Raw genomic sequence first — 455,401 nt, 5'->3', positions numbered from 1 at the left:
TGCAGCCTGGGGCCGAGTGGACCGACTGCCTGCCACTGCCGCCACTGCGCGCTGGCTACCGGCCGCAGACACTGGAGTTTCGTGCCGAGCATCTACAGGGTACATTCGCCAACTGATACGGTGCCTGATCTGGCCCTATCGCCGGCAAGCCGGCTCCCAAAGGCTCACCGCTGCCGGCAGATTCGGGGTACCTCTGGGAGCTGGCTTGCCGGCGATGGGGCCAGCCCAGCCTATACATAACTTATTCTGAGCACAGGCCTGCCCAATGCCCACCGTCCTGATCACCGGTTGTTCCAGCGGCATCGGCCGCGCCCTGGCCGAAGCCTTTCGCGATGCCGGCCACGACGTTTGGGCCACCGCCCGTAAAGCCGAAGACGTTGAACACCTGGCCGGCGCCGGTTTCACCGCCCGGCAGCTTGACGTCAACGACCCCGAGGGCCTGAAGCACCTGGCCGAGGAGCTGGAAGCACGCCACGGCCGGCTCGACATCCTGGTCAACAACGCTGGCTACGGTGCCATGGGCCCCCTGCTGGATGGCGGCGTGGACGCCATGCGCCAGCAGTTCGAAACCAATGTGTTCGCCGTGATCGGGGTAACCGGTGCAGTGTTCCCGCTGCTGCGCCGTGCGCGTGGGCTGGTGGTCAACATCGGCAGTGTATCGGGCGTAATGGTCACGCCGTTCGCGGGCGCCTACTGCGCCTCCAAGGCTGCCGTGCATGCACTGAGCGACGCCCTGCGCCTGGAGCTGGCGCCTTTCGGCATTCAGGTGATGGAAGTGCAACCGGGAGCGATCGCCTCACAATTCGCCAGCAATGCGCAGCGCCAGGCCGATCAGGTGGTAGCGGCGCAGTCGCCGTGGTGGCCGCTGCGCGAGCATATCCAGGCGCGAGCCCGCGCCTCGCAAGACCGGCCCACATCCGCGGCGCAATTTGCCCAAGGGCTGCTGGCGGCCACGCGCAAATCACCTGTGCCAGCAGTGGTGCGGCTGGGCAATGGCAGTACGGCGTTGCCGCTACTGGCACGCTGGCTGCCACGGCGGTTACTGGACTGGGTACTGCGCAAACGCTTCGGGCTGCTGCGACCGCTCTGATTCACCGCGCAGGTGGATCACCTGCCCCCACTTGCGCTCGGCCATGCCGCGGGCGTAATGACGCTGCAGGCGCCGGGCAACGTCCTGCGTGCCGTTGTTGACCAGGATATCGGTGTGCGGCACCTGCTGGAGCAAGGCCTGCACACCCTGTTCGGTGCCCAGGTCAGCGGCAACGCCAATGATCCGTGCCTTGGGCAAGCGCTCACGTATCGCTTTCAGCGCAGCGTCGACCAACGCCTGGGTGCGGTCGTTGAGCACGACCTCGGCGCCGGCGGCGGCAAGGTCGATGGCGGTAGACAGGCCCTGCCCTGCCATGGAACCACTGATGAGTGCGCGCTTTCCATTGAGGGAGAGGTGCATGGCTGCCTCCGCTTGATCACACCTTTGTCGTCGGCTGCCCGTCGAACGCCTGCCAGCCACCACCCAAAGCCTTGTACAGCCCGACCAATGCCTGCGATACCGCCGCCGAACTGTCGATCCACTGCTCTTCGCTGGCCAGCAACGCACTCTGCACGGTCAGCACGTTGAGAAAGTCCACTGCGCCTTCCACGTACTGACGCTGGGCGGTTTCCAGGGCGATGCGGTTTTGCCGCACCGCTTCGGCCAAATGATCACGGCGCAGCTGGCTGGCGTTGTACAGGCGCAGCACATCGTCGATCTCGTGCCAGGCACCGAGCACCACCTTGCGGTAGTTGAGCGCCGCCTCCTGCTGCTGCGCCTCGCGCAGCGCCAGGGTACCCTTGAGCCGGCCACCCTCGAAGATCGGCAATGACAGCTGTGGGCCGAAGGCAAAGCGGCGCGAGTCCCAAGCGCCGAAATCCGACAGTTGCATGGCCTGGAAGCCGACGCTGCCGGACAGCCGGATGCTGGGGTAGAAATCCGCCTTGGCCACGCCAATGCTGGCAGTGGCCGCATGCAGCCGTGCCTCGGCCTGGCGGATGTCCGGACGGCGCTCGGCCAGCTCGGATGGCAAGCCGATCGCAAATTGCTGCTGCGGCGCGGGCAACTCCCCGCCCTCAAGCAACTGTGCCTGCAAACTGCGTGGCGGCTCGGCCGCCAGCAGGCTGAGCGCGTTTATCAGGTCGTCGCGCCGGGCCTCCAGGCTCGGCAGACGGGCCTCGATCGAGGCAACCTGGGCACTGGCCTGGGCCACGTCGAGCCGGGTGGCGACACCCTCGGCCTGGCGGTCCTGGGACAGCTTCAGGCTGTGCCGGGCGACCTTCAGGTTGTCGCGCGTGACATCGAGCGTGTGCTGCACGGCACGCAACTGGATGTAGTTGCCTGCGGTTTCCGACAACAGCGCCAAGAGCACGCCGCGCCGGTCATTCTCGGCCACTTCCACCGTGGCGTCGGCAGCCTCCACCTGCCGGCGCACCCGGCCCCAGAGGTCCAGCTCCCAACCGGCGACCAGGTCGCCCTGCCACAGGTTGAACGCCGACTTGCCTGCCTTGCCGGACGGGTCGCTGAGGCCTTCGGCACTATTACGGGCGCGGCTGTAGCCGCCATCCACATCGACCGACGGCGCCTGGTCGGCAGCCACCGTACTGCGCAAGGCGCGGCTTTGCAGCAGCCGCGCACTGGCGATCTGCAGGTCGAGGTTACGCTCGGCCACCTGCTGGATCAGCGCACTCAGGCGCGCATCGTGGAAGGTCTCCCACCAACGCAGTTCAAGCGCTTCTGCCTGCGGCTGGCTGGGTGCAGCTTGGCCCTGCAGCGGTGCCCATTGCTGCGGGGCCTGGCTGGCCGGGCGCTTGAAGTCGGGGCCCAGGGTGCAGCCGGCCATCAGCACGGCTAGCAGCAAGGGGCTCAAGCGTAATGCCGGTTTCATCGTGTACTCACCTCTTTGCCACTGAACGTGTCACCACGGGTGTCGATGGTCGCTTCTACCGACATGCCCACACGCAGGCGCGCAAGCAACGGCTGGCCGTCATCGAAGACGATTTTCACCGGGATGCGCTGCACGACCTTGGTGAAGTTGCCGGTGGCGTTGTCGGGCTTTACTGCGGCGAAGGTCACGCCAGTGGCAGGCGCAATGCTTTGGACATGGCCCTTGAGGGTTTCACCGGAAAAGGTATCGACGCTGATACTGACAGGCTGCCCCGGCTGCACATGGGTCAGCTGGGTTTCCTGGAAATTGCCGACCACATAGGCATGCTGCAAGGGCACCACCGACAGCAGCCGCGCGCCCGGGTTGACGAAGGCGCCAACGCGCAGGGCACGCTCACCGACCATGCCATCCACCGGGGCGGTAATGCGCGTGTAGGACAGGTCCAGCTGAGCTTTCTCAAGGCCCGCTTCGGCACGCTTCAACTGCCCATCGGCGCTGGCTACCTGAGCGCTGAGGATGTCCACCTGCTTGCGCGCGGCAACCAATGCAGCCTGGGTATTGGCCAGCCGTGCACGGGCCTGGTCAACCCGGCTACGCGCCTGTTGGGCATTCTGCACGGTGCCGGCGCCCTGCTGGGCGAGACGGCTGTAGCGGTTGACCTCGTGATCGGCGAACGATGCTTCGGCCTGCGCCGCCTTCACCGCCGCCTCAGCCTGGGCAATCAATGCCGCCTGGCGTTCCAGGGTGGCACGGGCATCGGCGCTTTGCGCCTGGGCCACCAGCAACTGGGCCTGCGCGGCATCCAGGGCGGCCTGGTAGTCCCGCGCATCGATGGTCGCCAGCAACTGGCCGGCCTGCACCTGCTGGTTGTCTTCGACCAGCACTTGCTTGACGAAGCCGGCCACCTTGGGCGCCACTACGGTGTAATCGGCGATCACGTAGGCGTCGTTGGTGCTTTGCCGGTGGTCACTGCCGAGCAGCCAGGGGCCGACGATACCCGCCAGCACGGCCACGGCGAGTACCGAGCCGATCACGATTGTCTTGCGCTTGTTGGTCATTTTCAGCGGTCTCGAATTCATCCGGGTTCAGGCCACCGCGCGCGGTGGGTAGACCCGGGTAGGCACGAAAGGAATCAGGCAGATCAGCGCCACGGCGATACCGGCCATGACCAGGTAAAGGTCGGCCGAAGTGAGCACCAGCGCCTGGTCATGGATACGCTTGGCAAGGCCCGCAGCGTGGTCATCGATCAGCGGGGCGTTGCCCAGGCTGTCCACCAGGTGGTTGGAATGAAAGTGTCGGCGCAGCGTGCCGAGGGCATCCAGCAGGCCACCGGCGATCACTGCGGCGAGCCCCTTGACGGTGTTGAACCAGCTGGAGGCGAATGGGCCTTCCTGCGGGCTCATGCCATTGGTGGAGAGCATCAGCAGCGGCAGTACTGCCATCGGTTGGCCGAACACCTGAAGCAGGTAAAAAGGGTAGAAATCACCGCGGATCCACTCGGAGGTCAGCAGGCTGCTACCGATGCACGACAGCGCCAGCATCGCCAGCCCCGTGGCCAGCACCCAGCGGCAGTCCACCGCGCGCAGGTTGCACAGTGCCGCCGTCAATGGCAGTGCAATCAGTTGCGGCATGGCCACCAGCATCATCAGCGGGCTGGTTTGCGCCGGGCGATACCCTTGGATTTGCGCAAGGTAGGCAGAGGGAATGCTGCCCACACCGGAAAGCACCACCAACACGCCGGCCAGGGTGACCAGCGCGAAGCTCAGGTTGCGGCGCGACAGCATGCGCAACTGGAAAAACGGCAGCGGCTCGGACCATTCGTTGTACAGGAACAGCACCAGCAACAGCACGCCCCCGCCCAGCAGCCAGCAGATCAGCGGCGAATCGAGCCATCCCCAGCGGTCCCCAAGCGACAGGCCCAGGACGATGCAGCTGATGGCCGGCAGGCCCAGCAACACGCCGCGCCAGTCGAACTGCTTGAAGCGCTCCAGACGCAGCGGGTCCTGCGGTAAGCCCCAGCCGACACAGAACATGGCCAGGGCCGAGGGCAGAATGATCTGCCAGAACGCCCACTGCCAACCGACGTATTCGGTCCACAACCCGGCCAGCGGCGTGCCGAGGTTGGGCCCGAAGGTGGCCGTCAGGGCATAGCAGGCCAGGCCGTAGACCTTGATGCCCGGCGGCAGAAAACGCAGCGCCACGCTCATGAGCATCGGTGGCAAGGCGCCCGCTGCAAAGCCCTGAAGGATGCGCAGCAGCATGAGGCTGTGCAGGTTGGGGGCCAAGGGCTGCAGCAATCCCAGCAGCGCAAACAGCCCGACCGCGCTCATGGTGAAGCGGCGCAAGGAGAAGGTAGTGGCCAGCCACGGCGCGAAGGCCATGGCCGAAACCGATGCGGCGCTGTACACCGCCAGCAGCCAGGCGCCCTCGTCGGCGCCGATACCCATGGCCCCGCGGATATCGGCCAGGGAAATCTTGGTCACCGACTCGTTGAGGCCGGCGCACAGCACGGCCAGCAACACGCCGAACAGCCCGACCACCACGCGCAGGCCGAACGCCGACTGCACGGGCGCAGCCGGCGCAGGGGCGGCGGCGATCGCGGTGGCAGGGGCGGACAGAGAACTCATGGGTAGACAACTCCAGCAACAATTTTATGGCTGGGGCAAGTCTAAGAAAGTCGAATGCTTACGAAAACTGACTTATCGGAAGTTTTATATTGCGTATGACGCAATCCGCTTCAGCCGCAATCGGACGAAGCGGGGTTACGGATCAACACTGCAACAGGCTTTCAGGATCTGCCGCAACCAGCGGTGTGCCGGATCGTTGTGATAACGCGGGTGCCAGGCCTGCAGCACGGTTACCCGCTCCAGCGGCACGGGAATCTCGAACGAGCGCAACGGCAAACCGAGCTTGTGCACACTGTTGAGGATATTGGCGGGCATCGGCAGTATCAGGTCCGAATCCGGCAGCGAGAACAACGCTGAGTGGAAACTCGGTGTAATCAGCGCTACGCGCCGCTGCACCTTGAAGTTGGCCAGTTCGACGTCAATCGGCCCATTGGCGCGGCCACGCCGGGAAACGCTGATCTGTGGATAACTGGCAAAGCTCTGCGGTGTGATCGGCTGGTCGAAGATCGGATGGTCGCGCCGCGCCAAACCCACGTAGTAGGTCTGGAAAAGGCTCTGCACCTTGATCTCCGGGCCCAGGTCGACGGTCGAGCTGATGATCAGGTCGGTGCGCCCGTCGCGCAGCACGCTATCGTCATCACCGCCGGGGCTCTCGGGCACGAAGCGCAGTACCGTGCGCGGGGCCTGCTCATGCATGCGGCGCAACAGCAGGGCGCCATACAGGGCAATGAACAGGTCATTGGTGCGGATGTTGAAGGCTCGGTCGAGCTTGGGCAAATCTACCTCTCCAGCACTGCGGAACACCTCACCGGCCTGCTCCACCAGCGCCGCCACCTGCTCGCGCAGCGCCAGCGCCCGAGGCGTCGGTACCAGGCCACGACCCGCGCGTACCAGGATCGGGTCGCCCAAGGCATCGCGGATACGCCCAAGGGTCCGGCTCATCGCCGCCGGGCTGAGGTTCATGCGCTGGGCCGCGCCAACCACGCTGCCTTCATCGAGCAGGGCGTCGAGGGCGACGAGCAGGTTCATGTCCGGGAGTGGCATGGCCGATTTCCGTGGCAGTTGTGGGAAAGCGATGTTAACAGGTCGCATGATTGCACCAGACGCAATGCGTTCGTGCGTGGTGGAACATTTATCTCGAGGGCGAGATGGGCCATAAATGATGCAGTGGCTGCACCGGCCCTATCGCCGGCAAGCCGGCTCCTACAGGTGCCCCACTGCCCTGCGATCGGTGCATTACTTGTGGGCCGGCTTGCCGGCGATGGGGCGGTACAGGCAACCGACCAGCCAGTTTTTCAGCAAGGAACCTCCATGCCCAGCCCCGTCCTGATTGCCATCGACGCGTCCCCTGCCTCGACCGCCCTGCTCACCCTCGCCCGCCGCTACTGCCGGCCCGACGAACACGAACTGCACGTACTGCTGGCCATCGACTCGACTTTCGCGGTGCACGACAAGCCTGCGCCCTACACCGCCGAGGAACTGGAGCAATACCCTGCCGCCTGTGAGGAACAACGCCTGGGCGACCGCGCCGTGGCCGAGGCCGTTGCATTGCTAAAGCAGGCCGGCTTCACCAGCCACGGCTGCATGGTCGCCGGGCAACCGGTCGAGGCCATTGTCGCCAAGGCACGGGAACTGCAATGCGAGCTGATCATCATGGGCCACCGGCACCTGTCACGGCTGGGGCGGATGCTCGACCCGTCGATCAGCGCGAAGGTGATTGACCGTGTCGAAATACCGGTAATGGTAGGCCCGGCCTAGGGTTTGATTGAACGTGGTTTAGCTAGCCCGCTCCACCCTCGCTCGGTTTCACCACCACCGTACACGTCGTCCCCGCCGCCAGCAGAAACCCGTCCGGCACTTCATCAATGTGAATCCGCACCGGCACGCGCTGGGCCAGGCGCACCCAGTTGAAGGTCGGGTTCACGTCGGCAATAAGCTCGCGGCTCTGCGGGTTGTCGCGGTCGTAGATACCGCGGGCGATGCTCTGCACGTGGCCCTTGAGCCGTTCGCCGCTCATCATCTGCAGCTCAGCCTGGTCACCCACCTTCACGTGCGGCAGCTTGGTTTCCTCAAAGAAGCCGTAAACCCAGAACGAGTTTTCATCGACCACTGCCATCACCGCCTCACCGGTACGCGCATAGTCACCCTTGTGGATATTCAGGTTGGTTACGTAACCATCGACCGTGGCAACGATACGGGTGCGCTTGAGGTTCAGCTCGGCCGCTGCCAGTGCTGCCTGGGCCTGTTGATAGTCGGCCAGGGCGGCATTGGCGATGTTGCTGGCGTCGTCGCGGTTTTCCTTGGAGATCACCAGGTTGTCCATGTCGGCACGGCGGCGGGCGTTGACCTTGCGCATCTCCCAGGTGGCCTTGCGCGAGGCGACCAACGCCTTGGCCTGGTCGACAGCCAGCTGGTAGTGCTCGGGGTCGACCCGGATCAGCAGGTCGCCCTTCTTCACCCGCTGGTTATCCTTGACCGGTACGTCCACCACATAACCGGGCACGTCGGCGGCCACATTGATGATGTCGGCCCGCACGCGCCCGTCACGGGTCCAGGGCGTAGTCATGTAGTGCAGCCACAACTGGCGACCGATCACCACGGCCATGGTCAGCACCAGCAAGGTAGCAAACAGGCTGAAGAACTTTTTCATCGAAGGATTCTCACCAGTAGAGCGACAGCGCCAGGGCGCCGAACAGGCAGACGAACAGGCTCAGACGCAACAGCGCCGGATGCCAGAAGAAGCGGTAGCCATCATGGCTGGCAATGAAGCGGTCCAGGCCCCAGGCCAGGCCCAGGGCGAACAGGAACATCAAGGTCATGGTGGGCATGTACACGCCATGGAAGGCGATCTCACGGGGCATGATTTCACGGAACATCGTGCAATCCTTTCGTCGTAGCCAACGGCGACTGTGGGTCGAGCAGGGAGGAACGGATGAAGTGCAGGTAGCTCTGCGCGCGGCGCAGCACCGAGGTATCGAAGTGCCGGGCGAAGGGTTCGTCGGTGGCCTGCACGCGGCTGATGGCGTGGTCCACCGCCACCAGCGCGCGCTCGTGGTTGCTGGCGCTGGGCTGCAGGAACAGCCGCGCCAGAGCCCGGCCCATGACACGGATGGCCTGTCGCCAAGGCTGTGATTCGGCATACGCAGGATGGATTGGTGCGCGGGCCTGCTCCTTGCGCAGCTCGATGACCGCATGGCCGATTTCCAGCACGGTGAACATCCAGCCCATCAGCTGGCTTTGTACCTGCGGCTTGCCGGCGGCCAGACCATAGGCCTGGTGCAACAGGTCACGGGTGCGGCTTTCGAAAGCCGAGCCCAGACCGCGCAGGCGACCACTGATGGCGAACAGTACCTGCTCGCGCAGCTCCTGCTCCAGGCGGCTCCACAACCAGCGGCTGTTGGGCGGCAGGATGATCGCCCCGGCAGCAGCGCAGACGAACATGCCGAGGACCATGCCGATGTAGTCGTTGATGAAAGTGTAAGGGTCGTACACAGTCAGGTTGTTAGGCACCGAACCGATGGCGAAGAACACCAGCAGGCCTATGCCGTAACCCGCGTAAGCCGGCCGCGAAGACAGGAACGCGCCAAGCATGAACACCGGCGCCAGGACCATGCACAGCAGCGGGTAACCGTCGATCCAGGGGAACACGAAAAAGGTTTCGAAGAAGCCGACGAACGCGCCGATCGCCGTGCCGCAGGCCATTTGGAACGACATGCGCTTGGGGTTCGGCGAAGCCGCCGACAGGCCTACGGTGACGGTGGCGATCAAGGTCATCATGGCCCCACTGGGCCAGTCGCTGAGCAGCCAGTAGCTACCCAGCAGCAACAGCACCGCCGAGGCGCGCACGCCAGCGGCCAGCGACACCAGCCAGCTGGTCCGGGCCACGTAAGGCTCGTCCCACTGCTCGCGCTCGTGCGTGTGCGCGGCCAGGGAGGCATGGGTTTCGGCATAGCTGTACATCTCGTCGACGAAGCGATAGAGCAGCTCGAAAGCGGTATGAAAATCCAGCAGGTCGGACTCGCTGGGGTCGGTCAGCAGGTACTCGGCGCGCAGGCCGCGTACCTGAGCCTGCAGGCCCTCTTTGTAGGCAGCCAGTTCCAGTGTCAGACGCAGCGCATCGGCATCGGTCAGCGCACGCCCTACATAGGGCTCAAGCAGCTCGACCAAGGTGTTCAGGCCCGGCTCGATGGCCCCGACGATCTGCAGCGGGCCGCGGGCGCGCAAGCGTTCAAGCAACCGGTGCAGGGCGTTGAAGCGCGTGGTAATGGCCATGAACTCGCTGTTCATGCGCACCAGCCGGCCAGAGCGCCTGCGCATGTGCGGGTCTTCGAAGGCGGTGACGTTGCGCAGGCTTTCCAGGCCGACCGCCTCGGCGACGAACCGTACGTTGCTGGTTTCGAAACGGTCACGCTGGCTGTCACCGCGCAAGGCTTCGACCACCACCCCGGCGAACACGCCAAAACGCTGGTACAACGCATTGCGCATGGCGGCGCTGGCCGATTGCGGCAAAATCGCGGCGCTGACGAAGGTCGAGACGAGAATGCCCAGGGCAATCTCCAGCACCCGCCACACCGCAGCCATGAACGCTTGGTCAGGGTGCTCCAGCACCGGCAGGCCGATCATGGCAGCGGTGTAACCGGCCAGCACGAAGCCATAGGCGCGGAAGGTGCGGTAGCGCATGGCGCCCGCTGAACACAGGCCCACCCACAGCGCCAGGCTGGGCAGGAACAGCTCAGTGTTCTGCGGGAACAGGGCGATCAGCGCTACCATCATCGCCGAGCCAGCCAGAGTGCCGAGCACCCGGTAGAAGCTCTTGGCAAAAACATGGCCGCTCTGCGGCTGCATGACGATGAACACGGTGATCATCGCCGTGCGCGGCTGCGGCAACTCCAGGCGCATGGCCAGCCACAGGGTGATGAACGCAGCGGCCAGCACCTTGAAGATGTAGACCCAGGTCACCCCGTCGGTACGCGCCCAGGCAAAGAAGCCCCGGCGCCACTCCAGGCTGTGCAGCCAGCGCAGGGGCAGGCTCGATGTACTCATTCGGCGTGGTCCGGTTTGCGGTCGAAAACAGCCAGGGTGGCTGGGGTTTTCGGCGCCGTCTGGCGCTCCTGCTCAGGCACGTCCTTGCCGGCCTGCAGGCCACCACCCAACGCGGTCACCAGCTCGGCATGGGCGATCAGGCGCGCGGCCTGCACCTGCTGTTGCACCTGCTGCTGACGCAGCAGCAAAGTCTGGGCATTGAGCACGTTGAGGTAGTCGGTCAGCCCGCGCTGGAAGGCGACCATGGCAATATCGTAGGTTTTCTGTGCAGCGGCCACGGATTCGGCGGCGAAATGGGCCTGCTCCTTCATCGACTCACGGCGGATCAACTGGTCGGAAATGTTCTTCAGCGCGCCGATGACCGTCTGGTTGTAGTGCGCCACGGCCACGTCATAGCCCGCCGAGGCCACACCCAGCTGCGAGCGCAAGCGGCCGCCGTCGAAGATCGGCAGGCTGATGGCCGGCCCGACGTTGTAGTTGAACTTGCGCCCGGTGAGGAATTCCAGCGGCCCGCCACCGGTGGCCATGAAGCCCAGGCTGCCGACCAGGTCGACGTTGGGGAAGAAGCCGGCGTGGGCGACGTCGATGCCACGCGCCTGCGCGGCCACCTGCCAGCGGCTGGCGACCACGTCGGGGCGCTGGCCGACCAGCTCGGCGGGCAGCGCCGACGGCAGTTGCAGCGGGGCGGCGAGGGCCAGGCTGGGGCGCTGGATCTGCGCCCCCTCCCCTGGCCCCTTGCCCGCCAGCGCAGCCAGCTGATTGCGGGTAAGCGCGATTTCTTCGTCGAGGCTGTCCAGTTGGCGATGGGTTTCGGGTAGCGGGGCTTCGGCCTGGCTGACCTCGAAATGGGTACCGATACCGCCGTCCAGGCGGCGCTTGGCCAAAGCCAGGATCTGCTCCTGCTGCTCCAGCTCGGCCTTGACGATGTCGCGCTGGGCGAAGTGCAGGCTGAGCTGAATGTAGGCACGCACCACATTGTTCTGCAGTTCCAGTTGCGCCTGGCGGGCTTCGGCCACGCTCATGTGGGCCTGGTCCACGGCCTGTTCGCTGGCATTGCGCTCGCGCCCCCAGAGGTCCAGGGCATAGCTGAAGCCGATGGCGGCGTTGTTGTCCCAGGTGTTGGCACCCGACAGGGCGCCCGGGCCATAGAACTGGTCTTCAGGCCAGTTGTGGCGTTTGAGCGACGCCTGGCCGTTGGCCTGCAGCTTTTCTGCCGACTCGACCACACCGGCCATGGCTTTGGCTGCGCGCACCCGCGCTGCGGCCATGGCCAGGGTCGGGCTACCGGCCATAGCCAGGTCGAGCCAACGGTTGAGCTGCGGATCTCGGTAGGCGTGCCACCACTGCTGGTCGGGCCAGTGGGCATCGCTGGCGGCTTCACGGATGGCCGCGTCGGTGGTCAAGGTATTGGCTTGGAGGGTCTTGCTCTGTGGGGCAATGCCCCAGGTTCCGATACAGCCGCTCAAGGTGAGGCTAAGGGCACAGGCACTGAACGCCTGAAGCGTTCTGATGATGCGACGCGGCACAGCTGCGATTTCCCGAGGAAGAGGTGGAGGGCTGGGCAATTCTAGGGGGCGGCCGTACTGGCGATAAGCGCAGATTCCTGCGAATCTTTGTTACCAAAACAGCGATAATCCGGCTTTGGTCGAAGGCACATGCAACCAACTTCGTGACACAATTTGCCCTCTACCTTGAGAGTGACCCATGGACACCCTGCAAAACATGCGTGCTTTCAGTTGCGTAGCCCAGCTTGGCAGTTTCACTGCCGCCGCGGCGCAACTGGATACGACCACCGCGAACGTGTCGCGGGCGGTCTCCAATCTGGAAGCCCATCTGCAAACCCGGCTGCTCAACCGAACCACACGGCGCATCGCCCTGACCGAGGCGGGCAAGCGTTACCTGATGCGCTGTGAACAGATCCTCACCTATGTCGAAGAGGCCGAAGCCGAGGCAAGCGACGCGCATGCCCGGCCTGCCGGGCAATTGAAGGTGCATTCGATGACCGGGGTCGGCCAGCACTTCGTGGTCGATGCCATCGCCCGTTACCGCGAGTCGCACCCGGACGTGACCTTCGACCTGACCATGGCCAACCGCGTGCCCGACCTGCTCGACGAAGGCTATGACGTGTCCATCGTGCTGGCCACCGAGCTGCCGGACTCAGGTTTCGTGTCGCAGCGCCTGGGCATCACCTACAGCATCGTCTGCGCCTCGCCCGAGTACGTGGCCAGGAACGGCTTCGCGCACAAGCCGGTCGACCTGCTGCAGCATGCCTGCCTGCGCATGGTCAGCCCGGTGATCCCGCTGGAAAAATGGTTATTCGACGGCCCGGAAGGCCAGGAGCTGGTCAACATCACCAGCTCGCCGTTCCAGGTCAACTCGGCCGACGCGATGAAAACCGCGATTCGCAGCGGCATGGGCATGGGCGTGCTGCCGATCTACTCGGCCATCGATGGCTTGCGTGATGGCAGCCTGGTGCGGGTGATGCCGGACTACCGACTGCAGGAACTGAACCTTTATGCGATCTACCCGTCGCGCCAGTACCTGGATGCGAAGATCAAGACCTGGGTTGAGTACCTGCGCAACTCGTTGCCGGAGATTCTCGCAGCCCATGAAGCGGACCTGAAAACCCACGAGTTGCTGATCGCGAACTGAAAGCAGCTGCATGCAAGCTGCAAGCTGCAAGCTGCAAGCTGCAAGAAAAAGCAGATTGGTGCACGCGCTGCTTTTTCTTGCAGCTTGAAGCTTGTAGCTTGTAGCTTTTCCGTTGGAAGTAGCCCGATGAAAAAGACCGTCCTGGCCTTCAGCCGTATCACCCCGGCCATGGCCGAGCGCCTGCAGCAAGACTTCAACGTGATCGTGCCCAACCCCAAGCTCGGCGACATCAGTGCCCAGTTCAATGAAGCTTTGCCCCAAGCCCACGGCCTGATCGGCGCCGGTCGCAAGCTCGGCCGCGCGCAGCTCGAAGGGGCAGCCAAACTGGAAGTGGTGTCCAGCGTGTCGGTGGGCTACGACAACTACGACGTCGACTACTTCAACGAGCGCGGCATCGCCCTGACCAACACGCCTGACGTGCTCACTGAAAGCACCGCCGACCTGGGCTTTTCGCTGATCATGGGCTGCGCACGGCGCACGGCCGAACTGGACGCCTGGACCAAGGCTGGCCAATGGCAGGCCACCGTCGGCCCGGCGCACTTCGGCAGCGATGTGTACGGCAAGACACTGGGTATCGTCGGCCTGGGCAACATCGGCGCGGCCGTCGCACGCCGTGGCCGCTTCGGCTTCAACATGTCGGTGCTGTATGCCGGCAACAGCCGCAAGCAGGCGCTGGAGCAGGAATTGGGGGCCCAATACCGCAGCCTTGAACAACTGCTGACAGAATCCGATTTCGTCTGCATCGTGGTGCCGCTGTCCGACGCCACCCGCAAGCTGATCGGTGCTCGCGAGCTGAAGCTGATGAAGCCGAGCGCCTTCCTGATCAACATAGCCCGTGGCCCGGTGGTAGACGAGGCAGCGCTGGTCGAGGCGCTGCACAACGGCACCATTCGCGGCGCCGGCCTGGATGTCTACGAGAAGGAGCCGCTGAGCGAATCACCGCTGTTCAAATTGCCCAATGCTCTGACGCTGCCGCACATCGGTTCGGCCACCGCCGAAACCCGTGAGGCAATGGCCAACCGGGCGATGGACAACCTGCGCGCCGCGCTGCTGGGTGAGCGGCCGCGGGATCTGGTGAATCCGCAGGTGTGGAAGGGCTGATAACTCGTATTTGCCGCGAGCAGACCAGGCCAGGCAACCTTCACATGGGTTGCCTGCGCCGCCTCAGAACCTTGCGCACCACGTACCGGGGCCGATGCTTGGTCTCCTGGTAGATCCGGCCTATGTATTCCCCCAATATTCCGATGCCGATCAACTGCACACCGCCCAAGAACAGCACTGCCGTCATCAATGACGGATAACCCGGCACGTCATTTCCGAACAGGATTTTGTCGATCACCATATACATCGCAAACACAAACGCCGACAGCGATACCCCTCCGCCCACGTAACTCCATAGCCGCAAAGGCACAGTGCTGAACGAGGTGATGCCATCCAGGGCCAGGTTCCACAGCCGCCAGAAGCTGAACTTGCTGTTGCCCGCCGTGCGTTCAGGTCGGTCGTACTCGACGATTTCGGTACGAAAGCCTACCCAGGACAACACACCTTTCATGAACAGCTGCTGCTCCGGCAACTGGCGGATGGCGGCTACCACTTTGCGGTCCAACAAGCGAAAATCACCGACGTTCTCTTCGATCCGAGTCGATGCTATGCGGTTGTGCAGGCGGTAGTACAAGCGTGCGCTCCACCGTTTGAACCGCGTGTCAGCGGCGCGACTACGGCGCTTTGCCAGAACCACCTCCGCCCCTTGCTGCCACACATCGATCATCTGCGCGATAAGCTCGACCGGGTCCTGCAAGTCGACATCGATCGGCACCACGGCGTCGCCATCGGCGTACTCAAGCCCGGCGAACAACGCCGATTCCTTGCCGAAATTACGCGAGAAATTGACGACGGTTACCCATTCGTCACGTGCCGCCAACTCGGCGCAGATGGCTTCGCTGGCATCGTTGCTGCCGTCGTTGACCAACAGGATTTCGACCGCCAAGCCCTGTAAAGACGGTTCGTTGCGCACCGTGTGATAGAAGCGTTCGAGGGTGTCCTGCTCGTTGTACAGGGGCACGACCAAGGTAATGTTCATGGCTGCCTCCGCTTGAACACCACTGCTCGTGAGTAGCCATAGCCGATGATCAGGCTGACGGCGGAAAATGCCACGAGGGTCAGCCAGGGTGACAAACCAGCCCGGTCCGATAGCGCCCCCATGCTCAGGCTCAGGCACCCCATGCCCGACACGAACGCCAGGTAACGCAGCCTGCTCGGCGCGCAGGCAAACGTGAAGCGAGCATTGAGGTAATAGGACGCACTTACAGCCACTGTGAATGCCAGGAGGTTGCTCAATGCCTGGCTCAGCCCTGCAGCTTGGTGCAGCAGGAAGAAAACCGCCCAGTGCAACAGCGTATTTCCAACACCGATGAGGCCATAACGGTAGAAACGCAGGGCCATTACCATCGGTAGGTCTCGCTCTCGACAGGTGCTTTCATGAGCACATAGCCGTTACCGTCGACCAGGTGGATGTCGAAAAACTTGCTCTCCACCACCGCTGCATGGTCGCGCGCAAGTACCTGCTCACGGTCGAGTGGGGGGGATTTAGCGAAGTTGACCAGCCCGAGGCGCGGCATCATCTCAGGCAACAGCAGAAAGTCGATGTTCATGACATAACGCAAAGCTGGCATCTGTTCATAGCTGGCGCTGGCTGCAGGCAACCAACGTCTGCTGCTACCGATGTCGAAAACATAGAATCGCTTGGTCTCGTACAACTGCGGCCGGCTTTCGATGGCATTGGCGAGCGAAGACGTCACCATGCGTTGCAGTTCCTTCTGCACGATCAGCGTTCGGCCGTAAGCAAACGAAAATGACAACATGAACAACACAGGAATAGCCAGCAGCCACCTCAGCCGACCGCCAAGCCCTGACAGTAGCCTATGCGCCAGCAGTGCCAGCATCATCAAGACCACCCCGAACCCCATCAACAGGCGTGCGCCACCGTCAAAATGCGCGAACACCATCATCAGGCCGTACACCAGCAACGCCACTACCGGGATGGGCAGCAGCAGCGCAGCCGTCAACACCCCCCGTTCCCATACAGGGCGTGGATCAACCAATACCTCACGCAAGGCGATCAGCAGCGCCACGAGCGCCAGCCCCGAAAGGCCGATGAACACCCACGCCGTTCCCGGCGTGATCAACAACGCCACGTGGCCCAAGATAACTTCCAGGCGCCGCAACACCTCAGGCCACCACTGGGCATCCAGAGGCAGCAACGCAGTGCGGGGGACATCTATGAACTGATGGGCCGTGAGCGAGTACAGCAGGCACCCGCCGAGCAGCTGTGCCAGCCGGCCGAAAAGATGACGGCAGACCTGGCGCAACTCGGCATGCCCGAGTACCTGGCGCATGACTTCGAGGCAGCACAAGCCAGCGAAGACGTTGATGCTGACCTGATAGAAACTCGCGGCACATGCCACCAGCACGCCGCCCAGCAGGCACTGCTGCCAGCGCTCGGCACTCAGCGTGATGGCCCAGACGCATGCAGCCAGCGCCAACGCCATACCGGGTGCGTCGTATTGGTACGACAGGTTCTGCAGAAAGAAGGGGTTGTACCATAAGGGCAACACCACCAGCACGGAGGTCGCCGTGGGCACCGGGAAGTAATGTGACACCAGCCGGGCGAGCGCCAGGGCAGTCACGCTGGCTGCCAGCAGAATAGGCAAAGGGAACAGATTCACAGCCCCGGCAGAGAAGCCCAGCATGCGATGCATCAGATAGAGCAGGAAGCGCCCCTGCCCTGTCCAGGATTCATTGCCGGTAAGCGTGAGCCCAGCGTTCTGGGCGCGCCACACATCATCGATATAGGCGTAATCGGCAAGCACCAGCGGCAATAGATGAACAGCCAAGGCGAGCAGGCAGAGCATCTGGACCTGACGATGCGACAGTCGCTTGTTCCAGGAGAGCAATGGTGGCATTGACGTTTCCGGGCTAATGGCTCCCGGGCAAGTCTAAACAGCCTACCCCACACCAACACCTGGCATTTATGTCAGTTGCAGCGCAGCGCTCAACGTGCCAATGCACCTGCCAGCGTGGGTTTGCGCTTACGAAACACCAACACATTACCCGCCATGACAGCGACCAGCCCGAGCAAAGCGGGGGCTGTCCATTGATAGCCCTCGGCAAACGCCGACACATTCAGCGCCACCAGCGGGAACAACACCGTGCAATACGCAGCCCGCTCCGGGCCCATGCGCCCGACCAACGTCAGGTAGGCGGTGAAGCCGATCACTGAACCCGGGATCACCAGGTACAGCAGCGAGCCGATATAGCGCGTGTTCCACTCCATCGCAAATGGAATACCGCTGATCAGGCAATACACGGTCAGCATCGCGGCGCCATAGACCATGCCCCAGGCATTGGTGGTCATAGGCTTGAGGCCAGCTTTCTGCTGCATGCTCGAGAGCATGTTGCCTGCCGAAAAACACAGCGTACCGAGCAAGGCCAGACCGAGACCATAGAGCGTTTCGCGGCTTGCCGCATGGTGCGACAGCTCCGGCCAGAACAGCAGCCCCAACCCCAAAAGGCCAAGCGCGCCGCCACCGAGTACGTTGCTGGCAACCCTCTGGCCGAAAAAGAGGCGCGCATTCAGCGCATTCCACAGTGTTGCAGTGGAAAACACCACGGCGATCAGGCCGCTGGCAATCCACTGACTGGCGGTGAGGAAACACATGAAATTGACGCAGAACAGGCACAGGCCTTGCGCCAGGCACAGCAGATGACCGCGCCGATTCATCGGTTGCAGGCGGCGGGTGAGCAACAGGATGGCGAACAGAATCAGCCCGGCCAAGGCAAAGCGGTAAACGATCGAAACCGCAATGGCGACTTCGCCCAATTGCAGTTTCAGGGCGATCCAGGTGGTACCCCAGATCAGGACAGTGAGCAGGTACAGGGAGAGGTTCATGAGGGTTCCTTAGGCATACGACCATGCATTGCGGGGGGCACCCTGCGGCCAACCTGTAGGAGCTGGCTTGCCGGCGATCGAGGGCGCAGCCCTCGCCAGGGCCATCAGTGTTCTCTTCGGCCAGTGATGTGCGCTTGCACAAACTTGCGCTTTTCGACGCTCAGGGAGCTGCCACGTCGGCGCATCGGCAGTACGATGGCAACAGAGGAATCGCCCATGACCCCACTCACCCAGCTGCACGTGTTCAACGCCATGCATGCCTCGCCCCACGCGCGGCTGGAACTGAGCGCGCACCTGGGCGACGGGCTGGCGGCGGCGCTATGGAGCAACCGTGACGATGCCCGCGACTATCAGGCGCCCAGCCACCACACGCTGTCGTGCTACATCGCCCACGGCACCGGCACCTTTCGCCGCCAGCGCCCAGCCGACAAAGGGGCGCCGGACAAATTGTGCATCATGCCGGCCGGCCACGAGTCCAACTGGGTGGTCAATGGGCAGATCCGCCTGGCGCACCTGTACATCAGCGAGGTGCAATTCGCCCTGGGCTGCGTGCGTCTGCTCGACCGGGAACCGCGGGAGATGCAACTGCAGGAAGCGACGTTTCTCGACGACCCACGGCAGTCGTTGCGTTTTCGCCAGTTGATCAGCCTGGCCTGGGAAGAGCCAGGCGAGCGCTTGCTGGCCAGCAGCCTGGCACACGAGATTGTCGATCACGCCGTGCTCAGCCAGGTAGGGCTGCGCCAGGGGTTACGCCTCAAAGGCGGGTTGGCACCGAACCTGCGCCGGCAACTGGTGGAATACATCGAGACACACCTGGATCAGCCCATCACCCTCGGTGGGTTGGCCGTACGTTGCAACCTCTCCGAGTATCACTTCGCACGCATGTTCCGCACCAGCTTCGGCTTGCCGCCGCACCAGTATCTGCTGGCCCGCCGGCTGCATCGGGCCTGCCAACTGCTGCGCCTGGGCCAGCTGCCATTGGGAGACGTTGCATTGCTGTGCGGGTTTGCCAGTGCCAGCCATTTCAGCAATCGCTTTCGCCAGGCAGTCGGCGCGACACCTGGCGACTATCGCGCCGCCTTCAGCCACTAGAACTCGAAGGTACTCGACAGGCTCACCTGGCGTGCATCACCTATGGCAACGAAGTATTGGTTCACCGCCGAGCTGTAGTAGACCTTGTCGAACAGGTTCTTCACGTTCAGTTGCAGGCGCACGTTGTGCTCGTCGAGCCGGGTCTCATACGTGGCGAAGGCATCGGCAACGGTGTAGCTGGGCAAGTCGAAGGTATTGGTCGAGTTGCCCGGGCGCTCGCCGACATGACGGGCTCCGGCACCGAAACGCAAACTGTCGCCGCCGAACAGGCTGCCGAAGTCATACACCGCCGACAATGAGCCACTGTGCCTGGCCACGTTCTGCAGGCGGTTACCCTCAAGGTCCGGGTCCTTGGTCACCTTGGCGTCGGTAAAGGCATAGCTGCCGATCAGGCTCCAACGTTCACTGAGCTGTCCGGTCAGGTCAAGCTCCACCCCCCTTGAACTGACCTCGCCCGCATTGCTGTAAACCGTCTCGCCGGTACCGCTGTCGAAGTTGGAGACCAGCACGTTGCGCTTGGTGATGTCGAACAGCGCCAAGGTGCCGGTCAGGCTGCCAGGCATGTCGAGCTTGGCACCCAGCTCCCACGACTTACCCTCTTCGGGCGCAATCGACGAATCCAGCACGACGCCACCGGTCAGCGGGGCAATGCTGGAGTTGGGTTTGAACGACTCGCTGTAACTACCATAGAACGACAACTGCTCATCGACCTTGTAGACGATGCCGGCATGCGGTACCCAGGCCTGGCCACTGGTGTCGGTATTGGCCTTGAACGGCCGGCCGCGGCCGGCGTACTGGTCGTACTGCTGAAAGCGGGCGCCGGCCACCAGTATCCAGTGTTCGTCCAGGTGCAGTGCGTCCTGCAGGAACAGCGCGTCGGTGCGCAGCTTGTCGGTCTGGTCACTGTCGCTGGCGCGCACCGTACTGCCCTCCACTTCCTGGCCATAGACCGGGTTCAAATAACTGAAGGTGGACTGAGCGGTCTGGCGAATCAGGTCGCCGCGAAAGACCTTGCGGTCTTCGTGATCAATGCCAATGAGCAGGTCATGCTGCATTCCGGCAAGCTCGACGTTGCCATTGAGGCTCAGGGTCGCGAACTGGTCGCGACTCATGGCGTTGTGGGTGCCATCGATGCTGCGCGTGAGCGTGCCCTTGGCTTCGTTGACACCGGTCACGCGCACCTGGCTGGCGTCGTAAGTCTCGCGGTTGAAGCTGTAGCCAAAGTGCAGTTTCCAATCGTTGGCCAGCTGGTGATCGACCTCCAGGCGATACAGGTCGGAGCGGCCTTCCATGTCGTTGAAGGGTTCATCCAGGCGACGCGTGGCCGGAATGTCCAGTGGGTGGCCGTTGCTGCCGAACGCGGTGCCCCGGTCGAACGGGTAGAGAAATTCACGGTGCTCATATGCCAGCACCACTTGGGTGTCCTCGCCCAGCCAGGCCAGCGACGGCGCCACCAGCGATTCGCGGTGCACGCCATAGTTACGCCAGTAATCCTCGTCCTCATGATCGACGATCAAACGGTAGGCGAAGTTGCTGTCGCCCAGTGCCCCGGTGCTGTCGACCCCGCCGCCGCTGCCGTTCTTGCCGCTGCCGTAGGTCGAACCGCGCACGGTCAGGGCGTTGTACTGCTGCAATTGCGGGCGCTTGCTGACCACGTTGATCACCCCGCCCGGGTCCTGGATGCCATACAACAGCGAAGCCGGGCCCTTGAGTACCTCGACCCGTTCGGTGCTCGCATTGAGGCTGCGCCCCTGCACGACGGGCATACCATCGCGCATGATCGAACCGTCGCGGTTATCGCCGAAGCCGCGCTTCATTACCGTGTCGGAGGTGCCACCGAAATTGTTGCCCTGGGTGATACCGCTGACATTGGCAAGGGCGTCATCCAGGTTGCGCGGGGCCTGGTCGCGGATGACCTGGGCCGGGACCACGTTGATGGCTTGGGGGATATTCTGGGACGGGCCCTGGCCACGCATGATCGAGGCGCTGGCCGGCGGCTGATAGCTGTAGGTGTCCATCTGCGAGGTCACCGTGGTGGCCTGCAGGTTGAGCGCACCGGAGGTGTCCACCGGTTCAAGCGTCAGGGTGCGGGCATCGACCCGGCGCCAGGTCAGGCCAGCGTTGCCCAGCAATTGCTGCAGCGCCTGTTCGGCACTGAACGTACCCTGCAGGGCCGGTGCCTGCACGGCAGGAAGTTCCAAGGTGTAGACCACGCTCTGGCCGGTGGCGCGGCTGAAGGCATTGAGCGCCTGGGGCAAGGGCTTGCTCGGCTGGGCGAACCTGTGCAGTTCAAGCTGCTCGGCGGCAAGGACACAAGGGGCAGCAGCCAAGGCCGAAAGCGCTGAGAGACCAAGCCAGAGGGGGACGCAACGGTGGGTGAACTTCATGGACGCTGACCTGTGAGAGGGTTATGACTGCGAATGAATCGCACTTCCACTCATTACACGGATGTCACGTCCAGTTACCTCATCCGCTTTTGAAAATTATTTTTCCGATACCGTCGCTTAACGGATAACTGTCAACCGGCCGAGAACCGTCTGCCGCGAGAACCCCATCACCTTGCCCAGCGAATCCAGTGCCGCCAGTGGCTCGCGCACCGGGAAACTGCCGCTGACCTTTCGCTGCCCCAACTCGCTATCGAGCAGCACGATCCGCCCCGGGTAATAGCGCCCCAGGTCCCCGACTACCTGCGCCAATGGCACCTGGTAGTAATTGACCCAGCCCTGGCGCCAGGCCAGACGGCTGTCGCTGTCCACACTCGCCGTATCACCCGCCTGGCCTCTGGCATAGGCCAGTTGCTGGTTGGCCGTCAGCTCACGGGCGGCCTGCCCCTGAGCTGGCGTGACCGCCACCCGACCGTTGCGCACCGTGACCTGTGCCCCCTCAGCCTGCTCGCGCACTTCGAACTCGGTGCCCAGCACCCGCACCTGCCCCCCTGCCGCCTGTACTACAAACGGGGCACCGGTGTGCGTGACCTTGAAGAATGCAGCGCCATGCAACAGCCGCACATGACGCTGCCCCTGCTGGAAATCGACAGCTATGGCACTGCCCGCATCCAGCGTCACCTGCGACTGGTCAGCCAGCGTCACCTGGCGAATGGCGTCTGTGCTGCTGAAATCGGCCTGCAGGTCCTGCACCCAGTACCCCGGATGCCAGCCCCCCGCAACGCCCACGGCCAGCACCAGACACGCTGCTACGGCCAGTGCCCGGGCGCGGGCGCGCCACCAGCGAGGCGGGGCAGGCGCCTTGGCCATGACATCCAGGTATCGTTGCAGGTCGGCGTGTTCTTCCTCGGCCAGGCGTGCCGCGGGAGCCGCACTCTTCTGCCACAGCGCCTGGGCCTGGGCATAGGCTTCACGGTGCCTGGGGTCGGCCAGCAACCAGCGCTGGAACGCCGCACTGTGCGCTACCTCAGGCTGCTCGTTGATCCTGGCCAGCCAACGCAGTGCTGCTTGCGACGGGTCGGGGGTGGTCAAGTCTGAATGGCTCATCGACGGGCGCTCCCTGGCCTGCGCATCGGGGTCGCGGGTTCGGCAACACTGGCCTTGCACGCTTGGAGGGCGCGCATCATATGCTTTTCCACGGCGCTCTGGGACAGCTGCATGGCCTTGGCGATTTCGCCGTACTTGCAGCCGTGTATGCGGTTGAGCAAAAAGATCTGCCGGGTGCGCTCGGGCAGGGCGCGCAGCGCCGCTTCGATGCGCTGCAGGTCATGATCTACCTCCAGGGCCTGCTCCGGTGCCTGGGCAAGGCATTCATCAGGGGGCAGCGACGCTTCGGCGATCCGCTCGCGGCTGCCTTCACTGCGCAGGTGGTCGATGGCCAAGTTGCCGGCGCAGCGCAGCAGGTAGGTATCCAGCGCCTCGACCTTGACCTCGGGGCGGCGCCAGAAGCGCAAGAACAGCTCCTGCACCAGGTCCGATGCAGTGGCGCGGCAGCCTACCCGACGGCTGACCAGGGCTTCCATGCGTGCGCGCTGGGCCATGAAGACCTGGACGAAACGTGCGCGCGTACTGTCGCTGTCAGGCTCGATCAAGGCATCATCCGCCAGATATGACCAGCAGCGGGCCCAGTATCAGGCTGATCGCCGCCAGCCCCAGCAACAGGCGCGGCAGGTAAGGCAAGGTGAAGACCCACAGTGTCACCCCGGCCATCAACACAGCGACCCACTCAACCAAGCCATGCGCCCACCCACGCAGGTGCACCGACAGCAACAGTGATGCCAGCAGCAACGACCAACCCGCCATGCGCAGGCTACGCAACTGGCCGATAGCAGGCTTGCGCCCGAGCAGGTCGCTGAAGTGCTTTTCCATCGCCAGGCACAATGCGGCGAACCCGGCAAAACCGATCAGGGCGACGCTCAGCATCCGTTCACCTCGACCACTTCGGCCGATGCCTTGGACACCTTGAGCTCACGCTTGGCCACAGCCTTCGGAGCACGCAGCATCTTGCCTGCGGCCCAGGCCAGGAAAAGACCGGTGCCCAATGCCGTGAGGTCCAGGCCCGCCATCGCCCAGTCGCCGACGGCTACGCTGTGGTTCAGCCCCTGGCCGGTGGTCAAAGCATTGAGCAAAGGCAGCAGCGCAAAGGCCAGCGCGCCCAACCCAAGCTGCTCGCCCCAGGCTCGGCGCCCGGGGCGCAGCACGGCATGTGCCAGCGACAACAGCCAGACCACGAAGAACGTGTTCACCTCCCAGTCCGCCCGCCCTTGCAGCGCCGCAGGCAGCAAGCGGTTGGCCCAGAAAAAGCCGGCCACCGCGAGCAGCAGGCCACTCATGCTGGCAATGTTGAGCACCTCGACCAGACGCAACTCAGCGGGCATGCGTTCGCGCTTGGCATGCTTGAGCTGGCGCTTGCCAAGCCACATCACCAGGCCTGTGCCGATCACCGCAGTACCCGCCACCCCGAACACGAAGTACAACCAGCGCAACCAAGGCCCGGCGAAGTTGCCCATGTGCAGACCGACGAAGCTGAACGAGGTCATCATTGCAGCGCTTTCCGGTGCCCCCTGGCTCAGCAGTTCGCCCGTGCTGCCGTCGAACATCCAGTTGGCGCTGCGCTTGTAGGCGATGTTGTCGGCCGAGGCCTGGGCGAAGCTCACGCGAGCGTTGCGGTCGCCCGGGTTGTGCACCTGTATGTAACCCATGCGGGCGCCGGGGACCTGCGCCTGAACCTTGGCGTACAAGCCTGCCAGCGGCACCATGGGCGCAGCGACGTTGGCCGCCTTGGGCACATCGTCACGGCCGAACAGGTCGTTGAAATAGCCGTTGGTATTGCCGCCATAGCTGGCCATGATGCTGGCCGGCATCACCATGTACATGAAGATCACCAGGCTGCTGTAACTGATCATCAGATGGAACGGCAACACCAGCACTCCAATGGCGTTATGCCCGTCCAGCCACGAGCGCTGGCCCTTGCCGGGGCGGAAGGTGAAGAACTCCTTGAAGATCTTCTTGTGGGTGATGATCCCGGTGACCAGGCCGAGCAACATGATGAACGCGCAGAAGGTCGCCAGCCAGCGCCCCCAGGGGTGGGGCATCTGCAGCTGGAAGTGGAAGCGGTAGAAGAACTCGCCGCCGCGGCTGTCGCGGGCCTCTACTGGCTGCCCGGTCTGGGCGTCGAGTTGCTTGCTGACAAAGCCACGGCGCCCGCCACTCGGATCACGCCAGCCGACGCTTAACGCGGCTTCGCGCTCGCTGGGCAGGCGGATCATCCAGTTGCCCGAATGCGCCGCGTTGGCCTCCAGATAGCGCTGGGCCAGGCCCAGGCTGGCCACCGGGTCGAGCGCGTGGCGGCGGACTTCGGGCTGTGCCCAGTGGCTGATCTCTTCCTTGAAATACGACAGTGTGCCGGTCAGGAAAATAGCGAAAAGCAGCCAGCCGAAAATCAGCCCGGCCCAGGTGTGCAACCAGGCCATCGCCTGGCGGAAACCGTCCTTCATGGGTTTTTCATCCAGTAGGCCAGCCCGTTGACCAGCCCCAGCAGCAGGCTCGGCAGCAACACGCCGAGCCAGGCATGCCAGGCGCTGCGGCAGGCAAAGCACCAGATGAAGGCCAACAGGTAGAAAACGAACGACAGCATCATGCCGGTCATGGCCGCGTCGACTTGCGCCAACGGCACCAGCAGGGTGATGCAGACACTGGCCATGGACGCCAGCAGGTATCCACCCAGCACCGCCGCCAGGCAACGTGAGGTCACGGCCAGGCGGTAGCTGAGGGGCAGTCCGGCGGCATTGCGCTTCATGGCGGAGGTCCGGGAAACTCTGGGGGCTGCAATAGTAATGATTTCAATTCGCATAAGCAAAGTCTGAAAGACTACGGGTTTTTAACCGGTCTTATGTCGTCAAAGGGCTGCCCGGTAGCCTCTGCGGGGTTAATTGCAACAGAAAATTTATTTTCACAAAGGGCTTGAATTCAGGCTTCGGTTGCCTGACCTTAGAGTCAAGAGGCGAAGAATTACCAAGGGCCTCAAGGGCCTAGGCACGCCTCCATGCGAGCAAGCTGAATAAGGATTGAATCATGCAAATCCAGGTCAACAGCAGCAACCATATCGAAGGCAACATCCGTCTCAACGAGTGGGTCCGCAGTACGCTGCAAACCACACTCGAACGTTACGAGGAGGACCTCACCCGCATCGAGGTGCACCTGCGCGACGAGAACGGCGCCAAGCCCGGGCCGCATGACAAACGCTGCCAGATGGAGGCTCGCCCCAAAGGCCATCAACCGATTTCCGTGACCCATACCGCCGCTTCGCTGGATCAGGCGGTGGATGGTGCAGCCAGCAAGCTGAACAATGCGCTGGACCATTTCTACGGCAAGCTGCGCAGCAAGCGCGGCGTACTGGAACTGAGCGATCCCGACGCCTGACCCTTGCCAGTAAGCAAAAACGCCCGGCCATGTGCCGGGCGTTTTCATTTTCACCTTCGTCCAGTTGGGTCAGTACTTGGCAACCTGCAACAGTGGTTGCGGGAACAGGTTGTCCAGTGTCTCCAGCAACCGTGCGTAATAGATGGGCTTGCGGAAGAAATCCAGCACCTGCAGGCGCAGCAGGTCGCTGAGGTCTTCCGCACCGGCGTGGCCCGACATGACGATCACCGGCAAATGCTGCCGGGCCGTATGGTCGCGCAGGCGCTGGATCAGACCGATGCCACTTTCTTCCGGCATGCGTAGATCCGTAATGACCAAGGCAACGTCCGGATAGCGGGTGAGCAGTTGCAGGGCAGCTTTCACCGAGCCTGCCGTGTGGCAGTAGTACCCCTCGTTCTCGAGGAGTTCGGCCAACTCAAGCAGATGCTCTTCCTCGTCATCGACCAGAAGAATCTGCTGACGCGAGGAAGAGTTCTGCATGTGCGGCTCCTGTTGATCCGGTCCGACGAGACATCGCCTGTTATTGGTCTAGTTCAGGGCCGTCTGGATTGCGGTGAACATGGTACTGATGTTGCCGGAGATCCCGGGAACGAACCCGGCTAATATCACCGCGACCATAGCCGCGATGACTGCGTACTCGATACCCGAGGCACCGTCTTTGCGATGCAGGAATTGTTTGCAGTGAAGGATGACCTGTTTCAGCAACATGACCAGCTCCTTGCGGCGACATCGCCGGCGACAATGGTGTCAAAGTGACCCCTGTTTGCCATCAAAGGATTGCCAAGCTGGAGCCGTCTGCAAATATAAAAAAGTATTAGTCATCAGGTGATAATCCAAAAGCATTAGATCCTTTTATTTCATCAACTGACTGTTTTGATTGGGTTTACGTTCTGGCTACAAAAAAAGCCGAGCGCCTAATGGCGAATGGCGATGGGTGGGCTACCGTGCAATAGCGAAATAGTGACTTTTTGCCACCACCCGATACGTGCACGGAGGCCAGCCATGAGCAGTCGTTTGACCATGATTCTGGCTGCCCTTTTCCTGCTCGGTGCACTGCTCGCGGGATACTGGGGGATCGTGCTCAGCCGCCCCCCTGCACCACCCCCGCCGGTAGCCCCAGTCACCGAGCAGCCGGCTGCGGTGGTTGCAGCGCCCGCCCCGCAACCGCCCGAGCCGCAGCGTTTCCCCATCGTCGTGCTGCGCAAGGCGCTGCCGGCCAATACGCCCTTGACCGCAGAGGACGTGCTGCTCGAGCGCTTGCAGGTAGTCCCTGCCGGTGCCTTCCAGCAAGTGGACCACGTGATCGGACGCAGCAGCGCCAGGCCACTGGCCGCTGGTAGCTGGCTGGACGAGTCGAGCTTCCAGCCTGGCGGACCGCTGGCACGGATGATCCGTGCCCACGAACGGGCCGTTGCGGTAGGCGTGGACGAAGTGGTCGGCGCCGCCGGGCAACTGTACCCGGGTGATTTTGTCGACGTGCTGCTATACCTGCGCGAAGAGGCCAACAACCCGCAGTCTTCTGCCCAGGTCGTGTTGCCGGCCCTGCGCGTGCTGAGCGTCGGGGAACAGATGGGCGTTACCAATGACGGCCGCCCGGCACTGACCGCCGAGGAGCTCAAGGCCCGACGCGAGCAGGCGACCCCAGGCAACCTCGCAAGCACCCGCACCGTGGTGCTGGCAGTCCCTGAAGCCTTGGCCAGCCGCCTGATGCTGGCGGCTCAGGTCGGCACCCTGCGCCTGGCCGTGCGCAGTGCCGCTGAGCAGCGGCTGGCGCGCTATTGGGCCGAAGCAGATAGCAAACCTCAGGTAGAAAGCATCAACCGGGAACTCTATCGGTTCAGCCAGCTTTCCCAAGCGCCATTGGCCAAAACCGCCTCGACCGCTGCAGCCGTTACAAGCATGCAGATCATCCGTGGCGCACAGGCCGCGGACGCCAACAAGACCCCCTGACAAGGCAAGGATGCAGTATGCGTAGTTCCGAGCGTTGCAGTTCAAAACGGTTCTTCAGTCTCGCGTGCCTTGCCCTGCTCACGGTTGCGCTGCTGCCGAACGCCCATGGTGCCAGCAAAGGCTGCGAAGCATTTGCCCAGCTACCTTCGGTGATCGAAATCGACCAAGGCCTGCAGCAAGAATTGCGCTTGCCGCTGGCGATCACCCGGGCCGCCGTCGGCGACCCCAAGGTTGCCGACGTGCAACCCAGCGGTGACCGCGCCGTGCTGGTGACGGCCGTGGGCCAAGGCAATACCACGCTCATGCTGTGGACAGCCTGCGCACCGGGGCCACATCGGGCCATGCTGTTCGTCAAAGGCCAAGCCAGCGCCGCCATGGCCGAAACGGGCCTGCCGCCGTCGCTGGATCCGGAGTTGCCAAGCCAGGTGCAGGCCGATATCCGCTTCGTCGAGGTGCGCCGCACCAAGTACAAGGAAGCCGGCGCCCGGCTGTTTTTCAGCGGCTCGAACAACAGCCTGATCGGGTCGCCGGGCACCGTGCCAGGCACTTCTGTGACACCGGGCGCCGTGCCTGTCACCTCGCCGCAGATCCCGCTCAACAACGGTGTGTTCAACATCGTCTGGGGCGGCGGCAGCAGCCGTTTCCTGGCGGCCATCAATGCTCTGGAAAACAGCGGTTTCGCCTACACCCTGGCGCGGCCCAGCCTCACCGTGCTCAGCGGCCTGACTGCAAGCTTCCTGGCCGGTGGCGAGATACCGATCCCGGTGCCCAGCGCCGGCAGTGACAACTTCTCGATCGAGTACAAGGAGTTCGGCGTGCGTCTGGCACTGACGCCGACCGTGATCAGCCGCGACCGCATTACCCTGAAGGTAGCGCCTGAAGTCAGCGAGCTGGATTACACCAATGCGGTGACCATTGGCGGCACAAGCGTACCGGGGCTGAGCATACGGCGCACCGATACCAGCATTTCCCTGGCCGATGGCGAGAGTTTCATCATCAGCGGCCTGGTCGGCAACAACACCCGCTCCGCCGTGGACAAGCTCCCCGGGCTGGGCAACTTGCCGATCCTTGGCGCGTTCTTCCGGCAATCGGCCCTGGTGCGTGAGGAGACCGAGTTGCTGATGATCGTCACCCCGCACCTGGTTCAACCGCTGGCGGCCAATGCCCGCCTGCCGGAACTGCCAGGCGAGGGGTTGCGTACCTACGACCCCAGCTGGGGCCGGCTGTTCTTCATGGAAAACGGCAACTTCGATGGCCAAAGCGGGTTATCACGATGAACGAGAGCCTCAACCAGACCTTTCTGGGCATCACCCGCAATGAAGAAGACCTGCAGTGGCTGCAGAGCGCGCTGGCACCCCAAGGCCAGGTGATCGGCGCCAGTGGCGGCAGCCTCGACGAACTGCTGGCGCTGATCAATGCGACCTTCAGCACCCTGGTGTTCATCGGCCTGGACCGTGAGCAACTGGTCAATCAGTGCGCACTGATCGAGGGTGTGCTTGAAGCCAAGCCGCTATTGGCGATCGTCGCTCTGGGCGATGGCATGGACAATCAACTGGTGCTGCACGCCATGCGTGCCGGCGCCCGCGATTTCGTAGCCTATGGCTCGCGGGCCAGTGAGGTGGCCGGGCTGGTACGGCGGCTGGGCAAGCGCATGCCCACCGTCACCAACAACCCCAGCCTGGGCGGCCTCACCGTGCTGTACGGTGTGCAGACCGGTGCCGACGGCGCTTTGCTGACCACGCACCTGGCGCGGGTGGTCCAAGAAAGTGGCCAGCAGACACTGCTGCTGGACCTGGGCATGCCACGGGGCGACAGCCTGGCGCTGCTGGGGCTGGAGGCGTCGTTCTATTTCGGCGATGCACTGCGCCACCTGCGCCGGCTCGACACCACCCTGATCGACAGTGCTTTCACCCGCGACAAGAAAGGCCTGCGCCTGCTGACCTTCGCCGAGAACGACGACCCCCTGCGCCAGACCAGTGCCGCCGAGCTGTACATGCTGCTCAGCGCACTGCGCCAGCACTTCCAGCACATCGTCGTGAACCTGACCGGGCATGCCGACAGCGAGGCCCTGCGCACCATCATCAGCCACTGCGACAAGCTCATCATCTATACCGACCAGAACATCCTCGACTGCCGACGCAACCTCGAAGTGCTGGAGCTGTGGCGCGATCATGGCATCAAGCTGGAGCATGCCAGCCTCTTGGTCGACCGCTACCTGAGCAATGTCGCCCCAGACGCCGAGAGCCTGGCCAAGCGCTACGCTCTACCGCTGCTCAAGGTCATGCCCGACAGCCCCGAGGTGCGGCTGAACGTGAAAAACCAGGGCCTGAGCCTGTTCGAGCTGGCACCGCGCGAAAACCTTACCCAAGCCCTGCGCGGTCTGGGTGAGCGTTTGGCGCAGCGCTCGGAAAACCTTGCGCCACCGGCCTTTACCTGGCTGCGTCGGCTATGGGGCAGCAAATGAACGGCGACCAACCCTTCGGCGGCCCCCACCATGCCTCGGGCGACCCTTATGCGCTCAAGCGTGCGCTGCACCGCTTTGCCATCGATGCCATCGAAGACAGCGGCCGCAACCTGCTCGAAGGCGCACGCCCGGCACTGACGCAGTTTGTGCTGGAGCAGGTGGGCGATTACGTGGCACGCCTGCGCCTGGCAATGTCACGCTACGAAATGGAGCGCCTGGCCGAAGAACTGGTCGACGAGCTGACCGGGTTCGGGCCGCTGGAGGTGCTGCTGCGGGACGCCAGTGTCACCGAGATTCTGGTCAACGGGCCGCACAGGGTGTTCGTCGAGCGGGCCGGGCAGTTGCAACAGACCGACCTGCGTTTCATCGATGCCCAACACGTCGAGCGCGTCATGCAGCGCATCCTCGCACCGCTCGGGCGGCGCCTGGACGAATCGTCGCCGATGGTCGACGCGCGCCTGCCGGACGGCAGCCGGGTCAACGCGATCATTCCACCCGTGGCCCTGGACGGGCCATGCCTGTCGATCCGCAAATTCCGCCAGGACATGCTCAAAAGCGCCGACCTGCTCGCCACCCGCGCCATCGACCAGCACATTTTCGACTTCCTCGAGCGCGCCGTGGGTCGGCGCTGCAACATCCTGGTCAGTGGCGGCACCGGCACCGGCAAGACCACCCTGCTGAACATCCTCAGCCAGATGATCGCCCCGCGCGAGCGCCTGGTGACCATCGAAGACGTCGCCGAATTGCAACTGCACCATCCCCACGTGGTACGCCTTGAGACCCGCCCGCCAAATGCCGAGGGGCACGGCGAGATCAAGGCCAGCGAGCTGATCCGCAATGCCCTGCGCATGCGCCCGGACCGTATCATCCTCGGCGAGATCCGCGGCACCGAGGTGCTGGACGTGCTCACCGCGATGAACACCGGCCACGACGGCTCGATGAGTACGGTGCACGCCAACACCGCGCAGGACGCCTTGCTACGCCTGGAAACCCTGGTTGGCCTGAGCGGGCGGCAGATCGCCGAGAAGACCTTGCGGCAGATGATCTGCGCGGCACTGGACGTGGTGATCCAGCTGGCCCGCCTGCCCGACGGGCGCCGCTGCGTCAGTGAAATCCTGGAAGTGGTCGGCGTGCGTGACGACGTGTACGTGACCAGCACGCTGTTCCGGCTCGACCGCCGCGGCGGCGACGTGTTTCTGCGGGAGGCGCCGAACCCCGCAGGCAGCAAACTGCGCCATGAAGGTGTGCAATGACCGGCCCCTTGCTGCTGGCGCTGTCGCCCTTGCTGCTGGGCGTCTCCCTGATGCTGTTTCGCCGGGGCCTGTACAAGCGCAGCGAACAGCGCATTCTCCAGCGCCTGGGGCGGGCCTTTGAATTGGTCCGCAGCGGCAATGCACGGCGCGACTGGCTCGAGCCGCTGTTGCAACGTGCCGGGCTTGGTGCAACCGACTGGCAACCGCAGCGCTGGCTGCTGGCCTGGCTCGGTCTGGCGCTGGTGGCGCTGCTGGGGGCCGGTTGGGTGGCCGGGCTGATGGTGCTGGTCGGCCTGCCGCTGCTCGGCTATTTCACCCTCAGTTGGCTATGTCGACGGCGCGTGCACCAGCTTGTCGAACAGCTGCCCGCTTTGCTGGACTACAGCGTGCGCAGCCTCAAGGCCGGGCGAACCCTCAATGACGCGGTCCTTGGTGGTATCGACGGCTCTCGCGAGCCCTTGCGCTCGACCATGACCCGGGTACGGCGCAACGTACAGCTGGGAGTGCCGCTGGACGATGCGGTCAACGAACTGGCCGAGCTTTACAACCAGGACGAGTTGCGTCTGTTCGCCATGGGGCTGCGCATCAACCAGCGCTACGGCGGCAATACCAGCGAGCTGATGGAGAACCTGATCAAGCTGATCCGCGAGCGTGAACAAGGCAGCCGCCAGCTCAAGGCGATGACCGGCGAAACCCGCATCACAGCGATGATCCTGGGTGCCTTGCCGCTGTGCATGGTCGGCTACTTCCTGATGGCCAATCCGCACTACCTGCTGACCATGTGGCAAGACAGCAGCGGCCAGATGATGCTGCTGCTCGCCTTCGCCCTGCAGGTGGTCGGCTGCCTGGTGCTGTGGCGCATGATGAGGAGCCTCTGACCATGGCCTTGTTGCTATGTGCCGTGTGCCTGTTCATCGCCGCCGGCCTGCTTGGCTTGCAGGCCGCCCGCCAGCTGCGTGCCCGCTACCTGGTCGCTCGCAGGCTGCAGGGGCGGCTGGCGCGCGAGGAGCGCCTGGGGGACTGGCTGCACTGGCTGGGCAATAGCCCCCTGGGGCAACGCCTGCAGAAACTCGACGGGGAAACCCAGGCCTTGCTTGACCGTGTCGGCTGGCGCCGCAGCCGCCAGCGGGCGCTGTTTGCTGCCATGCAACTGGGGCTGCCGCTGGTGGCGGTCATACTGACCCTGATCCTCCAACAAGCCGCACTGGGCAGTGACGGCACGCACTGGCTGGTCTGGCCGTTGTTTGCCTTGGGTGCCAGCTACCTGTTGCCCAAGCGCTTGCTGGCGGTTGCCGCCAGGCGGCGCCAGCAGCGCATCGCCCTGGAAGTCAGCCTGATGATTCCGCTGCTACGCATTCTCTTCGAGACCGGCCTGGCCGTAGAGCAGGCGTTGCGCGTGCTGAGCCAGGAAGGCCAGGCGCTGCTACCCGAAATCAGCGAAGAGTTGCGCCAGGTGCTGCAACGCGTTGACTCAGGCCTGGCGCTCGGCCCGGAGCTGGAAAAGAGCGCGCGGGTACTGGCCGTGGATGAGTTCATCGACACCTGTGTGATCCTTCAACAGTTGCTGGTACAGGGCAGCGGTGCGATGAAATCGCTGCTCGCGCTCAAGGACCTGCTCGATGACCGGCGCCTGACACGCATGCAGGAACGGGTATCGAAGATGTCGGCAAAGATGTCGGCTGTGATGATGGTATTCCTGTTCCCGGCACTGCTCATCGTCCTGGCCGGGCCGGGATTTTCCGCCTTGACGCGGGCCTTGGGCCCCTAGGGAGTAATGGATGAAAGCGACCCTGTTGTTCACCGGCCTGCTCTTGCTGACAGGATGCGCCGGCCAGCAGCCTGAAGGGTTCGGACACTTGTTCGGCACCTCGAGCTGCGGCAAGCCGGACGCCGACCAGCAACTGGCGCTGAACCTGGCGGACGAGATGCTCAACGATGGCCGCCCGCATGCGAGCCTGGCGCACCTGGAGCAGTTGCCCAACACCCTCGACCAGGTACGCCTGCGCAAGGCCAGGGTCTCGCGCCTGTTGGGGCGCAGCGAAGCAGAACCTTTGTACCGCAGCTTGCTCGGCGGCTGCCTCGCGGCCGAGGGTGAGCATGGCCTGGGCCAGCTCGCCTCGGCCCGGGGCGATGACGTACAGGCCTTGCAGAACCTGCAGCGAGCGGTACGTCTGGCCCCGACCGACGAGCGGGTTCGCAATGATCTGGGTGTGGTGCTGATGAGCATGGGCCGGTATGAACAGGCACGGTTCGAATTCCTGACCGCCATAGAGCTCAAGGATGACAACCCGCTGCCCGCCGTCAACCTGGTGACCTTAGCGCTGCTGCAGGACAACTGGCAGCAAGCCACTGACCTGGTCGGCCGCCTGCGGCTCAAACCGGCGCAGTTTGCCCAGGCCCAGGCACGCGCCAGCCAGATCAAAGCCACCGGGCGCGGGCCGATAGCCTCGGCCGGTGGCGCAGGTGTGATGGTCAACTGAGCAAAGGAGAAGGTCATGATCAGGTATGTGATGCTGCTGGCCTGCTGCACCGGTATTACCACGGCCTGGGCAGAGGATTACCCACGCCAGCAACCGCCTGCGCTGACGGCAACCGAAGCGCTGCTGCGGGTGCAGTCCAGTGGCGAACAGGCGTCCACCCGCCTGCAGGTGCAGACGGCGCGCGAGCGCGATCTGTCCAAGCAGCGCTGGCTGGAAACCTACAAGTACGCCATTCCGGATTTCTATCGCTGGACCAAGATGACTGAGTCGAACAACTGACCGGGCCTGGCGCTCTCACTGCAGGCACACGCTGGTCAGCAAAAAGCCCACCAGCACAAAGGGCGCGAATGGCTGTTTTTCAGCCTCCTGCCCTGCCCTGCGCCGCGCCCACCGTCGCAACAGCGCCCAGACCAGCAAGGTGCCGCCGGCGCCGATGAACGTACCGAGCACGTAGTCCTGGCTGGTGGCCAGCCCCAGCGCGGCGAGCAATTTGACGTCGCCGGCACCGAAACGCCCCATCACGTAGCCGGGCAACGTGAGCAGCAACACAATCGCCAGAGCCCAGCCGGCATCACTGGCCCGGGCGCCGATCCAGCTGTGCCCGGTAACCGCCAGCCACACCAGCGCACAGGCTGCGACGCCCAGGGTCAGAAGATTGGAAATCTGCCGTTCGCGGACATCTTGCCCGCTGCACAAGGCAAGCCACAGCAGCAGGGCAATACTGGATATTGGCAATTGGCCATCCCTGTTCGTAGAAGGCTTCTATGCTGTAAGTCGAGACTCATCGTCAGGGTAGACGCAATCATGCAAGCAGGCCCGGCAGCACGGCAAAAAGGCGCGGCAGCCATCGAGTTCGTCGCCGTCTTCATGATCTTTTTCACAGTGTTCTACGGCCTGGTCAGCTACACCCTGCCAATGCTGATGCTGCAATCGTTCAACCAGGCCAGCAGCGAAGCCGTGCGCCGCTGCGTGGCCCTGGACCCGAGCAGCGAGACCTATGACGACGATGTACAGGCGCTTGCCCATGCAGTGATCCGCGAGCAGTTGGCCTGGATGCCCGAGGCACTCGACTTCCAGCCGGCCGATGCGCAGGTGAGCGTGGATGATGACAAGCTGCTGAAAGTGACGATCAATTATCCGAAAAATAAACTGCACAAAGTACTGCCGCTGCTGGTGATACCACTGATTGGCGAAGTGCCCCGCTTGCCTGAGAGCTTGCAGGCCGAAGCGAGCCTGCAACTGTGAGCGGCCTGTTCGATCGCTGGCTGGGCAGCCATGCCGCAGAGCCCGCCGCGCAAATGCCGCATGCCGTGGGCCTGCAGGTGTGGCTGGACGATCAGGGGCACGTGCTACGCCTGGCCGGGCCCTTGCGCACGCTGCTGGCCGTACCCAGCCACGCGCAGGCGCGGGTGCACGACTACCTGTATCAGCACAGCTGGCTGGCCCTCGAAGGTGTGCCCGCCGATTGGCAAGGGCAAGCACTGGACCTGGATTTTCAAACCGTGCACGGCCAGGCCCTGCAGACTCGTGGCTGGCTGCAACACCAGGCTATCGGCTGGATGCTGCAGCTGTTCGATATCAGCGACCTGCTGCGCCAAGGCGCTCAGCAGGAGCAGTGGCTGACCCTGCGCCAGCTGGCCGCAGACGTCGGCCAGGCCGTACGTGACTGCAGCGAAGACTGGCTGACGCAGACTACCGCCGAGCAACTGATGCGCCTGGCCGAGCACTGGCATGCCGGCTCGGTACGCCTGATGTTGGCAGACCAATCGGGCTGGCGGGCGCATACCTGCAGCGAAAGCGACTGGCCTTGGCCCGATGACCAACGCCTGCAGCCGTGGCTGCAGGCACTTCCCGCCCATTTTCAGCAGGTCGCGCCTGACTTGCCGCAGTGGCGGGCCACTTGCGCTGGGTTACCGCTGTTCCTTGTGCCTTACAGCCACGGCCATGAGGTTCAGGCCTGGTTGCTGTGTGCGGGCGCGCCATCGGTGCCTTCACCAGAGGCGGCCATGGCGCTCTTGCAAGCCTTGCTCGAGCCGCTGCTCGCGCGCCTGCGGCAACACCAGTTGCAGCAGCGCTCGCGCCATCTGGACGAGCTGCAACAGCAACTGGGCGCAGGCTGGTGGCAATGGCCGGTACAAGGCCCGCTGCATTTCGATCCGGCCCTGGCCGCCAGCCTTGACCTGCCCAGTGCGGTAAGCATCGAGCAATGGTTGGCGCGCCTGCACCCGGCTGATCGGGAGGCTGCGCAAATGGCCTTGGAGCAGCTGCGCAACGGTGTTGCATTGAGCTTGAACGTGCGCCTGCTCGAAGCCGACCGTGGAGCCGAGCCGCGCTGGCTGCACTGGGTCGGGCAGTTACACGGCGGGCAGGCGCACGGCTTTGTGCTCGACATCAGCGCACTGAAAGCCCAGGAGCTTCAGGCCAGCGCCGCGCGTGCCCGGCTGGAGAACCTGATCGCCAGTTCGCCTGCGGTGATCTATATCCAGCGCTGTTGCGAGGGCGCGCTGCACGGCGAATTTTTCAGCGCCAGCCTGACGCCGATGCTGGGCTGGCCCAAAGATAGCGAGCTGGCGCGCCAACCAGGCCAGGCGGTACACCCGCACGACCGGGCGCTGTGGCTTGAGCGAACACGTACGCTGCTGCGCGATGGCCAGGTACGCAGCCGCTATCGCCTGCGCGATCATCTGGGTGGCTATCACTGGGTGCTGGACGAAGCCCGGCTGTTGCGTGACGACCTTGGCCAGCCGGTCGAGGTGGTCGGCCTGTGGCTGGATGTCAGCGAAGCGACCGAGGCAGCCGAGCGTGTGCGCCAAAGTGAGGAACGCTACCGGGTGCTGGTGGAGGATTCACCCGCGATGATCTGCCGCTACACCCCGGACCTGCAGCTGCTGTTCGGCAACCGGCCGCTCGCCGAACAGCTGGAGTGTACACCTGAGCAACTGAGCGAGATGAACCTGGGCCAATGGATGTCCGACGGCCAGCGTCTGTCGTTCATACAGCGGCTGGCTGCGCTGACACCCGAGCAGCCGCTGGGCAGCGCGGAGATCTGCCTGCAACTGCCAGGGCACAGGCATGCCTGGTGGGTGTGGGCCGAGCGGGGGCTGTTCAATGAGCAAGGCCAGCTGCTGGAAGTACAGGCAGTGGGGCGCGACAACACGCAGGTAAGGCAAAGCCAGCAACAATTGATGCAGGGCGCCAAGATGGCCACGCTCGGCGAGTTGGCGACAGGGCTGGTGCATGAAATCAACCAGCCTCTGAACGTGATGCGCCTGGCCATTGCCAACACACTCAAGCGCGTGGAAAGCGGGGTGGTCGAAGTCGAGTACCTGACAGGCAAGCTGCAGCGCATCGATGCACAGGTGGGGCGCGTGGCCAGGCTGGTGGAGCACATGCGCACCTATGGCCGGCGCTCCGCGCTTGAGCACCAGGTGTTTGCAGCCTGGACTGCGGTGGATGGCGCAGTGGCGTTGCTGGCTGAAGGGCTGCGCGGCAAAGGTGTGGCCTTGCAAGTCGAAGAGCCGGATTTCTGCCCGGAGGTGCAAGGGCATGAGGACCAGCTTGAGCAGGTGCTGATCAACCTGATGGTCAACGCGCGGGACGCTTTGCTCGAACGTCAGGTGGCCAGCCCCCGGATCGGCATCTGCCAGCGTATCGAGCAAGGGCAACTGTGCCTGCAGGTGGAAGATAACGCCGGAGGTATCGACCCATGCCTGATAGAGCGCATTTTCGAGCCATTCTTCACCACCAAGCCTGCGGGCGTGGGTACCGGGCTGGGGTTGTCGGTGAGCTTCGGCATCGTCGAAGCCATGGGGGGCAGGCTCGAAGCGCTCAATGGAGTTGACGGCGCCTGCTTCCGGGTGTTGCTGCCCATCTACAACACCAACTGAGCACGGCCGGTGGAACAACTGAGGTTGGCGCCGACGTCGGTATTGACCAGGTCGATTCCCAGGACTTTCAGCAGCACATTGACCAAGGGGTCGATCAGGGGGCTGAGCAACCCCCTTATCAAAGGTTCGATGATGCCTTTGACCGTACCGAGTACATTGCCGGCGATCACCAGTACATCGCCGAGGCCACTGTTGGCAGTGGGTTTGAAGGCCTGGAGCTGGACGCCCAGCAAGGTATCGCTGAGGCTGCCGACCACATTGTCATTGACGGGGCGCATGTTCAGGTAGGCGGCGGGCTGCCCGATATTGGGCGGTTCGCTAACCGGGCCCTGGAACACCAGCGGGTGCTCTACCGGGCCACTGCCCAGCAGCTTGCTGTCGACCCGCAGGCCAAGGCCGCCACCGGCGTAGGGTATTCGGCTTTCGCAAGTTCCGAGTATCAGCAACTTGGTGCAGCGCTTGGTGCCGATATCGATCAATGGCAGCGCCTTGACAGCGGTAGTGCCGGTGGTGAAGAACGCATTAGTGGAATCGAAACGCCCTACCGCCAGCTTGGCAGCAGCGCTCTGCGCCTGAACGGTCAAACGCTTGGGCGAGCATCTGAACGTGTCAGGAGACTGCGGGTCGAGGCGTGCCGTGGCTTCGGCGACCTCAAGGCCAATGTCCAGCTGAAGCTTGTCGGGCACCAGCACGATATCGGTGACAGTGCACGGCACCCCCAACAGGCATAGCACCGACTCCAGTGTCGAAGCCAGGTTCAGGCTGAGCAGGTTGTTGAGCACGTTGGTCAGTGGCGAGACAAGGTCGAGCACCGCATTGACCAGGCCGAAGACGGTATTGAGCAGCGGCAGGTCGAGCGAAATCATCGCCCGCACCTGAGCCGTGTGAACCCTCAGTTCATCCGTACGCGGATCGCCGACCGCCGATACCTGTTGCGGCTCGATCACTTTCAGCCGCACCCGGCCGTTGATCAGGCCGAGCACGCTAATCGGCAAGTCGGCAGTGGCTGCGCTTTCGCTGGCAGCCAGCTGGATCACCCCCTGCACCAGCTGCAGCAGCTGGATGCTGGCGTCCAGCCCCGCTTGGGCAGTACCGTTCTGAATATCGAGAATGTCGCCCAATTGCAGCAACGTGCTGTTCCCGGCCCCCAGGGCGACCTTGCCCAGGTTGGTGACGATATCGGCGGCGGCACCGCTTTGCTCAAGTACCTTGACCGCCGCTTCCAGCAATTGTGTGGCAGTGGCGTCGGCATTGAGCAGCTGCTCGTAGTCGCCGACGGTCAATTGCAGGTCGACAGCCAACTGGTCGAGGTAGTTGAGCACGTTGAGATCGGTTGCGGCTATGCCTTTCCAGCCCGCGAGGCCAAGCTGCACATTGCCTCCCAAAGCGCCGAGCAGGCCATCGAGCAACGCCGACTGGCGCGAATCGACCGTGGCCAACGTAGTGCGAATGCTCAGCATGGCCTGTGGCGGCAATGGTTTCGATGCCACAGCATGGGCCTGCAAAGTCGAGGTCAGCGGCACCTCCCCCCCTTGGGTCAGGATGTAGATGCCAGCGGCAAAACTGGTGGTGACTGTGTTGCTGACATCGACCCGTATCGCTTCGTTACGGGCATTGTCACTGGTAAACGTGCGCAGGCTATTGGCACCGGTCTGCAGGTAACCGCAACTGGCCACCAAGGGGCTGCCGGGCGTGTGGCCGTTGCGGGCCGCGGCTACGCTGGCAATGGCCGTGGCCTGCGGGCCATTGCCCGTGCACACGGCAGACTGGCCTGCAGCTTCCAGCGCGGCCATGTCGGCGATGCGTTGCAACTTGCGCTGTTCAAGGTAAAGGCGGCCGCTGTCGACCACTACCAGCATGAAAAGCAAGGCCAGGGCCAGTGTGGTGACAGCCATCAGGCCGATCGCGCCACGCTGGCGTGCAGCGGAAGAGGGAACCACGGGCACTCCTTTGCAGGCCAGAGGCCAGCCATCGCGGCTTTGGTCAAAGGAGTGTAGCCACACTAGTGGCTAATTGCCTTGTCCTGATGACGCCAAGGCTACCGGATCAAATGCCCTGAACCAACCCGGGATCTACCCGGTCAATTCCTGCAATCACCTATTGCAGGCCCAGACCATGAACAATCCCTTCGAACAGATCAGCGCCGCCTTCGCCCCCGAGTATCGCGTCAACCTGAGCATCGAGCGCCTGGACGGCAGCATCATGCTGACCCTGTCAGATGACGCCGGCGTGGTCGCCAAGCGCCTGATCACCCAGGCCCAGCGCAACGACCCGGTGCGCCTGCAGCGAGTCATCGACAGCATACGCCTGGGCTTGGCCATCGAACTGGGGCAGAACCCTTTGCAGGTACTGGCCGCCCTCACCCGCGACCCGCGCCAGCAGTCAGGTCACTCCATCGCCAACTGACGGCTACTTGCCCTCTTCCACTGCCTTGCCATTGGCGTCCAGCACCTTGGTCGAGGGGTAACGGTACGAGGCGTAGCGCACCACCAGGATCGAAAACGCCAGCAGCAGGATGCCCCCGCACAGGTACAGCAGGCCCTCATCCGGCGCCTTGTGGTGCGACACATCACCGATCAGCAGGCGGGTGAGCGCGGTGATCGCCACATACAGCAGGAAGCGGATAGGCATGTGGTTGGTCTTGACCGAGTGACGTTTTCTAACACACAGACACCCGGTAGACTTGCCCCATAGCCGAGGATGAATCATGCCTACTGGATACGCCTACATTCGATATTCGACCCGTCGCCAAGGTACAGACGACAAGGACAGCGTAACCCGCCAGAAAGCGGGAATCCGGGCCATTGCAGCCAGTCACGGAGTGGAGGTGCCCGAAGAAAATTTCTTCTATGAAGACGGTGTGTCGGCATATACAGGCGACAACGAGAAAAAAGGGAAGCTAAAAGACCTAATCGACCAAATTGAAGCTCTAACAATTTCGGAAGGTGATTATGTCTTTGTAGAAAGTATCGACCGTTTGAGCCGCCAAAGACTGCTGCAAACAAAAGACCTTGTTTACGGGATTCTGAAAAAAGGGGTGATTATAGTCACCACGATTGATGGTTATGTCTATCGATTACGTGAGAATCAGCAAGACACCCTACATCAAGACATCATGCTTTCTGTGATTTCGACCCGTGCTCATGAAGAGAGCTTGACTAAGAGTACACGGCGGAAATCTGCATGGAGAAAGGCAAAAACCGAAGCTGAAACAGGTATTGTATTCAATAAAAATCGCCTTCCTTACGGCGTGATTTTTAATGAAGCAACGCAGTCGCTTGGGATAGATGAAGTAGCAAGGGACGAGATTGAATTCATTCTTCAAAATCTAAAACGCGAAGGTGTTACGGCGACCATCAAAAAAGCAAATCAGTTTGCAAAAATCAATTGGACTCAAGCTCGCGTCAAAGATTTGTTTGAGACAAAGTATATACTTGGTTATTTCATGTCTCAAAAAAAGATTGAGGGGAAAATTGTTTTCGATAAATATGTTGAAGATTATTATCCCAAAATGGTAGAGCCTTCGCTTTTCCTTGAAGCTAAGGAAGCGATGAAAAACCGCAAGGTCCGAAAGCATAGCGGTCGAGTAACGCAAGACAATATCAATATTTTCCGTCACTCCTGCTTTTGCCAACGTTGCGGCAAATCTCTTGTCTTCATGAACAATTACAATCGTAAAGGAAGGCGATATTTTTACATGACCTGCCAGCAGAACATTGAGACAGGTGCCTGTAAAAACCGCTTCCGCTACGACTTAGCAGTCAAGATATTCTTTGACACCATGAAAGAATTCGACCGCCTGAATAACGCCAGAACATCTGTTAGCCCAATCGATATTACGCAATACAAAGAACTTGACGAAGCGACATTGAAAGAAATTGAGGACATAAACAAAGCACTTGAGTCGATTAACGAGAATTCAAGTGGGGCTATCAAGCTTGCCAGAAAATTTCTGGAGCTTTCGAAAGCCAAACCAAGTGCAGATAGAGAAACGAAAAAGAAATTAAAAGAACTAACCACACGTAAACATGAGCTTGAAGTAAGCATATCTAACTTGAACAAGTCGGTCGAAGCACTGACAAGCGGAGCAATTCCGTTGGTCATAATCACTCGACTATCAAAAGAAGAACAGGAATTGAGTTCTATACGTGAGGAAATCGAAAAACTTGAAGTCAGCAAAAACCAAACTAAAATCCATCGACTTGAATTCAATAACCTGAAAAAAACCAAAGAATTCTTGATAACAGAGGAAGGCCGGTTGAATATCATAAACTTCCTAACTTCCAACGCTATCAAATTCAGCTTTGACTTCTCGAACGATACTTTGGCCGCTTCTGCATATGTCGGAAGTGACTGTATTGGCCAGTTGAGCACAAAGAACGAAAACAGGTCTGCTCCGTTAGAGTGCTATGGATTTGAAAACTTGGGCTCCATGCTTACAAGCACGTCTAAACATCAAACGATTTAGCACCTAAAATCTAACCTTCAAACGATTAAGAGGCCGTCATTTATGTGATGGCCTTTTTTATTTGTCTGACGTTTTGTCTGACGCTTTCTAATTTGGTCTGACACCTTTTTGGTCTGACATATTTGTCTGACACTTGAAAGCATTAAAATATATGATAACTTATTTTATATGAGGACTTTCTTTTTAGGCAAGCAATGGAAATGTCAGACCAATTAACGTTCGTTAATTAGTCTGGCGTTAAAAAACCTTCGGTCTTTTTAACTCCATTTCCGCTTGATTTTCTGCACTGACGTTTGAAAATTTTAAGAGCCAAATCTAAAGCGAGACTTCATGAAAAATAAATAATTTCGGAGAAACTTATGAGCAGGCCAAAAAGAGTAAAAATAGAAAATGAGATGTTGAGTGAGCCAAAAATGTATTCAGATGAGGACATTAAACAGTTTCTGAATAACTTTCAGAATGAGACCGGCGTGAAGTTTTACAAGCACGTACTCAATGAAATATTTACTGCAACTGTTAAAACAAAAATTTTTTTCTTATCAACTTTAATTTTGTTATTGACTGAAAAAATAGAAAACTTTCCAGAAGACGCTAAGGATTTCTTTGCAGAAATTTCAACATTAGATAAAGAGAAATACATATATCAAATCACTTTTCTTATTAGAGAGCTTTCGAAAGAAATAGATGATTTTAATTTTGATGATTGAATAATGAGCAACAGGCTTCGGCCTTTGCTTACCAAATTAACAAACACAAGGAACACATGAAAAACAGAAATGCAAGAATCACAATAAGAGCCAGTACAGAACATATTGCAAAGCTCAATCAACTTTCAGCAGATTTGCAAATCAGTAAAACAGCCCTTCTCAAAAAAATCATTGACGATGGTTTTGGTCAAACAGTCGAAATCATAAACTCTGAACTTCTCGCAGCCTTTGTCAAAATAGACAAAATGCTCGACAGCATCGGTAATAACATCAATCAGATGGCGAGGAAAGTGAACTCTGGCAGTGAGTTCACAGAGCAAGATAGAAAAACGCTTGAAGCTGTATCATCTCGTTTTGAAACCTTATCTGACCTGATTGCTAACAAGACACGAAAAGCAGTAATCAAAAAGAGAGGCTCAAAATGATTAGAAAAGTTTTGAGCAAATTACCTGACACGGCTGCTGCTGGTCGTGCTATGAACTATGCTACCAAGAAAGCTGCGTTGATTGGTGGTAGTGAGGCCAAATTTGAAAATACGAGTATCGAAGACTATAACAAATTGGGCATGAAGAAATTTGACCAGATAAACAACAAGTATGAAAATAAAAAAGGTCGTAAGCAAGAAGTCACTGCTATTCACGAAATGATTAGCTTTGATAAAGATGATGAGGTTACCCCCGAACAAGCTCTTGAGCACGCTATGAGCGTTTGGCGTGAAACCATCGACATTGATAACCGCAAGTACCGCTTTGCTGTGCATACAGACACTGACGAGACTCATGTTCATCTTGTATGGAATAAACGAAATAATCAGGGTGAAATCTACAATCAAAAAGATGATTACCGCTTGTTTGAAAAGTGCTGCTATGAAACAGAGTTGAAGCACGGTTTGAAGGTCGTTGAAAATCGTAAATTCTTAAAGCCTGAAATGCCGACCAACCCACAGTCATCGAACGAGTATAGGCACGAGAAAAAAGGCTATAAATCGGAAAAATCCAAATTTAAAGATGATGTATTGCAAGCTACTGATGCTGCATTGACGGCCAGTGAGTTCTTGCAGCTCTTGGACCTGGGCGGCTACTCCATTCTTGTAAACGCTGCCTTGGCGTATTCTCTTGAAAAAGATGGTCAAGTCTTCAAAGCTTCTGACGTTGGAGCGTCCTACAAGTCATTAAAACAGCGTTTTGGCGAGGATTTAGACTTTTCTGATACCCTTGCACGTCTGGGGAAGAAAACAGCCCCTAAGCGTGAGTTTGGAGGTCTTAGCGGCCCACAATTCGCCACTATCGATGATGAAGTGACGAAAGAAGAGAAAGCCAAGAAATCTAAAAAGACTCTATACACTCGCTTTGATAGTGATGATGGAAAGTCCTTCTTTTTCAAAGACAGCCCGCGTGAAGCATTTCGCTATGAGCGAGGTTCTGTGACGTTCAATTGTATGAGTCCTACCGCCATCAAAGCTGGCCTGCAAAAGATGGTTGAAGAGTGTGAGAAGAAGAATGACAAAGAAATTTTCGTTACGAGTGATATTCGAAGCTTTAAACGTGAGACTTGGATTCAGTTTGAAATGATGGGGTTGGCTCAGAAAGGCTATAAACTCAACGGTTTTGAACCAAATCAGCTTGACCATATTGAGCTTCGAAAAAGAAGGTCAGAATTTGAAAGCAAGTTTTCTACGGGCAATTCTTCTATTGCTAATGTATCGAATGTGAAGAACCCCTTTGATAAGCTCAATGAGTCCGCACAGAAGATGAAAGATATTGAAGAAATGAAGAAAGAGAATGAAGAAAAGCAAAAGCAGATGAGTAGTACAAGACGCAACACGATGAAACCAAGACTGTAAAAAACGCCCTTCGAGGCGTTTGCTTTTTTTTGTGATGTCTCTTTATTTACATTCACCAAAATATGCGAATGAAGCAAAACCTTTAACTCCCTTCGCAATCATAGCGTTTGAAAACTCTAATCCTGTCGTTGTCGCTTGCTCCATGCCAACGCAGACAGGTGAAAAAGTCGCAGCAGGAACGGCGTAATCTATGACGCATGATAAACCGCTGTCTTCGTCAAAAACCCTGATTAACTTACCATTGAAAGCATCTAAATCAGCTTGACTGACTGTGCATGCAGGGTCTTTGCTGTTCATATTGTTGTCGTCAGGATTTACCCCAACGTTGTCATAGTATTGTTTGAAATTGATTGAGCTTTTATCGACATTTACTTTAACCACATAATCAGCATTTGCTACTGACATTGAAAAGATTGCTGCGATAGCGATTATTGTTTTGAGTTTTTTCATAGTACATTCTCCTTTTTTGTTATTGTTGATTTGATAAACACCTTGTCATATACGAGATATGCGAACAGCGTGAGCATCACGCTTATCGAAAATAGATTGGGATAAATAAAGGCCATTGCAGCTATTAAGCTGCTAAAAGCAAAGATAAAAATATGATGATTCATAGGAGATAAAAAAGTTACTTAATATTATTATTACATAATAATATTAAAAATCAATAGCACTTGTATCTTGCTCGATGCTCTTCTGTAAAAGTAATACCTTCGTTCGCAAACATATCTTGATATTTTTTGCACTCCCATTGGTATTCAGGGTTTGATTTATCAAGCTCTAATCTCTGTTGAGCGTGCTCATCATCAGCAGCTTGAAATCTTTTGCTTCTTTCATGTCGCATGCTGTCAGTGAAGCTGTCAGTATAAACAACATCTTCATATTCTCTTGATATGTTCAGTTTTTTCAGTGCCCATCTACAATCTTCACGCTGGTAATGTTCTAATTTTCCAAGGCCAGAAAGTGCATTGATGTTTTCGCAGCCCGCTTCAACATTAGCAATTACGATTTCGCAGTGAGCACCTACGATATTTATATCCGTACCGTTAACATTAGCTGCATTTGAAGAACCCGTAATGACTTCGACTTCTTCTTTAAACTCCTTGTAATTCTCTGACCTACACAGACAGCTTTGATAATTCTTGTCGATATAGTCCTTCATTTTTTCGTAAGTACCGGCCTTACGAGTCACATTCTCACTCTGTTGACGAACGTCCTTACAGGTCTCTGCAAAAGCAACATCAAAAGCACCTGATGTAATAAGAGCTGTTAAAAACACTACTGATATTTTCATTTTTTCTCCTTTAAAAGTTAATTCCTATTTTGTGTAGCGTGTCGATAAACATTGTCGCAGTGTGGGGAATATCTACAATCAATGCAGAGGCTGTCATCGTGATTATTGGCTTTGCATAGCCATTTTGTGCTGACCCATTTGCTACTTGTGTGAGTCCATACGCCCCGGTCAAAAAGTAGATAAATCCGATGACTTGGAAAATGCCAACGATGACTTCAATATTCTCTATGAATTTTTCAGCGGTCGAGTCACTTGATAATCTGGTAATACGCTCTTTGAGCGGCCCTGTAAGACCTGAGATTTCGTCTTTAAAGCAGCTTGATGATACAGATTGGCTCTCATCTATCATCGTGCAGAAGTCGACTTTAAAATACGTATTAGTGATGACACTCAATGAAGGTGAAACATTCATCATGACGACGCCAGCAAGAATGTAAATGGCTGGAGCACCCCACCCAAACTTTGCACCTTGGTTGCCGACTTGGACAAGCTTATAAGCACCTGAAATGGTTACGACCAAGCCAATCAGAAAACCTGTGATGATGATGAGCTTGTTAAATTCTGCTATAAGCTCAACACGATTAGACGTTGCGTCTTCTAACGAAGCCCCAAATGCGAACGCAGGGACTATAAGCAAGGCCACTGTTATCAGTTTTGCAAGGTTCTTGACATTCATTTTTTCCTTATGTGGTTAATCTGGTTGAATGCAGGCTATGGCCTGACACTCGTTATTTAGGTTTTTGGTCTATCTTGTTCGACCTTTTCTGAACCCCTGCCCTAATCTGGTCAACCGTTCGATTCAAATCTGCGATTGCTTTCTCTGCATCAAACTCACTCAAAAACTCTTTTGATAATGGGTCAAAAAATAGACCTTCACCTTCGACCTTAGAATTTATAAGTTCTTCGTCGCATTGAGCAGCTAACGCGATGATGAGTAGTGATTTCAAAGCACTGAGGTTGTTCTCATCAAGTGCTTTTGATGCAGCAACTTTGAGCTTCTGTGCTAAACCCTGATTTTTGAATGTCAGCACTATCTCTGATATTCGCTGCATCATGTCTTGTGCTGTCATCATACTTATTTGTTGTTTCTTTTTCGTCATTGTATTTTCTCCTTTTTAGATTGAACTATCGTCGAAATGCTCATCTTCTCCTTGATTCTCGAAGCCAGATATATCGGTCTTCTTTTCTTTTTTCGGGTGAAGATTTGCATATGTGTATTTCACTTTAAAACTTACGGTTTTACCGCCTTTTTTGACTTCGCTGAAATCTTCTATCAGACCCTTCAATTTTAGTGCTTCATTGGCTTTCCTGATGTTGTAGACAAATTTCCTTTCAGCCATCGTGTCAGGTACTTGAAATCTAAATTTCAACAAATCGACAGAGAAGTGATTCTCTGCGTTTGCTCTGTTAGTCACATACATTAAGTATAGGATTCTCTGATAATCACTTTTTAGACTTTTGATGGTCTTGCGTTGCACGCCATATAATTCATTCACGCTATCAAAGAAGTTCAAATAGTTTTGGTCTACTTTGAGTCGCAATTTCTTGGATTTGTCTTGTGCAGGGGACAACTCCAAAAAGCGAAGGCTATATCTAACATTATCGAGAAAAAACGCCACATGTATTTGCTCTAACTTAGAGATGGTTTCGCAGTAGCGTTTAAAGTACGTGTCTTTGTGATTAGGTTCGATTCCAAGGAAATCAGCCAAATCATCAAACCAAAATTCAATAACGTTTGATTTTTGCTTTACAGTTTCAGTAACGATGAACAGGAAAACGTCAAAGTCATTGAAGATAGACAATGATTCGGATGTGAACTCCAAATCTTTATATTGGAAGTATTTTGCGATTTTAACTTTATTGTATGAATCGCCTGACCTTACTGAATTGAAGAAAGGAGTTACCAGAAAGCTTTTAGGTACTTTAACGAAGCCATCTAATGCGTATACTTTCTTTTTCTTTGTTGTTATTTTTGCTTTCATTGTTCTAATTATCTCATGTTTATACCTATATCATTGCATATAAAAAACTTAAATCAAGAGTTTACGGGCTTTTTATTTACAAATGCCTGGAACAGCACTATAAAACCTATTAAATAATAGTCAAAAATTACACAATCCCAGAACACCTGTTACACAAACCCAGAACAGATTTACACATACCCGGCACATCAACGCCCGGAAAAGCCTTTATTCAAGGGAAAACCTAACCCCTAAACTATATATATACTATATATTAAACAACTTAATAAACATTACACAGCAAAAGCCATTCTGATAAACAGCTTTAAAGATTAAGGCCCTTTTTCTGGCACAATACGAAAATCACAAATGATTAGTCGAGAAATTAGTAATTCCCGCTAATCAAATCGGCTTGGCGTTTTTAAATCAACTACCGCAATTAGTGAATGTCCAATATGATGTTGTTAAGCAGTGACCTTTCAGGCCCTTTTTATTGTCCGTGAAAATATTTTCTTGAAAAAATTGCCTTTGTTTTTTTGAAAGTAACACGGCTTTTTTGAGTTTTTGATTTTTCGACAGTCTAATTTATGGCTTGTTTAAGCCAATAACTCTTGTCAAGAGCAAATCAAAAATATATTTAAGGTTGGACAATACGTATTAAATAGCGTCTGACCTTATCGGAAATACATAAAATAATTAGGCCCTTTAATTTGACTTTCTTCTTTTATATGTTCTAATGATAGTAACAGAACAGAAAAAGGAGACTTATGAATAAACAAATCAAATTTAACGTGGCAGAAATTGCAAGCGACGCTTTTTACAGTGTTGCAAGTGCTTTGACAGATACTTTCTATTCTAATGCACCAAGCTCAGGACATTTACTAATCACTAATAATAAAGCCTCATATGACAATGCTTATTATCTTTTAAGTGACTACTTTCACTCAGAGCAATATCAAGAAGCGACACAGAAAAAGATTCACTTGATTGACCTTGATGAATACGACCATGATGCTGTATCTATAAAACTCACAAAGACACATAAATTCAAGCCTGTGTCGTCTGTTTCAAAGTGTCATAAGTTAACTCAGCATATCGCAAAAGCAGACCAGCCAATCAACAACGTTGTTGCTGATAAATTTGTGATGATGGCTTTTGACGAAATGTTACAGCCTGACGACTTCTTCAAATTTCACGAAGTGCGAACAGAATATAGAGTGTCTATCAGTCTTGTGAAAAACAGGAAGGTCATCAAGACAATAAAGGTAAATATGGGCTATTTGACGCTGATAACAACACCCAAGCAGTTTGACTATCAAGAGTGTGAAAGTCAGGAAAAGAAGGCCACAAGACCGTCATTGTTCAACCCCGTTTATCGTGTCGATAACATAGAGTTCATGGCAACATTCAATGACAGCAAGAGCTATTATCGCGATGTGGTCGATATGCTCAAAATATAAAGAGTCTCGAAAGGGGCTTTTTTTGTGTCAATTTTCCGTTTTCTGTTGAGAAGATTTAAAGTCATGAGAGTTAGGCCCTTTCTCTGGCCTTTGCTTTTCATGCGAAGCATACCCCAGTCTATGACGCATCTGCGTCATCGCTTTTAGGCTTCCCAAAGCAAAAAGAGTGACATTCTTCCATAGCTCGGGCATTCACGGCTTGAACGTCGTCACTGGTCAATAACCAAGGCTGTTTATTTCTTTTTCTCTTGCCGCACAAAACGATATTGGACGAGATAGGAAAAATCAAAGAGCGGGCGAAGCAATCTGCCGAAATCAGGTCGCTGTTTTCAGCGATTCCAACAGTCCAGTAGACACCTTCATACTCTTGTCTATACCTTGCCAACCCGTCTTGGATTCGCAGCGTAGCGGCAAACATTCCGTCGATTGTTCCATCACCATTGATGTAAATTTTGCCGTGCCTGTTAGCCCAGTCCTTGACTTCTTCCAACGTTCCGAAATTGAAGCCATCGTATATTTTAGTAACCGGCTCTGGATTTACTGCAAACATATGGCGAAGCCGCCAAAAAATATGATATTCAGATAGATGTTGATGATTTGATACGTTTCTGTTTGCCAAGACGTGTCGAATTTGACCTAAGCCACGTCTTTCGATGTCTGCCCCGTACCTTGTCTCAGTTTCATCAGACCATGCGATATGTCCGTAAAACGCTCTGTCTTCATAGGAAAGGGTGCCAGTACGCCCGTCCTTGTAATAGATACCTAAATCTTCACCATACGAGAAATTTTTTAAGATAGCTCGCATATGATAGTGCTGTCGTTTCGTAAGAGCTTTGATATTCCACATGGCTTTCCTATTCCGTAATCCCTAACTCTTCCATTGCAGCCCAGTGGTCACGCTCTATAATTTCTAAAATTGCTACTGCACTCGGGTCGCTTTTATACTGCTCTTTGCGTCTTTTGATTTCGAAATGAATAACATCAGTGAGATGGTCAGCGTACTCAAAGTCTTTTAGCTTCTCAATTTCAGAGTGGTCACTGAACAGCGTAGAAAGTCGGACGAAAGTTTCTTCTAATATCCTTTCTGTCACGATAAAATGCTGCTGGCTCGCTTCATAAATTTTGTGAAAATGTGGGAGTGCAGCAATTGTGTATCTAATTTCAATTGCTCCTTTTGCCCTATGGTAATGAGTCAAAGTGTCATATAAAGCGTCTCGAAGCAAACCTGTCGAAGCCTTATGCTTGATGGTTGGAGCTTCATCGTTCCCCGTATAAAAAAGAATGGAATTCAAAACATATTCAATGCGAGAAATACTTTCCTGAATGCAATAAATATTGATACCTGTGTGATGACCTAAAAAATAGATATCCCCTTCTCTATTAGGCCCCACGTAAGCAAAACCTAAACACCCTTGCAAATGGAAAATTTTCTGAATTAAATCCAAGTGCTTTTCTTTATCTCTGTAATTTTCCAGAAGACTCGAAATGCTGTTGTAAATCGCCATGCAATCAGTTAAGTCATGAGGCTTAGCTTTATCAGGGCTTTCAATGTAGACGACATAGTCACAATTACTTGGGTTGTTTTTTGCAAAAACTGTGTTATAGACCCTTTCCGGGTTAGAGAAAGCTATGACATTGTTAAAAAATACTGCCTGCTCTTGCAATCGCTCTATGAATAGCTTTCGATGATTCAAATACTGTTCAAAAGTCAACGCAGCTAATTGTCTTTCGACAACTTCATCATGCTTTTCTTGCTTTGCTCTACTTTCAATATCTTGAGCTTGCTGCCGCTCGTCATTTTTTAGTTGTTGGAGATATAGAAACAAAAGCGTGCCTATTGTGGCAAATGAGCTTAACAGTGTGAAAGCCCCGCTCATTACTGAGCCAAAACTCCCCCAATCGGTGGCTTGCCTTGACACTGGGCCCAGATAATACCCATAAGCCCATAAAACCCCCACAGCGACTAACACACCTACCCCTACGGCTGCCCCTATACCTATCAGTATCCACCTGGAATTCATAAATCTTTCTCACTCACTTATAAGTTGACCCTTTTCTGCACGTCTGCATAGCCGACGCACATAAAAGGGTCTGGCGGAATTAAACGTTACTCAACGCATCATTGGCCGGGCGGAGACAACCGGGCCAATCCCGGCTTTATTTTTCTGAAAAACTATCGCCTACGGCTTCTCCATTCGAATCTAACACCTTGCTCGATGGAAATTTATAAGACGCAAGTCGTACAGCGACTACCGACAATGCTAAGAAGAAGATACCCCCGCAAAGATATAGCAGGCCAGCATCTGGGGGACGGTGGTGCGAAACGTCACCAATCAAATAACGAGTCAATGCGGTGATGGCGATATAGAGCAGAAATCGAATCGGGAGATGGTTTGTCTTAAAATAAATTCCCACCATCGCACCTAATTCGAGATAGATGAACAACAGCAAGATGTCATCAACGCTGGCTCTCCCCTTCTCCACCATCTCCCAAAACGCCATAACCGAAGCACATGCTGTGGCGGCACCAATGGCGAACAGGCCAAGGTAGTGAAAGCCTTCAACAAGGAAATTTCCCAGTGAATTGGCCTGCTTGTGCATGCTTTCGCGGCTTCGCTCTGCCCACTTCATAAAACTCTCCCCAAAAGAAGCAATTTTGCCAGATAACCTAAGCCGTGAGGCGGCTACGGTGTGTTAGTATTGGTGTGTTGGTCTTGAAATAGATCCCGACCATCGCCCCAAGCTCCAGGTAGATGAACAGCAGCAGGATGTCATCGACGCTGATGCCGCCCTTGCCGAGCATGTCCAGGAACGTCATCACCGCCGCGTAGGCGGTAATGGCGCCGATGCCGAACAGGGCAAGGTAGTGAAACCCCTCTACACACAGATTGCCCAGCGAGTCGGCCGAGCCATGCAGGCCCTTGCGCAGCTTTTCTGCCCATTTGATGTTCACGATGTGTGATTCCCCGATACGACATGAAGGATGATGCGTCACGCGTGTGACGCTTGTGCCATGCAGTTAAAGGGCCAGGCCCCTGCTTTGGAAGGCGGCCGATTGCCGCAAGGCACCTGTGGGCTACGCTTTTTTGCGGCAAGGGTTGCACCTGAGGTGCCATTGCCATTACTGTATGCGCATACAGTAATCGATAAACCAACCGCAAAAAGGCACAGAGGTGATGAATGGCCGTCGAAGTGGTGTACCGCAGCAGCCGCGACCCGGAGCGCTTGTTCATGGATAAGGCCGAAGCAGATCGTCACGACAAGATGCTCGAACTGGCCGAGCGCCTGGCCGAGGTGCTGCACAAGGCGGTGCCTTCGCTGACCGAGCAGCAGGTCGAGGAAGCCGGCATTTACATGGCGAAGAACCGCGACGTGTTCGCGCGGGCATTCAAGAGCCAGCCGGACGCGTTGAGTGAGTTGTTGGAAGCTGATGCTGCAAAATGATGTCGACGGCCGGGCCGCCGTGCGGCTTCAGCCGTATAGCAACCGCTCCGCCAGCATTTGCGCCACGCGCGCAGGCGAGCGCTTCTCGGCCTGAGCATGAGCGTACACCTCGGTCAGGCGCGTCGGGATCCGTGCCAGGTGCGCGGTGATGGTGCCCAGCTCCTCGCCGCGGTGCTTCATTGCCACGTAGATCAAACCACCGGCATTGATCACGTAGTCCGGGGCATAAAGAATCCCGCGAGCCTCCAGCTGGTCAGCCACTTGCAAGGTGGTCAGCTGGTTGTTCGCCGCACCTGCCACCGCAGCGCAGCGCAGTTGCATCACCGTCTGGCCATTGAGCACCGGGCCCACGCCACATGGCGCAAAAATATCGCAGGGCGTACTGATCAAGGCATCGTTGGTCACCGGATGGGCGTTGAACTGCTCCACCGCCAGCCGCACCCGACCGGGGTCCAGATCACTCACCAGCAACTCGGCACCTGCTGCGTACAATTGCTCGGCCAGTGCGTAACCCACATTGCCCAGGCCTTGCACCGCAATGCGCAAGCCTTTGAGGTCGCTGCTGCCCAAGCGGGCCAGGCAGGTTGCACGGATGCCGGCGAATACCCCCATGGCCGCATGCGGCGAGGGATCACCCGAGGCCGTTGTGCTGGTCACATGGGGCGTACTCTGGGCGATGCAATCCATGTCCAGCGTGGAGGTGCCGCTGTCCACAGCGATGATGAAACGCCCCTGCAGGGTATCGATGAAGTGCCCCAGGGTCTCGAACAGCGCCGCGCGATTTTCCACGTGCGGGTTGCGCATGACCACCGCCTTGCCACCCCCCAATGCCAGCCCGGCCAGCGCCGCCTTGTAGCTCATGCCTTGCGCCAGTCGGATGGCATCGGCCATGGCGCTCTCGTCGTCTGCATAGGGCAGGTAGCGGCAACCTCCCAGCGCCGGGCCTCGAATCTCGTTATGAATGGCCACCACAGCCTTGAGGCCGGTTTTCGGGTCGGTGAAGAGGTGTAGTGACTGAGTGCGGGTGCTTTGCATCAGCGCGAACATCGGCGGGCTCCCCTGGGAGGTGCTCCTAGCAGTATAGGCATCCACATGCACACCAAGCTGCGACCGGACCACTGGACGAATCACGACGCCAGCGCTATTACTCAAGGGTATGCGGAGATGCCCCCATGAACCCACGCCAAGCCTGCCTGGCCTGCCTGGAACGCGAACCGGTCGCCTTGCTGGAAGCTGCCTTGTGGATTGCCGCCGAGCACGATCGCAAGGTCGAGCCCGCAACCAGCCTTGCCAGCCTGCACAACCTGCAAGCCGAAATCAGTGCCAGCCTGCCGATGCTGCCGGTGTGCGAGCTGGCTCAGCCACTGCTACGCCAACTCAATGCGCTGGGCTTCCAGCAGGATGAATTCCACCCACTGCGCCCGCAGGCGGCACTGATGGACAGGGTTTTGCAGCGCCGCCGGGGCCAACCGCTGGCGCTAGCCATCATCACCCTGGAGCTGGCCCGGCGCCTGTCCATAGCACTGGAGGGTGTGGCATTCCCAGGGCACTTTCTGCTGCGCGTACCCGGTGCCGATCACCTGCTCGACCCTTGCGGTGGCCGGCGCCTGTATCCCAATGATTGCCGCGAGTTGCTGGCCCGCCAGTTTGGCCCCCATGTGCCGCTGACAGCCGAGCACCTGCGCACGGCCAGCCCGGCCCAGATGCTGCAGCGCCTTTCGCGTAATTTGCGCCAGCTGCATATCAGCAATGACAACCACCTGGCCGCGCTGATCGACGCCGAACGGGTCATGCAGCTGGGCCCGGTGCAAGTCAGCGACTACATGACCCGCGCCTCGCTCTACCAACACCTCGACTGCCCGCAGGCCGAACGCTTCGACCTGGAGCATGCCTTGCTGCTCACCGAGGATCCGGTCCAGCGCCTGAAGCTGTCCGAACGTATCGGCCAGCTACCGCTGGCGAACCGTTCGATTCACTGAGCCGGGGTATCCGGCTGGCAGGACGGATGCGCTTTGGCGAATGCAGCATGCCTGGCGGCCAATGCCGCAACCCGGCTGATACGCGGATAGCTGCCAAGGCCGATGTTGAAGCGCTCGGCGGCATAGAGCTGCGGAACCAGATAGACGTCCGCCAGCCCCGGCGCCTCACCAAAGCAGTAACCATCATCGCCGATCAGCTGCTCTACAGCCGCCAGGCCTTGGCCAATCCAGTGGGCAATCCACTGGTTGACCTGTGCCTCGTCATGGCCCAACTGGCGCAACTGGTTGAGCACACTGACGTTGTGCAACGGATGGATATCGCAACCTATGATCGCCGCCACACCGCGCACCTTGGCCCTCGCTGCAGCGCCACTGGGCAACAGTGCAGGCTGTGGATAAACCTCTTCCAGGTACTCGATGATCGCCGGTGACTGCACCAGCAGTTGGGCATCGTCGGTGCGTAGAGCCGGTACCCGGCCCTGCGGATTCACCGCTCCATACTCGGTACCGCGCTGCTCGCCCTTGAGCAGATTGACAGGCAGGGCCTGGTAATCCAGGCCCTTGAGCGCCAGGGCAATGCGCACCCGGTAGGAGGAGGTGGAACGGTAGTAGGTGTACAGCTCCATTGCCCTGCTCCCTCAGTTAGCGGCGATGATCTTGCCGCGGCACTCACCAAAGCCGATGCTGGCCACACCGTCACGCTTGCAACGGGCACGCAGGATGATCTCATCGCCGTCCTCGAGGAACTTGCGCTGCTCGCCACTGGCCAGCTCCACCGGCTGCTTGCCACCCAAGGTGGTCTCCAGCAGGCTGCCGTAGGCATCGGGCGAAGCGCCGGACAGCGTGCCCGAGCCGAACAGGTCGCCTGGCTGCAACTGGCAGCCGTTGACACTGTGATGGGCAATCAGCTGCGCCACTGTCCAGTACATGTTCAGGGTGTTGCTCAGCGCCAGGCGGTGGGCCGGCAAGCCCTGCTCACGCATGCGCTCGGTGATCAGCAGCACTTCCAGCTCGATGTCGAAGGCGCCACTGGCCTGGTCACGCGGGTCAAGCAGGTAGGGCAACGGTTGTGGATCACCTTGCGGGCGCGCCGGCTGGGCGCAGCGGAAAGGCTCCAGGGCCTCGGCGGTGACCACCCAGGGCGACAGCGTGGTGATGAAGCTCTTGGACAGGAACGGCCCCAGCGGCTGGTATTCCCAGGCCTGGATATCACGCGCCGACCAATCGTTGAGCAGGCACAGGCCAGCCAGGTGCTGATCGGCTTCAGCGATCGGAATCGCCTGTCCCATCTCGTTACCCCGGGCAATCCAGATACCCAGCTCAAGTTCGTAATCCAGGCGCGCGCACGGGCCGAAGCTCGGTTCGGTGTGCCCGGCGGGTAGCGTCTGGCCCTTGGGGCGGCGTACATCGGTGCCTGACGGGCGCAGCGTCGAGGCGCGGCCGTGGTAGCCGATCGGAACGTACTTGTAGTTGGGCAGCAGTGGGTTATCGGGGCGGAACAGCTTGCCGACGTTGGTAGCGTGCTGGATGCCTACGTAGAAATCGGTGTAGTCGCCGACCTTGGCTGGCAAATGCAACTGGCAATCACTGGCAGGATGCAGCGCGCCCTTGAGCACAGCCTGATGCTCGCTGTGTTCGCCCAACAGCGCCAACAACCGCTCGCGCAACGCCACGCGGGCCTCTCGGCCGAGGGCGAAAAAGGCGTTCAGCGCGCCACCACGGGTAGCCTCCACGGCGGCCTTGGCCTGGCCTTCGAACAGCCCGGCAGCCAGCACGGCCTCCAGGTCGAGAATCGCATCACCGATGGCAACGCCGCAGCGCAGCGTTTCACCTGGGCGGCTGAAGATGCCCAACGGCAGGTTCTGCAGCGGGAAGTCGCTGTGCCCGTTGGCGTGCTCGACCCAGCTACGGGCAATGGCGGACTGGTTCATGGGTTATCTCCGGTTCGGGTTGAAGGTGCTCGGCAAGGTGGCCCAGCAACTATCGTAGTCGGCCTGCAACTGCGGGCACTCGAGCGCCTGCAGGCTCGGGCGCAGCACCTGGCTGGTCTCGAACATGAAGGCCATGGTGTTGTCGATCTTGTGCGGTGCGAGGTCGGCGGCAATGGCTTTTTCGCAGGTCTCGGCATCGGGCCCGTGGGCGCTCATTACACCGTGCAGCGAAGCGCCACCGGGCAGGAAACCTTCGGCCTTGGCATCGTAGGCACCGCTGATCAGGCCCATGAATTCGTTCATCAGGTTGCGGTGGAACCACGGTGGACGGAAGGTGTTCTCGGCCACCATCCAGCGCGGAGGGAAGATCACGAAGTCCATGTTGGCCAGACCATGCACGCTGGTCGGTGACGTCAATACGGTGAAGATCGACGGATCGGGGTGATCGAAGCTGACCGTGCCGAGGGTGTTGAAACGACGCAGGTCATACTTGTAGGGCACGTTACTGCCGTGCCAGGCGACCACGTCCAGTGGTGAGTGCTGCAGCTCGCAGGCCCAGTGTTCACCCAGAAACTTCTGCACCAGCTGTACCGGGCCTTCAGCCTCCTCGTAGTGCGCTACCGGGGCCAGGAAGTCTCGGGGGTTGGCCAGCCCGTTGCTGCCGATCGGACCCAGGTCCGGCAGGCGCAACGGCGCGCCGTGGTTCTCGGCAATGTAGCCCCGGGCCTGGCCATCAGGCAGTTCGACGCGAAACTTCATGCCGCGCGGTACCACGGCGATTTCCTGCGGCTCGACCTCCAGCAGCCCCAGCTCAGTGGCGATGCGCAGGCGGCCCTGCTCCGGCACTATCAGCAGTTCACCGTCAGCGTTGAAGAACACCCGTTCCATCGAGCGGTTGGCGCAGTAGATATAGACACTCACCCCCGCCGGTTTGTCCGCAGCCGAATTGGCCACCATCGGCAGCCAGCCTTCGATGAAGTCAGTCGGTTCAGTTGGGAGCGGTTGAGGGTTCCAACGCAGGCGATTGGGGGTGACGCCGCCCAGCGGCCCGTTCAGTGGCTGACGCGCCAGCCGTTCAAAGCGCGGGTGCAGGGCGGACGGGCGAATGCGATACAGCCAGGTCCGGCGCAGTTCGCTGCGCGCCATGGTGAACGCCGTACCCGACAGTAGCTCGGCATACAGGCCGTAGGGGGCCTTCTGCGGAGAATTTTGCCCGACGGGCAGGGCCCCGGGCAGGGCTTCACTGGCGAACTCATTGCCGAAGCCGCTCAGGTACTGAAGGTCGGGCGACGTGTCGCGGTTCATCGATGCCTCCGGATTTTGTTTTTATCGTAATCAGATTACGAATAACGTAATTTGCTCCGTGCAACCCGTCAAGCTATAAAGGCGCGACTCGACGAATCCGGAAAACCCAACCCATGGCCAAAGCCAGCTCCCCCACCGACAACGGCAAGCAGAAGGTCCGCTCGGCGGAAGTCGGCACCGACATCCTCAAGGCCCTCGCCGAGCTCTCGCCGTCCACCTCCCTGTCGCGGTTGGCCGAGCACGTGCAGATGCCCGCGAGCAAAGTGCACCGTTACCTGCAAGCACTCATTGCCAGTGGTTTTGCCGAGCAGGATGCGGCCACCAACCACTACGGGCTTGGCCGTGAAGCATTGCGCGTGGGGCTGGCAGCGTTGGGCAGCATTGATGTGCTGAAGCTGGCGGCGCTGCCCTTGTCGCAGCTTCGCGACGAGCTCAACGAAAGCTGCTTCATCGCCGTGTGGGGCAATCAGGGAGCAACGGTGGTCAGCATCGAGCCTGCTGTACGGGCGGTGACGGTGGTGACCCAGATCGGCTCGGTGTTGCCGCTGCTCAGTTCCTCTACCGGGCTGGTGTTTGCCGCGTACTTGCCTGAGCGCGAAACCCTGGAGCTGCGCGACAAGGAACTGGCCGTGCTGCAGCAAAGCGCGAGCGATTACGACCGGCTGCTGGCAGGCATTCGCGAACGGGGCCTGCACCATGTGCACGGTTTGCTGATGCCGGGCGTGGATGCGCTCTCGGCCCCCGTGTTCAATGCCATGGGGCAGATCGCCGCGGTGATGACCGTGGTAGGGCCGACCTCGATCTTTCACGCCGATGAACATGGGCCGGCGGCGCAGCGCCTGCTGGCAGCAGCGCGTGATACCAGCTGGCGCATGGGTTACGCACCGAAGGCCTGAGACGGGCTGTGGCACTGTTGCCTGAAACGTAAAGGTGAATGTCGCAAGCGGCTATTTTTCCTGCCGGATCAAGCGCTTATTCTTGAATCACTGGCCGGCATGAAGGGCACTCCCCCCGCCTTTCAGGCCTGCGAGGTTCACCGACGTTGATTTTGAAGCTCCTTGATCTGACGTCTCGATTGGCCGCTGCGCTTGCAGCGGCTTTTTTTTGTCGGTTGTTTACAGTGCGTTGGTGGCGCATGCCTTGACTGTTCTGGCGGCCAGCAGACCGAGCGCCGACCGCGATGGAGCTCGATCTCAAGGACGCTGCAGCGGATACTGCTGCAGGTTCGCCATCATCTGCTGCAACGCCTGCAAGCTGTCCTGCGGGTGTATCGCCTCAGCGAAATCACCAATCTGCGCCCAGCTGTCAGCCACCTGCTCAGGGCTAAAACCTTCCCTCGGGTCGAAGCCGACACCCAGGCTACGCTCCCAGCGCACCTTGCCAATCCAGCCCCCGCCCACCTCGAACAGCTCACCGCTGCTCTGACACTGCTCGCTACCCAGGTAAACCACCAGGGGGCTGACCAGTTCAGGCTTGAGGCGTTCGAACACCTGTGCCGGTATCAGCCCTTCGGTCATGCGCGTGCCACCGGTAGGCGCGATGGCATTGACCAACACGCCGTGTTTGCGCCCTTCGATGGCCAGGGTACGGGTCAAGCCATATAAGCCAAGCTTGGCCATGCCGTAATTGGCCTGGCCGAAGTTGCCATAGATCCCAGAGGTCGAAGCGGTGAAGATCACCCGCCCCCAGTTCTGCTCGCGTAAATGGGGCCAGGCAGCGCGGGTGACCTTGTAGGCGCCCTCGACATGGACTTGGTAAACCTGATCCCAATCGCTGTCGTCCATCTTGTGGAAGGTCTTGTCGCGCAGGATGCCGGCATTGTTCACCAGCACATCGACCCGCCCAAAACAGTCCAGCGCCTGTTCGACGATGCGTGCGCCGTCACCAACGGAGTCGTGATTGGCCACAGCCATGCCTCCAGCGGCGCAGATCTCATCGACAACCCGATCGGCCGCTGAAGCGCTGGCGCCTTCCCCGTGGGTAGACCCCCCAAGATCGTTGACCACCACCTTGGCGCCACGCGCGGCGAACAGCAGTGCATGGGCGCGGCCCAGGCCACCACCGGCCCCTGTGACGATCACCACACGGTCTTGCAGACGTACCGGCTCGCTCATGCTCCTGGCTCCAGATAGGTTGAAGGACTCGAGTGTCCACCAGCACCTGCCAGCGGACAATCAAGCTCACTCAGGCTGAATGCCAGGCGATAACGCGCAACGATGTCAGTCGCTCAGGACCAGGCCATTTTTTGCGGGAGGTAGCTCAGCGGCTGTTCGCGAAAGGCCAGGTAGTGGCGCAATACCTGCGCAGGGGCTTCGGTGTGCGGGTAATGGCCAATGCCCTGCAATTGCACGATGTCCGGGTTGGGCACCAGTTGCCGGTAACGCTCGACCATCTGCGCTCCGCTAAGCGGATCGACCACGCCGTTGATAAAACGCAGCGGCACGCCCTCGCGCTGCAGCGCACCCACCCAGCGTTCGCGATGCAGCCTGCGCTCGGTCACGAAACCTACCAGTTTGTGCAGGATGCGAGTGCCGCCGTTGGAAGCGATCAGGCTCCAGAAGTCATCCAGCGCGCTTTCGCTGGGGTGAGTGCACGGCCCATAGACCTGGCTGACGTTGCGCACCAGGTCGTCGCGCCCGAACGAACGCGCCACCAGCCAACCCAGGCGGCTGAGCAGCAACTTCTGTATCAACAGCACCCGGCAGCTTTCAGGGAACAGACCGCTGTTGAGGAACACGCAACTGGCGATGTCCGCACGCTGTTCATGGTGTCGAGCCAGCAACTCTTGGGCCACACTGCCGCCGTAATCGTGTGCCAGCAGGTGCACAGGCTGGTCGACCTCGAGGTGGGCGAGCAAGGCCTGCTGCAGGTCTGCTTGCTCGATCAGGCTGTAGCCATGGTTGAGCGGCTTGGCCGAATCGCCAAAGCCGAGCATGTCGCAGGCGATGAGGCGAAAGCGCTGGGCCAGCGGCGTCCAGAGGTAATGCCAATCCCAACTTGCCGTCGGGAATCCATGCAACAGCAGCAGAGGCTCTCCTTGCCCTGCGGACCAGTAGCGTATGCTCTGGCCCCGGAATGAAAAACACTGACTCCGGGTACGCCAGACGCACAATGGTATCTCGGCCAAAGGCATCAGGTTCGTCCCGGTATGCAACGGTTGTGGTTATAGGGCAAGGCTGCGTTCATTGCATGTCACCTCGGCACATACATGTGCTCTCTATGTCGAGGCTGAGTCTAGTCAGCCGCCCACTCGGTGAAACTTGCGTTGACAGCCAGCTTGATGACCGAGCGAGTCAGTGGCACGAACGGTCACAGCCGAAAGGCTCGCCACCACAACTTCAGGCCGTCAGGGCCTGGGCAAATGCTGCCAACCACGGTTCGGCGTCAGTCTCCGGGGTTACTGTCTCGCTGGCATCGAGCTTGAGCATCGGCTGCAGTTCACGCACACCCAGTTCGGCAAACAGCTCACGCAACTGCTCGCCACCGCCGCAGTAAGTATCGCCATAACTGGAATCGCCCAAAGCAATGACCGCCCCCGGCAAGCCACGCCAGGCTGCGGGCAGGGTGTCACGGATGCTGCTGTACAGCGGCATGAGGTTGTCCGGCAGCTCACCCATGCCGGTGGTGGAGGTCACTGCCAGCAACGCTTCTGGCGCAAAACCTTCGAGATCCTGTTGGGTGGCGCGGGCAGCGTGCCAGGCATCATGGCCTGCAGCCTTGAGCAGCGACTCGGCATGACGGGCAACTTCTTCGGCAGTACCGTACACGGAGCCGGAAATAATGGCGATTTTCATCGAGAGATGGATTCCGAAACTGAGTGAAAACGTAGGATACTAGCATCCGACGGTGGCAAAAGGCCGCCTAACCTATGCCCCCTTTGCCTACTGGCCCGGACATGATCAACGCACAACTGCTGCAATCGATGGTCGATGCGTCCAACGACGGCATCGTGGTCGCCGAACAGGAAGGCGATGACACCATTCTGATCTACGTCAATCCGGCGTTCGAGCGCCTGACCGGCTACAGCCGCGACGAGATCCTTTACCAGGATTGCCGTTTCCTGCAGGGCGATGACCGGGACCAACTTGCCCGTGCACGCATCCGCAAGGCGCTGGCCGAAGGCCGTCCATGCCGCGAAGTCCTGCGCAACTACCGCAAGGACGGCAGCGCCTTCTGGAACGAGTTGTCGATCACGCCGGTGAAATGCGATGCCGATCATCGCACGTATTTCATCGGCATCCAGAAGGATGTCAGCCGCCAGGTCGAGCTGGAACGTGAACTGGCTGAGATGCACGTTCGTCGGAATTTCGACAAGCGCCCGGAACCAAGCGCTTAAGGCAGAGTCAATCCCGTTGAAGAAGCCGTCAACTCCGAGTTCGATCATGCACGCCAATGCGCTTTTGACCCAGGACGAGCTGGATTTCATCCAGGACATGCAGCATTCCCCGCAATTGAACCAGACCGACCCGATGTCGAGCCTGCTGGTCAATGGCGACCGACGTATTCAGTCGTTGCTGGCTCGGCTGGTGGCCAACGAGCAAGTCACCCTGCAGGCACAGTTCAACAACCAGCAGATCAACTTCCCCCTGCACCTGGTGGAGGACGAGTTCCACGCCGTGCACCTGCAGATCGGCTCGCCGGAAATCTACGAAGACGGCCCGATGTTGCGCCCTTGGCGCCTGTCGATGGACCAGCCCACTGCGCTGCTGGATGCGCAGGGCAAGGTCAGCGGGCTCTTCGTGCGCGAGATTTCTTTCAAAGGGGCGCTTCTGGAAATTCGCGGCCTGCCCGAAGCGCCTTCGCGCTTCGACCTGCGCTTCGCGCCAGGGGGTATCCCGGCCATCGTACTGCACGGCAGGCTACGCCGGCGTATTGGCCCGGATCTCGCTGCCTACGACCTCAGCCGCAGCTCGGCGCAAGAAACCGAGCGCTTGCGTGAATACATTCTGCAAGCTCATCTTCAGGCCCACCCGGAGTTGCACGCTCAGCTGTCGAGCTGACCGGCCAGGTATTGCCGCAAGCGCCGTCGCATCAGGCTTACCTCTGCACCCAGGCACGCCACCGGGCTGCCGGCCAGGCTTTCCTGGGCCATTTCGGCAGCCTCCCCCGCCAGTAGCAATGGGCACTCAAGCCCGGCAGCCAGGCGCCTCAAGCGCTTGCTGAGCTCAGCTGTCGGCGCGTGGTTGGAGAACAGTACCAAAGCATCGGGCCTAAGCTTTCCAGAGACGACCGCCAACTCATCCAGCGGCTGCCCAGGCATCAACAGCGTTACACCGACATCATCGCTGCACAACAACAGGCCGGTGACCAGCAGTTCCAGTTCCAGGCACTGCCCCGGCAACGGTGCCAGAAGCACGCAGCGGCTGCGCTGCCGACGCGTGAGCTGCAGGCGCGAGAACACCCGGGCACGCAAAAACTGATCGAGGAACAGCCACTCGCTGGCCTGGCCGAACGCACCTTGCCCAGCCGCCAGGTCGTGCCAGACGGGCATGAACACATCAGCGAAAACCTGGTCCTGATTGATGCAGGCAAACACCTGGTCGAACAACCGGTCAAGGCTCTCGGCATCGAAGCGTTGCACTGCCTCGCGCAATTGCGCCTGCCAGCGGATGGCAGAATCGGCTGCAAACGCGTCATGCACGTTCGCCTGGTCACGCGCCAGGATACTGCCGACCTTGCTGACCGCCACACCGCGCTCCAGCCATCCAAGAATGCGCCGGATATCTTCGATGTCAGCCAGCGAATAAAGGCGGTGGCCACTGTCGGTGCGTGTTGGCTGGATCAGCCCATAGCGCCGCTCCCAGGCACGCAGAGTCACGGCATTGACCCCGGTGAGCCGGGAAACTTCACGTATCGGGAACAGGTCCTGATGCTGCAGGCCTGCTTCGACTTCCGCTGTAAGTCCCTGATTGTCCATCTGCACTGAATGACCTGTGCGCAATAAATTGGAGGTGCAGTCTACTACGAGAGGAAACGTCGCAGGTTAACCACCCTCAGTAGCAGACAGTTGCCAATAACGAGCGATCAGCCATAATCCGCGCCCGATTCTTGCATAGACGCTTGCGTCGCCCACCACCCCGGGCCACGCAGCCAAGGGGCCGGCTACCCGCCAGCCCCGTCGCCAGGAGATACACGATGTCTACCCCACCCGTCACCCTGATGGTGTCGCGTCGCGCCGCCCATGGCCGCTACCAGGACCTGCTGGCCTGGCTGCACGAAGGCGAGCAGTTGGCCACCGACTTCCCCGGCTACCTCGGTTCAGGCATCCTCGCACCGCCGCGCGACAGCGATGAATTCCAGATCATTTTCCGCTTCAGCGACGAGCCCACCCTGCATGCCTGGGAGCATTCCGCGTCGCGCCGCGCCTGGCTGCAACGTGGCAACGGCCTGTTCGAGCGCCCCAAAGAGAGGCGCGTCAGTGGCATCGATGACTGGTTTGGCACCAATACAGTGCAAAAACCACCACGCTGGAAACAGGCGGTCGCGATCTGGCTGGCATTTTTTCCCGTCTCGCTGCTGTTCAATGTGCTCTTCGGCCACTGGCTGACCGAATTTGAACTGGTGCCGCGCGTGATGCTCAGCACCCTGGCACTGACGCCGCTGATGGTGTACCTGTTCATCCCGCTCTCCACCCGCCTGCTGGCCGGTTGGCTTCATGCCTCTCCCCCCTCAGGCGCCGCACTGCGCAGCCGCTGAGGCCAGGCCATACAAGAGGGAAACAGTTCGGGTATGCTGGGCGGCAACGACAGGAAAGACAAGTTGACCGCCCGCACATGAACAGCCCAATTCTCGTTACCGGAGCCAGCCAGCGCGTCGGGCTGGCCTTGGCCCTTGAGCTGGCAGAGGCCGGCCATACCGTGGTCAGTGCCAGCCGCAGCGTCCAGCCCCAGCCTGCGCACCCTAACATCGTGCAGTTCCAGGCCGACCTTTGCCTGGCGGCCGACCGCCAGGCGCTGATCGACCACCTGCAGCAGCACTACGATGGGCTGCGCGCAATCATCCACAACGCTTCTCTTTGGCTCGACGATGGCCTGGACAACCTGCAGACCATGTTCCGCCTCCACGTCGAGGCGCCCTACCACCTGAACCTGGCGCTGGGTGATTTGCTGAACAAGGTCGACAAGGCCGATATCATCCACATCTGCGACGAAACCTCCTCGCGGGGCAGCAAGAGCCATATCGGCTATGCCGCCACCAAGGCAGCGCTGCAGAACATGGTGCTGTCGTTTGCCGAAAAATATGCGCCCAAGGTACACGTCAACGGTATCCTGCCTGGGCTGCTGATCCTCAAGGAAGGGGGCGACGAAGCCTATCGCCAGCAGACCCTGAAAAAGGCCCTGCTGGAATTCGAACCCGGCGCCGGCCCGCTGATCGAGACGGTCAAATACCTGCTCGAAAGCCAATACAGCACCGGCAGCCAGGTGGTCATCAACGGTGGCCGCCACCTGAAGAATCGCATGACCTGAGAGAAGCCCATGACTGCGCAAGAACAACTCGAACTCGAGGCCGCCGCCTTCCGGCGCCTGGTCGCACACCTGCAGAACCGCACCGATGTGCAGAACATCGACCTGATGAACCTGTCAGGTTTCTGCCGCAACTGCCTGTCCAAGTGGTACAAGGCCGCGGCCGACGAACGCCAGGTCGACATCAGCCTGGATGACGCCCGTGAAGCGGTGTATGGCATGCCCTACGCCGAATGGAAAACCCAGTACCAGAAAGAAGCCAGCGCCGACCAGCAAGCGGCGTTTGAAAAAGGAAAACCTCGTGACTGATCTGAACACCCTGCGCGCCAGCCTGGCCAGCGGCAAACACGCCTTTGCCGACACCCTGGCGTTCATCGCTGCCAACTACAGCTACCAGCCACAGGCTTTCACCAACGGTGGCGTGGAAAACGCCGCCGGGCAGAACGAAGGCTCGTGCAAGACGCTGGGCCTGGCCCTGCTGGAAGGCCTGAGCGACCAGGAGGCGCTGCTGGCCTTCGGCGAGCACTACCGTGACGTGGCGGCCACGCCTGAGGGCACTGACCATGGCAACATCCGTGCGCTGATCGCGCATGGCCTGGCAGGTGTGAAGTTCACCGCGCAGCCGCTTTCGCGCAACGCCTGATACTGCCGGGCCGGGCAGGCCCCATCAGCTGATGATCTGCCCCGGCCCGTCGGCCGGCAACCCGCCGCGCTGCAACCACGCCAGCGCAATCGGCCACAGGCTCTCGCGGAACCGGTCATGGAAAAACGCGAAGTGGCCAATGTCCTCGGCCGCGATATCCGCAGGTGCGATCCGCAGATGCCGACGCTCGGCGCCTTCCAGATAACCTAGCAATCGCTCTGTAGCGGCCACCGTGCCAAACGGGTCATCGGCCAGGCTGATCGCCAACGTCGCCGCACGCACCTGGGCAAACGGCAAACGCTCCAACGTGCGCCCGCTGGGCCTTTGCTCATAGCGCGCTGTACGGGTGGTCCAGTCCTGCACCACACCTGCAGGTGTGTCTTCCATCCAGCCCAGGCGTTTGCCGGGGAAGTAACCGAACACACGGGTCAGCAACGGCATCGCCACGTGCCACTTGCCGAACAGCCGCCATCGCTGATCAGCCGCATAGTCGCGCCAGTAGGCGAACTGCGCACCCACCATCACCACCCGCCTGATCCGCCCGGCAGACGGCGCCAGCCCTACAGCGCAACCGCCGAAGCTGTGCCCCACGACATCCACCGGCTGGCAGGGAAATGCCTGGGCGGCGTGCGCCAGCATGGCTTCGAAATCCAGCCTGCCCCAGTCGCTCCAGGAGGCCTGGAAACCGCGCAAGGAAGGCGGCCGGGATTCGCCGATACCGCGGTAGTCATAGGTCAACACGTCGCAGCCTTGGGCGAACAGGTAATCGGCAAAGCGGGCGTAGTAACGGCAGCGCACGGACGTGGCGGCATTGATGATCACCAGCGGGCGCTGGGGATTGGCCTGGGCGTGGCGCCAGTAGAAACCACCAAGGCTGTAGCCGTCGGCTGTGGTCTGGCGAAAAGGCGTGGCCGGTTGGGTGAGGCTGCTCATGGCGCGCTTCCTGTTGTTGTGCGCCAACGCTAGCAAAAAATTAGAGGGCTGTACCGACCCTTTCGCGGGGCCGGTACAAGCCAAGGGGCTTACAGCTCGACGCAGTCGAACTTCACCTCGGTCGCCACATCTTCGTCGTAGTTGACGTCAGCGCGCTCGAAGCCGAACAGGTTGAGGAACTGCTTCTTGTAACCGGCGTAGTCGGTCAGTTCGAACAGGTTCTCGGTGGTCACTTGCGGCCAAAGGGCCTTGCAGGCGCCCTGCACATCGTCGCGCAGTTCCCAGTCGTCCAGGCGCAGGCGGCCCTTTTCGTCCAGCTCCGCCGGGGAGCCGTCAGCACGGTACATGCGATCACGGAACATGCGGTCCAGCTGGTCCTGGGTACCTTCGTGAACGCCCTTCTCCTGCATGATCTTGAAGACCATCGACAGGTACAGCGGCATCACCGGAATGGCCGAACTGGCCTGGGTGACCACCGACTTGAGCACGGCCACGTTGGCGCTGCCACCGACCTTGCCGGCCAGGCGCTGGGCGGTTTCGTCCAGGTCCTGCTTGGCCTTGCCCAGGGCGCCGTGCCAGTAGATCGGCCAGGTGATGTCACTACCGATATAGCTGAAGGCCACGGTGCGAGCCTGTGGTGCGAGCACGCCCGCGGCGTTCAAGGCGTCGATCCACAGTTCCCAGTCCTGGCCGCCCATGACGGTGACGGTGTCAGCGATTTCCTGCTCGGTGGCCGGCTCGATGCTGGCCTCGATGATGGTGTCCTTATTGGTATCGATGGCGGTCGACTTGTACGGCTGGCCGATCGGCTTGAGCGCGGAGCGGATCACTTCACCGGTCTGCGGCAGCTTGCGCACCGGCGAGGCCAGGGAGTAGATGACCAGGTCGACCTGACCGCCCATTTCGTTCTTGATCAGCTCGATGACCTTGGCACGGGCTTCATCGGAGAAAGCGTCACCGTTGATCGACTTGCTGTACAGGCCCTCGGCCTTGGCGAACTTGTCGAAGGCAGCAGCGTTGTACCAGCCGGCAGTGCCAGCCTTGGTCTCGGTGCCTGGTTTTTCGAAGAACACGCCCAGGGTATCGGCCTTGAAGCCGAAGGCGGCGGTAATGCGTGCCGCCAGGCCGTAGCCGCTGGATGCACCAATGACCAGGACCTTCTTCGGGCCATCCTCGCGCACGCCCAGCTTGCGGGTGGCTTCGATCTGGTCACGGACGTTCAGCTCGCAGCCCTTCGGGTGAGTCGTGGTGCAGATGAAACCGCGAACCTTAGGATGAATGATGGCCAATGTCTGTACCTCGTCAGGTTTATGCCGGGGAAGCGCCGCCTCGGGCGATTCCGATTGATCAGAGGGTGAGACTACCCCCACAGGTTATCCGACACATATTACGGGGTGATCAAAGGGATGCAAAACGATGCGCCCCCGATGAACACTCTGGCGCTGGCAAGATTCGGTGGTTAAGACCAAAGACCGGACACCAGCCCCGGAGCCATTGATTGGTTTTTCACATCAATGGCAAAGAAAAACAAACTTAACAAATGAGCCAAACCCGCCGAAGCTGGTGGCACTGCGCCCGCTGGGCGCCCACCTGCACACGGAGAACAACAACATGAACGACGTGGTCATCGTCGCCGCAACCCGAACCGCCATCGGCAGCTTCCAGGGTGCCCTGGCCAACGTGCCCGCGGTAGACCTGGGCGCTGCCGTGATCAAGCGCCTGCTGGAGCAGACCGGGCTGGACCCGGCACAGGTCGACGAGGTGATCCTCGGCCAGGTACTCACCGCCGGCGCCGGGCAGAACCCTGCTCGCCAGGCCGCGATCAAGGCCGGCCTGCCCTACAGTGTACCGGCGCTGACCCTGAACAAAGTCTGCGGCTCGGGCCTCAAGGCCCTGCACCTGGCTGCACAAGCCATCCGTTGCGGTGATGCCGAGGTGGTAATCGCCGGAGGCCAGGAAAACATGAGCCTGGCCCCCTACGTGATGCCTTCGGCGCGAACCGGGCAGCGCATGGGCCATGGCCAGTTGGTCGACAGCATGATCACCGACGGCCTGTGGGATGCCTTCAACGACTACCACATGGGCATTACCGCCGAAAACCTGGTGGAGAAGTACAGCATCAGCCGTGAACAGCAGGATGCGTTTGCTGCCCAATCGCAGCGCAAGGCGGTGGCCGCCATCGATGCCGGCCGCTTCGTGGACGAAATCACACCCATTGTGATGCCGCAGAAAAAAGGCGACCCAAAGGTCTTTGACCGTGACGAGCAGCCCCGTCCTGACACCACTGCTGATTCCTTGGCCAAGCTACGCCCGGCCTTCAAGAAAGACGGCAGCGTCACCGCTGGCAACGCCTCCAGCCTAAACGACGGCGCCGCTGCGATGCTGCTGATGAGTGCAGGCAAGGCCAAGGACCTTGGCCTGCCGGTACTGGCCAAAATTGCCGGCTACGCCAGTGCGGGGGTGGACCCGGCAATCATGGGGATTGGCCCGGTGTCGGCCACCCAGCGTTGCCTGGACAAGGCCGGCTGGCAATTGGCCGAGCTTGACCTGATAGAGGCCAACGAGGCCTTTGCCGCACAGGCGCTGGCGGTGGGCAAGGCGCTGGAGTGGGATGCCGAGCGGGTCAACGTCAACGGCGGGGCAATTGCCCTTGGGCACCCGATTGGTGCCTCGGGGTGCCGGGTGCTGGTGACCTTGCTGCACGAGATGATCAAGCGCGACGCCAAGAAGGGGTTGGCCACGCTGTGCATCGGCGGGGGCCAGGGTGTCGCTTTGGCGATCGAGCGTTGATCACGGTTTAACGCAGACAGCATTGCCCCCATCGCCGGCAAGCCGCCGATGGGGGTGGTACAAGCAGCAAATCCTCAGGCTGTGGCGCGCAACTCCCGAGCCGCTGCCACCATGTTCACCAACGCCGCCTCGGTCTCGGGCCAGGCACGGGTTTTCAATCCGCAATCCGGGTTGACCCACAGACGCTCAGCCGGAATACGCAGGGCTGCCTTGCGCAGCAACTTGACCATCTCCTCGCGGCTCGGTACGCGTGGCGAGTGAATGTCATACACACCTGGGCCGATCTCGTTCGGGTAGTCGAACTTCTCGAACGCCTCCAGCAATTCCATGTCCGAACGCGATGTCTCGATGGTGATGACGTCTGCGTCCATCGCAGCGATCGACTCGATCACATCGTTGAATTCGCTGTAGCACATGTGGGTGTGGATCTGTGTTTCGTCACGAACGCCCGAAGCGCAAAGGCGGAAGGCCTCGGTGGCCCACTCGAGGTAAGCAGGCCAGGCACTGCGGCGCAGCGGCAGGCCTTCGCGGAAGGCTGCTTCGTCGATCTGCACGATCTTGATATCAGCTGCTTCCAGGTCGAGCACTTCATCGCGGATTGCCAGCGCCAGTTGACGGGCCTGGGTTTCGCGGCTGACATCCTCACGTGGGAACGACCACATCAGCATGGTCACCGGGCCGGTCAGCATGCCCTTCATGACTTTGCGGGTCAGCCCTTGTGCATAGCGGATCCAGGCCACGGTCATCGCCTCAGGCCGGCTCAGGTCACCGTAGATCACCGCAGGCTTCACGCACCGCGAACCATAGCTCTGTACCCAGCCAAAACGGGTGAACACGTAGCCGTCGAGTTGCTCGGCAAAGTATTCCACCATGTCGTTGCGCTCGGCCTCGCCGTGCACCAGTACGTCCAGGCCCAGGTTTTCCTGGATCTGTACGGCATGGCGGATTTCACTGTGCATGGCTTCGACGTAATCAGCTTCGGTCAACTTGCCCTGTTTAAACGCCTGGCGTGCCAGGCGTATGGCAGGGGTCTGCGGGAAAGAGCCGATAGTGGTGGTCGGATAGGCTGGCAGGTTCAGCCCGGCTCGCTGCTTGGCAATACGCTGGCCGAACGCCGACTGGCGCTGGCTGTCGCCAGGCTTTATAGCGTGGACCCGCGCCTGTACAGCAGGCTTGTGGATACGTGGCGAGCTGGCGCGGCCAGCCTGGATGGCGCGGCTACGCGCCAGTGCGGCGGCAACTTCGGCAGCGTCCGGTTGGTTGACGGCCTTGGCCAGCACGGCGACTTCCTGGCATTTCTGCACGGCGAAGGCCAGCCAGCTTTTCAGCTCGGTGTCGAGCTGGTCTTCACGGCCCAGGTCCACGGGGCTGTGCAACAGCGAACAGGATGGTGCAACCCACAGGCGGTCACCCAGACGCTCGGCAGCGTGACGCAGTACATCAACGGCTTTCTCCAGATCGCAGGCCCAGACGTTGCGGCCGTTGACCAGGCCCAGTGAGAGTATCTTGTAGGCCGGCAGGCGGTCGAGGATGGTCGGGTACTGCTCCGGCGCTCGCACCAGGTCGATATGCAGGCCGTCGACGGGCAGGTTGGCGGCAAGGCCGAGGTTTTCTTCCAGGCCGCCGAAATAGGTGGCCACCAGTTTTTTCAAAGGGGCGCGCTGGAGGATGTTGTAGACGCGCTCATAGGCGTTTTTCCATTCCTGCGGCAGATCGAGTACCAGGATCGGCTCGTCTATCTGCACCCACTCCACACCCTGACCAGCCAGGCGGTTAAGGATTTCGTCGTATACCGGCAGCAAGCGGTCGAGCAGCTCCAGCTTGTCGAAGTCGCCACCTTTGGCCTTGCCCAGCCACAAGTAGGTCAGCGGGCCGATCACCACCGGTTTGGCGGCATGGCCCAAGGCCTTGGCTTCGTCAACTTCCTCGAACAACTGCTCCCAGCTCAGGGCGAATTGCTGATCGACGGTAAACTCAGGTACCAAGTAGTGGTAGTTGGTGTCGAACCACTTGGTCATTTCCTGGGCGTGGGCACCGCCGCAGCAATTGGCACTGCGCCCGGTCGCCACGCCACGGGCCATGGCGAACAGGGTTTGCAGGGTGGGCTTGGCACCGTCATGGCCTCGGAAACGCTCGGGGATGACGCCGAAGGTCAGCGAGTGCGTCAGTACCTGGTCATACCAGGCGAAATCGCCGACGGGCAACAGCTCGATGCCAGCATCCTTCTGGGCTTGCCAGTGAGCCGCGCGCAAGTCGCGGCCTACCTTGCGCAGGCCGGCTTCGTCCAACTCACCTTTCCAGAAGGCTTCCTGGGCTTTTTTCAGTTCGCGGTCGCGACCGATACGCGGAAAACCCAGGTTATGTGCCAGTGCCATCTCTTGTCCCTCAGAATGCAAAAATGAATGAGGGGGATTTTCCGGCCAGGCACATAATGAGACAAACTCATTTAATTTGAGATGAAATCAAGATCCTTTCATGATGAATGTGCCGGGCACGTCTTGTTCAGAGCAGGCTCGTACGCTCGCAGACAAGCCTGCGCCCAAGACGCGTCGCACAATGCCTCACTGAACAATCCAGGTGCCCCATTGCCATGAGCCTGCTGAAATCGGCGCTGCGCGAAAAAACCTTCGTCTGCGTCATGGAGTTCGTGCCCAAGCCGTCGGCCGAACGCTTCGCTGCGATGGAGGCGATCATGGCCCGTGGGCACTTGTGCGGCTGGCCAATGACCGTAGCCATCGGCGACCGTGTCGGCAGCCCGCTGGACCTCTCGCCATTGGACGCCCTGCCCAGCTTCAGTAAACCCGTCCCTGCCCTGCCCCACTTTTCCGGCAAAGACCGTGAGCAACATGATCTGCTCGCGCAACTGAAAAGAATGGACGCCGCCGGTCTCGACCAATTGCTGCTACTGACCGGCGATCGCCTGCCAGGCCACCAGCCAGGCGAGCGCCCGGTGCGCTATCTGGAATCGGTCGCTGCACTGCAAATTGCTCGCAAGGCCTGCCCCCACTGGCTGCTGGGCGCTGCACTCAACCCATTCAAATACCGCGAGGAAGAAGGCGGTGCGCAGTATTTCAAGGCAGAGAAAAAGCTCGCTGCGGGCGCCGATTTCCTCACCCTGCAATTGGGCTTCGATGCCAGCAAGCATCAGGAGGCCATGCAGTGGATGGGGCGTCAGGCCGAGCCCAAGCCGCTACTGGCCTGCCTGATGAGCCTGAGCCATGGCCGTGCAGCGATGCTCGAGCATGTCGCCGGCGTTACCGTCTCACCGTCGATGCGCAACATGCTTGAGGCCGAAGCGGCCGTATCCAAAGCCTATGCCCAGGCACGCGGCCTTGATCGCCTGGCCCTGCAGATCATTGGCGTAAAGTTGATGGGGTATGCCGGGGTGCACCTTTCAGGTGTTCACGAGCTCAAGCAACTGCTCGCCCTGGAGGCGCGCATCGAGGACTGGCAAGCACGTGTCCATTCACAGGAACAGTGGGCAACGGCCTGGGCCGGGAGCTGGCAGATGCCAGGCCTGCCAGCGGTGACCTTTCACCCACCACAAGCAGACTGGCGACAAGGCCAGTCGAGGGTCAGCGCAACAGCCAGAGAGAAACTGCGTTATCACCTGCTGCATGGGTTTCACGCCCTGTTGTTCAGCCATAACAACTGGCTGAGCAAGGCCTTTGGCTGGGCCGTGCGCCGGCCGCTGTGGGCCAGCGACAGCGGCGCCCGCTGGCTGCACAGCCTGGAACGCAGCGTGAAGCGCCCGCTGCTGGGCTGCGACACCTGTGGCAGGTGCCGTCTGGAAGACACCTTGTACATTTGCCCCGAAACCTGCCCCAAGGGCCTGGCCAACGGCCCCTGTGGCGGTACTGCGCTGAACCGCTGTGAGTTCGGCGACCGCGAGTGCATCCACAGCGTCAAATACCGCACCGCCAAAGCCGTGCAACAGACCGCAGTGCTCACCGAGCGGCTGATCCCCTGCATCGAGATACAAACGCGTCACCGCAGTTCATGGCCGCAGTGGTTCGACGCCCAGGCACCTGGCCGGCTCAGCTCGCAGCCAACGCTTCGAAACCCGCCCGAATCTTCGCCTCAGGCAGTTCATCGGCAATGAACACCATCACGCTTTCGCGCGTTTCGCCTTCGGCCCACTCGGCGTCCCAATCGAAACCATAGAGTTTGAGCACGCCCTGGAACACAAGGCGACGGTCTTCTCCGGCAATGTTGAGCACACCTTTATAGCGCAGCAATTGCTTGCCGTGAGTCTCGAGCAAGTCGTTCATGAAGTCGCTGAGGCGGTCGATGTCCAGAGGGACCTCGGTACGCAGCACCAGGGTCGAGATACGATCAGGGGTGGCGGGTTTGTACACTGGGCGCAGGGTTGGCTTGAGGTTGGCGCCCAGGTCAGGGTTGAGGTTGAACCCGCGCACGTCGAGCAGTTCGGCCAGGTCGATACGCCCGTGCTCGACCACGCGCAGCGCCGCACGGCCATTGATGCGCGCCAGGCGCTCGCGCAGGGCGTCCACCGCCGTCGGCTCGACCAGGTCGGTCTTGCTCAGCAACAGGCGGTCGGCAAAGCCCACCTGGGCCTGGGCGATGGTCTGGGCAAGATGCAGTTCGGCATGGGCCGCATCGACCAGGGTAATGATGCCATCGAGGATATAGCGGTCACGCAGTTCCTCTTCAACGAAGAAGGTCTGCGCCACCGGCGCGGGGTCGGCCAGGCCAGTGCATTCGATCACCAGGCGATCGAAAGCGATCTCCCCGGCGTCCAGGCGCTCGAGCAGCAGGAACAAGGCGCGGGTCAGGTCGCCATGAATGCTGCAGCATACACAGCCGTTGGCCAGGGTCATGACCTGCACCGGCTCGTCACCCAACAGCTGGCTGTCGATGCCTGCCTCGCTGAACTCGTTCTCGATCACGGCGATTTTAAGGCCGTGCTCGGCTTTTAGCATGTGCTTGAGCAAAGTGGTCTTGCCAGCACCGAGAAAACCGGTGAGCACGGTTACGGGAATTGGCGTCTGCACGCAGAAATCTCCTGAAGCTGAAAATGACTGTGGGAGCCCACAGGCTCCCACAGGTTCACGCAGTGTGCCGAATCAGCAGCACTTAGGGCCGGACTTGCCACCGTAGCGGGCTTCCTGGCGTTCCCGGAAGAACGCCTCGTAGCTCATCACCGGCTTGTCCGGGTGCTTGGTCTGCATGTGCTCGACATAGTTGTCGTAGTCGGGCATGCCGACCATCAGGCGGGCTGCCTGCCCCAGGTATTTACCCAGTCGACCCAGGTCGTTGAACATCGCAGCATTCCTCTCAAGCGTCAGGCAGTGCCTGGAACGGGGTTTCCTTGTCGGTACGTTCCTTGCGGCCGAGGGCGGCGTAGCCGACCTTGACGGCAAAGAACAACACGCTAAACACCACAATCAGGAACAACACGGTGAGCCCGGCGTTGGTGTAGGCGTTGTAGATCACATGCTGCATCTGCCCGATGTCCTTGGCCGGGGCAAGCACCTGGCCGGCGTCCAGCGCAGTGCTGTACTTCTCGGCCAGGGCCAGGAAGCCAACCGCAGGGTTCGGGTCGAACAGTTTGATCAGGCCTGCAGTGGTTGTGCAAATCAGCAGCCACACTGCTGGCAGCAAGGTGACCCACATGTAGCGCTGGCGCTTCATCTTGATCAATACCACCGTGCCGAGCATCAGGGCGATACCGGCCAACATCTGGTTGGAGATGCCGAACAGCGGCCACAGGGTGTTGATGCCACCCAGCGGATCGATCACGCCCTGATACAGCAGGTAACCCCAAAGCGCCACGCAGCCGGCAGTGCCGATCAGGTTGGCCGTCCACGACTCGGTACGTTTGAGCGCCGGCACGAAGCTGCCAAGTAGGTCTTGCAGCATGAAGCGGCCGGCACGGGTACCGGCGTCCACCGCAGTCAGGATGAACAGTGCTTCGAACAGGATCGCGAAGTGGTACCAGAAGGCCATGGTGTTTTCACCCGGCAGCACCTGGTGCAGGATCTGCGCAATACCCACCGCCAGCGTCGGTGCACCACCGGCACGGGCCAGGATGGTGTGCTCGCCGATGTCCCGGGCTACGGCCTCAAGCTGCTCGGGGGTGATCAGGAAGCCCCAGCTGCTGACCGTCTGGGCCACCGACACCACGTCGGCACCGACCACCGCGGGCGGGCTGTTCATGGCGAAATAAACGCCTGGCTCGATGACCGAGGCGGCTACCATGGCCATGATGGCGACGAACGATTCCATCAGCATGCCGCCGTAGCCGATGTAGCGGGCGTTGGTTTCGTTGTCCAGCAGCTTCGGCGTGGTCCCAGAGGAAATCAGCGCGTGGAAGCCGGACACCGCACCACAGGCGATGGTGATGAACAGGAACGGGAACAGTGTGCCCTTCCACACCGGGCCTGTACCGTCGGTGAACTGGGTCAGCGCAGGCATTTTCAGCTCTGGCGCGATGATCAGGATACCGATGGCAAGGCCGACGATGGTGCCGATCTTGAGGAAGGTCGACAGGTAGTCACGCGGCGCCAGTACCAGCCACACCGGCAGCACCGCAGCGACGAAGCCGTAACCCACCAGCATCCAGGTGATCTGCACACCGGTGAAGGTGAACGCCGGGCCCCAGACCGGATCTGCGGCAATCTGGCCCCCCAGCCAGATCGACGCCAGCAGCAGTACCACGCCGACGATCGAAATCTCGCCGATACGGCCCGGGCGGATGTAGCGCATGTAGATGCCCATGAACATCGCGATCGGGATGGTCGCCATCACCGTGAACATGCCCCATGGGCTTTCAGCCAGGGCCTTGACCACGATCAGCGCCAGCACCGCCAGGATGATGATCATGATCAGGAAGCAGCCGAACAGGGCGATGGTGCCAGGGATGCGCCCCATCTCCTCGCGCACCATGTCGCCCAGCGAGCGGCCGTTGCGGCGGGTGGACAGGAACAGGACCATGAAGTCCTGGACCGCACCGGCCAGCACCACGCCGGCGATCAGCCAGAGCGTGCCAGGCAGGTAGCCCATTTGCGCCGCAAGCACGGGACCGACCAGGGGGCCGGCGCCAGCGATGGCGGCAAAGTGGTGACCGAAAAGAATGTGTTTGTTGGTCGGGACGTAGTCCAGGCCGTCGTTGTTGAGCACCGCAGGGGTGGCTCGGCGTGGGTCGAGTTGCATCACCTTGGTGGCGATGAACAGGCTGTAGTAACGGTAGGCGACCAGGTAGATGGCCACCGACGCGACCACGATCCACAAGGCATTGATCGCCTCGCCTCGACGCAGGGCGACCACACCCAGCGCACAAGCCCCTATGACCGCCAGCGCCAGCCACGGGATGTGGCGTAGCAGGCTGTTATTGTTGTTCATGGCATGCTTCCAGCTAAGTGGTTGGAATAGACAGCCCCTTGAGTCTAGGGCTTGCTTGAAGGGTTTACCATCCCGATTTCGCATGCAGCCACTGGCGAGCACAGGCTCTAGAACGCTGCTACCCGCACAACCTCATGCCTCTGAGGCACCACGCGCTACTGGCAGGCCTGTCATTTTTGCCAGTTGTGCATGAATGGGGCATCCGCTTTCAATGATCAGGCCATCCGATTGCCCTTGGACGACACGCGATTGGCAAATCTGCAAACGCTGAAATTGTGCGTCGATCATCTGAAAAGCCAGCAAAAAGGAAACGCTCATGACCACGGAAAAGGCCGGCACCACTCAACCCTCAGCCCCCATCGCCCCCACCCATGGTTCGATTGCGAGCCCAAAGTCCCGCGCCACCTTCGCTGAAGAAAGAGGCCTTATTGAAGGGAATCTTCACAACGGGATCGAAAGCGGCAAGTTCTTTCCGGAGACGACCGGTGGCCTGACCGACCCCTTCGCCAAGGACGACGTAAGAAATATCGCACCGCCGGCCGATGGCAAGATTGCCAGCGGCGGGCAGCCCCGCGCGGCCTACCTGGATAAAACGGATGTCGATTGGGACAAGCATGATGTTGCCAGCGACGCATCCCTTGATTTTGTCTGGAGGTTCAGTGCGCGCCACAAATATCGCCGTTTCAACTACTTCATCACCAAAGCCGACTGGAAGGCCGGGGAGCCGCTGACCCGTGCCCAGTTCGAACCGCAGCCGTTCGCCACATTCCTCAATGAACGCCAGCCTTACTGGGGCTTCACCGACGAGGAAATGTGGCCGGCGGAACCCACCACGCATACCCTGAAGCTACCTGAGCGCCAGGGCTATCACGTACTGTTGGGCGTATGGGAAATTGCCGAGACCGACAAGGCCTTCTATCAGGTAGTCGATCTCAATTTCGTTGCCAAGTAACGGTGTCGCCAGGTGACTCGGCCGACTCGGCGATAAGTCACCCGTGTCACCCGTCATCCGGCAGGAGTGCCCGTGGCTAGTCTATAGTCAGTGCTACTGACGAGGGCCCGCCATGACCACTCCTTCCGACGATCGCCGGCGCTTCCAGCGCATTGATTTCGACGCCCCTACCGAACTGCGCCAGGGCGATCGCCGCTGGCCGGTCAAACTGCTTGATCTGTCACTCAAGGGCCTGTTAATCGAGCGCCCTGAACCGTGGAACGCCGACCTCACCCAGGATTTCGATGCGATCATCCAACTGGACCCCCATACACGTGTGCAGATGCAGGTGGAACTGCGCCATGAAGAGGCGAAGCGGCTGGGGTTCATTTGCCTCTACATCGACATCGACTCGATGAGCCATTTGCACCGTCTTGTGGAGTTGAACGTGGCCGACAGCACCGAAATGATGCGCGAGCTGCGGCAACTGATCGAATAATGGGATCTCTTAGCTAGCTAATAGCTTTCCCAACTTGTGTTTCTTGTCTACCCAGACAGCTTTAAGGCTGGGTAGCGTAGCGTTGTACACACCCCTCTAGCACCGTATTCGATGAGTTGGTACGCGATCTGCATTGCGTTCTTGCACACCCTGCAAGCCTGCTTGTTCGCGCTCCAATCAAAATATTGTATACAATTTATGTAGCAATCATTTGTAGGAAGTGTCTACAGTAGCGGCACAACAATAAACAGTGAGCCTGCTCAATGACTACGTCCCCTAGCACGTCTCCCGCCAAGCGCCCCGAGGACGAAAACCTCGGCCTTGGAGCCAACTTGGCCTATGGCCTTCAGCATGTGCTGACCATGTACGGAGGGATCGTCGCAGTACCCCTGATCCTGGGGCAGGCTGCGGGCCTTAACGGCGCCGAGATCGGCATGCTGATCGCGGCCTCGCTGTTTGCCGGTGGCCTGGCTACGCTACTGCAAACGCTCGGCCTGCCCTTCTTCGGATGCCAGCTGCCGTTGGTGCAGGGCGTGTCGTTCGCAGGCGTGGCAACCATGGGGGCAATTCTCAGCAGCCAGGACGGTGGTGGCTTGCCAGGCGTGCTGGGCGCAGTCATGGCAGCATCGCTGATCGGCTTTCTGATCACCCCGGTGTTCTCGCGCATCACCAAGTTCTTCCCGCCACTGGTCACCGGTATCGTCATCACGACCATCGGCCTGACCTTGATGCCGGTGGCAGCACGCTGGGTGATGGGCGGCAACAGTGCTTCGCCGGAATTCGGCAGCATGGCCAACATCGGCCTGGCAGCGCTGACGTTCGCCATCGTGCTGCTGCTGAGCAAACTGGGCAGCGCGACCATTTCGCGCCTTTCGATCCTGCTGGCCATGGTTTTCGGTACCCTGATTGCCTGGGCGCTGGGCATGACCGACTTCAGCAAAGTCGCCGAAGGCCCGATGTTCGCCTTCCCCACCCCTTTCCACTTCGGCATGCCGACCTTCCACATCGCGGCGATCCTGTCGATGTGCATCGTGATCATGGTGACCCTGGTGGAAACTTCGGCCGACATCCTGGCCGTAGGTGAGATCATCGACACCAAGGTCGATTCCAAGCGCCTGGGCAATGGCCTGCGCGCCGACATGGCCTCGAGCATCCTGGCGCCGGTCTTCGGCTCCTTCACCCAGAGCGCCTTTGCACAGAACGTAGGCCTGGTGGCCGTGACCGGGGTCAAGAGCCGCTACGTGGTGGCCACCGGTGGTGTGATCCTGGTGGTGCTGGGCCTGCTGCCGGTGATGGGCCGTGTGATTGCAGCAGTGCCGACCCCGGTACTGGGCGGCGCAGGCATCGTGCTGTTCGGCACTGTGGCTGCCAGCGGTATCCGCACCCTGTCCAAGGTCAACTACAAGAACAACGTCAACCTGATCATCGTCGCCGCCTCGCTGGGCTTTGGCATGATTCCGATTGCCGCGCCGAACTTCTACCACCACTTCCCGAACTGGTTCGAGACCATCTTCCACTCCGGCATCAGCTCGGCAGCGATCATGGCCATCGTGTTGAACCTGATCTTCAACCATTTCACGGCAGGCAATTCGGACCAGCAGTCAGTGTTCGCCGCGGGCTACGAGCGCACCATCCAGTACTCGGACATCTCTGCACTGCGCGATGGCGATTACTTCAAGGAAGGCAAGCTGTTCGACGCCGAGGGCAATGAGGTGCCGGTCCTGGAGCTGGACGAGCATGGCAATACGGCGCCCAGGCGAACGCCGGTAGCCGAGCACTGACCGCTGACTGAGCGGTGACCCAGGGGGAGCCGATGCGCATCGTCGGCTCCCTTTTTTTGTTGGCCTATCCTGGCCCATTGCCCCGCCGCCAGCGGCTTATTCGAACAAGGCGTCCAGAGCTTGCTCCAGCCGGGTTACTGCGATCACCTGCAGCCCCGCCGGTGATTCCTTCGGTGCGTTGCCCTTGGGCACGATGGCCCGCTTGAAGCCATGTTTCGCCGCTTCTTTCAGGCGCTCCTGCCCACTGGGAACCGGCCGTACCTCGCCCGACAAACCAATCTCGCCAAATACCAGCAGCCCATGGGCCAACGGCCGGTTGCGCAGGCTGGACATCACCGCAGCCAACAAGGCCAGATCCGACGCGGTTTCAAGGACCTTCACCCCACCGACGACATTGAGAAACACGTCCTGGTCATGGGTGGGAATACCACCATGGCGGTGCAGCACCGCCAGCAACATGGCCAAACGGTTCTGGTCCAGGCCCAGGGTGACACGTCGCGGGTTGGCCAGGTGGCTGTCATCGACCAGCGCTTGTACCTCTACCAGCATCGGCCGGGTACCTTCCCACGTGGCCATGACCACGCTGCCCGGTACTTCTTCCTGAGCCCGGTTGAGGAAGATCGCCGAAGGGTTGGAAACCTCTTTGAGCCCACGGTCGGTCATACCGAAGACACCCAATTCATTGACCGCACCAAAGCGGTTCTTCACCGCGCGCAACAAGCGCAAGCGGCCATCGGACTCACCCTCGAAATACAACACGGTGTCGACCATGTGTTCCAGCACCCGCGGGCCCGCCAGCGAGCCTTCCTTGGTGACATGGCCGACAAGGAAGATCGCCGTGCCGCTCTGCTTGGCGTAGCGCACCAGCAATGCCGCACTTTCGCGCACCTGAGCAACACCGCCAGGCGCTGATTGCAATTGCTCGGTGAAGATCGTCTGGATCGAATCGATGACCATGACCCGGGGCTTTTCCTGACGCGCCGTAGCGATGATCGTTTCAATACAGGTCTCGGTCATCACTTTGAGCTGGTCCTGGGGCAGCCCCAGGCGGCGTGAACGCATGGCCACCTGCTGCTGCGACTCCTCGCCGGTGACATACAGCGCCGGCATGCCCACAGCAATGTTGCACAAGGTCTGCAGCAGAATGGTCGATTTGCCGATGCCCGGATCACCACCGATCAACACCACCGAGCCGTCGACCAGGCCGCCGCCCAGCACGCGATCGAGTTCGGTGCTGCTGGTGGTGAACCGCGGAATTTCCTCGACGCTGACTTCGGCCAGGGTCTTGATCTGCGCCTGTTGCCCGGTCCAGCCGGCGCGACCGCTGGGTGCCGCTGCGCCGCCGCTCTCGATCATGGTTTCGACCAGGGTGTTCCAGGCACCGCATTCGCCACACTGGCCGGCCCATTTGGGAAAGGTCGCGCCACACTCAGTGCAGCCATACAAGCGCTTGGCCTTGGCCATGGGCAGGGTCTCCTGGAAAAAATCGCCATGATAGCCGACGCAGGCGTGTCTCGAGCGCGTCGGCATGCGACAAAACTATTCGTTCTAAGCGCAGTCACTACCCCTGAACATGACGCATGAAGCGTTGTAGTGGCTTACACTGCGTAAACATCACCATTTGTTACAAGGGAATCGAACATGGGAATGATCAGTGAGTTCAAGGCCTTCGCGGTCAAGGGCAATGTCGTCGACATGGCGGTCGGTATCATTATCGGCGCTGCATTCGGCAAGATAGTCTCCTCATTCGTCGGCGATATCATCATGCCGCCACTGGGAATATTGATCGGAGGCGTGGACTTCAGTGACCTGGCCATTACCTTGAAGGCGGCTGAAGGCGATATACCGGCCGTGGTGCTGGCCTACGGCAAGTTCATCCAGACCGTGATCGACTTCGTGATCGTGGCATTCGCCATCTTCATGGGTGTCAAGGCGATCAACCGCCTGAAACGCGAAGAGGCCGTGGCGCCAAGCGCACCGCCGACCCCTACCCCTCAGGAAACGCTGCTGACCGAGATTCGTGACTTGCTCAAGTCGCAGAACCAGAATCGCCTGCCTTGAAAAATGGCAAGCTGCAAGCTGCAAGAGTAGGGCCGCTCAAGGGCAACGCTCGCAGCTTGTAGCTCGCAGCTAGCAGCTACCAGTAGTTCTCCACCGCCACCTGTCCCGGCCGCTTGCTCAGGCTCAGTTGCAGGTCACGCGCCTTGAGCACCTTGCGGGTCTCATCGATCATCTGCGGATTACCGCAAAGCATGATCCGTGAGTGCTCGGGTGACAGTTCCAGCCCCGCCGCCTTTTCCAGCTCGCCATTCTCGATCAGTGTAGTGATGCGTGCATTCAGCGCACCCGGATACTGCTCACGGGTAACCACCGGGATGAATTGCAGCTTGCCTGCAAATTCCGCCAGGTAATCACGCTGTTCAAGCCCGGCAATGTCATCCACATAGGCCAGTTCCTTGGCCTCGCGTACCGAGTACACCAGCTTGATGCTGTCAAAACGCTCCCAGGCCTCGAAGTCCTGCAGGATCGACATGAACGGCGCAATGCCGGTACCGGTCGCCAACAGCCACAGGTCACGGCCACCGACGAAGCGATCAAGGGTCAGGTAGCCAAATGCCTGGCGGTCGATCAGCAGTGAATCGCCCTCGCCAAGACGGCTGAGCTCGCTGGTGAACTCGCCGCCCGGGACCACGATAGAGAAGAAGTCGAGATACTCGTCATGCGGCGCGCTCACCATCGAATAGGCACGCCAGACCACACTGCCATCGGCTTTGGTCACGCCAAGCCGAGCGAATTGCCCGGCCCGGAAGCGAAACCCCGGATCGCGAGTCACCCGCAGGCTGAACAGGCCAGGCGTCAGTGGCTGGACGTCCAGCAGGGTCTGGCGGGTGAACTTTTCGGCACTAGCGGTCATGACGGGCTCCGTGGATAGCGTACGCACAGTGTCGCGCAAAGCGGCCAGGATAAAAACCGTTCGATTGTAGGGGCACAGGCAACCACCGAGCCGTTTTCATGGGCAGATGAGACCTCTATAACAAAAAAACCGAACATTCCGCTCGGTCTTTTCCTACAATTGCACCGGTATGCAAACGGATTGAGTCTTCAGGACGCAAGGGAGAGGGTCAATGCCTCACTGGAATCACGAGCATTTACATCGTTTGGTCAACGAAAGCACTCCCCAGAAGGTGTTCGACCTCGCGGTACACCTGGCACAAGACCTTGGCATGGAGTTCATGGGGCTCAAGCTTCGCATTCAGCTTGCGGCCCAGGCACCCAAGCTCTACCTGTACAGTAACTATCCGCTTGCCTGGATCGAGCGTTATCAACGCGACGAGTTCTACAAGCAGGACCCGGCAGCAGCACTCAGTCACACGTCGACCGAGCCTGTACTGTGGACCGATGAGTTGTATAGCGAAGCCCCGGATTTTCGTGAGCAGGCCTGCAAACATGGCCTGCGCCACGGCTGGACTCAGTCGCTGCATGACCTCAGGCACAACGAGACTCAGGTCAGTGTGGCAAGGCCCTTTGGCAAGATCGACATCCATGAGCTGTACGACAAGGCCGGCCAAGTGCAATGGCTGTGCCATACGCTGCATGACACCATTTGTGAGCATCACCTGGCCAAGTTGAGTTCGCCGCTGAAGATGAGCGACCGCGAACTCGAGGTGCTGAAATGGTCGGCCGCCGGCAAGACCGCCGCCGACGTTGCCTGCATTCTGTCCCTGTCGCAAAGCACGGTGAACTTCCATATCCGCAGCGTAATCACCAAGACCAACGCCTCCAACAAGGCCGGCGCCGTTGCCATTGCCATGATGCGTGGCCTGATCGATCAATAGCACGGCCTGCGACCAGCAGCAAAGCGCTGTAGAATCGCTACCAAAGCCCGTGACGATCCGTGACGGGCAGATCCGTGCCCGAGCCAGATGCCATGCCCCTGTTGACCACCCCCTACGCCGAACTCGACCTGATCCGCCAGCCGGACCAGGCCAACGACCCGTTGCAGGCCTTTGATGCCGCCGATGAATACCTGCTCGAGCAGTTGCATGCTCAGCAGCTGGCAGCCGAGAGCAGAGTGCTGGTACTAAATGACAGCTTCGGCGCATTGGCCGCCAGCCTGGTCGACCACGTGTCAGTGGTCAGCAGTGGCGACTCGCACCTGGCCCACATGGCCCTGGAAAAAAACCTCGCACGCAACGGCAAGGCTTTCGACAGCGTGCCCTTCGTGCCCGCCAGCGAGCACTGGCAGGGGCACTTCGATCGCGTGCTGGTGCGCGTGCCCAAAACCCTTGCACTGCTCGAAGAGCAACTGATCCGGTTGCAAGGTCATCTGGCGCCCGGCGCCCAGGTCATCGCTGCGGCCATGATCAAACACTTGCCACGGGCTGCGGGTGAGCTGTTGGAGAAGTACATCGGCCCGGTACAGGCTTCGCTGGCGCAAAAAAAAGCGCGCTTGCTGACGGCCAACTTCGCCCAGCGCCCTGGCGCCAGCTCCCCGTACCCCACCCGCTATCGTCTCGACTCACCGGCGCTCGAACTGCTCAACCATGCCAACGTATTCTGCCGCGACGGTCTGGATATCGGCACACGGGCCTTCCTCCCACACCTGCCACGCGACCTGGGCAATGCACGTGTCGCTGACCTGGGTTGCGGCAACGGCGTACTGGCCATCGCCAACGCGCTGACCAACCCCCAGGCGCACTACACACTGGTGGATGAATCGTACATGGCGGTGCAGTCAGCGCAGGAAAACTGGCAGGCAGCGCTGGGCGATCGCGCGGTGACGGTGCTGGCAGGCGATGGCCTGGCGGGGGTGGAAAAGCAGTCGCTGGATGTAGTGCTGTGCAACCCGCCGTTCCACCAACAGCAAGTGGTGGGCGACTTCCTTGCCTGGCGCATGTTCCAGCAGGCGCGTGAGGCATTGGTGGTCGGCGGTGCGTTGTATATCGTCGGTAATCGCCACTTGGGCTATCACAGCAAGCTGGCGCGCCTGTTCAGGGGAGTTGAACAGGTGGCCGCGACACCGAAGTTCGTGATACTCAAAGCCCGCAAGTGAAGCTGAGGGCTGCACGGTGCAGCCCACAACCATCAATGCGTGGTCAGCCCCGCCGCGCTCATGAACAGCCGCATCACATAGGCCGCCACGCCCAGGGCGGCCACGCTCGCGGCCCAGATCAGCAACAACCAGCCCAGGCGTTGCCACAGCGGTTTCTTCTCTTCCAGGCCATGTTTGCCAGCCATGATGGGCCCTCCTAGTGATAGCCGTCTTCGTGGGTGACCTTGCCGCGGAACACGTAGTAGCTCCAGAAGGTATACCCCAGGATGAATGGCAGGATGAACAACGTGCCTACCAGCATGAAGCCCTGGCTCTGTGGCGGCGCAGCTGCATCCCAGATCGAGATCGACGGCGGGATGATATACGGCCAGAGGCTGATGCCCAGGCCGCTGTAGCCAAGGAAGATCAGCACCAACGTCAGCAGGAACGGGGTGTAGTTGGCACTGCGTGCCACTGCCTTGAACAACCCGTAGAACGTTACCAGCACGAGAAGCGGTACCGGCATGAACCAGATCAGGTTGGGCATGCTGAACCAGCGATCAGCAATCTGTGGGTAAGCGATCGGCGTCCACAGGCTGACGATGCCGATCACCACCAGCAACACCAGGGCCAGCGGCCGGCCGAGCTTGTGCATCTGCGCTTGCAGAGGCCCCTCGGTCTTCATGATCAGCCAGGTGCAACCGAGCAAGGTGTACGCAACGATCAGGCCCAGGCCACTGAACAGGCTGAACGGGGTCAGCCAGTCGAGCGTGCCACCGGCGTAATGCCGGTCCACTACCTTGAAGCCCTCGATGAACGCCCCCAGCGCGACCCCCTGGAAAAAGGTCGCCACCAGTGAACCGCCGATGAACGCCTTATCCCAGATGTGGCGCTTGTCGTCCTTGGCCTTGAAACGGAACTCGAAGGCCACTCCGCGGAAAATCAGGCCGATCAGCATGAGGATCAGCGGCAGATAAAGCGCTTCGAGCACCACCGAATAGGCCATCGGGAAGGCCCCGAACAAACCGGCACCGCCCAAGACCAACCAGGTTTCGTTACCGTCCCATACAGGGGCGACGGTGTTCATCATCACATCTCGGTCCTGCTCAGCCTTGACGAACGGGAAGAGCATGCCAATACCCAGATCGAACCCGTCCATCACCACGTACATCATGACACCGAAGATGATGATCACGGCCCAGATCAGCGGAAGGTCGATACCCATGGCTCAGTTCTCCTTGCTCAGGCTGGGGGCAGTGGCCTTGCGGCCTTCATCGGCTGCGGACAGCGGCCGTGCCGGCGTACGCTTCTGGCCAGGGCCACCAGGCGTGTGCTCATCGCCCTCGCCCGTTTTCGGCCCTTTTCGCACAAGGCGCATCATGTAGCCCAGGCCAGTGCCGAACAGCGCGAAGTACACCACCACGAATGCAATCAGGGTAAAGCCCAGCTGGGCGTAGCTATGGTTGGACACGCCCTCCGACGTACGCATCAGGCCGTACACCACCCAAGGCTGACGGCCGATCTCGGTGGTGAACCAGCCGGCCAGAATGGCGATCAGGCCCGACGGGCCCATCCACAGTGTCAGGTAGAGGAACGGGCGTGAAGTGTAGAGGGTGCCGCGTTTGCGCAGCCAGAGGCTCCACAGGCCAACGAAGATCATCAGGAAGCCAAGCCCCACCATGATCCGGAACGACCAGAAGACAATGGTCGAATTAGGACGGTCCTCGGGCGGGAACTCCTTCATCGCAGGCACTTGCTTATCCAGGCTATGGGTAAGGATCAGGCTACCGAGCGCCGGAATTTCGACCTTGAAGCGAGTGGTTTCGGCCTCCATGTCCGGGATGCCGAACAGGATCAGCGGGGTTGGCTCACCGGGAACGTTCTCCCAGTGGCCTTCGATTGCGGCAATTTTCACCGGCTGATGCTTGAGGGTGTTCAGCCCGTGGAAGTCACCGATCACGGCCTGGATGGGGGCAACGATCAGCGCCATCCACATGGCCATCGACAGCATCTTGCGCACCGCCGGGTTGTCCCGGCCGCGCAGCAGGTGCCAGGCCGCCGAGGCGCCAACGAAGAAGGCAGTGGCAACGAACGCGGCGGTGGCCATGTGCATCAGGCGGTAGGGGAACGACGGGTTGAAGATGATCGCCAGCCAGTCCACCGGGACGACCCGACCATCGATGATCTCGTGGCCTTGCGGGGTCTGCATCCAGCTGTTGGACGCCAGGATCCAGAAGGTCGACACCAGCGTACCCAACGCCACCATCACGGTGGAGAAGAAGTGCAGACCGCGGCCCACGCGGTTCCAGCCGAACAGCATGACACCGAGGAAGCCCGCCTCAAGGAAGAACGCGGTCAGCACTTCATAGGTGAGCAGTGGGCCAGTGACAGCGCCGGCGAAGTCGGAGAAACGACTCCAGTTGGTACCGAACTGGTAGGCCATGACCAGGCCGGAAACCACCCCCATACCGAAGTTCACGGCGAAGATCTTCGACCAGAAGTGGTAAAGGTCACGGTAGACCTGCTCGTTGGTTCTCAGCCAAAGGCCTTCTAGAACCGCCAGGTAACTCGCAAGGCCAATGGTGATGGCCGGGAACAGGATGTGGAACGACACGGTAAAGGCAAACTGAATTCGGGCGAGCTCGAGGGCTTCTATTCCGAACATGATGCTTCCTCTTCAGGTAATCCGGCTTCCGGGCTCGTGGCCCGTTGCCCACTGCCCCCGCGTTAGTGTCGAGTGCGGCACGTTGGAATTGTTCTGTTCGATCGCAGGGATTTCGGCCCACAGGCCAATTCGTTGTTTCTGGAACGATTGATCCAGATCAACGATTGATAGCAAGCATAGTCCTGAATCGCCCGGCAGGCGGTGCGGTTGTTTGCCGCGTGACCGGTTGCCCCACCCCCCTTCCAGAGCCGATGGAACCATGCCGACAACGGCAAACAGCAACCGTTTGTTACAAACAGATGATAATCTGCCGCCCCCTCTACTGCGCCGAGGCCACAGGTTTCCGATGTCCGATTCCGCACCGCAGTTGTTGCGCCATCACCGCCCTTTCATTGCCTTCTGGCTAGCCCGGGTGTTCACCGCCAGTGGTTTCCAGATGCTCACCGTGGCCATTGGCTGGCACCTCTACCAGTTGACCGGCAATGTGCTCGACCTGGGCCTGGTCGGCCTTGTCGAATTCGCGCCGCGGGTGCTGTTCATGTTGCACACCGGGCATGTCGCCGACCGCTATGACCGGCGCAAGGTCGCGGCCCTGTGCCAGACCCTGCAGGGGCTAATCGCCCTGGTGCTGGCCCTGGGCAGCGCCACTGACAGCGTCAGCCGCGAACTGATCTTCGCCCTCGCCTTCCTGCTCGGAGCCACCCGCTCGTTCGAGATGCCCGCCACCCAGGCGCTGCTGCCCAATGTGGTGCCGCCGGGGCTGTTTCCTCGGGCCGTAGCGGCGTCAGCCTCGGCCACCCAGGCGGCAACCATCGTCGCCCCGGCCGTGGGTGGGCTCCTGTATGCCGTCGGCAGTACCTGGGTGTATGGCCCGACCGTGGCCCTGTATGCCATTGCCTGCCTGCTCATGCTGAGCCTGAATTCGCGCCAGCAAGTGCCGCAGCGCGGTCGCGCCAGCCTGGAGTCGCTACTGGCAGGCGTGCGCTTCATCCGCAGCCGGCCAGACATTCTCGGGGCAATCTCCCTCGACCTTTTCGCCGTGCTGCTGGGGGGCGCCACCGCGCTGCTGCCAGTGTTCGCCAAGGACATCCTGCTCACAGGGCCGTGGGGCCTGGGCCTGTTGAGGTCGGCGCCAGCAGTGGGCGCGCTGTTAATGTCGTTCTGGTTGGCGCGCTTCCCAGTGGAGCGCAAAGTCGGCCGCACCATGTTCACCGCAGTCGGGGTGTTCGGCGTGGCAACCATCGCCTTTGGCCTGTCGACCTCATTCTGGTTCTCGCTGGCGGTACTGGTGGTGCTGGGCGCAGCAGACATGATCAGCATGGTGATACGCGGTGCGTTCGTGCAGCTGGAGACGCCGGACGAGATGCGTGGCCGGGTGAGTGCTGTCAACGGCCTGTTCATCGGTGCCTCGAATCAGCTCGGCGAGTTCGAATCGGGGGTCACGGCGCACTGGTTCGGCACGGTGCCGGCGGTGGTGCTGGGCGGCGTCGGCACCTTGGTGGTGACCGGTGTGTGGATAAAGTTGTTCCCGACACTGGCTACGCGGGATCGGTTGCACAATGGTTGACGGGGGCCTGAACGGCCATAGGCCCCTGCCAGTCATGCTGGTATGATGCGCGGCTTTTTTCCTCCCCACGCAAAACCACGGCAGCCGTTACGGTCTGTGCTTTGCTGATGGGGTCGATACATTCACGGCGCCGGGGGCGCCTCGGGGAGCGGGCATGCTGGAAAGGCTGTTTCAACTAAAAGCACACAACACCAACGTGCGCACCGAGATTCTTGCGGGCGTCACCACCTTCCTGGCGATGGCCTACATCCTGTTCGTCAACCCGAGCATTCTCGGCGAAACCGGCATGGACAAGGGCGCGATCTTCGTCGCCACCTGCCTGGCTGCCGCCATCGGCTCGGCGACCATGGGCCTGATCGCCAACTACCCGATCGCCTTGGCGCCGGGCATGGGCTTGAACGCGTTCTTCACCTACACCGTGGTCCTGCACATGGGCCACACCTGGCAGGTCGCGTTGGGCGCGGTGTTTCTCTCGGCGGTGATGTTCTTCCTGCTGTCGATCTTCCGCATCCGCGAGTGGATCGTAAACAGCATCCCGCTGCCGCTGCGCTCGGCCATTGCCGCAGGCATTGGCCTGTTCCTGGCGCTCATCGCCCTGCATAACGCCGGCATCGTCGTCGATAACCCGGCTACCCTGGTGGGCATGGGCGACCTCAAGCAGCCGTCGGTGATCCTTGCCACGCTGGGTTTCTTCCTGATTGTCGGCCTTGAAGCGCTCAAGGTGCGCGGCGCGGTGCTGATCGGCATTCTCACCGTGACGGTCGCAGCGATCGCGATGGGCGTCACGCCGTTCGGCGGTATCGTGTCGATGCCACCTTCGCTGGCACCGACATTCCTGCAGCTGGACATCGCCGGGGCCCTCGACGTGGGCCTGGTCAGCGTGATCTTCGCTTTCCTGTTCGTCGACCTGTTCGACAACTCCGGCACCCTGATCGCCGTGGCCAAGCGCGCTGGCCTGATGGGCAAGGACGGCCACATGCCGAAGATGGGCCGTGCCCTGATCGCCGACAGCACTGCGGCCATGGCCGGTTCGCTGCTGGGCACCTCGACCACCACCAGCTACATCGAGTCGGCGGCAGGCGTGAGCGCCGGTGGCCGCACCGGCCTGACCGCCATCGTGGTGGCCGTACTGTTCCTGCTGGCGCTGTTCTTCGCCCCGCTGGCCGGTAGCGTACCGGCCTTCGCCACCGCACCGGCGCTGCTGTTCGTCGCCGTGCTGATGGCTTCGGGCCTGGCGGAAATAAACTGGGACGACGTGACCGAGGCCGCACCGGTAGTGGTCACCGCCCTGGCCATGCCGCTGACCTACTCGATCGCCAACGGTATCGCCTTCGGCTTCATCAGCTGGACCGCCGTCAAGCTGATCTCCGGCCGCCGCCGCGACCTGAACCCGGCACTGGTGATCCTTTCCATCCTGTTCGTCATCAAGCTGGGCTGGTTCAACGCATGAGTGCTGCCTTCGATCCTAGCGCCTACGACGCGCAACTGCAGGCCAAGGTTACCCGCCTGCGCGAGCTGCTGGCCCCCTTCGGTGCGCCGCAGCCCGCTGTATTCGACTCGCCGCGCGAGCATTATCGCTTGCGTGCCGAGTTCCGCCTGTGGCGCGAGGACGGCCAGCGCCACTATGCGATGTTCGCTCCGGGCGAGAAGCACAAGGCCATCCTGATCGACGATTTCCCCATCGCCAGCGAACGCATCAACGCATTGATGCCACGCCTCAAGGCTGCCTGGCAGGCAAGTGACGAACTGAGCAATCGCCTGTTCCAGGTGGAGTTCCTCACCACCCTTGCCGGCGATGCGATGGTCACGATGTGCTACCACCGCCCGCTGGACGATGCCTGGGAAGTGGCAGCACGGCAGTTGGCCGAAGAACTGGGCGTGAGCCTGATCGGCCGCTCGAAGGGCAAGCGGCTGGTCATCGGCCGTGATTACGCCGTGGAGAAACTCGACGTGGCTGGCCGCGTGTTCAGCTATCGCCAGCCGGAGGGCGCATTCACCCAGCCCAACGGCGCGGTGAACCAGAAGATGCTGAGCTGGGCGTATGACGCCATCGGCGAGCGCGATGACGACCTGCTGGAACTGTACTGCGGCAACGGCAACTTCACCCTGCCCCTGGCCACCCGCGTACGCCAGGTGCTGGCCACCGAAATCAGCAAGACCTCGGTCAACGCCGCCCTGAGCAATCTAAGCGAGAACGCGGTGGATAACGTGCGGCTGGTGCGCCTGTCGGCGGAAGAGCTGACCCAGGCGCTGAACGAGGTTCGCCCGTTCCGCCGGCTGGAAGGGATCGACCTGAAGAGTTATGCGTTCGGTACGGTGTTCGTCGACCCACCGCGTGCGGGGATGGACCCGGATACTTGCGAGCTGACACGGCGCTTCGAGCGCATCCTCTACATCTCGTGCAACCCAGAAACTCTGGCGCAGAACATTTCTCAGCTTCAAGATACCCACCGTATCGAACGTTGCGCGCTGTTTGACCAGTTCCCGTATACCCATCACATGGAGAGCGGGGTGCTGCTGGTTCGGCGCTGATCCGCGTAGTGGCGGGGCCTCGCTGGCCCCGCTATACGCAGCCAGGAGAGTAGTGCCGATGGACCAGTTAAGTGCCATGCAGACCTTCCGCCGGGTCGTCGACCTCGGCAGCTTCAGCGCCGCGGCCAGCCAGGCGGGCCTGTCGCATACCGCTCTGTCACGCCAAGTGACGCAACTTGAGCGCCATCTGGGCACACAATTACTGGCACGAACCACCCGCCGTCTGCACCTGACCGAAGCCGGTGCGCTGTTCTACCGCCACTGCGTGCAGATCCTCGAACAGATGCAGGCGATGACCCTGGAGCTGTCCGAACATCAAAAACAGCCCTCTGGCACCCTGCGCCTGGGCGTGGCTACCGCCTTCGGCGAGCTGGAACTTGGCCGCTGGCTACCGGAGTTCGTCGAGCGCTATCCCCAGTTGCAGATCGAGCTGCACTGCAGCGACCGATTCATCGACTTGCTGGAAGAAGAGATCGACATCTGCCTTCGGGTTACCGATCACCTGCCTGACTCAAGCCTGGTAGCGCGACGGCTGGCCACCAGCGAGGTACTGCTGGTGGCCGCTCCCCGCTACCTCGAACGGCACGGTACACCTGCCTCGCCAGACGATCTGGCCAGCCACCCACTGCTCGGCTATAGCCAACTACTTCACCCTCAGCGCCTGCTGCTTGCCAACGAGGCAGGTGAGCAGCGGCAAATCCTTATGCCCCGACGCGTAAGCGCCAACTCGCCAATGGCCCTGCGTGCTGCGGCTATCGGCGGCTTAGGCATCGCCAGCTTCGATTGTTTCATCGTTCAGGATGCCCTGGCTGATGGGCGCCTGGTGCCAGTGCTGGCCGATTGGCGGCTAGCAGCACGGGGCCTGTATGCGGTCTATCCACAGAGCCGTTACCTGGCGCCCAAGGTGCGTGCGTTGCTCGACTTTGTGCAAGCCTTCTATACGCGCCCACCGTGGCGACCCTGACCTGTGCTTTTAAGGTACAAGTCATGGCTAATCAAGGCCGTATTTGTGCGCACAGAGTTTATTTAACCTTCGCTGCACCGTCATTCCAGCGAAGGAGCTTCACCATGAAATCATTGCAGGCAGGCATGGCCGTTCTCACACTCGCCGCGTTGGCAGCCACCGCCCACGCAGGGGAAAAAACCGTATCTGTAACCGATAGCGCGAAGTTGAAGTGGCAGGAAGTACCCAATACCCAGGGCGCGGTCAGCTATGCCAACGTCGAGGGCGACATTTTTGGCAAGGGGCCGTATTCGGCGTATGTGAGATTCCGGAAAGGGACTGACAACGGCTTGCACCAGCACAGCCAGGCACTACCGACAGTAGTGTTGAGTGGTACGTTCTATGCGGTAATCGAGGGCAAGCGCACCGAGTATTCGGCCGGGGCATACTACAAACTGCCTGTCGACCTTGTGCATGAGAGTGGCTGCACTGGCGCTGCCGATTGCCTGCTGTTCCAGTACCAAGGCGATGCATTCGACCTCAAGCCGGTGAAAGGCTGAAATTGGGGCTGCATTGCAGCCCCAAAATCACCTGTCAGAAGTCGAAGAAAACTGTCTCCCCTTCCCCCTGAACACGGATATCGAAACGATACGCCGTCTTGCCGTCCACCTCGCAACGCTTGGCAATCAAGGTTTCACGGCGCTGTGGCTGCTCGATAAGGTTGAGCACCGGGCACTTGGCGTTCGCTTCGGCCTCATCATCGAAATACAGCCGCGTGTGCAAGTGGATATTGATGCCGCGGGCAAACAGGCTGATGTTGATGTGCGGGGCCATCGGGACACCGGCAGCGTTGTTCACCACGCCGGGCTTGACGGTCTGGACGGTCCACTCACCGGCATCGAAGGTGGTGGCAGTACGACCGAAGCTGTTGAAGGCGTTCTCCAAGTTGTAGTCATCTTGGTACTGGCCGTTGGTATCGGCTTGCCAGAGCTCAAGGAACGAATCGCGAATCAAGTGGCCGTTACCGTCGTATACATGACCGATCAACAGGATGTGTTCACCCGGCGCCTCTGGCTTGGCCATGCGGTTCCAGATTTCCTGGTCACGGGTAGGGTTACCGGCCGCTTCCAGTGCCAGGCCGATGTGCACGTAGGGGCCGGCGGTCTGCGAGGGGGTTTCCGGCAGCAGTTCGATTGGCATGGCGGGGTCCTCAGCAGTTTTCGAAGTGGGTCTTGCGCTGGCCGCGCAGCACGATGTCGAAGCGGTACGCCAGGCAATCCATGGGGTTGGCGTTACTCATGTCGAGCTTGGCGATCAGTTGCTGCACCGCTTCAGGGTTGGCGATCGACTTGACGATAGGGCACATCGGGATCAGCGGATCGCCCTCGAAATACAGCTGAGTGATCAGCTTGGTGGCGATTGACGGGCCGCTTATGCCGAAGTGGATGTGCGCCGGGCGCCAGTCGTTCGGGCCGTTGCGCCATGGGTATGGGCCGGGCTTGATGGTGCGGAAGCTGTAGTAGCCTTCACTGTTGGTCAGGCAGCGGCCGACGCCACCGAAATTCGGGTCCAGCGGGGCCAGATAGCGATCGTTCTTGTGGCGATAGCGGCCACCGGCGTTGGCCTGCCACATTTCTACCAAGGTATTGGGCACTGGCTTGCCGTACTGGTCGACGACACGGCCGGCAACGATGATGCGCTCACCAATCGGCAGGCCGCCGTTGTTGAAGTTCAGCAGCAGGTCATGGTCGTGGGCGCCGAAGCCCAGGTGGGTGAAGTCCGGGCCGGTGGTTTCGCTGATCGACTGCGGGATGCTGACCAATGCCTGGCGCGGCGAGCGGGCAATGGAAGTCTTGTAGTCGGGCGTCAGGGCCTTGGGGTGCCAGTTGCGATCACGGATCACGAAGCGGCTGTTGTCCTGGGCGGGCATGCCGTTTTCCTCTCTTGGAGTTATCAAAGCGCCTGTGGTTCGCAGGCGGACTTGCAGTTTCGGATAGGTCGCCCCAGATGAATATTGAATTCCGCCGACCGTTACTTAACCAAATGGTTATGCATTAGTACCTTTGGCTGCCGTGAACTAACCTTTGTCTTCATGTTTCACGCTCTGGAGTGCAATTCATGGAATGGCGAAAAGGCCGTCGTAGCGACAATGTGGTTGATGCCCGTGGCCAAGGTGGCGGCGGTGGTGGCATGCGCTTTGGCGGCGGCAAGGGTCTGGGGCTCGGGGCCATCCTGCTGATCGTCGGCATCGGCTGGCTCACTGGCCAGGACCCGCTGCAGATCCTCGGCCAGCTGACCGGGCAGATGGAACAGCAGCAGGCGCCAAGCGGCGCGGGCACCAAGGCCCCAGCGGCCAACGACGAGCAGGCCCAGTTCGTCGCGTCGATCCTGGGCGACACCGAAGACACCTGGAAGGCTCTGTTCTCGCAGGCTGGCAAGCAGTATCGCGACCCTAAGCTGGTGCTGTTCAGCGGCCAGGTGAATTCCGCCTGCGGCTTCGCTTCAGCGGCGGTGGGGCCGTTCTACTGCCCGGCCGACCAGCGGGTGTACCTGGACATGTCGTTCTTCCGTGAAATGGAAACCCGCTTCGCCGCCGCAGGCGACTTCGCCCAGGCCTACGTGATCGCCCACGAGATCGGCCACCACGTGCAAACCTTGCTTGGCGTGTCGGCCAAGGTCGATGCCGCACGCCGCGCAGGCCAGCGCCTGGAGGGTGACAATGGTTTGCTGGTGCGCCAGGAGCTCCAGGCTGACTGCCTGGCCGGGGTATGGGCATACCAGGCGCAGCAACGCCTGAACTGGCTGGAGCCAGGGGATGTCGAGGAAGCGCTCAATGCTGCCAATGCCATCGGTGATGACCGACTGCAGCAAAAAGGCCAGGGGCGCGTGGTACCTGACTCCTTTACCCATGGCACCTCGGCGCAGCGGGTGCGTTGGTTCAAGGCCGGGTTTGCCCAGGGTGATGTGAACAGCTGCGACACGTTCAGTGCGCGAAGCCTTTGAAATTTCAAGGATTCCCTGCGCGCGGCAAGCCCGCTGCCGCGCGTGGTGTTGCAATTGAGTTGAAAAAGCGTTTCAGCTTCCCCGCCATTTGCCGATAACCCCTGCACGATTCAGCGGGCATCCAGAACAACAACGCCTCGCGATCGACGATTGATCAAGTGAGCGAAATCATTTCTGGAGAGCGTGCATGAACAGCTGGTTTGCCAACATCAGCGTCAACCTCAAACTCGGCCTGGGCTTCGGCCTGGTGCTGGTCCTCACCGGCCTGCTGGCCCTGACCGGCTGGACCAGCCTGGGCAGCCTCATCGACCGCAGCAACTGGATGGGGGACATCGGCAAGCTCAACAAAGACCTGACCGACCTGCGCGTGGCGCGCCTGCAATACATGATCGCCAATGGCGACGATGCTGCCGCAGCCAACACCCAGGCCAAGCTGGATGCCTTCAGCAAGCAGCAGCAATACCTGGTCAGTACTTTCAAGAGCCCGGAAAACGTCAAGCTGCTCAAAGAGCTGGGCCAGACCATCAGCGAGTACGAAGTCTCGCTGAACAAGATGCGTGCAGGCTACAAAGGCTCGCTGGCTGCACGTGACGCGATGAACGTATCGGCTGCCAAGGCCGACGAGGCCATGGATCTGCTCGGCGAGGACGTGATGGGCCGCCCCGAAGCCGATAGCGTGCGCCTGGCGCAATACCAACTGATCAGCAAGGCGCGCCAGCAACTGCTGCAAGTGCGAGTGGATGTGCGCGGTTACATTGCCGACAACTCTGCGGCCAACGAACAGGCCGCGCTGCGCCAGCTGGAGTCGGCACTTGCCGAGATCGACAACCTGAAGCGTCAGCTGCCTGCCGAAGCCACGCGCGTGCAGCAGTTGGAGCAATCGATACAGGCCTACCGCGAGGCCGTGCGCCAGTTCCGCGATGCAGTCGCCGACATCACCACCGCCCGTGCAGAGATGACCGTGCAAGGCGGCGATATCGTCAAGCGCAGCGACGCGCTGTACAAGATCCAGATCGACCGCCGCGACGCCGAGAGTGCCCAGGCGCGTAGCCTGCAGACCATCGCCACGTTGCTGGCCCTGCTGGTCGGTGTACTGGCGGCGGTGCTGATCACCCGCCAGATCACCCGCCCACTGCACGACACACTGCAAGCGGTGGAGCGCATCGCTGGTGGCGACCTTACCCACAACCTGCGGGTTACCCGTCGCGACGAAATCGGCGTGCTGCAACAAGGCATTGCCCGCATGGGCAGCACCCTGCGCGAGCTCATCACCGGTATCCGCGACGGTGTCACGCAGATCGCCAGCGCCGCTGAGGAACTGTCGGCGGTCACCGAGCAGACCAGCGCGGGCGCAAACAGCCAGAAGGTCGAAACCGACCAGGTCGCTACCGCCATGCACGAAATGGCCGCGACCGTTCAGGAAGTGGCGCGCAATGCCGAGCAGGCATCGCACGCAGCGACCGGTGCCGATGACGAAGCACGCGCAGGTGATCGCGTGGTCGGCGAAGCGATCAGCCAGATCGAACGCCTGGCCGAGGAAGTGCACCGCTCCACTGAAGCCATGAACCTGCTGCAGCAGGAAAGCCAGAAAATCGGCAGTGTCATGGATGTGATCAAGTCGGTAGCCGAACAGACCAACCTGCTGGCGCTCAACGCTGCCATCGAAGCCGCCCGTGCCGGTGAGGCGGGGCGTGGTTTTGCCGTGGTTGCCGACGAAGTACGTGGTTTGGCCCAGCGCACGCAGAAATCCACCGAAGAGATCGAAGAATTGGTGGCTGGCCTGCAACATGGTACCCAGCAAGTGGCCAACGCCATGCAAGGCAGCCGAACCCTGACCGACAGCAGTGTCGAACTGGCGCGCAAAGCCGGCACTTCACTGGAAAATATCACCAGCACGGTGTCGAGCATCCAGTCGATGAACCAGCAGATTGCCGCCGCAGCCGAGCAGCAGAGCGCGGTGGCTGAGGAGATCAGCCGCAGCATTCTGAATGTGCGCGATGTGTCGGAGCAAACCGCAGCGGCCAGTGATGAGACCGCGGCGTCCAGTGTAGAGCTGGCGCGCCTGGGTGGGCACCTGCAGACGCTGGTCAGCCAGTTCCGGGTCTGACCTTCTTCTTCCGGGGCCGCTTTGCGGCCCATCGCCGGCAAGTCGGCCCCCTCAGGGACACGCAACGCTAAGGCTGCGCGATACCAGTGGGAGCCGGCTTGCCGGCGATGACGCCAGACTGACAGCCGATTATTTAACGACCATCCCCACCCCGCGCCCACGCGGATCCGAAGCCGTCTCAAGCTTCGCCCCGTTCACCCGGATCGCCTGGATATCCCCCATCTCCCAGCCCTGATCCTCCAGCACATAACCCATCTTCTTCAGGTCATCGGCCACCGGCCCGGCAAGCGGTGCGTAGCTGTCGAAGTAGATGGTGTCCTTGGGCAACAACTGGTGGTGTACCCGCTGCGCCGCCACAGCCTTGTCCAGGGGCATGCCGTAGTCGTACAGGTTGTTCATTACCTGGAAGATCGAAGTGAAGATCCGCGAGCCGCCAGGTGTACCGAGCACCAGTTCAACCTTGCCATCGCGGGTCATCAGGCTCGGGCTCATGGACGACAGCATGCGCTTGCCCGGCTCGATGGCATTGGCATCACCGCCCACTACACCAAAGGCATTGGCTGCGCCCGGCTTGGCGCTGAAGTCGTCCATTTCGTCGTTGAGCAGGAAGCCCGCGCCCTTGACCACCACACCACTGCCGTAGTCGAGGTTGAGGGTGTAAGTATTGCTGACCGCGTTGCCGTGTTTGTCGACGATCGAGAAGTGCGTGGTCTGGTGCGGCTCCAGGCCCGGTTTGACATCCTCGGTCGCGGAAATGGCCTTGGGGTTGACCTGCGCGGCGCGCTTGGCCAGGTAATCCTTGGCAATCAGCTGGTCTACCGGCACCTTGGTGAAGGCCGGGTCGCCCAGGTAGTCGGCGCGGTCGGCGAACACGCGCTTCTCGATCTCGGCCAGCAGGTGAATGTATTGCGCCGAATTGTGCGCCACGCCTTTGAAATCAGCCGCACGGTCTTCCTTGATGCCCAGCAACTGGGCCAGTGCAACGCCGCCCGAGCTTGGCGGTGGCGCGGTGTAGACCACGTTGCCGCGCCAGCTCAGGGCCATGGGCTCACGCCAGACGGCCTTGTAGTCCTTGAGGTCTTCTTTGGTGATCAGGCCTTTGTCAGCCTGCATCTGCGCCACCAGCAGGTCGGCGGTCTTGCCTTGGTAGAACTCGCTCACGCCTTTGTCGGCAATACGTTCGAGGGTCTGGGCCATCTCTGGCTGTTTGAACAGCTCGCCCACCTTCATGGTGCCGAAATAGTCGTTGAAGTTGGTCGCGGTCTTGAACAGGCCCTGCGCGTCATTGCGGTACTGGTACTGCTTTTCGGCAACCTTGAAGCCGTTTTTCGCATAGCCGATGGCGGGGGTCAGCAGCTCGCTCCAGGGCAGCTTGCCGAATTTCTCGTGTGCTTCCCACAGGCCCATCACCGTGCCAGGCACACCGGCTGCGCGCACGCCGACCAGGCTGAGGTTCTCGATGACCTCGCCTTTTTCGTCCAGGTACATGTTACGGGTCGCGGCCTTGGGCGCCACTTCCCGGTAGTCGAGAAAATACGGCTTGCCGTCGACGAACAGGGTCATGAAACCACCGCCACCGATGTTGCCGGCCTCAGGGTAGGTCACCGCCAAAGTGAAGGCGGTGGCCACTGCCGCATCCACCGCGTTGCCACCTTTTTTCAGGATGTCGGCGGCCACCTTTGCGCCATATTGATCGGGCGCGGCCACCGCGCCACCCTCCAGGGTTACCGCATAGGCCGATGAACAGCTCAAGATCGCGGCGCCGAGGGCCATGGACTGGAACAGGACAATACGCATGACACTTCCTTGGTGTTGTTTTTGTTGATCACTCAGTAAGGCCGAAGCGTCTCGACTGTGCAATCACATGTAGGAAGTTTCGCCGCCCTTGGACAGGATTTGTCGCGTTCAGGCAACTCAGCAGGCGTACATCGCCAGTTTGCGCTGGATGAAGTCGAGGAAGCACTGGATGCGCAGGGCCAGTTGCGTGTTGCGGTAGTAAACAGCGTGGATCGGCTGGCGGTAGCCGTTGTTGGCAGCGCTCAGAATGACCTGCAGGCGGCCGGCGCGGATGTCCTCGTGGGTCATGAAGTGCGACAGGCTGACGATACCCTCCCCGGCCAGCGCCAACTGGCGCAGGGTCTCGCCGCTGGAGGCGATCAGCGCCGGGCGGATCGCCCAGCGGTCGCCCTGGGCATGGCGCAGCGGCCACTGGTTGAGTGACTCGGGCTGGCTGAAGCCGAGCAGGCAGTGATGGTTCAGGTCTTCGACATGCTGCGGTGTACCGTGCCGCTCAAGGTACGCCGGACTTGCCAGTACCTGCACCGGGCTGCAGCCCAGCGAACGCGCGTGCAGGCTGGAGTCGGCCAGCTCACCGATGCGGATCGCCACGTCGGTGCTCTGCTCCAGCAGGTCGATGATCAGGTCATCGGTGTTCAGCTCCAACTCGATGTCGGGGTACTGGCTGCGGAATTCGCCGATCCACGGCAGGATCGCGTGCAGCATGAACGGCGCTGCGGCGTTGATGCGCAGGCGCCCGGAAGGCGTCTGGCGGTTCATCGACAGGCGCTCTTCCATATCATCCATCTGCTCGAGCACCAGCCGTGAGCGTTCAAGGAAGAAGCGCCCTTCTTCGGTCAGGTCCATGCGCCGGGTGGTGCGATTGACCAGCGTAGTGCCCAGCTTTGCCTCCAGGCGCGACAACGTGCGGCTGACCGCCGATGGGGTCTGGCCCAGTTGCTCGGCGGCAGCGGAAATCGAGCCGCAGTCGATAACGGCGACGAATACCTGGAGTTCTTCGGATCGGGTTTTCACAGGATTGGCCTGACAATGATATGCCGTGATTGATAGCGGCTGATCGGCCTCTATGCAAGGGGGCGCGAAGCGGCCCTATTGAAAGGCACTTATTGAGCCATGCCGAACACTTTATTCAGATGCGCCTCATAAGCTTCCAATGCAGCTGGCACATCCGGGCGTTTCATCACATCGACTGCCAGATAGGTCGGCAGGCCGGTCATGCCAAGAAACTCATTGGCCTTGTGGAACGGGAAGTACACCGCATCCACCCCTTTGCCCTCAAAGAAATCGCTCGGGTCGTCGAAGGCCTGCTGCGGTGCGTTCCAGGTCAGCGAAAGCATGTACTGCTTGCCCTGCACCAGGCCGCCGCTGCCGTACTTCTGCGAAGCATCCGAGCGAGTCCGGCCATCGTTGGCATAGAGGCTGCCGTGGCCTGCGGTGAAGACTTCGTCGATGTATTTTTTCACGGTCCAGGGTGCGCCCATCCACCAGCCCGGCATCTGGTAGATCACCACATCGGCCCAGAGGAATTTCTCCACCTCGGCCTGCACGTCGTAGCCAGCGTCGATGAAGGTTTGCTGCACGTCGAAACCGGCTCGGTCCAGATGAGCGAGGGCGGCCTCGTGCAGGGTCTGGTTAAGGCGACCTTCGGAGTGAGCGAACTGTTTACCGCCATTGAGCAGGAGAATCTTTTTCATGCTGACCTCAAGTCAAGAATCAATGGCCGGCAGATTAGCGATTCAGGGTCACGAGATACAGGGTGAGTGGGGCAAAATACAATTGACCATAAGTCACGAATACGAAGCTTATTATTGCCTTAGAATCGCTTCACCCTCCCCCAACGAGTTGTGATCAATGAGCGAGCAATACGCCTTCATTCTCAAGGCAAAGACCCGTCCGGAAATGGCCGACGCCTTCGATACCCTGTTCCGCGCTTACGTTGAACCGAGCCGCAATGAGCCTGGCTGCATCGAATACCACATGCTGCGCGACAAGGAAGACCCGAGCCTGTTCGTATTCTTCGAGGTGTGGGCCACCAAAGCAGCACTGGACGTGCATTCGGCCCTGCCGCATATGGTCGAGTTCTTCGAAAAACGTATGGACTACCTGGAGCGCGACTTCGATATACAGCTGATCGAAATGCTCAGTGCGTCCTCCGCTAGCCGTTGATCAGCAGATGGCCGCCCAGCGCGGCCAGGCCGATGAAGAAGCACCGTTTGAACAGCACGGCGCTGATGCGCTGACGCAACCACTGGCCAGCCAGCATGCCCAGCAGCGCGGGCGCCAGCATCAGCAATGAAGCGCCCAGTGCCTGGCTGCCCAGAGCGCCTTGCCCGACCAGACCCAGGGCCAGCGCCACGGTCGAGACGGTGAACGACAGGCCCAATGCCTGGATCATTTCGTCTCGGCTCAGGCCAAGGCTCTGCAGGTAGGGCACTGCGGGCATCACGAACACACCTGTGGCGGCAGTTACGATGCCGGTCACCACCCCGCACACTGGTCCCAACCACCCTTCCCTGCCCGGCGCCAGCCGCAGGCCAGGCCCGATCAGGCCATACACCGCATACACCAGCAGCGCCGCGCCCAACGCGTGCGCCGCCCATGGGCCACTGTTGATCCCCAGCCAGGCACTGCCGACCAGCGTGCCGATGAAGATCATGGCGAGCATCGGCCCAAGACGCCGCAGCAACGCCAGCAGATGGCCTCCCGCCGCCAGTTGCCAGAGATTGGTGATAGTCGATGGCACGATCAGCAGGGCGGCAGCCTGCGCCGGAGGCATAGCCAGGCCCAAAAGCCCCATCGCAATGGTCGGCAGGCCCAGGCCGATCACGCCTTTTACCGCGCCAGCCAGCACGAAAGTCACGATTACCAGCAGGGACAAGGCCGGCCCGATATGTTGATAGAAAGCGATCAGGTTATTCATGTCCACCATCATGGCGTACACCGCAGTGGCTGAAAATCTGCCATATACTCACCCTGACTCTCGCCAGGACAGAGGCTGATGCATTTCGACCTGATTGATCTCACGCTGTTCCGGCACACCCTGGAGTGCGGCAACATCACCGCCGGGGCCCGCAGCAGCCACCTGTCGCTGCCTGCTGCCAGTGCGCGAATCCGCGCCATGGAAGCCTCACTCGGTACTGCGTTGCTGCAACGTAACCGCCGCGGTGTGCAACCGACCCCGGCTGGCCAGGCGCTGCTTCAGCATGCGCGGTTGATCGGCCAGCAGGTCGAACGCCTGCAGTTCGAGCTGGGCCAGTACGCTCAGGGACAACAGGGCCAGGTACGCCTGCTGTGCAACACGGCGGCGCTGACCGAATACCTGCCGGAGCTGCTGGCCGGGTATCTGGCCGACAACCCTGGCGTGAGCGTCGACGTGCAGGAAATGCCGAGCCTGAGGATTGTGCAGTCGATCACCCAAGGCATGGCCGACCTGGGCATCATCTCCACCGCTGCGCCCAGCACGCACCTGCAAACCCTGCCGTTCCGAGACGACCCGCTAGCGCTGATCACACCGCAGGCTCACCCCCTCAGCTCGGAGCCTGCTCCAAGCTTCATCGACAGCCTTGCCCACGGGCATGTCGGGCTCGGTGCGAACAGCGCCCTGGCGTTGTATCTGGAGGAACAGGCCCTGCGCGAAGGTCGGCGCATGCGCGTACGGGTGCGCGCCGAGGGCTTTGACGGGGTGATCCGCATGGTTGCGGCTGGCGCCGGGGTTGGCGTGGTGCCGCTGGCAGCAGTGAAGCGCTGGGAAGGCCTGTTGCCGCTGCACTGGGTGGCGCTGCGCGAGGATTGGGCGAATCGCCGATTGCTGCTGTGCGCACGGGATTTTGCGGGGTTGCCGGGCTATGCGGCCGGGTTGGTCGTGCGGCTGGCAAAGGCCTGAATGCTCATCCCCCACGCGCATGCGCATAGCGCAGTCAGGCAGCTGAACGTCGAGCCCAGGCAACTGCGGCTCGGCCAATGGCCCTATGGTGTCGAGTCATTCAGCCAGTCACCAGGAGTTGTGCCATGTCCGATTTCATTACCGTCCTGCGCGAAACCTGCCCGACGCCGGTCGTGGACGCCACCAAGTGGAAGCGCATCGGCGGCGATCCACACACCGTCAACCTCAATGCCTACCTATCGGCCGACGGCAGCAAGATCATGGGCACCTGGATCTGCACCCCGGGCAAGTTCGAGGTCAACTACGAGAAGTGGGAGTTCTGCCACTTCCTCGATGGCTATTGCATCATCACTCCGGAAGGTGAAGAGCCCAAGCACCTGAAGGCGGGTGATGTGTTCGTGATCGAACCTGGAATGAAAGGGACTTGGGAAGTAGTTGAGACGGTACGCAAGTATTTCGTTTTCGCCTGATTTGTAACTCCAGCCCGGTCCCGGCCCTGTGGACAACTCGAAATCTCCCACAGGGCCACAGTTACATCCTCTGACATAAATTCTCAGTCTACCTTCAAGCTTTGTAGTCCTTTTCTGAATCGCATCGCTGCCTCCCATAACGTATTGCGCTCGTTTTTTTGCAGGCCTAGGCTGCACTCATGTGCCCATATCACCGGGCAGCATTACCCAGTAAAAATAATTGCCAGGGAGAGGTAAGCATGGCTTTTGATGCATACATTCAGATCGACACCATTCCAGGTGAAGCACTGGACGAGAAATACAAAAAATGGATTGAAGTAATTGGTTACGATTTTGGCGTCAGCCAAAGCACATCCGCCACTGCGAGCTCCGCCGGGGGCGCTACATCTGGGCGCACCACCGTAACCAACTTCACTTTCAGGAAATATCTCGACAGTGCCAGTTGCAAACTGATGGAGGCCAGTTGTACCGGGCAACACTTAAAGGAAGTGAAACTGGCGCTCTGTCGCGCCGGAGGCGATAAACTGAAATATTACGAAATCATTCTTGAAGAAGTGATTATCGCCGAATATTCGCAGTGCGTTGACACGGGCGTACCGCTGGAAGTGGTGCAGCTCAATTACGGCCGCATCAAGACCACCTACACTCAGCAGCGGCGCCTTGATGGCGCCGGCGGCGGCAATGTCGCTGGAGGTTGGGACCGTATCGGTAACAAAAAGTACGCGTGAGGGCAGCACCGTGTCAGAAGCCCGAGCATTTCTCAATTTTAAGTTGCAAAACTATCACCGGCTCAAAACGGACCTTGGATTAACCGGTCATTCGCTGGAAAAGTTCGATGTGCTCAACGCTCATATTGCCGATACAGTGGTTCGTAGCGGTGAACTGGTGATCATCGGCGACCCCACGACAGCCTCCTGTACCAGCCAGGAAGCCTGGATGATGAGGCAGGCCGCAGTTGTGCACATGGGGCTGATGCGCAACGGCCAGGGTGTGGATAATTTTTTCTTGGACAACTTCGAAACCCTGAAAAGCTTGATTGCGCATGCGTCCATGGGGGCTGGGGTGGTCAGCGAGGGTTGGAGTAAACACCTGAAGGCCATCGAGGCCACCTTGATGGATATCGAGAAGCTGCATCAGCAATATCTCGGATCAGGAAAGGCATCGGCGCGTGATCAGTTTTACACCAAGCGCGCGGCCTTGTTCATGAGGCTGGAGGAACAGTTGGGCAAGTTGACTGCATACGGTTCCGGCCTTAAAAACAAGCGGTCGATCAAAAGGACGCTGGGGATATCCACGAAGAGTTACTTGCATACGGGCGAGATTGCAGGTTATGCCAATAAGGCCGCAGGTGTAGCCAAAGCATCCAACCTGATAAAAAAAGGTGCCTACATTGGTGTAGCTCTAGAAGTCGCAGGAACAGGACTGGAGATTCACAAGGCGTGTACACTTGGGCGTGAAGATGATTGTAAAAGAGCGAGGTATGTTGAAGGAGGCTCACTAATCGGGGGGCTCGCAGGAGGCGCCGCCGGGGGCTATGTGGCTGGAACAATTTTAGCGCCTGCTTTATGCGCCGCGATCGGGTTTTCAACAGCGGGCACAGGAGGACTGCTATGTGCTGTAGTGATCGGAGGCGCTGGGGCTAAGATTGGAGGTGAGATTGGAGAGGAGAGGGGTGAACTCTACGGCGAACTCCTATATCGGAAGTTTTCAAAGTGAAAAATTTCGACCATGGCTTTATCGCCGCCATCATTATCAACCTGATCATCATCACACTGACAGTCCAGTGCTTTATTGCCTCACGACGCACTGAGCACTTTGAGTCTCTGTTCCCTAATAGCCATTACATCAAACAAAACAAAGAAACTTACAAGCGCGCCGGATTAATAGGAAAACTCATGCGCACCGGCGCTATCTCAACAGTACTTGCGCTTCCGTCAATATTTACAAAGAGAAATCTAGTTGAACAAAAGGAAATCGAAAAATTCCCAAAGCGAACCAAAATATTACTCGTAACTCTTTGGACATTACACATAACACTCTTTACCGCCCTTGCAACATCTCACTATTTATAACTTGACCTCACGCCCCACCAGTTCATTGCAGCATGTGTAAAATTCAAATATCGCAGCAGCTTAAAAAAATCGCGGAGCAAGCGCCCTTCCCTCTGGTGCGCAGTTACAGAGGGAAGGCCGCCTGGCCCGCGATGAAGTCCACCTCGCTCGTCAATCCTTCTTGCGGTACCCCTCGACAATCGCCGAGAAATCTTTGCCACCCTCACCCCGAAGGCTCATTGCCTGATAGAGCTGCTGGGCCACAGCACCGAGAATCACTGGCTGGTGCGCCTGACGCGCAGCCTCGGTAGCCAGCCCCAGGTCCTTGAGCATCAACTCGGCGCCAAACCCGCCGGTATAGCCGCGTGATGCCGGGGCGGTTTCGATGATGCCCGGCCACGGGTTGTAGGTGTCGGAACTCCAGCAACGCCCGGTCGAGCTGTTGATGATGCCTGCCAGCACCTTGGTATCGATGCCCAGCGCATTGCCTAGCGCCATGGCCTCGGACACGCCGATCATCGAGATGCCCAGCAGCAGGTTGTTGCAGATCTTGGCGATCTGCCCGGTGCCGACCTCGCCGCAGTGCACGATGTTGCGGCCCATCTGTTCCAGCACCGGCTTGAGCGTGGCGAACAGTTCAGTGCTGGCGCCGACCATGAAGGTCAGTGTGCCGGCCGCCGCGCCGCCGGTGCCGCCGGAAACCGGCGCATCGCCCATGTCCACGCCTTTGGCCGCGGCGGCCTTGGACACCTCGCGCGCAGTCTGCGGATCAATGGTGCTGCAGTCCACGGTCGGTGTGCCCGGGCGCACGCCCGCCAGCACGCCGTCGTCGTTCAGGTAGACACTGCGCACATGGGCTGCGGCCGGCAGCATGGTGATCACCAGTTCGCTGTTGGCTGCCGCTTCCTTGGGCGAGGCGCTGACCTGCCCGCCCAGTTCGGCGAGCTCGGCCAGTGCGGTCTTGTTCAGGTCGAACAGGTTCAGCTGGTGCCCGGCCTTGATCAGGTTGCGGGCCATGGGGGCACCCATGTTGCCCAGGCCGATGAATGCGATACGCATGGCGATCTCCTTAGCGCAGGCTGATGGTGGTGTTCACACCGTCATTGACGCTGTCGTCATCGAACCAGCGGGCGGTAACGGTCTTGGTCTGAGTGTAGAACTGCACCACCTGCTTGCCGTACGGGCCAAGGTCACCGAGCTTGGAGCCACGCGAACCGGTGAAGCTGAAGAACGGCACCGGTACCGGGATCGGGATATTGATACCGACCTGACCGATGTCGATTTCGCTCTGGAACTTGCGCGCCGCCGCCCCGCTCTGGGTGAACAGGCCGGTGCCGTTGCCGAACGGATTGGCATTGACCAGGGCGATGGCCTCGTCGAGGGTGTCGACTTCCAGGGTCACCAGTACCGGGCCGAAGATTTCCTGGGTGTAAACCTGCATGTCGGTCTTCACCCCGGAGAACAGCGTCGGGCCGACAAAGTTGCCTTGCTCGTAGCCCGGCACTTTCACGTCGCGGCCGTCGAGTTCGAGCTTGGCGCCCTCCTTGATACCGCTCTCGATCAGGCCTAGTACGCGCTCCTTGGCTCGCTTGGAGACCACCGGGCCGACATCGGTGCCTGGCTCACTACCGGCGTTGACCTTGAGCTTGCTGGCCGCTTCCTTGATGTCCGGCAGCCATTCACGCGCCTTGCCCACCAGCACCGCCACCGAGGTGGCCATGCAGCGCTGACCCGCGGCGCCGAAGGCGGCACCGACAAGGGCGTTGATGGTCTGGGTGCGGTTGGCATCGGGCAGGACCACGGCGTGGTTCTTCGCGCCCATCATCGACTGCACGCGCTTGCCGTGCTGGCTACCCAGGTTATACACATGGGTGCCGACTTCGGTGGAACCGACGAAGGAAATAGCCTTGATATCCTTGTGTGTGCAGATCGCATCCACCACCTGCTTACCGCCGTGCACCACGTTCAGCACACCGGCCGGCACGCCGGCTTCCAGCGCCAGCTCCACCAGCATCATGGTCGACAGCGGGTCCTGCTCGGACGGCTTGAGCACGAAGGTGTTACCGCAGACGATGGCCATCGGGAACATCCACAGAGGGATCATCGCCGGGAAGTTGAACGGGGTGATGCCGGCGCACACGCCGATGGGTTGGCGCAGTGTGTAGGTGTCGACACCCCCGGCGACGTTTTCGGCGAACTCGCCCATCTGCAGGGTGCCGATGGAGGCGGCGTGCTCGACCACTTCCAGGCCGCGGAAAATATCACCTTCGGCATCGGCAATGGTCTTGCCCTGCTCGGCGCTCAGGGTCAGGGCAATGCGCTTGCTGTGTTCGCGGATCAACGCCTGCAGCTTGAGCATGATGCGCATGCGTGCGCCGATCGGGGTGTCGCGCCAGGTTTTGAAGGCGCGCTCGGCAGCGGCCACGGCGGCATCCACTTCTTCGACGGTGGCGAACGGCACCCGCGCCAGCACCTGCTGGGTGGCCGGGTTGACGATATCGCGCCATTCGGTGGTTTTCGACTCGACCCACTGGCCGTCGATCAGCAGCTTGACCTGCTCGACCTTGGTCTGGTCGGGGGATTGGGGTGCGTTCATCTGCGTTCTCCTTGGAATTATTGTCAGGACGAGATCGCCAGCGCCGTGTAAACGCGAGGTGGCGTCATGGGGCTTTTTTCGAGTATAGATGTGCAAACATCCAACAAGAACGCACAAAAAAACCGGATCAACATGCAAAAAGATCTCACCTCCCTGAGCGCGCTCAACTGGGACGACCTGAAGTTTTTCCTCGAAGTGGCCCGCACCCGCAAGGCCAGCAGCGCCGCCAAACGCCTGAGCGTGGACTACACCACGGTGTCGCGGCGCATCAGCTCGCTGGAGGGGGCGCTGGGCACGTTGCTGTTCGAAAAATCGCGGACCAACGGCTTTGTCCTCACCGCCGAGGGCCAGCGCTTGCTGGGTTATGCCGAGTCGATCGAAAGCACGCTGCACATGGCCTGCGAGCAGGTGTCCGGGTCGGGCGTGGCATTGTCGGGCCATGTTCGCATGGGCTGTACCGAAGGCTTCGGCAGCTTTTTCGTTACCCCACAGTTGAGCCATTTCGTCGATGCCTACCCGGCGATATCAGTGGATATCCTGCCGCTGCCACACTTCATCAGCCTCTCCAAACGCGAGGCGGACATCGTCATCGCCCTGGAGCGGCCCGAGCATGGGCCTTATGTGTGCTGCAAGCTGTGCGACTATCGGCTGAGGCTGTATGCGACCCAGGATTACCTGGACGACCATGCGCCGATCAACCAGGTCAGCGACCTGATTGGCCATCCGTTCATCAGCTATGTGGATGACCTGGCGTTCAGCTCAGAGCTGCTGTACCTGGCCAACCTGATTCCCAACGCCAGCGCGCATCTTCGCAGTACCAGCGTGATTGCACAGTACACGGCGGCGTTGCAGGGGCGAGGGTTGGCGATCTTGCCGTGTTTTCTGGCGGCGCAGGATGCGCGATTGGTCACGGTGTTGCCTGAGGAGATCGAGGTGACGCGGCAATTCTGGATGTATTGCCGGGAGGATTTGCGCAAGTTGAAGCGCATTACCCTGCTGTGGGATTACATTCGTGGGGTGACGGAGGCGAATGCGCCTTTGTTGATGGGGCAAACGCGCGAGATGCGTTTCGCTCAGGAGTAATGCCGCTGCCGTGCAGCCCATCGCCGGCAAGCCGGCCACAGCTACACCACAGCTACAAAGGCAGTGGAAAACGTGTGGGAGACGGCTTGCCGGCGATGAATGCAACGCAGATCTCAGTAAGACGCCACCACAATCGATACCCGCCGGTTCTCGGTACGCCCGAGGCTGGTGCGGTTATCCGCTACCGGCTGGGTGCTGCCCAACCCTCGGGTTTGAATGTTCTGCGTCGGCATGCCGATACCGATCAACACCTTGGCCACACTGTGCGCCCGCCGCTCTGACAGCTGCTGGTTGTACGCCGCCTTGCCGGACGCATCAGCATGGCCATCGACCCGCACGCCCTGAATGCCAACGCCCAGCAACGCCTTGCCGATACGTTCGACAATCGCCTGGCTCTGGCCGTTGAGGCTGTCTACGTCGCTGCCGAACAGCACCTTGCCCGACAGATCGAACGCCCAGCCCTCATCGGTGGGGGCAAAACCCTCGCGTTTGAGCACGGCAACCTGTTCGGCTGTCAGCCCTTTCTGGGGCGTGCTCTGGCAGCCGGTGAGCGCCAGCAAAGCCAGCAGCAAGGCGATGATGGGAAAACGCAAACGCTGTATCACGGTTCAGCTCCTGTTCTTTATTTCAGCGGCGGACCGTTCCGTCTGCGCCGCTTGCCACTGGCCACGGCGCATGCGCTTGGCCTGGTACATCGCCGCATCAGCGGCGTCGAGGAGGGTGGCGGGGTCGTCGCCATCCTCCGGGTAATAGGCAATACCTACGCTGAGCGAGGTTGTGATGCTGCTCCCGCTGTCGAGCTGAATCGGCAGCGCCATGCTGGTAATGATCTTGTCAGCTATGCGTTCAGCATCTGTGCGCGACTGCAGCGGCGTCAGCAGCACGGCGAATTCATCACCCCCAAGGCGCGCCACCAGGTCATGCTCACGCAGTTGCGCACGCACGCGGTCGGCAACGTTGATCAGCACTTGGTCCCCAACAGCGTGGCCGAGGTTGTCATTGATCTGCTTGAAGTGGTCACTGTCGAGGAACAACAGCGCCATATGGTCCTGCTGCCGGGCGGCATTGCGCACGCTGCGGTTGAGGCGGCCCTCGAAGAAAGCACGGTTGTGCAGGCCGGTGAGGCTGTCATGACTGGCCTGGTGGGCCAAGGTGGCGTTTTCGTTCTGCAGGTGGCTGTGCCAGATTTCCAGTTCGTCCAGCAAGGCATTGAAGTCATTGCCCAGTTCATTGAGTTCGGCAATCGGCGCTTGCGGCACACGGCGGTCGAAGCTGCGCTCGCGACGTGCGGCGTGGGCGACGCTGGCCAGGCTACGCAGAGGGCGGACGATATCGCCAAGCATGCGCCGGGACAGATACTGGGCTGCAAAAGCGCTGAGGGCTGTACAAAACAGGATGCCGCCCAGGCCGCTGAGCAGGAACACCAGCAGGCTGCGGCCTTGGCCGATCAGTTCGATGTGCCCGACCTTCTGTTGCTGGTGCATGATCGGCAGGTTGATGGGCTCATTCAGCAAGGCCCTTGCCACTTGCGCTTCCAAGTGCGCGAGCATGCCGTCGTCGTTGCGCTGCCAATGCGCCAATTGCTCACCGTCATTGTTGAAAACCTTGGCATCGGCCACCTCTTCGGTTCTGGCAATCAGCTCCAAGGCCTCGTTGGCCGCGCCACTGTCGTCGAACACCACGGCGGCTTCGACGGTGTAATTGATCGAGCGGGCGATCAAGTGCAAGTTGTGGTTGGCGTACACACGCAAGGCAAGCACACCCAGCACGGTCAGTGAGATACCGGCAAGGCCGACGGCCAGCACGGCGACGCTGAGGTGACCCCGGCTCAGGACCGAGCGCAGGGTCGGGCGAACGCCCCTTTTTTTTCTGCTTACCCTCATGGTTGCACCGCCCGGCGCCGCGACAACTGCAGCACACTGGGGTGGATACGCACGCCCGAGCGTGCCACAGAGTCGAGGTTGACCTCGAATGCAACTTGCTGGTCGCTGACCCGCAGGCAGAACAGGCTACCGACCGTGCACGGGTCGTCGGCTTCACTGATGCTCAATACCGGGTGGCCACTGATGGCCTGGAACAGCAGATCGCGCTCGCCTTGGTCGAGTTTGCCGATGTACACAGCGTCACACGCTTGGGCGACCTCCAGGTCATCAGCAAGCAGGCGGCGCACTTGCAGCGGTTGGCCGGAGTTCTGCAGGTTGCCTTTGATAAGGTCGTCGGTGTACTCCGTGGGACCGATAAGGCACAGGCGCAGCGGCACCGGTTCGACTGGCCAGCGTGCGTAGCTGAGGATACCCAATACAACCTGAGTCACGGCCTCGGCCCGCTGCTGGGCTTGGGCAGCAGTGGCCGGATCATCCGCATGGACAGGGCCGGCCAATAGCACCAAAACGGTCAGCAACCGCGAAAGCGCACCGCCAGTCACACGTCTCCCGACCACTGTCATGTGGGAAATCTCTCAAGTCCCTTCAGATGTTGGCGCAACGATAGCACAACGCCGTCATTGCGGTGGGAGCGCCCTTTCACGGCACACGGCAGTTCCTACAGCAGTGCATCACACCTGTTCGAGCATCAACCCGGAGATACGCCGTACCTTGCGTGCGACCGCTCCTTCGAAGATGCCCTGCCGTGGTTCGACCAGGCTGAAGCAATGCTTGGCCCGGGTAATACCGGTGTATATCAGCTCCTTGGTCAGCACCGGGTTGAGCGCATCCGGCAGTACCAGCGCGGTGTGGCTGAACTCAGAGCCTTGGGACTTGTGAACGGTCATGGCGAACACCGTTTCCACCTCGTTGAGCCGGCTGGGCAGCACGAAACGCACCCCGCCACTGCCGTCGTTGCGTGGGAAGGCCACGCGCAGCAGCGGCTCGCCCTGCTCGTCCGGCAAGCGCAGGGCGATGCCGATGTCACCGTTCATCAGGCCCAGGCCGTAGTCGTTACGCGTCACCAGGACCGGGCGCCCTTCGTACCAGGGCTGCTGGCTGTCGATCAACCCGGCGCTGTGCAGCACTCGCGCCACCCGCTCGTTGAGGCCTTCAACCCCCCAGGCGCCCTTGCGCACCGCGCACAGCAACTGGAAGTCCTCAAAGCTGCGCAGCACCTTGCCAGCCCACTGCTCCCATTGCGGATCGTCAAAGGCACTGCCAAGCGCTGGACGATAGCGGCCAATGGTACGCAAATAGCTACGATAGCCTTGTGGCCCCTCAGCGCCACGGTTCAGACCGTCCAGTATCAGCCGATCGAAGGCACGGTCGTGCTCGCCGCGCAGGGCCAGGCCGAATACATCGGCCGGTGGCCTGGTCAACAGGTCGCGGGCCGCCTGGGCTTGCTGGCGGTTGACCAGCCGCGCCAGCTGGCCGATGCCGCTGCCTTCGCCAAAGCGCCGGGAAAAACGCAGCATCACCACCTGCTGGGCCAATGGATTGCGTTGCGCGTCGCCGGCCTTCAGGCCACTGTCGGCCAGCGACTGACCGCCAATCTGCTCCAGCCATGCCTGGGTAGCGGGTGAGTAGCAGCCCTCTTCGGCATCCCGGCACAGGTCGCCCAGCACCGCGCCCGCCTCGACCGAGGCCAGCTGGTCCTTGTCCCCCAGCAGGATCAACCGGGCTTTGGGTGGCAAGGCATTGAGCAGGTTGGCCATCATTTCGAGGTCGATCATCGACGCTTCATCCACCACCAGCACATCCAGCGGCAGCGGGTTGCCTGCATGGTGGCGGAAGTGCCGCGACCCCGGACGGCTGCCGAGCAGCCGGTGCACGGTGCTGACATCGGTTGGAATCTGCCCGCGGACATCCGCACTCATCTGCAAGCGCTCGACCTGCTGACCAATGGATTCGGTCAGGCGTGCTGCAGCCTTGCCGGTGGGCGCTGCGAGGCGAATGCGCAGCGGCCTGCCCTGCTCTACCGCAGGAGCCTGCAGCAAGGCCAGCAGGCGCACCACCGTGGTGGTCTTGCCGGTGCCCGGCCCCCCGGTGATGATGCTGAAGCCGGCGCGGGTGGCCAGGGCGCAAGCCAGTTTCTGCCAATCCACCTGGCCTGGCAGAGCACCTTCGTCGAACAGCTGCGCCAGGCGCGCGGGCAGGTCTTTTGGGGGAGCCTCGTCCTGGCTCAGGCGCTGGCGCAGGGTTTCGTCGATCTGCCGCTCATAACTCCAGTAGCGGCGCAGGTAGAGGCGCTCGCCGCTGATCACCAATGGCCGTGAGTGCTGGCCCGAGGTATTGCCAACAGCAACCAGGGGGCTGGCAGCAATCCGCTGGCGCCAGGTGTGCAGGTCGAGGTTGGCGAGCAATTGTGAGGGCAGCAGCAAGGGGCCAGCCAGGGCATCACCTTCCGGTGGCAACGACAGGGCGAAATCCGGCTCGGCAAGGGTTTGCTGCAGGTCCAGGCAGACATGCCCATGGCCCAGTTGATGGCTGGCCAACGCAGCGGCCAGCAGCAAGAGCGGATCGCTCCCGGGTGCGCGCTCTTCCAGAAAGGACACGAATGCCCGGTCCAAGGCCCGCAACCAGCCACGCTCAACCCAGCGGTCGAGCAGTTGCAGCAGGTCTGCGCTGTTGCGTTGTGGCGCCAGCCTCAGCAAGTGCTCTGCGTTCAGTGGGGTAGGCAAGAGGTCATCAAGGGTGCGGCTCATGGCGCAGCTCCGGCGAACAGGTCCTGTTGTTGAGGCGCGTGAACGCCACGGAACAACGCATCGAGTGCCTCGATCAACTCACGTGGCGGCTTGACGAAGTAAACGCCGTGGCCGCTGCTGCTGGCCGCACGCAAGAAGATGAACAGCGCGCCGCCCACATGCCGGTCGTAATCGTATTCGGGCAGCCGTGCACGCAGCTGGCGATGCAGGGCCAGCAAATAAAGCACATATTGCAAATCGTAGCGGTGCTCAAGGATCGCCTTTTCCATGGCTAGCGTGTCATAGGCCTGGATATCCGGGCCAAGCCAGTTGGACTTGTAATCGGCTACGAAGTAGCGGCCATCGAGCTCGAACGCCAGGTCGATAAAGCCTTTGAACATGCCGTTGAGCAGTGTCGGCTGAGCAGCGGGGCGAGCTGCGCCTGGATGGGTGTGGCGGGCGACCAACCGGTCCAGTTGCTCGGCATCGACCTGATGGCTGGCGAACCAGAACTCCATTTCTATCTGATAGTGCTGCAACTGCGCCAACGTCAGGCTCATGTCACGGGCCGGCAGTGGCTCGTTCAGCAGTTGCTGCAACCATTGGCTAAGTGTCGGGATCCAGCCGGTCCAGTCGCGCCGGTTGCAGCGCTGGCCGACGGTGCGCTCGATCAGTTTGGGGTTGGCAGCGACCTCGGCGAAGCCTTCGCGGCCGGCCCACTCAAGCAAACCATGGAGGAAGGTGCCGGGGTTCGGCCCGCGCGGGAAGCGGTGAATGTCGCCGCTGTCGGCGGGCACCTCACGGGGCAGTTGAGCATCGCCCCCCTCATCGTCGAGCAACTGCTGTGCCTGGGAACTGTCGGCACCCAGTGTCTGTTCCCCCACCCGCAAGGCGCTGTAGGACGCGATCCACCAATGCTCCGCCGCAGTTCGACGAGGCTTGCGTGCAGGCAGCAGCTCGCGTTCGGCATGGGGCGAGCGGTAGCGCTCTTCATCTGCCTCTGGCAGGCCGGGGCAGGCAATGTGCGGGCAGCCTGCCAGCAAGTTCTGCAACCAGTCCGTCAGTTGTGCCGAGCCCTGCAATTGCACACCGCCGCCAAGCAGATAGCCGAGCGCGGAACGGTGCAACTGCGAGCTTTTCTGGTTACCGCGCTTGAGGTCGGCGACGCCCAGCCAGCATGCGTGCTGGGCACGTGTGAGGGCCACGTAGAGCAGGCGCAGGTCTTCAGCGAGGCGTTCATCATCGGCCAGGGTAATCTGCGCCGGGTCGGGGGTGAGGGTCAGTTGCGCATTCCCTTGGCTGTCGTGCCAGGCCAGCGGCAGGCGGCTACCGTCGACCGGTTTGCTGGTGCAGATGAACGGCAGGTAGACCAAGGGGTATTCCAGGCCCTTGGACTTGTGGATCGTCACGACCTTGACCAGCTGTTCATCACTCTCAAGGCGAAGGATCTGGTCTTCACCAGCCTGGCCGGCGTTGGCCAGGTGCTCGGCCAGATGGCGGATCAGCGCTTGTTCGCCATCCAGTTCACCCGCCGCTTGCTGCAGCAGCTCGGCCAGGTGCAGCAGGTTGGTCAACACCCGCTCGCCATCGCTGCGGGCAATTAGCCTACGCGGCAACTGGAAATCATGCAGCAGGTGCCGCAACATCGGCAGTACGCCCTGGCGCTGCCAGGTGTCGCGGTAGCGGCGAAAACGCATTACCCAGTCTTCCCAGACCCGCTCGTCCTGGTTCAACTGGTCCAGCTCGGCCAGCGACAGCTCCAGGGTCAGGCTGGCCAAGGCGGCCTTGAGCAGGCGCTCGGAGTCCGGCTCGGCGCAGGCCTTGAGCCAGGCCAGCAGGTCAAGCGCTTCCTGGGCGGCGAAGACCGAGTCCTTGTCGGAGAGGTACACGCTGCGAACGTCACGGGAGGCAAGCTCGCTTCGGACCAACTGCGCCTCATGGCCGTCACGTACGAGAATGGCGATGTCAGAGGGCAGGCAGGGGCGCAGTTCACCGTCAGCCTTGCTGAAGCCGCTCAGGCCGCGCTGGGCACTGTTGAGCAGGGCGACGATGTGGCTGGCGCAACTGGCCGCAAGTTGCTGCCGGTACAGTGTGCTGGAGACGGGTTCGTCGCTTTCCAATTGCCAGCACTGCAGTGCCGCGATGGCTTGGCCGTCGATCAGCAGGCGTTCGCTGCGCCCCTTGGCGCGGACCTCGATGAACGGCAACGGGTTGTCATCGTTTTCGCGGAACAGGAAGGCGCCCCGCCCTTGATCACGGGCTTCAGCCTGCAGGAACACCTGGTTGACAGCGGCCACCATTGCCTCGCTGGAACGGTAGTTGGTGTCCAGGCTGTGCAGCCTCCCAGCGGTGGCGCGCCGTGCGGACAGGTAGGTGTAAATGTCGGCGCCACGGAAGGCATAGATGGCCTGCTTGGGGTCGCCAATCATGAACAGGCCGGTTTCCTCACGATTTTCGCTGATGCGGTAGATACGTTCGAAAATGCCGTATTGAACCGGGTCGGTATCCTGGAATTCGTCGATCAGGGCTACAGGGAACTGTTCGCGAATCAGGCCTGCCAATCTCTCGCCGGCTTCACTGGCCAACGCATGTTGCAGGCGCAGCAGCATGTCATCGAAGCCCATTTCAGCGCGGCGGCGCTTTTCCACCTCGAAGCGCGCCGAAACCCAGGCGGCGGCGTGCTCAAGCAGGCGTGCATCAGGGCTTGCCAGAGCCTGCAGCTGTTGTGGCAGGTCTTGCATGGCATGCAGGGCCGGGTGATCTGGAGGCTCACCGGCCTTCCAGGCTTCAGCCATGCCTGCTGGAGTCAGGCGAGTGAAGCCAGTCCCAAGGTCAAGTTCCACTGTCTGCTCATCTGCAGCCCAGGCGCGTAATTTGTCGAACCAGGGTTCGAAGAACCGCGCCTGCAGTTTGCGCCCGTCGGCCAGCTTAGCGGCGACGGCGTCCCGGCAGATCTGTTGCAGCTGCTCGGCCCATTGCACCCATGGGGCTTTAAGTTGGTACAGCTGATCGGCGCGCTGCTGCAGTGCTGCATCGATCAGCGCTTGCGGTTCTTGCTCATCCTGCTGCGCACGCAAGCGACCAAACAGGGGGCGGATCCTGGGCAACAGTGCATCGGGGCTGCCCCAATGGCTACGAACCCAGCCTAAGGCCTCGCCGTGCATGCCGTAGCAGAAACGACGCCAATAGTCGCGCATGACCTGGCCAAGCAGGTCGCTGTGGTCGGTTTCCAGGCTCTGGGTGAAAAGGCTGCCGCTGTCGAAGGCGTGCTCGCGAAGCATACGCTGGCACCAGCCATGAATGGTCGAGACTGCCGCTTCATCCATCCACTGTACGGCGATCTCCAGGCGGTTGGCGCAGCGGGGCCAGTGCTCCTGTGGGTAATCGTCACGTAGCTGGTGCAGCAGCGGGTCGGCTTCCTGCAGCTCGCCGCGAAAGAAGCGTGCGGCTTCGGCCAGGCGCGCGCGAATACGCTCGCGCAATTCCTTGGTGGCCGCATCAGTAAAAGTCACCACGAGGATCTGCGGTGGCAGCAACTCGCGGCCAAAAGCTTGCTCGCCGCCATGACCGAGGATCAGCCGCAGGTAAAGCGCTGAAATCGTGAACGTCTTGCCGGTACCGGCACTGGCTTCGATCAGTTGGCTGCCGTGCAGGGGGAAACTCAGTGCCAGGGGACGGACCTGGGTCATGCGCCACTCTCCGGGTTGCCCAGCGTCTGCCAGGCTGCGCTGAATAACGGGCGGTACAGGGTTTCGCACCAGCCTTCAAAGGTTTCGTCGGCACTGAGTGCGGCGAAGTCACGGAACTGTCGGGCCAGGGCCGGGCTTTCGCTGCGCTCACCGAAACTGGTGCGGCCATCACCTTCGTAAGCACGGGCCGCTGCGGCGAGGGCTTTGTCAGGATCGTCCTGGGCCAGCCAGGCGAACGCTGTCTTGGCGGCAACCGGCAGCGGCGCATTCATTGCGGCCTGGCGTGACACCAGCAGATGGCCGAGCTGCTCGGCAGCTTCGTGTTGTGGCAGTGGCGCGAGCAGCAGAGTGATGTCGCTGGCCAACAGGGCGCTATGCAGCGGATAGCCTTCGGCGCACGCCGCCAGGTGCATGACCCAGCTGGCGATCAACCGGTGCCACTTGAGGCTGTTACGCCCGGCGCTGATGGTGTTGGGCACCGTGGTGATGCTCAACAGGCTTTGGTCGTCGGCCTGATACACCCGGCCAAGCCAACCCTCCAGGCGATGGCCGCCATGCTCGAAATGGATCGGCAGTGCGCCCTCGACCAAAGCGGGCCAGCGCTGCAGCAAGTGGCGATGGCGTTGCAGCAGGTCGGGCAGCGGCTGAATCAGCTCTGCCTGCAAAAGCTCGCCGAACCCGGCCAAGGGCAGCATCCCGCATGCCTGCAGCCGGCGCGCCTGGGCTTGCAGCGCCTGCTCGGCGTTTTCCGGTTCGGCCAGCGCCGCGCCGAGCAGGCTTTCACTGGCGCTATAGCGCTGCAAGGCATCGAGGACGAACGGCTCCTCATCCGGCGTCGGCGACTCCAGCGCCTCGAAGAACACTTTCAGGCGCTGGCTGAAGAAGTGTCGCACCGGATGACGCAGAAAATCCTGCAGTTGCATGAGGGTAAGGGCTTCATTACTACTGTAAGGCGGCAGGCCAACGTCCGACTGTTTAGCCTCATCGCCGACCTGATGCAGCAACTGCCATTCATGGGCATAACTGAACAACGCGCTGCCTTTCTGGAAATAGCGCGGGCTGAAGGGCTGCAGTGGATGCTCTTGAGTCAACGCATGCAACAACTGCTCGCCCGCTTGCTGGCTGTCGCCGCTACCGGCCAGTCGCCAACCTGCAGCCAGGTGATCGCGCAGTTGGCCTATGAGTACGGATGCCGGGCGCTCGCTATTATCGCGGATGCTCCGGCCGACCCAGCTGATGTACAGCTGATCGCGCGCGGACAACAACGCTTCGAGCAGCAGGTAACGGTCATCCTCCCGGCGCGAGCGATCGCCGGGGCGGTAGTCACTGGCCATCAGGTCGAAGTCCAGCGGCTGCTGGGCGCGCGGGTAATCGCCGTCATTCATGCCCAGCAGGCAGACCACCCGGAACGGGATGGCACGCATCGGCATGAGGGTGCAGAAGTTTACTGAACCTGCAAGAAAACGCTGGGACAGCTTGCCCTGATCCAGGCCCGACAACCACGCCTCGCGTATGACCGTGAGGGGCAGCAAGTCCTGTAAGCCTACGGTCTCGCACACCTCCAGCCAGCTATCGCGCAGCTCCTGCAGTTGCATGAGCAGGAATTCGTCATGCTCGCCTTCTGCGAGGAAAAACACCTGCAACAGCGCGTTCAGTCGCTCGCCCCACTGGGCAGCAGTGGCTGGCTGAGAGAGGACATGGTTGGCCACATCGAGAGCGTCGAGCAAGGCCACCAACGGGCCGATCAGCGCAGCATCCAGGCCGCCGATTTCGTCGTAGGGTTCGATACCGTCACAGCCTTCACCCATACCGACGGCATAACCCAACAACATACGCCTTAGGCCGAACCTCCAGCTGTTCTGCTCCAGGCCTTCGGGCAGGCCCAGGGTCGCTCGCTGCTCGGCATTCAGCCCCCAACGTATACCGGCACCTTCGATCCAGCGGTGCAGCGTGGGCAGGTCGCTTTCGCGAATCCCGAAACGTCCTCGCACAGCCGGTACGTCCAGGAGATCGAGCACTTCGCTGACGGCGAAACGACTGTCTGGCAGCTTGAGCAGATGCTCAAGGGCAATCAACAATGGATCACGCCCGCGCTGGCCCTGATCGGTCAGGGTGAAAGGTATGTAACGCGGGTCGTTGCGCTGTAACTGGCCGAAAACGGCACGGATATGCGGTGCATAGTTGTCGATTGCCGGGAGCATGACGATGACGTCGCGCGGGCGCAGGGTGGGGTCGGCGCTGAAGCGGGCCAACAACTGGTCGTGCAGGATCTCAACTTCGCGCTGTGGACTGTGGGCGATGTGGAAGCGAACGGAGCGGTCTTTTGCCAGATCGACCTCAGGCCACAGCTCACGGGTTTCGGTAAGCGGGCGCAGCTCGAGGATATCGTCCTGCAGCTGATTGAGCAGTGTTGCGGGCTCGGTTTCGCTGAACAGGTCGATGCGCCCATCGCTGAATGCACCTTGGTAGCTGCCTGGGTCGTCATAACTGTCGAGCAGGTTGATGTAGTCGCGGCCCTGCTTGCCCCAGGCGGCCAGCAAGGGGTGGGCGTGCTGATGCAAGGACTCGTCATCCAGTTGCACGGGCATGCCCTGCTTACGCTGTTGGCGCTTGTACTGGTGGCGTAGCAGGTCCTTGTCGGCAACGATGTCCGACCAGTGATGTCGGCAAGGGTTGTGCACACACAACAATACCTGGCTGAACCGCGCAAGGCCTGCCAGTGCTTCCAACGCTTGGGCAGGCAGAGATGAGATACCGAATACGATTACCCGTGAAGGCAGACCCGCAGGGGGTTGCTCAAGGTTGTTGATACATTCGGTGAATCGCTGGTGCACTCCTGCACGGCTCTGGGCCATGCCTTGTTCACCTACATCCTCGAGCAAGGCCCGCCACAGCTCGGCCTGCCAGCGGTTGCCAGGAGCCAGGGGCTTGCGTTCGCCACGGGCCGTATTGAGAACGTGCTGCCCGGCAGCCCAGTCCTTCAGCCAGTCGGCGCGATAGACCTGATACTGGTCGAACAGGTCAGCCAAGCGCTCTGCCAGCTGATAGCGTTTGCGCAGATCACCGTCGTCAGTGAGAAAGCGCCGCAACGGTTCGAAATGCGGGCGTTCGATCAGCGCTGGCAGCAAACGCATGAGTCGCCAGGTCAGCGGGGCCTTGTCGAGCAGAGAAACCTCTGGAATCTCGTCACGCCCGAGGACTTTTCTGTACAGCTGCCACATGAAGCTGCCCGGCAACTGCACTTCGATGGCAGCAGCGATCCCACAACCGCCCTGGTCATCTGCGAGCGGGTCCTCGGCCAAAGCCAGCTTGAGCCACTGGGCGATGCCGTTGCTTTGTACCAGGGCGATTTCGTTTTCCAGGGGGGCCAGCGGATAGCGCCGCATCCAGCTCACCACCAGGCTGCGCAAGTCGTCCAGGCGGTTGCCATGCACGATCATGAAGCCGGGATGGAGTGAAGTCGGATTGGCCATTGATGGTTCTCTGGAAGGCAGTTCAGGCTGATGGGGAACGATATCACGGCTAGCCGCCGAGTCCGGGATCTGTAAAAGCCAGAAAAGACAAAACCCCTACCTGCTTACGCAGATAGGGGTTTTGCGAAATGAATCTTGACGATGACCTACTCTCACATGGGGAAACCCCACACTACCATCGGCGATGCATCGTTTCACTACTGAGTTCGGGATGGGATCAGGTGGTTCCAATGCTCTATGGTCGTCAAGAAATTCTGTAGCCAGAATGTCCAGATGGACAGCCCAGCGAATTCGGATATGCGATATTTGTGATGCTACGAACTTTCGGTTCTTTCGTCTTCACCACCGCAATCTGCAGAAGCAAATTGCTTGGGTGTTATATGGTCAAGCCTCACGGGCAATTAGTATTGGTTAGCTCAACGCCTCACAGCGCTTACACACCCAACCTATCAACGTCGTAGTCTTCGACGGCCCTTTAGGGGATTCAAGATCCCAGTGAGATCTCATCTTGAGGCAAGTTTCCCGCTTAGATGCTTTCAGCGGTTATCTCTTCCGAACATAGCTACCCGGCAATGCCACTGGCGTGACAACCGGAACACCAGAGGTTCGTCCACTCCGGTCCTCTCGTACTAGGAGCAGCCCCTCTCAAATCTCAAACGTCCACGGCAGATAGGGACCGAACTGTCTCACGACGTTCTAAACCCAGCTCGCGTACCACTTTAAATGGCGAACAGCCATACCCTTGGGACCGGCTTCAGCCCCAGGATGTGATGAGCCGACATCGAGGTGCCAAACACCGCCGTCGATATGAACTCTTGGGCGGTATCAGCCTGTTATCCCCGGAGTACCTTTTATCCGTTGAGCGATGGCCCTTCCATACAGAACCACCGGATCACTAAGACCTACTTTCGTACCTGCTCGACGTGTTTGTCTCGCAGTCAAGCGCGCTTTTGCCTTTATACTCTACGACCGATTTCCGACCGGTCTGAGCGCACCTTCGTACTCCTCCGTTACTCTTTGGGAGGAGACCGCCCCAGTCAAACTACCCACCATACACTGTCCTCGATCCGGATAACGGACCTGAGTTAGAACCTCAAAGTTGCCAGGGTGGTATTTCAAGGATGGCTCCATGAGAACTGGCGTCCCCACTTCAAAGCCTCCCACCTATCCTACACAAGCAAATTCAAAGTCCAGTGCAAAGCTATAGTAAAGGTTCACGGGGTCTTTCCGTCTAGCCGCGGATACACTGCATCTTCACAGCGATTTCAATTTCACTGAGTCTCGGGTGGAGACAGCGCCGCCATCGTTACGCCATTCGTGCAGGTCGGAACTTACCCGACAAGGAATTTCGCTACCTTAGGACCGTTATAGTTACGGCCGCCGTTTACCGGGGCTTCGATCAAGAGCTTCGCTTGCGCTAACCCCATCAATTAACCTTCCGGCACCGGGCAGGCGTCACACCCTATACGTCCACTTTCGTGTTTGCAGAGTGCTGTGTTTTTAATAAACAGTCGCAGCGGCCTGGTATCTTCGACCGGCATGAGCTTACGGAGCAAGTCCTTCACCCTCACCGGCGCACCTTCTCCCGAAGTTACGGTGCCATTTTGCCTAGTTCCTTCACCCGAGTTCTCTCAAGCGCCTTGGTATTCTCTACCTAACCACCTGTGTCGGTTTGGGGTACGGTTCCCAGTTATCTGAAGCTTAGGAGCTTTTCTTGGAAGCATGGCATCAACCACTTCGTCGCCTAAAGGCAACTCGTCATCAGCTCTCGGCTTTGAGATCCCGGATTTGCCTAAGATCTCAGCCTACCACCTTAAACTTGGACAACCAACGCCAAGCTGGCCTAGCCTTCTCCGTCCCTCCATCGCAATAACTGGAAGTACAGGAATATTAACCTGTTTTCCATCGACTACGCTTTTCAGCCTCGCCTTAGGGACCGACTAACCCTGCGTCGATTAACGTTGCGCAGGAAACCTTGGTCTTTCGGCGTGCGAGTTTTTCACTCGCATTGTCGTTACTCATGTCAGCATTCGCACTTCTGATACCTCCAGCAAGCTTCTCAACTCACCTTCACAGGCTTACAGAACGCTCCTCTACCGCATCACCAAAGGTGATACCCGTAGCTTCGGTGCATGGTTTGAGCCCCGTTACATCTTCCGCGCAGGCCGACTCGACTAGTGAGCTATTACGCTTTCTTTAAAGGGTGGCTGCTTCTAAGCCAACCTCCTAGCTGTCTAAGCCTTCCCACATCGTTTCCCACTTAACCATGACTTTGGGACCTTAGCTGACGGTCTGGGTTGTTTCCCTTTTCACGACGGACGTTAGCACCCGCCGTGTGTCTCCCATGCTCGGCACTTGTAGGTATTCGGAGTTTGCATCGGTTTGGTAAGTCGGGATGACCCCCTAGCCGAAACAGTGCTCTACCCCCTACAGTGATACATGAGGCGCTACCTAAATAGCTTTCGAGGAGAACCAGCTATCTCCGAGCTTGATTAGCCTTTCACTCCGATCCACAGGTCATCCGCTAACTTTTCAACGGTAGTCGGTTCGGTCCTCCAGTCAGTGTTACCTAACCTTCAACCTGCCCATGGATAGATCGCCCGGTTTCGGGTCTATACCCAGCGACTAAACGCCCTATTAAGACTCGCTTTCGCTACGCCTCCCCTATTCGGTTAAGCTCGCCACTGAATATAAGTCGCTGACCCATTATACAAAAGGTACGCAGTCACCTAACAAAGTAGGCTCCCACTGCTTGTACGCATACGGTTTCAGGTTCTATTTCACTCCCCTCTCCGGGGTTCTTTTCGCCTTTCCCTCACGGTACTGGTTCACTATCGGTCAGTCAGTAGTATTTAGCCTTGGAGGATGGTCCCCCCATATTCAGACAAAGTTTCTCGTGCTCCGTCCTACTCGATTTCATTGATAAGAGATTTTCGTGTACGGGGCTATCACCCACTATGGCCGCACTTTCCAGAGCGTTCCACTAATCTCAAACCAACTTAAGGGCTGGTCCCCGTTCGCTCGCCACTACTAAGGGAATCTCGGTTGATTTCTTTTCCTCAGGGTACTTAGATGTTTCAGTTCCCCTGGTTCGCCTCTTGCACCTATGTATTCAGTACAAGATACTCAGCTTATGCTGAGTGGGTTCCCCCATTCAGAGATCTCTGGATCACAGTCTGTTTGCCGACTCCCCAAAGCTTATCGCAGGCTACAACGTCTTTCATCGCCTCTGACTGCCAAGGCATCCACCGTATGCGCTTCTTCACTTGACCATATAACCCCAAGCAATCTGGTTATACTGTGAAGACGACATTCGCCGAAAATTCGCATGTTGCTCTTTCGAGCAGAACTCACAAATTTTACCTTAGCCTGATCACACACCAGTGAAAGTGCATGTCAGTCTATTTCTATCACATATCCGAATTTTTAAAGAACGATCTGACAAAAGTCAGAAATCAACATTCAAGCCGAATGCTCATTTCTAAGTTCTGACAAGTTACTGCAAAAGTGGTGGAGCCAAGCGGGATCGAACCGCTGACCTCCTGCGTGCAAGGCAGGCGCTCTCCCAGCTGAGCTATGGCCCCGTATTCTACGGCTGAACCATGTAATGGTAGGTCTGGGCAGATTTGAACTGCCGACCTCACCCTTATCAGGGGTGCGCTCTAACCAACTGAGCTACAGACCTATAACAGGGTCGCGTTACAGCATCGTCTTTATACAAAGAATCAAGCAATTCGTGTGGGAGCTCATCAGCAGGCTGATGTCGTCGATTAAGGAGGTGATCCAGCCGCAGGTTCCCCTACGGCTACCTTGTTACGACTTCACCCCAGTCATGAATCACACCGTGGTAACCGTCCTCCCGAAGGTTAGACTAGCTACTTCTGGTGCAACCCACTCCCATGGTGTGACGGGCGGTGTGTACAAGGCCCGGGAACGTATTCACCGCGACATTCTGATTCGCGATTACTAGCGATTCCGACTTCACGCAGTCGAGTTGCAGACTGCGATCCGGACTACGATCGGTTTTGTGAGATTAGCTCCACCTCGCGGCTTGGCAACCCTCTGTACCGACCATTGTAGCACGTGTGTAGCCCAGGCCGTAAGGGCCATGATGACTTGACGTCATCCCCACCTTCCTCCGGTTTGTCACCGGCAGTCTCCTTAGAGTGCCCACCATAACGTGCTGGTAACTAAGGACAAGGGTTGCGCTCGTTACGGGACTTAACCCAACATCTCACGACACGAGCTGACGACAGCCATGCAGCACCTGTGTCAGAGTTCCCGAAGGCACCAATCCATCTCTGGAAAGTTCTCTGCATGTCAAGGCCTGGTAAGGTTCTTCGCGTTGCTTCGAATTAAACCACATGCTCCACCGCTTGTGCGGGCCCCCGTCAATTCATTTGAGTTTTAACCTTGCGGCCGTACTCCCCAGGCGGTCAACTTAATGCGTTAGCTGCGCCACTAAAATCTCAAGGATTCCAACGGCTAGTTGACATCGTTTACGGCGTGGACTACCAGGGTATCTAATCCTGTTTGCTCCCCACGCTTTCGCACCTCAGTGTCAGTATCAGTCCAGGTGGTCGCCTTCGCCACTGGTGTTCCTTCCTATATCTACGCATTTCACCGCTACACAGGAAATTCCACCACCCTCTACTGTACTCTAGCTTGCCAGTTTTGGATGCAGTTCCCAGGTTGAGCCCGGGGCTTTCACATCCAACTTAACAAACCACCTACGCGCGCTTTACGCCCAGTAATTCCGATTAACGCTTGCACCCTCTGTATTACCGCGGCTGCTGGCACAGAGTTAGCCGGTGCTTATTCTGTCGGTAACGTCAAAACACTAACGTATTAGGTTAATGCCCTTCCTCCCAACTTAAAGTGCTTTACAATCCGAAGACCTTCTTCACACACGCGGCATGGCTGGATCAGGCTTTCGCCCATTGTCCAATATTCCCCACTGCTGCCTCCCGTAGGAGTCTGGACCGTGTCTCAGTTCCAGTGTGACTGATCATCCTCTCAGACCAGTTACGGATCGTCGCCTTGGTGAGCCATTACCTCACCAACTAGCTAATCCGACCTAGGCTCATCTGATAGCGCAAGGCCCGAAGGTCCCCTGCTTTCTCCCGTAGGACGTATGCGGTATTAGCGTTCCTTTCGAAACGTTGTCCCCCACTACCAGGCAGATTCCTAGGCATTACTCACCCGTCCGCCGCTGAATCAAGGAGCAAGCTCCCGTCATCCGCTCGACTTGCATGTGTTAGGCCTGCCGCCAGCGTTCAATCTGAGCCATGATCAAACTCTTCAGTTCAATACTGCTTGGGTTTTTAAGAAACCCTAAACTTGGCTCAGCAATCTCAAATGACTATGTGATTTCTCGCATGGTCACTTGTGATGCTGATAATCTTTTTGACTATCAGACCATACTCACAAGCACCCACACGAATTGCTTGATTCGATTTGTTAAAGAGCGTTTGGTTAAGAGCTTTTCGTCTCAACCGAGGCGCGCATTCTACGCTTTCCTCAGAGCCTGTCAAGCGTTTATTTTGAAGTTTTTTGCGAGAAACTCGTTTAGCTTCAAACACTTGGCTCGCTGCGATCTCTCGTAGCGGGAGGCGAATCATACAGCGTTTAGAAGCGCTGTCAACCACCATTTTAACCGCTATCGATCAGTCGACCGAAGCACCTCCAGTAGTACCTGGATTAAGCAACTCGTTGAATTTCAAGGAGTTTCTCGTTCCGACTGCGCTGGAAGTGGGGCGCATTATAAGGGGATTCGAACGCCCGTCAAGGCTTTAATTCAAGAAATTGAAATATAGGTGGAAATAGCCCTAAGCGTACCTGGTGTGGGCCGCTATCCTTCAAGCGCCTACGAAGCCACCCTTCCCCGCCGCCCCATAATGCGAGGCACTCGCCGCGCCACCGCCGGCACTCGCAGCACCATCAAGAAACCACCAATGACCGCGTAGATCGCCCACTCGCGCAAATCGGAGCGCACAATCCAAAGAAAATGCAGCAGGCCCAAACCGAGAATCACATATACAAGCTTGTGCAGTTTCTTCCAGCGCCCGCCCAAGCGGCGCTGACTGTAACGGTTGGAAGTCACCGCCAACGCCAGCAAACCAATGAAGCCGAGCGCACCCACAATAATGTACGGCCGCTTGCGCAGCTCGACGGCAAACTGCCCCCAATCCAGCCCCAGGATAAAGAACAGGTAGCAGAGCAGGTGCAACACGATATAGGCAAAACACCACAACCCCAGTTGCCGGCGCACAACGATCCACCCCGACCACCCTGTCAGCTTTTGCAGCGGCGTCATACTCAGCGTGATCAAAAGGAAGATCAACGCCCCCAGCCCAAGCCGATCCATAAGAATCTTCCCCGGGTCCGGTCCAAGCAGGTTCATGGCCGCCTCATACAACCACCACAGCGGAAACAGACAACCGACTATAAAGATAGCCAGGCGCAGCCAGGGATAACGCATCAATAGTTCTTCCGCAGGTCGAGGCCAGCGTACAGCGACGCCACTTCATCGGCGTAGCCATTGAACATCTGTGTCTGTCGCACGTTGGGACTGAACAGGCCACTGGGTAGCCGCCGCTCGCGCGCCTGGCTCCAGCGCGGGTGATCGACCTCGGGGTTCACGTTGGCATAGAAACCATATTCATCAGGCGCAAGACTCTCCCAGGTCGTGCGCGGCCGTTCGGCCACCAGGCTGATCCGCACGATCGACTTGATGCTCTTGAACCCGTACTTCCACGGCACCACCAGGCGCAGAGGCGCACCGTTCTGGTTGGGCAACTCACGCCCATACATGCCGACCGCCAGGATGGCCAGCGGGTTCATCGCCTCATCCAGGCGCAAGCCCTCCTCGTACGGCCAATCGATCAACGCGAACCCCGAACGCTGCCCGGGCATATGTTGCGGATCCTGCAGGGTCTCGAACCGTACATAGCGCGCCTTCGAGGTCGGCTCAACCTGCTTGAGAACTTGGGCCAGGGGAAAGCCCAGCCAGGGGATGACCATTGACCAAGCCTCCACGCAGCGTAACCGATAGATACGCTCCTCAAGCGCGTAGGGTTTGACAAAGTCTTCCAACGCATAGCGCCCGGGCTTGCCAACCTCGCCATCGACCACCACCGACCAGGGTTCGGTCTTCAGGCTCCCGCCATTGGCGGCCGGGTCGCCTTTATCAGGCCCGAACTCATAGAAGTTGTTGTAATGGGTGGCATCCTTGAAGGGCGTGATCGCCTCGTCCTTTACAGTCACCGCTTGCCAGCGCGTGTCAGGCAGCTTGCTGGTGAACCATGCCGGTGCGTTGCCTGCCTCGACATCTGCGTAACGCGATGCTTGGGCCGCGCGCGCAGCGAAAGGCATCGCACCCAGCGCAACGCCGGCCATGGAGCCACCCAACAGGGTACGACGGGAAAGGTAGATGCTTTCGGGAGTGATCTCCGACGCGTTGCAATCGGAAGACCTGGGAAGCTTTATAAGCATGACGGCTCCACAGCACTGGTTAACGGATGTACCAGTAAGACTGTGGAGCCGCAGGGTTATTCCATCATTAAATCATTCAGGATTTACGATGACGCCCTTTGAGCAGGAACTGGATCGGGCCGGAAGCGGCGTAGGCAAGGAAAATCAGCAGCAAGATGCGCGGCGGGTCGCTGAATACCACGGCAAACACCAGCACCACCGCGAGGATCGCCACGAACGGCACGCGGCCCTTGAGGTCGAGCTCCTTGAAGCTGTTGTACTTGATGTTGCTGACCATCAACATACCGGCTGCGGCAACCAGCAGTGCCACCAGGAACGACAACTTGGACCCCTGGATACCATAGTCGCTGAAGGCCCATACGGTACCGGCGACCACACCAGCGGCAGCCGGGCTGGCCAGGCCGATGAAGTAGCGCTTGTCGGCAGTACCGACCTGGGTATTGAAACGCGCCAGGCGCAGCGCGGCACCGGCCACATAGATGAAGGCGACCATCCAGCCGACCTTGCCCATGTCGCCCAGCGCCCAGCCAAAGGCCAGAAGGGCCGGAGCCACGCCGAAGGCGACCATGTCCGACAACGAGTCGTACTCGGCTCCAAAGGCGCTCTGGGTGTTGGTCATACGGGCGACACGGCCATCGAGGCCGTCGAGCACCATGGCCACGAAAATGGCAATGGCGGCAAAGGCAAAGTACTTGCTCGCCTCGCGCGGGTCACCAGCACTGAGGGCGCTCTGCGCGCTCATCGAGTTGATGATGGAATAGAAACCGGCAAACAGGTTGGCGGTGGTGAACAGATTGGGCAACAGATAGATACCGCGATGGCGCACTTTGCGCCCTTCGGCATCATGCCCTTCTTCAACGTGCTCATCGACAGGTAGCAGGCTTTCGGCGTCGGAGGGCTTGTTCGGCTCTTCGGGACGTTCGCTCATGGAGGGTACCTTGCAACAGGATGGAAAATGTTCGACACGGGCCCGCGAAACAGGTTCTGACGGCAGGCCACTGGTCTGCTTTATACCAGAAGCTGAATGCCAGAACGAAAAAACGCGGCCGAAGCCGCGTTTTTCATCATTCGATAAGACTCAGTTCTTGGTCTTGTCGACGATTTTGTTAGCCGAGATCCACGGCATCATCGAACGCAGTTGCTCGCCGATGACTTCGATACCGTGAGCGGCGTTGTTGCGACGCTTGGCGGTCATCGATGGGTAGTTGGTGGCGCCTTCGGAGATGAACATCTTCGCGTACTCGCCGTCCTGGATGCGCTTCAGAGCGTTGCGCATGGCCTTGCGGGATTCTTCGTTGATGACTTCCGGACCGGTGACGTACTCACCGTATTCGGCGTTGTTGGAGATCGAGTAGTTCATGTTGGCGATACCGCCTTCGTACATGAGGTCGACGATCAACTTCAGCTCGTGCAAGCACTCGAAGTAGGCCATTTCCGGCGCGTAGCCAGCTTCAACCAGGGTTTCGAAACCGGCTTTGACCAGCTCGACGGTACCGCCGCACAGAACAGCCTGCTCACCGAACAGGTCGGTTTCAGTCTCGTCCTTGAAGGTGGTTTCGATGATGCCGGTACGGCCGCCACCAACGCCCGAAGCGTAGGACAGGGCGACGTTCTTGGCGTTGCCGGAAGCGTCCTGGTAGATAGCGATCAGGTCAGGGATACCGCCGCCTTTGACGAACTCGGAACGCACGGTGTGGCCCGGGGCCTTCGGCGCGATCATGATTACGTCGAGGTCGGCACGTGGAACGACCTGGTTGTAATGGATCGAGAAACCGTGGGAGAAGGCCAGGGTGGCGCCCTTCTTGATGTTCGGCTCGATTTCGTTCTTGTACAGAGCGCCCTGGAACTCGTCCGGGGTCAGGATCATGACCAGGTCGGCAGCAGCGACGGCGGTGGCAACGTCGGCCACTTTCAGGCCGTGGGCTTCAGCCTTGGCAACGGTAGCCGAACCTTTACGCAGACCGACGGTAACGTCTACACCGGAGTCCTTCAGGTTGCACGCTTGGGCGTGGCCCTGGGAACCGTAACCGATGATGGCGACTTTCTTGCCCTGGATGATGGAAAGGTCGCAGTCTTTATCGTAGAAAACTTTCATGAAATACCCCTGGTTATATCTCGGCCCCTGCGGAGCCATCGCTAATTTTTGAATTTAGATGCTGAGCACTTTGTCGCCACGGGCAATGCCGGTGACGCCGCTGCGCACGGTTTCGAGAATCGATGCAGTGCCGATGGCCTGGATGAAGCTGTCCAGTTTGTCGCTGGTACCACTGAGCTGCACGGTGTACACGCTGGCGGTTACGTCGACGATCTGGCCACGGAAGATATCCGTGGTGCGCTTGATCTCGGCACGCTGGGCACCGGTGGCCTTGACCTTGACCAGCATCAGTTCACGCTCGATGTGAGCGCTTTCCGACAGGTCGACAAGCTTGACCACTTCGACCAGCTTGTTGAGGTTTTTGGTGATCTGCTCGATCACTTCGTCATGGCCAACGGTGGTCAGCGTCAGACGCGACAGGGTCGGGTCTTCGGTGGGCGCCACGGTCAGGCTTTCAATGTTGTAGTTGCGCTGGGAGAACAGGCCGACCACGCGGGACAAAGCACCGGGTTCGTTTTCCAGCAGCAGGGAAATGATGTGCCGCATATCAGGTACGCTCCGTCTTGCTCAGCCACATGTCACGCATCGAGCCATCCTTGATCTGCATCGGATAGACGTGCTCGGTACGGTCGACCGCGATGTCGATGAACACCAGGCGGTCCTTCATCGCGAAGGCTTCTTCGAGCTTCGGCTTTAGGTCCTTCAGGCTGGTGATGCGGATACCCACATGGCCATAGGCCTCGGCCAGCTTGATGAAGTCAGGCAGCGACTCGACATAGGAGTGCGAGTGACGGCCGTTGTAGGCCATGTCCTGCCACTGACGGACCATGCCCAGCACGCCGTTGTTCAGGTTGACGATCTTCACCGGCAGGCCGTACTGCATGCAGGTGGACAGTTCCTGGATGTTCATCTGGATGCTGCCTTCGCCAGTCACGCAGGCCACGTCCTGATCCGGGAAGTTGAGCTTGATGCCCATAGCCGCAGGGAAACCGAAGCCCATGGTGCCCAAGCCACCGGAGTTGATCCAGCGGTTCGGCTTGTTGAAGCGGTAGTACTGCGCCGCGAACATCTGGTGCTGACCGACGTCGGAGGTGACGAAAGCATCGCCGTTGGTCACTTCGCACAGGGTCTCGATGACGGTCTGTGGCTTGATGACGCTGCCGTCGCCCTTGTTGTAGGGGAACAGTTCGCCATTACCGCGCCACTCGTCGATCTGCTTCCACCAGGCTTCGGCCGCGGTCTTGTCTGGCTGCTCGCCGATTTCCTTGAGGATGCCGAGCATCTCGCTCAGCACGCTGTCGACCGGGCCCACGATCGGCACGTCGGCCTTGATCATCTTGGAGATCGACGCCGGGTCGATGTCGATGTGAATGATCTTGGCATTCGGGCAGAACTTGGCCGGACCATTGACCACGCGGTCATCGAAGCGCGCGCCGACCGCGAAAATCACATCGGCATTGTGCATGGCCATGTTGGCGGTGTAGCTGCCGTGCATACCGAGCATGCCGAGGAACTGGCGGTCGGTACCCGGGAAGCCGCCAAGGCCCATCAGGGTATTGGTGACTGGCAGGTTCAGCGACTTGGCAATTTCGGTCAGCGCTTCGGAGCCACCACCTAGAATCACACCCCCACCGGCATAGACGATCGGACGTTTGGCAGCCAGCAGCATCTCGGCAGCCTTGCGGATCTGGCCGGAGTGGCCACGCACTGCCGGGCTGTAGGAGCGCAGCTTGACCTTCTTCGGATAGACGTATTCGAACTTCTCGGCCGGGTTGGTCATATCTTTTGGGATGTCGACCACGACCGGGCCAGGACGGCCGGATTGCGCCAGATAGAAGGCTTTTTTCAGAACTTCAGGGATCTCGGTAGCGTGTTTGATCATGAAGCTGTGCTTCACGATCGGCCGCGAGATACCGATCATGTCGGTTTCCTGGAAGGCATCGGTACCCACCATGGTGCTAGGCACCTGGCCGGACAGGATGACCATCGGAATCGAGTCCATGTAAGCGGTGGCAATACCGGTGATGGCATTGGTCGCGCCCGGGCCGGAGGTTACCAGCACCACACCGGCCTTGCCGGTGGCGCGGGCGTAGCCGTCCGCCATATGGGTAGCAGCCTGCTCGTGACGAACCAGGATGTGCTCGACTTCCGGTTCTTTGAACAGGGCGTCGTAAACATGCAGGAGAGCACCACCAGGGTACCCGTAGATGTGCTTAACGCCTTCGTCACGCAAGAAGCGGACGACCATCTCAGCGCCAGATAAAAGCTCCACGTTGTTCACCTCTAAAACGCCAGAATACCGTCCCTAGTGGACGGGTCTTAATAGGTTTACTGCCAAGCAGAGCATGAGCGAACGTCAGCACTGACTGAGCAAGTATTGGGAGCGCCCCAGAGTGTTGCGGGGTTATCCCACCCAGCGCGAGGTAACGCGTTGCGGGGTGTAACAGGTCGGCGCGGGTGTGCGCCTCATGATCTGCTTAGCGGGTCTGCTTCTGGCAGTCCCTCTAAAGCGGAATCTGGATTCTTGTGATTTGGCGGCTACAAGTCAAGAAAAATTATTGCCAATTTTTCCTCAAGATGAATTCTTGCCACCACTAAAAACCAACACAGCAGCAGCAAAAATAACTTTTCTAAAAAAAAGAGCCACAATCTGCGGCCCTTGAAGGAAAAATAGAAGAAATCAGGCTCAAGCAGCGATCAATTGATCGAACTCTGCCAGCAGGCGCCGCAACTCACGACTCTGCTCCGGCCGATCGACGAACACCGTCTCGGCCATCACCAGAATGCTTGAGGCGTTGGGCAGCGGTTGACCAAGCTCGATGATGATCTTCATGCGCGGCAGAAATATCCACTGCAGCCACTGCTCGAAGCTCATGCTATCGACCGCAAAAGGCACCGTGCTGGCCAGAGCCTCATCGCTTGGCGGCTCGTCAGCCCACCAACCCTGCACGATCAACTCGCGCTCAATGAGCAGCAGGTGGTCGGCGATATCCAGAATACGCTGCTCGATCATCAGGAGTTGACCCGCGCTTTTTGCCGGGCCAGCGCTGCGCCGGCGCTGTCACCCTGTTTCTCACGGGCCTGGGCGATGGTATTCCACAGCTCGGCCTGAAGGTCAGGGCGACCATTGGCATAGGTCAGGGCACGGCGCGCCAACTGCTCGGCCTGCGCCGCATCGCCTTGGGACAGGCGCACCTGCGCCAGACGGAACAGTACCTGCGGCTCACGCGGGGCGATGCGCTGGGCACGCTCCAGGCTCGAGGCTGCACCGTTGAAGTCGCCACTGCCCTGTTGCGACTGGGCAGTGGTCAACAGTGCCAGCACCGGGCCATCGAGCTGCTCGTCAGCCGAGAGCCCCCCGGATGCAGCACTGCTGCGCGGAATGCCGGTCGGCGCGCTGGCAGCGGCCGGGGCACTGTTCATCGACGCGATGTCGAACGGTTCGTCGGCGATCGGGTTAGGGTTGGTCGCCATCGGTGCAGATGTGCCAGGGCCAGTGGTAATCGGCGTGGTGCTGATCGGGGCCACGCCATTGCCTGCGGGGAACGTCTGAATGCCCGTGGCACCGGCGCCTTGCGGAATCATCACGGTTACGCCGGAGTCCTCGGGCAGGGTCTGCGCTTGCGATGTGCCGTTACTGATGCCGGCCGCCGAGCGGTTGGCCGTCACGCGTTCGCTGTTGGACACCCGTGTGCTCGAGTCCACAACCGGGATGTTGCCACGCTGAACGCTTGAACAGCCCTGCAGCACCACCAGTGCCGTCACGGCAGGAAACCACCACTTTTTCACTTCACACCTCATCAATGCTGCCAGGGCTTAATTCATCCAGCCTTTGACCCAGTCCATGACCGATTCTGCCGGATTCTGCTCGCCGCCACAGATCGCGCCGGCGGGCGGTTCGCTCCCGCGAATATACGGCATCTGCACCGCTCCCGGACAGCTTGCGTCGGAACCCTGCCCACTGTAGGGGTCGATCCAGGCCTGTACAACGTTGTCCGGTTGCGGCATGTCCAGCGGCAGCGGGTCAGCCTTCTTCATGAAGCTGGTCCACACCTGCAGTGCGCCAGTGGCACCGGTGAACGGTGTCTTGCCGTTATCGTCTCGGCCCATCCACACCACCGCCAGCAGGTCCTGGCTGAAGCCTGAGAACCAGCTGTCACGCGAGTCGTTACTGGTACCGGTCTTGCCCGCCAGGGTCAGCGACCTGGGCAGCACGTTGTACACGGAGCGGCCGGTACCTTCGCGCATCACCCGCTGCATCGCGTTCTGTACCAGGTAGATGGAGCCCGGATCGAAGGTCTGCTGGATCTGGAACGGGTAACGCTTGAGCGGCTCACCTTCGGCGGTGAGCACACTGCGGATACCGCGCATCGGCGTATTGAAACCGCCATTGGCGATGGTCTGGTACATGGTCGCCACTTGCATCGGCGACATGCCACCAGCCCCCAGCAGCATTGCCGGGAACGCTGGCCAGTCGACATTGACCCCGAGCCGGCCGATGGTCTTGATGACGTTGGGCACACCCACTTCCAGGCCGATCTTGGCGGTCGACAGGTTGTAGGAGTTGGCCAGCCCCTGGTACAGGTAAATGGTGCCATGCGGGCGGCGGTCATAGTTTTGCGGGCGCCACACTTGGCCATTGGCGCCCTTGACCGAAAACGCCTCGTCCTGCACCCAACTGGTAAGGGTGTACTTGCTCGGCTGCTCCAGCGCGGTCAGATACACCGCCGGTTTGACCAGCGAGCCAATCGGCCGCACGGCATCGATGGCACGGTTGAAGCCGGCGAATCCGGCCTGACGACTGCCGATAAGCGCCTGCACCTCACCTGTTTCCGGGTTGGTCACGACCATCGCCGACTCGACCTCGTCAGCGCCTTTGCGCCCTGACAGACGCTTGAAGGTCTCATTCATCGAGGTTTCGGCCTTCATCTGCAGGATCGGGTCGAAACTGGTGAAGATGCGCAGGCCCTCTTCAGTCAAGTCTTCATCGCGATAGTCCTGGCGCAGCTGACGCTTGACCAGGTCGAGGAAGGCCGGGAACGAACTGTCGGCCAGGCTGCCTCGCTTGGTCACGCCCAGCGGCATCTTCTTCGCCGCATCGACCGCTTCCTGGCTCGCAACGCCCTGCTCGGCCACAAGGTCCAGGACCAGGTTACGCCGCGCCAGAGCCCGTTCGGGGTGGCGACGCGGGTTGTAGTAGGACGGCCCTTTGACCATACCCACCAACAGGGCGATCTGGTGCAATTTGAGTTCCGACAGCGGTTGGCTGAAGAAGAACTGGCTGGCCAGGCCAAACCCATGCACGGCGCGCTGCCCATCTTGGCCGACGAATACCTCGTTGAGGTAGGCCTCGAGAATTTCACGCTTGTCGTAGTGCATCTCCAGCAGTACGGCCATCATCGCTTCGGTCAGCTTGCGGCTGAGTGTGCGCTCGCTGGTCAGGTAGAAGTTCTTCACCAACTGCTGGGTCAGGGTACTGCCACCCTGGCGCATGGTACCGGCGGAAGTATTGACCCAGATTGCGCGAGCGATGGACTTGGGCGACACGCCGAAGTGGCTATAGAAGTCTCGGTCTTCCGTTGCCACCAGGGTTTCGAGCAAGTACGGCGGCACCTGATCGATCTTGATCAGGATGCGGTCCTCAAGGTTCTTCGGGTAGATGCCCCCGATCATCAACGGCTCGAGGCGCACCACATCCAGCTTGCCATTGTTGGCGCCGGACAGCCCGGCAACGTAGTCGCCGGAGAAGCGCACACGCACGAACTGCGCGGGTTCCATACCCTCGTAAAACTGGAAGCCGCGGGTGTTGAGGTCGACGGTGTTACCGTTGACAGCCGCAGCGCCCGGGCCATTGGCCGCGCTTTCACGCCGGTAGCCGAGGGCATCGAGTTCGGTGAGGAAGTCGTTCTTGCTCAGCTTCTGGCCGACGAACAGCTCCAGCGGCCGGGCGTACACCTTGGCAGGGATGGTCCAACGCTTGCCGGAGAACTTCTCCTGGACGACAGCATCGAGGTAAACCGCGAAGCCGGCAATGATCACCAGGCCGACCAGGCTGAGCTTCAACGCCCAGCCCAGCCAGGCGCGCGAGCGGCCGGTCGGGCGTTTCTTAGGAGTTCGGGAATTTCGGGTTCGAGTCATGGCGGCGGATTATACGCACTTTGTAAAGGCTGGGCAGACGCCCTCTGGCGGTATGCAGGGACGGCACCATTGACCATAATGGCGCCTTCGAATTCCCTGCCCCCGGAAGGATTTCCCGTGAGCCAAGCCTTGATCAAAGCGTTGCAGAACCCTGCCCTCTACCCTCACCCCGTGGACGGGTTCCAACTCATCGAGACGCACATCTCCTGGGTCCTGCTCACTGGCGAATACGCCTACAAGATCAAGAAGCCGATGAATTTCGGCTTCCTCGACTTCACCGGGCTTGATCAGCGCCAGCATTTCTGTACCGAAGAGTTGCGCCTGAACCAGCGCCTGACGGACGGTCTGTACCTGGAAGTGCTGCCGATCACTGGCAGCGCCGAAGCACCGCAGCTTGGCGGTGAAGGTGCGGCGATCGAGTACGCGCTGAAAATGCGTCAGTTCCCGCAGGGGCAGATGCTCAACACCCTGCAGGCTAACGGTGAACTGAATGCCGGCCACATTGACCAGATGGCCCGGCAGATCGCCGAATTCCACCTGCAGACTCCGAAAGTGCCCGCCGAGCAGCCATATGGCTCTCCTGAAAGTGTCATGGCCCCGGTCGAGCAGAACTTCGAGCAGATCCGCCCGTTCCTCAGTGACAAGGCCGACCTGCAGCAGCTAGACAATCTTCAGGCCTGGGCGCGCAGCAGTTTCGAGCGTCTTGAAGGCCTGTTCGCGGCGCGCAAGGCCAATGGTTTCACACGCGAATGCCATGGCGACATTCATTTGGGTAACGCTACGGTGATCGATGGCAAGGTCGTGATCTTCGACTGCATCGAGTTCAACGAACCGTTCCGCATGACCGACGTCTGGGCCGACACCGGTTTCCTCGCCATGGACCTGGAAGACCGTGGTCTCAAATGCCTGGCTCGGCGCTTTGTCAGCCAGTACCTGGAACTGACCGGCGACTATGAAGGCCTGGAAGTGCTGAACTTCTACAAAGCCTACCGCGCTCTGGTCCGGGCAAAGATCGCCCTGTTCAGCATGCCGGCCGATGCCGATGGCGTGCAGCGCGCCACCAGCCTGCGCACCTACCGCAACTACGCCAACCTGGCAGAAAGCTACAGTGCCATCCCTTCGCGCCTGCTAGCCATCACCCATGGCGTCTCGGCCGTGGGCAAGAGCCACGTCGCCATGCGCCTGGTCGAAGCCTTGGGCGCCGTGCGCGTGCGTTCGGATGTGGAGCGCAAGCGCCTGTTCGGTGAACAGCAAACAGCCGAAGCAGGCCAACTGCAAGCCGGCATCTACGACAACGATGCCAGCACCGCCACTTACCAGCGCCTGCACCAGCTTGCCGCGACAATCCTGCGCGCAGGCTTCCCGGTAGTGCTCGATGCCACTTACCTCAAGCACGAACACCGCAAGGCCGCAGCCGAGGTTGCGAGCGGTACCGGCGTGCCATTGCTGATCCTCGATTGCCAGGCACCGGAGGCGGTCATCGCCAGTTGGCTGGAGCAGCGCCAGGCCCAGGCTAGCGACCCGTCGGACGCCACCCTGGAAGTGGTCAAGGCACAACAGGCCAGCCGTGAGCCGTTGGATGATGTGGAACTGCAGCAGAGCACGCGCGTTGATACTCAGGATGCCAGCAGCATGGACCAGGTGATCGATCAGATCCGTCAGCGTTTGCCAGGTCTTTAAACTCAACGCAATTCGGGCCGGCGATTGGCCGGCCCGAACACCTCCCTCCGGCGCAGACAGGGCATCTCGTCGCCCCCGATGGCAAAAGGCCGCGCATTTTCCAACCCCCGCTACACTCCTCTCTGACCTGCTCGCGATTTATCCCTAAGACCCGTTCAGCCATCGCAAGGAGGCTCGATGAACGATGAATTGCAGCATCTGAAGAATCTTGGAAAGACCTCCGCGCAGTGGTTGCATGCGGCCGGTATCCACAGTGCATCGGATTTGCGTCGACTCGGCGCGGTAGGTGCGTACCAGGCCGTGAAAACCCGAGGATTCCGGGCGTCGAAGGTGTTGCTGTACGCCATTGAAGGCGCGCTGCTGGACATGCACTGGAACGATTTGCCAGCCGAGCGCAAGCAAGCGCTCAATCAACAACTCGATGCGAAATGCCCTGCGCAAAAAAATGCGAAATAAACATCAGATGGGGATTGACGCAGTAATGAGAATCGTTATGATTATCACAACTGGTCGCGAGACTGGTTGGGTAACCTGAAAGCCCCTGGTTCGGACTCTCAGATTATCTCCTCATCAGGCTAATCACGGTTATTGACCCGGCATTTTTTGCCGGGTCTTTTTTTGCCTGTCACTGCCTCTTCAGCGCCCGCGCTTCCCCGCCTAATTACGCAACGCTGCGCAATAATCCTGCTCTGGCGTCGCGGCTGTATACCAAACAAAATCTGCCATCCCCGCACTGACCTGCTGACCAACCTCGGCCAACAGCAGCACCTTGCTCTGCCCCTCTGCACCCAGGTCGGCAAGGTGCAATGGCACGCCCAAGTCCTTGCGTGCGTGGAATGCACCGGCAAACACCAAGGCCGGCTGCGGCGCCGAGAGCAGCCGCTCGGCAATGCGCCGGTCACGTTGTTGCTGAACGGCCAGCATGGCCGGCAACTGGCTCTCGGGGAGCAAATTACAGTGCCCGGCCCTCACCTGCTCGAGCAATGCCGCCTTTACTGACGGGGCATTGGACTGCGCCCCCGGCACCGCCGCCGCCTGCCGATAGGCTTGGCGAATTTCGCCAGGCGACAGGTTGGCGGCCAGAAGGGGAATATGGTTACCCAGTGCTTCCCGTACGATCGGCCCGTACAGCTGCCAGTCCCAGCCCTCCTGCCACGCCAGGGCCTTGGGCAGGTCCTGCGGCAACCGGGCCTGGCCTTCAACCGCATCGACCCGTGACTGTTGCTCCGGTTGCAGCATTTCCAGAAGCAGGCTGCCCTGCGCTCGCCGGGCCTGCATCGCGCGCATCAACCAAAGTTGCAAGGCGTGATGGTCGGCATTGTCATGCTTTTCGCCTACCAGCACTCGCGGTACGCCAACCAGTTGCTCGACCAGCTGTTCCGGGCTGATGACCTTGCCGCTGGCCAGATCGTGGATTTGCCCCAGCTCTGCGCTGTCACGCCCCTCGCTACTCTGCCAGGCGGGTAACGGCGGCAAGCTGGCCTGGCAGCCCCCCAACGCCAGCAACAAGCCCAGCAACGCGCCGGACAGTACTGAATGATGCATGGGCAACGCCTCCTAGCGGGTAATGATCAGCGGATGCCCACGTTCCGGATGGGCCTGTACCAATACGTCAATGCCGAACACGGCCTTGAGCGCCATAGGCGTCAATACCTCCTGCGGCGACGCCAGAGCATGGGCACGGCCGCCTTCGAGCAACAGGACACGATCACAGTAGCGCGCCGCCAGGTTCAGGTCATGCAGGATCACCAATACCGCTGCGCCGCGATCGGCAAAACTGCGCACGGCTTGCAAGGTGGTGTGCTGGTGCAAGGGGTCGAGCATCGAGGTCGGCTCGTCAAGCAACAGCGTACTCCCCTCCTCACCCGGCCACAGCTGAGCCAGTACGCGGGCCAGATGCACCCGTTGCCGCTCCCCGCCCGACAACGCCAGGTAACTGCGCCCCAGCAGGTGCCAGGCATCCGCTGCGCGCAAAGCCGCCTCAACGATCTCGGCGTCACGTAGCTGGCCGCTGTCATGCGGCATTCGCCCCATGCCCACCACTTCCTCGACCCTGAACGCAAAGCCCAGGCTGGACACCTGCGGCAACACCGCCAGGCGCCTGGCCCGAGCCTGCCCGGGCCAATCGGCCAACGGCCGGCCCTGCAGCGTCACGCTTCCTTGGCCGGGCGACAGCTCGCCACACAGCACGCCCAGCAGGCTGCTCTTGCCGGCACCATTCGGGCCGAGCACGCCCATGACCTGGCCCGGGTGCAATTGCAAGTGGATGTCATGCAGTACTTCATTCCCACCACGACGCAGGTACAGGCCCTCGACTTGCAACATCAACTGCGCCCTCTGATCAGCAGAACCAGGAAAAACGGCGCACCGATAAATGCCGTGACGATACCGATCGGCAACTCGGCCGGCGCCAGCGCCAACCGTGCCACCAAGTCGGCGAGCAGCATCAGCACGCCGCCGGCCAAAAGCGAGGCGGGCAACACCACGCGGTGATCAGGCCCGGCCAGCAAGCGCACCAGGTGCGGTACCACCAGGCCGATGAAGCCGATAAGCCCAGCCGCCGCCACGGCCGCTCCCACACCCAAGGCCGTGCAGAACACCAACTCGCGCTTGAGCCGCTCCACCTCGATCCCCAGGTGCCGCGCCTCGGACTCGCCCAGCAGCAAGGCATTGAGCGCCCGCGCCCGGCGCGGCAACCACAGCGCGACGCTTGCGGCAACGATCAGTAACGGCCAAAGCCGGTCGTAGCTGGCACCATTGAGACTGCCCAGGTTCCAGAAGGTCAGCGTGCGCAGGGTGGCGTCGTCGGCCAGATAGGAAAACAGGCCAACCGCCGCGCCCCCCAGTGCGGTCATGGCTACACCGGCCAGCAACATTGTGGCCACATTGGTCTGCCCGTCGCGCCGCCCAAGGCGATAGACCAGCGCGGTGACCCCGAGGCCGCCGACGAAGGCGCACAGTGACAATAAGTAAGGTGCGAAAGCCTCAGGCATGCCGCCAAACCAACTACCGCCAACGATAGCCACTGCGGCGCCCATTGCTGCACCGGCGGATACGCCCACAAGCCCAGGGTCGGCCAGCGGATTGCGGAACAACCCCTGCATGGCCACACCGCACAGCGCCAGCACCGCCCCCACTGCCAAACCCAGCAGTGTGCGTGGCAGGCGAATCTGGCCCAGGATCATTTCGGCCTGCTGCAGGCCTTCGCCATCGATGCGCAGCCCCGATAACCGCAGGCCCGCGCGCAAGGTATCGAACAGCGGCAAGCTCACAGGGCCCAACGCGAGGGAAAGCCATACCGCCAACAGACACAGCAGGCTCAGGCAGATAATCAGTGTACGTGGCTGCACGCGCTGCTTCATTGCGTGAAGCTGACCTTTACCGCCGGGTAGAACGCAGCCGCCAGGTCTTGCAGGGCCACCGGCAAGCGCGGGCCAAGGCCGCCGACCAGCAAGGTCGGGTCAAGTGGCACCAGGCGCTTGTCGCGTACCGCGCGGGAGGTGGCCAGCGCCGGGTTTTCCTTGAGCAGTGCCTGCAGGGCCTGTTCGCCGACCAAGGCGCGGTCGGAGAACACCACGACATCCGGGTCCAGCGCCGCCAACGCCTCATTGGAGAAATTCTTGTATCCCTGATGCTCCGCCAGGTTTCGCCCACCTGCCTGACGCAGCACCCAGTCACCTGCGGTGCCCTGCCCGGCAATCAGCGGTTTGGCACCGGCATGGCCGACCAGCAACAGCACACCCGGCACCTTGTGGCTGGCCTGAGCCTCCTTGACCTGCACCTGCAATACCTCGAGCTGCTGATGATAATCGGCAGCGAGTTGCGCGGCCTTCTGCTCGGCGCCGAGCAACATACCCAACTGCTTGAGGTTTGCGTCCACGGCGGCGAGGTCAGCCTTGCTGGAGAGCAGTTCCACTCGAACACCGGCTTTGCGGATTTGCGCAAGCACAGGTGGCGGCCCCATCTCTTCTGTGCCCACCAGCACATCCGGGCGCAAGCTGAGAATGCCCTCGGCCGACAACTGGCGCTGGTAACCGATACTTGGCAGGCCCTTGAGTGACTCAGGATGCTGGCTGGTGGTATCCACACCCACCAGGCGCGGCTCGCCGCCCAGAGCGCTGACCCACTCGCTCAAAGCGCCGCCAGCACTGACCCAGCGCTGTGGCAGTTCGGCGGCCAGGGCCTGGGTGGAAGCAACCAAGGCTGCGCACAAGGCAAGCAAGGCAGCGGGACGACGCATCATCGGATTCCTTCTGAAGGCGAGCCAAACGCCTTGTGGCGAACGGCGGAACTGCGCACCATAGACAACCGGGCGCAGCGAATGCGGGCAATTTGATAATTATTCGCATTGGCGCGTCAAGCCATCACTTGCTTCACGAGTCGTTCCTGCAAATGCACTTCCTTTGTACTTCCGCAGCGCTGGCCGAGGGCCACAGCCGCGCCTTCAGCGTAGACGGCAGCGAACTGTTCGGCGTGCGCCGCCAGGGCCGGGTGCACCTGTATCGCAACCGCTGCCCGCACCGGGGTATCCCCTTGAACTGGCAGGCGGACGCATTTCTCGATGACAGTGCCAGCCTGATCCACTGCGCCCATCACGGTGCTCTGTTCCTGATAGAAAATGGCGAATGCGTGTCAGGCCCCTGCGAAGGTGAAGCGCTGCAGGCCCTGGACTGCCTGGAAGACAGCCAGGGCATCTGGCTCAGGGGTTAAGCAGCACCGGTAGCGGACGGTCGATGACGATGAGTTCGGCATCCAGGCGCGCACCATAGGCCAGCACCTCTACCCCATCCGCCACAGCAGCGCGCAGTGCCCGGGCATAGGCCGCATCGATCTCGTCGGCCGGACGCACAGCTTCGATGCCTGTCAGGTTCACACAGTACAACTGCACCGCACGTATACCTTGCCGGGCCAGCGTCGCCAGTTCGCGCAGGTGCTTGGCACCGCGCTGGGTGACAGCATCCGGGAACGCGGCCACTGCCGTATCCGGGTACCCCAGTGTCACGCTCTTGACCTCGACGTAGGCCGGGCCGTGGTCGAACTCCAGGCGAAAGTCCACGCGGCTGCCTTCTTCACCGTAGGCCACCTCACGCTTGAGTGCAGTGAAGCCCGCCAGCTCTCGGATCACGCCGGCGCGAAGCGCTTCCTCGACCAGCGCGTTGGCCCGCCCCGTGTTGACGCAGGCCAGCCGCCCCTGGGGCGTCTCACTGATTTCCCAGGTGCCCGGCAGCTTGCGCTTGGGGTCGTTGGAGCGACTGAACCAGACCTGCCCGCCCTCGCGCATGCAATTGAGCATGGAGCCGGTGTTGGGGCAGTGGATGGTCAGTTGCTCCCCATTGGCCAGTTCGATGTCCGCCAGGAACCGCTTGTAGCGGCGCAACAGCCGCCCCTGTTCGAGTGGAGGAAAGAACACCATCAGCCTTGCCAGCTCCGCAAGCCACGGGCGATGCGCTGGACCGCCTCCTCCAGCCGCGGCAGGCTCTGGGTGTAGGCGAAGCGCACATGATGGCCGGCCAGGTGGCGACCAAAGTCCAGGCCCGGGGTGAACGCCAGGTGCTCGGTTTCCAGAAAGTGCCGGCAGAAGGCAAAGGCATCGCCACCAAAGGCACTGATGTCTGCATATAAATAGAACGCGCCCTGCGGCTCCACGGCAATGCGGAAGCCCAGTTCGCGCAGGGCGGGCAACAAGTAGTCGCGACGACGGGCAAACTCGGCGCGGCGCGCTTCGAAAATTGCCAGGGTTTCAGGCTGGAAGCAGGCCAGTGCGGCGTGCTGGGCCATGCTTGGCGCGCTGATGTACAGATTTTGCGCCAGCTTTTCCAGATCGGCCACGGCGTCAGGCGGGGCAACCAGCCAGCCAAGCCGCCACCCGGTCATGCCGAAATACTTGGAAAAACTATTCAGGACGAATGCCGAATCATCCACTTCCAGGACGCTCGGAGCGTCCATGCCGTACGTCAGCCCGTGGTAGATCTCGTCCACCACCAGGTGGCCATTTCGTTCGCGGGTGGCCTTGGACAGGCTGGCCAGCTCATCACGCTCCAGCACTGTACCGGTAGGGTTGGCTGGCGAGGCGACCAGGGCACCGACAGAGTCCTGGTTCCAGTGACGGGCCACCAGGTCGGCGGTCAGCTGATAGTTCACCTCAGGGCCGACAGGTACCAGTTGCGCACCACCTTCGACCAGTCGTAGGAAGTGGCGGTTGCATGGGTAGCCGGGGTCTGCCAACAGCCAGTGCTTGCCCGGGTCGACCAGCAGGCTGCTGGCCAACAGCAGCGCACCGGAGCCCCCCGGGGTGATCAGGATGCGTTCAGGGTCTACCGCAACGCCATAACGCTGGTCGTAAAAACCCGCAATCGCCTCGCGCAGTGCCGGCAGGCCACGCGCGGCGGTGTAGCGGGTATGCCCGGCAGCCAGCGCTGCCTGGCCTGCCTCGACGATAGGCGCGGCAGTGGTGAAGTCCGGCTCGCCGATTTCCAGGTGGATCACATCATGACCGGCCGCTTGCAGCTCGTTGGCCCGCGCCAGCAACGCCATGACGTGGAAGGGTTCGATGGCGCGGCTGCGCGCACTGTAGGGGTGAGCCATGACCTTCTCTCAATTGGGTCTAAACTGGTGATTCTACCTCTGCGCGGCACCGAACGTGCGCTTCACGGCGCTGTCAACAGCTAGGACCGGGCGGGCTAGCGCACCCCCGATCTATCTGGTAAGTTCGGCGGCTCGCAGTCGCAGGGCCGGCGGGTGCCGGAGATGGAGCATCCTGCGCATTGGATCAGATGAGTGAGAGGCGGTCTATTCATGTCCACCGTAGAAAAGCAAAAAGTCCAGACCATGTACGGTGTCGAGCCCTACGTCGAAAGCAAGGGTGAGGCGTACATGGGCGAGCCCATGAAAAAGCACTTCACCAAGCTTCTCGGTGCCTGGAAACAGGAACTGATGACCAGTGTGGATCGCACCGTGGATCACATGAAGGACGAAGCTGCCAACTTCCCCGACCCGGCTGACCGCGCCAGCCAGGAAGAGGAATTCGCCCTGGAGCTGCGCAACCGCGATCGCGAGCGCAAGCTGATCAAGAAGATCGACAAGACCCTGCAGAAAATTCAGGACGACGAGTACGGCTGGTGCGATTCCTGCGGTATCGAGATCGGCCTGCGCCGCCTGGAAGCCCGTCCGACTGCCGACCTGTGCTTCGACTGCAAGGAAATCGCGGAGAAAAAGGAAAAAACAGTCGGCAAAGGCTGATCCTTCTCCTACCCGAACGGGGCGCATAATGCGCCCCGTTTCATTTCATACGCACGACCACCCATGAACGACTCCCGCTACATCGGACGCTTCGCCCCCACGCCCAGCGGTTTTCTGCACTTCGGCTCGCTGGTCGCCGCCCTCGCCTCCTGGCTTGACGCCCGCGCGGTCAATGGCCGCTGGCTGCTACGCGTGGAAGACACCGACCCGCCACGAGAAATGCCGGGCGCCCGTGATGCAATCCTGCAGACCTTGGAGCGCTATGGGCTGGAATGGGACGGCGAGGTTGTCTTTCAGAGCCAGCGCCACCCGGCTTATGCACAAGTGGTCGACCGCATGTTCAATATGGGCCTGGCCTATGCCTGCACCTGTTCGCGCAAGCAGCTCGAAGGCTACAACGGCATCTATCCAGGGTTTTGCCGCAACGCCGGGCATGCCCGTGAAGGCGCGGCCATCCGCCTGCGGGTACCAGAACTGATCTACCGCTTTACCGATCGGGTGCAAGGGACGTTCCAGCAACACCTTGGGCGCGAGGTGGGCGATTTCGTGATTCAACGCCGCGACGGGCTGTATGCGTACCAGCTGGCAGTTGTGCTGGATGATGCCTGGCAAGGTGTTACCGACATCGTTCGCGGGGCCGACCTGCTCGACAACACTCCGCGCCAGCTGTACCTGCAGGAATTGCTGGGCTTCTCCCAGCCGCGTTACCTGCACATTCCGCTGATCGTGCAACCTGATGGGCACAAGCTGGGCAAGTCGTACCGTTCGCCGCCGCTTGAGGCTAGCCAAGCAACGCCGTTGCTGTTGCGGGCATTGCGGGCGTTGGGCCAGGAAGCCGACCCTCAGTTGTTGACGGCGACGCCGGCTGAAGTTTTGGCCGTGGCGCGCCAGCGCTGGCAGCCAGAGGCCATTGCACAGCGAACGACGGTGCCGGAGGCTGATTTGTACTGAAGCATTGCCGGCCCTGTCGCCGGCCTGCCGGTGATAGGGCCACTACAGGCAACTAACGTCTCAAAACAAAAGCCCAATAATTTCAAACCCTTGGCGAACACCACCGATTCCCGCTAGCATCGCTCCAGCCATTTGCGCCAATAATAAGTCCAAGCCCGCAGCGCCCAACCATCGAGGCCAGCATGTACATCTATCGTTTGGTCCTGCTTCTGGTCGTGGGGATCTACCTGTTCTCCCCGGCCATCATGGACTGGTGGATCGAACCGACCGGTGCCTGGTACCGCCCTTACCTGCTCTGGCTGATCCTGATCGTCGTCACCTTCATCCTGCAGAGCCAACGAGATGCCGATGAGCTTTAGCCTGACCCAGATGATCCTGATCAGCGCCGCGTACCTGATGGTGCTGTTCGGCGTGGCCTGGATCAGCGAGCGTGGGTTGATACCCCGCTCGATCATTCGCCACCCGCTGACCTACACCCTGTCGCTGGGCGTCTACGCCAGTGCATGGGCGTTCTACGGCTCGGTGGGCCTGGCCTATCAATATGGCTACGGCTTCCTCGCCTGTTACCTTGGGGTGTCCGGCGCCTTCCTGCTGGCGCCGGTGCTGCTTTACCCGATCCTCAAGATCACCCGCACCTACCAGTTGTCGTCACTGGCCGACCTACTGGCCTTTCGCTTTCGCAGCACCTGGGCCGGTGCGCTAACGACCATTTTCATGCTGATCGGGGTGCTTCCACTGCTGGCGCTGCAAATTCAGGCAGTGGCCGACTCGATCAGCATTCTCACCGGTGAACCGGTCAAGGCCCGGGTGGCCTTTGCCTTCTGCGCACTGATCATCCTGTTCACCATCTTCTTCGGCTCACGCCACATCGCCACGCGCGAAAAGCATGAGGGGCTGGTGTTCGCCATCGCCTTCGAGTCGGTGATCAAGCTGCTGGCCTTGGGCGGGATTGGCCTGTACGCCCTGTACGGTGTGTTCGGGGGCCCGCACGGACTGGAAGTGTGGCTGCTGCAGAACCAGACAGCCCTGGCAGCGCTGCACACCCCCCTGCAGGAGGGCCCATGGCGCACCCTGCTGCTGGTGTTCTTCGCCTCGGCCATCGTCATGCCGCACATGTACCACATGGCCTTCACCGAAAACCTCAACCCGCGTTCACTGGTCAGCGCCAGCTGGGGCCTACCGCTGTTCCTGCTGTTGATGAGCCTGGCCGTGCCGCTGGTGCTGTGGGCAGGCCTGCGCCTGGGCGCCAGTACCAACCCCGAGTACTTCACACTGGGCCTTGGCATCGCCGCCAACAACAAGGCGCTGGCACTGCTCGCCTATGTCGGTGGCTTGTCTGCCGCCAGCGGCCTGATCATCGTCACCACCCTGGCGCTGTCGGGCATGGCGCTCAACCACCTGGTGCTGCCGTTGTACCAGCCACCGGCCGAAGGCAACATCTACCGCTGGCTGAAATGGACCCGCCGCGCGCTGATCGTCGCCATCATCACCGCCGGTTTCATGTTCTACCTGAACCAGAACACCCACCAAAGCCTCGCCAACCTGGGCATCGTCGCCTTCGTCGCCACCTTGCAGTTCCTGCCTGGGGTGCTGTCGGTGCTGTACTGGCCGACCGCCAACCGCCGTGGTTTCATCGCCGGCCTGCTGGCCGGCACCCTGGTATGGATGGTGACCATGCTGCTGCCCCTGCTGGGTAATCTGCAGGGCTTCTACATCCCGCTGCTGGACATGATCTATGTGCTCGACGACACCAGCTGGCACATGGCAGCGATTGCCTCGCTGGCAGCCAACGTGTTGTTGTTCACGCTGATTTCACTGTTCACCAACGCCAGCAGCGAGGAAGTCAGCGCCGCCGAAGCATGCGCGGTGGACAACGTGCGACGGCCCCAGCGCCGCGAGCTGCATGCTGCCTCACCGCAGGAATTCGCCACCCAACTGGCCAAGCCACTGGGTGCCAAGGCTGCACAGAAGGAAGTCGAACAAGCGCTGCGTGACCTCTACCTGCCGTTCGACGAGCGCCGCCCCTATGCCCTGCGCCGCCTGCGCGACCGCATCGAAGCCAACCTGTCGGGCCTGATGGGGCCGAGCGTGGCCCAGGACATGGTCGAAACCTTCCTGCCTTACAAGTCAGGCAACGAGAATTACGTCACCGAAGACATCCACTTCATCGAAAGCCGCCTGGAAGATTACCACTCGCGCCTGACGGGCCTGGCTGCTGAACTCGATGCCTTGCGCCGCTACCACCGCCAGACCCTGCAGGAGCTGCCCATGGGCGTCTGCTCGCTGGCCAAGGACCAGGAAATCCTGATGTGGAACAAGGCCATGGAGGAGCTGACCGGCATCGCCGCCAAACACGTGGTCGGGTCGCGTCTGGTAACCATCGATGAACCCTGGCGCGGCCTCCTGCAAGGTTTCATCAACGTGCCTGATGAGCACTTGCACAAGCAGCGCCTGGCACTGGACGGTCAGCCGCGCTGGCTGAACCTGCACAAAGCAGCCATCGATGAGCCACTGGCACCCGGCAACAGCGGCCTGGTACTACTGGTCGAAGACCTCACCGAGACCCAGGCCCTGGAAGACAAGCTGGTGCACTCTGAACGCCTGGCCAGCATCGGCCGCCTGGCTGCGGGCGTGGCCCACGAGATCGGCAATCCGATCACCGGCATCGCCTGCCTGGCGCAAAACCTGCGTGAGGAGCGCGAAGGCGACGGCGAGATCATCGAATTGTCGAGCCAGATCCTCGAACAGACCAAACGGGTATCGCGCATCGTGCAGTCGCTGATGAGCTTTGCCCATGCCGGCGGTAGCCATCAGAACAGCGAAGAGCCTGTGTGCCTGGCCGAAGTGGCCCAGGATGCCATCGGTCTGCTGGCGTTGAACCGGCGCAATTTCGAAGTACAGTTCTTCAACCTCTGCGACCCCGACCACTGGGCCGAGGGGGACCCTCAGCGCCTGGCCCAGGTACTGATCAACCTGCTCTCCAACGCGCGCGACGCTTCGCCGCCCGGCAGCGCCGTGCGGGTACGCACTGAGGTCAGCGAGCACACCGTCGACCTGATCGTCGAGGACGAAGGCAGTGGGATTCCGAAGAACATCATGGACCGCCTGTTCGAACCTTTCTTCACCACCAAGGACCCGGGCGAGGGAACCGGACTAGGGCTCGCTCTGGTCTATTCCATCGTGGAAGAGCATTATGGGCAAATCACCATCGACAGCCCGGCCGACATCGAACGGCAACGTGGCACACGGATCCGCGTGACCCTGCCCCGGCATGTCGTAGCGACGTCCCCTGAAATTCGAGACCGTCGAGAGAATTGAATCAATGCCGCATATTCTGATCGTCGAAGACGAAACCATCATCCGCTCGGCCTTGCGTCGCCTGCTTGAGCGGAACCAGTACCAGGTCAGCGAAGCCGGCTCGGTGCAGGAAGCCCAGGAACGCTTCAGCATTGCCACCTTCGACCTGATCGTCAGCGACCTGCGCCTGCCCGGCGCGCCGGGAACCGAGTTGATCAAGCTCGGCCAAGGCACACCGGTGCTGATCATGACCAGTTACGCCAGCCTGCGCTCGGCGGTGGACTCGATGAAGATGGGCGCGGTGGACTACATCGCCAAGCCTTTCGACCACGACGAAATGCTCCAGGCCGTGGCGCGCATTCTGCGCGACCGGCAGAGCGCGCCGGCACCCGCCCCAGCCGCCGAGCCACGCAGCAACGGCAAGGCCGCGCCTGCCGACAAAGGCGCCCCGGCATCTGCCAATGGCGAGATCGGCATCATTGGCTCGTGCCCCCCCATGCAGGATATGTACAGCAAGATCCGCAAGGTGGCGCCCACCGATTCCAACGTACTAATCCAAGGTGAGTCCGGTACCGGCAAGGAACTGGTAGCCCGTGCCCTGCACAACCTGTCACGGCGCGCCAAAGCGCCGATGATCTCGGTGAACTGCGCGGCCATTCCCGAAACCTTGATCGAGTCGGAACTGTTCGGCCACGAAAAAGGTGCGTTCACCGGTGCCAGCGCCGGGCGTGCCGGCCTGGTAGAAGCGGCAGATGGCGGCACCCTGTTCCTCGATGAGATCGGTGAACTGCCACTGGAAGCCCAGGCCCGGCTGCTGCGCGTATTGCAGGAGGGCGAAATCCGCCGCGTAGGTTCGGTACAGTCGCAAAAAGTCGATGTGCGCCTGATTGCCGCGACCCACCGCGACCTGAAAAACCTGGCCAAGGCTGGGCAATTCCGTGAAGACCTTTACTATCGTCTGCATGTGATTGCCCTGAAATTGCCAGCCCTGCGCGAGCGCGGCAGTGACGTCAACGAGATCGCCAGCGCCTTCCTCGCCAGGCAGAGCGCCCGCATCGGTCGTGACGACCTGCACTTCTCGTCTGAAGCCGAGCAAGCCATTCGTCATTACAGCTGGCCGGGCAACGTGCGCGAACTGGAGAACGCCGTAGAGCGTGCGGTGATTCTGAGCGAGAGCGCGGAAATATCGGCCGAACTGCTGGGTATCGATATCGAGCTGAGCGATATGGACGATGACGACATTCTCGACAGCGCGATGGCCGCGGGCGCTGCCAGCAACGCTAGCCATGAGCCGACCGAGGATCTGTCGCTGGAAGACTACTTCCAGCATTTCGTGCTTGAGCACCAGGACCATATGACCGAAACCGAGCTGGCCCGCAAGCTCGGGGTCAGCCGCAAGTGCCTGTGGGAACGCCGCCAACGCCTGGGCATACCGCGCCGCAAGAGCAACGCTACCAGCGAATGAGCGACTCCGCTGGTGCACGCCGCAGCCAAGGTGGCACCAGTCAGATCGAGCGCCGCCCGCGCGGCGCTGGATCGCATGGACGCTGAACAGGTCGTAGCAATCCGTGGTAACACATCAGTCCCCGCAAAAATCTGTTACCCAATCTTTGCGCCGTAACAGTTCCCGAGGCGTACGGTAACGAAATTCCGACATTTACCACCCGCCAGCCTTCTCAAAAACCTGCCAAACCATTGATTTCATTGGGTTTGCAAAAGTTGGCACGCCACCTGCTATATGTTCAGTACAAGAACAATAACAAGCACTGCAACTCAGAATAAGAACAAGACGAAACGGCTCACGCACAATAAAAACAAGACGGCGGAGGCGCAGCTAACTGATTCTTTTGGAGAGGATGCGTGTTTGGGGCTTGCCCCACGACCAGGCAGAGAACAACAAAAACTGCACTAAAAAGCAGCGCCTGAACTGGTTGGATCGAATGATCAGCGTGACATCAGCGGCCAAAGCAATCCGTTTGCTCTTAACCCCTGGATTAGGGGTCGTCCACAAGCTTTGAGATTTGTGGGCAGGGCACTCAACAAAAACAAGAAGCCCGGCATAAAAACAATAAGAGCACGCAACGACTTCTTGGGGAGCTTAGGCTCCCCTTGTCGTTTCTCCCTTCTGGCAGTCCATCCTGCTACCGCCTACACCATTCCCCGAGTAAATGCTAGAATCCCCGCCCATCATGCGGCCATTCTCCTATTCTTGGCCGAACATTCCTTCACACAGTGCATCCCATGCTGAAGAAGCTGTTCCAGTCTTTCCGCCCTCCCGTACCGGGCCAGCACCACAAGCGCACCACGCCTGAGGTGATCAACAAGAGCCAACACTCGCTGCAGCGCCACCAGTTCAGCCGCCATGCGGTGAATATCGTCGAGCGCCTGCAAGGCGCGGGCTACCAGGCCTACCTGGTCGGTGGTTGCGTGCGCGACCTGATGCTGGGCATCACGCCCAAGGACTTCGACGTCGCCACCAGTGCAACACCTGAGCAGGTACGTGCCGAGTTCCGCAATGCGCGCATCATCGGCCGTCGCTTCAAGCTGGTTCACGTGCATTTCGGCCGTGAAATCATCGAAGTCGCGACCTTCCGTGCCCATCATTCAGAAGACGACCAAGGTGACAGTCACCGTTCGTCGCACAATGCCAGTGGTCGCATTCTGCGTGACAACGTATATGGCAGCCTGGAAGAAGACGCGCAACGCCGCGACTTCACCATCAACGCCCTGTACTACGACCCGGTCAGCGAGCGCGTCCTCGATTACGCCAACGGCGTGCACGACGTACGCAACCGCCTGTTGCGCCTGATCGGTGACCCGACGCATCGCTACCAGGAAGATCCGGTGCGCATGCTGCGTGCGGTGCGTTTCGCCGCCAAACTCGACTTCGGCATCGAGAAGCATACTTTCCAGCCGATCCGTGGCCTGGCACCCCTGCTGCGCGAGATCCCGCCTGCGCGGCTGTTCGAGGAATGCCTAAAGCTGTTCCTGTCCGGCCAAGGCGCGATCGTCTTCGAGATGCTGGTCGACCTGGCGTTGTTCGAGCCGCTGTTCCCGGCCAGTGCGCATGCACTGGAAGAGCGCCCGACCTACACCCATACCCTGATCAGCCAGGCGCTGAGCAACACTGATCTGCGTATCAAGCAAGGCAAACCGGTGACCCCGGCCTTCCTGTTCGCCGCCCTGCTCTGGCCAGCCCTGCCAAGCCGCGTACTGCACCTGCAAAACCAGGGCGTACCGCCGATCCCGGCCATGAATGGCGCAGCCCACGACCTGATTGCCGAGCAGTGTGCGCGCATTGCCATTCCGAAGCGTTTCACCCTGCCCATCCGCGAGATCTGGGACATGCAGGAACGCCTGCCACGACGCAGCGGCAAACGCGCCGACGTGCTGCTCGACAACCCCCGCTTCCGCGCCGGCTACGATTTCCTGCTGCTGCGCGAAAGCGCAGGCGAAGAAACCGACGACCTTGGCCAGTGGTGGACCGATTACCAGGATGCAAACGACTCAGAGCGTCGCGAGATGATCCGCGAGCTGGGCAGCCGTGATGAAGGCACCGGGGCCGGCCCACGCAAGCGCAAGCGCAGCAACAGCAAGCGCAAACGTGGTGGCGATGAGGCGTTCGAGTGACCACTCGCGCCTACATCGGCCTTGGCAGCAACCTGGATGCGCCTGCCGAGCAACTGGGCAACGCCTTGCAGGCGCTGGATCGGGTCGCGAGCACCCGCCTGGTGGCGGCCTCTGCCCTGTACACCAGCGACTCCCTGCTGCCTGGCCAGCCGCGTTACACCAACGCCGTCGCCGCCCTGGATACCTCACTCGCCCCCCTGGACCTGCTGGACGCCCTGCAAGCCATCGAGAATGAACAGGGCCGTGTACGCAAGGAACGCTGGGGCCCACGCACGCTCGACCTGGACATCTTGCTGTTCGGCGATCACGTCATCGATGTGCCACGACTGCAGGTGCCGCACTACCACATGCATGCCCGCCCCTTCGTGCTTTACCCACTGGCCGAACTGGTGGCAGACGACTTTCACCTGGCCGACGGCCGCCCGCTTGCCCAGTTGCTCCAAGCCTGCCCGTTTGTCGGCCTGGAGCGCCTGTAGCCCAGGCGCTTGAGGCCTTTCCTCAAGGGCGGTAACGCCAGTAACACCCTGTTAGTAACAATGCGGTAACAGGGTGATTGACTTCCCCCACCTCGCTCACGACTATAGGCGTCCCGTGTGGCACCAAAGTGCCGCATACCCGTATTTAGGCCCGGACGGACCTGTGCCCCGAACATCACACGCGATGATGTGCCGCTCCGGAAGATGACTACACGCGTTGTTGGCGGTCGTTTTTCACAGCGCCTGAACGAGGATTTTCCTACATGCCTGAAGTAACCCTGACCACCCTGCACGGCCTCAAGGCCAAGGGTGAAAAGATCACCATGCTGACCTGCTACGACGCTACCTTTGCCAAGGCTGCCAGCCAGGCCGGCGTCGAAGTGTTGCTGGTGGGCGACTCCTTGGGGATGGTCCTGCAGGGCCATGACAGCACGCTGCCCGTCACCACAGCGGAAATGGCCTACCACACCGCCTGCGTCAAACGCGGCAACGAGGGAGCGCTGATTCTTGCCGACCTGCCGTTCATGGCCCACGCCACCCCCGAGCAGGCCTTCGCCAACTGCGCCATGCTGATGCAGGCTGGCGCCCACATGATCAAGCTTGAAGGCGCTGCCTGGCTGGCCGAGACCATTCGCCTGCTGGCCGAGCGCGGCGTGCCGGTGTGCGCCCACATGGGCCTGACCCCGCAAACCGTCAACGTTCTGGGCGGTTATAAAGTGCAGGGACGCCAGGAAGCCCAGGCACGGCAGATGCGCGCCGATGCCATCGCGCTGGAACAGGCCGGCGCCGCCATGCTGCTGCTCGAATGCGTACCTAGCGAATTGGCCGCAGAGATTACCCAGGCCGTCAGTATCCCAGTGATCGGCATCGGTGCAGGCAATGCGACCGACGGCCAGGTGCTGGTCCTGCACGACATGCTGGGCTTGTCCCTGAGCGGCCGGGTGCCGAAGTTCGTGAAGAACTTCATGGTCGGCCAACCGGACATCGGGAGCGCACTTGCCGCCTACGTCAAGGCCGTCAAAGACGTCAGTTTCCCAGCGAGTGAGCACGGGTTCAGCGCATGAACACAGTCAAGACCGTCCGTGAACTGCGCGCCGCCATCGCGCGCGCCCGTGGCGAGGGCAAGCGTATCGGCTTCGTGCCAACCATGGGCAACCTGCACAGCGGCCATGCTGCGCTGGTGACCAAAGCGGCCCAACGTGCCGACTTCGTCGTTGCCAGCATCTTCGTCAACCCGCTGCAGTTCGGCGCCAACGAAGACCTCGACAAATACCCGCGCACCCTCGCCGCCGACCAGGAACGCCTGCTCCAGGCTGGTTGCAATCTGCTGTTCGCTCCCACTGTCGAAGAGATGTACCCCGACGGTATGGCCGTGCAGACCCGCGTCAGCGTGCCGAACCTTTCCGAAGGCCTGTGTGGCGCAAGCCGCCCGGGGCATTTCGAGGGTGTAGCCACCGTGGTCAGCAAGTTGTTCAACATGGTGCAGCCGGATCTCGCAGTGTTTGGCGAAAAGGACTACCAGCAACTGGCGGTGATTCGCGCCATGGTGCGTGACCTGAACATGCCGATCCAGATCATCGGCGAGCCGACCGTGCGCGCCGAGGATGGCCTGGCGCTGTCGTCGCGTAATGGTTACCTGACGGCAGAACAGCGTGCTACCGCCCCGGTTGTGTACCGCACGCTGCAGCAGATCGGCGACGCCATCAGCCGTGGCCAGCGCGACTTTGCAGCGCTGGTTGCCGATGGGCAGGCTCAGCTGGCAGCGGCCGGCCTGCGCCCGGACTATCTACAGGTACGCCATGCGCTGACCCTTCGCCCGGCGATGGTCGATGACCGGGACCTGGTGATTCTGGTTGCGGCCTACCTGGGTAACACGCGGCTTATCGACAACCTTTATGTGCATCTGGACGAAAAAACTGCGTGATGCCGGGGGGCTGCCCTGCAGCCCCAAATTCCCCTCCCCGCCCCATTCCCTGCGCGCAACCAATGCCTATAATGATGGCCTGCCTGAACCTGGCCATGACGCCCCTGTCCAAGGCCACACTACGCAACAAGGAATTCTGCGCAATGGCGTATTACCGGACACCCCATGATGTTACGGCCCTGCCAGCCTGGCAGGCCCTCCAGCAGCACCGCGACGCCATGCAGGATTTCAGCATGCGCGAAGCCTTCGCCGCCGACTCCAAGCGCTTCGACGAATTTTCCCTGAGCTGCTGCGGCCTGTTCCTCGACTACTCGAAAAACCTGATCAACGAACAAAGCCGTGACCTGCTGGTGCAACTGGCTGAACAAGTCGGCCTGCAGGATGCGATCAAGTCGATGTTCAGCGGCGAAATCATCAACGCCTCCGAAGGCCGCCCGGTGCTGCACACTGCCCTGCGCCGCCCGGTGGGTGACAAGCTCAGCGTCAACGGCGTCAACGTGATGCCCGAGGTACACAAGGTACTCAACCAGATCACGGAATTGGTGGGGCGCATCCACGACGGGCTGTGGCGTGGCTACAGTGAAAAGCCGATCACCGATGTGGTCAATATCGGCATCGGCGGTTCTTTCCTGGGCCCTGAACTGGTTTCCGAGGCGCTGCTGCCCTACGCCCAGCGCGGCGTGCGCTGCCACTACCTGGCCAACATCGATGGCAGTGAGTTCCATGAGCTGTCGGCCAACCTGCGCGCCGAAACCACCTTGTTCATCGTCTCGTCCAAGTCGTTCAACACCCTCGAGACCCTGAAAAACGCCATGGCCGCACGTACCTGGTACCTCGCCCAGGGCGGTTCGGAAGCCGAGCTGTATCGCCACTTCATCGCCGTATCCAGCAACAAGGCTGCCGCCGTAGCCTTCGGCATCCGCGAAGAGAACATCTTCCCCATGTGGGACTGGGTCGGCGGGCGCTATTCGCTGTGGTCGGCCATCGGGCTGCCGATCGCCCTGGCCATCGGTACCGCCAACTTCAAGGAACTGCTGTCAGGTGCCTACACCATGGACCAGCACTTCCAGACCGCGCCGTTTGAGAAGAACATGCCGGTGCTGCTGGCCCTGCTGGGCGTCTGGTACGGTAATTTCTGGGGTGCCCGCAGCCACGCGATCCTCCCTTACGATCATTATCTGCGCAACATCACCAAACACTTGCAGCAGCTGGACATGGAGTCCAACGGCAAGAGCGTGCTGACCGACGGTACGCCGGTGAAGACCGATACCGGCCCGGTGATCTGGGGCGGCGTCGGCTGCAACGGCCAGCACGCCTACCACCAGTTGCTGCACCAAGGCACCCAGCTGATCCCGGCCGACTTCATTGTCCCGGTGGTGAGCTTCAACCCGGTTGCCGACCACCATCAATGGCTGTACGCCAACTGCCTGTCGCAAAGCCAGGCGCTGATGCTGGGCAAAACGCGTGAGGAGGCCGAGGCCGAACTGCGCCAAAAGGGCCTGAATGAAGCCGACATCGAAAAGCTCGCACCACACAAGGTTATCCCGGGCAATCGCCCGAGCAACACCCTTGTGGTCGAACGCATCAGCCCGCGTCGCCTTGGCGCGCTGGTGGCGATGTATGAGCACAAGGTGTTCGTGCAGAGCGTGATCTGGGGCATCAACGCCTTTGACCAGTGGGGTGTGGAACTGGGCAAGGAGCTGGGCAAGGGTGTCTACCAGCGTATCGTCGGCAGCCTGGAAGACAGCGCCGAAGATGGTTCCACCCAGGGCCTGATCAACTACTTCCGCGGCCGTCACCGCGGCTGACCGATTCCGGCGTCTTCGTGGCTAGCCCGCGAAGACGCCGGCACAGGTTGAACACCTCTTCCAGCTACACTGTCCAATCGAATAGCCGTTGCAGTCCACCGCCCCGACAAGAGCAAAGGACCACCTGCCATGTTCGATATCCGCGACTACCCCCAGGCCCTGGCCGTCAGCCAGGCCGCCAGCCTTTCTACCGACGACTACAGCCGCCTCTACCGCCAGTCGGTCGAAGACCCCGACACCTTCTGGGCCGAACAGGCCAAACGCCTGGACTGGATCAAACCGTGGTCCAGCGTACAGCAATGCGACCTTAAGACCGGCGAAGCCCGCTGGTTCGCAGGTGCCCAGCTGAACGTCAGCTACAACTGCATCGATCGCCATCTGGCCCAGCGCGGCGAGCAGACCGCACTGCTGTGGGAAGGCGACGACCCTGCGGACTCCAAGGCCATCACCTACCAAGAGTTGCACCGCCAGGTCTGTCGCTTGGCCAATGCACTCAAGGCACGTGGCGTGAAGAAAGGCGACCGGGTATGCATCTATATGCCGATGATTCCCGAAGCTGCCTACGCCATGCTTGCCTGCACGCGGATCGGCGCGATCCACTCGGTGGTGTTCGGCGGCTTCTCCCCGGATGCGTTGCGCGACCGCATTCTCGATGCTGACTGCCGCACCGTGATCACCGCCGATGAGGGTGTACGCGGCGGCAAACGCATCCCGCTCAAGCAGAATGTCGACAAGGCAATGGCCAGTTGCCCGGACGTCAGCAGCGTATTGGTGGTGCGCCGCACCGGTACCGATGTGGCCTGGAGCGAGGGCCGCGACCTCTGGTATGACCAGGCAACGGAAAACGCCGGCGACGACTGCCCACCTGAACCCATGGAGGCCGAAGACCCGCTGTTCATCCTTTATACCTCCGGCAGCACCGGCAAGCCCAAGGGCGTGCTGCACACCACTGCCGGTTACCTGCTGCAGGCCACCATGACCTTCAAGGTAGTGTTCGACTACCGTGACGGCGAGGTGTTCTGGTGCACCGCCGACGTGGGCTGGGTCACCGGCCACAGTTACATCGTCTATGGTCCGCTGGCCAACGGCGCGGTTTCACTGATGTTCGAGGGCGTTCCCAACTACCCGGACACCTCGCGGTTCTGGCAGGTGGTAGACAAGCACAAGGTCAATATCTTCTACACCGCGCCCACCGCACTGCGGGCACTGATGCGTGAAGGCTCCGGCCCGTTGCAGGGGACGTCACGCAAGAGCCTGCGCCTGCTGGGCAGCGTCGGCGAGCCAATCAACCCAGAGGCGTGGGAATGGTACTTCGAGGAAGTCGGCCAAAAACGCTGCCCCATCGTTGACACCTGGTGGCAGACCGAAACCGGCGGCATCATGCTCACCCCGCTGCCCGGCACGCAGAGGCTCAAGCCAGGGTGTGCGACACAACCCATGTTCGGCGTGCAACCGGTGCTGCTGGATGACAAAGGCAAGCTGATCGAAGGGCCCGGCGCCGGCTTGCTGGCGATAAAGGCCAGTTGGCCGGGGCAGATCCGCAGCGTCTACGGCGACCACCAACGCATGATCGACACCTACTTCAAACCTATGCCCGGCTATTATTTCACCGGCGACGGTGCCCGCCGCGATGCCGATGGCGACTACTGGATCACCGGCCGCATCGATGATGTGATCAACGTTTCCGGCCACCGCATCGGCACCGCTGAAGTGGAAAGCGCACTGGTATTGCACGAAAGCGTCGCCGAGGCCGCAGTGGTCGGTTACCCCCATGACCTCAAGGGTCAGGGTGTGTATGCCTTCGTGACGACCATGAATGGCGTAACAGCGGACGATGCCCTGAAGGCCGAACTGTTGGCACTGGTCAGCAAGGAAATCGGCAGCTTCGCCAAACCCGAGCTGATCCAGTGGGCGCCGGCCTTGCCCAAGACCCGCTCGGGCAAGATCATGCGGCGTATACTGCGCAAGATCGCCTGCAACGAACTCGACACCCTGGGCGATACCTCGACCCTGGCAGACCCAAGCGTGGTGCAGGGGTTGATCGACAAACGCCTCAACCAATAGCCGGCGGCACCTGTTCATGGCCGCCCTGAACGACAGGTCACCATGGAAGCCCTACGCCGCCGTATCGAAATCCAGGTCATGAGCCTCACCGGGCTGGCCCTCGGCCAGCTCGACCTGGAATCCCCCAAAGGTGACCCCGGCCTGTTCGGCCCGCACAGCATGAGCTGGCGGGTGCATGGCGATTTCCCCAGCATGCTGGTTGGCGGTATCAGCGCTCTGATGCTGCAACTGCTGCACCCGCTGGCACTGGCGGGCGTTTGGGATCACTCCAACTTTCGCCAGGACCTGCTCGGCCGCTTGCGTCGCACCAGCCAATTCATTTCGGGTACGACATTCGGCTCGACCCGTGACGCCGAGTGGCTGATCGACAAGGTGCGCACCATTCACCTGCAAGTGACCGGGACTGCGCCCGATGGCCGTCCATACGCCGCCAGCGACCCCGATCTGCTGACCTGGGTACATGTGGCCGAAGTCAGCAGCTTCCTCGCAGCCCACCTGCGCTATCGCGACCCGCAGCTGTCACGCGCCGAGCAGGATGCCTATTACGATGAGATCGCCCTGATCGCCGAACGCCTTGGTGCCCGCAACGTACCCCGCTCATGCCAGCAGGTCGACGAGTACCTGCAGCGTATGCGTCCTCAATTGCACTGCGACGCGCGCAGCCTGGAAGTGATCGAGATCCTGCTTCAGGCCCCTGCACCGAGCCGTCTTGCCGAGCCGGTTGGCAGGTTGATGCTGCAAGCGGGTATCGACCTGTTGCCGGCCTGGGCCCAGGCCATGCTCGGCCTGCATCAGGGCCCGCTGCAGCAGCGCATGATCCGTTTGGGGCTAAACCGCACCGCCCCGGTACTGCGTTGGGCCATGCGCGACGGTTCGGCGCATCGCGCCAAAAGGCGCATGGGGATCGAGTGAGTGCAAATGCCTTGCCCCCAGCGGAACCGATTTAACCTGCCATACTCCAAGCTCTCCTGCCTGGACAGACGAAGCGACACATGTACAAAGGATTGACTCGCGCCCTGGGCGCCCTGTTGGCTCTCGTGGCCCTCTACAGCCTGCTTGGCTTCCTCATCGTTCCTGGCGTTGCCCTGCGCATCGCCAACCAGCAGTTGGCGCAATACGCCACACTGCCGGCGAACCTTCAGCGTATCGAGCTCAACCCGTTCAGCCTCGAGCTGACGCTGTGGGGCCTGCAGATCGGCGAACCGGGCAAGGAACAGGTAGGTTTTGAGCGGCTCTATGCGAACCTTGCGCTCGACAGCCTGTGGAGCGGCGCCCTGCACCTGCAGGCGATCGAACTCGACAAACCCCGAAACGAAGTGCTGTTCGCCAAGGACGGCACGCTCAACCTCACCCAACTGTTCAAGCTGCCAGCCAGCGAACCCAAGCCTGAAGAGCCTGCATCCGACCCGTTCCCCTTACGCATCGGCAGCATCAAGCTCAGCGCAGGCTACCTGCACTTTGCCGACCAGCGCCCAAGCGAGCCGATCGAGTTCATCTACGACGACATGAACCTGGAGCTTAAGAACCTCAGCACGTTACCGGACGACAACGCTGACATGACGTTGGTGGCATTGGGCCCTAACGGTGGGCGCATCGACTGGAACGGCACCTTGAGCCTTGCGCCAATCGCTTCAAAGGGCACACTGAAAATCACCGACGGCAAGATGAAGCTGTTCTGGCCCTACGTTCGCGATGCCGTGCCGCTGGTGCTGGAGGACGGCGTGGTCAACCTCGACACGCACTACACGCTCAACCTGTCCAAGGAAACCGAGCTGCTGCTGGACAACACCTCGGTACGTGTCGCGCCATTCGCCATAAAGGCGCCAGATGGCCGCCCACTGGTGCGCCTGGCAAGCCTCGATGTCAGCGAAACCAGCATCGACCTGGCCAAACAGCTGGTTACCGTGGGCAAGATCCGCAGTGAAAAACTGGAAACCTGGGCCGCCCTGGAGCAGGACGGCCAACTCGACTGGCAGAAACTCTTCGCCAGCGAGCCGGCCAAGCCCACCCCGACGGAAAAGGCAGAGCCGGCCGCCGCCGAACCGGCTCCCGACGACAAAGCAGCCAAGGAACCGGGCAAGCCATGGCAAGTGCTACTCAAGGACGTTCAGCTGCGCAATTATCAGGTGCACCTGGCCGACCGTAGCCAGAAAGAACCGGTTGCGCTGGACGTTGGGCCTCTGAACGTCGACCTTCAGGGCTTCGACAGCCTCAACCAGTCGCCCTTCACCCTCAAGCTCGACACCGGCATTGGCAAGCAGGGCAAACTGCAGGCCAGTGGCGAGGTCAACCTGGCGCCGGTCAGCGCCAGGCTCGATGTCAGCACACGCGACATCGATTTGCGTATTGCGCAGGCCTATATCAGCCCGTTCATCCGCCTGGAGCTGCGTAGCGGCATGCTTGCCAGCGACCTCAAGGTCGACCTCAAAGGCACCGAGCCACTGGCCTTCACCGTGGCCGGCAAGGCGCAGGTCAACCAGTTGCACACCCTGGACACCATCAAAAACCGCGACTTCGTCAAATGGCAACAGGTGAATGTGGACGGCCTGGCCTATGTGCACGGTGACGCCCTGTCGATCGACAAGGTAACCCTGCTGCAGCCTTATGCGCGCTTCATCATCAACGAAGACCGCACCACCAATGTCGATGACCTGCTGATCCCGCAGCCTGCCGATGGCCCCGTGCAAAGCCAAGCCAAGCCGGCCAGCACCCCGGGCAGCAAACCGCTGGGCATCCGCATCGGGCAGATCAGCATCAACGATGGTTCAGCAAACTTTGCCGACCTCACCCTGACACCTAACTTCGCCACGGCGGTGCAACAGCTCAACGGCCAGATCGGCACCATCGACAACCGCAAGCCGGCGCCGGCCAAGGTCGACATCAAGGGCAAGGTCGACCGTTATGCACCGGTCACCATCAAAGGCGCGCTCAACCCGTTCAACCCGATGGCAAGCCTGGATATCGCCACCAGCTTCAAACGTGTCGAGCTGACCACGCTGACGCCCTATTCTGGCAAGTTCGCCGGCTTCCGTATCCGCAAGGGCCGTCTGAACCTCGACCTGCACTACCTGATCACCAATGGCCAATTGAAGGCCGAGAACAAGCTGGTGGTCGAGCAATTGCAGCTGGGTGAGAAGGTCGATAGCCCGGATGCAGTCGACCTGCCCATCCGCCTGGCGGTCGCGCTGCTTAAAGACACCGAGGGCAAGATCTCGATCGAGCTGCCCGTGACCGGCGACCTCAACAACCCGCAGTTCAGCGTAATGCCTATCGTCTGGCAGACATTGCGCAACCTGGTACTGCGTGCAGCGCAGGCACCGTTCAAGTTCATCGGCGGGTTGATTGCCGGCGGCGGCTCGCAAGACCTCGGCAACGTATCGTTCGCCCCAGGTTCCAGCGAGCTCAGTGGCGATGCGCAATCGGCCCTGAACAAACTCGCCTCGGCCCTCAAAGAGCGCCCCGAACTGCGCCTGGAAATCGAGGGCACCAGTGCCCAGAGCAGTGATGGCCCACTGCTCGCTCAGCAGCGCCTGGAGCGGGAGTATCAGGCCACCTGGTACAAGATCCTGCAACGCCGTGGCGATAAGGTTCCGGCCAACGCCTCCATGCTGGTGGTCGACGACAGCGACAAACCGGCCATGCTCGAAGGCATCTACCGTACCCGTCTGAAACAGCAACCGCCGGCCGACTGGGAACAGCTGAGCCGCGAGGAGCGCACCGCCAGGCTGCGCGAGGCGGTAATCAAATCATGGGCCGAAAGTGCCGCATTGCTGCGCACGCTGGGCCAGGAGCGGGCCAGCAGTATCAAGGACTACCTGGTCGACAAGGGCAAGCTTGAGGATGACCGGGTGTATTTCATTGATACAAGCCTTGGACAGGCTGAAAAAGATGGCCGGGTGATTACGCCGATGCATCTGGATGCTGAGTAAACAATGTCTGCCCTGACGCGCCCTGTAGGAGCGGCCTTGCGTCGCGAAAGGGCCGCAAAGCGGCCCCAGGATATCGGCGCCGCCACAGATATCCTGGGACTGCTGCGCAGCCCTTTCGCGACGCAAGGTCGCTCCTACGAAAGCCGCTGCCCGGATACCGCCGGGTGGTACAGCGGCTGCACCTTGTTGCCTGCCGGGTCCAGCAAGTGGAAGCTGCGCGCGCCATCCCCATGATTGAAGGGCCGGTCCAGCAAGGTCACCCCACAAGCCTTGAAGTACTGATACCAGGCCTCCAATTCCTCCACGCTGTCGACGATGAAGCCGTAGTGATCCAGAGTCTGCAGGCCATTGGCAGCCCCTGCCCCCCGCCCCAGCGAGAGGTTGTCGTTACCACACGTCAAGTAGACCAGATCCTCGTTGGCCCGATTCAACACCTCCATGCCCAGCACATCGACATAGAAACGCTCGCACTCTTCAAGGTTGGGCACCAGCAGGGCGATATGGCGCAGGCCATTGAGACGACCGGGGCGTGCAGGTAATTCAGACATTAGCGCAACTCCATTTTTGTATACAATTCATTAATGAATTTAAAACAAAAGGAGCTTCATGTGTATAGCCTGTTCATCAAGACGCGCGTCAAGCCCGGTTGCGCCGATCAATTTCTCACCGCCATCCAAGTAAACGCTGCCGCGTCCGTGGCCACGGAACCCGGGTGCCTGGTGTTCGATGTGTCACAAGACCGGGTCGATCCGGAGGTCATCTACCTGTACGAAATCTACCGTGACGACGAGGCGTATGAAGCGCATACCCGCACTGCGCACTTTCGTGACAGCCGCCCCCTGGTAGAGCCACTCATTGCCGAGCAGGAGTGTTTTGAAAGCGACGTTATCGCGCGTAACCCAGTGAATTGAGCGGTAATAAAAAGCCCCGGCCTAGGCCGGGGCTCTTGTGAATGGTGGCCAAGTCCTTTTGGCCGACGGGACATTCCTTATTCGGACTTCAGACCATCAGACATGACGCTCTTGACGCCCTTGATGTTCTTGGCAATGCGTACCGCTGTTTCTTTCTGAGAGTCAGTGACCTTCACGTCAGAAGACAGCGAAACGACGCCTTGGCTGGTTTCGACTTTGATGTCAGTGCCTGGAACGCCTTTTTCAGTCATCAGGTCAGCTTTGACTTTGGTGGTGATCCAAGTGTCGGAGCCTTCCTGTTGCATGTTGTCCACAGTGTCGTTGGCAGCCAGCATGACTGGAGCCTGAACAGGCTCGGCGGCGAACGCGCCATTAGCCATGGTCAGGGTCAGGGCGGTAGCAGTAGCGGCAGCAATGGCGAACTTCTTCATGTGAGTCACTCCTGTTTTTCGAAAGGTCTGCGCCGTATGTCCTGGCGGCAGATATGAAGGTAGTTGCACGGGCTGTGCCAGGTTTTGATTATCTATTTTTTTTTTATAAATCAACGATTTATGCAATACCCGGCAAATGGTTGATCGTGCAATTTGCAACCTGCGAGGTAAATCTGCGTGCAAGATGCAAGTGTGCAAAAGGTTCCGTACAGCCAATAAAAAAGGGCCCACTAAGGGGCCCTTCTCGTACAACGTTGCAGGTCGCTTAGACGCCCGAGGCCTTGGCCGCGGCAACGTCTTTGATCGACAGCTTGATACGGCCGCGGTTGTCCACGTCCAGTACCAGCACTTCGACTTCCTGACCTTCTTTCAGGATATCGGTCACTTTCTCTACGCGCGCATCGCTGAGCATGGAGATGTGTACCAGGCCGTCCTTGCCAGGCAGGATGTTGACGAAGGCGCCGAAGTCGACGATACGCTCGACCTTGCCCACGTAGATCTTGCCGATCTCGGCTTCAGCGGTGATGCCCAGAACGCGCTGACGCGCTGCCTCTGCAGCTTCTTTGGTTTCGCCGAAGATCTTGATCGAGCCATCGTCTTCGATATCGATCGAAGCCTTGGTCTCTTCGCAGATGGCGCGAATGGTGGCGCCGCCTTTACCGATGACGTCACGAATCTTGTCGGTGTCGATCTTCATCGCGATCATGGTCGGGGCGTTGGCCGACAGCTCGGTACGCGACTGGCCAATGATCTGGTTCATCTGGCCGAGGATGTTCAGGCGCGCTTCCAGGGCCTGGCCCAGGGCGATCTCCATGATCTCTTCGGTGATGCCGTTGATCTTGATGTCCATCTGCAGTGCGGTAACGCCTTTGGCAGTACCGGCAACCTTGAAGTCCATGTCGCCCAGGTGGTCTTCGTCACCCAGGATGTCGGTCAGGACTGCGAACTTCTCGCCTTCCTTGACCAGGCCCATGGCGATACCGGCTACCGGTGCCTTCATCGGTACACCGGCATCCATCAGTGCCAGGGAAGCACCGCAGACCGACGCCATGGAGCTGGAACCGTTGGACTCGGTGATTTCCGACACCACACGGATGGTGTACGGGAACACGTCAGCGGCAGGCAGCATGGCCTGGACCGAGCGGCGGGCCAGGCGGCCGTGACCGATTTCACGACGGCCAGCACCGCCCATGCGACCACACTCGCCCACCGAGAACGGCGGGAAGTTGTAGTGCAGCATGAAGGGGTCTTTCTTCTCGCCTTCGAGGGTGTCCAGCAGCTGGGCGTCACGGGCAGTACCCAGGGTCGCGACGACCAGGGCCTGGGTTTCACCACGGGTGAACAGTGCCGAACCGTGCGTCTTCGGCAGAACGCCGACTTCGATGTTCAGCGGGCGAACGGTCTTGGTGTCACGACCATCGATACGCGGCTTGCCGTTGACGATGTTTTCGCGAACGGTGCGGTATTCGATCTCACCGAAGATTTCTTTTACTTCGCTGGCCGATGGCTGGCCTTCTTCACCGGAGAACTTGGCGATCGCCTGGTCACGCAGCTCGCCCAGGCGCGCGTAGCGGTCGGCCTTGACGGTGATGGTGTAGCCCTGCGAAACGGCTTCGCCGAATTCAGCGCGAATGGCGTTGAACAGCTCGGTGTTGGCAACGGCAGGTTTCCAGTCCCAGGTCGGCTTGCCAGCTTCGGCAGCCAGCTCTTTGACAGCCTGGATAACGGCCTGGAATTCGTCGTGGGCGAACAGTACAGCGCCCAGCATCTGGTCTTCGGTCAGCTCTTGGGCTTCCGATTCAACCATCAGCACGGCGTCGGAAGTACCGGCAACGACCATGTCCAGGCTCGAGGCGGCCAGCTGCTCGTAAGTCGGGTTCAGCAGGTAGCCGGTGCTTTCGTGGAAGGCAACACGGGCAGCGCCGATCGGGCCTTCGAATGGGATGCCGGAGATGGCAAGCGCAGCCGAGGTACCGATCATCGCAGCGATGTCCGGATCGGTCTTCTTGCTGGTCGATACCACGGTGCAGACGACCTGGACTTCGTTCATGAAGCCTTCAGGGAACAGCGGGCGGATCGGACGGTCGATCAGGCGCGAGGTCAGCGTCTCTTTCTCGGAAGGACGGCCTTCGCGCTTGAAGAAGCCACCCGGGATCTTGCCGGCGGCGTAGGTCTTTTCCTGGTAGTGGACCGACAGAGGGAAGAAGCCCTTGCCTGGATCGGCCTGCTTGGCACCGACCACGGTCACCAGCACGGTGACATCGTTGTCGACGGTAACCAGCACGGCGCCGGTTGCCTGACGGGCAATGCGGCCCGTTTCGAGAGTAACGGTCGATTGACCGAACTGGAATTTCTTGATTACCGGGTTCACGGTTTCCTACCTTTTTTCAGTGGCTCTGGGGGAACTGGTTTCTTGCGAATTCTTGGGCAGAAAGGGGAATCGGCCCCATTGACCGTCCAGATACAACACGAGGCTGGGAGCCTGGCGCCGAGCGGAAAAAACCGCTCGGCGTTGCCAGGCTGCCAACCTCGAAGATACGCGTGGCGTGTCCGACGCAAACGCTGCCAAGCAGCGCTGGCGAAGCATGCGACACGCCATGCACACCACTGACCAGGCCGCTATTAGCGACGCAGGCCCAGGCGACCGATCAGGGCGCTGTAACGAGTGGTGTCTTTGCCCTTCAGGTAGTCCAGCAGCTTACGACGCTGGTTAACCATACGGATCAGGCCACGACGCGAGTGGTGGTCTTTACCGTTGGCCTTGAAGTGGCCTTGCAGCTTGTTGATGTTCGCGGTCAGCAGAGCGACCTGAACTTCCGGGCTACCAGTGTCACCAGCAGCTTGCTGGAAGTCGGTAACGATTTGAGCTTTTTCTTCAACGCTGAGGGCCATGTGGCTTCTCCTGATAACGGAACCCGCAAGCGGGTCCAATAGGCCAGGGACAAATCCCTGTATTAATAAAAAAGGTGTGACCGTGCCTACTGACAGCCACCCTTGTACCCGCAGGCCACAGCATAAGCCGAAGCCCCCGGTTTCGATCATTCCGACCGAATCAGTCGACGCGGCGCAATACGCCCGTCTTCGCTCACTTCACCGATACCGATGAAACGACCATTGTGATCCTGTACCCGGACCATGCCAAATTGCGGCGCGTCCGGAGCACGTACCGCCTGGCCATGCAGCCAGTAGAACGCACTGTGTTCGGACAAGCCGATCAGCGGCCAGTCCTGCAGGCCACTGTCCGAAGGCATGAGGAAGCGATCGAGCGCTTCGTTGCCACCTTCGGCGTGGGCCTGTTCGAGTTCCTCGAGGGTCACGGTCTGGGCCAGCTCGAAGGGCCCGGCGTGGGTCCTGCGCAGCTCGGCAACATAGGCGCCGCAGCCGAGGGCCTCGCCGATATCCTCCACCAGGGTGCGGATATAGGTGCCTTTGCTGCATCCTACGCTCAGCCGTGCACGGGTGCCTTCGCACTCGAGCAACTCCAAGTGGTTAATAGTAACAGAACGCGCCTCGCGCTCCACTACCTCTCCTGCACGTGCCAGCTTGTAAAGCGGCTGACCATCACGCTTGAGCGCCGAGTACATCGGCGGTATCTGGCTGATCGGGCCGCGAAAACGTGGCAGTAGCGCCTCGATGTCGGCACGACCAACGGTCACTTCACGGGTTTGCAGGACCTCGCCTTCTGCATCGGCAGTATTTGTAGTCTGCCCCAGCTGCATGACGGTCTCGTAGCCCTTGTCGGAATCGAGCAGGTACTGCGAAAACTTGGTCGCTTCGCCGAAACACAGCGGCAGCACGCCGGTGGCCAACGGGTCGAGGCTGCCGGTGTGGCCGGCCTTTTCTGCGTTGAGCAACCAGCGCACTTTCTGCAGTGCGGCGTTGGAGGTGAACCCCAGAGGCTTGTCGAGCAGGATGATGCCGCTGACGTTGCGGCGGATACGTTTGACCTGGGCCACCGGTTACTCCTTGGTGTCCTGCTCGTCGGTATCCTTGTGCAGGCGGTCTTCGGCCACTGCACGCTCGATCAGCGCCGACAGGTGGACACCACGGCTGACGCTCTCATCGAAATGGAAGTGCAACTGCGGCACGCTGCGCAGCTGCATCGAGCGGCCCAGGTGCAGGCGCAAGAAGCTGGCAGCGCTGTTCAGCGCCTTGAGCGACTGCTGCACTGCGTCCGGCGTTTCTTCACCCATGACGGTGATGAAGACCTTGGCATGGCCCAGGTCGCGGCTGACGTCCACGGCGGTGATGGTCACCAGGCCGACGCGTGGGTCCTTGACTTCACGGCGGATCAGTTCTGCCAGCTCGCGCTGCATCTGATCACCGATACGTTGGGTACGGCTGTATTCTTTGGCCATTCTTGCTACCTGTAACTTAAAGCGGCAAACGCCCGGTCAGGCTGAAGCCTGACCGGGCGCTACCTACTGAGGGCTGCCCACCGCCCTGGGGCGGGGGCTGACACCCTGCTCGCCCTTAAAGGGTACGAGCAACCTGGACTTTCTCGAAGACTTCGATCTTGTCGCCGACCTTGACGTCGTTGTAGCTCTTGACGCCAATACCGCACTCCATGCCCGAACGCACTTCTGCAGCGTCGTCCTTGAAGCGACGCAGCGATTCCAGCTCGCCTTCGAAGATGACCACGTCGTCGCGCAGTACGCGGATCGGACGGTTGCGGTACACGGTACCCTCAATGACCATACAGCCAGCGATGGCGCCGAACTTCGGCGAACGGAACACGTCACGCACTTCGGCGACACCCAGGATGTTCTCGCGAACATCGCTGCCGAGCATGCCGGTCAGGGCCTTCTTGACGTCTTCGATGATGTCGTAGATCACGTTGTAGTAACGCATATCCAGACCTTCCTGCTCGACGATCTTGCGCGCACCGGCATCGGCACGCACGTTGAAGCCGAACAGCACCGCATTGGACGCCAGCGCCAGGTTGGCATCGCTCTCGGTGATACCACCGACGCCGCCACCGATCACGCGAACCTGAACCTCGTCGTTGCCCAGGCCGCCGAGCGAACCCTGCAGTGCTTCCAGGGAACCGCGCACGTCGGTCTTGAGGACGATGTTGAGGGTCTTCTTCTCTTCCTGACCCATGGTCTCGAAGATGTTTTCCAGCTTGCCGGCGTGAGCACGGGCCAGCTTGACCTCGCGGTACTTGCCCTGACGGAACAGTGCAACTTCGCGGGCCTTCTTCTCGTCGGCAACCACGGAGAGCTCATCACCGGCTTCCGGAGTGCCATCCAGGCCAAGGATTTCAACCGGGATAGACGGGCCGGCTTCCTTAACAGGCTTGCCGTTCTCGTCCAGCATGGCACGCACGCGGCCATAGTTGGAGCCGCACAGGACCATGTCGCCCTGACGCAGGGTACCGTCCTGAACCAGGATGGTCGCCACCGGGCCGCGGCCCTTGTCCAGGCGCGATTCGACAACCACACCACGACCAGGCGCGGTCGGAGTAGCCGTCAACTCGAGGACTTCGGCCTGCAGCAATACGGCTTCAAGCAGTTCGTCGACGCCGGTACCCATCTTCGCCGAAACCTTGACGAACGGCGTGTCACCACCCCATTCCTCGGAGGTCACGCCCTCGACGGACAGCTCGTTACGGATGCGATCGAGGTCAGCACCAGGCTTGTCGATCTTGTTCACCGCAACCACCAAAGGGACGCCAGCTGCCTTGGCATGCTGAACGGCCTCACGGGTCTGTGGCATCACGCCATCGTCCGCCGCCACCACCAGGATGACGATGTCGGTCGCCTTGGCACCACGGGCACGCATCTGAGTGAACGCAGCGTGGCCTGGGGTATCGAGGAAGGTGACCATGCCGCGGTCGGTTTCCACGTGGTAGGCACCGATGTGCTGGGTGATACCACCGGCTTCGCCAGCGGCAACCTTGGCACGACGGATATAGTCGAGCAGCGAGGTCTTGCCATGGTCAACGTGACCCATGACGGTAACGACCGGTGCACGCGACTCGGCCTGGCCTTCGAACTTCAGCGATTCGGCCAGGGAATCTTCCAGGGCGGTATCGCTGACCAGGGTAACCTTGTGGCCCAGCTCTTCTGCGATCAGCTGAGCGGTTTCCTGGTCGAGCACCTGGTTGATGGTGACCGGAGTGCCCATCTTGAACATGAACTTGACGACTTCAGCGGCCTTGACCGACATCTGCTGCGCAAGCTCCGAGACGGTGATGGTCTCGCCGATGGTCACGTCACGGATGACCGGACCGGTCGGGTTCTGGAAGCCATGCTGGTTGCGCTTCTTCAGCTTGCCCTTGCCACCACGACCACGGCGAGCGCCATCGCTCTCTTCATCGGTGGTGCGCGGAGCGGCACGAGGGGTCGGAGCCTTTTCTTTCTCCTTCACCTTGACCTTGATCGACACACGTGGCGCCTCGCCACGGCGACGGTCGTCATCGCGAGTACGGCTTTCGTTGCGACGGGTCTCGTCCTTCTTGCGCTCGGCAGCACGGGCTGCAGCGTCTTCGGAAGCCGGGGCGTCAGCGACGACCGGTGCTGGTGCCGGAGCAGCAGCAGCCGGTGCCGGCTCGGCCTTGGCAGCCGGCGCAGCGGCAGCAGTAGCGGTCGCGTGGCGACGAGCCTGCTCTTCGTTACGCTGGCGAACGTCGGCATCGACCTTGTCACGCGCGGCATTTTCAGCCGCACGACGCTCGTCCTGCTCACGTTTCTGCTCAGCCTGAATCTCTTCAGGGCTGCGCTGAACGAATACTTTCTTCTTGCGTACTTCTACGCTGATGCTTTTGCTACCGGCGACACGCAGGGTGCTGGTGGTCTTGCGCTGCAAGGTAATCTTGCGCGGCTCTTCCGCCTTGCTCTTGTGGCTGCTCTTCAAATGGGTCAGCAGAGTCTGCTTCTCATTGTCGGTCACTACCTGACCGGCGTCGGTGTGCGGCAGACCTGCCTCACGCATCTGCTGCAGCAGGCGCTCTACCGGTGCCTCGACCTCTTGGGCCAGTTCTTTCACCGTGACTTGCGTCATGCACTTCTCTCCTCAGGCCGCGCCTAATTACTCGAACCAGTGGGCTCGGGCGGCCATGATCAACTTGCCGGCACGCTCTTCGTCGATGCCGTCGATGTCGAGCAGGTCGTCAATCGACTGCTCGGCCAGGTCTTCGCGGTTAACCACGCCGCGCACCGCCAGTTCCGCCGCCAGGTCCTTGTCCATGCCCTCAAGGGAGAGCAGGTCTTCGGCCGGATGGGCGTCTGCCAGTTTTTCTTCGGTAGCGATGGCCTTGGTCAACAAACGGTCCTTGGCTCGAGCGCGGAGCTCATTGACGATATCCTCGTCAAAGCCATCGATGTTGAGCATTTCTTCCAACGGTACGTAGGCAATTTCTTCGAGGCTGGTAAAGCCTTCGTCGACCAGCACTTGGGCCAGCTCCTCGTCGACTTCCAGTTCCTCGATGAAGTTGCGCAGGATGTCACCGGTTTCCGCCTGCTGCTTGGCCTGGATGTCCTTCTCGGTCATCACGTTCAGGGTCCAGCCGGTCAACTGACTGGCCAGGCGAACGTTCTGACCACCACGGCCAATGGCCTGGGCCAGGTTGTCCTCGGCAACGGCGATGTCCATGGCATGGGCATCTTCGTCAACGATGATCGCCGCGACTTCAGCCGGCGACATGGCGTTGATGACAAATTGCGCCGGGTTCTCGTCCCACAGGACGATATCCACACGCTCGCCACCCAGCTCGCCGGATACGGCCTGGACGCGCGAACCGCGCATGCCGATACAGGCACCCTGCGGATCGATGCGCTTGTCCTTGGAGCGGACGGCGATCTTGGCACGCGATCCCGGATCACGGGAAGCGGCCATGACTTCGATGAGGCCTTCTGCGATTTCCGGCACCTCGATGCGGAACAGTTCGATCAGCATCTGTGGCGCGGTGCGCGACAGGATCAGCTGCGGACCGCGGTTCTCGGTGCGGATTTCCTTGAGCAGCGCACGCAAGCGCACGCCAACCCGGAAGGTCTCACGTGGAATGATGTCTTCGCGAGCCAGCAGCGCCTCGGCGTTGTTGCCCAGGTCGACGATGACGTTGTCGCGGGTAACCTTCTTGACAGTACCGGAGATGATCTCGCCAACGCGTTCGCGGTAGGCATCGACCACCTGGGCGCGCTCGGCCTCACGGACCTTCTGCACGATGACCTGCTTGGCGGTCTGGGCGGCGATACGACCGAATTCGATGGACTCGATCTTCTCCTCGATCACGTCACCCACTTTGGCTTCAGGGTGAGTCTCGTGAATCTTGGCCAGCCAGGTCTCGATTGCCGGATCATCCAGATCGGCTTCGTCGACCACGGTCCAGCGACGGAAGGTCTCGTAGCTACCGGTGTGGCGGTTGATTTCCACACGCAGGTCGACTTCGTCTTCAAAACGTTTTTTGGTTGCAGTAGCCAAAGCCACTTCCAGCGCTTCGAAAATGACGCCGGGCGGTACACCTTTTTCGTTGGATACCGATTCAACAACCAGCAGTACTTCTTTGCTCATCGTACGCCTCGCCTTGCGCAAGCCATTGGGCCCGGATAGTCCGCCGGGCCCGGCACGTCTCAGTCAAAACTGGGAATAATATTGGCCTTGTCGATCGAGTCGATCGGCAACAGAAACTCGTGACTGTCCACCTGGACCACCACATCCTGCTCCTCCACACCGCGGAGAAGGCCCTGGAAGTTACGACGACCCTCGAAGGGCGTACGCAGCTTGATCTTCACTTGTTCGCCGGCATGCGAGGCAAACTGTTCCAGCGTGAACAGCGGGCGATCCATGCCTGGAGAGGACACCTCAAGGGTATATTCACTGCTGATCGGATCTTCCACATCAAGAATGGCGCTGGCCTGACGGCTGACCGCTTCACAGTCCTCCACCAGAATGCCGCCTTCCTTGTCGATATAGATGCGCAATACCGAATGCTTACCCTGGGAAACGTACTCGATCCCCCAGCATTGATAGCCCAGACCCTCGACCACCGGGGCCAACAAGGCCTGCAACTGTTCTAGCTTGCTCGACACCTGAACCCCCTCGTGCATGCTGTGCAAATAAAAAATGGGCGAAGCGCCCATCCCTGAAAGCGCCGTTGGACAACGACGCCGTAAACTGTTCGGCTAGCAAAAAGCCCCTGAAAAGGGGCTCCGCTGAAGCTGGTTGCGGGGGCTGGATTTGAACCAACGACCTTCGGGTTATGAGCCCGACGAGCTACCAAGCTGCTCCACCCCGCGACAAAGCTGGGGCGAAAGTATAAGACTGAACCCGTCGCTGGGTCAATCTAACCTCCACCTGCAAGAAAGCCCGCTAAAGCGGGCTCTCAAGCTTTAATTGGTACCGAGAAGGGGACTCGAACCCCTACACCCTATGGGCACAACCACCTCAAGGTTGCGTGTCTACCAATTCCACCACCTCGGCAATATTACTTCTTGAAACCCGTTACTTCTGCTCTTCGGCTGGAGGAGGTACGTCACCCGCTGGGGTGGTTTCGCTCTTCTGCTCCTGGAGCACCGGTACATCATCATTTACTGCCGGCTTTGGCTGTTTCACTTCCAACACCGCTGGATCCGGAAGTCCCGCCTGACCAAGCTGGTGAGCTTGTTGCTTGGCGAAGTATCCTAACCCAAGTGCTGTCAAAAAGAAAGTGGCAGCAAGTATAGCAGTGAATTTACTCAGGAAGGTAGCAGAACCTTGGCTTCCGAACACAGTATTTGAAGCACCTGCGCCGAAAGATGCACCTGCTTCCGCACCCTTACCCTGTTGCAACAGTACCAGCACTACAAGCGACAGCGCTGCCAACAGATGAAAAACAACGATGACTGTTTCCAGCATTTGTTCAGTTTCCTGCGGCGCGACAAATTGCACCGAATTCGTCTGCGTTCAGGGATGCTCCACCAATGAGCCCCCCATCAATATCCGGCATGCCGAACAGTTCGGCCGCATTGGCCGCCTTCACGCTACCGCCGTAGAGAAGCTGCACATTCTGCGCAACTTCGGCGTCCTTCGCTGCCAACTGCTTACGGATGGCTGCATGCACATCCTGAGCTTGCTGCGGCGAGGCCGTCAAACCTGTACCGATGGCCCATACAGGCTCATAGGCAATTACTGCATTGGCAAAAGCGGCAATACCGAACGCGTCGATAACACTGCTTAGTTGACGCCCTACAACTTCGAGCGTCTTGCCTGCTTCGCGCTCCTCCAGAGTTTCCCCTATGCAGAGCACCGGCGTCAAACCACTTTTCTGAGCAGCTGCAAACTTGCGATTAAGCACTTCTTCACTTTCACCGATAACCTGGCGACGCTCGGAGTGACCAATCAACACAAACTTGCAACCCACTTCAGCCAACTGACTCGGTGCAACTTCACCAGTCAGCGCACCCTGTTCGGGCTGTACTGCAGAATTCTGTGCTCCAACGGTGATTCCTTTGCCTTTGAGACCATCAATGACTTCATTGATGAACAGGGCCGGAGGAAAAACCGCGACTTCGATACCTTCGGGAATGAGCATATTGCCCAAGCCCTGAGTCAGCTCAGCGACGCTGGCGCGGGTACCGTGCATCTTCCAGTTACCAGCTACCATGGGGCGACGCATGCTTTACCTCGTCGGTCAAAGTGGGCGCAGATCTTACCCAACCAGATCTGCGCTGGCAAGCCCAATTCAGACACAAACTTCAGCGACCAGTTTGGCCAGGGCTTCGGCATGCGTGCGCACCTGGTTTTCGTCGTCACCTTCAACCATCACCCGCACCAATGGCTCGGTGCCCGACTTGCGCAACAGCACACGCCCACGCCCCGCCATGTCTTCAGTAACCCTAGCACTGGCTTCCTTGACGGCCGGATGCTCCAGCGGGTCGACCTTGCTGGCGCCGAAACGCACATTGATCAACACCTGCGGGCACTTGCGCAAGGCCTGGCGAGCCTGCGCCAGGGTCTCACCGCGACGTCTGAGGGCCAGCAGGACCTGCAGTGCGGCAATGATCGCATCACCGGTGGTGGTGTGATTGCAGCACACGACATGCCCGGAATTTTCACCCCCCACCAGCCAGCCGCGTTCCAGCAGCTCGGCCATGACGTAACGGTCGCCAACCTTGGCCCGTACAAAAGGAATATCCAGGTCCTTGAGCGCAAGCTCCAGACCCAGGTTACTCATCAGCGTACCGACCACCCCGCCCTGCAGCTTGCCCCGCTCGTGCAGGTCCCGGGCGATGATGAACAGCAGCTCGTCACCATCGACGATCGCGCCGGTATGGTCGACCATCAACACCCGGTCACCATCACCATCGAAGGCAATGCCCAAGTCGGCGTGACCGACCAGCACTGCCGCCTGCAGCGACTCGATGTGGGTCGAGCCGCAGTTTTCGTTGATGTTCAGGCCATCAGGCTGCGCATGCAGCACCGTCACTTCGGCACCCAGCTCACGGAACACGCTCGGCGCGACTTTGTAGGTGGCGCCATGGGCGCAGTCGACCACCAGCTTGAGGCCTTCGAAGCCGGTGCTGGTCGGCACACTGCTCTTGCAAAACTCGATGTAGCGGCCAGCGGCATCGTTGATGCGCGAGACCTTGCCCAGCTTGCTCGAGTCGACCACCGTCATCGGCTGGTCAAGAAGCTCCTCGATCATCAGCTCGATTTCGTCGGGCAGCTTGGTGCCCTGGCCTGAGAAGAACTTGATACCGTTGTCATCGTGCGGGTTGTGCGAAGCACTGATGACGATACCCGCTTCAGCATGGAAGGTACGGGTCAGGTAGGCGATGGCCGGGGTAGGCATCGGCCCGAGCAGCAAGACATCAGCACCCGCAGCAGAAAGGCCCGCCTCGAGCGCGGACTCGAACATGTAACCGGAAATGCGCGTGTCCTTGCCCACCAACACGCGGCAGTTACCCTGCTTGCGGAAGGCCATGCCCGCCGCCCAGCCCAGCTTCAGCATGAAGTCAGGGGTGATCGGGTATTCGCCGACGCGGCCACGGATGCCGTCGGTACCAAAGTATTTTCTGCTCATAGGGACTCCAATGTTCTTATTCGGCGTTCTGTACCGCAGCAATCATGCGTACCACATCGGCGGTCTCGGCCACATCATGGACGCGCAGAATGCTGGCACCCTTGGTCATGGCCAAAGCCGCCAGCGCCAGGCTGCCGTACAGCCGCTCACCAACCGGACGATCCAGCGTCAGGCCGATCATGCTCTTGCGTGAAACACCCACCAGCAACGGGCGCCCGAGACTGTAAAGTGCTTCCATATGCTTGAACAGGCTCAGGTTATGCGCCAGTGTCTTGGCGAACCCGAAACCCGGGTCGAGGATGATGCGTTCGGCACCGATACCCGCTGCTGCGCAAGCCGCCATCCGCTGTTCAAGATAGCGCGTTACATCGGCGGTCACATCCTCGTAATGCGGGTCGTCCTGCATGTTCCCCGGCTCACCGCGCATGTGCATCAGGCACACCGGCAGCCCGGTATCTGCAGCGGCGTCGAGGGCGCCATCGCGCTCCAGCGCACGCACGTCGTTGATCAGGCCAGCACCGAGGCGAGCCGACTCACGTATGACGGCAGGCGTGGAGGTATCGACCGAAATGACCACATCAAGGCGACTATTGATCGCTTCGACCATCGGCGCCACACGCTCGAGCTCCTCGGTCACCGAGACCGCACGGGCGCCCGGACGAGTCGACTCGCCGCCGATGTCGATCAGCGTTGCGCCCGCCGCAACCATGGCTTCTGCATGACGCAGAGCCTCGTCGCGCTGACTGAAGCGCCCGCCATCAGAGAAAGAATCGGGGGTGATGTTGAGGATACCCATGACATGGGTACGGGACAAATCAAGAACCCGGTTGCCGCAAGGCAACCGGGTCGGGTACAGCTTAGAGCTCATAGATGCCCTTAGTGTTGAGCCGCTGGGCCGCCGATCGGCGATTCAGGGCGATCATTCTGGGCAGCAGGCGTGCCCGAAGTCTTGTCGTCATCCCAGTCACGCGGCTCGCGAGGCGTACGACCGGACATGATGTCGTCGATCTGGTCGGCGTCGATGGTCTCGTACTTCATCAGCGCTTCGGCCATGGCATCGAGCTTGTCGCGGTTGTCGGTCAGCAGCTGTTTGGCAGTGGCATAGCACTGGTCAATGATGCTGCGCACTTCCGAGTCGATCAGCTTGGCCGTTTCGCCAGAAACACTGGCGTGCTGGCTGCCGGCGCTGCGGCCGAGGAAAACCTCGCCCTCTTCTTCGGCATACATCAACGGGCCGAGCTTCTCGGACAGGCCCCACTTGGTGACCATGTTCCGGGCAATCTGGCTGGCACGCATGATGTCGTTCGAGGCACCGGTGGTAACACCGTCGAAGCCCAAGGTCATTTCTTCGGCGATACGGCCACCGTACAGCGAGCAGATCTGGCTGATCAGTGCACGCTTGGACAGGCTGTAACGGTCTTCCTCGGGCAGGAACATGGTCACACCCAGGGCGCGACCGCGCGGGATGATCGAGACCTTGTAAACCGGGTCATGCTCAGGCACCAGGCGACCAACGATGGCGTGACCGGCCTCGTGGTAAGCGGTGTTCTGTTTTTCCTTCTCGGACATGACCATGGTCTTGCGCTCGGCGCCCATCATGATCTTGTCTTTGGCCAGTTCGAACTCTTTCATCTCGACCAGGCGCTTGTTCGAGCGCGCAGCGAACAGCGAGGCTTCGTTGACCAGGTTGGCAAGGTCAGCACCGGAGAAGCCTGGAGTACCACGGGCAATGACTGCCGGGTTGACGTTCTCGCCGATCGGAACCTTGCGCATGTGTACTTTGAGGATCTGCTCACGACCACGGATGTCTGGCAGGCCGACCACCACCTGGCGGTCGAAGCGGCCAGGACGCAGCAGGGCCGGGTCCAGTACGTCCGGACGGTTGGTGGCAGCGATGACGATGATGCCATCGTTCATTTCAAAGCCGTCCATCTCGACCAGCAACTGGTTGAGGGTCTGCTCACGCTCGTCGTGACCGCCGCCCATACCGGCGCCACGATGGCGACCAACGGCGTCGATCTCGTCGATGAAGATAATGCACGGGGCGTGCTTTTTGGCCTGCTCGAACATGTCACGCACACGGCTGGCACCCACACCGACGAACATCTCGACGAAGTCCGAACCGGAAATGGTGAAGAAAGGCACCTTGGCTTCGCCAGCAATGGCCTTGGCCAGCAAGGTCTTACCGGTACCCGGCGGGCCAACCATCAGCACACCACGCGGGATGCGGCCACCCAAGCGCTGGAACTTGCCCGGGTCGCGCAGAAACTCGACCAGCTCGCCGACTTCTTCCTTGGCCTCGTCGCACCCTGCAACGTCAGCCAAAGTGGTCTTGACCTGGTCCTCGGACAGCAGGCGCGCCTTGCTCTTGCCGAAGCTCATCGGCCCGCCCTTGCCGCCAGCGCCGCCCTGCATCTGGCGCATGAAGAACATGAACACGGCAATGATCACCAGGATCGGGAAGCTCGCCACCAGCAGCTGAGTCCAGATGCTCTGCTGCTCAGGCTGCTTGCCTTCGACGACCACGTTATTGTCGACCAGGTCGCCGATCAGGCCGTTATCGGTAATGGCCGGGCGAACGGTCTTGAAGCTGTCGCCGTCGGCGCGCTTGCCGGTAATGATGTAGCCGTCGACGGTCACACGCTCGACCTTGCCATCCTTGACCTGCTGGATGAAGTCGGAGTAGTTGAGGGTCTGCGGCTCGTTAGGGCTGGAGAAGTTGTTCATCACTGTCACCAGGACAGCTGCGATGATCAACCACAGGATCAGATTCTTTGCCATGTCGTTCAATTCGCTACCCTCTGAGGCCGGCGCACGACGCAGCCGTGCCTCGCATGATATTCATCGCCCTAACTTACTACATTACCTACGCAACCGCAGGCACCGTCTGTAACCCTTTGTGAAATCTAGACTACACGAAGTTCGGACAATCCAGACGGGGCAGCCGATTGGAATTAACTATCGACCACCCCGCAGCAGGCCATTCAAGCGCCCTTGAAACCCTTACCCAACAGGTACTGTTCACGCGAGCGATCCCGCGAAGAGGACGGCTTGCGCATCTGCACCTTGTCGAACTTGGTGCGCACATCCTTCAGGTACATGTCAAAGCCTTCGCCCTGGAAAATCTTGATCAGAAAATCACCGCCGGGCTTGAGCACACGGGTTGCCAGGTCCAGGGCCAACTCACAGAGGAACATGGCGCGCGGCATGTCCACCTCAGGCGTACCACTCATATTGGGGGCCATGTCGGAAATCACAAGGTCTACGTGCGAATCACCGACCGCATCGAGGATCTGCTGCAAGACCTCATCCTGGGTGAAGTCGCCCTGAATAAAGGTAACGTCCGGGATCGAGTCCATTTCCAGGATGTCCGAAGCGATCAGACGGCCCTGGCCACCAATCAGACGACTGGTCACTTGCGACCAGCCACCCGGCGCCGCGCCCAGGTCGATCACGCTCATGCCTGGGCGGATCAGGCGGTCTTTCTCCTGGATCTCAAGCAGTTTGTAGCTCGCACGCGAGCGGTAGCCATCCTTCTGCGCCTGCTTAACAAAAGGGTCGTTAAAATGCTCTCGCAGCCAGTTAGCGCTGCTTTTGGAACGTTGTACCACGGGGCACCTCGATGATATGCGTCGTGTTTGACTGGGCGGAGCCACAGGCCCTCGGGTAAAATGCCCGTCAATTTTACAGAATCAGACGGAAAGGGTCAGATTATGCCGCTCAATAACGAGCAGAAGAAGCAATACAAATCCATTGGTCATGACCTGAAACCGGTCCTGATCGTTGCTGGCAACGGTTTGAATGAAGGCGTGATCGCCGAACTGGAGCGCGCACTGGTCGACCACGAGCTGATCAAGGTCGAAATTCGCTCGGAAGATCGCGAAGAGCGCGCCGAGACCATCGCAGAGCTGTGCAAGGCCGGCCGCGCCGAGCTGGTGCAGACCATCGGCAAGAAAGCGCTGATCTACCGCAAGAACCCACAGCCGAACAAACAGCTGTCCAACATCCACCGCTACAAGTAACGGTGGCGCCGATCAGTGGCGCGCTTGGCGCGCCCTGACCGGTACCGGTTGAGCCACCAGCACGATGCCGGAAAAACCCAGAACCAGAAAACAGAACATCTGCCAGCGCTCGCCGACCGAGATGCCATAGCGCAAGGTGTAGTACCCCACGCAGGCCGCAAAGCCGAGCAACAGCATCTGGCCACGAAATTGCCGCCACCAGGCCGCCAGGCCATCGACCCTCGCCAGTACTGCCAGCTGCGTCAGCAGCCCGAGCAACGCCACGCCAATCAACCAACGGTCAATCTGCCCGGCGATATCCTGTACCAGCAAAGGTGCCAGGCCACTGACCTTGAGCGCGGGCACCAGCCCAACATGGAACACCCAAAGGCCACCGACCCAGAAAACCTGGGCCAGTTGCCAGAGGATCCCCTCAAGGGATGGCGCCCGCAGGCGCCGGTCAGATGTGCTTGACTTCGACAATCTCGTACTCGACCGAGCCGCTTGGCGTCTTGACGACGACAGTATCACCTTCTTCCTTGCCGATGATGGCACGGGCGATCGGTGCGCCGCTCGAGAGCTTGCCTTGCTTCACGTCGGCTTCATCCTCACCAACGATCTGGTAGCTCACCTCTTCATCGGTTTCAGTGTTGGCCAGCACCACAGTGGTGCCGAAAATCACCTTGCCGGTGTGAGGGATAGTGGTCACATCGATCACTACCGAGTTCTGCAGACGGCCTTCGATGTCGCGGATACGCGCCTCGACCATGCCCTGCTCCTCACGGGCGGCATGGTATTCGGCATTTTCCTTGAGGTCGCCCAGTTCGCGTGCTTCGCCAATGGCCTGACTCAGGCGCGGGCGCTCGGTCTTGCTCAGGAACAGGTGTTCCTCTTCCAGGGCGCGAGCGCCCTGAACGGTCATCGGATACTTGGTAATGCTCATGCTTTAAGTCCTGCATGCAGATCCTGCAAGCGACGAACGGTCTTTTCAGGGCCGAATTTCAGCGCTTCGCAGATGGCTTCACCAGCCGCAATGGTCGTGGTGCAGTAGATCTTGTGCTGCAACGCATTGCGACGAATCGAATAGGAATCGGCAATCGACTGACGGCCTTCGGTGGTGTTGATGATCAACGACACTTCGTCGTTCTTGATCATGTCGACCACGTGCGGACGGCCTTCGGTCACCTTGTTCACGCGGCGCACTTTCAGGCCAGCCGCCTCGATGACCTTGGCGGTACCTGCAGTAGCGACCACTTCGAAGCCCAGGGCGATCAGGTCACGGGCAACTCCAGCCACTTGCGGCTTGTCGTCGTCACGTACGCTGATGAACGCGGTACCGCCCGTTGGCAGCACTTCGCTGGCACCCATCTGAGCCTTGGCGAACGCTTCACCGAAGCTGTCACCGACACCCATGACTTCACCGGTCGATTTCATCTCAGGGCCGAGGATCGGGTCAACCCCCGGGAACTTGGCGAACGGGAAGACGGCTTCCTTGACGCTGTAGAAGTTCGGGATGATTTCCTGGGTGAAGCCCAGCTCTTTCAGGGTTTTGCCAGCCATGACGCGGGCAGCGATCATCGCCAGGGAAGTGCCGATGCACTTGGACACGAACGGCACGGTACGCGAGGCGCGCGGGTTGACTTCGATCACGTAGATCTTGTCGCCCTGCAAGGCCAACTGCACGTTCATCAGGCCAACCACGCCCAGCTCCAGGGCCATCTTGCGTACCTGATCGCGAACCTGGTCCTGCACGTCCTTGCTCAGCGAGTAAGGCGGCAGCGAGCACGCCGAGTCACCGGAGTGAACGCCGGCCTGCTCGATGTGCTGCATGATCGCGCCGATCACCACGTCGGTGCCGTCGCAGACCGCATCCACGTCCATCTCGATGGCGCAGTTGAGGAAGTGGTCCAGCAGTACCGGGCTGTCGTTGGACACTTGCACGGCTTCACGCAGGTAGCGCTTGAGCTCGTCCAGTTCGTAGACGATCTCCATCGCACGGCCGCCCAGTACGTAGGAAGGGCGCACCACCAGCGGGTAACCGATACCGCCCGCGGCACGGATGGCTTCTTCTTCGCTGCGCACGGTAGCGTTTGGCGGCTGCAGCAGGTTCAGGCGCTGAACCATCTGCTGGAAGCGCTCACGGTCTTCGGCACGGTCGATGGCGTCCGGGCTGGTACCGATGATCGGTACGCCGGCCTCTTCCAGGGCGCGAGCCAGTTTCAGCGGGGTCTGGCCGCCGTAGTGGACGATGACGCCCTTGGGCTTCTCGACGCGGCAGACTTCCAGCACGTCTTCCAGGGTCAACGGCTCGAAGTACAGGCGGTCGGAGGTGTCGTAGTCGGTGGAGACGGTTTCCGGGTTGCAGTTGACCATGATGGTCTCGTAACCGTCTTCACGCAGTGCCAGTGCCGCGTGTACGCAGCAATAGTCGAACTCGATGCCTTGACCGATACGGTTAGGGCCGCCACCCAGGATCATGATCTTGTCGCGGGTCGACGGGTTGGCCTCGCACTCTTCCTCGTAGGTGGAGTACAGGTAGGCGGTGTCGGTGGCGAACTCGGCAGCGCAGGTGTCGACGCGCTTGTACACCGGGAACACTTCCAGCTTGTGGCGGTGACGGCGCAGGTTCTTGTCGGTGATGCCGAGCAGCTTGGCCAGACGCTGGTCCGAGAAGCCCTTGCGCTTGAGGCGCAGCATGTAGTCCTTGTCGATCGCCGACAGGGCCAGGGTCTTGACCTTCTCTTCTTCCTTGATCAGGTCTTCCATCTGAACCAGGAACCACATGTCGATGCCGGTCAGGGCGAAGATCTCTTCGCAGGTCATACCCGAACGCATGGCGTCAGCCACGTACCAGATGCGCTCGGCACCCGGCACGGTCAGCTCGCGCTTGAGGATGCCGGCGGCTTCCGGGCTGGCCAGGTCGACTTTAGGGTCAAGACCGCAAGCACCGACTTCCAGGCCGCGCAGGGCTTTCTGCAGGGATTCCTGGAAGGTACGGCCGATGGCCATGACTTCACCCACGGACTTCATCTGGGTGGTCAGGCGGGCGTCGGCTTTCGGGAATTTCTCGAAGGCGAAGCGTGGCAGCTTGGTGACGACGTAGTCGATCGACGGCTCGAAGGACGCCGGAGTACGGCCGCCAGTGATGTCGTTCTGCAGTTCGTCAAGGGTGTAACCAATGGCCAGCTTGGCGGCGATCTTGGCGATCGGGAAGCCAGTTGCCTTGGAAGCCAGCGCCGAGGAACGCGAAACACGCGGGTTCATCTCGATCACGACCATGCGGCCGGTGTTCGGGCAGATACCGAACTGCACGTTGGAACCGCCGGTTTCAACGCCAATTTCACGCAGCACCGCCAGCGAGGCGTTGCGCATGATCTGGTATTCCTTGTCGGTCAGGGTCTGCGCTGGAGCAACGGTGATCGAGTCACCGGTGTGCACGCCCATCGGGTCGAAGTTTTCGATCGAGCAGACGATGATGCAGTTGTCCTTTTTGTCGCGGACCACTTCCATCTCGTACTCTTTCCAGCCGATCAGCGATTCGTCGATCAGCAGCTCTTTGGTCGGCGACAGGTCCAGACCACGGGTGCAGATTTCTTCGAACTCTTCACGGTTGTAAGCGATACCACCACCTGTGCCACCCATGGTGAACGACGGGCGGATGATGCATGGGAAGCCAAGCTTCTCAAGGACCGCATTGGCCTCTTCCATGCTGTGGGCGATACCGGAGCGCGGGCACTCCAGGCCGATGTCCTTCATGGCCTTGTCGAAGCGCGAGCGGTCTTCGGCCTTGTCGATGGTGTCGGCGTTGGCACCGATCATCTCTACGCCGAACTTCTCCAGAACGCCGTGGCGCTCCAGGTCCAGGGCGCAGTTCAGTGCGGTCTGGCCACCCATGGTCGGCAAAACGGCGTCCGGGCGCTCTTTTTCGATGATCTTGGCCACTGACTGCCACTTGATCGGCTCGATGTAGGTGGCGTCGGCCATGGCCGGGTCGGTCATGATGGTGGCTGGGTTGGAGTTCACCAGGATGACGCGGAAACCTTCCTCACGCAGGGCTTTACAGGCCTGGGCGCCGGAGTAGTCGAATTCACAGGCCTGGCCGATCACGATCGGGCCAGCGCCGAGAATCAGGATGCTTTTGATGTCTGTACGTTTTGGCATGGTGGTCACTCAAATCCGGGGTCAGTCGGCAAGCCGCTTTGAACAATCTGGGTCAGGCGCTTCCGGGCGCGGCAGGTGCCGGCCCGGGGCCTTGAAGCAGGATGCTCAGCGGCGCTTGGCCATGGCATCGGTGAAACGATCGAACAGTGGCGCGACGTCGGTCGGGCCCGGGCTCGCTTCAGGGTGGCCCTGGAAGCTGAACGCGCTCTTGTCGGTACGCTCGATACCCTGCAGGGTGCCGTCGAACAGCGACTTGTGGATGGCGCGAACGTTACCCGGCAGGGTGGCTTCGTCTACGGCGAAACCGTGGTTCTGGCTGGTGATCATGACCACGCCGGTGTCCAGGTCCTGGACCGGGTGGTTGGCACCATGGTGGCCGTGGCCCATTTTCACGGTCTTGGCGCCAGAGGCCAGCGCCAGCAGCTGGTGGCCCAGGCAGATGCCGAACACCGGAATATCGGTGTCGAGGATCTCTTTGATCGCCTGGATCGCGTAGTCGCATGGCTCTGGATCACCAGGGCCGTTGGACAGGAACACACCATCAGGGTTGAGCGCGAGCACTTCGCTGGCCGGGGTCTGGGCAGGCACCACGGTCACGCGGCAGCCACGGGCGACCAGCATGCGCAGGATGTTCAGCTTGACGCCGTAGTCGAAGGCAACAACGTGGTACGGCAGCTCGGAAGCTTCCAGGGTCGGGTGGCTGTCGGTTTTCAGCTCCCACACGCTGGAGCGCCACTCGTAACGCTCCTTGGTGGAAACGACCTTGGCCAGGTCCATGCCCTTGAGGCCCGGGAAGGCGCGGGCAGCGGCGATGGCGGCTTCTTCGCTGATGTTGTCACCGGCGAGAATGCAGCCGTTCTGAGCGCCCTTTTCACGCAGAATACGGGTCAGGCGACGGGTGTCGATGCCGGCGATGGCAACGACATTGTTGGCCTTGAGGTAGTCAGGCAGCGACTGGGTGTTACGCCAGTTGCTGGCCAGCAGCGGCAGGTCACGGATGACCAGGCCGGCGGACCAGACACGGTTCGACTCGGCGTCTTCCGGAGTGGTACCGGTGTTGCCAATGTGCGGGTAGGTCAGAGTAACGATTTGCTGCGCGTAGGAAGGGTCTGTAAGGATTTCCTGGTAGCCGGTCATAGCGGTGTTGAACACCACCTCACCAACGGTCTGACCGTCGGCTCCGATGGCTTCACCGCGAAAAATACTGCCGTCGGCAAGGGCGAGTATGGCTGGCTTTGTCAAGAAGACCTCCCGTAAATCAAGCATGAAAGGGCGATCGCAGGTTGCAAAAAAGCGGAGTGACGTATGGACACGTCACCCCGCTTCTATGTGCTGAATTCAATTCGCTGCGCGCTTTTAGTGGACACACTAAAGCTGTAGCTTACAGAAAAGTGCTTTTTTGGTCTACCGTAAATGTGCCTCTAAAACACATGATTGCGACAGGCTGACCTTCTTGGGCAATGAACACGCGCGTAGGAGCGGCCTTGTGTCGCGAAAGGGCTGCGTAGCAGCCCTAGCTTTCTGCGGCGCTGCCGAGATCCCTGGGGCCGCTGCGCGACCCTTTCGCGACGCAAGGCCGCTCCTACAGGGATCACATGTACCCCGAGGGAACGGCTTAACGCAGCTCCAGCACATCCTGCATGTCGTACAAGCCCGCCTCACGCCCATCCAGCCACAGCGCGGCACGCACCGCACCCTTGGCGAAGGTCATGCGGCTGGAAGCCTTGTGGGTGATTTCCAGGCGCTCACCTTCAGCGGCGAACAGCACGGTGTGGTCACCGACCACATCGCCGGCACGCACAGTCGCAAAACCGATGGTCTGGCGATCACGCGCGCCCGTCTGGCCCTCACGACCATACACCGCCACTTCCTGCAGATCACGACCCAGGGCATTGGCAACCACCTCACCCATGCGCAGCGCAGTGCCTGACGGCGCATCGACCTTGTGCCGGTGATGCGCCTCGATGATCTCGATGTCGACATCATCGCCCAGCACCCGCGCCGCCATGTCCAGCAACTTCAGGCTGAGGTTGACGCCTACGCTGAAGTTGGCGGCGAAGACGATCGGGATGTCCTTACCCGCCTCGGCCAGCAGCTGCTTCTCCTCGCTGGTGAAACCGGTGGTGCCGATGATCATTGCCTTGCCATGTTTGCGGCAAAACGCCAGGTTCTTCAGGGTCACCGAAGGGTGAGTGAAGTCGATCAGCACATCGAAATCGTCGGCAACCTTGGCCAGGTCATCCGACAGCAGCACGCCGATACGACCGAGCGCCGCCAACTCACCGGCATCCGCCCCCACCAGCGAGCTGTCCGGGCGATCGATCGCCGCCGTCAGCCCAGCACCCTGGGTTTGCTGCACAGCTTCGATCAGGGTCTTGCCCATCCGCCCTGCCGCGCCCATCACTGCAATACGTCGCATAGCCTGTTCCTTGTCAGAGATCGCCGAAGAAGCGCTTCACGCCATCGAACCAGCCATTGGCCTTGGGCGAGTGGGAGCTGTCGCCTTCGAGCGAGTCGCGCAGCTCTTCGAGCAGTTCACGCTGGCGACGGCTGAGGTTGACCGGGGTCTCGACCGCAACGCGGCACAGCAGGTCACCTGCACCACCACCACGCACCGGTGCAACACCTTTGCCACGCAGGCGGAACTGCTTACCGGTTTGCGTGCCCTCAGGGATCTTCAGCTTCACACGACCATCGAGGGTCGGCACTTCCAGCTCGCCACCCAAAGCGGCATCGGTATAGCTGATAGGCACTTCGCAATACAGGTGCTTGCCGTCACGCTGGAAAATCTCGTGCTCACGCACGTTGATCACCACGTAAAGGTCGCCGGTCGGGCCACCATGAGTGCCTGCCTCTCCTTCGCCAGAGAGGCGGATGCGGTCGCCAGTGTCGACGCCGGCCGGCACTTTGACCGACAGGGTCTTGTATTCCTCGACACGGCCTTCACCGTGGCACGAACCGCAAGGGTCGGTGATGATCTTGCCCTGGCCATGGCAGCGCGGGCAGGTCTGCTGCACCGAGAAGAAGCCCTGCTGCATGCGCACCTGGCCGATACCGCCGCACGTCGGGCAGGTCGACGGGGTCGAACCCTTCTTCGCACCGCTGCCGTCACAAGGCTGGCAGTTGACCAGGGTCGGCACGCGAATACTGACCGTCGTGCCGCGAACGGCTTCTTCCAGGTTCAGCTCCAGGGTGTAGCGCAGGTCGCTGCCGCGCGCAGCGCCACCACGACCACCGCCACGCCCACCACCGAAGAAGTCACTGAACACATCGCCAAAGATGTCGGAGAAGTTGGCGCCACCAAAGCCTGCACCGCCGCCACCCATGCTCGGGTCGACACCGGCGTGACCATACTGGTCGAACGCGGCCCGCTTGCTCGCATCAGACAGCACTTCGTAGGCCTCGTTGGCCTCCTTGAACTTGTCTTCGGACTCTTTGTCGCCCGGGTTGCGGTCCGGGTGGTACTTCATCGCCAGGCGGCGATAAGCCTTTTTCAGGTCTGCTTCACTGGCGCCGCGCTCGACACCCAGGACCTCATAATAATCACGCTTGGACATAGGTCATTTGCACCTTGTTGGGCGTTCGGCATCCGCGCCGCGCCGTCAGCACCCGCCTGAAGACCCGATGCGGCCCAGACAAATGCTGTAAAAATTCTCGAATTCCAGATACGCCAACGCGGGAGCAAGCCCCCGCGCGGCGACATCCTACCAGCTCACCGCCAAACGACGGTGAGCTGGCCGACAACATGCAACGATTACTTCTTGTCGTCGCCTTTCACTTCTTCGAACTCGGCGTCAACCACGTCATCGTGCTTGGCTTCCGGTTCGGCCTGCTGCTGAGCGCCGCCCTGAGGCTGTTCGGCCGACTGCTCGGCGTACATCTTCTGCGCTACCGGCGCGGAGACCTTGGACAGCTCCTCGACCTTGGCATCGATGGCAGCCTTGTCGTCGCCTTTGACAGCGGCTTCCAGGGCAACCACGGCCGCTTCGATGGCAGTCTTCTCTTCGGCAGTGACCTTGTCACCGGCGTCAGCGACCATCTTGCGGGTCGAGTGAACCAGCGCGTCACCCTGGTTGCGGGCAGCGGCCAGCTCTTCGAACTTGCGGTCTTCCTCGGCATTGGCCTCGGCGTCACGCACCATTTTTTCGATCTCTTCGTCGGACAGACCGGAGTTGGCCTTGATCACGATCGACTGGGTCTTGCCGGTGGCCTTGTCTTTGGCGCCGACGTGCAGGATGCCGTTGGCGTCAATGTCGAAGGTCACTTCGATCTGCGGAACACCACGCGGTGCTGGCGGGATGTCAGCCAGGTCGAACTTGCCCAGCGACTTGTTCTGCGAAGCCTGCTTGCGCTCACCCTGCAGCACGTGAATGGTCACTGCGCCCTGGTTGTCGTCGGCAGTCGAGAACACCTGCGACTTCTTGGTCGGAATGGTGGTGTTCTTCTCGATCAGCGGGGTCATCACGCCGCCCATGGTTTCGATACCCAGGGTCAGCGGGCTGACGTCCAGCAGCAGTACGTCTTTCACGTCACCGGCCAGTACGGCACCCTGGATGGCAGCGCCCATGGCAACTGCTTCGTCCGGGTTGACGTCCTTGCGAGCTTCCTTGCCGAAGAAGTCGGCTACGGCCTTCTGAACCAGCGGCATACGGGTCTGGCCACCGACCAGGATCACGTCGTCGATCTTGCTGGCGTCGATGCCCGCGTCTTTCAGGGCGATGCGGCAAGGCTCGATGGTACGGTTGACCAGGTCTTCCACCAGCGACTCCAGCTTGGCGCGGGAGATCTTCACGTTCAGGTGCTTCGGACCGGTCGCATCTGCAGTGATGTACGGCAGGTTCACGTCGGTCGACTGAGCGGAGGACAGTTCGATCTTGGCCTTTTCCGCAGCTTCTTTCAGACGCTGCAGGGCCAGAGGGTCGTTCTTCAGGTCCATGCCCGACTCTTTCTTGAACTCGTCGACGAGGTAGTCGATCAGGCGCATGTCGAAGTCTTCGCCACCCAGGAAGGTGTCGCCGTTGGTGGCCAGTACTTCGAACTGGTGCTCACCGTCGACTTCGGCGATTTCGATGACCGATACGTCGAAGGTACCACCACCCAGGTCATAAACGATGACAGTGTGGTCGCCCTTCGCCTTGTCCATGCCATAGGCCAGCGCAGCAGCGGTCGGTTCGTTGATGATGCGTTTTACGTCCAGACCCGCGATGCGACCGGCGTCTTTGGTGGCCTGACGCTGGCTGTCGTTGAAGTAGGCCGGAACGGTGATGACCGCCTCGGTGACTGGCTCGCCGAGATAGTCTTCGGCGGTCTTCTTCATCTTTTTCAGAACTTCGGCGCTGATCTGTGGCGGCGCCATTTCCTTGCCGGAAGCCTCGACCCAGGCGTCACCGTTGTTAGCCTTGACGATCTTGTACGGCACCAGCTTGATGTCTTTCTGCACGACATCTTCTTCGAAGCGGCGGCCGATGAGGCGCTTCACTGCGAACAGTGTGTTGTGCGGGTTGGTGACGGCCTGGCGCTTGGCCGACTGGCCAACCAGGATTTCGCCATCATTGGCGTAGGCCACGATCGAAGGGGTGGTACGCGCACCTTCGGCGTTTTCGATGACCTTGACGTTACCGTTTTCCAGAATGGAGACGCACGAGTTGGTGGTCCCCAGGTCGATACCGATGATTTTGCCCATGTTTACTCTCCCGAAACTTGAATTTGGTAGCAGCGACTACTTTGGCCAACTGCGGTAATACTTGAAGGCTTGACACCTAGATGGGGATGCCCCGTCGGATTTCAAGCCTTTTCATCGATCGAAGGCTGCGGCGCGCTCGGCGCCTTGCTGACCACCACCATGGCAGGGCGCAGCAGGCGGCCATTGAGCAGGTAGCCCTTCTGGAACACGTTCAGCACGCTGTTAGGCTCTACCTCGGCGCTTTCCTGCATGGCCATGGCCTGATGGTGCTCGGCGTTGAACGGCTGGCCGTGCGGGTCGATGGCTTCGAGGTTGTAACGCTTGAGGGTGTCCTGGAACATCTTGAGGGTCAGTTCGACGCCTTCACGGATCTTCTTGACCTGCTCATCTTCAGCGCTGGAGTGCGCCAGAGCCAGCTCCAGGCTGTCGATCACCGGCAACAGGTCGCCGGCAAACTTTTCCAGGGCGAACTTGTGCGCCTTCTCGACATCCTGCTCGGCGCGGCGACGCACGTTCTGCAGATCGGCAACGGCACGCAGGGACTGATCCTTGGCGGCGGCCAGCTGCTCCTCGAGCTCTTGAACGCGGGCGCCGTTATCCACTGCACCAGCCTCTTCGGCGTTAAGGTCTTTCTCATTCAGCTGTTCGTCAGCCATGGGGTCTCTCCTCCGCAATCTCTGTAGTACGAGCAAAGCTCGCCGTGTCTGCCGGCTATATGGGGCCGGAAAAATCAGCTTCAAGGGGCAAAGCGGTTTTCAGGTCGACGATGGAAACTGCGAGCAGGCATTGGCAGGCTCGAAAAAAGTACTGTATAAATAACCAGACCTGACTTCTCGGGAGCCGCCCCATGCTGGTGCATCTGTCCATTCACAACTACGCCATCGTCGAACACCTCGACCTCGAACTCGCCCGCGGCATGTCCGTCATCACCGGCGAGACCGGCGCAGGCAAATCGATCATGCTCGACGCCCTCGGCCTGGCCCTTGGTGATCGCGCCGACAGCGGCGTGGTGCGCCCTGGCGCGGACAAGGCGGACATCCTGGCCACCTTCGATCTGGTGGATATCCCCGAAGCGCACACATGGCTGGCCGAGCGCGACCTGGACGACGGCGGCCCGTGCATCCTGCGCCGTGTCATCACTGCCGAAGGCCGCAGCCGCGGTTACATAAACGGCACGCCCTGCCCACTGGGTGACCTGAAGGCGCTCGGTGAACTACTGATCGACATCCACAGCCAGCACGAGCACCAGTCGCTGCTCAAGACCGACACCCACCGCCGCCTGCTCGACGAATATGCCGGCGCCATCGACCTGTCCCGCCAGGTCCAGCTCGCAGCCAAGCGCTGGAACCAGACCCGCCTGGAGCTCGAGCGCCTGGCCAACTCCGACGATGAGCAGCGCGCCCGCCACCAGTTGCTCAGCTATCAGCTGGAAGAGCTCGACAACCTTGGCCTCGGTGAGAACGAACTGGAGCAGCTGGAGCAGGAACACAAGAACCTGACCAACGCCGAAGCCCTGTTCGGCATCTGCCGCCAGGTCATCGACCAATGCAGCGAAAGCGACTCAGGCAATGTGCTCGGCGCCCTCACCTCCAGCCTCAATCGCCTGGGCGCCGCAGCCAACACCCCCAAGGCGCTGGGTGAAGCCGCCAACCTCATCGCCAGCGCACAGATCCAGATAGAAGAAGCCGTAGGCGAACTCAACCGCTTCCTCGACAACTTCGACGCCGACCCCATGCGCCTGCAGGCCCTGGAAGAGCGCCTCGACACCATCTACACCCTGGCACGCAAACACCGCGTGCACCCCACCGAACTGCCCCATCTGCAGCAGCAGTTGATGGAGGAGCTGGAAGGCCTGAATGCCAGCGACGAATCCATAGAGCGCCTGGGCGAAGAACTGTCCGCCTATGCCAAGCACTATCAGGAAAGGGCGATCGAGCTGAGCGCCCTGCGCCAGCAGGCAGCCCAACAGCTCGCCGTCGCGGTCGAACAGGAGATCCAGCGCCTGGGCATGCCTGGCGGGCGGTTCTGCATCGAACTCACACCCAACGAAAGCAGCGACCTGTCGCCACACGGCCTTGAGCAAATAGAGTTGCTGGTCAGCGCCAACCCCGGGCAGCCGCTCAAAGGTTTGGCCAAGGTGGCCTCGGGCGGCGAACTGTCACGGATCAGCTTGGCGATCCAGGTCATCACGGCGCAAACCTCACGCATCCCGACACTGGTCTTCGATGAGGTTGACGTGGGCATCGGTGGCCCGACGGCCGAGATCGTCGGCCAGCTATTGCGCCGCCTCGGTGAGCGCGGCCAAGTGCTGACCGTCACCCACCTGCCGCAGGTCGCGGCGCAGGGGCATCATCATTTGTTCGTGCACAAGGTGCGCAACAGCGACACCACGCACACTGCGGTGGCCAGCCTTGGCAAGCGCGAGCGGGTCGAGGAAGTGGCGCGGATGCTGGGTGGTATCGACCTGACCAAGGAATCGCTGGCGCATGCGCGCAAGATGGTGGTGTCCGGTAAGGCGTAATGCTGCCTACACTGGCGTCATCGCCGACAGCCGGCTCACGCAGCTACCCCTGCAGCAGAAAGCACAAAGGCGACCCCAGGGTCGCCTTTGCTCTTCATAACGACCGAAAACGTTACTTTTTCTTACGCACGTAGAGGACCAGATTGTGGTCCACCAACTCGTAGCCATGCTCGGCCACGATCTCTTTTTGGCGCCGCTCGATTTCGGCGTCCATGAATTCGATGACTTCACTGGTCTCCACGTTGACCATATGGTCGTGGTGACCGCCGTCCGCCAGCTCGAAAACTGCGTGACCGCCATCGAAGTTGTGCCGTACCACCAGCCCAGCAGCCTCGAACTGGGTGAGTACGCGATAAACGGTTGCCAGACCGACGTCCTCGCCAGCCTCCATCAGCGCCTTGTAGACATCCTCGGCGCTCATGTGACGTTGCTCGGTCGAGTCGAGCATCTGAAGGATCTTGACTCGAGGCAGTGTCACCTTGAGACCGGCTTTGCGCAATTCGCTATTTTCAACCATGGTCAGCTTTCTCGCCGATGCTGCTTCGCAGCTTCTCTTAATACGGGTATGATCGGGGTTTACGTTGTCCAGCCAAGATAGTGGAAGTCGCCCACCGATGCAAAACAACACCAAGCTCTTGCTAACCAGCCTCACCTTCGTGGGACTGCTCGCACTCGCCGGTTGCTCGTTTCCCGGGGTTTACAAAATCGACATCCAGCAGGGCAATGTCGTTACGCAAGACATGATAGACCAATTACGCCCCGGAATGACCCGCCGGCAAGTAAGGTTTATCATGGGCAACCCTCTGCTCCAGGATACTTTCAACACCAATCGTTGGGATTACCTGTACAGCCTGCAACCCGGTGGCGGCCAACGCCAGCAGGAGCGCATGAGCATATTCTTCAACGACAGCGACCAACTGGTCAGCCTGTCGGGCGACTTCATGCCAGGCGTGAGCCGCGACCAGGAAATCCTGGGCGGCAGCAGCGATACCACTGTCAGCCCGGCCACCCAGCCAGGCCAGCCAGCATCGCAGCCGGAAGAGGCGCCGGCCAAGCCAGGCTCGGTGGAGGAATCCATCCAGCGCGAGATCGACACCATCGAGACCACACCGGTGCCGACACCTGCCCCGCTGGATACCTCGCCGCAGTAAATGCAGGCGTAAAAAAGCCCGGATCAGTCCGGGCTTTTTTGTGCCTGATGACTTGGCAGCATCACGTATTGAGCTGTTTTGCACGCTGGCAGAACGCATCCACCAGCGTGTTGGCGGCCTGATTGAACAGCGGCCCCAAGGTTGCCCGGACAATCGGCCCGGCATAATCGAAGGACAGGTCCAGGCTGATCTTGCAGGCTTTTTCACCCAGCGCCTTGAATACCCACACGCCATGCAACTGGGTGAACGGCCCTTCCTCCAGGTTCATCTCGATGGACTGCCCGGGCACCAGCACATTGCGGGTCACGAACTGCTGGCTCATGCCACCTTTGGCCACCTCCAGCTTGGCGCGCATGTGCGTGTCACTGGCTTCGAGCACAGTCGAGGCCGAGCACCAAGGCAGGAACTGCGGGTAGCTGGCTACATCATTGACCAGGTCGTACAGCGCCTGGGCAGGGTACGGCAGCAGGGCGGAGCGTTGAATATGGGTAGTCATCCAGGCGTCACTTCCAAGGCTGGGTGGCGGGCTTCGCAGCGTGCCAAAAACAGGTTCTGTGCGTAAGACAGGGCCTGTATTGTCCGGTATTCATTGCGGTGGCTCAAGCGCACCTAAATCCCGTAGCCGACCACGCGGTGACTTGCCTATAATGCCGCCCCTATGGCTAAACAAAAGAAACATCCGACCGGGACCATCGCGCAAAACAAAAAGGCGCGACACGATTACTTCATCGAGCACAAGTTCGAGGCCGGGCTGGTCCTGTCCGGTTGGGAAGTAAAAAGCCTGCGGGCCGGCAAGGCGCACCTGACCGACAGCTACGTGCTGCTCAAGGATGGCGAAGCCTGGCTGTTCGGCAGCCACATCACCCCGCTGACCACTGCCAGCACCCACGTCATCGCCGACCCTATCCGCTCGCGCAAGCTGCTGCTGAACAAGCGCGAGCTGGAGCGTGTGGAAGCTGCGGTGGCGCAGAAGGGCTACACCTGTGTGGCCCTGGCGCTGTACTGGAGCAAGCACCTGATCAAGTGCGAGATTGCACTTGGCAAGGGCAAGAAGGAATTCGACAAGCGCGACACCGTGCGCGAACGCGATTCCAACCGCGAGCTGCAGCGTGCGGTGCGGAACAAGGGCAAGGAAGACTAATTCCCGCCCTTGCGCGATCGCCGTAGGAGCGGCCTTGCCGGGGCGCCGGACCGGTCGGAAAGGACTGCACAGCAGTCCCTGGATGTCCGCGGCGCCGCTGATATCCTGGGGCCGCTTTGCGGCCCTTTCGCGACGCAAGGCCGCTCCTACAGGGCGCGCATTCAGCAGCAACCGATCAGCGCCCGCTGCGCCGCTCTGCCCGCGCTACGCGCTGGGCTTCGTTCTGCGCCTCTTCCAGCACCTCCTGCACATACAGAATGTGCCGGCTGGACACCTCCCGCGCATCATCCGCCCTGCCCTCGACAATCGCCTGGTACAACTCACGGTGCTGGCTGATCAGCATGTCCCGCGTCTCGGTACGCTGCTGGTACATGCCCCCGATGTTGGTCACCACGTTGCGCTTTAGCAGGTCGAACAGCCCGCGAATGGTATGCAGCAGCACCGCATTGTGGCTGGCTTCGGCAATCGCCAGGTGGAATCGCGCATCCGCCGCGCCCTCCTCTGCACGCGTGACCTGGTCAGCCCGCGCATAACAGTCCTGCAGGGTGTCGAATGCAGCCTTGAGGCGCGCCCGATCTGGCTCGGTGGCGCGCTGGGCAGCGTAGTAGGCGCATGACGCCTCCAGGGTGTGACGGAACTCCAGCAAATCGCGCTGCGCCTCGGCGCTGTGCTCCAGCAGTTGCAGCAATGGGTCACTGAAGGTTGAGCCGAGCGATTCGGCCACATAGTTACCGCCACCCTGCCGGCTGACCAACAGCCCCTTGGCCACCAGCTTCTGGATCGCCTCGCGCAGTGAGGGGCGCGACACACCGAACTGCTCGGCCAGGGCACGCTCGGCCGGCAGCCGTTGGCCTGAGGTCAACGTGCCTTCGAGAATCATCCCTTCCAACCGATCGACGATGTCGTCGGACAGGCGCCGCTGGCGGACCTGATCAAAAACCATCACATGCTCTCCACAAACCCCCGGCAAAGTTCAGGGGGCGTCTATTCTCGCCGATCCACGCCACGCCGACACCCACCAGCCGACGTTTTTCCCATGCCATCAGCCGCCCGCTCATCGGCACACGACCAAAGTTTTGCACGGGACAAATTGACACACCCATGACAGCGCTTTTAACCTAGCGTCCAGCCATTGTAAATTGGTCTTACCAATTATCCAATGCCAGTGCCTGACCAACAACAATTAGGGGCTACCCCATATGCAAACCTGGCAACAACTCTATTCCCCGCTTGGTAGTCTTGGCCTGTCCGCACTGGCGGCGGTCATACCCATCGTGTTCTTCTTCCTGGCCCTCGCCGTGTTCCGCCTCAAAGGCCACGTCGCCGGCAGCATTACCCTTGGATTATCGATGCTGGTGGCGATCTTCGCCTTCCAGATGCCGGTCGACATGGCCCTTGCTGCCGCGGGCTATGGCTTCCTCTACGGCCTCTGGCCAATCGCCTGGATCATCGTAGCCGCGGTGTTCCTGTACAAACTCACGGTCAAGAGCGGCCAGTTCGAGGTGATCCGCAGCTCGGTACTGTCGATCACCGACGACCAGCGCCTGCAGGTGCTGCTGATCGGCTTCTGCTTCGGTGCCTTCCTCGAAGGCGCGGCCGGCTTCGGCGCACCAGTGGCAATCACTGCCGCGCTGCTGGTGGGCCTGGGCTTCAACCCGCTGTACGCTGCCGGCCTGTGCCTGATAGCCAACACCGCCCCCGTGGCGTTCGGCGCCCTGGGCATCCCGATCATCGTCGCCGGCCAGGTCACGGGCATCGACGCCTTCCACATCGGCGCCATGACCGGCCGCCAGCTGCCTCTGCTGTCGTTGTTCGTGCCGTTCTGGCTGGTATTCATGATGGACGGCCTGCGCGGCGTCAAAGAAACCTGGCCTGCAGCCCTGGTGGCCGGTCTGAGCTTCGCCGTTACCCAGTACTTCACCTCCAACTTCATCGGCCCGGAACTGCCGGACATCACCTCGGCCCTGGCCAGCCTTGTCGCCCTGACCCTGTTCCTGAAGGTCTGGCAGCCCAAGCGCTCGTTCGCCGAAGCCAAAGGTAGCGTCGGTGCCGCCGTGGTCAGCAGCGGCGGCAGCCAGCCAAGCCCTTACAGCTTCGGTGAAATCTTCAAGGCCTGGTCGCCGTTCCTGATCCTCACCGTACTGGTCACCATCTGGACCCTGAAACCGTTCAAGGCGGCATTCGCCCCGGGCGGTGCGATGTACAACTTCGTGTTCAACTTCGCCATCCCGCACCTCGACCAACTGGTGATCAAGACCGCGCCGATCGTCGCCGCGCCGACCGCCATGCCAGCGGTGTTCAAGCTCGACCCGATCTCCGCCACCGGTACGGCGATCTTCCTGTCCGCGCTGATCTCCATGGCCGTATTGAAGATCAACTTCAAAACTGGTCTTACCACTTTCAAGGAAACCTTCTGGGAACTGCGCTGGCCGATCCTGTCGATCGGTATGGTTCTAGCTTTCGCCTTCGTCACCAACTATTCGGGCATGTCTTCGACCATGGCCCTGGTACTGGCCGGCACCGGCGCCGCGTTCCCGTTCTTCTCGCCGTTCCTGGGCTGGCTGGGTGTGTTCCTCACAGGCTCCGACACCTCGTCCAATGCCCTGTTCGGTTCGCTGCAGGCCACCACCGCCCACCAGATCGGGGTCAGCGACACCCTGCTGGTAGCGGCCAACACCAGCGGCGGCGTGACCGGCAAGATGATCTCGCCGCAGTCGATCGCCGTGGCCTGCGCAGCCACCGGCCTGGTCGGCAAGGAGTCCGACCTGTTCCGCTTCACCGTCAAGCACAGCCTGTTCTTCGCCACCATCGTCGGCCTGATCACCTTGGTTCAGGCCTACTGGCTGACCGGCATGCTGGTCCATCACTAAAGTGAAAGGGGCCGGGCGCCACCGAGCGCCCGGCATCTCCTTCAACCCACGCTGCGAGAATCCATGATCATTTCCGCCTCCACCGACTATCGCGCCGCGGCCCAACGCAAGCTGCCCCCTTTCCTCTTCCACTATGCCGACGGCGGCGCGTACGCAGAGCACACCCTGCGCCACAACGTCTCGGACCTGGCCGGCATTGCCCTGCGCCAGCGGGTGCTGAAGAACATGTCCGAGCTGAGCCTGGAAACCCGGCTGTTCGACGAAACCTTGAGCATGCCCGTGGCCCTGGCCCCGGTCGGCCTCACCGGTATGTATGCCCGCCGCGGCGAAGTGCAGGCAGCACGTGCGGCAGCCGCCCATGGCATCCCCTTCACCATGTCTACCGTGTCGGTCTGCCCGATCGAAGAAGTGGCGCCAGCCATCGACCGGCCGATGTGGTTCCAGTTGTATGTGCTCAAAGACCGCGGTTTCATGCGCAACGCGCTGGAGCGGGCCAAGGCCGCCGGGGTCAAAACCCTGGTGTTCACCGTCGACATGCCGGTGCCAGGTGCCCGTTACCGTGATGCCCACTCCGGCATGAGCGGTGCCAACGGGCCAATGCGCCGCGTGTTGCAGGCCATGACCCACCCCGAATGGGCCTGGGACGTTGGCGTGATGGGCCGCCCGCACGACCTGGGCAACATTTCCAAATACCGCGGCAACCCCACCGGCCTTGCCGACTACATCGGCTGGCTGGGTAGCAACTTCGACCCGTCGATTTCGTGGAAGGACCTGGAATGGATCCGCGAGTTCTGGGACGGCCCGATGATCATCAAAGGCATCCTCGACGCCGACGACGCACGTGACGCGGTCAAGTTCGGTGCCGACGGCATCGTCGTCTCCAACCACGGCGGCCGCCAGCTCGACGGCGTGCTGTCCAGCGCCCGTGCGTTGCCGGCGATCGCCGACGCAGTGAAAGGCGACCTGAAAATCCTCGCCGACTCCGGCATCCGCAGCGGCCTCGATGTAGTGCGCATGATCGCCCTGGGCGCAGACACCGTGCTCATCGGTCGCGCCTTCCTCTGGGCCCTAGCCGTGCATGGCCAGGCCGGGGTGAAGAACCTGCTCGAACTGTTCGAAAAGGAAATGCGCGTAGCCATGGTGCTCACGGGCGCCAAGGCGATCAGCGAGATCAGCCGCGACTCGCTGGTACGCGAACTGGGCGCTTGAGCGCCTGCAAAAACACCGCCTGTATGACCGGGCATGCGGCGCGCCAGACGCCGTGGCCCGGTGAGGAGATAGCATGAGCCTGCCCGCCGCATTCCTGCGTGATGCCGAGCGCCTGATACCCGCCGATCGCCGTTTCGACGACGCCACGTCCACCCTGGCCTTTGGCACCGACGCCAGTTTCTACCGGCTGATCCCCAAGCTGGTCGTGCGCGTGGAGTCGGAAGACGAAGTGGTCGGGCTGCTGCAACTGGCCCAGCGCGAACGCGTGCCGGTGACCTTCCGCGCCGCGGGCACCAGCCTGTCCGGCCAGGCTATCAGTGACTCAGTGCTGATCGTGCTCGGCGATAACTGGGGCAACAAGGAGATCCGTGGCCAGGGCGAACAGATCCGCCTGCAACCCGGGGTTATCGGTGCCCAGGCCAACGCCTGGCTGGCCCCTTACGGGCGCAAGATCGGCCCGGACCCGGCCTCGATCAATGCCTGCAAGATCGGCGGCATCGTTGCCAACAACGCCAGCGGCATGTGCTGCGGCACCGCACAGAACACCTACCACACCCTGGCCGGCCTGCGCCTGGTGCTGGCTGACGGCACGCGCCTGGACAGCGAAGACCCGGGCAGCGTTGCCGCCTTTGAAAGCAGCCACGCCGACCTGCTCGAAGCGCTGGCCCGGCTTGGCCGCGAAACCCGCGCCAACACCGCACTGGCAGAGCGCATCCGGCACAAGTACCGGCTGAAGAACACCACCGGCTTGTCGCTCAACGCCCTGGTGGATTACGACAAGCCCCTGGATATCCTCCAGCATTTGCTGGTTGGGTCTGAAGGTACGCTGGGCTTCATCAGCGCCGTCACCTACAACACCGTGCCCGATCACCCGCACAAGGCCAGCGCGCTGCTGGTGTTCCCCAGCGTGGAAAGCTGCTGCCGCGCGGTGACCGTGCTCAAGCGCCAGCCGGTGTCCGCCGTGGAGCTGCTCGACCGCCGCAGCCTGCGTTCGGTGCAAAACATGCCGGGCATGCCGCTGTGGGTAAAAGGCCTGTCGGGCAATGCCTGCGCGCTGCTGATCGAGTCCCGGGCTGCCAGCCAGAGCCTGCTGCACGAACAACTACAACAGGTCATGGCCTCTATCGCCGAATACCCGCTGGAACAGAAAGTCGACTTCAGCGAAGACCCGGCGGTGTACAACCAGCTGTGGAAGATCCGCAAGGACACCTTCCCCGCCGTCGGCGCCGTGCGCCAGACCGGCACCACGGTGATCATCGAAGACGTCACCTTCCCCGTCGAGCAACTGGCCGAAGGCGTCAATCGCCTGATCCAGCTGTTCGACAAGCACCACTACGACGAAGCGATCATTTTCGGCCATGCGCTGGAGGGCAACCTGCACTTTGTCTTCACCCAGGGTTTCAACAGCGCGCAAGAAGTCGCGCGCTACCAGGCTTTCATGGATGACGTGGCGCAACTGGTGGCCGTGGAGTTCGGCGGCTCGCTCAAGGCCGAGCACGGCACCGGCCGCAACATGGCGCCGTTCGTGGAGCTGGAATGGGGGCATGACGCCTATCAGCTGATGTGGACGCTCAAGCGCCTGCTCGACCCCAACGGCATCCTCAACCCCGACGTGGTGTTGAGCGAAGACCCGGACATTCACCTGAAAAACCTCAAGCCGCTGCCTGCCGCCGACGAGATCGTCGACAAATGCATCGAGTGCGGCTTCTGCGAGCCGGTCTGCCCCTCCAAAGGCCTGACCCTCAGCCCACGCCAGCGCATCGTCATGTGGCGTGACATTCAGGCGAAAAAACGCGCCGGCATCGATACCCGCGCACTGCTGCAGACTTACCAGTACCAAGGCATCGACACCTGCGCCGCCACCGGCCTGTGCGCCCAGCGCTGCCCGGTGGGCATCAATACCGGCGAGCTGGTGAAGAAGTTGCGCAGCCAGGCCGCCGAGCATGCAAAGACCGCCGACTGGCTGGCCGAGCACTTCTCTACTGCACTGGGCGGCGCCCGCCTGACCCTGACCGCCGCCAACACCGCCCGCAAGCTGCTCGGCGCCCCGCGCCTGGGCCGCCTGAGTGCGTCGTTGAGCAAGGCCAGCAACGGCCGCCTGCCGCAATGGTCCCCCGCCATGCCGCAGCCGTTGCGCAGCATCGATTTCGGCCCAGCGAGCAACGATGCCCGGCCACGGGTGGTGTACCTGGCGGCTTGCGTGTCACGGGTGATGGGCCCGGCCTATGCCGACCGCGAGCAAAGCTCACTAATGGACAAGACCCGCGCCCTGCTGGAAAAGGCCGGTTACCAGGTGGTGTTCCCCGGCAACGCCGACAGCCTGTGCTGCGGGCAGCCGTTCGCGTCCAAAGGCTACCCCGAGCAAGCGGAGCACAAGCGCCAGGAGCTGATCAACGCGCTGCTGCACGCAAGCCGCGGCGGCCTCGACCCCATCTACTGCGACACCAGCCCCTGCACCCTGCGCCTGGTGCAGGACCTGGGCGACACCCGCCTGGACCTGTACGACCCGGTGCGCTTCATCCGCACCCACCTGCTGGACAAGCTGGAGTTCACCCCACAAAACGAACCGGTGGCGGTGCACGTGACCTGCAGCACCCAGCACCTGGGTGAAAGCCAGGCGCTGATCGACCTGGCGCGGCGCTGCAGCACGCAAGTGGTGATCCCGGAAGGGATTCACTGTTGCGGGTTTGCCGGTGACAAGGGCTTTACCACACCAGAGCTAAATGCCCACTCACTGCGCAGCCTGAAGGACGCAGTGCAGTATTGCAGTGAAGGGATTTCCACCAGCCGGACCTGTGAGATCGGGTTGTCCAGCCACAGCGGAATCGATTACCACGGGCTGGTCTACCTGGTGGATCGCGTCACCCGCCCACGCACCCTCTGATCTGCCCGGTGATTCGCCGGCAAGCGCTGCCCCCGGTGGTAGCAACTGTCTTGCTCAACCTCTAAAAGCTGGCGCGATCCCTGTGGGAGCCGGCTTGCCGGCGATGGGCTGCAAAGCGGCCCCAGATGCTCGCTGGTCCCGTCGAGCGCGCTCGGGCTATTACAGCTCCGCTATGGGGCTGCTGCGCAGCCCATCGCCGGCAAGCCGGCTCCCACCGCGACCGCGCAGTTCTTCAGGCCTGCGCTTTACCTGTGTAAGCAACCGTCTTGCCCAATTTCTAAAAGCCGGCGCAATCCATGTGGGAGCCGGCTTGCCGGCGATCGGGGCGCAGCCCTCGCCTACCCCCTCCACCCGTAAGACATTTCCTAACCTGCAACCAAATGCTTCTGGATTAAATGCTTTGGGATTTATCCTACGACCGCCGCTGCCGTTTCGCTGTTGTTGCTCACAACCATCAGGGCTAACTTCCCTGGGTCGTCATCTTTGACGATTTGGGTGTGAGAGCCCGCAAACTTCGGCAGTACTGCTATGGCAGCCGCAACGCGGGCAGGCTTCGGCCTGGCTGGCTTATGCCGATCTTTGCCGGTCTCTCACCCCGCGTTCGGCTGCCACCTTATTCTGTGAGAGGAAGACGAAGGGCAGCTCAAATCCAGCCACGATCGGATCTGCACCATGAAGAAAATCGTACCCGACCCACCCCGCTCCAAACTCCTCACCAACCCGTACTTCTCCATCCACACCGACATGCCCCCTCCAGACGCCCTGGCCCACGCCAGCGAACTGCTGCGCGGCGTCGCCGAAACCATCGACGAACACTGCCGCACCCACGCCGGCGAACCGGGCCTGAGCATGCTCAGCAACGCCGAGCACGCCTGCGAAACATCCAGAGCCCTGATCGAGCATGCCTTGACTGGCCTCTACAACGCGCAAAGGCAGAGGTGATTCAATGAACGACGCATTGAAAAACGTCACCACCGCCGGCAGGGAAACCTTCGACCTATTTCGCCTGCAACCGGGCGTGCCTTTCGAGCACGCCTTCAGCCAGCTGTCAGTACTGCTCGGCTGCATCCGCCACCTCACCACCGAAGCCGAAATGGAAAACGACCGCAAAGCCGGCAGCGCGGCGCGCATCCTGAGCGAGATGGCCAAGGCACTGATCGACGACATCGAGCTTGGGCTGAACAAATCCCACTGATGCCACCCGGGCCGCTCTGCGGCCCAATTGCCGGCGATCGAGGGCACAGCCCTCACCTAAGCCCTCCACCCGTAAGACATTTCCTAACCTGCAACCAAATGCTTCTGGATTAAATGCTTTGGGATTTATCCTACGACCGCCGCTGCCGTTTCGCTGTTGTTGCTCACAACCATCAGGGCTAACTTCCCTGGGTCGTTTTCGAACGACAGGGTGTGAGAACCCCGTAAACATGACAGCAGCCTCGTAATGGCGGCCCTGCGTGGGCAGACCTCGGTCTGGCCGGATTTCCCATGTTTACCGGTTTCTCACCCCACGCATGGCTGCCACCCAATCCCGTGAGAAAGGATCGCGTAGGCAGCTCCTGTTGAGTAATCAAACTGGGATCTGCACCATGAAGAAAATCGTACCCGACCCACCCCGCTCCAAACTTCTCACCAACCCGTACTTCTCCATCCACACCGACATGCCCCCTCCAGATGCCCTGGCCCACGCCAGCGCACTGCTGCGCGGCGTCGCCGAAACCATCGACGAACACTGCCGCACCCACGCCGGCGAGCCGGGCCTGAGCATGCTCAGCAACGCCGAGCATGCCTGCGAGACGTCCAGAGCCCTGATCGAGCATGCCTTGACTGGCCTCTACAACGCGCAAAGGCAGAGGTGATTCAATGAATGACGCGTTGAAAAACGTCACTACAGCCGGCAGGGAAACCTTCGACCTGTTTCGCCTGCAACCGGGCGTGCCTTTCGAGCACGCCTTCAGCCAGCTATCAGTACTGCTCGGTTGCATCCGCCACCTCACCACCGAAGCCGAAATGGAAAACGACCGCAAGGCCGGTAGCGCGGCGCGCATCCTGAGCGAGATGGCCAAGGCGCTGATCGACGACATCGAGCTTGGGCTGAACAAATCCCACTGATGCCACCCGGGCCGCGCTGCGGCCCACTCAGCGGCAACACCCCGCCGCACACCATCATGTCGCCAAGCCAGCACCGCGATTGAACCCTCGGCAAACCCCAACAGTCCACCCTTACAGGCCCACCTTCCAGAGGCCTTCAAGGAGACACCCATGAAAGGTACCGCGCTTTCGGCCCTCTTCGCGGCCGCTACCCTCCTGGCTTCACCGGTGTTCGCTGCTGACGACCTGTGCACTATCAACCTGCAGAAGATCGACGACCAGATGGCCACCGCCGGCGCCACCTCCGAAGGCCTGGACAAGGCCATCACCGAACACGTCGACAAGGCCAAGGCCGCGCAGGCGTCGGGCGACACCAAAGAATGCATTGCCATCTCCGCCAAAGTGCTCGAACGCCTGGAAAAAACCGACAAGGGCAGCGGCTCGTCCGGTGGCAGCGGTAGCTAAGCTTTGAGCGGGCGGCAAGAAGCGGCTGTCGACGCCGCCCGCGCAAAGGCGTATACTCAGCAGCACGTGCCGAAAGGTACGTCAGCTAGAGCTGAGTGTGGGGCCGATTAGGATTCGACGCCGGTAGCGAAACTCTAGGTGCATGCCGAGTTGGTAACAGAACTCGTAAATCCACTGTTGCAACTTTCTATAGTTGCCAATGACGAAAACTACGAGGGTTACGCTCTCGCTGCGTAAGCAGCTGAGCCCGCTCTCCTGGTAGCTTCGGCTCCAGCAATCATCAGGGGATGCCTGTAAACCCGAAATGATTGTCATACAGAACAGGATCGTCGTGTAGCACGTTGGGGGCAAAGCGACTAAAACTTACCCAACTCGTCCAAAGCACCCTGCCCGTCGGGCGGCTGCGGATTAACTCAATAGACACGGCTAAGCATGTAGTACCGACAGCGGAGTACTGGCGGACGGGGGTTCAAATCCCCCCGGCTCCACCAAATCCTAAAGAAGAAGACGCCCTCGGGCGTCTTTTTTTGTGCCTGCAACCTGCCAATTCGCAACACGCTGTCACGGTCATAATCAGATTTAACCCCTTTCCTGTAGGGCATTTCCCAAAGATACTCCCAGCCATTGTGGTGTTTCAGGCGAGGCACTAGTGTCGGCTTGTCGTTGCCAGGCAACGATCGGCTTTGACAGGCCGTCCTGAACTAACCACATGGCTTTGCCGTTTTGGCAGCTGTGCATGGGGCACCTCGCGTGCGCCGGTTTTGGTCTGTTCACCGGTCTGTCAACCCATGTACAGCTGCCGCCTTTCTGTTTGACAGCAGAGGGTGGTGGCCTCAACTTGAACAGGCCTAAAACATGCTGAAAATAGTCCCCGATCCACCCCACCTACTCCACTCCCTGGAAGACACGCTGATGATGGCCGCTGACTACGCCCTGTGCGCCGAAGTCGTCGCCCAGCAGGCAATGCTGATGCAGCCCAAGTCACCTGTGTCGTTGTTGATCATGACCTCAATGCACGAGCTCGAGACGCTACGCAAATTGCTCGAAGCGGCGCTGATCCAGATCCAGAAACCCGCCGATCCGCAAACGCTGCACTGACCCGCATCATGATCTGCCTGGCCTGACTCTCCTGCACAGCGATGAACTTGTAGGAGTCCGGCTTGCCGGCGATAGCGCCAGGCCAGGCGACTACGACTTCAGGGAGATCAAACAGTGACCACCGAAGAAACCAAATTCACCGTCGGCAAAACCACCTTCTTCCAAGGCGAAAACCAGACCCACGCCCTTTTCCGCATCGAAGCCGGCATCCCATGCCAGGCCGCCCGCGAGCAGGCCTCTGAACTGATGGGCTATGCCCGCGACCTGAGCATCGACGGGCTGATGGAAGACAAACCGCAGTTGCTCTGGGCCTCGCACTACCTTTGCGCCCTGGCCAAGGCACTGCTGGATGATGCCGAATTGGGGATGATGAAAACTTGAGCGCTACTCTATGCAGGCCAAGCGTGCTCCCGTCGTAGAAGCTAGCTTGGCCAAGTTGCTCCCCGTGTTTTCCACTGCCCCTATCGGGCCAATACAAGCGATGCCATTGGCGGTGCCCAGGTACCAAAGTCTTCAACACCCATCACACTCGATGCGGTGGTTCTTCCAAGGGCGATCAGCATCCGACAGCTTCCTCGGTGTTGGGTGCTCTCTAACCTCATGGCCATCGTGCGCCAGCTACCCATTACCTAGCTGCCCTGCAGCAACCTATCCGCTTGGCCGAATCTTGCGCCAACCTGTGCCCGTCTCTTTCTCTGGACAGAGACGGGCACTTCAAACACTGCAGGTCTTATCGCATATGGCTTTGCGGTAATCCCACTCGTGACAATCGGCGTGACAAACGCCGATATCACCAGCAACAGCGCTGTAGATGATGGTGCCGCAGCCCACGGGATGGACTGCACCTGACTGACAGTCAGGCATGCCCCGGTCATCGCAGTGCTGCTTCCACCCGGCTCAGGATCTCGCGGCGCTGGTCTCGTCAGCCAGTGCTGCCTCCACCCGCCCACCGGTAACGGTGCTCAGGAGGCCAGATCATGAGATGCCCTTGCTCCCGGTCGTAAGGAGCCGCCAGTCCCGCGTAGAGGACATTCCCCACAGGTCGCAGGGGCCTTGATCCCTGATAACACTCAGCATTCTTGGCGGGATGACGTGGGGCCAGGATCGGAGATCGGATGATGAGGTGACTGACATGGCATTGGTGGGTAGACGCGATGGCCGCAATTTCGGTTACGGCAGACAATTGAGCTACGCAGGGCCGCAGGCGTTGAAAGACATGTTCGGCGGCGGCCACCACGGCACGGTCAAGGCGCACTGTGATCGTTGGCAGGCATTCGTGAAGTGGTGCCGCTCTGAACAGGGGCCGGGTATCAATGATGCGCGGAAGATTGATCGCAAAGTGTTGGTCGACTACGCGGCGTATCTGCGTGACGTGATTAGGCGCGGTGACCTCGCCGTCAGCACCGCACAAAACCGGCTATCCACCGTTAACAGGACCATGGCGGCGCTTCGCGGTGATCAGTATGTGAAATTGCCCAGTCCGAGCAAGGCATTGGGTATGCAGCGCACAGGGGTTCGACAATCGGTGCCACAAGGCCAACACCGTGATCAGGTTAAAGAGATCATCAATGCGCTTTGCCGCCATCGTCAGCTACGAGCCGCTGCGATCGTTTTGATGGCACGAGCCACTGGCATGCGTTTACGTGAAGCCATCTTGGCTGACCTGTCACGGCTAAGCCGTGAGGCTAACCACCTAGGCAGGATTAACATTCAGGACGGCACCAAGGGCGGCCGCGCCGGCGCCTCAGCACCACGTTGGATTTCGCTGGATAAGCATGCTCTGGGCGCGCTTAGATTTGCAGAGCGGGTGTCGCCTGCGGGCAGTCGCAACCTGATTGCGCCACAAGAAAGCTACTTTGACGTTCTGCAGGACATCGTCCGCCCGGCACGGGACATCCTGCAAACACACAACCTCAAAGGTTTCCATGAGTTACGAGCGGCCTACGCATGTGAGCGCTATGAGCAAATAACCCAACACCGCGCGCCTATCAACGGTGGCCACTTTTGCCAGGTAGGTAGGAAGCTTGATCGTGAGGCCCGGAGGCAGATCAGCTATGAGCTGGGGCACGGTCGGATTGATGTTGTAGCTGCTTACATTGGAGGGTGCGCATGAGTAGGCCATTCGATATGGAGTTGTTCCTAGCTGCTGTGTTGAGCGGCTCGCACGCAACCCGGCAACGTCATGTACGCCAGGCGAAAATCATCCAGGCTGAAATTGCAGAGCGCTGGCAACGAGAAACGCCTAGGGCTTGGCAGAGAAAGCACGTAGTTTGGTTCCTCAAACATCGAATTAGCCAGCACAGTGAGGCAACCCGGTATTACTACGGACTGACGATCCGGCTCCTTGCTCGATGTCTAAAGAAGTCATGGGCTTTCAATCCATGAAAGAGAATTGGTCCCCCAAATTGGCACCTAAAGCAATCAACCCAGAACAGACACCTAGCCCATAGGCAGATGCGCACCAGAAGGTGATCTCAATTGGGCAAAAGCGGACCCGGTTCGTTATCTATGCACTATTAGGATGAACCGAAAGCAATAAATTGATAACTTTCTATCCCCTGATGGAAATCCACCGACCTGGACACAAATTGGTCACGATTTCCGCATCTGGAATGTAGTTTGCATAAGACTGGGAGCTTCTTAGTGGAAATCACATTAGGCCAAATTTGCAGCTTGCAGCCCAAGTATACGTCATCCAACACACCCGACATGCAAGAGCGGGGGCATCTCATTCGGTCAGTACTTGCGGGGGAGTTGCGCAGCCGTTTACCTTCTCTACGGAAGGCATTCGATAGCGTTTTCGATGATCTTGCTGTTGAAGGCTCGGATGGTATCGGGCGAAAGACGGAAGCTCCGTGGGTACGCATATTCTCTAAGGCAATGTCCCCTACCCCTAGAGAAGGTTTCTATCTGGTAATTCACTTTGCAGCAGACGGCTCCGCTGTTTTTATTACCGTAGGGTGTGGAAGCACTATCTGGCGCGGAGGTGATCTCCGGCCGGTATCTGATGATGAACTTAAGACACGAACCTCATGGGCTAGACTTATCGTTCAGCAGAAATGGAAGTCGCTCATCCCTTTTGATGACAAAATTTCTCTGGGTGCCAAAGCACAACTTCCGCGAACATTTGAGAAGGCCACGGGATTCGCCAAGCGCATTGCCGCCTCAGAATTAAATACTACCGATCTTGACCTACTATTATTCAGAGCTGCGGAACGTCTAAACGAAATTTATCTTGCTCAAATTGAACAACGAGACTTATCTCCTGGCGACCAAAGCGCCGACGAGATTTCTATAATCGCCAAACCATTAAGAAACAGAGCAGGGAAGCAAGGCCGAGGACTGACAGCAAAGGAGCGACAGGTAATTGAGCGGCATGCTATGACACTGGCAATAAAACACCTGTCAATAAACGGATATGAATCTCAAGACACTTCAGCAACTAAGTCATTTGACATACTAGCCAAGAGAGCTGGCGAGGAGCTTTTAGTCGAGGTTAAAGGTACGACCAGTGACTTCTGTGATTCGGTGCTAATGACCAAAAATGAAGTAAACCTCCATCGAGCGCATAAGGGATCAACCGGCCTAATTATCGTTTCAAAAATTAGACTTTCTCGCGATAACGGAGAACCAACAGCTACTGGCGGCGAGATTGAGGCTTTACTCGGCTGGGATATCGATGAGTGGACTTCTGACCCAATAGCTTTTCAGGTATCACGAAAGTCCAACGGCTCAATCGCCCGAAATCAAACTCGAACACCCAGATAATAATTCAACGCCCTAACAGAGCAAGGCTGCAATTTTACTCAGCAAATAAACACAACCGATCAACTTAAATGATCATAGTAAACAGCGGCATCAAGGGTAATCCCAGAGCCACGGTTTCCACCGGAATCTCATCTGACTAGACAATGACACAAGGAGAAGTCAATTGAGTAAAAGAAGCGTATGAGGCCACTTGGCAAAGGGAACATCAATTAATCGGTATCAAATCAAAGTTAAAATCCACTTCACCCCATAAAAAAAGGGGATAGATTTATCTGCGACTCGTTCACGTCCGGAAATTAAACCTGTCTCCTTTTCGACCTCTGCCAAAAGCGGACGGTGACACAGTAAACAGATCCACCCTAAAAAAGCTACCCTGCCTATTTGACCATAGGCAGGGCACGCATGATCAGGTTATATTCGACACGATGTCATCGATCATGGAAACACTCGGCGATGCATCCAAATACTCCTGATATGCTCTCCGCGCATTCACGATCATTCCCTCGTAAGTGAACGATTGCATTTGGTTTACCCTTAGAATTTCCAGAACATCTCCGTCGCTGGTCCTAGGGAGTTCGCCGGTCACAAATACAACATCGATGGCTGGTTTGCGGCCACTCAGACCTCCAATATCGCTATGCTTGCGGAGATATTCCGTAACCGCACCTCGATATTTCCGTCCTTGCTTCGTAAGGTCATCTACATCTACCGATTTTTTGTCAGGCTTCTTCAGCTCCACAATTACGTGGCGCCCTGTCGAAGTTCTGTAGGCGATATCAATCCGTGCACCGGTAGGATTATCAGGCGCAATGTCTTTCAACTCTTTGGTGAGAGTCTGCTCCATAACCTTGCTTTCACCTACCGGCCCCCATGTCGGATCAAGTAGCCACAAGTGGTCGAACAAATAGTTCTGAGCAACCTTCTCAAGCGCATCTGTATTAGCAATTTCTTTTTCGAATTTTTCAATCACCTGCAATCTGGAGCGGGTGATTTCGTGATAATGGGTCGCTTCAACGCTATCGAGATTCAGAAACAGCCTCTGAAACTCGACGGATAATACATCGGTGACTTTTTCGAGTTTGTCCAGCTGCTTCCGGATTCGTAATTTTTCAAAGCCAACAATCGCACTACGTACCAAGTCTCGCTTGATGTCCTTGTTCTTGGTGTCATCATTCGAGTGCTCAGCCGACAGGATGGGGGTGATCAATTTCTGAGCTAGCTTCCTATCTCGGCCGTCCGTCAAAGAGGCGTACCATTTTTCCAGCGCCAGCTTGGTGCGCTCATCGTCGCTATCGACATTCTGCTGGCGTCTCCAGTCATCCCACTGGTCCGCAATATCGTCAAGAGTATTCTTCAACCACGCACGGACAGCGCTTACCAGAGGATCTCCGGTTTTCACCGATTCCCTGTTTGCCGTTGCCCGGTCAGTTCCATCCCTATCGAGAAAGTCCGCATGAATCTCACCAACGATATAGCTGTTAAACACCTTGGCATTGCCGATGTCCTTCAGCATATCCTCTTGGAATACCCGGCCATTGGCGAACAGTGAGATCTGATTGATGTTGTCATCTGTCCTCTTCAGGCTCTTCGGCTTCGCGACAGTGGCGATGAAGCCTCGGAGGTTATAGGCATGGTTTTCGACGACTACGACTTTGTTTATGCGCTTTATACACTCCTGGCCATCTTCGTCAGTCGCAAGATTCTTGAGTAGAGGCTTTTGCTCTGATCTGGTTTCATCCTCCAAATCCCACCAGAACTGGACGTCTGAATGATACCCGCGATCCTGGGTCGTGATTTCATGTCCATCAATTATCACTTTAAATTTATGGATATCTCCCAGCACACTGAAACGCCTCGCTATGCGGGGACGGAGAAAGCTCTCCGTTTTATCAGTTCCCGCCGTTAGCTTCGAAAGAACGATGCGTGTTCCGGTCTTGTCTCCCCAGTCATATTCTGTGTCCAGCTTTTCGAGAGAATATTTCTTGGCTGACTGAATGTCTTTCCTGAGTTGTTCGACGTTGATTCGAGCGGAGACAGGTGGCCCCCCGGCTTTCTTTGACCAAATGTCGATTTGGTCCGCTAGAGAGAACATCGCCAGTTTCCCAATTCCCTTCCGGCCCATCACCGGGCGGTCAAGAGTGTCGCTTTTATTGCCTTTCGGTTGGTCTCTGCGGGCATACCCGACACGAAGGAATCGGGCCTGTAGCTCTCCGTGCCCCATCCCATGGCCATCGTCTTGAACGATAATCTTGTCTTGTTGAATGTCTACCGTAACGGTATGGGCGTCGGCGTCCCATGCGTTGGCGACGATCTCGGTGACTACGGCGGGCGTGCTGCTGTATAGACCTATCCCCAGGTGATTCAACACGTTGAGGTCGATTTCCAAAAATAACTCATGATCCTCAACCGCTTCGACTATTGCATCCATTGCTGTTTTTCCCTGTTGTGTTTGTTTGGCTTTGGCTGCATGGTTACACAAGTGGATCCGCAATTCAGCAGCGAAGAGCCACTATGAACCAGTTCACGGCGTCCGATCGGATGCGTTTGATCAAGCGGGAGCACACGCAGCCAGAATTGGTCGTGAGGCGCCTGCTCCATAGCATGGGGCTTCGATTCCGTCTGCATTCGAAGTCTCTGCCTGGCAGTCCAGACGTCGTCCTTCCTAAACGAAGGACGGTAGTTTTCGTCCACGGATGTTATTGGCACCGGCATCCGGGGTGTCGTTACGCCTCGACGCCGAAAACACGCCAAGATTTCTGGCTACCGAAATTTGCATCGAATGTGGAGCGAGACAATAGGAAAGCCGAACAACTGCGCGAGTTGGGCTGGCGAGTTGTCGTCGTTTGGGAGTGTGAGACCAAGGACGTGATGTCCTTGGATGCTCGACTCAGGAAGGTGTTTTTAGTCGCTCCAGCTCCTCAAGGTGACGCTGGATGCTCAGGCCAATGATTTCGCCCAATCTTACGGGAACCGCATTGCCAATCATGCGGCCTATGGATTTGAACGTGATTTCTTCCGGTGACATGAATCTGGAATCCGTGGGAAACAATTGCAGTGTGACGCGTCCCTTAACGATATGGTGCCGCAGTTCAAGGAATGGACCGCACCTGACTGAGCCAGGCATGCCCCGGTCATCGCATTGCTGCTTACACCTGGCTCAGGATCTCGTGGCACCGGTCTCCTCAGCTAATGCAGCTTCCACCCGCCCACCGGCAACGGTGCTCAGGAGGCCAGATCAAGAGATTACCTTGCTCCCGGACGGAAGGGAGCCGCTAGTCCCGCGTTAGAGGACATCCCCACAGGTACCAGGGGCCTTGATCCCTGATAACACTCAGCATTCTTGGCGGGCTTACGTGGGGAAATTAATGAGACTCAACTGCTAGAGGAGACAGATCATGAATGGCCGTTAAATCAAGCTGGGTTGCTGACATGCCACATTCGGCTTAGGCGTCCAATCTTAAGTGATCACTGCGCTACCGGCTGGTAACGGGTATTCCCGAATGCGGGATAAAAATTGTTTTCGTTGCCCCGGAAATACCGACTTTCATGCTAGCAAAGGGCTTCCATTCACCGCCATTAATGGCAAAATGCCTTCCAGCGAGAAGATGGTTTTGCAGAGAATGCAGGCATTACGAGAAATCCCTCGGCGCGCCTTGCGAAGCATCCGGGATAGCAAATTATCCGAGAAGCGAATGCTCACCCCCCTGCAACCGTTCTATCGAACCCTATCAACTCATACACCGTCGAAAGGTGTAAGCTTAACCCAATGGTGCAGCACAGACGGATCAAACCAAAAAACCTCGCAACATAAATTAACAACTTGGCCAACAATCAGCAGATAAGGAATTTTAATGGCAAAGCAGGGAGAAATGTTCGCACTTATTAGCGACGAACAAAAAATCGAAGCTGAAAAACAAATCATCGAGAGGCAAAAAGAAACAGACTTCGACATAAGAGAATACCCTATCGAAGTAATTGTATCGAAATATGTAGACAAACTAGAGGAAACCGACAAGGCCGAGTTATTCATTCCAGATTATCAGCGTGAGCTAGTCTGGAGCGAGGAACAGCAAGGCAGATTTATTGAATCAATATTACTTAATTTGCCAATACCATATTTATATGTCGCCGATGTACACACTGGCGAAAACGAAGGCCGCTTAGAAATAGTTGACGGCTCGCAAAGAATCAGAACACTTGTACGTTTTCTAGGTAACGACTTCAAGCTTGACGATTTGAAAATGTTGCCAATGTTGAACGGATTTTACTTTAGAGATTTCCCAGTCTCACGCCAGCTTAGATTTAGACGCAAAACAATGCGAATGATCGAGTTAATGGAAGTCGATGAAGAGGCGCGCCGCCAGCTCTTCGACCGCCTTAACACTGGCGGAACAAAATTAAAGGACATGGAGCAACGATTCGGCTCACAGGATGGTCCGTTCACTGATTTTGTTCGAAACACTGCTGCCAGCCTGCGTTTCAGACAGCTCTGCCCTATCAGTGACGTAAGAATCAATCATCGCGACTATGAGGAGATGGTACTTAGATTTTACGCCTACCTACATAGATATGAAGCATTCAACAAGCGGGTCGATGAATTCCTAGATGAATATCTTGACCATATGAACAACCATGATTTCGACCGGGAGGAGCTCCTCACAACATTTGAAAACATGCTTGACTTCGTTCAAAGATTTTTCCCTCATGGATTCAAGAAAGCGCCCAATAATTCTTCGGTACCTCGAATTCGATTTGAGTCAATTTCAGTCGGCGTAGCCCTTGCTCAAAGAATAGCTCCAGGGTTAGTTCCGGCTTCAATGGCATGGCTGGCAAGTGATGAGTTCAAGACGCTCACTCGCTCGGATGCAAGCAACTCCAGGCCAAAAGTGGTAAATCGAATCCACTTTGTCAGGGATAATCTGCTGGGTCGAGAGGTCCAGTATGACCAACAGTGAAGTTCTTGTCGTCGAACTCTACGACCTGTTTAGGCAAAGAAGCGCCGAGGTAAGTAGATACATTGACTTCATAGAAATAATCGCGAACAATCGTTCTGTATCACTTGCCGGTGAAACTGACGGCGAGATCGCTCCAATTGCAGGAGCCGAGCTATCGCGTGAACTAACAAAAACTTTACGCGCGAACACCTACTTGCTTCTTTACAATTTGGTAGAAGCGACCATGACAAATGCTATTGACGCGATTCACAAAGCTGTGGATGGCGACAACCTGGGTTTTGACCAATTAAGCGGAAACTTACAAAACATTGCACTTAGTCATTTCAAGCGTGCCATCAAGGACAGTCATAGCTCAGCTTTGGATGGAAGAACGCACCCGATTGAAATTGCTATAACCAGACTTGGTTACGATAGAGAAAAAATATTCTCTGGAAATGTTGATTGCGCAGAGATTAAAACGACAGCTAAAAAGTACGGCTTCCAAACTGCAGACCCAAACTTAAACGGCCGTCAAACTCTGCGCCAACTTCGAGACGTTAGAGATAAAAGAAATGCTTTGGCTCATGGAAGGCTATCATTTGAACAGTGCGGGCAAGATACCTCACCAGAGTATCTCTCCAAGGTCCACTACCAAACTACAGTCTATCTAAGATCCGTGCTATGGTCGATTTCTTCATATCTGAGAAAGAAGAAATATGCAGCACCTACTGCACTACCAGCCTAATTTGGAGAACGACTGAAAAAGACGGAAACCCACAAATACGCTCTAGAATTATGAAAACTTTGGGGCGGGCGCGCACCCGCCCTTAAATCGATACGTTTATTTCACCATGTGTGATTCCAATTCAAGCTACACAAAAACCGCTTCCTGGAAGCCTGGATATACTACTAATGAAATACACATCAATAATATTCGTGCAAGAGTGTTTTTGGCATCACCATCAGAGCTGCAAATATGCAACCACCCCAAAGATTCGCCAAGACTACTGGATACAAAAGCTTAACGCTAACGTAGAATGGGATGTAGAAAGTCAGCCCAGTTTGAGACGTTGAGCTGACGAGTAATCATCATCTGGAGGTGCGAAACGATAGGTTCATGCTCACTTAAGCTGCGACTCAGAAGAGAATTTGCCCCTACTTCCGATCGGTAGCAAATTCTTCGAGGTGGCGCTGAATACTCAGTCCGATAATTTCACCTAGTCGAACAGGGACGGCGTTTCCTATCATGCGACCGACTGCTTTGAACGTGATTTCCTGAGGCGGCATAAATTGATAAGTTTCAGGAAAGGATTGCAAAGTTGCAGCCTCTCTAAGAGAGATTGCGCGATTTTGCGTCATATCATAGTGACCGAATCGCCCGTTGCCAAATCCATAGCATAACGTCGTCATAGTCGGCCCGGGTTCATCATGGCGCATCCGACCATAAACACTCGGGTAAGTCTTGCCGCTACTCTTGCGATGACAAGGTGCGCGCAGCCACTCTGGCCAATCTTTCCATGTACCGCCTGGCGTTGATCGTTTGATGCGTTCAAGATTTGTTGGAGTTAAAGTGGCCGCACGGTGCAGAGGATCCTTCGGATCACACCCACCAGCTTCAAGCTTTGGAAAATGTCCAATTGCCTGTTCCACTGTCACCGGCTTGCCTGCATGAGTCTTCGGAATCATGGCTATGGGACCAAATTTCGAAGCTAACAGTACGTGTCGGCGACGCTGCTGAGGAAGTCCGTAGTCAATGCAGTGGATGGTCCCTGCCCAAATATGGTAGCCCTCATCCTCCAGCCCCTTTACAAAGTCAACATATACCTTGTGCTTGGTAACATCAGGGACGTTCTCCATGGTGACAAGCTCTGGCTTAATGCCTTTGATGAGCTCTTCAAACGAATACAGAAGCGGCCACTTGCGATCAGTGCTGGTATCACGCCCCTGATTGTAGGTCGAGAAGGGCTGGCAGGGAGCGCATCCCGCCAAGAGCTTGACCCGACCGTCTCGATACCAAGCAGCAACATCGCGAACCTTTGCAGACTCAACGCTTTCAGCCACGAATTCTGCGCCGTTGTTCGTCTTATAGGCATACTCGCAATTGCGATCGATGTCGTAGCCAGCACGAACGCTGATACCAGTTTTGAGCAGACCTGCAGTCAGCCCTCCAGCACCACAAAAAAGGTCAACGGCGTCAATAGTATGCATGGGAAAGCCTCCTAACGGAGGTCATTCTAACCGGTTTGGCGCGAAAGATCGAGCACAAACACTGAAAATTTATACAGGTTTTGGCTGGCCTCCTAAACCTGTGAAGCGCAGAAGGCAGGGCTCGACGCCCCCCAAAGCCCCTTTCCCACATATCTTCTGGGCTAAAAACCTCCGTAGAGCCCAGGGTACCCAATGAAATACAACCCACAAAAGCTCATGTAAAGCACATATAAATCAATGATTTAAACGGAATTTCGACTCCTGATGCCGCGTCAATCAGACCGGGCGCCGCCATCAGTCGCGATATAGGTCTTCGACGAATCCTGTGCGTCGCCACGGCAGTCACCATCCTGTCGCCAATTGCCAGGCCAGATACGGCGGAGGCTGTCGCCAAGCACTAGAAAATCCGCCTGTAGGCGGCCCACGTTCCCCCCCTCAAATGACATAGCGAATACTGGCAAGCAATTCGGCTGGCAGACAGTGAGCGGGGAAAAAACAAAACGCCTGCGTCAATTGCGAAAGGTCTTACAATACGAAGCCCGATGTCCTAAAGATCCTTTGCCCCTCACTGAGAACCAAGAGATAGCCCCGTGAGTGACTCAGATAGCTCGTCCGCGCCACTGGTTGACATAACGAAGCTTGCCGCATCCCTTCAGCGTTTCGCTGATGATCGCGACTGGCAGCAGTTCCACTCCCCCAAAAATCTCATCCTTGCTCTCACCGGCGAGGTAGGCGAGCTGTGCGAGATTTTCCAATGGATGAGCGATGCCGACTCGATCTCCGCCGCAACAGATCCCGAAATCGGCCAAGCCGTGAAGGACGAACTGGCGGACGTACTGATGTACCTGGTTCGCCTGAGCAGCGTACTCGGCATTGACCTCAACGAGGCCGTGACACAGAAACTCGCCTCGAATGGCCAGAAGTACCCCGTAGATAAAGCCAGAAGCAACAGCAAAAAGTACGACCGACTCTGACCAACACGCACCTAAGGACAACCCGTGATCGTTTACGCTGCTACCAAACAGCAATTTCTCCAAGACAACGATAACGATGACATTGAGGAGGTGATCCTCAGGCATTACAAGGAAGCAACCGGCAAGAACGTTGGCTCCTCGGAAATCAGGTCGTGGCAAGGGTCCCTGACGTACATGGCCAAAGTCCTTAGAGATGAAGGCCTGCCGAGCGATGCAGGCCTGGCCATCGAATTGCACATTCCGCAGTCGTCGAAGCGAATCGACTTTCTACTCACCGGTCGCGACGAAAACCAGGCAAAAAAAGCCGTACTGATCGAGCTGAAGCAATGGAGTAAGGCCAACGCCACCACCAAAGACGCCATCGTCAAAACGGCATTGGGTGGCGGCCTGATTGAGACCATTCACCCGTCCTATCAGGTATGGTCCTATGCAGCGCTGCTGGAAGGCTTCAACGAGGCGGTGTATGACAAAAGCATCGAAATCCGTCCGTGTGCCTACCTCCATAACTACGTCAGCGACGGGATCATAGATTCAGCCCACTATGAGCCCCACATCAGCAAGGCTCCGCTGTTTCTGAAAGGCCCGGAAGAGCTCAGTAAACTCAGAGCCTTTCTGAAAAAGCATATAAGTCATGGCGACAACAAAGAGATTCTTTACGAGCTGTCCGAAGGAAAAATTCGCCCCTCCAAAGCGCTAGCCGAAGCCCTTGGGGGGTTGATGAAAGGCAAGCCCGAGTTCGTATTGATTGACGATCAGAAAGCAATTTTTGAGTCGGCGCTGGCGGCGGCAAGCGAGGCCTCGGACCAAGCACCCAAGGTGATGATCATCGAAGGTGGGCCGGGCACCGGAAAAACTGTTCTGGCTATCAATCTGCTGGTGAAGCTCACCGAGTTGAAGCTGATGAGCAAATACGTCTCCAAGAATGCTGCCCCTCGCAAGGTCTACGAAAGCAAACTGGTTGGCACCATCAAGCGCAGCCATTTCTCGAATTTCTTTTCAGGCTCTGGGGCATTCATCGACACTGAGCCCAACACATTCGATGCGCTTATCGTGGACGAAGCTCATCGGCTAAATGAGAAAAGCGGGCTTTATGGAAACCTTGGGGAAAACCAGATCAAGGAGCTGATTGATTCAGCGAAATGCTCCATTTTCTTTATCGATGAAGACCAGCGGGTGACCTTGAGCGATATCGGCAGCAAGCAGGCGATTCGCGCCTTTGCGAAAGCCAAGGGCGCTGTGGTTGAAGAATACGTGTTGTCTTCGCAGTTTCGCTGTAGTGGCTCTGACGGTTACCTGGCATGGCTGGATGACACGCTTGGCATTCGATCGACGGCAAATCCAACGCTTGAAACCCAAGAGTACGAATTTAAGGTGTTCGACTCACCTCAGGCGATGCATGAAGCAATCAGTGAGAAAAACCACGGAAACAAAGCTCGTGTGGTCGCGGGCTATTGCTGGCCTTGGTTGAGCAAGAAAGACTCCGCCGCCGCAGATATCGTCATTGGTGACTACAAACGCCAATGGAACCTGGATCAGGATGGCAGCCTGTGGATCATCGCTGAGAACTCCATCGAGCAGGTTGGCTGCATTCATACTTGCCAAGGTTTGGAAGTCGACTACATCGGGGTCATCATCGGGCCAGACCTAGTCGTACGTGACGGTAAGGTCGTGACATCCCCAGATGAGCGCGACAAGCACGATAAATCGATTCGCGGCTGGAAAAAAATGATGAAAGAGCAACCTGCCCTCGCGAAAAGTGAAACAGACCTGATCATCAAAAATACGTATCGAACCCTGATGACACGCGGGATGAAGGGTTGCTACCTGTACTGCACCGACAAAGAGACTGCGCGATACTTCGAGAGTCGGCTTAGCCAACACAGCAATCATTGAAAGTATCGTTCGCCAAGAGCCCCTGTACCTACGGGCGCAGGGGCGACACAAACACGTCTCCGGCAGTCTTTTTTGACTGCCTCCAATCCATGTTTATGTCCGAACCTAAACCTTTGGCGTATCCCCCACCCCATCCCCAACTATCCTAACCATCCAAGCCCCCACCCCCGCCCTCCCCTTGGAGAACCAACCGTGCCCAACGCAGGAAGCGCCCCCCACCACCCTGGCGCAGTAATCTGGCTAACCGGCCTCTCCGGCGCAGGCAAATCTTCCCTGGCAAACGCCCTGGCACTACGCCTGGCGCAATTAGGCCACCCCTGCTACGTACTCGACGGCGACGTCCTGCGCAACGGCCTTAACGCCGACCTTGGCTTCTCCCCCGCCGACCGTCATGAAAACAACCGCCGTACCGGCGAGGTGGCAGCGCTGTTCGCCGATGCCGGGCTGATCTGCATCGCTGCGCTCATTTCGCCTTACCGCGCCGACCGCGCAGCCGCGCGCCGGGCATGCAAGGCCGGGTTCCATGAAGTGCATGTCAAAGCGGATCTGGCCACCTGCGAAGCGCGCGACCCCAAGGGGCTGTACCGCCGGGCACGGGCGGGCGAGCTGAAGGGGTTCACCGGCATCGATGCACCCTATGAAGCGCCGCAGCACCCCGAACTGGTAGTGGATACCGCTGGCACCACGCTGCAAACGGCGCAGGACCTGCTGTTGGGTTATGTCCTCAAGCAGGTCTTGGCGCCCCAAGGTCTCATGACTCCGGCGTGATCTCGCCACGCTGCCAGCGGGCCTCGCTGTTGCCCAGCGCCTGGGCGATGTCGGACAGCTTGTCGGACGGCAAGGTTTCCGGCAGCGGATCAAGGCCGGCACTGGCGAACAGTTGGCCGTAGCTGTTGCGCAGCTCGGCGTAGGCCAGGTCGCGGCGCAAGTCTGCCTGCAAGGCGTTGAGCTCACCCTGGATCAGTTCCAGCTCGCCAATACCCTGGGCCTGGTGGCGGTTGCGCAGCTGCTCGACGATCTGCTGATCAAGGGCGACCATCTGCTGGCTGGTGGCGAACTGGCGACGTGCTTCGCTGTAGTTGGCGTTGGCCACGTACAGCTGGGCCAGGATGGCCATCGACATGGCTTGGCGGCGTGCCTCGACCACCTGCTCACCTGCCTTGGCCACATCGATCGACGCTGGGCCGGACAACACGTTGAACAGGTTCCAGGTGACCTTCACGCCGTAGTCGGCCCAGTGCTGGTTGGTCAGGAAGCTGTTGCTGTCGTAATGCCCGCCAGCGGAGAACTCCAGGCCCGGCAACATGCGCAGCATCGCCTTGCGCACCTCGGCGGCACTGATGCGTGCCTGGTAGTCCTGCTCGCGCAGTTCCGGGCGTGAGGCAAGCGCCTGCTGCTCAAGGCTGTCCAGCCCGACCTTGAGCTCGGGCACGCTGTAGTCGTCGCTGGCCGCCAGGGTCAGCTCGGTGCCCGGCGGCAAGTTGATCAGCGCGCCCAATTCGGTCTTGGCCAGCGACAAGGCGCGGCGCTGTTCCTCCAGCTGACGTGTGGCTTCTATCAGCGAACGCTGGTAGTTGAGCGCCTGGATCTGGTCGCCAATGCGCTGCTCGCCCATACGCTCGCTGTTGTCACGCGCCTGCTCGACCCGCACCATCAGCGCATCGATCTGCTTGAGCAGGCGCTCGGCAGCCACCGCCCGCCAGTAGGCCGAGCGCACGTCCTGGATGATGGTCTGCACCACCTTGCGCCGGCGTTCCTGCACGATCAGGCGCTGGTCGCCCTGCTGTTTGGCGCTGACATAGCTGACACCGAAGTCCAGCACGTTCCACACCATGGTCAGGTCCGCCACGTCGCGGTCGCGGTCTTGGGAGGTGGAGGGTTCCAGCGACTGGGTGTTGGTCAGCACGCTGCGGCTGCTGGCGGCGCTGGTGTTGCTGCGCCCTGCATACCCAGCCGACATCGCCATGCGTGGCAACATATCGAACGTGGCCAGGTCTACCTGGCGCTGGGCCAAGGCTTCTTCCATCACCTTCAGGCGCGCCTCCAGGTTGTACTTGACCGCGCGGGCCATTGCCTGGTGCAGGGTCAGCGGACTTTGCAGTGCCTCCTGGCCCTTGAACATGCTGGCTAGGTCGTCACGCGCGCGCTGTTCGCTGACGCTGCGCTCGATCGGCTGGGTCTTGACCGCACAACCGGTCACTGTCAGTGCCAACATGCTGATCGCAAATATCCTTGATGCCTTGCTCATCCCCACCGCCCCCTGGTACTGCTTTTTGATATCCATTGTGTTGTTATCCGCCATGGCTCCGGCTCACGCCTCGGGCATGGGTGCCTTGATCTGCCCAAGCGCCAGGGCCAGTTCCCTGACCTGGCGCTGCTCGCCCTCCTTGAATGCCTGCAACTGCTGCCCCAGCGTCGGCGCACCTGACTGCCCTTCGCCACCCTGGCGCCAGGGTTTGCCACCACTGAGCTCATACTGGCCGCCATCGTCCGGCAGCGTCTTGTCGAAAATATTGGCCAGGCTGCTGGCGCCGAACACGCTGGCATCACCACCGCCGAAGCCGAGGAAACCTGCCCCGGTGCCGTTGCCGATGGCGGAGCCGCCCTGCTGACCTGCGAACACCTGGGCAAGGTAGCTAGGCGCCAGGGCCCCCTCGCGGATAAAGATGCTGCCCAGCGGCGGCAGCCCACCGCCAGCACTGGGCACTTCGAACAACGGTACTGGCAGCAAAGGTGACTGGAACGCCGAGAACGCTGGTGCAGGTGTGCCGGGCAGTGGTAGAGGCTGGCCGGCCAGACTTGGCGGCGCGGCCGGGTAGGCCAGGAACTGCGGGTCACCACCTGTGCTCTGCAGCACACTGCCCTGGCCGACGAAACCACCCTCCAGCCCGTTGCCAGCCATGTCACTGATAGCCGTGCCGCTGGTGTTCAAGGCCAATGCCAGGCTGCCGCTGCCGGCAACCCCGGCGATATTCACCTGCCAGGTACGGCTGTCGAGCTGCACCAGTGATTGCAGGGTGCCGCTGGCGTTGCCGCTCGATACCAGTTGGAAGTCACTCAGATCAACGCCGCGAACCTCTTCACTGAAGGTCACGATGAAGCCCTGGCTACCGCTGCCATTGACAGGCGTCGGCACGATCGACTCGACGCTCGGCAAGCGTGTATCGACGATGATTCCAGCACTGTCGCCAACCGCCCCCAGCCCTGGCTGCAAGGCATTGCCAGCAGCGTCGTGCAAGGTCGCGCCATTGGCTGTCAGCCCCACTACCTGAATGCCGTCGGAATCGTTGTCGCCAGCCTGGATGCGGTACTGAAACACCAGCGTCGGCGTGCCGGAGCCAGCGACGAAATCGGCATACACCGTACGCCCACCCACATCCAGTGCCAGCTGCGGGGCGCCGTCGACAATCACCGCTTCGCTGGTATCGACCACGAAGGTCAGCGTATCGCCGGTGTTGTAGTGCACCCCCACCGGCACGCTGACGCTATTCACCGTGGGGGCGTCATGGTCGATGTTGTACACCGCGCCGGTCAGGCCACCCGTCAGCAGGTTACCGGCCACATCGCTGATCGCAGTGCCAGCGGCCTTCAGGTTCAAACCCAGGGTACCGGTGCCGCTGACACCGCTAGCGGTGATCTCGTAGACACCATCGCTTATCTGGCGCAGGCCACTGAGCGTAGCGCTGGCGGTACCGCTGGCGACCAGGCTGAAGTCGGCCAGGTCAACGCCGTTGACGCGTTCGCTGAAGGTGACGGTGAAGCGTACGCTCTGCGCGTTGCTCGGGGATGGGTCGAGGGTGACGATGCCGACGGCTGCAGGTGCCAGTGTATCGACCAGCACCTTGCTGGTGTCGGCGACGCCATTCAAGGCCAGGTTCATTGCATTACCCTGGGCATCGCTCAGGGTGGCTCCATTGGCCGACAGGCCGGTCACGCGGATGCCGTCGCTGTCATTGTCGCCGGCCTGGACGATGTACTGGAACACCAGCGTCGGCGTGCCAGCACCCGCCATCAACTCGGCGAACACCGTGCGCCCGCCGACTTCCAAGGCCAGGCGTGGCGAACCGGCCACCTGCACTGCTTCACTGGCATTGACCACGAACACCAGCGCATCGCCGGTGTTGTAGGAAACGCCCGCGGGCCCACCGACACTGGTCACGCTAGGGACGCGTGTGTCGATGGCGTAGTTGTTGGAAATGCTGCTACCCACACCGGCGTTGCCAGAGGCCGTGGCAACTACGCCACTGTTGTCCAGAGAAACAAGGTTACTGGTGTCTTCGACATTGCTGGTCGGTGTCAGCGTCGCGGTCCAGGTGATGCCACCGTCCAGGCTGCTCAGATTGGTCAGCACACCATTGGCCGCGCTCATGTCAGCCAAGGTAAAACCGCTGACAGCTTCGCTGAACGTGATGGTCACCAGGCTAGACTCGCCCGCCCGCAACGCGTTGTCGGCCACCACGATGGTTGCGGTAGGGACGATGGTGTCGACCGCGTAGTTGCCCGACGAGGTAGTGCCGCTGCCAGTGTTGCCGGCAAGGTCGGCGATGCCCGTGTTGGCCAGGGTGATGACATTGCTGGTATCGCGCACACCCACGGCCGGGGTGAAGGTGGCTGTCCAGGTGATGCCGCCATCGGCACTGGAAAGCGCGCTCAAGGTGCCATTGGCAACCGTCAGGTCGGCATTGCTCAAGCCCGTCACCGCTTCGCTGAAGGTGATGGTCACCTGGCTGGTTTCGCCCACGGTCAGGTTGCTGTCAGCGACCACGATGGTGGCGGTCGGCCGCTGGCTGTCGATGGCGTAGTTGTTCGAGTCGGTACTGCCGGAACCTGCGTTGCCAGCCAAGTCCGCCACGCCGGTATTGTCCAGGGTGATCAGGTTGCTGGTATCGCTGATACCAGCTGAGGGTGTCAATGTCGCCGTCCAGGTCACGCCGCCGTCGCTGCTGGCGAGCCCGCTGAGGGTACCGTTGGCCACGCTCAGGTCGGCATTGCTGAAGCCGACCACCGCCTCGCTGAAGGTGATGGTCACCAGCGACGTCTCGCCTGCCGCCAGTTGGCTGTCGGCCACCACGATGGTTGCCGTCGGGCGCTGGGTGTCGATGGCGTAGTTGTTCGAATCGGTCGTGCCGACACCGGCGTTGCCGCCCTGGCCGACCACTCCGGTATTGTCCAGGCTGATCAGGTTGGTGGCATCGGTGATATTGCCGGTAGGCGTGAAGGTGGCGGTCCAGGTGATGCCGCCATCGGTACTGGAGACCGTGCTCAGGGTGCCGTTATTCACCGTCAGGTCGGCATTGCTGAAGCCGCTCACCGCCTCGCTGAAGGTGATCGTTACCACGCTGGTTTCGCCAATGCGCAAGGCAGTGTCGGCCACCACGATGGTCGCGGTAGGGACAATAGTGTCGACCGCGTAGTTGCCCGACGAGGTAGTGCCGCTGCCAGTGTTGCCGGCAAGGTCGGCGATGCCCGTGTTGGCCAGGGTGATGACATTGCTGGTATCGCGCACACCCACGGCCGGGGTGAAGGTGGCTGTCCAGGTGATGCCGCCGTCGGCACTGGAAAGCGCGCTCAAGGTGCCATTGGCCACCGTCAGGTCGGCATTGCTCAAGCCCGTCACCGCTTCGCTGAAGGTGATGGTCACCTGGCTGGTTTCGCCCACGGTCAGGTTGCTGTCAGCGACCACGATGGTGGCGGTCGGGCGTTGGCTGTCGATGGCGTAATTGTTCGAGTCGGTGCTACCGGTGCCGGCGTTGCCAGCCGAGTCCATCACGCCGGTATTGTCCAAGGTGATCAGGTTGCTGGTATCGCTGATGCCAACTGTGGGCGTCAGTGTCGCAGTCCAGGTCACGCCGCCGTCAACGCTGGAGAGCGCGCTGAGGGTACCGTTGACCACGGTCAGGTCGGCATTGCTGAAGCCGACCACCGCCTCGCTGAAGGTGATGGTCACCAGCGACGTCTCGCCAATCGCCAGTTGGCTGTCAGCCACCACGATGGTTGCCGTCGGGCGCTGGGTGTCGATGGCGTAGTTGTTCGAATCAGTCGTGCCGACACCGGCGTTGCCGCCCTGGCCGACCACTCCGGTATTGTCCAGGGTGATCAGGTTGGAGGCATCGGTGATATTGCCGGTGGGCGTGAAGGTGGCGGTCCAGGTGATGCCGCCATCGCTGCTGCTCACCGCGCTGAGGGTTCCGTTGGCCACGGTCAGGTCGGCATTGCTGAAGCCGGACACCGCCTCACTGAAGGTAATGGTCACCAGCGACGTCTCACCAAGGCGCAACGCAGTGTCGGCCACCACGATGGTTGCTGTGGGGACGATGGTATCGACCACGTAGTTGCCCGAGGAAGTGATGCCGCTGCCAGCGTTGCCGGCCAGATCGGCCACCCCAGTGTTGCTCAAGGTGATGACGTTGCTGGCATCCTGCACGTTGCTCGACGGCGTGAAGGTGGCCGTCCAGGTGATGCCGCCGTCGCTACTGGTCAGCCCGCTCAGGCTGCCGTTCGGCACCGACAGGTCGGCCAGGGTGAAGCCGGTCACCGCTTCGCTGAAGGTGATGGTCACCGTGGTGGTTTCACCCACGGTCAGCGTCGTGTCGGCCATCAGGATGACCGCGGTCGGCCGCTGGCTGTCGATGGCGTAATTGTTCGAGTCGGTGCTACCGGTGCCGGCGTTGCCAGCCGTGTCCATCACGCCGGTATTGTCCAAGGTGATCAGGTTGCTGGTATCGCTGATGCCAACTGTGGGCGTCAATGTCGCAGTCCAGGTCACGCCGCCGTCACCGCTGGAGAGCGCGCTGAGGGTACCGTTGGCCACGCTCAGGTCGGCATTGCTGAAGCCAACCACCGCCTCGCTGAAGGTGATGGTCACCAGCGATGTCTCGCCTGCCGCCAGTTGGCTGTCGGCCACCACGATGGTTGCCGTAGGGCGCTGAGTGTCGATGGCGTAGTTGTTCGAATCGGTGGTGCCGGAGCCCGCGTTGCCACTGCTCTGGCCCACCACACCGCTGTTGTCGAGGGTGATCAGGTTGGAGGCATCGGTGACATTGCTGGTGGGTGTGAAGGTGGCGGTCCAGGTGATGCCGCCGTCTGCACTGGCAAGCCCGCTCAGGGTGCCGTTGGCCACGGTCAGGTCAGCAGTGGTGAAGCCGGCCACCGCCTCACTGAAGGTAATGGTCACCAGGCTGGTCTCACCGATACGCAGGGCCGAATCGCTCATCACGATCGTCGCCGTGGGTTGCAGGGTGCTGACTGTGTAGTTGCCGGAGGTGGTGGTGCCGCTGCCAATGTTGCCGGCCAGGTCGGCCACCCCGGTGTTGCTCAGAGTGATGACGTTGCTGGCGTCCTGCACGTTGATCGACGGCGTGAAGGTGGCCGTCCAGGTGATGCCGCCGTCGCTGCTGGTCAGCCCGCTCAGGCTGCCATTCGGCACCGACAGGTCGGCCAGGGTGAAGCCGGTCACCGCTTCGCTGAAGGTGATGGTCACCGTGGTGGTTTCACCCACGGTCAGCGTCGTGTCGGCCATCACGATGGCCGCAGTTGGCCGCTGGCTGTCGATGGCGTAGTTGTTCGAGTCGGTACTACCGGTGCCGGCGTTGCCAGCCGTGTCCATCACCCCGGTATTGTCCAAGGTGATCAGGTTGCTGGCATCGGTGACATTGCCGGCGGGCGTGAAGGTGGCGGTCCAGTTGATGTTGTCGCTGGTGCTCAGGCCGCTGAGCGTGCCGTTCTGTACCGTGAAGTCGGCCAGGGTCAGGCCGGTGACGGGTTCGTTGAAAACGATGGTGACGGTGCTGGTTTCGCCAATGGCCAGGCTGCTGTCGGCGACCACGATGGTCGCGGTCGGCCGCACGGTGTCAACAGCGTAATTATTGGAGTCGGTGGTGCCGCTACCGCTATTGCCGGCAGCGTCGGCCACGCCGGCGTTATCCAGGGTGATCAGGTTGGTGGCGTCAGTGACAGTGCTGGCGGGCGTGAAGGTGGCGGTCCAGGTAATGCCGCCATCGCTGCTGCTCACCGCGCTGAGGGTTCCATTGGCCACGGTCAGGTCGGCATTGCTGAAGCCGCTCACCGCCTCGCTGAAGGTGATGGTCACCAGGCTGGTTTCGCCAATGCGCAAGGCGGTGTCCGCGACGACGATTGTCGCTACCGGGCGTTGGGTATCGAGGCTGTAGTTGTTCGAGTTAGTGGTGCCGGAGCCGGCGTTGCCAGCACTGTCAGTCACCCCCGTGTTGTCCAGGGTGATGAGGTTGGTCGCATCGGTAATGTTGCTGGTCGGCGTGAACGTCCCGGTCCAGGTGATGCCGCCATCGCTGCTGCTTATCGCGCTCATAGTACCGTTGGCCACGGTCAGGTCGGCATTGCTCAAGCCGCTCACCGCCTCGCTGAACGTGATCGTCACCAGGCTGGTTTCGCCGATGCGCAAGGCATTGTCGGCGACCACGATAGTGGCGGTGGGGCGCTGCGTGTCGATGCTGTAGCTCGGCGACACTGTGGCGCCACTGCCAGCATTACCCGCCAGGTCAGAGACGCCGGCATTGTTCAGGGTGATCGTCGCACTGGCGACAGTGGTGTTGGCGGAGGGGGTAAAGGTCGCACTCCAAGTGAGGCCACCATCACTGCTGCTCACTGCCGACAACGTACCGCCCATCACCGTGAGGTCAGCATTGCTGAAGCCAGCCACCGCTTCGCTGAAGGTGATGGTCACGTTCGATGTGTCGCCGACTTTCAGTGCGGTGTCACTGAGGCTGATGGTAGCGGTCGGCGGCACCGTCTCGCGGACACTGACCTGCACCGTGGCGGTACTGGAGGTAGCGCCATCGCCGTCGCTGACGGTTACCGAAACTGATCGGCTGGCCTGGCCGATGCCATTGCCGGCATTACCGTTGTCATAAGTGATACTGCGCACCAGCGCCTGTACCGACGCGGCCGTGGCATTGGCGTTGAACGTCACCACCAGGCTGGCGCCGCCGGTGCCGCCGGCTACGGTGCCGATGGCAACCCCGCCGTAACTCACCGTATTGCCGCTGAGGCTGATCTGCCCGGCGCCGTTACCCACGCTGAGGATACCCAAGGTATCTTCCCCGGCTACGCCATTGGCGCTGACCGAGGCCGTTAGGTTGCCACCGCCGAAGTCGGCCGAGTCACTATCGCTGACCGTCGCATTGCCGTTCGCGTCGATCAGTATCGTGCCATTGCCCTGGGTGAATGTAGTGCTGTCGCCGTTGAGGTTGCCGATCACCGGTGCGTTGTTCTGCGCCAGCACGACCACCGCAGCCGTACGCGTAGTGCTGCCCATGTCATCGTTGACGCTGACGGTCACGCTGCGCGTGCCAGTGGTATAGGCAGCCGCCGCGTTGCCATAGGCCACCGATGCGAGGATCGCCCGGTACTGGGCCAGGGTGGCGACACCGCTCAGGGTCAGCACCGCGCTGCCCGAGCCGCTCACAGTAATGCCGAAGCCGGCGGCCGTGGCGATCTGCGCAGCGGTGAGCGAGAGGGTTTCGTTGGCGCCATCAACCACACCGCTCAACGCCAGGGAGGCACCGCTGACCTGAGTGTCGCCGTCAGTCTGGGTGAGGGAGATGTTCGGCACGATCGCCACTGCGGCGCCGCTGAAGTTGACCGTGCTGTCGTTGCTGCCAGTAGTGGTGTCCAGGTCGACCACCGGTGGTGCCGAATACAGTACCTCGTAGGCACCGATATCCACACCGCCACCGCGTGGCCGCTCGAAACCGCGCAGGTCGGTGGCCGGGGCGCCACTGCTGGTGCCCTGGTCGATGGCGTTGCTGGCCGTGGAAGCCAGGCGGTAATCACCCCCGGCAGCATCGACGAAATTGACCGTGGTGCCGATCAGGTTGGTGGTGCTGGTGTAGCTGCTGCCCGTGGCTGCATCGGCGGCAGCACCGTTGACGGTATTGCCGGTGAGGATGGAGTTCTGCACCGTGATCGTGCCGACCTGGCCACTGACCCAGCCAAGGCCGGCGGAGGTGATGCTGCCGCTACCGGTATTGAAGAACACGTTGTTGGCAATGGTGCTGTTGACGATGTTCACCGAGCCGCCCACGTTGCTCAGGACGATCACCGCCCCGCCCGCGACGGTGCCGCTCGCACTGTAGGTGCCGGTGTTGTTGTAGATCGCCACGTTTTCCAACACATGGTTGTTGGCGCCACCCAGGCGCACCAGCGATGACATCGCGGTGCCTCCGACGATACTGGCGCTGTTGTCATGAATGGTGGTGTTGCGCACCACTACCGTCGAGCCGGCAGTAGTCGCCGAGTTGATCACCGCACCGGCGTTGTTCTGGAAGTTCGAATCTTCAACGGTGATCGAGCCACCGTTGGCACGGATCGCGCCACCGGCGAGGTTGCCCGAGAAGTCACGGAAGTCGAGGTTGCGCACCGTCAGCACGCCGCCGCTGTTGCTCTGCAGTCCCGACGCCTCGGTCGCATCACGCACGCCGTTGTTGTTGACGTCGCCACTGAGGATGATGTCGCCTCGGCCGTCGCCATCCACATCACCGTTGATGGTGATGTTGCTGGTGACCAGCAAGGCCGAAGCGGTGGACCAGCGGATGGTCTGGCCACTCAGCGATTGATGGAACACGATGATGTCGCTGCCACTGCCGGCGGCGGAGCCGTTCACCGATGTGTCGGTGTTGGCGGCCTGGATCGCCTCGGCCAGCGAGACAAAGCTATCAACCGCAGTGGACGTGGCATTGGTGTCGGTTACCGTGATGGTCGCCAGCGACGTATTGAACGCCGTCAGGTCACCACGTTGCACACCAACGCCCGTAGCGACCACGCCGGAGACGGTTTCCAGTTCCCAGTCCTCGCCGGTGCGGTTGCCGGTCGAGTCGGAAGACGCGCCTACATCGGCACCGCTCAGCCTTGCCACTTCATCGACGAACAGCTGGCCATCACTGCCTTCGCCGGTGTTGCAGGCGAAAAAGCGGATGTCGCCACCCTCGGCCAGGCTGGCACCGATGCGCGCCAGGTCGGCCTGATGGCTGGCCAACTGGTTGGCCCAGATGGCGTTGCCGGCCAGGTACACATAGCCGCTGTCACCGTGGCTGATGATATCGATGGAAGTGACATCGGTACGGCCGTCGAGGTAATCAGCGATCTGCTTGAAACCGTCCTTGCCGTTCTCCAGCACCACCACCTCGACGCCGGCGGGCAGGCCGGCGATGAGCTTTTGATAGTCACTGACGGCGGAGTCGACGAACACCACTTCGTGGCGCTCGGCAGCCAGGGTAGCCGGCGCCGTAGCGGGTGCGGCCTGCTGCGCGCTTTCATGGCTCGCGCTGCCCTGGGTACTGGACGTATCGCTGGCGGTAGCGGTGTCCTTGCTGGTGGCCGTGGCAGCGGCTACCTCCGCGGCCTGGGCGCCCTGGTCGGCGACCACGGCCACCGAGGCATCGAACATCATGCGGGGTTCCAAGGCCTGAATCAGGCTCGGCCGGCTCATGGAAACGCTGGGGTTTTGGTTCTTCTTGTTTCGCTTCCAGAATGCCATGCCGACCTCATTCAGCCCTTGGGCTGGTTGATCCTGTAACTGCGCCAGGCAAAGGCGCATCCTTGTCGAAAAATCCTGACGCACCGCGGGGAGCCGACATGCTCCCCGCGATGAACTGCACTGCCTTGACTCAGTTACGGCTCGGGAAGATGCCTTCCAGGGCGATGATGAAGTTCATGCCCAGGTAGGGGTTTTGCACAGAAACAGGTAGCGAGGCACCACCCAGGTTAACGCTGGTTTGAGGCACCGTGACGTTGAACGGCTTGAGGCTGGTGTTGGGCACGTCACTGGAATAGATATCCGCCGCCGCCCCTGCCCCCGAACTGTCAAAAGACTTGGCCAGCACGTTGCCAGACGAAGGTGCCGCAGCGTTGGCATCGCCCTCCACCGCCGGTATGGCCACCGAAACGGTCTGGGCAGGGATCACCGCCTGCTGCATCGGCATGTTCGACTGCAACAGCGTGACATCGTTGACACCGCCAGCTTCGCCCTGCACCACATCGGCCAGGCCTGGCCCGGTGCCGAAACCGATTGGCCCGCGACCGCGCAGGTCTGGCAGGGCGAAAGTGGTCTTGCCATCGCCGCCATACGTAGTGCCAAGCAGCGCGAACAAAGCGTTGTTCTGGGCAATGCTCATCAGCTGACCTTGGCAGAATGCCCAACCGCGAGGCGCGAAGTTGCCTGCGAACATCTTGATCTCACCGAGAAACGGATCCATTTGCTGCTCTCCTATGACTACCTGCAAGGCGGACCAGGTGGCCCGCGAAATGGGTTCAGGAACGATGCATCTTCAGGTACAGACCATTGTCCTCGACAACCGCGAAGCCACTGCGCCGATACAGGCGCACTGCCGGGCTGTGCGAAGTGACGTGCAAACCGGCGCTCAGGCCCTGGCGGTCAGCCTGTGCCAGCCACTGGCGCAGCAGACGAGAGCCGATACCCTGTCCCTGCCAGGCGGGCAAAATTGCCATATCAATGATCTGCAGGTGACTGTCGGCCCATTGCAGGGAAGCACGGCCGATACGTTCGTTGGCGGTTTCGATGATCAGAAAGCAGGCGTCGGGGTACTGCGCCTGGTAATGCAAGTGCTGGGCACGCCACTGCTGGTCGAGAAAATGCTCGATCGTTGCCTGGTCCCACGCCAGCGCGGCCATTTCGGCGGCCCGGGTGGTACCGTACAAGGCACGCAGAAACACTTGGTCAGCGTCCGCCACGGGGCGGAGAAGCACTTCAGAGGTCGACATCGGGTCACGCTTCCCTGCTGTAGTTACCCCATGGTGGGGGAGCACTTCCAAGTGGATTGTCCTACACGATGGCGTAGAGCGTAGTCGATTGACGAGGCAAATCGCCACCACTGTGTCGGGCGATTTACACAGTTTCCTCAAACAGGTGTTCGAAGCCTTTTGGCGCCAGTTTTCAGGCGTTATGCAAGCGTATGAATTCCAAGCACTTATAGGGTTCTAGCGCCCATTTACGCACACCTTCAAGTACTTGCTCGCTGGCTTGTGCCCGCTTGCGCTGGCTGTCAGCACTGAAGTTCATGCCTGGTTGCTTGGCATCGAACGCTGCCACTTCACGCAACCTCGGCACATCGCTGGGCATCACCCCGAACACTGGGGCCAGGCGCCCCCAGATGGCCTCAGGCAGTTCACTGTAGTTGACGGCAATGCCGCCGTGTTCCCGGCATAGCTGCAGGCCGGCCTTGAGGATCTCGCCTACCACCCGGCAGGTGTATTGCACCGTGTCCATGCCCTTGCCGCTGCCCAACAAGGTGTCCAGCGCCGAAGCGCCAAGCAGGCCCGGCACCCGGTGCATGCCAGCCTGGCGCAACTGCGAGACAACGATCTCCAGTGGGTCGCGATACAGGAAGACCCTCGGCACTTCGGGGTACAGTTCGGCCAGTAAGGGCGCTTCGAACACGTTCCAGGCATCAAGTTTGATCACCAGCTGGCGCTCATCGCCCTGGCGCCGCTGGCCGTAGGCTGAAAGCAGTGCGCGCACGCCTTCGGCCTGCCAGTCCTTGGCGCCTGGGTCCTGCAGCGATGCCCTCAGCAGGTTGTCCAGGGGTGGCGGCTCGCTGAGAACGATGTTGCGCGCCTGGCTGGCCAACAGTTGTGCGATCAGCGTGGAGCCACATCGCGAGGCATGGAACACCAGCACCGAAGGTTCCAGGCCTGGGCTGCGCACTTGCCAGTCCAACAGTGCCTGCAAGTTGGTGTCGCGGCGCAGGGCCTGGTTGAACGGCAGGCGTAACGCCTGATCGACGTCGTCTCGGAAAAACGGCCTGGTCAGGGGCTGCTGGCCAAACCAGCACCAGTCCAGGCGCCACTCAGCCTTGTCACGCCACAGGCGAATGGGCATCCAGCCGTGAAAACCGCCTGGCGCATTCAGATTCGCCATTGATCGCTCCATGCTTGCTTGCCTTGGCGCATGGCACTCAGCACTTCGGCTTCGGAAAACACCAGGCCCATGGTTGCACCGAGGGCAATGGCCGCGGCCATGAATGCCCGTGGATCGTCCAGCGCCTGCAGCCTGGCTGCCAGTGCAGGGGCATGCGCCACTTGCTCACGAAAGCGCTCGAATGCCTGCACTGCCCGCCCCGGGCTCAATGCCGGGGTTAGTGCCCGCCCCTGTTCGATCAACCCGAGCAGCCAGTTGTCGGCCAAGCAGTCGAGCACCAGGTGGATACGCTCACCGGGGCCGGGGTTGTGCACCCGATGCGCACGTGACAGGTCAACGAACCAGCACTCGCCAGCCTGCATGGGGACCTGCAGGCCGTCGACGATAAATTCAACACCAGGTGGGCTCAGCAGTGGCACATGCAGGCGCAGGCAGCCTCCAGGGCGACCCAGGTCCGGGTCGCGGTGCTCGTGAATCCGCGCGCCCTCGCCCAGGCGCAGCAGACGTGCGGCCTGCAGGGATGCGCGAAATGGCCCCAGCGCGGCCTGCCACGCCGTCTCATGGCGCCACCAGTCCTGCCTCACGGGCGCGCCCCGGCCCGGTGCAAGCGGCACAGGAGCATCCTCGGCACTGACCAGCGCCACACCGCTCCAGTCGCCCTCGTGATAACCGCGGTTGAAATGCGCCTGCCAGGCCCCTGCCTCCACCCGTGCCAAAGCCTGCAGCAATGCCGGCAGGTCCATGGCAAGAGGCAGTCGGGAACATAGCGGCAGCGAGACTTCGCTCATGGCTGCTCCTTGCAGTGAATTCGCACTAGAAACCACTCTCGCGCACTCCCAAGGCCGCCAACCGGCGCCAGGCAGCGCCCAGCAGCGACTCGCGGGCACCCTCGAGCACCACCACCCCACGCAACGGCTGGGCCACATCAGCCACATCCGTCAGCGGGCTCAGGCGCACCCCGTACTGCGCCTGCAGCGGCTGGGCCCGCTGTTGGCCATCGCGGCGCACGGCCACCGGGCCATGCCGGTCAGACGCCAGCGCCTGCAGTTCCAGCGCGGCAACCCCGGTAGCATCCACCTGCTCCACACGCACGGGCAACGCCGCCCGAGCCGGGTCATCGGCAATGAAGCGCCCTTCACTGCCAGCCGCCACGCGCCACAAATCGGCCTCGCCCAAGTAACCACGCAGGCGCACCCCCGGTTCGACGACCCGCCCCAGGGCCTGGCCTGTATTGACCCACTGCCCCGCCTGCAGGTCCCTGGGCATGTCGCGCCACACTCCCGCACCCGGCGCGCGCAATTGCAAGCGTTCACGCTGCGCGGCAAGGCCACGGTACTCGGCCACTGCCTCGGCCAGTTGCTGCTCGAGCACCCCGGCATCGCTGGCGGTAGCGCTGCGCCCGGCCTGACGGCGTAACAGCAACTGCAGAGTTTCTATTTCGCGGCGCACGATCTTCAGGCGCGAATCCAGGTCCGGCGATTCCAGCTCCAGCAGCAACTGCCCCTGAGCGACCGTCTGGCCATCGTGCACCTGCAACTGCTTCACTCGCGCCGCCACAGGTGCATGCAAGGCACTCACCCGCGACGCCTCGAGCATCGCCGGCACCTCCACTGCACCGCGCCAAGGCACGGCCAGCAGCGCCAGCAGCAGCATCAACCCCAGGCCAAGCCCCAGCGCCTTGCGCGGCTGGGCCTGGTCACGGCGCAGCCACCACTGCTGCAGCTCCTTGCATACCGGCAAGCCGATGAACCACACCAGTTCCACCAGCATGAGGAAGATGCCCAGCACCTTGAAGAACAGGTGATACACCGCCAGGGCGATACCAAAGAACAACAGCGCACGCCAGACCCAGGCGCCATAGCCCCATATCAGCAGGCGCTGGCGCATTACCGGTGGCCACGGCTCGGGCATCGTCTCGCCATAGCCGAACAACGCCTCGCGCAAGCGCCACCGGCACAGGGCAAACGCGCGTTGCTGCAGGTTTTCCACGCCTAACAGGTCACTGACCAGAAAGTACCCGTCAAAGCGCATGAACGGGTTGAGGTTGACCAGCAAGGTAGTGATCCACGTGGCACTGGCCAGCATGAACGCTGCGGTGCGTAGCGGCCCATCGGGCAGCAGCGACCAGGCCAGCAGTGCCAACACCGCCAGTACCAGCTCGGCGAATACGCCACCTGCATCTATCAGCAGCCGTGAGCGCCGGTCGCTGACGCGCCAGGCGTCGCTGACATCGGTGTAGAACATCGGCAGCAGTACCATGAACGCCAGCCCCATGCTCTGCACACGACAGCCCGCGCGCTTGGCCATGTAGGCATGGCCGAACTCGTGGCAAAGCTTGGCGAAAGCCAGGGCCAGGCCAAAGGCGAGCATGCCGCCGAGGCTGAACAGGTGCGGGAACGTGGCGATGAAGCGCGACCAGTCACGAATCACCAGGAACAGGCCAAGCACCAGCAGCGCCGGCAGGCCAACGCGCAGCAGCCAGCCACCATGGCGCTCGAGCAGCGGCCAGGTACGGTTGAGGAAGGCATCCGGGCGCCACAGCGGGATGCGGAAGAACAGGTACTGGTGCAACGCTTTGTGCCACAGGCCCTGTTGGCTGGCGGCGGCCTTCACGGCATAGCTCTGGCGCTGCTTGGGATCGTTGGCGCTGAGCAGGTCGTGGTGGCCGAGAAACGCCAGTAGGTCCTCTACCGCCTGAGTATCCAGGGGCAGGCCCGGCTCGGCATTGGCAGCTGCCAGCACCCGTTGCGGCTCACCCAGCGGCCAGTGGCGAAGCAAACGCACCGCAGCCGCGCCGAGCTTGAAATAACGGCCGCGCAACGGGTCGGCCAAGGTCCATTGCGGGGCACCGTCCAACGCCGGTGCCGCTGGCGAGAGCTGCAGGTCCGCACGCAGCGCCGGCAACATTACAGGCCCAGCCCTTGGCGCAGGGCCGCCAGAGGCCGGCGCAGCAGGTAATAGGCCAATGGCGCGCGTTCGCCGTACAGCTTTGCCGTACCGCGCAGGCCGATGCGTGGTGAGGCCTCGACGAAGGTCGCATCCAGCCGGTAGGCAAGCTGCCCGGCGGCGTTGGTTTGCGCCTCGTAGGCAGCACGTTCAAGCTGCGCCACGTGCCGATGCAGTGGGTCACTGTCAAGGAACAGCGCCACCTCGGCCCCCGGCTGCAGGGCGATGGCATCGCCGACCGGCAACTCCAGGCGCAGTTCGGCCTGCACTGGGTCGGCCAGTTGCATCAGCCGCTCGCCGGTCTGCACCGGTTTGCCAGTCCAGCGCTCGGCATCGGCGAACACAGCGATGCCGTCACGTTCGGCGCGGATCTCGCTGCGCGCCAGCAACTGGTGGGCATAGTCGAGTTCGGCGCGTTTCTGTTCGACGCGTGCGGCCAGCAAGTCCAGGCGCGCGCTAGAGTCGGCATCGGTAAAGGCGCGCTGGGCACTGACCTTGAGTTCGGCCTCCGCCACGCCCAAGGTGCGTGCGGCGACATCGGCCTGGGCCTTGAGGGCGGTGGCATCAAAGCGCACCAGCAAATCCCCCGCTGTCACACGCTGGTTGGGTTTGACCAGGAACTCGGCCACCACCCCGTCCAGCGGCGCCGCCACCACCCAGCCACCGCGCGGCACCACCTCGGCCGGCGCCAGCACCGACTGGCGCACCGGCAGCAAAAGCAACAGCAGCGCGGCCGCCAGCACCGCCAGCAAGCGCCGCCGCGGCCAGCGCAGGCGCCACGGGCGCACCGGGTTCAGCGCCTGCCAGGCATGCGCATAAGTTTCCCCCAACTGCACCAGCAAGGCCTGCTCGGCGGCGTTGAACGCCTGCTCGCGGGCCAGCCACAAGCCGCCGAAGGCCTCACCCTTGCGGTCGTGCAATGGCAACCAGAAGGCTTGCCCAGCCGACAACGCCTGCCAGTCGGCGAGTGTCTGGGCATCCAGCACGCTTGGCTCGACCTCGCCGGCCTGCCCGGCGAAACCCGCTGCCTGCAACTTGCCCACGGCACGTTCGACAAACGCCACGAACGGTGCATTGGCTTCCACCACGCTGATGCCTGTCAGCGCCTGCACCTTGCCGGCGATCAGTAACGCGGCATGGCGAAAACCAAACATCGCCTGGCCGTCGTTGACCATGGCATACGCCAGCTGCTCGGTACTGGTGGCCTGGCGCGCCTGGCGCTGCAGCCCCAGAAACAAGGCGAAGGCCCGCTCCGCCGTACCATGGGCAGCGGCGGTCATGGCTGCTGCGCAAAGCTGGCCGTACCGCTCATGCCCGCCAGCAAACCGTGGGTGTCGGTGGGCAGTTCGCCGATCAGCAGCAGCGTCTGGCTGCCTTCATCGATTCGCGCGCCCACACGCTTGACCGTGGCGCCAAGCGGCTGACCGGTTTCATCCGGGGTGAACTGAAAGCTTTGCCCAGGCTTGAGCCTGGCCAGCCAGCGCGAAGGCACCAGCAGCTGGATTTCCAGCGAACGATTGTCCACCACCTCCACCAGCGGTGCGCCGTTGGCGACGCTTTCGTGAGGCTGGGCACGGCGTTGTACCACTCGCCCGTCGAACGGGGCAGTGACCACACAGCGCTTGACCTGCACTTGGTAGACCTGGGCTTCGGCCTGGGCCTGGGCTTGCTTGGCCTCAGCCAGCGATACCTCGAACTGCCCCACCGATTTCAATGCGGCCAGTTGACGGTTGTGGTTGAGCTCTTCGCGGCTTGCGCGCACCGCCGCTTGAGCGGCATTGAGCTGGGCCTGGTAGGCCGAGCAGTCGAAGCGCGCCAGGGTGCTGCCCTTCTTGAAGGCCTCGCCATCAGCATAAGGCATTTCGACGATACGCCCGGCCAGCTCACTGGCCAGCACTGCCTGGTGACGCGCGCGCAACACGCCACGGGCGCTGTGCTCGGCGCCCGTGTTACCGACGCTCGGCGTGTCCAGCAGCGGGTCGCCTGGTGCTTCATTGGCCAGCGCCAGTGGCAGGTGCAACATACTCAAGGCCAAGGCCAGTCGAATCCCACGACACATGTTGCACACTCCCTTGCAAGCTAGGAGACCGGAGTGTACGAAAAAAGTGATGGCACGGATACATCACGCCGAACGGTCCATGGTGGCCGATCAACCCGGCCACCATGGAGGCATCACAGCCGCCGCTCAACCGAGCGAGCGCACCCCCGCCGCCTGTCGCTCATGACCGCGCGCGGTGACGATGCCAAGGAAGGAAATGAAGATCGCCAGGCTCAATGTAGCGGTCACCTCCACCCGGTGCTCGGGCGTATACATCATCACCGCCAGCGCCCCGCCAATGAAAATGATCACCGCCCAGGTCAGCCAAGGGAACAGCCACATGCGGAATTTCAGTTCCGCGTTTTCACGCTCCAGGCGGCGGCGCATGCGCAGCTGGGAGATGGCGATGACCATGTAAACCAGCAGCGCAATGGCGCCGGAGCTGGCCAGCAGGAACTCGAACACACCCTTGGGTGCGAAGTAGTTGAGGATGGCGATGGCCGCGCCGATCAGGGTGCTGCCGAACACGGCAGCGCGTGGCACGCCGACCTTTGAGGTCTTGTTGAGGAAGGCCGGTGCATCACCGCGCTTGGCCAGTGAGTACATCATCCGCGAAGCGATATAGATCGACGAGTTCATGCAGCTGGTCACGGCCACCAGCACCACCAGGTCGACCATGAAGGCGGCATTGGGGATGTTCATGATTTCCAGCGCCCGCTGGTAAGAACCCACCACCGCAAGCTGTGGGTCGTTCCACGGCACGATCGAGATGATCACGAAGATCGACAGGATGTAGAAGGTACTGATGCGCCAGATCACCGAGCGCGTGGCCTTGGCGATGTTACGCGACGGGTCGCTGGATTCGGAGGCGGCAATGGTCACCGCTTCGGTGCCGATGAAGCTGAACATCACGGTGATGAATGCACCAATCACGGCAGACCAGCCGTTGGGCGCAAAGCCGCCGTAGGCGCTCATCAACCCACTCAACCCGCTGACTTCGCGGTTGGGCAACCAGCCCATCAGGGCCGCAAAGCCCAAGCCGATGAAACAAAGGATTGCCGTGACTTTGAGAATGGCGAACCAGAACTCGAACTCACCGTACTTGGCCACGCTGAACAGGTTGGTGCACGCCAGTAGCAGTACGGAAGCGAGGGCGAAGATCCAGCTGTCCACCTGTGGGAACCAGGCGTTGAGCACATGCCCGGCGGCCAGTGCTTCGATCGGGATCACCAGCACCCAGAACCACCAGTACAGCCAGCCGATGGTGTAGCCGGCCCAGCGGCCGATGGCCTGGTCGGCATAGGTGGAGAACGAACCGGTGTCGGGGTGCGCCACGGCCATTTCGCCGAGCATGCGCATGACCAGCACCACCAGGGTCCCGGCCACGAAGTAAGAAACAATGGTGGCTGGCCCGGCTGCCGCGATGGCGTGCCCGGAGCCGACGAAAAGACCGGCGCCGATGATGCCCGCGATGGACAGCATCGTTACATGACGTGGCTTGAAACCTTGTGCAAGGTTGCCATCAGTTCCCACGGTGTTCATTGATGTTGTTCTCTTTTTGCTGACACAAGGAAGGACGGGCAGGCGTAGGCGAAAATATCTCCTTTGGATTCAATGAGTCGACACCTTGCTTGCGCGCTGTTGTTGATCTTTGGCGCGCGTCACAAAGCAGGGCGTCAGTGCGGTTCGGGGTTCATTTAAGCCGGCTGAGGCTGCAGGAAATTACACGAGAACGCCTCGCAACTGTTCGATCACGACAGCGCTTTTCCATAAACGTCAGATGTCGTGGATGGCATGTCCAGACGCGCCTGATGGCCATTTGAGGGTTTTGTTTTTCATCTGGGTATGCGTAACAGGTACAAAAAAGCCCCGGTCTCCCGGGGCCTCTGTTGCTCAGGCGTCTGCCTACGCCTGCCCCGTCCGTTCGAAGCGCCGGGCCAGCAACAGGTAAGCGAAGATCCCCAGCACGCCGTGGGCGGCCACGAACCAAAGTGCGTTGTCGAAGGAGCCGGTGCTGGCCACTACGTAGCCGATCACCAGCGGGGTGACGATGCCGGCAATGTTTCCGATGCCGTTGAACACGCCACCGCACAGGCCGACCATTTTCTTCGGTGCCACATCCGACAGCACCGCCCAACCCACCGCTGCCAGGCCCTTGCCGAAGAATGCCAAGGTCATCAGGGCAATTACCGCCGCGTTGCCATCCACGTAATTGGCCAGCACCAAGGTGGTGGACAACGCCATGCCGATCACGAACGGCGTCTTGCGCGCCCTGGACGGGTGCACGCCACGGCGGATCAGCCAGTCGGACACGAAGCCCCCAAGGATGCCGCCGGTAAAGCCGCAGATCGCCGGCAACGCGGCCACCCAGCCGGCCTCCATGATGGTCATGCCACGGCCCTTGATCAGGTAGATCGGGAACCAGGTGATGAAGAAATAGGTGAGCGCAGTGATGCAGTACTGCCCCAGGTAGACCGCCCACAGGTTGCGGCTGGTGAACAGCTGCGCAAGCTCCGCGCGGGTCGGTTTGCTCTTGGCCGTCTTGCGCTCTTTTTCCAGGTCGACCAGCGCTCCGCCTTCACGCATGTAATCGAACTCTTCACGGCTCAACCCCGGTGCGCTGTGCGGCTCATGGTAAAGGCGGAACCACACCACGCTCAGCAGCAGGCCGAGCACGCCCATCCAGATGAATACCTGCTCCCAGCTCATCGTGTGGGTCATCCACGCCATCAGCGGCGCGAACACCACCACTGCCATGTACTGCGCCGAGTTGAACAGCGCCGATGCGGTACCGCGCTCGCGGGTGGGGAACCAGCAACTGACGATGCGCGAGTTGGCCGGGAATGCCGGTGACTCCACCAGGCCGAGCATGAAACGCATGGAGAACAACGCCACCGCAGCCGACACACCGGCCAGGCCCAGCCAGCCCACTGTGCCTTGCAGCAGGGTGAACAGCGACCAGAGAATCAGGCTGAGGCCATACACGCGGCGTGCACCGAAGCGGTCCAGCAACCAGCCGCCTGGCACCTGGCCGAGGGCGTAGGCCCAGGCGAAGGCAGAGAAGATCATGCCGAGCATGACCGGGTCCAGGTCGAGGTCCTTGAGTACCTCGGTGCCAGTGATCGACAAGGTGGCGCGGTCGGCATAGTTGATGACCGTGATGACAAAGATCAGCGCCAGGACAAGGAAGCGATGGCGGCCGATTGCGGCGACGGCCTGCGGTGCGGCGACGGCGGATTTGCTGTTCATGTGTACCCTCTTGCTTCTCGATGGAAGCGATTGTTCTTGTGCAGAGAAGGTGTGGCCTTGTGGTGTCGCTAGTGGCCCTATCGCCGGCAAGCCGGCGCCTACAGGCACATCACCGGGCTGCAAAGCAGTGGGCTCCCAGTGGGAGCCGGCTTGCCGGCGATGGGGTTACGCGCAGTTCGGCGGCACCTCGCCGCGGAAACAGGCTGCGAGGTTGTCCAGCACCATTTGCCCCATTTCCAGGCGGGTCTGCAGGGTGGCGCTGCCACGGTGTGGCTGCAGGCTGACCTGGTTGAGGTCACACAAAGCCGGTGGCACATGGGGTTCATCGACGAACACATCCAGCCCGGCACCGGCAATGCGCCGTTCGCGCAAGGCCTCGACCAGTGCGCCTTCATCCACCAACTTGCCGCGCGCCACGTTGATCAGGTAGCCCTGCGGGCCCAGCGCGTCGAGCACCTCGGCGCTCACCAGCACCTTGCCGCCATCAGCCGAGGCCGCCACCACCAGCACATCCACAGAACGCGCCAGTTCGACCAGGTCAGCGACGAAGCGGTAGCCACAGCCGTGCTGTTCGCGCCGGCCGTTGTAGGCAATATGCATGTCGAAGGCGGCAGCGCGGCGCGCGATGGCCTTGCCGACTTGCCCCAGGCCAACGATGCCCAGCGCACTACCACTGACCTTGCGCGCCAACGGCAGGTTGACCGTGCCCCACAAGCCGTCACGCACCAGACGTTCACCTTCGCCCAGGCGGCGCAGTGTGTTGATGATCAACCCCATGGCCATATCGGCCACGTCATCGGTGAGCACCCCCGGGGTCGTGGTGACATGTATGCCGCGCTTCGCCGCGTGGTGCAGGTCGACAGCGTCGGTGCCGATGCCACTGATGGCGATGATCTGCAGCGCTGGCAGTTGATCAATCAGCGCATTGGCCAAGCCTTTGGCGCCACCGGTGACCACCCCACGAATACGAGGGCCGACTTCATCGAGCAGTTGTTGAGGATTGTCATGTCGATACAGCCGATGCACCTGGTAGGCACTGACCAGTTGCGCATCGATGGCATCCGGTACCGGCTGGGTCAGCAGCAGCTCGACGGCTGCAGTGTTGTCGTTGTTCATCGTTGATATCCGGCAACTTCAAAGGTGTGACTCGATGCTAGGCCGGCATGCGATACAGGTCTAATATAGATGGTGGATCGAATAATTCAGGAATTGAATCATGGAGCTGCACCAGCTGCGCTGCTTCGTAGCGGTTGCCGAGGAGCTGCATTTCGGCCGTGCCGCCAGCCGCCTGCACATGACCCAACCGCCGTTGAGCCGGCAGATCCAGCTGTTGGAGCATTCGTTGGGGGTGCTGCTGCTTGAGCGCAACAACCGCCAGGCGCGGCTCACACTCGCCGGGCAGAGCTTTCTGGAAGATGCCCGGCGCATACTGCAGATCGCCGAATGTGCCAGCCAGTCGGCCCGGCGCATTGCCCATGGCGAGGCTGGCCGACTGACGCTGGGCTTCACAGCAGTCGGGGCCTACAGCATGATCCCGCGCCTGCTGGTGCACGCCGCCAAGACCGTACCCGACATCGAACTGGTGCTCAGCGAGCGTATCTCCGCAACCCAGGTGCATGACCTGGAGGCGGGGCTGATCGATGTCGGTCTGGTGCGCCAGGTGCTACCCAGCGCGCGCGTGGAGTACCTGCCGATCCACCGCGAGCCCTTCGTCGCCGCCCTCCCCGTCGGCCATGCACTGGCAGCGCGCGAGCGGCTCAAGCCGATCGATTTCGATCAGCAGCCGTTCGTGATGTACAGCGCAAACGAGGGGCGCTACTTCCATGATCGCATCGCCAATCTGTTTGCCCGCCACGAGGTGCAGCCGCGTTATCTGCACCAACTGGGGCAGACGCATTCGATTCTGGGGTTGGTGAATGTCGGGCTGGGCTGTGCGGTGGTGCCGGCATCGGCGCAGGCGCTGCGGCTGGAGCAGGTGGTGTTCAAGCCACTGATGGGGATGGACCAGCAGGCGGAGATCTTTCTGGCGTATTGCCGGGATAATCCGAATCCAGTGTTGGGCGCGTTTGTGGCGATGGCTCGGGCATTTTTTGAGGCGGGGTGAGGGGGCTGCTGCGCAGCCCAATCGCCGGCAAGCCGGCTCCCACTGGTTTGCGCTGAGCTTGAGAGCAGCGGGGTACCTGTGGGCCGGCTTGCCACGGGCTTCAACGCACCAGGCAAGGCCGCTTGTTATCGAACGTCCAGCCCGGGATCAGGAACTGCATCGCCACACCGTCATCCCGCGCTCCCAGCCCCATGCTGCGGTAGCACTCATGGGCCTTGGCCAGTTGGTCTTCATCCAGCTCCACCCCTAGCCCTGGGCGCTCTGGCACGCGCACATGGCCGTCGACGATGCGCAGCGGCTCGCGGGTAAGACGCTGGCCGTCCTGCCAGATCCAGTGGGTGTCGATCGCCGTGATCTCACCCGGCGCCGCCGCAGCTACCTGGGTGAACATCGCCAATGAAATATCGAAGTGGTTGTTCGAATGCGAACCCCAGGTCAGGCCCCAGTCGTTGCACATCTGCGCCACCCGTACCGAGCCCTGCAAGGTCCAGAAGTGTGGGTCGGCCAAGGGGATGTCCACCGATTGCAACTGGATCGCATGGCCCATCTGGCGCCAGTCGGTGGCGATCATGTTGGTGGCGGTGGGCAAGCCGGTGGCACGGCGGAACTCGGCCATCACCTCACGGCCCGAATAGCCGTTTTCGGCACCGCACGGGTCTTCTGCATAGGCCAGCACGTGGTGCTTGTCACGGCACAGGGCGATGGCCTCTTGCAATGACCAGGCGCCATTGGGGTCAAGCGTGATACGCGCTTCGGGGAAGCGCTCGGCCAGCGCCGTCACCGCCTCCATCTCCTCTTCGCCACGCAGCACGCCGCCCTTGAGCTTGAAGTCGCTGAAGCCATAGCGCTGCTTGGCGGCTTCAGCCAGGCGCACCACGGCCTCAGGGGTCAGTGCCTTCTCGTGACGCAGGCGGAACCAGTCATCATCGGCGTCGGCCTCGTTGCGGTAAGCCAGGTCAGTCTGCTGGCGGTCACCGATATAGAACAGGTAGCCGAGCATTTTCACCGCGTCGCGCTGCTGGCCTTCGCCGAGCAGCGCGGCCATGGGCACATTGAGGTGCTGGCCGAGCAAGTCCAGCAGCGCCGATTCGATGGCCGTCACCGCATGCACGGTAATGCGCAGGTCGAAGGTCTGCAGGCCACGCCCGCCAGCATCGCGGTTGGCGAAGGTCTGGCGCATGGCATTGAGCACACGCTGGTAGTGGCCGATCGGCTGGCCGACCACCAGGCTGCGGGCATCTTCCAGGGTCTGGCGGATCTTCTCGCCGCCGGGCACTTCGCCCAGGCCCGTGTTGCCGGCGCTGTCACGCAGCACCACAACGTTACGGGTGAAGAACGGGCCATGGGCGCCACTGAGGTTGAGCAGCATGCTGTCATGGCCGGCTACCGGGATCACGCGCAGGTCGGTGACCACGGGGGTGCTGGTGTGGAGTGCGGGAGTCGTCTGCATGTTCATGATTGTTGTCTCGCAGTCATCAGTGGGTCTGGCCCAAGGCCGAAGGGGCCTTGAGGTCATTGGAGGGGACGCCCTTTGGGCGAGTGCGCACGAAGAACACCGCAATGGCCGCCAGCACCGAGGTCACGGCCAGGCCGTACAGGCCACCCTGGATCGACCCGGTCTGCTGCTCGAGCAGGCCGAAAGTGGTGGGCGCGACGAAGCCGCCCAAGTTGCCCACGGAGTTGATCAGGGCGATCACCGCAGCAGCGATACGCGCGTCCAGATAGCCTTGGGGGATCGGCCAGAACAGTGACGAGGCCGACTTGAAACCGATAGCGGCAAAGCACACCGCGACAAAGGCGAACACCGGCCCGCCCGTGGTCGACATGAACATGCCGATGGCCGCGATCACCAGGGCCGCAGCCACCCAGGCCTGCTGGAACTTCCAGCGTGAGGAGCCAGCGGCGAAGGCATACATGGCCAGAATCGAGATCAGCCATGGGATGGAGTTGAAGAAGCCGACCTGCAGGTCGCTCAGGTCACCCATGCGTTTGATGATGCTGGGCAACCAGAATGTCGCGGCGTAGATGGTCAGCTGGATGCAGAAGTAGATCAGGCAGAACAGCACGATCTGGCGGTCCTTGAGCAAGCTCCAGGACGATACCTTGACGGTGCCGGTGGCTTCGCGCTCACGTTGCTCGCGGTCGATGGTATCGACCAGCGCATCCTGCTCGGCCTTGCTCAGCCATTTGGCGTCGTGCGGTTTGGAGTCGAGCCAGAAGAACACGAAGAAGCAAAGCGTGACCGAGGCCATGCCCTCGATGAACAACATCCACTGCCAGCCATGCATGCCCAGGCCCTGGATCTGCATCAGCGCGCCGGCCAGGGGGCCGGAGATCAGCGAGGCCAGCGCCGAGCCACTGAGGAAGATGGCAATCGCCTTGCCGCGTTCGGCGGCTGGCAGCCAGCGGGTGAAGTAGTAGATCACCCCAGGGAAGAAGCCGGCCTCGGCAACACCGAGCAAAAAGCGCAGCACGTAGAACTGGGTTTCGTTCTGCACGAAGGCCATGGCAGTGGCCACCAACCCCCAGGTGAACATGATGCGGGTCAGCCACAGGCGGGCGCCGACGCGCTGCAACAGCATGTTCGAGGGCACTTCGAACAGCGCATAGCCGATGAAGAACAACCCGGCACCAAAACCATAGGCCGCAGCGCTGATGCCAAGGTCGCTTTCCAGATGCGGCCGGACGAAGCCGATGTTGACGCGGTCGAGGTAGTTGACGATGAACATGATCACGAACAGCGGCAGGACGTGGCGCTTGACCTTGGCCACGGCGCTGGCCAGCACGTCGCCGCCGTTACGGGCAGACGGATCGAGGGTGTCGTTCACTTGTGTATCTCCCACTAATTGTTTTTGTGCGGGTCGAGGTGGTCTGACATGACAGTGGGCAGAGCATATGCGCGGCGAAGTTGTACGACAAGATGGCGATTGTCGTTAAAAACACAAAATACAAGCTTATAGATCGTATAAAAGCGGCGATAACGTTCCTAAGATCACTTTTCAGGTTACCCAGCGCCGCGAAAAAACAGGCAGAAAATATTTTTATCGGCTAACTTGTCGTACAAGCTAACTCGCCAACCGGAGCGGCCCATGCCCCAGCAGCCCCGCAAAACAGGCCACAGCCGTGCCCACGACCTGGTCTCCAGCCTGACCCAGCAGATCCTGCTGGGCACCATCAAGCCGGGCGACAAACTGCCGTCGGAAAACACCTTGGTGCGCGAGCACGGTGTCAGCCGCACCGTGGTGCGTGAAGCCCTGTCGAAGCTGCAGGCCTCTGGCCTGGTAGAACCGCGCCACGGGATTGGTACGTTCGTGATGGCGCGCCCGGCGCAGGCCGGGTTGCGGGTGGGAGTGGAGAATGCCGCAAGCGTGCGCGACCTGCTGGAACTGCGCATCGGCCTCGAGGGCCAGGCAGCCGCCCTCGCCGCCGTGCGCCGCAACGAACAACACCTGGCACGCATGCGCCAGGCGCTGGACGATTATCAGGACCTCGCCGCGGCCGGTGACAGTTGCATCGAAGCGGACCGCCGCTTTCACCTGCTGATCGCCGAGGCCACCGGCAACCTGTACTTCAGCGAGATGATGGCGCAGCTGGGCAATGGCCTGATTCCTCGCAACCGCATGGCCATCGCCGAACGCGCCGGGGCCAACCTGGCCCGGCATGCCTACCTGGCCAACCTGGAGCATGAGGCGATTCTCAACGCCATTGGCCGGCAAGACCCGGATGCGGCGCGGGCGGCGATCTGCCTGCATCTGTCCAACAGCCGGGACCGCTTGTTGCCGGACTGAAGCGGGCGATTACCAGGTCAGGCAGATCTTGCCGAAATGCCGGTTGCTCTCCTGGTAGCGGAACGCTTCGACGATCTGCTCCAGTTCAAAATGCTTGTCCACCACAGGCAGCAAGCCGTTGGCGTCGATCGCCCGGACCATCGCCTGCTGCTGCGCGCGGCTACCCACCAGCACACCCTGCAGACGGATCTGCCGAACCAGCGCCTGAACCAGCGGCAACTGCCCGGCGACACCGGTAAGGATGCCGATCAATGACACATGGCCACCGATCCGTGCGGCAATCATCGACTGCTCCAGCGTCGCCGGCCCGCCCACCTCGATCACATGATCGACGCCACGGTTGCCGGTGAGCTCACGCACCTTCTCGCCCCAGGCCGGGGTGCTCTTGTAGTTGATCAGGTGATCAGCGCCCAGGGCCTTGAGGCGTTCGAGCTTGGCATCGCTGGACGAGGTGGCGATTACCGTGGCGCCTGCCAGCTTGGCGAACTGCAGGGCGAAGATCGACACGCCGCCGGTGCCCTGTACCAGTACGGTGTCACCGGGCTTGAGGTGACCGTCGCTCATCAGCGCACGCCAGGCCGTGAGGCCGGCGGTCGTCAGGGTGGCGGCCTCGGCGTGGCTGTAGCCCTTGGGTGCCAGAGTGAAGGAAGTGGCGCGGGCGGTGACCTGTTCACGGGCGTAGCCGTCGATGCCGTCGCCCGGCACGCTGGCGAAGCCTTCGACCAGTGCCTGGCCATCGAGCCAGTCCGGGAAGAAGGTGCTGACCACGCTGTCGCCTACCTTGAACTCACTGACGCCCGCCCCGACAGCGGTCACTTCGCCAGCGCCATCGGCCATGGGAATGCGCCGCTCGCTCGGCCCCCACATGCCGCTGACCACGGCAAAGTCGTGGTAGTTGAGGGAGCTGGCGTGCAGGCGCACGGTGATCTCGCCGGGCTTGGGCGCAGCAGCCTCACAGGTGCCGACTTCGACCTTGTCGTAGCCCCCGCCGGGTTGCACGTAGATGGCTTTATGGGTCATGGCTGGTTCTCCATTTGGGGAAAAGACTGGGGGTGAGCATAGACAGTAACGGCCCTATCGCCGGCAAGCTGGCTCCCACAGGTGCTCGGGCAGCCTTCAGCAGCGCTGATCAACTTGCCGGCGGCAGGGCAAGCGCAGACGACCGAAAACTCAGCCCAGCAACGCCCGCAAAGCCCGGCAGTCCACCGCATGCCAGTCCACCAGCTCCGGCCATGGGTTATCCGGCAGGTTCACCAGCACTGTGCGCGCCCCGGCCGCTCGCCCGCAATCCAGGTCGAAGCGGTAGTCACCCACCATCACCAGTTCGCTCGGCGCCACACCCCAGGCACTGGCGATCTTCAGCAGGCCATCGGGGTTGGGCTTGGGCGCCGCCTCGTCACGACCGAGCACGTGCTCGACTGCAAAGCAATCCGCCAGGCCGATCGCCTCCAGCGTGACATGCGCCAGCTCACGCGCATTACGGGTAAGAATGCCCAACCGGCAGCCACGCCCGGCCAGCTCCCGCACCAGCTCCACGGCACCGGTAGCTGCAGTCGAGGCTACCGCCAGGTCGCGTTCGTGCTCCAGCAGCCAGGCATGCTTGGCGGCCGCTTGCGCCGCAGGTAATGCCGCCAGGTGGGTGAGGATGTCGTCCTCGGGCGGAATCTCCAGCGCCTCACGAATGGCGGCAAAATCATGCACCGCCACGGTAAGGGTGCCGTCCATGTCGAACACCCAGTTGCGGATATCGGCCAGGCTCATGCCCAGTCCTTGCGGTGACGGATCAAGCCTTCCTGCGAAGACGACGCCACCAGCTGCCCGGCACGGTTGTAGATACTGCCCCGGCAGAAACCACGGGCATTGCCGGCCCAAGGACTGTCGGTGGCGTACAGCAGCCACTCATCGGCGCGCAGGTTGCCGTGGAACCACAACGAGTGGTCGAGGCTGGCGATCTGCATGTCGCGCTGCCACACCGATTTGCCGTGGGGCAGCAGCGAGGTGGTCAGCAGGCCGAAGTCCGAGGCGTAGGCCAGCAGGTACTTGTGCAGCGCGGGCACGTCCGGCAGGGTGCCGTCGGCGCGGAACCAGGTGTACTTCACCGGGTCGCCCGGCTTGGGGTTGAACGGGTCACGCTCGGTGACCGGGCGTATCTCGATCGGTTTGGCACACAGCACCTTGTCACGAATGCGCTCAGGCAGGTGGTCAGCCATGGCGCGGGCCAGTTCGACCTCGCTCGGCAGGTTCTCCGGCCCGACCACATCAGGCATCTGCGCCTGGTGCTCGAAACCTTCCTCGTCGTACTGGAACGACGCACTGCAAGTGAAAATGGTCTGGCCCTTCTGGATGGCCGTCACGCGCCGGGTACTGAAGCTGCCGCCATCGCGCACACGGTCTACCGAATAGACCACCGGCAGGCTGGCATCGCCCGGGCGCAGGAAGTAGCCGTGCAGCGAATGCACATGGCGCGCGTCTTCGACCGTCTGGCTGGCCGCCGACAGTGACTGGCCCAGCACCTGGCCACCGTACAGCTGGCGGAAGCCCAGGTCCTGGCTGCGTCCACGGAACAGGTTCTCCTCGATCGATTCGAGGCTCAACAGGTCGACCAGGTCGTCCAACACATGACTCATCGGGGGTTCTCCTAGCAAGGCATCACAGCTCTACGGCGCTTTCATGAAGGCAAATGATACAGGGTTTGTCATCGGCACCGCGCATGACCGCTCATTCAGCGCGCAAGGTCTGCTCCCAGCGGGGCCGGTCGATGCGGTACAGCACGTGGGGCCGCAGCGGGTGCCCGGCGGGCAGGCGCGGGTGCTCGAAACTGCCTTGCAGGTCCTGCACCATGCCGATGGCCTGCATGACCTTCTGCGACGGCAGGTTGGCCTCGGTAGTGAACGACACCACCTCCTCCAGGCGCAATTGGGCGAAAGCACAACGCAGGCAGGTCCACGCCGCCTCGCTGGCAAAGCCCAGGCCCCAGTGCCGCCGGGCAAGGCGCCAGCCGATTTCCACGGCCGGCGCGAACGGCGCATCGAAGTTGACGTTGAGCAGGCCGGTCATGCCGATGAAGGCGCCGCTGTCCTTGCGTTCCAGGGCCCACAGGCCGAAGCCGTATTCGTTGAAATGGCCGCGGATCCTGCCGATCAGTGCCGCCGCCTCCAGCCGCGTCATGGGCGCTGGAAAGTAACGCATCACCTGCGGGTCGGCGCTCATGGCGGCGAACTCGCGCAGGTCGTCGTCATGCCATTGGCGTAACACCAGGCGGGCGCTTTCCAGTTCAAGGATGGGGGTCATGGGGCGTGCTCCGGTTTTGCCGTGCTACAGGTTCAGCGTAGGCGCGGCGCAGTACTTTTACCCACAACCCAACAACTGGCAAGATCAGCACTGGCCCCGATTGCGAACCCACCATGCCGTTGCCGCTGATCTACCACGATGACTACAGCCCGGAGTTCCCACCCGAGCATCGTTTCCCCATGGACAAGTTCCGCCTGCTGCGCGACCACCTGGTCGAGAGCGGGCTGACCACCGACCAGGCTTTGCTGCGCCCGCAAATCTGCCCCAACGACATCCTCGCCCTGGCCCACGACCGCGACTACATCGAGCGCTATATGCACGGCGAACTGTCGCGCGAGGACCAGCGCCGCCTGGGCTTGCCCTGGAGCGAGGCCTTGGCGCGGCGCACCGTGCGGGCAGTGGGCGGCTCGTTGCTGGCTGCCGAAATGGCGCTGCAACACGGCCTGGCCTGCCACCTGGCCGGCGGTACCCACCACGCCCACTTTGACCACCCAGCCGGTTTCTGCATCTTCAACGACCTGGCCGTGATCAGCCGCTACCTGCTTGAGGCCGGGCGGGTGCACCGGGTGCTGATCTTCGATTGCGACGTGCACCAGGGCGATGGCACCGCGCGCATCCTGCAGGACACCCCGGACGCCATCACCGTATCGTTGCACTGCGAACAGAACTTCCCGGCGCGCAAGGCCCACAGCGACTGGGACATTCCGCTACCGCGGGGCATGGGTGACGCCGCCTACCTGAAGGTGGTGGAAGACGCGCTCAACTACCTGTTGCCGCTGTATCAACCCGACCTGGTGCTGTATGACGCCGGCGTGGATGTCCATAAGGACGATGCCCTCGGCTATCTGCAACTGACCGATGCTGGCTTGGCTGCGCGCGACGAGCATGTCATGCGCCACTGCCTGGGGCGGGATATCCCGGTAGTCGGCGTGATCGGCGGCGGCTACAGCAAGGACCGCCACGCCTTGGCGCGGCGCCACGGCATCCTCCACCACAGCGCGGCGAAGGTCATCAGTTGTTCACAATGACTGTGGAACCGCTTGTGGATAACCTGCGGGAAAGCGGCTGCAGCCCTTGGCCAACGTGCCCTGCAGAATACTGATCATTTTTTGCTCAGTGCTTACATATCCCCTGCTGCGTTAGAATGCGCGGTCTTTTCCACAGCCTGCTGCCCACCATGTCCGATCTACGCCCCGCATCTCCTCCCCTGGCTGTCGTCATCGGCGCCGGCCCCGCCGGCCTGATGGCCGCCGAAGCCCTGGCCCAGGCGGGCCTTGCAGTGCAGGTGTTCGACGCCATGCCGTCGGTGGGCCGCAAGTTTCTGCTGGCGGGCGTCGGCGGCATGAACATCACCCATTCCGAGCCCTATCCCCAGTTCGTGGCGCGCTATGCCGAACGCGAAAACGAGATAAAGCGGCTGCTGGCCGATTTCGATGCCGATGCCCTGCGCCAGTGGATTCACGGCTTGGGCATCGAAACCTTCGTGGGCACTTCGGGCCGAGTCTTCCCGACCGACATGAAAGCCGCGCCGTTGCTACGCGCCTGGCTCAAACGCCTGCGCGACAGCGGCGTAGTTATCCACACCCGCCATCGCTGGCTGGGCTGGGGTGCCGACGGTGCCTTGCAAATCGCTTATCCACAGGGCGAACTGCAGGTAAAGGCTGATGTTGTCGTGTTGGCCTTGGGTGGCGGCAGTTGGGCCAGGCTGGGCTCCGACGGTGCCTGGCAATCTGTGCTGGCCGAACGGGCTGTGGATATCTCCCCCTTGCAAGCGAGCAACTGCGGGTTTGAAGTCGCAGGCTGGAGTGCGCTGCTCAGGGACAAGTTCGCCGGCGCGCCACTGAAGAACATCGCCCTGGGCATGCCAGGCACGGCAACGCGCAAAGGTGAGTTCATCCTTACCGCCCAGGGTGTCGAGGGCAGCCTGGTGTATGCCTGGTCTGCACCGTTGCGCGAGGCTATCAACCGCGACGGCCAGGCAACGCTGCTGCTCGACCTGCTGCCGGACAAGCCTGTGGACAAGATTGCCCAGGCCCTGGCCAAGCCGCGTGGTTCGCGGTCGATGGCCAAGCACCTGCACAGCCAACTGGGCATCGACGGGGTGAAGGCGGCACTGCTGCGTGAACTGACCGATCAGGCGACGTTTGCCGACATGCCCGCCCTGGCGCGCGCGATCAAGGCGCTGCCGATCACGCTGGTACGCACCCGGCCCCTGGACGAGGCGATCAGCAGTGCCGGTGGCGTGCGCTTCGAGGGGCTGGATGAGGGGTTGATGCTCAAGGGCATGCCTGGGGTGTTCTGTGCCGGCGAGATGCTGGACTGGGAGGCGCCGACGGGGGGGTATCTATTGACGGCGAAAATTGCTTCGCCAGTGGGTTGCGGGCCGGGCGGGCGGCGGCGCAATGGCTGGCGCGGTCTGCGTGACAGGATGCGGGGCCGCTTTGCGACCCTTTCGCGACCGCACGTAGGAGCGGCCTTGTGTCGCGAAAGGGCTGCAAAGCAGCCCCAAAACCTCAGGGCTTGCGCTTCTTCGGCCCGGTATTGAAGCTCGGCACTTTGCGCACCGACTTGACCGGAGCCTCGTCGCCACTGTCCATCCAGCGCCCCAGCCCGCGCTTGGCACTGTTCTCTTTCGGCTTCTTGGGCTTTTTCGGCTTCTTGATCACCTGGCCACTGGCATCGGTCATCGGCACCCGGTGATCAGGGATGAAGTCCGGTTCCTCGTGGCGCGGCAAGGTCTGGCGAATCAGCGTCTCGATCGTGGCCAACTGCTGCACTTCATCGGCGCATACCAGCGAGATCGCCTCGCCTTTATTGCCTGCACGGCCCGTGCGACCAATACGGTGCACATAATCCTCGGCCACGATCGGCAGGTCGAGGTTGACCACCAACGGCAGGTCGTCGATGTCCAGGCCACGGGCGGCAACGTCGGTGGCGACCAGTACCTGGATCTCACGGGCCTTGAAGCTGTCCAGCGCGCGCTGGCGCGTGGCTTGCGGGCGGTCACCGTGAATGCCATCGGCGTTCACGCCCTCGCCCAGCAGCCGCTCGACCAACTGGTCTACGCCATTGCGAGTCTTGGCAAACACCAGTACCTGCTTCCAGCGCTGCTTGCGCAGCAGGTGGCAGAACAGGTCGACCTTGCGCTTCTTGTCCACCGGCACCAGCCACTGCTTGACCGTGGTGGCAGCCGCGTTGCGCGGGCTGACCTCGATGCTCAGCGGGTCATTGAGCGCCAGCCCTGCCAGCATGCGGATCTGGTCAGAGAAGGTAGCGGAGAACAGCAGCGTCTGGCGCTTGCGCGGCAGTGCCGCGTATACCGACTGCAGCTCTTCGGCAAAACCCAGGTCGAGCATGCGGTCGGCTTCGTCGAGCACCAGGGTCTGCACCTGGTTGAACTTCACCGCGTTCTGGCGGAACAGGTCGAGCAAGCGCCCCGGGGTAGCCACCAGCAGGTCGACGCCACGACGCAGGCGCATCATTTGCGGGTTGATGCTGACCCCGCCATACACCGCGTAAGTGCTGAGCGGCAGGTTTTCGGCGTATTCGCGCACGTTGTTGTGCACCTGCTCGGCCAATTCACGGGTCGGTACCAACACCAGCGCACGGATCGAGTTGCTGGCGACCTTTTCCCCTTCCAGGGCCAGGCGCTGCAGCACAGGCAGCGCAAAACCGGCAGTCTTGCCGGTGCCGGTCTGGGCTGCGGCCATCAGGTCGCGGCCGGCCAGCACGGCGGGGATGGCCTGGGCCTGGACCGGGGTCGGGGTGGTGTAGTCCAGCTGCTGCAGGGTGCGCAGCAACGGTTCGATCAGGCCGAGTTTGGCGAAATTCATGGCAATACCGTCAGGGGGTTCAGCGAAGGCGGCAAGTTTACCGCAACACCCCGGCCTACTTGCAGGTTTCGCCCTCAAGCGATGCAGTGGGCTGCGCCGGCCTGCGCCACTGCGGCAGGCCGATCAGCACCACGGCACTGATGATTACCGCCATCGCCAGGCATTCCTCTGCGCCGATCTGCTCGCCGGCAAAGACGATACCAAGCAACACTGCAACCGCCGGGTTGACATAGGCGTAGCTGGTGGCCGCGGCCGGGCGCACATGCTTGAGCAGGTACATGTAGGCGCTGAATGCCAGGATCGAGCCGAACAAGACCAGATAAGCCAATGCGCCCCAGCCTGCCGCAGTGGGCATCTGAGTCATGCGCTCACCCGACAGGGCGCTGCCCAACAGCAATACAGCACCACCGACCAGCATCTGGGCCGCACTGGCCATGGGGCCTTGGGGTAACGGCAGGCTCTTGCTCCAGACCGATCCGAACGCCCAGGCGGCAGCCGCAAACAGGATCAGCGCCGCACCGATGGGGCTGGCCTGCAGGTTAGAGCCGAGGTTGAGCAGGCCGATGCCAACCAGCCCAAGGACGATGCCCGCCCACTCCAGGCGCGAATTGCGATGGCCAAACAGCAGGCCAAACACCAAGGTAAACAGCGGCACAGTAGCCACCGCCAGCGCAGCGACGCCGGAGGCAACGCCAGCATGCTCTGCAACCGTCACGCCACCATTGCCGCAACTGAGCAGCAGAAAACCGATGGCCCCTGCCGCACGCCATTGCGGCCAGGTCGGCGCCGGCACCCCGCGCCAGCGCAAAAACCCATAGAGCAGGCCCCCGGCGATAAGGAATCGCACCCCGGCCATCAGCATCGGCGGCCAGGACTCCACACCAATGCGAATGAACAGGTAGGTGGAGCCCCAGACCAGATACAAAGCCAGAAAGGCACCAATCAGCAATAACGGGAAGCGGCGGGAGGCAGGCATGGCAAAACTCGAAATCCGTTTACGGGGAAATGAGTTTAGGGAGCCTCGCCGCCAAGATTAAGTTACAAAACCGGATTAATTGGGCGGCACAATTTTGCGTAATGGCTGGGGTATACGGCGCAATGGCGGTCAAGCGCCGCCGAGCTTCAATGCTTCAACAACAGACGCCCTTCGATCGGCACATAGCGGCTGGCCGCCCGTATCAGCGACATGGCGGTCAACCCCGGCACACCGTAAACCACCGCCTCGGCGCCATGACGCTGTATCACCCGCTCCAGCAGCAGGTCGAAATCACCATCGCCCGAAGCCAGTACGACCTGATCGACACGGCTGGCTGCATCGATCACATCCAGGGTTATCCCCACATCCCAGTCACCTTTGGCCGAACCATCGCTGCGCTGGATGAACGGCTTGAGGCGCACATCGAAACCAAGGTTGCGCAGGATCTGCTGGAACTGCTGCTGTTTGCTGTCCCCACGGTCGATGGCATACGCCACGGCCTCGACGATCTCACCCTCGCGGCTGACTTCAGACCACAGCGCGGTGTAGTTGAAGTGACAGCCGTGGGCCTGGCGCACGGTGTAGTAGAGGTTCTGCACATCGGCGAACAGTGCGATTTTCTTCACTACATACCCTCGGCTGAAGGGGGCGCAATGCGCCCCCGAAAATGCCAGCAGTATGCCAGACCGATCAGACGAAGGTGTCGTCGTCCGAGAAGAAGCCGCCATCATCGCTGCCATAATCGCTGTCAGCGAAACCACCCTGATCAGCGCCCCAGCCACCATTGTCGGCCACCTGCGACTGCGCGCCCTCGTCGTTCCAACCCGCGGTATCACTGGCCGGGGCCGGTTCTTCCTTGATCACCTCGACCACCTCTTCAGGCTGCGAGTGGTGGTTGAACAGGCTGCTGATGCCTTGTGCCAGCAACACACCACCGGCCACACCGGCAGCGGTCTGCATTGCGCCGCCCAGGAAGCTGCTGGCACCACCCCGAGCCGGCGCGGCGCCGAAACCAGGTTGCGCCGCCTGCGGCTGGGAGAAGCCCGGGGCACTCGGCTCCCGCCAACCGCCTGCCGAAGCGACCGGCGTGGCAGGCCGCTGGGGCTGCTGTGATGGTTGGGCAGGCTGCGGATTACGCCCACTGGCGCCAAAGATGCTGGAGAGGAAGCCACCACTGCTGGTGCTGCTGGTGCTGCTGGTGCGGGAAGCCTCGACCTGGGCACGAGCCTGTTTGAGCTCTGCTTCCAGTTGCTTGTTCTGTTCGTCCAGGCGCTTGAGCACCGCTTCCTGTACCAGGATTGCCTGGGCCATGTAGTAAGGCGCCGCCGGCTGCTCGCGCAGGTGTTCCTCGATGCGCGCCTGGGCCTGTGCATCACGCGGCTGGCTGGGGTCTTCGGCTTGTTTGATGCGGCCAAACAGGCCATCGATCAGGGTTTGTTCTTCAGTGTTCATGGGCTACCTCGTGGGAAGCGGGACATCGGACGTGTCAAAGATGGGGCGCGCAGGCGGCGGATTCAATCACAGGCACGGTGAAACTTTTTTCAGCAATTGACTGCTCTGGGCTAAAGTTAGGCCCCTGCTTTTACTGCCATGCGATGTTGACCGATGAATCCGCTGAGCGTTTTGCGCGACTCCCTCTACTTCTTCCGCCGCCACCTGGCAAACATCATCCCGCTGTGCTTGCCGCTGGTCGTACTCGAAGCCCTGGTAACCCAACTGTTGTACCAGCAGTTGGGCGACCAGGCATCACCGGCCTACAGCATGCTGGTGAGCCTGCTGTTCTACCCGCTTTACAGTGCAGCGCTGATTCTTTACCTCGACACCCGCAGCAACGGCCAGGAGATCCCCAAACGCGAGCTGTTTGCCCGCGCCATGCAGCTATGGCCGCAATTGGCACTGCTGATCATGATCAGTTCGCTGCTGATCATGGCGGGGCTGGCGCTGCTGGTTTTCCCGGGGGTATGGATCATGATCAACCTGGTGTTCGCCGAGTATCTGCTGGTGCTGCGCGGCCTGCCGGTGGTGCAGTCGATGCGCGAAAGCGCACGCATGACCACCGGGCACTTCATGCGCATCATGCTCTGCGTACTTGCCGTGCTCGCACCGATCTGGCTGATCGACGGGCTGCTGCTGATCGCCTTCCCCGAGCCTGCCCCCGCCCTGGAGCTGGCCATGGCCAGCCTGCTCGGCTTCCTGCAGTTGTTCAGTACCGTGGTGCTGTATCGCCTGTTCATGCTGCTGGAGAGCAAGAACGACGCCTGAAGGAAAGAGTTCAGACTCCAGCGTGGCCTGCCCGGGAGATTAAGGTGCCGATCCCACCCACCTTGGAGGTTCGCACATGAACCCGGAAATTCAGAACAGGTACGGCAGGTCGTTCAGTGGCCATCTTTACGCAATGGCCACCGACAAGTATGTCCCCCTTCGCTTGAGCACCAGCCACGATAAATGGCACTGGGGGATCACGCCGCAGGACGACTGGCTCATGGCTGGGGGCGACCAGGGTTCCATACGCCTGGACTTTACCTTCGACTCAAAGACGCAAGACCGTCTGCATTATCACATCAGTCTCAGCGGCCCGGCGCGGCCCCACAAGAAGCTCGGCCTGAGTTTCAACGGGTATCTGGGCTTCTACCAGCGAGCAGAGGTAACCGATTACTGGAAGATCGAACCGCTGGAGCTGACGGAACATGGCCTGATCTGCCACCTGCGTGATCATCAGGGCTATCGGGCAGGCGCGATCAGGGACACCCCCCATCACAGCGGGCATTCCATGTACCTGATCAACACGAAAGAAGGCGAAACGCTCACCTTCCTCCTCCAGCAGGCCGTCTGAACCCTGACCGTCAGGTGCCACGCGGTTTTGCCCGCGCGGTGGCCTCAGCCACCAGCGGGTCGTCCGGCCAGTAATGCTTGGGGTATCTACCCTTGAGGTCCTTCTTCACCTCTGCATAGGTGGTGCGCCAGAAGCTGGCCAAGTCCTGCGTCACCTGCACTGGCCGCCGCGCTGGCGACAGCAGATGCAGCTTGACCTGCTGGCGACCTTGGGCGATGCGCGGTGTGTCAGCCAGGCCGAACAGCTCTTGCAGGCGCACGGCGAGGATCGGCGGGTTTTCACTGTAGTCGAGGCGGATACTGGAGCCCGACGGCACAGCCAGGTGCGCTGGCGCCCATTCGTCCAGGCGCTGGGGCAGCGGCCAGGGCAACAGATTACGCAAGATCGAAGGCAGGTCCAGGGCGGCGAAATGGCTCAGCCGGGACACTTTGCCCAGATAAGGCTGCAGCCAGTGCTCCAGGCTGGCCAGTAGCGCCTCGTCGCTTAGGTCGGGCCACTCGCTATGGCCGTCTTTTTCCAGGTCTAGCTGGCGTAATAGCGCTATGCGCGCCTGCCACTGGCGTAGCTCTGGCGTCCAGCTCAGCAGGTTCAGGCCTTTGCGCCGCACCAAGCCTAGCAGTGCCCTGGCGCGGGCGTCGTCATCCAGCCCAGGCAACGGTTCACGGCTGAGCACCAGTTCGCCGACCTTGGTCTGACGCTCGGCACGCAACACCTGCTCGCGCTCGTCCCAGTCGAGAATGTCGACGCGCTCGACCTGTTCGGCCAGCACATCGTCGAGCAGCGCCGGGTCGAATTCGGCAGCCAGGTAAATCCGCTCCTCCCGCTGCCCCTGGCGGCTGCCCAGGTCGGCGATGACCAACCACGGGCATTTCATCAGCGCATCGGCCTCGGCGAACAAAGCAGCACGGCCGTTGGCCAGGCGGTACTCGGCCCCGCCTTCGCGACGCTGCTGGGCAACCCGGTCGGGATAGGCCAACGCCAGCAGGGCGCCGAGCCAGCGTGGATGCTCGGGATCGGCAACCCCCGCCCTGGCCTTGCCGCGCAGCAGCCCCCGGTACTGGCGGGCCAACTGCCGGGCACGCTGCACACCTCCCTGGGCGTCACGGCTGACCTTGCTGTCGCCGCTGATCAGTGCCAGCCGGCTATGCAGGTCGGCGCCACCTGCGCGCTGGATATCGCGCTCGCCCAACAAGGCGGCAACATCGCAGGCCATCGCGGCCAAGCCCAGATCCTGGCCGCGCAGCAGCAGGTGAGCGATACGCGGGTGAGCCGGAAGCTCGGCCATGGCCTGGCCGTGTTCACTGAGGTTATCGCGGCTGCCCAGCTTGAAAGCGCCAAGCCGCGCCAGCAGGTCCTGCGCCTGGGAAAATGCCGCCGCTGGAGGCTGGTCCAGCCAGCGCAACTGGTCAGGCGCAACACCCCATCGACCAAGCTGCAACGCCAGGCCCGCCAGGTCTGCCTGGAGGATTTCGGCACTGCCATGTGCTGCCAACTGGTCGTGCTGGGTCTCTGACCACAGGCGGTAGCAAACGCCCGGTTCCAGGCGCCCCGCACGGCCAGCCCGCTGGGTGGCGCTGGCACGGGAGATACGCTGGGTGTCCAGGCGCGTCATGCCGCTGCCGGGGTCGAAACGCGGTACCCGGGCAAGGCCGGCATCGATGACCACGCGCACACCGTCGATGGTCAGGCTGGTCTCGGCGATGTTTGTGGCCAGAACGACCTTGCGCAGGCCCTGGGGCGCCGGATCGATGGCCGCACGCTGGGCATTGAGGTCGAGTTCGCCATGCAAGGGGCACAGCAGAATGTCCGGGCGCTCGGCCAATGATTCCTGCAAACGTTGGTGAACCCTGCGGATCTCAGCCTGGCCGGGGAGGAACACCAGCACACTGCCGGGTTGATCGGCCAAGGCCTGCAGCACGCTGTCCACCACCCGCGGCTCGATGAATTCCCCTGGCTGGAACGGCCGGCCCCAACGAATATCAACCGGGTACATGCGGCCTTCGCTGCTGATCACCGGCGCGTCGTCGAGCAGGCGGGACAGGCGCTCGCCCTCCAGGGTTGCGGACATCAGCAGAATTTTCAGCGGCGGATCGTCGCGCAGCAGCTCCCGGCCATTGAGACTCAGCGCCAAGGCCAGGTCGGCATCCAGGCTACGCTCGTGAAACTCATCGAAGATCAGCAGCCCTACGCCCTCCAGCGCAGGGTCTGCCTGCAACCGGCGGGTCAGGATGCCTTCGGTGACCACTTCGATACGGGTATTGGGCCCGACCTTGCTGTCCAGGCGAATGCGGTAACCCACCGTTTCACCGACTTTCTCGCCCAGCTCACTGGCCAGCCGTTCTGCCGCCGCACGCGCCGCCAACCTGCGCGGCTCCAGCATCACGATGGTTTGCCCGGCCAACCAGGGTTCATTCAACAGTGCCAGCGGTACACGGGTAGTCTTGCCTGCGCCGGGCGGCGCCTCGAGCACCGCTTCGTGACGGTTTTCCAAGGCATGGCGCAAAGCCGGCAGGGCAGCATCGATTGGTAAGGAAATCATGGTGGTCCTCGAACAGTCTGGCGAGTATAACGGCGAACCCAGCCTGCTCTATCATGGTCTTACCAACAGGTGCCGGCGTATCGCCCCACCTTGAGGCAACTTTCTTCGGAGATTCAAATGCGCATCCCATCCCGCGTCATCGGTGGCGCCCTCATCGCCACCTTGCTGACCCAGCTGACGGCCTGCGGCACGCTGTTCTACCCCGAACGCCGCGGGCAGATCGAGGGCAAGGTCGACCCGGTAATCGTCGCCCTCGATGCCATCGGTATTCTGTTCTACGTGATCCCTGGCCTGATTGCCTTTGGCGTCGACTTCGCCACAGGTGCCATCTACTACCCTGGGGGCACCACGGCACAAGTAGCGCCAGAGAAACTGCGCGAAGCCATCAAGCCCGATGGCAAGGTCGACAACCTCAAGCTGCAGGCCATTCTCGAAAGCGAACTGGGCCAGCGCCTGCCACTGGACGACCCGCGGTTGATCCAGCATCGCGGCAGCGTCGAGCAACTGGCAGCGTTCGGCCTGGTGCCGACAGCCTGAAACCTGCAAGGAAGCCACCCTCGGCATGATCACCTCGGCTGAACACCAGCGCCTGCTACGCCTGGCCACCCGCGCGTCGCTCGCAGTGGCCAGCATCCTAGTACTGAGCAAGGCCGTGGCCTGGTGGCTGAGTGGCTCGGTCAGCCTGCTGGCCGGGCTGACCGATTCGGCGCTGGACGCGGTCGCCTCGTTCCTCAACCTGCTCGCAGTGCACTATGCGCTACGCCCGGCTGATGATGACCATCGCTTCGGCCACGGCAAGGCAGAAGCCTTGGCAGGCATGGCCCAGGCGGTGTTCATCGGCGTGAGTGCGGTACTGATCGGGGTTCAGGCCGCCGAGCGCCTGCAATCACCACAGCCCCTGGGGGACACTGCAATCGGTATCGGCGTGATGCTGCTGTCGCTGGTACTGACGCTCGCCTTGCTGGCACTGCAACGCAAGGTGGTGCGCGTAACAGGCTCAACAGCGGTGCGTGCCGACTCGCTGCATTATCGCTCTGACCTGCTGCTAAATGGCAGCATCCTGCTGGCCTTGCTGCTGGCACGCTACGGCTGGCCGCAGCTGGATGCGCTGTTTGGCCTGGGTATCGCGCTGTACATCCTGTGGAGTGCACTGCAGATCGCCCGGGAAAGCACGGCAATCCTGATGGACAAGGAACTGCCCGGCGACATCGGCGAGGGCATGGTCGAACTGGTGCTGGGCATTGCCGGGGTCAAAGGTGTGCATGACCTGCGCACCAGGGTGTCGGGCAATCAGTGGTTCGTGCAACTGCATCTGGAGCTGCCTGGGCAGTTGCCGTTGCACGAAGCACATGCCCTGTGCGTCCAGGCCTCTGAAGTCATCCGCCAGCGTTATCCTCAGGCGGATGTGATGGTGCATGCCGACCCCGTCTGAGGCTCAATTGATACTGTAGCCCCGGCCACTGAAACAGGCCCCCAGCGCCCGCCGGTAGTTGTCTGCAACATTGGCCGGCGGTGCGCTGGGTGCGGTGGCGGGGTCGAAGTTGGACTCGCTCACCGCCCACCGATGGCACTGGTAGCGGTCTTGGTCCTGTTGCTCCTGGCCTTGCCCGTGCATCGGGTACGCCACCACATCATATGCATTGCCCGAAGGGGCTTGCGCCACCGGGGCCGGTGCAACCGCAGGTGGGCTGACCACCACGTACTCGCGGCTGTCTGCCAGGTACTGGTAATACGTATCGGCAACCAGGAAAAGCAGGGCCCCCCCCACCCACACTTCACGTGCATAGGATGGCAGGTAGCCGACCCGCACCCCGTAAGGCGGGGCTACCACGATGTAGCTGCCGCCCTGCGGCCGGTACCAGTAACCCCCTGAGTAGAAATAGTCCTGCCCACGGTACGGCACTTTCCAGTAGCGGTCCGGGAAATGGTCGATGCTGTGCCCGGGACGATACTGCGGCCCCGGCCCCCAACCATTGCCATGGCCATCCGGCCGCCCCTGCCAGTCGCCACCAGGCCGTTGACCAGGGCCGCCAGCTTCCCAGTGCCGGTAATCGGCATTGCGCCGGGGAATATCCTGGTAGTAGCCCTGGCGGGCTGGCTGGGTCTGGTGCACTTCATCGCGCGAGTTGAGCGGCGAACGGCCTTCGTAGCTACCGTTGGGATCCTGCCGGCCATTGCCACCATGCCCGTCGTCAGGGCCCTGGGCCATCGCCCCCAGGCAGATGCTCACGCCAAGCAAACCAACACCTGCCAACTGCCAGATGCGCGACTTCATGTTGTTCCTCACGGTCAAGATAACGGCACGCTGCCAGTCTACCGTGCCTGTAACGGACAAACAGATGAAATCGCGGCCATGAAAAAAGGGAGGCCTTGAGGCCTCCCTTTGAGAATTGTCGTCCGTGCTCGGCACTTGTGGCGCCGGCTCACCTCATACGCTCTTGTGGAGGTACGTAGCCCGGGGGCCTGGCGGATCCTGTTGGATGGCTGGCCGCGACCGCCCGCCTAGGGCGCGTCGCCGGGGACTGATGTCCGGGCAGTGATTCTGTTGATAAAGATACGGGACAGGGGGCGGCAGCGGATTGCGAAGATTGCTCAGATAAATAGCACTTGCGCAATTTTTAACCCTGGATCGATAATTCGCCGCAATCTGATCAGAAAAGGCCTTTTCCATGAGCAAGCTTGACCGCTACGACCTGAGCATCCTCGCCGAATTGCAGCGCGATGCGCGCATTTCCAACCAGGAGCTGGCCGAACGCATTGGCCTGTCGCCCTCACCCTGCTCTCGTCGGGTCAAGCAACTGGAAGACGACGGCTATATCTCACGGCAAGTCGCCCTGCTCGACCGCAAAAAGCTTGGCCTGAGCCTGACGGCTTACGTGCTGATCGGTATGGACCGGCACACCCCGGAGCGCTTCGAGACCTTCGAGGCGGCCATCCGCAACTTGCCACAGGTGCTCGAATGCAGCCTTGTAACCGGCATGGATGCCGACTATCAGCTCAAGGTGGTGGTACCGGACATGGATCACTATCAGAAACTGCTACTGGGCAGCCTGACTCGCATTGAAGGCGTCACCAGCGTGCGCTCGAGCTTCGTGCTCAATCAGGTGCTGGCGAGCACCGAACTGCCCCTGACCCACCTTCGTTGATTGGCTGCTGAGCTTGCCTGGAGAACACACAGATGGATCCGGCTGTATTCGAAGAATGGATGATGATCATCCTGGTGACCGTGCTGATCGGTTTCATGGGCTTCATCGTCTGGGACTTGGCAAAGAAATCCAAGGCCGGGCGCTTTGGCACGATGATCCTGTTCTTCGTGCTGGGGCTGGGGGTGCTGGCCTTTATCATCAAGACCGTGGTCGTGGGGTTTCTGGAAGGGGTGTAGCGTCCGCTCAAGCCTCATCGCCGGCGAGCTGGCGCCCACAAATGCAAGGGCCTGCGCATTTTCTGTGGGAGCCGGCTTGCCGGCGATGAAGCCAGCGAGCCCTACAGCTTGGCCGGCACCTCGCGCCAACAGCCCTGCTCCAGCCCATCCAGCGCCCAATCACCGATCCGCACACGCACCAGGCGCAGAGTCGGCAAGCCCACCGCCGCTGTCATGCGCCGCACCTGGCGGTTACGCCCCTCTCGAATCACCAGCTCCAGCCAACTGGTCGGCACGCTCTTGCGAAAGCGTACCGGCGGGTTGCGCGGCCACAGCTCAGGCTCATCGAGGCGCCGTGCTTCGGCAGGCAAGGTCGGCCCGTCATTGAGCTCCACGCCTTCGCGCAACCGCTTTAGCTGCTCATCGTTCGGTTCGCCTTCCACCTGCACCCAGTACGTCTTGGCCAGCTTGTGCCTGGGGTCAGCGATGCGCGCCTGCAAACCGCCGTCGTTGGTCAGCAACAGCAACCCTTCACTGTCACGGTCCAGCCGCCCGGCCGGGTAAATGCTAGGAATATCAATGTAATCCTTGAGCGTGGCACGGCCATCGCTGTCGCTGAACTGGGTAAGCACATCGAACGGCTTGTTGAACAGAATCAGGCGCGGCTCGGCCGGGGGCGCCTTGGGCTGGCGCCTTGGGCCGGCGGGCCGCGCCTTGGGGTGGCGCGGCTTGGAACGGGGTGGCAGTGGCATGGATCCTCAGCGGAACGGCGGCTCATCGAAGCTGCGCAGTTTACGCGAGTGCAGCGAATTGAGCTCGGTGCGCAGCAGGTCGAGGGCGGCGATGCCGATCTTCAAGTGCTGGCTGACCGCGCGGTTGTAGAAGGCGTTGGCCGACCCAGGCAGCTTGATTTCGCTGTGCAGCGGTTTGTCGGACACACACAGCAAGGTGCCATATGGCACCCGCAGGCGATACCCCTGGGCGGCGATGGTACCGCTCTCCATGTCTACCGCCACGGCCCGCGACAGGTTGATCAGCGGCCGTTCCTGAGCCCAGCGTAGCTCCCAGTTACGGTCGTCGTACGTCAGCACGGTGCCGGTGCGCAGACGTTTCTTCAACTCCTCGCCACGTTCGCCGGTAACCTGGGCTGCCGCCTCCTGCAACGCCAGTTGCACCTCGGCCAGGGCCGGGATCGGGATGTTCGGCGGCACCACCCGATCAAGGATACCGTCGCGGCGCATGTAAGCGTGCGCCAGCACATAGTCACCAATGGTCTGCGACTGACGCAGCCCCCCGCAGTGGCCGATCATCAGCCAGCAATGCGGACGCAACACGGCCAGGTGGTCGGTGATGTTCTTGGCGTTGGACGGGCCGACACCGATGTTGACCAGGGTGACACCATCACCATCAGCGGCGATCAGGTGATACGCCGGCATCTGATAGCGGTGCCAGACCACGCTGGCCACCAGGGCCTGGGCCTCACCATGGTCCATGCCTTTTTCGATCGCCACGTTGCCCGGCAGCACCATGCGCACGAAGCGCGGGTCGTCACGCAGCTGTTCAAGGCCATGGCTGATGAACTGGTCGACATAGCGGTGGTAGTTGGTCAGCAGGATCCAAGGCTGCACATGGCGCCAGTCGCTGCCGGTGTAGTGCACCAGGCGGCGCAGCGAGAAGTCCACGCGGGCGGCGTCGAACAGCGCCAGTGGCAGTGTCTGGGCACTGCCCCAGTCGCACAGGCCATCGGCAATGTCGTCGGTGGCGGCGGACAGGTCGGTACTGGGGAATACCCGCGCCAGCTCGGCGGCAGTGATGCCGCTGCCAGCCAGCTCATCGCCCTGGTCGACGACGTATGGGTACGGGATGTTCTGTTCGCTGACACCTACCTCGACGGTCACGGTGTAGTCGTGCATCAAGGGGCGCAACTGCTCGAGCAGATAACCCCGAAATGCCGCAGGCTGGGTGACTGTTACGCTATAGGTGCCCGCCACCTGTACCTTGGCATAGGCACGGGTGGTGGCGGCGACTTCGCCGTGGCTGTAGTAGGTCAGGCGCAAGGCCGGGTAGCGGTAAACGGCGCGCTCGTCGGCGTCCGGCTCGGTGCGGTCCTTCAGGTAACGCTTGAGGGCCTGGCTGAGGGCCCCGGTGGCCTGTTCATGCAAGGCCGCCAGACGGTCGACGGCCTGTTCGGGGGTATCAACGACTACAAAGGCTTGGCTCACACTGTGCTTCCTGTCTGGACATGCATGTCAGCCATCTTGCCTGCCTTCGCCCGTAAAAACACCCCCTGTCAGCCAGGCCAGACCGGCGTGGCCCGTGCCACCAACGCCTGGACATCGGCGCCGCGCGGCAATGCCCCGTAAACGCGGCCGCCGCCGGCCAGCCGGCTGCCGATGAAGGCATCGCTGACCGAGGTGTTGCCCGCTTCCAGCAGCAGCTTGGCCTGCAGGGCCAGGGCGATGTCCTCGGTCAACTGCCGGGCACGATACTGAATGTCGCCCGTGTCGGCGAACGCGCCCTTGAGATTGCCGATGTGCGCCGCCAGCCGTGGATCGCCATGGCCATCGCCCAGTTCAGCGAACAGCGCATCGAGCACACCCGGCTCCTTGGACAAGGCACGCAGTACGTCCAGGCACTGGACGTTGCCCGAACCCTCCCAGGTGGAGTTGACCGGTGCTTCACGGTACAAGCGCGGCAGAATGCTGTCCTCGACATAACCCGCGCCGCCCAGGCATTCGGCAGCTTCGTTGATCATCGCGGGCGCGCGCTTGCAGATCCAGTATTTGCCCACCGCCGTGACCAACCGGGCGAAGTGCGCCTGCTGCGGGTCATCGAGTTGCTCTAGCGCTTGCCCCATGCGCAGGCTCAGTGCCAGGGCCGCTTCGCTTTCCAGCGCCAGGTCGGCCAGCACGTTCTGCATCAGCGGCTGCTCGCTCAGTACCCGGCCGCCGACCTTGCGGTGTGCGCAGTGGTGGGTGGCCTGGGTCAAAGCCTGGCGCATCAGTGCGCTTGAGCCGACCATGCAGTCGAAACGGGTCATGGCCACCATCTCGATGATGGTTGGCACTCCCCGCCCCTCCTCGCCGACCATCCAGGCCAGAGCGCCACGGAACTCTACTTCGCTGGAAGCATTGGAGCTGTTGCCCAGCTTGTTCTTCAGGCGCTGGATGTAGAACTGGTTACGGCTGTCATCCGGGCGATGGCGTGGCAAGAGGAAACAGCTCAAGCCTTTGTCGGTCTGCGCCAGCGTCAGGAAGGCGTCGCACATCGGCGCCGAACAGAACCATTTATGCCCAACCAGCTCGTAGACCTGGCCCGGCCCCGGGCTGCCGACAGGATAGGCGCGGGTGGTGTTGGCGCGTACATCGGTACCGCCCTGCTTTTCTGTCATGGCCATGCCAATGGTCACGCCCGCCTTGTGCTGATCGCCGACGTTGCGGGGGTCGTACTCGCGGGCGAAAATCTTCGGCAACCAGTACTCGGCCAGCTCAGGCTGCAGCCTGAGTGCGGGGACAGCGGCAAAGGTCATGGTCAGCGGGCAACCGGTCCCGGCTTCTGCCTGGCTGTGCAGGTAAGTCATCGATGCCCGGGCTACATGGGCACCGGGGCGCGGCTCGGCCCAGGGCAACGACGGCAGGCCGTGTTCGACGGCCGTACGCATCAGCTCGTGGTAGGCGGGGTGGAACTCCACCAGATCGATGCGGTGCCCGTAGCGGTCGTGGCTGCTGAACGCTGGTTTGTGCGTGTTGGCCAGAAAGCCTGCAGCCATCAGGGGCCCACCGGCCAAGGCACCGTAGACATCGATCCGCGATTCGGCCCAGCCGGCACCGAAACGCCGCGACCACTCCTGCAGCGGCAGGTCCAGGCGGTACAGGTTGGCGCCGTCGAGGGACGGTGGCTGATTGGTGACTTCGTGGGTTTCAGCGTACTGGTGCAGGTTCATCGGGAGCTCCTGGGGCCGGGTATGCATGAAAGTCCCAGTGAAGCACTCCCTGTGGGTCAGTCAAAGTGACAATAATGACTAAAGAGGTGGCAACGCACACCATCGTGGCATGCGCCCAGCAGCCTTCAGAACCGGGTAACCCCCGAAGCCGCCCTGCCCGCCACTGCCTGCACCTGCGCTATCGCCACATTCAGTGTCAACTCGAAACGGCTCCCCAACCCCCGCGTAGACTCGTGCATCAACGTGCCCCCCAGCACCTCGCCCATCTGCCGGCAGATCGACAGGCCGATGCCCAGCCCGCCGTAGCGCCGGGTCATCGAGCCATCGACCTGGAAGAAGCGCTGATACAGGATCGCCTGGTCCAGATCATCGAAGCCGATACCGCTGTCACTGACGGTGAAGGTCAGCGCCAGGCTGTCGGGCCCAAGCCGCCGGCCGCGCACCTGAACCATCACCCCACCCTGGTGGGTGAACTTCAGGCCATTGTCCACCAGGCAACCCAGGCAGCGCGCCAATTTATGCGCATCGCCAAGCAGTTCGTCCGGCAGCTCTGCGGGAATGTCCAGGCTCAGGTACAGCCCTTTGCCAAGGGCGGTTCCAGCATAGCCGGCACGCAGGTCCTGAAGCGTTCGGCGCAAGCTGAACGGCATCGGCTGCGCGCGCAGGCGACCTGCCTGCAGCTCGGTGAGGGTGAGAATATCGTCGACCATGTCCATCATGTTCTGCGCAGAGCCTACCGCTGTGCGGTGGTACTGGGCCATCTCGGCGCTCAGCGGCAATGTGTGCATCAGCTCCAGCGAGCCGATAACACCGTTCATCGGGGTACGCAGTTCATGGGTGATTGTGGCGAGGAATTCATCCTTGAGGTGGTTGCTCCTTGCCAGCTGCTGGTTCAGTTGTTCCAGTGTCCGCCCGGTATCACGCAGGGTCTGCGCCTGCTGTTCGCGCATGCTGTTGATACGGTCGGCCAGCGCCAGGGACAACAACGCCACTTCCAGCGCCGCACCAAGCTGGCTGGCATACATGGTCAGGAATACATTGGGCAGGTACCCCAGCACCATCAGGGTATTGACCAGCCCGCCCAGCAGGAACGCCGTCCAGGCAATGATGAACCAGCGCGCCACCCGCAGACCGCGCACCCAGGCATATACCCCCGCAGTGAAAATGCTGACGGTGAACAGCAGGGCCAGCACTGTGGCCATGCGCAAGGCGATGCCATAGGGCATGCTCACCGCCAGCAGCATCACCAGCACTGCCCCGAGCATCAACAGCTGCAACAGCCGATCGAACCCTCGGCTGATCGTACCCAGGCGCAGGAAGTGGCGGGCGAACTGGCAACCGAACAAGCCGGCCGCACCGATGAACAATGGCGTGGCGGCATTAGCCCACCAGGGACTGTCCGGCCAGAAGTACGCCACCCCTGCACCGTTGACCGACACCTGGTAGAAGCCGAACGAGGCAATATAGAGGATGTAATAGAGGTAACTGACGTCCCGAACGCTGAGGAAGATGAACAGGTTGTACACCAGCATCACCAGCAAGACCCCGTAGATCATCCCCAGCACATACAGGCGAGTGGGCTGCTCTTCCATGTAAGCCTCGGCAGACCACAACGCCAAAGGCGCCTGTACCGAGCCCTGGCTGTGCAGGCGCAGGTAGACGGTGGTCGCCTGATTGGGCTGCAGCGGCAGTTCGAACAGGTAGTTGTTCTGGCGGATCTGCCGGCTGTCGTAGGGCAAGGCATCGCCGGTACGCTGTGCCAGGCGGTAGATACCATCGGCGCCCGGCAGATAGAGCTCGAGGTGATCCAGCGGAGGGTACGCCAGCTCCAGTAACCATTGGCGCGGTGCGGGGTTCGCCGAGGCCAGGTAGCGCAAATCGACCTTGAGCCAGAACACCGAAGTCGAATAGCCGGCATTCAGCACTTGTTCACGGTGCAGGCGAAAACGCTTGGCGAAGGTGGGTGCGGTAACCTGGGCGATGCTGGCGCTGCCATCGCGGTCTTCATAGACCTGCATGGTGCTGCCCAGCGAAAGGTACCGGGTGGTGTCGTCGAAATCGACCGCAGTGGCCAGCACGGGCAAGCAGCCCAGAAGCAAAATCAGCAAATAGCGCATACGGCCCCAGGATGGCGTGCCCGGACACGTCGCAATGGCCCCCTATCCTTATGAGACGACGAATTCCGGCAAAGCCCGTTTATCGAGTTATCCGAGCACTCTAGCATAGCTTTGAAGGCTGGCAACGGGCCATCTTGATTTCAGCTTAAACGGCTCTATATCAATACTTTCAGGCCATCCAAAAACAAAAAGCTGACCTATTGATCAATAAAACCCGTTTGTAGGACGATCCGTACAAATGGGTTTGGTGGTAAGCTCGCCGACCATGAATACCTACAGCTCCCGCCCCGTTGTCCTCTGTCTCTCCGGCCACGACCCAAGTGGCGGTGCCGGCTTGCAGGCAGATATTGAAGCCCTGATCGCCCAAGGCTGTCATGCCGCACCCGCGGTGACCGCCCTGACCGTGCAGGATACCGTCAACGTTTCCGACTTCCGCGTGCTCGACCGCGAGTGGGTGCTGGCCCAGGCCAATGCCGTACTGGCCGACTCCACGGTAGCCGCAGTCAAGCTGGGCATGCTCGGCTCGATCGAAATGGTCGATACCGTCGCCGAATTGCTTAGTGCCCACCCACACCTGCCGGTGGTCTGCGACCCGGTGCTGCGTGCCGGTGGCGGTGGCCGGCTGGGCAAGGACGAGGTCGGCTATGCCCTGCGCGAGCGCCTGTTGCCGCTGGCCGCCATTGCCACACCGAACCTGCCCGAGGCCCGCATCCTGGCCGAGCTGCCCGAGGGTACGGCAGACGAGTGTGCCGAAAAATTGTTGCCGTTCTGTAAACACCTGCTGATTACCGGTGGCCACGGCGACGAAGAAGAAATCCACAACCGCCTGTACAGCCGCGATGGCCAGCGTCATACCTGGACCTGCCAGCGCCTGCCTGGCAGCTACCACGGCTCGGGTTGTACCCTGGCCAGTACGTTGGCCGGCCGCCTGGCCTTGGGCGAACAACTGCAAAGCGCCGTGCGCAGTGCACTCGACTACACCTGGCGCACCCTGCGTGACGCCGAGCAGTTGGGCAAGGGCCAGTTCGTCCCGCGCCGTCTGCCCCTGGACTTCTGCTCCTGATACGAGGCTTTCTGATGAAGCTACGCGGTCTGTATGCAATCACCGACAGCCAGCTGCTCGCCGGCCGTTTCCTGACCCATGTCGAGGCGGCGCTGGAAGGCGGCGTGCGCCTGCTGCAGTACCGCGATAAAAGCGATGATGCCGCCCGTCGACTGCGCGAAGCCCAAGCGCTACAGAAGCTCTGCGAACGCTACGGCACCGAGCTGGTCATCAACGACGATGCCGAACTGGCTGCGCGCCTGGGCGTCGGTGTGCATCTGGGGCAGACTGATGGCCCATTGACCCCGGCGCGTGCCCTGCTGGGCCGCCAGGCCATCATTGGCTCGACCTGCCACGCCAGCCTCGACCTTGCCGCCCAGGCCGCCAGCGAAGGCGCCAGTTATGTTGCCTTTGGCCGTTTTTTCAATTCCGTGACCAAGCCCGGAGCACCCGCCGCCGATGTTGGCCTGCTGGCGCAGGCCCGGGGCCAGGTCAAACTGCCGATCGCTGTGATCGGCGGCATCACCCTCGACAACGCCGCCCCGCTGGTCGCCCACGGTGCCGACCTGCTGGCGGTGATCCATGGCCTGTTCGGTGCCGATAGCGCGCAGGAAGTCACCCGCCGCGCCCGCGCCTTCAACGCCCTGTTCGCTTCCTGATTTCAAGAGAAGATCCCATGTCCCGTTCCGAATCCCTGTTCGCCCAAGCCCAGAAGCACATCCCAGGTGGCGTCAACTCGCCGGTCCGCGCCTTCAAGAGCGTCGGCGGCACCCCTCTGTTCTTCAAGCATGCCGAAGGCGCCTATGTCGTCGACGAAGACGACAAGCGCTATGTTGACTACGTGGGTTCGTGGGGCCCGATGATCCTCGGCCACGGCCACCCACAGGTGCTCGACGCCGTGCGTAACCAGTTGCAGCACGGCCTGTCCTACGGCGCGCCGACCGCCATGGAAACCGAGATGGCAGACCTTGTCTGCTCGCTGGTGCCGTCCATGGAAATGGTACGCATGGTCAGCTCCGGCACCGAAGCCACCATGAGCGCGATCCGCCTGGCCCGTGGTTATACCGGCCGCGACGCCATCATCAAGTTCGAAGGCTGCTATCACGGCCACTCCGACAGCTTGCTGGTCAAGGCCGGCTCCGGTTTGCTGACCCAGGGCGTGCCAAGCTCGGCAGGCGTGCCGGCGGACTTCGCCAAGCACACCTTGACCCTGCCGTTCAACGACATCGCAGCAGTCGAGAAGACCCTGGCCGAAGTCGGCCAGACCGTAGCCTGCATCATCGTCGAGCCAGTGGCCGGCAACATGAATTGCGTACCGCCAGCGCCAGGCTTCCTCGAAGGCCTGCGCGAGCAGTGCGACAAGCACGGCGTGGTGTTGATCTTCGACGAAGTGATGACGGGCTTTCGCGTCTCGCTGGGCGGCGCCCAAGGCTACTACGGCATCACGCCGGACCTGTCGACCTTCGGCAAAATCGTCGGCGGTGGCATGCCGGTTGGCTGCTTCGGCGGCAAGCGCGAGATCATGGGCTGCATCGCCCCGCTGGGCCCTGTGTATCAGGCCGGTACCCTGTCGGGCAACCCGCTGGCCATGGCCGCAGGCTTGACCACGCTGAAACTGATCAGCCGCCCGGGCTTCCATGACGAGCTGAGCGACTTCACCAGCCGCATGCTCGACGGCCTTCAGCAGCGTGCAGATGCCGCTGGCGTGCCGTTCGTGACAACCCAGGCGGGTGCCATGTTCGGCCTGTACTTCAGCGGCGCCGACGATATCGTCACCTTCGATGACGTGATGGCCAGCGATGCCGAGCGCTTCAAGCGCTTCTTCCACCTGATGCTCGACGGTGGCGTCTACCTGGCACCTAGCGCGTTCGAGGCCGGCTTTACCTCGATCGCACACGGTGACAAGGAGCTGCAGATTACCCTGGATGCGGCTGAGCGGGCATTTGCCGCACTGAAGTAAAGCGCTGCCAGAGCTCTTCGCCGGGCAAACCCGTGAAGAGCTCTGGCGATAAAAGCCCGTCCATAACCAGCAAGTTTCCCCCACCGGTACATAAATTCGAGTAAAACTTTGTAAGGTTGGCGCTGCTTATCCCATAATGTGCCACCAGAGACATTGGCCGTAGCTTTGCAGAGGTAAGTCGATCCCCATGAACCGCACCGGCCGCGCCCTTGCCTTGGGCTGCCTGTTGCTTCTTCAGCCCCTGCTGGCACTGGCGGAGGGCGGTAACTCGTTGCTGATTCCTGCAACGGGGCGCTGCACGCTCAATGTCCAGCCAGAGGACCAGGAAAACGCCCTCAAGGCTTGCGAGCAGATGGCGGCGACCGGGGACGCCCAGGCGCAGTACGAACTGGGTGAGTACTACTACATGCAAACCCCCAAGGACCTGAAAATGGCCTTGGACTGGTTCGAAAAAGCCTCGCTGCAAGGCCATGCACAAGCCCAGTATCGCCTTGGCAGCATGTTTTTTCATGGTGAAGGGGTCGAGGCCAACAACGTACAGGCCTATATCCTGCTGAAAATGGCAGCGGTCAATGGTGCCGATGATGCGCTGGACATGGCCGACGAAGTCACCGAGCAGATGCCCCGCGATGAACTGGAACATGCCACCCAGGTGCTCGGCCAGATCTTCCGCAAATACCTGCTGGAACTGCAAAGCGCCGAAGGGCGCACGCCGTTCTCGCCGCTCCCCTGACCGGCGTTACTTCTCAGGCATCGGCATAGGGAACGGCATCACATTGCCACTTCCCTTGGCTTCACTGATCTTGGCCGTGCCCAGGCGTTCCACCTCGTCGATACGCACGATCGAGTGCATCGGCACGAAGCTGCGGATCACACCCTCGAACTGGTTCTTGAGCTTCTCTTCGCTCGGGTCGACCACGATTTGGGTGCGCTCACCAAAAACGAATTCCTCGATTTCCAGGAAGCCCCACAGGTCGCTCTGATAGATCTGTTTGGCATACATCTCGAAGACCTGCCCCTGATTGAGGAAGATCACTTTATAGATGGCGGGTTCGCGTTTGCTCATGTTTGCCGGGATAACACATGCGTAAGAAAAGGCGCGCATCATAACAGACAGGCCCGTTGATCTGTGTTGCCGATACCGTTGAACGTTTCAGTGCTTTCGCCCCTGCCCGTCAAGGGTTATTCTTGAGTTCACCATTATTGCCGTCGAGCGGCTAAAAACGACCTTGAACGCACCCATACAACCTCATCGTTTCATCCTCGAACCCTTCGAGGCCCACCGCTTCGCCAACCTGTGCGGCCAGTTCGACGAGCACTTGCGCCTGATCGAACAACGCCTGGCCATCGAGATCCGCAACCGCGGCAATCAATTCGAGCTGATCGGCGAACCCAAGACAACCTCTGCTGCCGAGCAACTGCTGCGCCGCCTCTATCGCGAGGCCAAGGCCACCGAGCTGTCGCCGGAAACCGTGCACCTGTACCTGCAGGAATCGACCGTCGAGAACATCGACAACCCGGCAGTCAACGAGGTCAGCGTTTCCCTGCGCACGCGCAAGGGCAACATTCGCCCACGCGGCGTAAACCAGCAGCGCTACGTCAAAGAAATCCTGGCCAACGACATCAACTTCGGCGTAGGCCCGGCCGGTACCGGCAAGACGTACCTGGCCGTGGCCTGCGCCGTCGATGCCCTGGAGCGCGAGCAGGTGCGCCGTATCCTGCTGGTGCGCCCGGCGGTCGAGGCCGGTGAAAAGCTCGGCTTCCTGCCTGGCGACCTGGCCCAGAAGATCGACCCGTACCTGCGCCCGCTGTACGACGCTCTGTACGAAATGCTCGGCTTCGAGCATGTGGCCAAGCTGATCGAGCGGCAGGTGATCGAGATCGCCCCGCTGGCCTACATGCGCGGCCGTACCCTGAACAACAGTTTCATCATCCTCGACGAGAGCCAGAACACCACGCTCGAACAGATGAAAATGTTCCTGACCCGTATCGGCTTCGGCTCTACTGCGGTGATCACCGGCGACATCACCCAGGTCGACCTGCCACGTGGCACCAAGTCGGGCCTGGCTCATGTAATCGAGGTACTCAAGGACGTTCCGGGTATCAGCTTTACCCACTTCCAACCCAAAGATGTGGTTCGTCACCCACTGGTGCAGCGCATTGTCGAGGCCTATGACCGCTTCGATGCCCGCCAGGCCAAGCCCGAGGCGCCCGGCAAAGATGCTTGAACTTGACTTGCAACGAGCCACGGATGCCGCCACCCCTGACGATGCCGCTTTGCGCGCCTGGTGCGAACTGGCCTTGCGCCAGCGCAGCGCCGACTCGGAAATGACCATCCGTCTGGTCGACGAAGCCGAAGGCCGCGAGCTCAACCACACCTACCGGCACAAAGACTACGCGACCAATGTGCTGTCGTTCCCGGCCGACGTGCCCGACGAACTGCTCGATATCCCGCTGCTGGGCGACCTGGTGATCTGCGTGCCGGTGGTCGAGCGCGAGGCTGCCGAACAGGGCAAATCGCTGCAAGCGCATTGGGCGCACCTGGTCATCCACGGCTGCCTGCACCTGCTTGGCTACGACCACATCGAAGACGATGAGGCCGAGGAAATGGAAGCGCTGGAACGGGAATTGCTGGCAGAACTGGGTCACCCCGACCCGTATGCCGATGATGAAAACGATTCAATCACACACTGATACTGCAAGGATCACGAGAACCGCCATGAGCGAAGATCGATCGAGCAACGGGCAGAAGTCCTGGCTGGGTAAACTGACCCAGGCTTTTGCCCATGAGCCGAAAAACCGCCAGGAGCTCCTTGAGCTGCTGCGCGAAGCCCATCAGAACAAGCTGCTCGACAGCGAAGCGCTGACCATCGTCGAAGGCGCCATCCAGGTCGCCGACCTGCAGGTACGCGACATCATGGTGCCGCGTTCGCAAATGATCAGCATCAAGGCTACCCAGTCGCCTCGCGAATTCTTGCCGGCCGTCATCGACGCCGCGCACTCGCGTTACCCGGTGATCGGCGAAAGCCATGACGATGTGCTCGGGATCCTGCTGGCCAAGGACCTGCTGCCGCTGATCCTCAAAGAGAACGGCGACAGCTTCAACATCAAGGACCTGCTGCGCCCGGCCACGTTCGTACCCGAGTCCAAGCGCCTGAACGTGCTGCTGCGCGAGTTCCGCGCCAACCACAACCACATGGCCATCGTCATCGACGAGTACGGCGGCGTGGCGGGCCTGGTCACCATCGAGGACGTGCTCGAACAGATCGTCGGCGACATCGAAGACGAGCATGATGTCGAGGAAGACAGCTATATCAAGCCTCTGCCCAGCGGCGACTTCCTGGTCAAGGCACTCACGCCGATCGAGAACTTCAACGAGTTCTTCGACAGCGAGTTCTCCGATGATGAGTTCGACACGGTTGGCGGCCTGGTGATGAGCGCTTTCGGCCACCTGCCCAAGCGCAACGAGACCACCGAGATCGGTACCTACAAGTTCCGTATTCTCAATGCCGACAGCCGGCGGATACACTTGCTGCGCCTGACCCCGATCACCCGCTAAGGACAAACATGCGTTGGATCACCCGCCCCGGCTGGCCCGGTAACCTGCTGGCCTTGGCGGCCGGCGCCTCTACCCTTCTGGCCCTGGCGCCATTCGACATCTGGCCGCTGGCCCTGTTGTCCATCGCGGTGCTCTACCTCGGCCTGCGCGAGCTTACCCCGCGCCAGGCCATGTGGCGCGGCTGGTGGTTCGGGTTTGGCCTGTACGGGGCCGGCACCTGGTGGATTTACGTCAGCATGAACACCTACGGCGGCGCCTCGCCGCTGCTGGCGATCGTGCTGCTGCTGGCGTTCTTCGCCGCCCTTGCCTGGTTCTTTGCCCTGCCCACCTGGCTGTGGGCGCGCTGGCTGCGCCGCAATGAAGCCCCCTTGGCCGATGCGCTGTGCTTTGCCGCGCTGTGGCTGCTGCAAGAGGCTTTCCGTGGCTGGTTCCTGACCGGTTTCCCCTGGCTTTATGCCGGTTACAGCCAACTGGACGGGCCTTTGGCTGGCCTGGCGCCGCTGGGCGGCGTGTGGCTGATCTCTTTCGCCCTGGCATTGAGCGCGGCGCTGCTGTGCAACCTGCACCGCCTGCGTGCACGCCCATCGTTCCTTGCCGTGGGAGCCTTGTTGCTGCTGGCGCCCTGGGTTGTCGGCATGGCCCTCAAAGACCACGCCTGGACCAAGCCTGCTGGCGACCCACTGACGGTCGCGGCCCTGCAGGGCAACGTCGAACAAGAGCTGAAATGGGACCCGGCGCACATCGATGCACAACTGGCGCTGTACCGCGACATGAGCTTCAGCTCAAAGCCGGTGGATCTGCTGGTTTGGCCAGAGACAGCCGTGCCGATCCTCAAGGACCAGGCCCAAGGCTACATCGACGTGATGGGGCGTTTTGCCGCCGACCGGCATTCGGCGCTTATCACCGGCGTGCCGGTGCGCGAAGTGGTGCATCAGCAACGCCGCTACTACAACGGCGTGACCGTGACGGGCGAAGGCGATGGCACCTACCTCAAGCAGAAGCTGGTGCCCTTCGGCGAGTACGTGCCACTGCAGGACATGCTTCGCGGCCTGATCGAGTTCTTCAACCTGCCGATGTCGGACTTCGCCCGCGGCCCTGAGGACCAGCCACTGCTCCAGGCCAAGGGTTACCAGATCGCCCCGTACATCTGCTACGAGGTGGTCTACCCCGAGTTCGCTGCGGGCTTGGCGGCGCGCAGCGACCTGTTGCTGACCATCAGTAACGACACCTGGTTCGGCACCTCGATCGGCCCGCTGCAGCACCTGCAGATGGCGCAGATGCGCGCGCTGGAAGCCGGCCGCTGGATGATCCGCGCCACCAACAACGGCGTCACCGCTTTGATCGACCCGTTTGGCCGGATTACGGCCCAGGTTCCGCAGTTCCAGCGGGCCGTGCTGTATGGCGAAGTGGTGCCGATGCAGCAACTGACGCCGTATCTGCAGTGGCGCTCCTGGCCGCTGGCGATTGTCTGTGCCTTGCTGCTGGGTTGGGCATTGCTGGCGGGGCGCATAGCCAAGACCGTCTGATCAGGCCGTAGGAGCGGCCTTGTGTCGCGATGGGCTGCGAAGCGGCCCCAGGATATCAGCGGCGCCACAGATATCCTGGGACTGCTGCGCAGTCCTTTCGCGACACAAGGCCGCTCCTACAAGGGCTCGAGTGCTCTCTTGAATCAATAGAACAATCGATACCCCGCCAACCCTACCGCTTCATTCAGCAATTGCCCGCTCTGCCACATCGCCCGGCTTTCCGGCAGCAACCCGGCAAACGGCCGCGCATGATCCCGCCCAAGGAACCCCATCGGGGCCGGTATCACCTCAAACCCGGCCTGCTCGAAACTCCAGCGCGAACGCTGCATGTGCCACGCCTGGGTCACCAGCACCACACGCCCAATACCCAGTGGCTTGAGTAATTGCGCGCTGAATTGGGCATTTTCCCACGTGGTCCGGCTGGCCTCTTCCTTCCATTTGACCTCGACAGCGAAATCTTCACGCAGCCGATCCGCCATCAGCTGCGCCTCGCTCGGCGGCGTACCGTAGTGCAAACCGCCGCTGGTCAGCACCGGCAAACCCGAAGCCTTGGCCAGTCGCGCGGCAAAGCGCATGCGCTCAAGCGCCGTTGCCGAAGGCTGGTCCTCACCGCCCCAGGCCGGATCGCCACGCTCACGCCCTGCGCCCAGCACGACGATGGCATCCGCCCTTTGCGCAAGTCTGGCCCAATCGCCTGATGCCAGCGGCGGCTCGGTTTCCAGCAGGCGCGCACCGTGCTGCACCACAAGTGGCAGGCTCATCAACCACAACCCGCCCAGCCCCAGCACAAAGCACAGCGCCGCCAGCCGCGGGCGCCGGGCGCGCAACCACCAGGCTGCCAGCAACAGCAGGAACAGGATGCCCGGCGGCATCAACCATTGTTTGATGAAAAATCGAATCGGCATCGGCTACACCTCCTTGGCAGGCGTGCAGCCTATGAGGATCGGCGCCGGTCAACAAGTGCGCTGCCGGCGCCGATCGAGTGAAGTGTTTGTTGAATTACCGGGGCGCGATGGCCTGCGCCGGGCGTCCTGAACGGCTAGCGATGTGGCAGCGTCCTGGGTGTCGCCGTCGTGGCGGGGCGTTTCTTGTCCTTGAGCCAGATGATCTTCGCCGATGTCGGTTCCGCATGCGGGTAACTACCGGCGCAGGCATTACGGCGTTCCGGGACCGAGTCCAGGTAAGCCTTGATCACTTCGAACTCTGCATGGCTCAGGCCACGCAACTCCAGCTCGGCTGGCATCTCGTCGCGCAATCGTACCGACGTTCTGGCGACTTCCAGGGCCAGGCCAAGACGGTCGATCAGGCGTTCGTAAAGCTCCGGTTTGATTGCGGGTAGCTGCGTCTCTCCCATCCGTTCACCTCATTGAAGATAAAGAATATCTCCCCCCACACCTGAGCTTAGCGCCGCTTCGAAAAGCAGCCCGATGCAGCGACCAGCGGGCATTCGCAATCAGGGTTTCCCACGATGCGCGGCGCTACTGTATGCTACGGCGTTCACTCTCACGACACCGGAGTGCCGGACGCAGCGAGGTTCCGCTGCCTGGAACAAGGTCTCTTCTCTCTCAGCCAAAAGTAGCCATGCACGAACAATACACGCCCCGTGATATCGAAGCCGCCGCCCAGCATTTCTGGGACGAGCAACAGTCGTTCGCTGTTACCGAACAGCCAGGCAAAGACACCTACTATTGCCTATCGATGTTCCCGTACCCGAGCGGCAAGCTACACATGGGCCACGTGCGCAACTACACCATCGGCGACGTGATTGCCCGCTACCAGCGCATGCTGGGCAAGAACGTCCTGCAACCGATGGGCTGGGACGCTTTCGGCATGCCAGCGGAAAACGCGGCGATGAAAAACAATGTCGCCCCGGCCAAGTGGACATACGAAAACATCGACTACATGAAGACCCAGCTCAAGAGCCTGGGCCTTGCCATCGACTGGGCACGTGAAGTCACCACCTGCAAGCCGGACTACTACCGCTGGGAACAGTGGCTGTTCACCCGCCTGTTCGAAAAAGGCATCATCTACCGCAAGAACGGTACCGTGAACTGGGACCCGGCCGACCAGACCGTGCTCGCCAACGAGCAGGTCATCGACGGCCGCGGCTGGCGTTCGGGCGCGCTGATCGAAAAGCGCGAAATCCCCATGTACTACTTCCGCATCACCGACTACGCCGACGAGCTGCTGGAAAGCCTCGACGAACTGCCGGGCTGGCCTGAGCAGGTCAAGACCATGCAGCGCAACTGGATAGGCAAGTCGCGCGGCATGGAAGTACAGTTCCCGTACGATCAGGCGAGCATCGGCCACGAAGGTACGCTGAAAGTCTTCACCACCCGTCCGGACACCCTGATGGGCGCGACTTACGTTGCCGTTGCCGCCGAGCACCCATTGGCTACCCAGGCTGCCCAGGGCAACCCGGCGCTGCAGGCATTCATCGACGAGTGCAAGAGCGGCAGCGTTGCCGAGGCCGACATGGCCACCCAGGAGAAGAAGGGCATGCCCACTTCCCTGCTGGTCGAGCACCCCCTCACCGGTGAAAAGCTGCCGGTATGGGTCGCCAACTATGTGCTGATGCACTACGGCGACGGTGCCGTAATGGCCGTGCCGGCCCACGACGAGCGCGACTTCGAGTTCGCCCACAAGTACAACCTGCCGGTCAAGGCTGTGGTGCGCACCAGCGCCGGCGACGAAGTCGGCAGCGAATGGCAGGCTGCCTACGGCGAGCACGGCCAGCTGATCAACTCCGGCGAGTTCGACGGCCTGGACTTCGCCGGTGCCTTCGACGCCATCGAGGCGGCCCTGATCCGCAAGGAACTGGGCAAATCCCGCACCCAGTTCCGCCTGCGCGACTGGGGCATCAGCCGCCAGCGTTACTGGGGCTGCCCGATCCCGATCATCCACTGCCCGTCCTGCGGCGACGTGCCGGTGCCGGAAGACCAACTGCCGGTCACCCTGCCAGAGAACGTGGTGCCGGACGGCGCCGGTTCGCCCCTGGCGCGCATGCCTGAGTTCTACGAGTGCAGCTGCCCGAAATGCGGCGCCGCGGCAAAGCGTGAAACCGACACCATGGACACCTTCGTCGAGTCGTCCTGGTACTTCGCCCGCTACGCCTCGCCGAACTACGACAAAGGCCTGGTCGATCCGAAAGCGGCTAACCACTGGTTGCCGGTCGACCAGTACATCGGCGGTATCGAACACGCCATCCTGCACCTGCTTTACGCGCGCTTCTTCCACAAGCTGATGCGTGACGAAGGCCTGGTCACCTCCAATGAACCGTTCAAGAACCTGCTGACCCAGGGCATGGTGGTCGCCGAGACCTACTACCGCGTCGCCAGCAACGGTGGCAAGGACTGGTTCAACCCGGCCGACGTCGAAATCGAGCGCGATGCCAAGGCCAAGATCATTGGCGCACGCCTGAAGACCGACGGCCTGCCGGTGGAAATCGGCGGCACCGAAAAGATGTCGAAGTCGAAGAACAACGGCGTCGATCCGCAGTCGATGATCGAAGCCTACGGCGCCGATACCTGCCGCCTGTTCATGATGTTCGCCTCGCCGCCTGACATGAGCCTGGAATGGTCGGACTCCGGCGTCGAAGGTGCAAGCCGCTTCCTGCGTCGTGTCTGGCGCCTGGCCCAGGGCCACGTCAACCAAGGCCTGCCGGGTAAACTGGACCTCGCCGCACTGAACGACGAGCAGAAGGTCATCCGCCGTGCAATTCACACCGCGATCAAGCAGGCCAGCACCGATGTCGGCCAGTACCACAAGTTCAACACCGCCATCGCCCAGGTGATGACCGTGATGAACGTCCTGGAGAAGGCCCCCCAGAGCACCGAACAAGATCGTGCGCTGCTGCAGGAAGGCCTGGAGGCCGTCACCTTGTTGCTGGCCCCGATCACCCCGCACATTTCCCACGAACTGTGGAAGGCGCTGGGCCATGAGCAAGCCGTTATCGATGCTTGCTGGCCAGTTGTCGATGAGAGCGCTCTGGTGCAGGACACCGTAACCCTGGTGGTCCAGGTCAACGGCAAACTGCGTGGCCAGGTAGAAATGCCTGCAGCCGCCAGCCGCGAAGAAATCGAAGCCGCCGCCCGCAACAACGAAAATGTCCTGCGCTTCATCGATGGCCTGACCATCCGCAAGGTCATCGTAGTGCCAGGCAAGCTGGTCAACATCGTCGCCAACTGATGGCAACGCCCACCTGCAGCCAGTGCGGGTGGGCGGTATCGGCCCACAAGGGAGCAACAACATGATCAAACGCAATCTGCTGGTATTGGGCCTGGCCATCATGCTCAGCGCCTGCGGTTTCCAGCTGCGCGGCACCGGCACCTCCGAGCTCAGCGTCAAGGAAATGGACGTCAGTGCACGTGATGCCTACGGCCCGACCGTGACTCAACTGCGCGAAGTACTGGAGCGCAGCGGCGTCAATGTGCACACCGGCGCCCCGTATCGCCTGGTACTGACCAACGAACAGCAAACCCAGCGCGCAGCGTCCTACGCCAGCAGCAACCAATCTGCCGAGTACGAACTGACCACAGTGCTCAGCTACAGCATCCTTGGCCTGAACAACCTGGAGCTGATGAGCGACAAGCTGGAAGTGCGCAAAATCTATGTACGCGACGGCGGTAACATCACCGGCTCCGACCAGGAAGCCACTGTTGCCCGCGAAGAAATGCGCCGCGACCTGGTCAACGCCATGGTCGTGCGCCTGCAGATGCTGACCCCGCCTCAGCTGGACCAGTTGCAGCGCGAAGCTGACGAACGCGCCAAGGCCGAAGCCGCCGCACTGGAGGCTGCGCGCAGCCAGCAGGCGGAAACGCCGCAGCAATCGCCGCTGGAAATTCCGGGCAATTAAGCCCGTGCGGGGCACTCCGGTGCCCCGCCTGTTTCCGATGAAGCTCGCCCCCGCCCAACTCAACAAGCACCTGCTAGGCGCTCTGGCCCCGGTCTATGTGGTCAGTGGCGACGATCCGCTGCTGTGCCAGGAAGCCGCCGACGCCATACGCAATGCTGCGCGTCAGCAGGGCTTTGACGAGCGCCAGGTGTTCAGCGCCGACGCCAGTTTCGACTGGGGAACCCTGCTGCAGGCGGGCGCCAGCCTGTCCCTGTTCGCCCAACGCCGGCTGCTGGAACTGCGCCTGCCCTCGGGCAAGCCTGGTGACAAAGGCGCTGCAGCGTTGATGGAATACTGCGCCAACCCTGCCGAGGACACCCTGCTGCTGGTCAGCCTGCCCAAACTCGATGGCAGTGCGCAGAAGACCAAATGGGGCAAGGCCCTGATCGAGGGAAGCCATTGCCAGTTCATCCAGATCTGGCCGGTGGATGCCCAGCAGTTGCCGCAATGGATCAGCCAGCGTTTGGCACAGGCCGGTCTTTCGGCCCAGCGTGATGCGGTCGACCTCATTGCCGCACGTGTCGAAGGCAACCTGCTGGCTGCTGCTCAGGAAATCGAAAAGCTCAAACTGCTCGCCGACGGCAGCCAGGTCACCGTCGAGACTGTGCAGGCGGCAGTTGCCGACAGCGCGCGCTTCGATGTCTTCGGCCTGGTCGATGCCATTCTCAATGGCGAAGCTGTGCATGCCCTACGGATGCTCGAAGGCCTGCGCGGCGAAGGAGTAGAGCCGCCTGTGATTCTGTGGGCCCTGGCGCGCGAACTGCGTCTGCTGGCAGGGCTTTCGCAGCAGTTCAGCCAGGGCGTGCCCTTGGACAAGGCCTTCAGCCAGGCCCGTCCACCGGTATGGGACAAGCGCAGGCCGCTGGTCAGCAAAGCCCTGCAGCGCCTGTCGGCGCAACGCTGGGCGCAGCTGCTGCAGGATGCCCAGCGCATCGATGCGCAGATCAAGGGGCAAGCCGAGGGTTCTCCATGGACCGGGCTGTCACGCTTGTCATTGCTCATGGCCGGGCAGCGGTTGGCTCTACCGCCTGAGTGACTCAAATACTGGGAGCCTGTTTGCAGCCTCGGTATTTCAAACCATTGACACAATCAATTGGCACCGGCCTCTCTACAGGCCTAGAGTCCGCCCCGAAACCCACCCGATCCGGGAAACCCGCCATGAGCAAAAAGCCGAAGAAGCAAGGCCACAACAAGGCCAAATCCATCGTCGCCCAACCCTTGTTCCGCTGCCGTCAGGAACGACCGGACAAAGGCAAAGGCAGCTACCGCCGCGAAGCCTTCCAATCGAGAGATTGGGAGGCTTCTTACTTTTTGGCCGCATGAAAGCATCGAAAGCGCAGGCATGATATGGTCGACACCTGACCTGAAATTCTGGATCTGTGCATGCCCTTCAGTCTTACCCCCCGCTGGAAATCCCGCCAGCTGCTCGCGGCCTCCAGCTTAATCCTGCTCGTCGCCTGCGCGGAAAAGCCCACCGCCGCCGACGCCCTGCCGCTGGCCCCCGCCCAGCCCGCGCCGGTAGTGACTCTGCCCAGCGCCAAGCCCGACGTGAGTACTGAAATTCAGCCGCTGCAAACATTTGCCCAATGGCAGGCCGGCTTCCGCCAGCAAGCGCTGCAGGCCGGTATCTCGGCAAACACCTTCGACCGCGCGTTCATTGGCGTGACGCCGGACATGGATGTGATCAAGGCAGACCGCAGCCAGCCCGAGTTCACCCGCCCGGTGTGGGAATACCTGGAGGGTGCGCTGTCGCCATTGCGAGTGCGAAACGGCAAGAAACTGCTTGAGCAGAATGCCGAACTGCTCGCCCGCCTCGAACAGCGCTATGGCGTAGACCGTCAGGTCCTGGTCTCGGTCTGGGGCATGGAGAGCAACTTTGGCCAGTTCCAGGGTAGCAAGTCGGTAATTCGCTCACTCGCTACCTTGGCGTATGAAGGCCGCCGCCCGCAGTTTGCCCAGGATCAGCTGATTGCCGCGCTGCAGATCATCCAGCATGGGGACATCCAGCCAGAGGCCATGCGTGGCTCCTGGGCCGGCGCCATGGGCCAGACCCAGTTCATCCCCACCACCTACAACACCCATGCAGTAGACTTCGACGGTGACGGCCGCCGCGATATCTGGAACAGCACTCCGGATGCCTTGGCATCGACTGCGCACTACCTGCAGAGCTCCGGCTGGAAGCGCGGGCAACCATGGGGCTTCGAGGTTCAGGTACCTGCAGGCTTCGACTTCTGGCTGGCCGATGGCGCACTGCGCAAGCCCGTCAGTGAGTGGTTGCAACTGGGTGTGAAACTACCGGCGGGCACAAAACTGCCAATGGGCAGCAACGATCTTTACGCAGCCCTGCTGCTGCCGGCCGGCGCCCGTGGCCCGGCATTCCTGGTGCTGGACAACTTCCGCGCCATTCTCAAGTACAACAACTCATCGTCCTATGCACTGGCCGTGAGCTTGCTGGGCGATCGTTTCTCGGGCTGGGGCTTCATCGCTGGCAGCTGGCCGAAGGAAGACTTGCCGCTAAGCCGCAGCGAGCGCATGGAGCTGCAGAACCTGCTCAACGCTAACGGGCATGATGCGGGCAACCCCGATGGCATCATCGGTGCCAATACCCGCAAAGCCATTCGCAATGCACAGCAGGGCTTTGGGTGGCCAGCGGATGGGTACCCGACGCATAAGTTGCTCGATAGCCTGCGTCAACGGTGAAAATGCCGGGGGCGCTTTGCGCCCCATCGCGACACAAGGCCGCTCCTGCTCATCCCCCTGTAGGAGCGGCCTCGTGTCGCGATGGGCCGCAAAGCGGCCCCGACAATCTCACCCCTTGAACAAATCCTGCGCCAACACCAGGCTCCGCGCCTCGCTGTCCAGCACCACCTCAGCCCCCAGCGGCAAACATACGTTCGGGTCACAATGCCCGCTGCGCCACCCTGCCAGCACCGGCACACCCAACGGCGCGAAGATGTCCAGCAACAGGGGCGTCAACGCCGCCACGGTGATCCCGGCAAAATCCCCCACCAGCACCCCCTTCACCCCCGCGAGCTTGCCTGCCAGGCGCAACTGGGTCAGCAGCCGGTCCACCCGATAAAGCGGCTCGTTGACATCCTCGATGAACAGGATGCAGCCCTTCGTATCGATCTGCGCCAGTGTTCCCAGGGTCGCACCCAGAATCGACAGGTTGCCGCCCAGCAAACGCCCACTGGCAACGCCAGGCACCACGCAATTCAAGACGAACTCAGCCGGGTGCACGATGACATCACCCTGCCCTAGCGACCCACTCAATTGCGCCATCAGCGACGACTCGGTCGGTGCGAGCTTGGCGCCCAGCAGGTCAGCGTTGAGCATCGCCCCATGAAAGCTGATCAGGCCGCTATGGCGGTAGATAGCCGTGTGCAGCGCGGTAATATCGCTATAGCCGATCAGCGGCTTGGGGTTGCGCCGGATCAGGTCGAAGTCGAGCTGATCGAGCAGGCGCATGCTGCCATAGCCACCGCGCATGCACAGGACCGCGTCAATGGTCGGGTCAGCGAAAGCATCGTGCAGATCCTGTAACCGTTGCTGATCTGAGCCCGCCAGATAGCCTTCGGCCTGCCCCACTCCAGGGTAGATACGGCAGCGATAACCGCGCTCGGCAAACCACTGGCCAGCCTTTTGCGCATCCAGCCTTGCCGGCCCGGCCGGAGCGACGATGGCGAAGCAGGCATTGCCGGGCAGCGCGGCGGGCAGGCGGTGTTCAAACGTTTCGGCGCAATTCATCGCAACTCCTTGCAGCGCTGGGCACAAAAACAAAAATGCCGATGCCGCCTTACGGCGTGCATCGGCATGTACGGCTCAAACCAGGATCAGAGCTTGATCTTGGCTTCGTGAGCCTGCTGGTCGGCATGGTAGGACGAACGCACCAACGGGCCCGATGCGACGTTCTTGAAGCCCATCTTGTAGCCTTCCTCGGCAAACCAGGCGAAGGTGTCAGGGTGCACGAAACGCTGCACTGGCAGGTGGCTGCGCGAAGGCTGCAGGTACTGGCCGAGGGTAAGCATGTCGATGTCATGCTCACGCATGCGGTGCATCACTTCGATCACTTCTTCGTCGGTCTCGCCCAGGCCGAGCATCAGGCCCGACTTGGTCGGTACGTGTGGCACCATCTGCTTGAACTTCTGCAGCAGGTCCAGCGACCAGTCGTAGTCCGAACCAGGACGTGCGGCCTTGTAAAGGCGCGGGACGGTTTCAAGATTGTGGTTGAAAACATCCGGCGGCTCTTGCGCGGTAATCTCCAGGGCCACATCCATCCGGCCACGGTAATCCGGCACCAGGGTTTCCAGCTGTACGCCCGGCGACAGCGCGCGGATCTCACGGATGCAGTCGGCGAAGTGCTGGGCACCACCGTCGCGCAGGTCGTCGCGGTCTACCGAGGTGATCACTACGTACTTCAGGCGCAGGTCGGCGATGGCAACAGCCAGGTTTTTCGGCTCGTCCACATCCAGCGGTTTCGGCCGGCCGTGGCCGACATCGCAGAACGGGCAGCGACGGGTGCAGATGTCGCCCATGATCATGAAGGTGGCGGTACCACCGGAGAAGCACTCACCCAGGTTCGGGCAGGAGGCTTCTTCGCATACGCTATGCAGCTTGTGCTTGCGCAGCAGTTGCTTGATGCGGTCCACCTCGGGGGAAACCGGGATGCGCACGCGGATCCAGTCGGGTTTCTTGGGCAGCTCATCGGTAGGGATGATCTTCACCGGGATACGCGCCACCTTGTCGGCACCACGCAGCTTGACCCCAGCTTCCACCTTCTTCGGCGCTGGGCGCGGGGTGGCATCCTGGGTAGGTATCAGGTTCGGCACGGCTTCTTGCACAGTTGTCATATTCAGTCGATTCCGCCCGTCAGGGTCGTCTGCTCAGCATAGTCGAGGTGCTTGACCAGCTGTCCGCGCAGCCTTGTCCTGACCTCGTCGAGTTCGATCGGGCCTGCCAGGTCACGCAGCTGGGTCATGGCCAGCCCCGCATACCCGCAGGGGTTGATTCGGCGGAATGGCGCAAGGTCCATGTCCACGTTCAGAGCAAGGCCGTGAAAAGAACGGCCATTGCGGATTCGCAGGCCGAGGGAGGCGATTTTCGCTCCGTCGACATAGACACCCGGCGCATCGGGCTTGGCCGCAGCGCTGACACCGTAACTGGCAAGCAGCTCGATCAGCGTCTGTTCGATGCGGCTGACCAATTCGCGCACACCAAAGCCAAGGCGGCGCACGTCCAGCAGCAGGTAGGCAACCAGTTGCCCGGGGCCGTGGTAGGTCACCTGGCCACCCCGATCGGTCTGCACCACCGGAATATCGCCCGGTACTAGCAGGTGCTCGGCCTTGCCGGCCTGGCCCTGGGTGAAAACCGCGGGGTGCTCGACCAGCCAGATTTCATCCTGGCTGTCCGGGCTACGCTGCTCGGTAAAGCGACGCATGGCTTCCAGCACCGGTTCATAGGGCTGCAGGCCAAGCTCGCGAAAACCGAGACAAAGGGACATCAGAGCACCATTTTCACGATGCCGGTGGCACGCAGTGCGCTGTTTATATCGTGCAGCTGATTTTCGCTCTCGGCAACGATGTGCAACTGCACCGTGGTGTACTTGCCTTCCTTGCTCTGGCGCTCGGCCAAAGTGGCGAGGTCGACTTTGGCATGCTTGCTCAGGACCTCGATCACCATGTCCTTGAAGCCGACAACGGTATCGCCGATGACCTTGATCGGGTAATCGGCGCAGGGGAATTCGATCTTGTGCGACTTGACGTCAGGTTCGCTCATGGCGGAAACGGCCTCGTAAGCCGTGGCAACAACAACGCCCCCGCAGGATTTCGGGGGCGTGCAGGTCACGTATCAGTTGAACAACCCGTAGAAGAATAGACGGATGCTATCCCACATACGACGGATGAAACCACCTTCCTCTACGCCATCGAGGGCGATCAGGTCGGCGCTGTGAACCACGTTCTCGTCCAGTTTGACTTCCACTTTACCGATCACGTCACCTTTGGCGATCGGTGCGGTGAGCTGCGGGTTCATGGTCATCGACGCCTGGAGGCGCTTCATCTGGCCCTTAGGCATGGTCAGGGTCAGGTCGTCGGCCAGGCCGGCTTTGACAATGCTGGTGGCGCCTTTCCAGACCGGGGCCTGGGTCAGTTCGGTGCCCTTCTGATAGAAGGTCTGGGTTTCGAAGAAGCGGAAGCCATAGGTCAGCAGCTTCTGGGTTTCGGCAGCACGGGACTGCTCGCTATTGGTGCCGAACACCACCGCGATCAAGCGTTGGCCGTCGCGTACAGCCGAGGCCACCATGCAGTAGCCGGCTTCTTCGGTGTGGCCGGTCTTCAGGCCATCGACCGTCTTGTCACGCCACAGCAGCAGGTTGCGGTTTGGCTGCTTGATGTTGTTCCAGAAGAACTCTTTCTGCGAGTAGATCGCGTAGTGGGCCGGGTCGACGTTGATGATCGCGCGAGCCAGGGTAGCCATGTCATGGGCCGAGGAGTAGTGGTCCGGGTGCGGCAGACCGGTCGGGTTCATGAAGTGGCTGTTGGACATGCCCAGGTCGGCGGCAGTCTTGTTCATCATGTCGGCAAAGGCATCTTCGCTGCCAGCGATGTGCTCGGCCAAGGCGACCGAAGCATCGTTGCCCGACTGGATGATGATGCCATGCAGCAGGTCACTGACGGTGACCTGGCTACCGACCTTGATGAACATGCGCGAACCACCGGTACGCCAGGCATTCTCGCTGACGGTGACCGGATCGTTCTCGCCGATCTGGCCACGGCGGATGTCCAGGGTGGCGATGTAGGCGGTCATCAGCTTGGTCAGGCTGGCCGGCGGCAGGCGCTCGTCACCGTTGTTCTCGACCAGCACATTGCCGCTGGACGCGTCCATGAGTACGTAGGACTTGGCTGCCAGTTGCGGTGGTGCCGGCATCATCTGCTCTGCCGCAAAGGCAGCAGGCGTGATCATCAGCAGTACGGGCAGGCAAAGTCGTTTGGCAAGGTTGGTGATGTTCATCCGTCTCTCGAAAATCGCTAATGGTCTGAGATGTTCCCTGGGCCACATCGTGTGCCCAGCGCCAGTCAGTCTAATTTTTGCGGCTCAGGGCCGAGCCCACGAAGTGCGGCTTTATGTCGCTGCGGGCAAAAGCGGACATTGTACATGGCCGCGCCCGTCAATTCATGACAAAACAGACAGCTAGAGGCTCAAGCTGCAAGACAAGGCTAAGTGCAACTTGGCTTCTGCTTGAAGCTTGCGGCTTGCCGCTGCCGTCAGTCTGTGACCAGCTTGGCCTGGCCAAGGTTCGCCAGGCGAATGCTGTCCTGCGCCTGCTGGATTTCGCCCTGGCTGCTGATCGGCCCCAGGCGCACGCGGTGCAGGGTCTGCTGGTTACGCACGATGGAGCTGATGAACACCGGTGCGCTGACCATGGTGCTCAGCTTCGAACGCAACAGCTCGGCGGCGTCCGGGTTGGCAAACGCGCCCACCTGCAGGAAGCTGCCACCGTTGCCTGCCGGCACATTGTTGCCACCCACTTGCACTGGCACTACGGGCGCTGCGTGTTGCTGCGCCGGCGGCGACCATTGCTCGACACGCCCGGTGCTGGCCGCAATCGCCTGAGTCTGGGTGGCCTGAGGCTCCTTGAGCATCAACGGCGGCTGCTGGCCACGCTGGGCCCACCATTGCTGGGGATCGATACCTTCGACCCGCACGTGCGCGGTGCCGCTCTCGGCATAGCCGAGCTTCTTGGCTGCGGCATAGGACAGATCGATGATGCGGTCGGAGTAGAACGGGCCACGGTCATTGACCCGCAAGATCACACTGCGCCCGTTGGCAAGGTTGGTCACCCGCACGTAGGCCGGCAGCGGCAGGGTCTTGTGGGCTGCGCTCATGCCATAAAGGTCGTACAGCTCACCGTTGGCGGTGTTCTGCCCATGGAACTTGGTGCCGTACCACGAGGCGGTGCCTTCGGCACGGTAGTTGCGCGAGTCCTGCATGGGGTAGTAGGTCTTGCCCAGCACCGTGTAAGGGTTGGCCTTGTAGTTGCCAGTGTGCACGGTCGGCGTCGCGTCCGGGATCTTGTTCACATCCACGTCCCACCACGGCGCACCGTCCTTGTGGGCACGGTTGATATCCAGGCCAGGCTGCGCACGAACGGTATTGCCGCTTTTCTGGGGGGCGGGCCGGCTGGAGGAGCAACTGACCAGCAGCATGCCGACGGTCATGCAGGCCAGCAACTTGAAGGTATTGGCAGAAATCATTGCGCGCATTACTTGACGCCCCGTGCTTGGACCAGCTGTTCCGAAAGCTGATGCACCGCCATGGCATACATCACGCTGCGGTTGTAGCGAGTGATCGCGTAGAAATTCTTCAGGCCCAACCAGTATTCAGGCCCGCTTGCGCCTTCCAGACGGAAGGCGGTGACTGGCAGATCACCGCGCAACGCATCATGACTCGACCAGCCAAGCGCCTGCAACTCTGCGACGGTTTTCACCGGCTCGATGCCCGTGGTCAGGCCTTCGTCTGCCCGCGCACCACTGACCTGGGCGCGACTGACCACGCCCTGCCCAGCCACCCAGCCGTGCTCTTTGAAGTAGCTGGCGACACTGCCGATGGCATCGTCGGGGTTGTTCCAGATATTGATGTGGCCATCGCCATCGAAGTCCACCGCGTAGTTGCGAAAGCTGCTCGGCATGAACTGCGGCAGGCCCATGGCACCGGCGTATGAACCTTTGAGGGTCAGCGGGTCGAGCTGCTCTTCGCGCGACAACAGCAGGTACTCGCGCAGCTCCTTGCGGAAGAACTCGGCGCGTGGCGGGTAATCGAAGCCCAGGGTCGACAAGGCGTCGATCACACGGTAGTTGCCAGTGTTGCGGCCAAAAAAGGTTTCTACGCCGATGATCGCGACGATGTACTGCGCCGGTACGCCGTATTCCTGCTCCGCCCGGGCCAGCACCGCTTCATGCTGGCGCCAGAAGTCCACACCGCGGGCGATGCGCGCGTCGGTAATGAACATCGGCCGGTAATCCTTCCACGGTTTTACCCGCTCGGCCGGCCTCGAAATGGCGTCCAGGATCGATTGCTTGCGCTGGACCTCGCGGAACACGCCCATCAACTGCTCGCTGGCAAAGCCATAGTCGCGGCTCATCTCACCGACGAATTCGGCCACCTGAGGCGAGCCGTCATAATCGCCGGCATGCGCCTGCTGGACAGCGGCGAACAGGCCCACCGCGCCGAACCACGGCGCAAAACGGGCAGCCCAGTTACGCACTGCTTGCATGAAATTCTTCACCTTTTTCAAACCTGTGCGATCCATTTACGGTGCGTATGGATCGACATGAGAACGCCAAACGCTGACAGCAGCGTCACCAACGAAGTTCCGCCATAACTAATGAAGGGCAGCGGCACGCCCACCACGGGCAATAGGCCGCTGACCATACCGATATTGACGAATACATATACAAAGAACGTCATGGTCAGGCTGCCTGCAAGCAGCTTGCCGAACAAGGTCTGCGCCTGAGCCGTAATCATCAGCCCACGACCGATCAGCAAGAGGTAAACGATCAGCAGCAGGCAGATACCGACCAGGCCGAATTCCTCGCCGAGCACGGCGATGATGAAGTCGGTATGGCTCTCGGGGAGGAAGTCCAGGTGCGACTGGGTGCCAAGCAGCCAGCCCTTGCCGAACACGCCACCCGAACCAATGGCCGCTTTGGACTGGATGATGTTCCAGCCGGTACCCAGCGGGTCGCTTTCAGGGTCGAGGAAAGTCAGCACACGCTGTTTCTGGTAGTCGTGCATGACGAAGAACCACATGGCCACCGCCACAGGCACGGCCGCCGTCAGCACGCTGAGGATCCAGCGCCAGCGCAGGCCGCCCATGAACAGCACGAAGGCGCCGGAGGCAAGGATCAGCAACGCCGTACCCAGGTCCGGCTGGCGGACGATGAGGATGAACGGCACGCCAATCAGCACCAGGCTGATGGCCACATGTTTCAAATGAGGCGGCAAGGTGCGTTTGGACAGGTACCAGGCGATGGTCGCCGGCATGATGATCTTCATGAACTCCGAGGGCTGGAAGCGGATTACCCCGGGTATGTTGATCCAGCGCGTGGCGCCCATGGCGTTATGGCCCATGACGTCCACCACGACCAGCAGCAGCACCCCTGTGAGATAGGCAAGAGGCACCCAGCGCGCCATGAAGCGGGGTTCAAGCTGAGCGATGACGAACATCGACACCAGCCCGATACCGAATGAAGTGGCCTGCTTAAGTAGCAAATCCCAGTTCTTGCCGCTGGCAGAATAGAGCACGAACAGACTGCCGGCGGCGAGGGTCAGCAGGATGACCAGCAAGGGGCCGTCGATGTGGATGCGCTGCAGGAAGCTGGCGCGTCGACGCATCACGTCCTCGCTGGAGAGCATGCGATCGAAATTGTTCTTCACGGGGCCGTTTCCTGGGCGACAGTGGCAGGAGCGAACTCGGCTTTGAGCCGACCGTTCTCGTCGAGCAGCCAGGCGTCCATGATCTGCCGCACCACGGGTGCGGCTACACCGGAGCCGGACTCGCCGTTCTCGACCATCACCGAGACCACGATCTTCGGATCGTCGGCCGGGGCGAAGGCGACGAACAACGCATGGTCGCGGTGGCGCTCCTGAATTTTGTTGCGGTCGTATTTCTCGCCCTGCCTGATCGCTACCACCTGCGCGGTACCGCTCTTGCCGGCAATGCGGTACTGGGCACCGGCCGCAGCCTTGCGTGCGGTACCGCGGGCGTTGTGCATCACCTGCTCCATGCCGTGGGTGACCTTGGCCCAGTCGGACTTGTCACGCAGGATGATGTTTTCCATCGGGTTCGGGTCCACGGGCGATTGACCCTCGATGGTCTTGGCCAGGTGCGGACGGTTCCATACGCCCTTGTTGGCGATCAGCGCGGTGGCCTGGGCCAGTTGCAGCGGTGTTGCCTGCATGTAGCCCTGACCGATGCCCAGAATCAGGGTTTCACCGGGGAACCAGGCTTGGCGGCGGGTGGCGCGCTTCCATTCACGCGACGGCATCAGCCCCGCCGACTCCTCGAACATGTCCAGGGCAACCTTCTGGCCGATGCCGAACTTGTTCATGTAGGTGGAAAGCCGATCGATACCCATCTTGTGGGCAAGATCGTAGAAATAGGTGTCATTGGAACGCATGATTGCGGTATCCAGGTCGACCCAGCCATCACCACTGCGGTTCCAGTTACGGTATTTGTGATCGTAGTTGGGGAGTTGGTAATACCCCGGGTCGAACACACGGCTGCCGGCATTGACCACACCGCTGTCGAGGCCGGCGATGGCAACCGCCGGCTTGATGGTCGAACCCGGCGGGTACAAGCCGCGCAGCACGCGGTTGAACAGCGGCCGGTCGATCGAGTCGCGCAACTCGGCGTAGGCCTTGAAACTGATGCCGGTGACGAACAGGTTGGGGTCGAAACTCGGCTGGCTGACCATCGCCAGCACTTCGCCGTTGCGCGGGTCGAGCGCTACCACCGCACCACGGCGCCCACCCAACGCCGCTTCGGCAGCTTCCTGCAACTTGATGTCCAGGCTCAGCACGATGTCTTTGCCAGGTTTCGGGTCGGTGCGTTTGAGGACCCGCAGCACGCGCCCGCGAGCATTGGTCTCGACCTCCTCGTAACCGACCTGGCCATGCAGGTCGTCTTCGTAGAAGCGCTCGATGCCAGTCTTGCCGATATGGTGGGTGCCGCTATAGTTCACCGGATCAAGGCTTTTGAGCTCTTTCTCGTTGATCCGCCCGACATACCCTACCGAATGGGCGAAATGCGCCCCTTGCGGGTAATGCCGCACCAACTGGGCGACCACTTCGACGCCAGGCAAACGGAACTGGTTGACCGCCACGCGGGCAATCTGCTCTTCGTTCAGCTCAAACAGGATCGGTACTGGCTCGAAGGGGCGCCTGCCCTGCCTCATGCGCTTTTCGAACAGCGCACGGTCGTCCGCTGTCAACTCCAGCACTTCGACGATGGTATCCAGTACTTGCTGCCAGTTGCCAGCACGCTCGCGGGTCATCGACAGGCTGAAACTGGGCCTGTTGTCAGCGATGATCACCCCGTTGCGATCAAAAATCAGCCCGCGGGTCGGCGGAATCGGTTGCACGTGCACACGATTGTTTTCCGACAACGTCGAGTGGTAGTCGTACTGGATGATCTGCAGGTAGTACAGGCGTGCGATCAACACGCAGACAAGCAGCATGATCGCCACGGCGCCGACCACGACGCGGTTACGCACCAGGCGGGCGTCTTTCTCGTGGTCCTTGAGGCGGATCGGCTGCGACATCGGACTGCTTACAGGCTCATTTGTGGTAAGGGTGCCCGGACAACACTGTCCAGGCGCGGTAGATCTGCTCGCCGATGAGTATCCTTACCAACGGGTGCGGCAAGGTCAGCGGCGACAGCGACCAGCGTTGCTCGGCGCGCGCACAAACCTCAGGCGCCAGCCCTTCCGGGCCGCCCACCATCAAATTCACCGTGCGCGAGTCCAGCCGCCAGCGGTCCAGCTCGGTCGCCAATTGCTCGGTGCTCCAGGGCTTGCCATGGACCTCGAGGGTGACGATGCGTTCCCCAGGCTGAACCTTGCTCAGCATGGCCTCACCCTCCTGACGAATCAGGCGGGCGACGTCGGCATTCTTGCCACGGGTGTTCAGCGGAATTTCCACCAGCTCCAGCGACAGCTCTTGTGGCAGGCGCTTGGCATATTCATGCCAGCCTTCCTCGACCCACTTGGGCATGCGCGAGCCGACCGCGATCAGGCGCAGACGCACGACGCTTCCTTATTCCCGGTCTTTGAGCTTGTCGGTGAAGTAGTCGCTGGCGTTTTCCGGGCTGTGGTGCTTGGCATCGGCGGCGCGGCTCTGTTCGGCACCCAGCCACAGGCGCTCCAGGTCGTAGAACTGGCGGGCAGCGGCGGTCATCATGTGCACGATGACGTCGTTCAGGTCCAGCAGTACCCAGTCGCTGTCGCCCTTGCCTTCTTCGCCCAGAGGCTGCGCACCTTCTTTCTTGACCGCTTCACGGACCTTTTCCAGCATCGCGTTGATCTGGCGATTGGAGGTACCGGTGGCAATGATCATGTAGTCGGTCAGGCTGTGCTTCTCGCGAACGTCGATGACCTGGATATCCTGGGCCTTGACGTCTTCCAGCGCGCTGATGGTCAGCTTGACCAGTTCTTCGCCATTGATTTTCTGCTTGCTCATATAAAACTCGTTCAACTCGTTGGATGAGGCGCCCACAGGGCACCGTCAGTTAGGCGCACGATACAGTTCATGCGCCTCGATGTAGGCCAGTACGGCGTCCGGCACCAGGAACCTCACCGACCTGCCGCTGGCCAGCAGCTGTCGGATCTGTGTAGCCGACACCGCAAGCGGTGTCTGCCAGACGAACGAAATACTACCCGCCGGGCCGGACATGGCGGTGGGATCGCTCTCGGAGCGCGCGGCCAACAGGTTGCGCAGCTCGTCAGGGGGTTCAACGTCGGCATCCGGGCGTTGCAACACCAGGATGTGACAGTGTTGCAGTAATTCTTCCCAGCGGTGCCAGCCAGGCAAGCCACAGAAGGCATCCCAGCCCAGCACCAGAAACAGCTGGTCATCAGCGCCCAGTTCGGCGCGGACCGACTCCAGCGTATCGATGGTGTAGGACGGTTTGTCGCGCTCAAGCTCTCGGGCATCCACGCTCAGGCGTTCGACGCCTTGCACGGCCTCACGCACCATCGCCAGGCGATCTTCGGCCGCCACCTGCGGGGTGTCGCGGTGCGGTGGCCGGGCATTGGGCAACAGGCGCAGTTCTTCCAGCCCCATGAACTCAGTGACCTCAAGCGCGCTGCGCAGGTGGCCGATGTGCACGGGGTCGAAAGTACCGCCAAGAATGCCGATGCGCCGGACTGCCTGGGCCTTGCTCAACTCAGCAGGACTCCTGGCCGCGCAGCTGGCCATCGCCGATCACCACGTACTTCTCGCAAGTCAGGCCTTCCAGGCCGACCGGGCCGCGGGCGTGCAGTTTGTCGGTGGAAATACCGATTTCCGCGCCCAGGCCATACTCGAAGCCGTCGGCGAAACAGGTCGGGGTGTTGAGCATCACCGACGCCGAGTCCACCTCGGCCATGAACTGACGAGCCTGGCCCTGGTGTTCGGTAATGATCGAATCGGTGTGATGCGAGCCGTAGTGGTTGATGTGCTCGATGGCCTGGTCCAGGCCATCGACCACACGAATCGACAGGATGGCGTCGAGGTACTCGGTGTGCCAATCGTCTTCGCTGGCCGGCTTGGCCTCGATCAGCGCACGGGTACGCTCGCACCCGCGAAGTTCGACGCCCTTTTCCTGGAAGCGGCGGGCCATTTCCGGCAGGAAGCCTTCAGCCACACGTTGGTCGACCAGCAGGGTTTCCATCGCACCGCAAATACCGTAACGGTAAGTCTTGGCGTTGAAAGCAACACGCCAGCCCTTGTCCAGGTCGGCGTGCTCAGCGACGTACACGTGGCAGATACCGTCCAGGTGTTTGATGACCGGCACGCGGGCATCGCGGCTGATGCGTTCAATCAGGCCGCGGCCACCCCGAGGGACGATGACATCGACGAACTCAGGCATGCTGATCAGCGCGCCAACCGCCTCACGGTCGGTGGTCTCGACCACCTGAACCACGGCGGCCGGCAGGCCGGCCTCGGCAAGGCCACGCTGAATGCAGGTAGCGATGGCGCGGTTGGAGTGAATGGCCTCGGAGCCGCCGCGCAGGATGGTGGCGTTGCCTGACTTCAGGCACAGGCTGGCGGCATCGATTGTCACGTTCGGGCGCGATTCGTAGATGATCCCGATCACCCCCAGCGGCACGCGCATCTTGCCGACCTGAATACCCGACGGACGATAGCTCATGTCGCGGATGGCGCCGACCGGGTCCGGCAGGCTGGCCACCTGGCGCAGGCCGGTGATCATGCCGTCGATACGCGCAGGGGTCAGGGCCAGGCGGTCGAGCAGGGCAGGCTCCAGACCATTGGCACGGCCGGCGGCCAGGTCCTGTTCGTTGGCTGCGGCAAGCTCGGCACGCGCGGCGTCCAGTGCATCGGCAGCAGCCTGCAGGGCGCGGTTTTTCTGCGCAGTGCTGGCGCGGGCGATCACCCGGGAGGCCTGGCGAGCGGCGCGACCCAAACGGGTCATGTAGTCAAGAACGGACTCAGTCATGGGTTCGGTGTCTTGGCGAAGGGGAAATCGGCTGATTATAACTGCCGCGCAGGTATACGCCCAGCGGCGGGTGGCGGATGGTAGAAAATGGCAGACAAGAATCTGTAGGAAAGATGTAACCGCTCTTATCGAACTGCCTTGCTTCAGCCTCGATTAAGGCAATCATTGCTATCATCCGCGCCTACACCACCACGAATCGCCAGCATGCTAGACACTCCCCCCTGCCCTGCCCGCGTCTTGCCCGACAGCTTCTTCGACCGGGACGCCCAGATCTTGGCCAAGGCCCTGCTCGGCAAGGTCATCAGGCATCGGTATGGCGACCTGTGGCTGGCCGCACGGATCATCGAAACCGAGGCTTATTACCTGACGGACAGGGGCAGCCATGCCTCGCTTGGCTACACAGAGAAACGCAAGGCGCTGTTTCTCGATGGCGGGCATATCTACATGTATTACGCCCGCGGAGGTGACTCGCTCAATTTCAGCGCACACGGCCCAGGCAATGCAGTGCTCATAAAGTCGGCCTACCCCTGGGTGGACGCCCTTTCCGGTGCCAACAGCCTGGCGCAAATGCAGTTGAACAACCCCGACGCCAGCGGCAAGCTGCGCCCAGCCGAACGCCTGTGCGCCGGCCAGACCCTGCTCTGCCGGGCCCTGGGCTTGAAGGTACCGCAATGGGATGCCCAGCGCTTCGACCCTGAACGCCTGTACGTCGAGGATTGTGCGATCGCCGTGCCCAACGTGGTCCAGGCCGCGCGCCTGGGTATCCCCCATGGTCGCGATGAGCACCTGCCGTACCGTTTCATCGATGCCGAATACGCCCGCTTCTGCACCCGGAACCCGCTGCGCCGGGGGCAAGTCGAAGGGCAAGACTTTTTCATTCTCAAACAAGGAAGCTGAAACATGGGCCAATGGCTCGACAGCCTCACCGGCTGGCTCAGCGCCAACCCGCAGTGGCTTGGCGTGGCAATTTTCCTGGTGGCCTGCATCGAATGCCTCGCCATCGCCGGCATCATCGTACCTGGTACGGTACTGCTGTTTGCCGTCGCGGTATTGGCCGGCAGCGGTACCTTCAGCCTGGGCGAAACACTGCTGCTGGGGTTCCTCGGCGGCCTGCTCGGTGACGCCCTGTCTTACACGATAGGCAAGTACTTTCACCAGAACATCCGCCGCCTACCCCTATTGCGCCACCACCCGGAATGGATCGGCAGCGCTGAAACCTACTTTCAGCGCTACGGCATCGCCAGCTTGCTAGTTGGCCGTTTCATCGGCCCGCTGCGGCCGATGCTGCCGATGGTCGCGGGCATGTTCGACATGCCGTTACCGCGTTTCATTGCAGTCAGCGTGCTGGCCGGTGCCGGCTGGTCGGTCGCCTACCTGTTACCGGGCTGGGCTACAGGGGCGGCCATGCGCCTGCCATTGCCGGAAGGATTCTGGCTGGATGCAGGCATCATCGCCGGCTCCCTGGCGGTGCTGATCGGGCTGAGCCTGAACAGCAGCGTACGCGACCAGCGCCACGGGACGCGACTGATCGCCGGCTTGAGCTTTTTTGCATTGGCCGGCGTGTTTCTGGGGTGGCCGTACTTTCACGAGTTCGACCAAGGCGTGATGACCCTGGTGCAGGAGCATCGCAGCCAAGCCGTGGACGGCACCATGGTGCTGGTAACCCGCCTGGGCGATTTCCGCACCCAACTGTTCCTGGGGGGGCTGCTAACCGGCCTGCTGCTGCTCGCCCGACAATGGCGGCACGCACTGTTCGCCGGTGGCGCATTGATGGGTACGGCAATTGCCAATGGCTCACTTAAATGGCTGTTTGCCCGGGCGCGACCGGAGGTGTTGACCGACCCCCTGACCAGTTACAGCATGCCCAGCGGGCATAGCTCGGCCTCGTTTGCGTTCTTTCTGGTTATGGCGGTGCTGGCCGGGCGTGGCCAGCCGCCACGCATGCGCCTGACCTGGGTGATGCTGGGGTGCATTCCGGCGCTGGCGATCGCCCTGTCGCGCGTATACCTGGGGGCGCATTGGCCAACCGACATCCTGGCCGGGGCCTTGCTGGCCTGCTGCGTCTGCGCGCTCAGCCTGACGCTGGTGCAATATCGCCAGCCGCTCAATGCACTGCCACAACGGGTATGGTGGCTGGTACTACCGGCGTGTATCGCATTACTGGCTTTCTTTGCCCTGTATGCCTTGCCGCTGGCCCTGGAGCGTTACCAATATTGACGTGGGCTGTACAGCCCTGTCGCCGACAAGCAGGCTTGCCGGCGACAGGGCCGTAAAGGCAACCAGCCTCTATCAGGCAAACAGCTCACCCTGAATCCGCTCCAGCAGCCTCTGGATTTCCGCCAGCCGCTCCGACGGCGAGTCGATCGCCAGCAAGTCCAGCTTGTCCTCTTCCATGAACGGCAGCAGATAAGCCAGCTGGTTGGCCAGTGCCTGGCGCCCCGTGACGTCACGAGGCATGTCCAGTGCCTCGACCATCGGGTGCTCACCCAACGCCACCAGCAAGGCCAGCAGGTCATCGTCCTGGTCGGTCAGCGGGCTGTCCGCCTGCTCCGCCAGCCAATGCACCTCGCCCAGCAGCAACTGGTCTTTCTGCACTTCGGTCTGGCTAAGCTCGAAGCGCCGCACACCTTCCACACGGATACCCAGCAAACCATTGTCCTGCTGGACAAAATCACGGATCAGCGCCTCGCACCCGATCGATGCAACCACAGGTGGCGCCTTGCCGACCTGCTCGCCTTCGACGATGCACACCACACCAAAACCTGTGCCCTGCTTCATGCAGCGGCCAATCATGTCCAGGTAGCGGGCTTCGAATATCTGCAAATCCAGCAGGCAACCGGGAAACAACACAGTATTGAGGGGAAACAGCGGTAGCGTCATCACAACTCCTCAAGCCACCAGGCTGACCGCCAACGGCAGGAACACCGCCGTGGCCACCCCCATCAGGCTCATCGCCAGTGCGGCAAACGCGCCGCACTCGTCACTTTCCTGCAAGGCCACCGAGGTACCCACGGCATGCGCGGTCACGCCCAATGACATGCCGCGCGCCTCGGGACTATGCACACCAAAACGGCTCAACAATGCTGGGCCGAAAATGGCCCCGATCACCCCGGTGATCAACACGAAGACCGCCGCCAGCGCCGCCACACCACCAATTTGCTCGGCCACAAGCATGGCGATCGGTGAGGTCACCGACTTCGGCGCCATGGTCATCAGGATCATGTGTTCGGCACCGAACCACCAACCCAGCAACAGGCAGCTGAGCGTGGCGAACAAGCCTCCGATTACCAGCGTAGTAAATGTCGGCCAGAACAGCTGACGGATACGCCGCAGGTTGAGGTAGAGCGGCACGGCCAAGGCCACCGTGGCCGGCCCCAGAAGAATGTTCATGATCTCGGTGCTCTTGCGGTACTCACGGTAGTCGATACCACAGACAAGCAACACACCGATCACCATGACCATCGACACCAGTACCGGCTGCAGGAAGATCCAGCGTGTTTTCTCGTAAGCTGCCAGCACCACCTGATAGGCACCCAGCGTAATACCAATGCCAAACAGCGGATGGTGGACAACCGCATCGAGTGCACCCTGCCAATCGAGCATCATGGCTGCTCCCCGCGCTTGCCCTGGCGATGCATGAGTTTCTGCATCAATACCCCGACAAAGACCAAGGTGGCCAGGCAGGAGATCAAAAGCGCGCCGGCGATGGCCCAGAAGTCTGCAGCGATATCCTTGGCATACACCATCACACCTACTGCTGGCGGCACCAACAGTAGCGGCAGGTAGCGCAACAGGCTGCTCGCCGCCTCGTTCAACGGCTTGCCGACCTCACCGCGGGCCATGAGGAACAACAACAAGAGCAAAAGGCCGATGATCGGCCCGGGCAGTATCGGCACCAACAGATGATTGAACGCCGTACCCAGCAGCTGGAACAGCACCAGCCAGGTCAAACCACGCAGCAGCATAAGGATCTCCTTTCGGCATGCCGGCCATTATAAGCACGCGCAAGGCTATGGGCAGGCATTCGTCCTGGCACTGGCAACTTGACTGTAATTGTCCGCCGTGCTGATCTTGCACACTCGTACCAAATGACAACCTGGAGAGTCGTGATGCCCTATGTACCGGTTACCGAGCTTTCGCAGTACGTTGGAAAGGAACTGGGACGTTCCGACTGGCTGAAGATCGACCAGCAACGCATCAACCTGTTCGCTGAGGCCACGGGCGATTTTCAATTCATCCATGTCGACCCTGACAAAGCGGCCAAGACACCATTCGGCTGCACCATTGCCCATGGTTTCCTGACCTTGTCGCTGATTCCGAAGCTGATGGAAGACATTCTGGTGCTGCCTGAAGGCCTGAAGATGGTGGTCAATTACGGGCTCGACAGTGTGCGTTTCATTCAGCCGGTGAAAGTCGACAGCAAGGTGCGCCTGAAGGTGGATCTGGGTGAGGTGACCGAGAAGAAACCTGGGCAGTGGTTGCTCAAGGCTACCGCGACACTGGAGATCGAAGGCGAGGAGAAGCCTGCCTATATCGCCGAGCCGCTTTCGCTCTGCTTCGTCTGACCATTTTTTGGGGTCGCCACGCGGCCCCTGCCATGGCTGTCTCATCCGCCCCATTGTGCGGCATACTCGGCATAACTTTTGCCCGGATTCGGCCATGCGTGCTCTGTTGCCTATCACCCTGACCCTGATGCTCGCTGCCTGTGGCGATGGCGAATCGCTGTTGCCGCCGGATGCACGCCTGCCCGACGGCGGTCGCTACAGGGGCCAAGTGGTTGACGGCCTTCTGCAAGGCGAAGGACGCATCGACTATCCCAACGGCAGCTGGTATGCCGGCGGCTTCAAGGATGGCCAATGGCATGGTCAGGGCGAGTGGCATGGCAGTAATGGCGAGGTCTATCGCGGGCAGTTCGCCGCCGGCCTGTTCCAGGGCGTGGGCGAACTGACCACCCCAGGGAGCCACTATGCAGGGACATTCAGCCACGGCCGACGCGACGGCGAAGGTACGCTCAAGCAGGCCGATCAGACCTACCGCGGCCAGTTCAAGGACGATCAGTACCATGGCGCGGGCGAGCTCGAACTGGCGGACGGCAGCCGTTACCAGGGCTTGTTTGCCAGAGGCAAGCCCAATGGTGCCGGCGTACGCAGCGATGCCAGCGGCAATCAGTTCAGCGGCCGCTTCGTCGACGGTCTGTTGCAGGGCAGCGGCACCTACGACAGTGTCGATGGCGAGCAATATATCGGCGAGTTCAAGGACAATCGCCTGGAAGGTCGTGGCCGCTATGAAAACGCCGAAGGCGATGTCTGGATCGGCGAGTTCAAGGACGGCTCGCTGCTTGGCGAGGGGGAAATGCTGGGCAGCGATGGCAGCCACTACAAGGGCAGCTTCGTCGATTGGCGCCTGGCCGGCCAGGGCAGCCTGCAACTGCCAGATGGCAGCCACTATGTCGGCGGCTTCGAAAACGATGCCTACCAGGGTCAGGGTAAACTGACCCTGGCCAGTGGCAAGGTCCAAAGCGGTTACTGGGTCAATGGTGTGCGCGTTCGCGACCACAACGGCAAACTGCTCCCCGACCCGCTGGAACTGGCCCTGCTCAATCAAGGCAAGCTGCTGGAGGAGGCGCTGGCGCGCGTACCGCGCTCCACGCCGCCCATTGAGCTGTATAGCCTGGTGGTCGCTGGTGACGGCCAGCAGAGTGTATTTCTGCGCGAGGCCGACTACGTCAGCAATCTTTTGAAGGTGCGCTTCGGTGCCCACGGCCAGATCACGCTGGTCAATCACCGCGACCAGATGTCCACACGGCCCATGGCAACCCGCGAAAACCTTACCCGCGCCGCCCGCACACTGGCCGAGCGCACTGGCCCGCAGGACCTGGTGTTCATCTACCTGACCAGCCATGGCAGCCAGGACCACCAGTTGGTATTCGACCAACCACGCCTGCAGCTTGCCGACCTGTCCGCCGACGAACTGGCCAGTGCCTTGGCGCCGCTCAAGGAGCGCGACAAGGTAATCGTCATCTCCGCCTGCTATTCAGGGGGTTACATCACCCCGCTCAAAGATGAGCGAACAATCATCATGACTGCCGCACGGGCGGACAGGGTGTCATTCGGCTGCTCGGAAGAAGCCGATTTCACCTATTTCGGCGAGGCTCTGTTTGCCCAGGCGCTGAACCAGACCGACGACCTCGAACACGCATTCGAACTGGCGCGCAGCAGTGTTGCCGAACGGGAGAAGAGGGAAGGTTTCGAAGCCTCCGAGCCACAGATCTGGGCACCACCAGCCGTACTGGCACATTGGCAACGCTTGCGCCAGCAGCAAGCTGAAAAAGCCTTACGCAATGCCGCACAAGCGACTTCGCAAGGGCAGGAAAAAAGGCCAGCCCCACACTAGACTTGTGTGTAACACAGGAGAGACATCATGTACTTGACGCCTCAGCATGTCCTGCTTGCCGGAGCCACGGGCCTGACGGGTGAACACCTGCTTGACCGCCTGCTCAACGAGCCCACCATCAGCCGCGTTCTGGCACCCACCCGTCGACCACTGGCCGAACACCCACACCTGGAAAACCCGGTCGGCGACCCTGCGGTGTTTCTACCGCAACTGGCCGGGCGCGTGGACATCGCTTATTGCTGCCTGGGCACTACCTTGAAGCAGGCCGGCTCCGAGCAGGCGTTCCGCGCCGTCGACCTGGACATGGTGGTGGCCTTCAGCAAGCGTGCACGGGAGATGGGTGCGCGCCACCTGCTGGTGGTCAGCGCCATCGGCGCCGATCCCAAGTCGTCGATCTTCTACAACCGGGTCAAAGGCGAGATGGAAGAGGCGCTCAAAGCGCAGGATTGGCCGCAACTGACGATTGTCAGGCCTTCGCTGCTGCTGGGCGAACGTATCGCGCCGCGCCTGGGCGAACGGCTGGCTTCCCCGTTTGCGCGGTTGATGCCGGGCAAGTATCGGGGGATCGAAGCCTGCACATTGGCGCGGGCGCTGTGGCGCCTGGCGCTGGAGGAAGAGGACGGGATTCGGGTTGTCGAGTCGGATGAGCTGCGTAGATTAGGCAAGAAATAGCGCCCACCTGTAAGGCCCTGTCGCCGGCGAGCCGGCGGTGAGGCCGTTACAGACCGCCAGTGGCCTGGAAGCCGATCCCGGCAGCCGTCAGCAACGATAATGGCAACAGCAGGGTATCGAGCAGCATGCTCCCAGGCAGGTCCAGCCGTGGATATGTCGGCGCCTGAGCCCCGAAATGGTCCTTGGGGCAGCACCCGCCATTGATCACGTACAAGTCCAACCGGGTGCCGGCATACACCACCGGCGCGCCCGGCTTGTTGGCATCAAGCGTGCGCACCGTGGCACAGCCGTCAAGCAGCAGGACGGCCAGCATTGCAGGTAAAGTGCGCTTCAATCATCCGCCCCAAGATGATGCTCCCCCCAACGCGGCAACATGTCCTGCGGGATGTTCAGCAGGTTGAGAACGCGCGCCACGACGAAGTCGACCAGGTCATCGATTGTCTGCGGCTGGTGATAGAAGCCGGGGGCCGCCGGCAAGATAACCGCCCCCATCTGCGAGAGCTTGAGCATGTTCTCCAGATGGATGGTCGAAAACGGCGCCTCCCGCGGCACCAGGATCAGCTGGCGACGCTCCTTGAGGGTCACGTCGGCGGCACGCTCGATCAGGTTGTTGCAGGCCCCGGTGGCGATGGCCGACAAGGTGCCGGTGGAGCACGGCACCACCACCATGGCAGCCGGTGCGCCGGAGCCCGAGGCCACCGGCGACATCCAGTCCTCCTTGCCGTACACGCGGATCTGCCCATCGGCAGCACCGGTGTACTCGGTGAGAAAGGCCTGCATGGCCTGAGGCTTGGGCGGCAGCAGCACGTCGGTCTCGGTGGACATCACCAATTGCGCGGCCTTGGAGATGAGAAAATGCACCTCACGGTCTTCGCGCACCAGGCAATCGAGCAGACGCAAGCCATACTGCGCGCCGGAGGCGCCGGTCATGGCCAGCGTGATACGTTCCGGCCCGCTCACTTCAGGGCCTCGGCCAACTTGCCATGCAGGCCGCCAAAGCCGCCGTTGCTCATGATCACCACGTGTGTGCCCGGCCGCGCCTGGCCCTTGACCCGCTCGATGATCGCTTCGAGGCTGTCGGCGACCACGCTCGGCACCTTGCACTGCGCCGCAGTCGCCGCCAGGTCCCAGCCCAAGTTGGCTGGCGCATACCAGACTACCTGGTCTGCATCGTTGACGCTTTCCGGCAGGCCGTCACGGTGCGCGCCCAACTTCATGGAGTTGGAGCGGGGCTCGATGATGGCGATCACCGGTGCTTCGCCCACCCGCTTGCGCAGGCCGTCGAGAGTGGTGGCGATAGCCGTCGGATGATGAGCGAAATCGTCATAGATGGTTACGCCCTGCACTTCTGCGACCGTCTCCATGCGCCGCTTGACGCTCTTGAACGCGCTCAGGCCATCGATGCCCATGGCAGGCACTACCCCCACGTGTCGGGCGGCGGCCAACGTTGCCAACGCGTTGGCAACGTTATGCTGGCCAGTCAGGGGCCAGTCCACAATGCCTTGCGCTTGCCCCTCGAACAGCACTTCGAAGCGCGAGCCGTCGGCACTGAGCAGACGCGCCTGCCATTGGCCACCCTCCCCGGTGGTCTGCACTGGCGTCCAGCAGCCCATGCCGATTACCCGCTCCAGCGCCTGCTCGGTGGTCGGGTGGATGACCAGGCCTTCGCTCGGAATGGTGCGTACCAGGTGATGGAACTGCCGCTCGATGGAGGCGAGGTCCGGGAAAATGTCCGCGTGGTCGAACTCAAGGTTGTTGAGAATGGCTGTGCGCGGATGGTAGTGCACGAATTTTGAACGTTTGTCGAAGAAGGCGCTGTCGTATTCGTCGGCTTCCACCACGAAGAACGGCGTATCACCCAAGCGTGCCGAGACCGAGAAATTCTGCGGCACACCGCCGATCAGGAAACCAGGGCTCATGCCGGCATGCTCCAGAACCCAGGCCAGCATGCTGCTGGTGGTGGTCTTGCCGTGGGTACCGGCCACAGCCAGCACCCAACGCCCCTGCAGTACATGGTCGGCCAGCCACTGAGGGCCCGACACATAAGGCAGGCCTTTGTTGAGTACATACTCCACCGCAGGGTTGCCCCGCGACATGGCGTTGCCGATCACCACCAGGTCAGGTGCCGGGTCCAGTTGGGCCGGGTCGTAGCCCTGGGTCAGCTCGATGCCCTGGGCCTGGAGCTGGGTGCTCATCGGTGGGTAGACGTTGGCGTCCGAACCGGTCACACGGTGGCCGAGTTCTTTGGCCAGCACCGCCAGCGAACCCATGAAAGTGCCGCAAATACCGAGAATATGAATATGCATGGTCGACCTCGCAAAACTTCGAGGCAGGGTAGCCCAGGGCGCGGGAAATCGCACCCGCTGTTTCGCTCAAACGCCCCTGGCGATGCCGTGTTTGCGCAGTTTTCGATACAAGGTATTGCGGCTGATACCCAAATGCTCGGCGACACGGGTCAGGTGCCAGCGGTTTGCCTCCAATACGGACAACAGGGCCTGGCCCTCCGCCTGTAGGAGCGGCCTTGTGTCGCGAAAGGGCTGCGAAGCGGCCCCCGCAAACTGGGCAGCGTTATCGAAATCCTGGGGCCGCTCACCGGTCCTTTCGCGACACAAGGCCGCCCCTACAGGGCTGGAGGTGTTGCGCACGATTGCGGGCAGATCCGCAAACGCGACATGACAATCCTCACACAATGCCACCAACGTACGCAGCACGTTGCGCATCTGGCGCACATTGCCCGGCCAGGCAAAATCCAGCAGCGCCTGGCGGGCGCTTGGCTCGATTTCGATGGCCTGGCCTTGCGCTTCCTGTCGCAACAGGAAATCCAGCAACTGAGCCTTGTCACTACGCTCGCGCACCGCCGGCATTGCCACTTCCAAGCCATTGAGCCGGTAATAGAGGTCCTCGCGGAATGTGCCCTGCTCCACTCGCTCAAGCAGGTCGCGGTGGGTAGCACTGACGATCCGCACATCGACCGCTTGCGGCTCACCGCCGATCGGCACCACCTGGCGTTCTTCCAGCACGCGTAGCAGGCGGGTCTGCAGCGCCAGCGGCATGTCACCGATCTCGTCGAGCAACAATGTGCCGCCATCGGCCTGCAGCAGCTTGCCGCGCATGCCCTCCTTGCGCGCCCCGGTAAAACTGCCGCCGCGGTAACCGAACAACTCGCTCTCTATCAGGCTTTCAGGAATCGAGGCGCAGTTGACTGCCACGAACGGCTTGCCGCGCCGCTGGCTAGCCTGGTGCACTGCCTGGGCAAAGGCTTCTTTGCCACAGCCGGTCTCGCCCGACACCAGCAGTGGCACATCACGCTCGAAGACCCGCAGCGCACGCAGGAAGTCACCTTGCAGCGCCGGGTCCATCAGACAAATTCCGGGGGCAGCCTCTGGCCGGGCTTCGGGCAAACCAGCCGGCACCGCCCACACCGGTGCCTTCGCCTGACCCCGCAAGCTGGCAAATACCTGCCGACCATCACGTGTATACAGCGGCCAGGCCGGGCTGCCATTGGGCATGGCGCGGCTGAAGAGCTCATCATGGTTACAGGCAAAGAACATTTCCAGCGGCTTGCCCAGCACCCCGCCACGGATGGTGCCCAGCAGGTTGAGGGCGCTCTGGTTGGCCGCGCAGATACGGCCATCGGCATCGAAAGCCAGCAGCCCTTCGCTGAACAACCCCACCGACTCGGCCTGCAGGTGAAAGCGCAGCAACCATTGCTGTTCGAAGTGGCGCAGGAAATAACAGCTCTCGATCATCTTCGCCGAGAGGTTGACCAGCGCCATGGTATGAAACTGGCTCTGACGCGAGACATCCGGCCTCGCCGATGACACATCGAGCACTGCCAGCAGCTCGCCATGCGGGTCGAATACCGGGCTGGCCGAACAGGTCAGCCCGGTATGACGACCGCGAAAGTGTTCGTTCTGATGGATGGTCAGCGCCTGGCGCTCGACCAGACATGTGCCGATGCCATTGGTGCCTTCGCGCGCCTCGCTCCAGTCAGCGCCCAACCACAACCCCGCACGTTCGAAAATGCGCCGTTCGCTGGGTGCGGTGACACAGTTGAGGATGACACCGCGCGCATCGGTAAGCAGGACCGCGTGCCCGGCACCTGATAGCTGCTGGTGCAAGCTGTTCATTTCATTATCGGCGATTTTCAGCACCTGGTTCAGGCGCTCACGGCTTTCGAGCAGGCGGCCGTGTTCCAGCACGACCGGCGCCGCAAGCACCTCGGGATCAAGATGGTAGTCCTCCAGGCATCGCAGCCAGGAGCGGGCAATGGACGGGTCGCTGCCGGCACCGCCGGCTTCGCCGTGGGCAACGGTATGCACTTGCTGGGCATGACGACTGAGGTGGTGGCTCTGCATTGGTTGTTGTTCTCCGCAGATAGAGCGTCCTGCCAGCATCCTCCACCCGCCCGGGCTTTGCAATGCACCGCAATCAAGCGTGTCGCAAACGGTACAAAGTGTCACACAGACCGTGCCATCCCTGGCACAGCAACCCCTGCAGACTCACCCAGAAACCACGCAATCTATTGATTCCAAAGGCCCTCACCACGCTGGCCCAACCTTTGCTCTACGCTTTCCAACTCCTCAACAAACACAATTAACCAGGAGACACACCATGCGTTATGCACATCCCGGTACCGAGGGCGCGAAGGTTTCCTTCAAGAGCCGCTACGGCAACTACATCGGTGGTGAATTCGTAGCTCCGGTCAAGGGGCAGTATTTCGACAACACCTCCCCGGTGAATGGCAAGCTGATCGCTGAATTTCCCCGCTCCACTGCCGAAGACATCGACAAGGCGCTCGACGCCGCCCACGCTGCCGCCGATGCCTGGGGCCGCACCTCGGTGCAGGACCGCTCCAACGTGCTGCTGAAGATCGCCGACCGCATCGAGCAGAACCTGGAAGTGCTGGCCATCACCGAAACCTGGGACAACGGCAAGCCGGTCCGCGAAACCCTCAACGCCGACATTCCGCTGGCGGTCGATCACTTCCGCTACTTCGCCGGCTGCATACGCGCCCAAGAGGGCGGTGCCGCCGAGATCAACGAAAATACCGTGGCCTATCACATCCATGAGCCACTGGGCGTCGTCGGGCAGATCATCCCGTGGAACTTCCCGATCCTGATGGCCGCCTGGAAACTGGCCCCGGCCCTGGCCGCTGGCAACTGCGTGGTGCTCAAACCGGCCGAGCAGACCCCGCTGGGCATCACCGTGCTGGTAGAGCTGATTGGCGACCTGCTGCCGCCCGGCGTGCTCAATGTAGTCCAGGGCTATGGCCGCGAGGCCGGCGAAGCACTGGCCACCAGCAAGCGCATCGCCAAGATCGCCTTCACCGGTTCTACCCCGGTCGGCTCGCACATCATGAAATGCGCCGCCGAGAACATCATCCCGTCTACCGTGGAGCTGGGCGGCAAATCACCCAACGTCTACTTCGAAGACATCATGCAGGCCGAGCCGAGCTTCATCGACAAGGCGGCCGAAGGCATGGTGCTGGCGTTCTTCAACCAGGGCGAGGTATGTACCTGCCCGTCGCGGGCGTTGGTGCAAGAGTCGATCTACCCGCAGTTCATGGAAGTGGTGATGAAGAAGGTGCTGCAGATCAAGCGCGGCGACCCGCTCGACACCGACACCATGGTCGGCGCCCAGGCTTCGCAACAGCAGTTCGAAAAAATCCTGTCGTATTTGCAGATCGCCCAGGACGAAGGCGCCGAACTGCTGACCGGCGGCAAGGTGGAGAAGCTGGAAGGCGCGTTGGCGACCGGTTACTACATCCAGCCGACGCTGCTCAAAGGCAACAACAAGATGCGCGTGTTCCAGGAAGAAATCTTCGGCCCGGTAGTCAGCGTCACCACCTTCAAGGACGAGGCCGAGGCACTGGCCATCGCCAACGACACCGAGTTCGGCCTTGGCGCCGGTGTATGGACCCGCGACATCAACCGCGCCTACCGCATGGGCCGCGGCATCAAGGCTGGCCGCGTATGGACCAACTGCTACCACCTGTACCCGGCGCACGCCGCGTTCGGCGGGTACAAGAAGTCCGGCGTGGGCCGTGAAACCCACAAGATGATGCTCGACCACTATCAGCAGACCAAGAACCTGCTGGTGAGCTACGACATCAACCCGCTGGGCTTCTTCTAAGCGGCAAGCTGCAAGCTGCAAGCTGCAAGCAGCAAGAAAAAACGGATAGAACGCCGACCCGCTTTTTCTTGAGGCTTGTAGCTTGCGACTTGTAGCTTCCATGGCTCGCTTCCTGCAGTACCCATCACCATCGGCCGGCACCCGTCCGGCCACCAAGAAAAAGAACAGGTGAAACTATGCCAAGCGATCAATCCTCCGGCGCACCGGCAGGCGCTTCCGTCGATTTTGAAAAGGTCGGGTCGGACTACTTCCAGCAACGAGAACTGAAAAAAGGCGCCGCCGGCTGGGTCCTGCTGGTGGGCCTGGGCGTTGCCTACGTGATCTCCGGCGACTATGCCGGCTGGAACTTCGGCCTTGCCCAAGGCGGCTGGGGCGGCATGTTCCTCGCCACCCTGCTGATGGCCACCATGTACTTGTGCATGTGTTTTTCGCTGGCCGAACTGTCATCGATGATCCCTACCGCCGGGGGCGGCTACGGCTTTGCCCGCAGCGCCTTCGGCCCGTGGGGCGGCTTTCTGACAGGCACGGCGATCCTGATCGAATATGCCATTGCACCGGCAGCCATCGCGGTGTTCATCGGTGCCTACTGCCAGTCCCTGTTCGGCATTGGCGGCTGGATGATCTACCTGGCGTTCTACATCGTCTTTATCGGCATCCACATCTTCGGGGTCGGTGAAGCCTTGAAGCTGATGTTCATCATCACTGCCGTCGCCGCCATCGCCCTGGCTGTCTTCCTTGTGGGCATGGTGCCCCATTTTGATGCGGCGAACCTGTTCGACATCGCCCAGACCAACGCGGTCGGCGCCAGCAGTTTCCTACCGTTCGGATACGTTGGCGTGTGGGCGGCAATCCCCTACGCGATCTGGTTCTTCCTGGCGGTAGAAGGCGTACCACTGGCTGCCGAGGAAACCAAGAACCCGAAACGCGACCTGCCACGTGGCCTGATTGGCGCCATGCTGGTGTTGCTGGCTTTTGCCCTGCTGATCCTCGTGGTAGGCCCGGGGGGGGCGGGCTCCGAAGCGCTCAAAGCCTCCGGCAACCCACTGGTAGAAGCACTTTCCAAGGCGTATGGCGGCTCCACCTGGATGGGCGGCTTCGTCAACCTGGTTGGCCTGGCTGGTCTGATTGCCAGCTTTTTCTCGATCATCTATGCCTATTCGCGGCAGATCTTCGCCCTTTCACGCGCGGGCTACCTGCCGCGAAAACTGTCTGAAACCAACAAGAGCAAGGCCCCGGTACTGGCCCTGATCATCCCTGGCATCATCGGTTTCGGCCTGTCACTGACCGGCCAGGGCGACCTGCTGATCCTGGTTGCGGTGTTCGGTGCGACGTTGTCTTATGTACTGATGATGGCTGCGCACATCACCCTGCGCATCCGCCGGCCCAAGATGGAACGCCCCTATCGCACCCCTGGTGGCATCTTCACCTCGGGCGTCGCCCTGGTGCTGGCATGCATCGCCGTGGTCGCAGGCTTTTTGGTCGACCCGCGGGTGGTGATTGGCGCTGCAGTGATCTATGCAGTATTGATTGCCTACTTTGCGTTCTACAGCCGCCACCACCTGGTCGCGGGCACACCGGAAGAGGAATTCGCCGCGATCCAGAAGGCCGAAGAGGCTCTGCACTGATTGCCGACACCTGCCGCGGGCACGCCCGCGGCACTCTGGAGATTCTGTATGGCAAGTTTCGTACACACGGTAGGCCACCTGGTCTACCGCTTCGACAGCCTCAAGGAAGTGATGGCCAAAGCCAGCCCCGCACGTTCCGGGGATTACCTGGCTGGCGTTGCCGCCGTCAATGATGGTGAACGGGTGGCGGCGCAGATGGCACTGGCCAATATTCCGCTCAGCCACTTCCTCAGCGAAGCGCTGATCCCTTACGAGCAGGACGAAGTTACCCGCCTGATCATCGACACCCACGACGCCCAGGCCTTCGCCCCGGTCAGCCACCTCACCGTCGGCGGCCTGCGTGACTGGCTGCTCAGCGACGAAGCCAACGAGGACAGCCTGCACGCCCTTGCGCCTGGCCTGACTCCGGAAATGGCCGCTGCCGTATCGAAGATCATGCGCGTACAGGACCTGGTATTGGTGGCGCAGAAGATCCGTGTGGTCACCCGTTTTCGCGGCACCATGGGCTTGCGCGGGCGCCTTTCGACCCGCTTGCAGCCCAATCACCCGACCGACGAGCCGGCTGGGATTGCCGCCAGCATTCTCGATGGCCTGCTGTACGGCAACGGCGACGCCATGATCGGCATCAACCCTGCCACCGACAGCATCGCCTCGATCTGCGCCATGCTGGAAATGCTCGACGCCATCATCCAGCGCTATGACATTCCCACCCAGGCCTGTGTACTGACCCACGTCACCACCTCGATCGAGGCAATCAACCGCGGCGTGCCGCTGGACCTGGTGTTCCAGTCGATTGCCGGCACCGAGGCGGCCAACGCCGGCTTTGGCATCAACCTCAACGTGCTGCAGGAAGGTTACGAGGCCGGGTTGTCGCTCAAGCGCGGCACGCTGGGGCAGAACCTCATGTATTTCGAAACCGGCCAGGGCAGCGCCCTGTCGGCCAACGCTCACCACGGCGTCGACCAGCAAACCTGCGAAACCCGCGCCTATGCCGTGGCCCGCCATTTCAAGCCGTTTCTGGTCAACACCGTGGTCGGTTTCATCGGCCCGGAGTACCTGTATAACGGCAAGCAGATCATCCGTGCCGGCCTTGAGGACCACTTCTGCGGCAAGCTGCTGGGCGTGCCGATGGGGTGCGACATCTGCTACACCAACCACGCCGAGGCCGACCAGGACGACATGGACACCCTGCTGACCCTGCTGGGTGTGGCCGGGATCAACTTCATCATGGGCATCCCCGGCTCCGACGACATCATGCTCAACTACCAGACTACCTCGTTCCATGACGCGCTGTATGCGCGCCAGACCCTGGGCCTCAAACCCGGGCCTGAGTTCGAGGCTTGGTTGCAGCGCACCGGTATATTCACCCAGGCCGATGGCCGGGTACGCTTCGGCGACAACCTGCCGCCGGCGTTCCGCCAGGCCTTGGCACAGCTGGCATAGAGGTGACCATGGACCGTCAGATACCCACCCCCGAAAATCCTTGGCTGGCCCTGCGCAACCTGACGCCGGCGCGTATCGCCCTTGGCCGCAGCGGCATCAGCCTGCCAACCAGCGCCCAGCTGGACTTCCAGTTCGCCCACGCCCAGGCCCGCGATGCCGTGCACCTGGCATTCGACCACACGGCACTGAGCGAACAATTGAAGGAACGCGGGCGTGACAGCCTGGTACTGCACAGCGCCGCCAGCGACCGCAACCAGTACCTGCAACGCCCGGACCTGGGCCGGCGCCTGAACGAGCGCTCGGTGGAACAGTTGCGCCAGCACGCCAAGACCAACCCTGGCGGCTGCGACCTTGCCATCGTGGTGGCCGACGGCCTCTCGGCCCTGGCCGTGCATCGCCATACATTGCCGTTCCTGGCACGTTTCGAGGAACAGGCCGCCGCCGATGGCTGGACCAGCGCACCGGTTGTGTTGGTGGAGCAAGGCCGGGTAGCCGTGGCCGACGAAGTGGGCCAACTGCTGGGGGCGCGCATGACCGTAATGCTGATCGGCGAGCGCCCCGGGCTCAGTTCACCCGACAGTTTGGGTTTGTATTTCACCTACGCGCCAAAGGTGGGCCTGACCGACGCTTACCGCAACTGCATCTCCAACGTGCGCCTGGAAGGCCTGAGCTACGGCATGGCCGCGCATCGCCTGCTATACCTGATGCGCGAGGCCTGTCGCCGACAGCTGTCTGGCGTGAATCTTAAGGACGAAGCGGAGGTCCATACTATCGACAGTGAAAACACCTCTAATCAAAAAGGCAATTTCCTACTCGGTGAAGGGTAAAGAACATGTCACGGACGGCGGATTGCGCTTCTGGCCGGCATTGGGCAGCATGCGATTGAAAGCTGCTGGCATTTCGCTGTTTCCCAAATGGACTCTGAGGGCCGCACATGCGCATCATCAAGGCAACCCTGGAACACCTCGACCTGCTCACCCCGCTGTTCGTCCGATACCGCGAGTTCTATGGGCAACTGCCATACCCGGACAGCTCGCGCAAATTCCTGGAAACGCGCCTCAAACGCGACGAGTCGGTCATTTACCTGGCACTGCCGGACGATGACGACGCCAAACTGCTGGGCTTCTGCCAGCTCTACCCGAGCTTCTCGTCGCTGTCGCTCAAGCGGGTGTGGATTCTCAATGACATCTATGTGGCCGAAGACTCACGGCGCATGCTTGTGGCTGACCACCTGATCCGTGAGGCAAAGAAGATGGCCAAGGACACCCAGGCCGTACGCATGCGGGTTTCGACCAGCGCCAACAACGAGGTGGCGCAGAGGACCTATGAATCCATCGGTTTTCGCAAGGATACCGAGTTCGAAAGCTACATATTGCCGATCAGCCAAGACTGATCAGTACTGGCCCGACCGCCGGCTGGCCGGCGATCGGGCCGGTACCGGCACCCTCAGTAACCCCCCGCTACAAACTCTCCGGGCATCCTCGCGACTTGGCCGTATAATGCCTGCCCCTGGCATGTCTGAAAATTTACCCTACCGCAAGTCCGCTCGCCCGTAGCTGCGGGTCAAGAACACAGGTGCTGTACATGGATTTCAACCCGCTGGACCTCATCCTGCATCTCGATGCCTACCTTGATCTGCTGGTCACCAATTACGGCCCCTGGATCTACGCCATCCTGTTCACCGTGATTTTCTGCGAGACCGGCCTGGTGGTAATGCCCTTCCTGCCGGGTGACTCACTGCTGTTCATCGCCGGCGCCGTGGCCGCAGGTGGCGGCATGGACCCGGTGCTGCTGGCCGGCCTGCTGATGGCTGCGGCAATCATGGGTGACAGCACCAATTACGTGATCGGGCGAACGGCAGGTGAACGGCTGTTCAACAAACCCGATTCGAAAATCTTCCGCCGCGACTACCTGCAGCGCACCCATGAATTCTATGAACGCCATGGTGGCAAAACCGTGACCCTGGCGCGCTTCCTGCCGATCCTGCGCACCTTCGCGCCGTTCGTCGCGGGCATCGCCCACATGCATTACCCGCGCTTCCTGGCCTTCAGCGTTGCAGGCTCGCTGCTGTGGGTAGGTGGCCTGGTGACCCTCGGCTACTTCTTCGGCAACGTGCCATTCATCAAGCAGCACCTTTCGCTGATGGTGGTCGGCATCATCTTCCTGTCGCTGGTACCCATGGTCCTGGGCCTGCTGCGCGGCCGCCTGGGCCGCACCGCCAAGGCACACTGACAAACGCCATGTGGTCCTTCAGCGCCTGGCGGCGCAAGCGCACGTTGGCGCGCTACCCGGTCGACCCGCAGCAATGGCAGGCGATCCGTGAACGCCTGCCAATGCTCGATGGCATCAGCGACGACGAAGACCGTCGGCTACGTGATGCCTGCATATTGTTCCTGCTCGACAAACACCTGACCACCTTGCCCGGCGTCGAGCTGGATGACCAGCAACGGCTGTTCCTCGCCGCCCAGGCCCAGCTACCGCTGTTGCACCTTGGGGACCTCAACTGGTACCAGGGCTTTCACGAGATCATCCTCTACCCGGACGACTTCAAGAGCCCCCAGCGCCATCGCGACGCCAGTGGCGTGGAGCATGTCTGGGATGGAGAACACAGCGGCGAGGCGTGGCAGCAAGGCCCGGTGATCATGGCCTGGGCCGGAGTACTGGCCAGCGGCGGCTGGGAAGCCTACAACCTGGTGATCCACGAGCTGGCACACAAGCTCGACATGCTTAATGGCGATGCCAATGGCCTGCCACCGCTGCACAGCGACATGCAGGTTGAAGACTGGGCCACAGCCATGCAGCAGGCGTATGACGACCTCAACCGCCAGCTGGACGCCGACCCTGAAACGCAAACGGCCATCGACCCTTATGCGGCCGAAAACCCGGCTGAATTCTTTGCCGTCACCAGCGAGTACTTCTTCAGCGCGCCCGACCTCTTGCAGCAGGCTTATCCACAGGTGTACCGGCAACTGTCACTGTTCTACCGCCAGGACCCTCTGGCGCGCCTGACGCGGTTGCAGGCCGAACACCCTGACTACCGCGAAAGCCACGTCTGATGCGCCCGCGCATCAGGTCGGGCGTGGCATGCCCAGGCCGAATGTGCCTATAATCGCCGCCACTTTTTTGATCAAACACGGGGGCACTGCCCAATGAGCTACAGCAAGATTCCGGCTGGCAAAGACCTGCCGAACGACATCTACGTCGCCATCGAGATCCCGGCCAACCACGCGCCGATCAAGTACGAAATCGACAAGGACAGCGATACCCTGTTCGTCGACCGCTTCATGGCTACCCCGATGTTCTACCCGGCCAACTACGGCTTCATCCCGAACACCCTGGCCGACGACGGTGATCCGCTGGACGTGCTGGTGGTTACGCCTTACCCGGTCGCCCCAGGTTCGGTCATCCGCGCTCGCCCAGTCGGCGTTCTGAACATGACCGACGACGGCGGCGGCGACGCCAAGGTCATCGCTGTTCCGCACGACAAGCTGTCGCAGCTGTACGTTGACGTGAAGGAATACACCGACCTGCCAGCACTGCTGATTCAGCAGATCGAGCACTTCTTCGCGAACTACAAAGATCTCGAGAAGGGCAAGTGGGTCAAGATCGAAGGCTGGGAAGGCGCCGACGCCGCCCGCGCCGCGATCACCAAATCGGTCGCTGCCTACAAGGGCTGATACCGGTTGCACCAAGCCCCGCTTCGGCGGGGCTTTTTTGTGTGCGCGCTGCAATGGTAAAAAATCCTACGCAGTCCTAATCCAGCGTCCTACCGTTAGGCGTTTTTCGTACACATCACGTCAACACCCGGTTCATATCCCTACTGGCACAGCGCCGCTACACTCGGCTGCATGAAAACCTCCGGTGACCGCCTCAAGGCCCTCCTCCACGAGTGTGGCCTGACCTCTTCCGACTTCGCCGCCCAGCGCGGTGTGACGCCCCAGCACATCAACAACTGGTTCAAGCGCGGCGTTCCCCTGGCTCGCCTGGACGAACTGGCCGATCTGTTCTGCGTGCACCGGCGCTGGCTACGCTGTGGCGAAGGCCCCAAACACCCCAGCTCGATCCTGCACAGCTGTGCCCTGCCGCCCGCCTCGGATAATTCGCCATCCTCGCTGTCGACACAGGCTACCCGGCTCTTGCAGGTGCCGTTTCAGCAAGTGCACGACGGCAAGCTCGTGGCTCTCGACGGCAAATACCTGCAACTCCCGATTGAAGCGCTGCAAGCCTTGGGCGTGGCAACAGAAAATGTCGTCTGCCTGGCCATGCCAAACCAAAACATGACGCCGTTGGTGCCACGCGACGCGATACTGGCCATTGACGTCAGCCAGACACAGGTCAAGGACGGTGAAACCTATGCCCTGCTGCACAATGGCACCCTCAGGGTGAACAGCCTCAGCCTCGGCCACAAGGGCACCCTGTGCCTGCACAGCCATGACAGGCGCAACTACACCGTGGAACGTTTTACCCCCGCCCAACGCCAGGCACAGCACTTGAAGATACTCGGCTGGGTATTCCACTGGTCGCATTTTTGCCAGCAACGCCCCGAATGAAACACCCTGTGCCATTTTTTGCTGGGCATCCTGAGCAGGCCCTTGTATGCTACGCGCCACATTCAGCCCCGACCGGCGCAAGCCGCAGTCCAGAGGGCTCGGCAACGTTTCACACGAACGTTCGCCATCTCTTTCAGGCCCTTGATGGCCACACAGTTAAGGCGGTTGCGGCTTACCATAAATTAGCCGGAAGCGTCCCCGAGAAGCCGGCCACAAGCCGGCTTTTTAATGCCTGCCCTTAATGCATCATGCCCAGTTCGGCATCATCCATCAGCGCCTTGGCCATGGCACTGAGGTAATGCGAAGCCCAGATCATCATGGGTTTCTCATCCATCTGGTCGTGTGAGTGGTCATTGCTCAAACTCCTTGAAATTTCCGCTGCCCGGCCTGGCCTCATCGCCGGCAAGCCGGCTCCTACAATGCCCGCAGCGCTGCTGAACCCTGTGGGCCTGCTCAGGCGGCAGATCATTTAAGGCTTAATGCAAGGTCCGAGGGCCTGTGGGCATCTGCACCTGGATCAGCGCCGATTCGAGCAAAACCCGTAGCGCCTCCATTTCATGCAGCGAGGTCATCATCAAGATCGATGCCGGGGACTTGGGGTGCAATAGCAGCGCCTGGTGCACCACAGTCGTGGCGCACAGCGCATAGTCCGTGGCCTGGATCAGGGTGTCTTCAAGGGAATGGGAATCGTGGGGCGGATCGGGGACAATTTTTAACATGATGGAATCTCGTCTGTGTACTGATGGACCACCACGACATCACTTGCATTTGATGGGTGGCGGCTACGTGCAGGTCTGCAAGACCGGACAGACGAAAACCGGCAGATCCGAAGATCTCCAGCACGCAGCCACCATTGGCCGAAGCTGCCGACACTAGGCACCTCGGATAGCGCTGGGATTCGTCTGCGGGCTTGCAGGCCCGGTCGCTGATTTGGCAACGACGGGCCCAGACTAGGCCGCAGAGAAAAGCAGCACAATGCCGAAAAGGCGGTAGCAAGCTATTTCAGAAATGGACTACAAGCAACGGTAAAAAACTGAATATTGCCTGAAAAATACGTCAGAAATCGTAACGTGCACCAACCATCATGCTGCGCGAAGGCCCATAGAAGTTGAACGTCGAAGTCGACCCCACCCGCGACAGGTAATCGCGGTCGAACAAGTTGTTGACGTTAAAGGTGGCCGTCAGCTTCGAGGTGACCGGGTACGACAGCATCGCATCCACCGTGGCGTAACCCGGCGCATCGATGCGCACGCCGCCGCTCTCGGAATAGAAGTTGCTCATCGCCGAGACGCCGCCACCAATGGCCAGCCCGGTCAAAGGCCCTCGGCTGATGGTGTACTTGCTCCACAGCGACGCCTGGTTGCGCGGCATGATGAAGAAGGTGGTTTCGGCATCACCGTCGAGGGTTTCGGTTTCCATCCAGGTGTAGCCCGCCAGCAGCTCCCAGTTCGGCGTCAGCTTGCCGCTGACTTCCACTTCGGCACCCTTCACGCGCGTCTTGCCCGATGCCACGGAGAAACCGGTGTCTACACCATCTTCATCGTATTCGGTGCTGGCGCGGTTCTCATCGGTCAATCGGAACACCGAGACACGCGTATTGAGGTCGCCGCCAAAGTAACTGCTCTTGAGGCCGAACTCATACTGCTCGCCTTCACGGGGTTTGAGCACACGGCCATTGCTGTCGGTGTCTGACTGCGGCTTGAATACCTGCGAATAGCTGGCATACAGCGCATGGCTATCAGTCAGGTCGTAGACCACCCCACCGTACGGCGTGAAGCGTCCATCCACGCGTTTGTTGTCATCGACAGTCGAAGCAGTGCTCAGGGTAGTGGTGTAGAAATCACCGCGATACCAGCTGAAGCGGCCACCAGCAATCAGCGCCAAACGCTCGACCGGACGGAAGGTGACCTTGGAGTACAGGCCGTACTCTTCCTCCTGCATGCCGGTTTCGGTGCTGTAGTTCGGTGACGGCTTGGCGAACTGGGTCGGCGAGTAGCTGCTGACGTTGATGGCCCCCAGGTTGGTGGTGCCGTTGAGGTACTCGGTGTCGTAGTTCTTGTAGTCAGTGCCTACCACGAATTCGCTGACCTGGCCGAAGGTTTCGAACGGCTGGCTGTAGCTGGCGTCCAGCGAATAGGTATCCTGGGTGAAGTCCCGGGCACTGGCACGCTCGGAGTTGGCACCGGTGGTGGCATTGGTCGCAGTGAAGGCATAGAGGTAGTTGGTGTCGCGGTGCGAGCCACGGGCGGCGATACGGCCATAACCACCGTTGTCAAAGCGGTGCGTCAACTCAGCAACCAGGTCGGTGGTCTTGCCGTCGAAGTAGTTCCAGTCAGCGCCAAGGAACTTCGAATGGCTGAAATCGGGGACCTCACCAGACAGCGTTGCCGGGTAGCCGTTGTGCGGGGTGATGTTCTTCACTTCGTGGATCAGGCCGAATGACAGCTGGGTGTCGTCATCAAGGTCGATGTCCAGCGCGCCGTAGTAGCTGTTGCTGGTATTGGCGTTGTAGTCCACTTCACCATTGGTGTCGTCACGCGCTGCAACGAATCGCCCGCGCACCCGGCCTGCATCATCCAGCGGCCCGCTCAGGTCGATTTCTTCGTGGTTAGTGTCCCAGGTGCCGTAGCTGGCTTCGACGTGGCCCTGAAACTCGGCGGTCGGGCGCTTACGCACCATGTTGACGATACCGCCAAGCTCGCTGGTGCTGCTGAACAACCCCGCCGGGCCGCGCATGATCTCCACGCGGTCGAATGCCGCCAGCGACGGCACGGTGCCAAAAATACTGGCCATGGGCGCCGGCAGGCCGTCGATGTTGAACTCGCTGTACTCGTAACCACGGGCATAGATCGACGACCGCCCGCTGTCGTTGGTCAGGGTTCGCAGGCCCGCGGTGTACTTGGCCAGGTCATCGAGGTGCACGAACTGGCGGTCTTTGACGTAGTCCTGGGTGTAGACGGTGACCGACTGCGGTATTTCCTTGAGCGACGCTGGGGTCTTGGTGCCCACCGTGGCAGCGTCGACGCTGTAACCGCCGGTTTCTTCCGAAGGCAGCATGTCGTACAGGCGGTTGCCTTCGATGGTCAGCGCCGGCAGGTCGAGCGAGCTGTCCGCAGCAACCTCACTGGCGACCGTTTCGGCCAGTGCCGACAAAGAAAACGGCGCCAACAACCCCAGCATCAGCCAGCCCCGCACCCGTCGGGGGCTTCCCACACCTTTGAAACCGCTCATGATACACCTTTCGCCCAAATGATATTTAATCGCAAACGAAACACATTGCTTTTTGCGAACGATACCGGACGAAAACTAGGGGTGCAGCAGGATTAACCTTCTTAACACTTACGCCCGGCACGGGGCGATTGCCCTTCCCCTGCCTGCAATGGGATGATCGCCAACTGATACGAATTCTCATTCAAGACTATCAATGCCAACCTCACTCCTGCTCGTCGAAGATGACCCACGCCTGCGTGAGGACCTCCAGCGCCACTTCCTCAACCGGGGCTTTGTGGTCAACGCCTGCGCCACCGGCCCTCAGGCGTTGAACGCGGTGCAACACAATGGCTTCGATCTGGTGTTGCTGGACATCATGCTGCCAGGCCTGGACGGCCTTAGCCTGCTCGACGAGTTGCGCCGCCAGCAGGCAGTTCCGGTGATGCTGATGTCGGCGCTGGGGGCCGAGCAGGACCGCATCAGTGGCTTTACCCGCGGGGCCGACGACTACCTGCCCAAGCCCTTCAGCCTGGCGGAGCTGGACGCGCGGGTCGATGCTCTGATGCGCCGGGTGGCCTTTGACCGCAGGCCGGCGGCACCAATCGAAACCGGCAAGGTAATGCTCGACCAGGACCATCAGGATGTCATTCACCACGGCAAGGCTGCCGGCCTCACTGCCTCTGAGTTTCGCTTGCTGGCCACCTTGAGCGCCCACCCCGGCGAGGCCTTGAGCAAAGCATTCCTCTACCAGACCGTATTGCACCGCGCCTACACCCGCCTGGACCGTGGGCTGGACGTGCATGTGTGCAACCTGCGCCGCAAGCTGGCCGATATCGGTGCCCAGCATGTGCAGATACAGGCCGTACGTGGCCAAGGGTACATCCTGGTCGACACGGAAAACTTGTGATGCGCCGCCATCCCCTGCTGTGGAAACTGGCCGCGCTGCAAGTCAGCTTCTGCCTGCTGCTGACCTGGCTGATCTGGACCTGGGGCCTGTCGGTGGAGCGCAGCACTTATTTTCTATCCCAGGCCGACCAGGAATATCTGGCGCGCTATGCGCAGCAGGCTGAACAGGCCTGGCAGCAAGGCGGTGCGGCCGGCGCCGAAGCCTTTCGCAGAAAACTGCAGCACGCCGAGAACACCTGGGCGGTATTGATCGGGCCGCACCTGCAAAGCCTCGGCACCGCGCCGCTGAATGCCGACGAGGCCAGCCGCCTGACCTTCATGCGCAAACTCGACTGGCCGATGAGCCGGCGCCTGCAGGATGAGCTGCCCTACGTCAGCATCGAGTTCCCGCAGCACCCAGAACACGGCCGGCTGGTGTTGCAGCTGCCCGAGCGCCTGCTACCCACCGGCCTGACCCCCTGGACCCACCTCATCACTCACGGCGTTGCACCCACACTGCTGGCGCTGTTACTTGGCCTGGCGATCTATCGGCACCTGGTGGTACCGCTCAACCGCCTGCGCGACCGCGCCGACGCTTTGCGCGCGGACGACCTGGACAGCCCTGGCCTACCCCTGCAGGATCGCCGCGATGAGTTGGGCGAACTGGCGCAGGCCTTCGAACACATGGCCGGGCGCCTGCGCCAAAGCCTGGAGCAGCAACGCCTGCTGCTGCGTACTTTGTCTCACGAACTGCGCACACCCCTGGCGCGGCTGCGCATCGCCCATGACAGCGACTTGCCGCCCGCCCAGTTGCGCGCGCGCCTGGGGCACGAGGTCGATGACATGCAGAAGCTGCTCGAGGACACCCTGGACCTCGCCTGGATGGACACCGAGCAGCCGCAGTTACGCACCGAACCGGTGCTGGTGGTGTCCGTGTGGGAAGCGTTATGCCAGGACGCCTGCTTCGAGAGCGGCTGGGACCGTGCACGGCTGCCCTGCTCGCTCGGCATCGAATGCGTGGTGCAGGCGCATCTGGACAGCCTGGCCCAGGCGCTGGAAAACCTCATACGCAATGCCATCCGCCATTCGCCTGCCGATGGCCGGGTCAGCCTCGATGGCTGGCGTGAGGGCGACCACTGGCATCTGCGCCTGAGTGACCAGGGCTCCGGCGTGCCTCACGCTGAACTCGAACGCATCTTCAAGCCCTACCAGCGCTTGCCCAACAGCGGCGCAGGTTTCGGCCTGGGGTTGGCCATCGCCCGCCGCGCGGTCGAACTGCAAGGCGGCAAGCTGTGGGCCAGCAATGGTCATCCCGGGCTTTGCCTGCACCTGTTGCTGCCTGTTGCCCAGGAATGTTTAGAAAGTTAATACGCTTTACGCTCAATCAGGACTGATTATCATCTGGGCTCTCCCGCTTTGCGCTCCTTGCAAAGCATCGATGAGGCGCCTGATGAGCAAGATCACCCTGTCCCTGGCATTGGCGTTGGCCCTTGCGGCCCCGCTTGCCCTGGCGCAGCCGCAACGCGAGCAGAAGATGGACACTTCACTGCTGCAGCGCCAAGACCTGGCCTATCGTTTCAGCCACCTCGACCTGGACTCGGCCGATGGCCAGCGCCATTACCGCTTGTGGGTCGGCAAGCCTGATCGCCCGGCGCCCGCCGCAGGTTATCCGGTGCTGTGGATGCTCGACGGCAATGCCGCCCTCGGTGCCCTGGACAGTGTGCAACTGGGCAAACTCGCAGCGGGGCAGGCACCACTGCTGGTGGCGGTGGGGTATCAGACCGAGCAGCGCATCGAGCGAACCGGGCGTACCTACGACTACACACCGGCAATTGCTGGGCTTGCAGAACAGCGCGACCCGCTGACCCGCCTGCCCAGCGGTGGCGTGGATGCATTCTTGGACTTGCTCACCGAGCGCATGCGGCCGATGGTAGCCAGCCTGGCGCCCATCGACCCGCAGCGGCAGACGCTGTGGGGGCACTCGTATGGCGGCTTGGCAGTGTTGTACGCGCTATTCACTCGGCCCGGAGCGTTCAGCCACTACGCGGCAGCCAGCCCGTCGTTGTGGTGGCACGACGGGGCAATTGTTCGCCAAGCGCAGAGATTGCAGGCGCGCTTGGGTGATAACCGCCCGACGCTATTGCTGATGCGGGGTAGCGAGGAGCCGATGAGCCCGCGGGCTCCGGTGCAAGGCGATGTAGAGCGGCCGACGCGGGAGCTGGCGGCTTACCTGGCCAAGGTGCCGGGGTTGCAGGTGCGTTTCGAGCGGATCGAGGGGGTGGGGCACGGGCCGATGCTGCCAGCTTCATTGCAAGAAGTAATTGAGGATATGTCTCGCTAGACCTGCGCGTTCCATCACGCCTGTCACCCCTGATACGCCAAAGGTCGCAGATCATCGGCTTGTCAGCAGGGTGGCACTGTGCGGTATGCTTGCCCGGTCTTCAGGGCGGGGTGAAAGTCCCCACCGGCGGTAAATCGAAAGATAAGCCCGCGAGCGCCCCGGCCATGCCGGGGGTCAGCAGATCTGGTGCGACTCCAGAGCCGACGGTCATAGTCCGGATGAAAGAAGGCGTCAGGCAAGGGCCATTCGGGCGCCCTTGCGCGCGCATTTTGTTCGCCCCGAGACGTTCATCGATCATTCACGAGGAGCGTTTCATGTCCCCCATGCATCACCAGCAATTCCCCAATGTGTCCGCTGCCATCGCCGCCTTCCAGGCCGGCCGCCCCGTGCTGCTGCTCGACGATGACGACCGCGAGGACGAAGCGGACATCGTTGCCGCCGCCGAAAACCTGTCGTTGCAGACCATGGCCCTGATGATTCGCGATTGCAGCGGCATCGTCTGCCTGTGCCTGGACGAAGCCACCGTCGATGCCCTGCAACTGGCACCGATGGTGCCGAACAACCAGGCTCGCCATGGCACCGGCTTCACCGTGACCATCGAAGCGGCAGAAGGTGTGAGCACCGGCGTTAGCGCCCAGGACCGCATCACCACCATCGAAGCAGCGCTGCGCTCGACGGCGCAGCAACGGCACATCGTCAGCCCCGGCCACGTGTTCCCGCTGCGGGCGCGTGATGGTGGGGTGCTGACCCGTCGCGGCCATACCGAAGGCTCGGTGGACCTGGCTCGCCTGGCGGGCCTGCGCCCGGCAGCGGTGCTATGCGAGCTGATGAACCCCGACGGCAGCATGGCCCGCGGCGAGCAGGTGGCGGTGTATGCTCGCCAGTACAATCTGCCGGTGCTGACCATCGCAGAGCTGGCACGCTGCCGTGAGGCGATGGTAGAGCTGGAAGCTGTGCCAGCCTGATTGATCGACGGGGCCGCTTTGCGGCCCAATCGCCGGCAAGCCGGCTTCCACAGGTAAAGCACAGCCTCCTGGCATTGTGCTGTACCTGTGGGCCGGAAAAAACACCCTCAAGTTTGCTCCCCCCGCCCCGCTCTGCTAGTGTCGCGCCGTTCTGAACAGCCACCGAGACCCGTCGCCATGGCCCGCAAAAAAGCCTCCATCGATTTCGAGCAATCCCTCGCCGACCTGCAAGCGCTGGTCGAACGCCTGGAGAACGGCGAGTTGTCGCTGGAAGACTCGTTGGCCGCCTTCGAGCAAGGTATCGCCCTGACCCGCGATTGCCAGGGCGCCCTGGCCCAGGCCGAGCAGAAAGTGCAGATACTGCTGGAGCGTGACGGCGAGCTAGCCGCTCAGCCCTTCGATGCGGAGCCAGAGGCATGATCGGCGCCTATCAAGCCAGCAGCCAGGCGCGCGTCGATGCGGCCCTTGAACCCCTGTTCATCGCGCCCACCAAGGAGCTTGAGCGGCTGTACGCCGCAATGCGCTACAGCGTGATGAACGGCGGCAAGCGCGTGCGCCCGCTGCTCGCCTATGCTGCTTGCCAAGCACTGGGCGCACCGGCCGAGCAGGCTAACGGCGCCGCCTGCGCGGTAGAGCTGATCCATGCTTATTCGCTGGTGCACGACGACCTGCCGGCCATGGACGATGACGACCTGCGCCGTGGCCAGCCGACCACCCATAAAGCCTTCGACGAAGCCTGTGCGATACTCGCCGGCGACGGCCTGCAGAGCCTGGCCTTCAGCGCCCTGCTCGACCCACGGCTGAGCCCGCAGCCCGACGCCATCCGCCTGGCCATGGTCCAGGCCCTGGCCAAGGCTGCAGGCCCTGCCGGCATGGTCGCAGGCCAGGCCATAGACCTTGGCTCGGTCGGCGTGAAGCTGGACCAGCAGGCCCTGGAGTTCATGCACCGGCACAAGACCGGCGCGCTGATCGAAGCCAGCGTGCGCCTTGGCGCCTTGGCCAGCGGCCGCGCCGAGCAGGCGCAGCTGGACGCCCTGCAGACTTATGCACAGGCCATTGGCTTGGCATTCCAGGTGCAGGACGACATCCTCGACGTGGAAAGCGACACCGCCACCCTCGGCAAGCGCCAGGGTGCCGACATCGCCCGTGACAAACCGACCTATCCGGCCCTGCTTGGCCTGGAAGCGGCCAAGGCCTATGCGATCGAACTGCGCGACCAGGCGCTGGTCGCACTTGAAGGGTTTGGTGAAGACGCAGAACCTCTGCGGGCGTTGGCGCGCTACATCGTCGAACGCCGCCATTAAGAAACACTGATTCCAAACCCGCACACAGGGGGCGTGCAACCTCTGGTCGAATGGGCACTTTTCCCACAATGGGGTAAACTGCCGCGTCTTAACATCTATAACGACTCGCCTGATGCCCACGACGTTTCAAGAGATCCCCCGCGAACGCCCGGTCACGCCGTTGCTCGACCGCGCTGACACGCCTGCCGGCCTGCGCCGGCTGGCCGAAGCCGACCTTGAGCACCTGGCCGACGAGCTGCGCCAGGAGCTGCTCTACACCGTGGGTCAGACCGGTGGGCATTTTGGCGCCGGTCTGGGCGTGATCGAACTGACGATCGCCCTGCACTACGTCTTCGACACCCCGGACGACCGGCTGGTGTGGGACGTCGGCCATCAAGCCTACCCGCACAAGATCCTCACCGGCCGGCGCAACCGCATGCTGAGCCTGCGCCAGAAGGACGGGATCGCCGCCTTCCCGCGCCGCAGCGAGAGTGAGTACGACACCTTTGGCGTCGGCCATTCCAGCACCTCGATCAGCGCCGCACTGGGAATGGCCATTGCCGCCCGCCTGCAGAACAGCGCGCGCAAGTCGATTGCAGTGATCGGTGACGGTGCCCTGACAGCCGGTATGGCGTTCGAGGCGTTGAACCATGCCCAGGAAGTCAACGCCGACATGCTGGTCATTCTCAACGACAATGACATGTCGATCTCGCGTAACGTTGGCGGGCTGTCCAATTATCTGGCCAAGATTCTTTCAAGCCGCACCTACGCAAGCATGCGCGAGGGCAGCAAGAAGGTGCTGTCGCGCCTGCCAGGTGCCTGGGAGATTGCCCGTCGCACCGAGGAATACGCCAAAGGCATGTTGGTGCCCGGCACCCTGTTCGAAGAGCTGGGCTGGAACTACATCGGCCCGATCGATGGCCACGACCTGCCTACCATGATCGCCACCCTGCGCAACATGCGTGACCTCAAAGGCCCGCAGTTCCTGCACGTGGTGACCAAGAAGGGCAAAGGCTTCGCTCCGGCCGAGATCGACCCGATCGGCTACCACGCCATCACCAAGCTCGAGCCTGCCGACAAGCCGGCCGCGCCGAAGAAGGCCAGCGGGCCGAAGTACTCTGCGGTATTCGGCCAATGGCTGTGCGACATGGCCGCTGCCGACAACCGCCTGGTGGGCATCACCCCGGCAATGAAGGAAGGCTCCGACCTGGTTGCCTTCAGTGAGCGTTACCCCGAGCGCTACTTCGATGTGGCCATCGCCGAGCAGCATGCCGTCACGCTGGCGGCGGGCATGGCCTGCGAAGGCAGCAAGCCGGTGGTCGCGATCTACTCGACCTTCCTGCAGCGCGCCTACGACCAGCTGATACACGACGTGGCGGTACAGAACCTCGACGTCCTGTTCGCCATTGACCGGGCAGGTTTGGTCGGCGAAGACGGCCCGACCCACGCGGGCAGCTATGACCTGTCGTACCTGCGCTGCATCCCGGGCATGCTGGTGATGACGCCCAGCGACGAAAACGAACTGCGCAAGATGCTGAGCACCGGCCACCTGTACAACGGCCCGGCAGCGGTACGCTACCCACGCGGTACCGGCCCCAACGCGCCGATCAGTGGCGACCTGGAACCGCTGGAAATCGGCAAGGGCGTCATCCGTCGTCAGGGCGAAAAGGTCGCTTTGCTGGTGTTTGGCGTGCAGTTGGCTGAAGCCCTGCAGGTTGCCGAGCAAATCAACGCCACCGTGGTCGACATGCGTTTCGTCAAGCCGCTGGACGAGGCACTGGTGCTGGAACTGGCAGGCAGTCATGCGCTGCTGGTGACCCTCGAAGAGAACGCCATCATGGGCGGCGCGGGGGCTGCTGTGGGTGAGTTCCTGGCCAGCCAGGCGGTGATCAAGCCGCTGCTGCACCTGGGCCTGCCGGATATCTACGTCGAGCACGCCAAGCCTGCGCAGATGCTGGCTGAATGTGGGCTGGATGCGGCCGGCATCGAAGCTTCGGTGAAGGCCCGCATGGCCAAGCTCGGCCTGTAATTCCTGGGGCCGCCTTGCGGCCCATCGCGACACAAGGCCGCTCCTACACAGGACCGCGGAATCCTGTAGGAGCGGCCTTGTGTCGCGATCGAGGGCGCAGCCCTCGCAACTGGTACTGCCCATGAAAACCTCAACCTTCGCCACCCTGCTCTGCCTGCCCCTGCCGCTTCTGGCCGCCGAACGCGACGACGCCCTGAAGCTCCCCGACGTGCTGATCAGCGCCAACCGCCAGGTCGAATCACGCACCGCCACCAGCGCAGCCAACACCGTCTTCACCCGCAACGACATCGACCGCCTGCAACCCACCAGCGTCACCGACCTCCTCGCACGCGTGCCCGGCGTGCAAGTCGCGCCCACCGGTGGCCGCGGTAGCCTGCCGGGTATCTTCATCCGCGGCACCAAGGCCGCCCAGAGCCTGGTGCTGGTCGACGGCGTGCGCATCGCCAACGCCACCTCGGGCGACAGCGGCCTGCAGTTTCTCGACGTCGACCAAATCGAACGTGTCGAAGTGCTGCGCGGCTCACGCTCGGCGATCTACGGTAGCGATGCCATCGGCGGTGTCATTCAGATCTTCACCCGTCGCAGCAACGGCACGGGCCTGCAGCCGCGCCTGCGCATGGCAGCAGGCAGCAACCAGACCTGGCAACGTAGCCTGGGCCTGTCCGGAGGCGACGGCGCGACCCGCTTCAACCTGGGCGCCAGCCTGGACGAAACGGCAGGCATCGACTCGACCGGCCCGTCCTTTGCCAGCGACGGCGATCATGACGCCTACCGCAACAAGTCGTTCAACCTGAGCCTGAGCCACACCTTTGGCGAACGTTTCGAAACCGGCCTGAACCTGCTCGACAGCCGAGGGCGACATGAGTACGACGAGCCTCGCGGCCTCAGTCCACAAGAGCCCTATTCGCACTTCGCCGTCAGCACCATCGGCATCTACCTGGATGCACAACTGACCGACCAATGGAACAGCCGCGTGGAGCTGGCCCACAGCGAGAACCGCGACGACAGCCGAGACAAGCTCAGCCATTCCAGCTTCCCGTTCAATACCTATCGCGACCAGGCCACTTGGCAGAACAGCCTGACGGTGGATGAACGCAACAGTGTGCTACTAGGCGGCGACTGGTACGAAGACCGCGTCCATTCAAGTACCGACTTCAAAGAAGACAGCCGCTGGAATCGCGCTATTTTCGCCCAGCACCGCTTTCAGGGTGACAACTTCTCAACCGAGCTGGGTCTGCGCCACGACGAGAATGAGCAGTTCGGTGGGCAGACCACATGGAGCAGTACCCTGACCTTACCGCTCAACGAGGCTAACGATGTACTGGTGTCATACAGCGAAGGCTTCCGGGCCCCAACTTTCAACGACCTCTACTTTCCCGGCTACAACAACCCTGACCTCCAGCCCGAGCACTCGAAGAGTTACGAGCTGCAGTGGCGTAGCCAACTAAACGGAAGCAGCAGGCTGGAAGCATCGCTGTATCGCACGGACCTGCGCGACGCGATCGAGTACAGCATGCAACCGGAGAATGTCGGCTCCGCCCGCATCAACGGCTTTGAGATGGCCTTGAACCAAGAATGGAACGGCTGGACGTCGCAGATCGGCCTCGCCCTAGTCGACCCGCGCAACCGTGATAACGGTCATACCCTATCTCGCCGGGCACGACGGACCTTGAGCCTGGACATAGACCGTAAGTTTGACCGCTTCAGCATTGGCGCGGGTTGGCAAGCAGTGAGCAGCAGTTACAACGACGAAGCAAACACCGATCCCATCAGTGGTTACGGCTTACTGGGCTTGCGCACAAGTTGGGCGGCAAGCCGCGAGCTGAAGTTCGACCTGAAACTGGACAACCTGCTGGATAGGCGGTACAGCCGCACCCATTACAACTACCAGGGCGCCAGCTACGGCTACCGCGAAGAGGGCCGCACGGCCCTGTTCAGCGTCACCTGGACGCCGGCGCTTTAGATTCGAGCAGCGCACACAAGCGGGCGGTGGCTTCGATCATCTGCCCGCTGGGCCGCTCCAGGCCCTTGTCCGGCACCACCAGCAGACGATCACCGGCCACAGCGTCCAAATCTGGCCAAGCCTTCCAGCTTGCCAACTGCCCCTGGTCGCCAGCCAGAATCACCTGCGGATCGCGCATCAGCACTGATTCCACATTCACTTGCGGTGCCGGCTGGCTCAGGTCGGCAAAGATATTGCGTGCCCCACATACCGCCAAGGCATCACTCACCACCTGTCGCCCACCCAAGGTGTACAGCGGCCGGTCCCAGACCTGATAGAACACCCGTAGCGGCTGTTCACGCCGATAGTGCTGACGCAGTTGCCGCAACCGTTCACGCAGGCCTCCCACATACTGCCGCCCCTGCTCTGCCCGCCCTACACGCACGGCAATGGCCTCGATCTGTTCAAGCAGTTGCTCAAGGTCGTGGGGTTCTGCACTGAAGGTCGCGATACCCAGCCGCGTGAGCTGATCGCGCTGGGCTGGTGGCACGCTGCCGGGCCAGAGCAACAGCAGGTCAGGCCTGAGGCTGAGCAGGCGCTCCATATCCAGTTGCCCCTGGCGCCCCACCGAAGGCAGATTACGCAGCGCCGCTGGGCGCTCGCCGCCGTCGAGCATGCCCACCAGCAAGTCGTCGGCCTGCAGCTCAAGCATGATTTCGCTCATCGAAGGCGCAAGGCTGACCACACGCAGAGGCTCGCCAGCCTGGACGGTGCAGGCCAGCATCGCCAGCAGGCAAAGCAGGCGGCGCATCACCCTAGCTGACGCGGGATGCGGTAGAGGTAGAGCACCACCACGGTGGATAACGCCAAAAGAATTTGCGGCACCGCTTCGAGCCCTACCAGCACCGACAATGCGGCGACCCAGGCAGGGAAGCAGGCGAACAGCATGGCCATGCGCCGTACCCGGGCCAACTCGATCCAGGCGGCCGGTTCTTCAGCCGTGCCAAGTAACTTGGAGGTGGCGATCAAGGCACGCTTGTAGGCGCCGAAACGCGGCAGGCTGAGGAACATGGTTGCCGCACCGCCGATGAACAGCGGCATGGCCAGCACCGGGATCAGCGCATCGCCACCGCCAAAAGCCCAGGCCATCACCGGCAGCGGCACCAGGCCAACCGCCAGGTATTGCCACCAGGCCAGCGACAGACGCCGCTTCACCTCGCTGCGGGTCACGCCTGGGGAACCTCACCCTGGTGTTCGTTACCCAGCATGTGGCCAAGCTTGTCGGCCTTGGTCGCCAGGTAGTAACGGTTGTGCGGGTTATGCCCGGTATGCAGCGGCACGCGCTCGGCAACCTTGATGTTCATGTCGGTCAGCGCCTTGACCTTGCGCGGGTTGTTGGTCATCAGGCGCAACGATTTCACGCCCAGGTGCTCGAGCATCGGCAGGCAGATCGCGTAATCACGCTGGTCGGCAGCGAACCCCAGCCGCTCGTTGGCCTCAACAGTGTCGGCACCACCGTCCTGCAACTCATAGGCGCGGATCTTGTTCAGCAGGCCAATGCCACGGCCCTCCTGACGCAGGTACAGCAGCACGCCGCGGCCTTCACGGGCAATGGCCTGCAGGGCGGCTTCCAGTTGCGAGCCACAGTCGCAACGCTGGCTGAACAGGGCATCGCCAGTCAGGCACTCGGAGTGCAGGCGCCCCAGCACCGGCTCACCGTCGGCGATGTCACCCAGGCTGAGCACCACGTGCTCACGGCCGGTGGCTTCGTCGAGGAAACCATGCATGGTGAAAGTCGCGAAGGGGGTCGGGAGTTTAGAGGCGGCAACAAAGACGACGGGCACGTTGTGCTCCTGGATAAGTAGGAAAATTCTCGTGAAGCGATTGTATCAGCAGGTCAGCGCCTGTGCGCTGGCTGAATACCGTGGGTTAAGATCGAAAAGTTCGATGTTCGGTTACCCCCTGGCAGCCCTTGGTGCTATTGAGGCTTGCTGTCGGCAGTAAAGGGATACGGCTGTTTCCAGTGCTCGAAGATAGGCTTCAACTCGCCGCTGCGTACCAGTTCAGCCATGCGTCTGTCGAACAGTTCACGCAGGGCCTTGCCGTGCTCGTTGCGGGCAAAGGCCAGGTACAACGGCAGTTCGGCGACATGGGTTCGACGAAACCGTTCCGGCTGAGAGGTTTGGCCAAGCACGTAGTCAACCTCGGTCAGCGCATCGATGTAGAAGTCCACGCGATCATGTTCAAGCATCGGCAGGATGCCTTCGCGGCGCTGGATCTCGCGCGACTCCTTTACGTTCGGCAGGTAGCTGCCGTAATCGTAGCCACGCACCCAGGCCAAGCGATACTGACCAACGGTGTCCAAGGTAGGCACCGGTTTGCTGGCAAGCCCCAGCGCATAGATGTGGTCCATGTCGAAGTGCCAACGCGGGTAGAGATTGTCGTCGTTCTCATCCTTGTAAGACCCGACCCAAGCATCGGCCTCGCCGCGTTTGACCAGGCCGACGGCACGGCTGTAAGGGGCACTCTTTGCCACGACCTTGACGCCGGCAGGCTCGAAGACCTTGCGCAAGACATCCCAGGCCACACCGGTACCATCGGCATTGGTGTAATCCAGCCACTCTTCACTGACCAGATGGACCTGTTTCGGTACGCCTTCGGCTGCCAGCGCCCCATGGGCAACGCTGAACAAAATTGCCAGCAGCACAGTCCGAATGGCCATCCAAAGCGCTCCCTGTCTCAGCCAACCGCCCACACCAGAACCTGCATGCCCAGCCAGGCGAACACGCCAGCCAGAATATCGTCGAGCATGATGCCGACACCGCCGTGCACATGGCGATCGATCCAGCGAATCGGCCATGGCTTGAGGATGTCGAAGAAGCGGAACATCAGGAACCCCGCCAGAATCCACTGCCACCCTTCCGGCACCAGCCAAAGGGTGATCCACATGCCGACCATTTCATCCCAGACAATGCCTTCGTGGTCGTGTACGCGCAAGTCATTGGCGACCTTACCGCACAGCCAGAAGCCAAACAGCATGGTGATGCCCAGCAGCAGCCAGTAACCCCAATCGGGCAGCATCTGCCAGAGTGGGATAAACGGGATGGCCACCATCGAGCCCCAGGTCCCGGGCGCTTTGGGCATCGTGCCCGAACCGAAGCCGAAGGCGATGAAGTGCCACGGGTTGCGCCAGACCGATGGCGGAACGAACTCCGCAGGCACCTGATTGGGGTGGTCGGTCACGGTGTCTCCCTAAAGTGTTGATAGCCCCGTTGTACGGGAGTGATGTCCTGGCCTTGGGGGTCACGCAGGGTCACACCCTGCCCTTGGAGCACTCGGCCGATGACATGTACGCCGGCGTCCGCCAGGGATGAAAGCGCCTCAGGGGGCAGGGTGAACGCCAACACGTAATCGTCGCCACCGGTGAGCGCCGCCTGCACCGCCGCGTCGCGGCCGAGAAAGGCCTCTAGTGCAGGAGACACTGGCACCTGCGCCAGGTTCACCTCAAGGGCGACCCCGGAGGCCTTGGCGATATGACCACAATCGGCAAGCAGGCCATCGGAGATGTCCAGCGCCGCCGTCGCTCGCCCGCGCAAGCGCCGGCCCAGGCCGAGTTGAGGCAACGGCGACCAGTAGTGGGCCAGCAGGGGCTCGGCCTGCTCGGCAGGCGCTTGTCGCTCGCCCAGCACCAACGGTAACGCACCGGCAGCCTTGCCTAGCACGCCCCCCACACACAGCAGGTCACCCGGCCGGGCACCGCTGCGGCACAGTGCCTGGCCAGCCGGGACGCTGCCGAAAACAGTGACGGTGATGCTCAAGGGGCCGCGAGTGGTGTCGCCACCAATCAGGCTCATGCGGCAACGCTGGGCCATGCGGCTGAGGCCGTCGGCAAAGGCGGCGAGCCAGTCGGGACCGACGTCAGGCAGGGTGAGGGCAAGGGTGAAGCCGATGGCATTGGCGCCCATGGCTGCAAGGTCGCTGGCCGCCACGGCCAGTGAGCGCTGCCCCAGCAGGCGCGGGTCACAAACCGTCGGGAAGTGCACCCCGGCAACCAGGGTGTCGGTAGACACCGCCAACTGCTCGCCCGGGGGAAGCTCGAGCAAGGCGCAGTCGTCGCCAATGCCCAGTGCCACGCCCTCACCGCCCTGCGCACAGGGCGCGGCGGCGAAGTAATGGTTGATCAGCTCGAACTCACCCATGGCTCGACAGCGCCAGGATCAGCGCTTGTTCGCCTTGACTTCTGCTTCGCGCAGCGAAGGTGCCAGCTTGTCCAGCACGCCGTTGACGAACTTGTGGCCGTCAGTGGCGCCGAATACCTTGGCCAGCTCTACGCCTTCGTTGATCACAACGCGATACGGTACATCGACGCGCTTGATGAACTCCCAGGTAGACAGGCGCAATACGGCCAGTTCGACCGGATCGAGCTCTTCCAGGGCGATGTCCATGCACGGTTTCAGTGCGCTGTCGATTTCGCTCTTGATTGCCGGAACCCCATGCAGGATCTCGCGGAAATAGGCGCCATCGACATCGGTAAAATCGTTATCGACCCGGAACTGCGCTTCGATCTCATTCAGCGAATGCTGAGCCATGTGCCATTGGTACAGGGCCTGGGTCGCGAGCTTGCGGGCTTCGCGGCGCTTGGCGCTCTTCGATGGCTTGCCGGCATCCGCAGGTTTTGGATCGCGCGGGTTGAAACGATCGCTTTCGTCGCTAATCACTTGGCCTCCAACTGCGCCAGCAGGCTGACCATTTCCAGAGCGGACAGGGCAGCTTCAGCACCTTTGTTACCGGCCTTGGTGCCGGAACGTTCGATCGCTTGCTCGATGGAGTCGACGGTCAGGACACCGAAGGCCACCGGCACACCGAACTCCATGGACACCTGGGCCAGGCCCTTGGTGCATTCGCCCGCCACGTATTCAAAGTGCGGGGTACCGCCACGGATCACTGCACCCAGGGCGATGATCGCGTCGTATTCACCTTGCTGGGCGACTTTCTGAGCCACCAGCGGGATTTCGAACGCGCCCGGCGCACGGATGATGGTGATGTCGCTTTCGCTGACACCGTGGCGTACCAGGGCATCAACGGCACCGCTCACCAGGCTTTCTACGACGAAGCTGTTGAAGCGGCCAACCACCAAAGCATAGCGACCTTTGGGGGCAATGAAGGTACCTTCGATGGTCTTCAGGGTCATTCCGATGTTCTCATCTTCAAGAGCGAGGCCGCGCACTGGCGGCCTCGGGAGGGTTTGGACTCGAGCGTGAGGGCGCAAGCGCCGCCTCAAGTCACTCGGAGGGCACGTATTCTACAACTTCCAGATCGAATCCGGATATCGCATTGAATTTCATCGGCGAACTCATCAGGCGCATCTTGCGCACGCCAAGGTCACGCAGGATCTGCGAACCGGCGCCCACGGTACTGTAGGTGGTCGGTGCCTTGGTCGGTGCATCGCCTGCGCTTTCGCGGATATGTGCCAGCAGCACGTCGCCGTCCAGTGGGTGGCCCAGCAGCAGCACCACGCCGCTGCCGGCCTCGGCAACTGCGGCCATGGCCGCGCGAAGGCTCCAGCGGCCGGGCTGCTTGACCAGCAGCAGGTCGCGCAGCGGGTCCATGTTGTGCACCCGCACCAGGGTCGGCTCTTCGGCGCAAACCTTGCCCAGGGTCAGGGCCATGTGGACGTCGCCTTCCACGGCGTCGCGGTAGGTGACCAGGTTGAACTCACCCAGCTCACTCTCGATCGGCTGCTCGGAAACGCGCTGCACGGTGCGCTCGTGGATCATGCGGTAGTGGATCAGGTCAGCGATGGTGCCGATCTTCAGGCCATGCTCGGCGGCGAACACTTCGAGTTCGGCGCGACGCGACATGGTGCCGTCATCGTTCATCACTTCACAGATAACGCCGCTAGGCTCGAACCCGGCCATGCGCGCCAGGTCGCAGGCGGCCTCAGTGTGCCCGGCGCGCGCCAGGGTACCACCGGGCTGGGCCATCAGCGGGAAGATGTGGCCAGGGCTTACGATGTCTTCGGCCTTGGCGTCCTTGGCGGCTGCAGCCTGCACGGTACGTGCGCGGTCGGCCGCCGAGATGCCGGTGGTAACACCTTCGGCCGCTTCGATCGACACGGTGAACTTGGTGCCGAAGCCCGAGCCGTTGCGCGGCGCCATCAGCGGCAGCTTGAGCGTTTCGCATCGCTCGCGGGTCATCGGCATGCAGATCAACCCACGGGCGTGCTTGGCCATGAAGTTGATGTGCTCAGGCAGGCAGCACTCGGCCGCCATGATGATGTCGCCTTCGTTTTCACGGTCTTCGTCATCCATGAGGATGACCATTTTGCCCTGGCGGATGTCTTCGACCAGTTCTTCGATGCTGTTGAGCGCCACGCGGCACCCCCTTCTCAATCAGGATTTCAAGAAGCCGTTGGCGGCCAGGAAGCTTTCGGTAATGCCACTGCCCTTGCTCGGTTCGGCAGCCTTGTCGCCCAGCAGCAAGCGCTCCAGGTAACGGGCCAGCAAATCGACCTCAAGGTTTACCCGACGCCCAGCGCGGTAGTCGGCCATGATGGTTTCGGACAGGGTGTGCGGGACGATGGTCAGCTCGAACTCGGCGCCATTGACCTCATTGACCGTCAGGCTGGTGCCGTCGACGGTGATCGAACCCTTGTGGGCAATGTACTTGGCCAGTTCCTTGGGTGCACGCACGCGGAACTGGATGGCGCGAGCGCTATCGCTGCGCGAGATGATTTCGCCGACACCGTCGACATGGCCGCTGACCAGGTGGCCGCCCAGGCGGGTGGTCGGGGTCAGGGCCTTCTCCAGGTTGACCTTGCTGCCACTCTTGAGGTCGATGAACGCGGTGCGTTTGAGGGTCTCGACGCTGACGTCAGCCCAGAAACCATCACCTGGCAGCTCTACGGCGGTCAGGCACACGCCGTTGACGGCGATGCTGTCGCCGAGCTTGACGTCACCCAGGTCGAGCTTGCCGGTCTCGACGTAGACGCGCACGTCACCGCCCTTTGGGGTCAGGCTGCGGATGGTGCCGATGGATTCGATGATGCCGGTGAACATGGGGACTTCCTCAAAAACGGGTTGCGCAGGGCAAGCCCGGCATTATACGCCGGGCGCCGGCAGAGGGATGGCCGTGACCCGCCAGTCATCGCCCACTGCACGCATTTCGGTGATTTTCAGCCGTGGCGCTTCGCTCATCTTCGACAGTGGCCAGTCCAGCAACGGACGGGCCTGGGAGCCAAGGAAGGTGCCGGCGACGAACAGCTGGTACTCGTCGATCAGGCCCAATTGGGCAAAAGCGCCGACCAGGCCAGCGCCGGCTTCCAGCAGGATGTCGTTGACGCCACGCGCTGCAAGTGCCTGCATCAAGGCGAGCAGATCGACCTGGCCATTGCTGCCCGGCAGGCTGAGCAGCTCGTGGCCAGCCTGGCCGTACCGCGTATCGTCCCCCATGGCGGTTACCACCAGGGCAGGGCCGGCCTGGAAGAACGGCGCGTCCAGCGGCAGGCGCAGGCGGCCATCGATCAGCACGCGCAGGGGGGTGCGGCTCAGCGCCAGCGCGGTGGCGTCGGGGTCCAGGCCCAACTCGGCACCGCGCACGGTCATCCGTGCGTTGTCGGCCAGCACGCTGGCGGCGCTGGTCAGCACCACGCTGGCACTGGCACGCAAGCGCTGCACTGCAGAGCGGGCGGCAGGGCCGGTGATCCATTGGCTTTCGCCGCTGGCCATTGCGGTGCGGCCATCCAGGCTCATGGCCAGCTTGGCCCGCACGAACGGCAAGCCATGCTCCATGCGCTTCAGGAAACCGGGGTTCAGGGCACGGGCCTGGGCTTCGAGCACGCCGCTGGCGACTTCGATGCCCGCTTCGGCCAGGCGGCGCAGGCCCTGCCCGGCGACTTGCGGGTTGGGGTCCTGCATGGCTGCCACCACCCGCGCTACGCCTGCCTGTACCAGCGCTTCGGCGCACGGTGGGGTGCGGCCATGGTGGCTGCAAGGCTCGAGCGTCACGTAGGCACAGGCGCCGCGGGCACGCTCACCGGCCTGGCGCAGGGCATGTACCTCGGCATGTGGTTCACCGGCGCGCACATGCCAGCCCTCACCCACCACTTCGCCGTCACGGACGATCACACAACCCACGCGCGGGTTGGGGTGAGTGGTGTAGATGCCCTTGCGGGCAAGCTCCAGGGCACGGGCCATGTAATGGGCGTCGAGGATCGCGGTCTCGCTCGGCATGCTCACTCTTTAGCCGGCTCGCGGGCCAGGCGGTCGATTTCTTCGCGGAATTCATCGAGGTCCTGGAAGCGCCGGTACACCGAAGCGAAACGGATGTAGGCCACTTCATCGAGCTTGCGCAACTCGGCCATCACCAGCTCACCCACCACCAGCGACTTGACCTCGCGCTCACCCGTAGCGCGCAGCCGGCTCTTGATATGTGCCAGGGCCGCCTCAAGGCGTTCAACGCTGACCGGGCGCTTCTCCAGCGCCCGCTGCATGCCGGCACGCAGCTTTTCTTCGTCGAAAGGCTGGCGCGTGCCGTCCTGCTTGATCAGCCGGGGCAATACCAGCTCCGCGGTTTCGAAGGTGGTGAAACGCTCGCCGCAGGCTACGCATTCGCGACGGCGGCGCACTTGTTCGCCCTCGGCGACCAGGCGCGAGTCGATGACCTTGGTGTCGTTGGCACCGCAAAAGGGACAGTGCATGGTGGCAGGCAACAAAAAAAGGGAGGGCCATGGTAGCGCATCCCACTGGCAAGACAAGCCAAAGGGGTTAACATCCAAGGTAAATCTGCCCCTGAAGGATTACCCCATGCATTATCGAGCGCTCGTCGTGCTGGGCTGCGCCGCCCTGCTCGCCGCCTGTGGCAGCGATCGGCCGAAGACCGAGCCAGCCCCGGCACCTGCGCCCGCCAAGGTGGCGAAAAAGGCCGAACCGCTGGGCCCGCTGCCCGCCTATCAACGCGAACTGAGTGGTACCTTGCTGGAAATCCCACGCGGTGCCGACGTGGAACTGGCCTTGCTGGTCATCGACGAGCGCGACCGCCCGCAACAGCTTCTGGCCAGCAGCACCCTGACCGGGACCGGCCAGGCGCTGCCCTACCGTCTGCGCTTCAACCCAGAGGTCTTCCCGGCCGGCGCTCGGGTCGAGCTGCGTGGCCGCGCCAGCCAGTCGGGCCAACTGATCATGCACCTGCCGCCCGTGCGCATCACCCAGGCCCAGACTCAGGCCACTGGCCCGCTGCGTTTCAAGAAGGCGCCTTAGGTGGCACCGCTTGCCTTGCAACAGGCCCTCAGCGGCCTGATCGGCGAAGCGCGGCTGGTCGTCAGCGAACTGCCTGGGTGCGCGCTCAAACTCTGGTTGATCGACGATCAGAACATGGACCGCGCCTTCAGCATTGAAGAAACCCGGCGTATTCTCGAAGACCCACCGTACTGGAGCTTTTGCTGGGCCAGCGGCCTGGCCATGGCCCGCTACCTGGCCGAGCACCCTGAATGGGTCGCCGGCAAGCGCGTGCTGGACTTTGGCTCCGGCTCCGGTATCGCCGGCATTGCCGCAGCGCGCGCCGGTGCATTGGAAGTGGTGGCCTGCGATCTCGACCCGCTGGCACTCGATGCCAGCCGCGCCAATGCCGAGCTGAACGGGGTTGAGCTCAGTTACAGCAACGACTTCTTCGCCGAAGACGACCGTTTCGACCTGATTCTGGTTGCCGATGTGCTGTACGACCGCGCCAACCTGCCGCTACTCGATGCCTTCCTTGGCCGCGGTCGCCAGGCCCTGGTGGCCGACTCACGTGTACGCGACTTCAGCCACCCGCTTTACCAGCAGTTGGGCGTGCTTGAAGCACTGACCCTCCCGGACCTGGCCGAGCCGCACGAATTCCGCCGGGTCAGCCTGTACCACGCCAGCCGCGAGCCTTTATAGTGGTGCCATTCACGGATTTGCGAGAGTCGCGATGAGCCAGGAAACACCTTTTATCTTCGATGCCACCGACGCCAACTTCCAGCAACTGGTGATCGAAAACTCCTTCCACAAGCCGGTCCTCGTGGACTTCTGGGCAGAGTGGTGCGCGCCCTGCAAGGCGCTGATGCCATTGCTGGCGAAAATCGCCGAGGGTTATCAGGGCGAGCTGCTGCTGGCCAAGATCAACTGCGACGTTGAGCAGCAAGTCGTTGCCCAGTTCGGCATTCGTAGTCTGCCCACAGTAGTGCTGTTCAAGGATGGCCAGCCGGTCGACGGCTTTGCCGGCGCGCAGCCGGAGTCGGCGATCCGCGCCATGCTCGAGCCACATGTGCAGATGCCTGCCGCACCGGCCGCCTCGCCCTTGGAGCAAGCCAAAGGCTTGTTCGCCGAGAGCCGTTTCGCCGAGGCCGAAGCATTGCTGCAGGCCCTGCTGGGGGAAGACAACAGCAATGCCGAGGCGCTGATCCTGTATGCCCGCTGCCTGGCCGAGCGCGGTGAGCTGGGCGAAGCGCAGATCGTGCTGGACGCGGTCAAGACCGATGAGCACAAGGCCGCCCTGGCCGGTGCCAAAGCGCAGCTGACCTTCCTGCGCCAGGCCGCCAGCCTGCCGGAAGTCGCCGACCTGAAAAGCCGCCTGGCGCAGAACCCGCAGGATGATGAAGCGGCTTACCAGCTGTGCATCCAGCAACTGGCGCGCCAGCAGTATGAAGCGGCGCTGGATGGGCTGCTGAAGCTGTTCCAGCGTAACCGCGCCTATGAAAACGGCTTGCCGCAGAAGGCGATGCTGCAAGTGTTCGACCTGCTCGGTGGCGACCATCCGCTGGTGGCTGTGTACCGCCGCAGGCTGTCTTCGGCCATGTTCTGATTAGCGCAGTAGGCGAGGGCCATGCCCTCGCTTGCTGGGCAAAAAAACGCCTACAGCTTTACCCGACCCAGTGATACACCGGCGCATCAGCGCCACTTTCCACCTTCACCTCACTGCTGTGTCGCAACCGCACCAGCAGCCGCTTGCCCGCCGCCGTACTACCCGCCAGCCCTTCCAACCGGTCCAGCAACTCTGGCCCGTTCATCTGCCCCGCCTGACGCAGCACCTCCCGCGCAGCCGTCCACTGCCCGTCATCCTGGCGCGACGCCGCCGCCATGGCCGGCGATGCCGCTTCGGCGACCACAGGCACTGCAAGCTGCCGGCCCAACTGCGCCCACTCCGCGGGCTCCAGCTCGATGGTCAGGTCCACCGGCCAGTCACCAATCTGTCCACGAATTCTCACGATGCATTCCTTCAAGCGCGTTCAATACCCTCATGCTACAACAACATGAAACCTGCACCACGCAGGCTGGCGGCACAGAGAAAAGTTGTTATAACATTACCAAATCATTCCCAGTCTGCTTCTGGAGTCGTCCATGCGTCGCCTGCTGCTCGCCCTGCCCTTCGCCCTGCTGCCCCTGGCCGTGGCTAATGCCCACGAAGACCATGACCATGACCATGACCATGATCACGCCCACGGCACACTCGGGGCGCATGAGCACGGTGTGGCCAAGCTCAATGTGGTGCTCGACGGCAACACCCTTGAGCTGGAGCTGGAGAGCCCGGCAATGAACCTGGTTGGCTTTGAACACAGCGCCAGCAGTGATGCCGACAAAGCCAAGGTTGCCGCCGTGCGCCAGCAGCTCGAGCAACCTCTGAAGCTGTTTGGCCTGGCAGCGGCTGCTGGCTGCAAGGAAGATGCTCAGGAGTTGGAGAGCCCACTGTTCGGTGATGCGGCAAAAGATGACGACGGTGATGAACATGAGCATGGCCACCAGCACAGCGACATCAGTGCCCACTATCAGCTCAAATGCTCCGCCCCGGACAAGCTCTCTCAGCTCGACCTCACGCCGCTGTTCAAGACCTTCCCCGCCACGCAGAAAATCAATGTGCAGTTGATCGGCCCGAGCGGTCAGAAAGGCCTGGACATCTCGCCTGCCAAGGCCGTGGTTGCGTTCTGAATGAGCCTGCCGTTGATCGCGCTGCAAGACCTGTTGTTCGCCTGGCCAGGGCAGCCGCCATTGCTGGATATCCCCGCGTTTCGCCTGGAAGCAGGCGAGGCCCTGTTCCTCAAAGGCCCCAGCGGCAGTGGCAAGACCACCTTGCTGGGCCTGCTGGGCGGGGTGAACGTGCCAGCTCAGGGCCATATCCAGTTGCTCGGCCAGGATCTCGGCAGCCTTGGCCAAGGCGCCCGCGACCGCTTTCGGGTCGATCACACCGGTTATATCTTCCAGCAGTTCAACCTGCTGCCGTTCCTCTCGGTACGAGAAAACGTCGAACTGCCTTGCCGCTTTTCGCACAGCCGGGCCGACCGCGCCCGCCAACGCCACGGCAGTGTCGACCAAGCTGCCAGCGAGCTGCTTGCCCATCTGGGCCTGAACGACCCGGCACTGCTTGCCCGCCGCGCCGACAGCCTGTCGATCGGCCAACAACAAAGGGTGGCCGCTGCCCGAGCATTAATCGGCCAACCCGAGCTGGTCATTGCCGACGAACCGACCTCGGCACTGGATGCCGACACCCGGGAAGCGTTCATCCGCCTGCTGTTCGATGAATGTCGCGCCGCCGGCTCCAGCCTGTTGTTCGTCAGCCATGACCAGAGCCTGGCACCGCTGTTCGACCGTCATCTGTCACTGGCCGAACTCAACCGCGCAGCCAAGCCCCGGGAGGCCTGATGTACCTGCTTCGCCTTGCCCTGGCCAGCCTGGCCAATCGTCGTTTCACGGCGTTTCTCACCGCCTTCGCCATCGCCCTGTCGGTGTGCCTGTTGCTGGCCGTGGAACGTGTGCGCACCGAAGCACGCGCCAGTTTCGCCAGCACCATCAGCGGCACCGACCTGATCGTCGGCGCCCGCTCGGGGTCGGTAAACCTGCTGCTGTATTCGGTATTCCGTATCGGCAACGCCACCAACAATATCCGTTGGGACAGCTACCAGCATTACGCTCAGGACCCACGGGTGAAGTGGGCGATTCCCATCTCGCTCGGCGACTCGCACCGCGGGTATCGAGTGATGGGCACCACCGCTGAGTACTTCAGCCATTACCAGTACGGTCGCCGGCAGCATCTGGAGCTGAGTCAGGGCCGTGAGTTCGCCGGCGACCCGTTCGAGGTGGTGTTGGGCGCCGAGGTGGCCGAGGCGCTGCACTACAGGCTTGGCGACAAGCTGGTGCTTGCCCATGGTGTGGCGGCAATAAGCCTGGTCAAGCACGACGACAAGCCGTTCACCGTGGTCGGCGTGCTCAAACGCACCGGCACACCGGTCGACCGCACGTTGCACATCAGCCTGGCGGGGATGGAGGCGATCCATGTCGACTGGCATAACGGCGTGCCTGCACGTGGTGCCGGGCGCATCAGTGCCGAACAGGCTCGCGCCATGGACCTGCAGCCCGCCGCGATCACCGCATTCATGCTGGGCCTGAACAGCAAGATCGCCACCTTCAGCCTGCAGCGCGAGATCAATGAATACCGCAGCGAGCCGCTGCTGGCGATCTTGCCCGGGGTAGCGCTGCAGGAGTTGTGGAGCCTGATGGGCACGGCCGAACAGGCGTTGTTCGTGGTCTCGCTGTTTGTCGTACTGACCGGTTTGATCGGCATGCTCACGGCCATTCTCACCAGCCTCAACGAACGTCGCCGGGAGATGGCGATTCTGCGCTCGGTGGGGGCCCGGCCTTGGCACATTGCCGGGTTACTGGTTCTCGAAGCGCTGGCACTGGCAAGTGCCGGTATCGTTGCCGGGCTTGGCCTGCTGTATGGCGGCATCGCCCTCGCCCAAGGCTACGTTCAGGCCAATTACGGCCTGTACCTGCCGCTGGCCTGGCCCAGCACGCACGAGTGGACGCTGCTTGCTATCATCCTCGGCGCAGCGCTGCTGATGGGCAGCGTGCCGGCCTGGCGCGCCTATCGGCAGTCGCTGGCCGATGGTCTGTCGATTCACCTCTGAGAAAACGCCATGCTTCGCGCGCTGTTTTTATCCCTAATGATGCTCGCCGCCCCCACCTGGGCGGCCGAACCCCGCGAACTCGACTGGCCTGCACTGATCCCGGAGGGCGCGCCGATCATCCCGCCGCAACTCGCCCCACTGCACGACATGTCGCAACTGAGCAGTGCCCTGTCCGCTGAATCAGCCCCAGCGGCGCGCCAGCAAGCGCCCGACGCGCCGGTGGTCAAGGGCCTGGACGGCCAGCAAATCAAACTTCCCGGCTATATCGTGCCCCTGGAAGTCAGTGAAGAAGGTCGCACTACCGAGTTCCTGTTAGTGCCCTACTACGGCGCCTGCATCCATGTACCGCCACCGCCCTCCAACCAGATCGTGCATATTTTCAGCGAAATGGGCGTACGCGTCGAAGACCTGTACCAGCCCTACTGGATTGAAGGAAAGCTGCACGTCAGAGCCTCCAGCAGCGAGCTGGCCGACGCCGGTTACCAGATGGAAGCCGAAAAAATATATGTTTATGAGCTGAAGTGAGAACTGTTTCGAATTCGTGAACGCAGTTCTTTGAGCTGGGTCAAACATTCGGTTTAGACGGCTCCGTACCATTGGACAACTTGATTACTCACGTCCTTTCGGAGCTTCCATGAACAAGTCCTTGCTCGGCGCCTCACTTGTGGCCCTTGCGCTCGCCGCCCCTGCCGCACACGCTTACCAGGCGGGAGACATGATCCTGCGCGCAGGCGCCATCACCACCGCCCCGAACGAAAGCAGCGGCGACCTGAAGTTCGACGGCAACAAGGTGTCGGGCACCAAGGCGACCTTGGACAGCGACACCCAACTGGGCCTGACTTTCGCCTACATGCTCACCGACCACGTCGGCCTTGAACTGCTGGCGGCCACGCCGTTCCAGCACACCGTGGGCGTGAAGGGCCTGGGTGGCGGCCTGGACGGCAAGCTGGCCGACATCAAGCAACTGCCACCGACCCTGTCGCTGCAGTACTACCCGATGGCACCGAACTCGCGCTTCCAGCCGTACGCGGGTATCGGCATCAACTACACCCTGTTCTTCGACGAAGACCTGAGCAGCGCGCGCAAGCAACAAGGCTTCAGCAACCTCAAGCTGCAGGACTCGGTCGGTATCGCAGGTCAGTTGGGCATGGACTATATGCTCACTGACAACCTGCTGGTCAACGCCTCGGTCTGGTACGTGGATATCGACACCAAGGCCACCGTCGACGGTCCGAGCGCGCTGGGCTACAGCAAGACCAAGGTCAACGTGGAAGTCGACCCGTGGGTCTACATGGTCGGCCTTGGCTACAAGTTCTGACCACTGCGATGCAGGGCGGCCGAGGCCGCCCTTTCTGTTTGCAGCCACAGCCAGTAACCGAGCGCCAGTGCGCTGAACGACATCCCCAGCGCGCACACTGCGCCCCAGCCCCAGCGGGCATACGCCCAGCTCGCCAGCACCGCGCCAAGCCCACTGCCAATGGCATAACTACACATGTAGGCGCCGATCAACCGGCTGGCCAGTTCGCCCCGCCCGGCCAACAACAGGCTCTGGTTGGTGACGTGCACCGCCTGCACGGCGAAGTCCAGCATCAGCACACCCAGCGTGAAAGCCATCAACGATTGCCCGACGAAGGCTGTCGGCAGCCATGACAGCGTCAACAGTGCCAGCGCCAGGCCGGTGGTGCGTTCTGCCAACCCCTGATCGGCCAAACGCCCTGCACGCGACGCGGCCAACGTACCGGCAATACCTGCCAGGCCGAACAGGCCGATTTCGCTGTGGCTCAACGCCAAGGGTGCGGCCCCCAGGGGCAAGACCATGCTGCTCCATAGCACGCTGAAGGCGGCAAAGATCAACAGGCCGAACAGGCCACGCCGGCGCAGCAAGCGGTCCTGGCGGTACAGGCTGAACAGCGAGCCGATCAGTGCCAGGTAACCTGATCGATGTTGCGGGCGGCGCCCTGCTGGCAAGCAATGGCAGAGCACAAGGGTCATCAGCAACAGCAACCCCGCCGCCACGAAGTAGACGCTGCGCCAACCCGCCACATCGGCAAGCGCACCGGACACCAGGCGCGCCAGCAGAATGCCCAGCACCACACCGCTGGTGACCGTACCCACGGCCTGCCCCTGACGGGCGGGCGAGGCAAGGATCGCGGCATGCGCCACCATCACCTGCACCATCACCGCCATCAGCCCGACCAGGGCCAAAGCGGCAAGCATTACCGCCCAGCTGTGCGCCAGGCCCACGGCGGCCAGCGCCAGCGCCGCAACCAGCAGCTGGCCCAGTACCAGGCGCTTGCGGTCGAACAAGTCACCGAGCGGCACGATCAGGATCAGCCCCAGCGCGTATCCCGCCTGGGTGGCACCGACAACCCAGCCTATGCGCGCCTGAGGCACGCCCAGGTCCGCCGCGATCGACTCGAGCAAAGGTTGGGCGAAATAGACTGTGGCCACGGCCATGGCGCAGGTGGCGGCGAGCAGCAGGGTTATCCCGCGCGTCAGCAAATCGTTCATCGGTTCAGCTCCAGTGAAACTGGTTTCAAATTGAAACCACATACTGGCTATTTAGCAAATGTGGTTTTAATCTGCAACCAGATGATCACCGAAGGTTGCACCCGATGCTCGATGACGTGAACGCTCAATGCCCTGTAGCGCGGGCCCTGGAGGTATTGGGCGACCGCTGGGCGCTGATGATCCTGCGCGATGCCTTCGATGGCCTGCGCCGCTTCAGTGAATTTCAGAAGAACCTTGGGCTTGCGAAGAACATCCTCGCATCGCGGCTTAAGCTTCTGTTGGAAAGCGGCATGCTGCAGCTGCAGCCGGCGTCGGATGGCAGTGCCTACAAGGAATATGTGCTCACCGACAAAGGTCGGTCGGTGTTTCCGATCGTGGTGGGGCTGCGGCAGTGGGGGGAGAGGTTTTTGTTCGAGGCGGGGGAAGCACGGTCGCAGCTGCTGGATAGCGCCAGCGGCAAGCCGATCGAGACGCTGCTGGTACGGGCGCAGGATGGCCGGGTTGTGGGGCCGGAGGACTGCCGGAGACGGGTGATCAACCACGGCTGAGCGGTGCCCTCTTCGCGGGCAAGCCCGCTCCTACAGAGGCCTTGATTTCACGCCTTGCCGAGCAAGTGCGCCAGCCCTTCGACCATCGAAGTCGGCTGCGGAAAATCGAATCGTGCCAGCAAACGCTGGTTATCCGCCCGCGAGTGGCGAATGTCACCCGAACGAGCCTCGCCATAGCTGACAGGCGGCAAGCTGCCGACCACGGTTTCCAGCGCCTTGAGCAACTGGTTCAGCGAAGTCGCTTGGTTCAGGCCGATATTCACCGCGCCCTCTTCCACCTGCGGCTGCTCGAGCGCCTGCACCATCACCTGCACCAGGTCGCCCACATACAGGAAATCCCGAGTTTGCTCGCCGTCGCCGAACACCGTGATCGGCAACCCTTGGGTGGCCCGCTCACTGAAAATGCTGATCACCCCGGAGTACGGGGACGAAGGGTCCTGGCGCGGCCCGAAGATGTTGAAGAAGCGGAACACCACCGGCTCCAGCCCATGCTGGCGGCGGTAGAAGTCCAGGTACTGCTCGCTGGCCAGCTTGTCCACCGCATAGGGGGTCAGCGGTGCCTTGGGCGTATCCTCGGCAATCGACTGGCCTTCGCCGTTATTGCCGTACACCGCCGCGCTGGAGGCGAACACCACCCGGCGCACGCCCTGCAGGCGCATGGCCTCACAAACATTGAGGGTGCCGATGAAATTGCTCTGGTGGGTCTTGACCGGGTCTTCGACCGACGCCTGCACCGAAGCCACCGCGGCCAGGTGGACCACAGCGCTGCAACCTGCCGCGGCGCGCTGCACCAATGCGGCATCGGCAACATCACCCTCGACCAGCTCAAGGCGCGGGTTGCCCAGTTGCAGGTTGTCGCGCTTGCCAGTGGAAAGGTCGTCCAGCACACGCACCGCGTAGCCTTTAGCCAGCAACGCATCGCACAGGTGGGAGCCAATGAAGCCGGCGCCGCCGGTGATCAGGATGGGGGCGTCAGCCATGGCGGTAGAAACGGTCCAGTAGAGGCGGCAGGCCGGCGCGCCAGGCACGCGGCTTGATGCCGAAGGTATGAAGGATTTTCTTGCAGGCCAGCACCGCGTTCTGCGGCTCTTCACTGGCATCCGGGCGGGCGGCATGCGCCTGCGCGGTCGGCGCCTGCACGGCCAGCTGGCGATGCTGCCCGGCCTCGGCCAGGATCGCCTGGCCCAGCGCCAGCGGCGTCGTCGCCTCGTTACCGGCGTAGTGGTAAGTGCCCCACAGCGGCGCGGTGCAATCGAGTTGTTTGAGCACTGACAGGATCACCCGCGCGGCATCGTCGACCGGCGTCGGGTTGCCGCGGCGGTCATCGGCCAGCAGCAGCTCCTGCGGTTGCTCGGCGCGGGTCAGGAAGCGACCCAAGGCACCATCGATGCTCTCGTCCAGCAGCCAGCCGAAGCGCAGCAGCACATGCTGCGGGCACGCCGCACGCACGCTCTGTTCGATGCGCCACAAGGCCTGGCCACGCAGGCCCAACGGCACCGGCTCATCTTTTTCGCTATAGGCCGTGGCACGCGAACCATCGAACACCCGGTAGCTGGAAGGCTGCACCAAGGTGATCTGGTGATGCTGGCACAGCTCCGCCAAGCGCTCCACCGACCGCTCCTGCTGAGCCAGGCGCGGCTCGCTGACCGACTCGGCCTGGAACCAGTCGAAATAGTAAGCCAGGTTGACCAGCGCATCAGGGCGATGATCGTCAAGCAGCTGGGTCAGGCTTGCCGGCGTCCAGCCGTCTTCCGGCGGGCGCGGCGCCAGAAATGCGATGTCCTCCTCGGCCCCGAGACGAATCAGCGCTTGCCCAAGGGCATTGCCACCACCCAACAGCATCAGGCGCATACGCATAGAGTCAGCAGATCCGAACAGGTTGATGAGGGAAAGGGGCCATTTTGCGGTTTCCAGACGGGGAAGTCCAACCCTGAGGCTGACAGCACTACCGGGGTAAACGCTAGGGCCAGACCCGCGATCCTCACTCTCGCATTCATTGAACTACAAGCCTGCTGAGCCTGCCCGTGACATCGGACGCCAAGAGGCAATGCCCGTACAGACGCGCAATCTATTCGATTTCGAACAAGCCGTTACTGAGCGGCCCCACACTCAACCGCTCACGCACATCGTCATCGATTCGCGGATCGTCCGGCTGATACAGCTTCACCTGCCGGTAGGCGTTGATGCGGTTGATCTCCTCACCCAGGTACTCCCACACCACCCGTGTGCAGGCCGGGTTGCGCCGGTCGCCGCTGGAAACGCCGGTCTTCAGGCCATTCAAGCGGGTGATGCGGCTCTTGAAGCTGGGGATGAGGATGGTCTGGCTCATCTCGTTCAGGGTCAACGACTCGTAGTCGATGAGAAACATCCGGTCCTGCAGCTGGAACGCCGCGCCCAGGTAGCGGCAACGCACCTCGGCATGCAGGTCGGTGGCGGTGGAGCGCTCCTGACGCTCCTGGCGTTCGAACAGGAAGCGGCCGCGCTCCTCGCGCAGGTGCACCAGTGACACCAGGATCGTGCCGGGTACCGACATGCAGTTGGAGTACTCGAAGTAATAGCCGCAGTAGCGCGACAGGTTGCCGGCGTGCTCGTGCAGCGGGCGGAACAGCTCGCTGATCGGGTCGCTGGGCTGGTCGGCCACGGCCGATACCCGGGCGCCGATGAGGCGGGCGAACTGCTCGGGTGGCAAGTTCAGTTCGTAATCCTCGACACCGAAGAAATCACCGATGCGCTTGAGGTTGAACGCTGTCGGACGGCTCTGCCCGCTCAGGTACTTGTTGAACTGCGCACGGTTGATCGACAGCTGGCGGCAAACTTCGGAGATAGAGCGGTAGTGGCTGCAGGCCAATTTGAGGTTGGTAGCGAAATGATCGCTCATGTTTTGAATCCAGGGTGACGCGAATGGCGCAAGTGTAGCATCAAGTCGCGCCAATTCAGAGCAACCCGCGAAATTGTAACCACTCTTCTCATGGCCAACCATGCGCCCCAACGATAGCGGTGCGCCTGCCGTCCGCTGGTCTTTTCACGCGAAGAATAAGAATCGAGGTCATTTCCCAATGCTCGAAGCACTCAACGATTTCCTTTCAGGGAAGCTTCTCATCGTGCTGATCGTCGGTCTCGGCGGTTACTTCACCATCCGCTCGCGGTTCGTACAGTTCCGCCATTTCGCCCACATGTTCAGCGTGTTCAAAGAATCGCTGCGTGGTCAGGCAGGCCAGCTTAGCTCCTTCCAGGCCCTGATGCTGAGCCTCGCCGGCCGCGTTGGTGCCGGTAACATCGCCGGTGTCGGCATCGCCGTGACCTTGGGTGGCCCGGGGGCCGTGTTCTGGATGTGGGTCACCGCACTGGTGGGCATGGCCAGCAGCTTCTTCGAATGTACCTTGGCCCAGGTGTACAAGCGCGCCGATGGCGACGGCCTGTACCGTGGTGGCCCGGCCTACTACATCCTGCACGGCCTGAAGCTCAGGAGCATGGCCATCGTGTTCTCGATCCTGCTGCTGGTCACCTATGGCTTCGCCTTCATGGGCCTGCAGTCGTACACCGTGACTCATTCGCTGCAGAACGCCTTCGGCTTCGACCCAAGCCACACCGGTATCGCCCTGGCGGTGCTGCTGGCCATCGTGTTCCTGGGTGGCATCAAGCGTATCGCCGCAGTTTCCGACCTGCTGGTACCGGTCAAGACCCTGGCCTACATCGGCGTGACCCTGTACGTGATCGGCACCCAGATCGAACACGTACCGGCAATGCTGGAAACCATCTTCAAGAGCGCCTTCGGCCTGGACCCTGCATTCGCCGGCCTGCTCGGCAGCGCCATCGTCATGGGCGTGAAACGCGGCGTGTTCGCCAACGAAGCAGGCTTGGGCAGTGCGCCCAACGTCGCTGCCGTGGCTGCCGTGAAGCACCCGGGTGCGCAAGGCGTGGTCCAGGCATTCAGTGTGTTCCTCGACACCTTCCTGATTTGCACCTGCACCGCACTGCTGATCCTGCTGTCTGGGTTCTATACCCCGGGCTTTGAAGGTGACGGTATCGTCCTGACGCAAAACTCGCTGGCTGCCGTGGTCGGTGACTGGGGCCGGCTGTTCGTCAGCGTCGCGCTGTCGCTGTTCGTCTTCACCTGCATCCTCTACAACTACTACCTGGGCGAGAACAGCCTGCAGTTCCTCAGCCGCAACCGCTTGGTACTGCTGGTGTTCCGCGGCCTGGTACTGGCGCTGGTGGTATGGGGTTCGGTGCAGGACCTGTCGACCGTGTTCGCATTCGCCGACATCACCATGACCTGCCTGGCCTTCGTCAACCTGGTCGCCCTGGCCTTGCTGTTCAAGGTCGGCCTGCGCGTGATGCGCGATTACGACGACCAGCGCAAAGCCGGCATCAAGCAGCCCGTTTTCGACTCGAGCAAGTTCGCCGATCTGGACCTGGATCGCAACGCCTGGCCAGCCAATCCGCAGGCCGAAACAGCCGTTGACAAAGCCGTCGGCGAAGTTCAACCGCAGCGCTGATATCCTCGCCTGCCCAGCCGCCCCGTTCGCGGGCGGCTGCCTACTCTCCGGTCACCGCTACGGATGCTTTCCATGCGTGCAGTCACGAATCTTCTCGTCCTCTACACCGGCGGCACCATCGGCATGCTCGAAACCGCCGAAGGCCTGGCGCCGGCCGGTGGTTTCGATGCGCGGATGCGCGAACACTTCGCCCAACTGAGCGATGCACCTCAGGTGCAGTGGACGCTCCAGGAAATGAACCCGCTGCTCGACAGTGCCAACATGCAGCAGCACAACTGGCTGGCAATGCGCGATGCCATCGTCCGTGCAGTGGACAATGACGGCCATGATGGCGTGCTGGTGCTGCATGGCACCGACACCCTCGCCCACAGCGCTGCGGCGTTGTCGTTCCTGCTGCTGGGCCTGCCAGTACCGGTGCTGCTGACCGGGTCAATGTTGCCGGCCGGTGCACCGGGCAGTGATGCCTGGGACAACTTGTGCGGTGCCCTGCGCCAGTTCGAGCAAGGCCTTGAGGCTGGCGTGCAGCTGTACTTCCATGGCCAGCTGTTACAGGGCTGCCGCGCCTCGAAGCTTCGCAGCGAAGCGTTCGACGCCTTCGCCGCGTTGCCGCGTCATCGTGAAGGCGAGCGGGCGAAAGACATACCTGCCACTTTGGGTTATCGCCAGCAGCGCCAACCGGTGAACCTTGCCGTGATGCCGGTATTCCCCGGTTTGCAGGCCGAACACCTGCGTGCGGTGCTCGACACCGGGGTGCAAGGGCTACTGCTGGAATGTTACGGCAGCGGCACCGGGCCGTCGGATGACCAAGCCTTGCTCGACGTGCTGCGCTCGGCGCGCCAGCGTGGGGTGATGCTGGTTGCCATCAGCCAGTGCCCCGAGGGTTCGGTGGTGTTCGATACCTATGCGGCGGGCAACCGCCTGCGCGGTGCCGGGCTGGTCAGTGGCGGTGGCATGACCCGTGAGGCGGCGCTGGGCAAGATGTTTGCGCTGCTGGGCGCGGGGCTGGATGCAGATGCTGCAGAGCAGTGGTTTGCGCTGGACCTGTGCGGCGAGCGCGCTTGAACAGGAAATTGGCGGAAGGCAGCGGGAGTCGAACCTGCCCGGGAACGGCTGCCGTCCCCAACCGGGTTTGAAGCCCGGCCGCGCCACCGGGCGCGATTGCCTTCCTTGAACTCAGTGCCTGGCCTGCTGCTGGGCCAGGGCGCTGTCGGCGCGGATGTGACGCTGATCGGCAACCCTGCGGGTCAGGCCGATACGGTCGAAGTATTCCAGAATCTGCACACTGCGCTTGCGACCGATGCCCAACATATCGCGAAATGCGGCCACCTGCACTATCGGTGTTTCATTCGCTTGCCCAAGCAGCAGCTCTGCCATGCGCTGTAGCGTCGCCTCAGGGTAGAACAGGTCACGTACCACCTGATGCACTACGCCAAGCCTGGCCAACTTTCGCAACAACAGGCGCACATCCGCCTCGGCACATTTCTCTTCGCTGGCCAGCGTCCGCACCCAAGGCGGATCGAACCGCCCTTCCAGCAACCTCGGCTGCAGCCGCGACCATAGCGCACTGTCGGCCTCGCTCAACTGCACCTTGTGACCAGGCAGATGCAACCACGGCCCGCTGCTGGCAATAGTGCCTTCGCCGAGCATCTCCTCGAGCAGGCTGACGAATGCGGGACGCTCGACTGGCAAGGCGGCGAAGCGCCGCAGGCGGTCACGGTCCGGGCCCAGCTGGTCGGGTTCCTGCTCGTGGAACAACGCCAGTTGTTCGCGCACCTGGTGTTTGAGCGCCTGCCACTGGGCTTTAGCGAATAACAACTGGCCTTGCCTGGTTGCGACCACCAGCACGTCAGCTGGTAATTGCCAGCCCTCACGCAAGCGGTTGAACTGGCGTTCAAGCCGCTGTGGGTCGAGCCCACCTGGCGCGGTGTCGAGCAACGCCATCAAGGCTTGCTCCAGGCCCTTGGCATCACGCAGCACCTTCAACTGGCACAAGCGCGCCTCGCTGCGACGCTGCCGGCTCGGTGCGAACGGGTCCAGCACCGTACCGCCGCCAAGGGTGCGTTGGGCACGCTGGTCACGCAGCACCAGGCGGTCGCCATGCACGGCTTGCAGCGGCGCATTGAGCAACAATTGGGCGAACATGCGCTGACCAGCAGGCAGCCGCTCGCCTTCGAGCAGGGCGACCCGTGCGGTGACGTCCTGAGTCCCCAGATGTACGTGCACGGCGCTGAAATGTTCGAAAGGGCGGGACTCGCCGGCGAGCAGCTGCAGTTCGATATCGACCCGTGTGCTGGGCGCGTGCAGCCATTGCGATACCAGCCAATCGCCACGGCGCACCTGCTCAACCGCGAGGCGCTCGGCTGCAATGTTCAGCGCCACACGCTGTCCCGCTTCAGCCACCAGCGCCGCCTGGTTTTGCGCATGCAGACCGCGTACCCGCACTGCTTTACCGGCCTTGCCGAGCAATAACGTATCACCCGCGCTGACACGCCCGGCCAGCGCCGTACCCGTGACCACCAGGCCAGCCCCGGTGACCGCGAAGGCGCGGTCGATAGCCAACCGAAAGCCGCCACGCACGCTGCGCTGCTTCAAGCCCTCGCCCGCCGCGAGCAAAGCATGACGCAGCGCCTCGACCCCCTCGCCGGTAACACTCGACAGCGGGAACTGCGCTGCCCCGGCATAAGGCCCGGGCGCCAGCAACTGTGCAATCTGCACCTGCACTTCGGCCACGCGCACCGGCGCGACCCGGTCGCACTTGCTTATTGCTACCAGTGCCAGGGGAATGCCCAACAACTCAATGATCGCCAGGTGCTCACGGGTCTGCGGCATGACGCCGTCATCAGCAGCCACCACCAGCAACACCAGATCGATACCATGGGCGCCAGCAAGCATGTTGTGGATGAAACGCTCGTGGCCGGGCACATCGATGAAGCCCGTCAATGGCGCGCCTTCAGCCAGGGCGGCATAGCGATAGCCCAGATCGATGGTCATGCCGCGCTCGCGTTCTTCCTGGCGATGGTCGCCGGCCTGCCCGGTCAGGGCCTGGAGCAATGCGGTCTTGCCGTGGTCGATGTGGCCAGCGGTACCAATGATCACTGCACTGGCCCCAATTGCAGGGCCGGTAACTGCGCCAACCACTGAGCTTCGTCGTCCAGCTGACGCAGGTCGAGCCACAGCGCGTCATCGTCGATACGGCCGAGCACGGGCACCGCAAGATCGCGCAAGGCGCGTTCCAGCACATGCAGGCTGCGCCCGCGCAGTTTCTTCGACACCTGTGGGCGCAGGCACAGCGCGGCGCTGGGCAGGCGTGCAACCGGCTGGCTGCCGCTGCCGATCATGCCGAGCGCCGGCTCGACGCTGACGGCCCATTGCCCCCCGAGACGGGCCTTGAGCTCGGGTGCCAGGCGCTCGGCCTGGGCGTGGATTTCAGCCTGGCTGCGGGTCAACAGGCGCAGGCTGGGCAAGCGCTCGACCAGCTTGTCCGGGTTGCGGTACAGCGCCAGCACGGCTTCGAGGGCAGCGAGGGTGATTTTGTCGACGCGCAGTGCACGTTTCAGCGGGTTCTTCTTGATCCTCGCGATCAAATCCTTGCGACCAACGATGATCCCGGCCTGGGGGCCGCCAAGCAGCTTGTCACCGCTGAAGGTCACGATATCCGCGCCATCGGCCAGGGCCTGGCGCACGGTCGGTTCGGCGGGCAGGCCCCAGCGGGTCAGGTCGAGCAGGCTGCCGCTGCCCAGGTCTTCCAGCAGCGGCAGATCATGCTGATGGGCGATTCGCGCGAGCTCCGCGGTAGGCACCTGGGTGGTGAAACCCTGGATGCTGTAGTTGCTGCAATGCACCCGCATCAACAAGCCGGTACGCGGGCCGATGGCAGCTTCGTAGTCGCGGGCATGGGTGCGGTTGGTGGTGCCGATCTCGTGCAGGCGTACACCGGCACGGGCCATGATGTCGGGAATGCGAAAGGCGCCGCCGATCTCGATCAGCTCACCGCGGGAAATGATGCCCTCCTTGCGCGCGCCCAGGCTGTTGAGCGCAAGCAGCACGGCGGCCGCGTTGTTGTTGACCACGGTGACCGCTTCGGCGCCGGTCAGCTCGCGGATCAGCCCTTCGATGAGATCATCTCGATCGCCACGCTTGCCGGTGGCAAGGTCAAACTCCAGGTTAAGCGGATAGCGGGCGGCGGTCTGCATGGCTTCAACGGCTTCCTCAGGCAACAGGGCACGACCGAGGTTGGTGTGCAGTACCGTGCCGGTAAGGTTGAAGACGCGTCGTACCTGGCTGCGCTGCTGGAGGGCCAGGCGCTCGCCGCTGCGGCCCAGGAGGATTTCAGCGCCCAGTTCGGCAGCGTCGAGCTGGCCGTTGCGAACAGGTTCGCGCAGGTCGTCGAGCAGTTGGCGCAGGGTGGCGAGCACTGCGTCGCGGCCATGACGCTCGATCAGCGGGAGGCAGGCCGGGTGACGTAGCAGGGTGTCGATGGAAGGGAGCCGTGGCGTATTGCTAGCGAGGCTTGAAGACATCAGGTACTACCTTATCCATTGTCTGTTCGGGCCTCATCGCCGGCAAGCCAGCTCCTACAGAACTGCATCGCTCTCGGGAGCAGTGAAATAGCTGTGGGAGCCGACTTGCCGGCGATGAGGGCAAATCAATTGTGCAGTGTAGACACTCACCCACCACCCGGCGCCAGCATCAGGTTGGGTGCCAGCCGATGAAAGCCCTCCTCGTCCAACCGGATATCCAGCGCCAGGCTGGCCAGGTCATCGGCCAACGGCTCGGCAGCAGCGTCGTTCTCAAGGTAATTCTGTTTCAGGTAGGTATTGCACCCCGGGCAGCACTCTGCCCGCAGCGGCGCCTTGCCCGGCGCATGGCGGTCATCCTCCAGACTGGTGTAGCGCAAGCCCTTGCTCGATTCGCAATACACGCACTTGACCCGCACCACATGCCATTCGCACGCACACAAGGAGCACGCCAGGTAACGCAGGCCGTTGTGCTTGCCGCGGTTACGCACCACTGCGGCCATGGCCGGCGAACCACAGGCCGGGCACTGGGCCTGACTGCCCGACGGCTTGAGTTCATGTGATGGCAGTGCCAGCAACCAGCTGGACCAGGCCGCCTGCAGCGCGGCCCCCAGAAACGGCACCAGTGCTACAGGCACAGCGTCGTACTGCCCCGCCAGCAATGCGCTCCCCCAGCCTTTGCGCTGGCTGTCATCACTGCCGCGCAGTGCCTGCAATGCTGCCGCCAAAGGGCCACTGGCCTCGCCGTCGAAATGATCGATCAGTGCCTGCAACCACGCCAGCCACGGCCCCTCGCGTACCAGGCCGTCGGCCGCGAGGGGTGGCAAGCCATGACTTATGCACAGGCGCTGTCGGTCATCGGCGACTGGCAAACCACCAGGCGGGTTATCCACAAGCTGCTGCTGAATGCGACACAGCCGAGCGATCAGACGCAGGTAGTCGCCAAGGGCATGCCCTGCAGCGAGCTGTTCGAGGCGCAGGGCGCGCAGTTCGAACAGGTTGGCGGGCGGCAGGTGCAGAAACGGCGGCATCACCGCCGACGCTTCGATCTGCCCCGGTTCGAGTATCGTGCTCAAGCGTTCATCCTTCTTTACGTCCATGGTCACTCGGCGTCTTGTCGCCGGTCACCTCGCGGTACCACAACTGATGGTGTTTGCGTGCCCAGGCGCGGCTGACCCAGCCATGCAGCATGGCGCCGATCGAACCCTTGATCCAGATACCGGCGTAGATGTGCACGATGATGCTGAGAATCAGCACGAAGCCCGCCAGCGCATGGGCCAACGACGCCAGGCGAATCGAACCTATGTCGAAGAAATGGCTGAAATACGCACGCCAGATCACCAGGCCGCTGAGCAGCAACACCAGCATGCACACCAACAACGTCCAGAACAGCAGCTTCTGCCCAGCGTTGTACTTGCCGATCGGCGGCACGCCCTCCTCCTTGTTGAGCATTACCCGGTCAATGCGGCGCAGCCACAGGCGGTCGTTGGCAGTGATGAAGTTGGCGCGCCAGAAACGCACCACCAGGAACAGAAAGAACACGAACATGGCCACCCCGATGAAGGGGTGCAGGATGCGTGTCCACGGCCCGCCGCCGAACAGATGGCTGAGCCAGAACAGCGCCGGATGGAACAGCGCCAGCCCCGAAAGCCCGGCCAGCACGAACAGGATGGCGACGATCCAGTGGTTGGTCCGCTCGTTGGCGTTGTAGCGAAGGATGGGTTTGTCGTCGTTCATGGCCGCTGCTCCCCTTGCCCACCGGGCTGCTTCGGATCGTAGACATGCACCGCCGGGTCCACCTGGTGCACGCTGTCATCAGGTGGCGTGGTGGTGGGGTGTTCGTCCTCCTCGACCCGCTGCGGGCCAACCCGCACATAGTGGAAGAACCCCGCCAGCACCGCCGCGCCCATCGCCAGCAGCGCCAGCGGCTTGGTGATGCCCTTCCACAAGCCCACCAGCGGGCTGATCACCGGCTGGTCCGGCAGACCGGCATACAGCCTGGGCGTATCGGCATGGTGCAGTACATACATCACGTGCGTGCCACCGACGCCGTCCGGGTCGTAGAGACCGGCGTTGTCGTAGCCACGCGATTTGAGGTCGACGATGCGTTCGGCAGCATGCACCTTCATTTCGTCCTTGCTGCCGAAGACGATCGCGCCGGTCGGGCAGGTTTTCACGCAGGCAGGCTCCAGGCCCACGCTCACGCGGTCGGAACACAGCGAGCACTTGTAGGCCTTGTGGTCTTTCTGCGAGATGCGCGGAATGTTGAACGGGCAGCCAGTGATGCAGTAGCCACAGCCGATGCAATGGTCCTGGTTGAAATCGACGATGCCGTTAGCGTGCTTGATGATCGCACCCGGGCTCGGGCAGGCCTTCAGGCAACCCGGCTCGGCGCAATGCATGCAGCCGTCCTTGCGGATCAGCCACTCCAGGTTGCCGTCGTCGCGCTCGTGTTCGGTAAAGCGCATCAGGGTCCAGGTATCGGCCGTCAGGTCCTGGGGATTGTCGTAGGTACCGTGGTTGTGGCCGACCTCGTCACGCAGTTCATTCCACTCCGAACACGCCACCTGGCAGGCCTTGCAGCCGATGCACTTGGTGGTGTCGATCAACTTGGCGACTTCCTCCTGCTGACGTACCGAAGGCGGTACGGTGGTGGTGGCCGAGCGGGCGATGATGTCTTGGCTGGCCATCAGAGTTTCTCCACTTTGACGAGGAACGACTTGGACTCCGGCGTTTGCGTGTTGCCGTCACCGAGGAAGGGCACCAAGGTGTTGGTCAGGTAACCGTGCCGTGTCGCGCCGGTGAAGCCCCAGTGCAAAGGAATGCCGATCTGGTGCACGGTCTGGTTGTTGACCTGCAACGGGCGAATCCGCTTGGTCACCACCGCCACCGCTTCGATATGCCCGCGCTTGCTCGATACCCGCACCCGGTCCCCCGCCTTGATGCCTTTCTCGTTGGCCAGCACCTCACCGATCTCGACGAACTGCTCGGGCTGGGCAATGGCGTTGAGCCGGCAATGCTTGCTCCAGAAGTGGAAGTGCTCGGTCAGCCGATACGTCGTAGCCGCATAGGGGAATTCGTCGTGCTTGCCGAGGGTGTCCCACACCGAATCGAAGATCCGCCCGGCCGGGTTGCTGGTGGCCTTGTTGTTCTTCGGGTGCAGCGGGTTGATGCCGATCGGTGTCTCGAACGGCTCGTAGTGCTCGGGGAACGGCCCTTCGGCCATCTTGTCGATGGCAAAAAACCGCGCCACGCCCTCGGGGTTCATGATGAACGGGTTCATGCCCGCTTCCGGTGGCGAGTCGACCTTGAAGTCGGGCACGTCGGTGCCTGTCCAGGCCTTGCCGTTCCACCATACCAGGCGCTTTTTCTCCGGGTCCCATGGCTTGCCTTGCAGGTCGCTGGAGGCACGGTTGTAAAGGATGCGGCGGTTGGCCGGCCAGGCCCAGGCCCAGTTCTGCGCCTGGTGCATGCCGTACGGGTCGCTGTTGTCGCGCCGCGCCATCTGGTTGCCCTGCTCGGTCCAGCAACCGGCGAAGATCCAGCAGCCGGACGCAGTGCTGCCGTCGTCCTTGAGCTGGCCGAAGCCTGCCAACTGTTGCCCGGCCTTGATGAGCGCGCCGGTGGGGTCGGTCACATCAGTGACCGCCCAGCCGTTCATTTCCTTGGCCAGTTCCTCCGGGGACGGCTCGTCAGGCAGCTTGTAGGGCCAACTAATGTTCATGATCGGATCAGGGTAAGTGCCACCCTCTGTCTGATAGCGCTGACGCATGCGCAGGAACAACTCGCTCATGATCTGCACGTCGGTGCGGGTCTCGCCCGGGCCGTCAGCGCCCTTCCAGTGCCACTGCAGCCAGCGGCTGCTGTTGACCAGCGAACCATCCTCCTCGGCGAAACAGGTGGTGGGCAGGCGGATCACTTCGGTCTGGATATTGGCCGTGTCGACATCGTTAAAGGGCCCGGCATTGCGCCAGAACTCCGAGGTCTCGGTGGCCAGCGGGTCCATGACCACCAGCCACTTGAGCTTGCCCAGGGCAGCGGTCACGCGGTTCTTGTCCGGCAACGCGGCGATCGGGTTGAAGCCTTGGCAGAAGTAACCGTTGACCTTGCCTTGGCTCATCATCTCGAACATGCGCAGCACGTCATAGGCCGGCACATCGAGCTTGGGCAACCAGTCGTAGCCCCAGTTGTTTTCTGCCGTGGCATTGGCGCCATACCAGGCCTTCATCAGGCTGACATGGAACTTGCCGTAGTTCTGCCAGTAGGACAGCTGCCCAGGGCGCAGCGGCTTGGAGGCCCGCTTGTCAATGTAGGCGGCATAGTCCTGCTCGGCATCCCCTGGCAGGCTCAAATAGCCCGGTAGCGAGTTGGACAGCAAACCAAGGTCGGTCAGGCCCTGGATGTTGGAATGCCCGCGCAGGGCATTGACCCCGCCACCCGGCATGCCGACGTTGCCCAGCAGCAACTGGACCATGGCGGCACTGCGGATGATCTGCGCGCCGATCGAATGCTGCGTCCAGCCCAGTGCATAGAGGATCGTCATGGTCTTGCCCGGTACCGAGCAGGTGGCGATCTCTTCCCAGATCTTCATCATGGCGTCCTGCGGCATGCCACAGGTCATGCTCGCCAGTTCGGGGGTGTAGCGGCTGTAATGCTGCTTCATCAGCTGGAACACGCAACGCGGGTGCTGCAGGGTCGGGTCGACCTTGGCGAAGCCGTCCTCGCCCAGTTCGTAACCCCAGCCGGACTTGTCGGCATACACGCGCTTGGCCGCGTCGTAGCCACTGAACAGCCCGTCTTCGAAACCATAGGTTTCTTTGACGATGAACGAAACGTCGGTGTAGTTGCGCACGTACTCGTGCTGGATCTTGTCATTGCTCAGCAGGTAGTTGATCAACCCGCCCATGAAGGCGATGTCGCTGCCGGTACGAATTGGCGCGTAGTAGTCCGCCACCGAGGCGGTACGGGTAAACCGCGGGTCGACCACGATCAGCCGCGCCTTGTTGTGCGCCTTGGCCTCGGTCACCCACTTGAAGCCGCACGGGTGCGCTTCTGCTGCGTTGCCACCCATCACCAGGACCAGATTCGCGTTGGCGATATCTGACCAATGGTTGGTCATGGCGCCACGGCCGTACGTCGGGGCAAGACTTGCCACCGTCGGGCCATGTCAGACACGTGCCTGGTTATCGAACCCCAGCATGCCGGTTGCGCGGATGACCTTGTGGGTCAGATAGCCGGCCTCGCTGGAGGCGGCGGAGGCAGCGAGAAAACCGGTGGTAAGCCAGCGGTTGACGGTTTGCCCCTGGGCGTTCTTTTCGATGAAGTTGGCGTCGCGGTCCTGCTTCATCAGTAGGGCAACGCGGTCGAGCGCCTCGTCCCAACTGACCCGCACCCACTCCTTGCTGCCCGCCTTGCGTACCTCGGGGTATTTGAGGCGGCTCTCGCTGTGGATAAAGTCCAGCAGACCGGCGCCTTTCGGGCACAGAGTGCCGCGATTGACCGGGTGGTCGGCGTCGCCTTCGATATGAATGATGTTCTGTTTGACGTTCTTGCCCGCATCGCCCTGGCTGTAGAGGATCAAGCCGCAGCCGACCGAGCAGTAGGGACAGGTGTTGCGGGTTTCCTTGGTGTGCGCCAGCTTGAAGTGGCGCACCTGCTCGGCGAAGGCCGGCGTCGGGGCCATGCCCAACGCCGCCAGGCTCGAGCCTCCAAGGCCGACAGCGGCGACCTTGAAGAATTGCCGACGGTTGAGGTCCATCGTGCACTCCTGATCAGGTTTCGGGCGCTCGGGGCATTGCCGGCGCCTCGGGTCATCACGGTGGCGGCAAAGTGATGCCGCCAACCGTTAAGACTAGCCAAGAATGCCAAAAGTGCGATTGACCCCGATCAGCAAGGCGGCAGATTGCGCGCCACATTCAAGGCCGCGCTGCTCTGCGCCACCGGCATGATTTCGAGCGTGTTGATATTTACGTGTGGCGGCTGTTCTGCGATCCACGCAACCGTAGCGGCAATGTCCTCGGGCAGAATCGCCTGCACATCACGGTACAGCGCATCCACTGCATTCAGGTCACCGTTCAGGCGCACCACCGAAAAATCGGTCCCGGAACACAGCCCGGGCTCGATGTTGCTGACCCGCACACGGGTCCCAGCCAGATCGGCGCGCAGGTTCAGGCTGAACTGACGCACGAACGCCTTGCTCGCGCCATAAACGTTGCCCCCCGGGTAGGGATAAGTGCCGGCAATCGAACCAATGTTGATGATCATGCCGCTGTCGGCCTGGACCATCTGCGGCAATACCGCATGGGTGACCATGGCCAGGCCGGTGATGTTGGTGTCGATCATGCGCTGCCAGTTCTCGGCGCTGCAGGCCTGGGCCCGCTCGATACCCAGCGCCAACCCTGCGTTGTTGACCAGCACATCGATGGCCGGCGCAGCTTCGTTGATCTGCGAAACCGCTGCGCTGATCGACTGCCCATCGGTCACATCCAGCGCCAGTGGAATGAAGTTGTCGCCAAGTTCATGCTCCAGTGCCTGCAGCTTGTCCATACGGCGGGCGCCACCGATCACGCGATAGCCCTTGGCAACCAGGGTGCGGCATATGGCCCGGCCAAAGCCTGAGGAGGCGCCGGTCACGAATGCAGTTTTCATCAGGTTTGTCTCCCAGAAGGTAATGTCAGACCAGGTACTTCACGCCAAGGCTGGTGAACAGGCACAGCATCGAAAACACCAGCGCCTTGCGCACCACGTCGTTGCCTTTGCGCAGTGCCAGTGCACTGCCCATGTGATTGCCGAGGATGTTGCAGGCCACCAGCGGTAGCGCCAGCAGGTAGACCACCTTGCCGGCCATGATGAATGCGACCAGCGCACCGATGTTGGAGGCGAAGTTGAAGGTCTTGGAGTTGGCCGAACTGGAAACCAGGTCCATGCGCAGCAGGTAGTGGAAGGCGATGATGAACATGCTGCCAGTACCTGGGCCGAAGAAGCCGTCGTAAAAACCGATGGCCAGGCAGGTCAACGGCACGACGGTGTAGAGCATCCGCGCCGACAGCTCTCGCTCCTCTATCGGGCGGTCTTTGGGGGTGAGGAAGATGAGGATGCCGAAAGGGATCAACGCCAGAATGATCTTGCCTACGGTTTCCTGAGAGATCGACACGATCAGGTGCGCCCCCAGGTAGGCGCCGAGTAGTGAGAAAGGCACGCCTACCAGCGCCACCTGCCAGACCATCTTGCTGTTGGCCAGGAAGTTGCGGATGGCAGCCAGCGTGCCCAGCGTACTGACCAGTTTTTCCTGCCCCAGGGCTACCTGAGGCGGCATGCCCACCAGCAGAAACCCTGGTACCAGGAACAACCCGCCCCCACCGGCAATGCTGTCCACGAAGCCCGCGACAAAGGCAATTGCGCCCAGTAGCAGGATCGCCAGCAGCCAGTGTTCCGCCCAGTAAGCGCCTAACAGTTCCATAGCAGTAATTCCGTCGAAAAATGAAGATTGATCAGGAGAGCACTTCGTAAAGGTGGTCGGCCCGGGCGAAGCGCACCCGGTTCAGATCGTTGACAGCGAACACCCGCAGCAGCCAACGGTCAGCGCCGTCGTTTTGCGGCTCGAAGCCATCGCGGGCATGCAGCACGCGCTGGTTCTTGAAGATCATGAAATCGCCTGGCAGCAGCAGGTGTGGCTCATCGAAACGCCGGGTTTCCAACAAGCCGCGCAGGGTGGCCAGGGCCTGCTCGGCGCGCAGGTTCAGCCCGTGGGTGTTCTCGCTGTCGAAGCGGCATAACCACTCGCCTGAATGGCCACGCACCAGCACCGGCAGCTCGGCGGTGCAGCGGCGGTTACCGGTGAACGAGTCAGGGCGGCGGATTTCGAATTGCGCTTCGCACAGTTCGCGCACGGTAGCCAAGGGCAGCGATGCGATCACTGCATCAAGGTTGACCAAGGTTGTGCTGATACGTGGATCACAGCGCATGCCAAAGAACGACAGGTATTCCGGGCAGCAGGAAACCGTACCCAGCGGCTCGGAAGACAATGGCAGGTCGGGATTGTCGACGTGATAGGAAAAGCGCAGCCGAGAGCCATGCGAGCTCTTTTGGCTGGATGACGTACGGGCCGGGATTACATGGCGAAACAGCCGACCATCATTTTCTCCCTCATAGACAACCGGGTTGATACCCATCAGGTTCTGCATGGTCAGGCTGACCAGACAGGCAATTGGCGTACTGCGCGGGCTGAGCACACCAGAGTAAGGGGTAGGAGGCACATCGCGATCGCGTGGGCAATTACGCACGATCATACTGGTCAGTTGCGGATCCTCAACGAAACCCCGGATTTGCTGGCACAGCGCTTTGCCCAAGACCTCTTGTGCCTGCTCCTTGAGTTGCGGGTAAAGCTCTTTGCTGGTTTCGAAATCGAGCGGGGTGTTGGTCAGCAAGGTTTGCCAGGCGCTGGAGACAACCCAGGGCAGGCGGATCTCCAGTGAAGTCTGAGGCTCGGCTGCTTGTTGCAGGTATGCGCTTTCCATTTCGGGTGCTATTCCATTGGCCATTCGGTGTCGTGCTATGCCGGGCAGAGGCGGCAGTCATTGTCTTTTTTTGAAACCGTTCACAGCTGAGCGATACGAACGAGAGATGCCGGTCCCGGCATCACCACATTGCATCGACTCAATTATTGTAATTACAAAAATAGAATCGATTCAATTTATTTCATTGGCCGATTGCCATCACCATTGAATCGAGACAATCAACTTATTGATTTCAAAAGATTTCCTCGTTACGCGAATTGAACGCGCTTTCGCTTGTGCTCCCGACGTGTACCGACTACCTACGGCCATAAGCACTGCAGTCATATCAATAGAGGCAATTTACACATCAAAAACGCGATTACTCCGATCTTGCCTTTCGTGCTAGGCTTCCGCGTTCTTGAAGATTCTGGTGCCATTTCCATGTGGGTTCCTCACTACAGCGACCTGGCGCAGCCGGTCTACCTGATGATCGCCGATGCTCTTGAGCAGGACATAGGCAACGGCCGGCTGGCGCCGGGCGACCGCTTGCCAACACTCAAGGATCTTGCCGAGTCATTGCACGTGACGCCTGGCACCATTGGCCGAGCCTATGACGAAGCGGCCAAGCGGGGCCTGGTGGTTGGCGAGGTCGGCCGCGGCACTTTCGTCCTGCAGCAACGACCGGCGCCTACCCCCACCGCATTCTCGCGGCCCGCACCGCTCAAGCATGAAAGCGGCCAGATCGACCTTTCGATCATCAAGCCCAACGATGCGCACATGGCCGACTGGCTGCGCGGAGCAATTACCGAGCTGGCTGCATCCCCCGACCTTGACCAAGTGCTCGACTACGTTACCGACGGCGGCCATGCGACGCACAAGCAGGCCGGCGCCACATGGATTCAGCGCTGGTTGCCCGAAGCTCGCTCGCAACAGGTGGTGCTGACCTCCGGCGCCCAGCATGGCCTGTTGGTGGCCATCAGCAGCCTGTCGAAGAGCGATGATGTGATTCTGTGCGAGGCACTCTGCTACCCCGGCATCATTTCCCTTGCCCACAGCATGGGCCGCCGCTTGCGCGGGGTAGCCATGGACGAGCACGGCCTGATTCCCGAGGCCTTGCGGGCTGCCTGCGTGGAGCACCGCCCTTCGCTGCTGGTATGTGTGACCACTCACCAGAACCCGACCAACTCGGTAATGCCGCACGCGCGTCGCGAAGCTATCGCCCAAATTGCCCGCGAGTTCGACCTGTTCATCGTGGATGACGATATCTACGGCTTCCTCGAACCGGCGCCTGACTACAAGCCCTTGGCCGCCTATGCACCTGAGCGCTCGGTGTACCTGACCAGCCTGTCCAAGAGCGTGCTACCGGCGCTACGTATCGGCTACCTTTACGCGCCGCCACAAACGCTGTCGCGGTTGTCGTCTATGGTGCGCAGCAGCGTCTGGATGCCTTCCCCGCTGATGGCTCAACTGGCCAGCAACCTGATCAACAGCGGTATGGCCGAGCATTTGGTGCGGGTGCAGCAGGAAGAAGCCGCCGCACGCCAGTTGATGGCCCAGGAAATCCTTGGCAGGTACAAGGTGCGTAGCCAGCCCAACAGCTTCCATATCTGGCTGGAACTGCCTGAGCCATGGACCAGCGATGAATTCGCCAACCTGGCGCGCAACAATGGCGTAACCGTGGTCAGTGGGAGCCAGTTCCTGCCTGAGCGCAGCCCAGCCAGCTGTGGAGTGCGCATCGCCCTAATGACGCCAAGCCGTGCCGAGCTGAGCTTTGCCCTGACCAAACTTGCCAGCTTGCTGGACTCATCCGAGCCGCGGCTTTTCTACTAGAAATGAAGAAGGCCGCAGGGTGCTCACGAACCGTCTGAGCGCCCTGCCCTGTGGGCGTAGCGCCCTCATGAACACTAAATGCGGCTCAGCGGATCAACCGCCCCAGCCCATCCAGCAACCGCTGCAAGGCCCCCTGATTGGCCTGCATCACCGCCCTGCCCGCCTCACCCATGCGCTGGGCATCCTGCGGCAACTCGATCAACTGCCGCACTGCCTCTGCCAACCCTTGGGCATCGTCCACCTGCTGCAACGCCCCGGCATCACGCAACATCGCGCTGATTTCGAGGAAGTTGAACACATGCGGCCCCATGATCACCGGCAGCGCCAGCGCTGCCGGCTCCAGTGGGTTGTGGCCGCCAGTGGCGACCAGGCTGCCGCCGACGAAGGCGATGTCGGCCAGTGCGTAGAGGAACAGCAGCTCGCCCATGGTATCGCCGAGCAGCACGCGGGTCTGGCCATCGACCGCCGCACCGGCAGAACGGCGCACGGTAGCGAACTGCCCGCTGCACAAGGCATGCACTGCATCGAAACGCTCGGGGTGGCGCGGCACCAGGATCAGCAGCGCGTCGCCATGCACCTGCAGCAACTGCTGATGAGCCTGCAGGATCAGCGCGTCCTCACCCTCATGGGTACTGGCCGCAATCCACACCGGCCTCCCGCTGGCGCCCCACTGTTCACGCAGTGCCCTGGCACGCGGCAAAAGCTGGTCATCGACCTTCAGGTCGAACTTGATCGAACCTGTGACCTGCACGCACTCAGGACGCGCACCCAAGTCGCGGAAGCGTTGCGCCTCGGTTTCGGTCTGCACCGCAATCAGGTTCATCTCGGCGAGCATCGGCCGGGTCAGACTGGCAAAACGCGCATAGCCACGGGCGGAACGCTCGGACAACCGAGCATTGGCCAGCGCAACCGGAATGCCACGCTTGGCGCATTGGTGAATATGGTTGGGCCACAGCTCGGTTTCCATGATGATGCCCAGCCGCGGGCGCACATGGTCGAGAAAACGCCCCGCCGCCCACGGCAGGTCATAAGGCAGGTAGCAATGCTGGATGCGTGGTTCATCGGCGAACAGCGCGCGAATGCGCTCTGAGCCGGTGGGCGTCATGCAGGTGAGCGTGACCGGCAGGTCCGGGTAGGCCTTGAGCAAAGCTCGCACCATGGGCGCCGCGGCAATGCTTTCACCTACCGATACGGCATGTACCCAGATGCCACCTTGGCGCATCGCCGGCAGGTTGCGGGCGAAACGTTCGCCGATACGCTGGCCGTAGGCCGGGGCCTTGCGGGCACGCAGGTAAAGGCGCAGCGCGACCAGCGGCAGGCCCAGGTGGAACAACAGGGTATAGAGAGTTCTGTTCATGGCGGCGAAGTTTACCCGATCGCGCGCAAGTGCACCGCAAAGCGCTCGGCCAGCCATTGCGCGGCGGGCCCCAGCGGTTCGTCACGGCGCCAGGCCAGTTCGACGACCAGGGCCGGTGGCCGCCATTCGCTGGCCAGCTCAACCATGTGCGCCTGGTAGGTCGGGTATTGCACCACATGGCGTGGCAGCCACGCCCAGCCCAGCCCACGCATCAGCAGCTCGGCCATGGCGTAGAAACTGTCAGCGCGCCATACCTGCGGGCTGATCGCTTCGCCACCGGGATAGCCACTTTGCTGCGGAGCGATCAGCAACTGGCGGTAGCGTGCCAGCTGCTGGCGTGTGACGCGGCTTTCACATGCCAATGGATGATCCACCGCGCACACCGTGACCATCTCTACGCTACCCAGGGCACGCCGCTCCAGTGAGGCAGGCATGCTTTCATGGTGGAAAAACAAACCCAGGTCGGCACGTCGCTCCACCAGCTTGCGCGCTACGTCACCTTGGGCTCCGCTGGCCAGTTGCACTTCCAGAAAAGGGTAATGAATGGCCAGTTCGTCGAGGCTGTCGATCACAGGTTGATAAGGCATGGCTTCATCCTGCGCCACCCGCAACAAGGCTTCCTGGCCACGCATCAGGGCCAGAGCGCGGCCATCGAGCCGTTCGCACTGGCGCAGCAGCTCGCGGGCATCCGCCAATAGCGCGGTACCGTTTTCGGTCAGCCTGGGCTGGCGGCCGCTGCTGCGCTCGAACAAAGTGACGCCGAGGTCCGCTTCGAGCATTGCAATGGCATTGCTGACGGCTGACTGCGCTTTGCGCTGCTCACGGGCGACGGCAGAAAACGAGCGCAGTTCGACGACGCGCACGAAGGTACGCAGCTGCTCAAGGTTCCACTGATCGGCCATCAACCTATCTCCCGGGGCGATAGGTAATGACTTTACCGCATCCTGGGACACACTAGAATGCCCGTCCAGAACCGGAGGAACGAACCATGAACGCCTACACCTGCCTCGCCATCGCCATAGTCGCCGAAGTCATCGCCACAGCCTCCATGAAAGCCGTGAAAGGCCTGAGCACGCCATTGCCACTGCTGCTGATGGTGGTCGGCTATGGCATCGCATTCTGGATGCTGACGCTGGTGGTGCGCACCATTCCGGTAGGCATCGCCTATGCGGTCTGGTCGGGGCTGGGGATCGTGCTGATCAGCGTGGCGGCGCTGGTCATCTATGGGCAGAAACTCGATGTGCCGGCGATGCTGGGGATGGCGATGATCGTTGGCGGCGTGGTGGTGATCCAGTTGTTCTCCAAGACTGCCGGGCATTGATGGGGCCCGTCGGCGATGAGCCAATCCAGGCATAGCCTGTATACTTGCCAGCTGTCCCAGACTTCGAGGTACCGCCATGCCATCCGCCATTTCCACTGACGTGCTCATCGTCGGCGCCGGGGTCGCAGGCCTGTGGCTCAATGCCCGCCTGCGCCGCCTGGGTTATTCGACAGTGCTGGTGGAGCGCGCCAGCCTTGGCGGCGAACAGACCATCAAGTCCCAGGGCATCATCCATGGCGGTACCAAGTACGCCCTGCACGGTGCGTTGACGGGCGCCTCGGAAGCCATCGCCGACATGCCACGGCGCTGGCGCGAAGCCGTGGCCGGCAGCGGCGAACTGGACCTGAGCCGCACCCGCCTGCTTTCCGACGCCCACTACCTGTGGTCGCCCGGCACCCTGGCCGGCAACCTCACCAGCTTCTTCGCCAGCAAGGCCGTGCGCGGCCGGGTTGACCAGGTCAAGGGGGATCAATTGCCTCCTGCGCTGCAGGACCGCGCCTTCAAAGGCAAGGTGTATCGCTTGGCCGAACTGGTGATCGATGTCCCCAGCCTGCTGGCCAACCTGGCTGAACTGGCTGGCGACTCCTTGCTCGCCGGTGAGCACATCGAGCCCCTGCATGAAGGTGAATTACTGGTTGGCCTGCGCGTGGACGGCCGTGAAATCCGTGCCCAGCGCATCGTGCTCAGTGCTGGCGCGGGCACCGAGGGCCTGCTTCACGCCTTGGGCCTTGAGCAACCGGCCATGCAAACACGGCCGCTGCATATGGTCATGGCCAAAGGCCCTAACCTCAAACCACTGTATGCCCACTGCCTGGGCGGCGGCCCCAAGCCGCGCGTCACAATCACCACCCACCCTGCAGCCGACGGCCAATGGGTCTGGTACCTGGGCGGCGACCTGGCTGAAGCCGATGGCGTAGCGCGCGACACGCAGGCGCAGATTGCCGCAGCCCAGAAGGAGGTCAGCCAGCTCTTGCCGTGGGTCGATCAACGCCTGGTCCGCTGGGCCACGCTGCGAGTCGACCGCGCAGAACCTGCACAATCGGGCCTGGTGCGGCCCGACAACGCGTTCCTCGCCGACCAGCAGCGCCTACTGGTGGGCTGGCCTACCAAACTTGCCCTGGCGCCCGACTTCAGTGACCGTGTGCTGGCCAGCCTGGAACGTGACGGCATCCGCCCAAGCGCCCAAGCCGAGCTTGCAGGGCTGCCACGCCCGCCACTCGGCGTGCCTGCCTGGGAGCAACTGCTGCCATGACCCTGCCGACCCTGCACGACTTCCACCGCTCGCTGGGCAGCACAGGCTTCAAGGTGTCACCCCTGGGCCTGGGCACGGTCAAACTTGGCCGCGACCAAGGCGTGAAGTACCCCACCGGGTTCACGATTCCCGGCGATGACGAAGCGCGCCTGCTGCTGGCCCAGGCGCGCGAACTGGGTATCAACCTGATCGACACGGCACCGGCCTATGGCTGCAGCGAAGAGCGTCTGGGGCCGCTGCTGCGCGGCCAGCGCGATGAATGGGTGATCGTCAGCAAGGTTGGAGAAGAGTTCGAAAACGGCCAGTCGCGCTTCGACTTCAGTGCAGCCCACACCCGTCTTTCGGTCGAACGCAGCCTTCGCCGGTTGGAAACCGACCGCATCGAACTGGTGCTGGTGCACTCCGATGGCAACGACCTGGAGATTCTCGAGCAGCAAGAGGTCTACCAGACCCTCGCAGCCCTCAAGCAAGAGGGCAAGATTCTCGGCTACGGCCTGTCGGGCAAAACAGTCGCCGGCGGACTGAAAGCTCTCGAGCAAGGCGACTGTGCCATGGTCACCTTCAATCTCAACGAGCAGGCAGAACGACCGGTACTGGACTACGCTGCCGAACACGGCAAAGCCATTCTGGTGAAGAAGGCCTTGGCCAGTGGGCATGTCTGCCTTGCACCTGGTGTCGACCCGGTACACGCCAGCTTCGAACTGCTGTTCGCCCACCCTGGCGTCAGCAGTGCTATCGTCGGCACCATCAACCCGTTGCACCTGGCCCACAACGTGGCCACCGTCGCCCGCATCCTGGGCCAGCATTGAGTTGTCCCCACCCCGGGCCTGGACACTGACCCGACGCAAGGAGGAGCCTCGTGCCGCGTACGCTGATCCGCAAGAACCCGAGCAACTTCAAAACACTGCCACTGCATGTCGAAGCCACCCCCGAGAGCCTGGTTTATCAGAGCATCGGCATGCCACTGAACTTTGCCCAGACGCAACAACGGCGCCGGGCCATCGAGCTGCCCGATAACCAGCGTTTCGTGGCAGAGCTGGCCAACCTCGGCGTTTCGGTACGCCTGACCCTGCACTGGCAGAACCGCGACTACTGGGTACTGGTGCGCCAGCGCCGCCAGGACCGGGGCGACGTGGTGCTTAAATTGATTTCAGGGTATGTACCGGCTCAAGAACTTAACCTGCCGCTGCACACCGCGGTCCAGGAAGTGGCGGAAGAGTGCCTGCTGGAAACGCCGGAAGGCTGGCTGGGAGGTCGCTTCAACGACACCTGGCTACCTGCACCTTACGCTGCCGCCCTGCACTACCGGGAGGCGCTGCCGTTCGTCCTGACGCCGGAATCGGGTGCCGCCCGGTCGGTGTATTGCGCCAACCTGATGTTGCTGGAGCGCCCACGGGCGTATGTGCACCTGCCTACGGCATCGCTGCAACTGATCTACGACATGCGCCTGCAAGTACCCAAGGACGCGAAAAAGCTGAGCCTGTTCCATGTCGATGAACGCTTGGAGGGTGACCAGCTGGTCGCGCGGCTCAACCGTAAACGGCCTGACCTGTACCTGATGCCGGTGCAGGATGGTCAGCCACTGGCCGAGCTGTATACGTTGAAGAAAGATGAACTGGTGCCGGCCAGTACCCGCGGGCTGTACCTGGCGGAGAGCTTTGCCCGGCAGGACGGGTGGGTGGTCGCGGACGAGCGGATACGCTGGAAGGATTGGGTAAGGCAGCAGGGGCTGGTGGAGAGCAAAGCAGCAAAGGCTTCACACCTGCGACGCTTTGGCGACAAGGCGCGGGCACTGCTGGAGCGCGCGCGCACCTCGCTGAGCAAATGAATATCCGGGGCCGCCTTGCGGCCCCGGGCACATCAGTTCTTGCGGATTTTTTCGACTATCGCGGTAGTCGAACTGTTCTCGACCAACCCCAACACCTTCACGGTGCCGCCGTAGCCCTTGACGATATCGGCACCCACCACCTGGTCGATACCGTAGTCACCGCCCTTGACCAGCACATCCGGTTTCACCTGGCTCAGCAGATTCTCCGGCGTACCTTCAGGGAAGCTGATGACCCAGTCCACCGCGCCCAGCCCAGCCAGCACGGCCATGCGCCGATCGACACTGTTGATCGGGCGGCCAGGGCCCTTCAGGCGGCTTACCGAAGCATCGTCGTTGACCGCGACGATAAGACGATCACCCTGGGCACGCGCCTGCTCGAGGTACGTCACATGCCCTGCATGCAGGATGTCGAAACAACCATTGGTGAATACGATCTTCTCGTTGTGCGCACGCGCATCGTCGATGGCCAGCAGCAGTTGCTCCAGGCCAAGCACGCCACGTTCGGAACCTTCCTCGCGCTGAATCGCGCGACGCAGCTCAGGTGCACTGATCGCTGCAGTACCCAGTTTGCCGACCACGATGCCAGCCGCCAGGTTGGCCAGGCCGACCGCGTGGGGCAAGTCTTCACCGGCCGCGATGGCGGCAGCCAGGGTGGAAATCACGGTATCGCCAGCGCCGGTCACATCGAATACTTCGCGGGCACGGGCCGGCAGGTGCAGCGCCGGCTGGCCGGTGCGCAGCAGGGTCATGCCGTGCTCGCCACGGGTCACCAGCAATGCGCCCAGGTCAAGGTCCAGCAACAGCTGCAGGCCCTTGGCGACCAGCTCGGCCTCATCGGCGCAGCGGCCAACGATGGTCTCGAACTCGCTGAGGTTCGGCGTGATCAGGCTGGCACCGCGGTAGATGGAGAAGTCCTTGCCCTTGGGGTCGGCCAGTACCGGTATACCCTTGGCACGTGCGGCCTGGATCAGGCTCTGATGATTTTTCAGTGCGCCTTTGCCGTAGTCGGACAACACCAGCACCTTGACACCCTCGAGCAGGCTCTCGACTTCGGCGCCCAGCGACAGCGGGTCGGTGGCGAACGGCTCTTCGAAATCGATGCGCAACAGCTGCTGGTGACGGCTCATGACCCGCAGCTTGACGATGGTCGGCTGGTGCGCAATGCGCTGGAACACCGAACGTACACCGGCAGCCTGCAGGCTGTTGGCCAAGCTGTCGGCGGCCTCATCCTGGCCGGTAACACCGATCAGTGCTGCCGGGGCACCGAGGGCGGCAATGTTCAACGCAACGTTGGCCGCGCCGCCGGGGCGATCCTCGATCTGATCGACCTTTACCACCGGCACTGGCGCTTCTGGCGAGATACGCGAAGTACCGCCATGCCAGTAGCGGTCCAGCATGACATCGCCGACCACCAATACCGGGGCTTGATCGAAACGCGGCATGGACAACTTCATGGGCAACCCATATGGAAATAATGAACAGGGGCAGGATATTAGCACAGGGTAGGCGACGGCTTTACGGCCAGATCGGGCCCTGGAAAATTCCGGTGACAATCGGGGCCGTACGGCCCCGATCAAGGGCAACTCAGGTGATATCGGCCTTCGCCGGCTCTTCCAGGCCCATGGCGTGCAAGCGGGCATAATAGCCATTGGCCGCCAGCAGCTCGGCATGGGTACCGCGCTCCACCAGGCGGCCCTGGTCCATCACCAGGATCTGGTCGGCTTTCTCGATTGTGGACAGGCGGTGCGCGATCACCAGCGTGGTGCGGCCCTGCATGACATGGTCCAGAGCAGCCTGGATATGCCGCTCGGACTCAGTGTCCAGTGCCGAAGTTGCTTCGTCGAGGATCAGCAGCGGCGCGTTCTTCAACAGAGCCCTGGCAATCGCCAGGCGCTGGCGCTGGCCACCGGACAGCAGCACGCCGTTTTCGCCCACGTCGGTGTCAAAGCCCTTGGGCAACTGGTCGACGAACTCCTTGGCATAGGCATCGGCAGCCGCAGCTTCGATGTCTGCGCGCGGCGCGCCGGCCAGGTCGCCGTAGGCAATGTTGTTGGCCACTGTGTCGTTGAACAGGGTCACATGCTGGGTCACCTGCGAAACGTGCCGGCGCAGGTTGCGCAGGCGGTAGTCTTCGATCTCCACGCCATCGAGCAGAATCTGCCCCTGATCGTGGTGATAGAAGCGCGGGATCAGCGCCGCCAGGGTCGACTTGCCGCTACCAGAGCGCCCGACCAGCGCGATCATCTGCCCAGGCTCGGCGGTAAAGCTGATGTCGCTCAGCACTTCGCGCTCGGTGCCTGGGTAGGTGAAGCTCAGGTTGCGTACTTCGAGGCGACCTGCCACCCGCTCCTTCTCGATCGTACCGCGGTCGATCTCGGGCTGCTCGTCGAGCTGCTCGAAGATGCTTTCAGCCCCGGCCAGGCCTTTCTGGATGGTCGAACTGACCTCTGAAAGCTGGCGGATCGGCTTTGGCAGCAAGCCTGCGGCGGTGATGTAGGCCACCAGATCACCGGCGGTCGAGTCGCCCCGCAGGAACAGCACCAGGAACATCAACGCGGCCATGGCGCTGTAGATCACCAGTTGCAGCATCGGCGTGTACAGGGCGCCAGTCTTGGTCATGCGCAGCTGTTTGTCGGTGTTGCTCTGGCTGGCACGGCCAAAGCGCTGCTGCTCGTAAGCCTCACCGCCGAAGCTGCGAACCACACGGTAGCCCTGGATGGTTTCGGAAGCTACGTGGGTCACGTCGCCCATGGCCACCTGGATCTTCTTGCTCTGTTTACGGAATTTCTTGCTGGCGACGCTGACCATTACCGCGATCACCGGCAGGATGGCGACCATTACCAGGGTCAGGTGCCAGTTCATCCAAAGCAGGTAGGCAAACAGGAACACCACGGTCAGGCCTTCACGGATCACCACCTTGATTGCATCGGTGGCGGCACCCGTCACCATGGTCACGTTGAAGGTAATGCGTGAAATCAGGTGCCCGGAGTTGTGATTGTCGAAATAGCGGTTGGGCAGTACCAGCAGCTTGTTAAACAACTCCACACGCAGGTCATGCACCAGGGAAAGGGAAACCTTGGCCAGGAAGTAGTTGCCGAGGAACGAACCCAGGCCTTGCCACGCGGCGATCAGGATGATCAGCAGCGGTACCGCCTGCAGCAATTGCAGGTCGCGCAAGTAGGGGACGTTGGGGAACAACACCGCTTCGGGGTTGCTCAGGCCATCGACAAAGTACTTGAGGATCCCGGCCAGCATTGGCTGGGTCGAGGCAAAGATCACGAAACCGACAATACTCAGCAGGAAAATGCCGATATAGGGTTTCACGTAGCTCAGCAACCGGAAGTAGATCTTCAGGCTGGAGGTGTGCTCCGCCGGTAGCGGTGTTTCGGCCATCATCGAGCTCGCTGTTCAGGTTGAACCGGAAATTTTACCACAGGCGTCATTTTCGGCACGCCTGCGAGGCAACAACATGCCAGGCCGGCGACCCACAAGGCCTGCGCCCGTTTTTTTTCGTCCGGCATGAGCCCGACTGGTCAGTCAAAAGAGACCAGCGTGGTGCTGGAGGATTATTTTCGGCATTATTGCCGGTCATTTTGCTCGCCAGACGACAAGGCTCAACTCATGCAATGCTCTCGGCTCACCCAGGTCGACTTCGATCAGCTGACACTTGGCGCCCAGATACTGGAGGCGGACAGCCATGGCGCCAAAGTCTACCTGCTCAAGGATGGTAACTTCCTCAAGGTTTTTCGGCGCAAGCGTCTGATTTCATCTGCGCTGCTGCGCCCCTACTCCCAGCGCTTCGTGGACAACGCTGCGCGACTTGCGCAGCTGGGTATCCCCACGCTTGAGGTGATCAGCCAGCACAAGCTCGACCTGCCGGGCAGAACAGCGGTGCTGTACCGGCCTTTGCCGGGGCGCACGCTGCTGCAGATGTCGCGGGACGAAGGCTTCAGCTGGGACATCTACCTGCCACGCCTGATCACCCTGATCCGCCAGTTGCACCGTAGCGGCGTGTACTTCCGCTCGCTGCACCTGGGCAATGTGGTGGTCACGCCCGATCAGCACCTGGGCCTGATCGACGTTGCTGACATGCGCTTCCTGCGCCCGCCACTGTCTGCCCGTATGGTTCGACGCAACGTGCAACACATGGTGAGTTACATCGCGCGCGAGAAACTGGGCGACCGCTTCCCCCTCGCCGATTTCCAAGCGGCCCTGCTGGCGCGTTGAACATCAGCCTGGCAGGCCGTTACCAAAGCCCTGCCAGGCGCTGCGCCGAGCGCAGTGTCAGTGCACGAAGATGGATATACCCATGCCTGCCAAGGCACCGATCACCAGCGTCAATGCGAGCTTGATCCTGTCGCGATTACGCCGTTTGGCCTTGCGGTGAACTTCTTCAGGCACGGTAACGTGGCTGCCAAAGCCTGTGTGCAGTACCGCGTCTCCCTCCAGGGTGACCGCTGTCAGGTTCAACTCCGCGTAACGGCGCGACAGTGCCTTCTCGCCCGCATAGCCGGCAAATGGCGCACAGCGCTGATAATCGCTCAGCCGACGCAAGCCCGGATTCAGGGAAAAGGCCTGCCATTCGGCTTTCTCGGAGTGCAATGGATAGCACGGCACGCCGGCAATTACCTGGCGATCCCCCAGATGAATGTAAGGGCTGTGGATCGACAAGTCATGGGCGTGGCTGCGCAACCAGACTTGCAGCACACCGGGACTGACCTCGAGGATCGCCCTGGAGTCTTCGACGAAGGCCTGGCGATAGAAGCGCCAGTCGTCCTCGCAATGGAAAATGTAAGCCGTCTTCACATGGCTGTACGCCAGGTCGATCGACGCGAGCTGCCCAAGCTTGGGGCGGTTGACGAACACCGTGCAGTGGGGTTTCCAGTGCTCGGGTACGGCACCGTGAACAGCGTCGTCACCGGAGTCCTCGGTAATGAAGACCTCGCGAATGGGCGCTGTATTGTAGCGATCGAAGCTCTCAAGGGTTTCCTTGAGCAGATCGAACCGACCGCAGCTGGTCACGACAAGCGTGACATCACTATCATTTGAAAAGCGCACCGGACTCCCTCCGCGTTGCGACAACAGACTTTGCGTAGACACTCCCTGGCCACGAAAGCTCTTTTGATTAAATGCCCAGCGTCAACCGCAGCCTCTGCCATGCGGACAAGGGCGGGTGCGGCCTGAGTGCCGGGCGCATATGGTCGACGATGCTACGGCCAACTTCAGCGAAACTGAAGCGGGAAACCGCCAGGTGTCGCCCATTTTCCGCAATTTGCTGCGCCAGGTCCGGATCGGCGCGCAGGGTGCGCAGCTTCGCCTGGAGCATCGGGATGCTGTCGTATAACACCACGTTGTGCATATCCTGCAGGCCCAAAGCGCTATTTTCTTCTGCCCCCTGGTCGAACGCCAGCAGCACGCAGCCGCAGGCCATGGCCTCGAAGTTCTTGATCATGTACTCGCCCATGCCCACATCGGCACTGACGAAGAAACGGATCCGGTTGAGGGTATTGCAATAGTCTTCGCCTGATTTGGTGCGGGTCACCACCAGGTTTTCCACCCGCCCCAGTTCATCCAGCAACGCCTTGCGCCCGCTGTAGGCAACACTGTTGGTACTGCCGACGAACGCCAGCTCGATATCGCGCTCAAGCCCTTGGTCCGTGAGCAGGCGCTCGTCATAACCCTTGGGCACGAACACCGCATCGAAACCTTCCCGACGCAGGCGCTCACTGACCATGTAGCCGGAACTGATCACCCGTGCCCACGGCAGCTTGCGGTAATGCGCACTGAACTTGCCGGTGTACTTGCAGGGGATGTAGTTCTGGTAGGCATCATGTTCGAGGATCACCAGGTTCGGCACGGTACGGATAAACGCCGCCTGGCGTATCTCCTGCTTGAAGCGCAGGAAGAACACGATGCGGTCGTAGCGCTCGACCTGCACTTCACGTTTGAAATAACGGCGCAGGTTGCGCTGGTCATCGCTGGTCAACCAGCGCAGGTCGCACTCACAGTTGGCCGCGACGCCGTCATACAGGCGATCGAGGATCGCGCGCTGTTCCTTCTGCACCAGAAATAAGACTTTCATTGCTTTCCTTGGGCGCTCTGCGCCTTCGCGGTCAACCATGGGCATAATCTACAGCTCACGGCGCCAGAACAGTTCATGGCGGCGCACGGCCTTGCGGAAGAACTCGTTCTCACCGTAGGGCGATGGCCGGCGCCCGGCCAGCCAGCGCTGCAACAGCCGACGCAATCGGCGCTTGAACGGCGCGGCAGGTTGCAGGTCGTGCATCATGCCCAGGGCCATCGCCTTGTCACGCTGCGTCGGCAGGTCCAGCACCAGGCTGCAGGGTGCCCACGGCTGGTCGGCACTCAGTTGCGGTGGCAAGGCCACCCCATCGCCGCTGTCGCCCATGGGCCAGCGATCGTTGTCGTGCAGATGGTTGGCATAGCACAGCAGCGTCTGCGGCTGCCACACCAAGCCCCGCAGTGCCTGCATGACGGCCATATGGGCGCAGATGTGATCAGGGTGCGGGTCCAGTTGCGGATGCGGCATCACCAGCACTTCAGGCCGGGCCATCTCCAACAGCGCACGCAGGTCAGCCAGCAGGTTGTTCCAGGTTGGCGCGCCATCGCTGTCGGCCGGCAACGACAACGGGTTGAAGCGACGGAACGGGCGAATATCGACCATGTCGGCTTCTCGGGAACCGGCCGGCACATCGGGCGCTGCCTGCATGGCGGGCAGCTGCAGGCAAAAGTAGCCTAATTGCACACAACGCGCCTCTGGCACCCCGGCCCAGCGCGGCACGGCAATACTGTCCCAGGCACGCAGACGGCCCTTCAGCCGTGCTGCCTCGGCCTTGCCCATGCCCATCTGCTGGTAGTGTTCTGCTTCGATTTCGCCAGCGGTCAAGGTCACCACCCAGGCTTCGTCCGCCTGGCTGTAAAGGCCATAGGCCGCCAGCTCGGCATCATCGGCATGTGGCGCTATCACCATCACGCGACGGCGCTGCATTTCTACGCCGGGGGTTATCCACAGCCGCGGCTGGCCCTGCAGTCGACAGTGACGGCCGCACACGAGCAGCGTACCCGCCTGCAGCGGTGCAGCCAGCCCGGTAAGGTTCAGGAAGCGAACGCCGTCGACACCGCGCTCGAACGTCTGCCGGTCAGCACGCTCATCGGCCAGCAGCTCGACACACGGGTCGAGAAAACGCCCCAGCCATCCGCTTTTTACCCGCACTTCGAGGATCAGCGTTTCATTACCCTGCAGCGCCTTATCGACCTTGAGCACGCCGTCACGCAAGGTGACAGGCGCTTCGCCGGTCTGCTCGCCGAAGTTGTAGGCGTAATCTTCGCCCGGTGCATAGAACAGATGATCAGCGAACCAAGCTTCGTGGGCAGCCCAGAGCAGCGGCAGCAGCAACAACGGCAGCCACCACCAGGCGAATACGCCCACGGCAACCAGCACCGCCAGGCCGCCCAGTAGCCCCAAGCGCTTGTTGCGCCGGTGGCGCTTGAGCAACTGTTGTTTGCGGCTCACGCTTGGAACACCGGCACGGGGTTGCACCAACGGTCCTTGTACTCGCGGTCGGCACGGCCGAACGAGAAGCGCAGAGGTTTGTTGCGTGCGCGAGCATCGTCCCAGGCAGCTTGGGTGTTGAGGAAGCTCAGTACACTGCCAGGGCTGAAGGCCTTGGTCTCAGGGTCGACGCCGCCGTTGACGTACTCGACACTGATCCACTGCGGCGCTTCGACCCGATAGACCAACTGTATGGCGATGGGCTTGTCGTCGAGCAACAGCACCGAGCCGATCAGCAGCTCACGCAGGCGCTCGAGCACATCGGCCATACGCTCGGCACCGGTGGCCGGGAACCCCCAGCGGCGCTGGAACAGGTCGCAGTACATAGCAGCGATCTGCTGGGCACTGAAGTCGGTAATCGGGCGCACCACACCACCCGCCTCTTCCAGCAGGCGCAACTCACGGCGCTGGTTGTAGCGGAATTTCTTCGACAGGTCTTCATGCGCCCGGGCCATCGCCAACTGCTCTTTCTGAGCCTTCAGGCCGCTGAAGCGCCCCTGGTTCAGCTCGGACAGGTAGCGCGCGGTATGGCGCAAGGGCGCGGCGGCATCGCCAGCGGCTGGCAGAATGATCTCGGCATTGCCCAGGTCAAACAGGCCTTTCTTGCCGGCACGCTTGAGCACGTCCTTGGACAGCGCCAAATGACGCCCCCAGGTCGCAACGCCAGCCTTCAGCTCGCCTGCCTGATGCCAGCCCAGGTAACGCACGGGTATCTGCGCCAGGTCCGCCAATTGCTCGATCACCAGCGGGTGTGTGGCAACGCTGCCACCGAACCGTGCCCACGTCTCGGCGTAGGCGGCAGCGTCGATCACCTGCCATCCGCGCTCTCGCCAAGCCTGAATATGATTGAGCATCACTTGCGCACCACCAGCGCACTTACCTGCGGCAGTTGCCAGAAGGCTTCGCGCACGGCCTGGTCGGAGAAACGCTCGCGCAGGCGCCGCAGCATGTGCGAGGCGCATGCATCGCGCTGCTGCTCGTCCAGCAACGCCATATGCTTCAAACCCTGGGCCAGCTGCGAGGCATCGCCGAGCGGGAACAATACACCCACGCCCTCGACCACTTCACGAGCCCCGCCGCAGGCCGTTGCCAGCACAGGTACGCCGGCCACCATGGCTTCGAGCAGGACCATACCGAATGGTTCATGGTCGGAACTCAGGGCAAACACGTCGAATGCCTGGAAGTAGCGGCGCGCATCCGGGACCTGGCCCAGAAAGTCGACTTGCCCGGCAATGCCCAGCTCGCCAGCCAGCGCCTTGAGCTTGTCTTCCAGGCGCCCCATGCCGAGGATCGCCAGACGAGCGCCGGCCGGCAACTCAGGGAGGGCTTGGGCAAAGCCGCGCAGCAAGGTCGCCTGATCCTTGTCCGGGTGCAGGCGCCCGACATTGCCGACGACCCACGCCTGCGCATCCAGGCCAAGGGCCTGACGCGCTTCAGCGCGCGGAACCAGCGTGGCCTGCAGGGCCTCGATGTCGATACGGTTGTACAGCGTCTGGATACGTTCGGCCGGCCACTGAGGCAGGCAACGGCGCATGTCGTCACGCACGGCGTCCGACACGCCAAGCAGGCTCAGCCGTTTGCTGAACAGGTTGGCGAACAGGCGCCGCCCCTTGCGCTCATAGTCGCCGAACGCATGGTGCACGCCGATCACCGGCAGGCCCGTCGCCAGCAAAGCCACGTAGATCGGCTTGAAGCGGTGGGCGATGCAGAAGCTGAAATTGCGCTCGGCCGCGATGCGGCGCAGGGCGCGTATGGCGCCGAGCTTCAGGCCGCGAACGGCCTTGGAGCTGAACTGGAGGAACAGCACCTCGTCCGACGCGCAGCCAGCCGCAACCTGCGGGTCGGCGGCACCGGTGAGGAATACCGTGGTGACCTTGTAGCCGCTGCCCTGGAACAGGCTGGCGTACTGACGGGCACAGTCGAGGAACGGCCCGTCATAGCCATGGCAGAACTGCAGGATGCGCGGCTCAGAGCGGCTGGTCATACGCGGCGGCGCCGTCCTTCACAACAAGAATGTCTTCCATGATCAGGTACTGCAGGTCCGAGCCGAAGAACATGTTCAGCGCATCGGTCGGCGAGCAGATCATCGGCTCGCCACGGCGGTTGAGCGAAGTGTTCAGCGACACGCCATTACCGGTCAGGTCTTCCAGCGCCTTCATCATGTCGTAGTAACGCGGGTTGTACTCACGCTTGAGCACCTGCGCACGCGAAGTGCCATCCTCGTGAACCACTTCCGGCACTCGGGTTTTCCACTCTTCAGCCACTTCGAAGGTGAAGGTCATGAACGGCGCCGGGTGATCGATCTTGATCATTTGCGGGGCGACGGTGTCCAGCATCGACGGGCAGAAAGGTCTCCAGCGTTCGCGGAACTTGATCTGGTGGTTGATACGGTCAGCCACCCCTTCGACACTCGGGCAGCCGATGATCGAACGGCCACCCAGAGCGCGCGGGCCGAACTCCATGCGGCCCTGGAACCAGGCCACCGGGTTGCCGTCGACCATGATCCGGGCGATCTGCCGTGGCATGTCGTCGAGCTTGCGCCACTTCGGCTGGTTCGGGTGACGGGCACAGGCGGCAATGACGTCTTCGTTGGAGTACGAAGGGCCGAGGTAGACGTGCTCCATCTTCTCGACCGGTACGCCACGGGCGTGGGACACATAGGCCGCAGCACCGACTGCAGTACCGGCGTCACCGGAGGCCGGCTGGACGAACAGCTCTTTGACGTCCGGGCGGGCGATGATCTTCTGGTTGAGTTTGACGTTCAGTGCGCAGCCGCCGGCGAAGGCCAGTTTGCCGGTTTCACGCAGGGTGTCGCCCAGGTAGTGGTCGATCATCTGCAGGGCCAGCTTCTCGAACAGTGCCTGCATGCTCGCTGCGTAATGGATATAGGGCTCGTCAGCAATGTCGCCTTCGCGCTTGGGGCCCAGCCATTCGATCAGTTTCGGCGAGAAGTAGAAGCCCTTGCCCTTCTCTTTATAGCGGCGCAGGCCGATGACGTTGGCATACTCGGTGTTGATCACCAGTTCGCCGTTCTCGAAGCTGGCCAGGCGGGAGAAGTCATATTTGCTGGCATCGCCATAGGGCGCCATGCCCATGACCTTGAATTCGCCATCGAGCATTTCGAAGCCGAGGAATTCGGTGATCGCGCCGTACAGGCCGCCCAGCGAATCCGGGTCGAAGAATTCCTTGATCTTGTGGATCTTGCCGTTTTCGCCATAGCCGAAGAAAGTGGTGGCGTACTCACCCTTGCCGTCAATACCCAGGATCGCAGTCTTTTCCTTGAAGCCCGAGCAGTGATAGGCACTGGAGGCATGCGCCAGGTGGTGCTCGACCGGCTCGATCTTGACTTTTTTCGGGTCGAAGCCCAGTTGCTCCAGGCACCAGACGATCTTCTTGCGGTAGCGCTTGTAGCGACGGTTGCCCATCAGGATCGCGTCGAGGGCCCGATCCGGGGCGTACCAGTAGCGCTTGGCATAGTGCCAGCGAGCCTTGCCGAACAGGCTGATCGGGGCGAACGGGATGGCGACCACGTCGACATCGGACGGCTTGATGCCAGCCTGTTCCAGACAGAACTTCGCCGACTCGTAAGGCATGCGGTTCTTCGCATGCTTGTCACGCACGAAGCGCTCTTCTTCGGCGGCGGCAATCAGTTTGCCGTCGATGTACAGGGCCGCGGAAGGGTCATGGCTAAGGGCGCCGGACAGGCCAAGAATCGTCAATGCCAAGGGATTAGCCTCTTCATTCGGTAGAGATGCGCCAGCGGCCCCAGGGGCGGGTGGCGGCTAAAAGGCGGGATTATAACGCAAACACTTCCAACTGGCCCTATCGCCGGCAAGCCGGCCCCCACAGGCGCGGCGCGGCGCAAAGAGCGGCGCCGCGCCGGCGACAGGGCCAGCCTGGGCAACCGCTTTATTCAGCAATCAGCCAGTCCATCCGGTAACTGCCGGCCGTCTGCGCCAGCTCTTTGGCTAGCCAGGGCAGCAGCTCCTTGAGTTCTTCTTCCAGCCCCCATGGCGGGTTTGCAATGGCCAGGCCCGAACCATTGAGGCCCTGCGGGCTGTCCTGGTGGTGAACGTACAGCTCGACTCGCAGCAGCTTGGGCGCACCAGTGCTGGTCAGGTCCTGATAGAACCGGGTGAGCGAGCGCTGGTCCTTGATCGGGTACCAGATGGCCGCGACGGTCTGGCGCATGCGGCCGATCGCCTCTTTGAGCGACGTGGTGCAACGCTTGAGCTCATCGGCTTGCTCGAACGGCGGGTCGATCAGCATGATCGCGCGCTTTTCCGGCACCGGCAACAACGCCCGCGGCACGTGCCAACCTTCACCCAGGTGCACCACCACGCGCGGGTCTTTCTTCATGTTCTCTTTGAGCAGCGGCCCGTCTTCGGGGTGCTTCTCGTTGAGCAGGGCGCGGTCCTGCTGGCGCATCAGGCGGCGGGCCAGCTCCGGCGAGCCGGGGTAGTAGCGCAACTCGCCATCGCTGTTCAGGCGCTTGATGATGCGCAGGTAATCGGCGGCCATGGCCGGTAGATCATCGCGATTCCACAGGCGCGCGACCCCTTCCAGGTACTCACCGGTACGGGTGGCCTGGTCGCCCTGCAGGTCATACAGACCCAGGCCGGCGTGGGTATCGATATAGGCGAACGGCTGTTCTTTGCGCGACATCAGGGCGATGAGGCGGGTCAGCACGATGTGCTTGAGGACGTCGGCATGGTTGCCGGCGTGGAAGGCGTGACGATAGTTCATGGCAACTCCTGCGCGGGCGGCAAGTTTACCTTGCCTTGCCGGCGGAGTCAGGCCTGGCTGCCGATCGACAACGCCCCGACCGCCGGTTTACCGGCGATCGGGGCACCTCGACCCGACAGGTGTCAGGTATTACTTTTCAGCGTGATACGCGGCATCAGCGGTTTCAAAGCGCGAAACCATGCTGTTCGACGGGCTGCCGAGCTTGCTCACCACGACGATGGCGATGCTGGCGAACAGGAAGCCCGGGATGATTTCGTACAACCCGATGGTGTCGAACTGTTTCCAAAGGATCACGGTCAGTGCACCGACCACGATACCGGCCAGCGCGCCGTTACGGGTCATGCCTTTCCACAGCACCGAGATCAACACGACCGGACCGAAGGCGGCACCAAAGCCGGCCCAGGCGTAGGCCACCAGGCCCAGCACGCGGTTTTCCGGATTGGCAGCCATGGCGATGGCGATCAGGGCCACGGCCAGCACCATCAGGCGACCGACCCAGACCAATTCACGCTGCGAGGCATTCTTGCGCAGGAAGGCCTTGTAGAAGTCTTCGGTCAGCGCACTGGAGCACACCAGCAACTGGCAGCTCAAGGTACTCATCACCGCGGCCAGAATGGCCGACAGCAGCACACCGGCTACCCAAGGGTTGAACAGGATCTTCGCCAGCTCGATGAACACACGCTCGTGGTTCTCGGTGACCGGGCCGGCCAGCTCAGGGTGAGCGGAGAAATAAGCGATACCGAAGAAGCCCACGGCGCAGGTACCGACCAGGCACAGGATCATCCAGGTCATGGAGATGCGGCGGGCGTTGGCGATCGATTTGACCGAATCAGCGGCCATGAAGCGCGCCAGGATGTGCGGCTGACCGAAGTAGCCCAGGCCCCAGCCCATCAGCGAAATGATGCCGATGAAGGTCGCGCCCTTGAGCATGTCGAAGTGCGCCGGGTTCTGCGCTTCGATGGCCAGGAAGGTCGTGTCGAAGCCGCCCGTGGAGATCAGCACGATGATCGGGGTCAGGATCAGCGCGAAGATCATCAGCGAGGCCTGCACGGTGTCTGTCCAGCTCACCGCCAGGAAGCCACCGATGAAGGTGTAGGCGATGGTAGCCGCAGCACCGGCCCACAGCGCAGTCTCGTACGACATGCCGAAGGTACTTTCGAACAGGCGGGCGCCGGCGACGATACCGGAGGCGCAATAGATGGTGAAGAACACCAGGATGACGATGGCCGAAATGATCCGCAGCAGGCCGCTGCTGTCTTCGAAGCGGCTGGAGAAGTAGTCCGGCAGGGTCAGCGCATCGCCGTTGTGCTCGGTCTGCACGCGCAGACGGCCAGCGACGAACAGCCAGTTGAGGTAGGCACCGACGGTCAGGCCGATGGCGATCCAGGCCTCGGACAGGCCTGAAAAGTAGATGGCGCCCGGCAGGCCCATCAGCAGCCAGCCGCTCATGTCGGAAGCACCAGCGGAAAGCGCGGTGACAACGCTACCCAGGCTGCGGCCGCCCAGAATGTAATCGGAAAGGTTCTTGGTGGAGCGATAGGCGGCGAAGCCGATCAGTACCATTACCGCGATATAGATCACGAAAGTGATCGTTAGTGGATTGCCCATGCTTGTGCCCTGGCGTTTGTTTTTATTTCATGCACAACCGAATCGGGACGGTTGCACCCAGGCGGCGAATCCTATGCAACAACGTTAATAGGGTGCAACCACTTTTCGTCCGCCAGTTGCACCTTCTCGTGCATTTTCAGGTAATGCCGCTTTTTTGCTCCTTTCTGGAGCAAAACCCGCATTTTTCAGAACAAAACGCATCAGAAAAAAGCGTCTTTGAAGCGTAGGATCATTCATCAGACGAGTTGCACCTTTTCCATCAAAAAATCGGGTTGCACCTGGTTGCACCCGAAATGTCCTACGGCTACTCTTGGCGTTAGCTTAGGCCACAACCGTGGCAATAACGAGGATAAGAAATGGCGACGACCACCCTTGGGGTCAAACTCGATGACCCTACCCGTGAGCGACTCAAGGCAGCTGCGCAGTCCATCGACCGCACGCCGCACTGGTTGATCAAGCAAGCAATCTTCAATTACCTGGAGAAGCTCGAGGGTGGCGCCACCCTGACCGAACTCAACGGTCAGGCCAACAGCCCGGCCGATGATGCCGGTGAAGTACAGCCCGACCATGCGCACCAGTGCTTCCTGGAGTTCGCTGAGAGCATCCTGCCCCAGTCGGTGCTGCGCTCGGCCATTACAGCCGCCTATCGCCGCCCCGAGCAGGAAGTGGTGCCGATGCTGCTGGAACAGGCGCGCCTGAGCGCACCCCTGGCCGAGGCGACCAACAAGATGGCCGCCGGCATCGCCGAGAAGCTGCGCAACCAGAAGAGCGCCGGTGGCCGCGCCGGCATCGTCCAGGGCCTGCTGCAGGAGTTCTCGCTGTCGTCCCAGGAAGGCGTGGCGCTGATGTGCCTGGCCGAAGCCCTGCTGCGTATTCCCGACAAAGGCACCCGTGACGCGCTGATCCGCGACAAGATCAGCAGCGGCAACTGGCACCCGCACTTGGGCAACAGCCCGTCGCTGTTCGTCAACGCGGCCACCTGGGGCCTGTTGCTGACCGGTAAACTGGTTTCCACCCACAACGAAGCCGGCCTCACCACCTCGCTCACCCGCATCATCGGCAAGAGCGGCGAACCGATGATCCGCAAGGGCGTCGACATGGCCATGCGCCTGATGGGCGAACAGTTTGTCACCGGCGAGACCATCGCCGAAGCACTGGCCAACGCCAGCCGCTTCGAGTCCAAGGGCTTCCGCTACTCCTACGACATGCTCGGCGAAGCCGCGCTGACCGAGCACGATGCGCAGAAATACCTGGCGTCCTATGAGCAGGCGATCCACTCGATCGGCAAGGCCTCCCACGGCCGCGGCATCTATGAAGGCCCGGGCATCTCGATCAAGCTCTCGGCACTGCACCCACGCTACAGCCGCGCTCAATACGAGCGGGTGATGGAAGAGTTGTACCCGCGCCTGCTGTCGCTGACCCTGCTGGCCAAGCAGTATGACATCGGCCTGAACATCGACGCTGAAGAGGCCGACCGCCTGGAGCTGTCGCTCGACCTGCTCGAGCGCCTGTGCTTCGAGCCATCACTGGCCGGCTGGAACGGCATCGGCTTTGTCATCCAGGCTTACCAGAAGCGCTGCCCATATGTGATCGACTACGTCATCGACCTGGCCAAACGCAGCCGTCACCGCCTGATGATCCGCCTGGTGAAAGGCGCCTACTGGGACAGCGAAATCAAGCGCGCTCAGGTTGAGGGTCTGGAAGGCTACCCGGTCTACACCCGCAAGGTGTACACCGACGTTTCCTACGTCGCTTGCGCCCGCAAGTTGCTGGCGGTACCGGAAGCCATCTACCCGCAGTTCGCCACCCACAACGCCCACACCCTGTCGGCCATCTACCACATCGCCGGCCAGAACTATTACCCGGGGCAGTACGAGTTCCAGTGCCTGCACGGCATGGGCGAACCGCTGTACGAGCAGGTTGTAGGCAAAGTCTCGGAAGGCAAGCTTAACCGCCCGTGCCGCGTCTACGCGCCGGTCGGCACCCACGAAACCCTGCTGGCCTACCTGGTGCGCCGCCTGCTGGAAAACGGCGCGAACACCTCGTTCGTCAACCGTATCGCCGACCACTCGATCTCCATCCAGGAACTGGTCGCCGACCCGGTCGCCAGTATCGAGCGCATGGCCACCCAGGAAGGCAGCATCGGCCTGCCGCACCCGCGCATCCCGTTACCGCGTGACCTGTATGGCAGTGAGCGGGCCAACTCGGCCGGTATCGACATGGCCAACGAACACCGCCTGGCGTCGTTGTCCTGCGCCATGCTGGCCACAGCCCACAATGACTGGAAAGCCACCCCATTGCTGGCCTGCGCCGCCAGCGAAAGCGCTGCCACAGCGGTACTGAACCCGGCAGATCATCGCGACGTGGTCGGCCACGTGCAGGAAGCCACCGTTGCCGACGTCGACAACGCCATCCAGTGCGCGCTCAATGCCGCACCGATCTGGCAGGCCACTCCACCCGCTGAGCGCGCAGCGATCCTGGAGCGCACCGCTGACCTGATGGAAGCCGAGATCCAGCCGCTGATGGGCCTGCTCATCCGCGAGGCCGGCAAAACCTTCGCCAACGCCATTGCCGAAGTGCGCGAGGCCGTTGACTTCCTGCGCTACTACGCCGTGCAGGCGCGCAACGATTTCAGCAATGACGCCCACCGCCCATTGGGCCCGGTGGTGTGCATCAGCCCGTGGAACTTCCCGCTGGCCATCTTCACCGGCCAGGTAGCCGCAGCCTTGGCTGCCGGTAACCCTGTGCTGGCCAAACCCGCCGAACAGACCCCGATGATCGCAGCCCAGGCTGTGCGCCTGCTGCTCGAAGCCGGCATTCCGGAAGGCGTGCTGCAACTGCTGCCAGGGCGCGGCGAAACCGTTGGTGCCGGCCTGGTCGGCGACGAACGCGTCAAGGGCGTGATGTTCACCGGTTCCACCGAAGTGGCGCGCCTGCTGCAACGCAACGTCGCCGGGCGCCTGGACAACCAGGGCCGTCCGATCCCGCTGATCGCCGAAACCGGTGGCCAGAACGCGATGATCGTCGATTCCTCGGCGCTGACCGAGCAGGTGGTGATCGACGTGGTGTCCTCGGCCTTCGACAGTGCTGGCCAGCGCTGCTCGGCCCTGCGCGTGCTGTGCCTGCAGGAAGACTCGGCTGACCGCGTGATCGAGATGCTCAAAGGTGCCATGGCCGAAAGTCGCCTGGGCAACCCTGACCGCCTGGCCGTGGACATTGGCCCGGTAATCGATGCCGAAGCCAAGGCCGGTATCGAGAAGCACATCCAGGGCATGCGCGAAAAAGGCCGCCCTGTTTATCAGGTCGCCATCGCCGATGCTGCTGAAACCAAGCGTGGCACCTTCGTGATGCCGACCCTGATCGAGCTGGAGAGCTTCGATGAGCTCAAGCGCGAGATCTTCGGCCCGGTACTGCACGTGGTGCGTTACAACCGCCGCAACCTCGACCAGTTGATCGAGCAGATCAACAACTCCGGCTATGGCCTGACCCTCGGCGTGCATACCCGCATCGACGAGACCATCGCCAAGGTGGTGGAGAACGCCAACGCCGGCAACATGTACGTCAACCGCAACATCGTTGGTGCGGTGGTGGGCGTGCAGCCGTTCGGTGGTGAAGGCCTGTCCGGTACCGGCCCGAAAGCGGGTGGCCCGCTGTACCTGTACCGCCTGCTGTCGACCCGCCCGGCAGACGCCATTGGCCGTCACTTCCAGCAGCAGGATGGCGAAGGCAAACCGGACCGCACCCTGCACGAACAGCTGGTCAAGCCGCTGCACGGCCTGAAGGCCTGGGCCCAGAGCAACCAGCTGGCCGACTTGGCTGCGCTGTGCGACCAGTTCGCCAGCCAGTCGCAGAGCGGCATCGCCCGCCTGCTGCCAGGCCCGACCGGCGAGCGCAACAGCTACACCATCCTGCCACGCGAGCACGTGCTGTGCCTGGCCGACAACGAGGCTGACCTGCTGGCGCAGTTGGCCGCAGTACTGGCCGTCGGCAGCTCGGCGGTGTGGGCAGACAGCGAGCCTGGCAAAGCCCTGCGTGCCCGCCTGCCGCGTGAGCTGCAGGCCAAGGTCAAGCTGGTGGCGGACTGGAACAAGGATGAAGTGGCGTTCGACGCCGTGATTCACCATGGCGATTCGGACCAGCTGCGCAGCGTGTGCCAGCAGGTGGCCAAGCGTGCTGGTGCGATCGTCGGTGTGCACGGGCTGTCCAGCGGGGATCACCAGATTGCGCTGGAGCGGCTGGTGATTGAGCGGGCGGTGAGTGTGAACACCGCGGCGGCGGGGGGGAATGCCAGCTTGATGACCATTGGCTGATTGCTGTTGATAAAAAAGGGGAGCTTCGGCTCTCCTTTTTTATGGGCGCATATCTTGAGATGTTTGGCGCCTGTGAGATCGAGCGCCGCCCGCGCGGCGCTCGATCTCACAGGCGCTGAAACTGCTGCGGCGAATACATTGGGGCCTTCATGCAGCCTGAAGCCAGGCCCTCACTGCTTCATCCCCAACTCAGCATCATCCATCAGTGCCTTGGCCATCGCACTCAAATAATGCGCAGCCCAGAGCATCATCGGTTTCTCATCCATCAACCCGGTAATGGTCAGTTCGCGCACATAGCCCATCAACTCCGAAGACTGCTCTCGGGCATCCCGGCACGGGATACCCGGCTCGATGCGAAACAGTGGATGTGTGCCATTCTCGCCCTGGTAGAAGGTGGTCTTGCCGACGGTGAACTGGGTGTCTTCTGTTGTCATTGTTCAATCCCCTGATAATTCTCGACTGCCTGGCCTGGCCCTTTCGCGGGTGAACCCGCTCCCACAGGTTCATCACAAGCCCCAAGGCTTGCACAGTACCTGTGGGAGCGGGTTTACCCGCGAAGAGGCCAGCCCAGGCAACACATTACGCAGCCTCAATGCACAGGTCTGGCCTCAGCGGGCATCTGCACCTGAACCAATGCAGACTCAAGCAAAGCCCGCAGCGCCTCCAGTTCATGCATCGTGGTCATCATCAGGATCGAAGCCGGCGACCTGGGCTGCAGCTGCATGGCGTGGTGCACCACGGTTGCGGCACACAGCGCGTGATCCGTGGCCTGGATCAGGGTGTCTTCAAGGGAATGGGCGTTAGGGTGGATCGGGGACTATCTTCAGCATCATGGTTCACCTAGTGATAAAGGCCACTACACACCTGCTGTCAAACAAGAGGGTGGCAGCTGTACATGGGTTGACAGACCGGTAGGCAAACCAAAACCCGGCGCACACGAAGTGCCCCATGCACAGCTGCCATAAAGGCAAAGCGATTCGGTTTGACCTAAGCGGCCTGTCAAAGCCGGTCACTGATTCGGCAGCGACCACCCGAGACTAGGGCCCTACCCAGAGCACCGCAATGGCTTGGAGGGGGTTGGGAGTATGTTTGGGAAATGGACTACATGGAATAGGTGAAAACCTAAAATGATCTGCCGAAACTGGCCGGAATGCGGTGAGACTGGCAGGTGTTCGCGCCTCACCCTTTTCAGCGCCTGTGAGGCCGAGCGCCGCCCGCGCGGCGCTGCGCAGCACAAGGCTGCTCACATTTGTTGCAACGTGGCCATGCCTGTGAGGCCATGGTTGTCAGCCTTGTCGCATGAGCGAAGGAATGCGGGGCGGCAGCCGCGCCAACAGGGAAATACTGTCAAACCACAAAGCGGGCAACCATGGCCGAGCAGTTGCCACGCTATCTTTCCACCATGCGCGCCCCAGAGTTACGCCAAAGCCACCAGATACTCCACCCCTTAAACGCTTCTGAAGCAAGCAACAACCCAACCCATATCCAGTTATTGATGCCAGCAACGACCATAGGCAAGAGCAAAACCACCGAAACTGACGGAACGATGAAAAAAAATCTGAATGGCATCTGCACCAGCGCCAAAAATACCACGATTTTTTTACACCTGAAAAAACCCACGCATGTAACAATAACTGAAAACTGTAAAAACAGCCCGGCCCAGATCACAATGCCTGAACCACCCCAACTCCGCACTACGTCAAGACCACTATTCAAATCCGACAAAAAAGGTATTGCGCCTCGGGCGATATTACGCAAGATGTACAAAATAATATAAAACGCATCCATACTTGCCCAAAGCAAATATAGAGCTCGCTGCTTATTGGTAGTTGACACCATCAATAGGCCCCTATTCTATATTCATACTCCTCGTCAGGTACCACAGGACGCCAGTGCCAGGACTCCCCCGTGATCGCCCAGGCATCATCTGCCTGTACATAGTTTTGCGTTATCCGTCGTACATCCCCATATCGATGTGTAGCCGATAGTCTGGCGAAGCTCCGCTCCTTTTCGCCTAATGGCACCATAGTCTTTCCCCTCGCTCGAAAAAAGACGTCCCTCGTCACCTCGGGATGTTAAAAAGTTTGCGGCCAACGCCACCCCAGACCACAATAAATCTGTATCAATACTAAATGTTTTCCACTTGCCAGGGCCATCAGCTTCTGGGTATTTACTCTCAGACAGCAGTAAATCCAGCTTTGATTCCGCCCATCTCAAACGAGGGTAACGCGACACATCAATTGGAGAAATTGGCTGCTCCCGAATAAGGAACCACCTGCCGTCTTCCACCAGCTTCAAAGCTCGCCAGATATCATCCTGCAGCAAAGGACGCCCCAGAGGCAAATCACATGCTTTCTGGAAGTCACACAATCCACGCAGGGTCGTATTTTCCAGCAAAGCCCTCTGAACTACCGAACAAGCAAAAAAAGGGTCTTCAACCCTCTCTAAATCTTCTTTCCAAACGTCGCGCCACTCACAAATCCTGTCCATAGAATTCCTCCACAGTGAAGAATCAATATCTACCTCATTTTCCATCACTGCGGTCGTAGGAGATTTCGGCGCAGCGCGTAGGAATATTCCTGTCGCCTTCTACAAGCACGCCTCTGACGCCTCAAATTTTTCATGCAGTCAGTGGAATAGCAGAGCTTAAAAGGTGCCAAGGCTGACAGATGAATGCCTTTTGATCTCACACGTGCTTCAAGATTTGCTGCGAACGGGTGGCCTTGACGCTCACTCAACCCAGCCCCTTCCCCCGTCAACCAACATCAGAGGCTCCAAATGCGAGGATTTTTGACTGAACATCATCTCAATCAATCATGGTAGCCAGTCTTATTCGGCCAATCCTAGACTCGCCTCAAGCCCGCTCAAGGACCGCCCCCATGCCCGAGACCCTGCTCAGCCCCCGCAACCTGGCCTTCGAACTCTACGAAGTGCTCGACGCCCAAGCCCTCACCCAGCGCCCGCGCTTTGCCGAGCACAGCCGCGAAACCTTCGACGCGGCGCTGACCACCGCGCGCACCATCGCCGAAAAGTACTTCGCCCCGCACAACCGCAAGGCCGACGAAAACGAGCCGCGCTACGTGGACGGCCGCGCTGAACTGATCCCCGAGGTCAAGCCTGCCGTCGATGCCTTCCTCAAGGCCGGCTTCCTCAACGCCAATCGCGACTTCGAGGTCGGCGGCATGCAGCTACCCAGCCTGGTCTCGCAGGCCTGCTTCGCCCACTTCCAGGCCGCCAACGCTGGTACCACGGCCTACCCCTTCCTGACCATGGGCGCGGCCAACCTGATCGAAAGCTTCGGCAGCGACGAGCAAAAACACCTGTTCCTGCAGCCAATGATCGAAGGCCGGTTCTTCGGCACCATGGCGCTGACAGAGCCGCATGCAGGTTCGTCCCTGGCCGACATCCGCACACGTGCCGAACCCGCCGGGGATGGCAGCTACCGGATCAAGGGCAACAAGATCTTCATCTCCGGTGGTGACCACGAACTGTCGGAAAACATCGTGCACATGGTCCTGGCCAAGCTGCCGGACGCGCCACCCGGTGTGAAAGGCATCTCGCTGTTCATCGTGCCCAAGTATCTGGTCAATCAGGATGGCAGCTGTGGCGGGCGCAACGACGTACTGCTGGCCGGGCTGTTCCACAAGATGGGTTGGCGCGGCACCACCTCCACGGCACTGAACTTCGGCGACAACGGTCAGTGCGTCGGCTACCTCGTCGGCCAGCCACACCAGGGCCTTGCCTGCATGTTCCAGATGATGAACGAGGCACGCATCGGTGTTGGCATGGGCGCAGTGATGCTCGGCTACGCCGGCTACCTGTATTCGCTGGAGTATGCCCGCCAGCGGCCTCAAGGCCGGCTGCCGGACAGCAAGGACCCTCTCAGCCCGGCGGTGCCGATCATCGAGCACACCGATGTGAAACGCATGCTGCTGGCACAGAAGGCGTACGTGGAAGGCGCCTTCGACCTGGGCCTGTACGCAGCGCGCCTGTTCGACGACACCCAGACGGCTGATGGCGAAAGCGCACGCCAGCAGGCACAAGCTTTGCTCGATCTGCTGACGCCGATTGTCAAATCCTGGCCTTCGACCTTCTGCCTGAAGGCCAACGAACTGGCCATCCAGATCCTGGGTGGCCACGGTTACACCCGCGAATACCCGGTAGAACAATACTACCGCGACAACCGTCTGAACCCGATCCACGAGGGCACCGAAGGCATCCAGTCACTCGACCTGCTGGGCCGTAAGCTGGTACAGCACAACGGAGCCGGCCTCAAACAACTGATTCGCCTGATCGCAAGCACCGGTGAGCGCGCCAGCCACCACCCGAACCTTGATGCCTTGCGCCAACCGCTTGAGCAACTGGTCACTCGCCTGCAAGCCGTGACCCTCGGCCTGCTGGGTGATCTGGCCCATGGCCAGACTGCCGGAGCCCTTGCCAACTCTGCCCTGTACCTCAAGGCCTTTGGCCATTGCGTGATCGGCTGGCGCTGGCTGGAACAAGCGATATTTGCCGAGCTTGGCCTGTGCAAGGGCAATGCCGCAGACCGCGACTTCTACCTGGGCAAATTGCAGGCAGCCCGTTATTTCCTGACCTGGGAGGTACCAGGCTGCCATAATGAGCTGGCATTGCTCGAGGCACGCGACGATACCTGCCTGGCCATGCAAGACGGGTGGTTCTAGGGGGAGCCACCGTGCACACGGAGGTTTTCCATGTTCGATTCCAGCGCCCTGCTGCGCCAGCGTTTTGCCACGCTGCGCAGCACGGCCGAGTTGTTTTCGCTGCGCCATGTGAAACAGTCCCACCAGGCGCTCTCGGTACGCCGTAACGTGGCAGAGCCGCCATTCTTCAGCCAGGACGAGGGCGCCATGCTTACGGTGCGGGTCAATGGCGTAGAGGCCTACGCGGCCACCGCCGACCTGTCCCAGCAAGGGCTGCAACGGGCATTGGAGCATGCCGAAGCCATGGCCCGGCAGATCGCCAGGCACAGCCTGCTTGACCTGCGCGACCAACCGGTGACCAGCTCGCGCCACGACCATATTTCGCCAAATTTCGACCGCCCACTGCCCACCCTCGCCGACTGCCTGGGCCTGCTTGCCGCCGAATCGGCCAGCGTACCCAAGGACAGCCGCCTGGTGGACTGGCAGGCCAGCCTGAGCCAAAGCCTGGTCGAGCAGACCTACCTGAACTCCGCCGGTGCCGAACTGCGCCATGCTCAGCGGTTCCTGTTCCCGGGGCTGAGCGTCACCGCCAGCGACGGCCAGGACAGCCAGAGCCGTAGCCTGGGCCGGGACAACTTCGGCCAGCAGGGTGGCTTCGAAATCATCGAACGCTGCGGCCTGGTCGGTGCTGCTCAGCGTGTGGCCGACGAGGCGCTGCAGCTGCTGCTGGCGGCCAACACACCCAGCGGCCAGCGTGACCTGCTGCTGATGCCAGACCAGATGATGCTGCAGATCCATGAGTCCATCGGCCACCCACTGGAAATGGATCGCATCCTCGGCGACGAGCGCAACTACGCTGGCACCAGCTTCGTCAAAGCCAGTGATTTCGGTCACCTGCAATACGGCTCGCCACTGCTCAACGTGACCTTCGACCCGACCATTGGGGAGGAACTCGCCAGCTACAGCCATGACGACGACGGCAGCCAGGCCAGCAAGCAGTTCCTGATCCGTGAAGGTCTGTTGCTGCGCCCGCTGGGCGGCGCGCTGTCGCAGTTCCGTTCCGGGCTCGATGGCGTGGCCAACAGCCGCGCCTGCGGCTGGAACCGCGCACCGATCGACCGTATGGCCAACCTCAATGTCGAGCCGGGTGATCAAACCCTTGAACAACTGATTCAAGGAATCGAGCACGGCATCCTGATGCGCACCAACCGCTCGTGGTCCATCGACGATGCGCGCAACAAATTCCAGTTCGGTTGCGAGTGGGGCCAGCTGATCGAGGGTGGCGAGCTGAAAGGCATCGTCAAAAACCCCAACTACCGCGGCATCTCCGCACAGTTCTGGCGCAACCTTGCGGCGGTTGGTGACCGCAGCACCTTCCAGGTACTGGGCACGCCCAACTGCGGCAAGGGTGAACCCAACCAAGTGGTGCGGGTAGGCCATGCCGCGCCGGCCTGCGTGTTCCGCCAGATCGACGTATTCGGAGGGGACGCCTGATGAGCGCAACACCACAACATGCTTTCGAACAACTGGTCAGTGCCCTGCATGAAGTGAAACATGCAGAAGAACAGTTCACCCTTGGCTACAGCGCTGAACAATCGCAATTCGTGCGTTTCAACCATGCCAAGGTGCGCCAGGCCGGCGAGGTCAGCCAGGCCAGTGCGCACCTGCGGCTGATCCGCGACGGGCGCCAGGCTGAACAGCAAGTGACCCTGAGCGGCGATGGGCAAGTGGACCGTCAGCGCCTGGGCGAAGCCCTTGAACAGCTGCGCCAGACGCTGCCCCTTCTGCCTGCGGACCCCTACCTGCGCCTGGACCAGAGCGCTTGGCACAGCCACAGCCTGCAGGATCAGGCGCTGCCTGAGTTGAGCGAAGTACTGGCGTTGCTCGAGGGCGAAGCAGGCGACCTGGACCTGGTTGGGATCTATGCCGCCGGCCCGATCTGCAGGGGGTTTGCCAGCTCTTACGGGGCCTTCGGCTGGCACCAGGCAAACAGTTTCAACTTTGACTGGAGCCTGTTCCACAGTAATGGCCAGGCCGTGAAGGCGAACTATGCCGGCCAGGCGTGGAATGCCGACGAATTCACCGCCCGCCTGCGCCAGGCCCGCGAACAGCTGGGCTTCCTCGGCCGCCCGGCAATTACCCTGAAACCTGGAAGCTACCGCGCCTATCTGGCGCCTGCCGCGATGGACGAAATCGCCGGCATGCTGTGCTGGGGCGGCTTCTCTGCGCAGGCTCTGGCCACTGGCAACAGTGCGTTGCAGCGCCTGTACAGCGGCGATGCCCGGCTGAGCCCGCTGGTGTGTTTCCACGAGCAGGTCAGCGGGTCGTTGAGCCCGGCGTTTTCCGATGAAGGCTCGCCGCGTCAGGATGTGCCGCTGATAAGGGAGGGGCAAGCGCTGGACAGGCTGGTCAGTGCCCGCAGCGCCGCCGAGTTCGAGTTGCTTGCCAATGGCGCGGACAGCTACGAATCGCCCTGCGCACTCAGCCTGGCAGCGGGAAATCTTGCCAACGCAGATATCCTTGCGCGGTTGGGTACTGGCCTGTACATCAGCAACCTGTGGTACCTGAATTACTCGGACCTGCCGGCTGCGCGCATGACCGGGCTCACCCGCTTCGCCACCTTCTGGGTGGAAAACGGCCAGATCCAGGGGCCGGTAAGCACCATGCGTTTCGATGACAGCCTGTACAGTTTGCTGGGCAGCCAGCTGGAAGACCTGACCTGTGAGCGGGAAATGATCTTGTCGACCAGCACCTATGGACAGCGCAGTACCGGTTCGAGTCATTTGCCGGGGGCGCTGGTCAAAGGGCTGACCCTGACATTGTGATCGGCTATCCCGGCTCCACCGCCGGCAAACCGGCTGCCACAGCTTCAGCACAAGATCCGGACCTTGTGCAGTACCTGTGGGAGCCGCCTTGCCGGCGATGAGGCCAGGACAGGCAACACTGAACATTGAGGTTCATATGCCCGAACGCACTCCGCTGGACCCTGTCACCGCCCGCTGGCTCCCCTGGGTTGTGGCGATCGCTTTCTTCATGCAGTCCCTGGACGGCACCATCCTCAACACCGCACTGCCGGCCATGGCCCGCTCGCTCGAAGAAAACCCGCTGCGCATGCAGGGTGTGATCATCGCCTACATGCTCACCGTGGCCCTGCTGATTCCTGCTTCGGGCTGGATCGCTGACCGCTTTGGCACCAAGCGCATCTTTTTCAGCGCCATCTTGCTGTTCAGCTTCGGCTCGCTGCTATGTGCCATGGCCAACAGCCTGGGCTTTCTGATTTTCGCCCGCGTGGTGCAGGGCCTGGGCGGCGCACTGATGCTGCCGGTCGGGCGGCTGGTGGTACTGCGTGCCTATCCACGCAGCGAACTGGTGCGGATCATGAGCTTCATCACCATCCCCGGCCTGTTGGGCCCGCTGCTAGGCCCGACGTTGGGCGGCTGGTTGGTCGAGATCCTCACCTGGCACTGGATATTCCTGCTCAACCTGCCCGTGGGCGCGCTGGGCTGTTACGCCGTGTGGAAGTTCATCCCCGACCTGCGCGGTGCCGAACGCACCACCTTCGATGGCCCCGGCTTCATCCTGTTCGGCGCGGCGATGGTGCTGATCACCATCGCCATGGAAGGCCTGGGCGAATTGCACCTGCCGCACCTGCGGGTGATGCTCCTGTTGTTCGCCGGCATGGCCTGCCTTGCGGCTTACTGGCTACGCGCCGGGCGCGATCCCGAACCACTGTTCTCGCCCAGCCTGTTCCGCGTGCGCACCTTCGCCATCGGTATTCTGGGCAACCTGTTCGCACGCCTGGGCAGCGGCGCCCTGCCCTTCCTGGTGCCGTTGCTGCTGCAGGTGGCGCTGGGCTATTCGCCGGCGCAGGCCGGCATGAGCATGATCCCGCTGGCGGCGGCGGCAATGGTCGCCAAGTCCGTAGCCCGGCCGCTGATCGAACGCCTCGGTTACCGCATCGTCCTCACCGGCAACACCGTGCTGCTCGGCCTGCTGCTGGCCAGCCTGGGGCTGGTCGACGGGCAGACCCCGTATGCCGTACTGCTGGTGCAACTGGCCCTGCTGGGCGCCGTGAACTCCATGCAGTTCACCGCCATGAACACGGTAACCCTGATCGACCTCGACGATGCCAGCGCCAGCAGCGGCAACAGCCTGCTGTCGGTGGTCGCGCAGCTGTCACTGAGCCTGGGCGTGGCCTGCGCAGGCGCACTGCTGGGCGGTTTCACTGCAGCCGGCAATGCCGATGGTGTAGAAACCACCTTGGGCGCCTTCCAGCTGACCTTCGTGACCATCGGTATCATGGCCATGCTGGCGGCAGCGATATTCCTGCAGCTGTCGCCGACAGACGGAAGGCGTGCCCGTCGTCCGGAACAGCACATGGAGTCTTAGGGCGAATGGCCACGAGGCTGGTAGACTATGCGGCATTTTTCGCTTCGCAACGCAGGCCCGCCTCGTGACCACCGAAACCACCGCTTTTGCCACCTTGCCGCTGTCCGCCGCCATGCTGGCCAACCTGGACGCCCTCGGCTATGCCTCGATGACGCCGATCCAGGCCCAGAGCCTGCCCGTCATCCTCAGGGGCCAGGACCTGATTGCCCAGGCCAAGACCGGCAGCGGCAAGACCGCCGCCTTCGGCATCGGCCTGCTCAACCCGATCAACCCGCGCTACTTCGGTTGCCAGGCACTGGTACTGTGCCCCACCCGCGAGCTTGCCGACCAGGTTGCCAAAGAGCTGCGCCGCCTGGCCCGCGCCGAAGACAACATCAAGATCCTCACCCTGTGCGGTGGCGTCTCGCTTGGCCCGCAGATCGCTTCGCTGGAGCATGGCGCGCACATCATCGTCGGCACCCCAGGGCGCATCCAGCAACACCTGGACAAAGGCACCCTGGTGCTCGACGGGCTCAATACCCTGGTGCTGGACGAAGCCGACCGTATGCTCGACATGGGCTTTTTCGACGCTATCGCCAGCATCATCGGCAAGACCCCGTCGCGCCGCCAGACCCTGCTGTTCTCGGCCACTTACCCCGCCGGTATCGAGCAACTGGCCGCCGACTTCATGCGCAAGCCGCAGCAGGTCAAGGTCGAGAGCCTGCACACCGACAACCAGATCGAACAGCGCTTCATCGAGATCGACCCGCAACAGCGCCTGGAGGCCGTCACCCGCGTGCTCGGCCACTACCGCCCGCAGTCCTGCGTGGCGTTCTGCTTCACCAAGCAGCAGTGCGAGGACGTGGTTGCCCACCTCACCGCCAAGGGCATCGTGGCCCAGGCCCTGCACGGCGACCTCGAGCAGCGCGACCGCGACCAGGTGCTGACCATGTTCGCCAACCGCAGCAGTTCGGTGCTGGTGGCCACTGATGTGGCCGCACGCGGTCTGGATATCGATGGCCTGGACATGGTCATCAACGTGGAGCTGGCGCGCGATGCCGAGATCCACGTGCACCGCGTCGGCCGTACCGGTCGGGCGGGCGAGAAAGGCATTGCCGTGAGCCTGGTCGCTCCGGCTGAAGGCCATCGCGCCCAGGCCATCGAGGCGCTGCAGAAGAGTCCGCTGCGCTGGGACCAGCTGGACAGCCTGAAGAACAAAGGTGGCGAACTGCTGCTGCCGGTCATGACCACGCTATGCATCGCCGCTGGTCGCAAGGACAAGCTGCGCCCGGGAGACATCCTGGGTGCGCTGACCGGTGATGCCGGCATCCCGGGCAAGCAGGTGGGCAAGATCGCCATCTTCGACTTCCAGGCCTTCGTGGCGGTGGAGCGGGCCCTGGCCAAGCAGGCGATGCAGCGCCTGAACAGCGGCAAGATCAAGGGCCGCGCCCTGAAAGTTCGCATTCTCTGAAATCTTTTGGGGCCGCTTTGCGGCCCTTCGCGACACAAGGCCGCTCCTACAATGGATTGCGTACGCCTGTAGGAGCGGCCTTGTGTCGCGAAAGGGCCGCGCAGCAGCCCCAGCACTCTTAATGAGGTACCCCGTGCACACCACCGACGTGATCATCCTCGGCGCCGGCGCCGCCGGCCTGATGTGCGCGCAGCTCAGCGCCCGCCGTGGCCGCCGGGTGCTGCTGCTCGACCACGCCAACAAGCCAGGCAAAAAGATCCTCATGTCTGGTGGCGGGCGCTGCAACTTCACCAACATGTACACCGAGCCGGCCAACTTCCTCTCGCAGAACGCACACTTCTGCAAGTCGGCCCTTGCCCGCTACACACAGTGGGACTTCATCGAGCTGGTGGCCAAGCATGGCGTGCCCTACCACGAAAAGAAGCTCGGCCAGCTGTTCTGTGACAACAAGGCCAGCGACATCCTCGACATGCTTTTGGCCGAATGCGACGAAGCCGGTGCCGAACTGCGCATGCAAACCAGTATCGAGCATATCGAGAAGACCGAAAGCGGCTATATCCTGCAAACCAGCGCCGGCCAGTTCGCCTGTCAATCACTGGTGATCGCCACCGGAGGCCTGTCGATTCCAACGCTGGGCGCGACCGGCTTCGGCTATCAGGTAGCGCGCCAGTTCGGCCATACCTTGCTGCCGACCCGCGCCGGTCTGGTGCCGTTCACCATTACCGAGCCCCAGCTCAAGGCCCTGTGCACCGAGCTATCAGGCACCTCGCTCGATTGCACAGCCAGCTGCAACGGCACCAGCTTCCGCGAGAACCTGCTGTTCACCCACCGCGGCCTCAGCGGCCCGGCGATCCTGCAGATTTCGTCGTTCTGGGAGGCCGGCGATACAGTCGAAATCAACCTGCTACCCGACCGTGATGCCCTGACCTGGCTGCAACAGCAGCAGGCCGAGCGCGCCAACGCGGAACTCAAGACCGTATTGGGCGAGGTGTTCACCCGCAAGCTGGCCAACCTGCTGGCCGAGCAGTGGTTCGAATCAAAACCGATGAAGCAGTACACCCCGGCGGAGCTGGCGCAGATCGCCGACAAACTGGCTGCCTGGCAGCTGGTACCGGCAGGTACCGAAGGCTACCGCACCGCCGAAGTCACCTTGGGTGGCGTCGATACCCGCGAGGTGTCGTCGAAAACCATGGAATCGCTGAAGAGCCCCAACCTCTATTTCATCGGTGAAGTGCTGGATGTCACCGGCCACCTGGGCGGTTTCAATTTTCAATGGGCCTGGGCATCGGCAAACGCTGCAGCACAGTTCGTGTAGAGTAGAATCCATTCAGCAGCACGGAACGCTTCTTGCTGGTCCGTGCCGCAATGCATTCATTCGATCACTGCCAGCAGGCCATCATGTCATCGAGTTCGTTCCGTCAGTCATTGCGTCGCCTGTGGGGTCAAGACAAGTTCAGCTACGCCATCCGCGTGACCATTGCGCTCACCGGCAGCATGGCCTGGTGCTGGTACCAGAACGAGATGAGCCTGCTCATCCCGCTGTTCCTCGGCATCATCGCCAGCGCCCTGGCCGAGACCGACGATAGCTGGCAAGGCCGCCTCAGCGCGTTGTTGGTCACCCTTCTGTGTTTCGCCATTGCCGCGCTTTCGGTGGAACTGCTGTTCCCCTACCCCTGGATCTTCGCCATTTCCATGGCCTTGGCCGCCTTCTCCCTGACCATGCTTGGTGCATTGGGTGAACGCTACGGAGCGATCGCGTCGGCAACGCTGATTCTCTCGGTGTACACCATGATCGGCGTGGACCAGCGCGGCGGCGAAGTCAGCGACTTCTGGCATGAACCGTTGCTGCTGGTGGCCGGTGCCGCCTGGTATGGCATGCTCTCGGTGCTGTGGCAGGCGCTGTTCTCCAACCAACCGGTACAGCAGAGCCTGGCCAAACTGTTCTTCGAACTAGGCACCTACCTCAAGCTCAAGGCCAGCCTGTTCGAGCCGATTCGCACACTCGACGTCGAAGCCCAACGCCTGGCGTTAGCCCAGCAAAACGGCAAAGTGGTGGGCGCGCTGAATGCCGCCAAGGAAATCATTCTGCACCGGGTTGGCAACAGCCAGCCCAACTCCAAGGTCAGCCGTTACCTGAAGCTGTACTTCCTGGCCCAGGACATCCACGAAAGGGTGAGCGCCTCACACTACCCTTACAACGCCCTGACCGAGGCGTTCTTCCACAGCGACGTGATGTTCCGCTGCCAGCGCCTACTGCGCAAACAAGGGGCATCCTGCCAGGAACTGGCACGCTCGATCCGGCTGCGCCAGCCGTTCGTTCTGGCCACCGGCTTCGCCGAGGCCCTTGAGGACCTCAACGCCTCGCTGGAACACCTGCGCAACCAGAACAACCCGGCCTGGCGTGGCCTGTTGCGCTCACTACGCGCCCTGGCTGCAAACCTGGCCACGCTGGACCGCCTGCTTGGCGCCGCCAGCAACCCGGACAGCCTGGCCGACGCCAGCGACAGCAGCCTGCTCGACCGTTCGCCACGCAACCTCAAGGATGTGTGGAAGCGATTGCGCACCCAGCTCACACCTACCTCGCTGCTGTTCCGCCATGCCCTGCGCCTGTCGCTGGCGCTGTCGGTGGGCTACGGCATGGTGCACTTGATCCACCCGACCCAAGGCTACTGGATCATCCTCACCACCCTGTTCGTCTGCCAGCCCAACTATGGCGCGACGCGGCGCAAGCTTGTGCAGCGGATCTTCGGCACGGCCATCGGTCTGACCGTTGGCTGGGCCCTGTTCGACCTGTTCCCGAATCCGCTCATCCAGTCGGCGTTCGCAGTGGTAGCCGGGGTGGTTTTCTTCGTCAACCGGACCACCCGCTACACCTTGGCCACGGCGGCGATCACGCTGATGATCCTGTTCTGCTTCAACCAGATCGGCGATGGCTACGGCCTGTTCCTCCCACGGCTGTTCGATACATTGGTCGGTAGCCTGATCGCCATTCTCGCAGTGTTCCTGTTCCTCCCCGACTGGCAGGGCCGACGCCTGAACAAGGCACTGGCCAACACCCTGGCCTGCGCCAGTGTGTACCTGCGTCAGATCATGCAGCAGTATGCCCATGGCAAGCGTGATGACCTGGCCTACCGCCTGGCCCGGCGCAACGCACACAACGCTGACGCTGCTCTGTCCACTACGCTGGCCAACATGCTCATGGAGCCGGGGCACTTCCGTAAGGAGGCTGATGTGGGCTTCCGCTTCCTGGTGCTGTCGCATACCTTGCTCAGCTACCTCTCCGGGCTAGGGGCACACCGTGATACGGCCCTGCCGGCAGAGGTCCATGAACAGCTGATCGAGGGGGCGGGGCAGGCATTGGCCGCCAGCCTCGACGAAATCGCCAACGGCCTGGCGGCGCGGTTACCCGTGGCGATTCACAGCGATGCCGAGGAAGCCTTGGCCAATACGCTGGAACAGATGCCTGAGGAACTGGACGAACATCAACGGTTGGTGCAGACCCAATTGGCGCTGATCTGCCGGCAGTTGGGGCCGTTGCGGACCTTGGCAGCGCACTTGATCAAACAGGGCTCACCGGCCTGATTGTTCATTGCCTGCGCTGCAGATCAAAAGCCATGCTGGCGCAGAAGCCGTGCATAGCTGCCGTCTGCCTTCATCGCTGCAATGCTGCGCTCGAACCGCTCGACGATCTGCCGATGCTCAGGATGCTTGAGGCTCACCAGGATATGCAGGGTGTTCTCGCCCAGCGGGGGCTCGACCATCACCACCCCATCGCGCACCGCTTCGGGTTCGCGCTGCAGGTTGTAGCGCGCCACGAATTCATCTTCCACCGCCAGGTTGACCCGCCCTGCCGCCAGCATGCGCACGGCGGAGGAAAAGTTGCCTACCGGCACCTTGTGCAAGCGGGTGTCGCTATCGAATTCGGGTGAGTAGGCATAATCACGCACCACGGCAATGCTGTAGGGATAAAGATCAGCCTGGCGCCTGTAACGGAAGCTGTCGCCCTTGCGCTTTAGCAAACGGATGCGGTTGGTCAGGTAGGCCTTGGAAAACTGGCCGATGCGGGTGCGCGAATCGTTGTACCAGGCATTGATCAATACGTCGTAGCGGCCTTCGCTAACCCCGAGCAGCGCCCGTGCCCACGGTACCTCCTGGTACTCGCTGGGGTAACCTGCACGCGCCAGCGCCGTGGTGACGATGCTGGTGGCAAGGCCAGCACCGGGCATACCGGCATCGGTGAACGGCGGCCAGGTATCGGCCACCAGCCGCAGTTTGCCCTGGCCCAAGGCTGGCGCCGCCAGCATCACGGCCAACACTCCCAGAACGCAAAACAGTGGCCGCATGCTCAAGTCCTTTTGCAGGTGGGGGGCACAGGCTGTTGATGGCGGTCTTCGATAACGCTGGTAAAGAGACTACACAAAGCCGCCGCAGAGGGCAGCGGCCAATAGTGTCATTTAGCCTCTATTTTGGCCGAAGCAGGCAGGGTACCTGGCTTACGGGTAGCCGAGCACTTCCCTGATCTGGCGTAGATGGCGAATGATCCACTGCTTGTCGATCGCACCCCAGTCATGGATACGATAATGCCCGGCGTGGTTGCGCGCCCCTTCCTGCTGCTCGAACTCGCAGACAATGTCCAGGTCGGCCAACGCAGCGATGGTGTCCTGCGCGGTGCGGCGTGGCATGCCGGTGGCTTCCATCAAGGCTGGCACGCTGGTAGCGGTCTGGCTGTCGATCAGCCAGGCCACGTACAGGCGGCGATAAAAGCTGCTCTTGGTCTTGCTCACATCCATGCTGCGTGATCCTTACAGGTTACCCGGCAGCTCCCGATAGGTCAGGTAGACGCGCAGGTCGAATTCCAGTTGGTGGTAGTCCGGCTCCATGTGCTGACAAAGCTGATAGAAGGCTTTGCTGTGGTCACGCTCGCGCAGGTGCGCCAGTTCATGTACCACGATCATGCGCAGGAACTGCGGCGCCGCCTCCTTGAACAGCGAGGCGATGCGGATTTCCTTCTTCGCCTTGAGCTTGCCACCCTGTACCCGCGATACCGCAGTATTGAGCCCCAGCGCCCGGTGGGTGAGGTCCAGGCGGTTGTCGAACAATACCTTGTCCAGGCTTGGTGCACTGCGCAGGTATTGCTGACGCAGCTCCTGGGCGTAGCCGTACAGTGCCTTGTCGCTCTGCACATCATGGCGACCGGGATAGCGGCGCTGCAGGTATTCACCCAGGCGGTCGCTGTCGATCATCTGCTGCACCTGCTCCTGCAGGTGCGGCGGGTAAGCTTGCAAATAGCGTAATACGGTCATGGCATGACATTCGGCGTAACGAATGCCGATTCTAGCCAATCAGGACTGCGGCCAGGGAAAAAATGCCGGAAAGCCGCTGGCATCGGCGGCAGTCATCGGGCGGGCGACAAGGAAGCCCTGCACGTAGGCGCAACCGTTTGCCTTGAGCCAAGCAGCCTGGGCCTCAGTTTCTACGCCCTCGGCGATGACCGTGACGTTGTAATCGGCGCACAGGCCAATGACGCTACGCACCAAAGCGGCGTCCGGCGCCGAATCGGGCAGGCGCGCCACCAGATGGCGGTCCAGCTTCAAGGTGTCGACAGGCAGGTCGCGCAGCATGCGCAGCGAGCAGTCGCCAGCACCAAAGTCGTCCAGCGCCACGCGCACTCCCAGCTCGCGCAGGCGGTGGATCTGCTTGATCGCCGCGTCGATGTTGTACATCAGTGAGGTCTCGGCAACTTCCACTTCCAGTTGCGCCGGGTTGAGCCGGTAATCCTGTATCACCCGCTGCAACTCATCGACAAGCCCAGGCATGGCGAACTGAGCGCGGCTCAGGCTGATACCCAGCACCAGATCCGGAGCAAAACGCTCACACCAGGCCTGACGCTGCGCCGCGCCCTGGCGGTAGATCCAGCTGGCCAGGCGCGTTATCAGTCGCGCCTCCTCAAGCAAGGGGATGAACAGCCCCGGCGGTACATCGCCGACGCTGGGGTGCTGCCAGCGCAGCAGGGCTTCGAAACCGCGCAGATGACCATCGGCGAAAGCGACCTGGGGCTGATACACCATGTTGAAGCCTTGCGACTCGACTGCGTCACGTACGCTGTCCTCAAGCATCAGCCGTGAACGCGCCCGGCCATTGAGCTCCTGGTCATAGAAGCGATACTGCCCGCGCCCAGCCTGCTTGGCCGCATACATAGCAGCATCGGCGGCACGCAACAGGCCTTCGACAGTGGCACCGCAGTCCGGGAAGGTGGCAATACCAATGCTGACACCCAGGCAGACATCCAGGCCGGCCACCTGCCGCTGGACGGACATACGCTCGAGCAGTTGCTCGGCAAAGCGGCCGGCTTGTTCCGGATACGGCAGGCTATCGAAGAGCGCAGTGAACTCGTCTCCTCCCATGCGCGCCAGCAGCGCCTCACTGCCCAGGCAGTCCTTGAGCTGCTCGGCAACCCAACCCAGTACCCGGTCCCCGGCCTCGTGGCCAAGCGAGTCATTGATCCGCTTGAAACCATCCAAATCCATGTACATCAAGGCCTGGGCCTTGTCCGAACGTTCGTTGCGCAGCAGCACGCTTTCAGCTGCCTGATAGAACCCACGGCGGTTGAGCAGGCCGGTGAGCGGGTCGGTGACCGCCTGGTATTCGAGCTGCTGGTGCAAATTGCGCACTACCGACATGTCGAGCACCGTCACCACCATAGCCTGCTGATCGGCCGGCAACGGCGCGCAGGACAATGCCACCGGGACCAGGTGACCGCCTGCGGTGCGCAGGTGGGCGTCGTGTACTCGGAAGATCTGCCGTGACTGGTACGCCTGATGGAAATCCGACTCGCTCCATAAGGTGGCATGGGGCAGTTGCAGCAATTCAAGCAGCTGCGCGCCCTGCAATTGCTCAACCGGGGCATCGAGCAAGCGCGAGATCGCCGGATTGGCAAAGCTGATGTTGCCGTGGGCGTCGACCACCAGAATACCTTCGGCGGCATTCTCCAGGATGGACGCATTGAACGCCCTGGCCGCCTCCAGTTCGCGCGTCAGCCGTTGCTGCATGCGCCGGTTACGCTGCTGGTCCAGTTGCGCCTGCACCTTGGGCTTGAGGATCTGCGGGTCGAACGGCTTGAACAGGTAGTCCACCGCACCACTGGCATAGCCCTTGAGCACAGCGGCATCGGACTGCTCGTTGGCGGTAAGGAAGATGATCGGGGTCAGCCGGGTACGGTGGCTACCACGCATCAGCCGCGCAACCTCGAAACCGTCCATTTCCGGCATCTGCACGTCGAGCAACACAAGGTCGACTTCGTGCTCCAGCAAGGCGCTCAAGGCTTCCGTCCCTGAACCTGCGGTCAGCACCTGCCAATCTGTGCGGGCCAGTAAGGCTCGCATGCTTATGAGGTTCTCAGGGTAATCGTCCACCACCAGGAGAACCGACTTGCCATCCGGTGGTTGAGGGTAAGCGCCATCCATGCTGCTTTCTCTTGTATGACCGACTTCGACTTGCAATTGGATCCGGTTTAACACTCTAGACTCGAGTGTGTAACACGCAATGGAATCAGAACGCTATCAGTGACTAAAGGTAAGGGTAGTCGACTAACGGTCGTTTGCCGGCCGTTGAACCATAAAAAAACCCGCATTTCTGCGGGTTTTTCATGGCGGCCTGTGATCAGTTGACCTTGGCGGCCAGTTCACCTTTCAGGTAACGCTGGAACATGCCTTCCAGTGAGATCGGCTTGATCTTCGAGGCATTACCGGCGGTGCCGAAGGCTTCGTAACGAGCGATGCACACATCGCGCATGGCTTTCACGGTTTCACCGAAGAACTTGCGCGGGTCGAACTCGCTTGGGTTCTGCGCCATCAGGCGGCGCATGGCACCGGTGGAGGCCAGACGCAGGTCGGTATCGATGTTGACCTTGCGCACGCCGTGCTTGATGCCTTCAACGATTTCTTCGACCGGTACGCCGTAGGTCTCTTTGATGTCGCCGCCGTACTGGTTGATGATCGCCAACCACTCCTGCGGTACCGAGGAAGAACCGTGCATCACCAGGTGAGTGTTGGGGATGCGCTTATGGATTTCCTTGATGCGGTCGATCGCCAGCACGTCACCGGTTGGCGGCTTGGTGAACTTGTAGGCACCGTGGCTGGTGCCGATGGCGATGGCCAGGGCATCCACCTGGGTCTTCTTGACGAAGTCGGCGGCTTCTTCCGGGTCGGTGAGCATCTGGCTGTGGTCCAGCACGCCTTCGGCGCCGATGCCATCTTCTTCACCGGCCATGCCGGTTTCCAGCGAACCCAGGCAGCCCAGCTCGCCTTCGACCGAAACACCACAGGCGTGCGCCATGGCGACAGTCTGCTGAGTGACGCGGACGTTGTACTCGTAGTCGGTCGGGGTTTTGCCGTCTTCGCCCAGCGAGCCGTCCATCATCACCGAGCTGAAGCCCAGCTGGATCGAGCGCTGGCACACGTCAGGGCTGGTGCCGTGGTCCTGGTGCATGCACACCGGGATGTGCGGAAACTCTTCGATGGCGGCCAGGATCAGGTGACGCAGGAACGGCGCGCCAGCGTATTTGCGGGCACCGGCCGAAGCCTGGACGATCACTGGGGAGTCGGTCTTGTCGGCCGCTTCCATGATGGCGCGCATCTGCTCGAGGTTGTTGACGTTGAAAGCTGGAACGCCGTAACCGAACTCGGCGGCGTGGTCCAGCATCTGGCGCATGCTAATGAGTGCCATTGTGTATCTCTCTCCCGACAAGCGTCGTTTTGTTTCGTGCAAGCCTGCCGCTGGGGCGGTTGCTGTTCAAGTAGTGTGGGCCACCGGTGCGGCCCGGCCAGTCACGGTGCCTTGCAGCCCCGCCCAATCAGATCGTTGGTTGCCACCCAGTACACCAGGCCTTCCTCGCCCTTGGTGTGGAAGGCCAGCACGCCATCGCTGTACATCGCGCCCGACGCACTCGGCTCGGACTTGAGCCGGTAGACCTGGTCGCCGCCGCCGAGGCGCACGTCGACCGAATCCTGTTGTACATCGGCGAAGCGCCAAAGCACATCGGTCTGGCTGTCGCAGACCCAACGGGTCCAGGCGGCCGCAGGGGCGGGTTGCGCCGGCTGCAGCAGCGAGCATCCTGCCAGTGTCGCCAGGGCCATCAAGGCCATCAGCGCTTTCATTGCATATCCTCTAGATGACCACACAACGGTCGCTTGGTTGCCTGCTCCGACGAAGCGCATCGCTTCATGGGCAGCCAGGCGCCTTGCGCTGGTGGTCTTCGTCATACTTTTCCAGGCCTTCCGGGCCCACGCGCTTGCTGATTACCGGCACAGTCTCGGCCTGCCACTCAGACTGGTAGCAGCCGCCCTTGGGCGGCTGCGCCGGATCGTTGTCCGAGGACGGGCTGCTGGAGCATGCGCTCAGCAAACCAGCCAGCAAGATCACAGGCAATTGCTTGACCATCAGGTCGCTCCCTTTGCCAGGCGCCGCCATTGTCAGGCTTTTGCCCGCTCTTCCAGGATCGCCACGGCCGGCAGTACCTTGCCTTCGACGAACTCGAGGAATGCACCACCACCGGTAGAAATGTAGGAGATCTCGGCGCTGACGCCATATTTGTCGATGGCCGCCAGGGTATCGCCACCGCCGGCGATGGAAAATGCGGCGCTGTCGGCGATAGCCTTGGCCAGTACCTTGGTGCCGTTGCCGAACTGGTCGAACTCGAACACACCGACCGGGCCGTTCCACAGGATGGTTTTCGACGACTTCAGCAGTTCGGCGAAGTTGGCCGCAGTCTGTGGCCCGATGTCCAGGATCATGTCGTCAGCAGCCACGTCGGCGATGGCCTTGACGGTGGCCTCGGCGCTCTCGGCAAACTCCTTGGCAACCACCACGTCGACGGGCAGCGGTACGCTGACCTTGGCGGCGATGGCCTTGGCGGTTTCCACCAGGTCAGGCTCGTACAGCGACTTGCCCACCGGGTGGCCGGCAGCGGCCAGGAAGGTGTTGGCGATGCCGCCACCAACGATCAACTGGTCGCAAACCGAGCTCAGGCTGTTCAGCACGTCCAGCTTGGTGGAAACCTTGGAGCCGGCAACGATGGCGGCCATTGGTTTGGCCGGTGCCTTCAGGGCTTTGCCCAGGGCGTCCAGCTCGGCGGCCAGCAGCGGGCCTGCCGCAGCGACCTTGGCGAACTTGGCTACGCCGTGGGTGGAGCCTTCGGCACGGTGAGCGGTACCGAAGGCGTCCATGACGAAAACGTCGCACAGAGCCGCGTACTTCTGCGCCAGTTCGTCGGCGTTCTTCTTCTCGCCCTTGTTGAAGCGAACGTTCTCGAACAGCACCAGGTCACCAGCCTTGACCTCGATGCCATCGAGGTAGTCGGCGACCAGTGCAACGTCGCGGCCCAAGGCCTTGCTCAGGTAGTCGGCAACCGGCTTGAGGCTGTTCTCGGCCGAGAACTCACCTTCGGTCGGGCGCCCCAGGTGCGAGCAGACCATTACCGCCGCGCCCTTCTCCAGGGCCAGCTTGATGGTCGGCAGCGCAGCCAGGATACGCGCGTCGCTGGTTACCACACCGTCCTTCACAGGCACGTTGAGGTCTTCGCGGATCAGTACGCGTTTACCTTGCAGGTCGAGGTCGGTCATCTTCAACACGGTCATGAATGCAGTCCTTCAGGGCTGTTTGGTGCGGGTTGGGTGGACGACGTGCAGATAATGTTCAGCAACGTCGAGCATACGGTTGGCAAAACCCCATTCGTTGTCGAACCAGGCCAGCAGGTTCACCAGGCGGGGGCCCGAGACGCGTGTCTGGCTGGCATCGACGATCGCCGAATGCGGGTCATGGTTGAAATCACAGCTGGCGTGGGGCAATTCGGTGTAAGCCAGCAAGCCTTTGAGCGGGCCATCCAGCGCCGCCTCGCGCAGCACCCGATTGACTTCGACCGCACTGGTGTCACGGGCGGTCTGCAGGGTGATGTCCAGGCACGACACGTTGACGGTCGGCACGCGTACCGCTTTGGCCTGTATTCGCCCGGCAAGTTCCGGCAGCAGGCGCTCGATACCACGCGCCAGGCCAGTGGACACCGGGATCACCGACTGGAAAGCCGAGCGCGTGCGGCGCAAATCCTCATGATGGTAGGCGTCGATCACCGGCTGGTCGTTCATTGCCGAGTGAATGGTGGTGATCTGGACGTACTCGATGCCGAACGCCTGGTCCAGCACCCGCAGCAGCGGTACGCCACAGTTGGTGGTACAGGAGGCGTTGGACACCAGGCGCTCGGCGCCGGTCAGGCAAGCCTGGTTGATGCCGTAGACCACTGTCGCATCCACATCGGCCTCGCTGGCCATGGGCTGCGAGAACAGCACCCGCGGCGCACCGGCATCAAGAAAACGCTGGCCATCGGCACGGGTGTGATAGGCGCCGGAACACTCCAGCACCAGGTCGATGTCCAGGGCGGCCCAATCGACGCCCTCGGGGGTGGCGCTGCGCATGACCTTCACGCAGTCACCATTGATATGCAGACAGTCGCCGTCGACCTTCACGTCGCCGGGGAATCGGCCGTGAGTTGAGTCGAAGCGTGTCAGGTATTCCACACTGGCCTGGTCGGCCAGGTCGTTCAACGCCACGATTTCGAAGCCAGCCTTTGCCCCACGCTCAAACAGTGCGCGCAGGACACAGCGGCCGATGCGGCCGTAACCGTTGAGTGCAACTTTGTAGGGACGCGGGTGGGGCATTGATGGGCTCGCTAACGCATGGTGGCTGTTGGGGCCGCGTTGCGGCCCATCGCGACACAAGGCCGCTCCTACAGGCACCGCGCCAACATCGGGCTGCGCGGGAACTGCAGGAGCGGCCTTGCGTCGCGATGGAGGGCCAAGCCCTCCAGGGTTACATCAGTCTTCCAGCAGCTCTTCGGCAGTACCCAGGATGTTCTCCAGGGTGAAGCCGAACTCCTCGAACAGTGCACTGGCCGGAGCCGATTCACCGTAAGTGGTCATGCCGATGACACGGCCTTCGAGACCCACGTACTTGTACCAGAAGTCGGCATGAGCCGCTTCGATGGCGATGCGGGCACCCACTTGCAGCGGCAGTACGGACTGCTTGTAGGCCGCATCCTGGGCGTCAAACACGCTGGTGCTCGGCATCGACACGACACGCACCTTGCGGCCCTGCTCGGTCAGCTTGTCGAACGCCTGAACGGCCAGGCCCACTTCCGAGCCGGTGGCGATCAGGATCAACTCAGGCTCGCCGGCACAGTCCTTGAGCACGTAACCGCCGCGGGCGATATCGGCGATCTGCTGGGCGTCGCGGTCCTGATGCTGCAGGTTCTGACGCGAGAAGATCAGCGCCGAAGGGCCGTCCTTGCGCTCCAGGGCGTGCTTCCAGGACACAGCCGACTCGACTGCGTCGGCCGGGCGCCAGGTGTCCAGGTTCGGCGTGCTGCGCAGGCTGGTCAGTTGCTCGATCGGCTGGTGGGTCGGGCCGTCTTCGCCCAGGCCGATGGAGTCGTGGGTGTACACATGGATGACGCGCTGCTTCATAAGGGCGGACATGCGCACGGCGTTACGGGCGTATTCCATGAACATCAGGAACGTCGCGCCGTAAGGCACCAGGCCGCCGTGCAGGGCGACGCCGTTCATGATCGCGGTCATGCCGAACTCGCGCACGCCGTAGAACACGTAGTTGCCGCTGGCGTCGTTGGCGTCCACACCCTTGCAACCCTTCCACAGGGTCAGGTTGGAGCCGGCCAGGTCGGCCGAGCCGCCAAGGAATTCCGGCAGCAGTGGGCCGAAGGCGTTCAGGGTGTTCTGGCTGGCCTTGCGGCTGGCGATGGTCTCGCCCTTGGCAGCGACTTCAGCGATGTAGGCAGCGGCTTTTTCCGAGAAGTCGGCCGGCAGGTCACCGCTCAGACGGCGCTTGAGCTCGCTGGCCAGTTCCGGGAAGGCGGCGGCATAGGCCTCGAAACGCGTGTTCCACTCGGCTTCAGCCTTGGCGCCTGCTTCTTTGGCATTCCATTCGGCGTAGATGTCGGCAGGAACTTCGAACGGAGCGTGGTTCCAGTTCAGCTCCTTGCGGGCCAGGGCGATTTCGTCGTTGCCCAGTGGAGCACCGTGGCAGTCTTCCTTGCCCTGCTTGTTGGGCGAGCCGAAACCGATGATGGTCTTGCAGCAGATCAGGGTCGGACGGTCGCTCTTGCGCGCAGTCTCGATGGCCGTGCGGATCTCGTCGGCGTCGTGGCCGTTGACGTTGCGGATCACCAGCCAGTTGTAGGCCTCGAAACGCTTGGGCGTGTCGTCGGTGAACCAGCCTTCCACTTCACCGTCGATGGAGATGCCGTTGTCGTCATAGAAGGCAACCAGCTTGTTCAGGCCCAGGGTGCCGGCCAGCGAGGCGACTTCGTGGGAGATACCTTCCATCATGCAGCCGTCGCCGAGGAACACGTAAGTGTTGTGGTCGACGATATTGTGGCCTTCGCGGTTGAACTGGGCACCCAGCACTTTCTCAGCCAAAGCAAAGCCCACGGCGTTGGCCAAACCTTGGCCCAGCGGGCCGGTGGTGGTTTCCACACCTGGGGTGTAGCCGAACTCGGGGTGGCCCGGGGTACGGCTATGCAACTGGCGGAACGACTTGAGGTCGTCGATGGTGACGTCGTAGCCGGTCAGGTGCAGCAGCGAGTAGATCAGCATCGAGCCGTGGCCGTTGGACAGCACGAAGCGGTCACGGTCGGCGAAGCTCGGGTTGCTCGGGTTGTGCTTCAGATAGTCGCGCCAAAGCACTTCGGCGATATCCGCCATGCCCATGGGGGCACCTGGGTGGCCGCTGTTGGCCTTTTGCACGGCATCCATGCTGAGTGCACGAATGGCGTTGGCACGTTCACGACGGCTGGGCATCGCTTATCTCCTGGGGCTTGAATAGGTGGTGTAACGAAAAAGGCGGCCATTTTCCCCCACTGGGGGGCTGGGGGCAAACATTTAAGCGGCAAGCGGCAAGCTTTAAGCAGCAAGATAAATCCGAACCGTGCGCGCAAGGCTCTATTTCTTACAACTCATCGCCAATATCAAAACTTTTTGATATTGGCCTTGCTAGGGCAACCATGCCTGTCTAGACTGCCGCGTCATGAACCTCCGTGCGCAACCGATCCCTCAGCGAAGCGACACACTGGCAGCCCTGTGCAAAGCCAGTGGCGACGAACTGCGCCTGAATGTCCTGCGCGCCTTGGCCAGTGACTCGTTCGGCGTCCTGGAGCTGGCACAGATTTTCGACATCGGGCAGTCGGGCATGAGCCATCACCTCAAGGTTTTAGCCCAGGCCGAGCTGGTGGCTACGCGCCGCGAAGGCAATGCGATTTTCTACCGCAGGGCCCTGCCCGACAGCCACCGCCTGGGCGGTCGCCTGCACACCGCGCTGCTCGAAGAGGTCGACGACCTGACACTGCCGCTGGACGTGCAGGCGCGCATCGCCCAGGTGCAACAACGCCGCGCCGCCACCAGCCAGGACTTTTTCCTGCGTGTGGAAGAAAAGTTCCGCGCCCAGCAGGACCTGATCGCCGGCCTGCCGCAGTACCGCGAAAGCCTGCTGGCGCTGCTCGACACACTGAATTTCGAGCCGACGGCCAGCGCGCTGGAAGTCGGCCCCGGCGACGGCGGCTTCCTGCCCGACCTGGCCAGGCGCTTTGCCTGTGTCACAGCCATGGACAACAGCCCGACCATGCTCGAGCTGGCGCGCCAGGTCTGCGAACGCGAACGCCTGGATAATGTAAACCTGCAGTTGGCCGATGCACTGGGTGCAACGGATGTGGAAGCCGACTGCGTTGTGCTGAACATGGTCCTGCACCATTTCAGCGACCCGGCCCTGGCCCTGCGCCTTTTGGCCAAACGGGTGAAGGCGGGCGGCAGCCTGCTGGTCACCGAACTGTGCAGCCACGATCAGGGTTGGGCGCGGGAAGCCTGCGGCGATCTCTGGCTTGGTTTTGAACAGGACGACCTGGCCCGTTGGGCCAACGCTGCCGGGCTGGCCCCGGGGGACAGCCTCTATGTGGGCTTGCGTAACGGTTTCCAGATACAGGTCCGCCATTTTCAGCGGACGGCTGGCGACACACACCATCGGTAAATTTTAGGAACCCGTCGAGATGAGCGAATACTCCCTTTTCACCTCCGAGTCCGTGTCCGAAGGGCATCCGGACAAGATCGCCGACCAGATTTCGGATGCGGTCCTGGATGCCATCATCACCCAGGACAAATACGCCCGCGTGGCGTGTGAAACCCTGGTCAAGACCGGTGTCGCCATCATCGCTGGCGAAGTCACCACCTCGGCCTGGGTCGACCTGGAAGAGCTGGTGCGCAAAGTCATCATCGACATCGGCTATAACAGCTCCGACGTCGGCTTCGACGGCGCCACCTGCGCCGTGATGAATATCATCGGCAAACAATCGGTGGACATCGCCCAGGGCGTCGACCGCTCCAAGCCGGAAGACCAGGGCGCGGGTGACCAAGGCCTGATGTTCGGCTACGCCAGCAACGAGACCGACGTGCTGATGCCGGCGCCGATATGCTTCTCGCACCGCCTGGTCGAGCGCCAGGCCGAAGCGCGCAAATCCGGGCTGCTGCCTTGGCTGCGCCCGGACGCCAAGTCCCAGGTCACCTGCCGCTATGAAAACGGTAAGGTAGTCGGTATCGACGCAGTGGTCCTGTCGACCCAGCACAACCCTGAAGTCTCGCAAAAAGACCTGCAGGAAGCCGTGATGGAGCTGATCGTCAAGCACACCCTGCCTGCCGAACTGCTGCACAAAGACACCCAGTACCACATCAACCCGACCGGTAACTTCATCATTGGTGGCCCGGTGGGTGACTGTGGCCTGACCGGCCGCAAGATCATCGTCGACTCCTACGGCGGCATGGCCCGCCACGGTGGTGGCGCGTTCTCCGGCAAGGACCCGTCCAAGGTCGACCGTTCTGCTGCCTACGCCGGTCGTTACGTGGCCAAGAACATCGTCGCCGCCGGCCTGGCCGAACGTTGTGAGATCCAGGTGTCCTACGCCATCGGCGTAGCCCAGCCGACTTCCATCTCGATCAACACCTTCGGTACCGGCAAGGTCTCGGACGACAAGATCATCCAGCTGGTACGTGAGTGCTTCGATCTGCGTCCGTACGCCATCACCAAGATGCTCGACCTGCTGCATCCGATGTACCAGGAAACCGCTGCCTACGGCCACTTCGGCCGTACCCCGCAGCAGAAGACTGTCGGCGATGACACCTTCACCACCTTCACCTGGGAGCGCACCGACCGCGCCCAGTCGCTGCGTGATGCTGCCGGCCTGTAATTTTTCCTGCAGCGGTGAATCGAAGCCCTTGCCGAGTGATCGGCAGGGGCTTTTTTTTAGTTTTCATGGCATCGCTCTCGACACATCACCTGACAACTGACCCCGCCAACCTCCGCCCCGCTTGCCTAGCCTGAACACTCCACTCCGCCACGCAAGGATGCTGGCCATGTCTTTTTTCCTGCGCCTCGCAGCCCTGTTGCTGCTCCACACGTCCATCGCCCAAGCCAGTCACTGTCCGGACTGGAGTACCAAGCAAGCCAGAACCGAAGTTGCCCAACTTCGCGCAACCCTGGCCAACTGGGACGACCATTACCACCGCCAGGGTATAGCGCTCGTAGCCGATGAACTCTACGACCAGGCCCGACACCACCTGCTGCACCTGCAACAATGCTTTGGTCAGGAATTCACAGATCCAAGCCCACTGGCCAGCGCACGCGGCCCTATTGCCCACCCCGTTGCCCACACCGGCGTCGAGAAACTCCATGACGCAGCTGCCGTTGCACGCTGGATGACCGGCAAGAAGGGCGTATGGGTGCAGCCGAAGGTCGACGGAGTGGCAGTCTCACTGGTCTATCGCCAAGGCCGGCTGGTACAGCTGCTCAGCCGTGGTGATGGCCTCCAGGGGCATGACTGGAGCCGCCACATCAAGGACCTCGACAGCATCACTAGGCAATTGCCTCAACCACTGGACGTCGTATTGCAAGGCGAGTTGTACCTGCGCCTGCAAGCGCACGTGCAAGCTGAGGCAGGCAGCAGCAATGTGCGCGGCACCGTGGCCGGGATGCTGGCACGCAAGCAGCTTGGCCCTGAACCGGGCGCGAGCATCGGCCTGTTCGTCTGGGACTGGCCGCACGGGCCGGACAACCAGGGCGAGCGCCTCACACAACTTGCAGCCTGGGGGTTCCCCGACAGTCAGCGTTTCAGCACAGCTATCGACACCCCCGAAGAGGCTACCCACTGGCGCCTGCACTGGTACCGCTCACCGCTGCCCTTCGCCACCGATGGCGTGATTCTGCGCCAGGACAGCCGCCCCCCGGCCGACCGCTGGCAGCCCAACGCCCCCTATTGGATCGCCGCGTGGAAATACCCCTTCGCCCAAGCGCTGGCAGAGGTACGGGAGGTACGCTTTCTAATCGGCCGCACAGGCAAAGTCACGCCGTTGCTCAGGCTCAAACCGGTCACCCTGGATGATCGCCGGATCAGCCAGGTCAGCCTCGGGTCCCTGGCCCGCTGGCGGGCGCTCGACATTCGCCCGGGCGATCAAGTTGCGATCAGCCTTGCCGGCCTGACCATTCCACGCTTCGACCAAGTGGTCCACCGCGCCGTCGAGCGTCAGGTATTACCTGTACCCGAAGCTGAACAGTACGGCCAACACAGTTGCTGGCAAGCCAGCGACGGCTGCCAAGAGCAGTTTATCGCGCGCCTCGTCTGGCTCAGTGGCAAGCAGGGCCTGGCCATGCCAGGCACCGGCAAGGGCACCTGGAAGCGGCTGGTTCAGGCAGGGCTGGTGACATCGCTGACGGATTGGTTGACGCTCGATGCCCAACAGCTGTTATCGGTACCGGGCATCAGCAGGAAAACCGCCACACAGCTACAACGCAGTTTCGACATAGGCCGCAACAGACCTTTCGCTCAGTGGCGCAAAGGGTTGGGCGTACCGGCGCCAGCTCAGGTGCCACGGGACGAGAACTGGCAAACGCTGGCCGGCCGGTCTGCCAGCGATTGGCAAACCTTGCCCGGCATTGGCGCAACACGCGCCACTCAACTCGCGAACTTTTTCACCCATGAGCAAGTACAACGGATAGCCACGCTGCTGGGAACCCGTGGGATCGATGGTTTTCACGGGACAGACGACGTTGGTTCGCAATAGTTCACGGGCAAAGCGTACGCGGAATATTTCCCAATCCCAGCCTGAAAAAACCACCAAGGGTTTAAAAATCGACAAAACCAAGGCAGGATTTCTCCACTTTTTGCTGCCCCGCCCCGTTTAGGAGGCTTTTTCATGAAGCGTATGTCTACCCTTTTCCTGCTGGCGACGTTTGCTCTGTCGGCTCACGCCGTGCAGGCCACCCAAGAACAAACAGGCCTGACCGGCTGCGCCGCCAAGCGTCAGGCGATCAGCGAACAAATCGAACAGGCCAAGGTTGACAACAACAGCGAACAGCAAAGCGGTCTGGAAAAGGCCCTGAGCGAAGTTGACGCGAACTGCACCGACGCCGGCTTGCGTAAAGAGCGCGAACAGAAAGTGCTCGAGGCCCGGCACGAGGTCAACCAGCGCACCAAGGACCTGGACAAGGCCATGAAGAAGGGCGACCCGGAGCACGTCAACAAGCGCAAAGACAAACTTGCCGAGGCGAAAAAGGAGTTGCAGGAGGCCGTCGACGATCTGGAACGTTGACAGCAAGCTCCTACTCAACTTGGCTTGTAGGACTTTTCTGAAGTTGCCCGCTGAAGGGTTCACTTGGTCTTAGGGAGGGGGCACCATTGCAGCGATTACTGCCATATGCCCCTACAAGGAGGCTCCCATGAAAGTTATTTCTTCCGTAGTCATGCTGGCTGTTCTCGGCTTGAGCGCATCCGCCGCCCAAGCAGCACAGCCGACGCCAGGCTTGACCGGTTGCGCCGCCAAGCGCAGCGCCATCGAAAACCAGCTGCAATATGCCAGGGCGCACAATAATTCGGGTGAGATCCGCGGCCTGGAAAAGGCCCTGCAGGAGAACACCGAGCACTGCACCGATGCTGGCTTGAAAGAAGAGCGTGAACAGAAAGTGCGTGAAGCCGAAGCAGAAGTCCAAGAGCGCGAAGCAGACCTGAAGCAGGCGCAGGCGAAAGGCGATACGAGCAAAATTGCCAAGCGCGAAAAGAAACTGGCCGAATCCAAAGCGGAACTCGAAGACGCAAAAGCCGAATTGACCAAGTGACCTGAAGCTTCAGTCACGCGCGCCAGCCAGCAGCCTGCAAAACATTGGCTGGCGCATCAATGATTACGAAACTCTGTATGGCAGGCCTTGCAGGCTGCCTCGACCTTGTCCATAGGTTCCTTGAGCATCGCCGCATCCAGCGGCTGCTTGCGTGTCAACGCCAGCAACTCGCCCGTCACCCCCTCCAACGCTTGCGCCAAGTCATGAAAGCGCGCCTGACGCTCCCAGACCTCGGGCCGCGCACTGCTGTCGCCATCATCCTGTACCTGCGGGAAATGCTGCCAGGGCGCATGGGCCAGGCTATCGAGTTTCACCGCACCCTCGGCAAATTTCCCCCCATCGAACGGCAACCGCCCGCGCAGCATGCCACCCATGTCCTCGCTGGTCTTGAGCATCTGCTTGAAGATCGCCTTGCGCTGCCCCAAGGGTGAGTTAGGATCGACACGGTCGCAGGCCACCAGGGACAGGCTGACCAGCAGTATGGCGGTGAAACATTTGAACATCACGGTCACATTGGCAGAGGAAAGGGCCAACAGTATCCTCGCCTGCCATGCAAAGACCAATACCCTTACGAACACTATGGGCTGCCATCAGCTGCTGCCCTCCAAGGATTCAACCATGAAATCTGCTCTGCGCCATCTCGCCTGGGCGCTGCCGGCCCTGGCCTTGCTGGCCGGCTGCAACGGCGGCGAAAACGCCAAGCCCGAACCCCACGCCGTCGCTACTTACACCCCTGCGGCTTGGGCTGACCTGCCCAGCGTCAGCGACAGCGATCTGGTCGCGGGTTTCAACGCCTGGCGCACTGGTTGTGAAAAACTCAAGCGTGACCCGGTGTGGGCCGCCACGTGCGAAGCAGCACAGCCGATCGCACTGGAAGCGACCCAGGTGCGCACGTTCCTGCAAGGGCAATTGCAGGTTTATGGCCTGCGCTCGGCCGAGAACAACGCCACTGGCCTGATCACCGGCTACTACGAACCGGTCTACCCCGGCAGCCTGACACGCACCGAAGCAGCCAACGTACCGGTGTATGGCATCCCGGATGACATGATCGTGGTCGACCTGGCCAGCGTTTACCCGGAACTGAAGGGCAAGCGCCTGCGCGGTCGCCTCGACGGCCGCGTGCTCAAGCCCTATGACACCGCTGAAGTGATTTATCGGGACGGCGTCAAGGCCCCGGTACTGGCCTGGTTGACCGACCCGATGGACCTGCAGTTTCTTCAGATCCAGGGTTCAGGCCGGGTAAAGCTGGAAGATGGCCGCCAATTGCGCCTCGGCTACGCCGATCAGAACGGCCACCCGTACCGGCCGATCGGTCGCTGGCTGATCGAGCAGGGCCAGTTGAAGAAGGAAGACGTGAGCATGGGCGCCATTCATGCCTGGGCTCAGGCCAATCCACAGCGGGTGCCTGAATTGCTGGCGAGCAACCCCAGTTACGTGTTTTTCAGCACCCGCCCCGACAGCAACGAAGGCCCGCGCGGCTCACTGAATGTACCGCTTACCGCAGGCTACAGCGTGGCCATCGATCGCAAGGTCATTCCACTGGGCAGCCTGCTTTGGCTGTCCACCACGCGCCCGGACGGTACACCGGTGGTCAGGCCGGTGGGCGCTCAGGATACGGGCGGTGCGATTACCGGCGAAGTACGTGCGGATCTATTCTGGGGCACCGGGCCTGAGGCCGGCGAACTGGCAGGGAACATGAAGCAGCAGGGGCAGATCTGGATGCTCTGGCCAAAGGGCAAGCCGCTGCCTGACGTGCCTAAAGTCCTTTGACTGATTGCTGCTCTGCTCGCGGCATACCCGCGAGCAGAGCAGCCGGGTTTCAGGCCGAAACAACGAAGAAAGACACGATCAACGCCACGCCAGCGAACCACACCAGCGAGCGTAAAGCCGCCCAGTCCGCCAGATAGCAGATGATGTAAAGCAGCCGACTGGTGATGTACAAGACCCCCAGCACGTCCTGCGTCACCTGCTCGGCATTGCCGACGATATCGGCCACCAACACCGCTGCGGCAAACGCCGGGAACGCTTCATAGCTGTTCTGCTGCGCGGCATGGGCACGCCGTGGCAGGCCCGATAGTGTGTCGAGGAAAGCGCGCGGGTCGTGATTGTCCTTCAAGCCGAAGCGGCCACTGCTCACCTTGGCGATCAAGGCGCACAGCGGCGGCAGGAACAATGCGATCAGGATGCACCACAGGGCAACGGTCATGGACAGGACTCCTTCAGTCGTTAGGTTAGAGCTTCATCACCAGCATGCCTGCCAGCACCAGCCCGCAAGCTAGGAGTCTCGGGCCGCCAAAAGGTTCTTTGAGGTAGCGCATGCCCAGCAGTACCACCAGGATGACGCTCAGCTCGCGCAAGGCCGCCGCCTCGGCCACCGAACCCAGATGCATGGCCCACAATACCAGCGCGTAGCTGAACAACACGCAAAAGCCCACTGCCAACCCCAAGCGCCACTGGGTGCGCCAGAACAGCACGAACGGCCCCCGCCGCGCCACACCGGCCAGCAGCGGAAACGGCCAAGCGCTGAGCAGGGTCAACCAAACAAGGTAGTCCCAGGGCTTGCCCCACAACCGCACCGCCTGCCCGTCGAACCAGGTGTAGCAACCGATGCACAGGCCGATCAGTGCCACCACCGGCAGCATCGACCAGGGCAGGCGCTCACCCCCACCTCCCTGCCACAGCAGGCACGCCATGCCACACGGGATCAGCAATATGCCGATGATCTGCTGCTGGCTGAGCGACTCGCCGGCGAACGCCAGGGTCAGCCCCAGCACCACCAGCGGTGACAAACCACGCATCAGAGGATAGACCAGCCCCAGATCGCCTACCCGATAAGCCTGGATCAGCAGGAATCGGTACAACTGCTCTGCCAATGCCGAGGCGATCAGCCAAGGCCAGATCTCGGCAGGCGGCAGGTCCACGAAGGCCACTGCGAGCACGGCAAAGGCCAGGGCTACGGAGTCCATGCTGGCGATCACCAGCAAGCGCTCGCCACTGAATTTGATCAGGGTGTTCCAGGTCGCGTGCAGCAGGGCCGCGACCAATACCAGGGAAGTTGCCAGCACGCCTTCAGGTCCTTGTGACGTTATCAGCCACTGAATATATAGCCTTGGTAGTGACAATGGGCGCGAGGCGGTTCTGCATCAAATGCGGAACGAAACCAGCCAGCCAGGTCAAAAACTGTGTCCCGAAACCCTCGCCAGATCATCAAAGAACTGCCCGAGCCATTCGGGTTACGACTTGGAAGCCATTGTTACAGGATTCGGGATGCTTGAATTAGTTGCTGCGTTTATCTGCCTCACCACTCTCCTCACCTATGTCAATTACCGCTTTATCGGCCTGCCACCCGCCATCGGCGTGATGGTCACGGCGCTGCTGTTCTCGCTGATGCTGCAGGGCCTGAGCCTGATCGGCTTCCCAGGCCTTGAAGAACGCGTCGAAGGGCTGATGAACCAGATCGACTTCAATGACCTGCTGATGCACTGGATGCTGGCGTTTCTACTGTTCGCCGGCGCACTGCACGTCAACCTCACCGATCTGCGCAGCTACCGCTGGCCGATCGGGCTGCTGGCAACGCTCGGCGTGCTGATCGCCACGGTGGTGATCGGTTTTCTGTCGCACTGGGTGTTTGCGATGTTCGGCTGGCAGGTGCCGCTGATCTACTGCCTGCTGTTCGGTGCACTGATCTCGCCCACCGATCCGATCGCTGTGCTGGGGGCCCTGCGGACCGCCAACGCCTCCAAACCACTAAAGACCACCATCGTCGGTGAGTCACTGTTCAACGACGGCACCGCCGTAGTGGTGTTCACCGTCCTGCTGGGTATCATTCAACTGGGTGAAACGCCAAGCATCACTGACACGGCGATCCTGTTCGCTCGCGAAGCCATTGGCGGCGTGGTGTTTGGCGGGCTGCTCGGTTACGCCACCTACCGCATGATCAAAAGCGTCGAGCAGTATCAGGTCGAGGTCATGCTGACCCTGGCGCTGGTCATCGGTGGTTCGGCGATGTGCTACGAGCTGCATGTCTCGGCACCGATCGCGATGGTCGTGGCCGGGCTGATCATCGGCAACCTGGGGCGCAACCTGGCGATGAACGACATGACCCGTCGTTACATGGACGGTTTCTGGGAGTTGATCGACGACATGCTCAACGCCCTGCTCTTCGCCCTGATCGGCCTGGAGCTGTTGCTGCTGCCGTTCAACTGGCTGCACCTGGCAGCTGGCAGCGTTCTGGCGCTGGCGGTGCTGCTGTCGCGGCTGCTGACCGTGGCCCCGGCGATCGTGCTGCTGCGCCGCTGGCGTCCGGTACCGAAAGGCACAGTACGGGTGCTGACCTGGGGTGGCCTGCGTGGCGGGGTGTCGGTGGCCCTGGCACTGTCGCTGCCCTTGGGCGAGGAACGAGACCTGCTGCTGTCGATCACCTACATCGTGGTGCTGTCGTCGATCCTGGTACAGGGCTTGAGCATCGGACGGGTGGTGCGCAAGGTCAGCGCACAACCCTGAAAACCCGGGGCCGCATCGACTTCAAGCCCTAGGCAGTGCCTGTGGGAGCCGGCTTGCCGGCGAAGGGGCTGCGAAGCAGCCCCATCACGTTATTCCACCGCGCTGTCCGGAAACTGGTCCTGAACATATTTGATCTCGGTCCGCCCGTGGGCAGCCGGTTGGCCATCCTCCCCCAGGTTGACGAAGACCATCTTGTCGACAGTCAGGATGCTCTTGCGGGTGATCTTGTTGCGCACTTCACACTTGAGGGTGATCGAGGTGCGGCCGAACTCGGTGGCGGTAATGCCCAACTCGATGATGTCGCCCTGGCGCGAGGCACTGACGAAGTTGATCTCCGACATGTACTTGGTCACCACACGCTGGTTGCCCAGCTGGACGATGGCGTAGATCGCCGCCTCTTCGTCGATCCAGCGCAACAGGCTGCCGCCGAACAGTGTGCCGTTGGGGTTGAGGTCTTCGGGTTTTACCCATTTGCGGGTGTGAAAGTTCATCTGTACTCCTGACCTGCTTGGCTAACGTGCGGTAATGATGGCAGAGCGGCCCGCGCCGCTCCATTGATCATCGACTATCGTCGCTATTAATCGACAGAAAACCTTGGGCGAAGACTCCCGCCAAGGCTATAATCTGCGCCGATTCACATGGCCACCCGCCGCGGTGCCATGCCCGCCACCTGTCCGAGGGGCGCTGCAGCAGGGTCATCCTGTCAGGCTCGGATGGGGCGTTGTCCGCTCCCGCGGACGCTCAACGCACAACGGCGCCCATTCGCACACTACGAATGGAGGCTCTCATGAGCGCTGTAAACACGCCTGCAGGTTTTACCGATTTCAAAGTCGCAGACATCTCCCTGGCCGCCTGGGGTCGTCGCGAAACCATCATCGCCGAATCGGAAATGCCTGCCCTGATGGGCCTGCGTCGCAAATACCTCGCTGAGCAGCCGCTCAAGGGTGCGAAGATTCTGGGCTGCATCCACATGACCATTCAGACTGCCGTGCTGATCGAAACCCTGGTTGCCCTGGGTGCCGAAGTGCGCTGGTCGTCCTGCAACATCTTCTCCACCCAAGACCAGGCCGCAGCCTCCATCGCTGCTGCCGGTATCCCGGTGTTCGCCTGGAAAGGTGAAACCGAGGAAGAGTACGAGTGGTGCCTGGAGCAGACCATCCTCAAGGATGGCCAGCCATGGGACGCCAACATGATCCTCGACGACGGCGGTGACCTGACCGAGCTGCTGCACAAGAAGTACCCGGCCGTACTGGACCGCGTTCACGGTGTCACCGAAGAAACCACCACCGGCGTGCACCGCCTGCTGGACATGCTGGCCAAAGGCGAGCTGAAGGTCCCGGCCATCAACGTCAACGACTCGGTCACCAAGAGCAAGAACGACAACAAATACGGCTGCCGTCACAGCCTGAGCGACGCCATCAAGCGCGGTACCGACCACCTGCTGTCGGGCAAGCAGGCCCTGGTGATCGGCTACGGTGACGTGGGCAAGGGCTCTGCGCAGTCGCTGCGCCAGGAAGGCATGATCGTCAAGGTCACCGAAGTTGACCCGATCTGCGCCATGCAGGCGTGCATGGACGGCTTCGAGCTGGTCTCGCCGTTCATCGACGGTATCAACGACGGCACCGAAGCCAGCATCGACAAGGCCCTGCTGGGCAAGATCGACCTGATCGTCACCACCACCGGTAACGTCAACGTCTGCGACGCCAACATGCTCAAGGCTCTGAAGAAGCGCGCCGTAGTCTGCAACATCGGCCACTTCGACAACGAGATCGACACCGCCTTCATGCGCAAGAACTGGGCATGGGAAGAGGTCAAGCCGCAGGTCCACAAGATCCACCGTACCGGCGCTGGCGACTTCGACCCGCAGAACGACGACTACCTGATCCTGCTGGCCGAAGGCCGCCTGGTGAACCTGGGCAACGCCACCGGCCACCCAAGCCGCATCATGGACGGTTCGTTCGCCAACCAGGTACTGGCACAGATCTTCCTGTTCGAGCAGAAGTTCGCCGACCTGTCGGCCGAGAAGAAAGCTGAACGCCTGACCGTTGAAGTGCTGCCGAAGAAACTCGACGAAGAAGTGGCCCTGGAGATGGTCCGCGGCTTCGGCGGCGTGGTCACCAAGCTGACCCAGCAACAGGCCGACTACATCGGCGTGACTGTCGAAGGCCCGTTCAAGCCGCACGCTTACCGCTACTAAGCGGCTAGCTTGAAGCGGCAAGCGGCAAGAAAAGGCAGACCGTGCCGTTGCCGCTTGCAGCTCCAGCACCCACGATCTTGAACGATGCCCAAGCCAGATCGGCCATCACCGATCTGGCTTTTACTTGCAGCTTGCCGCTAGTAGCTTGCTGCTTGAGGAACGAGTGATGTCACAAGAACGCCGCTACAGTTTCGAATTCTTCCCGACCAAGACCGATGCCGGTCATGAAAAGCTGATGGGCGTGGCCCGCCAGCTCGCTGCCTACAAGCCAGACTTCTTCTCCTGCACCTACGGTGCCGGTGGCTCGACCCGCGACCGCACACTAAACACCGTGCTGCAGCTGGAGAACGAAGTGAAGGTGCCTGCCGCACCGCATCTGTCGTGCGTTGGCGATACAAAAGACGAGCTGCGCGCCCTGCTGGCCGAATACAAGGCAGCGGGCATCAAGCGTATCGTCGCCCTGCGCGGTGACCTGCCGTCGGGCATGGGCATGGCCAGTGGTGAACTGCGTTATGCCAGCGACCTGGTCGAGTTCATCCGCCAGGAAACAGGTGATCACTTCCACCTGGAAGTGGCCGCTTATCCGGAAATGCACCCGCAGGCACGCAACTTCGAAGCCGACCTTGCCAACTTCGTACACAAGGTCAAGGCTGGTGCCGACAGCGCCATTACTCAGTACTTCTTCAACGCCGACAGCTACTTCTACTTCGTAGAACGCGCGCAGAAACTGGGCGTGGAGATTCCGGTAGTGCCCGGCATCATGCCAATCACCAATTACAGCAAGCTGGCGCGCTTCTCCGACGCCTGCGGCGCCGAAATCCCGCGCTGGATCCGCAAACAGCTGGAAGCCTATGCCGACGATACCGCCAGCATCCAGGCCTTCGGTGAAGAAGTCATCACCCGCATGTGCGAACAACTGCTGCAAGGCGGTGCACCGGGGCTGCATTTCTATACCTTGAACCAGGCAGAGGCGAGCCTGGCAATCTGGAACAACCTGAAGCTGCCTCGCTGAAATTATTTGGTAAAGTCCTATTCAGAAATGCTTAAGGCTTTAGTCATAGACTAAGGCCTTATTTCATTTCCGGTTCAGACGGGTCTTGCCAGCCATGCAACATCTCACGCCCTCGCGCCCTCAACTGATCTACCTGGCCTTCGGCTCGGCCACCTACCATCAGGAAGCCTGCTTCAGCATCGTCAGCGCCCTGACCCACTTGGACACGGCTGCGGGCGAGGCCATGGATATACAGGTCTACACCGACAACCCCGCGCCCTACGGCAAGCTGCCGGTTACCGTTCATCTGCTCGATGAAGCAACGCGCAAGGCCTGGAACGAACCTCACGGCTACCATTTCCGCAGCAAGCACGTGGTGTTGCGCCAGGTACTCCAGCAGCATTCGCAGGCTGTGCTGATCGACACCGACACATTCTTCCGCAAGTCACCACTGAACCTGTTCCAGCGGGTCAAAGCCGGCAGCCTGCTGTGCAACGCGATCGGCGGGCGCTACGGCGAAAATCAGCAGTGCCTACTCTACAAGAACCTGCTGACCATCCTCCAGGCGCGGGACTTGGCAGACTGCCAGATGCCTTTGGTCAACTCCGGGGTGATTGGCTTGACCGCCGAAGATGCGGGGATACTGGACCACTCGATCGCGCTGATGGACGAGCTCCATCCACTGGCTCGCACGGCCTATACGCTGGAAGAGTTCTGCCTCGCGGTTGCCGCCTACCGCAAGCTGGCGCTGGCTGAATGCACCGACGTAATCCACCACTACTGGAGCCGCAAGGCTCAGTTCCGGGCCAAGATACAGGCCTGGCTGCGCAAGCACGCAGACCACCCACTTAGCACTGCCGCCTTGGCCGACGTGCTGTTGGTGAATGACCAGTTGCCGCGCCCGCCGACATTGCAGCGCCTGGGTTACAAGGCCATGAGCCTGACCCTGCCCAGCCGCGAGCGTCAGTTTGCCCGCGAACTGTTGTATGGCAGCTACCCCTACCCCAACGAATTTGACCGCGCCTGTGCTCCCGCCTGGTGGGACAAGGCATTGCAAAATCTCGTTGATCGTTATGGCCCGATGGAACCGGAGCAGTTGCGCCAGTGCCTGCGCCACCCATGCCTGCGCCTCTCGCTTGGAGCCCAACGCAAGGAAATCGAAGCGCATCTGCTGCAGTCCACAAAGCTATAAGCGTTCTGTTCCCGCGAAGGTGCTGCCTCAGCGCCTTCAACTGGCCTTACCAGAGCCGAGCGGGTAATCTCGCGTCATGCCGTTCATCTTCCGCTTCTTCTGCATCCTGCTGCTCGCCTGCCTGAGCCCCATGGCGCAGGCAGAACGCCTGCGCCTGGTTACCGATGACTGGGCGCCTTATGTGTACCAGCATAACGGCCAGCCCAAGGGCATAGATTACGAAGTCACCACTGAGGTGTTCAGGCGCCTAGGTATCGAGCTGGAGTGGGAATTCATGCCTTGGAAGCGATGCCTGGCCATGATCGAACAAGGCCAGGCCGACGGGGTCATGGACATCTTCAAAGTGGACTCGCGCCAGGCATACATGGTCTACCCGCTGGAGCCCATGTCGGATGTCGAGTTCGTGCTGTATCAATCCAGCCGCCGTCGCCATGCAGTAAACCGACTGAGCGACCTCACCGACCTGACTGTCGGCACCTCACCGGGCTATGCCTATGGAGCGGAGTTCAACGATGCATCAGGCTTTCGGCGTGAAGCGGCGTCAAGCCACGAAGCCAATTTTGGCAAACTGGTGCTCGGGCGCATCGATTTGCTGGTCACCGATCGCCTGGTCGGGCGCTACCTGCGCCGCCAACTCGGCCTTGAGCAGCAGGTAGAGGAACTGCCACTGGTCATCAGCCGTCAGGCGCAATACCTGGGGCTGGCGCGTAAACCTGGCCGCGATGCCTTGGCACTGGCGTTTACCGAAGGGCTGCGGCGCTTCAAGCAGGAGCCCGCTTACCTAGCGATAATCGAACGCTACATCGGCAGCACCGGCCACCTTCCTCACACCGTTGAGCAGCAGGAAAGCAGCACACAGCGATAGCTCTGTTATACTCGGGCCTTCCCGCCCGGCTCACGCCCGGACGCTCGGCCTCGCAACAGGCATCCCGATCGGCACCGACGCACCTTGCGTCCTAACTCCGTTTTCCGGATGTGCAGTGAAAGCCCAGCTGGACCGGACGCGATCGCATCCCACCGATGCCCGTCGCGCCAGGCAGAATATCCCTACGGGCCCAGCCCCCACAGAACAGGATTGCCCATGTCCTTTGCTTCCCTCGGTCTCTCCGAGGCACTTGTCCGCGCTATCGAGGCTGCGGGCTATACCCAGCCGACTCCGGTGCAACAGCGGGCGATTCCCGCCGTGTTGCAAGGCCGCGACCTGATGGTCGCCGCACAGACAGGTACAGGTAAAACCGGCGGTTTCGCCCTACCGATCCTTGAGCGCCTGTTCCCGGCGGGTCACCCGGACAAATCACAGCGCCATGGCCCGCGCCAACCGCGCGTGCTGGTCCTGACCCCGACCCGCGAACTGGCGGCTCAGGTACACGACAGCTTCAAGGTTTACGCTCGCGACCTGCCACTGGTCAGTGCCTGCATTTTCGGCGGCGTTGGCATGAACCCGCAGATCCAGGCCATTGCCAAAGGTGTAGATGTTCTGGTGGCCTGTCCGGGTCGCCTGCTTGACTTGGCAGGGCAAGGCCGGGTCGACTTGGCCCACGTGGAAATCCTGGTCCTCGACGAAGCCGACCGCATGCTCGACATGGGCTTCATCCACGACGTCAAGAAGGTCCTCGCCCGCCTGCCGGCCAAACGGCAGAACCTGCTGTTCTCGGCGACGTTCTCCAAAGACATCACCGACCTCGCCGACAAGCTCCTGCACAACCCGGAGCGCATCGAGGTCACCCCGCCGAACACTACCGTCGAGCGTATCGAGCAGCGCGTCTACCGCCTGCCCGCCAGCCACAAGCGCGCGCTGCTGGCCCACCTGATCACGCTTGGCGCCTGGGAGCAGGTACTGGTATTCACCCGTACCAAGCACGGTGCCAACCGTCTGGCCGAGTACCTGGAAAAGCACGGTCTGAGCGCCGCTGCCATCCACGGCAACAAGAGCCAGAACGCTCGTACAAAGGCCTTGGCCGACTTCAAGGCCAACAGCGTACGCGTACTGGTCGCCACCGACATTGCTGCCCGTGGCCTGGACATCGACCAACTGCCGCATGTAGTCAACTTCGAGCTGCCCAATGTCGAGGAAGACTACGTTCACCGTATCGGCCGCACCGGCCGTGCCGGCCGCTCGGGCGAGGCCATTTCGCTGGTCGCGCCGGATGAAGAAAAGCTGCTCAAGAGCATTGAGCGGGTCACCAGGCAGAAGATCGCCGACGGCGACCTGATGGGCTTCGACCCAAGCCAGGTAGAAGCCGAGAAACCTGAGGTGCGTGAACGCCCGCAGAACAACGGTCGCGGCGGCCGCAATCAGCAGGCCCGTGGTGACGGTGGCAAAGATGGCAGTGGCGGCCGCAAGGACAAGGGCAAAGATAAAGGCAAGGCCAAGCAGCAGGCTGCCGACAAGCCTGCCGACAAGGAAAAGTCCGCCGACAAGCAGCAGCCGCGCAAGCCGCGCGACAAGAAGCCGCGCCAACAGCAAGCCAGCCAGAACAGTGTGCCGAAGGCACCGGCCGACCGTGCTCCGGATGAATTCCTGGACGACGAAATCGACAACTTCGGTAACCGTGCCGACTACGTCAGCCCCTACCAGAATGCCAAGAACCAGGGCCGCAACCGTCGCCCGGGTGCTAGTGCCGGAGCCGGTCAAGGCCAAGCCAGCCCTGGGCGCAGCAACAGTGGTGGTGGCCAAGGGCGTAACGGCGGCCAGCCGCGCAACGCCAGTGGCGAGAAACGCCCGCCGCGCAACAACAAGGGTGGTGATGCGCGCCGCGATAGCAACGGTGGCGGCCGCAACCGTTCGGCCGGCCGTGATGACGCATCCCGTCAGGAACCGGCAGTACGTAGCTCGCGAGAGCCGCAAAACCAGCCTGTGATCATTCGCAAGGAGTCCAAGCTCGACCGTTTCCCAACGCCTGAGCAACTGGACGATCTGCCAAGCCGACCACGCGGTGAACGGCCTGCGTTACTGACCCGCAAGGGCGGCTGACGCTACCGGCAAACAAAAACGCCGCCCCATGGGGCGGCGTTTTTATTGCTCAGGCAATGATCACTTCTGCTTCACACCTTCGACGCTGATGTCCAGGTCCAGGGTCTGCGAGGTTGCACCTGGGCCCTTGATGCCGAAGTCGTTCAGGTTCAGCGTGGTGGTAGCGTTGAAGCCAGCACGCTCGCCGCCCCATGGGTCCTTGCCTTCACCGTTGAAGGTGGCCTTGAAGGTCACAGGCTTGGTCACACCATGCAGTGTCAGGTCACCAGTCACGTCGGCGGTCTTTTCACCGGTCGATTTGACGGCGGTGGAAACGAACTTCGCTTCCGGATACTTCTTCACATCCAGGAAGTCAGCGCTGGCGATATGCTTGTCGCGCTCGGCGTGATTCGACCACAGGCTGGCGGTTTTCAGGTCGACGCTGATCTTGCTGGCTTCAGGCTTGGCACTATCCCAAGTGAAGTTACCGTCGAAGTCCTTGAAGGTACCGTGAATGAAGCTGTAGCCCAGGTGGCTGATTTTCCAGTCGACGAACGCGTGCTGGCCTTCCTTGTCGATCTTGTACTCGGCGGCCATGGCCTGGCCAGCGCTGAGCAGAGCGGTACCGAGCGCCAGAGCGGCAAAAGTCTTTTTCAACATCCTTTCAGTTCCTTGCAATTGAGGTTGAGAGTCAAGCTTTGCGGCCCAGCATGCGAACCAGGGTCGCGTCACGGTCGATGTAATGATGCTTCAGGGCGGCCAGCGCGTGCAGCACGGCGAAAATCACCAGGCCCCACGCCAGCCACAGATGAATCACGCCGGCCAAATCCGCCTGGTCAGGCAGGTCACTGACAAGAGCCGGCACTTCAAACAAGCCAAACACAGGAATACCGACACCGTCGGCGGTTGAGATCAGGTAGCCGGCGACCATCACCGCGAACAGGCCTATATACAGCGCCAGGTGCCCCAACTTGGCGGCCAGACGGGTAAATGCTCCATGGTTGGCAGGCGCCGGTGGTGGCGGGCTGATCAAGCGCCACAGCACACGCACCAGCATGACAGCCAGAAGCACTAGGCCGATGCTCTTGTGCAGGTCCGGGCCAGCCTTGCGCCAAGGGCTGTAATAGTCGAGACCGACCATCCACAGGCCAAGACCGAACAGGCCGAAGACTGCCAGCGCAACAACCCAGTGCAGGACGATGCTGATCACGCCATAGCGAGAAGGTGAGTTGCGCAGTTGCATGATGCCGTTTTTCCCCGTGAAAGCTATGCACAGACTAACGCGTAACGTATCGAATAAAAGCACAAAAAATTGCTCTGGATTATCGATAAATCCGATATTTATTGTCCGAGCTCGCTATTAAGAAAACATTAACGATAGCGGGTAATTCAAGCTTAGCCCTGGCCCTGTCGTCGGGCTCGGCGGCGACAGGGCCAAGCGATCGCAATCAGCCAGCCTTGACCTGGGAGTGGGTAACGGCCTGTTTTTCAGGCGCCGATTTGGCCGGGGCTTCTTTGGCCTCGACAGGTTTGAGCGCCGGAGCAGTCTTGGCTTCAGGCTTGTCAGCGCTGCCGAACAACCGCGAGAAGAAACCTGGCTTGTCCACCCGCGCCTCCTCGGCCTTCACCGGTTCGGCTTTGGCAGGTGCCTTTTCGGCGTTGTCCTCTTTGTCGGATGAACCACCAAACATGTTGGAGAAGAACCCACCTTTGTCCTTCTGCGCTCCAGCCGTTGCCGCTACAGGGGTAGCTTTGACGGGGTCGAACGACTTGCCGGCCAACAGGTCCTGCACTTGGCTGGCGGCACGCTGGCCACTGCGCAGGGCACCTTCAAGAGTGCCTGGGTACAGCGCATCGGTATGCTCACCGGCAAACGCAATGCGTTGCACCGGACGCTCCCACAGGCGCCAGTACTTGCTGATCTGCCCTGGCCCGTAGGCCAGGTAGGCGCCGCCGGTACCGGCGTCGGCACTGTAGCGCTTGACCTCATACCCGGTGAACGCACCGCGGGCCTTTGGATAGAAAGCGTGCAGGCGGATCAACACCTGGTCGACCATCTGCTTGTCGCCGAAAGCCTGCAGCAGGCGGGCGTTGTCACCCGACAGGTTGATCACCACGTTGGCGCCCCCTTTGAGTGCTGGCTCGATCCATAGCATGCCAAGGCCTGCGTTACTGAAGATTTCGCCAGACATGCGCGCGCGGCTTTCCCAGACTGGCTGCTTGAACTTAAGCAGCAGCTGATCGCGCCAACCATAGTTGGTGCCCCTCAGCGCCGCGACGTGCTGGGTGTCCAGGGCCGGGGTGATCTGGATCTTGGCCAGAGCACGCAGCGGTACGGCCATGACCAGGTAATCGGCCTGATAGCTGGCGCTGCCGACCTTGACGGTGACCCCGCCGCGGTCCTGGACGATGGAGGTGACTGGCGAACTGGTCTTGATGGTTTTCAACTGTTTGACGAAAGCCTGGGCCAGCACCGGGCTGCCACCAGGCAAGCGTGCGGCACGCAGGTCACGGTCGCTGACGCCGCGGTAGACACGGCTCTGCTGGGCAAAGTACAGCAATGAGAGACGCGACGGTTCATCGTAGCGGGTACGGATCTGCTGGTTGATCAGTTGCCGTGCAGTGCTGGGCAACTGCAGCTTGTCGAGCCAAGTGGAAACGTTCATCTGGTCGAGGGCGAATAGCGTACTGGTCGCCTGTGGTTTGAGCGGGTCATCGATCGAACGGGCCAGGTCATCGAGGGTCTTCTCGTAGCGCTTGAGTGCTTCGGCGGTAGCTGGCTGCCTGGTAGCCAGGTCGCTGGCGCTGAAGTACTCCCCATCGATCAGATACCCTGGAGTACGTACGAACTCAGGCGCGGGCAGTGTCTCAAGCTTGAAACGCTCAAGGTACTGGTTGAGCACCGGCTGAGCCTTGCTGTTGCCGACCCACTCACTGGTGGCCAGGCCCGAGCGGCCGCCCATGCCCGCCTTGGCCTCCAGCAAGGTCACCTGCCAACCCTTGCTCTGCAGCTCGTAGGCTGCCGTCAGGCCTGCAAGGCCGCCACCTACCACGATTGCCGAAGGTGTCTTGTCCTTCGCCAGCGCGGCGCCGCTGGACACACCGATCAATACCAACGCGCACAGGCGCACCCAAGCAGCAGCCATGATGGCGAACTCCGAGTTGACATTACAGAAATGGGAAGAGGCAAAACGCCCCGAGATGATGCGTTAAGAATACGTCAGGTATGCCGACCCTGCCACCACAGCGCCATCAAGTCCTTTTGCCAACTGGCATTTTTGTCAGTAGACAGGCCTGCTGCCCTTGCGCAACGCTGGTCCGGGTAGCTGGAAAAACCGACAAAAGGAGCTGCGCATGATCTATGAGGAGCATTTTGCCCACGTCAAAAGGCAGCTCCTGTGGCACAAACAAACGTTACTGACGCCCTCAGGCTTGCGTATCCGCAGCAATGGCACTTCCTGGGCCGGTGTTCATGAAGCCTTCAAAGGCGAAGATGGCACCGAACTGGTGATTGGCGAGCAGAGTGAGGTGGAAATCAGCTTCAGCCAGGAAGTCGAAAGCCTTCGTCTGGAATGCTACGTCGTCAGCGACCAGCACTTCGAAGATGTAACAATGCTCATGGATACCGAGGGCTTCGATTGGGGCGTGATTGCCCCGCCCCCGCACAACTTTTACTGGCTGACGCTTTCAGGCAGCGGATATACCGAATTCATGCCTGGGCATTTCTCCACCCAACCTTGCTATCAGCACCTCCCCGGGCCTTTTCGGCGCCTGACCATCTCCACCTCCAGAGCCGGCACCGTGCATATCCGCAAGCTCGAATGGACCCACACCTGTCGCCATTGACCCATAGCGGTTGTCCTACCCCCCGGCATTGCTTAGGCTTACGCGGTCAAACATGCCGTAACGCCAGGAGAAGTGCCGATGGGCCTCAATGATCAGTGGATGCAGCGTGACCTGAAGGTCTTGTGGCACCCCTGCACCCAGATGAAAGACCACGAGCAATTGCCGCTTATCCCGATAAAGCGCGGGGAAGGCGTGTGGCTCGAGGACTTCGAAGGCAAACGCTACCTGGATGCGGTCAGCAGCTGGTGGGTGAATGTGTTTGGCCACGCCAACCCGCGCATTAACCAGCGCATCAAGGACCAGGTCGACCAGCTCGAGCATGTGATCCTTGCGGGTTTCAGCCACCAGCCGGTGATCGAGCTTTCCGAGCGCCTGGTCGCGATGACGCCTGCAGGTCTGGATCGGGTGTTCTATGCCGACAATGGCTCGTCGTGCATCGAAGTGGCGCTGAAAATGAGCTTCCATTACTGGCAGAACATCGGCAAACCGGCAAAAAAACGCTTCGTCACCCTGACCAACAGCTACCACGGCGAGACTATCGCCGCGATGTCGGTGGGCGATGTGCCGCTGTTCACCGAAACCTACAAGGCGCTGCTGCTCGATACCATCAAAGTGCCCAGCCCGGATTGCTATCTGCGCCCCGACGGCATGGGATGGGAAGAGCACTCGCGCAACATGTTCGCAGCCATGGAACAGACGCTGGCCGAACACCACGAAACCCTCTCGGCGGTGATCATCGAGCCGTTGATCCAGGGTGCCGGCGGTATGCGCATGTACCACCCGGTCTACCTCAAGCTGCTGCGCGAGGCTTGCGACCGCTATGGCGTGCATCTGATCCACGACGAAATTGCCGTGGGCTTTGGCCGCACCGGCACGATGTTCGCTTGTGAGCAGGCTGGCATCCGCCCCGATTTCCTGTGCCTGTCCAAGGCGCTGACCGGCGGCTACCTGCCGCTGGCCGCGTGCCTGACCACCGATACGGTGTACCAGGCGTTCTACGACGATTACCCAACGCTGCGCGCGTTCCTCCATTCGCACAGCTACACCGGCAACCCGCTGGCCTGCGCGGCGGCATTGGCGACCCTGGACATCTTCGAGCAGGACAACGTGATCGAGGCCAACAAGGCGTTGTCCGCACGCATGACCAGAGCCACTGCGCACTTGGCCGATCATGCCCATGTTGCCGAAATCCGCCAGACCGGCATGGCCTTGGCGATCGAAATGGTCCAGGACAAGGCGGGCAAGGTCGCCTACCCGTGGCAGGAGCGCCGCGGCCTGAAAGTGTTCGAGCATGCCCTGACCCGAGGCGCCCTGCTGCGCCCGCTGGGCAGCGTGGTGTACTTCCTGCCGCCCTACGTGATCACGCCAGAGCAGATCGACTTCCTTGCCGAGGTGGCCAGTGAAGGCATCGATATCGCCACGCGAGACAGCGTCAGCGTGGCGGTGCCGGCAAACTTCCACCCCGACTTCCGCGACCCGGGCTGACCGACCAGCAATCGCAACGCCTTGTAGGAGCGGCCTCGCGTCGCGAACGGGCTGCACAGCAGCCCCAAAGATCAGCAGCGCCGCCAAATGACCGGAGCTACTGTGCGGCCCTTTCGTGACACAAGGCCGCGCCTACAGGGACGATGTTCAACCTTCTTCCTGAGCAGAACCATGAGACTGTCCCGCTTCTTCATCGACGCCCCCCTGAGCCTCGGCGAGCACGACCTGCCCGAAGCCCAGGCCCATTACATCGGCCGCGTGCTGCGCATGGCCCCCGGCGATGCCGTGCAATTGTTCGATGGCAGCGGCCAGGAATACCTGGGCCAATTGCTCGAAGTGGGCAAGAAGACCGTGCGCGTCAGCCTCGACCAGGCCGTTGCAGGCCAGGCCGAGTCGCCATTGCACATTCATCTCGGCCAAGGCCTTTCCCGCGGCGAGCGCATGGACTGGGCCATCCAGAAGGCCACCGAACTGGGCGCCAATGAAATCACCCCGATCGTCAGCGAGCGCTGCGAAGTGCGCCTCAAAGACGAGCGCGCCGACAAGCGCCTCGCCCATTGGCGCCAGGTCGCGATCAGCGCCTGCGAGCAATGCGGCCGCTCGATCTTGCCGATCATCCGCGCGCCAGTGACCTTGGGTGACTGGATCAAGGGCAGCGATGCTGACCTGAAACTGGTCTTGCACCCTGTCGCTGAGCCGCTGACCAGTCATGACAAACCGGCACGCCTGGCGTTTCTGATCGGACCCGAGGGAGGCTTGAGCGAAGCGGAAGTCGACCAGGCCAAGGGGGCAGGCTTCCAAGCTGCCCGTCTTGGCCCGCGGGTCCTGCGCACTGAAACAGCGCCGGTGGTGGCCCTGTCGGTGGCGCAACAGCTGTGGGGCGATTTTTAACGCACGTAGAGCGATACCGCCACGAAGTGCATCAGGCTGCCAGCAATCACGAACAGGTGCCAGATGCCGTGCCAGTGGCGGAATCGGCTGTCAAATGCGAAGAAAATGATGCCCACGGTGTAAAACACACCGCCAGCCGCCAGCCAGGCAAAGCCGGCGGTGCCCAGGCTTTGCAGCAGCGGTTTGACCGCCACCAGCACGATCCAGCCCATCACCGCATAGATGATGATCGATAGGACCCGCGCCTCCGATCGTGGCTTGATTTCCTGCAGCATACCGATCACCGCCAACCCCCAGACCACCCCGAACAGGCTCCAGCCCCAGGGCCCGCGCAGGCTCACCAGGCAGAACGGTGTGTAGCTGCCGGCGATCAGCAGGTAGATGGACAGGTGATCGAGCTTGCGCATGATCACCTTCGCCCGGCCGCGGGTGCTGTGGTAGAGGGTCGAGATGCTGTAGAGCAGCAACAGCGTGCCGCCGTAGATGGAAAAACTGACGATCTTCCAGGGGTCACCCTGCAGGCCTGCGACGACGATCAGCCAGATGCCGCCAATGCAGGCCAGGATTGCACCGACCAGATGGGTCCAAGCGTTGAAACGTTCACCGTGATACATGCAAACACAGACCTCCCGACCACCTGCAAGGTTCAAGCTCCAAGCTACAAGCTTCGAGAAAGAGCAATACTCCCCCACTCAACGCGATCAGCTTGAAGCTTGAAGCTTACAGCTTCAGTCATTGCAACTGCGCGTCACGCACCAGCCTTTCCAGCCCAACCAGGTCTGGCACCCGTGCCACCTGCTCGCCCACCTGCACTGCCGCCAACTCCAGGCTACCCAACGCCACATCCACATAGTTGAGCTGGCTGTCGAGTTTGCACGAGCGTGGGATGTCCTGCAGCAACACCGCCAGATATCGCAGCCCGGTATCACCCAAGGCGTTCAGCACTACGATACGTGCCCGCTCGCCACAAGGGGTTTCACCACCGCACGCCGCTTCGAAGCCGATCAGCGGCAGGTGCTGCTGGCGCCAATCGATCCACCCCAGGTGCCAGGCCGGTTCGGCACGCTGGCACACCAGGTTGCGCTGGCCGATAAGCTCGGCCACTGCCACATTGGGCAACACCAGGGTTCGGTCGCCCAAGGGCAACAGCAGGCCGGTCAGGCTGCTGCGCTGGCCTGCGATCAGCTCAAGCATGGGTTTGGCTCCAATGGGCAATACTCTGCAGCAGCACCGACTCCTGATACGGCTTGCCCAGGTAGTCGTTGACGCCGATGGCCATGGCCCGGTCGCGGTGTTTCTGCCCGGTGCGCGAGGTGATCATGATGATCGGCAGGCCTTTAAGGCGCTCGTCGCGACGAATACGGGTGGCCACTTCAAAGCCATCCATGCGCGGCATTTCGATGTCCAGCAGCAACACATCCGGGCGGTGCTCTTCCAGCAACGCCATGGCATCGACACCGTCCTTGGCCGTCAGCACGCTCATCCCATGGCGCTCCAGCAGGCGGCTGGTCACCTTGCGCACTGTCACCGAATCATCCACCACCATCACCAGCGACGCCCGCCGCGGCGCCGGGCCGAACAGCGTACGCTGCACCCCGCTACCACCCGGCAGCCGCGCCAGCCGACGCTGCTGGCCGCGCAACTGGCCAAGCAGATCAAGAATCAGTACCACCCGACCATCACCGAGCAGAGTCGCGCCGGACAACCCAGGCACGGCGGCGAACTGGGGGCCCAGGCTCTTCACCACGATCTCGCGGCTCGGCGACAGGCTATCGACCTGAATGGCGAACGACTGCTCCTGGGAATGCACCAGCAACACCGGCAATGGCACGCTCTGGCCCAGAAGACCTGGCCGTGGCAGGCCTTGCAGCAGCTCGCCCAAGTAACGCAAATCGTATTCATGGCCAGCATAGCCGTAGCGGGGCACATCCCGCTGATAACAGATAGCCAGCTCGGCCGGCGGCACGCGCACGATACCTTCGATGGTGTTGAGCGGTATGGCGTACTGCTCCTCACCCAGGTGGACCATCACCGCACGGTTGATCGACACCGTGAATGGCAGGCGAATCAGAAAGCGTGCGCCCTTGCCTTGCGCCGACTCGATACTCATCGAGCCGCCCAGTTGCTTGACCTCTTCGTGCACCACGTCCATGCCCAGGCCACGCCCGGAAATCTGGGTGATCTTCTCAGCGGTGGAAAACCCCGGGCGCAAGATGAACTGCAGGATCTCGTGATCACTCAAGCGTGCCTGGGGGTCCAGCAGGCCACGCTTGATCGCCTTGCGCCGCACAGCATCCAGCGGCACGCCGGCACCGTCGTCGGTCATTTCGATGACGATATCGGCCCCCTCATGGAGCAAATTGAGATGGATGGTACCCAGCTCAGGCTTGCCGGCAGCCAAGCGCGCTTCACGGGTCTCAAGGCCATGATCGACAGCATTGCGCAGCATGTGCTCCAGGGGCGCAACCATACGCTCGAGAACACTGCGATCAAGCTCGCCTTCGGCGTTGCCGACCACCAGTTCGACCTGCTTGCCCAATTCACTGGCCACTTGGCGCACCACCCTCTGCAGGCGCGGCACGAGACGCTCGAACGGCACCATCAACGTGGCGGTGAGGCCTTCCTGCAACTGGCTGTTCACCCTCGCCTGCTGCTGCAGTAGGGCCTGCGCCTCCTGCGCGCGCTGGGCCAACGTCTCTTTCAGGTCAAGCAGGTCAGAGGCCGATTCGAACAACGCCCGTGACAATTGCTGCAGTTGGGAATGGCGGTCCATTTCCAGCGGGTCGAAATCCTCGTAAGCGTCACCTTCGAACGGCTGACGGCTGCTGATTCGCCCTTGGGTTTCCATATCCAGACGCAGCAACTGGTCGCGCATGCGCTCCAGCGTGGTTTCCATCTCGCTCAAGGCGAACTGGGCGTCATTGACCTGTTGCTCGATACGTCCACGGATGACCGAGTGCTCACCAGCCAGGTTTCCCAGGTCATCGAGCAGTTCGGCGTCCACCTTGACCAGGTCACCGGGGGGGCGCTCCGGCGTAGTGGCAGGTGCGTCGGCAGGTGCAGCCCCGGCCGGGGCCTGCCCGGCAACGCTGTCGGTCAGGGCGGCGCTGCTAAAGTTGCGGATGTAGTCGATCAACGCAGTAGCCGCATGCAGCGGCTGCCCCAGACGCACGGCGTCAAGCATGTGCGCCAGACGGTCATGGCAGTTTTGCAGCAGAGCAAACAACGGTGCACTAGGTGGCAAGCGTCCAGCAGCCAGCAATTCGTACAGGAACTCCAGTTCGTGGGCCAGGTCGCCGATAGCGGCAATTTCCACCATGCGCGCCCCGCCCTTGAGCGTGTGCAAATCACGCAGCAGGTTGTCCACCTCGGCGCTGTTGCGGGGGTCGGCCTGCCAACGCGCAAGCGCGGCGGCGGCGCTTTCAACAATGTCTGAGCTTTCTTCGAGGAAGACTTCAAGCAGCTCCTTGTCGCCCGGGTTCTCGGCCTCTTCGGCCAGCGCCAGGGGACCATCGAGGCGCGTGACCGACCCGGGTGCCACCAGGCCGGTGGCATCGGGTGCCAGGGCGTCGTCCAGCAAGCCACGCAAGCCATCGATGCAGTCTGGGCGGGCGGACGGTTCCTGGCCGGCAGCGATCTCGTCGAGCATGTCGAGGAGTACCCCATGGGCTTGCCGTGCCTGGGCGAAGAAGCGTTCATCGGCAGCAAGGCTGCCCTCTTCCACCGCGCCATACAGATCCAGCAATGCTTCGCAGACATCGTCCATCTGCCTCAGGTCGGCCAGGTGCGCACCGTGACAGAGGGTGGTCAGCTCATCGAGCAAGCTGTCCAGCGACTGGCGTTGCCCAGGCTGCTCCTGCCAGCGTGACAACAGGGCCTCGGCATCCAGCAGAATGTCCATCGACTGGGCCAGGAAGCTGGCGATCAACTGTGGGTCACGCTTGCCCCGCCGCCCATGCTGCGGCTCGTCATGCAAGCTGGCCAAGCGCATGTCCACGGCCTCACCGACCTGCTCGATCAACTCCGCCGCGCCCGGAATGGGAGCCAGCGGGCTGCTGCCCAATTGCGCGAGGCTCAGGTGCAACAGTGCGCGTGCCGCTTCCAGCCATTCCAGCTCGGCCATTTGCAAAGGCAAGTGGTGGCCCCGGTATTCGCGTACCAGCCGGTCGAACGCGGTGGCCAGCTCGGCGATCGGCAATACGCCGGCCATCGCAGCGCTACCTTTGAGGGTATGCAAGGCGCGTTGAAGGGTATCGCTGACATCGGTGTCATGGCCGCCGGCGCCCTGCAAAAATGCCTCCAGGCTGGCCAGATGGCCCTGCGCTTCATTGCGGAAGATGTCCAGCAACAGCGGATCCAGGCCATCGATTTCGGCACCTGCCGGCGAATCGTTTTCCGCCAGCGCATGCAGATGGCTCGCCAGTTGCTCAATTTCGGTCACCTGTGGCATCTGGCCGGCGGCAAAGTCGGCCAGCAGATCAGGCAAATGAACCACTACCTGCTGCAGGGCCACCACACCCTCCGGGGCCAGCGCCATACGCCCTTCGAGTACCCGGTTGAGCAAATGCTCACCGCCCCAGGCCAACTCGGCCACCGCCTGGGCGTGGACCATGCGGCCACTGCCTTTGAGCGTATGCAGGTCCCGGCGCACCTCCAGCAAGGCATCCCGCAGGCTGTTATCGGCGCGCCAGCGCAACCAATGCCGCTCGATCTGCGGCAGCAGCTCGCCGGCCTCTTCAAGGAAGACCTCGCGCAACTCGTCATCAACCCCGTCGGTGCTGCCGTCCTGGGCAATGACGCTTTCGCCAAGCGTGCACTGCACACCGAGCGCCGCCAGGCTGACGCGCGCCCTGTCGAGGAAAGGCTGGGCATCGGCCAGAGGGTCGGCCACCCGCCATTGCAGGTAACACTCACTGGCGCTGAGGGCATCGGCCAGGTGGTCAAGCTCATCCGGCGGCGGCTCGACGTCCAAGTGCTGTAACCAGCCGTGCACGTAACCCGCACATCCGGCCAAGACTTCGGCAGCTGCCGGCAGCATCAGCATCGCCAACGCCCCTCGTACTTGCTGCAGCAACCCCGGCAGTGGTTGCAGGCGCTGACGCGGCCAACCGGACTCGAGGCAATCTCCGATCAGGTCCTTGGCCTGCTGCAACACGTTCAGCGATTCGTTCAACACCAGTTGGCGAATCTCGGCCAGGTCCGAACCGGGCAAGCCCCCCTGCCCGCCTTCATCCAGCGGGCCGACCATGCCATTGAGGCTCGCCTCCACATACAACAAGGCACCCGCCACATCCATGAGTACGGCGTCATCCGCCACGCGTTGGCCTTGGGCCAACGCCTGCAGGGCCAATACCTGATCGATGATGACCCGCCGAGGCTGCTGAAAGCCCAGGACCGCAAGGGTATCAGCCACATGACGCAAGGGGGCCAACAGGCTGTCCAGCTGTTCGCTGTGCTGACGATCCCCGCGTACGAACTGGTCCAGACGCTCCTTGATGCGCATCAGGTCGTCGCACAAGGCGCTGATCACCGAACGCAGGGCATCACGCCCAGGCCCTGCCTGAACCTGCTCACGCCAATTGCCCAGCGACAGGTCGAGATTGGCCAGGTCGTCCGAGCCTGCAAAGCGCTGCGCCGCTCCGCTGATCAGGCTGCCCTGGGCCAACGGTTCGACACCCCGGCAAGCCCGCAACTGGTTGAGCAGCGGCAGCATGACCAAAGGCAGGTCATGCCGCGCACCGCGCAGCCGCTCCAGGTACGAGGGTAGTTGCTCAAGGCCGCGGAACAGCGGGCCCAGGCAGTCGCCGCGGGGGCTTACCTGGCCCTCGGCCAAGGCCCTGGCCAGCAACTCCAGCTCTTCGGCCAGGCGCGTGGCACCGCGCAGTTCGAGCATGCGCAGGCAGCCGTGAACCTGGTGCAGGTTATCCACCACGAACGCCAGCATGGACAAATCGTCCGTCTCCCCGGCAAAGCGCTCAAGGGCCTGACGCGCCCGCCCCAGGCAATCGAGGATGGCCGCCTTGGTCCAGGCGAGGGCGACGGTATCGTGGCGCTCAGGGCTTACTGCTGTAGCCATCATGACTCCTCAGCGCCGCTCGGCTGGTGCCGGCAGGGTGAAACCGGACACGGAGCGGCGCATCTCGCTGGCCATCCGCGCCAGGTGGCGGATACTGTCGGCGGTGGCACCGGAGCCAGCGGAGGTCTGCGCGGTAATCTGCTGTATGACCGACATGGTGTGGGAAATCTGCCCGGCCGAAGAGGTCTGCAACTGGGCGGCGTCGGAGATACTGTGGATAAGTTCGGCGAGGTTCTGCGACACCCCTTCGATTTCGGCCAGCGCCACCCCGGCGTCCTGCGCCAGGCGTGCGCCACGCACGACCTCGGCGGTGGTCTGTTCCATGGAGATCACTGCCTCATTGGTATCGGCCTGAATGGTGCGTACCAGTGCCTCGATCTGCCGCGTCGCCGAAGACGAACGCTCAGCCAGGCGCTGGACTTCATCGGCCACCACGGCAAACCCACGACCGGCCTCCCCCGCCAGCGAGGCCTGGATGGCGGCATTCAGAGCGAGAATGTTGGTCTGGTCGGCAATGTCGTCGATCAGGCTCACGATGTCGCCGATTTCCTGGGAAGATTCACCCAGACGCTTGATCCGCTTGGCGGTGTCCTGAATCTGCTCGCGGATGTTGTCCATGCCGTTGATGGTGTTATGCACCACCTCGTTGCCCTTGTTGGCGATCGCCACCGAACGCTCGGCCACCTTGGCCGACTCGTAGGCATGCGCGGAAACCCGGTCGATCGATTCGACCATGTCGCCCACAGCCTCTGACGCCTCACTGATCTGCTCGGCCTGGTGCTCTGAGGCTTTAGCCAGCTGGCGGGCAGTGTTTTGCGTGTCCTGCACTGCGGCAGCCACTTGCTCGGCGCTGTGGTTGATGGTGGCCACCAGGTCGCGCAATTGGTCGACGGAATAGTTGATCGAATCGGCGATGGCACCGGTGAAGTCCTCGGTCACTGACACGGTCACGGTCAGGTCACCGTCGGCGAGCTCTTCGATCTCATCGAGCAGACGCATGATCGCTTGCTGATTGCGCTCATTTTTCTCGGCGGTTTCCTGCAGTTGACGATGGGTTGCCCGCACCATCACCAGGCCGATCAGGATGATCGAGGCCAGCGCCAACAGCCCCAGTACATAGCCACCGACGGTATCGAGGGTACGCCCGGCTGCCAGGTTCTCGAAGCCGTTGGCAAGGTGCGAGGCTTCGTCGAGCAAAGTTTGCGACAGGCTGAAAATGTTCCCGGCCGCTTCGCGAACGCGGAACAGCTCGGGCGAAGTTTCGAGGATTTCATCGACTGAACCGGCGACGAACTGGAACAGTTCGGCGATTTCGGCCAGACGCGCACGTGCGTCGGCATCCTCGACGCGTGTCACCTGAATCGCCGGGTTGCCGGCCAGCATGCCTTCGAGCACCTGACCAAACCGGCTGGCATCGCGGCCGAAGGCATCGGCGGCCTGGGCGGCTGCGTCGTCGCCAGCCAGCACCGTGTTGACCGACCCCAGAATGCGTTCTGCGAGCAGCAACTGGCGTTGGGCTACCACCACCTGGCTGGCCGGTGCCCCACTCTGCAGCAAGACCTCCACAACCTTTTCATACTCGACCTGCAGCTGCGGTACGGTTTCTGCCAGGGTCGCCGCCACCTGATGCAGCGATAGCACGGTCTGCTCGCTGGCCAGGATGATATCGGTGTCCTTGCGCAGGTTTTCCCAGTCCTGTCGCACCGCCTCCATTTCATCCTTCACGGCGGCGGGCGCCGCTGGCAGGCCAGTGGACTTGTCACCTTCGCGCAGGTAGCTCCAGCGCTGCTCGAAATCGTTGCGCGCATCCGAGAGCAGTTTGAAGGCCAACGCCTTGCCGGTAGCAGCCTCGGTGGCGTTCTTGGCGATGCGCTGCGACAGCACGCGCAACTCGCCGGCATGGCCGATGTACTGCTTGTCGTGATTGGACTGGGTGTTGAGGTACGCAAAATTGGCGAACAGCAGGATGATCGACAGGATCAGCACTACAAACAGCACAGTGATCTGAGCGATGCTGCGCGTGCGCGGGGTCATGCTGGTAGGGGCGACATTGGTGGCCGGCTTGTTCACGTTCGAATGTCCTATAGCGCCACGTCGAGAAAGCCCGGCGCCTGGGCCAGGGCGAAGGGGCTGAAGATGGCCCAGTTGCGCTCACGCGGGAAATGCCCCTGAACGAATCGTACAGCGGCGCGGATCAGCGGCTGTGGTGGCGAAAGCTCCAAGGTATCCAGGGCAAAATGCTGCAGGCCGAGCACTTCGTCCACCAGCAGGCCGACGAACAGGTCCTCATGGTCCAGCACCAGCACGCGTCGCTGCTTGCCCGATGCCGCAGGACCGAGGCCGAAAAAGCTGCTCAGGTCCATCACCGGCAACAACCTGCCGCGCAGATTGGCTACCCCGCAAACCCAAGGCTGCACGCCCGGCACCCGACTGCTGCGCGGCTCGCGCGACACTTCGGCCACCTCGCCCATCGGCGCGACGAACCACTGCCCGGCAACGCGAAAGCCGATACCGCTCCATTGCTGCAGGCGCGTGTCCTGCGGCGGCTGGTCGGCAACCAGCAGTCGGCATCGCCGGTCGATGTCCAGCAACAGCTCGAAGGCGGTCAGCGACGCGCCTTGGGGGCGGGTGGTCAAGCGCCCAGCACTTCGTTGAGCTTTGCGATCAGGGCGTGCTCTTCCACCGGCTTGGTGACGAAGCCGCGCGCACCCTGGCGCTGCGCCCAGATACGGTCGGTTTCCTGGTCCTTGGTGGTAACGATGAGCACAGGAATTGCGCTGGTTTCCGGGTCCTTGCTCAATTGCCGGGTGGCCTGGAAGCCGTTCATGCCGGGCATGACGATGTCCATCAGCACCGCGTCGGGCTTTTCCTGGCGGGCCAGGGCCACAGCGTCAGCGCCGTTGTTGGCCTTGAGCACTTGGTGGCCATGCTTTTCGAGCCACTCGGTCAATCTGTACATCTCTGTCGGCGAATCGTCGACAATCAGAACTCGGGCCATGCTGTTTCCCCATCAGGAAAATAAAGGCCACGCCACCTCGGGCGTGGTCAGGGTGCGTTTTGTTCGTGCGCGGCGAACCCGGGCACGTGGGCGCTGATAGCGTCGAGCAGTTCTTCCTTGCTGAATGGCTTGGTCAGGAACTGGTCGGAGCCGACCACCCGCCCGCGCGCCTTGTCGAACAGGCCATCGCGCGAAGACAGCAGGATGACCGGGATGTCCTTGAAGGCGCTGTTGTGCTTGATCACGGCGCAGGTCTGGTAGCCATCCAGGCGCGGCATGAGCACGTCGACGAAGATGATCTGCGGCTGGTGGTCAACGATCTTGGCCAAAGCATCGAAACCGTCGCTGGCGGTGATCACCTCGCAGCCTGCTTCACCGAGCAACATCTGCGCGGTGCGGCGGATCGTGCGTGAATCGTCGATCACCATCACCTTCAGGGGTTGTTCCATAAATGCCTACCAGAAGAAATTGAGCTGCAAGTTGCAAGCGCCACGGTGCAAGAAAAAACGGGCTGGCGCATGGCTGGCTTTTTCTTGAGGCTTGTAGCTTAAGGCTTGCAGCTCATTTTTAGCACACTCCGGGTGGCCATTCCATCTACCGCGCCCCTTGACCCGCAGCGTTCGCGGCGCCACCCTGAGCCACTTTATCTTTCGATTCGTCGCGGCTACCCGCCGCCAAGAGGAACCACCCCCATGAGCGTTCGCCTCGGCATTGTCATGGACCCCATCGCGTCCATCTCCTACAAGAAGGACAGCTCGCTGGCCATGCTGCTGGCCGCCCAGGCCCGTGGCTGGAGCCTGTTCTACATGGAACAGCGCGATCTGTACCAGGCCGAAGGCAAGGCCCGCGCGCGGATGCGCCCACTCAAAGTGTTCGCCGACCCGGCGCGCTGGTTCGAGCTGGGCGATGAGCAAGACAGCCCGCTGGCCGAACTGGACGTGATCCTGATGCGCAAGGACCCGCCGTTCGACATGGAGTTCGTTTACAGCACCTACCTGCTGGAGCAGGCCGAAGCCGAAGGCGTGCTGGTGGTCAACCGCCCACAGAGCCTGCGCGACTGTAACGAAAAACTGTTCGCCACCCTGTTCCCGCAATGCACGCCGCCTACCCTGGTCAGCCGCCGCCCGGACATCATTCGCGCCTTCGCCGCCCAGCATGGCGACGTGATTCTCAAGCCCCTGGACGGCATGGGTGGCACCTCGATCTTCCGCCACCGGGCTGGTGACCCCAACCTGTCGGTCATTCTCGAAACCCTGACCGCACTCGGCGCCCAGCAAATCATGGCCCAGGCCTACCTGCCGGCCATCAAGGACGGCGACAAGCGGATCCTGATGATCGACGGCGAACCGGTCGACTACTGCCTGGCGCGCATCCCGGCCAGCGGAGAGACACGCGGCAACCTGGCCGCCGGCGGCCGTGGCGAAGCACGCCCTCTGAGCGAGCGTGACCGCTGGATTGCCGCCCAGGTCGGCCCGACCCTGCGTGCAAAAGGCCTGCTGTTCGTCGGTCTTGACGTGATCGGCGACTACCTGACCGAGATCAACGTCACCAGCCCGACCTGCATCCGCGAGATCGACGCGGCTTACAACACCGATATCGGTGGCAAGCTGATGGATGCCATTGATCGCCAGTTGAAGGCGCGCTGACCGCCGACGCGGAGCAAAAGCGCAGAGTGGGGTATGATGCGCAGCCGCAAGCTTCAAGCTGCAAGCCGCAAAAAAGCCGGCCTGCACCAATCTGCTCTTACTTGCAGCTTGCGGCTTGTAGCTTGAAGCTGACTGTGGATACCTGATGACGCTGCCCGCCGACATCCCCGCCGACCTGCTTCCACCCCGCGTTCGCCCGGTGGACCGGCTTGGCTTTACCCTGTTCCTGGCTGCCCTGGTGCACCTGGCGCTGATCCTCGGCGTGGGCTTTACCGTGGTCAAGCCGGCTGAAATCCGCCAGACCATGGACATCACCCTGGCCACCTTCAAAAGCGAGAAGCCGCCCGAGAAGGCCGATTTCCAGGCCCAGGCCAACCAGCAAGGCAGTGGCACCCTGGAGAAGAAGGCGGTACCCACCACCACCGAGATCGCGCCGTTCCAAGACAGCAAGATCAACAAGGTCACCCCGCCGCCGGCGGCAAAGCCTGAGGTGAAACCGCCGCCTGCACCGCAAAAATCCGCCGTGGCCACCCAGGCGCCCAAGGCGCAGAAGGTCGAGCCCAAGCCGAAGGAAAGCAAGCCGCAGCCCAAACCGGCAGCAACGCCGGATTTCGACAGCTCGCAGCTGTCGAGCCAGATCGCCAGCCTTGAAGCCGAGCTGTCCAACGAACAGCAGATGTACGCCAAGCGCCCGCGCATTCACCGCCTGAACGCTGCCTCGACCATGCGCGACAAGGGCGCCTGGTACAAGGAGGAGTGGCGCAAGAAGGTCGAGCGGGTGGGCAACCTCAATTATCCCGACGAAGCACGCCGCCAGCAGATCTACGGCAACCTGCGGATGATGGTGTCGATCAACCGTGATGGATCGCTGTATGAAGTGCTGGTACTGGAGTCGTCCGGGCAGGCGGTGCTGGACCAGGCAGCCCAGCGCATCGTGCGGCTGGCGGCGCCGTTTGCGCCGTTTACCGGAGACCTGGCGGAATACGACCGACTGGAAATCATCCGTACCTGGCGGTTTGCCCGTGGAGATCGGCTTTCCAGTAACTGAGATGCAAGCTGCAAGAAAAAGCATGGTACTCACTGATCGCTTTTTCTTGTAGCTTGCAGCTTGTAGCTTAAAGCTTGAATGCCTTGTCAGCCTCGCCACCTGGCGCCACACTATCCCCCATGAAAACCCTCGCCCCGAGCTACCTCAAGCATCAGTTCCTGATCGCCATGCCGCACATGGCCGATCCGAACTTCGCCCAGACCCTCACGTACATCGTCGAGCACAACGCCAATGGCGCCATGGGCCTGGTGGTCAATCGACCTCAGGAGCTGAACCTGGCGGACATTCTCGAGCAGTTGCGCCCGGACGAGGAACCGCCGGCCAGCACCCTGCAGGTGCCGATCTACCAGGGTGGCCCGGTGCAGACCGACCGCGGCTTCGTACTGCACAGCAGCGAATGCAGCTACCAGGCCACTGTCGAGCTGCAGGGCCTGTCGTTGTCCACCTCGCAGGATGTGCTGTTCGCCATCGCCGAAGGTGTCGGGCCACAAAAGAGCCTGATCACCCTGGGCTATGCCGGCTGGGAAGCGGGGCAACTGGAGGCGGAACTCGCCGACAACGCCTGGCTGAACTGCCCGTTCGACCCAGACATCATTTTTGGCCTGGCCAGTGAACAGCGCCTGGGAGCCGCAGCCGCCAGTCTGGGCATCAACCTCAGCCTGCTGACCAGCCAGGCGGGCCACGCCTGATGGCCGAGCTGCGCCTGCTGCTGGGCTTCGACTACGGCAGCAAACAGATTGGCGTGGCCGTCGGCCAGGTAGTGACCGGTCAGGCACGTGAGCTGTGCACGCTCAAAGCGCAGAATGGCGTGCCGGACTGGGCCCAGGTGGAAAAGCTGATCAATGAGTGGAAGCCCGACGCCATCGTTGTCGGCCTGCCGCTGAACATGGACGGCACGCCAAGCGAAATGAGCGCCCGCGCCGAAAAGTTCGCCCGTCGCCTCAACGGCCGCTTCAACCTGCCGGTGCACACCCACGATGAACGCCTGACCACCTTCGAGGCCAAGGGTGAGCGCATGGCCCGTGGCGGCCAGCGCGGCAGCTACCGTGACAATCCGGTCGATGCCATCGCCGCGGCCCTGCTACTGCAAGGCTGGCTGGAGGCCAACACCTAATTTTCCGCTTTGCCGTCGCGCCAACCCGGCGCCCTCCTGGAGACACGCAATGAGCCTACCCAATCCCGCCGACCTGATCCGGCAGATGGCTGTCGACCTTCGCGCCCATCTCGCCCGCCGCGGCATCACCGAGCCGCGCTACATCGGCATCCGCACCGGCGGCGTCTGGGTAGCCCAGGCCCTGCAGCAGGAACTGGGCGATACCAGCCCACTGGGCACCCTGGACGTGTCGTTCTACCGC

General features: G+C 61.4%; 412 protein-coding genes, 5 tRNA genes, 3 rRNA genes, 1 other RNA gene, 4 pseudogenes and 2 riboswitches (2 of these 427 cut by a window edge). Of the genes and pseudogenes, 187 read left to right on the top strand and 238 right to left on the bottom strand.

Annotated features, from left to right (window positions below; translation table 11 throughout):
* Positions 1 to 116, top strand: the 3' end of a protein-coding gene (locus JET17_RS04445; protein WP_012312805.1) for a hypothetical protein. It extends 349 nt beyond the left edge of the window; the window shows 116 of its 465 coding nt (coding positions 350–465); its start codon lies beyond the left edge, outside the window; its stop codon occupies positions 114 to 116.
* 149 nt (positions 117 to 265) lie between these two features.
* The gene (locus tag JET17_RS04440; RefSeq protein WP_012312804.1) at positions 266 to 1,090 is read left to right on the top strand and encodes an SDR family oxidoreductase; all 825 of its coding nucleotides are present in this window, start codon (positions 266 to 268) and stop codon (positions 1,088 to 1,090) included.
* Here the strand turns inward: JET17_RS04440 and JET17_RS04435 are convergent.
* The 5 genes from JET17_RS04435 to JET17_RS04415 all read right to left on the bottom strand — a co-directional run bounded on the left by JET17_RS04435 (position 1,040) and on the right by JET17_RS04415 (position 6,589).
* On the bottom strand, positions 1,040 to 1,450 hold the full coding sequence (locus JET17_RS04435; protein WP_012312803.1) for an SDR family NAD(P)-dependent oxidoreductase: 411 nt from the start codon (positions 1,448 to 1,450) through the stop codon (positions 1,040 to 1,042). The two genes, JET17_RS04440 and JET17_RS04435, sit on opposite strands and share 51 nt — an antisense overlap.
* A 16-nt stretch (positions 1,451 to 1,466) precedes the next feature.
* A complete protein-coding gene (locus tag JET17_RS04430; protein ID WP_012312802.1) occupies positions 1,467 to 2,918 on the bottom strand; it encodes an efflux transporter outer membrane subunit in 1,452 nt (483 codons plus the stop codon).
* Positions 2,915 to 3,976 carry an HlyD family secretion protein gene (locus tag JET17_RS04425; RefSeq protein WP_012312801.1) on the bottom strand — a complete coding sequence of 354 codons (1,062 nt, stop codon included), beginning with the start codon at positions 3,974 to 3,976 and terminating at the stop codon, positions 2,915 to 2,917. Before JET17_RS04425 ends, JET17_RS04430 begins: the two co-directional genes overlap by 4 nt.
* A gap of 27 nt (positions 3,977 to 4,003) precedes the next feature.
* Positions 4,004 to 5,545, bottom strand: coding sequence for an MFS transporter (locus JET17_RS04420; RefSeq protein WP_012312800.1), 1,542 nt, complete (start codon positions 5,543 to 5,545; stop codon positions 4,004 to 4,006).
* A gap of 135 nt (positions 5,546 to 5,680) precedes the next feature.
* The gene (locus JET17_RS04415) at positions 5,681 to 6,589 is read right to left on the bottom strand and encodes a LysR family transcriptional regulator (protein ID WP_012312799.1); all 909 of its coding nucleotides are present in this window, start codon (positions 6,587 to 6,589) and stop codon (positions 5,681 to 5,683) included.
* Between the two features lie 267 nt (positions 6,590 to 6,856).
* Between JET17_RS04415 and JET17_RS04410 the strand changes: the two genes are divergently transcribed.
* Positions 6,857 to 7,303 carry a universal stress protein gene (locus JET17_RS04410; RefSeq protein ID WP_012312798.1) on the top strand — a complete coding sequence of 149 codons (447 nt, stop codon included), beginning with the start codon at positions 6,857 to 6,859 and terminating at the stop codon, positions 7,301 to 7,303.
* Between the two features lie 22 nt (positions 7,304 to 7,325).
* Here JET17_RS04410 and JET17_RS04405 read toward each other — a convergent pair whose 3' ends face one another.
* The 4 genes from JET17_RS04405 to JET17_RS04390 are packed head-to-tail and all read right to left on the bottom strand — an operon-like array spanning position 7,326 to position 12,114.
* Positions 7,326 to 8,195, bottom strand: coding sequence for an HlyD family secretion protein (locus tag JET17_RS04405; RefSeq protein WP_012312797.1), 870 nt, complete (start codon positions 8,193 to 8,195; stop codon positions 7,326 to 7,328).
* Between the two features lie 10 nt (positions 8,196 to 8,205).
* The gene (locus JET17_RS04400) at positions 8,206 to 8,406 is read right to left on the bottom strand and encodes a DUF1656 domain-containing protein (protein WP_008097766.1); all 201 of its coding nucleotides are present in this window, start codon (positions 8,404 to 8,406) and stop codon (positions 8,206 to 8,208) included.
* A gap of 4 nt (positions 8,407 to 8,410) precedes the next feature.
* Entirely contained in the window at positions 8,411 to 10,588 is a 2,178-nt protein-coding gene (locus JET17_RS04395; RefSeq protein ID WP_012312795.1) for an FUSC family protein, read from the bottom strand.
* Positions 10,585 to 12,114, bottom strand: coding sequence for an efflux transporter outer membrane subunit (locus JET17_RS04390; RefSeq protein ID WP_012312794.1), 1,530 nt, complete (start codon positions 12,112 to 12,114; stop codon positions 10,585 to 10,587). Before JET17_RS04390 ends, JET17_RS04395 begins: the two co-directional genes overlap by 4 nt.
* Positions 12,115 to 12,292: 178 nt before the next feature.
* On the opposite strand from JET17_RS04390, the gene JET17_RS04385 reads away from it, so the two are divergent.
* Together JET17_RS04385 and JET17_RS04380 are read left to right on the top strand one after the other, a co-directional pair.
* Positions 12,293 to 13,240, top strand: a complete 948-nt coding sequence (locus JET17_RS04385; RefSeq protein ID WP_012312793.1) for a LysR family transcriptional regulator — start codon at positions 12,293 to 12,295, stop codon at positions 13,238 to 13,240.
* A 126-nt stretch (positions 13,241 to 13,366) separates the two neighbouring features.
* The gene (locus tag JET17_RS04380) at positions 13,367 to 14,341 is read left to right on the top strand and encodes a 2-hydroxyacid dehydrogenase (protein WP_012312792.1); all 975 of its coding nucleotides are present in this window, start codon (positions 13,367 to 13,369) and stop codon (positions 14,339 to 14,341) included.
* A gap of 40 nt (positions 14,342 to 14,381) precedes the next feature.
* Here JET17_RS04380 and JET17_RS04375 read toward each other — a convergent pair whose 3' ends face one another.
* From JET17_RS04375 to JET17_RS04360, 4 genes are all read right to left on the bottom strand, one after another.
* Positions 14,382 to 15,320: a glycosyltransferase family 2 protein gene (locus tag JET17_RS04375; RefSeq protein ID WP_012312791.1), complete on the bottom strand. Its 939-nt coding sequence runs from the start codon at positions 15,318 to 15,320 to the stop codon at positions 14,382 to 14,384.
* Positions 15,317 to 15,688, bottom strand: coding sequence for a GtrA family protein (locus tag JET17_RS04370; protein ID WP_012312790.1), 372 nt, complete (start codon positions 15,686 to 15,688; stop codon positions 15,317 to 15,319). The genes JET17_RS04375 and JET17_RS04370 overlap by 4 nt, the downstream gene beginning before the upstream one ends.
* Positions 15,682 to 17,202 (bottom strand): glucosyltransferase domain-containing protein, encoded by a 1,521-nt coding sequence (locus tag JET17_RS04365; protein ID WP_012312789.1) that lies wholly within the window; start codon positions 17,200 to 17,202, stop codon positions 15,682 to 15,684. Before JET17_RS04365 ends, JET17_RS04370 begins: the two co-directional genes overlap by 7 nt.
* Positions 17,203 to 17,291: 89 nt before the next feature.
* Positions 17,292 to 18,188, bottom strand: a complete 897-nt coding sequence (locus JET17_RS04360; protein WP_012312788.1) for a DMT family transporter — start codon at positions 18,186 to 18,188, stop codon at positions 17,292 to 17,294.
* Positions 18,189 to 18,404: 216 nt separating this feature from the next.
* On the opposite strand from JET17_RS04360, the gene JET17_RS04355 reads away from it, so the two are divergent.
* Positions 18,405 to 19,280, top strand: a complete 876-nt coding sequence (locus JET17_RS04355; RefSeq protein WP_012312787.1) for an AraC family transcriptional regulator — start codon at positions 18,405 to 18,407, stop codon at positions 19,278 to 19,280.
* Here the strand turns inward: JET17_RS04355 and JET17_RS04350 are convergent.
* The 6 genes from JET17_RS04350 to JET17_RS04325 all read right to left on the bottom strand — a co-directional run bounded on the left by JET17_RS04350 (position 19,277) and on the right by JET17_RS04325 (position 25,523).
* Complete coding sequence (locus JET17_RS04350) at positions 19,277 to 21,667, bottom strand: TonB-dependent siderophore receptor (protein ID WP_012312786.1); 2,391 nt, start codon at positions 21,665 to 21,667, stop codon at positions 19,277 to 19,279. The genes JET17_RS04355 and JET17_RS04350 overlap by 4 nt on opposite strands.
* Positions 21,668 to 21,784: 117 nt before the next feature.
* Positions 21,785 to 22,771 carry a FecR family protein gene (locus JET17_RS04345; RefSeq protein ID WP_012312785.1) on the bottom strand — a complete coding sequence of 329 codons (987 nt, stop codon included), beginning with the start codon at positions 22,769 to 22,771 and terminating at the stop codon, positions 21,785 to 21,787.
* Positions 22,768 to 23,265, bottom strand: coding sequence for a sigma-70 family RNA polymerase sigma factor (locus tag JET17_RS04340; RefSeq protein ID WP_012312784.1), 498 nt, complete (start codon positions 23,263 to 23,265; stop codon positions 22,768 to 22,770). Before JET17_RS04340 ends, JET17_RS04345 begins: the two co-directional genes overlap by 4 nt.
* Before the next feature lie 55 nt (positions 23,266 to 23,320).
* A complete protein-coding gene (locus JET17_RS04335; protein ID WP_012312783.1) occupies positions 23,321 to 23,647 on the bottom strand; it encodes a DUF3325 domain-containing protein in 327 nt (108 codons plus the stop codon).
* The gene (locus tag JET17_RS04330) at positions 23,641 to 25,221 is read right to left on the bottom strand and encodes a PepSY-associated TM helix domain-containing protein (protein WP_012312782.1); all 1,581 of its coding nucleotides are present in this window, start codon (positions 25,219 to 25,221) and stop codon (positions 23,641 to 23,643) included. The genes JET17_RS04335 and JET17_RS04330 overlap by 7 nt, the downstream gene beginning before the upstream one ends.
* Positions 25,218 to 25,523: a DUF3649 domain-containing protein gene (locus tag JET17_RS04325; protein ID WP_012312781.1), complete on the bottom strand. Its 306-nt coding sequence runs from the start codon at positions 25,521 to 25,523 to the stop codon at positions 25,218 to 25,220. The genes JET17_RS04330 and JET17_RS04325 overlap by 4 nt, the downstream gene beginning before the upstream one ends.
* A 275-nt stretch (positions 25,524 to 25,798) precedes the next feature.
* Here JET17_RS04325 and JET17_RS04320 point away from each other — a divergent pair, with 275 nt between their 5' ends.
* Positions 25,799 to 26,146: an HPF/RaiA family ribosome-associated protein gene (locus tag JET17_RS04320; protein WP_012312780.1), complete on the top strand. Its 348-nt coding sequence runs from the start codon at positions 25,799 to 25,801 to the stop codon at positions 26,144 to 26,146.
* A 69-nt stretch (positions 26,147 to 26,215) separates the two neighbouring features.
* Here the strand turns inward: JET17_RS04320 and JET17_RS04315 are convergent, their stop codons facing one another.
* Both JET17_RS04315 and JET17_RS04310 read right to left on the bottom strand, forming a co-directional pair.
* On the bottom strand, positions 26,216 to 26,626 hold the full coding sequence (locus JET17_RS04315; protein WP_012312779.1) for a response regulator: 411 nt from the start codon (positions 26,624 to 26,626) through the stop codon (positions 26,216 to 26,218).
* 48 nt (positions 26,627 to 26,674) lie between these two features.
* A complete protein-coding gene (locus JET17_RS04310; RefSeq protein WP_012312778.1) occupies positions 26,675 to 26,854 on the bottom strand; it encodes a Flp family type IVb pilin in 180 nt (59 codons plus the stop codon).
* Positions 26,855 to 27,148: 294 nt separating this feature from the next.
* Here JET17_RS04310 and cpaB point away from each other — a divergent pair, with 294 nt between their 5' ends.
* From cpaB to JET17_RS04270, 8 genes are read left to right on the top strand one after another with little or no spacing between them, the layout of a single operon-like run.
* A complete protein-coding gene (gene cpaB / locus JET17_RS04305; protein ID WP_012312777.1) occupies positions 27,149 to 28,096 on the top strand; it encodes a Flp pilus assembly protein CpaB in 948 nt (315 codons plus the stop codon).
* A 17-nt stretch (positions 28,097 to 28,113) separates the two neighbouring features.
* Positions 28,114 to 29,373: a type II and III secretion system protein family protein gene (locus JET17_RS04300; protein ID WP_012312776.1), complete on the top strand. Its 1,260-nt coding sequence runs from the start codon at positions 28,114 to 28,116 to the stop codon at positions 29,371 to 29,373.
* Positions 29,370 to 30,560 (top strand): hypothetical protein, encoded by a 1,191-nt coding sequence (locus JET17_RS04295; protein ID WP_012312775.1) that lies wholly within the window; start codon positions 29,370 to 29,372, stop codon positions 30,558 to 30,560. The genes JET17_RS04300 and JET17_RS04295 overlap by 4 nt, the downstream gene beginning before the upstream one ends.
* Positions 30,557 to 31,813 carry a CpaF family protein gene (locus JET17_RS04290; protein ID WP_012312774.1) on the top strand — a complete coding sequence of 419 codons (1,257 nt, stop codon included), beginning with the start codon at positions 30,557 to 30,559 and terminating at the stop codon, positions 31,811 to 31,813. The genes JET17_RS04295 and JET17_RS04290 overlap by 4 nt, the downstream gene beginning before the upstream one ends.
* On the top strand, positions 31,810 to 32,691 hold the full coding sequence (locus tag JET17_RS04285) for a type II secretion system F family protein (RefSeq protein ID WP_012312773.1): 882 nt from the start codon (positions 31,810 to 31,812) through the stop codon (positions 32,689 to 32,691). The genes JET17_RS04290 and JET17_RS04285 overlap by 4 nt, the downstream gene beginning before the upstream one ends.
* Before the next feature lie 2 nt (positions 32,692 to 32,693).
* Positions 32,694 to 33,581: a type II secretion system F family protein gene (locus JET17_RS04280; protein WP_012312772.1), complete on the top strand. Its 888-nt coding sequence runs from the start codon at positions 32,694 to 32,696 to the stop codon at positions 33,579 to 33,581.
* Positions 33,582 to 33,591: 10 nt separating this feature from the next.
* Entirely contained in the window at positions 33,592 to 34,293 is a 702-nt protein-coding gene (locus JET17_RS04275; protein ID WP_012312771.1) for a tetratricopeptide repeat protein, read from the top strand.
* Between the two features lie 15 nt (positions 34,294 to 34,308).
* The gene (locus JET17_RS04270; protein WP_012312770.1) at positions 34,309 to 34,572 is read left to right on the top strand and encodes a DUF3613 domain-containing protein; all 264 of its coding nucleotides are present in this window, start codon (positions 34,309 to 34,311) and stop codon (positions 34,570 to 34,572) included.
* A 15-nt stretch (positions 34,573 to 34,587) separates the two neighbouring features.
* Here the strand turns inward: JET17_RS04270 and JET17_RS04265 are convergent, their stop codons facing one another.
* Entirely contained in the window at positions 34,588 to 35,022 is a 435-nt protein-coding gene (locus JET17_RS04265; protein WP_042111882.1) for a prepilin peptidase, read from the bottom strand.
* A 75-nt stretch (positions 35,023 to 35,097) separates the two neighbouring features.
* Here JET17_RS04265 and JET17_RS04260 point away from each other — a divergent pair, with 75 nt between their 5' ends.
* On the top strand, positions 35,098 to 35,538 hold the full coding sequence (locus JET17_RS04260; protein ID WP_012312768.1) for a TadE/TadG family type IV pilus assembly protein: 441 nt from the start codon (positions 35,098 to 35,100) through the stop codon (positions 35,536 to 35,538).
* 53 nt (positions 35,539 to 35,591) lie between these two features.
* The gene (locus JET17_RS04255; protein WP_042111880.1) at positions 35,592 to 38,180 is read left to right on the top strand and encodes a PAS domain-containing sensor histidine kinase; all 2,589 of its coding nucleotides are present in this window, start codon (positions 35,592 to 35,594) and stop codon (positions 38,178 to 38,180) included.
* On the opposite strand, the gene JET17_RS04250 is transcribed toward JET17_RS04255, so the two are convergent.
* A complete protein-coding gene (locus tag JET17_RS04250; protein WP_012312766.1) occupies positions 38,165 to 40,120 on the bottom strand; it encodes a pilus assembly protein TadG-related protein in 1,956 nt (651 codons plus the stop codon). The two genes, JET17_RS04255 and JET17_RS04250, sit on opposite strands and share 16 nt — an antisense overlap.
* 175 nt (positions 40,121 to 40,295) lie before the next feature.
* On the opposite strand from JET17_RS04250, the gene JET17_RS04245 reads away from it, so the two are divergent.
* The gene (locus tag JET17_RS04245) at positions 40,296 to 40,586 is read left to right on the top strand and encodes a DUF3509 domain-containing protein (protein WP_012312765.1); all 291 of its coding nucleotides are present in this window, start codon (positions 40,296 to 40,298) and stop codon (positions 40,584 to 40,586) included.
* Between the two features lie 3 nt (positions 40,587 to 40,589).
* On the opposite strand, the pseudogene JET17_RS04240 reads toward JET17_RS04245, so the two are convergent.
* A pseudogene (locus tag JET17_RS04240) lies at positions 40,590 to 40,823 on the bottom strand (phosphate-starvation-inducible PsiE family protein); the annotation flags it as partial.
* A 64-nt stretch (positions 40,824 to 40,887) separates the two neighbouring features.
* Here JET17_RS04240 and JET17_RS04235 point away from each other — a divergent pair.
* The 4 genes from JET17_RS04235 to JET17_RS04220 all read left to right on the top strand — a co-directional run bounded on the left by JET17_RS04235 (position 40,888) and on the right by JET17_RS04220 (position 45,198).
* A complete protein-coding gene (locus JET17_RS04235) occupies positions 40,888 to 42,648 on the top strand; it encodes a recombinase family protein (RefSeq protein ID WP_080516459.1) in 1,761 nt (586 codons plus the stop codon).
* A 359-nt stretch (positions 42,649 to 43,007) separates the two neighbouring features.
* On the top strand, positions 43,008 to 43,355 hold the full coding sequence (locus JET17_RS04230; RefSeq protein WP_012312762.1) for a hypothetical protein: 348 nt from the start codon (positions 43,008 to 43,010) through the stop codon (positions 43,353 to 43,355).
* A gap of 56 nt (positions 43,356 to 43,411) precedes the next feature.
* Positions 43,412 to 43,780: a plasmid mobilization relaxosome protein MobC gene (gene mobC / locus JET17_RS04225; protein ID WP_012312761.1), complete on the top strand. Its 369-nt coding sequence runs from the start codon at positions 43,412 to 43,414 to the stop codon at positions 43,778 to 43,780.
* On the top strand, positions 43,777 to 45,198 hold the full coding sequence (locus JET17_RS04220) for a relaxase/mobilization nuclease domain-containing protein (RefSeq protein WP_150105115.1): 1,422 nt from the start codon (positions 43,777 to 43,779) through the stop codon (positions 45,196 to 45,198). The genes mobC and JET17_RS04220 overlap by 4 nt, the downstream gene beginning before the upstream one ends.
* A gap of 42 nt (positions 45,199 to 45,240) precedes the next feature.
* Here the strand turns inward: JET17_RS04220 and JET17_RS04215 are convergent, their stop codons facing one another.
* The 5 genes from JET17_RS04215 to JET17_RS04195 form a co-directional block, all read right to left on the bottom strand.
* Positions 45,241 to 45,648 carry a hypothetical protein gene (locus tag JET17_RS04215; RefSeq protein ID WP_042111163.1) on the bottom strand — a complete coding sequence of 136 codons (408 nt, stop codon included), beginning with the start codon at positions 45,646 to 45,648 and terminating at the stop codon, positions 45,241 to 45,243.
* A 214-nt stretch (positions 45,649 to 45,862) separates the two neighbouring features.
* Positions 45,863 to 46,492 carry a hypothetical protein gene (locus tag JET17_RS04210; RefSeq protein ID WP_150105114.1) on the bottom strand — a complete coding sequence of 210 codons (630 nt, stop codon included), beginning with the start codon at positions 46,490 to 46,492 and terminating at the stop codon, positions 45,863 to 45,865.
* Positions 46,493 to 46,502: 10 nt separating this feature from the next.
* Entirely contained in the window at positions 46,503 to 47,168 is a 666-nt protein-coding gene (locus JET17_RS04205; protein ID WP_012312758.1) for a hypothetical protein, read from the bottom strand.
* A gap of 52 nt (positions 47,169 to 47,220) precedes the next feature.
* The gene (locus JET17_RS04200) at positions 47,221 to 47,592 is read right to left on the bottom strand and encodes a hypothetical protein (RefSeq protein ID WP_012312757.1); all 372 of its coding nucleotides are present in this window, start codon (positions 47,590 to 47,592) and stop codon (positions 47,221 to 47,223) included.
* A gap of 15 nt (positions 47,593 to 47,607) precedes the next feature.
* A complete protein-coding gene (locus tag JET17_RS04195; RefSeq protein ID WP_012312756.1) occupies positions 47,608 to 48,474 on the bottom strand; it encodes a hypothetical protein in 867 nt (288 codons plus the stop codon).
* A 746-nt stretch (positions 48,475 to 49,220) separates the two neighbouring features.
* Here JET17_RS04195 and JET17_RS04190 point away from each other — a divergent pair.
* Entirely contained in the window at positions 49,221 to 49,913 is a 693-nt protein-coding gene (locus JET17_RS04190) for a hypothetical protein (protein ID WP_012312755.1), read from the top strand.
* 118 nt (positions 49,914 to 50,031) lie between these two features.
* Here the strand turns inward: JET17_RS04190 and JET17_RS04185 are convergent, their stop codons facing one another.
* The 4 genes from JET17_RS04185 to JET17_RS04170 all read right to left on the bottom strand — a co-directional run bounded on the left by JET17_RS04185 (position 50,032) and on the right by JET17_RS04170 (position 52,866).
* The gene (locus JET17_RS04185) at positions 50,032 to 50,760 is read right to left on the bottom strand and encodes a hypothetical protein (RefSeq protein ID WP_012312754.1); all 729 of its coding nucleotides are present in this window, start codon (positions 50,758 to 50,760) and stop codon (positions 50,032 to 50,034) included.
* Positions 50,761 to 50,767: 7 nt separating this feature from the next.
* Positions 50,768 to 51,934 (bottom strand): hypothetical protein, encoded by a 1,167-nt coding sequence (locus JET17_RS04180; RefSeq protein ID WP_012312753.1) that lies wholly within the window; start codon positions 51,932 to 51,934, stop codon positions 50,768 to 50,770.
* 136 nt (positions 51,935 to 52,070) lie between these two features.
* A complete protein-coding gene (locus JET17_RS04175; protein ID WP_012312752.1) occupies positions 52,071 to 52,544 on the bottom strand; it encodes a phosphate-starvation-inducible protein PsiE in 474 nt (157 codons plus the stop codon).
* Between the two features lie 37 nt (positions 52,545 to 52,581).
* Positions 52,582 to 52,866, bottom strand: coding sequence for a phosphate-starvation-inducible PsiE family protein (locus tag JET17_RS04170; protein ID WP_012312751.1), 285 nt, complete (start codon positions 52,864 to 52,866; stop codon positions 52,582 to 52,584).
* A gap of 227 nt (positions 52,867 to 53,093) precedes the next feature.
* Between JET17_RS04170 and JET17_RS04165 the strand changes: the two genes are divergently transcribed.
* Positions 53,094 to 53,357, top strand: a complete 264-nt coding sequence (locus JET17_RS04165; RefSeq protein ID WP_012312750.1) for a YebG family protein — start codon at positions 53,094 to 53,096, stop codon at positions 53,355 to 53,357.
* A gap of 27 nt (positions 53,358 to 53,384) precedes the next feature.
* On the opposite strand, the gene JET17_RS04160 is transcribed toward JET17_RS04165, so the two are convergent.
* Positions 53,385 to 54,404, bottom strand: coding sequence for a Glu/Leu/Phe/Val dehydrogenase family protein (locus JET17_RS04160; protein ID WP_012312749.1), 1,020 nt, complete (start codon positions 54,402 to 54,404; stop codon positions 53,385 to 53,387).
* A 125-nt stretch (positions 54,405 to 54,529) separates the two neighbouring features.
* Here JET17_RS04160 and JET17_RS04155 point away from each other — a divergent pair, with 125 nt between their 5' ends.
* Complete coding sequence (locus tag JET17_RS04155) at positions 54,530 to 55,336, top strand: SirB1 family protein (protein WP_012312748.1); 807 nt, start codon at positions 54,530 to 54,532, stop codon at positions 55,334 to 55,336.
* Here JET17_RS04155 and maiA read toward each other — a convergent pair.
* The 3 genes from maiA to hmgA are packed head-to-tail and all read right to left on the bottom strand — an operon-like array spanning position 55,330 to position 58,572.
* Entirely contained in the window at positions 55,330 to 55,962 is a 633-nt protein-coding gene (gene maiA, locus JET17_RS04150) for a maleylacetoacetate isomerase (protein ID WP_012312747.1), read from the bottom strand. The genes JET17_RS04155 and maiA overlap by 7 nt on opposite strands.
* Before the next feature lie 12 nt (positions 55,963 to 55,974).
* Entirely contained in the window at positions 55,975 to 57,267 is a 1,293-nt protein-coding gene (fahA, locus tag JET17_RS04145; protein ID WP_012312746.1) for a fumarylacetoacetase, read from the bottom strand.
* 3 nt (positions 57,268 to 57,270) lie between these two features.
* Positions 57,271 to 58,572, bottom strand: a complete 1,302-nt coding sequence (gene hmgA / locus JET17_RS04140; protein ID WP_012312745.1) for a homogentisate 1,2-dioxygenase — start codon at positions 58,570 to 58,572, stop codon at positions 57,271 to 57,273.
* A gap of 113 nt (positions 58,573 to 58,685) precedes the next feature.
* Here hmgA and JET17_RS04135 point away from each other — a divergent pair, with 113 nt between their 5' ends.
* Positions 58,686 to 59,468: an IclR family transcriptional regulator gene (locus tag JET17_RS04135; RefSeq protein WP_012312744.1), complete on the top strand. Its 783-nt coding sequence runs from the start codon at positions 58,686 to 58,688 to the stop codon at positions 59,466 to 59,468.
* 297 nt (positions 59,469 to 59,765) lie between these two features.
* Here JET17_RS04135 and JET17_RS04130 read toward each other — a convergent pair whose 3' ends face one another.
* The 3 genes from JET17_RS04130 to JET17_RS04120 form a co-directional block, all read right to left on the bottom strand.
* Entirely contained in the window at positions 59,766 to 60,686 is a 921-nt protein-coding gene (locus tag JET17_RS04130; protein WP_012312743.1) for an SDR family oxidoreductase, read from the bottom strand.
* 113 nt (positions 60,687 to 60,799) lie between these two features.
* Positions 60,800 to 61,705: an alpha/beta fold hydrolase gene (locus tag JET17_RS04125; RefSeq protein ID WP_012312742.1), complete on the bottom strand. Its 906-nt coding sequence runs from the start codon at positions 61,703 to 61,705 to the stop codon at positions 60,800 to 60,802.
* A gap of 205 nt (positions 61,706 to 61,910) precedes the next feature.
* Positions 61,911 to 62,366, bottom strand: coding sequence for a flavodoxin (locus JET17_RS04120; protein ID WP_012312741.1), 456 nt, complete (start codon positions 62,364 to 62,366; stop codon positions 61,911 to 61,913).
* Between the two features lie 101 nt (positions 62,367 to 62,467).
* On the opposite strand from JET17_RS04120, the gene JET17_RS04115 reads away from it, so the two are divergent.
* The gene (locus tag JET17_RS04115) at positions 62,468 to 62,908 is read left to right on the top strand and encodes a PAS domain S-box protein (protein WP_042111161.1); all 441 of its coding nucleotides are present in this window, start codon (positions 62,468 to 62,470) and stop codon (positions 62,906 to 62,908) included.
* A gap of 46 nt (positions 62,909 to 62,954) precedes the next feature.
* Positions 62,955 to 63,572: a hypothetical protein gene (locus tag JET17_RS04110; protein ID WP_012312739.1), complete on the top strand. Its 618-nt coding sequence runs from the start codon at positions 62,955 to 62,957 to the stop codon at positions 63,570 to 63,572.
* Here the strand turns inward: JET17_RS04110 and JET17_RS04105 are convergent.
* Positions 63,557 to 64,489 (bottom strand): MerR family transcriptional regulator, encoded by a 933-nt coding sequence (locus JET17_RS04105; RefSeq protein ID WP_012312738.1) that lies wholly within the window; start codon positions 64,487 to 64,489, stop codon positions 63,557 to 63,559. The two genes, JET17_RS04110 and JET17_RS04105, sit on opposite strands and share 16 nt — an antisense overlap.
* Before the next feature lie 218 nt (positions 64,490 to 64,707).
* On the opposite strand from JET17_RS04105, the gene JET17_RS04100 reads away from it, so the two are divergent.
* From JET17_RS04100 to JET17_RS04085, 4 genes are all read left to right on the top strand, one after another.
* Positions 64,708 to 65,268: an antibiotic biosynthesis monooxygenase gene (locus JET17_RS04100; protein WP_012312737.1), complete on the top strand. Its 561-nt coding sequence runs from the start codon at positions 64,708 to 64,710 to the stop codon at positions 65,266 to 65,268.
* A gap of 77 nt (positions 65,269 to 65,345) precedes the next feature.
* Entirely contained in the window at positions 65,346 to 66,038 is a 693-nt protein-coding gene (gene folM, locus JET17_RS04095; RefSeq protein WP_012312736.1) for a dihydromonapterin reductase, read from the top strand.
* A 9-nt stretch (positions 66,039 to 66,047) separates the two neighbouring features.
* Positions 66,048 to 66,344: a DUF1244 domain-containing protein gene (locus JET17_RS04090; protein ID WP_012312735.1), complete on the top strand. Its 297-nt coding sequence runs from the start codon at positions 66,048 to 66,050 to the stop codon at positions 66,342 to 66,344.
* Positions 66,337 to 66,678 carry a HopJ type III effector protein gene (locus tag JET17_RS04085; protein WP_012312734.1) on the top strand — a complete coding sequence of 114 codons (342 nt, stop codon included), beginning with the start codon at positions 66,337 to 66,339 and terminating at the stop codon, positions 66,676 to 66,678. Before JET17_RS04090 ends, JET17_RS04085 begins: the two co-directional genes overlap by 8 nt.
* Positions 66,679 to 66,702: 24 nt before the next feature.
* Here the strand turns inward: JET17_RS04085 and JET17_RS04080 are convergent, their stop codons facing one another.
* Together JET17_RS04080 and fabV are read right to left on the bottom strand one after the other, a co-directional pair.
* The gene (locus JET17_RS04080) at positions 66,703 to 67,611 is read right to left on the bottom strand and encodes an alpha/beta fold hydrolase (protein WP_012312733.1); all 909 of its coding nucleotides are present in this window, start codon (positions 67,609 to 67,611) and stop codon (positions 66,703 to 66,705) included.
* Between the two features lie 89 nt (positions 67,612 to 67,700).
* Positions 67,701 to 68,900, bottom strand: a complete 1,200-nt coding sequence (gene fabV / locus JET17_RS04075) for an enoyl-ACP reductase FabV (RefSeq protein ID WP_012312732.1) — start codon at positions 68,898 to 68,900, stop codon at positions 67,701 to 67,703.
* Positions 68,901 to 69,222: 322 nt separating this feature from the next.
* On the opposite strand from fabV, the gene JET17_RS04070 reads away from it, so the two are divergent.
* Positions 69,223 to 70,401 (top strand): acetyl-CoA C-acetyltransferase, encoded by a 1,179-nt coding sequence (locus tag JET17_RS04070; protein ID WP_012312731.1) that lies wholly within the window; start codon positions 69,223 to 69,225, stop codon positions 70,399 to 70,401.
* Between the two features lie 74 nt (positions 70,402 to 70,475).
* Here the strand turns inward: JET17_RS04070 and metE are convergent, their stop codons facing one another.
* Positions 70,476 to 72,776, bottom strand: a complete 2,301-nt coding sequence (metE, locus tag JET17_RS04065; protein WP_012312730.1) for a 5-methyltetrahydropteroyltriglutamate--homocysteine S-methyltransferase — start codon at positions 72,774 to 72,776, stop codon at positions 70,476 to 70,478.
* Between the two features lie 215 nt (positions 72,777 to 72,991).
* On the opposite strand from metE, the gene JET17_RS04060 reads away from it, so the two are divergent.
* Positions 72,992 to 74,503 carry a methylenetetrahydrofolate reductase C-terminal domain-containing protein gene (locus JET17_RS04060; protein WP_012312729.1) on the top strand — a complete coding sequence of 504 codons (1,512 nt, stop codon included), beginning with the start codon at positions 72,992 to 72,994 and terminating at the stop codon, positions 74,501 to 74,503.
* On the opposite strand, the gene yjiA is transcribed toward JET17_RS04060, so the two are convergent.
* The 3 genes from yjiA to JET17_RS04045 form a co-directional block, all read right to left on the bottom strand.
* Entirely contained in the window at positions 74,439 to 75,416 is a 978-nt protein-coding gene (gene yjiA / locus JET17_RS04055; RefSeq protein WP_012312728.1) for a GTPase, read from the bottom strand. The two genes, JET17_RS04060 and yjiA, sit on opposite strands and share 65 nt — an antisense overlap.
* Before the next feature lie 72 nt (positions 75,417 to 75,488).
* Positions 75,489 to 75,686 carry a YbdD/YjiX family protein gene (locus JET17_RS04050; RefSeq protein ID WP_008094130.1) on the bottom strand — a complete coding sequence of 66 codons (198 nt, stop codon included), beginning with the start codon at positions 75,684 to 75,686 and terminating at the stop codon, positions 75,489 to 75,491.
* A 13-nt stretch (positions 75,687 to 75,699) separates the two neighbouring features.
* Positions 75,700 to 77,766: a carbon starvation CstA family protein gene (locus JET17_RS04045; RefSeq protein ID WP_012312727.1), complete on the bottom strand. Its 2,067-nt coding sequence runs from the start codon at positions 77,764 to 77,766 to the stop codon at positions 75,700 to 75,702.
* 316 nt (positions 77,767 to 78,082) lie between these two features.
* Between JET17_RS04045 and JET17_RS04040 the strand changes: the two genes are divergently transcribed.
* From JET17_RS04040 to JET17_RS04030, 3 genes are all read left to right on the top strand, one after another.
* Positions 78,083 to 78,718, top strand: a complete 636-nt coding sequence (locus JET17_RS04040) for a lytic polysaccharide monooxygenase auxiliary activity family 9 protein (protein ID WP_012312726.1) — start codon at positions 78,083 to 78,085, stop codon at positions 78,716 to 78,718.
* A gap of 112 nt (positions 78,719 to 78,830) precedes the next feature.
* A complete protein-coding gene (locus tag JET17_RS04035) occupies positions 78,831 to 79,196 on the top strand; it encodes a PilZ domain-containing protein (protein ID WP_012312725.1) in 366 nt (121 codons plus the stop codon).
* Positions 79,197 to 79,459: 263 nt separating this feature from the next.
* Positions 79,460 to 80,977, top strand: a complete 1,518-nt coding sequence (locus JET17_RS04030; protein ID WP_012312724.1) for a nucleobase:cation symporter-2 family protein — start codon at positions 79,460 to 79,462, stop codon at positions 80,975 to 80,977.
* A gap of 96 nt (positions 80,978 to 81,073) precedes the next feature.
* Here JET17_RS04030 and radA read toward each other — a convergent pair whose 3' ends face one another.
* The gene (radA, locus tag JET17_RS04025) at positions 81,074 to 82,441 is read right to left on the bottom strand and encodes a DNA repair protein RadA (protein ID WP_042111159.1); all 1,368 of its coding nucleotides are present in this window, start codon (positions 82,439 to 82,441) and stop codon (positions 81,074 to 81,076) included.
* Positions 82,442 to 82,618: 177 nt separating this feature from the next.
* Between radA and mscL the strand changes: the two genes are divergently transcribed.
* A complete protein-coding gene (mscL, locus tag JET17_RS04020) occupies positions 82,619 to 83,038 on the top strand; it encodes a large-conductance mechanosensitive channel protein MscL (RefSeq protein WP_012312722.1) in 420 nt (139 codons plus the stop codon).
* 76 nt (positions 83,039 to 83,114) lie between these two features.
* On the opposite strand, the gene JET17_RS04015 is transcribed toward mscL, so the two are convergent.
* Positions 83,115 to 83,891 (bottom strand): ferredoxin--NADP reductase, encoded by a 777-nt coding sequence (locus JET17_RS04015; RefSeq protein WP_012312721.1) that lies wholly within the window; start codon positions 83,889 to 83,891, stop codon positions 83,115 to 83,117.
* Positions 83,892 to 84,102: 211 nt separating this feature from the next.
* Here JET17_RS04015 and JET17_RS04010 point away from each other — a divergent pair, with 211 nt between their 5' ends.
* Both JET17_RS04010 and JET17_RS04005 read left to right on the top strand, forming a co-directional pair.
* Positions 84,103 to 84,813 (top strand): autoinducer binding domain-containing protein, encoded by a 711-nt coding sequence (locus tag JET17_RS04010; RefSeq protein ID WP_012312720.1) that lies wholly within the window; start codon positions 84,103 to 84,105, stop codon positions 84,811 to 84,813.
* A gap of 92 nt (positions 84,814 to 84,905) precedes the next feature.
* Entirely contained in the window at positions 84,906 to 86,030 is a 1,125-nt protein-coding gene (locus tag JET17_RS04005; RefSeq protein ID WP_012312719.1) for a methyltransferase, read from the top strand.
* A gap of 32 nt (positions 86,031 to 86,062) precedes the next feature.
* Here JET17_RS04005 and JET17_RS04000 read toward each other — a convergent pair whose 3' ends face one another.
* The 3 genes from JET17_RS04000 to JET17_RS03990 are packed head-to-tail and all read right to left on the bottom strand — an operon-like array spanning position 86,063 to position 88,674.
* Positions 86,063 to 86,218: a DUF2474 domain-containing protein gene (locus JET17_RS04000; protein ID WP_080516458.1), complete on the bottom strand. Its 156-nt coding sequence runs from the start codon at positions 86,216 to 86,218 to the stop codon at positions 86,063 to 86,065.
* Between the two features lie 8 nt (positions 86,219 to 86,226).
* The gene (cydB, locus tag JET17_RS03995; protein ID WP_012312717.1) at positions 86,227 to 87,234 is read right to left on the bottom strand and encodes a cytochrome d ubiquinol oxidase subunit II; all 1,008 of its coding nucleotides are present in this window, start codon (positions 87,232 to 87,234) and stop codon (positions 86,227 to 86,229) included.
* 3 nt (positions 87,235 to 87,237) lie between these two features.
* The gene (locus tag JET17_RS03990; RefSeq protein ID WP_012312716.1) at positions 87,238 to 88,674 is read right to left on the bottom strand and encodes a cytochrome ubiquinol oxidase subunit I; all 1,437 of its coding nucleotides are present in this window, start codon (positions 88,672 to 88,674) and stop codon (positions 87,238 to 87,240) included.
* Positions 88,675 to 89,020: 346 nt separating this feature from the next.
* Between JET17_RS03990 and JET17_RS03985 the strand changes: the two genes are divergently transcribed.
* The 5 genes from JET17_RS03985 (at position 89,021) to JET17_RS03965 (ending at position 94,276) form a co-directional block, all read left to right on the top strand.
* The gene (locus JET17_RS03985) at positions 89,021 to 90,241 is read left to right on the top strand and encodes an MFS transporter (RefSeq protein WP_012312715.1); all 1,221 of its coding nucleotides are present in this window, start codon (positions 89,021 to 89,023) and stop codon (positions 90,239 to 90,241) included.
* A 154-nt stretch (positions 90,242 to 90,395) separates the two neighbouring features.
* A complete protein-coding gene (locus tag JET17_RS03980) occupies positions 90,396 to 91,691 on the top strand; it encodes an NCS2 family permease (RefSeq protein ID WP_012312714.1) in 1,296 nt (431 codons plus the stop codon).
* A complete protein-coding gene (trmA, locus tag JET17_RS03975) occupies positions 91,688 to 92,773 on the top strand; it encodes a tRNA (uridine(54)-C5)-methyltransferase TrmA (protein ID WP_012312713.1) in 1,086 nt (361 codons plus the stop codon). Before JET17_RS03980 ends, trmA begins: the two co-directional genes overlap by 4 nt.
* Before the next feature lie 58 nt (positions 92,774 to 92,831).
* A complete protein-coding gene (locus tag JET17_RS03970) occupies positions 92,832 to 93,737 on the top strand; it encodes a LysR family transcriptional regulator (protein WP_012312712.1) in 906 nt (301 codons plus the stop codon).
* A gap of 104 nt (positions 93,738 to 93,841) precedes the next feature.
* Complete coding sequence (locus tag JET17_RS03965) at positions 93,842 to 94,276, top strand: cupin domain-containing protein (RefSeq protein WP_012312711.1); 435 nt, start codon at positions 93,842 to 93,844, stop codon at positions 94,274 to 94,276.
* A gap of 34 nt (positions 94,277 to 94,310) precedes the next feature.
* On the opposite strand, the gene pcaG is transcribed toward JET17_RS03965, so the two are convergent.
* Both pcaG and pcaH read right to left on the bottom strand, forming a co-directional pair.
* Entirely contained in the window at positions 94,311 to 94,916 is a 606-nt protein-coding gene (gene pcaG / locus JET17_RS03960; RefSeq protein ID WP_012312710.1) for a protocatechuate 3,4-dioxygenase subunit alpha, read from the bottom strand.
* 10 nt (positions 94,917 to 94,926) lie between these two features.
* Positions 94,927 to 95,646, bottom strand: a complete 720-nt coding sequence (pcaH, locus tag JET17_RS03955) for a protocatechuate 3,4-dioxygenase subunit beta (protein ID WP_012312709.1) — start codon at positions 95,644 to 95,646, stop codon at positions 94,927 to 94,929.
* A 188-nt stretch (positions 95,647 to 95,834) separates the two neighbouring features.
* On the opposite strand from pcaH, the gene JET17_RS03950 reads away from it, so the two are divergent.
* Positions 95,835 to 96,719 (top strand): neutral zinc metallopeptidase, encoded by an 885-nt coding sequence (locus JET17_RS03950; protein ID WP_012312708.1) that lies wholly within the window; start codon positions 95,835 to 95,837, stop codon positions 96,717 to 96,719.
* Positions 96,720 to 96,906: 187 nt separating this feature from the next.
* A complete protein-coding gene (locus JET17_RS03945) occupies positions 96,907 to 98,826 on the top strand; it encodes a methyl-accepting chemotaxis protein (protein WP_012312707.1) in 1,920 nt (639 codons plus the stop codon).
* A 129-nt stretch (positions 98,827 to 98,955) separates the two neighbouring features.
* On the opposite strand, the gene ggt is transcribed toward JET17_RS03945, so the two are convergent.
* From ggt to JET17_RS03930, 3 genes are all read right to left on the bottom strand, one after another.
* Positions 98,956 to 100,623 carry a gamma-glutamyltransferase gene (gene ggt / locus JET17_RS03940; protein ID WP_012312706.1) on the bottom strand — a complete coding sequence of 556 codons (1,668 nt, stop codon included), beginning with the start codon at positions 100,621 to 100,623 and terminating at the stop codon, positions 98,956 to 98,958.
* Positions 100,624 to 100,740: 117 nt separating this feature from the next.
* Complete coding sequence (locus tag JET17_RS03935) at positions 100,741 to 101,637, bottom strand: LysR family transcriptional regulator (protein ID WP_012312705.1); 897 nt, start codon at positions 101,635 to 101,637, stop codon at positions 100,741 to 100,743.
* 89 nt (positions 101,638 to 101,726) lie between these two features.
* Complete coding sequence (locus JET17_RS03930) at positions 101,727 to 102,317, bottom strand: NAD(P)H-dependent oxidoreductase (RefSeq protein ID WP_012312704.1); 591 nt, start codon at positions 102,315 to 102,317, stop codon at positions 101,727 to 101,729.
* A gap of 157 nt (positions 102,318 to 102,474) precedes the next feature.
* Here JET17_RS03930 and JET17_RS03925 point away from each other — a divergent pair, with 157 nt between their 5' ends.
* The gene (locus JET17_RS03925; protein ID WP_012312703.1) at positions 102,475 to 102,789 is read left to right on the top strand and encodes a putative quinol monooxygenase; all 315 of its coding nucleotides are present in this window, start codon (positions 102,475 to 102,477) and stop codon (positions 102,787 to 102,789) included.
* On the opposite strand, the gene JET17_RS03920 is transcribed toward JET17_RS03925, so the two are convergent.
* Positions 102,779 to 103,543, bottom strand: coding sequence for a sulfite exporter TauE/SafE family protein (locus JET17_RS03920; RefSeq protein WP_042111151.1), 765 nt, complete (start codon positions 103,541 to 103,543; stop codon positions 102,779 to 102,781). The two genes, JET17_RS03925 and JET17_RS03920, sit on opposite strands and share 11 nt — an antisense overlap.
* Before the next feature lie 78 nt (positions 103,544 to 103,621).
* On the opposite strand from JET17_RS03920, the gene JET17_RS03915 reads away from it, so the two are divergent.
* The 5 genes from JET17_RS03915 (at position 103,622) to JET17_RS03895 (ending at position 107,048) form a co-directional block, all read left to right on the top strand.
* Positions 103,622 to 104,506: a LysR family transcriptional regulator gene (locus JET17_RS03915; protein WP_012312701.1), complete on the top strand. Its 885-nt coding sequence runs from the start codon at positions 103,622 to 103,624 to the stop codon at positions 104,504 to 104,506.
* A 125-nt stretch (positions 104,507 to 104,631) separates the two neighbouring features.
* A complete protein-coding gene (locus JET17_RS03910; protein WP_003258412.1) occupies positions 104,632 to 104,976 on the top strand; it encodes a cupin domain-containing protein in 345 nt (114 codons plus the stop codon).
* 239 nt (positions 104,977 to 105,215) lie between these two features.
* On the top strand, positions 105,216 to 105,704 hold the full coding sequence (locus tag JET17_RS03905; RefSeq protein ID WP_012312700.1) for an Hcp family type VI secretion system effector: 489 nt from the start codon (positions 105,216 to 105,218) through the stop codon (positions 105,702 to 105,704).
* Positions 105,705 to 105,714: 10 nt separating this feature from the next.
* Complete coding sequence (locus JET17_RS03900) at positions 105,715 to 106,692, top strand: hypothetical protein (RefSeq protein WP_012312699.1); 978 nt, start codon at positions 105,715 to 105,717, stop codon at positions 106,690 to 106,692.
* Positions 106,689 to 107,048, top strand: a complete 360-nt coding sequence (locus JET17_RS03895) for a hypothetical protein (protein WP_233100418.1) — start codon at positions 106,689 to 106,691, stop codon at positions 107,046 to 107,048. The genes JET17_RS03900 and JET17_RS03895 overlap by 4 nt, the downstream gene beginning before the upstream one ends.
* Positions 107,049 to 107,198: 150 nt before the next feature.
* Here the strand turns inward: JET17_RS03895 and mmsB are convergent, their stop codons facing one another.
* Positions 107,199 to 108,086: a 3-hydroxyisobutyrate dehydrogenase gene (mmsB, locus tag JET17_RS03890; protein WP_012312698.1), complete on the bottom strand. Its 888-nt coding sequence runs from the start codon at positions 108,084 to 108,086 to the stop codon at positions 107,199 to 107,201.
* Positions 108,087 to 108,096: 10 nt separating this feature from the next.
* The gene (locus JET17_RS03885; protein ID WP_012312697.1) at positions 108,097 to 109,623 is read right to left on the bottom strand and encodes a CoA-acylating methylmalonate-semialdehyde dehydrogenase; all 1,527 of its coding nucleotides are present in this window, start codon (positions 109,621 to 109,623) and stop codon (positions 108,097 to 108,099) included.
* A gap of 132 nt (positions 109,624 to 109,755) precedes the next feature.
* Here JET17_RS03885 and JET17_RS03880 point away from each other — a divergent pair, with 132 nt between their 5' ends.
* Positions 109,756 to 110,706, top strand: a complete 951-nt coding sequence (locus JET17_RS03880) for a LysR family transcriptional regulator (protein WP_042111148.1) — start codon at positions 109,756 to 109,758, stop codon at positions 110,704 to 110,706.
* Positions 110,707 to 110,819: 113 nt separating this feature from the next.
* On the opposite strand, the gene JET17_RS03875 is transcribed toward JET17_RS03880, so the two are convergent.
* From JET17_RS03875 to mrcB, 20 genes are all read right to left on the bottom strand, one after another.
* On the bottom strand, positions 110,820 to 111,311 hold the full coding sequence (locus JET17_RS03875; protein WP_012312695.1) for an OmpA family protein: 492 nt from the start codon (positions 111,309 to 111,311) through the stop codon (positions 110,820 to 110,822).
* Positions 111,312 to 111,314: 3 nt separating this feature from the next.
* Entirely contained in the window at positions 111,315 to 112,589 is a 1,275-nt protein-coding gene (locus JET17_RS03870; protein WP_012312694.1) for a diguanylate cyclase domain-containing protein, read from the bottom strand.
* Positions 112,586 to 113,152: a YfiR family protein gene (locus JET17_RS03865; RefSeq protein ID WP_042111146.1), complete on the bottom strand. Its 567-nt coding sequence runs from the start codon at positions 113,150 to 113,152 to the stop codon at positions 112,586 to 112,588. The genes JET17_RS03870 and JET17_RS03865 overlap by 4 nt, the downstream gene beginning before the upstream one ends.
* A 108-nt stretch (positions 113,153 to 113,260) precedes the next feature.
* Positions 113,261 to 115,336 (bottom strand): exodeoxyribonuclease V subunit alpha, encoded by a 2,076-nt coding sequence (gene recD, locus JET17_RS03860; RefSeq protein WP_012312692.1) that lies wholly within the window; start codon positions 115,334 to 115,336, stop codon positions 113,261 to 113,263.
* A complete protein-coding gene (recB, locus tag JET17_RS03855; RefSeq protein WP_012312691.1) occupies positions 115,333 to 119,004 on the bottom strand; it encodes an exodeoxyribonuclease V subunit beta in 3,672 nt (1,223 codons plus the stop codon). The genes recD and recB overlap by 4 nt, the downstream gene beginning before the upstream one ends.
* Positions 119,001 to 122,477 carry an exodeoxyribonuclease V subunit gamma gene (gene recC, locus JET17_RS03850; RefSeq protein ID WP_012312690.1) on the bottom strand — a complete coding sequence of 1,159 codons (3,477 nt, stop codon included), beginning with the start codon at positions 122,475 to 122,477 and terminating at the stop codon, positions 119,001 to 119,003. Before recC ends, recB begins: the two co-directional genes overlap by 4 nt.
* 133 nt (positions 122,478 to 122,610) lie before the next feature.
* Positions 122,611 to 122,726: ribosomal RNA gene (rrf, locus tag JET17_RS03845) — 5S ribosomal RNA — on the bottom strand.
* A 131-nt stretch (positions 122,727 to 122,857) separates the two neighbouring features.
* Positions 122,858 to 125,749, bottom strand: a 23S ribosomal RNA gene (locus JET17_RS03840).
* Positions 125,750 to 125,985: 236 nt separating this feature from the next.
* Positions 125,986 to 126,061 (bottom strand) — tRNA-Ala (locus JET17_RS03835).
* Between the two features lie 24 nt (positions 126,062 to 126,085).
* Positions 126,086 to 126,162 (bottom strand) — tRNA-Ile (locus JET17_RS03830).
* Between the two features lie 86 nt (positions 126,163 to 126,248).
* Positions 126,249 to 127,785: ribosomal RNA gene (locus JET17_RS03825) — 16S ribosomal RNA — on the bottom strand.
* The 16S, 23S and 5S rRNA genes sit together here with 2 tRNA genes alongside, the layout of an rRNA operon.
* A 558-nt stretch (positions 127,786 to 128,343) precedes the next feature.
* Positions 128,344 to 128,958 (bottom strand): protein-methionine-sulfoxide reductase heme-binding subunit MsrQ, encoded by a 615-nt coding sequence (gene msrQ, locus JET17_RS03820; RefSeq protein ID WP_012312689.1) that lies wholly within the window; start codon positions 128,956 to 128,958, stop codon positions 128,344 to 128,346.
* Entirely contained in the window at positions 128,958 to 129,971 is a 1,014-nt protein-coding gene (gene msrP / locus JET17_RS03815) for a protein-methionine-sulfoxide reductase catalytic subunit MsrP (RefSeq protein ID WP_012312688.1), read from the bottom strand. The genes msrQ and msrP overlap by 1 nt, the downstream gene beginning before the upstream one ends.
* Positions 129,972 to 130,047: 76 nt before the next feature.
* Positions 130,048 to 130,899: a CDP-diacylglycerol--serine O-phosphatidyltransferase gene (pssA, locus tag JET17_RS03810; protein WP_012312687.1), complete on the bottom strand. Its 852-nt coding sequence runs from the start codon at positions 130,897 to 130,899 to the stop codon at positions 130,048 to 130,050.
* Positions 130,900 to 131,049: 150 nt separating this feature from the next.
* Positions 131,050 to 132,066 (bottom strand): ketol-acid reductoisomerase, encoded by a 1,017-nt coding sequence (gene ilvC, locus JET17_RS03805; protein WP_012312686.1) that lies wholly within the window; start codon positions 132,064 to 132,066, stop codon positions 131,050 to 131,052.
* 54 nt (positions 132,067 to 132,120) lie between these two features.
* Complete coding sequence (ilvN, locus tag JET17_RS03800) at positions 132,121 to 132,612, bottom strand: acetolactate synthase small subunit (protein ID WP_003250040.1); 492 nt, start codon at positions 132,610 to 132,612, stop codon at positions 132,121 to 132,123.
* Between the two features lies 1 nt (position 132,613).
* Positions 132,614 to 134,338, bottom strand: a complete 1,725-nt coding sequence (locus tag JET17_RS03795; protein ID WP_012312685.1) for an acetolactate synthase 3 large subunit — start codon at positions 134,336 to 134,338, stop codon at positions 132,614 to 132,616.
* Between the two features lie 414 nt (positions 134,339 to 134,752).
* Positions 134,753 to 135,079, bottom strand: coding sequence for a YqcC family protein (locus JET17_RS03790; RefSeq protein WP_012312684.1), 327 nt, complete (start codon positions 135,077 to 135,079; stop codon positions 134,753 to 134,755).
* On the bottom strand, positions 135,079 to 135,867 hold the full coding sequence (locus JET17_RS03785; protein ID WP_042111138.1) for a tetratricopeptide repeat protein: 789 nt from the start codon (positions 135,865 to 135,867) through the stop codon (positions 135,079 to 135,081). Before JET17_RS03785 ends, JET17_RS03790 begins: the two co-directional genes overlap by 1 nt.
* A 15-nt stretch (positions 135,868 to 135,882) precedes the next feature.
* Positions 135,883 to 138,204, bottom strand: a complete 2,322-nt coding sequence (gene mrcB, locus JET17_RS03780) for a penicillin-binding protein 1B (protein WP_012312682.1) — start codon at positions 138,202 to 138,204, stop codon at positions 135,883 to 135,885.
* A gap of 117 nt (positions 138,205 to 138,321) precedes the next feature.
* On the opposite strand from mrcB, the gene JET17_RS03775 reads away from it, so the two are divergent.
* Together JET17_RS03775 and JET17_RS03770 are read left to right on the top strand one after the other, a co-directional pair.
* Positions 138,322 to 139,884: an AAA family ATPase gene (locus tag JET17_RS03775; protein ID WP_012312681.1), complete on the top strand. Its 1,563-nt coding sequence runs from the start codon at positions 138,322 to 138,324 to the stop codon at positions 139,882 to 139,884.
* 177 nt (positions 139,885 to 140,061) lie between these two features.
* Entirely contained in the window at positions 140,062 to 140,340 is a 279-nt protein-coding gene (locus JET17_RS03770; protein WP_012312680.1) for a TfoX/Sxy family protein, read from the top strand.
* Positions 140,341 to 140,541: 201 nt separating this feature from the next.
* Here the strand turns inward: JET17_RS03770 and JET17_RS03765 are convergent, their stop codons facing one another.
* From JET17_RS03765 to JET17_RS03750, 4 genes are read right to left on the bottom strand one after another with little or no spacing between them, the layout of a single operon-like run.
* Positions 140,542 to 141,429, bottom strand: a complete 888-nt coding sequence (locus JET17_RS03765; protein ID WP_012312679.1) for a ChaN family lipoprotein — start codon at positions 141,427 to 141,429, stop codon at positions 140,542 to 140,544.
* A gap of 12 nt (positions 141,430 to 141,441) precedes the next feature.
* The gene (locus JET17_RS03760; protein WP_012312678.1) at positions 141,442 to 142,209 is read right to left on the bottom strand and encodes a heme ABC transporter ATP-binding protein; all 768 of its coding nucleotides are present in this window, start codon (positions 142,207 to 142,209) and stop codon (positions 141,442 to 141,444) included.
* Complete coding sequence (locus JET17_RS03755) at positions 142,209 to 143,192, bottom strand: FecCD family ABC transporter permease (protein ID WP_190273325.1); 984 nt, start codon at positions 143,190 to 143,192, stop codon at positions 142,209 to 142,211. Before JET17_RS03755 ends, JET17_RS03760 begins: the two co-directional genes overlap by 1 nt.
* A gap of 50 nt (positions 143,193 to 143,242) precedes the next feature.
* Positions 143,243 to 144,127 (bottom strand): heme/hemin ABC transporter substrate-binding protein, encoded by an 885-nt coding sequence (locus JET17_RS03750; RefSeq protein WP_012312676.1) that lies wholly within the window; start codon positions 144,125 to 144,127, stop codon positions 143,243 to 143,245.
* Positions 144,128 to 144,276: 149 nt separating this feature from the next.
* Here JET17_RS03750 and JET17_RS03745 point away from each other — a divergent pair, with 149 nt between their 5' ends.
* On the top strand, positions 144,277 to 144,594 hold the full coding sequence (locus JET17_RS03745; RefSeq protein WP_012312675.1) for a Rieske (2Fe-2S) protein: 318 nt from the start codon (positions 144,277 to 144,279) through the stop codon (positions 144,592 to 144,594).
* On the opposite strand, the gene sfsA is transcribed toward JET17_RS03745, so the two are convergent.
* Positions 144,584 to 145,297 carry a DNA/RNA nuclease SfsA gene (sfsA, locus tag JET17_RS03740; RefSeq protein WP_012312674.1) on the bottom strand — a complete coding sequence of 238 codons (714 nt, stop codon included), beginning with the start codon at positions 145,295 to 145,297 and terminating at the stop codon, positions 144,584 to 144,586. The genes JET17_RS03745 and sfsA overlap by 11 nt on opposite strands.
* Positions 145,297 to 146,469, bottom strand: a complete 1,173-nt coding sequence (locus tag JET17_RS03735) for a pyridoxal phosphate-dependent aminotransferase (protein WP_012312673.1) — start codon at positions 146,467 to 146,469, stop codon at positions 145,297 to 145,299. Before JET17_RS03735 ends, sfsA begins: the two co-directional genes overlap by 1 nt.
* A gap of 210 nt (positions 146,470 to 146,679) precedes the next feature.
* Between JET17_RS03735 and dksA the strand changes: the two genes are divergently transcribed.
* From dksA to JET17_RS03670, 13 genes are all read left to right on the top strand, one after another.
* On the top strand, positions 146,680 to 147,123 hold the full coding sequence (gene dksA / locus JET17_RS03730; RefSeq protein WP_012312672.1) for an RNA polymerase-binding protein DksA: 444 nt from the start codon (positions 146,680 to 146,682) through the stop codon (positions 147,121 to 147,123).
* A gap of 63 nt (positions 147,124 to 147,186) precedes the next feature.
* Complete coding sequence (gene gluQRS, locus JET17_RS03725) at positions 147,187 to 148,074, top strand: tRNA glutamyl-Q(34) synthetase GluQRS (RefSeq protein ID WP_012312671.1); 888 nt, start codon at positions 147,187 to 147,189, stop codon at positions 148,072 to 148,074.
* Between the two features lie 182 nt (positions 148,075 to 148,256).
* Positions 148,257 to 148,433 (top strand): hypothetical protein, encoded by a 177-nt coding sequence (locus JET17_RS03720; RefSeq protein ID WP_003250005.1) that lies wholly within the window; start codon positions 148,257 to 148,259, stop codon positions 148,431 to 148,433.
* Positions 148,417 to 151,392 carry a sensor histidine kinase gene (locus JET17_RS03715; protein WP_012312670.1) on the top strand — a complete coding sequence of 992 codons (2,976 nt, stop codon included), beginning with the start codon at positions 148,417 to 148,419 and terminating at the stop codon, positions 151,390 to 151,392. The genes JET17_RS03720 and JET17_RS03715 overlap by 17 nt, the downstream gene beginning before the upstream one ends.
* Positions 151,393 to 151,396: 4 nt before the next feature.
* The gene (locus JET17_RS03710) at positions 151,397 to 152,836 is read left to right on the top strand and encodes a sigma-54-dependent transcriptional regulator (RefSeq protein ID WP_012312669.1); all 1,440 of its coding nucleotides are present in this window, start codon (positions 151,397 to 151,399) and stop codon (positions 152,834 to 152,836) included.
* Between the two features lie 776 nt (positions 152,837 to 153,612).
* Complete coding sequence (locus JET17_RS03705) at positions 153,613 to 155,001, top strand: polynucleotide adenylyltransferase PcnB (protein ID WP_012312668.1); 1,389 nt, start codon at positions 153,613 to 153,615, stop codon at positions 154,999 to 155,001.
* A complete protein-coding gene (gene folK, locus JET17_RS03700) occupies positions 154,998 to 155,477 on the top strand; it encodes a 2-amino-4-hydroxy-6-hydroxymethyldihydropteridine diphosphokinase (protein WP_012312667.1) in 480 nt (159 codons plus the stop codon). The genes JET17_RS03705 and folK overlap by 4 nt, the downstream gene beginning before the upstream one ends.
* Positions 155,478 to 155,740: 263 nt before the next feature.
* A complete protein-coding gene (gene panB, locus JET17_RS03695; protein ID WP_012312666.1) occupies positions 155,741 to 156,541 on the top strand; it encodes a 3-methyl-2-oxobutanoate hydroxymethyltransferase in 801 nt (266 codons plus the stop codon).
* Positions 156,538 to 157,401: a pantoate--beta-alanine ligase gene (gene panC / locus JET17_RS03690; RefSeq protein ID WP_012312665.1), complete on the top strand. Its 864-nt coding sequence runs from the start codon at positions 156,538 to 156,540 to the stop codon at positions 157,399 to 157,401. The genes panB and panC overlap by 4 nt, the downstream gene beginning before the upstream one ends.
* 143 nt (positions 157,402 to 157,544) lie before the next feature.
* Entirely contained in the window at positions 157,545 to 159,209 is a 1,665-nt protein-coding gene (pgi, locus tag JET17_RS03685; protein ID WP_012312664.1) for a glucose-6-phosphate isomerase, read from the top strand.
* A gap of 129 nt (positions 159,210 to 159,338) precedes the next feature.
* On the top strand, positions 159,339 to 161,273 hold the full coding sequence (gene acs / locus JET17_RS03680) for an acetate--CoA ligase (RefSeq protein WP_012312663.1): 1,935 nt from the start codon (positions 159,339 to 159,341) through the stop codon (positions 161,271 to 161,273).
* Between the two features lie 42 nt (positions 161,274 to 161,315).
* Positions 161,316 to 162,185 carry an oxygenase MpaB family protein gene (locus tag JET17_RS03675; RefSeq protein WP_012312662.1) on the top strand — a complete coding sequence of 290 codons (870 nt, stop codon included), beginning with the start codon at positions 161,316 to 161,318 and terminating at the stop codon, positions 162,183 to 162,185.
* An 80-nt stretch (positions 162,186 to 162,265) separates the two neighbouring features.
* On the top strand, positions 162,266 to 165,202 hold the full coding sequence (locus JET17_RS03670) for a DUF748 domain-containing protein (protein ID WP_012312661.1): 2,937 nt from the start codon (positions 162,266 to 162,268) through the stop codon (positions 165,200 to 165,202).
* Positions 165,203 to 165,336: 134 nt separating this feature from the next.
* Here JET17_RS03670 and JET17_RS03665 read toward each other — a convergent pair whose 3' ends face one another.
* The gene (locus JET17_RS03665; RefSeq protein WP_012312660.1) at positions 165,337 to 165,750 is read right to left on the bottom strand and encodes a VOC family protein; all 414 of its coding nucleotides are present in this window, start codon (positions 165,748 to 165,750) and stop codon (positions 165,337 to 165,339) included.
* Positions 165,751 to 165,810: 60 nt separating this feature from the next.
* Here JET17_RS03665 and JET17_RS03660 point away from each other — a divergent pair, with 60 nt between their 5' ends.
* Positions 165,811 to 166,113, top strand: coding sequence for a putative quinol monooxygenase (locus JET17_RS03660; RefSeq protein ID WP_012312659.1), 303 nt, complete (start codon positions 165,811 to 165,813; stop codon positions 166,111 to 166,113).
* 77 nt (positions 166,114 to 166,190) lie between these two features.
* Here JET17_RS03660 and JET17_RS03655 read toward each other — a convergent pair whose 3' ends face one another.
* The 16 genes from JET17_RS03655 to rlmE all read right to left on the bottom strand — a co-directional run bounded on the left by JET17_RS03655 (position 166,191) and on the right by rlmE (position 182,159).
* Complete coding sequence (locus tag JET17_RS03655) at positions 166,191 to 166,544, bottom strand: BON domain-containing protein (protein ID WP_012312658.1); 354 nt, start codon at positions 166,542 to 166,544, stop codon at positions 166,191 to 166,193.
* Between the two features lie 265 nt (positions 166,545 to 166,809).
* The gene (pnp, locus tag JET17_RS03650) at positions 166,810 to 168,915 is read right to left on the bottom strand and encodes a polyribonucleotide nucleotidyltransferase (protein ID WP_012312657.1); all 2,106 of its coding nucleotides are present in this window, start codon (positions 168,913 to 168,915) and stop codon (positions 166,810 to 166,812) included.
* 251 nt (positions 168,916 to 169,166) lie between these two features.
* Positions 169,167 to 169,436: a 30S ribosomal protein S15 gene (gene rpsO, locus JET17_RS03645; RefSeq protein WP_012274241.1), complete on the bottom strand. Its 270-nt coding sequence runs from the start codon at positions 169,434 to 169,436 to the stop codon at positions 169,167 to 169,169.
* A 146-nt stretch (positions 169,437 to 169,582) separates the two neighbouring features.
* Positions 169,583 to 170,500, bottom strand: coding sequence for a tRNA pseudouridine(55) synthase TruB (gene truB, locus JET17_RS03640; RefSeq protein ID WP_012312656.1), 918 nt, complete (start codon positions 170,498 to 170,500; stop codon positions 169,583 to 169,585).
* A 3-nt stretch (positions 170,501 to 170,503) separates the two neighbouring features.
* Complete coding sequence (gene rbfA, locus JET17_RS03635; RefSeq protein WP_012312655.1) at positions 170,504 to 170,902, bottom strand: 30S ribosome-binding factor RbfA; 399 nt, start codon at positions 170,900 to 170,902, stop codon at positions 170,504 to 170,506.
* Positions 170,903 to 171,017: 115 nt separating this feature from the next.
* A complete protein-coding gene (gene infB, locus JET17_RS03630) occupies positions 171,018 to 173,549 on the bottom strand; it encodes a translation initiation factor IF-2 (RefSeq protein WP_012312654.1) in 2,532 nt (843 codons plus the stop codon).
* Positions 173,550 to 173,576: 27 nt separating this feature from the next.
* Positions 173,577 to 175,058, bottom strand: a complete 1,482-nt coding sequence (nusA, locus tag JET17_RS03625; RefSeq protein ID WP_012312653.1) for a transcription termination factor NusA — start codon at positions 175,056 to 175,058, stop codon at positions 173,577 to 173,579.
* Between the two features lie 59 nt (positions 175,059 to 175,117).
* Positions 175,118 to 175,576 (bottom strand): ribosome maturation factor RimP, encoded by a 459-nt coding sequence (gene rimP / locus JET17_RS03620; protein WP_042111874.1) that lies wholly within the window; start codon positions 175,574 to 175,576, stop codon positions 175,118 to 175,120.
* Positions 175,577 to 175,706: 130 nt separating this feature from the next.
* Positions 175,707 to 175,783 (bottom strand) — tRNA-Met (locus JET17_RS03615).
* Between the two features lie 98 nt (positions 175,784 to 175,881).
* Positions 175,882 to 175,967, bottom strand: a tRNA-Leu gene (locus JET17_RS03610).
* Between the two features lie 21 nt (positions 175,968 to 175,988).
* Complete coding sequence (gene secG, locus JET17_RS03605) at positions 175,989 to 176,381, bottom strand: preprotein translocase subunit SecG (protein ID WP_012312651.1); 393 nt, start codon at positions 176,379 to 176,381, stop codon at positions 175,989 to 175,991.
* 4 nt (positions 176,382 to 176,385) lie between these two features.
* The gene (gene tpiA / locus JET17_RS03600) at positions 176,386 to 177,141 is read right to left on the bottom strand and encodes a triose-phosphate isomerase (protein WP_012312650.1); all 756 of its coding nucleotides are present in this window, start codon (positions 177,139 to 177,141) and stop codon (positions 176,386 to 176,388) included.
* Between the two features lie 66 nt (positions 177,142 to 177,207).
* Positions 177,208 to 178,548 carry a phosphoglucosamine mutase gene (gene glmM, locus JET17_RS03595; protein WP_012312649.1) on the bottom strand — a complete coding sequence of 447 codons (1,341 nt, stop codon included), beginning with the start codon at positions 178,546 to 178,548 and terminating at the stop codon, positions 177,208 to 177,210.
* Between the two features lie 16 nt (positions 178,549 to 178,564).
* Complete coding sequence (gene folP, locus JET17_RS03590; RefSeq protein ID WP_012312648.1) at positions 178,565 to 179,416, bottom strand: dihydropteroate synthase; 852 nt, start codon at positions 179,414 to 179,416, stop codon at positions 178,565 to 178,567.
* 8 nt (positions 179,417 to 179,424) lie between these two features.
* Positions 179,425 to 181,329: an ATP-dependent zinc metalloprotease FtsH gene (gene ftsH / locus JET17_RS03585; RefSeq protein WP_012312647.1), complete on the bottom strand. Its 1,905-nt coding sequence runs from the start codon at positions 181,327 to 181,329 to the stop codon at positions 179,425 to 179,427.
* A gap of 203 nt (positions 181,330 to 181,532) precedes the next feature.
* A complete protein-coding gene (rlmE, locus tag JET17_RS03580) occupies positions 181,533 to 182,159 on the bottom strand; it encodes a 23S rRNA (uridine(2552)-2'-O)-methyltransferase RlmE (RefSeq protein WP_012312646.1) in 627 nt (208 codons plus the stop codon).
* A 102-nt stretch (positions 182,160 to 182,261) separates the two neighbouring features.
* Here rlmE and yhbY point away from each other — a divergent pair, with 102 nt between their 5' ends.
* Positions 182,262 to 182,570 (top strand): ribosome assembly RNA-binding protein YhbY, encoded by a 309-nt coding sequence (gene yhbY, locus JET17_RS03575; protein ID WP_003249945.1) that lies wholly within the window; start codon positions 182,262 to 182,264, stop codon positions 182,568 to 182,570.
* 12 nt (positions 182,571 to 182,582) lie between these two features.
* Here yhbY and JET17_RS03570 read toward each other — a convergent pair whose 3' ends face one another.
* From JET17_RS03570 to grpE, 8 genes are all read right to left on the bottom strand, one after another.
* Positions 182,583 to 183,032: a hypothetical protein gene (locus JET17_RS03570; RefSeq protein ID WP_012312645.1), complete on the bottom strand. Its 450-nt coding sequence runs from the start codon at positions 183,030 to 183,032 to the stop codon at positions 182,583 to 182,585.
* The gene (gene greA, locus JET17_RS03565) at positions 183,010 to 183,492 is read right to left on the bottom strand and encodes a transcription elongation factor GreA (RefSeq protein WP_012312644.1); all 483 of its coding nucleotides are present in this window, start codon (positions 183,490 to 183,492) and stop codon (positions 183,010 to 183,012) included. Before greA ends, JET17_RS03570 begins: the two co-directional genes overlap by 23 nt.
* Positions 183,489 to 186,710: a carbamoyl-phosphate synthase large subunit gene (gene carB, locus JET17_RS03560; RefSeq protein WP_012312643.1), complete on the bottom strand. Its 3,222-nt coding sequence runs from the start codon at positions 186,708 to 186,710 to the stop codon at positions 183,489 to 183,491. The genes greA and carB overlap by 4 nt, the downstream gene beginning before the upstream one ends.
* A 105-nt stretch (positions 186,711 to 186,815) precedes the next feature.
* Positions 186,816 to 187,952, bottom strand: coding sequence for a glutamine-hydrolyzing carbamoyl-phosphate synthase small subunit (carA, locus tag JET17_RS03555; RefSeq protein WP_039602472.1), 1,137 nt, complete (start codon positions 187,950 to 187,952; stop codon positions 186,816 to 186,818).
* A gap of 373 nt (positions 187,953 to 188,325) precedes the next feature.
* Positions 188,326 to 189,129 carry a 4-hydroxy-tetrahydrodipicolinate reductase gene (gene dapB, locus JET17_RS03550; RefSeq protein ID WP_012312641.1) on the bottom strand — a complete coding sequence of 268 codons (804 nt, stop codon included), beginning with the start codon at positions 189,127 to 189,129 and terminating at the stop codon, positions 188,326 to 188,328.
* 13 nt (positions 189,130 to 189,142) lie between these two features.
* Positions 189,143 to 190,267 (bottom strand): molecular chaperone DnaJ, encoded by a 1,125-nt coding sequence (gene dnaJ / locus JET17_RS03545; RefSeq protein ID WP_012312640.1) that lies wholly within the window; start codon positions 190,265 to 190,267, stop codon positions 189,143 to 189,145.
* Between the two features lie 197 nt (positions 190,268 to 190,464).
* Complete coding sequence (gene dnaK / locus JET17_RS03540) at positions 190,465 to 192,393, bottom strand: molecular chaperone DnaK (protein ID WP_012312639.1); 1,929 nt, start codon at positions 192,391 to 192,393, stop codon at positions 190,465 to 190,467.
* 101 nt (positions 192,394 to 192,494) lie between these two features.
* Positions 192,495 to 193,049 carry a nucleotide exchange factor GrpE gene (grpE, locus tag JET17_RS03535; protein WP_012312638.1) on the bottom strand — a complete coding sequence of 185 codons (555 nt, stop codon included), beginning with the start codon at positions 193,047 to 193,049 and terminating at the stop codon, positions 192,495 to 192,497.
* A 191-nt stretch (positions 193,050 to 193,240) separates the two neighbouring features.
* Here grpE and recN point away from each other — a divergent pair, with 191 nt between their 5' ends.
* On the top strand, positions 193,241 to 194,914 hold the full coding sequence (gene recN, locus JET17_RS03530) for a DNA repair protein RecN (protein ID WP_012312637.1): 1,674 nt from the start codon (positions 193,241 to 193,243) through the stop codon (positions 194,912 to 194,914).
* A gap of 112 nt (positions 194,915 to 195,026) precedes the next feature.
* On the opposite strand, the gene fur is transcribed toward recN, so the two are convergent.
* The gene (gene fur / locus JET17_RS03525) at positions 195,027 to 195,431 is read right to left on the bottom strand and encodes a ferric iron uptake transcriptional regulator (RefSeq protein WP_008096237.1); all 405 of its coding nucleotides are present in this window, start codon (positions 195,429 to 195,431) and stop codon (positions 195,027 to 195,029) included.
* A gap of 97 nt (positions 195,432 to 195,528) precedes the next feature.
* On the opposite strand from fur, the gene JET17_RS03520 reads away from it, so the two are divergent.
* Positions 195,529 to 196,065, top strand: coding sequence for an outer membrane protein assembly factor BamE (locus tag JET17_RS03520; RefSeq protein ID WP_012312636.1), 537 nt, complete (start codon positions 195,529 to 195,531; stop codon positions 196,063 to 196,065).
* 61 nt (positions 196,066 to 196,126) lie between these two features.
* On the opposite strand, the gene JET17_RS03515 is transcribed toward JET17_RS03520, so the two are convergent.
* A complete protein-coding gene (locus JET17_RS03515) occupies positions 196,127 to 196,561 on the bottom strand; it encodes a type II toxin-antitoxin system RatA family toxin (RefSeq protein ID WP_012312635.1) in 435 nt (144 codons plus the stop codon).
* A 162-nt stretch (positions 196,562 to 196,723) separates the two neighbouring features.
* Between JET17_RS03515 and smpB the strand changes: the two genes are divergently transcribed.
* Positions 196,724 to 197,206, top strand: a complete 483-nt coding sequence (gene smpB / locus JET17_RS03510) for an SsrA-binding protein SmpB (protein ID WP_012312633.1) — start codon at positions 196,724 to 196,726, stop codon at positions 197,204 to 197,206.
* 175 nt (positions 197,207 to 197,381) lie between these two features.
* Here the strand turns inward: smpB and JET17_RS03505 are convergent, their stop codons facing one another.
* The gene (locus JET17_RS03505; protein ID WP_012312632.1) at positions 197,382 to 198,149 is read right to left on the bottom strand and encodes an FCD domain-containing protein; all 768 of its coding nucleotides are present in this window, start codon (positions 198,147 to 198,149) and stop codon (positions 197,382 to 197,384) included.
* A 256-nt stretch (positions 198,150 to 198,405) separates the two neighbouring features.
* On the opposite strand from JET17_RS03505, the gene JET17_RS03500 reads away from it, so the two are divergent.
* From JET17_RS03500 to JET17_RS03440, 14 genes are all read left to right on the top strand, one after another.
* Positions 198,406 to 200,076 (top strand): lactate permease LctP family transporter, encoded by a 1,671-nt coding sequence (locus tag JET17_RS03500; protein WP_012312631.1) that lies wholly within the window; start codon positions 198,406 to 198,408, stop codon positions 200,074 to 200,076.
* Between the two features lie 63 nt (positions 200,077 to 200,139).
* Positions 200,140 to 201,285 carry an FMN-dependent L-lactate dehydrogenase LldD gene (lldD, locus tag JET17_RS03495; protein WP_012312630.1) on the top strand — a complete coding sequence of 382 codons (1,146 nt, stop codon included), beginning with the start codon at positions 200,140 to 200,142 and terminating at the stop codon, positions 201,283 to 201,285.
* Between the two features lie 73 nt (positions 201,286 to 201,358).
* Positions 201,359 to 204,169, top strand: a complete 2,811-nt coding sequence (locus tag JET17_RS03490) for an FAD-binding and (Fe-S)-binding domain-containing protein (protein ID WP_012312629.1) — start codon at positions 201,359 to 201,361, stop codon at positions 204,167 to 204,169.
* A 672-nt stretch (positions 204,170 to 204,841) separates the two neighbouring features.
* A complete protein-coding gene (locus JET17_RS03485; RefSeq protein ID WP_012312628.1) occupies positions 204,842 to 205,111 on the top strand; it encodes a hypothetical protein in 270 nt (89 codons plus the stop codon).
* Between the two features lie 4 nt (positions 205,112 to 205,115).
* Positions 205,116 to 205,364 (top strand): DUF3077 domain-containing protein, encoded by a 249-nt coding sequence (locus JET17_RS03480; RefSeq protein WP_012312626.1) that lies wholly within the window; start codon positions 205,116 to 205,118, stop codon positions 205,362 to 205,364.
* 391 nt (positions 205,365 to 205,755) lie between these two features.
* Positions 205,756 to 206,025, top strand: coding sequence for a hypothetical protein (locus JET17_RS03475; protein ID WP_012312627.1), 270 nt, complete (start codon positions 205,756 to 205,758; stop codon positions 206,023 to 206,025).
* Between the two features lie 4 nt (positions 206,026 to 206,029).
* On the top strand, positions 206,030 to 206,278 hold the full coding sequence (locus tag JET17_RS03470; protein ID WP_012312626.1) for a DUF3077 domain-containing protein: 249 nt from the start codon (positions 206,030 to 206,032) through the stop codon (positions 206,276 to 206,278).
* A gap of 150 nt (positions 206,279 to 206,428) precedes the next feature.
* The gene (locus tag JET17_RS03465) at positions 206,429 to 206,722 is read left to right on the top strand and encodes a hypothetical protein (protein WP_012312625.1); all 294 of its coding nucleotides are present in this window, start codon (positions 206,429 to 206,431) and stop codon (positions 206,720 to 206,722) included.
* A gap of 99 nt (positions 206,723 to 206,821) precedes the next feature.
* Positions 206,822 to 207,213: a transfer-messenger RNA gene (gene ssrA, locus JET17_RS03460) on the top strand.
* 364 nt (positions 207,214 to 207,577) lie between these two features.
* Complete coding sequence (locus JET17_RS03455; RefSeq protein ID WP_012312624.1) at positions 207,578 to 207,820, top strand: hypothetical protein; 243 nt, start codon at positions 207,578 to 207,580, stop codon at positions 207,818 to 207,820.
* 114 nt (positions 207,821 to 207,934) lie between these two features.
* Positions 207,935 to 208,201 (top strand): DUF3077 domain-containing protein, encoded by a 267-nt coding sequence (locus JET17_RS03450; protein WP_012312623.1) that lies wholly within the window; start codon positions 207,935 to 207,937, stop codon positions 208,199 to 208,201.
* Between the two features lie 751 nt (positions 208,202 to 208,952).
* Positions 208,953 to 209,933 carry an integrase domain-containing protein gene (locus JET17_RS03445; protein WP_012312622.1) on the top strand — a complete coding sequence of 327 codons (981 nt, stop codon included), beginning with the start codon at positions 208,953 to 208,955 and terminating at the stop codon, positions 209,931 to 209,933.
* Positions 209,930 to 210,205, top strand: coding sequence for a hypothetical protein (locus JET17_RS27175; protein WP_080516457.1), 276 nt, complete (start codon positions 209,930 to 209,932; stop codon positions 210,203 to 210,205). Before JET17_RS03445 ends, JET17_RS27175 begins: the two co-directional genes overlap by 4 nt.
* A 258-nt stretch (positions 210,206 to 210,463) precedes the next feature.
* Complete coding sequence (locus JET17_RS03440) at positions 210,464 to 211,588, top strand: MrcB family domain-containing protein (RefSeq protein ID WP_012312621.1); 1,125 nt, start codon at positions 210,464 to 210,466, stop codon at positions 211,586 to 211,588.
* 406 nt (positions 211,589 to 211,994) lie between these two features.
* Here the strand turns inward: JET17_RS03440 and JET17_RS03435 are convergent, their stop codons facing one another.
* On the bottom strand, positions 211,995 to 214,016 hold the full coding sequence (locus JET17_RS03435) for an ATP-binding protein (RefSeq protein ID WP_012312620.1): 2,022 nt from the start codon (positions 214,014 to 214,016) through the stop codon (positions 211,995 to 211,997).
* Between the two features lie 83 nt (positions 214,017 to 214,099).
* Here JET17_RS03435 and JET17_RS03430 point away from each other — a divergent pair, with 83 nt between their 5' ends.
* On the top strand, positions 214,100 to 214,537 hold the full coding sequence (locus tag JET17_RS03430) for a very short patch repair endonuclease (RefSeq protein WP_080516456.1): 438 nt from the start codon (positions 214,100 to 214,102) through the stop codon (positions 214,535 to 214,537).
* On the opposite strand, the gene JET17_RS03425 is transcribed toward JET17_RS03430, so the two are convergent.
* The gene (locus JET17_RS03425; protein WP_233100462.1) at positions 214,476 to 214,613 is read right to left on the bottom strand and encodes a hypothetical protein; all 138 of its coding nucleotides are present in this window, start codon (positions 214,611 to 214,613) and stop codon (positions 214,476 to 214,478) included. The genes JET17_RS03430 and JET17_RS03425 overlap by 62 nt on opposite strands.
* An 826-nt stretch (positions 214,614 to 215,439) precedes the next feature.
* On the opposite strand from JET17_RS03425, the gene JET17_RS03420 reads away from it, so the two are divergent.
* The 3 genes from JET17_RS03420 to JET17_RS27680 all read left to right on the top strand — a co-directional run bounded on the left by JET17_RS03420 (position 215,440) and on the right by JET17_RS27680 (position 217,596).
* Entirely contained in the window at positions 215,440 to 216,543 is a 1,104-nt protein-coding gene (locus JET17_RS03420; RefSeq protein WP_012312618.1) for a DUF262 domain-containing protein, read from the top strand.
* Complete coding sequence (locus JET17_RS03415) at positions 216,530 to 217,267, top strand: MAE_28990/MAE_18760 family HEPN-like nuclease (RefSeq protein WP_012312617.1); 738 nt, start codon at positions 216,530 to 216,532, stop codon at positions 217,265 to 217,267. The genes JET17_RS03420 and JET17_RS03415 overlap by 14 nt, the downstream gene beginning before the upstream one ends.
* A 110-nt stretch (positions 217,268 to 217,377) precedes the next feature.
* Positions 217,378 to 217,596 (top strand): hypothetical protein, encoded by a 219-nt coding sequence (locus JET17_RS27680; protein ID WP_420094528.1) that lies wholly within the window; start codon positions 217,378 to 217,380, stop codon positions 217,594 to 217,596.
* Positions 217,597 to 217,677: 81 nt separating this feature from the next.
* Here JET17_RS27680 and JET17_RS03405 read toward each other — a convergent pair whose 3' ends face one another.
* Positions 217,678 to 218,730, bottom strand: coding sequence for a DNA cytosine methyltransferase (locus JET17_RS03405; RefSeq protein ID WP_012312616.1), 1,053 nt, complete (start codon positions 218,728 to 218,730; stop codon positions 217,678 to 217,680).
* 590 nt (positions 218,731 to 219,320) lie between these two features.
* On the opposite strand from JET17_RS03405, the gene JET17_RS03400 reads away from it, so the two are divergent.
* The 3 genes from JET17_RS03400 to cysC all read left to right on the top strand — a co-directional run bounded on the left by JET17_RS03400 (position 219,321) and on the right by cysC (position 222,365).
* The gene (locus tag JET17_RS03400) at positions 219,321 to 219,704 is read left to right on the top strand and encodes a nucleotide pyrophosphohydrolase (RefSeq protein ID WP_012312615.1); all 384 of its coding nucleotides are present in this window, start codon (positions 219,321 to 219,323) and stop codon (positions 219,702 to 219,704) included.
* Between the two features lie 24 nt (positions 219,705 to 219,728).
* Entirely contained in the window at positions 219,729 to 221,597 is a 1,869-nt protein-coding gene (locus JET17_RS03395) for a DUF2075 domain-containing protein (RefSeq protein WP_012312614.1), read from the top strand.
* 192 nt (positions 221,598 to 221,789) lie between these two features.
* Complete coding sequence (gene cysC / locus JET17_RS03390; protein WP_012312613.1) at positions 221,790 to 222,365, top strand: adenylyl-sulfate kinase; 576 nt, start codon at positions 221,790 to 221,792, stop codon at positions 222,363 to 222,365.
* On the opposite strand, the gene JET17_RS03385 is transcribed toward cysC, so the two are convergent.
* From JET17_RS03385 to JET17_RS03330, 12 genes are all read right to left on the bottom strand, one after another.
* Positions 222,349 to 223,845 carry a TolC family protein gene (locus JET17_RS03385; protein WP_042111873.1) on the bottom strand — a complete coding sequence of 499 codons (1,497 nt, stop codon included), beginning with the start codon at positions 223,843 to 223,845 and terminating at the stop codon, positions 222,349 to 222,351. The genes cysC and JET17_RS03385 overlap by 17 nt on opposite strands.
* Positions 223,846 to 223,908: 63 nt before the next feature.
* Complete coding sequence (locus tag JET17_RS03380) at positions 223,909 to 233,109, bottom strand: Ig-like domain-containing protein (RefSeq protein WP_012312611.1); 9,201 nt, start codon at positions 233,107 to 233,109, stop codon at positions 223,909 to 223,911.
* 130 nt (positions 233,110 to 233,239) lie between these two features.
* Positions 233,240 to 233,827 (bottom strand): phage tail protein, encoded by a 588-nt coding sequence (locus tag JET17_RS03375; protein WP_012312610.1) that lies wholly within the window; start codon positions 233,825 to 233,827, stop codon positions 233,240 to 233,242.
* Between the two features lie 55 nt (positions 233,828 to 233,882).
* Positions 233,883 to 234,353 carry a GNAT family N-acetyltransferase gene (locus tag JET17_RS03370; protein WP_012312609.1) on the bottom strand — a complete coding sequence of 157 codons (471 nt, stop codon included), beginning with the start codon at positions 234,351 to 234,353 and terminating at the stop codon, positions 233,883 to 233,885.
* Positions 234,354 to 234,525: 172 nt separating this feature from the next.
* Positions 234,526 to 235,509, bottom strand: coding sequence for a sulfotransferase family protein (locus JET17_RS03365; protein ID WP_012312608.1), 984 nt, complete (start codon positions 235,507 to 235,509; stop codon positions 234,526 to 234,528).
* Entirely contained in the window at positions 235,497 to 236,297 is an 801-nt protein-coding gene (locus tag JET17_RS03360; RefSeq protein ID WP_012312607.1) for an aspartyl/asparaginyl beta-hydroxylase domain-containing protein, read from the bottom strand. Before JET17_RS03360 ends, JET17_RS03365 begins: the two co-directional genes overlap by 13 nt.
* A gap of 25 nt (positions 236,298 to 236,322) precedes the next feature.
* Entirely contained in the window at positions 236,323 to 238,416 is a 2,094-nt protein-coding gene (locus JET17_RS03355; protein ID WP_012312606.1) for a biotin/lipoyl-binding protein, read from the bottom strand.
* Entirely contained in the window at positions 238,416 to 239,735 is a 1,320-nt protein-coding gene (locus JET17_RS03350) for an efflux RND transporter periplasmic adaptor subunit (RefSeq protein ID WP_012312605.1), read from the bottom strand. Before JET17_RS03350 ends, JET17_RS03355 begins: the two co-directional genes overlap by 1 nt.
* Complete coding sequence (locus JET17_RS03345; protein WP_233100432.1) at positions 239,732 to 240,478, bottom strand: efflux RND transporter periplasmic adaptor subunit; 747 nt, start codon at positions 240,476 to 240,478, stop codon at positions 239,732 to 239,734. The genes JET17_RS03350 and JET17_RS03345 overlap by 4 nt, the downstream gene beginning before the upstream one ends.
* A gap of 162 nt (positions 240,479 to 240,640) precedes the next feature.
* Positions 240,641 to 242,035, bottom strand: a complete 1,395-nt coding sequence (gabP, locus tag JET17_RS03340) for a GABA permease (protein ID WP_012312603.1) — start codon at positions 242,033 to 242,035, stop codon at positions 240,641 to 240,643.
* A gap of 363 nt (positions 242,036 to 242,398) precedes the next feature.
* On the bottom strand, positions 242,399 to 243,742 hold the full coding sequence (locus tag JET17_RS03335; protein ID WP_012312602.1) for an MFS transporter: 1,344 nt from the start codon (positions 243,740 to 243,742) through the stop codon (positions 242,399 to 242,401).
* A 165-nt stretch (positions 243,743 to 243,907) separates the two neighbouring features.
* On the bottom strand, positions 243,908 to 244,858 hold the full coding sequence (locus JET17_RS03330) for a 2-hydroxyacid dehydrogenase (RefSeq protein WP_012312601.1): 951 nt from the start codon (positions 244,856 to 244,858) through the stop codon (positions 243,908 to 243,910).
* 100 nt (positions 244,859 to 244,958) lie between these two features.
* On the opposite strand from JET17_RS03330, the gene JET17_RS03325 reads away from it, so the two are divergent.
* On the top strand, positions 244,959 to 245,846 hold the full coding sequence (locus JET17_RS03325; RefSeq protein ID WP_012312600.1) for a LysR substrate-binding domain-containing protein: 888 nt from the start codon (positions 244,959 to 244,961) through the stop codon (positions 245,844 to 245,846).
* Positions 245,847 to 245,946: 100 nt separating this feature from the next.
* Here JET17_RS03325 and gudD read toward each other — a convergent pair whose 3' ends face one another.
* On the bottom strand, positions 245,947 to 247,302 hold the full coding sequence (gene gudD / locus JET17_RS03320; RefSeq protein ID WP_012312599.1) for a glucarate dehydratase: 1,356 nt from the start codon (positions 247,300 to 247,302) through the stop codon (positions 245,947 to 245,949).
* A gap of 19 nt (positions 247,303 to 247,321) precedes the next feature.
* Positions 247,322 to 248,674, bottom strand: a complete 1,353-nt coding sequence (locus JET17_RS03315; protein WP_012312598.1) for an MFS transporter — start codon at positions 248,672 to 248,674, stop codon at positions 247,322 to 247,324.
* Between the two features lie 261 nt (positions 248,675 to 248,935).
* Between JET17_RS03315 and JET17_RS03310 the strand changes: the two genes are divergently transcribed.
* Positions 248,936 to 249,634 carry a FadR/GntR family transcriptional regulator gene (locus tag JET17_RS03310; RefSeq protein WP_012312597.1) on the top strand — a complete coding sequence of 233 codons (699 nt, stop codon included), beginning with the start codon at positions 248,936 to 248,938 and terminating at the stop codon, positions 249,632 to 249,634.
* Between the two features lie 9 nt (positions 249,635 to 249,643).
* Here JET17_RS03310 and JET17_RS03305 read toward each other — a convergent pair whose 3' ends face one another.
* From JET17_RS03305 to JET17_RS03290, 4 genes are all read right to left on the bottom strand, one after another.
* Positions 249,644 to 250,654 carry a zinc-dependent alcohol dehydrogenase family protein gene (locus tag JET17_RS03305; RefSeq protein ID WP_012312596.1) on the bottom strand — a complete coding sequence of 337 codons (1,011 nt, stop codon included), beginning with the start codon at positions 250,652 to 250,654 and terminating at the stop codon, positions 249,644 to 249,646.
* Positions 250,655 to 250,804: 150 nt separating this feature from the next.
* Positions 250,805 to 251,395 (bottom strand): HAD family hydrolase, encoded by a 591-nt coding sequence (locus JET17_RS03300; protein WP_012312595.1) that lies wholly within the window; start codon positions 251,393 to 251,395, stop codon positions 250,805 to 250,807.
* Positions 251,392 to 252,261, bottom strand: a complete 870-nt coding sequence (tesB, locus tag JET17_RS03295; RefSeq protein WP_012312594.1) for an acyl-CoA thioesterase II — start codon at positions 252,259 to 252,261, stop codon at positions 251,392 to 251,394. Before tesB ends, JET17_RS03300 begins: the two co-directional genes overlap by 4 nt.
* 91 nt (positions 252,262 to 252,352) lie before the next feature.
* Positions 252,353 to 252,925 (bottom strand): GNAT family N-acetyltransferase, encoded by a 573-nt coding sequence (locus tag JET17_RS03290; RefSeq protein WP_012312593.1) that lies wholly within the window; start codon positions 252,923 to 252,925, stop codon positions 252,353 to 252,355.
* 113 nt (positions 252,926 to 253,038) lie between these two features.
* On the opposite strand from JET17_RS03290, the gene JET17_RS03285 reads away from it, so the two are divergent.
* Together JET17_RS03285 and JET17_RS03280 are read left to right on the top strand one after the other, a co-directional pair.
* The gene (locus tag JET17_RS03285) at positions 253,039 to 253,953 is read left to right on the top strand and encodes a histone deacetylase (RefSeq protein ID WP_012312592.1); all 915 of its coding nucleotides are present in this window, start codon (positions 253,039 to 253,041) and stop codon (positions 253,951 to 253,953) included.
* A gap of 149 nt (positions 253,954 to 254,102) precedes the next feature.
* Positions 254,103 to 255,349 (top strand): annotated as a pseudogene (locus tag JET17_RS03280) (TIGR03862 family flavoprotein).
* An 89-nt stretch (positions 255,350 to 255,438) separates the two neighbouring features.
* On the opposite strand, the gene JET17_RS03275 reads toward JET17_RS03280, so the two are convergent.
* From JET17_RS03275 to JET17_RS03260, 4 genes are all read right to left on the bottom strand, one after another.
* Positions 255,439 to 256,758 (bottom strand): DEAD/DEAH box helicase, encoded by a 1,320-nt coding sequence (locus tag JET17_RS03275; RefSeq protein ID WP_012312590.1) that lies wholly within the window; start codon positions 256,756 to 256,758, stop codon positions 255,439 to 255,441.
* A gap of 55 nt (positions 256,759 to 256,813) precedes the next feature.
* Positions 256,814 to 257,734 (bottom strand): drug/metabolite exporter YedA, encoded by a 921-nt coding sequence (yedA, locus tag JET17_RS03270; RefSeq protein WP_012312589.1) that lies wholly within the window; start codon positions 257,732 to 257,734, stop codon positions 256,814 to 256,816.
* Positions 257,735 to 257,880: 146 nt separating this feature from the next.
* A complete protein-coding gene (locus JET17_RS03265) occupies positions 257,881 to 258,360 on the bottom strand; it encodes an NYN domain-containing protein (RefSeq protein WP_012312588.1) in 480 nt (159 codons plus the stop codon).
* Positions 258,361 to 258,424: 64 nt separating this feature from the next.
* The gene (locus JET17_RS03260) at positions 258,425 to 259,186 is read right to left on the bottom strand and encodes a DUF2076 domain-containing protein (protein WP_012312587.1); all 762 of its coding nucleotides are present in this window, start codon (positions 259,184 to 259,186) and stop codon (positions 258,425 to 258,427) included.
* A gap of 153 nt (positions 259,187 to 259,339) precedes the next feature.
* Here JET17_RS03260 and JET17_RS03255 point away from each other — a divergent pair, with 153 nt between their 5' ends.
* Positions 259,340 to 259,996, top strand: coding sequence for a YciC family protein (locus tag JET17_RS03255; protein WP_012312586.1), 657 nt, complete (start codon positions 259,340 to 259,342; stop codon positions 259,994 to 259,996).
* A gap of 76 nt (positions 259,997 to 260,072) precedes the next feature.
* Positions 260,073 to 260,567 (top strand): hypothetical protein, encoded by a 495-nt coding sequence (locus tag JET17_RS03250; RefSeq protein ID WP_012312585.1) that lies wholly within the window; start codon positions 260,073 to 260,075, stop codon positions 260,565 to 260,567.
* Between the two features lie 10 nt (positions 260,568 to 260,577).
* On the opposite strand, the gene hrpB is transcribed toward JET17_RS03250, so the two are convergent.
* Positions 260,578 to 263,106: an ATP-dependent helicase HrpB gene (gene hrpB / locus JET17_RS03245; protein WP_012312584.1), complete on the bottom strand. Its 2,529-nt coding sequence runs from the start codon at positions 263,104 to 263,106 to the stop codon at positions 260,578 to 260,580.
* Between the two features lie 117 nt (positions 263,107 to 263,223).
* Between hrpB and JET17_RS03240 the strand changes: the two genes are divergently transcribed.
* Positions 263,224 to 263,643, top strand: coding sequence for a hypothetical protein (locus JET17_RS03240; protein WP_012312583.1), 420 nt, complete (start codon positions 263,224 to 263,226; stop codon positions 263,641 to 263,643).
* A gap of 25 nt (positions 263,644 to 263,668) precedes the next feature.
* The gene (locus JET17_RS03235; protein ID WP_012312582.1) at positions 263,669 to 264,538 is read left to right on the top strand and encodes a cation diffusion facilitator family transporter; all 870 of its coding nucleotides are present in this window, start codon (positions 263,669 to 263,671) and stop codon (positions 264,536 to 264,538) included.
* A 3-nt stretch (positions 264,539 to 264,541) separates the two neighbouring features.
* On the opposite strand, the gene JET17_RS03230 is transcribed toward JET17_RS03235, so the two are convergent.
* Positions 264,542 to 265,381, bottom strand: coding sequence for a DUF6515 family protein (locus JET17_RS03230; protein WP_012312581.1), 840 nt, complete (start codon positions 265,379 to 265,381; stop codon positions 264,542 to 264,544).
* 394 nt (positions 265,382 to 265,775) lie between these two features.
* Between JET17_RS03230 and JET17_RS03225 the strand changes: the two genes are divergently transcribed.
* The gene (locus JET17_RS03225; protein WP_003249795.1) at positions 265,776 to 266,252 is read left to right on the top strand and encodes an Lrp/AsnC family transcriptional regulator; all 477 of its coding nucleotides are present in this window, start codon (positions 265,776 to 265,778) and stop codon (positions 266,250 to 266,252) included.
* A 32-nt stretch (positions 266,253 to 266,284) separates the two neighbouring features.
* Positions 266,285 to 266,488 carry a DUF2788 domain-containing protein gene (locus tag JET17_RS03220; RefSeq protein WP_012312580.1) on the top strand — a complete coding sequence of 68 codons (204 nt, stop codon included), beginning with the start codon at positions 266,285 to 266,287 and terminating at the stop codon, positions 266,486 to 266,488.
* Between the two features lie 101 nt (positions 266,489 to 266,589).
* Here JET17_RS03220 and JET17_RS03215 read toward each other — a convergent pair whose 3' ends face one another.
* The 4 genes from JET17_RS03215 to JET17_RS03200 all read right to left on the bottom strand — a co-directional run bounded on the left by JET17_RS03215 (position 266,590) and on the right by JET17_RS03200 (position 272,527).
* Complete coding sequence (locus tag JET17_RS03215; RefSeq protein ID WP_012312579.1) at positions 266,590 to 267,219, bottom strand: pseudouridine synthase; 630 nt, start codon at positions 267,217 to 267,219, stop codon at positions 266,590 to 266,592.
* A 6-nt stretch (positions 267,220 to 267,225) separates the two neighbouring features.
* Complete coding sequence (gene amn / locus JET17_RS03210; protein WP_012312578.1) at positions 267,226 to 268,689, bottom strand: AMP nucleosidase; 1,464 nt, start codon at positions 268,687 to 268,689, stop codon at positions 267,226 to 267,228.
* A gap of 68 nt (positions 268,690 to 268,757) precedes the next feature.
* Positions 268,758 to 270,410, bottom strand: coding sequence for an acyl-CoA dehydrogenase family protein (locus JET17_RS03205; protein WP_042111125.1), 1,653 nt, complete (start codon positions 270,408 to 270,410; stop codon positions 268,758 to 268,760).
* Positions 270,411 to 270,535: 125 nt separating this feature from the next.
* A complete protein-coding gene (locus JET17_RS03200; protein WP_012312576.1) occupies positions 270,536 to 272,527 on the bottom strand; it encodes a sensor histidine kinase in 1,992 nt (663 codons plus the stop codon).
* Positions 272,528 to 272,792: 265 nt separating this feature from the next.
* Here JET17_RS03200 and JET17_RS03195 point away from each other — a divergent pair, with 265 nt between their 5' ends.
* The 4 genes from JET17_RS03195 to JET17_RS03180 all read left to right on the top strand — a co-directional run bounded on the left by JET17_RS03195 (position 272,793) and on the right by JET17_RS03180 (position 276,262).
* Positions 272,793 to 273,590: a hydroxymethylpyrimidine/phosphomethylpyrimidine kinase gene (locus JET17_RS03195; RefSeq protein WP_042111871.1), complete on the top strand. Its 798-nt coding sequence runs from the start codon at positions 272,793 to 272,795 to the stop codon at positions 273,588 to 273,590.
* 14 nt (positions 273,591 to 273,604) lie between these two features.
* Positions 273,605 to 274,228: a thiamine phosphate synthase gene (gene thiE, locus JET17_RS03190; RefSeq protein ID WP_012312574.1), complete on the top strand. Its 624-nt coding sequence runs from the start codon at positions 273,605 to 273,607 to the stop codon at positions 274,226 to 274,228.
* 17 nt (positions 274,229 to 274,245) lie between these two features.
* Entirely contained in the window at positions 274,246 to 275,529 is a 1,284-nt protein-coding gene (hemL, locus tag JET17_RS03185; protein ID WP_012312573.1) for a glutamate-1-semialdehyde 2,1-aminomutase, read from the top strand.
* Between the two features lie 187 nt (positions 275,530 to 275,716).
* Entirely contained in the window at positions 275,717 to 276,262 is a 546-nt protein-coding gene (locus tag JET17_RS03180; protein ID WP_012312572.1) for a tetratricopeptide repeat protein, read from the top strand.
* A gap of 6 nt (positions 276,263 to 276,268) precedes the next feature.
* On the opposite strand, the gene JET17_RS03175 is transcribed toward JET17_RS03180, so the two are convergent.
* A complete protein-coding gene (locus tag JET17_RS03175) occupies positions 276,269 to 276,595 on the bottom strand; it encodes a DUF1820 family protein (RefSeq protein WP_039601874.1) in 327 nt (108 codons plus the stop codon).
* Between the two features lie 163 nt (positions 276,596 to 276,758).
* On the opposite strand from JET17_RS03175, the gene JET17_RS03170 reads away from it, so the two are divergent.
* The 4 genes from JET17_RS03170 to lnt are packed head-to-tail and all read left to right on the top strand — an operon-like array spanning position 276,759 to position 280,614.
* Positions 276,759 to 277,757: a PhoH family protein gene (locus JET17_RS03170; protein WP_012312570.1), complete on the top strand. Its 999-nt coding sequence runs from the start codon at positions 276,759 to 276,761 to the stop codon at positions 277,755 to 277,757.
* On the top strand, positions 277,750 to 278,223 hold the full coding sequence (gene ybeY / locus JET17_RS03165; RefSeq protein WP_012312569.1) for an rRNA maturation RNase YbeY: 474 nt from the start codon (positions 277,750 to 277,752) through the stop codon (positions 278,221 to 278,223). Before JET17_RS03170 ends, ybeY begins: the two co-directional genes overlap by 8 nt.
* 25 nt (positions 278,224 to 278,248) lie before the next feature.
* Positions 278,249 to 279,088, top strand: coding sequence for an HlyC/CorC family transporter (locus JET17_RS03160; protein ID WP_012312568.1), 840 nt, complete (start codon positions 278,249 to 278,251; stop codon positions 279,086 to 279,088).
* A gap of 8 nt (positions 279,089 to 279,096) precedes the next feature.
* On the top strand, positions 279,097 to 280,614 hold the full coding sequence (gene lnt, locus JET17_RS03155; protein WP_012312567.1) for an apolipoprotein N-acyltransferase: 1,518 nt from the start codon (positions 279,097 to 279,099) through the stop codon (positions 280,612 to 280,614).
* Between the two features lie 143 nt (positions 280,615 to 280,757).
* Here the strand turns inward: lnt and JET17_RS03150 are convergent, their stop codons facing one another.
* Both JET17_RS03150 and JET17_RS03145 read right to left on the bottom strand, forming a co-directional pair.
* Entirely contained in the window at positions 280,758 to 281,519 is a 762-nt protein-coding gene (locus JET17_RS03150) for a YdcF family protein (RefSeq protein WP_012312566.1), read from the bottom strand.
* Between the two features lie 134 nt (positions 281,520 to 281,653).
* Positions 281,654 to 281,968: a hypothetical protein gene (locus tag JET17_RS03145; protein ID WP_012312565.1), complete on the bottom strand. Its 315-nt coding sequence runs from the start codon at positions 281,966 to 281,968 to the stop codon at positions 281,654 to 281,656.
* A gap of 227 nt (positions 281,969 to 282,195) precedes the next feature.
* On the opposite strand from JET17_RS03145, the gene leuS reads away from it, so the two are divergent.
* From leuS to JET17_RS03120, 5 genes are all read left to right on the top strand, one after another.
* Complete coding sequence (gene leuS / locus JET17_RS03140; protein ID WP_012312564.1) at positions 282,196 to 284,802, top strand: leucine--tRNA ligase; 2,607 nt, start codon at positions 282,196 to 282,198, stop codon at positions 284,800 to 284,802.
* Positions 284,803 to 284,863: 61 nt separating this feature from the next.
* Positions 284,864 to 285,469, top strand: a complete 606-nt coding sequence (gene lptE, locus JET17_RS03135) for an LPS assembly lipoprotein LptE (protein WP_012312563.1) — start codon at positions 284,864 to 284,866, stop codon at positions 285,467 to 285,469.
* 37 nt (positions 285,470 to 285,506) lie between these two features.
* Positions 285,507 to 286,544, top strand: a complete 1,038-nt coding sequence (holA, locus tag JET17_RS03130; protein ID WP_042111870.1) for a DNA polymerase III subunit delta — start codon at positions 285,507 to 285,509, stop codon at positions 286,542 to 286,544.
* A gap of 122 nt (positions 286,545 to 286,666) precedes the next feature.
* Positions 286,667 to 286,831 carry an alternative ribosome rescue factor ArfA gene (gene arfA, locus JET17_RS03125; RefSeq protein ID WP_012312561.1) on the top strand — a complete coding sequence of 55 codons (165 nt, stop codon included), beginning with the start codon at positions 286,667 to 286,669 and terminating at the stop codon, positions 286,829 to 286,831.
* 60 nt (positions 286,832 to 286,891) lie between these two features.
* On the top strand, positions 286,892 to 288,208 hold the full coding sequence (locus JET17_RS03120) for a lytic murein transglycosylase (protein ID WP_012312560.1): 1,317 nt from the start codon (positions 286,892 to 286,894) through the stop codon (positions 288,206 to 288,208).
* Between the two features lie 108 nt (positions 288,209 to 288,316).
* Here JET17_RS03120 and JET17_RS03115 read toward each other — a convergent pair whose 3' ends face one another.
* From JET17_RS03115 to JET17_RS03055, 13 genes are all read right to left on the bottom strand, one after another.
* A complete protein-coding gene (locus JET17_RS03115; protein WP_012312559.1) occupies positions 288,317 to 289,255 on the bottom strand; it encodes a S66 peptidase family protein in 939 nt (312 codons plus the stop codon).
* Between the two features lie 86 nt (positions 289,256 to 289,341).
* A complete protein-coding gene (gene lipA, locus JET17_RS03110; protein WP_012312558.1) occupies positions 289,342 to 290,358 on the bottom strand; it encodes a lipoyl synthase in 1,017 nt (338 codons plus the stop codon).
* A 2-nt stretch (positions 290,359 to 290,360) separates the two neighbouring features.
* The gene (lipB, locus tag JET17_RS03105; protein WP_012312557.1) at positions 290,361 to 291,008 is read right to left on the bottom strand and encodes a lipoyl(octanoyl) transferase LipB; all 648 of its coding nucleotides are present in this window, start codon (positions 291,006 to 291,008) and stop codon (positions 290,361 to 290,363) included.
* Entirely contained in the window at positions 291,008 to 291,283 is a 276-nt protein-coding gene (locus JET17_RS03100; RefSeq protein ID WP_012312556.1) for a DUF493 domain-containing protein, read from the bottom strand. Before JET17_RS03100 ends, lipB begins: the two co-directional genes overlap by 1 nt.
* Before the next feature lie 72 nt (positions 291,284 to 291,355).
* On the bottom strand, positions 291,356 to 292,516 hold the full coding sequence (locus JET17_RS03095; RefSeq protein WP_012312555.1) for a D-alanyl-D-alanine carboxypeptidase family protein: 1,161 nt from the start codon (positions 292,514 to 292,516) through the stop codon (positions 291,356 to 291,358).
* A gap of 254 nt (positions 292,517 to 292,770) precedes the next feature.
* On the bottom strand, positions 292,771 to 293,769 hold the full coding sequence (locus tag JET17_RS03090) for a septal ring lytic transglycosylase RlpA family protein (RefSeq protein ID WP_012312554.1): 999 nt from the start codon (positions 293,767 to 293,769) through the stop codon (positions 292,771 to 292,773).
* Positions 293,769 to 294,779, bottom strand: coding sequence for a lytic murein transglycosylase B (gene mltB / locus JET17_RS03085; protein ID WP_012312553.1), 1,011 nt, complete (start codon positions 294,777 to 294,779; stop codon positions 293,769 to 293,771). Before mltB ends, JET17_RS03090 begins: the two co-directional genes overlap by 1 nt.
* A 17-nt stretch (positions 294,780 to 294,796) precedes the next feature.
* Positions 294,797 to 295,900, bottom strand: coding sequence for a rod shape-determining protein RodA (gene rodA / locus JET17_RS03080; protein WP_042111868.1), 1,104 nt, complete (start codon positions 295,898 to 295,900; stop codon positions 294,797 to 294,799).
* Between the two features lie 38 nt (positions 295,901 to 295,938).
* Positions 295,939 to 297,828, bottom strand: coding sequence for a penicillin-binding protein 2 (gene mrdA, locus JET17_RS03075; RefSeq protein WP_012312551.1), 1,890 nt, complete (start codon positions 297,826 to 297,828; stop codon positions 295,939 to 295,941).
* Between the two features lie 16 nt (positions 297,829 to 297,844).
* Positions 297,845 to 298,312, bottom strand: coding sequence for a 23S rRNA (pseudouridine(1915)-N(3))-methyltransferase RlmH (gene rlmH, locus JET17_RS03070; protein WP_008090421.1), 468 nt, complete (start codon positions 298,310 to 298,312; stop codon positions 297,845 to 297,847).
* Between the two features lie 9 nt (positions 298,313 to 298,321).
* On the bottom strand, positions 298,322 to 298,744 hold the full coding sequence (gene rsfS, locus JET17_RS03065; protein WP_012312550.1) for a ribosome silencing factor: 423 nt from the start codon (positions 298,742 to 298,744) through the stop codon (positions 298,322 to 298,324).
* 45 nt (positions 298,745 to 298,789) lie between these two features.
* Entirely contained in the window at positions 298,790 to 299,482 is a 693-nt protein-coding gene (gene nadD / locus JET17_RS03060) for a nicotinate-nucleotide adenylyltransferase (RefSeq protein ID WP_042111122.1), read from the bottom strand.
* Positions 299,451 to 300,722, bottom strand: coding sequence for a glutamate-5-semialdehyde dehydrogenase (locus tag JET17_RS03055; RefSeq protein WP_012312548.1), 1,272 nt, complete (start codon positions 300,720 to 300,722; stop codon positions 299,451 to 299,453). Before JET17_RS03055 ends, nadD begins: the two co-directional genes overlap by 32 nt.
* A gap of 204 nt (positions 300,723 to 300,926) precedes the next feature.
* On the opposite strand from JET17_RS03055, the gene JET17_RS03050 reads away from it, so the two are divergent.
* On the top strand, positions 300,927 to 301,619 hold the full coding sequence (locus tag JET17_RS03050; protein WP_012312547.1) for a DNA-3-methyladenine glycosylase: 693 nt from the start codon (positions 300,927 to 300,929) through the stop codon (positions 301,617 to 301,619).
* A 3-nt stretch (positions 301,620 to 301,622) separates the two neighbouring features.
* Positions 301,623 to 302,939: a bifunctional DedA family/phosphatase PAP2 family protein gene (locus JET17_RS03045; protein ID WP_012312546.1), complete on the top strand. Its 1,317-nt coding sequence runs from the start codon at positions 301,623 to 301,625 to the stop codon at positions 302,937 to 302,939.
* 72 nt (positions 302,940 to 303,011) lie between these two features.
* On the opposite strand, the gene JET17_RS03040 is transcribed toward JET17_RS03045, so the two are convergent.
* Genes JET17_RS03040 through JET17_RS03030 form a run of 3 tightly spaced genes read right to left on the bottom strand, consistent with a single transcriptional unit; the run spans position 303,012 to position 304,687 of the window.
* Positions 303,012 to 303,602, bottom strand: a complete 591-nt coding sequence (locus JET17_RS03040; protein ID WP_012312545.1) for an LON peptidase substrate-binding domain-containing protein — start codon at positions 303,600 to 303,602, stop codon at positions 303,012 to 303,014.
* 9 nt (positions 303,603 to 303,611) lie between these two features.
* Entirely contained in the window at positions 303,612 to 304,328 is a 717-nt protein-coding gene (locus JET17_RS03035) for an LrgB family protein (RefSeq protein WP_012312544.1), read from the bottom strand.
* The gene (locus tag JET17_RS03030; protein ID WP_012312543.1) at positions 304,325 to 304,687 is read right to left on the bottom strand and encodes a CidA/LrgA family protein; all 363 of its coding nucleotides are present in this window, start codon (positions 304,685 to 304,687) and stop codon (positions 304,325 to 304,327) included. The genes JET17_RS03035 and JET17_RS03030 overlap by 4 nt, the downstream gene beginning before the upstream one ends.
* A 144-nt stretch (positions 304,688 to 304,831) precedes the next feature.
* On the opposite strand from JET17_RS03030, the gene JET17_RS03025 reads away from it, so the two are divergent.
* The 3 genes from JET17_RS03025 (at position 304,832) to JET17_RS03015 (ending at position 307,787) form a co-directional block, all read left to right on the top strand.
* A complete protein-coding gene (locus JET17_RS03025) occupies positions 304,832 to 305,287 on the top strand; it encodes a MaoC family dehydratase (protein WP_012312542.1) in 456 nt (151 codons plus the stop codon).
* A gap of 94 nt (positions 305,288 to 305,381) precedes the next feature.
* Positions 305,382 to 307,115, top strand: a complete 1,734-nt coding sequence (locus tag JET17_RS03020) for a C13 family peptidase (RefSeq protein WP_012312541.1) — start codon at positions 305,382 to 305,384, stop codon at positions 307,113 to 307,115.
* A gap of 27 nt (positions 307,116 to 307,142) precedes the next feature.
* The gene (locus JET17_RS03015) at positions 307,143 to 307,787 is read left to right on the top strand and encodes an oxidoreductase (RefSeq protein ID WP_012312540.1); all 645 of its coding nucleotides are present in this window, start codon (positions 307,143 to 307,145) and stop codon (positions 307,785 to 307,787) included.
* A gap of 46 nt (positions 307,788 to 307,833) precedes the next feature.
* On the opposite strand, the gene JET17_RS03010 is transcribed toward JET17_RS03015, so the two are convergent.
* The 4 genes from JET17_RS03010 to JET17_RS02995 all read right to left on the bottom strand — a co-directional run bounded on the left by JET17_RS03010 (position 307,834) and on the right by JET17_RS02995 (position 312,145).
* Positions 307,834 to 308,100: a YceK/YidQ family lipoprotein gene (locus JET17_RS03010; RefSeq protein WP_012312539.1), complete on the bottom strand. Its 267-nt coding sequence runs from the start codon at positions 308,098 to 308,100 to the stop codon at positions 307,834 to 307,836.
* Between the two features lie 17 nt (positions 308,101 to 308,117).
* Positions 308,118 to 308,747: a flavin prenyltransferase UbiX gene (gene ubiX / locus JET17_RS03005; RefSeq protein WP_012312538.1), complete on the bottom strand. Its 630-nt coding sequence runs from the start codon at positions 308,745 to 308,747 to the stop codon at positions 308,118 to 308,120.
* Positions 308,744 to 310,093: a UDP-N-acetylmuramate:L-alanyl-gamma-D-glutamyl-meso-diaminopimelate ligase gene (gene mpl / locus JET17_RS03000; protein WP_012312537.1), complete on the bottom strand. Its 1,350-nt coding sequence runs from the start codon at positions 310,091 to 310,093 to the stop codon at positions 308,744 to 308,746. Before mpl ends, ubiX begins: the two co-directional genes overlap by 4 nt.
* 66 nt (positions 310,094 to 310,159) lie before the next feature.
* The gene (locus tag JET17_RS02995) at positions 310,160 to 312,145 is read right to left on the bottom strand and encodes a sigma-54-dependent Fis family transcriptional regulator (RefSeq protein ID WP_012312536.1); all 1,986 of its coding nucleotides are present in this window, start codon (positions 312,143 to 312,145) and stop codon (positions 310,160 to 310,162) included.
* Between the two features lie 256 nt (positions 312,146 to 312,401).
* On the opposite strand from JET17_RS02995, the gene JET17_RS02990 reads away from it, so the two are divergent.
* The 9 genes from JET17_RS02990 (at position 312,402) to JET17_RS02950 (ending at position 321,540) form a co-directional block, all read left to right on the top strand.
* Positions 312,402 to 313,922 carry an aldehyde dehydrogenase family protein gene (locus JET17_RS02990; RefSeq protein WP_012312535.1) on the top strand — a complete coding sequence of 507 codons (1,521 nt, stop codon included), beginning with the start codon at positions 312,402 to 312,404 and terminating at the stop codon, positions 313,920 to 313,922.
* 176 nt (positions 313,923 to 314,098) lie between these two features.
* Positions 314,099 to 315,547, top strand: coding sequence for an ethanolamine permease (gene eat, locus JET17_RS02985; protein ID WP_012312534.1), 1,449 nt, complete (start codon positions 314,099 to 314,101; stop codon positions 315,545 to 315,547).
* A 48-nt stretch (positions 315,548 to 315,595) separates the two neighbouring features.
* Positions 315,596 to 316,990 carry an ethanolamine ammonia-lyase subunit EutB gene (locus JET17_RS02980; protein WP_012312533.1) on the top strand — a complete coding sequence of 465 codons (1,395 nt, stop codon included), beginning with the start codon at positions 315,596 to 315,598 and terminating at the stop codon, positions 316,988 to 316,990.
* Between the two features lie 8 nt (positions 316,991 to 316,998).
* A complete protein-coding gene (gene eutC / locus JET17_RS02975; RefSeq protein WP_012312532.1) occupies positions 316,999 to 317,817 on the top strand; it encodes an ethanolamine ammonia-lyase subunit EutC in 819 nt (272 codons plus the stop codon).
* Positions 317,818 to 317,924: 107 nt separating this feature from the next.
* On the top strand, positions 317,925 to 318,383 hold the full coding sequence (locus tag JET17_RS02970) for a GNAT family N-acetyltransferase (protein ID WP_012312531.1): 459 nt from the start codon (positions 317,925 to 317,927) through the stop codon (positions 318,381 to 318,383).
* A 191-nt stretch (positions 318,384 to 318,574) separates the two neighbouring features.
* Entirely contained in the window at positions 318,575 to 319,222 is a 648-nt protein-coding gene (locus tag JET17_RS02965; RefSeq protein ID WP_012312530.1) for a DedA family protein, read from the top strand.
* 8 nt (positions 319,223 to 319,230) lie between these two features.
* On the top strand, positions 319,231 to 320,046 hold the full coding sequence (locus JET17_RS02960) for a zinc-dependent peptidase (protein WP_012312529.1): 816 nt from the start codon (positions 319,231 to 319,233) through the stop codon (positions 320,044 to 320,046).
* Between the two features lie 93 nt (positions 320,047 to 320,139).
* On the top strand, positions 320,140 to 320,667 hold the full coding sequence (ppa, locus tag JET17_RS02955; protein WP_003255365.1) for an inorganic diphosphatase: 528 nt from the start codon (positions 320,140 to 320,142) through the stop codon (positions 320,665 to 320,667).
* Between the two features lie 171 nt (positions 320,668 to 320,838).
* On the top strand, positions 320,839 to 321,540 hold the full coding sequence (locus JET17_RS02950; RefSeq protein ID WP_012312528.1) for a LexA family transcriptional regulator: 702 nt from the start codon (positions 320,839 to 320,841) through the stop codon (positions 321,538 to 321,540).
* Between the two features lie 238 nt (positions 321,541 to 321,778).
* Here the strand turns inward: JET17_RS02950 and JET17_RS27675 are convergent.
* The 3 genes and pseudogenes from JET17_RS27675 to JET17_RS02935 all read right to left on the bottom strand — a co-directional run.
* Positions 321,779 to 321,874 (bottom strand): annotated as a pseudogene (locus JET17_RS27675) (DUF3077 domain-containing protein); the annotation flags it as partial.
* 142 nt (positions 321,875 to 322,016) lie between these two features.
* On the bottom strand, positions 322,017 to 322,259 hold the full coding sequence (locus tag JET17_RS02940) for a hypothetical protein (protein ID WP_012312526.1): 243 nt from the start codon (positions 322,257 to 322,259) through the stop codon (positions 322,017 to 322,019).
* A 337-nt stretch (positions 322,260 to 322,596) separates the two neighbouring features.
* The gene (locus JET17_RS02935; RefSeq protein WP_012312525.1) at positions 322,597 to 324,771 is read right to left on the bottom strand and encodes a TonB-dependent siderophore receptor; all 2,175 of its coding nucleotides are present in this window, start codon (positions 324,769 to 324,771) and stop codon (positions 322,597 to 322,599) included.
* A gap of 193 nt (positions 324,772 to 324,964) precedes the next feature.
* On the opposite strand from JET17_RS02935, the gene JET17_RS02930 reads away from it, so the two are divergent.
* The 8 genes from JET17_RS02930 to JET17_RS02895 all read left to right on the top strand — a co-directional run bounded on the left by JET17_RS02930 (position 324,965) and on the right by JET17_RS02895 (position 334,216).
* Entirely contained in the window at positions 324,965 to 325,657 is a 693-nt protein-coding gene (locus JET17_RS02930; protein ID WP_012312524.1) for a response regulator transcription factor, read from the top strand.
* Positions 325,657 to 327,003, top strand: a complete 1,347-nt coding sequence (locus JET17_RS02925) for a sensor histidine kinase (protein WP_012312523.1) — start codon at positions 325,657 to 325,659, stop codon at positions 327,001 to 327,003. Before JET17_RS02930 ends, JET17_RS02925 begins: the two co-directional genes overlap by 1 nt.
* Positions 327,004 to 327,085: 82 nt before the next feature.
* A complete protein-coding gene (locus JET17_RS02920) occupies positions 327,086 to 327,976 on the top strand; it encodes an alpha/beta hydrolase (RefSeq protein ID WP_012312522.1) in 891 nt (296 codons plus the stop codon).
* A gap of 92 nt (positions 327,977 to 328,068) precedes the next feature.
* Positions 328,069 to 328,210: riboswitch (FMN riboswitch) on the top strand.
* 80 nt (positions 328,211 to 328,290) lie between these two features.
* The gene (gene ribB, locus JET17_RS02915; RefSeq protein WP_012312521.1) at positions 328,291 to 328,941 is read left to right on the top strand and encodes a 3,4-dihydroxy-2-butanone-4-phosphate synthase; all 651 of its coding nucleotides are present in this window, start codon (positions 328,291 to 328,293) and stop codon (positions 328,939 to 328,941) included.
* Positions 328,942 to 329,118: 177 nt separating this feature from the next.
* Positions 329,119 to 329,361 carry an exodeoxyribonuclease VII small subunit gene (locus JET17_RS02910; protein WP_008092375.1) on the top strand — a complete coding sequence of 81 codons (243 nt, stop codon included), beginning with the start codon at positions 329,119 to 329,121 and terminating at the stop codon, positions 329,359 to 329,361.
* Positions 329,358 to 330,245 carry a (2E,6E)-farnesyl diphosphate synthase gene (gene ispA, locus JET17_RS02905; protein ID WP_012312520.1) on the top strand — a complete coding sequence of 296 codons (888 nt, stop codon included), beginning with the start codon at positions 329,358 to 329,360 and terminating at the stop codon, positions 330,243 to 330,245. The genes JET17_RS02910 and ispA overlap by 4 nt, the downstream gene beginning before the upstream one ends.
* 112 nt (positions 330,246 to 330,357) lie before the next feature.
* Positions 330,358 to 332,253, top strand: coding sequence for a 1-deoxy-D-xylulose-5-phosphate synthase (gene dxs, locus JET17_RS02900; protein ID WP_012312519.1), 1,896 nt, complete (start codon positions 330,358 to 330,360; stop codon positions 332,251 to 332,253).
* Positions 332,254 to 332,374: 121 nt separating this feature from the next.
* The gene (locus JET17_RS02895) at positions 332,375 to 334,216 is read left to right on the top strand and encodes a TonB-dependent receptor plug domain-containing protein (protein WP_042111114.1); all 1,842 of its coding nucleotides are present in this window, start codon (positions 332,375 to 332,377) and stop codon (positions 334,214 to 334,216) included.
* Here JET17_RS02895 and JET17_RS02890 read toward each other — a convergent pair.
* From JET17_RS02890 to nrdR, 12 genes are all read right to left on the bottom strand, one after another.
* Positions 334,194 to 335,006 (bottom strand): cobalamin-binding protein, encoded by an 813-nt coding sequence (locus JET17_RS02890; protein ID WP_012312517.1) that lies wholly within the window; start codon positions 335,004 to 335,006, stop codon positions 334,194 to 334,196. The genes JET17_RS02895 and JET17_RS02890 overlap by 23 nt on opposite strands.
* A complete protein-coding gene (locus JET17_RS02885) occupies positions 335,006 to 335,425 on the bottom strand; it encodes a hypothetical protein (RefSeq protein WP_012312516.1) in 420 nt (139 codons plus the stop codon). Before JET17_RS02885 ends, JET17_RS02890 begins: the two co-directional genes overlap by 1 nt.
* Positions 335,422 to 336,039, bottom strand: coding sequence for a GTP cyclohydrolase II (ribA, locus tag JET17_RS02880; protein WP_012312515.1), 618 nt, complete (start codon positions 336,037 to 336,039; stop codon positions 335,422 to 335,424). Before ribA ends, JET17_RS02885 begins: the two co-directional genes overlap by 4 nt.
* Before the next feature lie 134 nt (positions 336,040 to 336,173).
* Entirely contained in the window at positions 336,174 to 336,917 is a 744-nt protein-coding gene (locus JET17_RS02875; RefSeq protein ID WP_012312514.1) for a substrate-binding periplasmic protein, read from the bottom strand.
* 17 nt (positions 336,918 to 336,934) lie between these two features.
* Positions 336,935 to 337,438, bottom strand: a complete 504-nt coding sequence (locus JET17_RS02870; protein WP_012312513.1) for a phosphatidylglycerophosphatase A — start codon at positions 337,436 to 337,438, stop codon at positions 336,935 to 336,937.
* Positions 337,435 to 338,394, bottom strand: a complete 960-nt coding sequence (gene thiL / locus JET17_RS02865; RefSeq protein ID WP_012312512.1) for a thiamine-phosphate kinase — start codon at positions 338,392 to 338,394, stop codon at positions 337,435 to 337,437. The genes JET17_RS02870 and thiL overlap by 4 nt, the downstream gene beginning before the upstream one ends.
* Before the next feature lie 18 nt (positions 338,395 to 338,412).
* On the bottom strand, positions 338,413 to 338,913 hold the full coding sequence (gene nusB, locus JET17_RS02860; RefSeq protein WP_012312511.1) for a transcription antitermination factor NusB: 501 nt from the start codon (positions 338,911 to 338,913) through the stop codon (positions 338,413 to 338,415).
* The gene (gene ribE, locus JET17_RS02855; protein ID WP_008092356.1) at positions 338,910 to 339,386 is read right to left on the bottom strand and encodes a 6,7-dimethyl-8-ribityllumazine synthase; all 477 of its coding nucleotides are present in this window, start codon (positions 339,384 to 339,386) and stop codon (positions 338,910 to 338,912) included. The genes nusB and ribE overlap by 4 nt, the downstream gene beginning before the upstream one ends.
* A 91-nt stretch (positions 339,387 to 339,477) precedes the next feature.
* Entirely contained in the window at positions 339,478 to 340,569 is a 1,092-nt protein-coding gene (ribBA, locus tag JET17_RS02850; protein WP_012312509.1) for a bifunctional 3,4-dihydroxy-2-butanone-4-phosphate synthase/GTP cyclohydrolase II, read from the bottom strand.
* An 18-nt stretch (positions 340,570 to 340,587) separates the two neighbouring features.
* The gene (locus tag JET17_RS02845) at positions 340,588 to 341,253 is read right to left on the bottom strand and encodes a riboflavin synthase (RefSeq protein WP_012312508.1); all 666 of its coding nucleotides are present in this window, start codon (positions 341,251 to 341,253) and stop codon (positions 340,588 to 340,590) included.
* A gap of 42 nt (positions 341,254 to 341,295) precedes the next feature.
* On the bottom strand, positions 341,296 to 342,426 hold the full coding sequence (gene ribD, locus JET17_RS02840; RefSeq protein ID WP_012312507.1) for a bifunctional diaminohydroxyphosphoribosylaminopyrimidine deaminase/5-amino-6-(5-phosphoribosylamino)uracil reductase RibD: 1,131 nt from the start codon (positions 342,424 to 342,426) through the stop codon (positions 341,296 to 341,298).
* 2 nt (positions 342,427 to 342,428) lie between these two features.
* Entirely contained in the window at positions 342,429 to 342,893 is a 465-nt protein-coding gene (nrdR, locus tag JET17_RS02835; RefSeq protein WP_008092351.1) for a transcriptional regulator NrdR, read from the bottom strand.
* A 106-nt stretch (positions 342,894 to 342,999) separates the two neighbouring features.
* On the opposite strand from nrdR, the gene JET17_RS02830 reads away from it, so the two are divergent.
* Genes JET17_RS02830 through trxA form a run of 3 tightly spaced genes read left to right on the top strand, consistent with a single transcriptional unit; the run spans position 343,000 to position 345,016 of the window.
* The gene (locus JET17_RS02830) at positions 343,000 to 343,452 is read left to right on the top strand and encodes a YbaY family lipoprotein (RefSeq protein ID WP_012312506.1); all 453 of its coding nucleotides are present in this window, start codon (positions 343,000 to 343,002) and stop codon (positions 343,450 to 343,452) included.
* The gene (locus tag JET17_RS02825; RefSeq protein ID WP_012312505.1) at positions 343,453 to 344,112 is read left to right on the top strand and encodes a class I SAM-dependent methyltransferase; all 660 of its coding nucleotides are present in this window, start codon (positions 343,453 to 343,455) and stop codon (positions 344,110 to 344,112) included.
* A gap of 31 nt (positions 344,113 to 344,143) precedes the next feature.
* Positions 344,144 to 345,016, top strand: a complete 873-nt coding sequence (trxA, locus tag JET17_RS02820; protein WP_012312504.1) for a thioredoxin — start codon at positions 344,144 to 344,146, stop codon at positions 345,014 to 345,016.
* A gap of 58 nt (positions 345,017 to 345,074) precedes the next feature.
* Here the strand turns inward: trxA and JET17_RS02815 are convergent, their stop codons facing one another.
* Complete coding sequence (locus tag JET17_RS02815) at positions 345,075 to 345,419, bottom strand: hypothetical protein (RefSeq protein WP_012312503.1); 345 nt, start codon at positions 345,417 to 345,419, stop codon at positions 345,075 to 345,077.
* Positions 345,420 to 345,552: 133 nt separating this feature from the next.
* Here JET17_RS02815 and JET17_RS02810 point away from each other — a divergent pair, with 133 nt between their 5' ends.
* The 5 genes from JET17_RS02810 (at position 345,553) to JET17_RS02790 (ending at position 349,431) form a co-directional block, all read left to right on the top strand.
* A complete protein-coding gene (locus JET17_RS02810) occupies positions 345,553 to 346,137 on the top strand; it encodes a DUF2796 domain-containing protein (protein ID WP_012312502.1) in 585 nt (194 codons plus the stop codon).
* Entirely contained in the window at positions 346,138 to 346,848 is a 711-nt protein-coding gene (locus JET17_RS02805; RefSeq protein ID WP_012312501.1) for an ABC transporter ATP-binding protein, read from the top strand.
* Positions 346,848 to 348,113: an ABC transporter permease gene (locus JET17_RS02800; RefSeq protein ID WP_012312500.1), complete on the top strand. Its 1,266-nt coding sequence runs from the start codon at positions 346,848 to 346,850 to the stop codon at positions 348,111 to 348,113. The genes JET17_RS02805 and JET17_RS02800 overlap by 1 nt, the downstream gene beginning before the upstream one ends.
* Before the next feature lie 9 nt (positions 348,114 to 348,122).
* On the top strand, positions 348,123 to 348,638 hold the full coding sequence (locus JET17_RS02795) for a DUF3299 domain-containing protein (protein ID WP_012312499.1): 516 nt from the start codon (positions 348,123 to 348,125) through the stop codon (positions 348,636 to 348,638).
* A 109-nt stretch (positions 348,639 to 348,747) separates the two neighbouring features.
* The gene (locus JET17_RS02790) at positions 348,748 to 349,431 is read left to right on the top strand and encodes an OmpW/AlkL family protein (protein WP_012312498.1); all 684 of its coding nucleotides are present in this window, start codon (positions 348,748 to 348,750) and stop codon (positions 349,429 to 349,431) included.
* Here JET17_RS02790 and JET17_RS02785 read toward each other — a convergent pair.
* Positions 349,419 to 350,624, bottom strand: coding sequence for an MFS transporter (locus tag JET17_RS02785; RefSeq protein ID WP_012312497.1), 1,206 nt, complete (start codon positions 350,622 to 350,624; stop codon positions 349,419 to 349,421). The two genes, JET17_RS02790 and JET17_RS02785, sit on opposite strands and share 13 nt — an antisense overlap.
* A 104-nt stretch (positions 350,625 to 350,728) precedes the next feature.
* On the opposite strand from JET17_RS02785, the gene JET17_RS02780 reads away from it, so the two are divergent.
* Positions 350,729 to 351,172, top strand: coding sequence for a winged helix-turn-helix transcriptional regulator (locus JET17_RS02780; RefSeq protein ID WP_012312496.1), 444 nt, complete (start codon positions 350,729 to 350,731; stop codon positions 351,170 to 351,172).
* 47 nt (positions 351,173 to 351,219) lie between these two features.
* Here the strand turns inward: JET17_RS02780 and JET17_RS02775 are convergent, their stop codons facing one another.
* The 3 genes from JET17_RS02775 to JET17_RS02765 all read right to left on the bottom strand — a co-directional run bounded on the left by JET17_RS02775 (position 351,220) and on the right by JET17_RS02765 (position 354,050).
* Positions 351,220 to 352,152: an NAD-dependent epimerase/dehydratase family protein gene (locus tag JET17_RS02775; RefSeq protein ID WP_012312495.1), complete on the bottom strand. Its 933-nt coding sequence runs from the start codon at positions 352,150 to 352,152 to the stop codon at positions 351,220 to 351,222.
* Positions 352,145 to 353,029, bottom strand: a complete 885-nt coding sequence (locus tag JET17_RS02770) for a sugar nucleotide-binding protein (RefSeq protein WP_012312494.1) — start codon at positions 353,027 to 353,029, stop codon at positions 352,145 to 352,147. Before JET17_RS02770 ends, JET17_RS02775 begins: the two co-directional genes overlap by 8 nt.
* A 211-nt stretch (positions 353,030 to 353,240) precedes the next feature.
* Entirely contained in the window at positions 353,241 to 354,050 is an 810-nt protein-coding gene (locus JET17_RS02765) for a helix-turn-helix domain-containing protein (RefSeq protein ID WP_012312493.1), read from the bottom strand.
* A gap of 178 nt (positions 354,051 to 354,228) precedes the next feature.
* On the opposite strand from JET17_RS02765, the gene JET17_RS02760 reads away from it, so the two are divergent.
* Positions 354,229 to 355,671 carry an alanine/glycine:cation symporter family protein gene (locus JET17_RS02760; RefSeq protein WP_012312492.1) on the top strand — a complete coding sequence of 481 codons (1,443 nt, stop codon included), beginning with the start codon at positions 354,229 to 354,231 and terminating at the stop codon, positions 355,669 to 355,671.
* Between the two features lie 72 nt (positions 355,672 to 355,743).
* The gene (locus tag JET17_RS02755; RefSeq protein WP_042111107.1) at positions 355,744 to 356,733 is read left to right on the top strand and encodes an asparaginase; all 990 of its coding nucleotides are present in this window, start codon (positions 355,744 to 355,746) and stop codon (positions 356,731 to 356,733) included.
* 9 nt (positions 356,734 to 356,742) lie between these two features.
* On the opposite strand, the gene JET17_RS02750 is transcribed toward JET17_RS02755, so the two are convergent.
* The 10 genes from JET17_RS02750 to JET17_RS02705 form a co-directional block, all read right to left on the bottom strand.
* Positions 356,743 to 356,838 (bottom strand) — tRNA-Sec (locus tag JET17_RS02750).
* Positions 356,839 to 356,844: 6 nt separating this feature from the next.
* Positions 356,845 to 358,767 (bottom strand): selenocysteine-specific translation elongation factor, encoded by a 1,923-nt coding sequence (gene selB, locus JET17_RS02745; RefSeq protein WP_012312490.1) that lies wholly within the window; start codon positions 358,765 to 358,767, stop codon positions 356,845 to 356,847.
* On the bottom strand, positions 358,764 to 360,191 hold the full coding sequence (gene selA / locus JET17_RS02740; protein WP_012312489.1) for an L-seryl-tRNA(Sec) selenium transferase: 1,428 nt from the start codon (positions 360,189 to 360,191) through the stop codon (positions 358,764 to 358,766). Before selA ends, selB begins: the two co-directional genes overlap by 4 nt.
* A 146-nt stretch (positions 360,192 to 360,337) precedes the next feature.
* Positions 360,338 to 361,264 carry a formate dehydrogenase accessory protein FdhE gene (gene fdhE, locus JET17_RS02735; protein WP_042111105.1) on the bottom strand — a complete coding sequence of 309 codons (927 nt, stop codon included), beginning with the start codon at positions 361,262 to 361,264 and terminating at the stop codon, positions 360,338 to 360,340.
* Between the two features lie 4 nt (positions 361,265 to 361,268).
* Entirely contained in the window at positions 361,269 to 361,925 is a 657-nt protein-coding gene (locus JET17_RS02730; protein WP_012312487.1) for a formate dehydrogenase subunit gamma, read from the bottom strand.
* Positions 361,922 to 362,878, bottom strand: coding sequence for a formate dehydrogenase subunit beta (gene fdxH, locus JET17_RS02725; protein ID WP_012312486.1), 957 nt, complete (start codon positions 362,876 to 362,878; stop codon positions 361,922 to 361,924). The genes JET17_RS02730 and fdxH overlap by 4 nt, the downstream gene beginning before the upstream one ends.
* The gene (fdnG, locus tag JET17_RS02720) at positions 362,878 to 365,946 is read right to left on the bottom strand and encodes a formate dehydrogenase-N subunit alpha (protein ID WP_150105113.1); all 3,069 of its coding nucleotides are present in this window, start codon (positions 365,944 to 365,946) and stop codon (positions 362,878 to 362,880) included. The genes fdxH and fdnG overlap by 1 nt, the downstream gene beginning before the upstream one ends.
* Positions 365,947 to 366,074: 128 nt before the next feature.
* Positions 366,075 to 366,836 carry an SDR family NAD(P)-dependent oxidoreductase gene (locus tag JET17_RS02715; RefSeq protein ID WP_012312483.1) on the bottom strand — a complete coding sequence of 254 codons (762 nt, stop codon included), beginning with the start codon at positions 366,834 to 366,836 and terminating at the stop codon, positions 366,075 to 366,077.
* A 25-nt stretch (positions 366,837 to 366,861) separates the two neighbouring features.
* The gene (locus JET17_RS02710; RefSeq protein WP_012312482.1) at positions 366,862 to 367,647 is read right to left on the bottom strand and encodes a sulfite exporter TauE/SafE family protein; all 786 of its coding nucleotides are present in this window, start codon (positions 367,645 to 367,647) and stop codon (positions 366,862 to 366,864) included.
* 31 nt (positions 367,648 to 367,678) lie between these two features.
* Positions 367,679 to 368,704: a TauD/TfdA family dioxygenase gene (locus tag JET17_RS02705; RefSeq protein ID WP_042111104.1), complete on the bottom strand. Its 1,026-nt coding sequence runs from the start codon at positions 368,702 to 368,704 to the stop codon at positions 367,679 to 367,681.
* A 420-nt stretch (positions 368,705 to 369,124) separates the two neighbouring features.
* On the opposite strand from JET17_RS02705, the gene JET17_RS02700 reads away from it, so the two are divergent.
* Positions 369,125 to 370,513, top strand: a complete 1,389-nt coding sequence (locus JET17_RS02700) for a PLP-dependent aminotransferase family protein (RefSeq protein WP_012312480.1) — start codon at positions 369,125 to 369,127, stop codon at positions 370,511 to 370,513.
* 85 nt (positions 370,514 to 370,598) lie between these two features.
* Here JET17_RS02700 and waaA read toward each other — a convergent pair whose 3' ends face one another.
* Positions 370,599 to 371,870: a lipid IV(A) 3-deoxy-D-manno-octulosonic acid transferase gene (gene waaA / locus JET17_RS02695; protein ID WP_012312479.1), complete on the bottom strand. Its 1,272-nt coding sequence runs from the start codon at positions 371,868 to 371,870 to the stop codon at positions 370,599 to 370,601.
* Between the two features lie 11 nt (positions 371,871 to 371,881).
* Positions 371,882 to 372,772, bottom strand: coding sequence for a LysR family transcriptional regulator (locus JET17_RS02690; RefSeq protein WP_012312478.1), 891 nt, complete (start codon positions 372,770 to 372,772; stop codon positions 371,882 to 371,884).
* Between the two features lie 86 nt (positions 372,773 to 372,858).
* On the opposite strand from JET17_RS02690, the gene JET17_RS02685 reads away from it, so the two are divergent.
* From JET17_RS02685 to JET17_RS02670, 4 genes are all read left to right on the top strand, one after another.
* On the top strand, positions 372,859 to 373,191 hold the full coding sequence (locus tag JET17_RS02685; RefSeq protein WP_012312477.1) for a DMT family transporter: 333 nt from the start codon (positions 372,859 to 372,861) through the stop codon (positions 373,189 to 373,191).
* Between the two features lie 76 nt (positions 373,192 to 373,267).
* A complete protein-coding gene (locus tag JET17_RS02680; protein ID WP_012312476.1) occupies positions 373,268 to 374,443 on the top strand; it encodes an NAD(P)/FAD-dependent oxidoreductase in 1,176 nt (391 codons plus the stop codon).
* Complete coding sequence (locus JET17_RS02675; protein WP_012312475.1) at positions 374,440 to 375,252, top strand: aldo/keto reductase; 813 nt, start codon at positions 374,440 to 374,442, stop codon at positions 375,250 to 375,252. Before JET17_RS02680 ends, JET17_RS02675 begins: the two co-directional genes overlap by 4 nt.
* 50 nt (positions 375,253 to 375,302) lie before the next feature.
* Positions 375,303 to 376,271: a hypothetical protein gene (locus JET17_RS02670; protein WP_012312474.1), complete on the top strand. Its 969-nt coding sequence runs from the start codon at positions 375,303 to 375,305 to the stop codon at positions 376,269 to 376,271.
* A 32-nt stretch (positions 376,272 to 376,303) separates the two neighbouring features.
* On the opposite strand, the gene hldE is transcribed toward JET17_RS02670, so the two are convergent.
* Positions 376,304 to 377,725, bottom strand: coding sequence for a bifunctional D-glycero-beta-D-manno-heptose-7-phosphate kinase/D-glycero-beta-D-manno-heptose 1-phosphate adenylyltransferase HldE (hldE, locus tag JET17_RS02665; RefSeq protein ID WP_012312473.1), 1,422 nt, complete (start codon positions 377,723 to 377,725; stop codon positions 376,304 to 376,306).
* A 130-nt stretch (positions 377,726 to 377,855) separates the two neighbouring features.
* Positions 377,856 to 379,664 carry a lipid A export permease/ATP-binding protein MsbA gene (gene msbA / locus JET17_RS02660; RefSeq protein ID WP_042111867.1) on the bottom strand — a complete coding sequence of 603 codons (1,809 nt, stop codon included), beginning with the start codon at positions 379,662 to 379,664 and terminating at the stop codon, positions 377,856 to 377,858.
* Positions 379,665 to 379,892: 228 nt separating this feature from the next.
* On the opposite strand from msbA, the gene JET17_RS02655 reads away from it, so the two are divergent.
* Positions 379,893 to 380,498, top strand: a complete 606-nt coding sequence (locus JET17_RS02655) for a hypothetical protein (RefSeq protein ID WP_012312471.1) — start codon at positions 379,893 to 379,895, stop codon at positions 380,496 to 380,498.
* A 57-nt stretch (positions 380,499 to 380,555) separates the two neighbouring features.
* Here the strand turns inward: JET17_RS02655 and JET17_RS02650 are convergent, their stop codons facing one another.
* The 9 genes from JET17_RS02650 to JET17_RS02610 all read right to left on the bottom strand — a co-directional run bounded on the left by JET17_RS02650 (position 380,556) and on the right by JET17_RS02610 (position 390,486).
* Positions 380,556 to 381,329 carry a glycosyltransferase family 2 protein gene (locus tag JET17_RS02650; protein WP_012312470.1) on the bottom strand — a complete coding sequence of 258 codons (774 nt, stop codon included), beginning with the start codon at positions 381,327 to 381,329 and terminating at the stop codon, positions 380,556 to 380,558.
* 67 nt (positions 381,330 to 381,396) lie between these two features.
* Entirely contained in the window at positions 381,397 to 382,353 is a 957-nt protein-coding gene (locus tag JET17_RS02645; protein ID WP_012312469.1) for a glycosyltransferase family protein, read from the bottom strand.
* A 48-nt stretch (positions 382,354 to 382,401) separates the two neighbouring features.
* Positions 382,402 to 383,805 carry a PIG-L deacetylase family protein gene (locus JET17_RS02640; protein ID WP_012312468.1) on the bottom strand — a complete coding sequence of 468 codons (1,404 nt, stop codon included), beginning with the start codon at positions 383,803 to 383,805 and terminating at the stop codon, positions 382,402 to 382,404.
* Positions 383,802 to 384,698: an antimicrobial resistance protein Mig-14 gene (locus JET17_RS02635; RefSeq protein ID WP_012312467.1), complete on the bottom strand. Its 897-nt coding sequence runs from the start codon at positions 384,696 to 384,698 to the stop codon at positions 383,802 to 383,804. The genes JET17_RS02640 and JET17_RS02635 overlap by 4 nt, the downstream gene beginning before the upstream one ends.
* Positions 384,698 to 385,828 (bottom strand): glycosyltransferase, encoded by a 1,131-nt coding sequence (locus tag JET17_RS02630; protein WP_012312466.1) that lies wholly within the window; start codon positions 385,826 to 385,828, stop codon positions 384,698 to 384,700. Before JET17_RS02630 ends, JET17_RS02635 begins: the two co-directional genes overlap by 1 nt.
* On the bottom strand, positions 385,812 to 387,569 hold the full coding sequence (locus tag JET17_RS02625) for a carbamoyltransferase (RefSeq protein ID WP_012312465.1): 1,758 nt from the start codon (positions 387,567 to 387,569) through the stop codon (positions 385,812 to 385,814). Before JET17_RS02625 ends, JET17_RS02630 begins: the two co-directional genes overlap by 17 nt.
* A 184-nt stretch (positions 387,570 to 387,753) precedes the next feature.
* Complete coding sequence (locus JET17_RS02620) at positions 387,754 to 388,590, bottom strand: 23S rRNA (adenine(2030)-N(6))-methyltransferase RlmJ (RefSeq protein WP_012312464.1); 837 nt, start codon at positions 388,588 to 388,590, stop codon at positions 387,754 to 387,756.
* A 129-nt stretch (positions 388,591 to 388,719) separates the two neighbouring features.
* On the bottom strand, positions 388,720 to 390,198 hold the full coding sequence (gene putP / locus JET17_RS02615) for a sodium/proline symporter PutP (RefSeq protein WP_012312463.1): 1,479 nt from the start codon (positions 390,196 to 390,198) through the stop codon (positions 388,720 to 388,722).
* Between the two features lie 84 nt (positions 390,199 to 390,282).
* Entirely contained in the window at positions 390,283 to 390,486 is a 204-nt protein-coding gene (locus JET17_RS02610) for a hypothetical protein (protein WP_150105112.1), read from the bottom strand.
* A 68-nt stretch (positions 390,487 to 390,554) separates the two neighbouring features.
* Here JET17_RS02610 and putA point away from each other — a divergent pair, with 68 nt between their 5' ends.
* On the top strand, positions 390,555 to 394,508 hold the full coding sequence (gene putA, locus JET17_RS02605; protein ID WP_012312462.1) for a trifunctional transcriptional regulator/proline dehydrogenase/L-glutamate gamma-semialdehyde dehydrogenase: 3,954 nt from the start codon (positions 390,555 to 390,557) through the stop codon (positions 394,506 to 394,508).
* Between the two features lie 170 nt (positions 394,509 to 394,678).
* On the opposite strand, the gene JET17_RS02600 is transcribed toward putA, so the two are convergent.
* Both JET17_RS02600 and JET17_RS27165 read right to left on the bottom strand, forming a co-directional pair.
* Positions 394,679 to 394,942, bottom strand: a complete 264-nt coding sequence (locus tag JET17_RS02600; RefSeq protein ID WP_012312461.1) for a DUF3077 domain-containing protein — start codon at positions 394,940 to 394,942, stop codon at positions 394,679 to 394,681.
* Between the two features lie 155 nt (positions 394,943 to 395,097).
* A pseudogene (locus JET17_RS27165) lies at positions 395,098 to 395,338 on the bottom strand (hypothetical protein).
* A 539-nt stretch (positions 395,339 to 395,877) separates the two neighbouring features.
* Between JET17_RS27165 and JET17_RS02595 the strand changes: the two are divergent.
* The gene (locus JET17_RS02595) at positions 395,878 to 396,285 is read left to right on the top strand and encodes a hypothetical protein (protein ID WP_158621129.1); all 408 of its coding nucleotides are present in this window, start codon (positions 395,878 to 395,880) and stop codon (positions 396,283 to 396,285) included.
* 146 nt (positions 396,286 to 396,431) lie between these two features.
* On the opposite strand, the gene JET17_RS02590 is transcribed toward JET17_RS02595, so the two are convergent.
* Positions 396,432 to 397,043: a hypothetical protein gene (locus tag JET17_RS02590; RefSeq protein ID WP_150105111.1), complete on the bottom strand. Its 612-nt coding sequence runs from the start codon at positions 397,041 to 397,043 to the stop codon at positions 396,432 to 396,434.
* A gap of 344 nt (positions 397,044 to 397,387) precedes the next feature.
* Between JET17_RS02590 and JET17_RS02585 the strand changes: the two genes are divergently transcribed.
* From JET17_RS02585 to yccS, 7 genes are all read left to right on the top strand, one after another.
* Complete coding sequence (locus JET17_RS02585) at positions 397,388 to 399,190, top strand: acyl-CoA dehydrogenase (protein ID WP_012312458.1); 1,803 nt, start codon at positions 397,388 to 397,390, stop codon at positions 399,188 to 399,190.
* 30 nt (positions 399,191 to 399,220) lie between these two features.
* The gene (locus JET17_RS02580; RefSeq protein WP_012312457.1) at positions 399,221 to 400,663 is read left to right on the top strand and encodes a TldD/PmbA family protein; all 1,443 of its coding nucleotides are present in this window, start codon (positions 399,221 to 399,223) and stop codon (positions 400,661 to 400,663) included.
* Entirely contained in the window at positions 400,663 to 401,994 is a 1,332-nt protein-coding gene (locus JET17_RS02575; RefSeq protein WP_012312456.1) for a TldD/PmbA family protein, read from the top strand. The genes JET17_RS02580 and JET17_RS02575 overlap by 1 nt, the downstream gene beginning before the upstream one ends.
* Positions 401,995 to 402,130: 136 nt before the next feature.
* Positions 402,131 to 403,558 carry a multidrug transporter subunit MdtD gene (gene mdtD / locus JET17_RS02570; RefSeq protein WP_012312455.1) on the top strand — a complete coding sequence of 476 codons (1,428 nt, stop codon included), beginning with the start codon at positions 402,131 to 402,133 and terminating at the stop codon, positions 403,556 to 403,558.
* 112 nt (positions 403,559 to 403,670) lie between these two features.
* On the top strand, positions 403,671 to 405,008 hold the full coding sequence (dbpA, locus tag JET17_RS02565; protein WP_233100431.1) for an ATP-dependent RNA helicase DbpA: 1,338 nt from the start codon (positions 403,671 to 403,673) through the stop codon (positions 405,006 to 405,008).
* Positions 405,009 to 405,141: 133 nt separating this feature from the next.
* The gene (locus JET17_RS02560) at positions 405,142 to 406,323 is read left to right on the top strand and encodes an NAD(P)/FAD-dependent oxidoreductase (RefSeq protein WP_042111100.1); all 1,182 of its coding nucleotides are present in this window, start codon (positions 405,142 to 405,144) and stop codon (positions 406,321 to 406,323) included.
* Positions 406,324 to 406,406: 83 nt separating this feature from the next.
* Positions 406,407 to 408,590 (top strand): YccS family putative transporter, encoded by a 2,184-nt coding sequence (gene yccS, locus JET17_RS02555; RefSeq protein ID WP_012312452.1) that lies wholly within the window; start codon positions 406,407 to 406,409, stop codon positions 408,588 to 408,590.
* Positions 408,591 to 408,613: 23 nt separating this feature from the next.
* Here yccS and JET17_RS02550 read toward each other — a convergent pair whose 3' ends face one another.
* From JET17_RS02550 to tkt, 10 genes are all read right to left on the bottom strand, one after another.
* Positions 408,614 to 409,351, bottom strand: coding sequence for a substrate-binding periplasmic protein (locus JET17_RS02550; protein ID WP_012312451.1), 738 nt, complete (start codon positions 409,349 to 409,351; stop codon positions 408,614 to 408,616).
* Between the two features lie 150 nt (positions 409,352 to 409,501).
* The gene (locus JET17_RS02545; protein WP_012312450.1) at positions 409,502 to 409,798 is read right to left on the bottom strand and encodes a winged helix-turn-helix domain-containing protein; all 297 of its coding nucleotides are present in this window, start codon (positions 409,796 to 409,798) and stop codon (positions 409,502 to 409,504) included.
* A gap of 12 nt (positions 409,799 to 409,810) precedes the next feature.
* Entirely contained in the window at positions 409,811 to 410,311 is a 501-nt protein-coding gene (locus JET17_RS02540; protein ID WP_012312449.1) for a M48 family metallopeptidase, read from the bottom strand.
* A 39-nt stretch (positions 410,312 to 410,350) separates the two neighbouring features.
* Positions 410,351 to 412,471, bottom strand: a complete 2,121-nt coding sequence (locus tag JET17_RS02535; RefSeq protein ID WP_012312448.1) for a putative bifunctional diguanylate cyclase/phosphodiesterase — start codon at positions 412,469 to 412,471, stop codon at positions 410,351 to 410,353.
* Positions 412,472 to 412,667: 196 nt separating this feature from the next.
* Complete coding sequence (gene fba, locus JET17_RS02530; RefSeq protein WP_008093958.1) at positions 412,668 to 413,732, bottom strand: class II fructose-bisphosphate aldolase; 1,065 nt, start codon at positions 413,730 to 413,732, stop codon at positions 412,668 to 412,670.
* 101 nt (positions 413,733 to 413,833) lie between these two features.
* Positions 413,834 to 414,163, bottom strand: a complete 330-nt coding sequence (locus JET17_RS02525; protein ID WP_012312447.1) for an MliC family protein — start codon at positions 414,161 to 414,163, stop codon at positions 413,834 to 413,836.
* A gap of 64 nt (positions 414,164 to 414,227) precedes the next feature.
* Positions 414,228 to 414,446, bottom strand: a complete 219-nt coding sequence (locus JET17_RS02520) for a hypothetical protein (protein WP_012312446.1) — start codon at positions 414,444 to 414,446, stop codon at positions 414,228 to 414,230.
* A gap of 32 nt (positions 414,447 to 414,478) precedes the next feature.
* Positions 414,479 to 415,642, bottom strand: a complete 1,164-nt coding sequence (locus tag JET17_RS02515) for a phosphoglycerate kinase (RefSeq protein ID WP_012312445.1) — start codon at positions 415,640 to 415,642, stop codon at positions 414,479 to 414,481.
* Between the two features lie 12 nt (positions 415,643 to 415,654).
* Positions 415,655 to 416,716: an erythrose-4-phosphate dehydrogenase gene (gene epd, locus JET17_RS02510; protein WP_012312444.1), complete on the bottom strand. Its 1,062-nt coding sequence runs from the start codon at positions 416,714 to 416,716 to the stop codon at positions 415,655 to 415,657.
* Between the two features lie 156 nt (positions 416,717 to 416,872).
* The gene (gene tkt, locus JET17_RS02505) at positions 416,873 to 418,870 is read right to left on the bottom strand and encodes a transketolase (protein ID WP_012312443.1); all 1,998 of its coding nucleotides are present in this window, start codon (positions 418,868 to 418,870) and stop codon (positions 416,873 to 416,875) included.
* Between the two features lie 226 nt (positions 418,871 to 419,096).
* On the opposite strand from tkt, the gene JET17_RS02500 reads away from it, so the two are divergent.
* From JET17_RS02500 to JET17_RS02480, 5 genes are all read left to right on the top strand, one after another.
* Positions 419,097 to 420,089, top strand: coding sequence for an ArsR/SmtB family transcription factor (locus JET17_RS02500; RefSeq protein WP_012312442.1), 993 nt, complete (start codon positions 419,097 to 419,099; stop codon positions 420,087 to 420,089).
* Between the two features lie 19 nt (positions 420,090 to 420,108).
* On the top strand, positions 420,109 to 421,299 hold the full coding sequence (metK, locus tag JET17_RS02495; protein WP_012312441.1) for a methionine adenosyltransferase: 1,191 nt from the start codon (positions 420,109 to 420,111) through the stop codon (positions 421,297 to 421,299).
* Between the two features lie 166 nt (positions 421,300 to 421,465).
* The gene (gene ligB, locus JET17_RS02490) at positions 421,466 to 423,169 is read left to right on the top strand and encodes an NAD-dependent DNA ligase LigB (protein ID WP_012312440.1); all 1,704 of its coding nucleotides are present in this window, start codon (positions 421,466 to 421,468) and stop codon (positions 423,167 to 423,169) included.
* Between the two features lie 132 nt (positions 423,170 to 423,301).
* The gene (locus JET17_RS02485) at positions 423,302 to 423,697 is read left to right on the top strand and encodes a DUF1090 domain-containing protein (RefSeq protein WP_012312439.1); all 396 of its coding nucleotides are present in this window, start codon (positions 423,302 to 423,304) and stop codon (positions 423,695 to 423,697) included.
* Between the two features lie 127 nt (positions 423,698 to 423,824).
* Positions 423,825 to 424,220: a DUF1090 domain-containing protein gene (locus JET17_RS02480; protein WP_012312438.1), complete on the top strand. Its 396-nt coding sequence runs from the start codon at positions 423,825 to 423,827 to the stop codon at positions 424,218 to 424,220.
* Between the two features lie 56 nt (positions 424,221 to 424,276).
* Here JET17_RS02480 and JET17_RS02475 read toward each other — a convergent pair whose 3' ends face one another.
* Complete coding sequence (locus tag JET17_RS02475; protein ID WP_012312437.1) at positions 424,277 to 424,723, bottom strand: c-type cytochrome; 447 nt, start codon at positions 424,721 to 424,723, stop codon at positions 424,277 to 424,279.
* Positions 424,724 to 424,838: 115 nt separating this feature from the next.
* Here JET17_RS02475 and JET17_RS02470 point away from each other — a divergent pair, with 115 nt between their 5' ends.
* Positions 424,839 to 425,990, top strand: coding sequence for a murein transglycosylase A (locus tag JET17_RS02470; RefSeq protein WP_012312436.1), 1,152 nt, complete (start codon positions 424,839 to 424,841; stop codon positions 425,988 to 425,990).
* A gap of 49 nt (positions 425,991 to 426,039) precedes the next feature.
* On the opposite strand, the gene JET17_RS02465 is transcribed toward JET17_RS02470, so the two are convergent.
* Complete coding sequence (locus JET17_RS02465) at positions 426,040 to 426,426, bottom strand: MAPEG family protein (RefSeq protein WP_012312435.1); 387 nt, start codon at positions 426,424 to 426,426, stop codon at positions 426,040 to 426,042.
* Positions 426,427 to 426,451: 25 nt separating this feature from the next.
* Positions 426,452 to 427,285: an EamA family transporter gene (locus JET17_RS02460; RefSeq protein ID WP_012312434.1), complete on the bottom strand. Its 834-nt coding sequence runs from the start codon at positions 427,283 to 427,285 to the stop codon at positions 426,452 to 426,454.
* A gap of 202 nt (positions 427,286 to 427,487) precedes the next feature.
* On the opposite strand from JET17_RS02460, the gene JET17_RS02455 reads away from it, so the two are divergent.
* Positions 427,488 to 428,723 carry a cation:proton antiporter gene (locus JET17_RS02455; RefSeq protein ID WP_012312433.1) on the top strand — a complete coding sequence of 412 codons (1,236 nt, stop codon included), beginning with the start codon at positions 427,488 to 427,490 and terminating at the stop codon, positions 428,721 to 428,723.
* A gap of 89 nt (positions 428,724 to 428,812) precedes the next feature.
* Here the strand turns inward: JET17_RS02455 and JET17_RS02450 are convergent, their stop codons facing one another.
* Entirely contained in the window at positions 428,813 to 429,214 is a 402-nt protein-coding gene (locus JET17_RS02450) for an acyl-CoA thioesterase (RefSeq protein WP_012312432.1), read from the bottom strand.
* Between the two features lie 179 nt (positions 429,215 to 429,393).
* Positions 429,394 to 429,490: riboswitch (S-adenosyl-L-homocysteine riboswitch) on the top strand.
* A gap of 20 nt (positions 429,491 to 429,510) precedes the next feature.
* Here JET17_RS02450 and ahcY point away from each other — a divergent pair.
* From ahcY to JET17_RS02425, 5 genes are all read left to right on the top strand, one after another.
* Positions 429,511 to 430,920: an adenosylhomocysteinase gene (ahcY, locus tag JET17_RS02445; RefSeq protein ID WP_012312431.1), complete on the top strand. Its 1,410-nt coding sequence runs from the start codon at positions 429,511 to 429,513 to the stop codon at positions 430,918 to 430,920.
* Between the two features lie 166 nt (positions 430,921 to 431,086).
* The gene (metF, locus tag JET17_RS02440) at positions 431,087 to 431,932 is read left to right on the top strand and encodes a methylenetetrahydrofolate reductase [NAD(P)H] (protein WP_012312430.1); all 846 of its coding nucleotides are present in this window, start codon (positions 431,087 to 431,089) and stop codon (positions 431,930 to 431,932) included.
* Positions 431,933 to 432,026: 94 nt separating this feature from the next.
* On the top strand, positions 432,027 to 433,103 hold the full coding sequence (locus JET17_RS02435; protein WP_012312429.1) for a hypothetical protein: 1,077 nt from the start codon (positions 432,027 to 432,029) through the stop codon (positions 433,101 to 433,103).
* 76 nt (positions 433,104 to 433,179) lie between these two features.
* Positions 433,180 to 433,968: a substrate-binding periplasmic protein gene (locus JET17_RS02430; protein ID WP_012312428.1), complete on the top strand. Its 789-nt coding sequence runs from the start codon at positions 433,180 to 433,182 to the stop codon at positions 433,966 to 433,968.
* Positions 433,969 to 434,184: 216 nt separating this feature from the next.
* Positions 434,185 to 436,077, top strand: a complete 1,893-nt coding sequence (locus tag JET17_RS02425; RefSeq protein WP_012312427.1) for a DEAD/DEAH box helicase — start codon at positions 434,185 to 434,187, stop codon at positions 436,075 to 436,077.
* A 60-nt stretch (positions 436,078 to 436,137) separates the two neighbouring features.
* Here JET17_RS02425 and JET17_RS02420 read toward each other — a convergent pair whose 3' ends face one another.
* The 3 genes from JET17_RS02420 to JET17_RS02410 all read right to left on the bottom strand — a co-directional run bounded on the left by JET17_RS02420 (position 436,138) and on the right by JET17_RS02410 (position 439,202).
* A complete protein-coding gene (locus JET17_RS02420) occupies positions 436,138 to 436,716 on the bottom strand; it encodes a YceI family protein (RefSeq protein ID WP_012312426.1) in 579 nt (192 codons plus the stop codon).
* Positions 436,717 to 436,747: 31 nt separating this feature from the next.
* Positions 436,748 to 437,299, bottom strand: coding sequence for a cytochrome b (locus JET17_RS02415; RefSeq protein ID WP_012312425.1), 552 nt, complete (start codon positions 437,297 to 437,299; stop codon positions 436,748 to 436,750).
* 205 nt (positions 437,300 to 437,504) lie between these two features.
* The gene (locus JET17_RS02410) at positions 437,505 to 439,202 is read right to left on the bottom strand and encodes a flavin monoamine oxidase family protein (protein WP_012312424.1); all 1,698 of its coding nucleotides are present in this window, start codon (positions 439,200 to 439,202) and stop codon (positions 437,505 to 437,507) included.
* A 208-nt stretch (positions 439,203 to 439,410) separates the two neighbouring features.
* Between JET17_RS02410 and JET17_RS02405 the strand changes: the two genes are divergently transcribed.
* From JET17_RS02405 to JET17_RS02395, 3 genes are all read left to right on the top strand, one after another.
* Entirely contained in the window at positions 439,411 to 439,902 is a 492-nt protein-coding gene (locus tag JET17_RS02405) for a hypothetical protein (protein ID WP_012312423.1), read from the top strand.
* A 78-nt stretch (positions 439,903 to 439,980) separates the two neighbouring features.
* On the top strand, positions 439,981 to 441,387 hold the full coding sequence (locus JET17_RS02400; RefSeq protein ID WP_012312422.1) for an adenosylmethionine--8-amino-7-oxononanoate transaminase: 1,407 nt from the start codon (positions 439,981 to 439,983) through the stop codon (positions 441,385 to 441,387).
* Positions 441,388 to 441,558: 171 nt separating this feature from the next.
* Positions 441,559 to 442,278 (top strand): 16S rRNA (uracil(1498)-N(3))-methyltransferase, encoded by a 720-nt coding sequence (locus JET17_RS02395; protein WP_012312421.1) that lies wholly within the window; start codon positions 441,559 to 441,561, stop codon positions 442,276 to 442,278.
* On the opposite strand, the gene trhA is transcribed toward JET17_RS02395, so the two are convergent.
* The 7 genes from trhA to JET17_RS02360 form a co-directional block, all read right to left on the bottom strand.
* Positions 442,275 to 442,892, bottom strand: coding sequence for a PAQR family membrane homeostasis protein TrhA (gene trhA, locus JET17_RS02390; RefSeq protein ID WP_012312420.1), 618 nt, complete (start codon positions 442,890 to 442,892; stop codon positions 442,275 to 442,277). The two genes, JET17_RS02395 and trhA, sit on opposite strands and share 4 nt — an antisense overlap.
* Before the next feature lie 118 nt (positions 442,893 to 443,010).
* Positions 443,011 to 443,472, bottom strand: coding sequence for a chemotaxis protein CheW (locus JET17_RS02385; protein WP_012312419.1), 462 nt, complete (start codon positions 443,470 to 443,472; stop codon positions 443,011 to 443,013).
* Positions 443,465 to 448,354 (bottom strand): Hpt domain-containing protein, encoded by a 4,890-nt coding sequence (locus JET17_RS02380; protein ID WP_012312418.1) that lies wholly within the window; start codon positions 448,352 to 448,354, stop codon positions 443,465 to 443,467. Before JET17_RS02380 ends, JET17_RS02385 begins: the two co-directional genes overlap by 8 nt.
* Before the next feature lie 9 nt (positions 448,355 to 448,363).
* The gene (locus tag JET17_RS02375) at positions 448,364 to 450,388 is read right to left on the bottom strand and encodes a methyl-accepting chemotaxis protein (RefSeq protein WP_218176341.1); all 2,025 of its coding nucleotides are present in this window, start codon (positions 450,386 to 450,388) and stop codon (positions 448,364 to 448,366) included.
* 47 nt (positions 450,389 to 450,435) lie between these two features.
* Positions 450,436 to 450,990: a chemotaxis protein CheW gene (locus tag JET17_RS02370; protein ID WP_012312416.1), complete on the bottom strand. Its 555-nt coding sequence runs from the start codon at positions 450,988 to 450,990 to the stop codon at positions 450,436 to 450,438.
* The gene (gene pilH, locus JET17_RS02365) at positions 450,987 to 451,352 is read right to left on the bottom strand and encodes a twitching motility response regulator PilH (protein WP_012312415.1); all 366 of its coding nucleotides are present in this window, start codon (positions 451,350 to 451,352) and stop codon (positions 450,987 to 450,989) included. The genes JET17_RS02370 and pilH overlap by 4 nt, the downstream gene beginning before the upstream one ends.
* A gap of 47 nt (positions 451,353 to 451,399) precedes the next feature.
* Positions 451,400 to 451,801 carry a response regulator gene (locus JET17_RS02360; RefSeq protein ID WP_012312414.1) on the bottom strand — a complete coding sequence of 134 codons (402 nt, stop codon included), beginning with the start codon at positions 451,799 to 451,801 and terminating at the stop codon, positions 451,400 to 451,402.
* Between the two features lie 243 nt (positions 451,802 to 452,044).
* On the opposite strand from JET17_RS02360, the gene gshB reads away from it, so the two are divergent.
* The 5 genes from gshB to pyrR all read left to right on the top strand — a co-directional run.
* Complete coding sequence (gene gshB, locus JET17_RS02355) at positions 452,045 to 452,998, top strand: glutathione synthase (protein ID WP_012312413.1); 954 nt, start codon at positions 452,045 to 452,047, stop codon at positions 452,996 to 452,998.
* 145 nt (positions 452,999 to 453,143) lie between these two features.
* Positions 453,144 to 454,046 carry an energy transducer TonB gene (locus JET17_RS02350; RefSeq protein ID WP_012312412.1) on the top strand — a complete coding sequence of 301 codons (903 nt, stop codon included), beginning with the start codon at positions 453,144 to 453,146 and terminating at the stop codon, positions 454,044 to 454,046.
* 119 nt (positions 454,047 to 454,165) lie between these two features.
* Complete coding sequence (locus JET17_RS02345) at positions 454,166 to 454,735, top strand: YqgE/AlgH family protein (RefSeq protein ID WP_012312411.1); 570 nt, start codon at positions 454,166 to 454,168, stop codon at positions 454,733 to 454,735.
* Positions 454,735 to 455,160 (top strand): Holliday junction resolvase RuvX, encoded by a 426-nt coding sequence (gene ruvX, locus JET17_RS02340; protein WP_012312410.1) that lies wholly within the window; start codon positions 454,735 to 454,737, stop codon positions 455,158 to 455,160. The genes JET17_RS02345 and ruvX overlap by 1 nt, the downstream gene beginning before the upstream one ends.
* 49 nt (positions 455,161 to 455,209) lie before the next feature.
* Positions 455,210 to 455,401, top strand: partial view of a bifunctional pyr operon transcriptional regulator/uracil phosphoribosyltransferase PyrR gene (gene pyrR / locus JET17_RS02335; protein WP_012312409.1) — the start only. Its footprint extends 327 nt past the window's final position; 192 of the gene's 519 nt are visible here — the first part of the coding sequence; its start codon is at positions 455,210 to 455,212; the stop codon falls past the right edge of the window.

Origin of the sequence: Pseudomonas putida (assembly GCF_016406145.1) — a bacterium.
Taxonomy (GTDB): Bacteria; Pseudomonadota; Gammaproteobacteria; order Pseudomonadales; family Pseudomonadaceae; genus Aquipseudomonas; species Aquipseudomonas putida_E.
This window is presented reverse-complemented; position numbering and strand designations above follow the sequence as displayed.

What these genes read in the sequence shown, in the direction of transcription:
- JET17_RS04440 (WP_012312804.1), top strand. Translation starts at nt 266, where the DNA reads ATGCCCACCGTCCTGATCACCGGTTGTTCCAGCGGCATCGGCCGCGCC.
- JET17_RS04435 (WP_012312803.1), bottom strand. Translation starts at nt 1,450, where the DNA reads ATGCACCTCTCCCTCAATGGAAAGCGCGCACTCATCAGTGGTTCCATG.
- JET17_RS04430 (WP_012312802.1), bottom strand. Translation starts at nt 2,918, where the DNA reads ATGAAACCGGCATTACGCTTGAGCCCCTTGCTGCTAGCCGTGCTGATG.
- JET17_RS04425 (WP_012312801.1), bottom strand. Translation starts at nt 3,976, where the DNA reads ATGACCAACAAGCGCAAGACAATCGTGATCGGCTCGGTACTCGCCGTG.
- JET17_RS04420 (WP_012312800.1), bottom strand. Translation starts at nt 5,545, where the DNA reads ATGAGTTCTCTGTCCGCCCCTGCCACCGCGATCGCCGCCGCCCCTGCG.
- JET17_RS04415 (WP_012312799.1), bottom strand. Translation starts at nt 6,589, where the DNA reads ATGCCACTCCCGGACATGAACCTGCTCGTCGCCCTCGACGCCCTGCTC.
- JET17_RS04410 (WP_012312798.1), top strand. Translation starts at nt 6,857, where the DNA reads ATGCCCAGCCCCGTCCTGATTGCCATCGACGCGTCCCCTGCCTCGACC.
- JET17_RS04405 (WP_012312797.1), bottom strand. Translation starts at nt 8,195, where the DNA reads ATGAAAAAGTTCTTCAGCCTGTTTGCTACCTTGCTGGTGCTGACCATG.
- JET17_RS04400 (WP_008097766.1), bottom strand. Translation starts at nt 8,406, where the DNA reads ATGCCCCGTGAGATCGCCTTCCATGGCGTGTACATGCCCACCATGACC.
- JET17_RS04395 (WP_012312795.1), bottom strand. Translation starts at nt 10,588, where the DNA reads ATGAGTACATCGAGCCTGCCCCTGCGCTGGCTGCACAGCCTGGAGTGG.
- JET17_RS04385 (WP_012312793.1), top strand. Translation starts at nt 12,293, where the DNA reads ATGGACACCCTGCAAAACATGCGTGCTTTCAGTTGCGTAGCCCAGCTT.
- JET17_RS04380 (WP_012312792.1), top strand. Translation starts at nt 13,367, where the DNA reads ATGAAAAAGACCGTCCTGGCCTTCAGCCGTATCACCCCGGCCATGGCC.
- JET17_RS04375 (WP_012312791.1), bottom strand. Translation starts at nt 15,320, where the DNA reads ATGAACATTACCTTGGTCGTGCCCCTGTACAACGAGCAGGACACCCTC.
- JET17_RS04370 (WP_012312790.1), bottom strand. Translation starts at nt 15,688, where the DNA reads ATGGTAATGGCCCTGCGTTTCTACCGTTATGGCCTCATCGGTGTTGGA.
- JET17_RS04365 (WP_012312789.1), bottom strand. Translation starts at nt 17,202, where the DNA reads ATGCCACCATTGCTCTCCTGGAACAAGCGACTGTCGCATCGTCAGGTC.
- JET17_RS04360 (WP_012312788.1), bottom strand. Translation starts at nt 18,188, where the DNA reads ATGAACCTCTCCCTGTACCTGCTCACTGTCCTGATCTGGGGTACCACC.
- JET17_RS04355 (WP_012312787.1), top strand. Translation starts at nt 18,405, where the DNA reads ATGACCCCACTCACCCAGCTGCACGTGTTCAACGCCATGCATGCCTCG.
- JET17_RS04350 (WP_012312786.1), bottom strand. Translation starts at nt 21,667, where the DNA reads ATGAAGTTCACCCACCGTTGCGTCCCCCTCTGGCTTGGTCTCTCAGCG.
- JET17_RS04345 (WP_012312785.1), bottom strand. Translation starts at nt 22,771, where the DNA reads ATGAGCCATTCAGACTTGACCACCCCCGACCCGTCGCAAGCAGCACTG.
- JET17_RS04340 (WP_012312784.1), bottom strand. Translation starts at nt 23,265, where the DNA reads ATGGCCCAGCGCGCACGCATGGAAGCCCTGGTCAGCCGTCGGGTAGGC.
- JET17_RS04335 (WP_012312783.1), bottom strand. Translation starts at nt 23,647, where the DNA reads ATGCTGAGCGTCGCCCTGATCGGTTTTGCCGGGTTCGCCGCATTGTGC.
- JET17_RS04330 (WP_012312782.1), bottom strand. Translation starts at nt 25,221, where the DNA reads ATGAAGGACGGTTTCCGCCAGGCGATGGCCTGGTTGCACACCTGGGCC.
- JET17_RS04325 (WP_012312781.1), bottom strand. Translation starts at nt 25,523, where the DNA reads ATGAAGCGCAATGCCGCCGGACTGCCCCTCAGCTACCGCCTGGCCGTG.
- JET17_RS04320 (WP_012312780.1), top strand. Translation starts at nt 25,799, where the DNA reads ATGCAAATCCAGGTCAACAGCAGCAACCATATCGAAGGCAACATCCGT.
- JET17_RS04315 (WP_012312779.1), bottom strand. Translation starts at nt 26,626, where the DNA reads ATGCAGAACTCTTCCTCGCGTCAGCAGATTCTTCTGGTCGATGACGAG.
- JET17_RS04310 (WP_012312778.1), bottom strand. Translation starts at nt 26,854, where the DNA reads ATGTTGCTGAAACAGGTCATCCTTCACTGCAAACAATTCCTGCATCGC.
- cpaB (WP_012312777.1), top strand. Translation starts at nt 27,149, where the DNA reads ATGAGCAGTCGTTTGACCATGATTCTGGCTGCCCTTTTCCTGCTCGGT.
- JET17_RS04300 (WP_012312776.1), top strand. Translation starts at nt 28,114, where the DNA reads ATGCGTAGTTCCGAGCGTTGCAGTTCAAAACGGTTCTTCAGTCTCGCG.
- JET17_RS04295 (WP_012312775.1), top strand. Translation starts at nt 29,370, where the DNA reads ATGAACGAGAGCCTCAACCAGACCTTTCTGGGCATCACCCGCAATGAA.
- JET17_RS04290 (WP_012312774.1), top strand. Translation starts at nt 30,557, where the DNA reads ATGAACGGCGACCAACCCTTCGGCGGCCCCCACCATGCCTCGGGCGAC.
- JET17_RS04285 (WP_012312773.1), top strand. Translation starts at nt 31,810, where the DNA reads ATGACCGGCCCCTTGCTGCTGGCGCTGTCGCCCTTGCTGCTGGGCGTC.
- JET17_RS04280 (WP_012312772.1), top strand. Translation starts at nt 32,694, where the DNA reads ATGGCCTTGTTGCTATGTGCCGTGTGCCTGTTCATCGCCGCCGGCCTG.
- JET17_RS04275 (WP_012312771.1), top strand. Translation starts at nt 33,592, where the DNA reads ATGAAAGCGACCCTGTTGTTCACCGGCCTGCTCTTGCTGACAGGATGC.
- JET17_RS04270 (WP_012312770.1), top strand. Translation starts at nt 34,309, where the DNA reads ATGATCAGGTATGTGATGCTGCTGGCCTGCTGCACCGGTATTACCACG.
- JET17_RS04260 (WP_012312768.1), top strand. Translation starts at nt 35,098, where the DNA reads ATGCAAGCAGGCCCGGCAGCACGGCAAAAAGGCGCGGCAGCCATCGAG.
- JET17_RS04255 (WP_042111880.1), top strand. Translation starts at nt 35,592, where the DNA reads ATGCCGCATGCCGTGGGCCTGCAGGTGTGGCTGGACGATCAGGGGCAC.
- JET17_RS04245 (WP_012312765.1), top strand. Translation starts at nt 40,296, where the DNA reads ATGAACAATCCCTTCGAACAGATCAGCGCCGCCTTCGCCCCCGAGTAT.
- JET17_RS04235 (WP_080516459.1), top strand. Translation starts at nt 40,888, where the DNA reads ATGCCTACTGGATACGCCTACATTCGATATTCGACCCGTCGCCAAGGT.
- JET17_RS04230 (WP_012312762.1), top strand. Translation starts at nt 43,008, where the DNA reads ATGAGCAGGCCAAAAAGAGTAAAAATAGAAAATGAGATGTTGAGTGAG.
- mobC (WP_012312761.1), top strand. Translation starts at nt 43,412, where the DNA reads ATGAAAAACAGAAATGCAAGAATCACAATAAGAGCCAGTACAGAACAT.
- JET17_RS04220 (WP_150105115.1), top strand. Translation starts at nt 43,777, where the DNA reads ATGATTAGAAAAGTTTTGAGCAAATTACCTGACACGGCTGCTGCTGGT.
- JET17_RS04215 (WP_042111163.1), bottom strand. Translation starts at nt 45,648, where the DNA reads ATGAAAAAACTCAAAACAATAATCGCTATCGCAGCAATCTTTTCAATG.
- JET17_RS04210 (WP_150105114.1), bottom strand. Translation starts at nt 46,492, where the DNA reads ATGAAAATATCAGTAGTGTTTTTAACAGCTCTTATTACATCAGGTGCT.
- JET17_RS04205 (WP_012312758.1), bottom strand. Translation starts at nt 47,168, where the DNA reads ATGAATGTCAAGAACCTTGCAAAACTGATAACAGTGGCCTTGCTTATA.
- JET17_RS04200 (WP_012312757.1), bottom strand. Translation starts at nt 47,592, where the DNA reads ATGACGAAAAAGAAACAACAAATAAGTATGATGACAGCACAAGACATG.
- JET17_RS04195 (WP_012312756.1), bottom strand. Translation starts at nt 48,474, where the DNA reads ATGAAAGCAAAAATAACAACAAAGAAAAAGAAAGTATACGCATTAGAT.
- JET17_RS04190 (WP_012312755.1), top strand. Translation starts at nt 49,221, where the DNA reads ATGAATAAACAAATCAAATTTAACGTGGCAGAAATTGCAAGCGACGCT.
- JET17_RS04185 (WP_012312754.1), bottom strand. Translation starts at nt 50,760, where the DNA reads ATGTGGAATATCAAAGCTCTTACGAAACGACAGCACTATCATATGCGA.
- JET17_RS04180 (WP_012312753.1), bottom strand. Translation starts at nt 51,934, where the DNA reads ATGAATTCCAGGTGGATACTGATAGGTATAGGGGCAGCCGTAGGGGTA.
- JET17_RS04175 (WP_012312752.1), bottom strand. Translation starts at nt 52,544, where the DNA reads ATGAAGTGGGCAGAGCGAAGCCGCGAAAGCATGCACAAGCAGGCCAAT.
- JET17_RS04165 (WP_012312750.1), top strand. Translation starts at nt 53,094, where the DNA reads ATGGCCGTCGAAGTGGTGTACCGCAGCAGCCGCGACCCGGAGCGCTTG.
- JET17_RS04160 (WP_012312749.1), bottom strand. Translation starts at nt 54,404, where the DNA reads ATGTTCGCGCTGATGCAAAGCACCCGCACTCAGTCACTACACCTCTTC.
- JET17_RS04155 (WP_012312748.1), top strand. Translation starts at nt 54,530, where the DNA reads ATGAACCCACGCCAAGCCTGCCTGGCCTGCCTGGAACGCGAACCGGTC.
- maiA (WP_012312747.1), bottom strand. Translation starts at nt 55,962, where the DNA reads ATGGAGCTGTACACCTACTACCGTTCCACCTCCTCCTACCGGGTGCGC.
- fahA (WP_012312746.1), bottom strand. Translation starts at nt 57,267, where the DNA reads ATGAACCAGTCCGCCATTGCCCGTAGCTGGGTCGAGCACGCCAACGGG.
- hmgA (WP_012312745.1), bottom strand. Translation starts at nt 58,572, where the DNA reads ATGAACCGCGACACGTCGCCCGACCTTCAGTACCTGAGCGGCTTCGGC.
- JET17_RS04135 (WP_012312744.1), top strand. Translation starts at nt 58,686, where the DNA reads ATGGCCAAAGCCAGCTCCCCCACCGACAACGGCAAGCAGAAGGTCCGC.
- JET17_RS04130 (WP_012312743.1), bottom strand. Translation starts at nt 60,686, where the DNA reads ATGAGCGAGCCGGTACGTCTGCAAGACCGTGTGGTGATCGTCACAGGG.
- JET17_RS04125 (WP_012312742.1), bottom strand. Translation starts at nt 61,705, where the DNA reads ATGCCTTTGGCCGAGATACCATTGTGCGTCTGGCGTACCCGGAGTCAG.
- JET17_RS04120 (WP_012312741.1), bottom strand. Translation starts at nt 62,366, where the DNA reads ATGAAAATCGCCATTATTTCCGGCTCCGTGTACGGTACTGCCGAAGAA.
- JET17_RS04115 (WP_042111161.1), top strand. Translation starts at nt 62,468, where the DNA reads ATGATCAACGCACAACTGCTGCAATCGATGGTCGATGCGTCCAACGAC.
- JET17_RS04110 (WP_012312739.1), top strand. Translation starts at nt 62,955, where the DNA reads ATGCACGCCAATGCGCTTTTGACCCAGGACGAGCTGGATTTCATCCAG.
- JET17_RS04105 (WP_012312738.1), bottom strand. Translation starts at nt 64,489, where the DNA reads ATGGACAATCAGGGACTTACAGCGGAAGTCGAAGCAGGCCTGCAGCAT.
- JET17_RS04100 (WP_012312737.1), top strand. Translation starts at nt 64,708, where the DNA reads ATGTCTACCCCACCCGTCACCCTGATGGTGTCGCGTCGCGCCGCCCAT.
- folM (WP_012312736.1), top strand. Translation starts at nt 65,346, where the DNA reads ATGAACAGCCCAATTCTCGTTACCGGAGCCAGCCAGCGCGTCGGGCTG.
- JET17_RS04090 (WP_012312735.1), top strand. Translation starts at nt 66,048, where the DNA reads ATGACTGCGCAAGAACAACTCGAACTCGAGGCCGCCGCCTTCCGGCGC.
- JET17_RS04080 (WP_012312733.1), bottom strand. Translation starts at nt 67,611, where the DNA reads ATGAGCAGCCTCACCCAACCGGCCACGCCTTTTCGCCAGACCACAGCC.
- JET17_RS04070 (WP_012312731.1), top strand. Translation starts at nt 69,223, where the DNA reads ATGAACGACGTGGTCATCGTCGCCGCAACCCGAACCGCCATCGGCAGC.
- metE (WP_012312730.1), bottom strand. Translation starts at nt 72,776, where the DNA reads ATGGCACTGGCACATAACCTGGGTTTTCCGCGTATCGGTCGCGACCGC.
- JET17_RS04060 (WP_012312729.1), top strand. Translation starts at nt 72,992, where the DNA reads ATGAGCCTGCTGAAATCGGCGCTGCGCGAAAAAACCTTCGTCTGCGTC.
- JET17_RS04050 (WP_008094130.1), bottom strand. Translation starts at nt 75,686, where the DNA reads ATGTTCAACGACCTGGGTCGACTGGGTAAATACCTGGGGCAGGCAGCC.
- JET17_RS04045 (WP_012312727.1), bottom strand. Translation starts at nt 77,766, where the DNA reads ATGAACAACAATAACAGCCTGCTACGCCACATCCCGTGGCTGGCGCTG.
- JET17_RS04040 (WP_012312726.1), top strand. Translation starts at nt 78,083, where the DNA reads ATGACCACGGAAAAGGCCGGCACCACTCAACCCTCAGCCCCCATCGCC.
- JET17_RS04035 (WP_012312725.1), top strand. Translation starts at nt 78,831, where the DNA reads ATGACCACTCCTTCCGACGATCGCCGGCGCTTCCAGCGCATTGATTTC.
- JET17_RS04030 (WP_012312724.1), top strand. Translation starts at nt 79,460, where the DNA reads ATGACTACGTCCCCTAGCACGTCTCCCGCCAAGCGCCCCGAGGACGAA.
- radA (WP_042111159.1), bottom strand. Translation starts at nt 82,441, where the DNA reads ATGGCCAAGGCCAAGCGCTTGTATGGCTGCACTGAGTGTGGCGCGACC.
- mscL (WP_012312722.1), top strand. Translation starts at nt 82,619, where the DNA reads ATGGGAATGATCAGTGAGTTCAAGGCCTTCGCGGTCAAGGGCAATGTC.
- JET17_RS04015 (WP_012312721.1), bottom strand. Translation starts at nt 83,891, where the DNA reads ATGACCGCTAGTGCCGAAAAGTTCACCCGCCAGACCCTGCTGGACGTC.
- JET17_RS04010 (WP_012312720.1), top strand. Translation starts at nt 84,103, where the DNA reads ATGCCTCACTGGAATCACGAGCATTTACATCGTTTGGTCAACGAAAGC.
- JET17_RS04005 (WP_012312719.1), top strand. Translation starts at nt 84,906, where the DNA reads ATGCCCCTGTTGACCACCCCCTACGCCGAACTCGACCTGATCCGCCAG.
- cydB (WP_012312717.1), bottom strand. Translation starts at nt 87,234, where the DNA reads ATGGGTATCGACCTTCCGCTGATCTGGGCCGTGATCATCATCTTCGGT.
- JET17_RS03990 (WP_012312716.1), bottom strand. Translation starts at nt 88,674, where the DNA reads ATGTTCGGAATAGAAGCCCTCGAGCTCGCCCGAATTCAGTTTGCCTTT.
- JET17_RS03985 (WP_012312715.1), top strand. Translation starts at nt 89,021, where the DNA reads ATGTCCGATTCCGCACCGCAGTTGTTGCGCCATCACCGCCCTTTCATT.
- JET17_RS03980 (WP_012312714.1), top strand. Translation starts at nt 90,396, where the DNA reads ATGCTGGAAAGGCTGTTTCAACTAAAAGCACACAACACCAACGTGCGC.
- trmA (WP_012312713.1), top strand. Translation starts at nt 91,688, where the DNA reads ATGAGTGCTGCCTTCGATCCTAGCGCCTACGACGCGCAACTGCAGGCC.
- JET17_RS03970 (WP_012312712.1), top strand. Translation starts at nt 92,832, where the DNA reads ATGGACCAGTTAAGTGCCATGCAGACCTTCCGCCGGGTCGTCGACCTC.
- JET17_RS03965 (WP_012312711.1), top strand. Translation starts at nt 93,842, where the DNA reads ATGAAATCATTGCAGGCAGGCATGGCCGTTCTCACACTCGCCGCGTTG.
- pcaG (WP_012312710.1), bottom strand. Translation starts at nt 94,916, where the DNA reads ATGCCAATCGAACTGCTGCCGGAAACCCCCTCGCAGACCGCCGGCCCC.
- pcaH (WP_012312709.1), bottom strand. Translation starts at nt 95,646, where the DNA reads ATGCCCGCCCAGGACAACAGCCGCTTCGTGATCCGTGATCGCAACTGG.
- JET17_RS03950 (WP_012312708.1), top strand. Translation starts at nt 95,835, where the DNA reads ATGGAATGGCGAAAAGGCCGTCGTAGCGACAATGTGGTTGATGCCCGT.
- JET17_RS03945 (WP_012312707.1), top strand. Translation starts at nt 96,907, where the DNA reads ATGAACAGCTGGTTTGCCAACATCAGCGTCAACCTCAAACTCGGCCTG.
- ggt (WP_012312706.1), bottom strand. Translation starts at nt 100,623, where the DNA reads ATGCGTATTGTCCTGTTCCAGTCCATGGCCCTCGGCGCCGCGATCTTG.
- JET17_RS03930 (WP_012312704.1), bottom strand. Translation starts at nt 102,317, where the DNA reads ATGAAAAAGATTCTCCTGCTCAATGGCGGTAAACAGTTCGCTCACTCC.
- JET17_RS03925 (WP_012312703.1), top strand. Translation starts at nt 102,475, where the DNA reads ATGAGCGAGCAATACGCCTTCATTCTCAAGGCAAAGACCCGTCCGGAA.
- JET17_RS03920 (WP_042111151.1), bottom strand. Translation starts at nt 103,543, where the DNA reads ATGAATAACCTGATCGCTTTCTATCAACATATCGGGCCGGCCTTGTCC.
- JET17_RS03915 (WP_012312701.1), top strand. Translation starts at nt 103,622, where the DNA reads ATGCATTTCGACCTGATTGATCTCACGCTGTTCCGGCACACCCTGGAG.
- JET17_RS03910 (WP_003258412.1), top strand. Translation starts at nt 104,632, where the DNA reads ATGTCCGATTTCATTACCGTCCTGCGCGAAACCTGCCCGACGCCGGTC.
- JET17_RS03905 (WP_012312700.1), top strand. Translation starts at nt 105,216, where the DNA reads ATGGCTTTTGATGCATACATTCAGATCGACACCATTCCAGGTGAAGCA.
- mmsB (WP_012312698.1), bottom strand. Translation starts at nt 108,086, where the DNA reads ATGCGTATCGCATTCATCGGCCTGGGCAACATGGGTGCCCCCATGGCC.
- JET17_RS03885 (WP_012312697.1), bottom strand. Translation starts at nt 109,623, where the DNA reads ATGAACGCACCCCAATCCCCCGACCAGACCAAGGTCGAGCAGGTCAAG.
- JET17_RS03880 (WP_042111148.1), top strand. Translation starts at nt 109,756, where the DNA reads ATGCAAAAAGATCTCACCTCCCTGAGCGCGCTCAACTGGGACGACCTG.
- JET17_RS03870 (WP_012312694.1), bottom strand. Translation starts at nt 112,589, where the DNA reads ATGAGGGTAAGCAGAAAAAAAAGGGGCGTTCGCCCGACCCTGCGCTCG.
- JET17_RS03865 (WP_042111146.1), bottom strand. Translation starts at nt 113,152, where the DNA reads ATGACAGTGGTCGGGAGACGTGTGACTGGCGGTGCGCTTTCGCGGTTG.
- recD (WP_012312692.1), bottom strand. Translation starts at nt 115,336, where the DNA reads ATGAGCCGCACCCTTGATGACCTCTTGCCTACCCCACTGAACGCAGAG.
- recB (WP_012312691.1), bottom strand. Translation starts at nt 119,004, where the DNA reads ATGACCCAGGTCCGTCCCCTGGCACTGAGTTTCCCCCTGCACGGCAGC.
- recC (WP_012312690.1), bottom strand. Translation starts at nt 122,477, where the DNA reads ATGGCCAATCCGACTTCACTCCATCCCGGCTTCATGATCGTGCATGGC.
- msrQ (WP_012312689.1), bottom strand. Translation starts at nt 128,958, where the DNA reads ATGCGTTATCCCTGGCTGCGCCTGGCTATCTTTATAGTCGGTTGTCTG.
- msrP (WP_012312688.1), bottom strand. Translation starts at nt 129,971, where the DNA reads ATGCTTATAAAGCTTCCCAGGTCTTCCGATTGCAACGCGTCGGAGATC.
- pssA (WP_012312687.1), bottom strand. Translation starts at nt 130,899, where the DNA reads ATGAGCGAACGTCCCGAAGAGCCGAACAAGCCCTCCGACGCCGAAAGC.
- ilvC (WP_012312686.1), bottom strand. Translation starts at nt 132,066, where the DNA reads ATGAAAGTTTTCTACGATAAAGACTGCGACCTTTCCATCATCCAGGGC.
- ilvN (WP_003250040.1), bottom strand. Translation starts at nt 132,612, where the DNA reads ATGCGGCACATCATTTCCCTGCTGCTGGAAAACGAACCCGGTGCTTTG.
- JET17_RS03790 (WP_012312684.1), bottom strand. Translation starts at nt 135,079, where the DNA reads ATGATCGAGCAGCGTATTCTGGATATCGCCGACCACCTGCTGCTCATT.
- JET17_RS03785 (WP_042111138.1), bottom strand. Translation starts at nt 135,867, where the DNA reads ATGAGGTGTGAAGTGAAAAAGTGGTGGTTTCCTGCCGTGACGGCACTG.
- mrcB (WP_012312682.1), bottom strand. Translation starts at nt 138,204, where the DNA reads ATGACTCGAACCCGAAATTCCCGAACTCCTAAGAAACGCCCGACCGGC.
- JET17_RS03770 (WP_012312680.1), top strand. Translation starts at nt 140,062, where the DNA reads ATGAACGATGAATTGCAGCATCTGAAGAATCTTGGAAAGACCTCCGCG.
- JET17_RS03765 (WP_012312679.1), bottom strand. Translation starts at nt 141,429, where the DNA reads ATGCATCATTCAGTACTGTCCGGCGCGTTGCTGGGCTTGTTGCTGGCG.
- JET17_RS03760 (WP_012312678.1), bottom strand. Translation starts at nt 142,209, where the DNA reads ATGTTGCAAGTCGAGGGCCTGTACCTGCGTCGTGGTGGGAATGAAGTA.
- JET17_RS03750 (WP_012312676.1), bottom strand. Translation starts at nt 144,127, where the DNA reads ATGATGCGTCGTCCCGCTGCCTTGCTTGCCTTGTGCGCAGCCTTGGTT.
- JET17_RS03745 (WP_012312675.1), top strand. Translation starts at nt 144,277, where the DNA reads ATGCACTTCCTTTGTACTTCCGCAGCGCTGGCCGAGGGCCACAGCCGC.
- sfsA (WP_012312674.1), bottom strand. Translation starts at nt 145,297, where the DNA reads ATGGTGTTCTTTCCTCCACTCGAACAGGGGCGGCTGTTGCGCCGCTAC.
- JET17_RS03735 (WP_012312673.1), bottom strand. Translation starts at nt 146,469, where the DNA reads ATGGCTCACCCCTACAGTGCGCGCAGCCGCGCCATCGAACCCTTCCAC.
- dksA (WP_012312672.1), top strand. Translation starts at nt 146,680, where the DNA reads ATGTCCACCGTAGAAAAGCAAAAAGTCCAGACCATGTACGGTGTCGAG.
- gluQRS (WP_012312671.1), top strand. Translation starts at nt 147,187, where the DNA reads ATGAACGACTCCCGCTACATCGGACGCTTCGCCCCCACGCCCAGCGGT.
- JET17_RS03720 (WP_003250005.1), top strand. Translation starts at nt 148,257, where the DNA reads ATGTACATCTATCGTTTGGTCCTGCTTCTGGTCGTGGGGATCTACCTG.
- JET17_RS03715 (WP_012312670.1), top strand. Translation starts at nt 148,417, where the DNA reads ATGCCGATGAGCTTTAGCCTGACCCAGATGATCCTGATCAGCGCCGCG.
- JET17_RS03710 (WP_012312669.1), top strand. Translation starts at nt 151,397, where the DNA reads ATGCCGCATATTCTGATCGTCGAAGACGAAACCATCATCCGCTCGGCC.
- JET17_RS03705 (WP_012312668.1), top strand. Translation starts at nt 153,613, where the DNA reads ATGCTGAAGAAGCTGTTCCAGTCTTTCCGCCCTCCCGTACCGGGCCAG.
- panB (WP_012312666.1), top strand. Translation starts at nt 155,741, where the DNA reads ATGCCTGAAGTAACCCTGACCACCCTGCACGGCCTCAAGGCCAAGGGT.
- panC (WP_012312665.1), top strand. Translation starts at nt 156,538, where the DNA reads ATGAACACAGTCAAGACCGTCCGTGAACTGCGCGCCGCCATCGCGCGC.
- pgi (WP_012312664.1), top strand. Translation starts at nt 157,545, where the DNA reads ATGGCGTATTACCGGACACCCCATGATGTTACGGCCCTGCCAGCCTGG.
- acs (WP_012312663.1), top strand. Translation starts at nt 159,339, where the DNA reads ATGTTCGATATCCGCGACTACCCCCAGGCCCTGGCCGTCAGCCAGGCC.
- JET17_RS03675 (WP_012312662.1), top strand. Translation starts at nt 161,316, where the DNA reads ATGGAAGCCCTACGCCGCCGTATCGAAATCCAGGTCATGAGCCTCACC.
- JET17_RS03670 (WP_012312661.1), top strand. Translation starts at nt 162,266, where the DNA reads ATGTACAAAGGATTGACTCGCGCCCTGGGCGCCCTGTTGGCTCTCGTG.
- JET17_RS03665 (WP_012312660.1), bottom strand. Translation starts at nt 165,750, where the DNA reads ATGTCTGAATTACCTGCACGCCCCGGTCGTCTCAATGGCCTGCGCCAT.
- JET17_RS03655 (WP_012312658.1), bottom strand. Translation starts at nt 166,544, where the DNA reads ATGAAGAAGTTCGCCATTGCTGCCGCTACTGCTACCGCCCTGACCCTG.
- rpsO (WP_012274241.1), bottom strand. Translation starts at nt 169,436, where the DNA reads ATGGCCCTCAGCGTTGAAGAAAAAGCTCAAATCGTTACCGACTTCCAG.
- rbfA (WP_012312655.1), bottom strand. Translation starts at nt 170,902, where the DNA reads ATGGCCAAAGAATACAGCCGTACCCAACGTATCGGTGATCAGATGCAG.
- infB (WP_012312654.1), bottom strand. Translation starts at nt 173,549, where the DNA reads ATGACGCAAGTCACGGTGAAAGAACTGGCCCAAGAGGTCGAGGCACCG.
- nusA (WP_012312653.1), bottom strand. Translation starts at nt 175,058, where the DNA reads ATGAGCAAAGAAGTACTGCTGGTTGTTGAATCGGTATCCAACGAAAAA.
- secG (WP_012312651.1), bottom strand. Translation starts at nt 176,381, where the DNA reads ATGCTGGAAACAGTCATCGTTGTTTTTCATCTGTTGGCAGCGCTGTCG.
- tpiA (WP_012312650.1), bottom strand. Translation starts at nt 177,141, where the DNA reads ATGCGTCGCCCCATGGTAGCTGGTAACTGGAAGATGCACGGTACCCGC.
- glmM (WP_012312649.1), bottom strand. Translation starts at nt 178,548, where the DNA reads ATGAGCAGAAAATACTTTGGTACCGACGGCATCCGTGGCCGCGTCGGC.
- folP (WP_012312648.1), bottom strand. Translation starts at nt 179,416, where the DNA reads ATGAGCTCTAAGCTGTACCCGACCCGGTTGCCTTGCGGCAACCGGGTT.
- ftsH (WP_012312647.1), bottom strand. Translation starts at nt 181,329, where the DNA reads ATGGCAAAGAATCTGATCCTGTGGTTGATCATCGCAGCTGTCCTGGTG.
- yhbY (WP_003249945.1), top strand. Translation starts at nt 182,262, where the DNA reads ATGCCGCTCAATAACGAGCAGAAGAAGCAATACAAATCCATTGGTCAT.
- greA (WP_012312644.1), bottom strand. Translation starts at nt 183,492, where the DNA reads ATGAGCATTACCAAGTATCCGATGACCGTTCAGGGCGCTCGCGCCCTG.
- carB (WP_012312643.1), bottom strand. Translation starts at nt 186,710, where the DNA reads ATGCCAAAACGTACAGACATCAAAAGCATCCTGATTCTCGGCGCTGGC.
- dapB (WP_012312641.1), bottom strand. Translation starts at nt 189,129, where the DNA reads ATGCGACGTATTGCAGTGATGGGCGCGGCAGGGCGGATGGGCAAGACC.
- dnaJ (WP_012312640.1), bottom strand. Translation starts at nt 190,267, where the DNA reads ATGTCCAAGCGTGATTATTATGAGGTCCTGGGTGTCGAGCGCGGCGCC.
- dnaK (WP_012312639.1), bottom strand. Translation starts at nt 192,393, where the DNA reads ATGGGCAAAATCATCGGTATCGACCTGGGGACCACCAACTCGTGCGTC.
- grpE (WP_012312638.1), bottom strand. Translation starts at nt 193,049, where the DNA reads ATGGCTGACGAACAGCTGAATGAGAAAGACCTTAACGCCGAAGAGGCT.
- recN (WP_012312637.1), top strand. Translation starts at nt 193,241, where the DNA reads ATGCTGGTGCATCTGTCCATTCACAACTACGCCATCGTCGAACACCTC.
- fur (WP_008096237.1), bottom strand. Translation starts at nt 195,431, where the DNA reads ATGGTTGAAAATAGCGAATTGCGCAAAGCCGGTCTCAAGGTGACACTG.
- JET17_RS03520 (WP_012312636.1), top strand. Translation starts at nt 195,529, where the DNA reads ATGCAAAACAACACCAAGCTCTTGCTAACCAGCCTCACCTTCGTGGGA.
- JET17_RS03515 (WP_012312635.1), bottom strand. Translation starts at nt 196,561, where the DNA reads ATGACTACCCATATTCAACGCTCCGCCCTGCTGCCGTACCCTGCCCAG.
- smpB (WP_012312633.1), top strand. Translation starts at nt 196,724, where the DNA reads ATGGCTAAACAAAAGAAACATCCGACCGGGACCATCGCGCAAAACAAA.
- JET17_RS03505 (WP_012312632.1), bottom strand. Translation starts at nt 198,149, where the DNA reads ATGGTTTTTGATCAGGTCCGCCAGCGGCGCCTGTCCGACGACATCGTC.
- JET17_RS03500 (WP_012312631.1), top strand. Translation starts at nt 198,406, where the DNA reads ATGCAAACCTGGCAACAACTCTATTCCCCGCTTGGTAGTCTTGGCCTG.
- lldD (WP_012312630.1), top strand. Translation starts at nt 200,140, where the DNA reads ATGATCATTTCCGCCTCCACCGACTATCGCGCCGCGGCCCAACGCAAG.
- JET17_RS03490 (WP_012312629.1), top strand. Translation starts at nt 201,359, where the DNA reads ATGAGCCTGCCCGCCGCATTCCTGCGTGATGCCGAGCGCCTGATACCC.
- JET17_RS03485 (WP_012312628.1), top strand. Translation starts at nt 204,842, where the DNA reads ATGAAGAAAATCGTACCCGACCCACCCCGCTCCAAACTCCTCACCAAC.
- JET17_RS03480 (WP_012312626.1), top strand. Translation starts at nt 205,116, where the DNA reads ATGAACGACGCATTGAAAAACGTCACCACCGCCGGCAGGGAAACCTTC.
- JET17_RS03475 (WP_012312627.1), top strand. Translation starts at nt 205,756, where the DNA reads ATGAAGAAAATCGTACCCGACCCACCCCGCTCCAAACTTCTCACCAAC.
- JET17_RS03470 (WP_012312626.1), top strand. Translation starts at nt 206,030, where the DNA reads ATGAATGACGCGTTGAAAAACGTCACTACAGCCGGCAGGGAAACCTTC.
- JET17_RS03465 (WP_012312625.1), top strand. Translation starts at nt 206,429, where the DNA reads ATGAAAGGTACCGCGCTTTCGGCCCTCTTCGCGGCCGCTACCCTCCTG.
- JET17_RS03455 (WP_012312624.1), top strand. Translation starts at nt 207,578, where the DNA reads ATGCTGAAAATAGTCCCCGATCCACCCCACCTACTCCACTCCCTGGAA.
- JET17_RS03445 (WP_012312622.1), top strand. Translation starts at nt 208,953, where the DNA reads ATGGCATTGGTGGGTAGACGCGATGGCCGCAATTTCGGTTACGGCAGA.
- JET17_RS27175 (WP_080516457.1), top strand. Translation starts at nt 209,930, where the DNA reads ATGAGTAGGCCATTCGATATGGAGTTGTTCCTAGCTGCTGTGTTGAGC.
- JET17_RS03435 (WP_012312620.1), bottom strand. Translation starts at nt 214,016, where the DNA reads ATGGATGCAATAGTCGAAGCGGTTGAGGATCATGAGTTATTTTTGGAA.
- JET17_RS03430 (WP_080516456.1), top strand. Translation starts at nt 214,100, where the DNA reads ATGAACCAGTTCACGGCGTCCGATCGGATGCGTTTGATCAAGCGGGAG.
- JET17_RS03425 (WP_233100462.1), bottom strand. Translation starts at nt 214,613, where the DNA reads ATGTCACCGGAAGAAATCACGTTCAAATCCATAGGCCGCATGATTGGC.
- JET17_RS03420 (WP_012312618.1), top strand. Translation starts at nt 215,440, where the DNA reads ATGGCAAAGCAGGGAGAAATGTTCGCACTTATTAGCGACGAACAAAAA.
- JET17_RS03415 (WP_012312617.1), top strand. Translation starts at nt 216,530, where the DNA reads ATGACCAACAGTGAAGTTCTTGTCGTCGAACTCTACGACCTGTTTAGG.
- JET17_RS03405 (WP_012312616.1), bottom strand. Translation starts at nt 218,730, where the DNA reads ATGCATACTATTGACGCCGTTGACCTTTTTTGTGGTGCTGGAGGGCTG.
- JET17_RS03385 (WP_042111873.1), bottom strand. Translation starts at nt 223,845, where the DNA reads ATGAGCAAGGCATCAAGGATATTTGCGATCAGCATGTTGGCACTGACA.
- JET17_RS03380 (WP_012312611.1), bottom strand. Translation starts at nt 233,109, where the DNA reads ATGGCATTCTGGAAGCGAAACAAGAAGAACCAAAACCCCAGCGTTTCC.
- JET17_RS03375 (WP_012312610.1), bottom strand. Translation starts at nt 233,827, where the DNA reads ATGGATCCGTTTCTCGGTGAGATCAAGATGTTCGCAGGCAACTTCGCG.
- JET17_RS03370 (WP_012312609.1), bottom strand. Translation starts at nt 234,353, where the DNA reads ATGTCGACCTCTGAAGTGCTTCTCCGCCCCGTGGCGGACGCTGACCAA.
- JET17_RS03365 (WP_012312608.1), bottom strand. Translation starts at nt 235,509, where the DNA reads ATGGCGAATCTGAATGCGCCAGGCGGTTTTCACGGCTGGATGCCCATT.
- JET17_RS03360 (WP_012312607.1), bottom strand. Translation starts at nt 236,297, where the DNA reads ATGAGCGAAGTCTCGCTGCCGCTATGTTCCCGACTGCCTCTTGCCATG.
- JET17_RS03355 (WP_012312606.1), bottom strand. Translation starts at nt 238,416, where the DNA reads ATGTTGCCGGCGCTGCGTGCGGACCTGCAGCTCTCGCCAGCGGCACCG.
- JET17_RS03350 (WP_012312605.1), bottom strand. Translation starts at nt 239,735, where the DNA reads ATGACCGCCGCTGCCCATGGTACGGCGGAGCGGGCCTTCGCCTTGTTT.
- JET17_RS03345 (WP_233100432.1), bottom strand. Translation starts at nt 240,478, where the DNA reads ATGTTGCACCTGCCACTGGCGCTGGCCAATGAAGCACCAGGCGACCCG.
- gabP (WP_012312603.1), bottom strand. Translation starts at nt 242,035, where the DNA reads ATGAACACCGTGGGAACTGATGGCAACCTTGCACAAGGTTTCAAGCCA.
- JET17_RS03335 (WP_012312602.1), bottom strand. Translation starts at nt 243,742, where the DNA reads ATGAACAGCAAATCCGCCGTCGCCGCACCGCAGGCCGTCGCCGCAATC.
- JET17_RS03330 (WP_012312601.1), bottom strand. Translation starts at nt 244,858, where the DNA reads ATGAACAACGACAACACTGCAGCCGTCGAGCTGCTGCTGACCCAGCCG.
- JET17_RS03325 (WP_012312600.1), top strand. Translation starts at nt 244,959, where the DNA reads ATGGAGCTGCACCAGCTGCGCTGCTTCGTAGCGGTTGCCGAGGAGCTG.
- gudD (WP_012312599.1), bottom strand. Translation starts at nt 247,302, where the DNA reads ATGAACATGCAGACGACTCCCGCACTCCACACCAGCACCCCCGTGGTC.
- JET17_RS03310 (WP_012312597.1), top strand. Translation starts at nt 248,936, where the DNA reads ATGCCCCAGCAGCCCCGCAAAACAGGCCACAGCCGTGCCCACGACCTG.
- JET17_RS03305 (WP_012312596.1), bottom strand. Translation starts at nt 250,654, where the DNA reads ATGACCCATAAAGCCATCTACGTGCAACCCGGCGGGGGCTACGACAAG.
- JET17_RS03300 (WP_012312595.1), bottom strand. Translation starts at nt 251,395, where the DNA reads ATGAGCCTGGCCGATATCCGCAACTGGGTGTTCGACATGGACGGCACC.
- tesB (WP_012312594.1), bottom strand. Translation starts at nt 252,261, where the DNA reads ATGAGTCATGTGTTGGACGACCTGGTCGACCTGTTGAGCCTCGAATCG.
- JET17_RS03290 (WP_012312593.1), bottom strand. Translation starts at nt 252,925, where the DNA reads ATGACCCCCATCCTTGAACTGGAAAGCGCCCGCCTGGTGTTACGCCAA.
- JET17_RS03285 (WP_012312592.1), top strand. Translation starts at nt 253,039, where the DNA reads ATGCCGTTGCCGCTGATCTACCACGATGACTACAGCCCGGAGTTCCCA.
- JET17_RS03275 (WP_012312590.1), bottom strand. Translation starts at nt 256,758, where the DNA reads ATGAATTTCGCCAAACTCGGCCTGATCGAACCGTTGCTGCGCACCCTG.
- yedA (WP_012312589.1), bottom strand. Translation starts at nt 257,734, where the DNA reads ATGCCTGCCTCCCGCCGCTTCCCGTTATTGCTGATTGGTGCCTTTCTG.
- JET17_RS03260 (WP_012312587.1), bottom strand. Translation starts at nt 259,186, where the DNA reads ATGAACACTGAAGAACAAACCCTGATCGATGGCCTGTTTGGCCGCATC.
- JET17_RS03255 (WP_012312586.1), top strand. Translation starts at nt 259,340, where the DNA reads ATGAATCCGCTGAGCGTTTTGCGCGACTCCCTCTACTTCTTCCGCCGC.
- JET17_RS03250 (WP_012312585.1), top strand. Translation starts at nt 260,073, where the DNA reads ATGAACCCGGAAATTCAGAACAGGTACGGCAGGTCGTTCAGTGGCCAT.
- hrpB (WP_012312584.1), bottom strand. Translation starts at nt 263,106, where the DNA reads ATGATTTCCTTACCAATCGATGCTGCCCTGCCGGCTTTGCGCCATGCC.
- JET17_RS03240 (WP_012312583.1), top strand. Translation starts at nt 263,224, where the DNA reads ATGCGCATCCCATCCCGCGTCATCGGTGGCGCCCTCATCGCCACCTTG.
- JET17_RS03235 (WP_012312582.1), top strand. Translation starts at nt 263,669, where the DNA reads ATGATCACCTCGGCTGAACACCAGCGCCTGCTACGCCTGGCCACCCGC.
- JET17_RS03230 (WP_012312581.1), bottom strand. Translation starts at nt 265,381, where the DNA reads ATGAAGTCGCGCATCTGGCAGTTGGCAGGTGTTGGTTTGCTTGGCGTG.
- JET17_RS03225 (WP_003249795.1), top strand. Translation starts at nt 265,776, where the DNA reads ATGAGCAAGCTTGACCGCTACGACCTGAGCATCCTCGCCGAATTGCAG.
- JET17_RS03220 (WP_012312580.1), top strand. Translation starts at nt 266,285, where the DNA reads ATGGATCCGGCTGTATTCGAAGAATGGATGATGATCATCCTGGTGACC.
- JET17_RS03215 (WP_012312579.1), bottom strand. Translation starts at nt 267,219, where the DNA reads ATGCCACTGCCACCCCGTTCCAAGCCGCGCCACCCCAAGGCGCGGCCC.
- JET17_RS03205 (WP_042111125.1), bottom strand. Translation starts at nt 270,410, where the DNA reads ATGAACCTGCACCAGTACGCTGAAACCCACGAAGTCACCAATCAGCCA.
- JET17_RS03200 (WP_012312576.1), bottom strand. Translation starts at nt 272,527, where the DNA reads ATGCGCTATTTGCTGATTTTGCTTCTGGGCTGCTTGCCCGTGCTGGCC.
- JET17_RS03195 (WP_042111871.1), top strand. Translation starts at nt 272,793, where the DNA reads ATGAATACCTACAGCTCCCGCCCCGTTGTCCTCTGTCTCTCCGGCCAC.
- thiE (WP_012312574.1), top strand. Translation starts at nt 273,605, where the DNA reads ATGAAGCTACGCGGTCTGTATGCAATCACCGACAGCCAGCTGCTCGCC.
- hemL (WP_012312573.1), top strand. Translation starts at nt 274,246, where the DNA reads ATGTCCCGTTCCGAATCCCTGTTCGCCCAAGCCCAGAAGCACATCCCA.
- JET17_RS03180 (WP_012312572.1), top strand. Translation starts at nt 275,717, where the DNA reads ATGAACCGCACCGGCCGCGCCCTTGCCTTGGGCTGCCTGTTGCTTCTT.
- JET17_RS03175 (WP_039601874.1), bottom strand. Translation starts at nt 276,595, where the DNA reads ATGAGCAAACGCGAACCCGCCATCTATAAAGTGATCTTCCTCAATCAG.
- ybeY (WP_012312569.1), top strand. Translation starts at nt 277,750, where the DNA reads ATGCTTGAACTTGACTTGCAACGAGCCACGGATGCCGCCACCCCTGAC.
- JET17_RS03160 (WP_012312568.1), top strand. Translation starts at nt 278,249, where the DNA reads ATGAGCGAAGATCGATCGAGCAACGGGCAGAAGTCCTGGCTGGGTAAA.
- lnt (WP_012312567.1), top strand. Translation starts at nt 279,097, where the DNA reads ATGCGTTGGATCACCCGCCCCGGCTGGCCCGGTAACCTGCTGGCCTTG.
- JET17_RS03150 (WP_012312566.1), bottom strand. Translation starts at nt 281,519, where the DNA reads ATGCCGATTCGATTTTTCATCAAACAATGGTTGATGCCGCCGGGCATC.
- JET17_RS03145 (WP_012312565.1), bottom strand. Translation starts at nt 281,968, where the DNA reads ATGGGAGAGACGCAGCTACCCGCAATCAAACCGGAGCTTTACGAACGC.
- leuS (WP_012312564.1), top strand. Translation starts at nt 282,196, where the DNA reads ATGCACGAACAATACACGCCCCGTGATATCGAAGCCGCCGCCCAGCAT.
- lptE (WP_012312563.1), top strand. Translation starts at nt 284,864, where the DNA reads ATGATCAAACGCAATCTGCTGGTATTGGGCCTGGCCATCATGCTCAGC.
- holA (WP_042111870.1), top strand. Translation starts at nt 285,507, where the DNA reads ATGAAGCTCGCCCCCGCCCAACTCAACAAGCACCTGCTAGGCGCTCTG.
- arfA (WP_012312561.1), top strand. Translation starts at nt 286,667, where the DNA reads ATGAGCAAAAAGCCGAAGAAGCAAGGCCACAACAAGGCCAAATCCATC.
- JET17_RS03120 (WP_012312560.1), top strand. Translation starts at nt 286,892, where the DNA reads ATGCCCTTCAGTCTTACCCCCCGCTGGAAATCCCGCCAGCTGCTCGCG.
- JET17_RS03115 (WP_012312559.1), bottom strand. Translation starts at nt 289,255, where the DNA reads ATGAATTGCGCCGAAACGTTTGAACACCGCCTGCCCGCCGCGCTGCCC.
- lipA (WP_012312558.1), bottom strand. Translation starts at nt 290,358, where the DNA reads ATGACAACTGTGCAAGAAGCCGTGCCGAACCTGATACCTACCCAGGAT.
- lipB (WP_012312557.1), bottom strand. Translation starts at nt 291,008, where the DNA reads ATGTCCCTTTGTCTCGGTTTTCGCGAGCTTGGCCTGCAGCCCTATGAA.
- JET17_RS03100 (WP_012312556.1), bottom strand. Translation starts at nt 291,283, where the DNA reads ATGAGCGAACCTGACGTCAAGTCGCACAAGATCGAATTCCCCTGCGCC.
- JET17_RS03095 (WP_012312555.1), bottom strand. Translation starts at nt 292,516, where the DNA reads ATGAACATCACCAACCTTGCCAAACGACTTTGCCTGCCCGTACTGCTG.
- JET17_RS03090 (WP_012312554.1), bottom strand. Translation starts at nt 293,769, where the DNA reads ATGCGCGCAATGATTTCTGCCAATACCTTCAAGTTGCTGGCCTGCATG.
- mltB (WP_012312553.1), bottom strand. Translation starts at nt 294,779, where the DNA reads ATGCAAGCAGTGCGTAACTGGGCTGCCCGTTTTGCGCCGTGGTTCGGC.
- rodA (WP_042111868.1), bottom strand. Translation starts at nt 295,900, where the DNA reads ATGCGTCGACGCGCCAGCTTCCTGCAGCGCATCCACATCGACGGCCCC.
- mrdA (WP_012312551.1), bottom strand. Translation starts at nt 297,828, where the DNA reads ATGTCGCAGCCGATCCGCCTCAAGGACCACGAGAAAGACGCCCGCCTG.
- rsfS (WP_012312550.1), bottom strand. Translation starts at nt 298,744, where the DNA reads ATGAGCAAGCAGAAAATCAATGGCGAAGAACTGGTCAAGCTGACCATC.
- nadD (WP_042111122.1), bottom strand. Translation starts at nt 299,482, where the DNA reads ATGGCCAGCTGCGCGGCCAGGAGTCCTGCTGAGTTGAGCAAGGCCCAG.
- JET17_RS03055 (WP_012312548.1), bottom strand. Translation starts at nt 300,722, where the DNA reads ATGACTGAGTCCGTTCTTGACTACATGACCCGTTTGGGTCGCGCCGCT.
- JET17_RS03050 (WP_012312547.1), top strand. Translation starts at nt 300,927, where the DNA reads ATGCTAGACACTCCCCCCTGCCCTGCCCGCGTCTTGCCCGACAGCTTC.
- JET17_RS03045 (WP_012312546.1), top strand. Translation starts at nt 301,623, where the DNA reads ATGGGCCAATGGCTCGACAGCCTCACCGGCTGGCTCAGCGCCAACCCG.
- JET17_RS03040 (WP_012312545.1), bottom strand. Translation starts at nt 303,602, where the DNA reads ATGACGCTACCGCTGTTTCCCCTCAATACTGTGTTGTTTCCCGGTTGC.
- JET17_RS03035 (WP_012312544.1), bottom strand. Translation starts at nt 304,328, where the DNA reads ATGATGCTCGATTGGCAGGGTGCACTCGATGCGGTTGTCCACCATCCG.
- JET17_RS03030 (WP_012312543.1), bottom strand. Translation starts at nt 304,687, where the DNA reads ATGCTGCTGCGTGGTTTGACCTGGCTGGTGCTGTTCCAGCTGCTGGGT.
- JET17_RS03025 (WP_012312542.1), top strand. Translation starts at nt 304,832, where the DNA reads ATGCCCTATGTACCGGTTACCGAGCTTTCGCAGTACGTTGGAAAGGAA.
- JET17_RS03020 (WP_012312541.1), top strand. Translation starts at nt 305,382, where the DNA reads ATGCGTGCTCTGTTGCCTATCACCCTGACCCTGATGCTCGCTGCCTGT.
- JET17_RS03015 (WP_012312540.1), top strand. Translation starts at nt 307,143, where the DNA reads ATGTACTTGACGCCTCAGCATGTCCTGCTTGCCGGAGCCACGGGCCTG.
- JET17_RS03010 (WP_012312539.1), bottom strand. Translation starts at nt 308,100, where the DNA reads ATGCTGGCCGTCCTGCTGCTTGACGGCTGTGCCACGGTGCGCACGCTT.
- mpl (WP_012312537.1), bottom strand. Translation starts at nt 310,093, where the DNA reads ATGCATATTCATATTCTCGGTATTTGCGGCACTTTCATGGGTTCGCTG.
- JET17_RS02995 (WP_012312536.1), bottom strand. Translation starts at nt 312,145, where the DNA reads ATGCAGAGCCACCACCTCAGTCGTCATGCCCAGCAAGTGCATACCGTT.
- JET17_RS02990 (WP_012312535.1), top strand. Translation starts at nt 312,402, where the DNA reads ATGCGTTATGCACATCCCGGTACCGAGGGCGCGAAGGTTTCCTTCAAG.
- eat (WP_012312534.1), top strand. Translation starts at nt 314,099, where the DNA reads ATGCCAAGCGATCAATCCTCCGGCGCACCGGCAGGCGCTTCCGTCGAT.
- JET17_RS02980 (WP_012312533.1), top strand. Translation starts at nt 315,596, where the DNA reads ATGGCAAGTTTCGTACACACGGTAGGCCACCTGGTCTACCGCTTCGAC.
- eutC (WP_012312532.1), top strand. Translation starts at nt 316,999, where the DNA reads ATGGACCGTCAGATACCCACCCCCGAAAATCCTTGGCTGGCCCTGCGC.
- JET17_RS02970 (WP_012312531.1), top strand. Translation starts at nt 317,925, where the DNA reads ATGCGCATCATCAAGGCAACCCTGGAACACCTCGACCTGCTCACCCCG.
- JET17_RS02965 (WP_012312530.1), top strand. Translation starts at nt 318,575, where the DNA reads ATGGATTTCAACCCGCTGGACCTCATCCTGCATCTCGATGCCTACCTT.
- JET17_RS02960 (WP_012312529.1), top strand. Translation starts at nt 319,231, where the DNA reads ATGTGGTCCTTCAGCGCCTGGCGGCGCAAGCGCACGTTGGCGCGCTAC.
- ppa (WP_003255365.1), top strand. Translation starts at nt 320,140, where the DNA reads ATGAGCTACAGCAAGATTCCGGCTGGCAAAGACCTGCCGAACGACATC.
- JET17_RS02950 (WP_012312528.1), top strand. Translation starts at nt 320,839, where the DNA reads ATGAAAACCTCCGGTGACCGCCTCAAGGCCCTCCTCCACGAGTGTGGC.
- JET17_RS02940 (WP_012312526.1), bottom strand. Translation starts at nt 322,259, where the DNA reads ATGTTAAAAATTGTCCCCGATCCGCCCCACGATTCCCATTCCCTTGAA.
- JET17_RS02935 (WP_012312525.1), bottom strand. Translation starts at nt 324,771, where the DNA reads ATGAGCGGTTTCAAAGGTGTGGGAAGCCCCCGACGGGTGCGGGGCTGG.
- JET17_RS02930 (WP_012312524.1), top strand. Translation starts at nt 324,965, where the DNA reads ATGCCAACCTCACTCCTGCTCGTCGAAGATGACCCACGCCTGCGTGAG.
- JET17_RS02925 (WP_012312523.1), top strand. Translation starts at nt 325,657, where the DNA reads ATGCGCCGCCATCCCCTGCTGTGGAAACTGGCCGCGCTGCAAGTCAGC.
- JET17_RS02920 (WP_012312522.1), top strand. Translation starts at nt 327,086, where the DNA reads ATGAGCAAGATCACCCTGTCCCTGGCATTGGCGTTGGCCCTTGCGGCC.
- ribB (WP_012312521.1), top strand. Translation starts at nt 328,291, where the DNA reads ATGTCCCCCATGCATCACCAGCAATTCCCCAATGTGTCCGCTGCCATC.
- JET17_RS02910 (WP_008092375.1), top strand. Translation starts at nt 329,119, where the DNA reads ATGGCCCGCAAAAAAGCCTCCATCGATTTCGAGCAATCCCTCGCCGAC.
- ispA (WP_012312520.1), top strand. Translation starts at nt 329,358, where the DNA reads ATGATCGGCGCCTATCAAGCCAGCAGCCAGGCGCGCGTCGATGCGGCC.
- dxs (WP_012312519.1), top strand. Translation starts at nt 330,358, where the DNA reads ATGCCCACGACGTTTCAAGAGATCCCCCGCGAACGCCCGGTCACGCCG.
- JET17_RS02895 (WP_042111114.1), top strand. Translation starts at nt 332,375, where the DNA reads ATGAAAACCTCAACCTTCGCCACCCTGCTCTGCCTGCCCCTGCCGCTT.
- JET17_RS02890 (WP_012312517.1), bottom strand. Translation starts at nt 335,006, where the DNA reads ATGCGCCGCCTGCTTTGCCTGCTGGCGATGCTGGCCTGCACCGTCCAG.
- JET17_RS02875 (WP_012312514.1), bottom strand. Translation starts at nt 336,917, where the DNA reads ATGGCCATTCGGACTGTGCTGCTGGCAATTTTGTTCAGCGTTGCCCAT.
- thiL (WP_012312512.1), bottom strand. Translation starts at nt 338,394, where the DNA reads ATGGGTGAGTTCGAGCTGATCAACCATTACTTCGCCGCCGCGCCCTGT.
- ribE (WP_008092356.1), bottom strand. Translation starts at nt 339,386, where the DNA reads ATGACCCTGAAGACCATCGAAGGTACCTTCATTGCCCCCAAAGGTCGC.
- JET17_RS02845 (WP_012312508.1), bottom strand. Translation starts at nt 341,253, where the DNA reads ATGTTCACCGGCATCATCGAATCCATCGGCACCATCCGCAGCCTGACC.
- ribD (WP_012312507.1), bottom strand. Translation starts at nt 342,426, where the DNA reads ATGCCGAGCGAGACCGCGATCCTCGACGCCCATTACATGGCCCGTGCC.
- nrdR (WP_008092351.1), bottom strand. Translation starts at nt 342,893, where the DNA reads ATGCACTGTCCCTTTTGCGGTGCCAACGACACCAAGGTCATCGACTCG.
- JET17_RS02830 (WP_012312506.1), top strand. Translation starts at nt 343,000, where the DNA reads ATGCATTATCGAGCGCTCGTCGTGCTGGGCTGCGCCGCCCTGCTCGCC.
- trxA (WP_012312504.1), top strand. Translation starts at nt 344,144, where the DNA reads ATGAGCCAGGAAACACCTTTTATCTTCGATGCCACCGACGCCAACTTC.
- JET17_RS02810 (WP_012312502.1), top strand. Translation starts at nt 345,553, where the DNA reads ATGCGTCGCCTGCTGCTCGCCCTGCCCTTCGCCCTGCTGCCCCTGGCC.
- JET17_RS02805 (WP_012312501.1), top strand. Translation starts at nt 346,138, where the DNA reads ATGAGCCTGCCGTTGATCGCGCTGCAAGACCTGTTGTTCGCCTGGCCA.
- JET17_RS02800 (WP_012312500.1), top strand. Translation starts at nt 346,848, where the DNA reads ATGTACCTGCTTCGCCTTGCCCTGGCCAGCCTGGCCAATCGTCGTTTC.
- JET17_RS02795 (WP_012312499.1), top strand. Translation starts at nt 348,123, where the DNA reads ATGCTTCGCGCGCTGTTTTTATCCCTAATGATGCTCGCCGCCCCCACC.
- JET17_RS02790 (WP_012312498.1), top strand. Translation starts at nt 348,748, where the DNA reads ATGAACAAGTCCTTGCTCGGCGCCTCACTTGTGGCCCTTGCGCTCGCC.
- JET17_RS02785 (WP_012312497.1), bottom strand. Translation starts at nt 350,624, where the DNA reads ATGAACGATTTGCTGACGCGCGGGATAACCCTGCTGCTCGCCGCCACC.
- JET17_RS02780 (WP_012312496.1), top strand. Translation starts at nt 350,729, where the DNA reads ATGCTCGATGACGTGAACGCTCAATGCCCTGTAGCGCGGGCCCTGGAG.
- JET17_RS02775 (WP_012312495.1), bottom strand. Translation starts at nt 352,152, where the DNA reads ATGGCTGACGCCCCCATCCTGATCACCGGCGGCGCCGGCTTCATTGGC.
- JET17_RS02770 (WP_012312494.1), bottom strand. Translation starts at nt 353,029, where the DNA reads ATGCGTATGCGCCTGATGCTGTTGGGTGGTGGCAATGCCCTTGGGCAA.
- JET17_RS02765 (WP_012312493.1), bottom strand. Translation starts at nt 354,050, where the DNA reads ATGAGCGATCATTTCGCTACCAACCTCAAATTGGCCTGCAGCCACTAC.
- JET17_RS02760 (WP_012312492.1), top strand. Translation starts at nt 354,229, where the DNA reads ATGCTCGAAGCACTCAACGATTTCCTTTCAGGGAAGCTTCTCATCGTG.
- JET17_RS02755 (WP_042111107.1), top strand. Translation starts at nt 355,744, where the DNA reads ATGCGTGCAGTCACGAATCTTCTCGTCCTCTACACCGGCGGCACCATC.
- selA (WP_012312489.1), bottom strand. Translation starts at nt 360,191, where the DNA reads ATGTCTTCAAGCCTCGCTAGCAATACGCCACGGCTCCCTTCCATCGAC.
- JET17_RS02730 (WP_012312487.1), bottom strand. Translation starts at nt 361,925, where the DNA reads ATGAACGACGACAAACCCATCCTTCGCTACAACGCCAACGAGCGGACC.
- fdxH (WP_012312486.1), bottom strand. Translation starts at nt 362,878, where the DNA reads ATGGCCAGCCAAGACATCATCGCCCGCTCGGCCACCACCACCGTACCG.
- JET17_RS02715 (WP_012312483.1), bottom strand. Translation starts at nt 366,836, where the DNA reads ATGAAAACTGCATTCGTGACCGGCGCCTCCTCAGGCTTTGGCCGGGCC.
- JET17_RS02710 (WP_012312482.1), bottom strand. Translation starts at nt 367,647, where the DNA reads ATGGAACTGTTAGGCGCTTACTGGGCGGAACACTGGCTGCTGGCGATC.
- JET17_RS02705 (WP_042111104.1), bottom strand. Translation starts at nt 368,704, where the DNA reads ATGGAAAGCGCATACCTGCAACAAGCAGCCGAGCCTCAGACTTCACTG.
- JET17_RS02700 (WP_012312480.1), top strand. Translation starts at nt 369,125, where the DNA reads ATGTGGGTTCCTCACTACAGCGACCTGGCGCAGCCGGTCTACCTGATG.
- waaA (WP_012312479.1), bottom strand. Translation starts at nt 371,870, where the DNA reads ATGAACAGAACTCTCTATACCCTGTTGTTCCACCTGGGCCTGCCGCTG.
- JET17_RS02690 (WP_012312478.1), bottom strand. Translation starts at nt 372,772, where the DNA reads ATGGCCGATCAGTGGAACCTTGAGCAGCTGCGTACCTTCGTGCGCGTC.
- JET17_RS02685 (WP_012312477.1), top strand. Translation starts at nt 372,859, where the DNA reads ATGAACGCCTACACCTGCCTCGCCATCGCCATAGTCGCCGAAGTCATC.
- JET17_RS02680 (WP_012312476.1), top strand. Translation starts at nt 373,268, where the DNA reads ATGCCATCCGCCATTTCCACTGACGTGCTCATCGTCGGCGCCGGGGTC.
- JET17_RS02675 (WP_012312475.1), top strand. Translation starts at nt 374,440, where the DNA reads ATGACCCTGCCGACCCTGCACGACTTCCACCGCTCGCTGGGCAGCACA.
- hldE (WP_012312473.1), bottom strand. Translation starts at nt 377,725, where the DNA reads ATGAAGTTGTCCATGCCGCGTTTCGATCAAGCCCCGGTATTGGTGGTC.
- msbA (WP_042111867.1), bottom strand. Translation starts at nt 379,664, where the DNA reads ATGGCCGAAACACCGCTACCGGCGGAGCACACCTCCAGCCTGAAGATC.
- JET17_RS02655 (WP_012312471.1), top strand. Translation starts at nt 379,893, where the DNA reads ATGCAATGCTCTCGGCTCACCCAGGTCGACTTCGATCAGCTGACACTT.
- JET17_RS02645 (WP_012312469.1), bottom strand. Translation starts at nt 382,353, where the DNA reads ATGAAAGTCTTATTTCTGGTGCAGAAGGAACAGCGCGCGATCCTCGAT.
- JET17_RS02635 (WP_012312467.1), bottom strand. Translation starts at nt 384,698, where the DNA reads ATGCTCAATCATATTCAGGCTTGGCGAGAGCGCGGATGGCAGGTGATC.
- JET17_RS02630 (WP_012312466.1), bottom strand. Translation starts at nt 385,828, where the DNA reads ATGACCAGCCGCTCTGAGCCGCGCATCCTGCAGTTCTGCCATGGCTAT.
- JET17_RS02620 (WP_012312464.1), bottom strand. Translation starts at nt 388,590, where the DNA reads ATGAACTATCGTCACGCCTTCCACGCCGGCAACCATGCCGACGTCCTC.
- putP (WP_012312463.1), bottom strand. Translation starts at nt 390,198, where the DNA reads ATGGGCAATCCACTAACGATCACTTTCGTGATCTATATCGCGGTAATG.
- putA (WP_012312462.1), top strand. Translation starts at nt 390,555, where the DNA reads ATGGCGACGACCACCCTTGGGGTCAAACTCGATGACCCTACCCGTGAG.
- JET17_RS02600 (WP_012312461.1), bottom strand. Translation starts at nt 394,942, where the DNA reads ATGACAACAGAAGACACCCAGTTCACCGTCGGCAAGACCACCTTCTAC.
- JET17_RS02595 (WP_158621129.1), top strand. Translation starts at nt 395,878, where the DNA reads ATGGCCGAGCAGTTGCCACGCTATCTTTCCACCATGCGCGCCCCAGAG.
- JET17_RS02590 (WP_150105111.1), bottom strand. Translation starts at nt 397,043, where the DNA reads ATGGAAAATGAGGTAGATATTGATTCTTCACTGTGGAGGAATTCTATG.
- JET17_RS02585 (WP_012312458.1), top strand. Translation starts at nt 397,388, where the DNA reads ATGCCCGAGACCCTGCTCAGCCCCCGCAACCTGGCCTTCGAACTCTAC.
- JET17_RS02580 (WP_012312457.1), top strand. Translation starts at nt 399,221, where the DNA reads ATGTTCGATTCCAGCGCCCTGCTGCGCCAGCGTTTTGCCACGCTGCGC.
- JET17_RS02575 (WP_012312456.1), top strand. Translation starts at nt 400,663, where the DNA reads ATGAGCGCAACACCACAACATGCTTTCGAACAACTGGTCAGTGCCCTG.
- mdtD (WP_012312455.1), top strand. Translation starts at nt 402,131, where the DNA reads ATGCCCGAACGCACTCCGCTGGACCCTGTCACCGCCCGCTGGCTCCCC.
- dbpA (WP_233100431.1), top strand. Translation starts at nt 403,671, where the DNA reads ATGCTGGCCAACCTGGACGCCCTCGGCTATGCCTCGATGACGCCGATC.
- yccS (WP_012312452.1), top strand. Translation starts at nt 406,407, where the DNA reads ATGTCATCGAGTTCGTTCCGTCAGTCATTGCGTCGCCTGTGGGGTCAA.
- JET17_RS02550 (WP_012312451.1), bottom strand. Translation starts at nt 409,351, where the DNA reads ATGCGGCCACTGTTTTGCGTTCTGGGAGTGTTGGCCGTGATGCTGGCG.
- JET17_RS02545 (WP_012312450.1), bottom strand. Translation starts at nt 409,798, where the DNA reads ATGGATGTGAGCAAGACCAAGAGCAGCTTTTATCGCCGCCTGTACGTG.
- JET17_RS02540 (WP_012312449.1), bottom strand. Translation starts at nt 410,311, where the DNA reads ATGACCGTATTACGCTATTTGCAAGCTTACCCGCCGCACCTGCAGGAG.
- JET17_RS02535 (WP_012312448.1), bottom strand. Translation starts at nt 412,471, where the DNA reads ATGGATGGCGCTTACCCTCAACCACCGGATGGCAAGTCGGTTCTCCTG.
- fba (WP_008093958.1), bottom strand. Translation starts at nt 413,732, where the DNA reads ATGGCACTCATTAGCATGCGCCAGATGCTGGACCACGCCGCCGAGTTC.
- JET17_RS02525 (WP_012312447.1), bottom strand. Translation starts at nt 414,163, where the DNA reads ATGAAAGCGCTGATGGCCTTGATGGCCCTGGCGACACTGGCAGGATGC.
- JET17_RS02520 (WP_012312446.1), bottom strand. Translation starts at nt 414,446, where the DNA reads ATGGTCAAGCAATTGCCTGTGATCTTGCTGGCTGGTTTGCTGAGCGCA.
- JET17_RS02515 (WP_012312445.1), bottom strand. Translation starts at nt 415,642, where the DNA reads ATGACCGTGTTGAAGATGACCGACCTCGACCTGCAAGGTAAACGCGTA.
- epd (WP_012312444.1), bottom strand. Translation starts at nt 416,716, where the DNA reads ATGCCCCACCCGCGTCCCTACAAAGTTGCACTCAACGGTTACGGCCGC.
- tkt (WP_012312443.1), bottom strand. Translation starts at nt 418,870, where the DNA reads ATGCCCAGCCGTCGTGAACGTGCCAACGCCATTCGTGCACTCAGCATG.
- JET17_RS02500 (WP_012312442.1), top strand. Translation starts at nt 419,097, where the DNA reads ATGAACCTCCGTGCGCAACCGATCCCTCAGCGAAGCGACACACTGGCA.
- metK (WP_012312441.1), top strand. Translation starts at nt 420,109, where the DNA reads ATGAGCGAATACTCCCTTTTCACCTCCGAGTCCGTGTCCGAAGGGCAT.
- ligB (WP_012312440.1), top strand. Translation starts at nt 421,466, where the DNA reads ATGTCTTTTTTCCTGCGCCTCGCAGCCCTGTTGCTGCTCCACACGTCC.
- JET17_RS02485 (WP_012312439.1), top strand. Translation starts at nt 423,302, where the DNA reads ATGAAGCGTATGTCTACCCTTTTCCTGCTGGCGACGTTTGCTCTGTCG.
- JET17_RS02480 (WP_012312438.1), top strand. Translation starts at nt 423,825, where the DNA reads ATGAAAGTTATTTCTTCCGTAGTCATGCTGGCTGTTCTCGGCTTGAGC.
- JET17_RS02475 (WP_012312437.1), bottom strand. Translation starts at nt 424,723, where the DNA reads ATGTTCAAATGTTTCACCGCCATACTGCTGGTCAGCCTGTCCCTGGTG.
- JET17_RS02470 (WP_012312436.1), top strand. Translation starts at nt 424,839, where the DNA reads ATGAAATCTGCTCTGCGCCATCTCGCCTGGGCGCTGCCGGCCCTGGCC.
- JET17_RS02465 (WP_012312435.1), bottom strand. Translation starts at nt 426,426, where the DNA reads ATGACCGTTGCCCTGTGGTGCATCCTGATCGCATTGTTCCTGCCGCCG.
- JET17_RS02455 (WP_012312433.1), top strand. Translation starts at nt 427,488, where the DNA reads ATGCTTGAATTAGTTGCTGCGTTTATCTGCCTCACCACTCTCCTCACC.
- JET17_RS02450 (WP_012312432.1), bottom strand. Translation starts at nt 429,214, where the DNA reads ATGAACTTTCACACCCGCAAATGGGTAAAACCCGAAGACCTCAACCCC.
- ahcY (WP_012312431.1), top strand. Translation starts at nt 429,511, where the DNA reads ATGAGCGCTGTAAACACGCCTGCAGGTTTTACCGATTTCAAAGTCGCA.
- metF (WP_012312430.1), top strand. Translation starts at nt 431,087, where the DNA reads ATGTCACAAGAACGCCGCTACAGTTTCGAATTCTTCCCGACCAAGACC.
- JET17_RS02435 (WP_012312429.1), top strand. Translation starts at nt 432,027, where the DNA reads ATGCAACATCTCACGCCCTCGCGCCCTCAACTGATCTACCTGGCCTTC.
- JET17_RS02430 (WP_012312428.1), top strand. Translation starts at nt 433,180, where the DNA reads ATGCCGTTCATCTTCCGCTTCTTCTGCATCCTGCTGCTCGCCTGCCTG.
- JET17_RS02425 (WP_012312427.1), top strand. Translation starts at nt 434,185, where the DNA reads ATGTCCTTTGCTTCCCTCGGTCTCTCCGAGGCACTTGTCCGCGCTATC.
- JET17_RS02420 (WP_012312426.1), bottom strand. Translation starts at nt 436,716, where the DNA reads ATGTTGAAAAAGACTTTTGCCGCTCTGGCGCTCGGTACCGCTCTGCTC.
- JET17_RS02415 (WP_012312425.1), bottom strand. Translation starts at nt 437,299, where the DNA reads ATGCAACTGCGCAACTCACCTTCTCGCTATGGCGTGATCAGCATCGTC.
- JET17_RS02410 (WP_012312424.1), bottom strand. Translation starts at nt 439,202, where the DNA reads ATGGCTGCTGCTTGGGTGCGCCTGTGCGCGTTGGTATTGATCGGTGTG.
- JET17_RS02405 (WP_012312423.1), top strand. Translation starts at nt 439,411, where the DNA reads ATGATCTATGAGGAGCATTTTGCCCACGTCAAAAGGCAGCTCCTGTGG.
- JET17_RS02400 (WP_012312422.1), top strand. Translation starts at nt 439,981, where the DNA reads ATGGGCCTCAATGATCAGTGGATGCAGCGTGACCTGAAGGTCTTGTGG.
- JET17_RS02395 (WP_012312421.1), top strand. Translation starts at nt 441,559, where the DNA reads ATGAGACTGTCCCGCTTCTTCATCGACGCCCCCCTGAGCCTCGGCGAG.
- trhA (WP_012312420.1), bottom strand. Translation starts at nt 442,892, where the DNA reads ATGTATCACGGTGAACGTTTCAACGCTTGGACCCATCTGGTCGGTGCA.
- JET17_RS02385 (WP_012312419.1), bottom strand. Translation starts at nt 443,472, where the DNA reads ATGCTTGAGCTGATCGCAGGCCAGCGCAGCAGCCTGACCGGCCTGCTG.
- JET17_RS02380 (WP_012312418.1), bottom strand. Translation starts at nt 448,354, where the DNA reads ATGGCTACAGCAGTAAGCCCTGAGCGCCACGATACCGTCGCCCTCGCC.
- JET17_RS02375 (WP_218176341.1), bottom strand. Translation starts at nt 450,388, where the DNA reads ATGACCCCGCGCACGCGCAGCATCGCTCAGATCACTGTGCTGTTTGTA.
- pilH (WP_012312415.1), bottom strand. Translation starts at nt 451,352, where the DNA reads ATGGCCCGAGTTCTGATTGTCGACGATTCGCCGACAGAGATGTACAGA.
- JET17_RS02360 (WP_012312414.1), bottom strand. Translation starts at nt 451,801, where the DNA reads ATGGAACAACCCCTGAAGGTGATGGTGATCGACGATTCACGCACGATC.
- gshB (WP_012312413.1), top strand. Translation starts at nt 452,045, where the DNA reads ATGAGCGTTCGCCTCGGCATTGTCATGGACCCCATCGCGTCCATCTCC.
- JET17_RS02350 (WP_012312412.1), top strand. Translation starts at nt 453,144, where the DNA reads ATGACGCTGCCCGCCGACATCCCCGCCGACCTGCTTCCACCCCGCGTT.
- JET17_RS02345 (WP_012312411.1), top strand. Translation starts at nt 454,166, where the DNA reads ATGAAAACCCTCGCCCCGAGCTACCTCAAGCATCAGTTCCTGATCGCC.
- ruvX (WP_012312410.1), top strand. Translation starts at nt 454,735, where the DNA reads ATGGCCGAGCTGCGCCTGCTGCTGGGCTTCGACTACGGCAGCAAACAG.